The organism is Limnohabitans sp., from assembly GCF_023910625.1.
Lineage (GTDB): Bacteria > Pseudomonadota > Gammaproteobacteria > Burkholderiales > Burkholderiaceae_C > Limnohabitans_A.
Genome location: NZ_JAAVVW010000003.1, coordinates 1676553 through 2133084, shown reverse-complemented (window position 1 = coordinate 2133084; position 456532 = coordinate 1676553). Strand labels below are relative to the sequence as shown.

At 58.3% G+C, this 456532-nt stretch carries 410 protein-coding genes, 10 tRNA genes, 6 rRNA genes and 21 pseudogenes (2 of these 447 only partly in view); 230 read left to right on the top strand and 217 right to left on the bottom strand.

Features of this window, described 5'->3' with window-relative positions:
• The 5 genes from HEQ17_RS13605 to mnmG form a co-directional block, all read right to left on the bottom strand.
• On the bottom strand, positions 1 to 18 hold the 5' end (the start) of the coding sequence (locus HEQ17_RS13605) for an alpha/beta hydrolase (RefSeq protein WP_296293231.1). Its footprint begins 519 nt before the window's first position; only the first 18 of its 537 coding nucleotides appear in the window; the start codon lies at positions 16 to 18; its stop codon lies beyond the left edge, outside the window.
• On the bottom strand, positions 19 to 789 hold the full coding sequence (locus tag HEQ17_RS13600) for an AAA family ATPase (RefSeq protein WP_296293230.1): 771 nt from the start codon (positions 787 to 789) through the stop codon (positions 19 to 21).
• Between the two features lie 18 nt (positions 790 to 807).
• A complete protein-coding gene (locus tag HEQ17_RS13595) occupies positions 808 to 1422 on the bottom strand; it encodes a LysE family transporter (RefSeq protein ID WP_296293229.1) in 615 nt (204 codons plus the stop codon).
• Positions 1423 to 1514: 92 nt separating this feature from the next.
• Complete coding sequence (gene rsmG, locus HEQ17_RS13590) at positions 1515 to 2162, bottom strand: 16S rRNA (guanine(527)-N(7))-methyltransferase RsmG (protein WP_296293228.1); 648 nt, start codon at positions 2160 to 2162, stop codon at positions 1515 to 1517.
• Positions 2159 to 4129 carry a tRNA uridine-5-carboxymethylaminomethyl(34) synthesis enzyme MnmG gene (mnmG, locus tag HEQ17_RS13585; protein ID WP_296293227.1) on the bottom strand — a complete coding sequence of 657 codons (1971 nt, stop codon included), beginning with the start codon at positions 4127 to 4129 and terminating at the stop codon, positions 2159 to 2161. Before mnmG ends, rsmG begins: the two co-directional genes overlap by 4 nt.
• 268 nt (positions 4130 to 4397) lie before the next feature.
• Here mnmG and HEQ17_RS13580 point away from each other — a divergent pair, with 268 nt between their 5' ends.
• Positions 4398 to 5708, top strand: coding sequence for a Glu/Leu/Phe/Val dehydrogenase (locus HEQ17_RS13580; RefSeq protein ID WP_296293226.1), 1311 nt, complete (start codon positions 4398 to 4400; stop codon positions 5706 to 5708).
• 3 nt (positions 5709 to 5711) lie between these two features.
• Here HEQ17_RS13580 and HEQ17_RS13575 read toward each other — a convergent pair whose 3' ends face one another.
• Entirely contained in the window at positions 5712 to 6185 is a 474-nt protein-coding gene (locus HEQ17_RS13575) for an Lrp/AsnC family transcriptional regulator (protein WP_296293225.1), read from the bottom strand.
• Between the two features lie 119 nt (positions 6186 to 6304).
• Here HEQ17_RS13575 and HEQ17_RS13570 point away from each other — a divergent pair, with 119 nt between their 5' ends.
• The gene (locus tag HEQ17_RS13570) at positions 6305 to 9841 is read left to right on the top strand and encodes an indolepyruvate ferredoxin oxidoreductase family protein (protein WP_296293224.1); all 3537 of its coding nucleotides are present in this window, start codon (positions 6305 to 6307) and stop codon (positions 9839 to 9841) included.
• A 94-nt stretch (positions 9842 to 9935) separates the two neighbouring features.
• Here the strand turns inward: HEQ17_RS13570 and minE are convergent, their stop codons facing one another.
• The 5 genes from minE to HEQ17_RS13545 all read right to left on the bottom strand — a co-directional run bounded on the left by minE (position 9936) and on the right by HEQ17_RS13545 (position 13175).
• Positions 9936 to 10196, bottom strand: coding sequence for a cell division topological specificity factor MinE (minE, locus tag HEQ17_RS13565; protein ID WP_296293223.1), 261 nt, complete (start codon positions 10194 to 10196; stop codon positions 9936 to 9938).
• A gap of 3 nt (positions 10197 to 10199) precedes the next feature.
• The gene (minD, locus tag HEQ17_RS13560) at positions 10200 to 11015 is read right to left on the bottom strand and encodes a septum site-determining protein MinD (RefSeq protein WP_296293222.1); all 816 of its coding nucleotides are present in this window, start codon (positions 11013 to 11015) and stop codon (positions 10200 to 10202) included.
• A 37-nt stretch (positions 11016 to 11052) separates the two neighbouring features.
• Positions 11053 to 11808 carry a septum site-determining protein MinC gene (gene minC / locus HEQ17_RS13555; protein WP_296293221.1) on the bottom strand — a complete coding sequence of 252 codons (756 nt, stop codon included), beginning with the start codon at positions 11806 to 11808 and terminating at the stop codon, positions 11053 to 11055.
• A 282-nt stretch (positions 11809 to 12090) separates the two neighbouring features.
• On the bottom strand, positions 12091 to 12300 hold the full coding sequence (locus HEQ17_RS13550; protein WP_296293220.1) for a DUF2788 domain-containing protein: 210 nt from the start codon (positions 12298 to 12300) through the stop codon (positions 12091 to 12093).
• On the bottom strand, positions 12300 to 13175 hold the full coding sequence (locus HEQ17_RS13545) for a DUF2189 domain-containing protein (RefSeq protein ID WP_296293219.1): 876 nt from the start codon (positions 13173 to 13175) through the stop codon (positions 12300 to 12302). Before HEQ17_RS13545 ends, HEQ17_RS13550 begins: the two co-directional genes overlap by 1 nt.
• A 172-nt stretch (positions 13176 to 13347) precedes the next feature.
• Between HEQ17_RS13545 and HEQ17_RS13540 the strand changes: the two genes are divergently transcribed.
• Complete coding sequence (locus HEQ17_RS13540) at positions 13348 to 14562, top strand: IS256 family transposase (protein WP_296293218.1); 1215 nt, start codon at positions 13348 to 13350, stop codon at positions 14560 to 14562.
• A 38-nt stretch (positions 14563 to 14600) separates the two neighbouring features.
• On the opposite strand, the gene HEQ17_RS13535 is transcribed toward HEQ17_RS13540, so the two are convergent.
• Both HEQ17_RS13535 and HEQ17_RS13530 read right to left on the bottom strand, forming a co-directional pair.
• On the bottom strand, positions 14601 to 15098 hold the full coding sequence (locus tag HEQ17_RS13535; protein ID WP_296293217.1) for a Spy/CpxP family protein refolding chaperone: 498 nt from the start codon (positions 15096 to 15098) through the stop codon (positions 14601 to 14603).
• A gap of 97 nt (positions 15099 to 15195) precedes the next feature.
• Complete coding sequence (locus tag HEQ17_RS13530) at positions 15196 to 15393, bottom strand: cation transporter (protein ID WP_296293216.1); 198 nt, start codon at positions 15391 to 15393, stop codon at positions 15196 to 15198.
• Between the two features lie 65 nt (positions 15394 to 15458).
• Between HEQ17_RS13530 and HEQ17_RS13525 the strand changes: the two genes are divergently transcribed.
• The gene (locus HEQ17_RS13525) at positions 15459 to 17666 is read left to right on the top strand and encodes a cation-translocating P-type ATPase (protein WP_296293215.1); all 2208 of its coding nucleotides are present in this window, start codon (positions 15459 to 15461) and stop codon (positions 17664 to 17666) included.
• 2 nt (positions 17667 to 17668) lie between these two features.
• Here the strand turns inward: HEQ17_RS13525 and HEQ17_RS13520 are convergent, their stop codons facing one another.
• Entirely contained in the window at positions 17669 to 18454 is a 786-nt protein-coding gene (locus HEQ17_RS13520; RefSeq protein ID WP_296293214.1) for a class II aldolase/adducin family protein, read from the bottom strand.
• Between the two features lie 322 nt (positions 18455 to 18776).
• Here HEQ17_RS13520 and HEQ17_RS13515 point away from each other — a divergent pair, with 322 nt between their 5' ends.
• A complete protein-coding gene (locus HEQ17_RS13515) occupies positions 18777 to 19862 on the top strand; it encodes a hypothetical protein (protein ID WP_296293213.1) in 1086 nt (361 codons plus the stop codon).
• A 4-nt stretch (positions 19863 to 19866) separates the two neighbouring features.
• Here HEQ17_RS13515 and HEQ17_RS13510 read toward each other — a convergent pair whose 3' ends face one another.
• Positions 19867 to 20862, bottom strand: coding sequence for a DNA cytosine methyltransferase (locus HEQ17_RS13510; protein WP_296293212.1), 996 nt, complete (start codon positions 20860 to 20862; stop codon positions 19867 to 19869).
• A gap of 174 nt (positions 20863 to 21036) precedes the next feature.
• On the opposite strand from HEQ17_RS13510, the pseudogene HEQ17_RS13505 reads away from it, so the two are divergent.
• Positions 21037 to 22009, top strand: a pseudogene (locus tag HEQ17_RS13505) (IS481 family transposase).
• Between the two features lie 245 nt (positions 22010 to 22254).
• Here the strand turns inward: HEQ17_RS13505 and HEQ17_RS13500 are convergent.
• The 6 genes from HEQ17_RS13500 to HEQ17_RS13475 all read right to left on the bottom strand — a co-directional run bounded on the left by HEQ17_RS13500 (position 22255) and on the right by HEQ17_RS13475 (position 31257).
• A complete protein-coding gene (locus HEQ17_RS13500; RefSeq protein WP_296293210.1) occupies positions 22255 to 22527 on the bottom strand; it encodes a YkgJ family cysteine cluster protein in 273 nt (90 codons plus the stop codon).
• Between the two features lie 19 nt (positions 22528 to 22546).
• Complete coding sequence (locus tag HEQ17_RS13495) at positions 22547 to 23779, bottom strand: MltA domain-containing protein (RefSeq protein WP_296293209.1); 1233 nt, start codon at positions 23777 to 23779, stop codon at positions 22547 to 22549.
• A 92-nt stretch (positions 23780 to 23871) separates the two neighbouring features.
• Positions 23872 to 24423 (bottom strand): C40 family peptidase, encoded by a 552-nt coding sequence (locus HEQ17_RS13490; protein WP_296293208.1) that lies wholly within the window; start codon positions 24421 to 24423, stop codon positions 23872 to 23874.
• Positions 24420 to 25085 (bottom strand): response regulator, encoded by a 666-nt coding sequence (locus HEQ17_RS13485; protein ID WP_296293207.1) that lies wholly within the window; start codon positions 25083 to 25085, stop codon positions 24420 to 24422. Before HEQ17_RS13485 ends, HEQ17_RS13490 begins: the two co-directional genes overlap by 4 nt.
• Positions 25082 to 27169, bottom strand: coding sequence for a sensor histidine kinase (locus HEQ17_RS13480; protein WP_296293206.1), 2088 nt, complete (start codon positions 27167 to 27169; stop codon positions 25082 to 25084). The genes HEQ17_RS13485 and HEQ17_RS13480 overlap by 4 nt, the downstream gene beginning before the upstream one ends.
• Complete coding sequence (locus tag HEQ17_RS13475) at positions 27166 to 31257, bottom strand: YhdP family protein (RefSeq protein WP_296293205.1); 4092 nt, start codon at positions 31255 to 31257, stop codon at positions 27166 to 27168. Before HEQ17_RS13475 ends, HEQ17_RS13480 begins: the two co-directional genes overlap by 4 nt.
• Positions 31258 to 31300: 43 nt before the next feature.
• Between HEQ17_RS13475 and glnE the strand changes: the two genes are divergently transcribed.
• Positions 31301 to 34057 (top strand): bifunctional [glutamate--ammonia ligase]-adenylyl-L-tyrosine phosphorylase/[glutamate--ammonia-ligase] adenylyltransferase, encoded by a 2757-nt coding sequence (gene glnE / locus HEQ17_RS13470; protein WP_296293204.1) that lies wholly within the window; start codon positions 31301 to 31303, stop codon positions 34055 to 34057.
• A gap of 162 nt (positions 34058 to 34219) precedes the next feature.
• Here the strand turns inward: glnE and HEQ17_RS13465 are convergent, their stop codons facing one another.
• Both HEQ17_RS13465 and HEQ17_RS13460 read right to left on the bottom strand, forming a co-directional pair.
• The gene (locus HEQ17_RS13465; protein WP_296293203.1) at positions 34220 to 35077 is read right to left on the bottom strand and encodes a DUF6671 family protein; all 858 of its coding nucleotides are present in this window, start codon (positions 35075 to 35077) and stop codon (positions 34220 to 34222) included.
• 7 nt (positions 35078 to 35084) lie between these two features.
• The gene (locus HEQ17_RS13460) at positions 35085 to 36077 is read right to left on the bottom strand and encodes a sodium-dependent bicarbonate transport family permease (RefSeq protein ID WP_296293202.1); all 993 of its coding nucleotides are present in this window, start codon (positions 36075 to 36077) and stop codon (positions 35085 to 35087) included.
• An 83-nt stretch (positions 36078 to 36160) separates the two neighbouring features.
• Between HEQ17_RS13460 and HEQ17_RS13455 the strand changes: the two genes are divergently transcribed.
• On the top strand, positions 36161 to 37069 hold the full coding sequence (locus HEQ17_RS13455; protein WP_296293201.1) for a LysR family transcriptional regulator: 909 nt from the start codon (positions 36161 to 36163) through the stop codon (positions 37067 to 37069).
• Positions 37070 to 37092: 23 nt separating this feature from the next.
• Here the strand turns inward: HEQ17_RS13455 and HEQ17_RS13450 are convergent, their stop codons facing one another.
• The 18 genes and pseudogenes from HEQ17_RS13450 to HEQ17_RS13365 all read right to left on the bottom strand — a co-directional run bounded on the left by HEQ17_RS13450 (position 37093) and on the right by HEQ17_RS13365 (position 53638).
• Positions 37093 to 38340: an FIST N-terminal domain-containing protein gene (locus HEQ17_RS13450; protein WP_296293200.1), complete on the bottom strand. Its 1248-nt coding sequence runs from the start codon at positions 38338 to 38340 to the stop codon at positions 37093 to 37095.
• A gap of 7 nt (positions 38341 to 38347) precedes the next feature.
• Entirely contained in the window at positions 38348 to 39229 is an 882-nt protein-coding gene (locus tag HEQ17_RS13445; RefSeq protein WP_296293199.1) for a PhaM family polyhydroxyalkanoate granule multifunctional regulatory protein, read from the bottom strand.
• A 44-nt stretch (positions 39230 to 39273) separates the two neighbouring features.
• A pseudogene (locus HEQ17_RS13440) lies at positions 39274 to 40372 on the bottom strand (sulfate ABC transporter ATP-binding protein).
• A 27-nt stretch (positions 40373 to 40399) separates the two neighbouring features.
• Positions 40400 to 41287, bottom strand: a complete 888-nt coding sequence (gene cysW, locus HEQ17_RS13435) for a sulfate ABC transporter permease subunit CysW (protein WP_296293198.1) — start codon at positions 41285 to 41287, stop codon at positions 40400 to 40402.
• Positions 41284 to 42147 carry a sulfate ABC transporter permease subunit CysT gene (gene cysT, locus HEQ17_RS13430; protein ID WP_296293197.1) on the bottom strand — a complete coding sequence of 288 codons (864 nt, stop codon included), beginning with the start codon at positions 42145 to 42147 and terminating at the stop codon, positions 41284 to 41286. Before cysT ends, cysW begins: the two co-directional genes overlap by 4 nt.
• A gap of 9 nt (positions 42148 to 42156) precedes the next feature.
• The gene (locus HEQ17_RS13425) at positions 42157 to 43149 is read right to left on the bottom strand and encodes a sulfate ABC transporter substrate-binding protein (protein ID WP_296293196.1); all 993 of its coding nucleotides are present in this window, start codon (positions 43147 to 43149) and stop codon (positions 42157 to 42159) included.
• Positions 43150 to 43312: 163 nt separating this feature from the next.
• Positions 43313 to 44302, bottom strand: coding sequence for a sulfate ABC transporter substrate-binding protein (locus tag HEQ17_RS13420; protein WP_296293759.1), 990 nt, complete (start codon positions 44300 to 44302; stop codon positions 43313 to 43315).
• A 162-nt stretch (positions 44303 to 44464) separates the two neighbouring features.
• Positions 44465 to 45001, bottom strand: a complete 537-nt coding sequence (locus HEQ17_RS13415; protein ID WP_296293195.1) for a hypothetical protein — start codon at positions 44999 to 45001, stop codon at positions 44465 to 44467.
• On the bottom strand, positions 44985 to 46211 hold the full coding sequence (locus HEQ17_RS13410) for a hypothetical protein (protein ID WP_296293194.1): 1227 nt from the start codon (positions 46209 to 46211) through the stop codon (positions 44985 to 44987). The genes HEQ17_RS13415 and HEQ17_RS13410 overlap by 17 nt, the downstream gene beginning before the upstream one ends.
• A 94-nt stretch (positions 46212 to 46305) precedes the next feature.
• On the bottom strand, positions 46306 to 48429 hold the full coding sequence (locus HEQ17_RS13405; RefSeq protein WP_296293193.1) for a TonB-dependent receptor: 2124 nt from the start codon (positions 48427 to 48429) through the stop codon (positions 46306 to 46308).
• Positions 48430 to 48525: 96 nt separating this feature from the next.
• Positions 48526 to 48888, bottom strand: a complete 363-nt coding sequence (locus HEQ17_RS13400; RefSeq protein ID WP_296293192.1) for a DUF2946 family protein — start codon at positions 48886 to 48888, stop codon at positions 48526 to 48528.
• Between the two features lie 13 nt (positions 48889 to 48901).
• Positions 48902 to 50050 (bottom strand): methanobactin export MATE transporter MbnM, encoded by a 1149-nt coding sequence (locus HEQ17_RS13395; protein WP_296293191.1) that lies wholly within the window; start codon positions 50048 to 50050, stop codon positions 48902 to 48904.
• Between the two features lie 6 nt (positions 50051 to 50056).
• Complete coding sequence (locus HEQ17_RS13390; RefSeq protein ID WP_296293190.1) at positions 50057 to 50938, bottom strand: MbnP family copper-binding protein; 882 nt, start codon at positions 50936 to 50938, stop codon at positions 50057 to 50059.
• 18 nt (positions 50939 to 50956) lie between these two features.
• Positions 50957 to 51484, bottom strand: coding sequence for a copper chaperone PCu(A)C (locus tag HEQ17_RS13385; protein WP_296293189.1), 528 nt, complete (start codon positions 51482 to 51484; stop codon positions 50957 to 50959).
• A gap of 10 nt (positions 51485 to 51494) precedes the next feature.
• Positions 51495 to 52082 carry a hypothetical protein gene (locus HEQ17_RS13380; RefSeq protein WP_296293188.1) on the bottom strand — a complete coding sequence of 196 codons (588 nt, stop codon included), beginning with the start codon at positions 52080 to 52082 and terminating at the stop codon, positions 51495 to 51497.
• A gap of 97 nt (positions 52083 to 52179) precedes the next feature.
• Positions 52180 to 52578: a DUF2946 family protein gene (locus HEQ17_RS13375; RefSeq protein ID WP_296293187.1), complete on the bottom strand. Its 399-nt coding sequence runs from the start codon at positions 52576 to 52578 to the stop codon at positions 52180 to 52182.
• 37 nt (positions 52579 to 52615) lie between these two features.
• Entirely contained in the window at positions 52616 to 53095 is a 480-nt protein-coding gene (locus HEQ17_RS13370; protein WP_296293186.1) for a copper chaperone PCu(A)C, read from the bottom strand.
• Between the two features lie 141 nt (positions 53096 to 53236).
• Positions 53237 to 53638, bottom strand: a complete 402-nt coding sequence (locus HEQ17_RS13365; RefSeq protein WP_296293185.1) for a DUF2946 domain-containing protein — start codon at positions 53636 to 53638, stop codon at positions 53237 to 53239.
• A 150-nt stretch (positions 53639 to 53788) separates the two neighbouring features.
• On the opposite strand from HEQ17_RS13365, the gene HEQ17_RS13360 reads away from it, so the two are divergent.
• The 3 genes from HEQ17_RS13360 to HEQ17_RS13350 all read left to right on the top strand — a co-directional run bounded on the left by HEQ17_RS13360 (position 53789) and on the right by HEQ17_RS13350 (position 55431).
• Complete coding sequence (locus HEQ17_RS13360; RefSeq protein WP_296293184.1) at positions 53789 to 54439, top strand: glutathione S-transferase; 651 nt, start codon at positions 53789 to 53791, stop codon at positions 54437 to 54439.
• Positions 54440 to 54554: 115 nt separating this feature from the next.
• Complete coding sequence (locus HEQ17_RS13355; protein ID WP_296293183.1) at positions 54555 to 54926, top strand: TraR/DksA C4-type zinc finger protein; 372 nt, start codon at positions 54555 to 54557, stop codon at positions 54924 to 54926.
• A 91-nt stretch (positions 54927 to 55017) separates the two neighbouring features.
• Entirely contained in the window at positions 55018 to 55431 is a 414-nt protein-coding gene (locus HEQ17_RS13350) for a VOC family protein (RefSeq protein WP_296293182.1), read from the top strand.
• A gap of 12 nt (positions 55432 to 55443) precedes the next feature.
• Here HEQ17_RS13350 and mrdA read toward each other — a convergent pair whose 3' ends face one another.
• From mrdA to HEQ17_RS13330, 4 genes are read right to left on the bottom strand one after another with little or no spacing between them, the layout of a single operon-like run.
• On the bottom strand, positions 55444 to 57450 hold the full coding sequence (gene mrdA / locus HEQ17_RS13345; RefSeq protein WP_296293181.1) for a penicillin-binding protein 2: 2007 nt from the start codon (positions 57448 to 57450) through the stop codon (positions 55444 to 55446).
• 2 nt (positions 57451 to 57452) lie between these two features.
• Positions 57453 to 57974, bottom strand: coding sequence for a rod shape-determining protein MreD (mreD, locus tag HEQ17_RS13340; protein WP_296293180.1), 522 nt, complete (start codon positions 57972 to 57974; stop codon positions 57453 to 57455).
• Entirely contained in the window at positions 57971 to 58918 is a 948-nt protein-coding gene (mreC, locus tag HEQ17_RS13335; protein WP_296293179.1) for a rod shape-determining protein MreC, read from the bottom strand. The genes mreD and mreC overlap by 4 nt, the downstream gene beginning before the upstream one ends.
• A gap of 41 nt (positions 58919 to 58959) precedes the next feature.
• Positions 58960 to 60003 carry a rod shape-determining protein gene (locus tag HEQ17_RS13330; protein ID WP_296293178.1) on the bottom strand — a complete coding sequence of 348 codons (1044 nt, stop codon included), beginning with the start codon at positions 60001 to 60003 and terminating at the stop codon, positions 58960 to 58962.
• Between the two features lie 211 nt (positions 60004 to 60214).
• Here HEQ17_RS13330 and gatC point away from each other — a divergent pair, with 211 nt between their 5' ends.
• From gatC to HEQ17_RS13300, 6 genes and pseudogenes are all read left to right on the top strand, one after another.
• Positions 60215 to 60514 carry an Asp-tRNA(Asn)/Glu-tRNA(Gln) amidotransferase subunit GatC gene (gatC, locus tag HEQ17_RS13325; protein WP_296293177.1) on the top strand — a complete coding sequence of 100 codons (300 nt, stop codon included), beginning with the start codon at positions 60215 to 60217 and terminating at the stop codon, positions 60512 to 60514.
• A gap of 8 nt (positions 60515 to 60522) precedes the next feature.
• Positions 60523 to 61986 carry an Asp-tRNA(Asn)/Glu-tRNA(Gln) amidotransferase subunit GatA gene (gene gatA / locus HEQ17_RS13320; RefSeq protein WP_296293176.1) on the top strand — a complete coding sequence of 488 codons (1464 nt, stop codon included), beginning with the start codon at positions 60523 to 60525 and terminating at the stop codon, positions 61984 to 61986.
• 85 nt (positions 61987 to 62071) lie between these two features.
• Positions 62072 to 63552 (top strand): annotated as a pseudogene (gatB, locus tag HEQ17_RS13315) (Asp-tRNA(Asn)/Glu-tRNA(Gln) amidotransferase subunit GatB).
• 217 nt (positions 63553 to 63769) lie between these two features.
• Positions 63770 to 66436 (top strand): ATP-binding domain-containing protein, encoded by a 2667-nt coding sequence (locus HEQ17_RS13310; RefSeq protein WP_296293175.1) that lies wholly within the window; start codon positions 63770 to 63772, stop codon positions 66434 to 66436.
• 111 nt (positions 66437 to 66547) lie between these two features.
• Positions 66548 to 68707: a DNA recombination protein RmuC gene (gene rmuC / locus HEQ17_RS13305; protein WP_296293174.1), complete on the top strand. Its 2160-nt coding sequence runs from the start codon at positions 66548 to 66550 to the stop codon at positions 68705 to 68707.
• 81 nt (positions 68708 to 68788) lie between these two features.
• Positions 68789 to 69826 (top strand): IS630 family transposase, encoded by a 1038-nt coding sequence (locus HEQ17_RS13300; RefSeq protein WP_296293173.1) that lies wholly within the window; start codon positions 68789 to 68791, stop codon positions 69824 to 69826.
• Positions 69827 to 70135: 309 nt separating this feature from the next.
• On the opposite strand, the gene mazF is transcribed toward HEQ17_RS13300, so the two are convergent.
• Positions 70136 to 70480 (bottom strand): endoribonuclease MazF, encoded by a 345-nt coding sequence (mazF, locus tag HEQ17_RS13295; protein ID WP_296293172.1) that lies wholly within the window; start codon positions 70478 to 70480, stop codon positions 70136 to 70138.
• On the bottom strand, positions 70480 to 70722 hold the full coding sequence (locus HEQ17_RS13290; protein WP_296293171.1) for a PbsX family transcriptional regulator: 243 nt from the start codon (positions 70720 to 70722) through the stop codon (positions 70480 to 70482). The genes mazF and HEQ17_RS13290 overlap by 1 nt, the downstream gene beginning before the upstream one ends.
• Positions 70723 to 70928: 206 nt before the next feature.
• Between HEQ17_RS13290 and HEQ17_RS13285 the strand changes: the two genes are divergently transcribed.
• Positions 70929 to 71189, top strand: coding sequence for a type II toxin-antitoxin system prevent-host-death family antitoxin (locus HEQ17_RS13285; RefSeq protein ID WP_296293170.1), 261 nt, complete (start codon positions 70929 to 70931; stop codon positions 71187 to 71189).
• Positions 71190 to 71198: 9 nt separating this feature from the next.
• Positions 71199 to 71627 (top strand): type II toxin-antitoxin system VapC family toxin, encoded by a 429-nt coding sequence (locus tag HEQ17_RS13280; protein ID WP_296293169.1) that lies wholly within the window; start codon positions 71199 to 71201, stop codon positions 71625 to 71627.
• A 100-nt stretch (positions 71628 to 71727) separates the two neighbouring features.
• On the opposite strand, the gene HEQ17_RS13275 is transcribed toward HEQ17_RS13280, so the two are convergent.
• Positions 71728 to 71997 (bottom strand): type II toxin-antitoxin system RelE/ParE family toxin, encoded by a 270-nt coding sequence (locus HEQ17_RS13275; RefSeq protein WP_296293168.1) that lies wholly within the window; start codon positions 71995 to 71997, stop codon positions 71728 to 71730.
• Positions 71981 to 72193, bottom strand: coding sequence for a DUF6290 family protein (locus tag HEQ17_RS13270; protein WP_296293167.1), 213 nt, complete (start codon positions 72191 to 72193; stop codon positions 71981 to 71983). The genes HEQ17_RS13275 and HEQ17_RS13270 overlap by 17 nt, the downstream gene beginning before the upstream one ends.
• A gap of 201 nt (positions 72194 to 72394) precedes the next feature.
• Between HEQ17_RS13270 and HEQ17_RS13265 the strand changes: the two genes are divergently transcribed.
• Positions 72395 to 72538 (top strand): hypothetical protein, encoded by a 144-nt coding sequence (locus HEQ17_RS13265; RefSeq protein ID WP_296293166.1) that lies wholly within the window; start codon positions 72395 to 72397, stop codon positions 72536 to 72538.
• A gap of 28 nt (positions 72539 to 72566) precedes the next feature.
• On the opposite strand, the gene HEQ17_RS13260 is transcribed toward HEQ17_RS13265, so the two are convergent.
• The 6 genes from HEQ17_RS13260 to recQ all read right to left on the bottom strand — a co-directional run bounded on the left by HEQ17_RS13260 (position 72567) and on the right by recQ (position 80729).
• Positions 72567 to 73949: a DUF3526 domain-containing protein gene (locus tag HEQ17_RS13260; RefSeq protein WP_296293165.1), complete on the bottom strand. Its 1383-nt coding sequence runs from the start codon at positions 73947 to 73949 to the stop codon at positions 72567 to 72569.
• Positions 73946 to 75373 (bottom strand): DUF3526 domain-containing protein, encoded by a 1428-nt coding sequence (locus HEQ17_RS13255; protein ID WP_296293164.1) that lies wholly within the window; start codon positions 75371 to 75373, stop codon positions 73946 to 73948. Before HEQ17_RS13255 ends, HEQ17_RS13260 begins: the two co-directional genes overlap by 4 nt.
• Positions 75370 to 76131 carry an ABC transporter ATP-binding protein gene (locus tag HEQ17_RS13250; RefSeq protein WP_296293163.1) on the bottom strand — a complete coding sequence of 254 codons (762 nt, stop codon included), beginning with the start codon at positions 76129 to 76131 and terminating at the stop codon, positions 75370 to 75372. The genes HEQ17_RS13255 and HEQ17_RS13250 overlap by 4 nt, the downstream gene beginning before the upstream one ends.
• Before the next feature lie 2 nt (positions 76132 to 76133).
• Positions 76134 to 78311 carry a TonB-dependent receptor gene (locus HEQ17_RS13245; RefSeq protein ID WP_296293758.1) on the bottom strand — a complete coding sequence of 726 codons (2178 nt, stop codon included), beginning with the start codon at positions 78309 to 78311 and terminating at the stop codon, positions 76134 to 76136.
• Between the two features lie 78 nt (positions 78312 to 78389).
• Entirely contained in the window at positions 78390 to 78689 is a 300-nt protein-coding gene (locus tag HEQ17_RS13240; protein WP_296293162.1) for a hypothetical protein, read from the bottom strand.
• 156 nt (positions 78690 to 78845) lie between these two features.
• Positions 78846 to 80729 (bottom strand): DNA helicase RecQ, encoded by a 1884-nt coding sequence (gene recQ, locus HEQ17_RS13235; protein WP_296293161.1) that lies wholly within the window; start codon positions 80727 to 80729, stop codon positions 78846 to 78848.
• Between the two features lie 166 nt (positions 80730 to 80895).
• Here recQ and HEQ17_RS13230 point away from each other — a divergent pair, with 166 nt between their 5' ends.
• Complete coding sequence (locus HEQ17_RS13230) at positions 80896 to 81942, top strand: homocysteine S-methyltransferase family protein (RefSeq protein ID WP_296293160.1); 1047 nt, start codon at positions 80896 to 80898, stop codon at positions 81940 to 81942.
• A 28-nt stretch (positions 81943 to 81970) separates the two neighbouring features.
• Here HEQ17_RS13230 and otnK read toward each other — a convergent pair whose 3' ends face one another.
• The 10 genes from otnK to HEQ17_RS13180 all read right to left on the bottom strand — a co-directional run bounded on the left by otnK (position 81971) and on the right by HEQ17_RS13180 (position 93143).
• A complete protein-coding gene (otnK, locus tag HEQ17_RS13225; RefSeq protein WP_296293159.1) occupies positions 81971 to 83236 on the bottom strand; it encodes a 3-oxo-tetronate kinase in 1266 nt (421 codons plus the stop codon).
• Complete coding sequence (ltnD, locus tag HEQ17_RS13220; RefSeq protein ID WP_296293158.1) at positions 83233 to 84045, bottom strand: L-threonate dehydrogenase; 813 nt, start codon at positions 84043 to 84045, stop codon at positions 83233 to 83235. Before ltnD ends, otnK begins: the two co-directional genes overlap by 4 nt.
• A complete protein-coding gene (locus HEQ17_RS13215) occupies positions 84038 to 85252 on the bottom strand; it encodes an IS256 family transposase (protein WP_296293157.1) in 1215 nt (404 codons plus the stop codon). The genes ltnD and HEQ17_RS13215 overlap by 8 nt, the downstream gene beginning before the upstream one ends.
• A gap of 96 nt (positions 85253 to 85348) precedes the next feature.
• Positions 85349 to 86938: a glycerol-3-phosphate dehydrogenase/oxidase gene (locus tag HEQ17_RS13210; RefSeq protein ID WP_296293156.1), complete on the bottom strand. Its 1590-nt coding sequence runs from the start codon at positions 86936 to 86938 to the stop codon at positions 85349 to 85351.
• 68 nt (positions 86939 to 87006) lie between these two features.
• Complete coding sequence (locus tag HEQ17_RS13205) at positions 87007 to 88740, bottom strand: ABC transporter substrate-binding protein (RefSeq protein WP_296293155.1); 1734 nt, start codon at positions 88738 to 88740, stop codon at positions 87007 to 87009.
• A gap of 108 nt (positions 88741 to 88848) precedes the next feature.
• Entirely contained in the window at positions 88849 to 89157 is a 309-nt protein-coding gene (locus HEQ17_RS13200; protein WP_296293154.1) for a DUF2160 domain-containing protein, read from the bottom strand.
• Positions 89158 to 89295: 138 nt separating this feature from the next.
• The gene (locus HEQ17_RS13195; protein ID WP_296293153.1) at positions 89296 to 90108 is read right to left on the bottom strand and encodes a carbohydrate ABC transporter permease; all 813 of its coding nucleotides are present in this window, start codon (positions 90106 to 90108) and stop codon (positions 89296 to 89298) included.
• On the bottom strand, positions 90101 to 90994 hold the full coding sequence (locus HEQ17_RS13190; protein WP_296293152.1) for a carbohydrate ABC transporter permease: 894 nt from the start codon (positions 90992 to 90994) through the stop codon (positions 90101 to 90103). The genes HEQ17_RS13195 and HEQ17_RS13190 overlap by 8 nt, the downstream gene beginning before the upstream one ends.
• The gene (locus HEQ17_RS13185; RefSeq protein WP_296293151.1) at positions 90991 to 92067 is read right to left on the bottom strand and encodes an ABC transporter ATP-binding protein; all 1077 of its coding nucleotides are present in this window, start codon (positions 92065 to 92067) and stop codon (positions 90991 to 90993) included. Before HEQ17_RS13185 ends, HEQ17_RS13190 begins: the two co-directional genes overlap by 4 nt.
• Entirely contained in the window at positions 92067 to 93143 is a 1077-nt protein-coding gene (locus HEQ17_RS13180) for an ABC transporter ATP-binding protein (protein WP_296293150.1), read from the bottom strand. Before HEQ17_RS13180 ends, HEQ17_RS13185 begins: the two co-directional genes overlap by 1 nt.
• Positions 93144 to 93311: 168 nt before the next feature.
• Here HEQ17_RS13180 and HEQ17_RS13175 point away from each other — a divergent pair, with 168 nt between their 5' ends.
• Both HEQ17_RS13175 and glpK read left to right on the top strand, forming a co-directional pair.
• Positions 93312 to 94094, top strand: a complete 783-nt coding sequence (locus HEQ17_RS13175; protein ID WP_296293149.1) for a DeoR/GlpR family DNA-binding transcription regulator — start codon at positions 93312 to 93314, stop codon at positions 94092 to 94094.
• 42 nt (positions 94095 to 94136) lie between these two features.
• A complete protein-coding gene (gene glpK / locus HEQ17_RS13170) occupies positions 94137 to 95630 on the top strand; it encodes a glycerol kinase GlpK (protein WP_296293148.1) in 1494 nt (497 codons plus the stop codon).
• A gap of 155 nt (positions 95631 to 95785) precedes the next feature.
• Here the strand turns inward: glpK and HEQ17_RS13165 are convergent, their stop codons facing one another.
• On the bottom strand, positions 95786 to 96226 hold the full coding sequence (locus HEQ17_RS13165) for a universal stress protein (RefSeq protein WP_296293147.1): 441 nt from the start codon (positions 96224 to 96226) through the stop codon (positions 95786 to 95788).
• A 332-nt stretch (positions 96227 to 96558) separates the two neighbouring features.
• Here HEQ17_RS13165 and HEQ17_RS13160 point away from each other — a divergent pair, with 332 nt between their 5' ends.
• Both HEQ17_RS13160 and HEQ17_RS13155 read left to right on the top strand, forming a co-directional pair.
• The gene (locus tag HEQ17_RS13160) at positions 96559 to 97995 is read left to right on the top strand and encodes an NAD-dependent succinate-semialdehyde dehydrogenase (RefSeq protein ID WP_296293146.1); all 1437 of its coding nucleotides are present in this window, start codon (positions 96559 to 96561) and stop codon (positions 97993 to 97995) included.
• A gap of 129 nt (positions 97996 to 98124) precedes the next feature.
• On the top strand, positions 98125 to 98553 hold the full coding sequence (locus tag HEQ17_RS13155; protein ID WP_296293145.1) for a c-type cytochrome: 429 nt from the start codon (positions 98125 to 98127) through the stop codon (positions 98551 to 98553).
• Here HEQ17_RS13155 and HEQ17_RS13150 read toward each other — a convergent pair.
• Positions 98522 to 99496: an oxygenase MpaB family protein gene (locus HEQ17_RS13150; RefSeq protein ID WP_296293144.1), complete on the bottom strand. Its 975-nt coding sequence runs from the start codon at positions 99494 to 99496 to the stop codon at positions 98522 to 98524. The genes HEQ17_RS13155 and HEQ17_RS13150 overlap by 32 nt on opposite strands.
• 188 nt (positions 99497 to 99684) lie before the next feature.
• Between HEQ17_RS13150 and HEQ17_RS13145 the strand changes: the two genes are divergently transcribed.
• Entirely contained in the window at positions 99685 to 100272 is a 588-nt protein-coding gene (locus tag HEQ17_RS13145) for a hypothetical protein (RefSeq protein ID WP_296293143.1), read from the top strand.
• Positions 100273 to 100285: 13 nt separating this feature from the next.
• Here the strand turns inward: HEQ17_RS13145 and HEQ17_RS13140 are convergent, their stop codons facing one another.
• Both HEQ17_RS13140 and moaC read right to left on the bottom strand, forming a co-directional pair.
• On the bottom strand, positions 100286 to 100801 hold the full coding sequence (locus HEQ17_RS13140; RefSeq protein ID WP_296293142.1) for a lipocalin family protein: 516 nt from the start codon (positions 100799 to 100801) through the stop codon (positions 100286 to 100288).
• A 176-nt stretch (positions 100802 to 100977) separates the two neighbouring features.
• Positions 100978 to 101466, bottom strand: coding sequence for a cyclic pyranopterin monophosphate synthase MoaC (gene moaC, locus HEQ17_RS13135; RefSeq protein ID WP_296293141.1), 489 nt, complete (start codon positions 101464 to 101466; stop codon positions 100978 to 100980).
• A 62-nt stretch (positions 101467 to 101528) separates the two neighbouring features.
• Here moaC and HEQ17_RS13130 point away from each other — a divergent pair, with 62 nt between their 5' ends.
• Positions 101529 to 103097 (top strand): M48 family metalloprotease, encoded by a 1569-nt coding sequence (locus HEQ17_RS13130; RefSeq protein ID WP_296293140.1) that lies wholly within the window; start codon positions 101529 to 101531, stop codon positions 103095 to 103097.
• Positions 103098 to 103143: 46 nt separating this feature from the next.
• Positions 103144 to 103605: a DUF3717 domain-containing protein gene (locus HEQ17_RS13125; protein ID WP_296293139.1), complete on the top strand. Its 462-nt coding sequence runs from the start codon at positions 103144 to 103146 to the stop codon at positions 103603 to 103605.
• A 41-nt stretch (positions 103606 to 103646) separates the two neighbouring features.
• On the opposite strand, the gene recX is transcribed toward HEQ17_RS13125, so the two are convergent.
• Both recX and recA read right to left on the bottom strand, forming a co-directional pair.
• Positions 103647 to 104111 carry a recombination regulator RecX gene (gene recX / locus HEQ17_RS13120; RefSeq protein ID WP_296293138.1) on the bottom strand — a complete coding sequence of 155 codons (465 nt, stop codon included), beginning with the start codon at positions 104109 to 104111 and terminating at the stop codon, positions 103647 to 103649.
• Positions 104112 to 104135: 24 nt separating this feature from the next.
• Positions 104136 to 105173 (bottom strand): recombinase RecA, encoded by a 1038-nt coding sequence (recA, locus tag HEQ17_RS13115; RefSeq protein WP_090044113.1) that lies wholly within the window; start codon positions 105171 to 105173, stop codon positions 104136 to 104138.
• 141 nt (positions 105174 to 105314) lie between these two features.
• On the opposite strand from recA, the gene HEQ17_RS13110 reads away from it, so the two are divergent.
• Entirely contained in the window at positions 105315 to 105833 is a 519-nt protein-coding gene (locus HEQ17_RS13110; protein ID WP_296293137.1) for a MarR family winged helix-turn-helix transcriptional regulator, read from the top strand.
• 27 nt (positions 105834 to 105860) lie between these two features.
• On the opposite strand, the gene HEQ17_RS13105 is transcribed toward HEQ17_RS13110, so the two are convergent.
• Positions 105861 to 106823: a LysR substrate-binding domain-containing protein gene (locus tag HEQ17_RS13105; RefSeq protein ID WP_296293136.1), complete on the bottom strand. Its 963-nt coding sequence runs from the start codon at positions 106821 to 106823 to the stop codon at positions 105861 to 105863.
• A gap of 108 nt (positions 106824 to 106931) precedes the next feature.
• On the opposite strand from HEQ17_RS13105, the gene HEQ17_RS13100 reads away from it, so the two are divergent.
• The 4 genes from HEQ17_RS13100 (at position 106932) to HEQ17_RS13085 (ending at position 111282) form a co-directional block, all read left to right on the top strand.
• Positions 106932 to 107897 carry a tripartite tricarboxylate transporter substrate binding protein BugE gene (locus HEQ17_RS13100; protein ID WP_296293135.1) on the top strand — a complete coding sequence of 322 codons (966 nt, stop codon included), beginning with the start codon at positions 106932 to 106934 and terminating at the stop codon, positions 107895 to 107897.
• A gap of 123 nt (positions 107898 to 108020) precedes the next feature.
• Complete coding sequence (locus HEQ17_RS13095; protein WP_296293134.1) at positions 108021 to 108941, top strand: N-formylglutamate amidohydrolase; 921 nt, start codon at positions 108021 to 108023, stop codon at positions 108939 to 108941.
• A 168-nt stretch (positions 108942 to 109109) separates the two neighbouring features.
• Entirely contained in the window at positions 109110 to 109784 is a 675-nt protein-coding gene (locus tag HEQ17_RS13090; protein ID WP_296293133.1) for a response regulator transcription factor, read from the top strand.
• A gap of 37 nt (positions 109785 to 109821) precedes the next feature.
• Positions 109822 to 111282, top strand: coding sequence for a sensor histidine kinase (locus tag HEQ17_RS13085; protein WP_296293132.1), 1461 nt, complete (start codon positions 109822 to 109824; stop codon positions 111280 to 111282).
• A 163-nt stretch (positions 111283 to 111445) separates the two neighbouring features.
• Here HEQ17_RS13085 and HEQ17_RS13080 read toward each other — a convergent pair whose 3' ends face one another.
• Genes HEQ17_RS13080 through HEQ17_RS13070 form a run of 3 tightly spaced genes read right to left on the bottom strand, consistent with a single transcriptional unit; the run spans position 111446 to position 113108 of the window.
• Entirely contained in the window at positions 111446 to 111751 is a 306-nt protein-coding gene (locus tag HEQ17_RS13080; RefSeq protein ID WP_296293131.1) for a hypothetical protein, read from the bottom strand.
• A 14-nt stretch (positions 111752 to 111765) separates the two neighbouring features.
• A complete protein-coding gene (locus HEQ17_RS13075) occupies positions 111766 to 112527 on the bottom strand; it encodes a biotin--[acetyl-CoA-carboxylase] ligase (RefSeq protein WP_296293130.1) in 762 nt (253 codons plus the stop codon).
• Positions 112524 to 113108, bottom strand: coding sequence for an SET domain-containing protein-lysine N-methyltransferase (locus HEQ17_RS13070; protein WP_296293129.1), 585 nt, complete (start codon positions 113106 to 113108; stop codon positions 112524 to 112526). Before HEQ17_RS13070 ends, HEQ17_RS13075 begins: the two co-directional genes overlap by 4 nt.
• A gap of 95 nt (positions 113109 to 113203) precedes the next feature.
• On the opposite strand from HEQ17_RS13070, the gene HEQ17_RS13065 reads away from it, so the two are divergent.
• A complete protein-coding gene (locus HEQ17_RS13065) occupies positions 113204 to 116119 on the top strand; it encodes a DNA topoisomerase III (RefSeq protein WP_296293128.1) in 2916 nt (971 codons plus the stop codon).
• A 66-nt stretch (positions 116120 to 116185) separates the two neighbouring features.
• Positions 116186 to 117997: an AAA family ATPase gene (locus HEQ17_RS13060; protein WP_296293127.1), complete on the top strand. Its 1812-nt coding sequence runs from the start codon at positions 116186 to 116188 to the stop codon at positions 117995 to 117997.
• Between the two features lie 137 nt (positions 117998 to 118134).
• Here the strand turns inward: HEQ17_RS13060 and HEQ17_RS13055 are convergent, their stop codons facing one another.
• Positions 118135 to 118278 carry a hypothetical protein gene (locus tag HEQ17_RS13055; protein WP_296293126.1) on the bottom strand — a complete coding sequence of 48 codons (144 nt, stop codon included), beginning with the start codon at positions 118276 to 118278 and terminating at the stop codon, positions 118135 to 118137.
• Between the two features lie 47 nt (positions 118279 to 118325).
• Between HEQ17_RS13055 and HEQ17_RS13050 the strand changes: the two are divergent.
• Positions 118326 to 118691: pseudogene (locus HEQ17_RS13050) on the top strand (pyridoxal-phosphate dependent enzyme); the annotation flags it as partial.
• Positions 118692 to 118727: 36 nt separating this feature from the next.
• Here the strand turns inward: HEQ17_RS13050 and gap (HEQ17_RS13045) are convergent.
• From gap (HEQ17_RS13045) to sucC, 5 genes are all read right to left on the bottom strand, one after another.
• Positions 118728 to 119771: a type I glyceraldehyde-3-phosphate dehydrogenase gene (gene gap / locus HEQ17_RS13045; protein ID WP_296293125.1), complete on the bottom strand. Its 1044-nt coding sequence runs from the start codon at positions 119769 to 119771 to the stop codon at positions 118728 to 118730.
• A gap of 515 nt (positions 119772 to 120286) precedes the next feature.
• A complete protein-coding gene (locus HEQ17_RS13040) occupies positions 120287 to 120769 on the bottom strand; it encodes a pilin (RefSeq protein WP_296293124.1) in 483 nt (160 codons plus the stop codon).
• 90 nt (positions 120770 to 120859) lie between these two features.
• A complete protein-coding gene (locus HEQ17_RS13035) occupies positions 120860 to 121567 on the bottom strand; it encodes a TerC family protein (protein ID WP_296293123.1) in 708 nt (235 codons plus the stop codon).
• Positions 121568 to 121712: 145 nt separating this feature from the next.
• On the bottom strand, positions 121713 to 122609 hold the full coding sequence (gene sucD / locus HEQ17_RS13030; protein WP_296293122.1) for a succinate--CoA ligase subunit alpha: 897 nt from the start codon (positions 122607 to 122609) through the stop codon (positions 121713 to 121715).
• A gap of 94 nt (positions 122610 to 122703) precedes the next feature.
• On the bottom strand, positions 122704 to 123864 hold the full coding sequence (gene sucC / locus HEQ17_RS13025; RefSeq protein ID WP_296293121.1) for an ADP-forming succinate--CoA ligase subunit beta: 1161 nt from the start codon (positions 123862 to 123864) through the stop codon (positions 122704 to 122706).
• Positions 123865 to 124039: 175 nt separating this feature from the next.
• Between sucC and argC the strand changes: the two genes are divergently transcribed.
• Positions 124040 to 124963, top strand: coding sequence for an N-acetyl-gamma-glutamyl-phosphate reductase (gene argC / locus HEQ17_RS13020; protein ID WP_296293120.1), 924 nt, complete (start codon positions 124040 to 124042; stop codon positions 124961 to 124963).
• Positions 124964 to 124988: 25 nt separating this feature from the next.
• Here the strand turns inward: argC and HEQ17_RS13015 are convergent, their stop codons facing one another.
• The 3 genes from HEQ17_RS13015 to purB form a co-directional block, all read right to left on the bottom strand.
• Positions 124989 to 125549 carry a YaeQ family protein gene (locus tag HEQ17_RS13015; RefSeq protein WP_108354434.1) on the bottom strand — a complete coding sequence of 187 codons (561 nt, stop codon included), beginning with the start codon at positions 125547 to 125549 and terminating at the stop codon, positions 124989 to 124991.
• Positions 125550 to 125553: 4 nt separating this feature from the next.
• Positions 125554 to 126720: an ATP-binding protein gene (locus tag HEQ17_RS13010; protein ID WP_296293119.1), complete on the bottom strand. Its 1167-nt coding sequence runs from the start codon at positions 126718 to 126720 to the stop codon at positions 125554 to 125556.
• 103 nt (positions 126721 to 126823) lie between these two features.
• A complete protein-coding gene (purB, locus tag HEQ17_RS13005) occupies positions 126824 to 128224 on the bottom strand; it encodes an adenylosuccinate lyase (RefSeq protein WP_296293118.1) in 1401 nt (466 codons plus the stop codon).
• Positions 128225 to 128346: 122 nt separating this feature from the next.
• Between purB and HEQ17_RS13000 the strand changes: the two genes are divergently transcribed.
• Entirely contained in the window at positions 128347 to 128961 is a 615-nt protein-coding gene (locus HEQ17_RS13000) for a glutathione S-transferase N-terminal domain-containing protein (RefSeq protein WP_296293117.1), read from the top strand.
• A 109-nt stretch (positions 128962 to 129070) separates the two neighbouring features.
• On the opposite strand, the gene HEQ17_RS12995 is transcribed toward HEQ17_RS13000, so the two are convergent.
• The 9 genes from HEQ17_RS12995 to HEQ17_RS12955 form a co-directional block, all read right to left on the bottom strand.
• Positions 129071 to 129505 carry a nuclear transport factor 2 family protein gene (locus HEQ17_RS12995; RefSeq protein ID WP_296293116.1) on the bottom strand — a complete coding sequence of 145 codons (435 nt, stop codon included), beginning with the start codon at positions 129503 to 129505 and terminating at the stop codon, positions 129071 to 129073.
• A gap of 20 nt (positions 129506 to 129525) precedes the next feature.
• Entirely contained in the window at positions 129526 to 130296 is a 771-nt protein-coding gene (locus HEQ17_RS12990) for an SDR family NAD(P)-dependent oxidoreductase (protein WP_296293757.1), read from the bottom strand.
• Positions 130297 to 130382: 86 nt separating this feature from the next.
• Positions 130383 to 130985, bottom strand: coding sequence for a DUF3833 domain-containing protein (locus tag HEQ17_RS12985; RefSeq protein ID WP_296293115.1), 603 nt, complete (start codon positions 130983 to 130985; stop codon positions 130383 to 130385).
• A gap of 32 nt (positions 130986 to 131017) precedes the next feature.
• Positions 131018 to 132349: an MFS transporter gene (locus HEQ17_RS12980; protein ID WP_296293114.1), complete on the bottom strand. Its 1332-nt coding sequence runs from the start codon at positions 132347 to 132349 to the stop codon at positions 131018 to 131020.
• Positions 132346 to 132954, bottom strand: a complete 609-nt coding sequence (locus HEQ17_RS12975) for a chalcone isomerase family protein (RefSeq protein ID WP_296293113.1) — start codon at positions 132952 to 132954, stop codon at positions 132346 to 132348. The genes HEQ17_RS12980 and HEQ17_RS12975 overlap by 4 nt, the downstream gene beginning before the upstream one ends.
• Before the next feature lie 5 nt (positions 132955 to 132959).
• Entirely contained in the window at positions 132960 to 134219 is a 1260-nt protein-coding gene (locus HEQ17_RS12970) for a cyclopropane-fatty-acyl-phospholipid synthase family protein (protein ID WP_296293112.1), read from the bottom strand.
• Between the two features lie 16 nt (positions 134220 to 134235).
• Positions 134236 to 135006 carry a DUF1365 domain-containing protein gene (locus HEQ17_RS12965; protein WP_296293756.1) on the bottom strand — a complete coding sequence of 257 codons (771 nt, stop codon included), beginning with the start codon at positions 135004 to 135006 and terminating at the stop codon, positions 134236 to 134238.
• A 2-nt stretch (positions 135007 to 135008) separates the two neighbouring features.
• Complete coding sequence (locus HEQ17_RS12960) at positions 135009 to 136325, bottom strand: FAD-dependent oxidoreductase (RefSeq protein WP_296293755.1); 1317 nt, start codon at positions 136323 to 136325, stop codon at positions 135009 to 135011.
• An 8-nt stretch (positions 136326 to 136333) separates the two neighbouring features.
• Positions 136334 to 136939, bottom strand: coding sequence for a glutathione peroxidase (locus HEQ17_RS12955; RefSeq protein WP_296293111.1), 606 nt, complete (start codon positions 136937 to 136939; stop codon positions 136334 to 136336).
• Between the two features lie 87 nt (positions 136940 to 137026).
• On the opposite strand from HEQ17_RS12955, the gene HEQ17_RS12950 reads away from it, so the two are divergent.
• Positions 137027 to 137224, top strand: coding sequence for a DUF2256 domain-containing protein (locus HEQ17_RS12950; RefSeq protein ID WP_296293110.1), 198 nt, complete (start codon positions 137027 to 137029; stop codon positions 137222 to 137224).
• Entirely contained in the window at positions 137221 to 138759 is a 1539-nt protein-coding gene (locus HEQ17_RS12945) for a cryptochrome/photolyase family protein (protein WP_296293109.1), read from the top strand. Before HEQ17_RS12950 ends, HEQ17_RS12945 begins: the two co-directional genes overlap by 4 nt.
• Positions 138760 to 138762: 3 nt before the next feature.
• Here the strand turns inward: HEQ17_RS12945 and tgt are convergent, their stop codons facing one another.
• Entirely contained in the window at positions 138763 to 139935 is a 1173-nt protein-coding gene (gene tgt / locus HEQ17_RS12940) for a tRNA guanosine(34) transglycosylase Tgt (RefSeq protein ID WP_296293108.1), read from the bottom strand.
• A gap of 146 nt (positions 139936 to 140081) precedes the next feature.
• On the opposite strand from tgt, the gene HEQ17_RS12935 reads away from it, so the two are divergent.
• From HEQ17_RS12935 to HEQ17_RS12920, 4 genes are read left to right on the top strand one after another with little or no spacing between them, the layout of a single operon-like run.
• Complete coding sequence (locus tag HEQ17_RS12935) at positions 140082 to 141311, top strand: ATP-binding protein (RefSeq protein ID WP_296293107.1); 1230 nt, start codon at positions 140082 to 140084, stop codon at positions 141309 to 141311.
• A 10-nt stretch (positions 141312 to 141321) separates the two neighbouring features.
• Positions 141322 to 142587, top strand: coding sequence for an aromatic ring-hydroxylating dioxygenase subunit alpha (locus HEQ17_RS12930; RefSeq protein ID WP_296293106.1), 1266 nt, complete (start codon positions 141322 to 141324; stop codon positions 142585 to 142587).
• A 5-nt stretch (positions 142588 to 142592) separates the two neighbouring features.
• Positions 142593 to 143072: an aromatic-ring-hydroxylating dioxygenase subunit beta gene (locus tag HEQ17_RS12925; protein WP_296293104.1), complete on the top strand. Its 480-nt coding sequence runs from the start codon at positions 142593 to 142595 to the stop codon at positions 143070 to 143072.
• Positions 143073 to 143074: 2 nt separating this feature from the next.
• Entirely contained in the window at positions 143075 to 143398 is a 324-nt protein-coding gene (locus tag HEQ17_RS12920; protein WP_296293103.1) for a non-heme iron oxygenase ferredoxin subunit, read from the top strand.
• 22 nt (positions 143399 to 143420) lie between these two features.
• On the opposite strand, the gene HEQ17_RS12915 is transcribed toward HEQ17_RS12920, so the two are convergent.
• From HEQ17_RS12915 to HEQ17_RS12905, 3 genes and pseudogenes are all read right to left on the bottom strand, one after another.
• Entirely contained in the window at positions 143421 to 143729 is a 309-nt protein-coding gene (locus HEQ17_RS12915; protein ID WP_296293102.1) for a type II toxin-antitoxin system RelE/ParE family toxin, read from the bottom strand.
• A gap of 18 nt (positions 143730 to 143747) precedes the next feature.
• Positions 143748 to 144017, bottom strand: coding sequence for a prevent-host-death protein (locus HEQ17_RS12910; RefSeq protein WP_296293101.1), 270 nt, complete (start codon positions 144015 to 144017; stop codon positions 143748 to 143750).
• Between the two features lie 51 nt (positions 144018 to 144068).
• Positions 144069 to 144173 (bottom strand): annotated as a pseudogene (locus HEQ17_RS12905) (S-adenosylmethionine:tRNA ribosyltransferase-isomerase); the annotation flags it as partial.
• A 216-nt stretch (positions 144174 to 144389) separates the two neighbouring features.
• Here HEQ17_RS12905 and HEQ17_RS12900 point away from each other — a divergent pair.
• Positions 144390 to 144689: a type II toxin-antitoxin system RelE/ParE family toxin gene (locus tag HEQ17_RS12900; protein WP_296293754.1), complete on the top strand. Its 300-nt coding sequence runs from the start codon at positions 144390 to 144392 to the stop codon at positions 144687 to 144689.
• Entirely contained in the window at positions 144686 to 144964 is a 279-nt protein-coding gene (locus tag HEQ17_RS12895) for a helix-turn-helix transcriptional regulator (protein ID WP_296293100.1), read from the top strand. Before HEQ17_RS12900 ends, HEQ17_RS12895 begins: the two co-directional genes overlap by 4 nt.
• A 30-nt stretch (positions 144965 to 144994) precedes the next feature.
• Here HEQ17_RS12895 and queA read toward each other — a convergent pair whose 3' ends face one another.
• Both queA and HEQ17_RS12885 read right to left on the bottom strand, forming a co-directional pair.
• Positions 144995 to 146077, bottom strand: a complete 1083-nt coding sequence (queA, locus tag HEQ17_RS12890) for a tRNA preQ1(34) S-adenosylmethionine ribosyltransferase-isomerase QueA (protein WP_296293099.1) — start codon at positions 146075 to 146077, stop codon at positions 144995 to 144997.
• A gap of 69 nt (positions 146078 to 146146) precedes the next feature.
• Positions 146147 to 146512, bottom strand: coding sequence for a response regulator (locus tag HEQ17_RS12885; RefSeq protein WP_296293098.1), 366 nt, complete (start codon positions 146510 to 146512; stop codon positions 146147 to 146149).
• A 159-nt stretch (positions 146513 to 146671) separates the two neighbouring features.
• On the opposite strand from HEQ17_RS12885, the gene HEQ17_RS12880 reads away from it, so the two are divergent.
• The 4 genes from HEQ17_RS12880 to ubiA are packed head-to-tail and all read left to right on the top strand — an operon-like array spanning position 146672 to position 151087.
• Positions 146672 to 147085, top strand: coding sequence for a hypothetical protein (locus tag HEQ17_RS12880; protein WP_296293097.1), 414 nt, complete (start codon positions 146672 to 146674; stop codon positions 147083 to 147085).
• A gap of 43 nt (positions 147086 to 147128) precedes the next feature.
• On the top strand, positions 147129 to 149198 hold the full coding sequence (recG, locus tag HEQ17_RS12875) for an ATP-dependent DNA helicase RecG (protein WP_296293094.1): 2070 nt from the start codon (positions 147129 to 147131) through the stop codon (positions 149196 to 149198).
• A 16-nt stretch (positions 149199 to 149214) separates the two neighbouring features.
• Positions 149215 to 150177 (top strand): LysR substrate-binding domain-containing protein, encoded by a 963-nt coding sequence (locus HEQ17_RS12870; protein WP_296293092.1) that lies wholly within the window; start codon positions 149215 to 149217, stop codon positions 150175 to 150177.
• A 52-nt stretch (positions 150178 to 150229) separates the two neighbouring features.
• Positions 150230 to 151087 (top strand): 4-hydroxybenzoate octaprenyltransferase, encoded by an 858-nt coding sequence (gene ubiA / locus HEQ17_RS12865; protein ID WP_296293091.1) that lies wholly within the window; start codon positions 150230 to 150232, stop codon positions 151085 to 151087.
• Positions 151088 to 151148: 61 nt separating this feature from the next.
• On the opposite strand, the gene proC is transcribed toward ubiA, so the two are convergent.
• Complete coding sequence (proC, locus tag HEQ17_RS12860; protein WP_296293090.1) at positions 151149 to 151970, bottom strand: pyrroline-5-carboxylate reductase; 822 nt, start codon at positions 151968 to 151970, stop codon at positions 151149 to 151151.
• 464 nt (positions 151971 to 152434) lie between these two features.
• On the opposite strand from proC, the gene rplN reads away from it, so the two are divergent.
• The 18 genes from rplN (at position 152435) to HEQ17_RS12770 (ending at position 161241) form a co-directional block, all read left to right on the top strand.
• Positions 152435 to 152803 (top strand): 50S ribosomal protein L14, encoded by a 369-nt coding sequence (gene rplN, locus HEQ17_RS12855; RefSeq protein ID WP_108428702.1) that lies wholly within the window; start codon positions 152435 to 152437, stop codon positions 152801 to 152803.
• A gap of 9 nt (positions 152804 to 152812) precedes the next feature.
• On the top strand, positions 152813 to 153133 hold the full coding sequence (rplX, locus tag HEQ17_RS12850) for a 50S ribosomal protein L24 (RefSeq protein ID WP_296293089.1): 321 nt from the start codon (positions 152813 to 152815) through the stop codon (positions 153131 to 153133).
• 2 nt (positions 153134 to 153135) lie between these two features.
• A complete protein-coding gene (gene rplE / locus HEQ17_RS12845; RefSeq protein WP_296293088.1) occupies positions 153136 to 153675 on the top strand; it encodes a 50S ribosomal protein L5 in 540 nt (179 codons plus the stop codon).
• 8 nt (positions 153676 to 153683) lie between these two features.
• Positions 153684 to 153989, top strand: a complete 306-nt coding sequence (gene rpsN, locus HEQ17_RS12840; RefSeq protein WP_296293087.1) for a 30S ribosomal protein S14 — start codon at positions 153684 to 153686, stop codon at positions 153987 to 153989.
• Positions 153990 to 154006: 17 nt separating this feature from the next.
• Positions 154007 to 154402, top strand: a complete 396-nt coding sequence (gene rpsH / locus HEQ17_RS12835; RefSeq protein WP_296293086.1) for a 30S ribosomal protein S8 — start codon at positions 154007 to 154009, stop codon at positions 154400 to 154402.
• Positions 154403 to 154415: 13 nt separating this feature from the next.
• Entirely contained in the window at positions 154416 to 154949 is a 534-nt protein-coding gene (gene rplF, locus HEQ17_RS12830) for a 50S ribosomal protein L6 (RefSeq protein ID WP_296293085.1), read from the top strand.
• A gap of 11 nt (positions 154950 to 154960) precedes the next feature.
• Complete coding sequence (gene rplR / locus HEQ17_RS12825; RefSeq protein WP_296293084.1) at positions 154961 to 155326, top strand: 50S ribosomal protein L18; 366 nt, start codon at positions 154961 to 154963, stop codon at positions 155324 to 155326.
• Positions 155327 to 155343: 17 nt separating this feature from the next.
• The gene (rpsE, locus tag HEQ17_RS12820) at positions 155344 to 155862 is read left to right on the top strand and encodes a 30S ribosomal protein S5 (protein WP_295502903.1); all 519 of its coding nucleotides are present in this window, start codon (positions 155344 to 155346) and stop codon (positions 155860 to 155862) included.
• 14 nt (positions 155863 to 155876) lie between these two features.
• On the top strand, positions 155877 to 156059 hold the full coding sequence (gene rpmD / locus HEQ17_RS12815) for a 50S ribosomal protein L30 (protein ID WP_296293083.1): 183 nt from the start codon (positions 155877 to 155879) through the stop codon (positions 156057 to 156059).
• Between the two features lie 10 nt (positions 156060 to 156069).
• Positions 156070 to 156501 carry a 50S ribosomal protein L15 gene (gene rplO / locus HEQ17_RS12810; protein ID WP_296293082.1) on the top strand — a complete coding sequence of 144 codons (432 nt, stop codon included), beginning with the start codon at positions 156070 to 156072 and terminating at the stop codon, positions 156499 to 156501.
• A 22-nt stretch (positions 156502 to 156523) separates the two neighbouring features.
• Positions 156524 to 157843, top strand: a complete 1320-nt coding sequence (gene secY, locus HEQ17_RS12805) for a preprotein translocase subunit SecY (RefSeq protein WP_296293081.1) — start codon at positions 156524 to 156526, stop codon at positions 157841 to 157843.
• Positions 157844 to 157948: 105 nt separating this feature from the next.
• Entirely contained in the window at positions 157949 to 158062 is a 114-nt protein-coding gene (gene rpmJ / locus HEQ17_RS12800) for a 50S ribosomal protein L36 (RefSeq protein WP_028820150.1), read from the top strand.
• Positions 158063 to 158086: 24 nt separating this feature from the next.
• Positions 158087 to 158452 (top strand): 30S ribosomal protein S13, encoded by a 366-nt coding sequence (gene rpsM / locus HEQ17_RS12795; protein WP_019429278.1) that lies wholly within the window; start codon positions 158087 to 158089, stop codon positions 158450 to 158452.
• A 19-nt stretch (positions 158453 to 158471) separates the two neighbouring features.
• A complete protein-coding gene (rpsK, locus tag HEQ17_RS12790) occupies positions 158472 to 158876 on the top strand; it encodes a 30S ribosomal protein S11 (protein WP_019427456.1) in 405 nt (134 codons plus the stop codon).
• A gap of 86 nt (positions 158877 to 158962) precedes the next feature.
• Positions 158963 to 159586, top strand: a complete 624-nt coding sequence (gene rpsD, locus HEQ17_RS12785) for a 30S ribosomal protein S4 (protein WP_296293753.1) — start codon at positions 158963 to 158965, stop codon at positions 159584 to 159586.
• Positions 159587 to 159684: 98 nt separating this feature from the next.
• Positions 159685 to 160677: a DNA-directed RNA polymerase subunit alpha gene (rpoA, locus tag HEQ17_RS12780; RefSeq protein WP_296293080.1), complete on the top strand. Its 993-nt coding sequence runs from the start codon at positions 159685 to 159687 to the stop codon at positions 160675 to 160677.
• An 82-nt stretch (positions 160678 to 160759) separates the two neighbouring features.
• Positions 160760 to 161146 (top strand): 50S ribosomal protein L17, encoded by a 387-nt coding sequence (gene rplQ, locus HEQ17_RS12775; RefSeq protein WP_296293079.1) that lies wholly within the window; start codon positions 160760 to 160762, stop codon positions 161144 to 161146.
• 18 nt (positions 161147 to 161164) lie between these two features.
• Positions 161165 to 161241: transfer RNA gene (locus tag HEQ17_RS12770), tRNA-Met, on the top strand.
• Positions 161242 to 161819: 578 nt separating this feature from the next.
• Here the strand turns inward: HEQ17_RS12770 and rsmA are convergent.
• Genes rsmA through lptD form a run of 3 tightly spaced genes read right to left on the bottom strand, consistent with a single transcriptional unit; the run spans position 161820 to position 166319 of the window.
• Positions 161820 to 162629 (bottom strand): 16S rRNA (adenine(1518)-N(6)/adenine(1519)-N(6))-dimethyltransferase RsmA, encoded by an 810-nt coding sequence (rsmA, locus tag HEQ17_RS12765; protein WP_296293078.1) that lies wholly within the window; start codon positions 162627 to 162629, stop codon positions 161820 to 161822.
• Positions 162626 to 163951, bottom strand: a complete 1326-nt coding sequence (locus HEQ17_RS12760; RefSeq protein ID WP_296293077.1) for a peptidylprolyl isomerase — start codon at positions 163949 to 163951, stop codon at positions 162626 to 162628. The genes rsmA and HEQ17_RS12760 overlap by 4 nt, the downstream gene beginning before the upstream one ends.
• Positions 163952 to 163958: 7 nt before the next feature.
• Positions 163959 to 166319: an LPS assembly protein LptD gene (lptD, locus tag HEQ17_RS12755; RefSeq protein ID WP_296293076.1), complete on the bottom strand. Its 2361-nt coding sequence runs from the start codon at positions 166317 to 166319 to the stop codon at positions 163959 to 163961.
• A gap of 113 nt (positions 166320 to 166432) precedes the next feature.
• Here lptD and HEQ17_RS12750 point away from each other — a divergent pair, with 113 nt between their 5' ends.
• From HEQ17_RS12750 to HEQ17_RS12740, 3 genes are all read left to right on the top strand, one after another.
• Entirely contained in the window at positions 166433 to 167539 is a 1107-nt protein-coding gene (locus HEQ17_RS12750) for a phosphotransferase (RefSeq protein ID WP_296293075.1), read from the top strand.
• Between the two features lie 7 nt (positions 167540 to 167546).
• Positions 167547 to 168251, top strand: coding sequence for a 16S rRNA (uracil(1498)-N(3))-methyltransferase (locus HEQ17_RS12745; RefSeq protein ID WP_296293074.1), 705 nt, complete (start codon positions 167547 to 167549; stop codon positions 168249 to 168251).
• A 106-nt stretch (positions 168252 to 168357) separates the two neighbouring features.
• Entirely contained in the window at positions 168358 to 169548 is a 1191-nt protein-coding gene (locus HEQ17_RS12740) for an MFS transporter (protein ID WP_296293073.1), read from the top strand.
• Here the strand turns inward: HEQ17_RS12740 and HEQ17_RS12735 are convergent.
• Together HEQ17_RS12735 and HEQ17_RS12730 are read right to left on the bottom strand one after the other, a co-directional pair.
• Entirely contained in the window at positions 169502 to 170380 is an 879-nt protein-coding gene (locus HEQ17_RS12735) for an alpha/beta hydrolase (RefSeq protein WP_296293072.1), read from the bottom strand. The genes HEQ17_RS12740 and HEQ17_RS12735 overlap by 47 nt on opposite strands.
• Positions 170380 to 171861, bottom strand: coding sequence for a M20 family metallopeptidase (locus HEQ17_RS12730; RefSeq protein ID WP_296293071.1), 1482 nt, complete (start codon positions 171859 to 171861; stop codon positions 170380 to 170382). The genes HEQ17_RS12735 and HEQ17_RS12730 overlap by 1 nt, the downstream gene beginning before the upstream one ends.
• A 175-nt stretch (positions 171862 to 172036) precedes the next feature.
• Here HEQ17_RS12730 and HEQ17_RS12725 point away from each other — a divergent pair, with 175 nt between their 5' ends.
• Both HEQ17_RS12725 and HEQ17_RS12720 read left to right on the top strand, forming a co-directional pair.
• The gene (locus HEQ17_RS12725) at positions 172037 to 172723 is read left to right on the top strand and encodes a nucleotidyltransferase family protein (protein ID WP_296293070.1); all 687 of its coding nucleotides are present in this window, start codon (positions 172037 to 172039) and stop codon (positions 172721 to 172723) included.
• Positions 172724 to 172839: 116 nt separating this feature from the next.
• Positions 172840 to 173203 (top strand): annotated as a pseudogene (locus HEQ17_RS12720) (XdhC family protein); the annotation flags it as partial.
• A 4-nt stretch (positions 173204 to 173207) separates the two neighbouring features.
• Here HEQ17_RS12720 and otnI read toward each other — a convergent pair.
• The 3 genes from otnI to tkt all read right to left on the bottom strand — a co-directional run bounded on the left by otnI (position 173208) and on the right by tkt (position 177427).
• Positions 173208 to 174041: a 2-oxo-tetronate isomerase gene (gene otnI / locus HEQ17_RS12715; protein WP_296293069.1), complete on the bottom strand. Its 834-nt coding sequence runs from the start codon at positions 174039 to 174041 to the stop codon at positions 173208 to 173210.
• A gap of 203 nt (positions 174042 to 174244) precedes the next feature.
• Complete coding sequence (gene gap / locus HEQ17_RS12710; protein ID WP_296293068.1) at positions 174245 to 175252, bottom strand: type I glyceraldehyde-3-phosphate dehydrogenase; 1008 nt, start codon at positions 175250 to 175252, stop codon at positions 174245 to 174247.
• Between the two features lie 144 nt (positions 175253 to 175396).
• Positions 175397 to 177427, bottom strand: coding sequence for a transketolase (tkt, locus tag HEQ17_RS12705; RefSeq protein WP_296293067.1), 2031 nt, complete (start codon positions 177425 to 177427; stop codon positions 175397 to 175399).
• A 193-nt stretch (positions 177428 to 177620) separates the two neighbouring features.
• Here tkt and HEQ17_RS12700 point away from each other — a divergent pair, with 193 nt between their 5' ends.
• The 5 genes from HEQ17_RS12700 (at position 177621) to HEQ17_RS12680 (ending at position 183440) form a co-directional block, all read left to right on the top strand.
• The gene (locus HEQ17_RS12700; RefSeq protein ID WP_296293752.1) at positions 177621 to 178331 is read left to right on the top strand and encodes a nucleotidyltransferase family protein; all 711 of its coding nucleotides are present in this window, start codon (positions 177621 to 177623) and stop codon (positions 178329 to 178331) included.
• Between the two features lie 96 nt (positions 178332 to 178427).
• Positions 178428 to 179813 (top strand): aminopeptidase P N-terminal domain-containing protein, encoded by a 1386-nt coding sequence (locus HEQ17_RS12695; protein WP_296293066.1) that lies wholly within the window; start codon positions 178428 to 178430, stop codon positions 179811 to 179813.
• A gap of 306 nt (positions 179814 to 180119) precedes the next feature.
• Entirely contained in the window at positions 180120 to 182423 is a 2304-nt protein-coding gene (locus HEQ17_RS12690) for an NADP-dependent malic enzyme (protein ID WP_296293065.1), read from the top strand.
• Positions 182424 to 182656: 233 nt separating this feature from the next.
• A complete protein-coding gene (locus tag HEQ17_RS12685) occupies positions 182657 to 182989 on the top strand; it encodes a ribonuclease (protein ID WP_296293751.1) in 333 nt (110 codons plus the stop codon).
• A 25-nt stretch (positions 182990 to 183014) separates the two neighbouring features.
• Positions 183015 to 183440 (top strand): barstar family protein, encoded by a 426-nt coding sequence (locus tag HEQ17_RS12680; RefSeq protein WP_296293064.1) that lies wholly within the window; start codon positions 183015 to 183017, stop codon positions 183438 to 183440.
• Between the two features lie 278 nt (positions 183441 to 183718).
• On the opposite strand, the gene HEQ17_RS12675 is transcribed toward HEQ17_RS12680, so the two are convergent.
• From HEQ17_RS12675 to apaG, 4 genes are read right to left on the bottom strand one after another with little or no spacing between them, the layout of a single operon-like run.
• Entirely contained in the window at positions 183719 to 184201 is a 483-nt protein-coding gene (locus tag HEQ17_RS12675; RefSeq protein WP_296293063.1) for a CinA family protein, read from the bottom strand.
• Positions 184198 to 184740: a phosphatidylglycerophosphatase A gene (locus tag HEQ17_RS12670; protein WP_296293062.1), complete on the bottom strand. Its 543-nt coding sequence runs from the start codon at positions 184738 to 184740 to the stop codon at positions 184198 to 184200. The genes HEQ17_RS12675 and HEQ17_RS12670 overlap by 4 nt, the downstream gene beginning before the upstream one ends.
• 2 nt (positions 184741 to 184742) lie before the next feature.
• Entirely contained in the window at positions 184743 to 185702 is a 960-nt protein-coding gene (gene thiL / locus HEQ17_RS12665) for a thiamine-phosphate kinase (RefSeq protein WP_296293061.1), read from the bottom strand.
• Between the two features lie 39 nt (positions 185703 to 185741).
• Positions 185742 to 186134 (bottom strand): Co2+/Mg2+ efflux protein ApaG, encoded by a 393-nt coding sequence (gene apaG / locus HEQ17_RS12660; RefSeq protein ID WP_296293060.1) that lies wholly within the window; start codon positions 186132 to 186134, stop codon positions 185742 to 185744.
• 29 nt (positions 186135 to 186163) lie between these two features.
• On the opposite strand from apaG, the gene rpe reads away from it, so the two are divergent.
• The 27 genes from rpe to HEQ17_RS12525 all read left to right on the top strand — a co-directional run bounded on the left by rpe (position 186164) and on the right by HEQ17_RS12525 (position 213606).
• Positions 186164 to 186844 carry a ribulose-phosphate 3-epimerase gene (gene rpe / locus HEQ17_RS12655; RefSeq protein WP_296293059.1) on the top strand — a complete coding sequence of 227 codons (681 nt, stop codon included), beginning with the start codon at positions 186164 to 186166 and terminating at the stop codon, positions 186842 to 186844.
• 2 nt (positions 186845 to 186846) lie between these two features.
• Complete coding sequence (gene gph / locus HEQ17_RS12650; protein ID WP_296293058.1) at positions 186847 to 187569, top strand: phosphoglycolate phosphatase; 723 nt, start codon at positions 186847 to 186849, stop codon at positions 187567 to 187569.
• 297 nt (positions 187570 to 187866) lie between these two features.
• The gene (trpE, locus tag HEQ17_RS12645; RefSeq protein ID WP_296293057.1) at positions 187867 to 189366 is read left to right on the top strand and encodes an anthranilate synthase component I; all 1500 of its coding nucleotides are present in this window, start codon (positions 187867 to 187869) and stop codon (positions 189364 to 189366) included.
• A 2-nt stretch (positions 189367 to 189368) separates the two neighbouring features.
• A complete protein-coding gene (locus HEQ17_RS12640; protein ID WP_296293056.1) occupies positions 189369 to 189950 on the top strand; it encodes an aminodeoxychorismate/anthranilate synthase component II in 582 nt (193 codons plus the stop codon).
• Positions 189947 to 191014: a low-specificity L-threonine aldolase gene (ltaE, locus tag HEQ17_RS12635; RefSeq protein ID WP_296293055.1), complete on the top strand. Its 1068-nt coding sequence runs from the start codon at positions 189947 to 189949 to the stop codon at positions 191012 to 191014. The genes HEQ17_RS12640 and ltaE overlap by 4 nt, the downstream gene beginning before the upstream one ends.
• A 4-nt stretch (positions 191015 to 191018) precedes the next feature.
• On the top strand, positions 191019 to 191714 hold the full coding sequence (locus HEQ17_RS12630; RefSeq protein ID WP_296293054.1) for a LysE family translocator: 696 nt from the start codon (positions 191019 to 191021) through the stop codon (positions 191712 to 191714).
• A 39-nt stretch (positions 191715 to 191753) separates the two neighbouring features.
• Positions 191754 to 192782 carry an anthranilate phosphoribosyltransferase gene (gene trpD / locus HEQ17_RS12625; RefSeq protein WP_296293053.1) on the top strand — a complete coding sequence of 343 codons (1029 nt, stop codon included), beginning with the start codon at positions 191754 to 191756 and terminating at the stop codon, positions 192780 to 192782.
• Positions 192783 to 192919: 137 nt separating this feature from the next.
• Positions 192920 to 193708 carry an indole-3-glycerol phosphate synthase TrpC gene (gene trpC / locus HEQ17_RS12620; protein ID WP_296293052.1) on the top strand — a complete coding sequence of 263 codons (789 nt, stop codon included), beginning with the start codon at positions 192920 to 192922 and terminating at the stop codon, positions 193706 to 193708.
• Complete coding sequence (locus tag HEQ17_RS12615) at positions 193708 to 194469, top strand: uracil-DNA glycosylase (RefSeq protein WP_296293051.1); 762 nt, start codon at positions 193708 to 193710, stop codon at positions 194467 to 194469. The genes trpC and HEQ17_RS12615 overlap by 1 nt, the downstream gene beginning before the upstream one ends.
• A gap of 62 nt (positions 194470 to 194531) precedes the next feature.
• Positions 194532 to 194617: transfer RNA gene (locus HEQ17_RS12610), tRNA-Tyr, on the top strand.
• Between the two features lie 89 nt (positions 194618 to 194706).
• Positions 194707 to 194780: transfer RNA gene (locus tag HEQ17_RS12605), tRNA-Gly, on the top strand.
• Between the two features lie 29 nt (positions 194781 to 194809).
• Positions 194810 to 194884: transfer RNA gene (locus HEQ17_RS12600), tRNA-Thr, on the top strand.
• Between the two features lie 73 nt (positions 194885 to 194957).
• Positions 194958 to 196148: an elongation factor Tu gene (gene tuf / locus HEQ17_RS12595; RefSeq protein WP_296293050.1), complete on the top strand. Its 1191-nt coding sequence runs from the start codon at positions 194958 to 194960 to the stop codon at positions 196146 to 196148.
• Between the two features lie 12 nt (positions 196149 to 196160).
• Positions 196161 to 196236: transfer RNA gene (locus HEQ17_RS12590), tRNA-Trp, on the top strand.
• 98 nt (positions 196237 to 196334) lie between these two features.
• Positions 196335 to 196718, top strand: coding sequence for a preprotein translocase subunit SecE (gene secE, locus HEQ17_RS12585; RefSeq protein ID WP_296293049.1), 384 nt, complete (start codon positions 196335 to 196337; stop codon positions 196716 to 196718).
• Positions 196718 to 197299 carry a transcription termination/antitermination protein NusG gene (gene nusG, locus HEQ17_RS12580; RefSeq protein ID WP_296293048.1) on the top strand — a complete coding sequence of 194 codons (582 nt, stop codon included), beginning with the start codon at positions 196718 to 196720 and terminating at the stop codon, positions 197297 to 197299. The genes secE and nusG overlap by 1 nt, the downstream gene beginning before the upstream one ends.
• Positions 197300 to 197419: 120 nt before the next feature.
• On the top strand, positions 197420 to 197851 hold the full coding sequence (gene rplK / locus HEQ17_RS12575; protein ID WP_100120361.1) for a 50S ribosomal protein L11: 432 nt from the start codon (positions 197420 to 197422) through the stop codon (positions 197849 to 197851).
• Positions 197852 to 198547, top strand: a complete 696-nt coding sequence (gene rplA / locus HEQ17_RS12570; protein WP_296293047.1) for a 50S ribosomal protein L1 — start codon at positions 197852 to 197854, stop codon at positions 198545 to 198547.
• A 259-nt stretch (positions 198548 to 198806) separates the two neighbouring features.
• Positions 198807 to 199313 carry a 50S ribosomal protein L10 gene (gene rplJ / locus HEQ17_RS12565; RefSeq protein ID WP_296293046.1) on the top strand — a complete coding sequence of 169 codons (507 nt, stop codon included), beginning with the start codon at positions 198807 to 198809 and terminating at the stop codon, positions 199311 to 199313.
• A gap of 40 nt (positions 199314 to 199353) precedes the next feature.
• Positions 199354 to 199731, top strand: a complete 378-nt coding sequence (rplL, locus tag HEQ17_RS12560) for a 50S ribosomal protein L7/L12 (protein ID WP_283224761.1) — start codon at positions 199354 to 199356, stop codon at positions 199729 to 199731.
• 300 nt (positions 199732 to 200031) lie between these two features.
• Positions 200032 to 204156 carry a DNA-directed RNA polymerase subunit beta gene (gene rpoB / locus HEQ17_RS12555; RefSeq protein ID WP_296293044.1) on the top strand — a complete coding sequence of 1375 codons (4125 nt, stop codon included), beginning with the start codon at positions 200032 to 200034 and terminating at the stop codon, positions 204154 to 204156.
• Positions 204157 to 204179: 23 nt separating this feature from the next.
• Positions 204180 to 208394 carry a DNA-directed RNA polymerase subunit beta' gene (gene rpoC, locus HEQ17_RS12550; protein WP_296293043.1) on the top strand — a complete coding sequence of 1405 codons (4215 nt, stop codon included), beginning with the start codon at positions 204180 to 204182 and terminating at the stop codon, positions 208392 to 208394.
• A gap of 100 nt (positions 208395 to 208494) precedes the next feature.
• Positions 208495 to 209895 (top strand): 16S rRNA (cytosine(967)-C(5))-methyltransferase RsmB, encoded by a 1401-nt coding sequence (gene rsmB / locus HEQ17_RS12545; RefSeq protein WP_296293042.1) that lies wholly within the window; start codon positions 208495 to 208497, stop codon positions 209893 to 209895.
• Positions 209896 to 209929: 34 nt separating this feature from the next.
• Positions 209930 to 210493 (top strand): DUF4390 domain-containing protein, encoded by a 564-nt coding sequence (locus HEQ17_RS12540; protein WP_296293041.1) that lies wholly within the window; start codon positions 209930 to 209932, stop codon positions 210491 to 210493.
• 1 nt (position 210494) lies between these two features.
• Positions 210495 to 212792 (top strand): ATP-binding protein, encoded by a 2298-nt coding sequence (locus HEQ17_RS12535; protein WP_296293040.1) that lies wholly within the window; start codon positions 210495 to 210497, stop codon positions 212790 to 212792.
• Positions 212793 to 212811: 19 nt separating this feature from the next.
• Positions 212812 to 213474, top strand: a complete 663-nt coding sequence (locus HEQ17_RS12530) for a response regulator (protein WP_296293039.1) — start codon at positions 212812 to 212814, stop codon at positions 213472 to 213474.
• Positions 213475 to 213530: 56 nt separating this feature from the next.
• Positions 213531 to 213606, top strand: a tRNA-Phe gene (locus HEQ17_RS12525).
• 80 nt (positions 213607 to 213686) lie between these two features.
• Here the strand turns inward: HEQ17_RS12525 and HEQ17_RS16075 are convergent.
• A complete protein-coding gene (locus tag HEQ17_RS16075) occupies positions 213687 to 213950 on the bottom strand; it encodes a helix-turn-helix transcriptional regulator (RefSeq protein ID WP_366938065.1) in 264 nt (87 codons plus the stop codon).
• A gap of 147 nt (positions 213951 to 214097) precedes the next feature.
• Here HEQ17_RS16075 and HEQ17_RS12520 point away from each other — a divergent pair, with 147 nt between their 5' ends.
• From HEQ17_RS12520 to HEQ17_RS16070, 4 genes and pseudogenes are all read left to right on the top strand, one after another.
• Positions 214098 to 214562, top strand: a complete 465-nt coding sequence (locus tag HEQ17_RS12520) for a hypothetical protein (RefSeq protein WP_296293038.1) — start codon at positions 214098 to 214100, stop codon at positions 214560 to 214562.
• Positions 214563 to 214664: 102 nt separating this feature from the next.
• On the top strand, positions 214665 to 214949 hold the full coding sequence (locus HEQ17_RS12515) for a hypothetical protein (RefSeq protein ID WP_296293037.1): 285 nt from the start codon (positions 214665 to 214667) through the stop codon (positions 214947 to 214949).
• A 38-nt stretch (positions 214950 to 214987) separates the two neighbouring features.
• Positions 214988 to 215539 carry a porin family protein gene (locus tag HEQ17_RS12510; protein WP_296293036.1) on the top strand — a complete coding sequence of 184 codons (552 nt, stop codon included), beginning with the start codon at positions 214988 to 214990 and terminating at the stop codon, positions 215537 to 215539.
• Between the two features lie 609 nt (positions 215540 to 216148).
• A pseudogene (locus HEQ17_RS16070) lies at positions 216149 to 216697 on the top strand (hypothetical protein); the annotation flags it as partial.
• 53 nt (positions 216698 to 216750) lie between these two features.
• Here the strand turns inward: HEQ17_RS16070 and HEQ17_RS12505 are convergent.
• The 8 genes from HEQ17_RS12505 to HEQ17_RS12470 all read right to left on the bottom strand — a co-directional run bounded on the left by HEQ17_RS12505 (position 216751) and on the right by HEQ17_RS12470 (position 225168).
• Entirely contained in the window at positions 216751 to 217521 is a 771-nt protein-coding gene (locus HEQ17_RS12505) for a YdcF family protein (protein WP_296293035.1), read from the bottom strand.
• 122 nt (positions 217522 to 217643) lie between these two features.
• On the bottom strand, positions 217644 to 218435 hold the full coding sequence (locus tag HEQ17_RS12500) for a conjugal transfer protein TraN (RefSeq protein ID WP_296293034.1): 792 nt from the start codon (positions 218433 to 218435) through the stop codon (positions 217644 to 217646).
• Positions 218436 to 218556: 121 nt separating this feature from the next.
• Complete coding sequence (locus HEQ17_RS12495) at positions 218557 to 220404, bottom strand: nucleoside-diphosphate sugar epimerase/dehydratase (protein WP_366938045.1); 1848 nt, start codon at positions 220402 to 220404, stop codon at positions 218557 to 218559.
• 129 nt (positions 220405 to 220533) lie between these two features.
• Entirely contained in the window at positions 220534 to 221124 is a 591-nt protein-coding gene (locus HEQ17_RS12490) for an acetyltransferase (protein WP_296293032.1), read from the bottom strand.
• Positions 221121 to 221681 (bottom strand): sugar transferase, encoded by a 561-nt coding sequence (locus HEQ17_RS12485; RefSeq protein ID WP_296293750.1) that lies wholly within the window; start codon positions 221679 to 221681, stop codon positions 221121 to 221123. Before HEQ17_RS12485 ends, HEQ17_RS12490 begins: the two co-directional genes overlap by 4 nt.
• Complete coding sequence (locus HEQ17_RS12480; RefSeq protein ID WP_296293031.1) at positions 221681 to 222928, bottom strand: glycosyltransferase family 4 protein; 1248 nt, start codon at positions 222926 to 222928, stop codon at positions 221681 to 221683. Before HEQ17_RS12480 ends, HEQ17_RS12485 begins: the two co-directional genes overlap by 1 nt.
• 505 nt (positions 222929 to 223433) lie before the next feature.
• The gene (locus tag HEQ17_RS12475; RefSeq protein ID WP_296293030.1) at positions 223434 to 224612 is read right to left on the bottom strand and encodes an IS256 family transposase; all 1179 of its coding nucleotides are present in this window, start codon (positions 224610 to 224612) and stop codon (positions 223434 to 223436) included.
• Positions 224613 to 224703: 91 nt separating this feature from the next.
• Positions 224704 to 225168 carry a hypothetical protein gene (locus HEQ17_RS12470; RefSeq protein WP_296293029.1) on the bottom strand — a complete coding sequence of 155 codons (465 nt, stop codon included), beginning with the start codon at positions 225166 to 225168 and terminating at the stop codon, positions 224704 to 224706.
• 219 nt (positions 225169 to 225387) lie between these two features.
• Here HEQ17_RS12470 and HEQ17_RS12465 point away from each other — a divergent pair, with 219 nt between their 5' ends.
• On the top strand, positions 225388 to 226554 hold the full coding sequence (locus HEQ17_RS12465; protein ID WP_296290887.1) for an IS4 family transposase: 1167 nt from the start codon (positions 225388 to 225390) through the stop codon (positions 226552 to 226554).
• Between the two features lie 350 nt (positions 226555 to 226904).
• On the opposite strand, the gene HEQ17_RS12460 is transcribed toward HEQ17_RS12465, so the two are convergent.
• The 24 genes from HEQ17_RS12460 to HEQ17_RS12345 all read right to left on the bottom strand — a co-directional run bounded on the left by HEQ17_RS12460 (position 226905) and on the right by HEQ17_RS12345 (position 254268).
• Entirely contained in the window at positions 226905 to 228896 is a 1992-nt protein-coding gene (locus tag HEQ17_RS12460; protein ID WP_296293028.1) for an acyltransferase family protein, read from the bottom strand.
• Positions 228893 to 230041, bottom strand: coding sequence for a glycosyltransferase (locus tag HEQ17_RS12455; RefSeq protein WP_296293027.1), 1149 nt, complete (start codon positions 230039 to 230041; stop codon positions 228893 to 228895). Before HEQ17_RS12455 ends, HEQ17_RS12460 begins: the two co-directional genes overlap by 4 nt.
• On the bottom strand, positions 230011 to 231840 hold the full coding sequence (gene asnB / locus HEQ17_RS12450; RefSeq protein WP_296293026.1) for an asparagine synthase (glutamine-hydrolyzing): 1830 nt from the start codon (positions 231838 to 231840) through the stop codon (positions 230011 to 230013). Before asnB (HEQ17_RS12450) ends, HEQ17_RS12455 begins: the two co-directional genes overlap by 31 nt.
• A gap of 5 nt (positions 231841 to 231845) precedes the next feature.
• A complete protein-coding gene (locus HEQ17_RS12445; RefSeq protein ID WP_296293025.1) occupies positions 231846 to 233330 on the bottom strand; it encodes a hypothetical protein in 1485 nt (494 codons plus the stop codon).
• 88 nt (positions 233331 to 233418) lie between these two features.
• Positions 233419 to 234393: an IS481 family transposase gene (locus HEQ17_RS12440; protein ID WP_296293024.1), complete on the bottom strand. Its 975-nt coding sequence runs from the start codon at positions 234391 to 234393 to the stop codon at positions 233419 to 233421.
• Between the two features lie 201 nt (positions 234394 to 234594).
• The gene (locus HEQ17_RS12435) at positions 234595 to 235665 is read right to left on the bottom strand and encodes a glycosyltransferase (protein ID WP_296293023.1); all 1071 of its coding nucleotides are present in this window, start codon (positions 235663 to 235665) and stop codon (positions 234595 to 234597) included.
• 149 nt (positions 235666 to 235814) lie between these two features.
• Positions 235815 to 236786 carry an IS481 family transposase gene (locus HEQ17_RS12430; protein ID WP_296293022.1) on the bottom strand — a complete coding sequence of 324 codons (972 nt, stop codon included), beginning with the start codon at positions 236784 to 236786 and terminating at the stop codon, positions 235815 to 235817.
• A 439-nt stretch (positions 236787 to 237225) separates the two neighbouring features.
• Positions 237226 to 238107 carry an NAD(P)-dependent oxidoreductase gene (locus HEQ17_RS12425; RefSeq protein ID WP_296293021.1) on the bottom strand — a complete coding sequence of 294 codons (882 nt, stop codon included), beginning with the start codon at positions 238105 to 238107 and terminating at the stop codon, positions 237226 to 237228.
• Entirely contained in the window at positions 238104 to 239312 is a 1209-nt protein-coding gene (locus HEQ17_RS12420) for a glycosyltransferase (protein WP_296293020.1), read from the bottom strand. Before HEQ17_RS12420 ends, HEQ17_RS12425 begins: the two co-directional genes overlap by 4 nt.
• A complete protein-coding gene (locus HEQ17_RS12415) occupies positions 239278 to 240162 on the bottom strand; it encodes a bifunctional 2-polyprenyl-6-hydroxyphenol methylase/3-demethylubiquinol 3-O-methyltransferase UbiG (protein ID WP_296293019.1) in 885 nt (294 codons plus the stop codon). The genes HEQ17_RS12420 and HEQ17_RS12415 overlap by 35 nt, the downstream gene beginning before the upstream one ends.
• Before the next feature lie 9 nt (positions 240163 to 240171).
• A complete protein-coding gene (locus HEQ17_RS12410) occupies positions 240172 to 241896 on the bottom strand; it encodes a hypothetical protein (protein ID WP_296293018.1) in 1725 nt (574 codons plus the stop codon).
• 13 nt (positions 241897 to 241909) lie between these two features.
• Complete coding sequence (locus HEQ17_RS12405; protein ID WP_296293017.1) at positions 241910 to 242896, bottom strand: trans-aconitate 2-methyltransferase; 987 nt, start codon at positions 242894 to 242896, stop codon at positions 241910 to 241912.
• 20 nt (positions 242897 to 242916) lie between these two features.
• Positions 242917 to 244167 (bottom strand): ABC transporter ATP-binding protein, encoded by a 1251-nt coding sequence (locus HEQ17_RS12400; RefSeq protein WP_296293016.1) that lies wholly within the window; start codon positions 244165 to 244167, stop codon positions 242917 to 242919.
• 10 nt (positions 244168 to 244177) lie between these two features.
• Positions 244178 to 245005 carry an ABC transporter permease gene (locus HEQ17_RS12395; RefSeq protein WP_296293015.1) on the bottom strand — a complete coding sequence of 276 codons (828 nt, stop codon included), beginning with the start codon at positions 245003 to 245005 and terminating at the stop codon, positions 244178 to 244180.
• 1 nt (position 245006) lies between these two features.
• Complete coding sequence (gene asnB, locus HEQ17_RS12390) at positions 245007 to 246887, bottom strand: asparagine synthase (glutamine-hydrolyzing) (RefSeq protein ID WP_296293014.1); 1881 nt, start codon at positions 246885 to 246887, stop codon at positions 245007 to 245009.
• Positions 246888 to 246901: 14 nt separating this feature from the next.
• Positions 246902 to 247897 (bottom strand): NAD-dependent epimerase/dehydratase family protein, encoded by a 996-nt coding sequence (locus tag HEQ17_RS12385; RefSeq protein WP_296293013.1) that lies wholly within the window; start codon positions 247895 to 247897, stop codon positions 246902 to 246904.
• A 26-nt stretch (positions 247898 to 247923) separates the two neighbouring features.
• The gene (wecB, locus tag HEQ17_RS12380; RefSeq protein ID WP_296293012.1) at positions 247924 to 249012 is read right to left on the bottom strand and encodes a non-hydrolyzing UDP-N-acetylglucosamine 2-epimerase; all 1089 of its coding nucleotides are present in this window, start codon (positions 249010 to 249012) and stop codon (positions 247924 to 247926) included.
• Entirely contained in the window at positions 249009 to 250127 is a 1119-nt protein-coding gene (locus HEQ17_RS12375) for a DegT/DnrJ/EryC1/StrS aminotransferase family protein (RefSeq protein WP_296293749.1), read from the bottom strand. Before HEQ17_RS12375 ends, wecB begins: the two co-directional genes overlap by 4 nt.
• A gap of 2 nt (positions 250128 to 250129) precedes the next feature.
• Entirely contained in the window at positions 250130 to 250711 is a 582-nt protein-coding gene (locus HEQ17_RS12370; protein ID WP_296293011.1) for an acyltransferase, read from the bottom strand.
• Positions 250708 to 251655: a Gfo/Idh/MocA family oxidoreductase gene (locus tag HEQ17_RS12365; RefSeq protein WP_296293010.1), complete on the bottom strand. Its 948-nt coding sequence runs from the start codon at positions 251653 to 251655 to the stop codon at positions 250708 to 250710. The genes HEQ17_RS12370 and HEQ17_RS12365 overlap by 4 nt, the downstream gene beginning before the upstream one ends.
• Before the next feature lie 17 nt (positions 251656 to 251672).
• Positions 251673 to 252986, bottom strand: coding sequence for a Vi polysaccharide biosynthesis UDP-N-acetylglucosamine C-6 dehydrogenase TviB (tviB, locus tag HEQ17_RS12360; RefSeq protein WP_296293009.1), 1314 nt, complete (start codon positions 252984 to 252986; stop codon positions 251673 to 251675).
• Complete coding sequence (gene rfbC / locus HEQ17_RS12355) at positions 252983 to 253570, bottom strand: dTDP-4-dehydrorhamnose 3,5-epimerase (protein WP_296293008.1); 588 nt, start codon at positions 253568 to 253570, stop codon at positions 252983 to 252985. Before rfbC ends, tviB begins: the two co-directional genes overlap by 4 nt.
• Before the next feature lie 9 nt (positions 253571 to 253579).
• Complete coding sequence (locus HEQ17_RS12350) at positions 253580 to 254014, bottom strand: type II toxin-antitoxin system VapC family toxin (protein WP_296293007.1); 435 nt, start codon at positions 254012 to 254014, stop codon at positions 253580 to 253582.
• Between the two features lie 2 nt (positions 254015 to 254016).
• Positions 254017 to 254268, bottom strand: coding sequence for a pantothenate metabolism flavoprotein (locus tag HEQ17_RS12345; RefSeq protein WP_296293006.1), 252 nt, complete (start codon positions 254266 to 254268; stop codon positions 254017 to 254019).
• 995 nt (positions 254269 to 255263) lie between these two features.
• Here HEQ17_RS12345 and HEQ17_RS12340 point away from each other — a divergent pair.
• The 3 genes from HEQ17_RS12340 to HEQ17_RS12330 all read left to right on the top strand — a co-directional run bounded on the left by HEQ17_RS12340 (position 255264) and on the right by HEQ17_RS12330 (position 264312).
• Positions 255264 to 260540: a calcium-binding protein gene (locus HEQ17_RS12340; protein ID WP_296293005.1), complete on the top strand. Its 5277-nt coding sequence runs from the start codon at positions 255264 to 255266 to the stop codon at positions 260538 to 260540.
• 203 nt (positions 260541 to 260743) lie between these two features.
• Positions 260744 to 262867, top strand: a complete 2124-nt coding sequence (locus tag HEQ17_RS12335) for a type I secretion system permease/ATPase (protein ID WP_296293004.1) — start codon at positions 260744 to 260746, stop codon at positions 262865 to 262867.
• Positions 262868 to 262872: 5 nt separating this feature from the next.
• Entirely contained in the window at positions 262873 to 264312 is a 1440-nt protein-coding gene (locus HEQ17_RS12330) for an HlyD family type I secretion periplasmic adaptor subunit (RefSeq protein WP_296293003.1), read from the top strand.
• 101 nt (positions 264313 to 264413) lie between these two features.
• Here HEQ17_RS12330 and HEQ17_RS12325 read toward each other — a convergent pair whose 3' ends face one another.
• A complete protein-coding gene (locus HEQ17_RS12325; protein WP_296293002.1) occupies positions 264414 to 265337 on the bottom strand; it encodes an MBL fold metallo-hydrolase in 924 nt (307 codons plus the stop codon).
• A gap of 3 nt (positions 265338 to 265340) precedes the next feature.
• Positions 265341 to 267026 carry an AMP-binding protein gene (locus HEQ17_RS12320; protein WP_296293001.1) on the bottom strand — a complete coding sequence of 562 codons (1686 nt, stop codon included), beginning with the start codon at positions 267024 to 267026 and terminating at the stop codon, positions 265341 to 265343.
• Positions 267027 to 267186: 160 nt separating this feature from the next.
• Here HEQ17_RS12320 and HEQ17_RS12315 point away from each other — a divergent pair, with 160 nt between their 5' ends.
• From HEQ17_RS12315 to lnt, 3 genes are all read left to right on the top strand, one after another.
• On the top strand, positions 267187 to 267936 hold the full coding sequence (locus HEQ17_RS12315) for a GNAT family N-acetyltransferase (protein WP_296293000.1): 750 nt from the start codon (positions 267187 to 267189) through the stop codon (positions 267934 to 267936).
• Positions 267937 to 268008: 72 nt separating this feature from the next.
• On the top strand, positions 268009 to 268890 hold the full coding sequence (locus HEQ17_RS12310; protein ID WP_296292999.1) for a transporter associated domain-containing protein: 882 nt from the start codon (positions 268009 to 268011) through the stop codon (positions 268888 to 268890).
• Entirely contained in the window at positions 268887 to 270455 is a 1569-nt protein-coding gene (gene lnt / locus HEQ17_RS12305; protein ID WP_296292998.1) for an apolipoprotein N-acyltransferase, read from the top strand. Before HEQ17_RS12310 ends, lnt begins: the two co-directional genes overlap by 4 nt.
• 4 nt (positions 270456 to 270459) lie before the next feature.
• Here lnt and priA read toward each other — a convergent pair whose 3' ends face one another.
• From priA to HEQ17_RS12290, 3 genes are all read right to left on the bottom strand, one after another.
• Positions 270460 to 272562, bottom strand: coding sequence for a primosomal protein N' (gene priA, locus HEQ17_RS12300; protein ID WP_296292997.1), 2103 nt, complete (start codon positions 272560 to 272562; stop codon positions 270460 to 270462).
• A gap of 388 nt (positions 272563 to 272950) precedes the next feature.
• Positions 272951 to 274081, bottom strand: coding sequence for a uroporphyrinogen decarboxylase (hemE, locus tag HEQ17_RS12295; protein ID WP_296292996.1), 1131 nt, complete (start codon positions 274079 to 274081; stop codon positions 272951 to 272953).
• 79 nt (positions 274082 to 274160) lie between these two features.
• A complete protein-coding gene (locus HEQ17_RS12290; RefSeq protein ID WP_366938044.1) occupies positions 274161 to 276500 on the bottom strand; it encodes a thioredoxin family protein in 2340 nt (779 codons plus the stop codon).
• A gap of 89 nt (positions 276501 to 276589) precedes the next feature.
• Between HEQ17_RS12290 and HEQ17_RS12285 the strand changes: the two genes are divergently transcribed.
• Entirely contained in the window at positions 276590 to 277417 is an 828-nt protein-coding gene (locus tag HEQ17_RS12285; RefSeq protein WP_296292995.1) for a creatininase family protein, read from the top strand.
• Positions 277418 to 277473: 56 nt separating this feature from the next.
• On the opposite strand, the gene HEQ17_RS12280 is transcribed toward HEQ17_RS12285, so the two are convergent.
• From HEQ17_RS12280 to HEQ17_RS12255, 6 genes are all read right to left on the bottom strand, one after another.
• The gene (locus HEQ17_RS12280; RefSeq protein WP_296292994.1) at positions 277474 to 278634 is read right to left on the bottom strand and encodes a hypothetical protein; all 1161 of its coding nucleotides are present in this window, start codon (positions 278632 to 278634) and stop codon (positions 277474 to 277476) included.
• A gap of 75 nt (positions 278635 to 278709) precedes the next feature.
• Complete coding sequence (locus tag HEQ17_RS12275; protein WP_296292993.1) at positions 278710 to 279384, bottom strand: histidine phosphatase family protein; 675 nt, start codon at positions 279382 to 279384, stop codon at positions 278710 to 278712.
• 116 nt (positions 279385 to 279500) lie between these two features.
• Positions 279501 to 280427, bottom strand: a complete 927-nt coding sequence (locus tag HEQ17_RS12270) for a PhzF family phenazine biosynthesis protein (protein WP_296292992.1) — start codon at positions 280425 to 280427, stop codon at positions 279501 to 279503.
• A 25-nt stretch (positions 280428 to 280452) separates the two neighbouring features.
• On the bottom strand, positions 280453 to 281637 hold the full coding sequence (locus HEQ17_RS12265) for a PLP-dependent aminotransferase family protein (RefSeq protein WP_296292991.1): 1185 nt from the start codon (positions 281635 to 281637) through the stop codon (positions 280453 to 280455).
• A 21-nt stretch (positions 281638 to 281658) separates the two neighbouring features.
• Entirely contained in the window at positions 281659 to 282573 is a 915-nt protein-coding gene (locus HEQ17_RS12260) for a DMT family transporter (RefSeq protein WP_296292990.1), read from the bottom strand.
• An 8-nt stretch (positions 282574 to 282581) separates the two neighbouring features.
• The gene (locus HEQ17_RS12255; RefSeq protein ID WP_296292989.1) at positions 282582 to 283196 is read right to left on the bottom strand and encodes a LysE family translocator; all 615 of its coding nucleotides are present in this window, start codon (positions 283194 to 283196) and stop codon (positions 282582 to 282584) included.
• Between the two features lie 114 nt (positions 283197 to 283310).
• On the opposite strand from HEQ17_RS12255, the gene HEQ17_RS12250 reads away from it, so the two are divergent.
• The gene (locus HEQ17_RS12250) at positions 283311 to 284717 is read left to right on the top strand and encodes a PLP-dependent aminotransferase family protein (protein ID WP_296293747.1); all 1407 of its coding nucleotides are present in this window, start codon (positions 283311 to 283313) and stop codon (positions 284715 to 284717) included.
• A gap of 51 nt (positions 284718 to 284768) precedes the next feature.
• On the opposite strand, the gene HEQ17_RS12245 is transcribed toward HEQ17_RS12250, so the two are convergent.
• The gene (locus tag HEQ17_RS12245; RefSeq protein ID WP_296292988.1) at positions 284769 to 286688 is read right to left on the bottom strand and encodes an ATP-binding cassette domain-containing protein; all 1920 of its coding nucleotides are present in this window, start codon (positions 286686 to 286688) and stop codon (positions 284769 to 284771) included.
• A gap of 464 nt (positions 286689 to 287152) precedes the next feature.
• Between HEQ17_RS12245 and HEQ17_RS12240 the strand changes: the two genes are divergently transcribed.
• The 18 genes from HEQ17_RS12240 to HEQ17_RS12155 all read left to right on the top strand — a co-directional run bounded on the left by HEQ17_RS12240 (position 287153) and on the right by HEQ17_RS12155 (position 307918).
• A 16S ribosomal RNA gene (locus HEQ17_RS12240) occupies positions 287153 to 288685 on the top strand.
• Between the two features lie 100 nt (positions 288686 to 288785).
• Positions 288786 to 288862: transfer RNA gene (locus HEQ17_RS12235), tRNA-Ile, on the top strand.
• 53 nt (positions 288863 to 288915) lie between these two features.
• Positions 288916 to 288991 (top strand) — tRNA-Ala (locus HEQ17_RS12230).
• Positions 288992 to 289420: 429 nt separating this feature from the next.
• Positions 289421 to 292300, top strand: a 23S ribosomal RNA gene (locus HEQ17_RS12225).
• Between the two features lie 173 nt (positions 292301 to 292473).
• Positions 292474 to 292586, top strand: a 5S ribosomal RNA gene (gene rrf / locus HEQ17_RS12220).
• A gap of 343 nt (positions 292587 to 292929) precedes the next feature.
• Positions 292930 to 294462 (top strand): 16S ribosomal RNA (locus HEQ17_RS12215).
• A gap of 100 nt (positions 294463 to 294562) precedes the next feature.
• Positions 294563 to 294639 (top strand) — tRNA-Ile (locus HEQ17_RS12210).
• Between the two features lie 53 nt (positions 294640 to 294692).
• Positions 294693 to 294768, top strand: a tRNA-Ala gene (locus tag HEQ17_RS12205).
• A 429-nt stretch (positions 294769 to 295197) separates the two neighbouring features.
• A 23S ribosomal RNA gene (locus tag HEQ17_RS12200) occupies positions 295198 to 298077 on the top strand.
• Between the two features lie 173 nt (positions 298078 to 298250).
• A 5S ribosomal RNA gene (gene rrf, locus HEQ17_RS12195) occupies positions 298251 to 298363 on the top strand.
• Together the 16S, 23S and 5S rRNA genes with 4 tRNA genes alongside form the textbook arrangement of a ribosomal RNA operon.
• Positions 298364 to 298566: 203 nt before the next feature.
• Complete coding sequence (locus HEQ17_RS12190) at positions 298567 to 300900, top strand: bifunctional salicylyl-CoA 5-hydroxylase/oxidoreductase (protein WP_296292987.1); 2334 nt, start codon at positions 298567 to 298569, stop codon at positions 300898 to 300900.
• Position 300901: 1 nt separating this feature from the next.
• Positions 300902 to 301702 (top strand): SDR family NAD(P)-dependent oxidoreductase, encoded by an 801-nt coding sequence (locus HEQ17_RS12185; RefSeq protein WP_296292986.1) that lies wholly within the window; start codon positions 300902 to 300904, stop codon positions 301700 to 301702.
• An 86-nt stretch (positions 301703 to 301788) separates the two neighbouring features.
• Entirely contained in the window at positions 301789 to 302271 is a 483-nt protein-coding gene (locus HEQ17_RS12180; protein ID WP_296293746.1) for a MarR family transcriptional regulator, read from the top strand.
• On the top strand, positions 302268 to 303128 hold the full coding sequence (locus HEQ17_RS12175; protein WP_296292985.1) for an enoyl-CoA hydratase family protein: 861 nt from the start codon (positions 302268 to 302270) through the stop codon (positions 303126 to 303128). The genes HEQ17_RS12180 and HEQ17_RS12175 overlap by 4 nt, the downstream gene beginning before the upstream one ends.
• A gap of 3 nt (positions 303129 to 303131) precedes the next feature.
• Positions 303132 to 304301 (top strand): acyl-CoA dehydrogenase family protein, encoded by a 1170-nt coding sequence (locus tag HEQ17_RS12170; protein WP_296292984.1) that lies wholly within the window; start codon positions 303132 to 303134, stop codon positions 304299 to 304301.
• A 175-nt stretch (positions 304302 to 304476) separates the two neighbouring features.
• Positions 304477 to 306138, top strand: a complete 1662-nt coding sequence (locus tag HEQ17_RS12165; protein WP_296293745.1) for an AMP-binding protein — start codon at positions 304477 to 304479, stop codon at positions 306136 to 306138.
• Between the two features lie 92 nt (positions 306139 to 306230).
• Positions 306231 to 306626, top strand: coding sequence for a RidA family protein (locus HEQ17_RS12160; RefSeq protein ID WP_019430837.1), 396 nt, complete (start codon positions 306231 to 306233; stop codon positions 306624 to 306626).
• Between the two features lie 398 nt (positions 306627 to 307024).
• The gene (locus tag HEQ17_RS12155) at positions 307025 to 307918 is read left to right on the top strand and encodes a PhzF family phenazine biosynthesis protein (protein WP_133699757.1); all 894 of its coding nucleotides are present in this window, start codon (positions 307025 to 307027) and stop codon (positions 307916 to 307918) included.
• 54 nt (positions 307919 to 307972) lie between these two features.
• Here HEQ17_RS12155 and HEQ17_RS12150 read toward each other — a convergent pair whose 3' ends face one another.
• Positions 307973 to 308623: a short chain dehydrogenase gene (locus HEQ17_RS12150; protein WP_296292983.1), complete on the bottom strand. Its 651-nt coding sequence runs from the start codon at positions 308621 to 308623 to the stop codon at positions 307973 to 307975.
• 76 nt (positions 308624 to 308699) lie between these two features.
• On the opposite strand from HEQ17_RS12150, the gene HEQ17_RS12145 reads away from it, so the two are divergent.
• Positions 308700 to 309563: a LysR family transcriptional regulator gene (locus HEQ17_RS12145; RefSeq protein ID WP_296292982.1), complete on the top strand. Its 864-nt coding sequence runs from the start codon at positions 308700 to 308702 to the stop codon at positions 309561 to 309563.
• 92 nt (positions 309564 to 309655) lie between these two features.
• On the opposite strand, the pseudogene HEQ17_RS12140 reads toward HEQ17_RS12145, so the two are convergent.
• The 4 genes and pseudogenes from HEQ17_RS12140 to HEQ17_RS12125 all read right to left on the bottom strand — a co-directional run.
• Positions 309656 to 310022 (bottom strand): annotated as a pseudogene (locus HEQ17_RS12140) (transposase); the annotation flags it as partial.
• 77 nt (positions 310023 to 310099) lie between these two features.
• Entirely contained in the window at positions 310100 to 311272 is a 1173-nt protein-coding gene (locus HEQ17_RS12135; protein WP_296292981.1) for a Fic family protein, read from the bottom strand.
• A 208-nt stretch (positions 311273 to 311480) separates the two neighbouring features.
• Entirely contained in the window at positions 311481 to 311915 is a 435-nt protein-coding gene (locus HEQ17_RS12130; protein ID WP_296292980.1) for a MarR family transcriptional regulator, read from the bottom strand.
• Positions 311912 to 312460, bottom strand: a complete 549-nt coding sequence (locus HEQ17_RS12125) for a flavin reductase family protein (protein ID WP_296292979.1) — start codon at positions 312458 to 312460, stop codon at positions 311912 to 311914. Before HEQ17_RS12125 ends, HEQ17_RS12130 begins: the two co-directional genes overlap by 4 nt.
• A 104-nt stretch (positions 312461 to 312564) precedes the next feature.
• Between HEQ17_RS12125 and HEQ17_RS12120 the strand changes: the two are divergent.
• From HEQ17_RS12120 to HEQ17_RS12110, 3 genes and pseudogenes are all read left to right on the top strand, one after another.
• A pseudogene (locus tag HEQ17_RS12120) lies at positions 312565 to 312732 on the top strand (long-chain fatty acid--CoA ligase); the annotation flags it as partial.
• Between the two features lie 120 nt (positions 312733 to 312852).
• Positions 312853 to 313875: a tripartite tricarboxylate transporter substrate binding protein gene (locus HEQ17_RS12115; RefSeq protein WP_296292978.1), complete on the top strand. Its 1023-nt coding sequence runs from the start codon at positions 312853 to 312855 to the stop codon at positions 313873 to 313875.
• A complete protein-coding gene (locus tag HEQ17_RS12110) occupies positions 313875 to 314858 on the top strand; it encodes an alpha/beta hydrolase (protein ID WP_296293744.1) in 984 nt (327 codons plus the stop codon). Before HEQ17_RS12115 ends, HEQ17_RS12110 begins: the two co-directional genes overlap by 1 nt.
• An 18-nt stretch (positions 314859 to 314876) precedes the next feature.
• Here HEQ17_RS12110 and HEQ17_RS12105 read toward each other — a convergent pair whose 3' ends face one another.
• The 13 genes from HEQ17_RS12105 to HEQ17_RS12045 form a co-directional block, all read right to left on the bottom strand.
• A complete protein-coding gene (locus HEQ17_RS12105; RefSeq protein ID WP_296292977.1) occupies positions 314877 to 315662 on the bottom strand; it encodes a UPF0149 family protein in 786 nt (261 codons plus the stop codon).
• Between the two features lie 51 nt (positions 315663 to 315713).
• Positions 315714 to 315995 (bottom strand): hypothetical protein, encoded by a 282-nt coding sequence (locus tag HEQ17_RS12100; protein WP_296292976.1) that lies wholly within the window; start codon positions 315993 to 315995, stop codon positions 315714 to 315716.
• On the bottom strand, positions 315992 to 316276 hold the full coding sequence (locus tag HEQ17_RS12095) for a BrnT family toxin (protein WP_296292975.1): 285 nt from the start codon (positions 316274 to 316276) through the stop codon (positions 315992 to 315994). The genes HEQ17_RS12100 and HEQ17_RS12095 overlap by 4 nt, the downstream gene beginning before the upstream one ends.
• Before the next feature lie 32 nt (positions 316277 to 316308).
• Positions 316309 to 316764: a putative toxin-antitoxin system toxin component, PIN family gene (locus HEQ17_RS12090; protein ID WP_296292974.1), complete on the bottom strand. Its 456-nt coding sequence runs from the start codon at positions 316762 to 316764 to the stop codon at positions 316309 to 316311.
• Positions 316761 to 318083: a THUMP domain-containing protein gene (locus HEQ17_RS12085; protein WP_296292973.1), complete on the bottom strand. Its 1323-nt coding sequence runs from the start codon at positions 318081 to 318083 to the stop codon at positions 316761 to 316763. Before HEQ17_RS12085 ends, HEQ17_RS12090 begins: the two co-directional genes overlap by 4 nt.
• A gap of 10 nt (positions 318084 to 318093) precedes the next feature.
• On the bottom strand, positions 318094 to 319635 hold the full coding sequence (locus tag HEQ17_RS12080) for an RNA polymerase factor sigma-54 (protein WP_296292972.1): 1542 nt from the start codon (positions 319633 to 319635) through the stop codon (positions 318094 to 318096).
• A gap of 37 nt (positions 319636 to 319672) precedes the next feature.
• Positions 319673 to 320431, bottom strand: coding sequence for an LPS export ABC transporter ATP-binding protein (lptB, locus tag HEQ17_RS12075; RefSeq protein ID WP_296292971.1), 759 nt, complete (start codon positions 320429 to 320431; stop codon positions 319673 to 319675).
• On the bottom strand, positions 320428 to 321054 hold the full coding sequence (lptA, locus tag HEQ17_RS12070) for a lipopolysaccharide transport periplasmic protein LptA (protein WP_296292970.1): 627 nt from the start codon (positions 321052 to 321054) through the stop codon (positions 320428 to 320430). The genes lptB and lptA overlap by 4 nt, the downstream gene beginning before the upstream one ends.
• 155 nt (positions 321055 to 321209) lie before the next feature.
• The gene (locus HEQ17_RS12065) at positions 321210 to 321851 is read right to left on the bottom strand and encodes a thiol:disulfide interchange protein DsbA/DsbL (RefSeq protein WP_296292969.1); all 642 of its coding nucleotides are present in this window, start codon (positions 321849 to 321851) and stop codon (positions 321210 to 321212) included.
• A gap of 29 nt (positions 321852 to 321880) precedes the next feature.
• Positions 321881 to 322507, bottom strand: coding sequence for an SPOR domain-containing protein (locus HEQ17_RS12060; RefSeq protein ID WP_296292968.1), 627 nt, complete (start codon positions 322505 to 322507; stop codon positions 321881 to 321883).
• Positions 322508 to 322518: 11 nt separating this feature from the next.
• On the bottom strand, positions 322519 to 324228 hold the full coding sequence (argS, locus tag HEQ17_RS12055; protein ID WP_296292967.1) for an arginine--tRNA ligase: 1710 nt from the start codon (positions 324226 to 324228) through the stop codon (positions 322519 to 322521).
• Between the two features lie 78 nt (positions 324229 to 324306).
• Entirely contained in the window at positions 324307 to 325224 is a 918-nt protein-coding gene (locus HEQ17_RS12050) for a LysR family transcriptional regulator (RefSeq protein ID WP_296292966.1), read from the bottom strand.
• A gap of 132 nt (positions 325225 to 325356) precedes the next feature.
• Positions 325357 to 326289, bottom strand: coding sequence for a hydroxymethylglutaryl-CoA lyase (locus HEQ17_RS12045; protein ID WP_296292965.1), 933 nt, complete (start codon positions 326287 to 326289; stop codon positions 325357 to 325359).
• A 183-nt stretch (positions 326290 to 326472) separates the two neighbouring features.
• Between HEQ17_RS12045 and HEQ17_RS12040 the strand changes: the two genes are divergently transcribed.
• The 5 genes from HEQ17_RS12040 (at position 326473) to HEQ17_RS12020 (ending at position 331769) form a co-directional block, all read left to right on the top strand.
• A complete protein-coding gene (locus HEQ17_RS12040; protein ID WP_296292964.1) occupies positions 326473 to 328731 on the top strand; it encodes a malate synthase G in 2259 nt (752 codons plus the stop codon).
• A 247-nt stretch (positions 328732 to 328978) separates the two neighbouring features.
• The gene (locus HEQ17_RS12035) at positions 328979 to 329212 is read left to right on the top strand and encodes a hypothetical protein (RefSeq protein WP_296292963.1); all 234 of its coding nucleotides are present in this window, start codon (positions 328979 to 328981) and stop codon (positions 329210 to 329212) included.
• Positions 329209 to 329463, top strand: coding sequence for a cysteine-rich CWC family protein (locus tag HEQ17_RS12030; protein ID WP_296292962.1), 255 nt, complete (start codon positions 329209 to 329211; stop codon positions 329461 to 329463). The genes HEQ17_RS12035 and HEQ17_RS12030 overlap by 4 nt, the downstream gene beginning before the upstream one ends.
• The gene (locus HEQ17_RS12025; RefSeq protein WP_296292961.1) at positions 329460 to 330995 is read left to right on the top strand and encodes an MFS transporter; all 1536 of its coding nucleotides are present in this window, start codon (positions 329460 to 329462) and stop codon (positions 330993 to 330995) included. Before HEQ17_RS12030 ends, HEQ17_RS12025 begins: the two co-directional genes overlap by 4 nt.
• 3 nt (positions 330996 to 330998) lie before the next feature.
• A complete protein-coding gene (locus HEQ17_RS12020) occupies positions 330999 to 331769 on the top strand; it encodes a class II glutamine amidotransferase (RefSeq protein WP_296292960.1) in 771 nt (256 codons plus the stop codon).
• A gap of 21 nt (positions 331770 to 331790) precedes the next feature.
• On the opposite strand, the gene gshB is transcribed toward HEQ17_RS12020, so the two are convergent.
• Positions 331791 to 332732, bottom strand: coding sequence for a glutathione synthase (gene gshB / locus HEQ17_RS12015; RefSeq protein ID WP_296292959.1), 942 nt, complete (start codon positions 332730 to 332732; stop codon positions 331791 to 331793).
• A gap of 48 nt (positions 332733 to 332780) precedes the next feature.
• Positions 332781 to 334277: an AMP nucleosidase gene (locus HEQ17_RS12010; RefSeq protein ID WP_296292958.1), complete on the bottom strand. Its 1497-nt coding sequence runs from the start codon at positions 334275 to 334277 to the stop codon at positions 332781 to 332783.
• Between the two features lie 197 nt (positions 334278 to 334474).
• On the opposite strand from HEQ17_RS12010, the pseudogene HEQ17_RS12005 reads away from it, so the two are divergent.
• Positions 334475 to 334662 (top strand): annotated as a pseudogene (locus tag HEQ17_RS12005) (3-keto-5-aminohexanoate cleavage protein); the annotation flags it as partial.
• The gene (locus tag HEQ17_RS12000) at positions 334577 to 334813 is read left to right on the top strand and encodes a 3-keto-5-aminohexanoate cleavage protein (RefSeq protein ID WP_366938064.1); all 237 of its coding nucleotides are present in this window, start codon (positions 334577 to 334579) and stop codon (positions 334811 to 334813) included. The pseudogene HEQ17_RS12005 and the gene HEQ17_RS12000, both read left to right, overlap by 86 nt.
• An 86-nt stretch (positions 334814 to 334899) precedes the next feature.
• Here the strand turns inward: HEQ17_RS12000 and icmF are convergent, their stop codons facing one another.
• The gene (gene icmF / locus HEQ17_RS11995; protein ID WP_296292957.1) at positions 334900 to 338190 is read right to left on the bottom strand and encodes a fused isobutyryl-CoA mutase/GTPase IcmF; all 3291 of its coding nucleotides are present in this window, start codon (positions 338188 to 338190) and stop codon (positions 334900 to 334902) included.
• A gap of 182 nt (positions 338191 to 338372) precedes the next feature.
• Here icmF and HEQ17_RS11990 point away from each other — a divergent pair, with 182 nt between their 5' ends.
• From HEQ17_RS11990 to HEQ17_RS11945, 10 genes are all read left to right on the top strand, one after another.
• Positions 338373 to 338798 (top strand): rhodanese-like domain-containing protein, encoded by a 426-nt coding sequence (locus tag HEQ17_RS11990; protein WP_296292956.1) that lies wholly within the window; start codon positions 338373 to 338375, stop codon positions 338796 to 338798.
• Positions 338799 to 338984: 186 nt separating this feature from the next.
• Positions 338985 to 340559: an ABC transporter substrate-binding protein gene (locus tag HEQ17_RS11985; protein WP_296292955.1), complete on the top strand. Its 1575-nt coding sequence runs from the start codon at positions 338985 to 338987 to the stop codon at positions 340557 to 340559.
• A 33-nt stretch (positions 340560 to 340592) separates the two neighbouring features.
• Complete coding sequence (locus HEQ17_RS11980; protein ID WP_296292954.1) at positions 340593 to 341546, top strand: ABC transporter permease; 954 nt, start codon at positions 340593 to 340595, stop codon at positions 341544 to 341546.
• Between the two features lie 5 nt (positions 341547 to 341551).
• Positions 341552 to 342430, top strand: a complete 879-nt coding sequence (locus HEQ17_RS11975; protein WP_296292953.1) for an ABC transporter permease — start codon at positions 341552 to 341554, stop codon at positions 342428 to 342430.
• Positions 342430 to 344058, top strand: a complete 1629-nt coding sequence (locus HEQ17_RS11970) for an ABC transporter ATP-binding protein (RefSeq protein WP_296292952.1) — start codon at positions 342430 to 342432, stop codon at positions 344056 to 344058. Before HEQ17_RS11975 ends, HEQ17_RS11970 begins: the two co-directional genes overlap by 1 nt.
• Before the next feature lie 60 nt (positions 344059 to 344118).
• Positions 344119 to 345618 carry a M81 family metallopeptidase gene (locus HEQ17_RS11965; RefSeq protein ID WP_296292951.1) on the top strand — a complete coding sequence of 500 codons (1500 nt, stop codon included), beginning with the start codon at positions 344119 to 344121 and terminating at the stop codon, positions 345616 to 345618.
• A 48-nt stretch (positions 345619 to 345666) separates the two neighbouring features.
• A complete protein-coding gene (locus HEQ17_RS11960) occupies positions 345667 to 347085 on the top strand; it encodes an amidase (RefSeq protein WP_296292950.1) in 1419 nt (472 codons plus the stop codon).
• A gap of 130 nt (positions 347086 to 347215) precedes the next feature.
• Complete coding sequence (locus tag HEQ17_RS11955; RefSeq protein ID WP_296292949.1) at positions 347216 to 348157, top strand: M23 family metallopeptidase; 942 nt, start codon at positions 347216 to 347218, stop codon at positions 348155 to 348157.
• A 40-nt stretch (positions 348158 to 348197) separates the two neighbouring features.
• Entirely contained in the window at positions 348198 to 348653 is a 456-nt protein-coding gene (locus HEQ17_RS11950; protein ID WP_296292948.1) for a polymer-forming cytoskeletal protein, read from the top strand.
• Between the two features lie 46 nt (positions 348654 to 348699).
• A complete protein-coding gene (locus HEQ17_RS11945; RefSeq protein ID WP_296292947.1) occupies positions 348700 to 349464 on the top strand; it encodes a type III pantothenate kinase in 765 nt (254 codons plus the stop codon).
• Here HEQ17_RS11945 and HEQ17_RS11940 read toward each other — a convergent pair.
• Together HEQ17_RS11940 and HEQ17_RS11935 are read right to left on the bottom strand one after the other, a co-directional pair.
• Positions 349449 to 350135: a TetR/AcrR family transcriptional regulator gene (locus HEQ17_RS11940; protein WP_296292946.1), complete on the bottom strand. Its 687-nt coding sequence runs from the start codon at positions 350133 to 350135 to the stop codon at positions 349449 to 349451. The two genes, HEQ17_RS11945 and HEQ17_RS11940, sit on opposite strands and share 16 nt — an antisense overlap.
• Positions 350136 to 350158: 23 nt before the next feature.
• Complete coding sequence (locus tag HEQ17_RS11935) at positions 350159 to 350614, bottom strand: phasin family protein (RefSeq protein ID WP_296292945.1); 456 nt, start codon at positions 350612 to 350614, stop codon at positions 350159 to 350161.
• A 157-nt stretch (positions 350615 to 350771) separates the two neighbouring features.
• On the opposite strand from HEQ17_RS11935, the gene rfbB reads away from it, so the two are divergent.
• The 10 genes and pseudogenes from rfbB to HEQ17_RS11885 all read left to right on the top strand — a co-directional run bounded on the left by rfbB (position 350772) and on the right by HEQ17_RS11885 (position 359480).
• Positions 350772 to 351896: a dTDP-glucose 4,6-dehydratase gene (rfbB, locus tag HEQ17_RS11930; protein WP_296292944.1), complete on the top strand. Its 1125-nt coding sequence runs from the start codon at positions 350772 to 350774 to the stop codon at positions 351894 to 351896.
• Positions 351893 to 352789 (top strand): dTDP-4-dehydrorhamnose reductase, encoded by an 897-nt coding sequence (rfbD, locus tag HEQ17_RS11925; protein WP_296292943.1) that lies wholly within the window; start codon positions 351893 to 351895, stop codon positions 352787 to 352789. The genes rfbB and rfbD overlap by 4 nt, the downstream gene beginning before the upstream one ends.
• A gap of 68 nt (positions 352790 to 352857) precedes the next feature.
• Positions 352858 to 353757 (top strand): acetylglutamate kinase, encoded by a 900-nt coding sequence (argB, locus tag HEQ17_RS11920; RefSeq protein ID WP_296292942.1) that lies wholly within the window; start codon positions 352858 to 352860, stop codon positions 353755 to 353757.
• Between the two features lie 43 nt (positions 353758 to 353800).
• Positions 353801 to 354424, top strand: coding sequence for a nucleoid occlusion factor SlmA (gene slmA, locus HEQ17_RS11915; protein ID WP_296292941.1), 624 nt, complete (start codon positions 353801 to 353803; stop codon positions 354422 to 354424).
• 69 nt (positions 354425 to 354493) lie between these two features.
• Positions 354494 to 354625: pseudogene (locus HEQ17_RS11910) on the top strand (3-oxoacyl-ACP reductase); the annotation flags it as partial.
• A gap of 24 nt (positions 354626 to 354649) precedes the next feature.
• Positions 354650 to 355513, top strand: coding sequence for a fumarylacetoacetate hydrolase family protein (locus HEQ17_RS11905; protein WP_296292940.1), 864 nt, complete (start codon positions 354650 to 354652; stop codon positions 355511 to 355513).
• 78 nt (positions 355514 to 355591) lie between these two features.
• The gene (locus HEQ17_RS11900) at positions 355592 to 356338 is read left to right on the top strand and encodes a TetR/AcrR family transcriptional regulator (protein ID WP_296292939.1); all 747 of its coding nucleotides are present in this window, start codon (positions 355592 to 355594) and stop codon (positions 356336 to 356338) included.
• Between the two features lie 27 nt (positions 356339 to 356365).
• Positions 356366 to 358177 carry an acyl-CoA dehydrogenase C-terminal domain-containing protein gene (locus HEQ17_RS11895; protein ID WP_296292938.1) on the top strand — a complete coding sequence of 604 codons (1812 nt, stop codon included), beginning with the start codon at positions 356366 to 356368 and terminating at the stop codon, positions 358175 to 358177.
• A 48-nt stretch (positions 358178 to 358225) separates the two neighbouring features.
• The gene (locus HEQ17_RS11890; RefSeq protein WP_296292937.1) at positions 358226 to 358681 is read left to right on the top strand and encodes a DUF2147 domain-containing protein; all 456 of its coding nucleotides are present in this window, start codon (positions 358226 to 358228) and stop codon (positions 358679 to 358681) included.
• Positions 358682 to 358718: 37 nt separating this feature from the next.
• Positions 358719 to 359480 (top strand): enoyl-CoA hydratase, encoded by a 762-nt coding sequence (locus tag HEQ17_RS11885; protein ID WP_296292936.1) that lies wholly within the window; start codon positions 358719 to 358721, stop codon positions 359478 to 359480.
• A 21-nt stretch (positions 359481 to 359501) separates the two neighbouring features.
• Here the strand turns inward: HEQ17_RS11885 and HEQ17_RS11880 are convergent, their stop codons facing one another.
• Genes HEQ17_RS11880 through HEQ17_RS11865 form a run of 4 tightly spaced genes read right to left on the bottom strand, consistent with a single transcriptional unit; the run spans position 359502 to position 361790 of the window.
• Complete coding sequence (locus HEQ17_RS11880) at positions 359502 to 360671, bottom strand: class I SAM-dependent methyltransferase (RefSeq protein WP_296292935.1); 1170 nt, start codon at positions 360669 to 360671, stop codon at positions 359502 to 359504.
• Positions 360672 to 360727: 56 nt separating this feature from the next.
• Complete coding sequence (locus HEQ17_RS11875; RefSeq protein ID WP_296292934.1) at positions 360728 to 361066, bottom strand: type II toxin-antitoxin system HicB family antitoxin; 339 nt, start codon at positions 361064 to 361066, stop codon at positions 360728 to 360730.
• On the bottom strand, positions 361063 to 361317 hold the full coding sequence (locus HEQ17_RS11870; RefSeq protein WP_296292933.1) for a type II toxin-antitoxin system HicA family toxin: 255 nt from the start codon (positions 361315 to 361317) through the stop codon (positions 361063 to 361065). Before HEQ17_RS11870 ends, HEQ17_RS11875 begins: the two co-directional genes overlap by 4 nt.
• A gap of 56 nt (positions 361318 to 361373) precedes the next feature.
• Positions 361374 to 361790: a GDP-mannose 4,6-dehydratase gene (locus HEQ17_RS11865; protein ID WP_296292932.1), complete on the bottom strand. Its 417-nt coding sequence runs from the start codon at positions 361788 to 361790 to the stop codon at positions 361374 to 361376.
• Positions 361791 to 361799: 9 nt separating this feature from the next.
• On the opposite strand from HEQ17_RS11865, the pseudogene HEQ17_RS11860 reads away from it, so the two are divergent.
• The 4 genes and pseudogenes from HEQ17_RS11860 to HEQ17_RS11845 form a co-directional block, all read left to right on the top strand.
• Positions 361800 to 362216 (top strand): annotated as a pseudogene (locus HEQ17_RS11860) (transposase); the annotation flags it as partial.
• A gap of 120 nt (positions 362217 to 362336) precedes the next feature.
• Positions 362337 to 362732 (top strand): annotated as a pseudogene (locus tag HEQ17_RS11855) (putative toxin-antitoxin system toxin component, PIN family).
• A gap of 133 nt (positions 362733 to 362865) precedes the next feature.
• Positions 362866 to 363102 carry a hypothetical protein gene (locus tag HEQ17_RS11850; protein WP_296292931.1) on the top strand — a complete coding sequence of 79 codons (237 nt, stop codon included), beginning with the start codon at positions 362866 to 362868 and terminating at the stop codon, positions 363100 to 363102.
• A gap of 3 nt (positions 363103 to 363105) precedes the next feature.
• The gene (locus HEQ17_RS11845; protein WP_296292930.1) at positions 363106 to 363375 is read left to right on the top strand and encodes a type II toxin-antitoxin system RelE/ParE family toxin; all 270 of its coding nucleotides are present in this window, start codon (positions 363106 to 363108) and stop codon (positions 363373 to 363375) included.
• Positions 363376 to 363409: 34 nt separating this feature from the next.
• Here the strand turns inward: HEQ17_RS11845 and HEQ17_RS11840 are convergent, their stop codons facing one another.
• Positions 363410 to 363685 carry a Fic family protein gene (locus HEQ17_RS11840; protein WP_366938043.1) on the bottom strand — a complete coding sequence of 92 codons (276 nt, stop codon included), beginning with the start codon at positions 363683 to 363685 and terminating at the stop codon, positions 363410 to 363412.
• A 246-nt stretch (positions 363686 to 363931) separates the two neighbouring features.
• A pseudogene (locus HEQ17_RS11835) lies at positions 363932 to 364102 on the bottom strand (IS91 family transposase); the annotation flags it as partial.
• Positions 364103 to 364228: 126 nt separating this feature from the next.
• On the opposite strand from HEQ17_RS11835, the gene HEQ17_RS11830 reads away from it, so the two are divergent.
• A complete protein-coding gene (locus tag HEQ17_RS11830; RefSeq protein WP_296292929.1) occupies positions 364229 to 364510 on the top strand; it encodes a hypothetical protein in 282 nt (93 codons plus the stop codon).
• Positions 364511 to 364837: 327 nt separating this feature from the next.
• Here the strand turns inward: HEQ17_RS11830 and HEQ17_RS11825 are convergent, their stop codons facing one another.
• The 4 genes from HEQ17_RS11825 to zwf all read right to left on the bottom strand — a co-directional run bounded on the left by HEQ17_RS11825 (position 364838) and on the right by zwf (position 369810).
• Positions 364838 to 365623 (bottom strand): HAD-IIB family hydrolase, encoded by a 786-nt coding sequence (locus HEQ17_RS11825; protein ID WP_296292928.1) that lies wholly within the window; start codon positions 365621 to 365623, stop codon positions 364838 to 364840.
• Between the two features lie 109 nt (positions 365624 to 365732).
• Entirely contained in the window at positions 365733 to 367361 is a 1629-nt protein-coding gene (locus tag HEQ17_RS11820) for a peptide chain release factor 3 (protein WP_296292927.1), read from the bottom strand.
• Between the two features lie 127 nt (positions 367362 to 367488).
• Positions 367489 to 368334 carry an SIS domain-containing protein gene (locus HEQ17_RS11815; RefSeq protein ID WP_296292926.1) on the bottom strand — a complete coding sequence of 282 codons (846 nt, stop codon included), beginning with the start codon at positions 368332 to 368334 and terminating at the stop codon, positions 367489 to 367491.
• A 12-nt stretch (positions 368335 to 368346) separates the two neighbouring features.
• Complete coding sequence (zwf, locus tag HEQ17_RS11810) at positions 368347 to 369810, bottom strand: glucose-6-phosphate dehydrogenase (RefSeq protein ID WP_296292925.1); 1464 nt, start codon at positions 369808 to 369810, stop codon at positions 368347 to 368349.
• An 81-nt stretch (positions 369811 to 369891) separates the two neighbouring features.
• On the opposite strand from zwf, the gene tal reads away from it, so the two are divergent.
• Both tal and pgi read left to right on the top strand, forming a co-directional pair.
• Positions 369892 to 370839: a transaldolase gene (gene tal, locus HEQ17_RS11805; RefSeq protein WP_296292924.1), complete on the top strand. Its 948-nt coding sequence runs from the start codon at positions 369892 to 369894 to the stop codon at positions 370837 to 370839.
• 129 nt (positions 370840 to 370968) lie between these two features.
• Entirely contained in the window at positions 370969 to 372501 is a 1533-nt protein-coding gene (gene pgi / locus HEQ17_RS11800; RefSeq protein WP_296292923.1) for a glucose-6-phosphate isomerase, read from the top strand.
• Here the strand turns inward: pgi and HEQ17_RS11795 are convergent, their stop codons facing one another.
• From HEQ17_RS11795 to groEL (HEQ17_RS11735), 14 genes and pseudogenes are all read right to left on the bottom strand, one after another.
• Positions 372502 to 373494: a plastocyanin/azurin family copper-binding protein gene (locus tag HEQ17_RS11795; protein ID WP_296292922.1), complete on the bottom strand. Its 993-nt coding sequence runs from the start codon at positions 373492 to 373494 to the stop codon at positions 372502 to 372504.
• A gap of 261 nt (positions 373495 to 373755) precedes the next feature.
• Positions 373756 to 374844 (bottom strand): annotated as a pseudogene (groEL, locus tag HEQ17_RS11790) (chaperonin GroEL); the annotation flags it as partial.
• Positions 374837 to 375433: a LysE family translocator gene (locus HEQ17_RS11785; protein ID WP_296293743.1), complete on the bottom strand. Its 597-nt coding sequence runs from the start codon at positions 375431 to 375433 to the stop codon at positions 374837 to 374839. The pseudogene groEL (HEQ17_RS11790) and the gene HEQ17_RS11785, both read right to left, overlap by 8 nt.
• A 29-nt stretch (positions 375434 to 375462) precedes the next feature.
• Positions 375463 to 375873 carry a Rieske 2Fe-2S domain-containing protein gene (locus tag HEQ17_RS16065; RefSeq protein WP_366938042.1) on the bottom strand — a complete coding sequence of 137 codons (411 nt, stop codon included), beginning with the start codon at positions 375871 to 375873 and terminating at the stop codon, positions 375463 to 375465.
• Entirely contained in the window at positions 375864 to 377291 is a 1428-nt protein-coding gene (locus HEQ17_RS11780) for an iron-containing redox enzyme family protein (protein ID WP_296292921.1), read from the bottom strand. The genes HEQ17_RS16065 and HEQ17_RS11780 overlap by 10 nt, the downstream gene beginning before the upstream one ends.
• A 10-nt stretch (positions 377292 to 377301) precedes the next feature.
• On the bottom strand, positions 377302 to 377841 hold the full coding sequence (locus HEQ17_RS11775; RefSeq protein WP_296292920.1) for a hypothetical protein: 540 nt from the start codon (positions 377839 to 377841) through the stop codon (positions 377302 to 377304).
• Positions 377842 to 377847: 6 nt separating this feature from the next.
• Positions 377848 to 378225 carry a 50S ribosomal protein L11 methyltransferase gene (locus HEQ17_RS11770; protein WP_296292919.1) on the bottom strand — a complete coding sequence of 126 codons (378 nt, stop codon included), beginning with the start codon at positions 378223 to 378225 and terminating at the stop codon, positions 377848 to 377850.
• A gap of 182 nt (positions 378226 to 378407) precedes the next feature.
• Positions 378408 to 379025, bottom strand: coding sequence for an acyl-homoserine-lactone synthase (locus tag HEQ17_RS11765; protein ID WP_296292918.1), 618 nt, complete (start codon positions 379023 to 379025; stop codon positions 378408 to 378410).
• 146 nt (positions 379026 to 379171) lie between these two features.
• Complete coding sequence (locus HEQ17_RS11760) at positions 379172 to 379363, bottom strand: hypothetical protein (protein WP_296292917.1); 192 nt, start codon at positions 379361 to 379363, stop codon at positions 379172 to 379174.
• Positions 379364 to 379730: 367 nt separating this feature from the next.
• The gene (locus HEQ17_RS11755; protein WP_296292916.1) at positions 379731 to 380357 is read right to left on the bottom strand and encodes a LysE family transporter; all 627 of its coding nucleotides are present in this window, start codon (positions 380355 to 380357) and stop codon (positions 379731 to 379733) included.
• Entirely contained in the window at positions 380357 to 380728 is a 372-nt protein-coding gene (locus tag HEQ17_RS11750; protein ID WP_296292915.1) for a 2OG-Fe dioxygenase family protein, read from the bottom strand. The genes HEQ17_RS11755 and HEQ17_RS11750 overlap by 1 nt, the downstream gene beginning before the upstream one ends.
• Before the next feature lie 150 nt (positions 380729 to 380878).
• Positions 380879 to 381268: a DUF4902 domain-containing protein gene (locus tag HEQ17_RS11745; RefSeq protein WP_296292914.1), complete on the bottom strand. Its 390-nt coding sequence runs from the start codon at positions 381266 to 381268 to the stop codon at positions 380879 to 380881.
• Between the two features lie 37 nt (positions 381269 to 381305).
• Complete coding sequence (locus tag HEQ17_RS11740; protein WP_296292913.1) at positions 381306 to 382019, bottom strand: autoinducer binding domain-containing protein; 714 nt, start codon at positions 382017 to 382019, stop codon at positions 381306 to 381308.
• Positions 382020 to 382261: 242 nt separating this feature from the next.
• Positions 382262 to 383233, bottom strand: a pseudogene (groEL, locus tag HEQ17_RS11735) (chaperonin GroEL); the annotation flags it as partial.
• Here groEL (HEQ17_RS11735) and HEQ17_RS11730 point away from each other — a divergent pair.
• Positions 383170 to 383532, top strand: a complete 363-nt coding sequence (locus HEQ17_RS11730) for a hypothetical protein (RefSeq protein WP_296293782.1) — start codon at positions 383170 to 383172, stop codon at positions 383530 to 383532. The pseudogene groEL (HEQ17_RS11735) and the gene HEQ17_RS11730 sit on opposite strands and share 64 nt — an antisense overlap.
• The gene (locus HEQ17_RS11725) at positions 383513 to 383962 is read left to right on the top strand and encodes a TA system VapC family ribonuclease toxin (protein ID WP_296292912.1); all 450 of its coding nucleotides are present in this window, start codon (positions 383513 to 383515) and stop codon (positions 383960 to 383962) included. Before HEQ17_RS11730 ends, HEQ17_RS11725 begins: the two co-directional genes overlap by 20 nt.
• A gap of 219 nt (positions 383963 to 384181) precedes the next feature.
• On the opposite strand, the gene groL is transcribed toward HEQ17_RS11725, so the two are convergent.
• The 3 genes from groL to HEQ17_RS11710 all read right to left on the bottom strand — a co-directional run bounded on the left by groL (position 384182) and on the right by HEQ17_RS11710 (position 386883).
• A complete protein-coding gene (gene groL, locus HEQ17_RS11720) occupies positions 384182 to 385834 on the bottom strand; it encodes a chaperonin GroEL (RefSeq protein WP_296292911.1) in 1653 nt (550 codons plus the stop codon).
• Positions 385835 to 385859: 25 nt separating this feature from the next.
• Entirely contained in the window at positions 385860 to 386147 is a 288-nt protein-coding gene (gene groES, locus HEQ17_RS11715) for a co-chaperone GroES (protein ID WP_019426307.1), read from the bottom strand.
• A gap of 151 nt (positions 386148 to 386298) precedes the next feature.
• Positions 386299 to 386883, bottom strand: coding sequence for a helix-turn-helix domain-containing protein (locus tag HEQ17_RS11710; RefSeq protein ID WP_296292910.1), 585 nt, complete (start codon positions 386881 to 386883; stop codon positions 386299 to 386301).
• A 234-nt stretch (positions 386884 to 387117) separates the two neighbouring features.
• Here HEQ17_RS11710 and HEQ17_RS11705 point away from each other — a divergent pair, with 234 nt between their 5' ends.
• Positions 387118 to 387948, top strand: coding sequence for a lysophospholipid acyltransferase family protein (locus HEQ17_RS11705; protein WP_296292909.1), 831 nt, complete (start codon positions 387118 to 387120; stop codon positions 387946 to 387948).
• The gene (locus HEQ17_RS11700; protein ID WP_296292908.1) at positions 387948 to 388808 is read left to right on the top strand and encodes a lipid A biosynthesis acyltransferase; all 861 of its coding nucleotides are present in this window, start codon (positions 387948 to 387950) and stop codon (positions 388806 to 388808) included. Before HEQ17_RS11705 ends, HEQ17_RS11700 begins: the two co-directional genes overlap by 1 nt.
• Here HEQ17_RS11700 and HEQ17_RS11695 read toward each other — a convergent pair.
• Positions 388802 to 389791: an alpha/beta hydrolase gene (locus tag HEQ17_RS11695; RefSeq protein WP_296292907.1), complete on the bottom strand. Its 990-nt coding sequence runs from the start codon at positions 389789 to 389791 to the stop codon at positions 388802 to 388804. The two genes, HEQ17_RS11700 and HEQ17_RS11695, sit on opposite strands and share 7 nt — an antisense overlap.
• 40 nt (positions 389792 to 389831) lie before the next feature.
• Positions 389832 to 390491 (bottom strand): ribosome biogenesis GTP-binding protein YihA/YsxC, encoded by a 660-nt coding sequence (gene yihA, locus HEQ17_RS11690; RefSeq protein WP_296293742.1) that lies wholly within the window; start codon positions 390489 to 390491, stop codon positions 389832 to 389834.
• A gap of 198 nt (positions 390492 to 390689) precedes the next feature.
• On the opposite strand from yihA, the gene HEQ17_RS11685 reads away from it, so the two are divergent.
• From HEQ17_RS11685 to HEQ17_RS11660, 6 genes are all read left to right on the top strand, one after another.
• Positions 390690 to 391322 (top strand): c-type cytochrome, encoded by a 633-nt coding sequence (locus HEQ17_RS11685; protein ID WP_296292906.1) that lies wholly within the window; start codon positions 390690 to 390692, stop codon positions 391320 to 391322.
• A gap of 176 nt (positions 391323 to 391498) precedes the next feature.
• A complete protein-coding gene (locus HEQ17_RS11680) occupies positions 391499 to 393625 on the top strand; it encodes a cytochrome c biogenesis protein ResB (RefSeq protein ID WP_296292905.1) in 2127 nt (708 codons plus the stop codon).
• Positions 393622 to 394932 (top strand): c-type cytochrome biogenesis protein CcsB, encoded by a 1311-nt coding sequence (gene ccsB, locus HEQ17_RS11675; RefSeq protein ID WP_296292904.1) that lies wholly within the window; start codon positions 393622 to 393624, stop codon positions 394930 to 394932. The genes HEQ17_RS11680 and ccsB overlap by 4 nt, the downstream gene beginning before the upstream one ends.
• A 212-nt stretch (positions 394933 to 395144) precedes the next feature.
• Positions 395145 to 396140 (top strand): protein-methionine-sulfoxide reductase catalytic subunit MsrP, encoded by a 996-nt coding sequence (gene msrP / locus HEQ17_RS11670; RefSeq protein ID WP_296292903.1) that lies wholly within the window; start codon positions 395145 to 395147, stop codon positions 396138 to 396140.
• Between the two features lie 28 nt (positions 396141 to 396168).
• Entirely contained in the window at positions 396169 to 396774 is a 606-nt protein-coding gene (locus tag HEQ17_RS11665; RefSeq protein WP_296292902.1) for a sulfite oxidase heme-binding subunit YedZ, read from the top strand.
• A 79-nt stretch (positions 396775 to 396853) separates the two neighbouring features.
• Entirely contained in the window at positions 396854 to 398197 is a 1344-nt protein-coding gene (locus HEQ17_RS11660) for a HipA domain-containing protein (RefSeq protein WP_296292901.1), read from the top strand.
• 10 nt (positions 398198 to 398207) lie between these two features.
• Here the strand turns inward: HEQ17_RS11660 and lysA are convergent, their stop codons facing one another.
• The gene (gene lysA, locus HEQ17_RS11655; protein WP_296292900.1) at positions 398208 to 399494 is read right to left on the bottom strand and encodes a diaminopimelate decarboxylase; all 1287 of its coding nucleotides are present in this window, start codon (positions 399492 to 399494) and stop codon (positions 398208 to 398210) included.
• Positions 399491 to 399784, bottom strand: a complete 294-nt coding sequence (locus tag HEQ17_RS11650) for a lipoprotein (protein ID WP_296292899.1) — start codon at positions 399782 to 399784, stop codon at positions 399491 to 399493. The genes lysA and HEQ17_RS11650 overlap by 4 nt, the downstream gene beginning before the upstream one ends.
• A 12-nt stretch (positions 399785 to 399796) precedes the next feature.
• Between HEQ17_RS11650 and cyaY the strand changes: the two genes are divergently transcribed.
• Positions 399797 to 400126, top strand: a complete 330-nt coding sequence (gene cyaY, locus HEQ17_RS11645; protein ID WP_296292898.1) for an iron donor protein CyaY — start codon at positions 399797 to 399799, stop codon at positions 400124 to 400126.
• 16 nt (positions 400127 to 400142) lie between these two features.
• Here cyaY and HEQ17_RS11640 read toward each other — a convergent pair whose 3' ends face one another.
• A complete protein-coding gene (locus HEQ17_RS11640; RefSeq protein ID WP_296293741.1) occupies positions 400143 to 402446 on the bottom strand; it encodes a penicillin-binding protein 1A in 2304 nt (767 codons plus the stop codon).
• A gap of 347 nt (positions 402447 to 402793) precedes the next feature.
• On the opposite strand from HEQ17_RS11640, the gene HEQ17_RS11635 reads away from it, so the two are divergent.
• The 16 genes and pseudogenes from HEQ17_RS11635 (at position 402794) to HEQ17_RS11560 (ending at position 421119) form a co-directional block, all read left to right on the top strand.
• Entirely contained in the window at positions 402794 to 403480 is a 687-nt protein-coding gene (locus tag HEQ17_RS11635) for a hypothetical protein (RefSeq protein WP_296292897.1), read from the top strand.
• Positions 403477 to 404127, top strand: coding sequence for a hypothetical protein (locus HEQ17_RS11630; RefSeq protein WP_296292896.1), 651 nt, complete (start codon positions 403477 to 403479; stop codon positions 404125 to 404127). Before HEQ17_RS11635 ends, HEQ17_RS11630 begins: the two co-directional genes overlap by 4 nt.
• Positions 404124 to 405167: a hypothetical protein gene (locus HEQ17_RS11625; RefSeq protein ID WP_296292895.1), complete on the top strand. Its 1044-nt coding sequence runs from the start codon at positions 404124 to 404126 to the stop codon at positions 405165 to 405167. The genes HEQ17_RS11630 and HEQ17_RS11625 overlap by 4 nt, the downstream gene beginning before the upstream one ends.
• A complete protein-coding gene (gene pilQ, locus HEQ17_RS11620) occupies positions 405164 to 406567 on the top strand; it encodes a type IV pilus secretin PilQ (RefSeq protein WP_296292894.1) in 1404 nt (467 codons plus the stop codon). Before HEQ17_RS11625 ends, pilQ begins: the two co-directional genes overlap by 4 nt.
• A 126-nt stretch (positions 406568 to 406693) precedes the next feature.
• A complete protein-coding gene (locus HEQ17_RS11615) occupies positions 406694 to 407275 on the top strand; it encodes a shikimate kinase (protein ID WP_296293740.1) in 582 nt (193 codons plus the stop codon).
• A gap of 32 nt (positions 407276 to 407307) precedes the next feature.
• Positions 407308 to 408420, top strand: coding sequence for a 3-dehydroquinate synthase (gene aroB / locus HEQ17_RS11610; RefSeq protein ID WP_296292893.1), 1113 nt, complete (start codon positions 407308 to 407310; stop codon positions 408418 to 408420).
• Positions 408421 to 408425: 5 nt separating this feature from the next.
• Positions 408426 to 409598 carry a deoxyguanosinetriphosphate triphosphohydrolase gene (locus HEQ17_RS11605; RefSeq protein WP_296292892.1) on the top strand — a complete coding sequence of 391 codons (1173 nt, stop codon included), beginning with the start codon at positions 408426 to 408428 and terminating at the stop codon, positions 409596 to 409598.
• Positions 409595 to 410776 carry a CynX/NimT family MFS transporter gene (locus tag HEQ17_RS11600; RefSeq protein WP_296292891.1) on the top strand — a complete coding sequence of 394 codons (1182 nt, stop codon included), beginning with the start codon at positions 409595 to 409597 and terminating at the stop codon, positions 410774 to 410776. Before HEQ17_RS11605 ends, HEQ17_RS11600 begins: the two co-directional genes overlap by 4 nt.
• Before the next feature lie 204 nt (positions 410777 to 410980).
• Positions 410981 to 413539 carry a site-specific DNA-methyltransferase gene (locus tag HEQ17_RS11595; protein WP_296292890.1) on the top strand — a complete coding sequence of 853 codons (2559 nt, stop codon included), beginning with the start codon at positions 410981 to 410983 and terminating at the stop codon, positions 413537 to 413539.
• Complete coding sequence (locus tag HEQ17_RS11590) at positions 413536 to 416058, top strand: DEAD/DEAH box helicase family protein (RefSeq protein ID WP_296292889.1); 2523 nt, start codon at positions 413536 to 413538, stop codon at positions 416056 to 416058. The genes HEQ17_RS11595 and HEQ17_RS11590 overlap by 4 nt, the downstream gene beginning before the upstream one ends.
• Positions 416059 to 416136: 78 nt before the next feature.
• Positions 416137 to 416904, top strand: a complete 768-nt coding sequence (locus tag HEQ17_RS11585; RefSeq protein WP_296292888.1) for a PDDEXK nuclease domain-containing protein — start codon at positions 416137 to 416139, stop codon at positions 416902 to 416904.
• A gap of 2 nt (positions 416905 to 416906) precedes the next feature.
• Positions 416907 to 417815: pseudogene (locus HEQ17_RS11580) on the top strand (IS256 family transposase); the annotation flags it as partial.
• Positions 417816 to 417824: 9 nt separating this feature from the next.
• Positions 417825 to 418217: a PDDEXK nuclease domain-containing protein gene (locus HEQ17_RS11575; protein ID WP_296292887.1), complete on the top strand. Its 393-nt coding sequence runs from the start codon at positions 417825 to 417827 to the stop codon at positions 418215 to 418217.
• 201 nt (positions 418218 to 418418) lie between these two features.
• Positions 418419 to 418970 (top strand): DUF1415 domain-containing protein, encoded by a 552-nt coding sequence (locus tag HEQ17_RS11570; protein ID WP_296292886.1) that lies wholly within the window; start codon positions 418419 to 418421, stop codon positions 418968 to 418970.
• A gap of 93 nt (positions 418971 to 419063) precedes the next feature.
• The gene (locus HEQ17_RS11565; RefSeq protein ID WP_296292885.1) at positions 419064 to 420257 is read left to right on the top strand and encodes an ATP-binding protein; all 1194 of its coding nucleotides are present in this window, start codon (positions 419064 to 419066) and stop codon (positions 420255 to 420257) included.
• A 7-nt stretch (positions 420258 to 420264) separates the two neighbouring features.
• Entirely contained in the window at positions 420265 to 421119 is an 855-nt protein-coding gene (locus HEQ17_RS11560; protein ID WP_296292884.1) for an SAM-dependent methyltransferase, read from the top strand.
• 34 nt (positions 421120 to 421153) lie between these two features.
• Here HEQ17_RS11560 and HEQ17_RS11555 read toward each other — a convergent pair whose 3' ends face one another.
• Positions 421154 to 421612, bottom strand: coding sequence for a GlcNAc-transferase family protein (locus HEQ17_RS11555; RefSeq protein WP_296292883.1), 459 nt, complete (start codon positions 421610 to 421612; stop codon positions 421154 to 421156).
• Here HEQ17_RS11555 and HEQ17_RS11550 point away from each other — a divergent pair.
• The gene (locus HEQ17_RS11550; RefSeq protein ID WP_296293781.1) at positions 421526 to 421846 is read left to right on the top strand and encodes a hypothetical protein; all 321 of its coding nucleotides are present in this window, start codon (positions 421526 to 421528) and stop codon (positions 421844 to 421846) included. The two genes, HEQ17_RS11555 and HEQ17_RS11550, sit on opposite strands and share 87 nt — an antisense overlap.
• A 37-nt stretch (positions 421847 to 421883) precedes the next feature.
• Entirely contained in the window at positions 421884 to 424094 is a 2211-nt protein-coding gene (locus tag HEQ17_RS11545) for a SulP family inorganic anion transporter (protein ID WP_296292882.1), read from the top strand.
• 362 nt (positions 424095 to 424456) lie between these two features.
• Here the strand turns inward: HEQ17_RS11545 and HEQ17_RS11540 are convergent, their stop codons facing one another.
• Positions 424457 to 424828 carry a hypothetical protein gene (locus HEQ17_RS11540; protein ID WP_296292881.1) on the bottom strand — a complete coding sequence of 124 codons (372 nt, stop codon included), beginning with the start codon at positions 424826 to 424828 and terminating at the stop codon, positions 424457 to 424459.
• Positions 424829 to 425012: 184 nt separating this feature from the next.
• Between HEQ17_RS11540 and HEQ17_RS11535 the strand changes: the two genes are divergently transcribed.
• The 6 genes from HEQ17_RS11535 (at position 425013) to HEQ17_RS11510 (ending at position 433143) form a co-directional block, all read left to right on the top strand.
• Positions 425013 to 426527 carry a FecR family protein gene (locus HEQ17_RS11535; RefSeq protein WP_296292880.1) on the top strand — a complete coding sequence of 505 codons (1515 nt, stop codon included), beginning with the start codon at positions 425013 to 425015 and terminating at the stop codon, positions 426525 to 426527.
• A 176-nt stretch (positions 426528 to 426703) separates the two neighbouring features.
• Positions 426704 to 427981 (top strand): tetratricopeptide repeat protein, encoded by a 1278-nt coding sequence (locus HEQ17_RS11530; protein ID WP_296292879.1) that lies wholly within the window; start codon positions 426704 to 426706, stop codon positions 427979 to 427981.
• Between the two features lie 12 nt (positions 427982 to 427993).
• The gene (locus tag HEQ17_RS11525; RefSeq protein WP_296292878.1) at positions 427994 to 430198 is read left to right on the top strand and encodes a CHASE2 domain-containing protein; all 2205 of its coding nucleotides are present in this window, start codon (positions 427994 to 427996) and stop codon (positions 430196 to 430198) included.
• Positions 430199 to 430363, top strand: a complete 165-nt coding sequence (locus HEQ17_RS11520) for a hypothetical protein (RefSeq protein WP_296292877.1) — start codon at positions 430199 to 430201, stop codon at positions 430361 to 430363. It begins immediately after the preceding gene.
• Positions 430364 to 430481: 118 nt separating this feature from the next.
• Positions 430482 to 431156, top strand: coding sequence for a hypothetical protein (locus tag HEQ17_RS11515; RefSeq protein ID WP_296292876.1), 675 nt, complete (start codon positions 430482 to 430484; stop codon positions 431154 to 431156).
• Between the two features lie 22 nt (positions 431157 to 431178).
• Entirely contained in the window at positions 431179 to 433143 is a 1965-nt protein-coding gene (locus HEQ17_RS11510; RefSeq protein ID WP_296292875.1) for a patatin-like phospholipase family protein, read from the top strand.
• 152 nt (positions 433144 to 433295) lie between these two features.
• On the opposite strand, the gene HEQ17_RS11505 is transcribed toward HEQ17_RS11510, so the two are convergent.
• Genes HEQ17_RS11505 through HEQ17_RS11495 form a run of 3 tightly spaced genes read right to left on the bottom strand, consistent with a single transcriptional unit; the run spans position 433296 to position 435938 of the window.
• Positions 433296 to 434270, bottom strand: coding sequence for a tripartite tricarboxylate transporter substrate binding protein (locus HEQ17_RS11505; protein ID WP_296292873.1), 975 nt, complete (start codon positions 434268 to 434270; stop codon positions 433296 to 433298).
• 23 nt (positions 434271 to 434293) lie between these two features.
• Entirely contained in the window at positions 434294 to 434596 is a 303-nt protein-coding gene (locus HEQ17_RS11500; protein ID WP_296292872.1) for a hypothetical protein, read from the bottom strand.
• A gap of 10 nt (positions 434597 to 434606) precedes the next feature.
• Positions 434607 to 435938, bottom strand: a complete 1332-nt coding sequence (locus tag HEQ17_RS11495) for an acyclic terpene utilization AtuA family protein (protein ID WP_296292871.1) — start codon at positions 435936 to 435938, stop codon at positions 434607 to 434609.
• A 153-nt stretch (positions 435939 to 436091) separates the two neighbouring features.
• Here HEQ17_RS11495 and HEQ17_RS11490 point away from each other — a divergent pair.
• The 21 genes and pseudogenes from HEQ17_RS11490 to hisF form a co-directional block, all read left to right on the top strand.
• Positions 436092 to 436789: pseudogene (locus HEQ17_RS11490) on the top strand (transposase).
• 132 nt (positions 436790 to 436921) lie between these two features.
• Entirely contained in the window at positions 436922 to 441622 is a 4701-nt protein-coding gene (locus HEQ17_RS11485; RefSeq protein ID WP_296292870.1) for a glutamate synthase-related protein, read from the top strand.
• A gap of 30 nt (positions 441623 to 441652) precedes the next feature.
• Positions 441653 to 443134, top strand: coding sequence for a glutamate synthase subunit beta (locus HEQ17_RS11480; RefSeq protein ID WP_296292869.1), 1482 nt, complete (start codon positions 441653 to 441655; stop codon positions 443132 to 443134).
• A gap of 105 nt (positions 443135 to 443239) precedes the next feature.
• The gene (locus HEQ17_RS11475) at positions 443240 to 444058 is read left to right on the top strand and encodes an ABC transporter ATP-binding protein (RefSeq protein WP_296292868.1); all 819 of its coding nucleotides are present in this window, start codon (positions 443240 to 443242) and stop codon (positions 444056 to 444058) included.
• Positions 444055 to 444837: a lipid asymmetry maintenance ABC transporter permease subunit MlaE gene (gene mlaE / locus HEQ17_RS11470; protein WP_296292867.1), complete on the top strand. Its 783-nt coding sequence runs from the start codon at positions 444055 to 444057 to the stop codon at positions 444835 to 444837. Before HEQ17_RS11475 ends, mlaE begins: the two co-directional genes overlap by 4 nt.
• 10 nt (positions 444838 to 444847) lie before the next feature.
• Positions 444848 to 445324, top strand: coding sequence for an outer membrane lipid asymmetry maintenance protein MlaD (mlaD, locus tag HEQ17_RS11465; protein ID WP_296292866.1), 477 nt, complete (start codon positions 444848 to 444850; stop codon positions 445322 to 445324).
• Positions 445321 to 446058 (top strand): VacJ family lipoprotein, encoded by a 738-nt coding sequence (locus HEQ17_RS11460; RefSeq protein ID WP_296292865.1) that lies wholly within the window; start codon positions 445321 to 445323, stop codon positions 446056 to 446058. Before mlaD ends, HEQ17_RS11460 begins: the two co-directional genes overlap by 4 nt.
• A gap of 134 nt (positions 446059 to 446192) precedes the next feature.
• Positions 446193 to 446772: pseudogene (locus HEQ17_RS11455) on the top strand (ABC transporter substrate-binding protein).
• Positions 446773 to 446783: 11 nt separating this feature from the next.
• Positions 446784 to 447059, top strand: a complete 276-nt coding sequence (locus tag HEQ17_RS11450; protein ID WP_296292864.1) for an STAS domain-containing protein — start codon at positions 446784 to 446786, stop codon at positions 447057 to 447059.
• A 78-nt stretch (positions 447060 to 447137) separates the two neighbouring features.
• The gene (locus HEQ17_RS11445) at positions 447138 to 448073 is read left to right on the top strand and encodes an ABC transporter ATP-binding protein (RefSeq protein ID WP_296292863.1); all 936 of its coding nucleotides are present in this window, start codon (positions 447138 to 447140) and stop codon (positions 448071 to 448073) included.
• On the top strand, positions 448070 to 448825 hold the full coding sequence (locus HEQ17_RS11440; protein WP_296292862.1) for an ABC transporter permease: 756 nt from the start codon (positions 448070 to 448072) through the stop codon (positions 448823 to 448825). The genes HEQ17_RS11445 and HEQ17_RS11440 overlap by 4 nt, the downstream gene beginning before the upstream one ends.
• Positions 448826 to 448831: 6 nt before the next feature.
• Positions 448832 to 449071, top strand: a complete 240-nt coding sequence (locus HEQ17_RS11435; RefSeq protein ID WP_296292861.1) for a BolA family protein — start codon at positions 448832 to 448834, stop codon at positions 449069 to 449071.
• Positions 449072 to 449112: 41 nt separating this feature from the next.
• Positions 449113 to 450378, top strand: coding sequence for a UDP-N-acetylglucosamine 1-carboxyvinyltransferase (gene murA / locus HEQ17_RS11430; protein ID WP_296292860.1), 1266 nt, complete (start codon positions 449113 to 449115; stop codon positions 450376 to 450378).
• A pseudogene (gene hisG / locus HEQ17_RS11425) lies at positions 450375 to 451017 on the top strand (ATP phosphoribosyltransferase). Before murA ends, hisG begins: the two are co-directional and overlap by 4 nt.
• A 2-nt stretch (positions 451018 to 451019) precedes the next feature.
• Positions 451020 to 452419: pseudogene (gene hisD, locus HEQ17_RS11420) on the top strand (histidinol dehydrogenase).
• 216 nt (positions 452420 to 452635) lie between these two features.
• The gene (locus HEQ17_RS16060; RefSeq protein ID WP_366938041.1) at positions 452636 to 453334 is read left to right on the top strand and encodes an aminotransferase class I/II-fold pyridoxal phosphate-dependent enzyme; all 699 of its coding nucleotides are present in this window, start codon (positions 452636 to 452638) and stop codon (positions 453332 to 453334) included.
• A gap of 174 nt (positions 453335 to 453508) precedes the next feature.
• Positions 453509 to 454099 (top strand): imidazoleglycerol-phosphate dehydratase HisB, encoded by a 591-nt coding sequence (gene hisB, locus HEQ17_RS11410; protein ID WP_296292859.1) that lies wholly within the window; start codon positions 453509 to 453511, stop codon positions 454097 to 454099.
• 2 nt (positions 454100 to 454101) lie between these two features.
• Positions 454102 to 454758 carry an imidazole glycerol phosphate synthase subunit HisH gene (hisH, locus tag HEQ17_RS11405; RefSeq protein WP_296292858.1) on the top strand — a complete coding sequence of 219 codons (657 nt, stop codon included), beginning with the start codon at positions 454102 to 454104 and terminating at the stop codon, positions 454756 to 454758.
• Positions 454759 to 454805: 47 nt separating this feature from the next.
• Positions 454806 to 455546, top strand: coding sequence for a 1-(5-phosphoribosyl)-5-[(5-phosphoribosylamino)methylideneamino]imidazole-4-carboxamide isomerase (hisA, locus tag HEQ17_RS11400; RefSeq protein ID WP_108332550.1), 741 nt, complete (start codon positions 454806 to 454808; stop codon positions 455544 to 455546).
• A 5-nt stretch (positions 455547 to 455551) separates the two neighbouring features.
• Complete coding sequence (locus tag HEQ17_RS11395; protein ID WP_296292857.1) at positions 455552 to 456409, top strand: D-hexose-6-phosphate mutarotase; 858 nt, start codon at positions 455552 to 455554, stop codon at positions 456407 to 456409.
• A gap of 18 nt (positions 456410 to 456427) precedes the next feature.
• On the top strand, positions 456428 to 456532 hold the 5' portion of the coding sequence (gene hisF / locus HEQ17_RS11390) for an imidazole glycerol phosphate synthase subunit HisF (RefSeq protein ID WP_296292856.1). 696 nt of this gene lie beyond the right edge of the window; 105 of the gene's 801 nt are visible here — the first part of the coding sequence; its start codon is at positions 456428 to 456430; its stop codon lies off the right edge, out of view.

The window sequence follows — 456532 nt, the reverse complement described above, 5'->3', positions numbered from 1 at the left end:
CAAGACTGTGGCGGGCATTCAGAGCGATGGTGCGCGCTGCACCAACTCACGGGCGAAATCGACATAAGCCTGACTGCCCTTGGCCGACGGGTCAAACACCACACCGGGCAAACCATAGCTGGGGGCTTCGGCCAGGCGGACATTGCGCGGAATCACCGTGTCAAACACCTTGTTGCCAAAGTGCGCCTTGAGCTGATCGCTGACCTGCACCTGCAGGGTGATGCGCGGGTCAAACATGACGCGCAGCAAGCCGATGATTTTCAGGTCCTTGTTCAGGTTGGCATGCACCTGCTTGATGGTGTTGACCAGATCGGTCAACCCCTCCAGCGCGAAGTACTCGCACTGCATCGGCACGATCACGCCATGGGCCGAGCACAGGCCGTTGAGCGTGAGCATGGACAGCGACGGTGGGCAGTCGATCAACACGAAATCGTAATCGGCATCTGCTGCGGCCAAGGCATTTCTCAGGCGCTGGTCGCGGTGCTCCAGCTGCACCAGCTCCACTTCCGCCCCCGCCAATTCACGGTTGGCGCTGAGCATGTCGTAGCCGCATTTGTCGGCCTTGACCACCGCCTCTTTGACTGTGGCCGACTCGAGCAAGACGTCATAAACGCTGAGTTCGACCTCTCGTTTGTCGATGCCCGAACCCATGGTCGCATTGCCCTGAGGGTCCAAGTCCACCAACAGCACCCGCTGCCCGACTTTGGCCAGGCCTGCAGCGAGATTGACCGTGGTGGTGGTTTTGCCGACACCGCCTTTTTGGTTGGCAATGCAGATGATTTTGGCCATGGTGGTGAGTCGTCCAATTTATTTGGAAATGGCCAACTTGAGGCCAAAACCAATGAGAAAAATGCCCGCCAGCTTTTCCAGCCAGCGTCCAATGCGGGGGTTTGCACGCATGCGCGAGGCCAGGTGGAATGTCAGCAAGGTCATGCCCAAACCATACAGAAATGTCAGAACAGCAATGGTTGCGGCCATCACGGCAAAGCTGATCCATCCCCGATGGGTTTGTGGGTCCACGAACAAGGGGAAGAACGCCATGTAAAAAACAATCGCCTTGGGGTTGAGCAAGGTGATGGCCAAGGCTTGCTGAAAATACTGGCGCGGGCGAATGTTCAACACGGGGGCGTCGCCCGGCTTGGCCATCAACATCATCCAACCCAACCAAGCCAAATACAAAGCACCCACCCACTGCACAGCCACAAATGCCGCCGGGTAAGTCGCCAGCACCGTGGCCACCCCGGCCACAGCCATCCACATCAACACCTGGTCCCCTGCGATGACCCCCAACGTGGCCATGAGTCCCCCGGCCACGCCGCCCTTGCTGGTGGAGGTGATGAGGGCCAGATTGCCAGGGCCGGGAATGGCCAGAAACACCACAATGGCCGCAACAAATGCGCCGTAATCGGAGATACCAAACATGGATGCACTTTCAGGGGAATGTGGCGAGTGTAAGTGATGCGCTCAGAACGATCCACGCACAACGGGGTGTTTCACGTGAAGCGCACCCTCTTTCACACCATCTTGGGCCGCATCCACACCATGCAACGCTCCACATCCAGCCCCGGGACCGTCAAAGGTTCCACGTGAAACACTTTCACATCGTCAGGCAAGGCGTCGATTTCGCCCTGCGGGTGTTTGCCCTTCATGGCCATCCACACGCCGCCTTCGGCCAAGGCCGAGCGCGACCAGGTCACGAAGTCAGGCAAGGACGCAAAGGCCCTGGAGCAAATGATCTGATAAGGATCGGTCAGGGATTCGACCCGTGCATGCAAGCCGCGCAAGTTGGGCAGCTTCAGGCTCACGGCCACTTGCTGCACAAAGGCGGCTTTCTTGGCCACGGTGTCCACGCAGGTCACATTCAGCTCGGGCATGCAAATGGCCAGCACCACGCCGGGCAAACCACCGCCTGAACCCACATCCAAAACATGGATCGGCTGACCTTGGATGTGCCGGGACAAAGGCGCAATGGCCGTGAGGCTGTCCAACAGGTGGTGCGTCAGCATGTCGGCCGGGTCGCGCAAAGCGGTCAGGTTGTAGACCTTGTTCCATTTCTGAATCAGCGCCGCATAGGCCAGCAGGCGCTGGATTTGTTCGTCAGACAAGCTCAAGCCCAAAGCCTGCACGCCGGAACGCAGGCCCGCCTCCAAATTCACACTCATGCCTGCACGCCTTCCTCTGCGGTTTGCATGAAGCCTTTGAACCCGCCCTTCTTCAGGTGAATCAAGAGCAGTGACACGCTGGCCGGTGTGATACCCGAGATGCGCGAAGCTTGTCCCAGAGTTTCAGGGCGGTGTTTCGCCAGCTTCTGGCGCGCCTCGATCGACAAGGCCGAGACCTGCAGGTAGTCCAGGCTTTCGGGCAGGCGCAGGTGTTCGTAAAAAGCAGCCCGCTCCACCTCGCCCTTTTGGCGGTCGATGTAGCCGGAATACTTGGCCGCAATTTCCACCTGCTCGATCACTGGGGCACTCAAGTCGCCCAGCGTTTCACGTGAAACATCGGCGCTGGCCATGCGGCCACCATCCAAAGTCATGAGGACTGGATAGGTCACATTGGGTCTTCGCAACAGGTCAAACAGGTTGTGCTCATGCTCAATGGCTTTGCCCAATACCCGCTCAGACTCGGCCGCAGGCAAGTTGCGCGGATTCACCCAGGTGGCTTTCAGTCGCTCTGTTTCACGTGAAACAGCATCGAGCTTGCGGCTGAAAGCGTCCCAACGGGCGTCGTCCACCAAGCCCATTTGTCGTCCCACTTCGGTCAAGCGCGCGTCGGCATTGTCTTCGCGCAGCTGCAAGCGGAACTCGGCCCGGCTGGTGAACATGCGGTAAGGCTCGGTCACGCCTTGCGTGACCAGGTCATCGACCAACACACCCAAATAAGCTTGGTCGCGGGCAGGTAACCAGGCGGCTTCGCCCCGGCATTGCAGCGCGGCGTTGATGCCGGCAAACAAGCCCTGGGCAGCCGCTTCTTCATAACCGGTTGTGCCGTTGATCTGCCCCGCAAAGAACAGGCCATTGATCTGCCGCGTCTCGAAGCTGTTCTTCAGGGCGCGGGGATCAAAGTAGTCGTATTCGATGGCGTAACCGGGCCGCAGGATGTGGCAGTTCTCCAGCCCCTTCATCGAGCGCACCAGCTCGTACTGGATGTCGAACGGCAAGCTGGTCGAGATGCCGTTGGGGTAGTACTCGTGGGTGGTCAGGCCTTCAGGCTCCAGAAAAATCTGGTGGCTGTCTTTGTCAGCAAAGCGGTTGATCTTGTCTTCCACGCTCGGGCAATAGCGCGGGCCCACGCCCTCGATCTTGCCGGTGAACATGGGGCTGCGGTCAAAGCCCGAGCGGATGATGTCGTGCGTGCGTTCGTTGGTGTGGGTGATCCAGCACGGCACCTGCTGGGGGTGCATGCTGGCTTGGCCCATGAAGCTGAACACCGGCACCCCGCCCTCGGGGTTCATGCCGCCAGGCACACCATCGCCCGGTTGCTCGGAGCACTTTGAAAAATCGATGGTGCGGCCATCCAGGCGCGGCGGCGTGCCGGTCTTCAGACGCCCTTGCGGCAGCCTCAGCTCCTTCAGGCGCGCCGACAGGCTGACAGCCGGGGGATCGCCCGCACGACCCGCCGCGTAGTTTTGCAAGCCCACATGGATCTTGCCGTCCAAAAACGTGCCAGCAGTCAACACCACCGTGCGCGAGCGAAAGCGGATGCCCACCTGCGTGACAGCGCCCACCACGCGGTCCCCCTCCACCATCAGGTCGTCCACCGCTTGCTGAAACAGCCACAGGTTGGGCTGGTTCTCCAGCATTCGTCGGATGGCGGCTTTGTACAAAAAACGGTCGGCCTGGGCGCGGGTCGCGCGCACGGCCGGACCTTTGGAGCTGTTGAGGATGCGGAACTGGATGCCGCCTTCGTCGGTGGCCAAGGCCATGGCACCACCCAAGGCATCGACCTCTTTGACCAAATGGCCCTTGCCAATGCCGCCGATGCTGGGGTTACAGCTCATCTGCCCCAGCGTCTCGATGTTGTGGCTGAGCAAAAGCGTTTTGCAGCCCATGCGGGCCGAGGCCAGCGCCGCTTCGGTTCCGGCATGGCCGCCACCGACCACGATCACGTCGAATTCTTGAGGGTAAAGCATGAAAGTCTGCCCTTTGAAGGCCAAAAATGGGCGCCGCCTGCGCCACGGAGCCGCCCTGCCACGGGGTCGGCTGAATTTGATGATTTTACAGGCGGGGCGTTGTCCGTGGCATCCACCGCGGACACCCGCAAAAACCACCACGGCCAGACCGGCAGCCTTATGCGTTACGCGCATAAGGTAAGAGTAAAGCAGCCTTGGACGGCAGCCCTGCTTGAACCTAAGATCCAGCGCACTGACAAGTCGTCAGCGACAAGAAAGGCAAGCACACATGTCCAACTCCGCCGCAAGCGCCAAGGCCACAAGCCAGCACGCTCTGCCCTCTTACCTGAACCCCGAACACCCCGGCCCCTGGGGCATCTATCTGCAGCAAGTCGACCGGGTCACGCCCTATCTGGGCAGCTTGTCGCGCTGGGTCGAAACCCTCAAGCGCCCCAAGCGCGCCCTGATCGTGGACGTGCCGATTGAACTGGACAACGGCACCATGGCCCACTTTGAAGGCTACCGCGTGCAACACAACACCAGCCGTGGACCCGGCAAAGGCGGCGTGCGCTTTCACCAGGATGTGACGCTGTCTGAAGTCATGGCGCTGTCGGCCTGGATGTCGGTGAAAAACGCGGCCGTCAACCTGCCTTTTGGCGGGGCCAAGGGCGGCATACGGGTCAACCCCAAAACCCTGTCTCGGGGCGAGCTGGAACGCCTGACCCGCCGCTACACCAGCGAGATCGGCATCATCATCGGCCCGACCAAAGACATCCCCGCCCCGGACGTGAACACCAACGAGCAAATCATGGCCTGGATGATGGACACCTATTCCATGAACGAAGGCGCCACCGCCTCGGGCGTGGTCACAGGCAAACCCCTTGCTCTGGGCGGCTCATTGGGCCGACGCGAGGCCACCGGACGCGGCGTTTACACCGTGGGCCAAGAAGCCGCTCAGCACATTGGCCTGGACATCACAAAAGCCAAAATTGCCGTGCAAGGCTTTGGCAATGTGGGCGGCATCGCCGCCAAACTGTTTGCCCAGGCCGGTGCCACCGTCGTGGCGGTGCAGGACCATGGCGGAACGCTCTACAGGGCCTCGGGCCTGGATGTGCCGGCCCTGCTCAAACATGTCAGCGAACACGGCAGCGTCAAGGGCTTTGCGATGGCTGAAACCCTGCCCGACGCGCAGTTCTGGGGCGTGGATTGCGACATCCTGATCCCGGCTGCGCTGGAGCAACAAATCACCGCCTCCAACGCCGGGCAGATCAAGGCCCGCATGGTCATTGAAGGGGCCAACGGTCCCACCACACCCGAAGCAGACGACATCTTGCACGAGCGGGGCATTCTGGTCGTGCCTGATGTGATCGCCAACGCTGGCGGTGTGACGGTGAGTTACTTCGAATGGGTGCAGGATTTCTCAAGCTTCTTCTGGAGCGAAGACGACATCAACACCCGCCTGGTGCGCATCATGCGCGAGGCATTTGCGGCTATCTGGCAGGTCGCGGACGAGCACCGGGTCAGCCTGCGCACGGCCACCTTCATCGTGTCTTGCACGAGGATTTTGCAGGCGCGCGAATTGCGCGGCCTGTACCCCTGATCGTCATCTGCTCACACGCAAAGGCAAGGCCCCCGAGGCCTTGACCTCGCCCAACGAAAAACTGGTGTGCAGATCTTTCACGTTGGGCAGGTTGAGCAAGACATCCCGCGCAAACTGGCTGAAGGTGTTCAGGTCCTTGCTGACGACTTGCAGCTCAAAGGTGCCGGCACCACTGATGTAATGGCAAGAAATGACCTCCGGGATATTGCGAATCGCTTCTTCCAATTGGCGCGTCACATCTCCCCGGTTGCGCTCGGCATCCAAGCGCACAAAGGCAAACACATCCAGCCCCACTTTCTGGCGGTCAATCTCGGCACGGTAGCCCTTGATGACGCCCGACTCCTCCAGCGCCCTCACCCGCCGCCAACACGGCGCGGCAGACAAACCCACGCGCTGCGCCAACTCGGCATTGGTCAATCGGCCATCACATTGCAGTTCGTTCAATATCGCCCAGTCAAATTTATCCAGTGTTTCCAAAATATCTCCTTTTGAGCAAGGTTCTTTCAAATCATAGGGCAAATCCTGCCCCCTAAAGCAAGCACTTGTCCAGGGCATCGGCCTACACTGTGATTTCACATTCAGATGCAGGACAGAACATGAACGCCCCCTTGCCCGATTCGATTCGCCAGGCCCTTGAGACGGTGACGCTGGACGACAAATACAGCCTCGATGTCGGCCGCGCTTTCATGAGTGGCGTGCAGGCCCTGGTCAAGCTGCCCATGCTGCAGCGCCAACGCGACGCGCTGCAAGGCAAAAACACGGCGGGCTTCATCAGCGGTTACCGGGGCTCGCCCTTGGGCAGCTACGACCAGTCACTGTGGAAAGCCAAAGACCACCTGAAGGCCCAGCACATCGTGTTCCAGCCTGGCGTGAACGAAGAGCTGGCTGCCACCGCCTTGTGGGGCACACAACAACTGGGTTTTGCGCCCCCGGGCACCCACAAGTTCGACGGCGTGTTCGGCATCTGGTACGGCAAAGGCCCCGGCGTGGACCGCTGCTCAGACGTGTTCAAACACGCCAACATGGCCGGCACCACGCCTTGGGGCGGCGTGCTGGCCGTGGCGGGCGATGACCATGTGGCGAAAAGCTCCACCGCCGCCCACCAGAGCGACCACATCTTCAAGGCCTGCGGCCTGCCCGTGTTTTTCCCGGCCAGTGTGCAAGACATCCTCGACCAAGGTCTGCACGCCATTGCGCTGAGCCGCTTTGCCGGCATTTGGTCGGGCATGAAAACAATTCAGGAAATCGTCGAGTCCAGTGCCACCGCCCACATCGACCCCGAGCGTGTGCAGATCGTGCTGCCCGAATTCGTGATGCCGCCTGGCGGCGTGCACATCCGCTGGCCCGACACCGCACTGGAGCAAGAAGCGCGACTGTTTGATTACAAATGGTACGCCGCCCTGGCCTACATCCGCGCCAACAAACTCAACCACAACGTCATTCAAGGCCCCAACGATCGGTTCGGCCTGATTGCCAGTGGCAAAGCTTTCAACGACACACGCCAGGCCCTGCTCGATCTGGGACTGGATGACGCCACCTGTCAGCGCTTGGGCATCCGGGTGCACAAAGTGGGCGTGGTCTGGCCCCTCGAATCACACACCACCCGCGAATTTGCCACCGGTCTGCGCGAGATTTTGGTGGTGGAAGAAAAACGCCAAGTCATCGAATACCAACTCAAGGAAGAGCTGTACAACTGGCGCGACGATGTGCGCCCCACCATCGTGGGCAAATTCGACGAAGCCGATGGCGACACCTCGGGCGGCGAATGGTCCATTCCCAACCCGACCGAGCGCACCTTGCTGCGTGCCAACGCAGACCTGACGCCCGCCATCATCGCCCGCGCCATCGCCAAGCGCCTGAAAAAGCTAGGCATCGACGCCGACGCCACCGCACGCATCGACGCACACTTGGCCATCCTGGAGGGCAAAGACGCGCTGATGAAGACCCGGTCCCCTGGGGCGGTAGCAGAACGCCAGCCCTGGTTTTGTTCGGGCTGCCCACACAACACGTCCACCAAGGTGCCCGAAGGCTCACGCGCCATGGCGGGCATCGGCTGCCACTTCATGACCATCTGGATGGACCGCAGCACCGATGGCTTCACCCAGATGGGCGGCGAAGGTGTGCCATGGAGCGGCCAACAACCCTTCTGCACCGACCAACACATCTTTGCCAACATCGGCGACGGCACTTACTTTCACAGTGGTATTTTGGCGGTGCGCCAGAGCGTGGCTTCGGGTGTGAACATCACTTACAAAATTTTGTACAACGACGCCGTCGCCATGACCGGGGGGCAGCCCGTCGGTGAACGAGCCGAAGGCCACAGCGTGGTGCAAATCGCCATGAGCATGAAAGCCGAAGGTGCGCAACGCATTGTGGTGGTCACTGACGAACCCGATAAATACGATGGCGTGGCTTTGGTCGAAGGTGTGCGCGTGTTCCACCGCGACGAACTTGACCGCATTCAGCGCGAAATGCGCGAGATCAAAGGCACCACCATCATCATTTATGACCAAACCTGCGCCACTGAAAAACGCCGCCGCCGCAAGCGCGGCACCCTGGTCGACCCTGCTGTTCGGGTGATGATCAACGAAGAGGTGTGTGAGGGGTGCGGCGACTGTGGCGTGCAGTCCAACTGCCTGTCGGTCGAACCGCTTGAAACGCCTTTGGGGCGCAAACGCACCATCAACCAAAGCACCTGCAACAAGGACACCAGTTGCCTCAAGGGCTTTTGCCCGAGCTTTGTCACGGTGGAAGGCGGCACCTTCAAAAAGAAAGCCACCGCGACCCGTGCAGCCCCAGACCCTGCCGCGTTGGGTGCATTGCCCGAGCCCAAACTGCCCCTCATCGACCAGCCGTGGGGCATGGTGGTGGCGGGCGTGGGGGGCACAGGTGTCATCACCATTGGCCAGCTGCTCGGCATGGCCGCGCACATAGAGGGCAAAGGCATCGTCACCCAAGACTCGGCAGGTCTGGCCCAAAAAGGCGGCGCCACTTGGAGCCACATCTTGGTGGCCAACACCCAAGATGAGATCCGAACCACACGCGTCAGCATGGCTGCTGCCGACCTGATCATTGGTTGCGACCCCATCGTCAGTGCTTCCAAAGAAACCACGGTGCGCATGCGTGCAGGTCGCACCCATGTGGCCCTGAACAGCAACAGCACACCCACCGCTGCTTTTGTGAAAAATGGCAATTGGCAAAACCCGGTTGACCAATGTGTGGCCGAAATTACGGCGCAAGTTGGTGTGTCGGGCGTTGGCGCTTTTGATGCCGATGCCCTGGCCAAACAACTCATGGGCGACACCATTTATGTGAACCCGATGCTGCTGGGCTACGCCTGGCAAATGGGCTGGGTGCCCTTGCATCGCGAGTCTTTGGTGCGGGCCATTGAGCTCAATGATGTGCAGGTCAAAAACAACTTGGCCGCTTTCGAGTGGGGCCGTCACGCAGCGCATCAAATCGACGCACTGATGCAAACCCTGCAGCCCGTGCAAGTGATCCAGTTCAAAAAACGTGAATCTTTGGACGACCTGATCGCTGACCGCATGGCACGACTGACCGATTACCAAGACGCGGCTTATGCCCAGCTTTACCAAAGCATCGTGGGCCGTGTGCAAACCACCGAAGCGCCTTTGGGTAAAACACTCTTGAGCGAAACGGTGGCGCGTCAACTGTACCGCCTGATGGCCTACAAAGACGAATACGAAGTGGCCCGTTTGCACACACAAACGGGTTTCATGGAACGTCTTCAAAACAGTTTTGAGGGCGACTTCAAGGTGCACTACCACTTGGCCCCGCCGCTTTGGTCCAAACGCAACAGCCAAGGTGAATTGGTCAAAAGAAAGTTCGGCCCCGTCATGCTCACGGGCTTCAAACTTTTGGCCAAACTCAAGGGTTTGCGCGGCACCAAACTCGATTTTTTTGGCAAAACCGAAGAACGGCAGACCGAACGCGCCCTGATCCGCGAATACATGGCACACATCGAACGCAACTTGACGCAACTGTCAGAGCAAACCCATGCCCATGCGGTCAAAGTGGCCCAGGTGCCAGAGAACATCAAAGGCTATGGGCATGTCAAAGAACGCAATATTCGCGCAGCACGCTCCTTGTGGGCATCTTTGGACCAACCATAAAAAAACCATGGCCCTGATCAAGGGGCCATGGCATTTTGAAACACCGCATCAGAGACAAGCAAGTAACGGCTCAAAAAAGCCGCAACAACAGGACTCAGCGTGAGTCGGGCAATTCGATTTTGACTTCCAGCACCTCAAGGTTGTCCTGACGCTCCAAATTGACTTTGATGTCGTTGGGGTTGATCTTGATGTACTTGCTGATCACCGCCACCAGTTCACGCTGCAAATCAGGCAGGTAATCGGGCTCAGCGGCATTGCGGCCACTGCGCTCGTGTGCCAGGATGATTTGCAGGCGCTCTTTGGCCATGCCGGCAGTTTTCTTCTTTTCGCCCAACAGGAAGGAAAGAAACGACATGGTTCACTTGCCTCCAAACAAACGTTTGAAGAAACCGGGTTTTTCAGCTTCGGTGAAACGCATGGGCTTGTCTTCGCCCAAGAAACGATCGATCACGTCTTTGTATGCCTCGGAGACATCGCTGTTGACCATGTGGATCGCAGGTGTGCCTTGGTTGGAAGCTTGCAACACATTTTCGCTTTCAGGAATGACGCCCAACAACTTGATGCGCAAGATGTCCTGAATGTCTTGCAGCGACAGCATCTGCCCTTCTTCAACCCGGTTGGGGTTGTAGCGGGTGATCAAGAGGTGCTCTTTGATCGGGTCTGCGCCGTCAATCGCACGTTTGGTTTTGCTGCCCAACATGCCCAGGATGCGGTCTGAGTCACGCACCGAAGACACTTCCGGGTTGGTCACCACCAAGGCCTCGTCGGCAAAGTGCATGGCCATCAATGCACCAGTCTCGATGCCGGCAGGCGAGTCACACACGATGTACTCGAAACCCATGCCACTCAGGTCATTCAAAACCTTTTCAACGCCTTCTTGAGACAAGGCATCTTTGTCGCGGGTTTGAGAAGCCGCCAACACAAACAAGTTGTCACATTGTTTGTCTTTGATGAGGGCTTGGTTCAAGTTGGCTTCGCCCTGGATCACGTTGATCAGGTCATACACCACGCGGCGTTCGCAGCCCATGATCAGGTCCAGATTGCGCAGGCCCACATCAAAGTCAATGACAGCAGTCTTGAAACCTTTGAGGGCCAAGCCCGTGGCGAAACTGGCGCTGGTCGTGGTTTTACCCACGCCGCCTTTGCCAGAGGTCACAACAACGATTTTTGCCATGGATAAACTTTCTTGGACAAAATGAAAATGAAAAAATTCAAAGATTCAAAGGCTTGATCAGCAACTTGTCCCCTTCGGGGTCCGATTGCAAACTGACCTGGGCTGTTTTGCCCAACACCTCATTGGACAAGGGATTTTCACTGGTCCGGTAAACACCGGCAATGGAAATGAGCTCAGGTTCCATGACCAAAGCAAAAATTTTGGCTTGGGTATTGCCCCTGGCTCCAGCAATTGCTTTTCCACGCAAAGAACCATACACATGAATGTGCCCATCGGCAATGACCTCAGCGCCCGCATTGACCATCGCCAACACAATCAAGTCTCGCCCCTTGGCATAAACCTGTTGGCCTGAACGCAAAGGCTTGTCGACCACCATGGCTTCTACGGCAACAGATGAGGCAGCGGGTCGAACATGATCCATGGATGCAGACACCTCGGCCAACTGAACAGAACGCCGAATGCGGGCATCGGAAGCATCCACCAGGCCAAGACCCTTGGCATGCTCCAAAAATGCATCCTTGGCCCCTTTGATGGCCAGAGGAACCAATGCATGCTCTCGCAAGACCTCCATCAAGGTTTGCAAATCTGCCGCTTTGAACTCGCTTTCGAGCTGGCTGACATCGATCAACAAAGGATCTTGCTCAAAAAACCCCGGACTTGCGTCCATTTGCCGTTTCAAAGCCGCAACCAACAGCGAGATGTCGGTGGATTTGAGGATCAAGGCCACCAAGGACAAATCTGCACTTTTGATGTCGTAACAGTTGGAAGAAGCGTCTTCTTGAACAATCGCCATGGTGCCGCTGGGGTTGGAAAGGGGCAAATCTTACCAGTGCATCCTTGCCTTGTTATCTTTCTTTCTCTATATATCAATGAATAGTGGTAGTAGTAAGGACAGCCCTTTGTTGTGGACAAGGTGGTTTTTCCTTTGCATGACAAGCACTTGGCCTGCTTTTTAGCTTGTGTGTGACTCTGCTTTTGTGCTGTCGCAGCAAAATGAACAACTTTTTAAAAATTGATCAAACTGTGGATAACTTAGGGTTTTTGCATTTCTTATCCACAGACTTGTTTAGAAGCTTTATTTGTCAATCCAGTACTGGATCACGGCTTTGACCAAAAAACCCAACATGCCAAAAGCCAGACCCGTAAAAATAACAAAAGTGCCAAATTTTCCGGCTTTCGATTCCCAGGCCAGTTGCACCACAATGAACAGCATGTACAGCATGAACGCTGTTATGCCCACTGTCAGGCCAAACCAGGCAAACTGTTCTTCGGTAAAACCCCACATCACAGCTTATCCTGACCGGACAAGCGTTCGGGAAGGGAGGTGGTGTCCACCAAATCTCGGTAGGCGTGCCAGGACGCATGGCCCAGCATGGGAACGATCAACACCAACCCCACAAACAGCATCAACACACCCAAAAGGCTGAACCCCATGATCAGCAAGGCCCATAAAGCCATGGGAACAGGGTGGGTCAGCACCGTTTTCCAACTGATCAGCACCGCTTGCAAGGTGTTGACCTTGCGGTCCAACATCAAAGGCATGGCCACCACGCTGGATGCAAAAACCGGGGCCGCCATCAACCCTCCCAAAGCCAACCACAACTCAAACACATGGTGGTCTGGGCTGAGCACGACATGGTGGATGAAATCCGTGGGGGTGTGGATGGGAGCAGGTGTCAGCAAGGTGATCAGGGCGGAAGAAGTCAAAACCCAACCTGTTCCGGTAAAGCCCAGCAACAAACCAAAACGAACCAAACACCAATAGCTTGTCGGTTCATTGAACCGCTGGGTTTGCCAGCGTGTCCAGGTTTTGAACAGCAAACCGGGGTCAACGCGCTCTTTGCGCTCAATGGCGCGACTCATGGCATACAAACTGGTGGCCAACACCGGGGCCACCACCAAAAACCCCGACACCGCACTGGCCAAAAACCAAAATCTGTCGTGTGCCAGCCAAGTGATCAAGCCACCGCCCAATGCCAACACCAGGCCATGCATCAGGCTCAACCAGGGTGAATGCCAAATGTCCTTCAGGCCCAACCACAACCATTCAAAAGGGTGTTGCCAGGTGATGGGCAATATCTCGGGCAATCGCAACCGGACACGGTGACGCGCGGGAGGGGTTTGGGGTGACGAAGGGGGTGGAGAGGCGCTGGAGGTCATGGCAACAAGCTTAACGCTGTACGATTTTTAAAAATTGACATGCATCAAACGCACAAAAGGCTGCCGAAGCAGCCCTTGGCAGATTGAAAAAACCTGATCAATGGAGGGTGTCCTAAATTTTGTGTAAACGGTCAAATGGCAGGAAACTGCCGAACATCCAGAAAGATGAACCATGACCGTCAGCAACGAATTGATCGACCAGCTGCTCGCTGGCTATAAAAAACCTGAAGACCTCATCGGCGAGAACGGCCTGCTCAAGCAGCTGACCAAGCGCCTTGTGGAGCGCGCTTTGGAAGCCGAGATGACCGAGCACTTGGGTCACACCAAGAATGCCAGCGTGGCCAACGCCGCTGGCAATGCCCGCAACGGCAAAAGCAAAAAGACCCTCAAAGGCGACTTTGGCGAGCTGCCCATTGATATCCCCCGTGATCGCCACGCCAGCTTTGAGCCGCAGATCGTGCCCAAGCACCAGACGCGCTGGACAGGTTTTGATGACAAGATTTTGTCCCTGTATGCCCGAGGCATGACGGTACGTGAGATTCAGGGGCATCTCCAGGAAATGTATGGCACCGAGGTGTCGCCCACGCTGATCTCATCGGTTACGGATGCCGTCATGGACGAGGTCAAGGCTTGGCAGGCGCGTCCACTGGATGCGCTGTACCCGATCGTTTACCTGGACTGCATCCACGTCAAAACCCGTGACTCAGGCGTGGTGCGCAACAAGGCCGTATATCTGGCCTTGGGCATCAACATGGCGGGCGAGAAGGAAATCCTGGGGCTGTGGATTGCCCAGACCGAAGGGGCCAAGTTCTGGCTGCAGGTGGTCACGGAGCTCAAGAACCGGGGCGTGGCTGACATCTTCATCGCCTGCGTGGATGGCTTGAAGGGCTTTCCCGAGGCAATAGAGGCTGTATATCCGCAAACGGCGGTGCAGCTGTGTCTGGTGCACATGGTGCGCCACAGCCTGAACTATGTGAGCTGGAAGATGCGCAAAGTGGTGGCCGCAGACCTGAAGACCATCTACAGCAGCGCAACTGCGGATGATGCCGTGCTGCGGCTGCAGGAATTCGAAGAAAAATGGGGCGCTGACTACCCGACCATTGTGAAATCGTGGTGCAGCAACTGGGAGCGGATCGTGCCGTTCTTTGAATATCCTCCAGAGATTCGGCGGATCATTTACACGACCAACGCCATCGAGTCGGTGAACATGAGTCTGCGCAAGGTGACCAAGAGCCGGGGCTCGTTCCCCAGCGATGAGGCATTGCTGAAATTGTTCTACCTGGCGCTGAACAACATCAGCAAGAAGTGGACGATGCCGCTCAGAGATTGGAAAGCCGCATTGACCCGGTTTACCATTCAGTTCGAAGGCAGGATGCCCAATGACTGATCGCAGCCCCGTTTACACAAAATGCCGTACACCCTCGATCAATGCCTGCCGTGATGTCCACCACCGTGTTGCATGCGGTGCATGTCGCCACCCGTGCGACCCATGGCCTGGGCAGTTTCTTTATCAAAGATCTGTTGTTGCTCAGCACTCAGGCTTGCATAAAAAGCCTTGGTGCCATTGATGCGTTTTTGCATGTGTGCATCCCGTTCGGCTTTCATGGCTTGCATGCGCTCTAGCCGTTCGGGGGTGCTCATTTTTTCCATGCTGACTCGATCGGGGCGTGCCATGCGTTCAGGCTTTTGCATGGACTGGGCAAAATTGTTCCAGGCGCCATCTTGCGAAGCTTGCAGGTTCAGTTTGCCTTTGAGTTCAGCCAGGTGCTTGGCATGGCGAGCGCTCATTTTGGCGTGCATTTGTTCCATGCGTTCGCCGCGAGGCCCCGGGGTGAGTGCTTCGGTTGGGGTTTGCGCCATAGCCAGACCAGACAGACCCGCTAACAAAGAAGCGGCAATGAAAGAGGTGCAAATTGATTTCATAAGACATCCTTGGGTTGATGAGATGAACAATTCTGATCTGCCCATGTGTAGGGCAAGTGCATTCTTTGCAGTGATTTGTAAAGAAGAGTGAAACAGTTCACGTTGTCACACGATAACCTTCATCGGCGATCGCTTGGGCCAGGGCTTGGCGGCTTTGTTTTGAATCGACTTGCACCAGATTTTGAGTGCGGTCGATCACAACTTTGGCTTGGGCATCCAAAGCCAGCAAGGCTTTGGTCACGGCTTTTTCACAGTGACCACAAGTCATACCCTCAACAGTGAAAAATTGGTTCATGATGTTTCCTTTGGGCCAAAAGAGTTTGCGCTTTGCAAAGCATAGTCCATCGAGCCGCTCCGACCATGACACAGATCAAAACCAAATCCCAGACCCATGACATCGGCATTGACGGGATGACCTGCGCCTCATGCGTGAGCCGGGTCGAAAAAGCGTTGAAAAAAGTGCCGGGTGTCAGCTCCGTCAGTGTCAATTTGGCCACTGAATCGGCGCGTATTGAGGTCAGCGACCCCCAACTGACACAAGCGCATTTGCGGCGTGCCATCCGCGATGCAGGTTATGAAGCCCGACAAGCAGCCACTGCCCAAGACGATACCCAAAATGCTTCGCCGTGGACCGGTTTTGCCCCTGTGGCTTGGGGCTTGGTGCTGTCGGGCCCGTTGGTTTTGCCCATGCTGGGCGACTTGTGGGGCCAGCACTGGATGTTGCCAGCCTGGTTGCAGTTTGTCTTGGCCACGCCGGTTCAGTTCATTTTGGGCGCACGCTTTTACAAGGCTGGCTGGCACGCCCTCAAGGCACGCACCGGCAACATGGATTTGCTGGTGTCCATTGGCACCACGGCAGGTTGGGCTTTGTCGGTGTGGTTGTGGCTTACCGCGCACGAAGGCCATGTGCCGCACCTTTACTTTGAAGGCTCGGCGGTGGTCATCACTTTGGTGTTGCTCGGCAAGTGGTTGGAGAGACGCGCCAAACGGCAAACCACAGAAGCCATTCGCGCCCTGCACGCCTTGCGTCCGGACCGCGTGCATTGGCTCAGTGAAGAGGGTGAAATTGACGTACCGGTGGATGAAGTCCTCAAAGGGGACTTGATCGTGGTGCGCCCCGGAGAACGCTGTCCGCTCGACGGCGAGCTGGTCAAGGGCCAAACCCAGATGGACGAATCCATGCTCACAGGCGAACCTTTGCCCGTTTCCAAAAGTGTGGGTGCCAAGTTGACAGGCGGTGCCATCAATGGCGATGGTCGTGTGCTGATGCGCGTGACTGCCGTGGGCCACGAAACCGTGCTGTCGCACATCATTCGCCTGGTCGAAGATGCCCAAGCGGGCAAAGCGCCCATTCAGCGCCTGGTAGACCAAGTGGCCGCGGTGTTTGTGCCGGTGGTGATGTTGCTGGCGCTGGTCACGTTGGGCGTGTGGATGTTGCTGGGCGCGGGGTTTGAAGCCGCGCTCATCCAAGCTGTGGCGGTGTTGGTCATCGCTTGCCCCTGCGCGCTGGGCTTGGCCACGCCTGTGGCCATCATGGTGGGCACCGGGGTTGCTGCGCGCCATGGCGTTTTGATCAAGGACGCCCAAGCTTTGGAAAACGCCCACCGCGTGAACACCGTGGCGTTTGACAAAACCGGCACACTCACCGTGGGCCAGCCGCGCCTGATCGAGCAAGTGCCCGCTCCCGAATGCGATGCGGCCACCATGCTGGCGTGGGCAGCCAGCGTGCAAAGCGGCAGCGAACACCCGCTGGCCCGTGCTGTGCTGGTTGCCGCCCAAGCGCAAAGCCTGTCCTTGGCCAGCCCCACTGATTTGACGGCTGTGCCCGGGCGGGGCGTGCAAGCCACAGTAGGGGGCCGTGGCTTGCTGCTGGGCAGCTTGCGTTGGTTGCACCAGGAGGGTCTTGACCCGACTTTGTGGTCTGTGCAGATCGCTCGCCTGCAAGCACAAGGCGCCACCTTGTCGGCGCTGGCCGAACGCAGGTCAAGCGGCGTGCATGGCTTGTTGTTGCTTGCTTTTGGCGACCAGCCCAAAGCGGAGGCCGCCCAAGCATTGGCCGCCTTGCGGGCGCGCGGCCTGCAGTTGGTCATGATTTCTGGCGACAATCGGGCCGCCGCCGAAGCCATGGCCCGTCGTTTGGGCCTGCGACCAGAAAACGGGGAAGTGCTGGCCGAGGTGTTGCCCGGCGACAAAGCCGCCCAAGTGCAAAAACTGCGCGCTGGCGGGCGCATCGTGGCCATGGTGGGCGACGGAGTCAACGACGCCCCGGCACTGGCCGCGGCCGACGTGGGCATGGCCATGGGCACGGGCACCGATGTGGCCATGCACGCCGCAGGTATCACCCTGATGCGTGGCGATGTGGGCTTGGTCGGTGCTGCGCTCGACATCTCGGCCCGCACCGTGGCCAAGATCCGGCAAAACCTGTTTTGGGCGTTTGCCTACAACGTGGCCGGTATTCCGCTGGCGGCCATGGGCTACCTGAGCCCCGTCATGGCGGGCGCGGCCATGGCGCTCAGTTCGGTCAGCGTCATGGCCAATGCCTTACTGCTCAAGCGCTGGAAGCCTTAAATTCAAAGAGTGAAGTCCGGGCTCTCTCGCTGCAGTTTGCGCAGCAGCGAAGGCCACACAAAAGCACCCCCCAAGCCGCCCGTTTGCACGCGCATGGCCGTGGCCACGCCGTTGATGATTTGCGGGTCCACCGCCGTCAGGTCTTTGGGGCCCGCCTGCCCAGCCAGCGCATCAACCTGGATGCGGCAGGTATTCTCAAACGTGTACATCGACAAAAACGCATCGGCGATGGTTTTGCCCACGGTGAGCAGGCCGTGGTTGCGCAGCATCAGGTAATTGGCCTCGCCCAAGTTGGCCTGCAGACGCAGCTTTTCGTCGTCCCGAATGGCCACGCCTTCGTAGCCGTGGTAGGCCAACGAGGCCAGCACAAACGTGCTTTGCTGGCTGATGGGCAGCACGCCGTGTGCCTGCGCGCTCACGGCCACCCCGGCCCGGGTGTGGGTGTGCAACACACAGCCGGCATCGGGCCGCGCCTCGTGCACCGCGCTGTGGATCACAAAGCCGGCCGGGTTCACCGGGAAAGGGCTGTCGTGCAGTTTGTTGCACTGCATGTCCACCTTGACCAGGCTGGATGCGGTGATCTCATCGAACATCAGGCCGTAGGGGTTGATCAGAAATTGGTGGTCTTGACCAGCCACCGACTCGGGCAGTTTGGCGCTGATGTGGGTGAACACCAAGTCGCTCCAGCCGTACAGGGCCACCAGCCGGTAACACGCGGCCAAGTCCAGGCGCAGCTGCCACTCGTCGGGGTGAACGCTGTCTTTTAAGGAAGGAATGTCTAACGCCATGACTGTGCTCAGCAGGTCAGCAAAAGGGGTTCAGCTTAGCGGTAAGCGGGGTGGGGGGATGACTTGTTGGTGACTGAAGAGCGCTTCATTTTTCAGGGTCAATATTTCCGACCTTGGGAAGCACGTTTGACCATAGTCACTCAAGTGTGTCCGCATTCGCTCATGGCTTGGTTACCTGTGGATCGGTATAAAATTAACTATATTGGAGGCTTTTTCAGGTAAAGTGTGGGTTCAATTTTGGGGCATGAGACAATGACATTTTAGACAGTTATTAAGAAAAGTATTTCAAATTTTCAATAGCTTTTTCAAAACAAAATTAATTATGATTAATTCGACTTCTAAAAAATTAAAACTATCTGCAGGGATACCGCGTACCTCTGAAAGAGCAAAAGAATTAATATGTAAAACTTTCGAAGATCTTCTTTTAGGGAAAGCTTCATGGAGTAATAGTTTAAATGCGCCGGAAGCTATAGAATCGCAAGTAAACAAAGTTCTAATTAGCAGTAATATAAGTTATCGCGATGCACTTGTTATTCAGTTTGCTTTTTGGCTCGCAGTTGGATCAACAGTGAACATACAAATTCGGCAAGAGGGTGGTCGGGGTGTTTCAAAGTGGTTCGGAGAATTTCTTTCAAGTAAACATATACGTGCGGTAAAGGATGCATTTCAAAATATTGGTAAAAACACAGATCAGCTTGCCAGAGGCAATGATGAATATTTTGATTCGATTTTACTTTGGGGTTCAAATCCAGATCGATCGTTTGAAGAAATCCAGGATGCTTTTCATTTTTGTTGCTTACAAATAGCCGCAAATGCAAGGCCTATTCTTGGAATGCCTGCTCTCAACAGAGGGGCTCTCACTTTTGGGCGCGTTAGTGGACTTTTATCTCGGTTATACGCAACCCCTTCTTCCGGTGCGTACGAGCAATATTCCATAGCAGCGCTCCTTCATGCTGTTATTGAACAACAAGGCTTAGCGACATTTCGTGTAGAAACAAAAAATTTGAATGCATCAGATAAGAGCAGTAGATCAGCAGGTGATATTCAGATACTTTTGGGTAATCGCGTCGTCGAAGCTTTAGAGGTCACCGCTAACGATTGGACAGAGAAATTAATTGGAGCAGAAAAAACTATTCGAGACAATGATCTGAGTAGATTAACGATTGTTGCTACCGGTGTTAATGCAGCTAGTGATTCATTAATAAATAGACTGAAAGAACTTTCTTTGGATTTATCAGTTCTTGAAGTTAATTCATTTGCTTCAAGCCTCGTTAGCGCATTAACGAGGCAAGGTCGCGCTAGCGCTATAAATCGGCTTTACGAGTTACTTGATCGTTATCAACCAAAGGTAGAGGTTGTTAATCAGTTTGTTATGCTTATTGATGAACTTGAACTCAGTGAGAAGTAAGCGGTCAACTCATGAGAGTTTTTAATAAGGATTTTCCAAGTGCTTTGCCAAGTTCGGGGGGAACGGCATTACCAATTTGAGCGTATTGAGAACTACGCGAACCTAAAAAACGCATTCCATCAGGAAAGGTCTGCAAAGCAGCTGATTCCTGAACTGAAAGACGGCGTCCCCCATTAAGGCATCCAACTCGCGGCCTTCCTCCGTTCATCAGATGTTTGTGGTATTCGGGCACCTCACTTTGTAGATCAAGAAAGTGAGTCTTGTTTCCGCCAGCTGAAGCTAGGATCGTATGAGATGGTGCGGACAAGTCGATAGCACGACCACCACCGTTGAAGAGATGTCCGTCATAAGGACTTGGTCTTAAATCTGGCCGTTTGGCAAATACAACCTTAGATTCATTTATTAATTCAATAGAACCAACTTTTGAAAGAGTTTCACCTGCTGTAATGAAGGGTTTACAATGATTGGGTCCATGAGTTGGCGCAGGAAAGTGAAAATCTGGCAATTCATTTTTGACGCCAACAACGATTAAGCGACGACGCTTCTGCGGTACACCATACTCTGCGGCATTAAGAACTTGAACATAAACTTTATAACCAAGTTCTTCAAAATTATCTAATGAATACTCTAAGTAGTCTTTGTGACTTGGACTAGCAAGACCAGGAACATTTTCCATGAGAAACATTGCCGGTTGTGCTTCTTCAACTGCGCGTATAAATTGCGGAATCATGTCACGTGAATCTTCAGATGCTAGGCCTTTACCACCAGCTGAAAAAGGTTGGCATGGCGGGCCGCCCGCAAGCAGGGAAACTCCTCTATATTGTTTGAAGTTCAATCCTTGAATTGGCATGTTGTGGACTGTAGCTTTCGAATGCTGCAGAGCGAAAGTGTCGCATGCGTCACGGTTCATTTCTACAGCGGCGACGCAGTTCAGGCCCGCAGCTTCTAAACCAAGTGATAACCCACCTGCGCCACAAAATAAGTCGATGAAGTCTCTCATTGCAATTCTGATGTGTGGATGTTCAAACTATTCTTGATCAAGCTTCTATAGATGTCGCATCCCGGATGATTGCATTGACTCAAAACGGTATCCGCTGTTCATGGCCAGAGAGGTCATGCGGCAGTTGATAGACAATCTTTGCGTCACCTCAGCAGTCCACCCGGGAGCCTTGTCATGATGATAGCCTTGCACAAAAACGCACGTACTACGCCCGCCACCCGTGCGGAGATGGCGGCCAGCACGGAGACTGCTGCCACTTTGGCGTTGCGCTTCGGCGTGAGTGAAGGCACTGTTTACAAGTGGAAGGGTCGAGACAGCTTTCATGACGCGTCCCACACCCCGCACAAGCTTCAAACCACGCTCACACCGGCGCAAGAACAGATCGTGGTCGAACTCAGAAAGACGCTGCTGTTGCCCCTGGATGATCTTGCTGGCCGTCACCCGCGAGTTTCTTTGCCCCCAGGCCACACGCTCGGGTCTGGACCGTTGCTTGCGTCGCCACGGCGTTGGCAACCTCAACGCGCTCAGGCCCAAAGAGCCCACTGAGCCTCATAAAGCCTTCAAAAGCTATGAGCCGGGGTTCATCCACATCGATGTCAAATACCTGCCCCAGATGCCCGACGAGACCAGCAGGCGCTATCTGTTTGTGGCCATCGACCGCGCCACACGCTGGGTGTTTGTGCAGATCAAGAGCCACAAGACGGCAGCGGCAGCCCGAGCGTTTCTCAATGCCCTGCACAAGGCGTGCCCGATCAAGATGCAGAAAATTCTGACCGACAACGGCAAGGAGTTCACTGACAGGTTGTTTGCCAGCCGTGAGCGCCAGGCCACGGGCAACCATGAGTTTGATCAACTGTGCCAAGCCTTGAACATTGAACACCGCCTGACCAAACCACGCACGCCGCGCACCAATGGCATGGTCGAGCGCTTCAACGGGCGTATCGCTGACGTGCTCAAGACACACCGATTCACCAGCGGTGAAGATTTGGAGCAAACGCTCATGCGTTACGTGGCTCTGTACAACCATCAGTTACCCCAGTCAGCGCTTAAAAGCAAAACACCGATGAGGGCCATGAAAGACTGGTACGCTTCTCATCCTCATTTGTTTATAAAACGGCCTTACGATCATCCGGGATGCGACATATAGACGACATGATCAATCGGTTGTATAAATATACAGTATTTTTACAATACATCAAGACCTATAAGGTATTTTTCCTAAGCAACTATTCGCATTAACAAGTGGCAGCTACGCTCATTCCACTATATAAAAGATAGTTCTTGCGATCAAGTGGACATATGCATCTGGCTTCAGGACTGAGCAACGGCGATAAGGTTGAAGAATGATGGAGGTCCATACAAACCAGTAAATTCATCGATATTTCATTTCCATCACCCGGGCCGCGTCAAATCTTCCAGCCGCATGAGCCAAGCCCGGGCGTGCACCCCGCCATCGGCCACAGCCCCGCACATCTCCACCGACGCTTGAAGTTGCCCACACACCGCGGGCCGTTCGGGCTGACCAAAAATTTTGCAGCGCAGTTGTTCGTCAAGATGCACGCAAGGCACGCCCGCGGGTTTGCCTTGGGGCATGCCAGGGATGGGCGAGGAGATGGAAGGGGCGGTGCAGCAAGCGGCGCAGCCGGGGCGGCAGGTCAAAGTCATCCGGTCAAGGGCATCCTGGTCAGCGTGGCCACAGGGCCCACATTTGCAGGGGCTGCTTGAGCCGCCCTGCCAATTCGCCAGCCACGGGTCCTGATCCCGCGTAATAGTCGGCCCGCACCGCGCCCACAATGGCGGTGCCGGTGTCTTGGGCCAGCACCAGGCGGTCAAAAGACGTTTGCGGTCCGGTGGACTTCATCCACACCGGGGTGCCGTAGGGGATGCTGCGGCGGTCCACCGCAATCGAGCGCTCGGCCGTGAGCGGCACGCCTTGTGCGCCTTTGGGGCCGGGCGGCACGCTGCCCACGGGCAAGGCCTCTTCGCGGAAGAACACCACACGCGGGTTTTGCCACAACAACTCGTTGACGCGTGAGGGGTTGCGGTCGATCCAGGCCTTGATGCCGGGCCAACTGGCATCGCGGATCAGGTTTTGGTCCAGCAGCCAGCGGCCAATGCTTTTGTAGGGCTGGTCGTTGGTGGCCGCATAAGCCATGCGCACCCAGCGCTGGCGGCCGTCGGGCTCGGTCACGTTCACCAGGCCCGAGCCCTGGATGTGCAGCACCATCGCGTCCACCGGGTCGGCCAAATACAGCAGCTCTTTGCCCCGCAAGGCAGCGCGGGCGGCAGGCAGGGTGTCGATTTCCTGGCGGCTGAACCAGGGTTTGCGCTGCCCCAATTGAGCCGGTGGAGCAAACAGGGGGACCTTGAAGGCCCCTTGAGGTCGGCGAGAGCCCGTCAGTGCCGGCTCGTAGTATCCGGTCAATAGGCCCTGCTGACGTTGTTCGTGGGATTCGACGCGGTATGGTTGCAATTTGTCACGCATCCAGCGGCGTTGCTGTGCCACAGGCGCATGGGCCAGTTGGGCGATCTCCGGGCAAAGGGCTTTCCAATCGGGGCCGGGCCGTTGACAGCTTTGCAGCCAGGCGGGCCAGGCTTCGTTGATGGCATCGGTGTCCAGCCCCGGCAGGTCTGACCACTGAACAGGCACCCAGCGGCTTTGCTCGCGCAGCAGGAGGGCGGGCAATTGCGGGGTGATGTCCCGGATGACGGGACCCGGTGACGATGGGCTTGCCGCAACGGGGTCATGCCGGACGGGCGTCACTGAGCAGCCAGCGAAGGTGCCTACAATCGCGGCGAACAACCAGCCTGACCATGGCGGTCGGCGGGACAAAAAACGGGGTGCTTGCATGGGTCTGATTTTGTTGGAAGCGTTGCTGGCGTTGGTCATTTTGCTGGCAATTGTCTGGTGGACCATGTTTTACGGCCGCAACAAAGGTGAATTGCCCCCGAGTGCTTCGAAGCCCACAGGTTCTCCTTCGGACGACACAAAAACCTAAGCACAGGCCTTCAGTCCAGCAAAGTGTGTGCCCCTTCAAAGCGTTGGGCGTAATAGCGATGATTCAGGTGATCCACGCGCACGCCCGTGCGGGGATTGCTGGCGTGAACAAAGCGCCCATCACCCACATAAACCCCCACGTGCGAGTGGCGTGCCCCAAGGGTATTGAAAAAAACCAGATCTCCGGGCAACAAGGCGGATCGCGTAATGGGCCTTGATTTGCGTCCCAGCTCGGCGGCGGTGCCTTGGACAGAGATACCACCACCTTCCCGGTAAACGTGGGCCACCAGGCCAGAACAATCAAATCCGGTCGCCGGACCCCGCCCGCCCCATCGGTAAGGTGTGTCGAGCAAAGACAAAGCAAACAAGGCCAGGTCATTGCGCACTGTGTTGTAAGGGCCGACAGGTCGGTTAAGTGGGCTGACCGGGCGCGCCACAGGTGGGGCAGCGCAGGCTGTCAAAAGCCCAGTCAGGCCGACGCCCAAAGCCATCAGCATGGCGCGCCGATGGGGTTGAGGCTGTGCTGAGGCCGAGCCGGGATGCGCGGCGTGACGCGGGATCACGACAATGCCCTCATCAGATTGGCCAGTTCCACTGCCGATTTCACGTCCATTTTGTAAAACACGCGCGCACGGTGCACCTCAACCGTGCGCACGCTGATGTCAAGTTGGTCCGCAATCAGCTTGTTGGGTATGCCCTCCACCACCAGATGCATGACAGCGCGCTCTCGATCGGTCAGCTCCATAAGCTGCGACTGCAAGCGCTGCTGCTCAGTTCGGGCGTTCAAACGTTCATGCGACAAAATCAGCGCCTGCTCCACCCGATCGACCAGGGCGTTGTCCGAGAAGGGTTTTTCACAGAAGTCAAATGCGCCCCGCTTGACGCTGTCTACAGCGGTGGGCACGTCGGCATGACCGGTCAGGAAAATCACGGGCCAAGCATGGGCGTAGCCTTTGTTCAGCAGATGTTCAAAAAGCGCCAAACCACTCATCGAAGGCATCCGCACGTCCAGCAAAATGCAGGCGGCATGCCGGGGCCCGGTGTATTCAGCCGGGGGGGCGCTACCGATGATCTGAAAATTGTTTTCCAGCATCTTCAGGAAAGACTCGGCACTTTCAAACGACTCGCTGAACAAACGTCGGGTGCGCAAAAGCCAAGCCATGCCTTCGCGAACGCTGGCATCGTCGTCCACAATGAAAACGGTGGGCGTGTCGGTGAAATTCATGTGTGGATCTTATCCAAAATGAGGGGTGTCTTGGCGGGCAAGGTAAAGCGGAAAACGGTGCCTTTGGGCATCAGCGCTTCAAACTTCAGATGGCCGCCGTGTTGTTCCACCACGGTCCGGCACAGGCTCAAACCCAGCCCCATGCCTTCGCTTTTGGTGGTGAAAAAAGGCGTGAACAGTTGCTGTGACACCGATTCGCTGATGCCTTCACCGACATCGGTCACAGAAAACTCTACCCAGGCTTGATCGGCATTGCACGCAGCGCGGCGGGCTTTGATCAGCAGCCTCCGATCGCTGCATCCTGGTTTGTCCATGGCTTGCATGCCGTTGCGTGCCAGGTTCAATAAAACCTGCTCGACCATGGTGCGGTCACAGATCACCTCCGGCAGATGTGGGTCGATCTGTGTCTGAACAATCACTTGCAATTTGCGTGCTTGCAGTTGGACCAATGGGGCCACGGCATCGAACAGTGCACGTGGCGTCAAGGGTTCGCGCGCCTGATCCCGGCGGCGCACGAAATCGTGCACGCTGTTGATCACGCGCCCGGCCCGTTCGGCTTGCTCGGCAATGCGTCGCAGTGCCATGTGCACATCATCCAGGGTTTTGGCTTTGGCTTGCGGGTCTTTGAGCAGGTTGAGCGAGCCGTTCGCATAACTCGAAATGGCGGCCAGAGGCTGGTTCAGCTCGTGGCTCAGCAGTGATGCCATTTCACCAACCGTGGCCAGGCGAGCGGTCGCCTGCAGGCGCTCTTGGCTTGATCGTGAGATTTCTTCGATGCGGCGCTGCTCGCTGATGTCAATCACGGCACCCATCCAGCCGGTTTGTTGGCCTTGCATGCTGATCAAGGGCGCTTCGATGATGAGCACCGGAAAACGTGTGCCGTCCTGTCGCATGAACACCGACTCAAAACCCTCGCGGGGCGGGACATTGCCTGCCAGCCGAATGGCTTGGCGTTGCTTGTACTCGTCCACCATCTCGGGTGGCCAATAAGGCATGGGCGCATTTCTTCCTGTGATCATGTCGGCTTCAAAGCCGACCATTTGACAAAAAGCAGGGTTGACATAGGTGATGCGCCCCCCCAGGTCGCGCGCCCGAAGGCCGGTGACCAGTGAGTCTTCCATGGCTTTGCGAAAAGCCAGGGCTTCGGCCAAGTCGCGCTCAGCTTTCAGGCGGCGGCGCGAGTCTTTGGCCAGCAAAATCATCACCGTGATCAGGGCAAAGGACATGGCTGTGACCAAGGCGGTCAAGACATTGGCAAATGGATTGGGCTCGCTGTGTCGCCCGTCCATGCGAAAAACCAGGGTGTTGCCTGGCAGGTCTACCAATTGTTGAGAAGTGAAGACCCGCAGGGATCGATTTTGACTGCCCGTAATGGCCAGACGTGTTCCATCGGGTTCGGTGAAAGAAAGTTCGTTGCGCTGCCCAAAGCTGTTGCCCAGAATCTCACTGAGCAGTTCTTGCAAACCATAGGTCACGATGGTGAAGCCGATCAAAACACCGTCTCGTGTCTGGGGCAAACACATTTTCATAACCTCAAAACCGATGCCATCGCTTTGCGGCAAAAAATAGGTGCTGGAATAGCTTGGCCCGTTGATATGGCGCGCCTTTGCACACGCCTGTGCGGTTTCGTTGAGTGAGTCGGTGCGCACGGCGCGATCAGAAATCGGTTTGCGAAAGGGGGTATCTACCTGGTTTTCGAGTTTCAGCTCGTAGTCGAGCGACTCCAGGCGCAGCCATTCCCGGTGTTCGCGCAAAAGGGCCGGAGCCTCAATGCCCCAGAAAAGATCGGCCGGTGTGTTCGATTGCAAGCCTTGCAGGCTTTGCGATTGACGGGTCATTTGACGCCGCAAATCATTCACGGCGTCTGCCGTATCGCGATCCAAATTGGCTTGCAATTGACTCGTTTCGTAACGCCCTGCCAACCAGACCAGGACGATCAACAACGCCAACACCAGGGCGATCAGGGCAAGCCACAAAGAGCCCCTGCCACGCCCGCCGGGCAAAGTCTCTTCAAAAGTGTGCCACCAGGCGGTGGCGCGTTGTTGCAGAGCTTGCAGCCGGGGCGTCAATGCGTTGGATGTCATGGGCGTTTGTCGATGCGCGTGACGCGGGGGTTGTCCCAGTTGCCGTCGATCAAGAATTCTTGGCTTGAAGCGCGCGCCAGGGGGTTTTTCAGGAGCCACTGCGCGACAAATGCGGTCAGCCCCACGGCAGGGTTCAGGGCCATGCCCGCCAACAGCGAGGTGGTGCCTGTGTCGACAAGGGGCAAAATTTTGACCCTCAGGTTTTGGGTTTCTTGGGAAAGACCGGCTTCTCCTTCCAACAAGACCAATGCGTTCACGCCCTTGATCTGCAGATTGCGTGTTTGCGCCATGCCTTTGCTGATCGTGACATCGCCTCGCAGCGAGTCAAAAGCGAAGCCCTCAGCAAAGACATCCCTGAAATCCAGCAACAATCGCCGTGGCAGCGCTTGCAGACTCAGTACACCCAGCAATTTGGCTGCGCCAGCATCTGCTTTGAGGAATTGACCGCGACCCATGCGGACTTCCATTTGACCATTCATGCTGGGGTAATCCAGGGCCAGGGGCGAGCCTTGCCAATGGATGGTTCCGGACAGTTGGCCTACACCGCCACGCAAGGCATTGGGCGTGCCCAGTCGATTCAGCAGGGCGCCCGCATCTTGGACATCCAGCACAAAGTCCATTGCGGTTTTGCGAAGGGGGCTGCCCTCATTGACGCTCGACCATCGGCCCGTGCTTTTCATCTGTGCTTCTGGCAAAAGGATGTTGAATTTTTTGAGCTGCCATTCGGACCCGGTGGCGGATCGGGTTTTGGAGGTTTCCTGGTTGATTGCTTCAATTTCGACCCGGCCCATTTGAATGCCGCGCAAGGTCAAAGCGTCCACCACGATGTCCAGAGCGGGCAGCTGTGTCGGCGGCGCTTCAAGCAGGGTTTCGACTTCTGCCAACTCTGCCGGAGGCAGGTTCAGCCGACTCAAACGGGCAAAAAGCAGCCCAGGTTGACCATTCAAAGACTGCTGGTATGTCAAATTGCCGGACATTTCCCTGGCATCAATGTTGGTGCGCCATAGGGTGCCATCGCGGGTTCCTCCGACTGTCACCTGGTGCAAACTGCGGTCACTCAAGGTCAAGGTTTGGGCCTTCAGCCCCATTCGTGTGGGCAAGTAGGTTTGCCAGACCGGGGGCGTGTCATTGCCGGGGGTGGGGCGTGGGCTCGGGCCTGTGCCCACTGCTTTGGAGTCGGGCATCAGGGCCAGCCATTCGTCAACATCCAGGCGATCCATGACCACATTTGCGCTGACCCCCGAATCGGGCAAGGCGGGCATCTGGTTGGGGGCAATGCCAACGCCCCAAATCCCACGCAAAACCGTGGGGACTTTGCCCGATAAACTGCGCACGTATTCGATGCGCGTGTTGTCTGCGAGATTGATTTGAATATGGTCTTGCGGCCCGGAACGGTCCGAGCGCGCTCGCATCCGGATGTGCAGCGCGCTGGCGCTTTTGGCAGGTTTGCCCAGGGGAGCCGGCATGTTCACGGCCAAGCCTTCGAGACTGCTTTGCACGACCAGGTCGGGCTGCCCTTCTCGCCACCCCAGGCGCGCGCTGTAGGTGGTGCTGCCTTGAGCATGCTGTGCCAACCAGTCCAGTGGATAGAACTCCTTGGCCGTTCGCAGGCCCTCGGCGCTCACGCTTCCACGGGCCTGAAACTCGACGGTGGGCGCAGGTGCTGTTTTGGAAGGTCGCATGCCCCCTTCGATGACAACGGGCCCGCCCCACAGTTGGGCCCGCATTCGCTGCACGACAAACCCCGCCTCATGAAACTGCAGTTGGCCTTGCAGTTTTTCCAGCCAAGGCGTGTCGGGGAGCAGGCGCAAATCGTTGTTGTTGAACACCACCTGACCGTGCACCCTGGATTGCGCCAGGTTGAGCAAAGGCAAACGCAATTCAAAGCGTGTTTGCATGTCGCCTCGCACTTGCGCTCCTTGCAGCGCATTGGACAGCAAGGGGCTCAGGGCTGATTGCTGAATCAGCCGCAGGACGTCGGGGGATTTGCTTTGGCTTTCTGCGCGCACCCGCAGCAGAGGCTGGTGGGTCATGTCGGCGATTTCCAACATGGGCGAGGTCAGCACCACGGCGTTGGCGCCTTCCCCAGCGCGGGTGCTGATGTCCTTGAGTCGCAAGCCCAAACGATCAAAAGTCAGTTGGCCTTGCAGCCCGTGCAAACGAGGCCAACTTGGGCTGCCTGCTGGCAGGATGGACGCTGGCACCATGTCAAAGAGGATGTCTTTGACGCTACCCGAAAAGCGAAACTCACCATCCTGGGGGTTGGCAAAAGGCAATTTCGCCAAATCACCCTTGATTTTGACGCTCACATTGTTGTAGCTGCCTTTGACCAGCGCATCCCGCAAGTAATCCCGAACCGAAGCAGGCAGGCCAAGGGGCAAATACCGATAGACCGCAGCCGCGTCGGCTTTTTCCAGGGTTCCGTCCAGCGACAGTTTGCCTGGTCCTTCGGTCAGACTTTGCCAATGCCCGCGCCATTCTCCACGCAGGTCGGCATTGGTCATTTTGAGATCCCATTGGGGGACCCGCCAACCGCCGCCCTGTGCGTTTGTCAAGCGTTCCCAGCGGACATTTGCCTGCAGGCTTTGAATCGGCACTTCTGCGGGTGACAAGATGCCCGGCAGCCACAGTGCGCTGTCGTGGCTCATTTGCACCCCGATCTGTCCGCCATCGTGACGCCAGTTCAGATTCACATCGGCACCGCGAAAACCGGGCCAATGGGCTCTCGGCTTGCCGGTGGCTGGGGTCGGGTCCGCAGCATCGGGTTGCCAACGCAGCCCCTGAATGCTGGCTTTGGCCTCGTAGGTTTCGGGCTGTGGCCAATCGCCTTGCCAGCGCAGGTGCAAGTGGCGCACCAGCCCGGCAATGTCGCGCGTCTGCAAAGCGGGGTGAACGGCAGCGGCTTGCGGCAAGCGCAATGTCAGCTCGCGCAAGGCGTGCAAGTCCAGTTGGTCTGCCTGTAAAACACCCCGTGCGGGCCGGGAGCCCACGGCCCGGGTGTAGTCCAGAGACACGTTGCCACCGGGCCAGTGCAGCCCCTCGTCGTTGACGAAGGACAGACCTTGCGTGCTGGCCAAAAACCCGTCTTCATGGATTTGAACCCCCACCCGCCCTGACAGCCGTTCAAAAGCCAGCGGCAATTCTTGCTCATTCAGGCGCGCGCGAAAGCCGACCAGACTCAGGTCGGCCACAGCGCCGCGCCATTGTCCTTGGTCAACATCGGCCCAAAGTCGAAGAACGCCTTCGCCCTGGACAGGACCCCATGTGCGTGTCCATTGCGTGGGTGCGGCTGCGCGCAATTGGGCCAAATCGGCCTGCGGGAAGAAGGCATAAGCTTGTCCCGACCAGTCCGCATGGCGGCCAGCGTGGGTGGACAAAAGTTTGCGCCTGAATTGGCCCATCAGGACAAAGCGCTCACCCCAGCCAACCGGTGGCGTGGCATCCAGGCGCACGCTGTGCTTTCGTGCAGAGTTGCGGATCACCAAGTCCACGTCCTGCAATTGCAGCGCCTTGGATGGTTCGTCCCCCTGATCGAGCGATGGGGAGGCATGCCAGCGCAGCACCCCGCCGCGAACGATGATTTCGCGTTGAGAAAACAGCCAATCGGCAGCTGCGGTGTCACCTTGCAGTGTCGATCCCCAATCCATGCCCGCCACTTGCCAATGGCCTTCAGCGGTTTGCCGGACCGCCAATTCGGGGGCGTCCAGCACCAATTGGTCCAGTTTCAAACCCATGGCCGATTGCAGGCTCAAGGCGATGAGCACCTTGGGCAAACGCAAACCCGAGCGACCCTGTTCGTCGAGCAATTCAATGTCACGCAATTCAAAAGAGGGCACCCATCCGGTACTTTGAGCAGACAAACTGCCAATGCGCACGGGTACACCCAATGATTGCCGGGCAAGGCGTTCGAGCCCGGGGCGAAACTCATCGATTCGCGGCACAATCCAAAAATGCAAGCTTGCCCAAGCCAAAGCCAGCATCAGACCGGCGATCAGCAACCCCCATGCAAACAGCCAAACCAGTCTGTCCAGCCACTGCTGCAGACGGGGTTTGCTGGAGGGTAAATCGGGTGGATGTGGCACAAACATACAAATGAGAAAGTCAGCAGGAATTATGACCCGCAGTCGATCGATGCAAAGCTCAGCCCCTGCAAAGCCCCCGCAAGTGCTTGACGCCCCGGCTGTGGGCGACACCGCTGTGCACCTGTATGCCCGCTTTGTTCAGCGTTTGCACCGCCGTTATGCTGATTTTTTGCCATTGATGGCCCCAGGAATACCGACCCGTGAGACCCTGCATCTGGCATTTCAAGCCCTGACAGCGGCCCATTTGAACACCAGTGCGGCGCTGAGGGTCTTGCGCCAACTTACCCTGGAGCGCCTGGCACACCTCGACTGCTCGGGTCGGCTGGCCCTTGACCAGGTGACCCAAAGCATGACCTGGCTGGCCGAAGTCACACTCGACATTGCCTGGCAGCAAGTCATGGCCGATCTGGATGCTTTGCATGGCGCACCCACCCAAGCCAGCGGCCAGCGCGCTGAGATGTGGATCGTGGGCATGGGCAAGCTGGGTGCGCGCGAGCTGAACGTGTCGAGCGACATCGATTTGATTTATGTCTATGACGAAGACGGCGAGACGCTGGGCAACAGCGAAGGCCGCAACAAAGTGTCGTGTCAGGAGTACTTCACCCGCGCCGTCAAGCGCATGTACGCGCTGATGGGTGACACCACCGAACACGGCTTTGTGTTCCGGGTCGATTTGGCGCTGCGCCCCAACGGCAACTCGGGGCCCAGCGTGGTCTCGCTGGGCGCGTTGGAAGAGTATTTGCTGGTGCAGGGGCGCGAATGGGAACGTTTTGCCTGGATGAAAAGCCGCGTGGTCGCGCCCCGCACGGCCATGCTCAATGGTTCGGCCCAGGCGCTGCGGGCGGTGGTGCTGCCCTTTGTGTTTCGCCGTTACCTCGATTACAACGTGTTCGAGTCGCTGCGCACGCTGCACCAGCAAATCCGCGACCATGCTGCCAAGCGCAGCGCAGGCCATCCGGAACGTGCCAACGATGTGAAGCTGTCACGCGGGGGCATCCGCGAGATCGAGTTCACGGTGCAATTGCTCCAAGTGGTGCGCGGTGGGCAGTTTCCTGAATTGCGCACCCGCCCCACCCTGGACGCCTTGCAGCGCGTGGCCAAAGCCGGCCTCATGCCGCAGGCCACCGCCGACGCCCTGAGCGCGGCCTATGTGTTCTTGCGTCAGGTAGAGCACCGCATCCAGTACCTGGACGACCAGCAAACCCATGTGCTGCCCACCCGCGACGATGATTTGGCCTGGATCGCGCAGACGCTGGGGCATGCCAGCACGTGCAGCTTCTTGAGCGCGCTGGACGCGCACCGTGAAGTCGTGGCGCAGGAGTTCGACACCTTGCTCGGCGGCGACCGAGATTGCAAAACCTGCAACGGCAAAAATGGCAAGAGCGGCCATGGCCGCGAACACGCCGAGTTGGAGTCGGTGCTCAGCGATTTCATAGGCCCGGTGCGCGTTCGACTGGCCCAGTGGGTTGACAACCCGCGCGTGCTGGCCTTGCGCGATGACGCGCGTGGGCGGCTGATGCGTTTGCTCCAGCGCACCGCCCAGTGGCTGGGCGAAGGCCGCATCAGCGAAGTGGCCGTGCTGCGCATGGCCGACTGGATCGAGCCCTTGCTGCGCCGCGAAAGTTACTTGGCCCTGATGCTGGAGCGTCCTTCGGTTTACGAACGCCTGTTGCGTTTGCTTGGCGCGGCCAAGTGGCCTGCACGGTATTTGTTGCAGCATCCGGGCGTGATCGACGAGCTGGCCGGGGGCAACTTGTTTGACACCCGCTTTGACGCTGCCGAGTTTGAAGCGGAGCTCCAAGCGCGGCGGGCCGCCCTGCAGCGCACGGGCGAAGACGACGAAGAAAGCCTGATGAACCTGCTGCGTCGCGCCCACCACGCCGAGCAGTTCCGAACCTTGGCCCGCGATGTGGAAGGCGTGCTCACGGTGGAGCAAGTGGCCGACGACCTGAGCGCCCTGGCGGATGCGGTGTTGCGCGTGACGGCCCGCTGGTGCTGGGACCGCCTGAAAAACCGCCACCGCGACGAACCAGCGATGGCCATCATCGGCTACGGCAAATTGGGTGGCAAAGAATTGGGCTATGGCAGCGACCTGGACATCGTGTTTGTGTATGACGACGAAGATGAACGCGCCCAGGAAATCTATGCCAGCTACGTGCGCAAAATGATCAACTGGATGACGGTCAAAACCGCCGAAGGTGATGTGTACGAAATCGATACCGCCCTGCGCCCCAACGGCAACTCGGGTCTGCTGGTCACCCGCTTTGAAGCCTATGCCGACTACCAGCAACAACGCGGCAGCAACACCGCTTGGACCTGGGAGCACCAGGCCATGACGCGCGCCCGTTTTGTCATGGGCTGGCCCAGCCTGGCCCCCCGCTTTGACGCCGTGCGCCACGCCGTCATCAGCGCCCCGCGCGACGCGGTCAGCCTCAAAGCCGAAATCGTGGCCATGCGCGAGCGCGTGCGACAGGGTCACCCGGTCAAGACCAATCGTTTTGATGTGAAACACAGCCCGGGCGGCATGGTGGATGCCGAATTTGCAGTCCAATACCTGGTGTTGCTGCATACCGCCGCCCACCCAGAGCTGGCTGACAACGTGGGCAACATTGCCTTGCTGCAACGGGCTGAAAAAGCAGGCTTGCTGCCCTTGGGCATGGGTGAGTCGTCAGCCAACGCTTATCGGGAAATGAGGCGAATCCAGCACCATGCCCGCCTGAACGAAGAGCCCACCGATGTTCCCATGAACCAAGCGATTGAGGAGCGTGAAGCCCTATTGATGCTCTGGCGACGGGTCATGGGATGATCAACGCCCTGCTTTTGGGGCTTGGCCTTTGCGAGTGACCACCGTGGCCCCCAAAACCAGCAGGCTATTAGTCAATGGGTCTTGCCGGTTTGGGCGCAGCGCCAAGGAGGCCGGGGGCACATGCGCCCGGTTCGGGCAGCCCCCTGACAGACCGAGCCATATTCAGGGGTTGCAAAAATCGCAGCGGCTGGGGTCGGCCCAGGGCGGCGTCGGTGTGGCGCGTTGTTCCTCGTGCTGGCATTGCGTGCAGTGCCAAATCTCGCCAATGGGCAGGCGCGTCTTCTGACCACAGACCCGGCACGGCAGCCCTGCAACACGCGACTTGACCCAGAACCCTGGACTTTGGCACTGTGGGCATTGGGACTGCAGTTTGCGAATCAAGTCGTCGCAGGCTTGGCGGATGAGGTCTTGTCGTGTGGGGTTGCAAAATGCCCGCAGGTCGTTTTCCACGAAAACCCTGCCACTGCTCGAACGGCCCTGAACTTGCACAAAGGCCTGCAGCAGCGAGGGCTCATCTTGGATGTTTTTGATGATGTCGGGGTGGTCCTGATGGTCGGGCCGCAGCACCAGATGATGCGCGGGAAATCTGGCTTGTTGGGCAAATGCCATCAACTCGTCCAGACTGTTGACGCATCTGTGCAGGCTTTGTGCTGGGCCTTGCGCGAGTCCGGTGACTTCAAGATTCTGGCTGGGGTCTAACCAGAGTAACAGCTCGGTGTTCCAGGGCATGAAACCCCCAAAGGGGTCTGACCCGAATGAGCCTTCGCTGGCGATGCCGACCGGGGCACCGGTCAAGGCCATGCCAAGTTTGGCTTTGCGTCGGGCTGCATCAAGTTGTGAGCCCGGGCGGGCGACTTCACGGGTGAAGGTGCCCAGTTGGTCGGTGTTGTAAGCATCGGTGTGAACCAGCTCACAACCCAAAGCCGCAGCCAAAGGCCCCCGTACCAGATCTTGTTTGCCGTGTTGCGTGAGAAACGCCACGCGGCGTGCTTGAACTGCGTTCCGATCGGTGCTGTCCATGCAAGCCTCACATCAGAACCCGCTGGGCAATCGCCACATAAACGGGAATTCCGAACACAATGTTCAAAGGGAAGGTGATGCCCAGGCTCAGACCGAAATACAGCGAAGGGTTCGCTTCGGGCAGCGCATAGCGCAGCACAGCCGGCACCGCAATATAGGATGCACTTGCAGCCAGCACCATGAGCAGGGCACCATTGCCAGCAGACAAATTCAGCACAAATGCCAAGCCCAAAGCCAATGCGGCATGGCTCAGCGGGCCGATCACGGCATAGGCAATCAAAACCGGAGACTTGCCTTTGACCTGCGGCAGATTGCGCGCGGCCATCAAACCCATGTCCAGCAAGAAGAAGGCCAGCATGCCCTTGAACAGGTCTACCGAGAAGGGCTGCATCGCCGCTTTGCCGGCATCGCCCGTGACCATGCCAATTGCCATGGCCCCCAAGAGCAGCAGTTGTGCCCCGTCTGTGAAGGACTCGTGCAGGATCTTGCCCACCGATACACCGGCTTTGGGGGCAGCCTCACCTGCGTTGGAGATCAATGCGCCTTTGGCTGCCTTTTGTCGCAGCGAGTTGGCAAATACCACCGCCAAGATGATGGCAGGAGACTCCATCAAAGCCATGGCAGCGGCCATGTGACCGCCGTAAGCGATATCCTGGTTTTCCAGGTACTGCACTGCCGTTACAAAAGTCACCGCACTTACAGAGCCATAAGTGGCCGCCACCGCAGCCGCATCAAAGCCAGACACGAAGCGCCGCAAGATGGCATAGCCCATCAGGGGGATGAGGGTCGCCAGTGCCACGGCTGCCACCAGGCTCACCCCCACACTGGCGGTCAGACCCGACTGGGACAGCGCGAAGCCGCCCTTCAGACCCAGGGCCATCAACAGGTACAAGGACAGAAAGCGGGAAATGGCAGGGGGGATTTCAAGGTTGGACTTGACGGTGCCAGCCAGTACACCAAAGATGAAAAAGAGGATGGCGGGATCGATCAGATTTTGCATTCGTTATTCCTTCAAGTGATCATAGAAATTTGTTTCAATCTTGTAAAATCGATTCTTCAATATGCATGTATAGGTCAAATTCAATGAATGTGACTTTCCGCCAGTTGCGTTTGTTCCTGGCTTTGGCTGAAACCGGCAGCGTGAGTGCAGCGGCCAAAGTGATGCATGTGACCCAACCGACCGCCTCCATGCAACTCAAGGAATTGAGCTTGTCGGTGGGGCTGGCTTTGTATGAAGTGATCGGTAAAAAGATTTACCTGACCGATGCAGGCAAAGAGTTGGCTGTCACAGGCCGCGCCATGGCGCAAACCTGGGATGCCTTTGAGCAAAACGTTGATGCCGCCAAGGGTTTGTCGCGGGGCAAGTTGCGCGTGGCAGTGGTCAGCACGGCCAATTACTTCATGCCGCATCTGATCGGCAGTTTTTGCAACAAGCATCCGGCCATTGATGTATCGCTGGAAATCCTCAACCGCGACGGGGTGGTGCAACGATTGCGTGAAAACCTCGACGACCTTTACATCATGTCGATGCCCCCCAAAGACATGGATTTGGGGGATGAGGCCTTCATGCCCAATCCGATTGTGGTGATAGCGCCCAGCTCAGACCCTTTGGCCAAGCGTGCCCAGGTGCCTTTGCACGAATTGGCGCAGCGTCGCTTCATCGTTCGCGAAAAAGGCTCGGGCACCCGCATGGCGGCTGATCAATACTTCCGAAAAATGAAATTTCGCCCGGACGTGCGTCTGGAGTTGGGCAGCAATGAAGCCGTCAAGGAGTCGGTGGCCGGTGGTTTGGGTTTGGGGGTGGTGTCGCGCCATGCCTTGCACGGGCTAAAAAAGGAAAACGGCGTGAGTGTGATCGACATGAAGGGTTTTCCCGTTTCATCGGCTTGGCACATCGTTTATCCGGCCAGCAAAAGGCTATCGCCTCTGGCGCAGGCCTTCAAGAAGCACATGATCCACGAGGTTGGGCGGCGCAAATGGCCGCAGGCTTGAGGGTCGGTGCAGGTGGCTGACGTTCAATCTGTGGTGAAGACCGTCAACACCCCGGTGTAGCCATACAGTTGCTGTCGCCCGATCTCGCCGGCCGCAAAAAAGCCCACCAAGGGCACGTCTCCCAGCGCGTGCCGAATGATCTGCAATTCGGCATTTGGACCACCAAAGTGCGGACCGCCGCGACCTGTGCAACTCACATAGACCGCACCAGCGATGCGCTGGCCCGCTGGGGGCATGGTGGGCGATGGGTCATCGCTCAAGGCGTTGATGGCCTCGATGGAGAGTGACTCCGGCTCGAGCTCTTCGCGAATCTCGGCACACACGCGCACCAAGTCGGCACGCGCTGCCTGCACATCCCTGCGACAAAAAGCCAGGCGCATACCCGCTTGCAGGTGTTCAGCAATGGCCACACCGTGGCGCAGCGGGTCCAGGCCAATGATGTGGCGCACGCGCACATCGTGACCCAGGTGGCCTGTGCGTCCCACCCCCGATTGCCCAGCCGCGCTCAGCCCAACCAGGGTCGAGCGCACCACTGCGATGGCCTTTTGGGGCTCGCTCAGGCTGATGCCCAAATCGGCCAGCATCACATCGAGTGCAGGTTCGCCCGCCAGTTGCAGCACCACATGGCCTTCGGCTTGGGTGATTTCGCGCTCGGGTGCGATGGGCTGGCAGCCTTGCGTGACCCGGGACAACAGCTTTACTTGGGGTGAAAAGGCGACGCCGCTCAAGCCCCCTTCGAGCACACCACCGTGCGCCATGGGGTCACCTGCATCATCGGCCCGCACCGCAAATTGCATGCTGCGCGAACGGCTGGCGCTGAGGCCACCAAACAAATAGCCTTGCCGGGTGCGCGCTGCCATCTCGCCGATCAATTCGGTCAACTCGGGCGTGTGGGGGTCGGCGTGCACCAAGGCGGCATTGGCCCAGTCCGCGGGCAAGGGGGACACCCCGGAAAACACCCGGTATTGCTCGGGTGCCAGGTCGCACAGCATGAGTGCCATCGCGGGTTCGTCAAAGTACTCGGCGTTGTTCACAGCCACGCCAATGCCAACGGTGCCCGCCCAGTCGGTCACTCCTGGCAAGCCCTGACGCAGATGGACGAGCAAGTCTTGTGCGTCTGGTGCGAAATGGTCGGTGATGTACAGCAGCCCCAGACGAGGTTGGCTCGCGTAGTCCGGCAAAGCCATTTGAGACTGCAACTGGGCCAGCACGAGGGCTGCCGCCATGCGCCACTGTGGGTGCGTGGCATGGCCACAGGGAAACAACTTCATAGATAACTTATTTCAAAGCGGTTTTTCGCGTGGCCTGATTGGCCGACTTGATGGCTGGCTGTTTGCCCGGGACGGTCTTGGCGGCTTGGGTGGTTTTGGTGCCCACAGCGGGTCTTGTGGGTTTCGCAGATGCGATCTTCGCGCTGAGGCCCCGGCGTGGGCTTTGACTTGTGTCCGATGCTGCGTTGGGTTTGCGGGCGGCTTTGCCTTGTTTGCTGGTCGCAGTCTTGGGGGGCTTGGCGCTGGCCGTCTTTTTCGCCTTGGCGTTGGAGGCGCTCATGCCAGCTTTCATGGCCTCGCCAGCCACATCCTTCAAAGCGGCGGAGGCAATGGTCTGAAACTGCTGTGTCAACGCGCCCCACCATTGCATCGGGTCCACGGCAGGCTGACTCGCCGATTCGGCGGTCTTGGCTTCGCGGGTCTGGCTGGTTTCTTCCGCTGGCGCTTCGCTTGGCGTGGGCTCTTGTGTGGCCGCTTCTGGCGAAGGCTTGGGGCTGAACAGCGAAGACTTGGATGCGCTGGCGGTGTCGGCGGGTGCGGCTGGTGCAGGCTCACTGACCGGGGGCTTGGCTGTGAACGCCTTGGCCAAATCGGCCATGTTGACGTTCATGCTTTGCAAGGTGGTCAAGGTCATTTTTTGCACCTCCATGGCCTGGATGGTGGCTTTGAGTGCGGTGGTGTTTTGCTCCAACCAAAACAGCACCGACTTCAATTCTTGGATGCGTTTGTCGATGTCTTCGATGCTCAGCGTGGGCGCGACCCAGCTGGCCATGCCGGGGATGCCAGCAGCCGCTGTGGGCTGGGCGGCCGATGCGGTTTTGGACAGGTTTTGTAAAAAATCAAAACCCGGTACGAATTGGCCAAAGCCGAAGGCAGAAGGTTCGCTCATGGCAGATCCTTGAAAGTGATCTGCAAAGCTTAACCCAAGAGACTTCAGCCCTCCACAAACACCCGTGCCTTGCGCGGTGTCAAGACCAAAGTCTCCCCTTCCTTGAAGTCTTGCTGGCGGTATTGCGATGCCGACAACTGCGCTTCGATCACCGCATCCTTGCCAAACATGCCCGCCTCCACCGGCTCCAACTCCAGCCGTGCCACAGGCCCCACCACGATGGCACGGGTCAGCTTGGCCACGATGCCGGTGTGGGCGGTGCCCGATGTGTAACGCGTCACATCCAGGTCGTGCGGGCGCACATAGGCAAAGGCTTTGGCGTCTTGCACTTGGCCGTGCTCGGGGCTTTCCAGGCGGATGGCGTGTTGGTCGGCGCCAATCAGCATCTCGCCTTCGTGGGCGCGGCCATGGAACAGGTTCACATCGCCCAAAAAGCCATACACAAATGGGCTGGCCGGGTGGTCCCACACCTGTTGGGGCGAGCCGATCTGTTCGATGTTGCCCTTGTTCATCAGCACCACGCGGTCGGCCACCTCCAGGGCTTCTTCCTGGTCGTGCGTGACAAAGATGCTGGTCACATGCAACTCGTCGTGCAGGCGGCGCAACCAGCGGCGCAGCTCCTTGCGCACCTTGGCGTCCAGCGCGCCAAAGGGCTCGTCCAGCAGCAGCACCTTGGGCTCGACCGGCCAGCGCGCGGGCCAGCTGCAATGCGTTGGCGCTTGACCGCCCGACAACTGCGAGGGGTAGCGGTCGGCCAGCCAATCGAGTTGCACCAAACCCAAGAGCTCATGCACCTTGCGTTTGATTTCAGGATTCGCTCGGACGCTGATTGCGCGGCTTGACGCGCAGGCCAAAGGCCACGTTTTCGAACACCGTCATGTGGCGGAACAGCGCGTAGTGCTGGAACACAAAACCCACCTGGCGCTCGCGCACATGCACATGGGTGGTGTCTTCGCCACTGAAGGCGATCGTGCCCTGGTCGGCCGTCTCCAACCCCGCGATGATGCGCAGCAGCGTGGTTTTGCCGCAGCCCGATGGCCCCAGCAAGGCGACGAGTTCGCCCGACTCGATGTCGAGGCTGACGTTGTTCAGCGCGGTGAAGTCACCAAACTGTTTGTGGACGTTGCGGATTTCGATGCTCATGTTTCTAACCAGAATCTCAAGGGGATGTCAGTGGGATGGCTGCTCAGGCGGGGTGTTGGCCGAGGCTTGCATTTCTTGGGCGTGACGCCATTCAATAAAGGACTTGATGGCCAGGGTGACCAGGGCCAGCAAAGCCAGCAGCGATGCCACGGCAAAAGCAGCCACCGACTGGTATTCGTTGTAGAGGATCTCCACATGCAAAGGCATGGTGTTGGTCTGCCCCCGGATGTGGCCCGACACCACCGACACCGCACCGAACTCGCCCATGGCGCGTGCGTTGCACAAGATGACGCCGTACAACAGGCCCCATTTGATGTTGGGCAAAGTGACCCGCCAAAAGGTTTGCCAACCCGTGGCACCCAACACGATGGCCGCCTGCTCTTCTTCGCTGCCTTGAGCTTGCATGAGCGGAATCAACTCGCGTGCAATGAAGGGAAAGGTGACAAACACGGTGGCCAAGATGATGCCCGGCACCGCGAACACGATCTTGATGTCGTTGGCTTGCAACCAAGGGCCAAACCAGCCATGGGCCCCAAACACCAGCACATAGACCAAGCCTGCCACCACGGGCGACACCGAAAACGGCAAGTCCACCAACGTGGTCAACAGCGACTTGCCCTTGAACTCGTACTTGGCAATGGCCCAGGCCGCCGCCACGCCAAACACCAAATTGAGCGGCACCGCCACGGCCGCCACGATCAGCGTCAGGCGAATCGCAGACCAGGCATCGGGCTCCTTGAGCGCCTCCAGATAAGCATCCAGACCTTTGCGCAGGGCTTCGGTGAACACCGCCGCCAAGGGCAAGACCAAAAACAAAAACATGAACAACAGCGCCAGGCCAATCAGGCTGCGGCGAATCCAGCGGGCCTCGGTGGTGCCTGCCTGGACTTTGTTGGCGGTGAGGGATGGGCTCATGACGAAGCTCCCGAACGGCGGCGTTGCCAGGTTTGCAAAGCGTTGATGACCAAGAGCAACATGAACGAGATGACCAACATCACCAAGGCCACCGCTGTGGCACCCGCGTAGTCGTATTGCTCCAGCTTGCCGATGATGATCAGCGGCGTGATCTCGGACACCATGGGCATGTTGCCGGCGATGAAAATGACCGAGCCGTACTCACCAATGGCCCGCGCAAAAGCCATGGCAAAGCCGGTCAGTAACGCAGGCGCAATGCTCGGGAAAATGACTCGGCTGAAGGTTTGCCAGCGCGTGGCGCCCAGGCAAGTGGCCGCTTCTTCGAGTTCTTTTTCGGTGTCTTCCAGCACCGGCTGCACCGTGCGCACCACAAAGGGCAAGCCAATGAAGATGAGTGCAATCACCACCCCGTTGGGGTTGAAGGCCAGCTGAATGCCCCAAGGCTCCAGGAACTGGCCAACCCAGCCATTGCCCGCCAGCAAAGCCGTCAGCGAAATGCCCGCCACTGCGGTGGGCAGCGCAAAGGGCAAATCGACCAAGGCATCGACGATCTTTTTGCCAAAGAAGTCATAACGCACCAGCACCCAGGCCACCAGCAGGCCAAAAAACACATTGACCAATGCGGCGATCAGCGACGCGCCAAAGGTCAGCCGGTAAGACGCCATCACGCGCGGGCTCGTCACGGCCACCCAGAACTGGTCCCAGCTCAGGGTGAAGGTTTTGAAGACCAGGGCTGAGAGCGGAATCAGCACGATCAAGCACAGGTAAAACAGGGTGAAGCCGAGGGTCAGGTTGAACCCGGGCAACACCCTGGCGGGCACCCACCGTTTGGCAGGCGCCGCGATGGGCAATGCGGTCATGGCGGGAACTTATTTGACGGTGTAAATCTTGTCGAACTGGCCGCCGTCGTTGAAGTGCACCCGCTGCGCTTCGGCAAAGGAGCCAAACACTTCGTCTACCGTGAAAAGCTGCAAAGGCTTGAAGGTTTGGGCGTGCTTTCTGAGCACAGCCTGCGAACGTGGACGCAGCGCGTGCTTGGCCGCGATCTCTTGGGCCTCTTCAGAGTACAGGTAATCCAGGTAGGCCTTGGCCACGGCGCCCGTGCCTTTTTTGGCCACCGTGCGCTCCACCACCGCCACCGGGTTTTCTGCCACGATGCTGATGGACGGGTGAATCGCATCCACCTTGCCCGCACCAAATTCGCGGTCCACCGAGACCACTTCGGACTCGAAGGTCACCAGCACATCGCCGATGTTGCGCTGCAAGAAGATGGTGGTCGCATCGCGCCCGCCCTTGGCCAACACCGGCACGTTTTTGTAGAGATTGCCCACGAACTCGGCAGCCTGCGCATCACTTGCGCCCTTTTTCTTGGCGTAGCCCCAAGCCGCCATATAGGCCATGCGGCCGTTGCCACCGGTTTTGGGGTTGACCACGATCACCTGGATGCCGGGCTTGATCAGGTCGTCCCAGTCCTTGATGTTCTTGGGGTTGCCGTTGCGCGTGAGGAACAACATGGTCGAGGTGGTGGGCGCTGCGTTGTGGGCAAAGCGCTTGCTCCAGTCTTTGGCCACGATGCCGGTGCTGGCCAAAAATTCCACATCGGTGGTCGTGTTCATGGTCACCACATCGGCGTCCAGACCGTCGTTGACCGCACGCGCCTGCGCGCTGGAGCCGCCATGGGCCTGGTCGATCTTGATGTCCTTGCCGGTCGTCTTTTTGTAGTGCGCCACAAAAGCGGCGTTGTAGTCCTTGTAGAACTCGCGCGCCACGTCGTACGAGGCGTTGAGCAAGTTTTGAGCGCTGGCGGCAAAGCCGGTCAAGGCCAGGGTGGTGGCCAATGCGATGTGGGTGAGTTTTTTCATGGTGATCCGGTCTGATGAATGCCAGACATGGCAGGTTTTGAGGGGCTTGGCTGATCCTTGGGACCCAAGTTCATCCAGTCATGGCCGCGATTGTGGGAGCGCCTCTTTAAATCTCAAACGAATCATTTGTAGTTTGCTTATGTCAATATTTGCCTATAGACGTTCATGGGCGGGCGTAAATCAGGTCGAAGATGCCGCCATCGGCAAAGTGTTCTTTGCCCACTTGCTCCCAGCTGCCAAAGGCTTTTTCCAAGGTGAACAGCTGCATTTTGGACAGCTTGGCGGCGTACTTGGCCAAGAATTTTTCATGGCGGGGGCGGTAAAAATGCTTGCCCGCCAACTCTTGCGCCTCATCGCTGTAGAGGTATTCCAGATAAGCCTGTGCCACGGCGCGTGTGCCTTTGCGGTCGACGTTTTTGTCGACCAAAGCCACAGGCGGCTCGGCCAGGATCGACAGCGAGGGGTAGACGATGTCCACCCGGTTGCCAAATTCTTTCTCCAGCAGGTGCGCCTCGTTTTCCCAAGAAATGAACACATCGCCTTGGTTGCGCTGCGCAAAAGTCACCGACGAGCCGCGTGCCCCGGTGTCCAGCACCGGCACGTTTTTGTAGAGATTGGCCACAAAGGCTTGGGCCCTGGCATCGCTGCCGTATTGGCGTTTGGCGAACTCCCAGGCGGCCAAATAATTCCAGCGCGCACCGCCCGAAGTTTTGGGGTTGGGGGTGATGACCTTGATGTCTGGGCGCACCAAATCATCCCAATCCTTGACGCCCTTGGGGTTGCCCGCGCGCACCACCAGCACGATGGTGGAGGTGTAGGGCGAGCTGTTGTGCGGCAAACGCTTTTGCCAGTCTTTGGGAATGAGCTTGCCGTTGGTATGCAGGGCATCCACATCACCCGCCAGAGCCAGCGTGACCACATCGGCATCGTTGCCATCGATCACCGAGCGGGCCTGCTTGCCAGAGCCACCGTGTGACTGCCGGATCGACACGTCCTGCCCCGTCTTGGCTTTCCAGTGCTTGGCAAAGGCCTGGTTGAATTCGACGTACAGCTCACGGGTTGGGTCATACGACACGTTGAGCAAAGACACCGGGGCTTGCGCCTGCGCGGACCCAACGGCCAATGCGAGCGCCAAGCTGGCCAGCAGGCCCATGAAACGGTTTTTGTTATTCATTTGAATCACTCCAGAAATGCACATCAAAAATCTGATGGGCAGAATTTTGGAAGTGAGTTTGCAAAACGCAAACGACTGTTTGGCTATGTGTTCATGAGGGAAAAATCTATCGTTGGATCGGCATGAACGGCATGAACAGGATCAGCGTGTTGTCAGCCAACGGCTGAGCATCTCCGCAGAGGGCGGGCCAATCACCCGTTGGGTTTGACCTTTGCTGTCCACCAGCACCAGATAGGGCGTGACGTTGGGCCAGTTGGGGTCGACCGCTTGTCGGATGGCGGGCTCGAAACCGTCAAAGGCGTACATGCGCGACAAACCCTTGAGGTGCGAGGCATGGCGCAAGGCCTGTGGCCCCGTCACATCCATCATCACCGCGTTCAAAGGCGGTGGGTTGGCTCGGTTCTGCACCGCGTCATGCAGCACCGCAAACGCAGCGGGGCAAGTACTGCAATACGAGGTGGTGAACAGGTAGGCCGAAGGCCTTGGGCCTTGCGCCAGCAACTGCACCCAGGTTTTTTCGTCAAACGGCAACACGCTGCGCACGGTGGCGCCCGCCTTGTGGTTCGTCCCGTGGTGTGCGTGTGCCGAGGTATTGGCCGAGGGCTGAGCCATCGCCTGCAAAGCAAAGCAAGCACCGAACAAGGCAAAGGCTGCGGCGGATTTAAAAAGCGATGTCATGGACTTGTGTCTCCTGCGTGGTGCGCCAAACCACCACCATCTTGCTGCCGCTTTGGGCCAAGCGGGGGTGGTCGTTGTGACCTGTTGTTTGGCTCAGGGTTTTGAGCTTGAAGCTTTGCCCTCCGTCTTGCGACAACCAAGCTTTGAGCGTGGTCACTGCCCCATCGCTGCTGCGCCAGACCACGGCCACGTTGGCGCCATGCGCCATCACATCGGCGTGTTCGGCGCGTGGGTCGGGCAAGACTTGCTCTGACTTGGGCTGGGGTTCTCCGCGTGGATTCAATCGGGCGTAACGCACAGCGGCCAAGTCCTGTCCGTTGACTTTTCGGATGCCAAACCAGACGGTGTGGTACCCGTTGAATGCAGCCGTGGCATCGGTGGCCAAGCCAGGGCCATGGTGTGGACAGGCGTTGATTTGCCAGCCGTCGTATGTGCTGCGGGTGATGCGGTTGGCAGGCTCGCCCACCGTGGCAAAGGCGTGGTCGCGTGTGTTGCCCTCAAACACATGGCGCCAGGTTGCCTGCATCGTGCCCTGTGGGCTGCGGGCCAAGCCAATGCGGCAGCACTCGCAAGAGTGGTCAGCCACTTTGGTGTCTGGGCCAAAAGTCTGACCACCGTCCTTGGACGCATTGCGGTAGATGGCGGCACCGGCATAGGCTTGCGCAGAGCCTTTGGGGGGTTGATCGCGTTTGTCGATCCACAGCGTGTGCAAGACGCCATCGCCATCAAAGGCGATTGCATCAAATCGGTGGGTGATTTCCTGTCGGTCTTGATGCACCGTGAAGGGCGCACTGAAAGTGGCTCCGCCATCGTTGCTTCGCAGCATGCGGATAAAACCCGTGAAGCGTTTGGCCAAAGGCATGGTGTAGCTGATCACCGCCCAACCGTTCGGGCCAAAAGCAATTTTGGGACGGCTTTCGCCATCGGCCGCAATCGGGTCTTTGCCCGTGTCCAGAATGCGCGCCGGGCTCCACTGCAAAGTGCCACCCAAGGGTGTGCTTTGCACAAACAGCTGCGCCTCTGCATTGAGACCCACCACCCACAAACGACCATCGGGCGCGATGGCCGTGCCTGTGGCCAGTTGGGGGCGCTGGTGGCGTCCATGACCGGCAGCTTGGCTCTTCTCCTGGGCCATGGCGGGTGAAATCAGGCTGTGCATGAACAGGGTCAATGCCAAAAGCCATGGGTGCAAACGTGTGGGGTTCAACATGAAAATTCAGCCTTGATCAATGACAAAAAAAATGACCTGCGGACCTGGGCCAATACCCAGCCTTGGGTCGGATGCTTGTCAGGTCCGCAGTGACTCATCGGCTTCCGAACGACTTGCTCAAGCCCACCATGATGCTTCTAGGCGCACCTGGTGCATAAGTGTTGGCGCCTCGACTGCGACTGGCTGTGTGGGCATAGGCCTTATCCGTGAGGTTGAGCACTTGCCCCCAGACTTCCCAGCCATCGCTCAATGAATGGGTGGCTGTCAGATTGAACACGTTGTGTCCCGCGTATCGGGTGGTGTTGGCATCGTCCATCCAGTAGCTGCCAACGTGCACCATTTGGAGGGCCACACGCGCTTTGGCAGTGGCTTTCCAGCCGATACGGGCATTGACGGTCTGTTGAGGTGCCCCAGGCATGCTTTTTCCGGAAAAGTCTTCGGTGCTGCTGGTTCGGTAGTTCAAGTACTCGTGCTGCGCCAAGTTGACGCCAATGCGCCAATCGAATGGGCCGATGTTTTGGTTGAGCGCCAACTCAACACCACGGCTGCGTGTACGCCCAGCATTTTCATTGACGCGATTGAATGACACGATGGTGTCTTTCCCGTCGAGCTGATAAATGGCCGAATCCAATCGAATGCCAGACGTCCATATCGACCGCAAGCCCAGTTCCATGTTGTCATAGGTTGCTGGCTTCAAATTGGGGATGTTCTGGGTCCCATAGAGTTGACTGACCTCGGGCGGGGTGAAGCCCAGGCTCAGGTTGCTGTACAGGCTGCTGCTGGCGTTGAGTGCATAGGTGGCGCCCAGCTTGGGGCTGAACTTGGCGAAGTTTCGAACTTCGTTGGATGCACCAAAGTTGGCGCCGGGCGTCAAGTTGTTCTTGAAGTCGTAGCGGATGCTGTCATAGCGCCCACCTGCAACCACCCGAACTTTGTCACTGGGGCTGAACTCCAGCTGTGCAAACGCCGCATCGTTGGCAATGCCCACACCATAGTTGCGAACGCCATTGGGGTTGTTGACGCTGTTCAGGCTGTAACTGATGTAGCGCCCTGTCAGTGCATCGCGCACGATGGCCAAGTTGTCGGAGACAAAATCATTCTGGCTGCGGTCTATGTAGACACCCGTCACCAGTCGCGCTCGCAGAGTATCTAGTTTTTGGGTGTGTTTGATGTCAACCCCTAAGGATCGAACATGGTTGTTGTTGATGGTTCCTCTGCAACTTGTTCCGCCGTCAGATGCCGTCTCATTGCAAGGACTGTTTGACGAGCTGGGCAATCTGGAGTTGATCGTGTAATTGGGCAGCTGGGCATGGTCGTTGTTGCGTGCAAAGAAAGTGACCGTCGTCAGACCACCACGGCTGGTTTCACCTTCCCAGGCCACATTGGCGCGCGTGGTTTTGTCTTTGCGCCACGTGAAGGTGTTGATGCTCTTGCCGGGGTTCGTGCGAAAGTCATTTTCAAACAAACTGCCCGGTGTGTCGGAGTCCAGGTTCGTGTGTACCAAGGAAGCCCGCATCCATGAAGTGGCGCTCAGGTTGTAATCGCCGCGCAAGGAGAAAGAGTCTTTGGTTCCGCCACTGTGCTGCTGCCAATTGAGGCTGTCGCGTTGCGAGCTGTAATGCGAGAAGCGCAAGCCCAGATCGCCCCAGGTGTTGCTGGCTCCCGAATCGATGCGCGTGAAACCATCGGTGCTGTCGTGGCGAATGCCCATGTAGCCCGTTGGGGTGCGGGAAGAGCGCTGGGTCAAAAAGTTGACCGCGCCACCGACCGCATTGCTGCCATACAGCGAAGATGCGGCGCCTTTGACCACTTCGACACCACTGGCGCCGTTGGTGTTGATGGCGTTGAGCGCGTTGTGGTTGAACACGCCCATAGGCCGAATCGGGATGCCGTCTTCCAGGTATTGGTAAACCGACTGAGTGCTGATGGGTTGGCGGATGCCCATGCTGTGTTGTTCGTTGCCCAGATCGTTCCAAAACACGCCGGGAATGCGGTTGATGATCTCGCCCATGGTTTTGGGCTTGTCTGCATCCCATTCGGCACGACTGACCGAGCCGATGGACACGGGCGTTTCGGACAGTTTGGTCTCAGAGCGTGAACCAGACACCACGATGGTGTCCAACGCATTGCCGGTTTGGGCCACGGCATGGCCGTTCAGCCCGGCGAAAAGGCCGAGCACGGCCAAAGACAAAGGAGAAAGAGAAAGGGTGTTTTTCATGGCAAGTTTCAAATCGATCCATCACCGCCAGCACACAGGGCAGCAGTGACAACAAGCGCCGAACACCTGGCGGTGTTCAGCACGGTTCAGTCAAGATCAATTGAAAGCAGGCGGCCCTCGAGAGGGCAATGGCGGTGCCGTGCGCGCCAGCAAGATGGCAGCCGGTAGACGCTGGACGATGTGCGAACGGGCATCGGGCACATGGGCCAGATCGGCCAACGTGGGCGGCGGAAGGGCGGGCGTGGTGTGGGCGCACAGTGGGCAGTCCATGCTGCTGCGTACTTGGGTTTCACCCTCCTCGCCCAGCACCACCAGTTTCATGATGCCCATGCTGGAGCACACCACTTCCATGGTTTTGGGCTGCAGCGTTGAAGCCAAAACCGACACGCCCACAAACAGCACGTACCAGGCCAGCACCAGGCGGGCGAGACGACACAAATTTGAAGGAGGGATGAACATGGCGCGCTCGATTTCAGCGATTCAAAACCCATGGATTGGCATGCCGAGGGTTTTGAACGAATGTCTTGTCCGTCAGTGCATTCAAGAACGCCACCAAGTCGGTGACTTCTTGCTCGCTCACTTCAAACCCTGCGATCAGCGAGCTGCGCATGGGGTTGGGTCCTTTAGGGGTGTTGCCTGCGCGGCCCGCTTGGGCGTAGTGCTCGCGAATGACTTGCTGCAGTGTCGGGATCGAGCCGTCGTGCATGTAGGGCGCGGTCAGTGCCACGTTACGCAGTGTGGGCGTGCGGAACTGGCCCATGTCGTCAGGGTTACCCGTCAGCTCGCTGATGCCGATGTTGTCGGCCGGATATGCGCCTCGGCCGTCCAGGTTGTACAGGCCTGTGTTGTGAAAGCCCTGCTCGGCTAAAGGCAGTTTTTTGTGGCGGATGTTGTCGGTGAAGGTGAAACTGCCGTGGCAGTGGTAGCACTCCATTTTTTCGCCAAAGAACAGCGCTTCGCCGCGCTTGGCCGAGGCACTGATCGCATGGGTTTGCCCGCCGTATTTGTAGCGGTCATATGGGCTGTCAAACGACAGCAGGCTGCGCTGAAAACTGGCAAGAGCCTTGGTCAGTGTGCTCAAAGAAAAAAGTGCCTCAGACCCTTGACGCGCCTCGGCTGGGAAGGCTTTGGCAAACAGTTCGCGGTATCGCGCATCGGCTTGCAGGCGTGCAAACAGCTCTTTTTCCCGCCCCGCCATGCCCATCTCGACCGGATGTTCGCCAAACAGGGGCAGCAAGGCTTGAACCTCCAGCGCAGTCAGGTTGGGGTTGGCCCAGGTGAGCACGGGCAAATACGCCACATTGGCCAAAGACATCGCACTTCTGCTACTCAACTCCTTCGTTACACCTTCAGACAAGGCCCGCCCGTCGGTGAAGGCTTTGTCCTGATGGTGGCAGCTGGCGCACGACATGCTGTTGTCGGCAGACAGGCGTTGGTCATAAAACAAGTGCCGGCCCAGCTCGACCTTGGCCGCACTCATGGGGTTGTCAGCGTGCTCTACCGGGCGAGGCACCCAGGCCGGGAGGCCCCAGTGATAGGCCTGCAAGGCGCTGCCGCTCAGCAACACCCAGCCCAACACCAAAGCGGGCAACAACACCAAGAGGCGAGACAAGCGTTTCATGACCGATCAACGCTTGGACAACAGGCGTTGCGCCCCATTGGCGGGCACGCCGTCATAGGCCAGGCCCAGGGCGTTCATCACGTGAGTGCAGTCGGCATCTTTGGGAAAGCTCATGCAGCCAGGCGATGTGCCTTTGGCGTTCACGTCCACATTGGCCTGCGCCAAAACAGCGCCCATGTCCACCACCACAGTGTTTTTGGCCAGGTCAAATTGGTTCAGGCGCACGGTCATGCGGTTGGGGTTTTGGCAAGCACTGGGGGCTTGGGTTCGGCTCTCGCTTGCGCACGCGGTGCTGCCCAGGTGCACCGAGTAACGCGTGACGGGCCCCATGGCATTGGCACCAGCAGGCTGTTGATCGTTGATGCCGCTGCTGGTGGTGTCAAACTTGATGAACTTGTAGCCGCCTTGCCAGTTCCAGAACATGGCTGTGGAGTTGAGCGGTGCGGGGGCCACGGTGGGGTCCTGGTGGTTTTGCGCAAAGGGCACGCCCACGGTGAGTTCCACGCCCACATAGTTACCTGCAGGTACTTGGCCCCGCACAGCGGTGTTGGTGGCGGTGGTGCCATTGCGGCAGGGGCCGGTGCCGTTTTCAAAATCGATCAGGGCCACGTTTTGGTGCTGCCAAATGCCGTCTTGCGCCAATTGCACCGGCACGGCGCTGCCGTCTTGGCGCAACAACTTCACCTCGCTCACATACATGCGAAAGTCACTGGGCGTGATGCTCGAACGTGTGGTGCCCACGCCGTCGTAACGCTGGCCGCAGGCAAAAGGCTGGCCGTTGATTTGAGCTGCAAAGTTGAGCGATACCTGCGCGGTTTTTGGCGCGTTGGGCACCGTGCTGCATGCGGCGAGTGCCAGGGCGGCGGCTGTGATGAGGAGGGTTTTCATGGGGACTCCTAAAAGGTTTCAGTGTGGATGTGTATGGGTGGCGTTGCCTGAGCGCGGTGTTTGCACCCAGACATTGACTTTGCGTGTGCCGGCTTTTTCAAAGACCAGCTCCAGGTCGAAGCGGTCGCCGTCTTTCAAAGGCTGTTTCAGACCCTGCAGCATCAGGTGGTGTGTGCCCGCACCACCGTGGCGCAGATTGACTTCGGTGCGTGCAGGCAGTTCGATGGCGGGCACTTCACGCATGCGCATGATGGTCCCGTCCATCTGCATCTGGTGCAGCTCGACACGTTCGGCCACGGCGCTTTTGGCGGCGATCAAGCGGTCGGCTTGGCCGCCCCGGTTGCGCAGGCCTTTGAAATAAACGCTACCGTTGCGTGTGCCAGCCAGGCTGGGCGTGGCATAGGGATGGTCGATCACCAGATCACCTTGCTTGAAGTCGTGGGCGTGTGCCAGGTTGAGTGACAAGATCAGGGCGCACATCCACAAGCCAGCGTGCATGGCTGAGTTTGTGATGAATTTCCAAGTCAGGTGAACCATTGCATTCATGGCACGTCTTTCATGCAGCCATGGCGTATGGCGACCCATTGGCCCAAGTTGTTGCAATGCGAATGGGCTTCTCATGGCGCTCAGGCACTAAAGCATTGAGTTCGCGGCAGACGGTTTCGAAGGTCGAGTCCACCACGCGGGCCATTTCTTTGAGCGTGGGCAATTGCTTGCGCTGCAATTCGATCACACGTCCATCGGCTTGCCTGCCCAATACCGTGAGCAAAAATGCCAACCGACGCGATATGGGGCCTGTGCGCAATCGGTGCATGTCGCAAGTTTGTCGTTGTTGTTGTAGAAAGCCTTGCGCCATGGTCGTGTGGCGAGCCGCTTCGTGGCCGATTTGTTGTGGCTGCGCTCGGCCACTCACCAAAGCTGTGACCGAAAACGCATACGGGGCTGAGCACAAGGCTTCGACGCCGATCAAGTCACCCGGCATAGCCAATTGCACCAAGGTTTGGCCTTCCAGACTGGGACGTTCCAGCTTGAACACGCCTTGGTTCACGCGCCACACAGGGCCTAAGGTGCCCGCAATCAACAAGGTTTGTCCTCGGCGTACATCGATGGATTCGTCCATCGGAATTTGGGTCAAATAATTCACAAGTTGCTCCTGTTTGAATTGGAGCCAGGGCGAGCGCTCGAAAGCGTGGCTCTGGCCAACAGCAGACGGGCAAACACCCGAGCTGCCACGACTGAAATCAGGCGTGGGCAGGTGGGGCGCGAGTGAGGACTGTCCAATGCAGAATGGACAGAGGTCGGTGTGTATCGAAGTGCGCCAACGGAGGTGGCGCCTGAGGCAGAGCCTGCCACGCAAAGGGGCTGCTGGGTGGTGCCATCCGGTCGCAGACCAGCAAGCAAAAGGCGCAGTGGTCCACCATGGTTTTGCCGGGTTGAGGCCTTTCGTCAGTCAGCGCGTCGAGCGTTACATCTACCCCCAGGCTTTGCGTGCCCTGGGCGGTACAGATTTCCATCCACGGCGCAGCACTGCCCTGGCCCCAGGCTCGCGCACGCGAGAGCGTGGGAGCCAAAGCCGCCAGCAGCATCGCGCACAGTATCAACTGGGTGAGCCTGCGCAGTGGTGCGGAAGTCCAGGTCATGGGCTGATCAAGAGGGTATCAAGCAGTGAATGGGCGATCAGTGCTTGTGCTTGTGGCCTTCGCCGTGTTTCATGGCCGGTGCAGCGGCGGTGCGGGCGGGCACTTTCAACTCCACAGACTGGCGCTTGCCGTCTTTGCCTTCCACCACCAGCGTCACGGGCACGGTGTCACCGTCTTTGACTTGGGCCTTCAGGTCCATCAGCATGACGTGGTAGCCGCCGGGCTTGAGGTCGATGGCTTTGCCCGCAGGCAAATCCAGGTTGGGCACAGCACGCATGCGCATGACGCCGCCGTCCATGGCCATTTCATGCACCTCGACCACACCCGCCACAGGCGATTGGGCCGAGACCAATTTGGCGTCTTGCGCCGATTGCAGCTGCATGAAGGCACCCGTGGCCTTTTGCTGGGGCACGGTGGCGCGCACCCAGGCGTCTTTCACAGTCACTTGGGCTTGGGCCGACAAGGACACGGTCATGGCCAGAAAAAGGGCAGACACAGACAAAGCGGGACGGAACATGGATCACTCCTGGTGGTTATCGAACAGATGAAGAGACACAGACAGTGCGCAAGGCACACCCTATGAAGCAGGGTGCACTGGCACAGTTGGGCGCCTAAACCGACTCAGCCCCAGCGCGCCAGCGCATCAAGGGGCGGTGTTTCAGGCGAAAAAGATGGGGGGTGCGCGGGCTTGCCAGGGCTGACCCAGCAAACTGGCCAAGCGAGCCGCCGGCAGGGCTCGCAAAGCATGGGGCAAATCACCCGTTGGCAACTTGGCCAGTACATCGGCCGCGGGAGGCGCGATCAGGGGCAAGCAGGCGGGGCAGTCGAGCGCGGTGTGTGCCACCGTGCCATCCACATCAGCACCTGCAGCATCCACCGGCACCAGTTTCACGCCGCCAATGGCGCTGCAAACCAGTTGCACGGCTTCTGGCTTGACCAGCGGTGAGGCCACCGCCGCCCCGACAAACAAGGCAAACCACACCAGCACGAAGCGGGTGAGTCGGTGGGCATTGCGCAGGGATTGCAGGTTGAACATGGCACGAATTATGGCATTGGCCATTTGGCCCGCGCTTGTAACCGCCTGATGGCCAACCGAGCATGTGGCCACCTGCGCGGCCTACCCCTTGCCGAGCTGAACGGTCAACTGTGTGACCTGAGCGAGTCGGGTCTTGGGCTAATCTGTGATTTTTACCCTTTCTCGGAGACCCTCATGCTCACACTCTGCGGCTTTGCAGCCAGCAATTACCACAACAAAGTCAAATTGGCCTTGCTCGAAAAAGGCGTGCCTTTTGTCGAGGAGCTGGCTTGGGTGGGCGCGACCGATGCGCAAGCCAGCCCCTTGGGCAAAGTGCCTTACCTCAAGACGCCAGAGGGCGCGGTGTGCGAGTCGGCCGTGATGCTGGAATACATCGAACAAAAGTACCCGCAAAACCCCTTGATCCCTGCCGACCCGTTTGCCGCTGCCAAGGTGCGCGAGTTGGCGCTGTTTCTGGACCTGCACTTGGAGCTGGTTGCGCGCAACCTCTACCCCGAAGCCTTTTTTGGCGGCAAGGTGAGCGACTCGGTCAAAGAGAAAACCGCAGCGCAGCTCGAAAAGAGCGTGGCTGCATTTGCCAAGTTGGCCAAGTTCGCTCCCTTCATCGCGGGCGACAGCTTGACGTTGGCCGACTGCGCCGCCGTGGTGCACCTGCCCTTGGTGTCTGGCGTCACCAAGTTGATTTACGGCAAAGACTTCCTGGCCGAGCTGCCTGTGCGCGACTACCTCAAGATGATGGGCGAGCGCCCCCACATGCAGACGGTCAACGCGGACCGCAAAGCCAATATGGAATTGATGATGTCGCGCATGAAAGCCAAAAGCTGAGTCTGTGCGCTTGAGCGCTTAAGGCGCGTCAACCCCGGCCCATGGCCGATGCCATGCGGCAGCGGGGGTTGACCCACATCAATACCGCGTCACCCCAGGCGCCTAGGATGAAGCCATGACTTCATCCGACACCCCAAGCCTCTCCATTTACCGCGAGCGTCTTTTGCAAGAGCGCACGCAGCTGCTGCAGCGCATCGCCGAGCAGCGTGGCGGTCTGGTCTCGCGCGCTGACATGGCCGCGGACCACTTTGACAACAGCTTTCAGTCGCGCGCCCAGATCCGTTCTGAGCGGCAAACCGAGTTCGCCATCAACGAACACGAAACCGCCGAGCTGGGAGACATCGACGCTGCACTTGAGCGTATTGATGCGGGCACCTATGGCCAGTGCACCGACTGCGGCGTGACCATTCCGCCCGCACGCCTGAGCGCCTACCCGACCGCCAAACGCTGCATCGTTTGCCAGACGCGCAAGGAACAAGGCCGCTGATTGTCATGCCGCATGGCCCCACCGTGTGGGCGATGGCATATCGCGGTGTTTACCCAGGGCTTCGAGCTGCGGCGCTGCTATGCTGGAGTGCATGCACAGTCTTTTTCATTTCGCTTTTCACGTCACAGACTTGGATGAAGCGCGCCGCTTTTATGGCGATGTGCTCGGATGCCAAGAGGGCCGATCGACCGAGACTTGGGTTGACTTTGATTTTTTCTCGCACCAGATCTCGCTGCATCTGGGCGAGCCCTTCAAAACCACCTTGACGGGCCTTGTGGGTGAACACCTGGTGCCCATGCCGCATTTTGGCTTGGTCTTGCAAAAGGCCGATTGGCAAGAGCTGGCCGAGCGCTTGAAATCGCGCAGCATGCAATTTGTGGTCGAGCCCCACCTGCGCTTTGCCGGTCAGCCCGGTGAGCAATGGACCATGTTTTTCTTGGACCCGTTTGGTAACCCCATCGAGGTCAAAGGCTTCGCTGATTTCGAGACGGTTTACGCCAGTTGAGTCAAACGCGGCTCATGGTTTGACGGCTTCCAGTGCCTTGTCGGCGGGCACGGCTTTGGGACTCAGCAGCGGCACATCTTTCTTGGCCCGGGGTTTGCCGATCGGGCTGGAGGACTGGCCTCTTTGTGTGGCAGTTATGTCATCTTCACTGGGGTATTGCCCCAATAACCAGTAGTCAAACACCCGCCGTGCAATGGGCGCGGCCGCAGCGGCACCAAAGCCAGCGTTTTCGACCACCACAGCCAGCGCAATCGTCGGGGATTCCGCTGGGGCATAGGCCATATACAGAGAGTGGTCACGCTGGTACTCAGACAATTTGGCTGCGTTGTATTTGTCTTTTTGCCCAATCGTCACCGCTTGTGCCGTGCCGGTTTTGCCAGCACTGGTGTAGCCCGCTCCAGCAAACACCCGTGCCGAGGTGCCCGACGTGACGACGCCCACCAGGCCCTTGTGCACCACATCCAGGTGCTCGGGTTTGTAGCCCAGGTCCATCGGTGCTTGTGCAGCCACTTGCGTTTGTGCGTGGGTCAGCGCATCTTGTGTGGCGGTGACCACTTGCGGCTTGAACTGCAGACCCCGGTTGGCCAAGGTGGCCGTTGCCGAGGCCAGTTGCAACATGGTGAATGCGTTGTAACCCTGGCCGACGCCCAGCGAAATGGTCTCGCCGCTGAACCATTGTTTTTGATCGGGTTTCTTGAAATAGTTGCGCTTCCATGTGGTGCTGGGCAGGATGCCGCGCACCTCGCCTGGCAAGTCGATGCCCGTGCGCTGACCAAACCACAAAGGCTTCATGAAGTCATGGATGACGTCAACCCCCATTTCATTGGCCAGCGAGTAGTAGTAAACATTGCTCGATGAGACGATCGAGCTGACCATGTCCACCGCACCCAGGCCATGGTCTCCGTGGCTACGAAACGTGTGACCGCCATAGGTCCACGAGCCCGAATCTTGAATGATGGTGCTGGCGGAGCGTTTACCGGTGGCCAATGCGCCTAGCGCCATGAAGGGTTTGTAGGTGGAGCCTGGTGGATAGGTGCCGCGCAAAGCGCGGTTGAGCAAGGGTTTGTCGATGGATTCATTGAGCAACTGCCAGTTCTCAACATCAATGCCATCCACGAACCAGTTCGGATCAAAGGTGGGTTTGCTCACGAAGGCAAGTACCTCGCCGGTTTTGGGGTCCAGCGCCACCAAGGCCCCCCGGCGCTGGCCAAACAGGTCTTCAGTCATCTTTTGCAATTGGATGTCGATGGACAACACCACGTTTTGGCCCGGTGTCGCTGGTCGGCTCGACAGATTGCGAATGGCCCGCCCGCCCGCCGAAGTCTCGACCCAATTGACGCCGGTGATGCCGTGCAGTTCGCGTTCGTAGCCTTGTTCGATGCCGAGTTTGCCGATGTATTCTGTGCCACGGTAATTGGCGATGTTGTCGTTTTCCTCCAGCATTTCCTTGTCACGCTGGTTGATGCGGCCAATGTAGCCAATCACATGGCTGGCCAGCTCGCCGTAGGGGTACTGTCTGAACAGGCGGGCTTTGATTTCGACCCCGGGAAATCGGTAACTCTGGGCACTGAAGCGGGCAACTTCTTCATCAGTGAGCAGGTTTCGAATGGGCAAGGAGGCAAAGTTTTTTGTCTCTTCACGCAAACGCTTGAAGTGACGGCGGTCTTTGGTCTGGATGTTCACCAGCTCTGCCAGCGCGTCTATGGTGGCTTCCAGATCCTTGACTTTGGAGGGGGTGATTTCCAAGGTATAGGCCGAATAGTTGCTGGCCAGCACCACGCCGTTGCGGTCTATAACATTGCCGCGTGGTGGCACCGTGGGCAAGATGGCTGTGCGGTTGCTTTCGGCTTGCGCCATCAGGTCATCGTGCCGGATGACCTGCAGATAAATCAGACGTGCTGCCAGCAAGGCAAAGCAAAGCAGGATCACCCATTGAACGATCACAACCCGTGAGTGAAAGCGTTCAATCTCTTTGTGGATGTCGCGCAATTCCGCGAGAGTGGGCAAAGGCAGTGACATGCTCAAAGTGGCCGGATGTCATCGCGCTCAAAAGCCCTGCGTTGCGGCACCAGCAGCATGGCACCTATCAAGGGCCAAAGGCCAGCTTGTAAAAAGGGGGCCACCAGCATCGACCAGTAGGGCCAGGAATCGTTGGCCAACAGGCGGGTAACCCACTCCAAGACAGAGGCTGCAATGAAAAGGGGCAGGATCTGCAAGGCTTGCTCGTCCAGCGGAAACCACAACAATCGCCTTTGTGAGGCACTGGCCAAGCCGCACAACACCACATACGACAAGGCGTTTTGCCCCAGCAAGGCAGACTCATGCACATCCACCATCAGTCCCATGGCAAAGGCCAGCAGCAGCCCGACTCGGCGGGGCTGGTGCACAGTCCAAAACACAAGGGTGACGGCCAGTACATCGGGCAGCCAATCTTGTCCCCACAAACCCAGCAGCATGTGCAAGAGCAAGGCCAGCACCAGACTCATCCCGATGAACCGGGGGTTTGCCGGCAACAGCAGAGGGCGTCCCGCCGGCATGATCATGGTTTGGCTCCTGTGCCGCTGTCTTGCGCGTCTTTGCTGGTTGTTTTGCCTATGGTGTCTTGGGCCGTGTCAGCCGCAGGTCTGGCGGGCCAGTCCTTGATGGGCAGCAAGACCAACAAGTGCCGCCCGCGTTCGCGGGCGGTGGGTTCGGCATGCACGGTCGCAAAAGACCCATCCACGCGACGATCGATTTGCGAGATGCGCCCGACATGCAAGCCCGGTGGATAAATGCCATCAATGCCACTGGTGGTGAGCAGGTCGCCTTTTTGCATATCGGTGCCCGAAGGCACAAACATCAGCTCCAACGAACCGCCCGCAAACATGGGGCTGCCGTTGGCCACATGGCGAGTGCCCGAGCGGGCATTGATGACCGGAATGGTCTGGTGGCGATCGGTGAGCAAGGTGACTTCACTCACCATAGGGTAGACCCGTGTGACTTGACCGACCACGCCGGCAGCATCGATAACGGCCGAGCCTGTCACGATACCGGCAAACTGCCCCCGGTCAACCACCACGCGACGCGAGTAGGGATCGGACGTGTCGTACAAAACTTCAACCGCTTTGCTGGGGCCAAAGACGCTCGACCGCAATTCATGCAATTGGCGCAGGTTGGCGTTTTCCAGACGCAATTGTTCGACTTGTTGCAGTCGTTGGGCTTGGGCAATGGTTCGGGCTTCGTATGACAAAGCGGCATCGCGTGCGGACTCAACACCAATGAGGTAGTTGCTCACCATATTCCACAAATGGGCGGGTTGTAATGACAGCCATTGCAAAGGCGACAATGCAAGCGCCACTCCCGCACGCAAGGGCTGAGATATCTGAAGGCGATGGTCTGCTGCCATCAACATCAGCGACAGCAGACTGAGCAAAACCAGCTTGGTCGTTGTGGACAAGCCCCGCCGGAAAATCGGCGGGACATGGCGCTCAAAAGTATCCAGGGCCATGCAGTGAGTGCTCCGGATGCGAGGCGAGGGCTAAGCCGTGTTTATTCGCTGGTGAAAATACTGCCGAACTGGTCCATGCGCTCCAGTGCCAAGCCACAACCGCGTGCCACGCAAGTCAGCGGGTCTTCGGCCACCAGAACGGGCAAGCCGGTCTCTTCGGCCAGCAGGCGGTCCAGGTCTCGCAGCAAAGCGCCGCCGCCTGTCAGTACCATGCCGCGGTCGGCAATGTCTGCACTCAACTCCGGAGGGGTTTGCTCCAGCGCACTTTTGACAGCCGAGACGATCTGGTTGAGGGGGTCGGTCAGTGCTTCGAGGATTTCTTGGGAGCTGATGGTAAAGCTGCGAGGCACGCCCTCGGACAGGTTTCGGCCCTTGACTTCCATTTCCTTGACGTCGCTGCCGGGGAAGGCCGAGCCGATGCTTTTCTTGATGGCCTCGGCGGTGGGCTCACCGATCAGCATGCCATAGTTGCGGCGGATGTAGTTGATGATAGCCTCGTCAAATTTGTCACCGCCCACCCGCACGCTGCCCTTGTAAACCATGCCCCCCAGCGAGATCACACCAACTTCGGTGGTGCCACCACCAATGTCCAGCACCATCGAGCCGGAGGCTTCGGAGACTGGCAGACCCGCGCCGATGGCAGCGGCCATCGGTTCTTCGATCAGATACACCTCGGAGGCGCCCGCACCCAAAGCCGATTCGCGGATTGCCCGGCGCTCGACCTGGGTGGAGCCGCAAGGCACACAGACGATGATGCGGGGGCTGGGACGGAAGGTGCTGCGGGGGTGCACCATGCGGATGAACTGCTTGAGCATCTGCTCGGTCACTGTGAAGTCGGCAATCACGCCGTCCTTCATGGGGCGAATGGCTTCGATGTTGCCGGGCACTTTGCCGAGCATGGCCTTGGCTTCATGGCCCACGGCTTGCAGGGTCTTCTTGCCCTGGGGACCACCTTCGTGACGGATGGCCACGACAGAGGGCTCGTCGAGGACGATGCCTTTGTTGCGCACAAAGATCAGGGTGTTGGCGGTGCCCAGGTCAATGGCCAGGTCGGTGGAGAAATAACGGCGTAAAGAAGAAAACATGCAAAGGTCCTTGGACACGTCAGGCCCCAAGCTTGCGAAAGGCTTGCTGGGGTGAGCGCGGCAGTCAATTCAGGTCGGTATCAGGGCAGTCTCAACGACTGCACAGCCAAACGAACCAAACGCAGGATAATACCCGATCCCCCGGTGAAACAGGTGCGCCCCCGCTCCTTTTGGGCCGGAAAAACACCTTCTTTACAACTCTTTTCAAACCATGTCCCTGACCCCACAGGATATTGCCCGCATCGCCAACTTGGCTCGGCTGGAGCTTCAGCCCGATGAAAGCGAGCGCATGCTCACGCAAATCAACGGCTTTTTCGGCATCGTTCAGGCCATGCAGGCCGTGGACACCACCGGCATCACCCCCATGGCCCACCCCGTGGCCGCCATCCAGGACATCACGCTGCGCCTGCGCCCCGACGTGGCCAGCGAACCCAACCAGCGCGATTTGAACCAGCGCAGCGCCCCGGCCGTCGAGCGCGGGCTGTTTTTGGTGCCCAAGGTGATCGAGTGAGCCGCACGATGAATTCTCTGCACGACATGACCGTGGCCGAACTGGCCCAGGCCCTCAAGACCAAACAAGTCAGCGCTGTGGAAGTGGCCACCGGCTTTTTGGCCCGTTTGGGTGGCAACCCACACAACGCCTTTTTGGACATCGACAGCGAAGTGACGCTGGCCCAAGCCCAAGCCTCCGACGCCAAGCTGGCCAACGGCACAGCCGGACCACTGGAAGGCGTGCCGGTGGCGCACAAAGACGTGTTCGTCACCCGCGACTTCGCCACCACCGCAGGCTCCAAAATCCTGAGCGACTACCGATCACCCTTTGACGCCACCGTGGTGCAGCGCCTGCGCACAGCGGGCATGGTCACTTTGGGCAAGCTCAACTGCGACGAATTCGCCATGGGCTCGGCCAACGAAAACTCGGCTTACGGCCCGGTGCAAAACCCCTGGGACACGGCCCGCGTGCCCGGCGGCTCGTCTGGCGGCAGCGCTGCGGCTGTGGCCGCAGGCCTGGCCCCCGCCGCCACCGGCACCGACACCGGCGGTTCGATCCGCCAGCCCGCCAGCTTTTGTGGCATCACCGGCATCAAGCCCACCTATGGCCGCGCCAGCCGCTACGGCATGATCGCCTACGCTTCGAGCCTTGACCAAGCAGGCCCCATGGCCCGCAGCGCCGAGGACTGCGCCCTGTTGCTGAGCGCCATGTGCGGTGGCGACATCGACCGCGACTCGACCTCGCTGGACATGCCGACTGAAGACTTCGGCGCATCGTTGAACAACTCGCTTGAAGGCCTGCGCATTGGCATCCCCAAAGAGTTCTTTGGTGAAGGCCTGGCACCCGATGTGCGCGCTGCAGTGGACGGTGCTTTGCGCGAATACGAAAAGCTGGGCGCCAAGCTGGTGCCCATCAGCCTGCCGCGCACCGAGTTGTCGATTCCGGTGTACTACATCATTGCCCCGGCCGAAGCAAGCTCCAACCTCAGCCGCTTTGACGGCGTGAAGTTCGGCCACCGCGCCAAGGACTACACAGACTTGGTGGACATGTACAAAAAGACCCGCGCCGAAGGCTTTGGCAACGAGGTCAAGCGCCGCATCATGACGGGCGCTTATGTGCTCTCGCATGGCTACTACGACGCCTACTACCTGCAAGCCCAAAAAATCCGCCGCATGATCGCCGACGATTTCCAAAACGCGTTCAAAGCATGCGACGTCATCGCTGGCCCCGTGGCCCCGTCGGTGGCCTGGAAGTTTGGCGAGAACGCGGGCGACCCGGTGGCCGACTACCTGGCCGACATCTTCACCCTGCCCGCCTCTTTGGCCGGTTTGCCCGGCATGAGCGTGCCCGCAGGCTTTGGCGCTGGCAATATGCCCGTGGGCCTGCAACTGATCGGCAACTACTTCAAAGAAGCCCAGTTGCTGAACGCTGCACACCGCCTGCAACAAGCGACCGATTTTCACCTTCGCAAGCCGGAGGGGGTGAAATGATGCCCCCACGTTCATCACTTCGTGTATTCACTGCCCCCCAAGGGGGTGCTGGGCTCCTTTGGGGCGGCCCGGCAGGAGCCCAACCATGAGCAAACTCGTCCAAGGCTACGAAGTCGTCATCGGCTTCGAAACACACGCCCAACTTTCTACGAAGAGCAAGATCTTCAGCCGCGCCCCGACAGCGTTTGGCGCAGAAGCCAACACCCAAGCCTGCGCGGTGGACATGGCCCTGCCCGGCACACTGCCGGTGATGAACATCGGCGCGGTTGAACGCGCCATCGAGTTCGGCCTGGCCATCAACGCCCACATTGCCGAGCGCAGCATTTTTGCGCGCAAAAACTACTTCTACCCCGACCTGCCCAAGGGCTATCAGATCAGCCAGTTCGAGATCCCGGTGGTGCAAGGCGGCGAGGTGTCCTTCTTCTTGGAAGAAGGCAAAGAGACCGTGCGCAAAACCGTACGACTGGAGCGCGCCCACCTCGAAGAAGACGCGGGCAAATCGCTGCACGAAGACTTCATTGGGCAAAGTGGCATCGATTTGAACCGCGCGGGCACCCCCTTGCTGGAAATCGTGACCCAGCCCGACATGCGCAGCAGCGAAGAAGCCGTGGCCTACGCCAAAGAGCTGCACAAGATCGTGACCTGGATCGGCATCTGCGACGGCAACATGCAAGAAGGCTCTTTCCGTTGCGACGCCAACGTCTCGGTGCGCAAGCCCGGCCAGCCGCTGGGCACCCGACGCGAAATCAAGAACCTGAACAGCTTCAAGTTCATGCAGCAAGCCATCGACTATGAGGTGCGTTGGCAGATCGACAGAATTGAAGACGGCCGCGCCATCCAACAAGCCACGGTGCTGTTCGACCCCGACACGGGCGAGACCCGCGCCATGCGCACCAAGGAAGACGCTGCCGATTACCGTTACTTTCCCCGACCCGGACCTGCCACCGTTGGTGATTGGCCGCGACTGGGTGGAACGCGTCAAAAGCGAAATGGCCGAGCTGCCCCGCGTGATGGCCGAGCGCTTTCGTCAAAGACTACGCACTGCCCGAATACGACGCCACGCAGCTGACCCAAAGCAAAGCGGTTGCCGCCTACTTCGAAGCCACCGCCAAGGCCTGTGGCCAGCCCAAACTGGCCAGCAACTGGATCATGGGCGAAGTTTCACGCCGCTTGAACGCCAGCGAAATGGCCATCGAACAATCGCCTGTGAGCGCTGCACAACTGGCCGCCCTGATCGGCCGCATCAGCGACAACACCATCAGCAACAGCGCGGCGCGTCAGGTGTTTGAAGGTCTGTGGAACAAAGAAGGCCCCTCCGGTAGCGGCGAAGGCGATGTTGACGCCATCATCGAATCCAAAGGCCTCAAGCAGATGAACGACACCGGCGAGCTGGAAAAGATCATCGACGAAGTCCTGGCGGCGAATCCCAAGAACGTGGAAGAGTTCAAGGCGGGTAACTGCCAAGGCCATTGAACGGCTTTGGTCGGCCCGATCATGAAAGCCAGCAAGGGCAAGGCCAATCCGGGGCAAGTGAACAACCTGCTTAAAAGAAAGCTTTCTGAGTAATAATTTGGTCCAAGAATATTGTTTGAACATAGAAACCGCTAGTTGCGGTGATGGCTGCTTAAGCGCCAGAATATAGAGTGGACGGCCTTCAACCTGCTTTCATTCGACGATACCTATGCCACTAAGGGCGAATTTACTAAGAGTAACGACCCCGATGTGGTGGCTTTGATTGTCGTCCTTACAAATAAAAAAACTGAACCCGAAGCAGGAGTAAAGCTTGAACAGTGCAGATCACAACGCCTTGGCACCGATTGCAGAAGAGGTGCTCGGAAAGCTCCAAGAAGTCTCCACAGCGGCGCACTCCTGGCTAAAAGACCCAAATGGCCCCAGTGTGGACACGCTTGTGCCTAGCTCTGTCTCGGAAGCTGCGATGCGCAACCTGGGTCAAGTCAATCAACAGAATCGTGCGGCCTACCAGCGGTTAAGCAAAGAGCCGGTGGTCTCCCGTGTTGTTGCTGAAGACGAAAAGGGTGGACTCCATACCCGTTTCTTCTGCCGTGCGGATCAGGGTATGGCCGGATTTGGAGTCATCAGCTACCTTACTAAGTGGGGTCGTCTAGCGTCGATGCCAGTAGGGGATGAGTACCTCACTCCCGATGGCCAAGCCTGGATCGTCGTCTCCAAAACAGGCCTTCGTCCTGAGAAGGTCAACGGGCAGTGGGATGCTTATTCGGTCATACAGCGCGAAGACCTACCCAGCGTCACGATTGACTCACTTCGGGCTCTTTTGAAAGCGGAGCAACCGACACACAGCGCAAGCAAGATCCTGGCAGAAATCCGCGCCAAGGAGGCCAAGAATGCGACTATTGAAGAAGGCATCCGCCGAAGTGTAATCACACGAATGGGGCTACGGGATCAGCCTATTCTTGACAAGTTTCAGGACGAGGTTTTCCGTCTGCCGCTGTCACATCAGGTCGTTCTGCTGGGACCACCCGGTACGGGAAAAACCACAACCCTGATTCGCCGCCTGGGTCAGAAGCTAGACATCCAGTATCTCGATGAAGACGAACAACGCGTGGTCCAGGAGGTGGCGCTTGCGCAAGGCCTGTCACATGAGCGCAGTTGGCTCATGTTCACGCCAACGGAACTGCTCAAACAATACCTGAAAGAAGCATTCAACCGCGAGTTGGTGCCGGCGTCTGATCAAAACCTTCGGACTTGGGACGACCATCGACGAGAACTATGCAGACAGACCTTCAGCATCCTCAGAACACCTACCGGTGGCGGGACCTTCGTCCAGAAGGCCGGCCTGAGCAGCTTGCTGGACACCACGATAAAGAACCAAGTCGAGTGGTTCACTGACTTTGATGTTTGGCAAGGTCAAAGCTACCTGCAGGAGCTGACCACTGCCGCCCAGGTCCTCCAGCAATCGAACATTAGGCAAGCTGACGAATTAGGAAAGCTGTTGTCTTTGGTACTAGGCGAACATCAAAGTTGGCCAGCAACCTTGAGCCAGTTGGCAGAAGAGTTGCCTAGGGTTCAGTCTTTTGTAGCCCAGTTCAGGGAAGATATCGGCAAACGACTCGAAGCCGGGTTGATTGCACAACTTCAGACAAATCGCAACTTCGTGGCCGAGTTCGCCGCGTTTCTAGAGACTTTGCAGCAAACAGAAACGGACGAGGCCGAAGAAGTGGACGTGGACGACGAGGAAGATGTGCAAGCACCCAAAGTTGGTGTACAGGCCGCGACCAACGAGTATTACCAAGCGCTCAGGGTCTTGGCTCGTGGCGCTGCCACTAAACGTGCGGCGAACAAGGCCAACCGCAGCGGCAAAATCATAGAGTGGCTGGGTGCCCGCGTGCTTCATCAAAGTGACCTCATCGATATAGGGAACAAGCTGATTCTTCTATCAGCTGCTCGCCGCTTTGTCACGCCGGCCCGTGGGTATATCAGTGGTGTCAGCAAGCGCTATCGCGCCTTTCGCCGTGAACGGCAGGGCGCGGGAACTTGGTACCAGTCTGGAACATTTGATCAGCGTGACGTTAACCCGCTGGAGCTGGATGTCATCCTGCTGGCCACCCTCAAAGCAGGCAACCAGTTGATCGACCGTCGGAGTATCCAGCGCGCAATTGACAGCCTGCAATGGGCGCCGTTGAAGAGCGTCATGAGCTGTCACCGACATCAGATTCTGGTGGACGAGGCCACCGACTTTTCGCCACTGCAACTGGCATGCATGAACGCGCTGGCTCACCCACGGACACGATCGGTTTTCGCTTGCGGTGACTTCAACCAGCGACTGACCACATGGGGTGTTCGAAGTCCGGAAGCGCTGTCCTGGAGCTTGCCCGGCGTCGAGGTTTATGAGATCGCGGTAGCCTACCGCCAGTCTAGGCAGCTCAATGACCTCGCGAAAGACATCATCCGTGCAGTCAATGGTTCTGTGCCGAACGTCAGCCTACCTACAGAAGTGAACAACGAAGTGGTTTCGCCAGTTCTGCTGGAAAACAGCTCAGCAACGCAGATTGTTCAATGGCTCGCAGACCGCATCGTTGATATCGAGCGGATTGTCGTGCAGCAGCTTCCATCCATTGCCGTTTTCGTCAACAGCGAAGATGAGGTAGCGCCGATTGCAAAGGCCCTAGAGGCTCTGCTGAGCGAGCACAACATTCCTGTGATGGCGTGTCGTGAAGGGCAGGCGGTAGGTCAAGAGAGCAGCGTGCGAGTATTCGACATTAAGCACATCAAGGGCCTGGAGTTCGAGGCAGTTTTCTTCTTGGGCGTTGACCGCCTGGCAGAACTTCAGCCCGAACTGTTCGACAAATACATCTATGTCGGCACCACCCGCGCTGCGGCTTATTTGGGTCTGGCCTGCGAGCGCGGATTACCTGCACTACTTGACCCCGTTCGACATCACTTTACCGCCTATTGGGACACCACAAAATAAAACCAAAGTAATTAATTCAAAGTTACAATCTTCGTTGTGGAGCTCTAAAATTTTTATGTCATTTTGAAAATGCTTCATGGCGGTGTGGCTAACTCATAGAGGCAAGACTCAATGGATTCGCAAGTGATGCAATTGCTAATGGCTGTTTTTCTTGGCCTAGTGTTTGGTGGAGTTACAACTTGGTTCGCGTTCAAAAGCCATTGCATCTCGGCCGTTGAGACAGCAGTGCTTAAGGCCCAGTCTGAGTCTCAAGCAGAACTTTCTCAACTGCGAGAGCGCTCCAATTCACTGGAATCGTCACTAGAAAAGAACTCTACATCTTTCAGCGAAATGAACGCTCAGCTTGATCGTCGTCGCGAAGATCTCAATCAAGCAAGAGACGAAGTTTCAAGATTGTCGGAGCGAGTCGTCCGAGTTGAGAGCTTGGAAAAAAGCCTCAATTCGACTTCTGAACAATTGAGCCACCAGGCTGAAGAGTTGCGCCGAATCACCGCAGAGGCATCGGAGAAAGCAAGTCTGGCCCAGTCAAACTCACAGCGAGCAGAAGCCTTGGAAAACCGGTTGAACGAGACTATGTCTCAGTTAAGGCTGGTGACTGCGGATGTAAAGACAATGACGGGCATCAGGGCCACATTGGAAGAGCAGGCATCCAGGGTAAAGCCGCTCGAAGATGAACTGGCGAATGTCCGCATGCAGCTGCAAAGCAAGACCGAGGAACTTCGTCGTGTTTCTGCTGAAGCGTCGGAGAAGGGCTCTCTCGCACAATCAAATTCAGAAAAGGCAAGCGGCCTAGAAAACGACCTCGTCCAATTGCGTAGCCTATTGGCCCAGGCCGTCATTGACGTTAACAACCTGACCGGTCAGAAGGCAACCCTGGAAGAGCAAGCCTCTCGGATCAAGCCGTTGGAAGAAGAATTGTTCAACTCCGGACAAAGCCTCAAGGCTGCCTTGGCAGCTCAGGCATCGTCCAGCGAACGCCGCGCCGCATTGGAAGAACAATCCTTGCGCATACCTGCATTGGAAGAGGAATTACGACAGGCCAAGCTGGCTCGCTCGGATGCGGAGTCGAGCGTGAATCGACTGACAGCAGAGGTCACACAACTGAGCACTCAACTGCAGGCTGAGCTCAAGTCTTCACAAGAAAAACTGGCATTACTTGAAGCTGCCAAGAACACGCTATCCGAGCAGTTCAAGAACGTAGCGAATGACATCTTGGAGGAAAAATCCAAGAAATTTTCTGAACAGAATCAGACCAATCTCGGGCAACTGCTCGATCCGCTGCGCCAACAGATCCACGAATTCAAGGGCAAAGTCGAAGAAGTCTATGTGCAGGAGAGCAAAGACCGATCCGCCATGGCAGAGCAAGTTCGTCAGCTAGCCTCTCTTAACCAGGCGCTCAGCCAAGAAGCCAAAAACCTGACGAATGCATTGAAGGGGAACACCAAGGCACAGGGCAACTGGGGCGAGCTCGTTCTTGAGCGGGTCTTAGAGGTTTCTGGCCTGCGTAAGGGGATGGAGTACATCGTCCAGGACAGTCAGACCCGAGAAGATGGTAGTCGAGCGCAACCGGACGTGGTCATCATGCTTCCTGAGCAGCGCAAGTTGGTGGTGGACTCCAAGGTCAGCCTGAATGCTTACGAAGAATATACCATCTCAGATACGGAGGAAGATCGACTGCAATCTGCCCGCAAACACATGGATTCGGTTCGCAAACATGTCCTAGGTCTATCTACCAAGAGCTACGAGAAGCTCTATGGCAGTAGTTTGGACTTTGTTCTCATGTTTGTCCCTATAGAACCCGCTTTTATGCTCGCTATCTCAAATGATGAGCGACTTTTCATGGACGCTTGGGATCGAAATGTTCTTTTGGTCAGCCCATCCACACTGCTTTTTGTTGTTCGAACCGTGGCACATCTGTGGCGACAAGAGCAGCAGAGCCGCAATGCGCAAGATATCGCCAAACGTGGAGCAGAGCTCTACGACAGGTTGGTTGACTTCGTGAAAGATCTTGAACAGGTAGGAGCCCGTCTGAAACAAGCAAAGGAGTCTTACGACGATGCCCACAAACGCCTTACCACAGGTAAAGGTAACGTGATCCGCCAAGCCGAGATGCTTCGTGATCTTGGTGTCAAGTCTACAAAAAAATTACCATCAGAACTGGTTGAGCTCGCACGTGGTGAATTGACCTCTGTTGAGGAACTGGCGGCACTCACGGATGGCATCGAGCTTAGTGAAAAACGCCTAAATTCTGACGCACAAGCCTCGACTTGAACCGGTCTTCACTCGTGTTACGCCTATAGATTCGGCCCATTGAAGTCTTGAATTCCAGGTGATTGACCCCATGTTCAGATCATGGAAAAAGAAGACGCAAGATACCAAACACTGGAGCAACTGCACGAGCGGCGCAAGCAAGTCATTCGGTTGCACAAGAAGGGCATCAAGGTGATGCAAATTGTGGCGATGACTGGACTGAGTCATCCGACAGTGCGATCAACGATTGATCTGTTCGAGGCCGGCGGTTGGGCAAACGTGCGGCCTACTCCTCGCGGACGGATTAAAGGCGACGGACGCGTGCTCAGCTCAGCCCAAGAAGATGCCATCCAGCGCATGATCATCGACAAACGACCTGAGCAGTTGAAGATGGACTTCAGCCTTTGGAGTCGAGCTGCGGTGGGGCAACTCATTGAGCAAGAATTTGGCATCAAGCTGCAGGTGCGCAGCATTGGCAAGTACCTCGCGCGCTGGGGTTTTACGCCGCAAAAGCCGATCAAACGCGCCTACGAACAAAGCCCGGCTGCTGTGCAGGCCTGGCTTGAGGGTGAATACCCCGCCATAGAGCAGCGCGCCAGAGCTGAAGGGGGCGAAATTCACTGGGGTGATGAGACCGCACTGGTCAACACTGATGTGCGCGGCAGGAGCTATGCCCCTGCAGGCAAAACACCCGTGACCATGGCGGTGGGTGGCACGCGCCAAAAGCTGTCGATGATTGCCACGGTGACCAATCAGGGCAAGACAAGGTGGATGATCATTGATGAGGCATTTGATGCAGAAAAGCTGATTGAGTTTTTGCAGGCCTTGATCAAAGATGCGAGCAAAAAAGTCTTCCTGATCCTGGACAACTTGCGCGTGCACCACAGCAAACTGGTCAAGGCGTGGGTAGCTGAGCGCAAAGAACAGATCGAGCTTTTTTACCTGCCCAGCTACAGCCCGCAACTGAACCCAGAAGAGCGGCTGAACGCGGACTTGAAGCAGGAGATGGGCAAGCGCGTTCCAGTGCGAACCAAAGCCAAATTACGCGAAGCTGCCAACGAACATATGTTGATGTTGGAGAAAACAACCGAGCGGGTTATTGACTACTTCCAGGACCGTCGGGTTCGATATGCTGCTTAAACTTCAAAGGGCCGGAGCAATAAGTGGTCGCCTAGGAACATGTGAAGTGGCGCTGTACATCGGTGCGCTAAAAGATCAAAGCGCATTCCTACTAGCTGGTCACCCAAAATCCACTTCGCCATGGGCGTTCTCATCGGTGATGCCAGCCAACAAATCCTCAAGTTTGTATCGCGTCCCCCGCCCCGTCCCCATCTGCACCAATATCCCCATCTCGCACAGCGCCGTCAGATCCCGGTAGGTCGTGGCGCGTGACACCCGGCAGAGGTTCACTTATTTCTCGGTGCGGATGCTGCTGGCAAAGCAGATAAGTCAGCCAATTTGCAGCAAGGCCTTGATCTTGGCGCGGACATCCTGAAGCACTTCTTCGGGAACCGCGTCTTTCTTTTTGGCTTGCCGAAGGCGCCAGTCCAATGATTTGACTTGGTCTGACAGCACAACACCCGGTTTACCGTCGATCAAGGTCTGGACTTCAAAGGGGTAGCCTTTGATTTGGGTAGACAGGGGGCAGCACACCATCAAGCCTTTTTTGGCGTTGTATGCCGCAGGGCTTAGCACCAAGGCGGGACGGTGGCCTGCCTGTTCATGCCCGGCTTGCGGGTCAAATTCCAGCCAAACGATGTCACCGGCTTCGGGCACATAGGTTCGCGTGACCATCAGAGAGCTTCCTGCCCAACTGGCCCGCCAAAGTCCACCACACCATGGGCGTTCTCGTCGGTCATGCCTGCCAACAGGTCTTCCAATTTGTACTCAGGCTGGGCAGCGGGCTCGATGACGATTCGACCTTTCGTTGCCGTGATGATGACGTGCTGCTCCAAGTCGAATGCGGCCGACTTCATGACTGCGCTTGGCAGGCGCAATGCAGGGCTATTGCCCCATTTGCGAATCACAGCTTCCATGACATTCTCCTGTTATGTATCTACATTGTAGACACGCCATATTCGGCGCACAACACTTTCTTTTTGAGCCGAAATCAATCGGCGAAAGCGCATTCGCAGGATTTACGCTTCACGCCTTCGAACGGCATCCAGCACATCAAGCCCTGATCATTGACAAGTCAAGCGATTGTCGTAACATACAAACATTAAATCCTGAAGGGCCACACATGAGCATTCACACGTTTTCAAGCCGCGACTTCACACGAGACGTGTCGGCCGCCAAACGCGCTGCAGTGGATGGTCCCGTGTTCATCACCGACCGGGGTCGCCCCGCGTTTGCATTGCTCAAAATCGATGACTACTACCGCATGGCCGGTAAGGCAGCACCGTCTTTGCTGGAGGTGATGGACGGCATACCGGGCGGTGAAAGCTTCGATTTCGATCCGCCCAAACTGGGGATTCAGATTCAGGCCGCGACCCTGGACTGAAGGCGATCCATGTTCGTTCTGGATACCAACGTCATTTCCGAGCTGCGCCAAGGCAAGCCCAAACCTTCCATGGCGGTGCGCCAATGGGCGGCTGGGCAGCCCAGCAACCAGTTTTTTTTGTCAGCCATCACACTGCTCGAGCTGGAATTGGGTATTCAAGCGTTGGAGCGCAAAACGCCTCCTCAAGGCAGCGCTTTGCGCCATTGGTTGGGTGGCGTTCGCACCGCTTTTGCGGGCCGCATTTTGCCATTTGCAGAAAGCACCGCACCCGTCTGTGCGGCGCTGCACATCCCCAACCCGTGCTCAGACCGGGACGCGATGATTGCGGCAACAGCCCTCGAGCACAAATTCACTGTAGTGACACGCAACGTGCCGGATTTTGAAGCGACCGGCGTGGCGCTTTTGAACCCTTGGCTCGATCAACAAACAGCAGGATAGTCGCATAAGCACCCGTGCAAGCATTCAACGCTCGTTCAATTGGAGAAGTGGGACCAATTGAAGGGCAGATTGCCAATTCCACCGTTTATGCTCTCAAAACCTATCGATAGACCTCACGCCGACTACCGATGCACAGCACGCGCACCAGAATTTTCTGGTCCTGGATGTCACAGATGATGCGCCAATCGCCCACACGATATTTCCAGTAACTGCCCAAGCGCTGACCCGACAGGGCCTCGCCAATGTTGCGTGGGTTGGTCAAGCTGCTCAGGCGTGTGCGCAGAAAACCCACCAAACGGATTTGAATGGCTTTGTCGAGTTTGCGCAGATCCTTGAGGGCGTCTGGGTCAAATTCAATTTTCCAGGCCAAGCTCGCGCTCCACATCTTCCAGCGAAATGGTTTTGCGGTTCTTGCGCGCGCGGGCCTCGGCCAGGAAATAGTCTTCCAAGTCGTCGATGTGTTCAAGGATCGCTTCGCGGACCAGCGCGGTCTTGGTCAGCCCGGTCTCTTGAGCCAGTTCGGCCAAGCGTGCTTCGATGTTTTCGGGCAGGCGGATGGCAAGCATGGCTTCTTCCCTTGATGTGGTTGCTATACAAGTATAGCCAATCAATACACTTAAACCAAAGTTGATAGAAATGCAGCTTGAAACCGGTGGTGGGGTAATCATCCCCGTCTGTACCAACACCCCCGACCATCCACTCAGGGACGACTAATGACCCGTCGGACTGATCGCAGCCCCGTTTACACATAACTCCGTACACCCTTTGTGGGCGAAGAAGACTGGCAAAGCATTCTGGCCAATGTTCAGGCCTTTGGTCAATTGACAGGTATTCCCGTCACGGTGGCGCCCAAAGGCGGGCACGACTTGGGCAAAGCTTATGTGGGGCCGCTACTGGATCGGTGGCCATGAGGCAACTGGGCATGCATCGCGTGAAGTCTCAGTTCACACCTTGTTGGTGGATTGCGCTTGCGGCTGCGTTTCTGGATGCGCGCACGCCCCACAGTGTTGCGGCAAGGGCGAGCAGGGCGAGCGCCAGGAGGGAGCCACCTAAGGGTTTGGTGTCAGCCCCCCTCGACTGGAAACGGGGCAGCAGCTCGAAATCTTGCGCATCGAATCGGGTCTCGTTGAACAGATACGGGTAATAGAACGAACGCAGCCGCGTGTGAAATCTGGCAACCTGGTCCTGGTAGTCAAGCTGCGCGTGGAGGTCTGTCGAGGCCACGCGGTGTAAGACAGCCTGCACGCCCACGCCGGGCAGCAGCCAGCCGAGGCGTTCGGTCCAGCGCTGGCGCGCCAGCAGGCCAGCGCGGTAAGCGGCCACTTGTTTGGCGACGCTTTCGTCACCCAGATGCTGGAAGGCGAAGTACCACTTCCAATGAAAGCCTGACGGCAACGGCGCGGTCTTCTGCCATTCAGGATGGGTGCGGAAAAAGCGCTGCATCGTCTCCTCGCGAGGCAAATCCCAAGCGCCATGCACCTCCTGGCGCTGTGCCAGCATCAGATCTACGCCCTGACGGACCGGAACGGCCTGCGCCAGCACGGCATGGCCGATGGTGGGTAACACCAGTGTCAGCATTGCCCAGCAGCTCATCAAGGCAGTGGCGTTGTTGACCGAGCTGGCCCTTCGGGCGGCGACCGCGAGCGACAACCCGGTCCAAAATAACAGGTACCCCAGTACGGTGCCTAAGGCCGTGACCATAGACACAGCCGGCATTTTGCTTGCCCATGCGCCGGCCAGCAGGGGTAGCGCCAGGGCGACGAACACGCACACGGCACGCAGGGCGGCGCGGCGCAACCAGAGGCAGCGTCCGCCGCCTGTCAAGGCAATCAGTGTCGCCAGTCGGCCCGCATGCCGCTCGCCCGAGACGAGGTCGTAGAGCAGCGCAATCAGGAACAGCGGTGCCAGATAGACCAGCACAAAGGCGAAATCAAAGCGCCCGGCCAGCGCAAGTTCGGGGTTGAACACCTCGCCCTCGTGCAACTGTGCCTGCAGCGCGAGCGCACGCACGCGCAAAACATAGGGCGCCGTATCTCGAAGACCCAGGGCCAAGAAGGCCGCAGGCGCAGGCTCATCCCAAGTAACCAAGGAGGCATAGTAGGCCACCGTTCCTGCATCGCCTTTCTGCGTCAATTTGGGTTGTTGTGCCGCGAGTTCTTTTGCCTGTAATTCGGCTAGTCGTGCAATCGTCTGTTCTTGGCGGGACAGCTCCAAAAGGCCCGATACCACGGCCAGTGCTGACAAGCTCATCAACAGCATTAAGCTGATGAGTGCCAGTCGCGAGCGACTCAGGAGCCGCCATTCATGAGCGAGCCAGCTCATCGCAAACCAGCAGCCAACCGCCGCGTAGACATAAGAATCAGTGCGACAAGTGCCGCTAGCCACGCCAGCAGCACGCCAGCCATGGGAGTTGCGCGTCGCAGGGCGGCGGACGCCGTCTCGGGCTCAAAACGAAACTCGGCGATGTTGTGCCAGTTTTCATTGCTGATTCGACCAGACAGGCTGCCTTTGTCGGTCGCAAAGTTCAGCTTCTCGGCCTGCATGCGGTTGAGTCGCTGCACGAGTTCATAGCGATGGCTCTCCGCCTGTTCGAGGAAGCGGCGGTAGGCGTGCAAGTCGGTACCCGCCGCGATCATGGAAATGCGACGCAAGGCGAGCACGGGGCTGGTCAGCGAGAAGGCGTCGACACGCTGCAACTGTGCCTCCTGGAGCGCGAAGCTACGCTCGGCATAGCGGTTGAAAAGATCACTTGTCAGGCGCTCGCCCTCCATGCCCAGCACACCTTTGTAGTTCACCGGCAGATCCTCAACACGACTGACGCCGAACTGCGCCAACACCTTATTGCGGAACTCGCTGAAGTAGGGGTCGTCGGGGTTGTGGCTGTCGCCCATCGCAGCCAGGTCGCGGCCCACTGCGATGTCGGTTTCGATGCGCGTGGGCAGGGGCATTGCATACGCCACAACTTCGGACGCAAGTCGCGGCACCAGCACCACGGTCAGCGCCCAGAGCGCGAGCAGTGCGATCAGGGCATCCCGGCTGCGCGCGGCAAAGGCGGAAACACCCACCACCGCCACGGCCCAAAGGACCAGCCAGATACCATATGCGAACAGCATCACCAGAACCAGGCTGATCGGCGAGGTCTTGGTCGTTGCTATCCAGGCCAGCGCCAGTGCGGCGGGGACCAGCATCAATGCACAAACGCCGATCAGCGCCAGCAACTTGCCCGCTACGAGCTGCCCGGGGCGCAGTCCCTGCGCCAGCAACATCCGCAAGGTCCCGGCTTCGCGCTCGCGGGCCACAGCCGCATGGCCCATGAAGATGAGCAGCAAGGGGGCGAGCACCTGCAGCACGAAAGCGGGGTTCAGCTGGCCGAAGCGCAGCATGAGCGAGGACTGACGCACGTCTGCGAAGTTGGCGCTGTTCTGGCGATGGCCTTCCAGATAGAGCGTGTGGCCGGTGTAGGGGTCGATACCGGCGTCGAAGGCCGCCAACGGCTGGATGGGTCTGAAGGCGAACGTGCCGTAGTGCACCATGCGGTGCGGGTGCCGGTCGGGTTGCATCTCGAACTCGCGATCCGCCTGCGACTGGTAGCGCATCCTGTCCTGATTGGCCGCGCTGCGCTGTTCCCAGGCGGTGAAGGCCGCAATCGCCGTCAAGATGAGCAGCAGAGCTACCCCGATCATGGCCACGCGGTCGCGCCACAACAGACGCCACTCTTCCCGCGCAATCCTGATCGTCTTGCTCATCCTGCCATCTCCACGCTGGCATAGTGGCGGTGCAAGGCAGGCACATCGAAGCGGTGTGGCCCCGCAGTCGCCGCCACCTGCTCGACTAACCGTCCATCACGCAAGAAGCCGATGCTGTCGGCCACGTCGGCTGCGCCCAGCAGGTCATGCGTGACCATGAGGATCGCGACACCCTGATTGCGCAGCACGCCCATCAGACGCGTGAATTCCGCCGCCGCTTGCGGATCGAGCCCTGAGGTCGGCTCGTCCAGCAGCAGCACCGACACTTTGCGGGCCAGCGCCAGCGCTATGGCGACCTTCTGCCTCATGCCCTTGGAAAAGCCCAAGACGCGCCGATCGTGCGTGCTCCTGTCCAGTCCCGCAGCGCAAAGCGCGTCTCCGATAGCCTGTGCATCCGTCGGCTGATCGGCCAGATCCAGCAGATAGGCGATGTTTTCACGCGCACTCAGGTGCTCGTACAGCGCCACGTTCTCCGGGATGTAAGCGAGCAGACGCCGAGCCGCAACGGGTTCGACGGCCGGATCCAGACCCTGCACGCGGACTTGGCCGCTGCGAACTTTCAAAAAACCCAGCAGCAGATTGAGCGTCGTGGTTTTGCCCGCGCCGTTGGTGCCCAGCAGCACATGAATTTCTCCAGGCAGGATGACGAGCGAGAGACCGCGCAGGATCATCGCTGCACCGTAGCCCGCGACGGCATCGCGGATCTCGATCACTGGCACTGAACTCGTGGAGGAGGTCTCCAGCATCAGATCTGACATGCTCAGAATTTGGCCTGCATACCGACCGTGATGGTCCGCGCCGTACCTGGCGTCACCCACACGCGGCTGTAGGAACTCGTGTAAAAGGTTTTGTCGAACAAATTGTGAATATCTAGCGTGAAGCGCAAGGTCTTGCTCAGACGCAAGTAGCCCACAAGCTTGACCGTCGTGTAGGCCGGCAATTCAAAGGCCTGCGTGCCCGCATTTGCTTCAGACTGCGTCATGGCCTGACCCAGCCGCTCGCCCATGTGTGTCACGCCGCCGCCGATGCCATAGCGCTGGCCACCATCCAGTGTGTCTTCATAGACGGCGAGCACACTGCTGTTGATTCGAGGCACATTCAGCAAGCGTCCGCCAACTGCGAGCGTATTGTCCTTGCTGACCTTGACATCATTGAGCACCAGGCTTGCATTCACGCGCCAGTGCCGCGTGACTTGGCCGGCGGCGTCCAGCTCTGCCCCCCGACTGCTGACCTCACCGGCGGCGATCGAGAACCCGGTGTTGAGGGGGTCAGAGGTCAAGACATTGCGCTTGCGGATGTCAAACAGCGCAGCCGTCACGCCGATGCGCTTGTCTGCGCCCTCCCATTTGCTGCCCAGTTCCAGCGACCGGCCCTTTTCCGGCTCAAACCCGACCTGACGGACATCCGCGCCGACGTTCGACCGGAACGAGCGCCCCGCATTCGCGAAGAGCGTCCATTGATTGGTCGGCAACCAGCTCAGACCCAAACGCGGTGAAGTGGACGATGGGTCTTGATGGGTGCTTACACCGGTCCTGCGGTTCAGCAGAGATTGACGGTAATTGTCCATGCGGATGCCTGCGATGAGGCGCCATTGAGGTGCCAGCTTGATGGCATCCTGCACATAGAGTGCCGTGTTGCGTTGTTGTTCAAAGGTATCAACGGTACCGGTGTTGGCAACAGGCGTTGGCTGGGCTTGGCCATACACTGGCTGGTAGATGTTGATCGCGTAGGGACTGCCCACTGTGGGATCGACGCGCAGCATGACCGAATCCATGTCGAATCGGTAGGCCTCCATCCCAATCAGAAGCTCGTGTGCGAACGATCCGATCAGCAGGTTGCCATTGAGCTCGGCTTGTAGGGCGATGTCGCTCGAATCGTAGTCCCTGAAGCGACGTTGACGCCTTAGATCACCATTGGCCTGCAGCAACGTTGGTTCGGTCGAATGGCCTTTAAGCGAGGTTTCCCGGTGGGACAGCCCGAAGCGGCTGCGCCACGTGTTGTTCCATTGATGTGAAAGGATCAGCTGGTGCGTGTTGTTGGTCACCTCGACGCTGCCGTCGGCTGGCTCGCCCAGGAAGCGGTTACGCGGAATCGCACCGAGCTGATTGTTGACGGCCACCACGCCACGGTCCAGGGGAGTCTTGTGGCGAAGCATTTCACCGGAGTATTCGAGCTTTGTGTCACGGTTGAGCCTCCAGGTGAAGGCCGGGGCCACAACCTCCCGCTTGGCATGCACAAGGTCACGAAAACTGTCACGATCCTCGACGGCCACATTGAGCCGGTACGCAAAGTTCTCGCCTATCGGACCCGTGCTGTCAAAAGCGCTACGCTTGAGGCCATAGCTGCCCACATAACCTTCAACGGAATTTGCTGAGCGCCACAAAGGGCGTTTGGACACGATGTTGAGTGTCCCGCCGGGTTCACTGCTGCCGTACAGCGCGGCGGCCGTTCCCTTCAGGAATTCGATACGCTCGACGCCAGCCAGATCACGTGGCGCATTGAAGCCTCGGTTGGACGAGAAGCCATTGAGCAGCGTGGCCATGCCGGTGTCCTCGTTGCCGGGCAAACCACGGATAGCGATGTTGTCCCAGAGACCACCAAAATTATTCTGCCTGGAAACGCCGCCCACGTAGTCCAGCAAATCGTCCAGCTTGGTGGCACCAAGGTCGTCGATAGCCTGGCGCGTGATGATGCGCACCGACTGCGGCAATTCACGCAGCGGCAGCTCTGTCTTGGCCCCCACGGCTTCTTCGGCATGGTAGGCCCCAGAAGCAGTGCGCCCGACCACTTCGACCGTCGCGAGGGCTGGGATGGCAGGCTGCGCGGCTGTTTGCGCCCCGGCCAATCCGGCACACAAGGCAGAGACCCCTAGAGCGATCCAACGAGGCCGCGCGGCAAGCAGGGCATGAGAGGTGTAAAAACCTGGTGGCGTGGGCATAGCGTTGCTGAACATATGCTTTTTTTGAGGCGTGAAAGACCCGAAGTATATTGCGAATACATTATCAGTAAAAGCACCTCATTCCAAAGCTCCGTTACCTTTAAACTTTTTAAATGGAAATAAATGAGCACCAAAGGATAGTTCAGCATCCTTTGTGTCACTTCCCCGAGCATTGAACCCGGCGGTTCTTGGTTTTGGGAGTTTTAAAAAATGGCCCAGATGGATCATGCTGGCCATCGTCACATTCCCCAGATACTTGCCCCACACACTGCCCAAAAAGTGCCGCAATGGCACAAGGCGCACCGCCGTCGTATCGCTTGAGCCAAGTGAAAGCTCAAGTGCGCAGGCAAAACAAAAAAGATATTTTCTGTAGGGCAAAAACCACCGCCCAGAACCGGGCTCGTCCAACGTTTGAGATGAGAGGCGTTTGGAGGCCGTAGGCCGGAAAGCGTCCCCCTCGATGGAAGGGTTGGACGAAGCCGCTACGCGGAGCGGGACCAGATTCGGCGTGGGGCGATTCAGGTGAATGCCTGATCAACCCACCCCATTGCACACCCGCAACACCTGCGGGCCGTAGGCTTCGAGCTTCTTGACGCCCAAGCCGCTGATGCCTTGCAGCTGCGCCAGGCTTTGGGGTGCGGCCTCGGCAATGGCGGCCAGCGTCGCATCATGAAAGATCACATACGCGGGCAGGTTGTGTTCTTTGGCCACTTCGGCGCGCCAGGCCTTGAGGTTGATGTAGCGCACCATCGCGTCTTGGCCCAGGTTGGCGGCGGCGGGGGATGGGGCGCTGCGGCTGCGTGTGCGTTTGTCGGCGCGCTGGCTGGTGCTCTCGCGCAGCTGCACCGGCACATCGCCTTTCAGCACGGCGCGCGAGCCTTCGGTCAGGTGCAGGGTGCTGAAGCCTTCTTCGGTGTGAACATGCAGCGCGCCAATGGCGATCAGTTGGCGCATCACGGCGCGCAGTTGCTGTTCGCTGTACTCGGCCCCCAGGCCAAAGGTGCTGATGCTCTCGTGGCCGCGTTGCGCCACTTTTTCGGTTTTCTTGCCGCGCACGATGTCCATGGTGTGCGCTGCGCCAAAGCTGTGGCCGCTGGCCTGGTGGCAGCGGTACACAGTGGACAGCAGTTTGCGCGCCGCATCGGTGCCGTCCCACACTTCGGGCGGGTTCAGGCAGTTGTCGCAGTTGCCGCAGTAGGGCATGTAAACGCCTTGGCTGCTCTCGGTTTGGCCTTGGTAGGTTTCGCCAAAGTAGCCCAACAGGCGCACGCGTCGGCAGTCGGTGGCCTCGGCCAGGGCCAGCAGCGCGTCGAGCTTGCCGCGCATGACCTGCTTGAACTCTTCGCCTGCCGGGCTTTCGTCGATCATGCGGCGCTGGTTCACCACGTCTTGCAGGCCATAGGCCATCCACGCGTCCGACGCCAAGCCATCGCGCCCGGCGCGCCCGGTCTCTTGGTAATAGCCTTCGATGTTTTTGGGCATGTCCAGGTGCGCCACAAAGCGCACATCGGGTTTGTCGATGCCCATGCCGAACGCGATGGTGGCCACCATCACCACCCCCTCTTCGCGCAAAAACTCGTTTTGGTGGCGCTGGCGCATGTCGGCGGGCAGTCCCGCGTGGTAGGGCAGCGCCCGCACACCGGCTTCGCACAGCATGGCCGCAATCTCTTCCACCCGTTTGCGCGACTGGCAATACACCACACCCGCTTCTTCGGGATGCTCGCGCTCAATGAAGCGCAGCAGTTGGGTGCTGGCTTCTTTTTTTTCGACGATGGTGTAACGGATGTTGGGGCGGTCAAAGCTGCTGATGAACAGCTCGGCGCTTTCCAGCTGCAGCCGCTCGACGATGTCGGCCCGCGTCAGCGCATCGGCCGTGGCAGTCAGCGCCACACGCGGCACGCCGGGATAGCGTTCGTGCAGCACCGTCAGGCCCCGGTATTCGGGCCGGAAGTCGTGGCCCCACTGGCTCACGCAATGCGCTTCGTCAATCGCAAACAGGCTCAGCAGCCCGCGCTCTTGCAGCGAGTCCATTTGCGCCAAAAAGCGCGAGGTGGTCACCCGTTCGGGCGCGGCATACAGCAAGGTGATGTCGCCACGCATCAGCCGCCGTTCGGTGTCGCTGGCTTCTTCGCTGGTGAGGGTGGAGTTGAGGAAGGCGGCGCTGACACCCGCTTCGTGCAACGCGCCCACTTGGTCGTGCATCAGCGCGATCAGGGGCGACACCACCACCGTGATGCCCTGGCCAGCGCGTTGGCGCGCAATGGCCGGAATTTGGTAGCACAGCGATTTGCCCCCGCCCGTGGGCATGAGCACCAGCGCATCGCCGCCTGCGGCCACATGGTCAATGATGGCTTGCTGCGGGCCGCGAAAGGCGTCGTAGCCAAAAACTTCGCGCAGGATGGGGAGGTGGGGGGACACTGGGGTTTGACGGCTTTTTGAAGGCTTGATTGTCCGCTATTGGTGGAGCATTTTTGCGGGTGTGGTGTGGGTGGGTGAGGGCGGGCAGTGCCCGGCTTGCCAGTTGCGGGCAGCGGGTTTTGCGCGGTTTCATAAAACCTGAAACCCCAACTTTTACAATACCCCCATGAAACCCCTGACCTACACCCGCGCCCAAGCGCTGCCCGAGATCCTGAAGAACCGCATCGCCATCCTCGACGGGGCCATGGGCACAATGATCCAGCGCTTTAAATTGTCTGAAGCCGACTACCGGGGCGAGCGTTTCAAGGATTTCCCCAAAGACGTCAAGGGCAACAACGAGCTGCTGAGCCTGACCCGGCCCGACGTGATCCGCGACATTCACGAAGGGTATCTCGCCGCCGGGGCCGACCTGATCGAAACCAACACCTTTGGCGCGACCACCGTGGCCCAGGCCGACTACGACATGCAGCACCTGGCCCGTGAGATGAACCTGCAATCCGCAAAAATCGCCCGCGCCGCTTGCGACAAGTTTTCTACCCCCGACAAGCCGCGCTATGTGGTGGGCGCTTTGGGCCCCACGCCCAAGACCGCCAGCATCAGCCCCGACGTGAACGACGCGGGAGCGCGCAATGTGACCTTTGAAGAACTGCGCGCCGCTTATTACGAGCAGGTTCAAGCGCTGGTCGAAGGCGGCTCGGATGTGCTGCTGGTCGAAACCATTTTTGACACCCTCAACGCCAAAGCCGCGCTGTTTGCCATCGAAGAGTTCTTTGAAGCCAGCGGCCAGCGCCTGCCGCTCATCATCAGCGGCACCGTCACCGATGCCTCGGGCCGCATCTTGAGTGGCCAAACCGTGACCGCCTTTTGGCACAGCGTGCGCCACGCGCAGCCCTTGGCCATTGGCCTGAACTGCGCTTTGGGTGCGACGCTGATGCGCCCCTACATTCAAGAGCTGAACAAAGTGGCGGGCGATACGTTCATCAGCTGCTACCCCAACGCTGGCCTGCCCAACCCCATGAGCGACACCGGCTTTGACGAAACGCCAGAAGTCACCAGTCGCCTGTTGCACGAGTTTGCCGCTGAAGGCCTGGTCAACATCGTGGGCGGCTGCTGCGGCACCACGCCTGAGCACATTGGCGCTATTGGCCGCGCCGTCGCCCCCTTGGCACCTCGCGGTGTGCATGGCGGGTTCTTTTACAAAGAAGCGGCCTGAACGGTCACGCCCAGGCCATTCAGGTCATTCAGGCCAACGCGCCAAAAGCCTTGCTGAAAAAGTCTTCGGTGCCGAAGTTGCCCGACTTGAGCGCGATGTGCACACCACCGTGGGCTGAAGGCGCATGGCACCACGGCACGCCGGGGTCGATCTGCGGGCCAATTTGCAGCTGTGCGATGCCCAAGGCTTGCACACAAGCGCCCGAGGTTTCGCCACCCGCCACCACCAACTGACGCACGCCCAAGCCCACCAGGCCACGCGCCACGGCGGCCAGTGCGTTTTCAACCCAAGCACCTGCTTCGGCCACGCCCAGTTGTGCCTGTACGGCTTTGACGGCATCGGGCTCGGCGGTCGAGTACACCAACACCGGGCCGTCTTTCAAAAGCGGCGCGGCCCAGGCCAGCACCTGTTGAACCACGGTATCGCTTTGCCCGTTCATCAGGCTGGCGGGGTCAATGGCCCGTGCGGGCCGACCGGTGGCTTTGAAGTGCGCCACCTGCGCGTTGGTGGCCAGCGAGCAGCTGCCCGACACCACGGCTTGCAGGCCCGATGCCGCAGGCAACTGGCTCGCTTGCAACGAAGGCTGCAGCCCAAAGTTGGCGGGCAGGCCAATGGCCACGCCCGAGCCTGCCGTCACCAATGGCATCTCTTTCAAAGCCGGACCCAGCAACAACAGGTCGGCGTTGCTGGTGGCGTCCACCACGGCCACGCCCACGCCCTGGCTGCGCAACTCGGCGATGCGTGCGCGGATCGCGGCTTCACCTTGCGCCACCGTTTTGTAATCGATCAAACCCACGGGGCGCTGGGTTTGCGCTTGCATCACGCGCACCAGGTTCGCATCCTGCATGGGCGTGAGCGGGTGGTTTTGCATGCCGCTCTCGTTGAGCAGCACGCTGCCCGCAAACAAATAGCCCTTGAACACGGTGCGGCCGTTGTCTGGGAAAGCCGGGGTCGCGATGGTGAAATCGGTGCGCAGCGCGTCCATCAGCGCCTCGGTCACCGGGCCGATGTTGCCTTCGGGTGTGCTGTCAAAAGTGGAGCAGTATTTGAAATAGATCTGCTGCGCCCCTTGGGCCTGCAGCCACTTCAAGGCTTGCAACGATTGCGCGATGGCCTCGGCGGCCGGAATGGTGCGCGACTTGAGCGCCACCACCACGACATGAACGTCGGCCGCCAATGGCACTGTGGGCACGCCAATGGTTTGCACCACCCGCATGCCCGAACGCACCAGGTTGTTGGCCAGGTCGGTGGCACCGGTGAAGTCGTCTGCAATGCAACCCAGTTTGATCTTCATGACTTGCCTTTCGGCAGTTCAATGCCCGGAAAAATCTTGATCACCGCGCTGTCGTCTTCCTTGGCAAAGCCAGCGGTGCTGGCCTGCATGAACATCTGGTGCGCGGTGCTCGACAGCGGCAGCGGGAACTTGCTGGCGCGCGCCATGTCCAGCACCAGCCCCAAATCTTTCACAAAAATGTCCACGGCCGACAGCGGCGTGTAGTCGGCCGCCAGCACATGGGCCATGCGGTTTTCAAACATCCAGCTGTTGCCTGCGCTGTTGGTGATCACCTCGTACAAAGCGGCTGGGTCCACGCCCTCGCGCAGGCCCAGCGCCATGGCCTCGGCCGCCGCCGCAATGTGCACGCCCGCCAAAAGCTGGTTGATGATCTTGACCTTGCTGCCTGCGCCCGCGCTGTCGCCCAGCTTGTAGACCTTGGCGGCCATCGCGTTCAAAAATGGCTCGGCCACGGCATAGGCCTCGGGCTTGGCCGCCGTCATCATCGTCATCTGGCCAGATGCGGCTTTGGCGGCACCGCCCGAAATCGGCGCATCCACATAACGCAGGCCCATGGCTTCGAGGCGCGCTTCCAAAGCCACCGACCAATTCGGGTCGACAGTGGAGCACATCACGAACACGCTGCCGGGCTTCATGCTGGCGGCGCAACCGGGGGTGGTGCCGTCGCCAAACAACACGGCTTCGGTCTGGGCGGCATTCACCACCACCGACACGACCACGTCGCACGCTGCGCCCAGAGATGCCAAGCTGTCGTGTGCCACACCGAAGGGTGTACGGCATTTTGTGTAAACGGGGCTGAGATCAGTCATTGGGCATCCTGCCTTCGAACTGAATGGTAAACCGGGTCAATGCGGCTTTCCAATCTCTGAGCGGCATCGTCCACTTCTTGCTGATGTTGTTCAGCGCCAGGTAGAACAATTTCAGCAATGCCTCATCGCTGGAGAACGAGCCCCGGCTCTTGGTCACCTTGCGCAGACTCATGTTCACCGACTCGATGGCGTTGGTCGTGTAAATGATCCGCCGAATCTCTGGAGGATATTCAAAGAACGGCACGATCCGCTCCCAGTTGCTGCACCACGATTTCACAATGGTCGGGTAGTCAGCGCCCCATTTTTCTTCGAATTCCTGCAGCCGCAGCACGGCATCATCCGCAGTTGCGCTGCTGTAGATGGTCTTCAGGTCTGCGGCCACCACTTTGCGCATCTTCCAGCTCACATAGTTCAGGCTGTGGCGCACCATGTGCACCAGACACAGCTGCACCGCCGTTTGCGGATATACAGCCTCTATTGCCTCGGGAAAGCCCTTCAAGCCATCCACGCAGGCGATGAAGATGTCAGCCACGCCCCGGTTCTTGAGCTCCGTGACCACCTGCAGCCAGAACTTGGCCCCTTCGGTCTGGGCAATCCACAGCCCCAGGATTTCCTTCTCGCCCGCCATGTTGATGCCCAAGGCCAGATATACGGCCTTGTTGCGCACCACGCCTGAGTCACGGGTTTTGACGTGGATGCAGTCCAGGTAAACGATCGGGTACAGCGCATCCAGTGGACGCGCCTGCCAAGCCTTGACCTCGTCCATGACGGCATCCGTAACCGATGAGATCAGCGTGGGCGACACCTCGGTGCCATACATTTCCTGGAGATGCCCCTGAATCTCACGTACCGTCATGCCTCGGGCATACAGGGACAAAATCTTGTCATCAAAACCCGTCCAGCGCGTCTGGTGCTTGGGCACGATCTGCGGCTCAAAGCTGGCGTGGCGATCACGGGGGATATCAATGGGCAGCTCGCCAAAGTCGCCTTTGAGGGTCTTTTTGCTTTTGCCGTTGCGGGCATTGCCAGCGGCGTTGGCCACGCTGGCATTCTTGGTGTGACCCAAGTGCTCGGTCATCTCGGCTTCCAAAGCGCGCTCCACAAGGCGCTTGGTCAGCTGCTTGAGCAGGCCGTTCTCGCCGATGAGGTCTTCAGGTTTTTTATAGCCAGCGAGCAGCTGGTCGATCAATTCGTTGCTTACGGTCATGGTTCATCTTTCTGGATGTTCGGCAGTTTCCTGCCATTTGACCGTTTACACAAAATTTAGGACACCCTCGGCAAGGAATATCAAAGGGACAGTGTTTCAGGAGGCACACCCAACTGCACTGGACAGCTTGCTGCGTCTGCACAGGGACAGGAAGGCGTCGAGTTCCGGGTTGGCACAGCCCTCATCCAGCAAGATAGAGGCGACTGAAGGTGCCATGGCGGCAGCGGCAGCGGCGTCCAGAAACAGCGAACGCCAGCGGCGTGCCAGCACATCTTCAACAGTCTGTGCAAACTCCTCCCGAACGGCAAATCGCACCATGGCCTCCGTGAGTCCCATGCCGAGTTCGGTCTCGGCCCCGGGGCAGGCCGTCACACGCTGAGCCTCTGTGCCATACAGATGCAGTCCGGGTGCGACATGCAGCGATATGGGCTGGCCCGAACCAGCGCCCAAGAGGGCATGGTGTTCGGTCAAGCCGCCCGGTTTGCGCGGCAGTAACCGCTCATCGAAACAACGCTCCAGTACGTCTTCTGCCATGGCGCGATAGGTTGTCCACTTGCCTCCGGTGACCGTGACCAGGCCGTTGGGACCGGTCACGATGGTGTGTTCACGCGACAGTGTTTTGGTGGCCCCCTCGGCCTGGCGCGCAGGAGCGACCAGTGGGCGCAATCCCACCCAGACGCTGCGCACATCCTCACGTCCCACGGGCCGATTCAGGGCCAGACTGGCCTCTGACAGGATGAAATCCAGTTCTTCCTGGAAGGGCTCCGGATCTCTGGGCAGGTCCTGGCGCGGGGTGTCGGTGGTGCCCAGCACAAGCTTGCCCAGCCATGGCACTGCAAACAAAACACGTCCATCGCGCGTCTTAGGAACCAACAGCGCCGTGTCACCCCCCAGGAAGGTCTGGTCCACCACCACATGCACACCCTGACTGGGACTGACCATGCGATGCACAAGGGTCTGCGGAACTTGTCCCTGGGTGGCGGCGCGCAATTCGTCTACCCACACGCCCGTGGCGTTGACGACACACCGGGCGGCCACGGTGCGGACTTCGCCCGAGAAATGATCGCGCACATCCAGCTCAAAACGGGCTGCAGCCGAATCGGCTTGCCTGCGCACTGCCGTGACCTTGCTGTAATTCATCAACACCGCCCCCGCCGCTTCAGCGGTGCGACCCAGGGCAAGCACCAGTCGGGCGTCATCAAACTGACCATCCCAATACCGGACACCTCCGAGCAGGTTTTGTGGGTTCACGCCGGGCAGCGATGCCAAGGTGCGTTCGCGGCTTAGGAGTTCGGTACGACCGAGACCTGCAGCGCCGGCCAGAAGGTCATAAAGCTTGAGTCCGATACCGTAAAACGGAGACTGCCACCAGTGGTAGGCTGGCATCACGAAAGACAGAGGCTGTGCCAGATGGGGTGCCAACCGCAAAACGGTGCCACGCTCGGCAAGTGCCTCGCGAACCAGGGAGAGGTTGCCCTGGGCGAGATAGCGCACACCGCCGTGCAACAGCTTGGTGGAGCGCGAAGACGTGCCGCTGCCGAAATCGTGCGACTCCAGCAACACGACAGAAAAACCGCGCAGCACTGCATCGAGAGCCACCCCGAGCCCGGTGGCACCTCCCCCAACAACGGCCAGGTCGTACACCGACTGGCGGGACAGTGATTCAAGTAATGCTGCGCGTTTCATGAAAGCTGGAGATGGCCCCTCGCACTGGGCTCAGCGAGGGGCGGTTTGCAACAGGCTCAACAAGGGGGTCAGCGCACCTTGCCGTTCTTCCAGGCATTGAGCAACTGGTCGTAAGCAATGGTTTGTCCCCTGGGCTTCTCGTTGGCCAGCTTCTTCCAGGGAGCCGCCTTGTCGCTGAGGTACTTGTTGGGATCGCCCTTCGGATTGAGTTTGGGGGCGCAACGTGCCATGCCGGAGCGCTCCAGGCGGGCCATGACCTGGTCCATCTGCTCTGCCAGATTGTCCATGGCCTGTTGTGGTGTTTTCTCACCAGTGACCGCCTCGGCCACATTCTGCCACCAGAGTTGGGCCAGGCGTGGGTAGTCGGGCACGTTGGTGCCAGTGGGCGTCCAGGCCACGCGGGCCGGGCTGCGGTAGAACTCGACCAGGCCACCCAGCTTAGGCGCCATGTCGGTCATGGCTTTGGACTGGATATCGGACTCGCGAATGGGGGTGAGGCCGACGATGGTTTTCTTCAGCGAGGTGGTCTTGGCGGTCACGAACTGAGCGTACAGCCAGGCAGCCGCCGTACGGTTCTCGTCGTGATTGGCAAAGAACGTCCAACTGCCCACGTCCTGGTAGCCGTTTTGCATGCCCTGCTTCCAGTACGGGCCATTCGGGCCGGGGGCCATGCGCCACTTGGGGGTGCCGTCTGCGTTGACCACTGGCAGACCCGGCTTGGTCATGTCGGCGGTGAAGGCGGTGTACCAGAAAATCTGTTGCGCGATCTGGCCCTGGGCCGGCACGGGGCCGGCTTCACCAAAAGTCATGCCGGTGGCTTCCTTGGGCGCGAACTTCTTCATCCAGTCGATGTACTTGGTGAGCGCGTAAACAGCGGCTGGTGAGTTGGTGGCACCACCTCGGGACACCGAGGCACCCTGCGGGGTGCAGCCGTCGCCCGAAGCGCGGATGCCCCATTCGTCCACTGGTTTGCCGTTGGGAATGCCCACATCCGCGGTACCGGCCATGGACAGCCAGGCGTCGGTGAAACGCCAGCCCAACGATGGGTCTTTCTTGCCGTAGTCCATGTGGCCGTAGATCGGCTTGCCGTCGATGTTTTTCACATCGTTGGAGAAGAAGTCGGCGATGTCCTCATAGGCGCTCCAGTTCAAGGGCACGCCAAGGTCGTAGCCGTATTTGGCCTTGAATCTGTCTTTCAGGTCCTTGCGCTCGAACAGGTCGGCACGGAACCAATACAGGTTAGCAAACTGCTGGGTGGGCAGCTGGTAGAGTTTTTTGTCGGGTCCGGTGGTGAAGCTCAGGCCAATGAAATCCTTCAGGTCCAGGCCCGGGTTGGTCCACTCCTTGCCTTTGCCAGCCATGTAGTCAGTCAGGTTCATGACCTTGCCGTAGCGGTAGTGCGTACCGATCAGATCACTGTCACTGATCCAGCCGTCGTAGATCGACTTGCCCGATTGCATGGAGGTCTGGAGCTTTTCGACCACGTCGCCTTCCTGAATCAGGTCGTGCTTGACCTTGATGCCGGTGATTTCCTCGAAGGCTTTGGCCAGAGTCTTGCTCTCGTACTCGTGGGTGGTGATGGTTTCAGAGACCACCGAAATCTCTTTGACGCCCTTGGCCTTGAGCTTTTTGGCGGCATCGATGAACCACTTCATTTCCCCCATTTGCTGTTCTTTGGACAAGGTGGAGGGCTGGAATTCATTGTCAATCCAACGCTTGGCAGCTGTCTCATTGGCCCAGGCTACCTGAGCACCCAAGGCCAGCAGGGCTGCCAGTGCCAAGGTGGTGTGTCGCAATTTCATGTCTTCTCCTCAATCGATGTGCTTCCCCGGTGGTTCAGATGAAATGACCCGGCCCCGGGGAAGCAATGGGCCGAATTCGAAAAGGGCAGAAAAGTGGTTGCAGCGGCGTCAACCCTTGCGCATGACCAGCACCATCCAGATGGAAGCGATGCCGAAGGCGAACCAGATGCTGGGTTCCTGCTCCAGCGACAAGCCTTGGGCGATGCGGCCGGCCAAGCCGACAAAAGCCAAATGGATGTAGGCCGAGCCGAGCAAGCCGATGAACAGGCGGTCACCACGCGTGGTGACCAAGGGCAGGAAGCCCTTGCGTTCTATCGTCGGAGACTTGATTTCCCACACCGTCATGCCGACCAGCATGAGCACAATGCAAGTGAAAAAAATGGCTACGGGTGTGGTCCACACCATCCAGTCAAACACGGCACGCCCCTTGTGCGCCTGCTGCAACATCCCTCAGGCAACGGTCGCTGCCTGTGCTCTGGGGGCGCAGGCTTCGCGGTGTACTGTCTGAAAAATCACGGATCTCGGTCATTTCTGTTCCTTTGCGCTGCGAATCCCTTACACACGTCCCATAGCGAAACCTTTTGCGATGTAGTTGCGCACGAACCAGATCACAATCGCGCCAGGCACGATGGTGAGAGTCCCGGCGGCGGCCAGCGTCGCCCAGTCCATGCCACTGGCGCTCACGGTACGGGTCATGGTGGCCACGATAGGTTTGGCGTTGACGCTGGTCAGCGTGCGAGCCAGCAGCAGCTCGACCCAGCTGAACATGAAGCAGAAGAAGGCGGCTACACCCACACCCGCCTTGATCAAGGGCAGGAAGATGGTGAAGAAAAAGCGGGGGAAGCTGTAGCCGTCCACATAGGCGGTTTCATCGATCTCGCGTGGGATGCCGCTCATGAACCCTTCCAGAATCCATACGGCCAGCGGCACATTGAACAGCAGGTGTGCCATGGCCACGGCGATGTGGGTGTCCATCAGCCCCATGGTGGTGTAGAGCTGAAAGAACGGCAGCAGGAATACGGCCGGAGGCGTCATCCTATTGGTGAGCAACCAGAAGAACACGTGCTTGTCACCCAGAAAGCGGTAGCGCGAGAACGCATAGGCTGCCGGCAGGGCCACGGTGAGTGAGATCACCGTGTTGATGGCCACATAAATCAGGCTGTTGATGTAACCAGAGTACCAGGAAGGGTCGGTGAAGATGGTCTGGTAGTTGGCCCAGGTGAACTCGTTAGGCCAAAGGGTGAATGAAGAAAGGATCTCCTGATTTGTCTTGAAACTCATGTTGACCATCCAATAGATGGGCAGCAGCGCAAACACCAGGTAGGCGATGAGGAACAAGGTCCTCTTCTTGAATCGCCGCTTAACCATGAGTCGCCTCCTTCTGGGATGCGCCCAGGCTCTGCATCCAGTTGTAGAGCACGAAGCAAAACAGCAGGATGATGAAAAAATAGATCAGGGAGAAGGCGGCTGCCGGGCCGACGTCGAACTGCCCCACTGCCTTGGTGGTCAGGTACTGCGACAGGAACGTGGTGGCACTGCCAGGCCCTCCTCCGGTGAGTACGAAAGGCTCGGTGTAGATCATGAAGCTGTCCATAAAACGCAGCAGCACCGCAATCATCAGCACCCCTCGCATCTTGGGCAACTGGATATAGCGGAACACGGCCCACTTGCTTGCGCCGTCGATGCTGGCGGCTTGGTAATAGGCATCGGGGATGCTTCGCAGGCCGGCATAGGCCAGTAAGGCCACCAAGGGTGTCCAGTGCCACACGTCCATGACCAACACGGTCCACCAAGCGTGCGAAGCCTTGCCGGTGTAGCTGTAGTCAAAGCCTGCCTGCTGCAGGTAATACCCCAGCATGCCGATGTCGGCCCGACCGAAGATTTGCCAGATGGTGCCCACAACGTTCCATGGGATCAGCAGAGACAGTGCCACGATCACCAGTACCGCCGAGGCCTTCCAGCCCTGTGCTGGCATGGACAAAGCCAGTGCGATGCCCAGAGGGATCTCGATCAGCAGCACCGCGAGCGAGAACTGTATCTGCCGCCACAAAGCGCCGTGGAGATCCTCGTCCCGCATCACGGCGGCAAACCATTCGGTGCCGACAAAGACTCGGCGATCTGGCGACAGGATGTCCTGGACCGAGTAATTGACAACCGTCATCAGTGGCAAGATGGCAGAGAACGCCACGCACACAACGACGGGCAGCACCAGAAACCAGGCTTTCTGATTGACGGGTTTGGTGGTGGCACTCATGACACGAGAACCTCGTTTTGATAGAAGCATGTGTGCTCGCCCAGCACCTGCAAGTGGACAGTGTCGCCAGGTTGCGGCACAGCGGATGCTGGTGAGAGACGGACTTTCAGAATGTATACATCCATTTGGCAGGTGACCATTTGACAGGTGCCGATGTCTTGCACCCGCAGCACCTGGGCTGCAAGGCTACCCGCGCAACCTTCAGTCGATAAAGACAGATACTCTGGTCGGATACCCAGCGTGATCGGACCGACTGGCAGCGTGCGACCGGCAGGCACCTCAAGCACCTGGTTCAGCACCAGCAACTTTCCTGTTTCGATTCGGGCGGGCAGAAAGTTCATCCCGGGCGAACCGATGAAGTGGCCCACAAAAGTATGGGCCGGCCGCTCGAACAGGGCCTCGGCCGGCCCCACCTGCACCGCCTTGCCGCGCGACATGACCACCACCTCATTGGCGAAAGTGAGTGCCTCCACCTGGTCGTGCGTGACGTAGATCAGGGTGAGCTTGAGCTCGTGGTGGATTTGTTTGAGCTTGCGGCGAAGTTGCCATTTCAGGTGCGGGTCGATCACGGTCAACGGTTCGTCGAACAAAATGGCAGACACATCGGAGCGCACGAGCCCGCGACCCAGCGAGATCTTCTGTTTTTGATCCGCGCTCAGTCCGGCTGCGCGCATGTCGAGTTGGTGGCTCATTTCCAGCATCTCGGCGATGCGGCCCACACGCGCCTTGATCTCGCTGGCCTGTACCTTTCGGTTCTTCAGTGGAAAGGCCAGGTTCTGCGCTACGGTCATGGTGTCGTAGATGACCGGGAATTGGAACACCTGAGCGATGTTGCGCTGCTGCGGGCTCATGCGGGTGACATCATGGCCATCGAATTTCACCCAGCCCTGCGAGGGCTGCAGCAGCCCCGACATGATGTTGAGCATGGTGGTCTTGCCACAGCCCGACGGACCCAACAGGGCATAGGCACCGCCGTCCTCGAAGGTCATCTTCAGCGGCAGCAGGGCGTAATCCTCGTCGCGCTGGGGGTTGGCCCTGTAGGCATGAGCCAGGTCGAGTTCGATGCGGGCCATCAGGCGACCTTTCCGGGTCGGGCCGGGGCCCGCACCAGCGGGCCTGCGGCATCAAAGACAAACAGGCTCTCGGGGTTCAGGTAGAGCGTGATGGGTGCACCCAGCGGACAGTCATGCACACCGGGAAGCTGGGCCACAAGGTTGCCCACCGCGGTGTGGACATGGACAAAGGTGTCGGAGCCGGCGATTTCTGCCAGCTCGACGCGGCCAGTCAGTGTCACGTCGAATGGCCGGGCCTGATCGCGCAGGCCGCCGGCGCGCACACCGAGCACAAGCTGGCCCGGTGCGTTGGCCGGCAAGGCCAGTGGCCATACCGCACCACCGCCAACGCGCGCACCGCCGTTCACTGCCTCGGCCGGCACGAGATTCATGGGCGGGTCGCTGAAGGCCCGGGCTACGCGGATGCTCTGCGGGGCATGAAACAACTCGGCCGTGGGGCCATACTGGAGCAATTCGCCAGCATCCATCACAGCCGTATAGCCGCCCAGCAGCAAGGCCTCGCCGGGTTCGGTGGTGGCGTAGACAACGGTGGACTCGCCACTGGAAAACAGCAGGGTGAGTTCTTCGCGCAATTCCTCGCGCAGCTTGTAGTCGAGATTCACCAGGGGTTCATCCAACAACATCAGCGGTGCCCCTTTGGCCAGGGCGCGGGCCAGCGCAACGCGTTGTTGCTGGCCGCCCGACAGTTCGGAGGGCAGACGGTCCAGAAACACCTCGATGTGCAATCGAGCAGCCAGGTCCTGCACCTTGTGGTCGATGTCCCTTTCGCCACGAAGCTTCATGGGGGATGCGATGTTCTGAGCCACCGTCATGGATGGGTAATTGACGAACTGCTGGTAGACCATGGCCACGTTGCGCTGCCGAACCGCAACCCGGGTCACGTCGACGCCATCTGCCAGCACGCGTCCGGTGGTGGGCACATCCAGGCCGGCCATGATGCGCATCAGGCTGGTTTTGCCGGCCTGAGTGGCGCCCAGCAGAACCGTGACGCAGCCGGGCACCAGTGTGAGGCTTTGGGGGTGCAGGTGGACCGAAGGCCCCACCGTCTTGCCCACCAGCTCCAGAGAAAGCTGCATTCGATCTCCAGTAAAAAGAAACACCCTGCGAACAAATTGATTCGTTCGTTTGGAGATTTTATTGTTCGTTTCTGTTCTTTTGGATTCAGTGTTAACCCTTATCAGGCTCTTTTTATTTTCCGTTATGTTCGAGTACAGATTTATCTTGGCCCGTCTATCCTGTACCCCATGAACCTGAATCCGCGCCATACCCAACTGTTGGACGCAGTACGCGCCAGCAGCCCCCAAACCATTGAGGCTCTGGCCGAGCGTTTTGGTGTCACGCTACAGACCGTGCGGCGCGACGTGAAGCGTCTCGTTGAGGCGGGGTTGCTGTCCCGATTTCACGGCGGGGTGCGGCAGCCTGTCTCGACCACCGAGAACATTGCCTACCGACAACGCCAACGCATGTCATCGCAGGCCAAGATCTGCATCGCGCGGGCGGTGGCAAGCCGTGTGCCCAACGGATGCTCCCTGATCATGAACATCGGCACCACCATAGAGGCGGTAGCGCACGAGCTGCGGCACCACCAGGGCCTGCGCGTGATCACCAACAACCTGCACATTGCGTCTGTGATGAGCACCTACCCGGACTGCGAGGTGATCGTGGCCGGAGGGCAGGTGCGCAGTGGGGACCAGGGCATCGTTGGCGAGGCCACTGTGGACTTCATGCGTCAGTTCAAGGTCGATATCGGCCTGATTGGCATCAGCGGTATCGAAGCCGATGGCACATTGCGTGACTTTGACTACCGCGAAGTGAAAGTGGCGCGTACCATTGTTGAACATTCGCGCGAAGTGTGGTTGGCCGCCGACCACAGCAAGTTCAACCGATCGGCCATGGTGGAGCTGGCACGGCTCGATGACATCGACGTGCTGTTCACCGACCAGCCCCCGCCTTCGCCATTCGACGAACAGCTGGCGCTGGGCAACGTGAAATGCGTGCTGTGTGATACCGAACCCAATACCGATTGAGTCGTTTCGCGAGCCCAATCCATCTGTTTAACCGTTTTCAATATGACCTACCTTTTGGCTCTGGATCAGGGCACTTCGAGTTCTCGCAGCATCGTCTTCGATCATGCCGGCCGTGTCGTGAGCATGGCCCAAAGGGAATTTCCGCAGATCTACCCACAGCCGGGATGGGTGGAACACAAGCCTTTAGATTTGTGGCAGAGCCAACTGGCCACCGCGCGCGAGGCCCTGAATAAAGCCAACTTACAGGCCAGCCAGATCCATGCCGTAGGCATCACCAACCAGCGTGAAACCACGCTGGTATGGAACCGAAAGACCGGTGAGCCGGTGTACAACGCCATCGTCTGGCAGGATCGCCGAGCAGAAAGCACCTGTACCACGCTGCGCGAACAGGGTCTGACTGACACCGTGTTGCAAAAGACAGGCTTGCGCATTGATGCGTATTTCTCTGGCACCAAGCTCAAGTGGATCCTGGATAAGGTACCCGGCGCGCGTGCCCAAGCCGAACGCGGCGAACTGGCCTTCGGCACGGTCGACAGTTGGCTGATCTGGCAACTCAGCGGTGGTGCACGGCACGTCACCGACATCAGCAATGCATCGCGCACCATGCTGTTCAATATCCATACCCGGCGGTGGGACGATGAGCTGCTGGCAGCGTTGGACATACCGGTCAGTTTGATGCCACAGGCCCTGCCGTCGAGCGGGCACTTTGGTCAAATAAGTGCGCAGTGGCTGGGCGCCCCGCTCGAGATCAGCGGCGTGGGAGGTGACCAACAAAGCGCCCTGTTTGGTCAGGCCTGCTTTCGTGCTGGCATGGCCAAGAACACCTACGGCACCGGTTGCTTCATGTTGATGCACACCGGCGAGCGCTTTCAGGTGAGCCAAAATGGCCTGATCACCACTGCCGCCGCGCAACCGCCCGGCAACCCCCGGTTTGCGATGGAGGGCAGCGTGTTCATAGGTGGCGCGGTGGTGCAGTGGCTGCGAGACGGACTGCGCGCCATCGAATCCAGCAGGGAGGTGCAGGCACTCGCCCAAAGCGTGCCCGATGCGGGGGGCGTGGTGCTGGTGCCAGCCTTCACGGGCCTTGGCGCACCCTACTGGCAGCCCGAGACCCGCGGCAGTATTACCGGCCTGACACGAGGCACCACCATGGCCCACATTGCGCGCGCTGCCCTTGAAAGTATTGCCTTCCAAAGCGCTGCATTGCTCGACGCCATGAGCCGCGATGCCGTGGCCGCAGGTGGCGTGCCGGTGAGCGAACTTCGGGTGGACGGCGGCGCTTGCGTGAACGATTTGTTGATGCAGTTTCAAGCCGACCTGCTGGGCATTCCGGTGGTGCGGCCTGCGGTGATCGAGACCACTGCGCTGGGCGCCGCCTATCTGGCCGGCCTTCACACCGGGCTGTACTCTGGGCTGGAGGAGCTGACTTCACTGTGGCGCGCCGAACGCACCTTCCACCCTACGCTGTCGCGCGAGCGGGCGGCAGAAAAAATGGCGCAGTGGGAGCATGCGGTGCGCCAGACGGTAGCGGCCTAGCCGAAACCCGCTTTGTCACGATGGTTGCCGGTCGCTTGAAGACCAATCGTCAAAAACGATGCCGCAACGGTCGCCCTAACGCGCAACTGGGCGCGCGGACGGGCGTGACGTGATCGACAGGCGCTGCCATGCTGCCTATGTTGGCACAAGGCCGATCATGCCCCCCGCACCATCAGCACTGGTACGGGGCACAAACGCATGACCTGTTCGGCCCCGCTGCCCAACAGCATGCGACCCAGTCCCCTGCGGCCGTGGCTGCCCACGACCACCAAGTCTGCCCCCCAGCTTGCCGCTTCATCGGCCACGTTTTCGCCAAGGCGCTGGCCGGGTTTGTTGAGCAGTTGGGTATCGGCGTTCACACTCAGGGCCGCCGCAGCGTCCATCGCGTTTTGCAATATTTTTTTGGCGTTGTCGAAAGCGCAGGTGTGCAGATCGTCCGATAACTCGTAGCTGCTGAAGTAACGCACGTCATCCATGACGTGCAAAAACCGCACGCTGGCCAAGGACTCGTGCGCCATATCCAGCGCCACGCGCATGGCTTTGTCGGCCGTGTCGCTGCCATCAATGGGCACCAGGATTTTCTTGAAAAGGCTCATGCAGATCTCCTGAAGCAAAAAGTGATGCAGTGCACGGTCCAGTGGTGCGGCGCATGGCAAGCCAGCGGTCGATGCTGTGGCCAAGTTCATGCATTGCCTTTCCTGCTCAGCCCAGGCACTTGCGTGGGATCAATCAGGGGTTGATGTTAGGCCCGTGCTGGCCGGCGCACCATCCATCAGAAGGTCAATTGTGTGATGTCCCCGGATTTATGCCGGAGGGTGATGCGGACCGGGGCCTGTCCCGTGCTTGACCGCCATGACGCTAAATCGGGCGACAATCTGGCCTTTGTTCGGGTGGTTTGTCGCCCGACTCCCGATTTCTGGAACAACCCATGACCTACCCAAATACCCAACTCTTCATCAACGGTCAATGGTGCGACGCCGAGGGCGGTCGCAGCCTGCCCGTGTTCAACCCCTCCACCGGCACCGAAATTGGCCGCTTGGCCCATGCCGGTGTGCCCGACTTGGAGCGTGCTGCGCAAGCCGCGCAAAAGGGTTTTGAAATCTGGCGCGACACCCCCGCCAACGAGCGCAGCGCCATCCTGCGCAAAGCTGCCGCGCTGATGCGCGAGCGTGCCCCGCACATTGCCGAGCTGCTCACCCAGGAACAAGGCAAACCCCTGGCTGAAGCCAAGGCCGAAGCCATGACGGCTGCCGACATCATCGAATGGTTTGCCGAGGAAGGCCGCCGCGTGTATGGTCGCATCGTGCCGCCGCGCAACCTCCAGGTGCAACAGCAGGTGCTCAAGCAGCCCGTGGGCCCGGTTGCTGCGTTCACGCCCTGGAACTTTCCGGTCAACCAAGCGGTGCGCAAGATGTCGGCGGCGTTGGCCACCGGCTGCTCCATCATCGTCAAGGCCCCTGAAGAGACCCCTGCTGCCCCTGCTGAATTGATCCGTGCTTTCCATGACGCGGGTGTGCCCGCTGGTGTCATCGGTTTGGTGTACGGCACGCCCGCCGAAATTTCCAACTACCTGATCGCGCATCCATTGATCCGCAAGATCACCTTCACCGGCTCCACGCCAGTGGGCAAGCAATTGGCCGCCTTGGCGGGCCAGCACATGAAGCGCGTGACCATGGAGCTGGGCGGTCACGCCCCGGTGATCCTGGCCGAAGACGCCGACATCGGTTTGGCCCTGAAGACTGCGGGTGCGGCCAAGTTCCGCAACGCGGGCCAGGTTTGCATTTCGCCCACCCGTTTTTTGGTGCACCACGCGATTGCGGATGAGTTTTCCCAGCGTTTTGCCGAGCAAGCGCAGGCCCTGAAAGTGGGCGATGGCCTCACGGCAGGTACGCAGATGGGCCCATTGGCCAACGAGCGCCGCTTGGCCGCCATGCAGTCCATCGTGCAGGACGCCCGAGCCAAAGGCGCCAAGGTGTTGACAGGCGGTGAACGCATCGGCACCCAAGGCAATTTCTTTGCGCCCACCGTGCTGTCGCATGTGCCGCTCGATGCCGATGTGGTGGTCAATGAGCCCTTTGGCCCGATTGCCGCCATCCGCAGCTTTGAGAAGATCGAAGACGCCATTGCCGAAGCCAACCGCCTGCCCTTTGGTCTGGCCGCTTACGCCTTCACCCATTCCATGAAAACCTTGCACCAGCTGAGTCAGCGCCTCGAAGTGGGCATGCTCTGGGTCAACCAGCCGGCCGCGCCCTGGCCCGAACTGCCCTTTGGCGGCGTGAGGGATTCGGGCTATGGCTCCGAAGGTGGCCCCGAGGCGATGGAGGCCTACCTCAACACCAAGACGGTGTCCGTCTTCCACGCCTGATGTTCGGCGGCTGGACACCGGGCCCATGGGCATCTGGTGACCGGATCTGAGCCCTTTGGCGCGCCAACGCACAGACGCCTGGCGCTGTTTTTCCGATGATGACGCTTTTCCAAAACAACAGGAGCCATCATGAATAACAACAGCATCCAGCGTGCCGTCATCGCCAGCATCCTCAGCGTCACCGCTTCGGCTTGGGCCCAAACCTCGGTGGGTTTGGGGCGTGCTGACTACCGCGACAACTGCGCCAGTTGCCACGGCACGACGGGCAAGGGCAATGGGCCGATGGGCTCGTTTCTGGTCAAGCCAGCGTCGGATCTGACCCAGATTGCACAGCGCAATGGCGGCAAGTTCCCGCAGGAGTTGATGTGGGAGATCATCGATGGCCGTTGGTCCGGCGACGGCGGGCCCCACGGGTCGCGCGAAATGCCGGTCTGGGGCCAAGAGTTCAAGGCCCGCGCCATGACCCAGACCGGAGACTCGCCCACCACCGCCGAGTGGTCTGCGCGCAACCGCATCGTGTCGCTGATCAGGTATCTGGAGACGATCCAGGTGCCTTGACGGCTGGGGAAGTGCTGACCCGCTGGCGCGCCCGTGCCGCCACGCCCGTGTCGGCAAAGGCCCAGGCCAGCGAGGCACCCATGGCTTGCAAGGCGCTGCGCACGGCAGCTTGCTCGGCCAAGCAAGTGCGTGGGCGCTGCAACAAGTCCAGCGCCCAATCGGGCAGCATCTGAAAGGCGGCTCGCACCATGAGCATGACCAGCGGCCGCTCGCTGGGCGCGCAAGGGTAGTTTTCAATCAGGTGGATGGTCTCGCGGGTGCGTTCATCCATCAGCAAATCGGGCCGGTAAGCCAGCAGTTGAGTGAGCGCCTGGTGGCGTGTTTCGGGCAAGTCCTGCGCTCCTAGGCGCTGGCCCACGCGGCTCATTTCCCAAAAATACCGGTCTTGCTGCGCGGGGCTGAGCGCTTGCATTGACAGGTCCTGGTAGGCGCGCAAAAAGCTGATGGTCTCGCCAAGGTGTACCCAACGGATCAGTTCGGGCTCGTTGGCCACGTAGCAGCGGCCATCGGGCAAGGTGCCACGGATGTTGGCGTGGATGTGGTTGACCCGCTCGATGGCCTGCAAGGCCGCGGCCGTGCCGCCATAGGTGGTGGTGGCCACAAAAGAAGCGGTGCGTCCCAGCCGCGCGCGCAACTGGGTGCGAAAGCTGGAGTGGTCCCACACGGCGGCCAGCGCGCGCGGATGCAAGGCTTGCAAGATCAGCGAAGACAAGCCGCCCGTCATCATGGCCACGAAATGCGCATGCACTTGCCAAGTGACGGCATCCGGTCCGAACAGGCCGGGATCACCCGCAGGATGCAAAAAATCATGGGCATCGCCCGTGGCCCCGGTCATGGCCCGCACGCGCGCGCCCAACTCGGACTGGATGCGGGCCGTCACGGCATCCTTGAGCGGACAGACCCAAGCATTCATCGCGGCAGAAAATGAGGCAAAAGAAGACATGGTTCCACAAGGTGCTGGCAAGCAGTGTGGGCCAGCCAGCGCCAGTCTGCACATTGCGTGGTAATGGGCGTGCCGGGGTTCGGGCTTTGGCAGCCCAATAACCTTGCGTGAACCAAGACCTTTGGCCAGCCAAGGGCACTGCCAACCGGTGCATGCCCGAACATGAGCGGCTAACTTGGAGACATGCGATGGCCTGGCTGGATTTTTTGAAAAATGGCAACGAACTGAGCGAACTGCTGATCGAGGGCAACAATCCCTATGGAGCGCAGTTGCTCAAACAAGCCGATGTGGAGCAGATGCGTGACCACCTCCAGTCGACCGAACGGTTGCTGGGCTATGTGCTGGGCCGCGTGGTGCTGGCAGGGCGGGGTTTGTGGTTGTTGACGGACCAGCGGTTGCTGGTGTCCGAAAACGACACGGGCACAACGGTGCAACACTTTGCCCTGAAGGACATCACTGAGGCCGAGTGCGTCAAGGGCAAATATGGCTACACCTTGCGTGTCACGGCGGCGGGCCAACAGCGCAGCGTGTATGGCGCATCGGCGCATCTGGCGGCGGTGTTTTACCGGGCGCTGGGTCAAAAGGTACGGTGCAGTCCGGTTTACAAACCCACAACGCTTGATGCGGATGACGTGGCCGAGGTGGTGCACCACTTCTCGGACGCCGCTTTGCGTTTGCAGCCTGATGCGCTGGTCAATGCCGGTGCACGTGCCCTGATTGCCCAACTCGCACAAGATGCCGCCAGCCAGGTGCGCGTGGCCGAAGCGGCGCACTGAGCCCCGTCATCTGTCAAGGTTTGCTGGGCTCGATCTTTTTCAGGTCAAAGCCCAGTTTGTCGAGCTTGGCCAGCAAGGCTTGGTAGGTGGAAACTGGCATTTGGGGGGGGCGTGACAAGATCCACAGGTATTCGCGCCGGGGTTCGCTCACCACCACCCACTGGTAATCAGGGTCCAGGTCGATGATCCAGTAATCGCCCCACACCATCGGAACGAATGACAACCAGGCGGGCGCAAAGCGGACCTTCAACTGGGCAGAGGTGGGCCCCCCAATTTGTCGGGCGGCGCCCAGCGCTTCGCTCCATTCGCCCTGGTCGGTTTTGCAGCGGTTGAGCACCTGCACCCGACCATCGGCTTGCAGGCTGTAAGTGGCCTGCGTGCTGTTGACGCACTTCTTCTGAAACCGATTGGGGTATTTGGCGATCTCGTGCCAGGTGCCCATGTAGCGGGGCACATCCACTGAGGGCACGGTTTGCAGGGGCGCTGTCTGGGCTGGCACAATGCCGATGGCCAGCATAAGCAGGGTCATGCAAATGGTGGCGCGAACGCCCACTGCGTGCAAGCCTTTGGCACGCATCAAAGCACGATCGGGCCGAAAGTCCCGTCCATGTTCTGGCCAAGGCCGTGGCTGTCGCCCTTGATGGGCAGGTGCTTGTCGCGCCGGTGAAGGTCCATGATGTGATCTTTTGCTTAAATGGGAAATTCTCATGCCGTTGGGCGGCCGGCCACAAAGCTCCCCGACTTGCCGCCGTGCTTTTCCAGCAGCTTCACATCGGTGATGACCATGCCCCGGTCCACGGCTTTGCACATGTCGTAGATGGTGAGCAGCGCCACTTGCACGGCAGTGAGGGCTTCCATTTCGACCCCTGTTTGGCCGTTCACTTCGGCCGTGGCTGTGCAGACCACGCTGGAGTCTTGGATGTCGAATTCAACGGCCACCCGGGTCAAGCCGATGGGGTGGCACAGGGGAATCAGGTCGCTGGTTTTTTTAGCGCCCTGGATGCCTGCAATTCTGGCAATGCCCAGCACATCGCCCTTTTTGGCAGAGCCGGAGGTGATCAATGCCAAGGTGCCGGGCAACATGCTGATCCGGCCCCGGGCCACGGCCACACGCCGGGTGTTGGCTTTGTCTCCCACATCGACCATGTGGGCTTGGCCTTTTGCATCAAAATGGGTCAGGACATGGTGGTTCATGAGCAGAAATTTCAGGATTGACGACAGGTTCACAACAAGCGTGCATCATACGGTGCTAATACATGGCATGGATCGCTTTGAAACTTACTGATCGACGACTTCACAATGTGCTCGGGCTGGCGCTGGCTTGGGCTCTGAGTGCGGGCTTGGCGCATGGTCAGGCGATGGGCTTGCCCGCGCTTGGCGATGGCGAGAGCATTTCCCTGAGTGCCGAGCGTCAATTGGGTGACCGGATTGCCCGCGAGCTGTTTCGTGACCCGGATTATCTGGAGGATGCGGTGCTGGACGAGTACATTCAGCAGCTTTGGGCGCCTTTGGTGAGAGCCGCCGTGGCGCGCGGTGAGTTGTCCGCAGAGCTTCAAGAGCGGTTTGCCTGGCGGATTTTGCTGGGTCGAGACCGTTCGGTAAATGCCTTTGCATTGCCCGGGGGGTATTTGGGGGTGCACCTGGGTTTGATGGCGGTGGTGAGCACGGCCGACGAGTTGGCGTCGGTGCTGGCCCATGAGTTGAGCCACGTCACGCAGCGGCACATTGCGCGCGGCATCAGCGATCAGTCCAAGATGACCCCATGGTTGGTGGGTTCCATGATTTTGGGTGCCATGGCGGCCAGTAAAAACCCGCAAGCAGCGCAGGCCCTGATTGTGGGGGGGCAAGCTGCAGCCATTCAGACTCAGTTGAGCTACACCCGCGACATGGAAAGAGAGGCCGACCGTGTCGGCTATGGCATTTTGGTGGATGCGGGGTATGACCCCGGCGGGTTTGTCAGCATGTTTGCCAAATTGCAGCAAGCTGCGGGCTTGAATGACAGCGGGGCATTTCCGTATCTGCGCAGTCACCCTTTGACCACCGAGCGCATGGCCGACATGCAGGCTCGCCAGCAATTGAATGCGTCCCTGCCCCGGCCGTTGCCAGACATGGCGCACGCCATGCTGGCAGCCAGAGCCCGGGTTTTGTCACAAAGCGGCCCCGACGCGCTCAAGGCCTGGACTCAAGGCCCGGCATCACTGGCTGCCACGGCTTCGGCTGCCGACCGGGCGGCTGCGCTTTATGCGGCGAGTTTGTCCCATCTTTTGTTGCGCGATGCTGAGGGCACCTCGCGTCATCTGCAGTCCTTGAGCGCTTTGGTTCAGTCGCATCGCCACTTGCCCTCCCATGCGGCGGCGCAGCGATGGTTGCATTTGCTTGAGGCCGAGGTGGCGCAGCGGCAAGAGAAGCCGGCATTGGCCGTGCAGGTGTTGACGAAAGAAAACCAGGGGCAGCGCTTGCTGCGTCCTGAATTGATGGCCTTGTCGCAGGTGCTGCAGCAATTGCCCGAGCACCCCCTGTGGCCATCCGTCAAAGCGCAGTTGCGGGAGGTGGTGCGGCAGACCCCGCTGGACGCGCAGGCCTGGGACCGTTTGTCGGGCCTGTTGACGGTACAAGGTCAAACTTTGGCGGCCATGCGAGCGGCCGGAGAGGCGCAGGCGGCCCGACTCGATTGGCCGGGTGCCATCGACCGTTTTCGTGCAGCGCAAGAGGCGGCCCTTGCCGGACGTTTGCAGCCGGGTGAACACATTGAGGCGTCCATTGTGGATGTGCGCCTGCGGCATGCCCGCGAACGCCTGCGGGCCTTGCAGCCGCCAGACCGTTGATCCTGGCCATTGGGGCTATGATCGCCCTCCTCGAACACCCCACACCATGTCTGGCATCCACATCACCGACATCGAAGCGGCCATCAACCATTGGCGCAGCAAGAACCCTTCTCCGGATGGGGTGACTCTGCCGCCTGAGTTGCGAGCTTTGGCCGAGGTTTATGGCTTGATGGTTTACCACCGGCAGGACTTGGTCGATGAGTGTTCGTGGCCGCTGGCTGCCGCCTTGGCCTGGCAGGATTGGTATGCCACGACCCCGGACACGCCGTGTATTGCCATTTGTTCGACCAGTCAGGGCGACGAAAGTTGCAAGGGCTGTGGTCGCAGTTTTGAAGAGGTGCAGCTTTGGACCGAAATGAGCCCTGCTGCAAAGCGTGCCGTGTGGCGTCGCATCACGGTGGATGGCACGTCCTGGCGTTTCAATCGGTATGCCGAGCGCGCCGCCGAAGACCGCCACTGGGCCAAAGTCGCAGCACAAGCGCAGGTGCTGCTGGACTTGACCCCCTGACTTTGAGGGCGCGCCCGCCAGGCACTCCTGCCGCGCTGAAATCACCCGAAGTCGTCTTCGTCAGCGCCCCTGACCACCTGCCGCACCACTTCTGCGTTGAAGCCTCGGGTGAGCAAAAAGCGCATGTGTTTGGCGCGGGTCTGCGGGTCTGGCGGCGGGCTGCCAAATTTCTTGCGCCAGACTTCCCGGGCACGGCTGAGTTCGGTGTCCTTGAGGTTCGCCAGGGCGTGGGCCACTGCTTCGCCAATCAAGCCTTTGGCAATCAACTCTTGCTGGACCTTGGCCGTGCCCCATTTGCCTGCACGCCGGTGGACCACGGATTCGATGGCGCGGCCGTCGTTGAGGAAGTCACGCGTCTGCAACTCGTCAAGCGCTTTGGCCAATTCGCCGGGCACTGTTTCGTGGGGTGCCAGTTTGCGTTCCAGCTCGGCGCGCGAGTGTTCGCGCTGACTCAAAAGCCGCAGGGCGCGGCCTTTGAGCGAGGGTTGAAATCCGGGCTTGTTCAAGCGGGGCCGCCTCTTAATGGACTTTTATTCGCCTTTGGGCTCGGCAATGGCCGACTCCAGCAAGCGGATGCCCAGCGATTCGCGCACCTTGTTTTCGATTTCGCGGGCCAACGCCGGGTTCTCGCGCAAGAACTCGCGGGCATTGTCACGGCCTTGGCCGATTTTCTCGCCCTGGTAGGCGTACCAAGCGCCCGACTTGTCGACGATCTTGGCGGTGACGCCCATGTCGATCACCTCGCCTTCTCGGCTGATGCCCTCGCCAAACAGGATGTCGAACTCGGCCGTCTTGAAGGGCGGCGCGACTTTGTTCTTGACCACTTTGACCTTGGTCTCGTTGCCGATCGCGTCGTCACCTTTCTTGATGGTGCCGGTGCGGCGGATGTCCAGACGAACCGAGGCGTAAAACTTGAGCGCATTGCCGCCGGTGGTGGTTTCGGGGCTGCCGAACATGACACCGATCTTCATGCGGATCTGGTTGATGAAGATGACGGTGCAATTGGTCTTCTTGATGGTGGCGGTCAGCTTGCGCAGGGCCTGGCTCATCAAGCGGGCTTGCAGGCCGGGCAGGCTGTCGCCCATGTCGCCTTCGATTTCGGCCTTGGGGGTGAGGGCTGCGACCGAGTCGATCACGACCAGATCGACCGCGCCGGAACGCACCAGGCTGTCCACGATTTCCAGGGCTTGTTCGCCGGTGTCGGGCTGGCTGACCAGCAGCTCTTGCAGGTTCACGCCCAGGTTTTGGGCGTATTGCACGTCCAGCGCGTGCTCGGCGTCGACAAAGGCGCAGGTGCCGCCCAGGCGCTGCATTTCGGAGATGACTTGCAAGGTCAGGGTGGTTTTGCCGGAAGACTCGGGGCCGTAAATCTCGATCACGCGGCCACGGGGCAAACCGCCCACACCCAGCGCGATGTCCAGGCCCAAAGAGCCGGTGGACACGACCTGGATGTCGGCGATGACTTCGCCCTCACCCAGGCGCATGATGGTGCCTTTGCCGAATTGCTTTTCAATCTGGGCCAGGGCGGCTTGCAGGGCTTTGGACTTTTCGCTGTTGTCGTCGCTCATGAGAATCTCCTTGAATATCAATGGGTTGGGGCATCGGGTTCAGCGGTGATGTGCTGTTTACTGGATGCGTGAACAGTACTGTAAACGAGCTGTATAAAACTGTAAACAGTATTTTTGGTCAGTTTGCCTTATCATTTAGCCATGTCAGAAAACAGCCATTCAAACGCCTTGAGCAGCCCTGCGCTGCAGGATGAGCGCTGGCGTCAGACGCATTTGGGCCGGCTGTTGGGCCACGCCATGCGGCGGTTTGACGAGCGCGTTCTGCACCTGATGGCGGGCAACGAGGGCGTGCCGCTGGCGCTGGCCAACCTGGCCTCGCGTGACCAAATCAGCGCCGCGCATGTGCACATCACGCGCCATTTGGCGCTGGACGGCTCGCGCCTGACCGATCTGGCGCGGGCGGCGGGCATGAGCAAACAGGCCATGGGAGATTTGGTGGACCAGTGCGCGGCCTGGGGGCTGGTGCAGCGCGAACCCGACCCGCTGGACGCTCGCGCTCGCCGGGTGGTCTTCACCCCCGTGGGCCTGGCCTGGCTGCAAGCCTTCAAGGAAGCAGTGGCCCAGGCCGAGGCCGAATTCCGTACCGAAGTGGGCAAGGATGTGGCCACCGTGGTGGCTTTGGGGCTGGAGGTGTATGCAGCAGGCGCGGGGGGCGGATGATCGCCATGCGTGGGTGCGATCAGGCCATCAGGGAAATGGGGTCGACGTGGCAAGTGCGGCGTGCTTGGCGTCTGGCTCGCCCGCAGCCCCCTGCAAGAGCCATTGACGAAAACACAACAGCGCGTGCAGCTGTGTGCGGCCTTCCGGATAGCAGAACCAGTAGCCCATGTCGCCGCAGTAGCCGCCGCCCATCGGGTATTGGGCCAGGGGCTCGCGCACAAGCCCGGCAGCGATCTCGTCCTGCACCAGGCAGCGCGGCACCAGCGCCAGGCCCATGCCCGCCATAACGGCGCGGATCATAGTCTGGAACTGGTCGAACTGCGGGCCCGCCAGCGGGTTTATCAATCCTGTCACGCCTTGTGTCTCGCTCCAGTGCAGCCAGGCCTCGGGCACCGTCACATGGCGCATCAGCGTATGGCGCGCCACATCGCCTGGTGTGTTGATGGCGATATCGGCTGAAAGCGTGCGCGGTGCGATCAGCGCGACCTCGTTGCCCGTGATGTAGTCGGCGTGCGCGCCCGGCCAGTGGCCATCGCCAAAGAGGATGGAGCAGTCCAGCTCGGGCCGCTCGAAGTCGTAGCTGTGCACGTAGGGCACGAAGTGCAGGGTGATCTGCGGGTGCAGATGCTGAAACTGCGGCAGGCGCGGGATCAGCCACTTGGCGGCAAACGTGGGCAGGCTCGACAGGTGCAGCGCGCCGCCGCCATCGTTGCTGGTGATCAGCTCCAGTGTGGCGGCTTCCAGCTGAGCCAGCACGGCGCGCACGGCCTTCTCGTAGCGCTCGCCCGCAGGGGTCAGTGTCAGGCGCTTGCGGCTGCGCTCGAACAGGACCACCCCCACCCAGTCCTCCAGCTCCCGGATCTGCTTGCTCACTGCGCTTTGCGTCAGGTGCAGTGCATCCGCCGCGCGGGACACGCTGCCAAAACGCGTCACCCCTGAAAAGGCGCGCAACAGGTGAAAAGGGGGTGTAAGACGGCGGAGCGAGGACATGGCGCAGCAGTTTGATTATTCCTTTTTGGAATGTTATCAGCTCCATCTGTTGCTTGTCACCCGAGCGCTCCAACCGTAATCTCCGTTTTTTACAAAGGAGAACTACCCATGCAACGCCGTCACATGCTCTCAGCGCTTGCCGCTGTATCTTTCGCTCCCGGAATGTCTTTCGCGCAAGAGGGGCAGCCCCTGCGCATCATCGTGCCGTTCCCGCCGGGCGGTGCCACCGACATCACGGCCCGCAGTCTGCAGGAGCCGCTGTCGCGCATCCTCAAGCAGCCCGTGGTGCTGGAAAACCGTGGTGGTGCGGGTGGCTCCATCGGCATGGCCGAGGTGGCCCGCGCCCCGGCAGACGGCCTGACGCTGGGCGTGGCCACGCTCTCTACCCACGGTGTGAACCCCGCCGTGTACAAAAAGCTGCCGTACGACCCCATCAAGGATTTCGTGGGTGTGACCGAAATCGTGAAGGCCCCCGGTGTGTTGGTGGTCAACCCCGCCGTCCTGCCCGTCAAGGACTTTGCCGAACTGGTCAAGTACCTCAAGGCCAACCCCGGCCAAGTGTCCTACGCCAGCCCGGGCAACGGCACCATCGGCCACATGTGGGGCGAGCTGTTCAAGCGCAGCACTGGCACGTCGATGGTGCACATTCCGTACCGAGGCGCAGGCCCGGCCATCAACGATGTGCTGGCGGGGCAGGTGGCCGTGTACTTCGATCAGGTGGCGTCCTCGCTGCCCCACATCAAGTCCGGAAAGCTGCGGGCGCTGGCGGTGTCCTGGCCTGTGCGGCTGGAGGTGCTGCCCGACGTGCCCACCTACGCGGCCCTGGGCTACAAACAGGCCAACGAACCGTCATGGTTTGGGCTGGTGGCGCCGGCCGGGATACCCCGCGCCGCGGTAGACCGCATCCAGCAAGCCGTGGCGCAGGCGCTGCGCGAGCCCGCGGTGCGCGAGCGCCTTGCCGGGCAGGGGCTTTACCCTTCGGGCACGATATCCAGGGAGTTCACCGCCCAGATTGCCGACGAGATCGGCAAAATGAAGGGCGTCGCCGCCTACGCCAAGGTCGTGCTCGACTGAACCCACACCGGGCCCGGGAGGGCCCGGCGGCCATAGCCGGGAAAGACCGCGACAGCGATAACCATGGTCTTTCACCGGTCTGGGCGGCCAGGCCAGCCGCCCCACTTTGTGCACACTCTGCCTATGCATGCAGCCCTGAAACTGATCCAGCAACACTTCCAGCAAGCCCAACCCGGTGTGACCGACTCACCCGGACCTGCGCCCGCTTTCGTGACGGCCCTTGCCGGCACCACCGCCCTGGTGCTCGACTCGCCCCACAGCGGCACGCATTATCCGGCCGACTTCAACTCGGCCTGCGCGCTGGCCACGCTGCGGCGCGCCGAGGACACCCATGTCGAGAAGATCTACGCCTTTGCTCCAGAGCTGGGAGCGGCCTGGATCGAGGCGCACTTTCCGCGCATCTACCTGGATGCCAACCGGAGTACGACCGAGCTGGACACCACCCTGCTCGATGAGCCCTGGCCTGACCCCGTCGCGACCGACCCCGCCGTGCTGAGCAAGGTGCGCCTGGGCAAGGGCCTGATCTGGAAGCTGACCGACGAAGGCGAGCCCATCTACAACCGCCAGCTCACGGTGGCCGAGGTGCGTCATCGCATAGATCGCTGCTGGCACCCTTACCATGCCGCCGTGCAGCAGGCCATCGGGGCGGCCCATGCACGGCATGGTTTCAGCATCCACATCAACTGCCACTCCATGCCTGCGGTGGCCGGGCGTTTCGCCACCGATTTCCCAGGTCTGGAGCATGCGGATTTCGTGGTGGGCGACCGCGACGGCACCACCGCCAGCCCGGCACTTTCGGCCATGATCTGCGAGCAATTGCGCGCGCGCGGCTACAGCGTGGCCTACAACCATCCGTACAAAGGGGTTGAACTGGTGCGCCGCTACAGCCAACCGGCGCAGCACCGGCACAGCATTCAGTTGGAGATCAACCGCAAGCTCTACATGGACGAGCACACACTGGCCCAAATCCCGCAGGGCATGGCCCGACTGCAGAGCGACCTGAGGGCGCTGGTGCAGACGCTGCTGGCAACCGACCCGCGCTGAGGCTAGCCCCGGGGCGCGGTCAGCCCGGGGCAGCCGGGTGTCGCCCTTGGACGAACGGCTTGTCAGGATTGCGCCGCGCCGCGCCGCGCCGCGCAGCGCAGCGCTACCCCCTAAAATCACCGGGCGGACAGGCCATCCATCACGGCCGCACATCAACAGGAGACAGCCATGCGCATTCTGATAGCCGAAGACGAGCAAGTGCTTGCTGACGGTTTGTTGCGCACTTTGCGAAGTGCGGGTGCTGCGGTGGACCACGTGGCCAGTGGCAGCGAAGCCGACGCGGCTTTGATGACCAACAACGAATTCGATCTGCTGATTCTGGACTTGGGTTTGCCCAAGATGCATGGCCTGGAGGTGCTCAAACGTTTGCGCGCCCGAGGTTCTGTGCTCCCGGTGTTGATCCTCACGGCAGCAGACAGTGTGGAAGAGCGCGTCAAAGGCCTGGACTATGGGGCTGACGATTACATGGCCAAACCCTTCAGCCTGCAGGAGCTCGAGGCCCGCGTGCGGGCTCTCACCCGCCGCGGCATGGGCGGTGCCACATCACAAATCAAGCACGGACCCTTGGTCTATGACCAATCTGGTCGTGTCGCCACCATCGATGGCAAGATGATCGAGCTGTCCGCGCGCGAGTTGGGTTTGCTGGAGGTTTTGTTGCAACGCGCAGGCCGCTTGGTCAGCAAAGACCAGTTGGTCGAGCGCCTGTGCGAGTGGGGCGAAGAGGTCAGCAACAATGCGATCGAGGTGTACATCCACCGCTTGCGGAAAAAAATCGAAAAAGGTCCGATCCGCATTGCCACGGTGCGCGGACTGGGCTACTGCCTGGAAAAAATCCCGGGTTGATTGCTTTGCCACACCGATGCTGCAGATCCACTGACCCATGACGTCCAAAGGCTGGAATTTGCGGGTTTTCAAACGCGAGCAACGCTCGTTGTTTGGTGAAATTCTGGACTGGATGCTGACACCGCTGCTTTTGCTGTGGCCCATCAGCTTGGCCCTGACCTGGTTGGTCGCTCAGGGGTTGGCCAACAAGCCTTTTGACAGGGCGCTGGTGTACAACGTTCAGGCCCTGGCGCAACAGGTCAGGCTTGGGCCCGACAAGACTGTGCAATTCAACCTGCCTCAGCCAGCGAGCGAACTGCTGCGAGCTGACGAGACGGATCGGGTCTTTTACCAAGTCCGAGGCGCACAGAATGAACACCTCAGCGGTGAGCGCGACCTGCCATTGCCCAAGCCCTATGAACCCACAGGCAGCAGCTACGAGGTGCATATCCGTGACGACGAAATGCGGGGTCTAGAAGTTCGGGTGGCCTACACCTGGATACGGCTGGATGCTGAGGGCAATCGAATCGCTTTGGTTCAGGTGGCCGAGACGCGAGAAAAAAGGTCTGTGCTGGCGGCCGAAATCATCAAAGGCGTGATGTTGCCCCAGTTTGCCCTGCTGCCGCTGGCAGTGCTTCTGGTGTGGCTGGCTTTGGTGCGTGGCATCAAGCCTTTGTCTCAACTCGAAGAACGCATCCGTGCACGAAAACCGGATGACTTGAGCCCCTTGGACGACAAGGCAGTACCGGTGGAGGTGGCCCCTTTGGTGATGTCGGTCAATGATTTGCTGGACCGCTTGAAAGACTCTATCGTCACGCAAAAACGCTTCTTGGCCGATGCCGCGCACCAGCTCAAAACGCCATTGGCCGGCTTGCGCATGCAGGCCGATCTGGCCCAGCGTTCGGGCTCTAGCGAGGAGGATTTGAAAAAGTCCCTGCAACAGATCGGTCGCGCCAGCGTGCAGGCCACGCACACCGTCAACCAATTGCTCTCATTGGCCCGGGCAGAGGGTGGGGGCGCCCATATTCTGCAAGAGCAGTGCGACATGGCCACCCTGGCCAGTGAAGTTTTGCAAGATTGCCTGCCAAGTGCGATGGACAAGGGGCTGGATCTGGGTTACGAGGGCGTGGAGCCGGGTGCGTCTGGCGCACAGTTGCGGGGCAACAAGACCTTGCTCAAGGAGATGTTGCGTAATTTGGTGGAAAACGCAGTTCATTACACCCCGGGCACCCCTGAGCACAAAGGCGTGATCACGGTGCGGGTACTGGCAGATCCGTACAGCAAAGTGCTGGTTGTGCAAGTAGAAGACAATGGACCGGGTATTCCGCAGCATGAACGGGACCGTGTCTTCCAGCCGTTCTTTCGCGCCTTGGGCACGGACGTGGATGGTTCGGGCTTGGGGCTGCCCATCGTCAAGGAAATTGCACAGCAACATGGTGCAACGGTCAGCATTGACGCCACTTTCACGGGGCAAGCCTGGCCAGGGGCTTGTTTTACCTTGCGGTTTGGCGCGGTCTGAAGCGATGGCCGCTCAGGCCTTTGTACCCATGCCCAGTTGCAAGCGTTCGCGTTGTATCACGCGAGCAACGGCTGGCTCGGCGACTGGCAGAAAGCCCTGTTGCACAAAGAGTGGGTCCAAATGCAAGACGATGGCCAGAAACTGCGTGATGGTCTCTCTCGAATCAAGGCCTGCCAGGGGCAGTGGGCGCTGAGCTGGGGGTGACGTCAGTGTCGCTGTTGCCCGGATTGGCCATTGGCTGCGGGCCACCCGTGGGCTCAGCATCTGCCGGGGTCTCTGAGGGCGCAGCCGAGCCCTGTGCAGGAGGCGTAACCAACAGCTTCAGGGCCTCAGGGCGCAATTGCTGTTGCAGGCGCTCAGGCTCGCGGTTGGCTTGGGGGCTGTAGCCCCAAGGCGCAAAAGTATCCCATTGCCAGGCCAGCACAGCCGCATTCAGCAAAACCAATAGGCCCACGCCGTATTTCAACATGCTCCGCAGTCCCGTCATGTAAAAGGTCGAACGCTGATTTCGGCGCTGTGGATTTCCTGCACGCCCAGCTCGGTCTGCAATCGTAACCCACCCCCTGAACTGACGCCCAGGGCCAGGCCGTGTTGACCATCGCTGGTGTGTACCCTTCGTCCTTTCAGGGCATCCCGAAGATCGAAACGGTTTTGCAGTGGTGCAAAGCCCTTGGTCTGAAATTGCAGCAAGGTTTGGACCAATGGCCAAGCCACCCGAGTCAGACATGCTGCTGCGCTCAAATTGGGCAGCAGTTCCGTCAGCGCCGCAGGCGCGGGATTCAGACCTGCGGCAGGCATCGCAAGGATATTCAGACCGACACCCACCACTACGTGGCTGCGCCCGCCCATGCTGGATGCCTCGACCAGGATGCCACCGAGCTTGCGGTCTTCGAGCCACAAATCGTTGGGCCATTTCAGGCGAATGTCAGGGTGCAGGCTTTCAGCCAGGCTCAGGCCCACAGCCAGGGACAAGCCCGACCAGTCTTTGGGGGTCAAAGACAAGCCGAGGGAAAAGGTGAGGGACTCGCCGGGCAGGCTGCGCCAAACCCTGCCCATGCGGCCGCGGCCAGCGCTCTGGCGCTCGGCCACCAACAAGGTGGCCTCGTGCTGGCCTGACCGAGCCCGTCGCATGAGTTCGCTGTTGCTGGAGTCGATCTCGGGCAGTACTTCCACCGTGAAGTCCGGCAGCAGTGGGTAAACCTGCTCCTGGATCAATTCGGCTGGCCATGCCGTGTGGGGCATCATCGGTTTTTGGTCGTCTTTTGGTCAGACTTGCCAGTCTTGGCTTTGTTTTTCTTTTTCTTTTTTTTGGGTGTTTTGGGTGTGTCGGGGCGGTCCTTGGGCGACAGCAGCGTGCCCCGGCAGTTGGCGCTGCCGCACCAGCAGGGGTATTCGGCCTTGAGCTTCTTGGTGTAAGGCTCGTCGATGATCAGGCCGTAGTCGTAGTTCAGCTCTTCGCCCGCTTTGATGTTGCGAATGGCCTTGATGAAAATGCGGTTGTTGTCTTCATCGGCTTCGCAGTTGGGTGCGCAGCTGTGGTTGATCCAGCGCGAAGAGTTGCCACCAAACAGCGCGTCAATGACCCGGTCTTCGTTCACATGGAAGTAGAAGGTGTGGTTGGGGTCATTGGGGTCGTGCGGGTGGCGCTCTTGTGCCTCGTCCCAGCTGATGACCTCGCCCACGTACTCGATCAGGGTCTCGCCTTCGGCCAGGTCTTGCAGGGCAAAAACGCCCTTGCCATGCACGCCGGAGCGGCGAACCTGGATGCGTTTGCCGGATGCGCTCGGCTTGGTGAGGCTGGGGGAGGAAACTGGGGTTTTGGCCACGGCGTTAAAAATTTGTTATGGTGAATTCATGTGGGCGCGTGCGTGAGCGCGTGCCCGGGCGCGTGCGCACACGCGAGACAACGGATTGTAATGACATGAAAACCTTGGTAATTGCAGAGAAGCCTTCGGTGGCTCAAGACATCGTCAAAGCCTTGACCCCGACCTCGGGCAAGTTCGAAAAACACGACGATCATTTCGAGAACGACAAATATGTGGTGACCAGCGCGGTGGGCCACTTGGTGGAGATCCAGGCCCCCGAGCAGTACGACATCAAACGCGGCAAATGGAGCTTTGCCAATTTGCCGGTGATCCCACCGCACTTTGACTTGAAGCCCGTGGACAAAACCAAGAGCCGCCTGAACGCGGTGGTCAAGCAGGCCAAGCGCAAGGACGTGAACGCCCTCATCAACGCCTGTGACGCGGGCCGCGAGGGGGAATTGATCTTCCGACTGATCGAGCAGTACGCCGGGGGCACCAAGAGCTTGGACAAGCCGGTGCAGCGCCTGTGGCTGCAGTCCATGACGCCCCAGGCCATCCGCGACGGTTTTGACAACCTGCGCACCAACACCCAGATGCAGGGCCTGGCCGACGCCGCCCGCAGCCGCTCAGAAGCCGATTGGCTGGTGGGCATCAACGGCACCCGCGCCATGACCGCCTTCAATTCACGCGATGGGGGCTTCTTCTTGACTACCGTGGGCCGGGTGCAAACGCCCACGCTGGCCGTGGTGGTCGAGCGCGAAGAGCAAATCCGCAAATTCATCAGCCGCGATTACTGGGAAATCCACGCCGAGTTCGCCGCAGCTGCTGGCACCTACCCGGGCAAGTGGTTCGACCCCAAATGGAAAAAAGAAGAAGACGCTGAAAAGAAAGCCGACCGGAAATGGACCGCTGCCGAGGCGCAAGCCATCGTCGATGCCGTGCGTGGCAAAACCGCCAGCGTGACGGAAGAGGCCACGCCCACCACACAAGCCAGCCCCGGCTTGTTTGACCTGACCAGCCTGCAGCGCGAGGCCAACGGCAAATTCGGCTTCTCAGCCAAGACCACGCTGGCCCTGGCCCAAAGCCTGTACGAGCGCCACAAGGCCCTGACCTACCCGCGTACCGACTCGCGCCACCTGCCCGAAGACTATGTGCCCGTGGCCAAACAAACCTTCGAGATGCTGGCCGACAGCGGCATGCGCCACCTGGCCCCGCACGCGCTCACCGCCCTGAACAACCACTACGTGCGCAAGATCCCGCGCGTGTTCGACAACAAAAAGGTGTCGGATCACTTCGCCATCATCCCCACGCTACAAGCGCCCAGCGGTTTGTCTGAGGCCGAACAAAAGCTCTACGACCTGGTGGTGCGCCGCTTCATGGCGGTGTTCTTCCCCAGCGCCGAATACCAAGTGACCACCCGCATCAGCGTGGCTGCAGGCCACAGCTTCAAGACCGTGGGCAAGGTGCTGGTCAAACCCGGTTGGCTGGCCATTTACGGCAAAGAAGCCGCACAAGAAGTGGAAGACGCCAAGGACGGTGACAAAGGCCAGAACCTGGTGCCGGTGCAGCCGGGTGAACAAGTCGGCGTCGACTCGGTCGAGGCCAAGGGCTTGAAGACGCGCCCTCCTGCACGCTACTCAGAAGCCACGCTGTTGGGTGCCATGGAAGGCGCGGGCAAGATGGTGGACGACGACGAGCTGCGCGAAGCCATGCAGGAAAAAGGTCTGGGCACACCCGCCACGCGGGCCGCCATCATCGAAGGCCTGCTGAATGAAAAATACATGCTGCGCGAAGGCCGCGAAATCATTCCCACGGCCAAGGCTTTCCAGCTCATGACACTGCTGCGCGGCTTGCAGGTCGAAGAACTCTCGCGCCCCGAACTCACGGGCGAGTGGGAATACAAGCTCGCGCAAATGGAGCAAGGCAAACTGAGCCGCGCCACCTTCATGGCCGAGATCGCGGCCATGACCGAGCACATCGTCAAGAAAGCCAAAGAGTACGACCGCGACACCGTGCCCGGCGACTACGCCACGGTGACCACGCCCTGCCCCAATTGCGGTGGCGTGGTGAAAGAAAACTACCGCCGCTATACGTGTACTGGATCCGACGGCGCAAGCGACGGCTGCGGCTTCTCTTTTGGCAAGTCGCCTGCGGGTCGCACCTTTGAACAAGCCGAAGTCGAACAGTTCATGCGCGACAAGAAGATCGGCCCGCTGGACGGCTTCCGTTCCAAAGCCGGCTGGCCTTTTGTGGCCGAGATGGCGCTCAAGTACAACGAAGAAGAGAAAAACTGGAAGCTCGAGTTCGACTTCGGTGACGACAAGAAGAACGAAGAGAGTGGCGAAATTGTCGAGTTCACCGACGAGTCGCTCGGCGCATGCCCCAAGTGCGGCAGCCCGGTGCACGAGCACGGCAGCAACTACCTGTGCAGCAAAGCCGTGCCGACGAATGAGCAACCGACGCCGAGTTGCGACTTCAAGACCGGCAAACTCATCTTGCAGCAACCGGTGGAGCGCGAGCAGGTCGTCAAACTCTTGACCAACGGCAAAACCGACGTGCTCGACAAGTTCGTGAGCAACCGCACACGCCGCAGCTTCAAGGCCATGCTGGCCTGGAACCCCGAAGAGGGCAAGGTGACGTTTGAGTTTGAGCAGCGCGAAGGTGGCAAGAAATACCCGCCGCGCAAGACGGCAGCGACCAAGACCCCATTTGGCAAAGCGGCGGCTAAAAAGACCACGGCCAAAACCGCTGCCGCCAAAAAAGCCGCCAAGCCCGCTGCCGAGAAGGCGCCGCGCAAAGCCGCCGTGGGCACCCTCAAACCCAGCCCGGCCCTGATGGCCGTGATTGGCGACGGCACTTATGCCCGCACCGAGGTGGTCAAGAAAATCTGGGACTACATCAAGGCCAACAACCTGCAAGACCCGGCAGACAAGCGCTCCATCAAAGCCGATGGCAAGCTGCAAGCGGTGTTTGGCAAGGACAGCGCCACCATGTTCGAGCTGGCCGGGATCATCGGCAAGCACTTGAGCTGAAAAGCGCATTCGTAGCAGTCAATATCGACATGCAAAATTCCAGAGGTTCCAACGAGGAGAGCTGCCATGCGTCTATTGCACTATCTTGAAATCGAAAATTTCAAACGTTTTGGTGAGCAACAGCGCATCGAATTGGCACATCCAGCGGTGCTGATCGGACCTAACAATTGCGGCAAAACCAGTGCGATTCAGGCGCTGGCACTGTGGTCACAAGCTCTTCGAACGTGGTATGACACCCGCAAAGACTCATCGGCCAAAGAGCGCACGGCCACGGGGTTGAACCGCTTGAATATTGTCGCTGTACCCGTGCAACGCACTCGCTTTTTTTGGCACAACACACAGGTGCGTACGGGTACCAAAGATGTGTCGTTGGTGATCACTGTGGGTGTGGAATTCAAGGGGCAAGTGGTTGCACTGCCCATGCGCTTTCGCAATCAAGGGGATGAGCTGGTTTACTGCACACCAGGTCATTCAATCATTGGCGACATGGAATTGATTCGGCATGCCGCCATGCTCAAGGTCGAATTGCTCTACCCCATGTCGGGGTTGGAGACCGAGGAACCGTTGCTGCAACCAGGGCGGATCGATGTACTGCTGGGTCAAGGACAGACTGCACAGGTGTTGCGTAATTTGTGTCTGATGGTAGTGCGCTCTTCTGCAGAGGATTGGCAAAGTATCACGAGCCTGATGCATCGTTTATTCAATGTCGAACTATCGCAGCCCATAGAGACCACTCGAGGCAGCATCGAACTGCAATACCGACAGCCTGGGGTAAAGGAAACTTTGGATGTGTCGTCATCCGGCCGCGGCTTCCAGCAGATGTTGTTGATATTTGCTTATCTTTATTCACACAAAAAAAGTATCCTTCTTGTGGATGAGCCAGATGCCCACTTGGAAATTCTGCGGCAGAAACAAGTCTATGTATTGTTGCGCGACATCGCTAGCGAAAACGGCTCTCAGGTCGTTCTGGTGACCCATTCCGAGGTGATTTTGGATGAAGCGCTGGAAAATAATCTGACGCTCTTGCTAGATGGCAAAGCAGACGATCTGGCGGGAAAACAGGATATTCGAAATAGTCTCAAGCATTTTGGTGCAGAACACTATGTAAAGGCCCGCGAAAGGGGCTACGTTTTGTATGTCGAAGGTGGAACAGATGTGGATATGTTGCGTGCTCTGGCTCAACGCATGGACCATCCTGTTGCCGCAGCCTGGGATGAACGAATCAACTCGTTTTATGTCCAGAATAATTACCCGGATCAGGACATGGACGCTGAACTGGAGCGCGTGGAAGGGGGATTTGGCATCACACCTCAACAGCACTTCAACGGTTTGCGGAATCTTTTACCCCAACTCAAGGGGCTGGCTATTCTTGATAATGATGGACGAAATCGAAAAAGCCAGTTGAACGATGCGCTGCAAGTGGCCTACTGGAAGCGCTACGAAGCCGAGAATTACTTCATTACGCCCGAGCTTTTGCGCAACTATGCCATGGCACAATTTCCGAGCAATGACTTGTTTGCTCAACAGACACAGCAAGCTGTTGATGAAGTGCTTAACGACTTGGTGCTCGAACAGGTATTTGAAAATGCCCAAGCCGACTTTGACGCATGGGCTCAAGCCAATGCTGAGGTGGCGCGGGTGTTATGGGAAGCGAAAACCGAGCGGCGCAAACTCAGCGCATTTGCCGAAGAGTTTTTCCGACGTCTCTCAACACGGATAGGTGGACAAATGCTGCTCAGAAAAGGGGAACTGCATCGTTTGATCGATCATGTATCGCTGCCTTCCATTCCGACAGAGGTTAAAGAGAAACTGGATTTGTTGGCCCAGTTGTTTTGTCCAGCAGCTTCGCATGAGGAAGTAGAGCTAGGAAAGTCATAGCCCCGATCATGACGGCAAGCGGGTTCGCCTCCTGATTTCTATGAAAGACATCAGTGCGAGTACCCGCACTACTTACCAAGTCAGATCAATCGCAGCGGAACCCTTTCGCCAAGCCAGCGCCGAGTCCTTTTTCGCTGTCAAGGCGCGTGCAACACCAGCTTCACGGGCAAAGCGTCCAGCAAGGGCTTGAGCGTGTTCCAGGCAGCGGCAGGCGTGGCGAGGGCGTCCACCGCTACGCCTGCCGCCTTCACTTGCGGCCATCGCGCGGGTTCAAGCATCAAGGGCGCTAAGGTGTTGTGGATCAGTCTTTGCACCACCGCCGCGGTGGCTTGACGGCGTAGAGCCCCAAGCGGGCAACGATGTGCAGCAATCCTTGCAACAGGGTCAGCGGGTGCGCATTGCCACCCCGGTGACGATTGCCGACGGCGCTCAAACGCCCATGGTGGGCGAAATCACCTTCGAGATCATCCGCCGCCTGGTGGACGCGGTGCACACCGTGACCGATCCGCAGCTGGTGCAGGCCATGCGTTTTTACGCCGAGCGCATGAAGATGGTGGTCGAGCCCACGGGTTGTTTGTCGCTGGCGGCGGCCATTCAGGCCAGCGAGCAGCTTCAAGGTCAGCGCGTGGGCATCATCGTGAGCGGCGGCAACGTGGATTTGGGCCGCTTTGCGCAACTGATCAGCCAAAGCTAAGGCCTGCGGTTCACTCGCATCTTCACGGGTTGGCGTTCAGCCGATTCGCCCTGTAGAGGGTGTGGCAGCGGGATTCGAAAAAGTCCGTCCCACCACCCGCGCCATTTCCAGGCACTTGTTCGAGTATCCCCACTCGTTGTCGTACCAAGCCACCACCTTGATGAAGGTGCTGTCCAGTGCGATGCCCGCGTTGGCATCGAACACACTGGTGCACACCTCACCCCGGAAGTCGGTCGACACCACCTTGTCGGTGGTGTAGCCCAGCACGCCCTTCATAGCCCCTTCGCTTTGCGCTTTCATCTCGTCGCAAATTTCGGCGTAGGTGGCAGGGCTTTCCAGCTCGGCCGTCAGGTCCACCACCGACACGTCCGACGTGGGCACACGAAACGCCATGCCCGTCAGCTTGCCCTGCATGGCCGGGATCACCACACCCACCGCCTTGGCCGCGCCCGTGCTGCTGGGGATGATGTTTTCCAGAATGCCGCGACCGCCGCGCCAGTCCTTGTTGCTGGGGCTGTCCACGGTTTTTTGGGTGGCGGTGGCGGCGTGCACCGTGGTCATCAGGCCGCGTTTGATGCCCCACTTGTCGTGCAGCACTTTGGTGATGGGGGCCAGGCAGTTGGTGGTGCAGCTGGCGTTGCTGATGATGGCTTGCCCGGCATAGGACGCATGGTTGACGCCGTACACAAACATGGGCGTGTCGTCCTTCGAAGGCGCTGACATGACGACTTTGTTGGCCCCTGCGGCCAGGTGCTGGCCCGCGCTGTCCTTGTCTAAAAAAAGCCCTGTGGCTTCGATCACCACATCGGCACCGACTTCGTTCCACTTCAGCTGTGCCGGGTCGCGCTCTTGCGTCAGGCGGATGCGCTGGCCGTTGACCACCAGGGTGTTGCCGTCCACCGCGATGCTGCCCTTGAATCGACCATGCACGCTGTCGTATTGCAGCATGTAGGCCAGGTAATCGGGTTCGAGCAAATCGTTGATGCCCACGATCTCGACGTCGTTGAAGTTCTGCACCGCTGCGCGCAGCACCATGCGGCCAATGCGGCCAAATCCGTTGATGCCGATCCTTGTGGTCATGGAAGTCTCACTTTCGTTGGATGAGTCGGTAACAGCATGTCAGACGGGTTGCTGTCGATGTAACCATCGTATGCGAATTATTGAAACTTTGTTACATCACGGTGGGCTCACATGGGTTTGTTCTGAGTTTGTAACTCGGTTTCGGAGCTGCGGAGCGTCACTGAAGTGGGCAGTTTGTCTCCCTGAAGATGCAGGCTCAAGGGCACACCCGGAGGTCTGCAGCTTGTTGGGCGATCCACATGGCGACTCGGTTGACCGGCAACAACCGCTGCTGCAACAGCTTCAAGGCGATGCTGGCCTATCGGGCGTCTTGGCAGAGCAAGAGCTTGCCCCAAGTTGTTTGGGATCGATGCCACGGCATTGGGCCATCCGTTCAGGCCTGTTGTTGACTTGAGACTTCGGGTCAATGGGGGCGCAAAATTCTCGCGCATGAACGCCTGATGCAGGAAGTCAATGGCCCCAAACCTGAATGCTCCGCATGCAGCGGCATACCCTCACACAAGCTGGATCAATGCTTACGTCGCCTTGCACGAGGCTGGAAGGTATTTCAGGGGGAGCCCATTGGCGGCAGCGGGACCACACTTCCAGGCAGCGATGGATTTACCGCCGTCGGTGGACCCGTTGATGGGCGTGTTTCCACTTTGCAGCGGTACCAATGAAATGCTGTTGGCCGAAGCGTTGGTGTTTCCGCGCAAAGCCTGGTGATTGCCCACCACGGTGATGACACCATTGGCATCGGCGGAAATGCCGCTCACATATTTGCTCACCTGGTTATCGCAAACTTTGGGCAATGCGGCCGAAACATCGGCATCCGAGGCCGAGCCAATGGCTTCGTTGACTGCGGTTTTGCAGCCGCTGGCAGCCAGCAGCATTTCAGAGACTTTGGCGCGAATGCTGTAGTCCTGGTAAGCCGGAAGTGCCAGCGCCCCCAATATGCCAATGATCGCGATGACGATCATCAGTTCGATCAAAGTCAGGCCTCGTTGCTTTTTTTGCATGACATAAGCTCCTTGTGGGTGGGTGTCGATGGTAATCCATTCGACACCCAACTTCCAGAGCTTTGAGGGTGCAGAAGTCCCCTCGGGGGGTCAGGCTGAGGCTTGTGCCGATCGGCGTGCCATGATGATCTTGCCAAAAGCCAGAACCAGCAAAGCGCCTATCACGCCCAAACCGTAGCCCCAGACTTTTTCTTGAGGGATGTAATTGATCAAACCAGGGTCTGATTGGATCATCGTGCCGGCAATCCAGCCCAACAACATGCCGCCCGCAACGATGATGGCGGGGAATCGGTCCATCAGCTTGAGCACCAGCTGGCTGCCCCAAACAATGATGGGGATACTGACCAGCAGGCCAAAAATGACCAAAGGCATTTGGTGATCGGGGTTGCCCGAGGTCTGGGCAGCACCCGCGATGGCGATCACGTTGTCCACGCTCATGACCAAGTCGGCAATGATGACGGTCTTCACCGCACCCCAGAGCTTGTCGCTGCCCTGAATGTTGCTGTGCTCGTCTTCTTCATCGGGCGTGAGGAGTTTCACGCCGATCCAGATGAGCAAAAGCGCCCCCACAAATTTGAGGAAGGGGATGGCCAGCAAGGTGAGCGCGAAAAAGATCAGGATCACACGCAAGATGATGGCACCGGCCGTACCCCAAATGATGCCTTTGGTGCGTTGGTGTGCGGGCAACTGGCGGCAAGCCAGCGCGATCACCACAGCGTTGTCGCCACCCAAAAGGATGTCGATCATGATGATCTGGGCCACGGCGACCCAGAACGTAGCGGTCATAAATTCTTCCACGGTGTTCCTTTCACCCGCCAAGGCGGGCCCTTATAGTTGATTTGCAAAAAGAAAGCCGGATTATCCCTTGGAAAATCCGGCTTTTCTATTGGTGCAAACCACATCCCTGCCAAGAGCAGGGATGAACACCTGAATGCGACTTGAATTACTTCAGCTGTGCCTTGAGCAATTTGCCCAATTCAGACGGGTTGCGTGTGACGATGAAGCCACACTCTTCCATGATGGCCAGCTTGGCATCGGCCGTGTCGGCACCGCCAGAGATCAGAGCGCCAGCGTGGCCCATGCGCTTGCCGGGAGGGGCAGTCACACCTGCGATGAAGCCGACCACAGGCTTTTTCATGTTGGCCTTGCACCACATGGCGGCTTCGGCTTCGTCTGGTCCGCCGATTTCGCCAATCATGATGACGGCGTCGGTGTCGGGATCGTCGTTGAAAGCCTTCATCACGTCGATGTGCTTCAAACCGTTGATCGGGTCGCCACCGATACCAACGGCGCTGGACTGGCCCAAGCCGACTTCGGTCAACATCGCCACGGCTTCATAAGTCAAGGTGCCCGAACGGGACACCACGCCGATACGGCCTTTGCGGTGGATATGACCGGGCATGATGCCGATCTTGATTTCATCAGGGGTGATCAGGCCAGGGCAGTTGGGGCCCAGCAGCAGCGTGCGCTTGCCGCCAGCCGCTTCTTTGGCCTTCATTTTGTTGCGCACTTCGAGCATGTCACGCACTGGAATGCCTTCGGTGATGCAAATCGCCAAGTCCAGGTCGGCTTCAACAGCTTCCCAGATGGCTGCTGCTGCGCCTGCTGGGGGCACGTAGATCACCGACACGGTCGCGCCAGTTTGTGAGGCGGCTTCCTTGACGGAGGCGAAAATCGGGATGTTGAAGATGGACTCGCCCGCCTTCTTGGGGTTCACGCCCGCGACGAAGCAATTCTTGCCATTCGCGTATTCTTGGCACTTTTCAGTGTGGAACTGACCGGTTTTGCCGGTGATGCCTTGGGTGATGACTTTGGTGTCTTTGTTGATGTAGATCGACATGGGTTTTCCTAATCAGTTGGGGACAGAGTTGAAGATCCGTCCCGCAAAGTTAATCAGTTGGGGACAGAGCTGAAGATCTGTCCCACAAAGACATTTACTTGACAGCAGCGACGATGGCGGTCGCGGCTTCGGCCATGGTGTCGGCCGAGATGATCGGCAGACCGGATTCGGCCAGCATCTTCTTGCCCAGCTCGTCGTTGGTGCCCTTCATGCGTACCACCAGTGGCACGGACAGGTTCACGGCCTTGCAGGCGGTGATCACGCCGGTGGCGATGGTGTCGCACTTCATGATGCCGCCGAAGATGTTGACCAAAATGCCTTTGACATTCTTGTTGGCCAACATGATCTTGAAGGCTTCGGTGACTTTCTCGGCTGTGGCGCCGCCGCCCACGTCCAAGAAGTTGGCGGGCTCGCCGCCAAACAACTTGATGGTGTCCATGGTGGCCATGGCCAAGCCAGCGCCGTTGACCAGGCAACCGATGTTGCCGTCCAGGCTGATGTAGGCCAAGTCGAACTTGGAAGCTTCCACTTCGGCAGGGTCTTCTTCGTCCAGATCGCGGTAAGCCACGATTTCAGGGTGACGGAACAGCGCATTGGCGTCGAAGTTGAACTTCGCGTCCAAAGCCATCACCTGGCCTTTGCTGTCGCGGTTCAGGGGGTTGATTTCCACCAAAGACGCGTCAGTTTCCATGTAGCACTGGTACAGCTTCTTGAAGATGTCCACGGCCTGCGCGGTGGAGTCGACTGGCATGCCAATCGCGTCAGAGATTTTCTTGGCTTGTGCATCACCCAAACCGGTCAACGGATCGATGAATTCGGTGATGATTTTCTCGGGGGTGGAATGGGCCACTTCCTCGATGTCCATGCCGCCTTCGCTGGAAGCGATGAAAGCGATCTTTTGGGTGGCGCGGTCGGTCACCACGGACACGTAATATTCTTTGTTGATGTCGGCGCCGTCTTCGATGTACAGGCGGCGCACTTTTTGGCCTTCGGGGCCGGTCTGGTGGGTCTTGAGCTGCATGCCCAGGATTTCGCCAGCGATGCGCTTCACGTCGTCAATGGTTTTGGCCACCTTCACACCGCCGCCTTTGCCACGGCCACCGGCGTGAATCTGAGCCTTGACCACCCACACAGGGCCGCCCAATTTTTGAGCGGCTTCGACCGCCTCTTGAACGGTAAATGCCGGAATGCCGCGCGGAACAGGCACGCCGAATTGACGCAAGATTTCCTTGCCTTGGTACTCGTGAATCTTCATGAGGTTTTCTCTCAGAGGGTAGTTGATCTGACCGGTCCGCTGGGGTGACTCACCCGCCAGCAGGTTCTCGACGCTTCAGACTTCGACTGTATCATGCTGCAATGCATCAATTTTGGGCTTTGTGCCTTGAATTGTCTTCACGCTGTGCAGCAAACTTCTTGAGAAAGCAACAGCCATGGTCAAAATTTTCATCGATGGCGAAGCCGGCACCACGGGTTTGCAAATCCGCGAGCGGCTGGCGCTGATGTCCCAGATCGAGGTGCTGAGCATCGAGCCGGCCCGTCGCAAAGACCCCCAAGCTAAACGCGAATTGATGGCCGCCGCCGATTTGGTGGTGTTGTGCCTGCACGACGATGCCGCCATCGAGTCGGTGGCCATGATCGACAGCCTGCCGGGTGCAAAACCCCGCATTGTGGACGCCTCCACCGCGCACCGTTGCCACCCCGATTGGGTCTTTGGCTTTCCCGAGCTGGCCGCTGATCAGGCCGCCGCTGTTCGTCAGGCCCAGCGCGTGGCCAACCCCGGCTGCTATGCCACAGGTGCGATCGCCATCTTGCGGCCCTTGATCGACGCGGGCTTGCTACCGCAGGATTTTCCAGTGTGCTTGCCATCCGTGAGTGGTTACTCCGGCGGCGGCCGGAGCATGATCGAAGATTTCGAAGCAGGCCGGGCTCCCTTATTTGAGGCTTATGCCCTGGGCCTCAAGCACAAGCACATCCCCGAAATCATGCACTACACCGGACTGACCCAGCGGCCCTTGTTTGTGCCTGCCGTCGGCAATTTCCGCCAAGGCATGTTGGTGCAACTGCCACTGCATCTGGACAGCTTACCGGGCAAGCCCACGGGCACAGACCTGCACGCGGCCTTGCAGGCGCACTACGCGGCCAGCCATGCTGCAGGCGGCTGGGTGAGCGTGCTGCCCGCCACGGCCGACGCCAAACTGGACGCCACCGCCCTGAACAACACCAACAAGCTGGAGATTCGGGTATTTGCCAATCAAGAGGCACGACATGCCGTGGTGATCGCCCGATTGGACAACCTGGGCAAAGGAGCCAGCGGCGCGGCGGTGCAAAACATCGAATTGATGTTGGGTTTGTGAGCCTAACGCTGTACCCGCTGTGCGTTCATTTCCAGCGGATCAACTCAATGTGCACGCTGCCTTTGTCGCTGCTGAAGGTGACGCTGCCTTCTTGAAGGGTGGCTTGCAGCTGCATGCTGCGCTCGGCAAGCTTTGCCAATTCTTGGGAGCCCTCGGTGGGCACGCGCCAGACCTGTAACTTGTCCAATCGGGTGAGCTTGGTCTCGATGCCTTTCCACCAGACTTCGGCTGCGTGGTTGAAGCAATACAGCAGCACCTCGTCGGCCTTCTGGCAGGCTTTCATGATGGGTTTGTCTTCGGGTTGGCCGACTTCGATCCACATGCGGGTGCGGCCCGTGAAATCGCGCAAGCTGCAATCCGGGTCATCCGGGTCAGACAAGCCTGCACCAAAAGCCAGCTTGCCGTCGCCGTTGCACACGGCCTGCAATTTGTAAGCGTTGATGGCCAGTGCCAGCAGGCGGATCATCATGCGCTCGTCGGTCTCGCTGGGGTGACGCGCCAGCGTGAGCTGGTGGTCTTCGTAATAGCTGTGATCGATGTCGGCGATCGACAGGTTGGCTTTGTAGATGGTGGATTTGAGGGCCATGGGTTCAGTCTTTGCGAGCCAACATGCGCCAGCCCAACAGCTGAACGCCATTGCGCAGGGCAGACATTTCGCCGCCGTAAATCAATAAAGGGGGGCAGGCCTCGCTGCCTGCCATGCTGGCAGAGCGCTGGCCAGCGCGTACATAGTCGCCTGTCGGCGTTTGACCGGATTTGATCTCAACGGTCTGCAACTGACCTGTGCCCGTTTCGTAAAGCAGATCCGCTTCCAACCCGTTGTTGTCACGCCAAAAATGCAAATCACTGGGCAGCCCCTGGTTGGTCCTGTGCTTGAGGAACTCGGTCACGACCCAGTTTTCAAACAACGCCCCACGCGCAGGGTGCAGGCTCAGTTGCTCCGGCTGACGAATGCCCAACAACCAACATGCCAAGCCTGTGTCCACAAAATAGAGTTTGGGTGATTTGACCAAACGCTTGCCAAAGTTGCGGTGGTACGGTGTCAGCACGAAAAGCACATCGCTCGATTCAAGCACCGACAACCAAGCGCGTGCGGTGGTGTGGGTGATGCCCGCCTCGCTGGCCAGCGCACTCAAGTTCAGCAATTGGCCCGTGCAGCCCGCACACAAGCGAATAAATCTCTGAAAAATTGCCAGATCCTGCACTTGCAAGACCTGCCTGACATCCCGCTCCAGGTAGGTGGTGATGTAGCTGGCAAACCAGTCGGTGGGCTGCGTGACTGCATCCATGTTCAAGGCTGGATAGCCGCCTCGCCACAGCACTTCGTCCAGTGTGGCCTGACCATTGCCTACGCCTGCAATTTCTGCCGCTGAAAATGGCAGCAAACGGCACATGGCCACACGGCCTGCCAGGGATTGCGTCACACCGGCCATCAAGCCAAACTGCTGCGATCCGGTCAGGACAAACTGTCCGGGTGTGCGGTTTTCATCCACCATCCCCTGGAGGTATGAAAAAAGGTCGGGCCAGCGCTGGGCTTCATCAAATATGGCGCCTTGGGTAAACCGTGCCAAAAACCCTCTGGGGTCTTCGGCTGCAAAAGCGCGCTCGGTCGGGTCTTCGAGCGAGATGTACGGCTTGTCAGGAAACAGATGACGGGCCAGCGTGGTTTTGCCCGATTGCCGGGGGCCGGTGATGGCCAACACAGGAAACGACCCGGCCAGACGTTGGAGCGCAAGGGCAAGTTGTCGTTCGATCATGGGGCTATTTTATACAGATTGAAGAAATGATCTTCAATCTGTATAGATCGGGTTGAAATCACCCGGTGCAACCCGCCTGGATAAACCGCTTCCGGTGAACCGATCAGACCCGACGGGCCAGCTCGGCCGCCTTGCCGACATAACTGCCAGGCGTCATGGCCAGCAGGCGGTCTTTGTCGGCTTGCGGAATCTCCAGGCCTTGAATCAGGCCATGCAAGTCGGCCGCCGTGACCGTCTTGCCCCGGGTGACTTCTTTGAGCTTTTCGTAAGCACCCTGTACGCCATAGCGGCGCATCACGGTCTGGATCGGCTCGGCCAGGACTTCCCATGCGGCGTCGAGGTCTGCGGCCAACGCTTCTTCGTTGAGTTCGAGCTTGTTCAGGCCGGTCATCAAGGACGCATAGGCCAGCGCGGTGTAGCCCAAGCCCACGCCCATGTTGCGCAGCACGGTCGAGTCGGTCAAATCACGCTGCCAACGGCTGATGGGCAGCTTCTCGCTCAGGTGCTTGAGCACGGCATTGGCCAAGCCCAGGTTGCCTTCGGCGTTTTCAAAGTCGATCGGGTTGACCTTGTGCGGCATGGTGGAAGAGCCAATTTCACCGGCTTTCAAGCGCTGCTTGAAATAGCCCAAACCCACATAACCCCAAATGTCGCGCGACAGGTCGATCAGAATGGTGTTGGTGCGGGCTAAGGCATCAAACAGCTCGGCCATGTAGTCATGCGGCTCGATCTGAATGCTGAAGGGTTGGAATGTCAAACCCAAACCCCATTGGCTGCTGTGTGTTTCGCTGATCTCCGGGGTTTCCACCACTTTGCGGGCAAAGGCTTCCCAGTCAAAGTCGGGCCAGGCCGACAAGTGGGCGTTGTAGTTGCCGACCGCGCCATTCATCTTGCCCATCAATTGCACAGCGGCGATTTTTTCGCGGCAGCCCTTCAGGCGCACCACCACATTGGCCATTTCCTTGCCCACCGTGGTGGGGCTGGCGGTCTGGCCGTGCGTGCGGCTGAGCATGGGCACGTCGGCAAAGGTGTGCGCCATGTCGCGCAGCTTGGCGATCAACCCATCCAGGCCGGGCAGAATGACCTGGGCGCGCGCGCCCTTGAGTTGCAAGGCGTGGCTGGTGTTGTTGATGTCTTCGCTGGTACAGGCAAAGTGCACAAACTCGGCACTTTTTTCCAGCTCGGGGCGGTCCTGGAACTTGGACTTGATCCAGTACTCCACGGCTTTCACGTCATGGTTGGTGATCTTTTCAAAATCCTTGATGGCCAGGGCGTCGGATTCTGAGAAGTTCTTCACCAACGCTGTCAAATAGGCGCGTGCGCCGGGGGTCAGGGGCTTGAATTCGGCAAAACCTGCATCGGACAAAGCAATGAACCAGGCGATTTCGACCTGAACGCGGCGGTGCATGTAACCCTGCTCGCTCATGAGCGGGCGCAAGGCATTGAGTTTGCTGGCGTAACGGCCATCCAGCGGCGACAGAGCGGAAATGGGGGTGAAATTCATCCTTTGATTGTAATTCCCGCCACTCTGCAACCAGCCTCTTTCCCAAATACATGGGCAAGAGGGAAATCCGCACGTGTTTCACCTAGAATCGGCCATCGTTCATTGGCACCAACACCTCTTCTATGAAACTCATCGGCTCCGTCACCAGTCCTTATGTTCGCAAGGTGCGCATCGTCATGGCCGAAAAAAAACTGGACTACCAGTTTGTCACCGAAGATGTTTGGTCCGCACAGACCAGCATTCACGCCACCAACCCCTTGGGCAAGGTGCCGTGCTTGGTGATGGAAGGCGGTGAAGCGGTGTTCGATTCGCGCGTGATCGTTGAATATCTGGACACCTTGTCTCCTGTGGGCAAGTTGATCCCTACAGCAGGGCGTGAACGCGCAGAGGTGAAAACTTGGGAGGCTTTGGCCGATGGCCTACTGGATGCGGCCTTGCTGGCGCGCATGGAAGCGGTCTGGACCGAGCGCCAAGACAGCCAGCGCAGCCAAGCCTGGATCGACCGTCAGTTGGACAAAATCCAGCACGCCCTGAAGGCCATGGACCATGGCTTGGGCGACAAGGCGTTTTGCTGCGGTGTCTATCTGAGTTTGTCCGACATTGCCGTGGATTGTGCCTTGACTTATCTGGATTTCAGGTTCCCACAGATGGACTGGCGAACACCACACCCCAATCTGCACAAGCTCCATGACAAGCTGGCCCAGCGCCCAAGCTTTCAGGGCAGTCTGCCCGCTTGATTTGTTGGCCCGCGCTCAGCCGACGTGTTGAAGTGCGTTGATTGATTCAAATTCCAGCAGATTGACCGCTGCATGCCTTTGCCAAAAGGCCACAGCGCGCCTATCGGCCTCAGGTATTGGCGCGCCTTTTGAGCCAACGCATCACCCCACCCACTAAGGGCAGTTTTTCGTACAGCTCTTCGGCAGCATCCCAATAATCGCGGTGCATGGTCACCAAACCCTGCTCGTTGAACACCACATGGCTGGCACCGCGCACGGCTTGCAAGGTGGTGGTGTCAAAGCGCTTGAAGCGAAAGCGGAATTCCCAGGTCAAAAAGGCTTGGGCACCGTCCACCACCTGACCGGTCACGACAAAGTGCGGCTGGTCCAGTGCCACGTACATGTGCCGAAAAATTCGCTCGATCTCGGGCAGGCCTTGCACCTCGTTGAAGGGGTCTTTGAAGCGGGCTTGCGCGTCATAAATCGTGTGCAGCTGCGCCACGCTTTGTGGCGACAAGGTTTCAAAAAAAGTGGCCAAGTTTTCAGTGGCTTGTCGGCTTTTCATGTGTGGCTTTCCATTCGGGCTCACAGTCCCGTGAACTTGCGCACCAAGGGGAAGTACAGGCGGTAGGGCAGCAAGCGCAGCAACTTCAGCCAAAGGGTGAAGCGCTTGGGGAAATGGATATCAAATTGGCCTTTGCCCCAGCCCTTGAGCATCTCGCGAGCCGCTTCTTCGGGGCTGATCAAGGCCGGCATGGTGAACTGATTCTGGGCTGTGAGCGGGGTGGCCACAAAGCCGGGGTTGACCACGCTCACACCAATGCCCTGGTCTTGCAGGTCCATGTAAAGGGTCTCCGCCAAGTGGGTGAGCGCTGCTTTGGTGGGGCCATAAGCCAGTCCGTTGGGCAGCCCGCGCCAACCCGCCACGCTGCTGAGCAAGCTGATGTGCCCTTTTTTGTGTGCCAGCATACCCGGCAATACCGCATGGATTACTTGCAACGCGCCTTGGTAATTGACTTTGTCGTGTTGCAGCAATTCATCCAGATCGATCGCTGTGGCCCGTTGGGCGCGGTAATAACCGGCGGCATAAACCACCATGCTCAGCGGACCCTCTGCGAGCAGGGCACTGGCCGTGCTCTGGACCTGAGCAGGATCGCTCACATCCAGTGCCCGCCATTGCACCCCCTCGTCTTGTGCTGCCCAATCCTGCACGCCTTGTGCGTTGCGGGCAGACACTACTACTTGGGCGCCGGCAGCACGCAAAGCCTGTGCACAGGCCAGGCCAATGCCCGTGGATGCCCCCACCAACCAGACTCGGCGGCCATGCCAGTCGGTGATGGGCGTGTTGAGTTGCAACCAACTGCGAGGCGCGACCAAGGGTGGCGATGGCAGGCCTTCTGAAGTGTTTCGGGCTGTGGCCAATAGGTTGGTATTCATGTGCATCAACCAGACTTGGCCACCAAGGGAGTTCGGCGTGTGAAGGACAGCGTGACTTCGCCCAGCTTGATGCCCCATTTGCTCATGGTGGCTTTGTTGAGCATGACGCGGTCGTCCATCAGGAACATCCAGTCATCGAAATCCACATGCCAGATGCGGCCATCGACCGGCAACGCCAATGTGTAGCCCCATCGAAAGGCGTTGCCGCTGACCTGGCCCGTGGCCTCGCCCACCACATCGTCAGCGCGGCCTGTGTAGCTGCCGTTTGGCCCGGCCTTGAGTCTCCAGATTCGACGTTCCTTGGTGCCATCCGAGTACACAAAAGCCTCATCGAGAACACCCTCGTCTCCACTCCAGGAGCAGTCCATCACCACGGTGAAACGTTTGACGACCTGGCCGCTGCGGTCGGTGAACACGCCCCACGCGTCGATGGTTCCGGTGAAGTAGGTGCGCAGATCCAGCAGAGGTCTTTCTTGCGCATAGCCTTGCACTTGCGGACCCGCGCAGCCGGACAGAAAAGGCATGGTCGCCAAGGTGGCCACTGCAGGCCAGGCGGCCAGACGGGTCAGGGCGGTGCGGCGGTGAATCAGGTGGTTGTTGGGGTGCATGGAAAGATCCCGTGGTGGAATGTCGAGGCGGCTCATGCCGAAGGGGTAACCGTGGATGGCGTTATCAAAACCAGATCAGGTCGGCGCATCAGGCCCAAGTACAAGGCCAGTGCGGCCAGCAGCTTGAGCACACAAGGCAGAAGGCCATACGCCAAGCTCAGCGCCAGCACGGCATGTTCATCTTGTTGGCCCGGTGCGTAGCCCCATAAACCCAACAATGGCAATGAGAGGCCTGCAGCCAAAGCCAGATTGAGTTTGGTGGCCAGATTCCACCACCCCATGAAGGCGCCGTCTGTGCGACCCCGCTCTCCGCAGCGGTCAATCAACTGATTGAGCAGTGCGCCGGGTACTGTGAGGTCGGCCCCCAACGCCATGCCCGACAGGGCGCAGATCAGCAAAAATCCGATGGTGTCACCCGCGCCCAGCGAGATCACGCTCACAAAAGCCAGCACCGAAAGAGCCATTCCCACGGCCCAAGTGCGAAGCAAGCCGATGCGGTCAATCACCTTCAGCCAAAGCGGAAATGACAGGGCTCCAGCGGCAAAGTACAAGCCCAGAAACAAAGGCTCCATGGCCTTGGGCGCCTGCAGGCGGTCCTGCACAAAAAACAGCACCAAGGTGGCTGGCACGGCGCTGGCGAGGCCGTTGAGCATGAACACCATCAACAGGCGACGAAAACCGGGGTGTTGCCACGGTTGCCAAAGGCTGCTGTGCTCATGGGCTTGAGCCATGGGCACGTTCACTGCTATCGCATTTTGGGCCGTGCGTTGCCATGTGAACAAACCTGCCACCAACATGACGATCAACAAAGCGGTGGTCAAGGTCCAGCCCCAAAGGGCTGGCAGTGCTGACGCCAGCAAAACGCCCACCAGGGCAAAGCCTTCTCGCCAGGCTACCCAGCGGCTTTGCGCGATGCCGCCCCCGCCCTGACGGGCAGCCCAAGCCTGATGCAATATGCCCAAACCACTGTAGGCCAAGTGGCTGAGCGTGAGGGCGCAGCCCACCCACACCAGCAAACCCGAAGGCGACAGGGCGGCTGCCGGCGGAAAGAACGCGGCCGCAAAGCCCAAGGCCACCAACACCGCCATCAGGATGGCGGCCAGCCACACTGCGCCCCAGGAATGGCGGTACAGACGATCACCCCAACGTCCCAGCCAGGGGTCCACCACCGCGTCGATGCTGCGGCTGAGCAGGAGCACCGCACCCAAAGCCGCCAAAGGCACGCCGTATTGCTGGCCGTACAAATTGGGCAAATGCACATACACCGGCAAGGCCACAAAAGCCAGGGGCAAACCCAACAAGCCGTAGGCTGCAGCAGCATTGCGCTGCAGCCGGGGTGTAGCCGTGGCGGGGGTGGAGTTCAAGGCTGCAAGCCTTGCAACAATTGCGCGCGCATCTTGGGCTCGGACGTTCGTTCATCCAGCCAGATACCAAAGAACAAGCGTGCAAAGTTCTCGTCTTTGACCAAACCTGCACGCTGGCCGTTGACCCAAAATTCTGCACCCACACCCGGCAAATTGATGCCCGTGATGCGTTCGCCCGGAGCAACATTGGGAAACAACTCACGCAAGGCGTTCAGCCAGCTTTGGGCCTGAGCCTCGCTGAAGCTCCCCAAACGTCGCATCTCTTCGATCGAGCGGCTGGCAATGGCCGAGCCTTCCAGCTTGCGCAGGTATTGCAGCTCCAGTGCAAACGGATGTTGCATGGCTTGGCTGTGGCGAAAGCCCCGAGGGGTCCACAGCCGAGCGTCATACACCTCGAAACCCCAAACCCGTAAGCGCACCGGAGCAGTGGGCACCACACCACCCAATGCCGCCACTTCGGGCCGGATGTAGGCGGCATTGGGACTGGCTACGGTGCTGCTTTGCGCTTGCACCTGCCCCAGCATGAGCCAAAAGACAACGAGCAGTGCGCCGCGCAAGGCCCATTGAGTCGGCCTGGGTGTGACGGTGGTCAATGTGGCAGGCATGGGGTTCAAGCCGGTTTGGCCAAGGTGAACTGAATCACATCGATGTTGGCCTCATCGAATGCTGCCTCGCAATAAGCCAGGTAGAACTCCCACAGCCTGATAAAGCGGTTGTCGAAATTCAGCGTACGCACATCATTGATCTGCGACATGAAGTTGTCGCGCCAGCGGCGCAGGGTCTCTGCGTAATCCGGACCAAATTTCAGCTCATCGACCACTTGCAATCCCGCGGCCTGCGCCTGTTTTCGGAACTCGCTGGGGCTGGGCAGGCAACCACCCGGAAAGATGTATTGCTGGATGAAGTCGGTGGAAAGCACATAGCGGTCAAACAAGGCGTCGTCGATGGTGATGCTTTGGATGCAGGCGCGACCACCGGGCTTGAGCAAGCGGTTGATGGTTTGAAAGTAGGTGGACCAATAGGCCTGGCCAACGGCTTCGATCATCTCGATGGAGCAAATCGCATCGTAGGGGCTGTCCTGAATGTCGCGGTAGTCCTGAAGGCGCAAATCGGCTTGTTGCTGCACCCCTTGCCATTTCATGCGTGCCTTGGCAAAAGCCAACTGTTCGGTGGACAAGGTCACGCCGGTGATGTGTGCCCCAAATTCGGTGGTGGCCGATTCGGCCAATGCACCCCAGCCGCAGCCGATCTCCAGCACCCGGTCGCCCTGCTGGGTGTTCACCATGCGCAAGGCGCGGCGTACTTTGGCTTTTTGGGCATCGTCCATGGTTTGTGTTTTATCACCCGCAAACCAGGCCGAAGAATAGTTCATCGTGTCGTCCAGCCACAGCTTATAAAAAGCGTTACCCAGGTCGTAATGCGCGTGGATGTTCTTGCGGCTGTTGCTGCGGCTGTTGCGGTTGAGAAGGTGCTTGATGCGGTAAGCCAGTCGCCCGAGCCAATGGCCGTAAATCGCCCCCTCGATCTGCGTGCGGTTGGCGATCAACAGGCGCAGCAGGGCAGCCAGATCGGGCGTGTCCCAATCGCCCGACATGTAGCCCTCGGCAAAGCCGATGTCGCCCGACTTGAGCACTTCGGCGCACACCTTCCAGCGGTGGAGGTGCAGAACGGCAAAGGGTGCGGCATGCGTGCCGAACACCTGGAGCTTGCCATCGGGCGCGTGCAGGGTGAGCGTGCCGACTTTCAATCGGGTCAACAGGGCGAGCAAACGTGTGGCCGCTTTGGGCAAACGGCTGTGCGGCATGGGTGCAGCAGTGCCGGAGGCACCCAGGGCGGTGGTGTGTTCAGCGGTTTTCATCGTGTTGGGCATCTGGTGGGTGCAGTGTTCATCGGCTCACAAAATCGCGGGGTGGCTCGGGTTTGCGCCAAAACGGCACTTTTTTCAGCCACAGCAACAGGGCGTGCCAGTGGATGCGTGCCATCACCCCCAAGGTCAGCAATGGGAAGCGCCACATCACGCGACGCAGGGTGCTCGGGGTGGCAGGCTCCAGCACGCCACTCCAACTGGTGTCAATCAGGGGGCCGTTGGCATCGGCATGGTCCACGCGGGCCACGATGCGGTCCTGGCTCAGGTGCTGCGTGCGCATGAAACGAAAACGGTATTCGCCTTGCACATCGCAAAAGGGCGAGACATGGAACACCTTGTGAGCCCGCAAGGTGTGGCCGTATTGCGGCTCGGGCAAGAGGTAGCAATGGCGCTCGCCGAAGGTGTTGTTCACCTCGGCCACGATGGCGGCCAAGCTGCCGTCGATGCGGTGGGCGTACCAGAAGCTCACGGGTTTGAAGGCATGGCCCAACACACGTGGGAAAGCCTGTAACCAGACCTCGCCAGAGGCGCCCTGAATGCCTTCCTTGTGCAGCAGTTCATCGAGCCAGGCCAGCGCGCCGCCTTTGTCTGCAGATCGGCCATCGCCATGGTCGGCGTCATGGAAGGCGAACCAGGCGCGGCGGTTGATGGCCAAATCGGTGCGGCACACACCGGCATTCAAGCTGCGCATCGGCAGCAGCAAAAAAGCGGTTGGATAGACGAACGCGTGGTGGGCCGGGCGGTGCCGCGTGTGACGCACCTGGCCCCAGCCGATGAGCGCGAGAGTCATGGTCATGCGGCCAACGCCTCCTGATTGCTTCCTTGCTCGTGGATTTGCTTGAGCAAGGCGCGGCCCACTTGCAGACCCGACTTGAGGCCGTCTTCGTGAAAGCCATAACCCGTCCAGGCCCCGGCGTACCAGGTGTGACGCTGGCCTTGCAACAAAGGCACGCGTTTTTGCGCGTCGATGGCTTTGAGGTCAAACACCGGATGCGCGTAGTCGTATTCGCCCACGATGGTGGACGGGTCGATGGGCTGCAATGGGTTGAGCGAGACCACCACCGGCTGGACAAACGGAATGCGTTGCAAGCGGTTGAGCAGGTAATGCAGGCACACGCGCGAGGACTCACGCTCGGTGCTGGCTGCGCGTTCGTAATTCCAGGCGGCCCAGGCCTTGGGGTGGGCCGGCAAAACGCTGGCATCGGTGTGCAGCACGGCCCGGTTGTCTTGGTAACGGATGTCGCCCAACACCTTGCGCTCCTCACCTGAGGGCTCGCGCAGCAGACACAGCGCCTGGTCGGTGTGGGTGGCGATCACCACTTCGTCAAAGCGTTCGGCATGACCGTCGGTGATGATGCGCACGCCTTGCACATCGCGCTCGATCAAACGAACCGGGGTGTTCAGGCGCTTGTCGTGCACGCCCGCCAGAATTTTCTCGACGTAATGGCGTGCACCCCCCACCACGCTGAACCACTGCGGGCGGTTGGTCACCTGGATCAGGCCGTGGTTGTGGCAAAACCGGATCATGGTGGCCACCGGAAATTGCAGCATCTGGTCGGTCGGGCAACTCCAGATGCAGCCCAGCATGGGCAAGAAATACCAGTCGCGAAAAGACGCGCTGAACTTGTGCGTGCGCAAAAATTCGACCAGCGGCTGCTGCAGGTCTTGTTCGCGCTGGGCATTGGCGATGCGTGTGCACAGCGCATTGAAGCGCATCACATCGGCCAACATGCGCCAAAACCGTGGGTTGACCAAGTTGCCGCGCTGCGCGAACACGCTGTTCAGGTCGGTGCCACTCCACTCCAGCGTCTTGCCATTCACCGCTCCCGGCACCTTGACCGAAAAAGACATGTTGGACGGCGCGGTTTCAACCTGCAGTTCAGCAAACAGGTTGATCAGATTGGGGTAAGTGCGTTCGTTGAACACCAAAAAACCCGTGTCCACGCCGTGCGTGATCGGGCCCTTGGGCGTGGGCAAGGTGATGTCCACCGTGTGGGTGTGGCCGCCAAAATAGTCGCCCGCCTCGAACACGGTGATGTCGGCATGGTCTTTCAGGGTGTGGGCCACGGCCAGACCGGAAATGCCAGACCCCACGATGGCCAGTTTCATGCGTCGGCTCATGGTTTTGCGGTCAGCGCTTTGTCGATGGCGGACAGCAGTGTGTTGCTTTCCGGTCCGGACATGCTGCTGAATTGGTCGATCACCCTGCCGTCGCGGCCAATCAGGTATTTATGGAAGTTCCAGCGGGGCTTTTGGCCGGTTTGGGCGGTGAGCTGCTTGAACAAGGGCGCGGCACCATCGCCCGTGACCTGGGTTTTGGTGAACATGGGGAACTTCACGCCAAAAGTGCTTTCGCAGAACTCGGCGATGTCTTTGTTGCTGCCTTTTTCCTGAGAAAAATCGTTCGATGGAAAGCCCAGCACCACCAGGCCCTGGTCCTTGTATTTCGTGTTCAGCGCTTCCAGTCCTTTGTATTGCGAGGTAAAGCCACAAAAACTGGCGGTGTTGACCACCAGCACCACTTTGCCGGCGTATTGGCACAGCGACTGGGGCTTTTCGTCTTGCAGTCGGTCAAAGCTGTGGTTCAGGATGGCAGGGCAGGCGAATGCCCGGGCAGTGGTTTGTGGGCTGGCTTGCGCCGCCTCCAGCCCCAAGCTCAAAGCTGCGGCGATGAAGAGCATCACCAGGGCGCTGCCCCATTGTTTTACACGAGAGAGGTTCATGTGCACTTGAAAATACATTTTGTGACTGATCAGTTTAAACTCGTTTGATCTGATTGTCACGCCTGCCCCTCTTCTTGTGAGAAAAGAATGTCCAAAACCCCCGGATTCAAAGGGAACAAACAAAGTTTGCCTCAAAAGCCGTGCGCGGTTTGTGGACGAGCCATGGTGTGGCGCAAAAGCTGGGCCAAGAACTGGGACAGCGTTTTGTATTGCAGCGAGCGCTGCCGCGCCGACAAATCCCGTAAGCCAGCCAACGCCAGCGCACCGAACAAGGCCTCGACATGACCCGCCACCTGGTCTTGGTGCTGGGCGACCAGCTTGGCTGGGACAGCCCTGCTCTGGCGGACTTTGACCCGGCGCAAGACCAGTTGTTGATGATCGAAGCCGACAGCGAAGCGGGCGAAGTCTGGAACCACAAAGCCCGGATCGCGATTTTCTTGTCGGGCATGCGGCATTTTGCCAACGAGGCGCACCGCCTGCGCTGGCTTTGCACCTACATGCGGCTGGAAGATGCAAACCTGCCGGGCGACTTTTCCGGGCGACTGATCCATGCCCTGCACAACCTCCAGCCCCAAGCCCTGGTGGTGCTGGAGGCTGGGGCCTGGCGCATGGAAAGGCTGATCGAGGACGCGGCCGAGCAAGCCCATGTGCCGCTGCGCTGGGTGGCTGACCCCCATTTTTTGTGCAGCCGCGCCCAATTTGCCAAGTGGGCCGGCGACAAAAAAGAGCTGCGCATGGAGTTCTTTTACCGCGAGATGCGCAAGCGCCACGGCATCTTGATGGAGGGCAAAGAGCCCATCGGCGGCCAATGGAACTTTGATGCCGAGAACCGCAAAGGCTTTGGTGCCAAAGGCCCCGGCACCGTGCCGCCACCAGCCCACTTTGCGCCCGACCGTGTGACGCAAGACGTGATCGACCTGGTCAACACACGATTTGCCAATCACCCCGGCACGCTGGACCACTTTGCCTGGCCAGTTACCCGCGAAGACGCCTTGCTGGCGCTGCAGCACTTTGTGGTCCAGCGGCTGGAGAACTTCGGCGCTTTGCAAGACGCGATGTGGACCACGCTGCCCTTTGGCTGGCACGCGCTGGTGGGCAGCAGCCTGAACCTGCACCTGCTCAACCCCCGTGAAGTCATCGCGGCAGCCCAGCAGGCTTACCACGCACGCGGCTTGCCTCTGGCGAGCGTCGAGGGCTTCATTCGCCAGGTGCTGGGTTGGCGCGAGTTCATTCGCGGCGTGTACTGGCTGGACATGCCGCACATGGCCGAAGCCAATCATTATGGCCACACCCGCGATTTACCAAAGTGGTACTGGACGGGTGACACGCACATGGCCTGCATGCAAGCCACCATTGGCCAAAGCCTGCAACACGGCTACGCGCACCACATCCAACGCCTCATGGTCACCGGGCAGTTTGCCGTGCTGGCGGGGCTGTCGCCGCAACAGGTCAGTGCCTGGTACCGCGCCATGTACGTCGACGCGGTCGAATGGGTGGAAACGCCCAACACCTTGGGGATGGCGCTGCACGCCAACGGCGGGCGCTTCACCAGCAAACCCTATGTGGCCAGCGGCCAGTACATCAGCCGCATGAGCAACTATTGCAAAGGCTGCCGGTACCAGCCCGAGGTGCGCACAGGGCCCAGCGCCTGCCCCATGACCACGCTCTACTGGGACTTTTTGATCCGCCACGAAAAACACATCTCAGGCAACCCCCGCACCGCGCTGATGGTCAAGCATGTGGGCAAGATGAGCGACGAAGACAAGGCGCAAATTCGCCACCAAGCCGACGCCACCCGCGAGGGCCTGGATGTGCTGTAAGCCTCAGACCCCGCGTGCGCGCTCGCTCTTGAACTGCGCCCGGAACTGGGTGAACTGCCCTGCTTCGAGCGACTCGCGCACTTCGCGCATCAGGTTCAGGTAGTAGTGCAGGTTGTGGATGGTGGTCAGCATGGGGCCGAGCATTTCCCCGCAGCGGTCCAGGTGGTGCAGGTAAGCGCGGCTGAAGCCGTCTCGGCCACCGTTGTCCCACGACACGCCAGACGTTCCCGCGCAGGCATGGCAGGTGCAGCTGGTGTCCAGTGGTTGCGGGTCGTTTTTGTGGCGGGCGTTGCGCAGCTTCAGGTCGCCAAAGCGGGTGAACACCGTGCCGTTGCGGGCGTTGCGGGTGGGCATCACGCAGTCGAACATGTCCACACCATCGGCCACGCCTTGCACCAGGTCTTCAGGCGTGCCCACGCCCATCAGGTAGCGCGGCTTGAGTGCGGGCAGGCGGTGCGGTGTGTGCGCCATGATTTGCAGCATCAGGTCTTTGGGCTCGCCCACGCTCACGCCGCCCACGGCGTAACCCGGGAAGTCCATCTCCACCAGCGCGTCGAGTGATTCTTGGCGCAGGTTCTCGAACATGCCGCCTTGCACGATGCCAAACAGCGCATTGGGGTTTTCCAGGCGTGCAAACTCGTCTTTGGAGCGCACGGCCCAGCGGCGGCTCATCTCCATCGACTTGCGGGCCTCAAGCTCGGTGGTCAAGTGCCCCTTGGTCTCGTAAGGCGTGCACTCGTCGAGCTGCATCACGATGTCCGAGTTCAGGATGGTCTGGATCTGCATGCTGACCTCGGGCGACATGAACAGCTTGTCGCCGTTCACGGGCGAGGCAAAGGTCACGCCTTCTTCGGTGATCTTGCGCATATCGCCCAGCGACCAGACTTGAAAACCACCCGAATCGGTCAAGATCGGTTTGTCCCATTTCTCGAACTGGTGCAGGCCGCCAAAGCCTTGCATGATGTCCAGCCCCGGGCGCATCCACAGGTGAAAAGTGTTGCCCAAAATGATCTGCGCGCCCATCTCGTGCAAGCTGCGTGGCATCACGCCCTTGACGGTGCCGTAAGTCCCCACGGGCATGAAGATGGGGGTTTGCACCACACCATGGTTCAGGGTCAGTGTGCCGCGACGGGCATGGCTGGGGGGGTCGGTTTTGAGCAGGTCGAATTGGAGCATGAAAGGCCTAAAGCTGAGGCTTGGATTGTAGGAGCTTGCCAAGTAACGGCTTAAGCTCACTTTTGCCCGACCGGCAAGCCAGGAAAGATGAGTTGGAAAATATTTCGTCCATGTAATTTGGGTATTTAACTCCCTATAATGCATGGATGATTGATCGCTACTTGTTCGCTTCTGTTCTGGATGCTCTGGCCGATGCGCCAGCCGTCGCACTGCTTGGACCGCGTCAGGCAGGCAAAACCACTTTGGCGCTTCGCGTGGCCGAGCATGTTGCCAAATTAGGACTGGGTGGTCGCCAGTCAGGCAGCTTGTACTTGGATCTGGAAAGCCCCAGTGACAGGCAAAAGTTGACTGACCCTGAGGCGTACTTGTCGCATCACGCCGATAAATTGGTGATTTTGGATGAAGTGCAGCAAATGCCTGCGCTCTTCCAAGTGCTGCGGGGGTTGATTGACCAGGGGCGAAGGCAGGGACAGGGCGCAGCGCGATTTCTGTTGCTGGGCTCGGCCACGGGCGAACTGCTGAGGCAGTCGAGTGAAAGTTTGGCCGGGCGGGTAGCCTATTTGGAATTGCCTCCCTTGCAGTTATTGGAGGGGGGGCTGGATCAGCAAGACGCCTTATGGCTGCGCGGAGGATTGCCCAATAGTTTTTTGGCCAAAAGTTTGCCGAAAAGTATGGCGTGGCGGCAGAACTTGATCAAAACCTATCTGGAGCGCGATATTCCCAGTTTTGGCGCACGCATTCCCGCTGAAACCTTGCGCCGCTTGTGGGTCATGTTGGCGCACCAACAAGGCGGTTTGCTGGATGTGTCGCAGTTGGGCAAGAGCCTGATGTTGGACGCCAAGACGGTGCACCGTTACCTGGACATGTTGGTTGATCTGATGTTGGTGCGCCGCGTGCAACCTTGGTATAGCAACGCAGGCAAACGTCTGGTGAAATCGCCTAAGCTTTATGTGCGCGACAGTGGTTTGCTGCATGCTCTTTTGGGAATAGGCACCCAAGATGCGCTGTTGTCGCACCCGGTGGTAGGCAACAGTTGGGAGGGGTTTGCATTGGAGACCTTGATCAACGCCGCGCCGCTCAATACCAGCAGTGGTTTTTACCGCACGAGCAATGGTGCCGAGGTGGATTTGCTGCTCGACATGCCGGGGCACGGTGTGTGGGCCATTGAAGTCAAACGCGGTGCTGCCAGCAAGCCGCGTAAGGGTTTTTACAGTGCGTGTGAAGACTTGAAGCCCGCCAAGCGCTGGTTGGTCTATCCCGGCACAGACGCTTATCCCGTGGGAGACGGAGTTCAGGTGATTGGCCTGCACAATCTTGCCGAAACCATTTGGAAAATCCATCGCGACGGGATGGTCACGCTCACATCACACGCTTGAGGACAACACCATGACCGAACACCCCATCCACTGGGAAACGCCCGGCACCAGCCGCGTCCCGTTTGCCGTGTACACCGACGAAGACCGGCACAAAAAGGAGCTGGAGCGATTCTTTTACAAAAGCCACTGGAGTTATGTAGGCCTGGAGGCCGAGATTCCGAATGTGGGCGACTTCAAGCGCACGGTGGTCGGCGAGCGATCGGTCATCATGACGCGCGCCACCGACGGTCAGATCCATGTGGTCGAGAACGTCTGCGCCCACCGAGGCATGCAGTTTTGCCGCCAGCGCCACGGCAACCAGAAAGAGTTTGTTTGCCCCTACCACCAGTGGAGCTACACCCTCCAGGGCGATTTGCAGGGCGTGCCCTTTCGGCGCGGCGTGCGGCAGGGCGGCAAGGTCAATGGCGGCATGCCCGCAGACTTTGACCCCAAGGACCACGGACTCACTCCCCTGAAAGTGGCCACACGCGGTGGCGTGGTGTTCGCCTCGTTCGACCACAACGTGGAGTCGCTCGAAGACTTCATGGGCCCGGCCATCCTGAAATACTTTGACCGCCTGTTCAATGGCCGAAAACTGGTGGTGCTGGGCTACAACCGCCAGCGCATTCCAGGCAACTGGAAGCTGATGCAGGAGAACATCAAGGACCCCTACCACCCAGGCCTGCTGCACACCTGGTTTGTGACCTTTGGCCTTTGGCGCGCCGACAACAAGAGCGAGCTGCGCATGGACGCGCACCACCGCCACGCGGCCATGATCTCGACGCGCGGCAGCGCGGGCCAGGCCTCAGGCGCGGCCTCGCAGGTCACGCAGGTGAGCAGCTTCAAAGACAGCATGCAGCTCAACGACCCGAGTTTTCTGGACATCGTGCCCGAGGACTGGTGGCAGATGGAATACCAGATGCCCACGGCCGTGATGATGACGCTGTTCCCCAGCGTGATTTTTCAGCAACAGGTCAACAGCGTGTCCACCCGGCACATCCAGCCCGACGGGCATGGCGCGTTTGACTTTGTCTGGACGCACTTTGGCTTTGAAGACGACACGCCCGAGATGACCGATCGCCGCCTGCGCCAGTCCAATTTGTTTGGTCCGGCGGGCTTTGTCAGCGCGGACGACGGTGAGGTGATCGAGTTCTCGCAGCAAGCCTTTGAGACCAAACCCGAACACCGCATGCTGGTGGAGCTGGGCGGACGCGATGTGGGCGAGACGGACCACATGGTGACCGAGACGCTGATTCGGGGCATGTACGAATACTGGCGCAAAGTGATGGAGGCCTGAACAAAATGACCATGGTGAACTTTGAAACCCACATGGCCTTGACCCGCCTGTATGCCGATTACGCCTTGGCCGTGGACAGCGGCCATTGGGATTTGTGGCCCGAATTTTTTACCGAGCAGTGCGTGTACAAACTCATTCCGCGAGAGAACCATGAGCGCGGATTTCCGCTGTGTACCTTGTCGTTCACCAGCAAAGGCATGCTGAAAGACCGCGTGTATGGCATTCAGGAAACGCTGTACCACGACCCCTATTACCAGCGCCACGTGGTGGGCGCGCCGGTGGTGCGCCGCGTCGATGGTGAGCGCATCCATGCCGAGGCCAACTATGCGGTCTTCCGCACCAAGCTCGACAAGGCCAGCACGGTGTTCAATGTGGGCCGCTACATCGACACCATCGTGCCCACCCCCGAGGGCCTGAAGTTCGCCGAGCGCCTGTGCGTGTACGACAGCGAAATGATCCCCAACGCCATCATTTACCCGATATGACCATGAGCTTCCCAAAAACCGAGTGGACCGACGTGGCCGCCGAGGCCGATTTGTTTGAGGGCGCAGGCATCGCCGTGACGCCCGAGGGGCAGGACATTGCCCTCTTCAAACTCGAAGACGGCGTTTTCGCCATCAACAACCTGTGCACCCACGGCAACGTCAAGCTCTGCGATGGCTTCGTCGAAGGCGACCATGTGGAGTGCCCCTTCCATCAAGCGCAGTTCAGCCTGCGTGACGGTTCGGTGGCCTGCGGCCCGGCGACCGAGCCGGCCAAGACCTGGCCCGTCAAGGTCGAGGGCGGGCGTGTGTTTATTCAGCTGGCCTGAATTGGACAGAACGCGATATTCGTCAATGGAAATCGTCTTCTCTTTGATGTCTCACGGCCAGTATGGTCACTGTTTGAGCGTCTTCAATTTCAAAAAGTGCCAGATACCCAGATGCTCCAAAGGAAATGATGAGCTCTCTGAGCAGAGGGCCGTGTGCACCATCGGCTGCTTTGCGACATGAAAAAGGCGATTTGCGTAAAAAATCCAGACCGTTTTCAATCGCCTGCAATGCCCGTTCAGCTGTATGAATGTCAAATTCCAATAGGAACTCATAAAGCCGGTTTAGATCAGATTGGGCTTTCGCCGTGAAGCGAACTTGAAACTCATCCATGAGCGAGTCCGGTCATACTCAAGACGCCGAGGACTTGGCGTTGATCAGTTTGCTCTTTAGTTCCTTCAGCACGTCATCAGCTGAAAAATAGACCTGACTTTGACGGGCTTCATCGGCAGATCGCAAACCACGGGCGATGAACTCGTCTTCGGCCGCGCGGTGTGCGATGAATCTTTCCAGTGAGATTTCCATCAGCTTGGAAATGGTCTCATTGGGGCGCAGTGCCTCTTCGGCGGCTTGTCTGAGTTCCGGACTGACACGAAGGGCTGGGAGTGTGGCGGTTTTCATGGAAGCCTTTCAATTGCAATGCAATTGTAATGCGCCAGCGTCTTGACAGGTTCAATCGAACTTTGTGCGCCTCAGCAGCATCGAATCCCCATAGCTGAAAAACCGGTATTTCTGCGCAATCGCGTGTCGGTACAAACCCATGATGTGTTCGTAGCCCGCAAAGGCGCGGAGTGGGCGGGTTTTCTGTTGTTGACGTCCTAAGCTTTGTTGGGTGTAATTATTTGGTCATTAAATTTCAACCAATAGGTCGTTATTCTCAACTCGCTCTTAATGACGGCAGGGCAAGATTGAGATTGAAGCTCATACCGGATAAAAATCTCTTTTTTGATATGATTCGATATGGCCAAATGGTCGGTTGAAACCTTGAACGAAGTGGTCGACGAGGAGTTGACAGCACTTCCGCTCGACATGCGTGGGCGATTTGTTCGGGTTTCTTTGCTGATTGAAGAGTTTGGCCCGTTCAATGTCGGGATGCCCCACATCAAAGGCCTGAATGGCAAATTGTGGGAGATTCGGGTCAGCGGACGAGATGGTATCGGCCGGGGGATCTATGTCGTGGCTTCAGGTCGACGAGTTGTTGTTTTGCATGTCTTCATCAAGAAGACCCAAAAAACGCCTGACCGAGCCCTGCAACTTGCAAGCAAACGCGCCAAGGACGCTGGATTGATATGAGCAAAATCACCGCACTGCACAAAAGCTGGCTTCAAACTCCCGGCTACGACGAGGCCTTTGAATCGTCACGGATCGAGTTTGAATTGGCGCGACAGTTGATTGAAACCCGAGTCAAAAGTGGCCTGTCTCAGGGTGAGCTGGCTACAAAGATGGGGACATCCCAATCGACGATCGCACGCCTTGAAAGTGGTGCGTCCATGCCGTCCATGCGCACGCTGGCCAAGTTTGCCCTGGCGACCAATTCGCAACTTCAGATCTTCTTCAAGCCTGCCTGAGAATTTGGGCCATGGCTTGAGGAAGCTGCTTTAAGTGCGGCGCCTCAGCAGCATCGAATCCCCATAGCTGAAAAACCGGTACTTCTGTGCAATCGCGTGGCGGTACAAACCCATGATGTGCTCGTAGCCCGCAAAGGCGCTGACCAGCATCATCAAGGTACTTTTGGGCAGGTGGAAGTTGGTGATCAGCAGGTCGACCACTTTGAACTCAAACCCTGGGGTGATGAAAATCTCGGTATCGCCGCTGGCCTGATTGAATTTGGCCCACGATTCCAGCGTGCGCACGGTGGTCGTGCCCACCGCCACCACTTGGCCGCCACGCGCCTTGCACTCTGCAATCGCTTGCTGGGTGGCTTCGGGCACTTCGTACCATTCGCTGTGCATGTGGTGTTCGGTAATGTTCTCGGTCTTGACCGGCTGGAAAGTGCCCGCACCGACATGCAGCGTCACGCTGGCGGTGTGTACACCCCGCGCTGCCAAGGCGGCCAACACCCCTTCGTCAAAATGCAGCGCTGCCGTGGGTGCGGCCACCGCGCCAGGGGCGCGCGCAAACACGGTTTGGTAACGCTCGGCGTCTTCTTCGGTGTCCTCGTGATCGGCTGTGCCCGCAGGGCGTTCAATGTAGGGGGGCAGTGGCATCACGCCGTGCTTTTCCATCAGCGCATGGGGTTCGTCACTCAGCTGCAGGTGAAACAGTGGACCGTTGGCGTCGGGCCAACGGCCCAAGAGCACCGCATCAAAACCGCCATTGTGTGCGCCGCCCGCCATGTGCATCTTGCCGCCCAGCAGTGGCTTTTTGCTCACCTTCATGTGCGCCACCACCTGGTGGCCCTGCAGCACGCGCTCGATCAGCAATTCCAGCTTGCCGCCTGAGGCCTTCTCGCCAAAGATGCGCGCCTTGATCACCTTGGTGTCGTTGAACACCAGCAGGTCGACCGGGTTGAGCAGGCCGGGAAGGTCACGAAAAATCCGGTCGGTGACCGCCCCGGGTGCGCCGTCGAGCAGGCGCGAGCCGCTGCGCTCGGCGGTGGGGTGTTGGGCGATCAGTTCGGGGGGGAGCTCAAAGTCGAAGTCGTTGAGCGTGAAACTGCGGGGGGAGGTAGAAGAGGACATGGTGCGTGGGCTTGACAGGCCCGTTCGTAAAAAGCTTTAGATTCTCGCACGCTAAGTTTCAATAGACCTTTAACCCGCAATGCACACTTCAATTTGTCGAAGCAGTTCATTCAGGCGAAAAGGTTTGGACATAAATGCGGCTGCGCCAAGTTCAAGTGCTGTCTCTTCTTGAACTAAAAGACTGCCTGACATGAGGATGACAGGGGTGTTGTTGTTTAGGTTTTTGAGTAGTATGACCAATTGAAAGCCATCCATGCCTTCCATGTTGACATCACACAAAATGAGGTCAGCAAGAGCAAAGTTGTCCTGTGCCAAAAAGTCCTCAACACAACGGAATGTCAACACCGCGAATCCGTGAAAAATCAACACTTCTTTCAACGTATGGCGTAATGAGTCGTCATGTTCAATGATGGAAATTTGCTGAGAAATTTTCATTTTGTGAGTGTGTGCACGATGACCAACTTGATAAATCTGATGCGCTACAAATCACCAAAACTTTCAAAAACAGAAAGGCCGCCAGAATTGTAATAAACATTAACAAAATTTGTGATAAAAAACACAAATTAAATTTGAGTTCAAAGCTACTTTCGGAGGATGAACACCCCATCCGAAACGGAAGCATTTGCAACGCGACTCAAGCAAGCACTTGAGTGCGTTGGGGTTCGCATTTCACCAACCGTGGTGGCCAACGAGTTCAACCTGCGGCATTGGGGCCGCAGCATCACCCCCCACACCGCGCGCAATTGGTTGTTGGGCAAAGCCATTCCCACGCAAGACAAATTGCGGGTGTTGGCCGATTGGTTGCAGGTCAGCCCGGATGAGCTGAGGTTTGGTCGGTCGGGCGGCGTTGTCATGCCCGCAGAGGCTTCGACCGACCCGGCTTCGTTGGGCATGGCCGATCGTGAAATGCTCAGCCGTTACCTCGGCTTGGATGTGAATGACCGCAAAACGGTGCGCGAGGTGGTGACGGCTTTGTCTTTGGCTGCCAGCTTGAAGTCAAAGGGGTGATCGCCCCACTGTTGTGCAGACTTGGACACGGCACAATCGCCCAATGCCCTCCCCGTCAGCCTCCGCGCCCGCCAAAACCCTCAGCGCCCCGCAAAAGGCGCTGATCAAGCTCGGCTTGAAGCGCGACATCGATCTGGCGCTGCACCTGCCGCTGCGTTACGAGGACGAGACCCGCATCGTCAAGCTGCGCGATGCGCGCGAGGGCGACACGGCGCAGATCGAGGCCACAGTGACGGCTTGCGAGATCACGATGCGGCCACGCCGCCAGCTCTTGGTGACGGTGGATGACGGATCGGACACCTGCGTGATGCGGTTTTTCAGCTTCTACCCCTCGCACCAAAAGGCGCTGGCGGTGGGCAACCGCATTCGGGCGCGGGGCGAGGTCAAGGGCGGTTTCATGGGGCTGACCATGATGCACCCCACTTTCAAGGCGGCGGGTGGCCAGTTGGCCGAGGCACTAACCCCGGTTTACCCGACCGTGGCGGGGCTGGCCCAAGCCTATTTGCGCCGTGCCGTGATCACCGGGCTGAACCACGCTGATCTGAGTGAAACCATGCCTGCTGGCGTCGCTTGGCCCGACCCGCGTGGGGCTTGGACGCTGCGCGCTGCGCTGCAGTTTTTGCACCACCCCACGCCCGATGTGTCGCTGGCCGCTTTAGAGGACCGCAGCCACCCGGCCTGGGTGCGCCTGAAATGCGAGGAGTTGCTGGCGCAGCAGTTGTCGCAGCTCACCGCCAAGCGCGAGCGCGATTTGTTGCGCGCCCCGGCTTTGAAGATGAAGCGCGGCGCTTTGCACGACCAGTTGCTGGCCGCCCTGCCCTTTGGCCTGACGAAGGCCCAGCAGCGCGTGGGGCGCGAAATTGCCAAAGATTTGAGCCGCCCGGTGCCCATGCACCGTCTGCTGCAAGGCGATGTGGGCGCGGGCAAAACCGTGGTGGCGGCGCTGGCGGCCATGGTGGCGATTGACGCGGGTTGGCAATGCGCCTTGATGGCCCCGACCGAGATCTTGGCCACCCAGCACTTTGCCAAGTTGGTGGGCTGGCTTGAGCCTTTGGGCGTGAAGGTGGCTTGGTTGATTGGCAGCCAGAAGAAGAAAGAGCGTGCCGCCATGCTGGCGCTGATCGAGTCGGGCGAGGCCGCGCTGGTGGTGGGCACGCACGCGGTGATTCAAGAGCACGTCAAGTTCAAAAACTTGGGGCTGGCGGTCATTGACGAGCAGCACCGCTTTGGCGTGGCCCAGCGCCTGGCCTTGCGCGGCAAGATGCAGGCCCCCGGCATGGAGCCGCACATGCTGATGATGACGGCCACGCCGATTCCGCGCACGCTGGCCATGAGCTATTACGCCGACCTGGATGTGTCGGTGATCGACGAACTGCCCCCGGGCCGCACGCCCATCGTGACGCGGGTGGTGTCGGACCACCGCCGCGACGAAGTGGTGTCGCGCATCGGTGCGCAGTTGCAAGAAGGGCGGCAGGTGTACTGGGTGTGCCCTTTGATTGAAGAAAGCGAAGCCCTGGACCTGACCAACGCCACGCAAACCCACGCCGACCTGAGCGAGGCGCTGCCGGGTGTGATGGTGGGTTTGCTGCATTCGCGCATGCCGGTGGCCGAGAAAAAGGCGGTGATGGAGCTCTTCACCGCAGGCGTGATGGGCGTGCTGGTCAGCACCACGGTGATCGAGGTGGGGGTGGATGTGCCCAATGCCTCGCTGATGGTGATCGAGCACGCCGAGCGCTTTGGCCTCTCTCAGCTGCACCAGCTGCGCGGCCGGGTGGGGCGCGGCGCGGCGGCGTCGGCCTGCGTGCTGCTGTATGGCACGCCCGAGGGCGGACGCCTGAGCGAGACAGCCCGCGAGCGTTTGCGCGCCATGGTGGAGACGAACGACGGTTTCGAGATTGCCCGGCGCGATTTGGAGATTCGCGGACCCGGAGAGTTTTTGGGGGCGCGCCAGTCGGGTGCACCTTTGCTGCGTTTTGCCGACCTGGAGACCGATGGGCATTTGCTGGACTGGGCGAGGGCCTTGGCCCCGCAGATGCTGGACCAGCACCCGCATCTGGCCGAGCGGCACATTGGCCGGTGGTTGGGTGGAAAATCCGAATACCTCAAGGCTTGATGTTCAAATCACCCCCATGACCCTGACCGAACTCAAATACATCGTGGCCGTGGCCCGCGAAAAGCACTTTGGCAAAGCCGCCGAGGCTTGCTTTGTGTCGCAACCCACGCTGTCGCTGGCCATCAAGAAGCTGGAAGAAGAGCTGGAGGTCAAGCTGTTCGAGCGCAGCGCCAGCGAGGTCTCGGTCACCACCTTGGGCGAAGAAATCGTGCGCCAAGCGCAAAGCGTGCTGGAGCAAGCCGCCGAAATCAAGGAAATTGCCAAGCGGGGCAAAGACCCGCTGGCCGCGACCATGCGGCTGGGGGTCATCTACACGATCGGGCCTTATTTGCTGCCCGATTTGGTGCGCCAAATCATCACCGATATCCCGCAAATGCCGCTGATGCTGCAAGAAAACTTTACTGTGCGCCTGCTGGAGATGCTGCGCACGGGTGAGCTCGATTGCGCGATTTTGGCCGAGCCCTTTCCCGAGTCGGGCCTGGCGATTGCGCCGCTGTACGACGAGACCTTCATGGCGGCCTTGCCGCTGAACCACCCGCTGGCCAAAGAGGCCTTCATCACCCCCGACCAACTGAAAAACGAGACCATGCTGCTGCTGGGGACGGGCCATTGCTTTCGCGACCATGTGCTGGAGGTGTGCCCCGAATTTGCGCGCTACGCCAGTCAGACCGATGGCATCCGCAAGACCTTTGAGGGTTCGTCGTTGGAGACCATCAAGCACATGGTGGCCGCAGGCATGGGCGTGACGCTGGTGCCGCGCCTGTCGGTGCCCGACCTCAAGCCGGTGCACAAGCGCTCGGGCGGGCACAGCGATTCGCCCGTGCGTTATTTGCCCATTGTCGACCCGGCAGGCGGCAAGCCGCCCACGCGCCGTGTGGTGCTGGCTTGGCGGCGCAGTTACACCCGCTATGAGGCGATTGCTGCCATGCGCAATGCCATCTACGCCTGCCCCTTGCCGGGTGTGACGCGACTGTCGTGACGGAACGGGTTTTGACACGAAACCGGCGGTCGTTCGCCGCAGACCACTCAGCATGACCGAGAAACTCAAGCTTTACCTGGACCTGATCCGCTGGAACCGCCCTGCCGGATGGTTGCTTTTGTTGTGGCCCACCCTGTCGGCTTTGTGGGTGGCGGCCGGTGGCTTTCCGGGGTGGCACCTGTTGGCCGTGTTCACTTTGGGCACCATCCTCATGCGCAGCGCGGGCTGTTGTGTGAACGACGTGGCCGACCGCGACTTTGACAAGCACGTCAAGCGCACCGCCGAGCGTCCGGTGACCAGTGGCCGCATCGGCGTGAAAGAGGCGCTGGGACTGGGTGTGGTGCTGGCCTTGCTCGCCTTTGTGCTGGTGCTGACTACCAACCTCGCCACCATCTTGTGGTCATTTGCAGCGCTGGCCGTGACCTTGGTCTACCCCTATGCCAAGCGGGTGGTGTCCATGCCGCAAGCGGTGTTGGGCGTGGCCTTCAGTTTTGGCATTCCCATGGCTTTTGCGGCGGTGCAGGGCGAGGTGCCACTGTGGGCTTGGGGCTTGCTGATGGGCAACTTGTTTTGGGTGTTGGCCTACGACACCGAATACGCCATGGTGGACCGCGACGATGACCTGAACATTGGTATGAAAACCTCGGCCATCACGCTGGGCCGCTGGGATGTGGCGGCCATCATGGGCTTTTATGGGGCGTATTTGGCCATCTGGGCCGCCTTGCTGGAGGCTGCCACGCGCAGCCATTGGTTCTGGCTGGGCCTTCTGGGTGCTGCCTTGCAGGTGGTCTGGCATTTCGCCTTGATTCGGGGCCGCACCCGCGAGGGTTGCTTCAAAGCCTTTCGGCTCAACCATTGGCTGGGCTTCAGTGTGTTTGCCGGTATCGCACTGTCTTACGCTTGGGCCTGAGGGCGCGTCCGGCCCGCGCGAGGCTTGTCAGCCACCTGGCGGCGCAGGAGGGCAGGATGGCTCAGGCCTTTCCGAATTCGTCGCCCAGTTCACGTGCCCGCGCTTCGGCCGCTTGGATGGCCTTCACAAACGAGGCTTTCATGCCGGAGGCTTCCATTGAGGTCAGTGCGGCGTAGGTGGTACCGCCTTTGGAGGTGACGCGCTGGCGCAGTACTTCGGGCGATTCGCTGGATGCAGCAGCCAGCGAAGAGGCGCCGGCAAAAGTGGCCACGGCCAGTTGGTAGGCCTGCTCGGCGCTCAGGCCCATGCCCACTCCCGCTTCGGTCATGGCTTCGAGGAAATAAAACACATAAGCCGGGCCAGAGCCCGACAAGGCGGTCACGGCGTCCAGATGGGATTCCTGGGCGACCCAAAGGTATTGACCGGTGGTGCCAATGATTTGCTCGACCCGCGCGCGGTCTGCAGGGCTGACATTTGGGCAAGGAAACAGGCCGGTGATGCCTTGGCCCACCAAAGCAGGGGTGTTGGGCATGCTGCGAACCACACGATCTGTGTCCAGCCAGCGGCAGATGCTGTCGCTGCGAATGCCAGCGGCCACCGACAAATGCAGTGCACTGCGGGTGTGCGGCATGACGGGTGAGGCGGCCTGGCTGAAGACTTGTGGCTTGACCGCCCACACGACCACTTCAGCCTGCGCCAGACGCTCGGTGGCTTCGGGCAGGGCCGTGATGCCAAAATCCCTGTGCAATTTGGCGACTGTTTCGGCAAAAGGCTCGATCACGGTGAATTGTTCAGGCGCCATGCCCTGTCGGATCAGTCCGCCAATGATGGCGCTGGCCATGTTGCCGCCGCCTATGAAGGCGATGTGGTGTGAGGTGTTCATGGAAAGTGTCTCAGGGCTGCCTGGTGCAAATGGTTCAGTGAGGAATTGTCGCTTTTGTTGTCAGGGATTTGGGGTGGCCTTGCAAAAATGGACAAGATGCTCGTCTTGAACGGGAGCGCCAGCTTATATGTGGCGGTTTTTGACCCATCAGCCCAGGCGTTGGCCCGGGCGATGCCAGATGGCCACAGGCGATGCAAACTGAGAGCCGGGACAAGCGTCGTCCCAATGGAAAAAAACCGCCCGCGCGTGAGCGGATGCGGCAAGCCTTTTTAAATTTTTTCGAAAAGCTGTTGTGCTGCATATTTTTGAGGCATAATCATGGGCTTCGCCTTGCAAAAGGTGTAAGTATCTGCCCAATCTGAAGCGCTGCAAGTGGTTTGTAGCGTGAATGACGGGTCCAAGACTGATTTCTGTGAGTTGGCCCAAAAGCTGACGAGCAAGAAATACAAGTTGGGAACAAAGAAATGATCCAGACAGAATCTCGGTTGGATGTGGCCGACAACACCGGTGCCAAGTCCGTGCTGTGCATCAAGGTGCTCGGCGGGTCCAAGCGTCGCTATGCAAGTGTTGGCGACATCATCAAAGTGAGCGTTAAAGAGGCTGCTCCGCGTGGTCGCGTCAAAAAAGGCGAGATCTACAGTGCAGTGGTGGTTCGCACCGCCAAGGGCATCCGCCGCGGCGATGGTTCGCTCATCAAATTCGATGGCAACGCAGCCGTGTTGCTGAACGCCAAGTTGGAGCCTATTGGTACCCGCATCTTCGGCCCGGTCACGCGTGAGTTGCGTACCGAGAAGTTCATGAAGATCGTGTCATTGGCTCCTGAAGTACTGTAAGGACGCGTCATGAACAAGATTCGCACAGGGGACGAAGTCATCGTCATCACAGGTCGGGACAAGGGCAAGCGCGGCAAGGTGTCGTCGCGAGCGACCGACTCGCACCTGTTGATTGACGGGGTCAACATCGTCAAAAAACACGCCAAGCCAAACCCCATGAAGGGCACAACTGGCGGCATCATCGAAAAGGCCATGCCGATTCACCAATCCAATGTGGCGATTTTCAACGTCGCAACCGGCAAGGCTGATCGCGTGGGCGTCAAGCTGCAAGCAGACGGAAAACGTGTTCGCGTTTACAAGTCCAGTGGCGAAGAAATCAAGGTGGCATGACCATGGCACGTTTGCAAAAACTTTTCCGCGAGAAAATCGCTGCTGACCTGACGGCCAAGTTTGGCTACACGTCACCCATGCAGGTGCCTCGCATCACCAAGATCACCTTGAACATGGGTGTTTCGGAGGCGGTTGCCGACAAGAAAGTCATGGATCATGCGGTCGGCGACTTGACCAAAATCGCGGGCCAAAAGCCTGTGGTGACCAAAGCCAAGAAAGCCATCGCGGGTTTCAAGATCCGTGAACAACAACCCATTGGTTGCATGGTTACTTTGCGCGGTGTCCAGATGTATGAATTCCTGGATCGCTTCGTGACCGTGGCTCTGCCCCGGGTGCGTGACTTCCGTGGTATTTCCGGACGCGCTTTTGATGGCCGTGGCAACTACAACATTGGCGTCAAAGAGCAGATCATTTTCCCTGAGATTGAGTACGACAAGGTGGATGCCTTGCGCGGCCTCAACATCAGTATCACCACTACGGCCAAGTCTGACGAAGAGTGCAAGGCACTCTTGGCAGCTTTCCGCTTCCCCTTCAAGAACTGAGGTGTCACGTGGCTAAAGTAGCTTTGATCGAGCGAGAGCTCAAGCGTGAGAAATTGGCGGCCAAATTTGCGGCAAAACATGCCGAATTGAAGGCAATCGCCAACGATGCCAAGCGCAGCGATGAAGAGCGAGCAGCTGCCCGTCTGGGTCTGCAAAAGCTTCCCCGCAACGCCAATCCGACCCGCCAACGCAACCGCTGTGAAATCACCGGTCGCCCACGCGGTACGTTCCGTCAATTTGGTCTGGGCCGCGCCAAGATCCGTGAATTGGCCTTTGCTGGCCACATTCCGGGCGTGACCAAGGCCAGCTGGTAATCGGCAGGAGATAAAACATGAGCATGAGTGATCCTATTGCCGATCTGTTGACCCGCATTCGTAACGCACAAATGGTGTCGAAAGCCAATGTGATGGTTCCCTCCTCCAAAGTGAAGGTGGCCATCGTACAAGTGCTCAAGGATGAAGGCTACATCGATGGTTTTCAAGTGAAAACCGAAGACGGCAAAGCTACCCTCGAGATCTCGCTGAAGTATTACGCAGGTCGCCCTGTGATCGAGCGCATTGAGCGTGTGAGCCGTCCCGGTCTGCGCGTTTACAAAGGCCGTGATGCCATTCCTCAAGTCCAAAATGGCTTGGGTGTGGCCATTGTCACCACTCCGCAAGGGGTGATGACCGATCGCAAAGCGCGCGCTGTCGGCGTTGGCGGCGAAGTGTTGTGCTACGTCGCTTAAAGGGAGAAACAGAATGTCCCGCATAGGAAAAATGCCTGTGACCATCCCCGCTGGCGTGGATGTGTCCATCAAGCAAGATCAAATCAGCGTGAAGGGTTCCGGTGGTCAATTGGTCATCGCATCCAACGTGCTGGTGAATGTGAGCAACGAAGGTGGCAGGCTGAGCTTTGCCCCCGCAAATGACTCTCGTGAAGCCAATGCCATGAGCGGCACCATGCGTCAGCTGGTGAATAACATGGTGACTGGTGTTACCAAGGGTTTTGAGAAAAAGTTGAGCCTGATTGGCGTGGGTTACAAGGCTGCCGCCTCTGGCGCCCGCTTGAACCTGGCGGTGGGTTATTCACATCCGGTCAACATCGACATGCCAGCGGGTATCTCCGTGGCCACCCCCAGCGCGACTGAAATCGTGATCAAGGGTGCAGACCGTCAGCGTGTTGGCCAAATTGCTGCTGAGATTCGTGCTGTTCGTCCCCCCGAGCCTTACAAGGGCAAGGGCATCCGTTACTTGGATGAGAAGATCACGATCAAAGAGACCAAGAAGAAATAAGGAGCTGCATCATGATGACCAAGAAAGAGCAGCGTCTGCGTCGTGCACGTCAAACACGCATCCGCATTGCACAGCAAGGTGTGGCACGTTTGACTGTCAACCGAACCAACTTGCATATTTACGCCAGCGTGATTTCTGGCTGCGGAACAAAAGTGTTGGCCAGCGCCTCCACCGCCGAAGCCGAAGTGCGTACGGCACTGGGTGCAGCAGGCAAAGGCGGCAATGCTGCTGCTGCTGCCGTGATTGGCAAGCGCATTGCTGAAAAGGCAAAAGCTGCCGGCGTTGACAAGGTTGCCTTCGACCGCGCAGGTTTCGCTTACCACGGTCGTGTCAAGGCTTTGGCCGAAGCAGCCCGTGAAGCGGGTCTGCAGTTCTAAACGGATCGGAGATACAAATGGCTAAATTCACAGCAAAACCACAAAGTGACGGTCCAGAAGACGGTCTGCGCGAAAAGATGATCGCGGTCAACCGTGTGACCAAAGTGGTCAAGGGTGGCCGTATCCTTGGTTTCGCAGCGTTGACTGTGGTGGGCGATGGCGACGGCAAGGTCGGTATGGGTAAAGGCAAATCGAAAGAAGTGCCAGCAGCCGTGCAAAAGGCAATGGAAGAAGCCCGCCGCAACCTGTCCAAAGTGCACCTGAAAAATGGCACGATTCATCATGCTGTCAACGGTCACCATGGCGCTGCCCGCGTCATGATGGCGCCTGCACCCAAAGGTACGGGCATCATCGCAGGGGGCCCCATGCGCGCTGTCTTCGAGGTAGTGGGCATCACCGACATCGTGGCTAAGAGCCATGGCTCGTCCAACCCTTACAACATGGTTCGTGCCACTTTGGACGCCTTGTCCAACTGCACCACAGCATCCAACGTGGCCGCCAAGCGTGGCAAGTCGGTTGAAGAGCTGTTCGGCTGAACCGGAGATCGAACATGACGACACAAGCTACCTTGAAAGTCCAACTGGTGCGCAGCCCGATTGGCACCAAAGAGTCGCACCGCTCCACTGTCCGTGGTTTGGGTTTGCGAAAGCTGAACTCTGTGAGCGAGTTGCAAGACACGCCCGCAGTGCGCGGCATGATCAACAAGATCAGTTACCTGGTCAAAGTTCTCTAAGAGGCCGATGATGGAACTCAATAGCATCAAGCCCGCAGAAGGCTCCAAGCGCGCTGCTCGGCGCGTTGGTCGTGGTATCGGTTCAGGTCTGGGTAAAACAGCCGGCCGTGGTCACAAAGGCCAAAAGTCCCGTTCGGGTGGCTACCACAAGGTGGGTTTCGAAGGTGGTCAAATGCCTTTGCAGCGTCGCTTGCCCAAGCGTGGTTTCAAATCACAATCTTTGAAATACAACGCCGAAATCACACTGTCAACTTTGTCTCGCCTTGATCTCGCGGAAGTCGATGTCCTGACTTTGAAGCAAGCGGGTCTGGTGGGTCAGATGGCCAAAGTGGTCAAAGTCATCAATACAGGCGAGTTGTCCAAAGCGGTCAAGTTGACAGGCATTGGTGCAACTGCAGGTGCCAAGGCCGCCATTGAGGCAGCCGGTGGTTCCGTGGCCTGAAACTTGTTAACCGAGATTGACAGTGGCAACCATCGCTAATCAAACATCCAAAGCGGGCAAGTTCGGCGATTTACGTCGTCGACTTGTTTTCCTGCTGTTGGCGCTGGTGGTCTACAGAATTGGCGCACACATTCCTGTGCCTGGTATTGATCCGGACCAACTCAAACAGTTGTTCAATGGTCAGCAAGGCGGAATTCTGAATCTTTTCAATATGTTCTCGGGTGGAGCCTTGTCGCGCTTCACGGTGTTTGCTCTGGGCATCATGCCGTATATCTCTGCATCGATTGTCATGCAGCTGATGACTTATGTGGTTCCCATGTTCGAACAAATGAAAAAGGAAGGCGAAGCAGGGCGTCGGAAAATTACCCAGTACACCCGCTTTGGTGCTTTGGGTTTGGCCATCTTTCAATCATTTGGTATTGCGGTGGCTTTGGAAGCCTCTGCTGGGCTGGTGATCAACCCGGGTATGGGGTTCCGAATGACTGCTGTGGTCAGTTTGACTGCTGGCGCCATGTTCCTGATGTGGCTCGGTGAACAGATCACTGAGCGTGGGTTGGGCAATGGCATTTCGATTTTGATTTTTGCAGGTATTGCCGCTGGTCTGCCGAGCGCAATGGGCGGCCTGTTCGAATTGGTTCGTACGGGTGCGATGAATCCCTTGATCTCCATGCTGATCATTGTGGTGGTGGCTTTGGTCACGTATTTTGTCGTTTTTGTAGAAAGAGGCCAGCGCAAGATTCTGGTGAACTATGCCCGCCGACAAGTTGGCAACAAGGTGTACGGGGGCCAATCCTCACACTTGCCCCTCAAATTGAACATGGCGGGAGTGATTCCTCCGATCTTTGCTTCGTCGATCATTTTGTTGCCCGCCACTTTGATTGGATGGTTTAGTTCGGGCTCTACTGAAAGTGTGGTGGTTCGGTTTTTCAAGGATGTAGCCAATGCATTGGCCCCAGGGCAGCCTGTTTATGTGATGTTTTACGCAGCTGCCATCATTTTCTTCTGCTTCTTCTACACTGCGTTGGTCTTCAACAGTCGCGAAACAGCAGACAACCTCAAGAAAAGTGGTGCGTTCATTCCAGGAATACGTCCCGGCGATCAAACTGCCAAATACATCGACAAGATTTTGCTGCGGTTGACCGCCGTAGGTGCTGCTTACATCACTTTTGTGTGCTTGCTGCCTGAATTTCTGATTCTGAAATACAATGTTCCGTTTTATTTTGGCGGCACTTCTTTGTTGATCATTGTAGTTGTGACCATGGATTTCATGGCCCAAGTGCAAAACTACATGATGTCTCAACAGTACGATTCGCTTTTGAAAAAGGCGAGCTTCAAGCCTTGATGAGATGAGTCCCAATCGCCAAGTTCCCTGTGTTGTGCAAGCACAAGGCCCCAGTTTTAACCCGATCTGAAGAGACTGGGTGTTGAAGAGTTTTAGGAGAGAACCATGAGAGTTTCTGCTTCGGTAAAAAAAATTTGCCGTAACTGCAAGGTCATTCGCCGCAAAGGCGTTGTTCGTGTGATCTGCACCGATCCACGTCACAAGCAGCGTCAAGGCTGATTAAACAAGTTTTAGAGGACGAAAATGGCACGTATCGCTGGCATCAACATTCCGCCGCACAAACATGCTGAAATTGGCTTGACCGCCATTTTTGGTATTGGTCGCACCCGCGCTCGACAAATTTGCGAGGCCTCCGGCATCGCTTATTCGAAGAAGATCAAGGACCTGACCGACGCAGACTTGGAAAAAATTCGCGACCAGATCGCAGTGTTCACCATTGAAGGTGACTTGCGTCGCGAAACCACCATGAACATCAAGCGTTTGATGGACATTGGTTGCTACCGTGGTTTCCGCCACCGTCGCGGTTTGCCCATGCGCGGTCAGCGTACACGGACCAACGCACGTACTCGCAAGGGTCCGCGCAAGGGTGCTGCGGCGCTGAAAAAATAAGCAGAATTGAGAGACCACCATGGCAAAAGCACAATCCAACAGCGCCGCACAACGTGTTCGCAAAAAAGTCCGCAAGAACATTGCAGACGGTATCGCACACGTTCACGCTTCGTTCAACAACACCATCATCACGATCACCGACCGTCAAGGCAACGCCTTGTCATGGGCATCTTCTGGTGGCCAGGGCTTCAAGGGTTCACGCAAGTCGACGCCCTTTGCAGCTCAGGTGGCATCTGAAGTGGCAGGGCGTGCCGCCCAAGAGCAGGGCATCAAAAACCTTGATGTCGAAATCAAGGGTCCAGGCCCAGGACGCGAGTCGTCCGTACGTGCTTTGGGCGCATTGGGTATCCGTATCACTTCCATTGCCGATGTGACACCTGTCCCTCACAACGGTTGCCGTCCTCAAAAACGTCGCCGTATCTAAATCAAACCAAGCCCACCGCCAGGCAATGCTTGCATAGCCTGGCTCCCGCGTTTTATAAATGCGGAAGTAGTCAAAAGGAAAATCACGTGGCACGCTACCTCGGCCCCAAGGCCAAACTCTCCCGCCGTGAAGGAACAGACTTGTTCCTCAAGAGCGCTCGACGTTCTATTGCAGACAAATCTAAATTTGACTCCAAACCAGGACAGCACGGACGCACTTCAGGCCAACGCACGTCGGACTACGGACTTCAATTGCGTGAAAAGCAAAAAGTTAAACGCATGTATGGTGTTTTGGAAAAGCAGTTCCGCCGATACTTTGCAGAAGCAGACCGCCGCAAAGGCAATACAGGCTCCAACCTGTTGGCTCTGCTCGAGTGCCGTTTGGACAATGTGGTGTACCGCATGGGCTTTGGTTCCACACGTGCTGAAGCTCGTCAAATGGTTTCTCATAAAGCCATCATGGTCAACGGTCAGTCGGTGAACATTCCGTCTTACCTGGTCAAAGCCGGTGACGTGATTGCTGTCCGCGAAAAATCCAAGAAGCAAAATCGCGTGATCGAAGCCCTCCAATTGGCAGCCCAAGTCGGCATGCCAGCTTGGGTTGAAGTCAATGCCGATAAGGCAGAAGGAACCTTCAAAAAGGTTCCTGACCGTGACGAATTTGGTGCTGACATCAACGAATCTTTGATCGTCGAGCTGTATTCACGTTAATTCGCTGTTTTGATTGTTCCCGTTGCGCATCATGGTGCAGCGGGTGCTTCATCAGCCTTACCGGTGTAACGAACCGGGGGTATTGAGAGGAAGTCTGCATGCAAACAAATTTATTGAAACCCAAAGCAATCCAGGTTGAGCAATTGGCATTGAACCGAGCCAAGGTCACGCTGGAACCGTTCGAGCGCGGATATGGCCATACTCTTGGTAATGCCCTTCGTCGCGTTTTGTTGTCTTCCATGGTTGGCTACTCGGCCACTGAAGTGACCATTGCCGGAGTGGTGCACGAGTACTCTTCCATTGATGGTGTACAGCAAGATGTTGTCAACATTGTGCTCAACCTCAAAGGCGTAGTCTTCAAGTTGCACAACCGGGATGAAGTCACGCTCAGCTTGCGCAAGGATGGCGAAGGTGCGGTCACTGCCGCTGACATCCAAACACCGCATGATGTGGAAATCATCAATCCAGAACACGTCATTGCCAACTTGTCGCAAGGCGGCAAACTGGACATGCAAATCAAGGTCGAAAAAGGCCGTGGTTATGTGCCCGGAAATATGCGCCGTTATGCCGACGAGCCCACCAAGGCACTGGGTCGTATTGTGTTGGATGCTTCATTCTCTCCGGTCAAACGTGTCAGCTACACGGTAGAGAGTGCTCGAGTTGAGCAGCGCACGGATCTCGATAAGTTGGTCATTGAAATTGAGACCAATGGCGCGATTTCAGCAGAAGATGCTGTGCGTGCATCGTCCAAAATTCTGGTCGAGCAATTGGCGGTCTTCGCTCAATTGGAAGGCAATGAATTGTCGGCCTTTGATGCTCCTGCGGTGCGTGGTGGTGCTGGCAGTTTCGACCCCATTTTGCTTCGCCCGGTTGACGAACTCGAGCTGACGGTACGTTCGGCTAATTGCCTCAAAGCAGAGAATATTTATTACATCGGTGACCTGATCCAGCGTACCGAGAATGAGTTGCTCAAGACCCCTAACCTGGGCCGCAAATCACTCAACGAAATCAAAGAAGTTCTGGCATCCCGTGGTCTCACTTTGGGTATGAAGCTCGAAGCCTGGCCACCTGGAGGTCCTGAAAAGCGATGATTTGAAATTGCCGGATAAAAACCGGCTTGTGCACGGGCAGTACCTGATACGGCTGCCTGTTTAATAAAGAAAGGTAAGCACCATGCGTCACGGACACGGACTCCGCAAATTGAACCGCACCAGCGAGCACCGCCTCGCCATGTTGCGCAACATGATGAACTCGTTGATTGAACACGAAGCCATCAAGACCACACTCCCCAAAGCCAAAGAACTGCGTCGCGTCATTGAGCCGATGATCACTTTGGCAAAAGAAGACAACTTGTCCAACAAGCGCCTGGCTTTTAACCGCCTGCGTGACCGAGACAGCGTCGTCAAATTGTTTGCCGATCTGGGACCACGTTTTGCTAAACGTCCTGGTGGCTACACGCGCATCCTGAAAATGGGCTACCGCGTGGGCGACAACGCGCCCATGGCCTTGGTTGAATTGGTCGATCGTGCTGATTCTTCAGACGAGCAAGCCGCTGAGTAAGGTATAATTATTTCATGTCGCGGGGTGGAGCAGTCTGGTAGCTCGTTGGGCTCATAACCCAAAGGTCGTTGGTTCAAATCCGGCCCCCGCAACCAAAAAAGTTCAGCATTTGCTGATTGATGAAAGCCCTCATTTGAGGGCTTTTTTTGTGGTGCGCCCGGAGCGGGCGCACTCTTGGCTGTGCAACTCCTCCCGTAAGTTGATCACAGCGATCGAAGCGAAGCGCCACTGTATAAGGGTGACCGAGTGTGGGGAGGTTGCGTGAAGCGAAACAGCGAGCTGATGAACAAGAATTGCAAAGAAGGCGTACTTTGTGATGGCGCAAACGCCCAAAGTTTGGCGAGGGCTGTTTGAGTGGCTGCGTCATCGCTTAAGGGCGATCCCGCTCAGGCAGTAGAGGCGAACCTGGACGATCTGTAGGGAATTGAAGGTGTTTGGGGGATCGGAAGGTGTAGCACTGCAGGTGGCGGACAACAGCCATCGGTGGTGACGTAACAGTGACCGACTGCTCAAAACGGTGCTGACCATTGCGTACGTTGATCGGCCACGGATGCCAAGCTTGTCCTGACCTCAAGATCTCGAACCGCCCGGTGCGGAGCCGCATGCCGGGTGGTGTGGCAGGATGCCTCCCACCAGGCAGGCCCCCTATGCGATTCCAGACGGTGCATGCAGATCAATCCTTGGACAAGGATTGAACGAGGTGCACATATTCGCTCACGGGAACTTCTTCTGCACGGCGTTGGAGATCAAATGCTCCTTGGAAACCTTGATCATCCAGCCAGCTTCCCAGACTATTGCGCAGGATTTTTCGTCGCTGACTAAAAGCCACTTGAACCAGTTTTGCCATTAGTTTGATGTCCAATTGGGGAGGGTTTGCTAAAGGGACCATACGAACCACTGCGCTGTCGACACGCGGGGGAGGGTCAAAGCTGGAAGGCGGAACAAACAAGAGATTGCTCATGTCATAGCGCCACTGGAGCATGACAGACAGGCGACTGTAGTCAGAAGTGCATGGTTGTGCGACCATCCGGTCGATGACTTCCTTTTGTAACATGAAGTGCTGATCGAGGATAACGTCCACATGATCGAGCAAATGAAACAGAATGGGTGTGGAAATGTTGTAAGGAAGATTGCCGACAACCCGGAGTTTTTTACAAGACTTGGATTCGGATGGATCCGAAGAGAATGACAAGCCTAAAGCTTGTCGGCAGGACAGATCGCTGAAGTCGACTTTCAGCACATCGGACTCCACCACGCTCAAATGAGGGTGTTCACGCAGACGAACAGCCAAATCGCGATCAATCTCAATCACGGTGAGATGGCCCAAACGTTCCACCAAGGGTTGGGTCAAGGCAGCAAGGCCAGGACCGATTTCAACCATGCTTTGACCCGCAACCGGATCAATGGATCTGACAATGGCATCAATGATGGAGTCATCGGTCAAAAAATGTTGACCGAATCGTTTTCGCGCTGAGTGCTTCACTGGGGAGGCTCTCGCATCTCGACAAAAGCTAGTCCTCTGATGTCCTGAACCCATGCGGCATAAGCCTCTTCTAACTTGCTATCACGCAACACATTGCGAGCAAAATTACGTTGTTCAGCTTCTGACATGGCGACTTCGCGTCGATCGGTCACTTCAATCAAATGGACACCAAAACGGGAAATCAGAGGGGCGGCCAATTGACCGGGAAGCAACTGGTTCATGGCTTGCTCAAATTCTGGAACAAACATGCCTGGGCTGGCCCAGCCAAGATCGCCGCCTTGAGGCGCGCTGCCGTCTTGAGAAATGCGCTTGGCCACATCAGCGAAGTCAGCACGACCGCTCAGAATGTCGCGGCGAATGGCAGACAGCTGGGCGATGGCTTGCGCCTGTGATAACTGGGGACTGGGGCGCAAGAGAACATGGCGCGCACGGGTTTGGTTGGTCATCAAGGTACTGGAAGCGGATTGGCGTTGCAAAACCTTGAGCACATGAAAGCCAGCGCCAGTTCGAACGACGTCGGAAATACCGCCAACTGGAAGCTGGCTCACAGCTTGAACAAAAATATCAGGATAGCGGTTGGGAGGGCGCAGGCCCATGGCACCAGAGTTGGCGCTACGATCAGGAGCGTCAGAAAATTCGCTCACCAAGGCAGCGAAATCAGCACCCTGGCGAGCCTTGGTAACCACAGAGCTTGCACGTTCAGACAAACGCGTCACTTGTTCAGGGGTGGCATCTTCAGGCACGGCAATCAAAATCATGCCCAAGTTGATCTCGGACGGGAGGCGAGTCGATTGGCGTTGAAGTTCCTCATTCAGGAACTGATTGATCTGAGCTTCAGAAATGCGAATTCGCGTCTCGACTTCTCGCTCTCGGAGACGGGTCATGAGCAACTGATTGCGCAATTGGGCTCTGAAACCCTCAGCAGAAGTACCATCTTGTAGAAGACGAGACTGAAATTCATCCAGACTGAGTTGATTGTTGCTGGCCACACTTGCTTCGGCTTGCTGGATGGCTGCTTCGTCAACCGTAATGCCCAGAGCGACGGCTTGTTGAACTTGAATTTTTTCAATAATGAGTTGGTCTAGCGCAAGACGATTGGTTTCGGAACTGTCTGTACTGAGACCTTGTACTCGTGAATCGCGCAACAAACGCAGACTCAAACGCTGAACTTCTTGATTGGTAATGGGTTCAGAGTTGACGACTGCAACCACAAAGTCTGCAGATCGAATCGAGGTCACGCTTGACTGGGCAGACACCATTTGTGGCAGCAAAAGAGCTGCACCAAACAAAGATGCCCACTTCATCCAGGAAATGCAAGACATAAAAAAATTATTCATAGTTCTGAAAACGACTTGGTTGCAGTGGGTTGTCACGAAGCTTTTGATAACGAGGAATATTGTTTCGAAGTACTGCCAGCGGGCTGGGGCCGACACGGCCCAAGCCAATCAATTCCAATTGAAAAAACAAACGAGTGTTGGTTGTGGCGATGGTGTGTTGGTTGCTCTCGAAAACGATTCGTCCAATCCAGCAACCCGCGTCGTACTCTAGGCCCATCAGGCTTTCCACCATGCGTCCTTCGGTCAGACTGATATTCATGCGTCCTACCGTGAACCAGCGGTCAGGCCCCAACCCTTGCCCGGCTGTGCGAGTCCAGGCTGACTCTGAAGCGGTGTTCCGGCGCCGAACCAGATCACTCAAGGGCCATTGCCACCCAATGTCCAACTGCTCACTGAGGCCGCGGTTCAAACGATAGGCGGCATTCAAAACGCGGTAAGGGCTTGGGTAATAGCGCAGTTGCAGGGTATTGCGGCTGATGTCATTGGTTTGGTTGTTGATCTGAACCGTGTTGTCCAAAGCCCAGCGATTATCCCAACGAACTCCAGCGCCAACCAGCAAATCGCTCAGGCCTGTGGTGGCGGGCAATTGACTGCTGTTCAATAACACGCGCTGATCAGAAAAGCGGATGCGCTGCGCCAGACCTAAGCGCAACAACTCTGCGCCGTTGACAGCATCAAAAAAGCGCGAGGACACACCAAGAGTCAAGGCATCATTGTCGATCAAACGGTCGTTGCCAACAAAGGTCTTTTCACTGTAAATGGTGGAGAGATTGAAATCGGTCAAGCCGCTGTCGTAAACGGGCAGCATGCTCTGGTCTTTGAAAGGCGTTTTGGCATAAAAGGCGCGTGGCTCCAAAGTTTGTGCGACAGAGCGACCGAACCAGCTGGCGTCACGTTCAACAACAAGTCCTGAGTCGAGAGAAAACGTGGGCAATACGCGGTTTGCAACAACAGATCCGTTGTCCATGGGCTGGTCCAGCTGGTAACGCGTGGCGTGCAACTGAACCTTGGGTGTGAAAAATCCCCATGGACGAATCCAAGGACGACTGAGCTGAGTCTGAACATAGCTGCGTTCACCATTTCGCCCCATAAAATTGGGAATTCTGCTGAAGTCCGCTTCAAAACGCGTGGTGTCAGCTTGTACGGACCAGTCAAAACCGTCTGCTTGCCATTTGGCGTAAGTCATTCCAATTTGGGGGGTCAGGTTATATGGCGGAATGATGGTGGACCTGATGTCCTGCAGGGGTTGAAAACGCAGGACACGGGCGCTCATGTTGAAGCCACCACGGCCCCAATTCAAAACGCCGGTCGATGGCAACAAGCGTTGTGTCAACACCAGACCGCTGCGACGAAAATCACTCCAATAGTTGTCATCGCTCACACGGTTCAGGTTCAGGCCCAGGCCAATTGCACCGATCCCCTCGATGCCAGTTTGAATGCTGCCACTGTGTTGGCTTGACCAGCCCCAACGTGCCTGATCACTCAAGGTGTCTGAGGGCATCAGGTTCAAGCGCGCTTGACCGCTGTAGCCCCTTTCCAGATATCGAAATTCGGTATCCACTGCCACCCCCCGTTTGCTCATGACATGGGTCGTCACGGTGGCATCGCGATTGGGCGCAAGGTCAAAGTAATAAGGTTGGACAATCTCAGAGCCGTCGCGGGAGGTTACACCTACAATCGGCGGCAAAAATCCAGAACGCCGGTCTGCGGTCAATGGAAAGCTGACCGTAGGAATACGCACCTCCGGCAGGTTTTGAAAGCGAACCTTGACACCCTCGGCTTTGACGGTCGATTCCTCGTCGTCAATGTTCATGCGAGTCGCTTTGAGCAGCCATGCTGGCAGCCAGTCTGGGCCGGGCGTGCGACGACACGTGGTGTAAGTCGCTTGGTGCACAACGGCGCGCGAGGGGTCGATGAACTCAAGTCGTGAGGCTTGGCCATGGCCACCGTTGGCAAAAATCTCGAACCTTGGTTCTGCCAAGGCGCCTTGAAAACTGTCCACTTTCAGATTCAAGGTCGTTCCGTGAAACTGACTGCCGGGTCGGTTGAGTTGGATGGCACCGTATCCCTCCAGAACGTCTTGACTTTGGTCATAAACCAGGCGATCGGCTCGCATGCTCAATCCCGGTTTGCGCAAACGGGCATCACCTTCGAGAACGGTGTTCAGGTCGGGTTGCATGACCAGGCGACGCCCTGAGACAAAAACAGCGCCCTCCTGGTTTTGCCGCAATGAAATGCGTTCTTCCAGCAGGGGACTGCTGCGCAGCACAACCGGACTGTCTTGCGCCTGCACCAATGTGTGAAGCTGCAACAATCCACCCAAGGCCACCCCCTTGAGCAACAGGGTGCTCAAGCTGTATCGGGGTCTCAAAACGGGATAAGGTTGCACGGCGTTAAACAAGATGTGACAAGACGGGTCTCATGAACGAGAGGGCATGCCATTGAATTTGTAAAATGGGATTATCCATGAGCCACTCCCAACACACCCCCTCCGCTGATTCTGACGTCACTTGGGCCGATCCGCAGCGCCAGAAGGCATTTGCCATTTGGTTGGCCGAGCAGGCGGAAAGACAGGGTCTTTTGCCAGAAACATTGCGCATTGCATCGGCCGATGCCAGCTTTCGCCGTTACTTGCGGGTGGACACGATCCAAGGCGATAGCCGTATCGTCATGGACGCCCCTCCAGACAAAGAAAACTCGGAGCCCTTTGTCCGAATCGCGGCGTTGATGAAGGGTGCAGGTTTGAATGCGCCTGAAGTGCTGGACTGGCACGAGGCCCATGGATTCATGCTGCTGACCGATTTGGGCAACGCCACCATGATGTCGGTCATCGACGCCGACCGCCCTCAGGCCAGCCACGGCTTGTACATGGAGGCGATCGACACGCTGGTGCAATGGCAACTGGCATCGCGTCCCGGCGTTTTGCCGCCTTATGACGCTGCCTTGCTCAACCGCGAGCTGGGCCTGTTTCCAGACTGGTATCTGGGCCAGCACAAAAAAGTGCCATTGGAAGCTAAAGACAAAGAGACGCTGGAAAAGACCTTTGCCCTGATTGTTCAGCGCAATTTGGCCGCGCCCAGCGTGTATGTGCACCGCGACTTCATGCCCCGCAACCTGATGATGCCTCACGGTACCGGCTCGCAAAGTCAACAACTCGGTGTGCTGGATTTTCAGGACGCTGTGTACGGCCCGATCACCTACGACATCGCCAGCTTGATGCGTGACGCGTTTTTGACCTGGGAAGAAGACTTCGTCCTCGACATCACCATCCGTTACTGGGAAAAGGCCCGCAAGGCGGGGCTGATGGAGTTTGAAGATTGGCACAGCGATTTTGGTGCTTTCTATCGTGCTGTCGAATGGATGGGTCTGCAGCGCCACCTGAAAGTGGCCGGAATTTTTGCGCGTCTGACGCTGCGCGACGGTAAGCCCAAGTATTTGGCCGATGCGCCGCGCTTCATTCAGTACATCCGCAAGTCCTGCGATCGCTACCGAGAACTGGGGCCCTTGCTCCAGGTCATCGAAAAAATCGAGGGCACCACGCCCCAGGTCGGCTTCGCCTACGGCCGGATGTGAGTCATCCATGCCCCGCTTTTATTGCCCTGCTCCTCTGGACACCGGGCTGACCCTCAGTCTGCCTGCTGGCGCTGCTCGGCATGTGCAGGTGCTGCGCATGCAACCGGGTGATGTGATCACCTTGTTCAATGGTGAGGGCGGAGAATTCAATGCCACCGTCACCCGCATGGGCCGCAGCGATGTCGATGTTGAGGTGGGCACACACCATCCTGTGGAGCGTGAAGCGACCCGTGCCGTGCACCTGCTGGCGGGCATCACTGCCAACGAACGCATGGACTGGCTGGTGGAGAAGGCCACCGAGCTGGGCGTCGCCAGCATCACCCCGCTGGTGGCCGAACGCAGCGTGCTCAAGCTCAAGGGGGAGCGTGCCGATAAAAAATTGGCGCACTGGCAAGGTGTGGCTGTAGCGGCTGCTGAGCAGTGCGGGCGCAACCGCGTGCCCACGGTGCACCCGGCCGTTACCCTGATTGAGTGGCTGAAAAAGGCCTCTCCTGGCGAGCGCTGGGTCTTGTCCTTATCCGAAGGTACTCTGCCTCTGAAGCAGATGACCGGTAACGCGCCCGTGACCGTGCTCAGTGGTCCTGAAGGGGGTTTGAGCCCCGCAGAAGACACAACAGCCTTGGCCGCAGGCTTTGTACCCGTGACCCTGGGGTCGCGCGTGCTGCGCGCCGAGACCGCGCCCTTGGCGGTGCTGGCTGTTTGTTCCGCTTGATTGGTTGGGTCGATTCAAACCCACACACAAGCTGCGAGTGAAAGCAGCTTGTACAGTGAGCCTAGGCGACAGCTTTCCATAAGTGCGTGCCGATAAACTGCCCAGCATGAATGCCAACCTCCTCCTCCTCACGCTCTGCCAGGGCCTGTTCTTCACCAACAACGTCACCTTCATCGCCATCAACGGTTTGGTGGGTCTGTCGATGGCGCCGCTGGGCTGGATGGCGACTTTGCCCGTCATGGGCTATGTGGTGGGTGGAGCCCTGTCGACCGGGCTGGTGGCCAAGAGCCAGTCGCGCTGGGGGCGCAAGGTGTCGTTTCAGCTGGGGCTGGGCGTGGCTTTTTTCTCGGCCTTGTTGGCCGCTTATGCCGCGTGGAGCCACAACTTCTGGTTGCTGGTGGCGGCCACGGTCATTGCGGGTTACTACAGCGCCAACGGCCAGTTGTACCGTTTTGCGGCAGCCGAGTTGGCGGCAGACGGATTCAAGGAAAAAGCGGTTTCTTTGGTTTTGGCAGGCGGTTTGATCGGGGCCATCGTCGGCCCCAACCTGGCCTCGCGCACCCGCACGCTGTATGAGGTGCCATTTTTAGGTGCTTATTTGGCGCTGGGCATCGTGGCGATTTTGGCCATGGTCTGCATGGCCTTCATCCGTTTCCCGGAAGTGCCCGCCAAAAAGCCCGGGGACAGCGCGGGCAGGCCTTTGCGCGAAATCATGCGCCAACCGGTGTTCATCGTCGCGGCGGCGGCAGCGGCCCTCAGTTATGGCGTGATGAACCTGCTGATGGCCGCCACCCCGCTGGCCATGCAGGTGTGCGGCTTCAGTTTTGACGACGCGGCGCTGGTGCTGGAGTGGCATGTGATCGCCATGTTTGCGCCGGGCTTTTTCACAGGGCACCTGATCAAGAAATTCGGCACCCTGCAGATCATGGCGGTGGGCGTGGTCATCAACTTCGCGTGCATCGGCATTGCACTCACCGGGGTGGAGTTGCACCAGTTCCTGATCTCGCTGTTCTTGCTGGGCCTGGGCTGGAACTTCTTGTTCACCGGCAGCACCACGTTGGCCATGCAGGCTTGGACACCCGCCGAAAAAGACAGGGGTCAGGCAGCCATCAACTTCTTTGTGTTTGCCACCATGGCCGTGACCTCGTTCGCATCAGGTGCCTTGGTTACCACACAGGGCTGGATGTGGCTGAACATCGGCTCGCTCTTGCCAGTGGCATTGACCGGCGTGGCGCTGGTGTGGATGGTGTTCAAACAGAGGGACGCGCAGAAAATCGTGCCATCAGCCAGCGCTTGAGCGCGGTGAACACCTGGGCGCGGTAGAGGTCGTTGAAGATCTCGTGGTACATGGCCTCAAAGCACTCGGCCTGCAGCACGGCGGCGGGTGCGGCCCGAGCGAAGTCGGCACTGGCCTGCGCGTTGACCAATCGGTCTTGCCCCGCGTAAAGCAGCAAAGTGGGCACCTGCCACTGCCCTGCGTCTGCCCGTGTTTGAGCCCCCTGCGTCAAAATCCAGGCCGCCAGACCCGCGCTGATGCGGCGGTGCACCAGCGGATCGGCCTGGTAGGCTTTCACCACATCGGGGTCGCGTGACAAGAACTCGGTTTTCAAGCCGTTGTCCACACGCAGGTGCGGCAGCACGTGGGGCAGGCTGGCCAACAGCATTTTCTGGAACAAGTTGGGGAACGCGCCCAAGGCCGGTGATGACAACACCGCCGCATCCACCGGGCGCAAACCCTCGGCCAGCGTGCGCGCCACCACCAAGCCGCCCATGCTGTGGCCCAGCAAGATGAGGGGCAAGCCCTGCAAAGACGGGTGTTGGCGGGTGTCGTCGATCACCCGGCACAAATCGGCTTGCAAGCTGCCGGGGCGCAACAGGTCGCCGCGTGCGCCTTCGGATTGACCGTGGCCTTGCTGGTCGTAGGCCCGCACCGCAAAACCCCATTGGTGCAAGTGCGCCGCCACCTCGCCGTAGCGCCCGGCGTGTTCGCCCAGGCCATGCACCAAGAGGACGGTGCCCAGCGGTTGGCTGGCAGGCAAGGCCCAGTCATACACCGCCAGTTGACCGGCTTCGCCCTGCAAAGCGGAAACTTTCGGGCGCGCGATGGAGGGGCGCGATGTCACGTTCATCAAGGCATCCGCGCCATCACTTCGGCCACCGCCGCCGTGAGTTTTTTGGCGTAAGGCACATGCAAAAACTCGTTCGGCCCGTGCGCGTTGCTCTTGGGGCCGAGCACGCCGCAGACCATCATTTGTGCTTTGGGAAAGCCTGCGCTCAGCATGTTCATGAGCGGGATGGTGCCGCCTTGCCCGATGTAGCCCACGCCTGCGCCAAAGTGCGCCTGGCTGGAGCTGTTGAGTGCTTGCTCGAACCAAGGGGAGGTGTCGGGCGCGTTCCAGCCCGTCGCGCCGCCACCCGATTCAAAGGTGACTTTGGCTTGGTAAGGTGCGTTGTCTTCGAGCAGGGCTTTCATCTCGGCCACGGCTTGCGCGGCGTCCACCAGCGGCGGCAGGCGCAGGCTGAGCTTGAAGGCGGTATAGGGCCTGAGCACATTGCCCGCGTCTTTGAGCGCCGGAAAACCTTCGGCACCGGTCACGCTGAGCGTGGGCGTCCAGGTGCGGTTGAGCAGGGCTTGCGTCGGGTCGGTGGTGGTGGGCAACGCAAAGCTGGTGGAGCCGCCGCAGTCGTAATGTGCCCACGGAAACCGCTTGTACACCTCGTCGCCCAGGATGGCCGCGGTGGCTTGGGCTTGCGCCAGCCGCTCGGCGGGCACTTCGCAATGGAAGCTGGCGGGCAGGAGGCGGCCGGTGGCGCTGTCTTCGAGGCGGTCAAGCACTTGGCGCATGATGCGAAAGCTCGATGGCACCAGGCCCGAGGCGTCGCCCGAGTGGATGCCCTCGGTCAGCACCTGCACCTTGAGCGTGCCGCTGGCCATGCCGCGCAGGCTGGTGGTGAGCCACAGCTGGTCGTAGTTGCCCGCGCCGCTGTCCAGGCAAATCACCAAGCCCACATCGCCCAGGCGGGTGCGCAGCGCGTCCACATAAGGCAGCAGGTCGTAAGAACCCGATTCTTCGCAGGTCTCGATCAGGCCCACGATGCGCGGATGCGGTGTGTTTTGGCTTTTCAGGGCTTGCACGGCAGCGATGCTGGCGTAGGCCGCGTAACCGTCGTCGGCCCCACCCCGACCATAGAGCTTGCCGTCTTCATAAACAGGGGTCCAGGGGCCAAGATCGTTGCGCCAGCCGTTGAATTCGGGTTGCTTGTCCAGGTGGCCGTACATCAGCACCGTTTGGCCCGAGCCCTCGCTGGCGGCGCGGGTGGCCGCCACTTCAAAAAACATGACGGGCGTGCGACCGGGCAGGCGGATGACCTCCAGTGTCAGGCCCTCCACCTTTTGCGCCTCCACCCACTGCGCGGCGCGGCGCAGCACCGACTCGATGTGGCCGTGCGCTGCCCAGTCGGCGTCAAATGCGGGCGACTTGGCGGGGATCTCGATGTATTTTTTCAGCTCGGGCAGGATGGTGCTGTCCCAGGCTTGGGTCACGTCGTTCAAGGCGCGTACGCTGTCGAGCGCGCCATCGGGCATTTCGCGGTGCAGGGGGGCGTTCATGGTGGGACTCCTTGTGGCGGCACAAAAGAAAAACACTGTAGCGCGATTGCGTGGCAGTGGCCACAGCGAGGTTTCGCAGCGGGGACATCAGGATCATTCAGGCCATGCTTTGGCGCAAAATGGTCGCCTCATCGCCCCAGTGTGCATACCCATCTCTTCACATTCACAGACACCCTTGAACGCGACAATGCTGCCCACCCCCACAAGCCAAGACGCTGCCTTGCCACGCATGGGTGCCATGGTGCTGGCTGCGGGCGCAGGCCGTCGCATGGGACATCGCCCCAAATGCTTGTTGCAACTGAACGGCAGGAGTTTGATCGACCGCCAACTGGAGGCCGTGTTTCAAGCGGGTCTTGTGTCCGTGCTGGTGGTTTTGGGGCACCACGCTGAACGCATCCAACAAGAAGCGGCGCTGCAGCACAGGGGCGCTCGGTGGGTGGTGAATCCAGATCCGGATGCGGGCCATGTCAGCTCTTTGCGCGCAGGCCTTCTGGCATTGCCTCCTGATTTAGACGCCGTGATGGTGTTGTTGGCCGATCAGCCCATGATCGATGTGACGGCGATTCAAGCGCTGATGAACGCTTATGCCACCCGGCCTGAAGGGATGCAGATGGTTCAGCCGACGGTGCAGAATTTGCCAGGCAATCCAGTGGTGTTTTCGTCGGCAGTGGTGTCGCAGATCTTGGCGGGAGACGTTCAGATGGGCGCGCGCCAATGGCAGCAACTTCACCCAGAGAAAACCTACCGCTGGAAAACCCCCGATGCGCGTTACCGTTTGGATGTGGACAATGAGCAAGACCTTCAGAACCTGAAGACCTTGACAGGGCACAGCCTGCTCTGGCCAAGCGACTTGATCCGGTAAAACACCACCCCAGCATGAACAGCATCGACATCGACGTGATCCGCACCGCGCTCGACTGGCTCGATCGGGGCCACGAGGGTTGGGAAGCCATGAGTGGCGTGACCCTGTCCACCCAGATGCCCGACGACCTGGTGCTGGCCATGCGCTTGGACCACAACAGCGCGGTGGTGACCGTGCGCACGCCCCCAAATTGGATGACTTGGTGCTGATGGAGGCGCTGCGAACCCCTGCGTTTTATGGGGGGCCTTGGGCTCGCTGCACAACAACGCCCAGCGCCGCAAACGCCTGCTCGACTTCGATGTGAGCGAGGCCGAAGTGCAGCAGTTGCATGGTCCCGTGGGTCTGAACATCGGCGCACTCACGCCGTCAGAGATCGCCATGAGCATCGTGGCCGAAATGACCTCCAAGCGCCGAGGTGTGGATTTGGGTCAGGCCATGTCCAACTGGCAGGGTTCCAAAACGTTCTGCGCTTCGGTCTGAAGCCTCACAGGTAAGGCCGCGCCCAGCCCAAGCCGCGTGAGGTGCCGCCTGACGAGGCATCGGCCGGGTTGTACTCGCAGCCGATCCAGCCGTCCCAGCCGCACTCGGCCGACACTTTGTCGATGACTTGAAAGACGTGCTTCCAGTTCACCTCACCCGTGCCTGGCTCATGGCGGTGCGGCACCTCGGCGATCTGGAAATGCCCCACCCGCCCCGTGGGCAGGTACTGTGCAATTTTGGCGCTCAAATCGCCTTCGACGATCTGGCAGTGGAACAAGTCCATCTGCACCTTCACGTTGCTTGCGCCCACGGCCTGCACGATGCGGTGCGCGTGGTCTTGACGGTTGAGGTGAAAGCCCGGCACGCTGCGGGTGTTGATGGGCTCGATCAGCACATCGCGCCCGGCCTTGGCGGCTTCGGCTGCGGCCCATTGAAGGTTTTTGATCAGGGTGGCGTCGGCATCTTCGGGGTTGGCGCCTGCGGCGCGCAAACCCACCATGGCGTGGATGCGTGGGCAATTCAGCGCTTCGGCATAGACAAGCGCTTGTGCAAAACCCGTGCGGAACTCGGCTTCGCGTCCGAGCACGCTCGCCGTGCCCCGGCTGCCGCCTTCCCAAGCTTGCGTGAAGCTGGCGCTGTCGGTGCCCCCCGAAGGCGTGTTGAACAGCACCTGTTGCAAACCATGGACCTTCAACCGGGCCGCGAGTTCTTGCGCGGGGAAAGCATAAGGAAACAAATACTCCACAGCCTTGAAGCCGTCTTTGGCTGCCGCTTCAAAGCGGTCCAAAAACGGCAGGTCGGGGTACATCATGGACAAGTTGGCAGCTAATTGAGGCATACAAGACTTTTCGCTAGTTTGGGATCGGCAAGGGATTCGTATCTGAGTGCAATGGCCCAACCTGAACCTTCGAAATCAGGGCAAGTGCTTGCAGTCGCCATGCAGTCCGCACCGGGTCAATGTGGCAACGCGAAGCGCCTCTGCGCCTTGGCGGGGCAGCGGCATCTGAGTCTGCCGCAGGTGCCTGCCCCATCTGGCGCGAATCACTTCTTCTTGTTGACGACCCGCACCATCTCCAGGCACTGCTTGGCGTAACCCCATTCGTTGTCGTACCAGGCCACGATCTTGACGAAGGTTTTGTCCAGCGCAATGCCGGCGGTCGCGTCGAACACGCTGGCACAGGTCTCACCACGAAAGTCGGTGGAAACGACTTTTTCGTCGGTGTAACCCAGCACGCCTTTGAGCGCGCCTTCGCTTTGCATTTTCATTTCGGCGCAGATGTCGGCATAGCTGGCGTCGCTGTTCAGCTCCACGGTCAGGTCAATCACCGACACATCCGATGTGGGCACGCGGAAAGCCATGCCGGTGATCTTGCCCTTGATCTCGGGGATGACCACGCCCACGGCCTTGGCCGCGCCCGTGCTGCTGGGGATGATGTTTTCGAGGATGCCACGGCCGCCGCGCCAGTCTTTGCGCGACGAGCTGTCCACCGTCATCTGGCTGGCCGTCGCAGCGTGCACGGTGGTCATCAGGCCACGCTTGATGCCCCATTTGTCGTTGAGCACTTTCACCACGGGGGCCAGGCAGTTGGTGGTGCATGAGGCATTCGACACGATGGCTTCGCCTGCGTATTTCTTGTGGTTCACGCCATAGACGAACATCGGGATGCTGTCTTTGGACGGGGCCGAAATCACCACCTTCTTGGCGCCTGCGACCAGGTGCATTTGGCTGGTGGGCTCGGTCAGGTAGTGGCCGGTGCATTCCAGTACGGTGTGCACGCCCATCTGGCCCCAGCGCAGGTTGTGCGCGTCGCGCTCGTGCGAGAGTTTGATTTTTTTGCCATTGACGATGAGCGTGTCTTCGGTGAAGTCCACCGTACCATCAAAGCGGCCGTGCACGCTGTCGTACTTGAGCATGTAAGCCAGGTAGTCGGCGGGCTTGGGGTCGTTGATGCCGACGATGTGGATGTCGTCGTAGCCATGCTTGAGCGCGGCGCGCAGCGCCAGACGGCCGATGCGGCCAAATCCGTTGATACCCAGCTTGATGGTCATGGTGAGAGCCTCAGGAGATAAGTTACTAAACCGTTACGTAACCAGATTTGAAACCAAGCCCCTTGCATAGGCCTGATCCCTGAACGCGACTTCAGCGCTGGGCCAAACCCACGGCGCTGAAGGGGTTCATCCGGCGGGCCTGAATCAGGACTTGAGCAGCACCGCGTGGACCGTGTCGGCCACGTTTTCGGCGGTGAAGCCGAAGTGTTTGAACAGCACGGGCGCTGGGGCCGACTCGCCGTAGGTGTCGATGCCGACCACTGCGGCGCAGCCGTATTTCCACCAGCCGTCGGTGCTACCCATTTCAACCGCCACGCGGGGCAGGCCTTTGGGCAATACGCTTTGTTTGTAGTCGGCGTCCTGGCGGTCGAACACGTTGGTGCTGGGCATGGAGACCACGCGCACCCCGATTTTGCGCTGCGCCAGCAGCTTTTGCGCGGCCAGGGCCAGTTGCACTTCAGAGCCGGTGGCGATGATCACACCGTGGGTTTTCTTGATGCCGACGTGCTCGGGCTCGGACAGCACATACGCGCCACGGCTGATGTCGCCCAGATCACTCTTGGGCGAATACGCGAGGTTTTGACGCGACAACAACAAGGCCGATGGGCGGTTCGCGTTTTGCAGCGCCACAGCCCAGGCCACGGTGGTTTCGGCCGTGTCAGCCGGACGCCACACGTCCAGACCGGGGATCAGGCGCAGGCTGGCGGCGTGCTCGATCGACTGGTGGGTCGGGCCGTCTTCGCCCAAACCAATCGAGTCATGGGTGAAGACGTGGATTACGCGCTGCTTCATCAGCGCGGCCATGCGGATGGCGTTGCGCGAGTAGTCAGAGAAGGTGAGGAAGGTGCCGCCGTAGGGGATGTAACCACCGTGCAGGGCCACGCCGTTCATGATGGCGGCCATGCCGAATTCGCGCACGCCGTAGTTGATGTGCCTTCCAATTTTGCCGTCTTCGGTCTTGACCACGTCACCGGCCAAGTCCACGCGGAAGGCCGGGGTGCTCTTGGTGTTGGTGAGGTTAGAGCCCGTGAGGTCGGCCGAGCCGCCCAGCATTTCGGGCAATGCAGCGGTGAAGGCTTCGAGTGCCAACTGGCTGGCCTTGCGGCTGGCCACGGTCTCGCCCTTGGTGTGGGCAGTCACCACGGCGTCAAACGCCACTTGGTTGAAGTTCTTGGGCAATTCGCCCTTCATGCGGCGCACAAACTCTTTGGCTTGGGCGGGGAAAGCGGCTTTGTAGGCGGCAAAGGCGGTGTTCCACGCGGCTTCGCGGGCCTTGCCAGCCACTTTGGCGTCCCAGTCGGCATAGACCGCTTGGGGGATCTTGAAAGGCTCGGCCGTCCAGCCCAGGGCTTCGCGGGTGAGTTTGATTTCTTCAGCGCCCAATGGCTCGCCGTGGGCTTTGGAGGTGCCGGCGCGGTTGGGCGAACCCTTGCCGATGGCGGTTTTGCAGACGATCAGGGTGGGTTTGTCAGCGCTGTGTTTGGCGGCAGCGATGGCCTTGGAGACGGCTGCAGCGTCGTGGCCGTCCACCGCGTCGATCACGTTCCAGCCACAAGCGGTAAAACGCTGGGGCGTGTTGTCGATGAACCAAGGGGCGACTTGGCCGTCGATCGAGATGCCGTTGTCGTCGTACAGGGCGATCAGTTTGTTCAGCTTCCAGGCGCCAGCCAGGGCCACGGCTTCGTGGCTGATGCCTTCCATCAGGCAGCCATCACCCAGAAACACGTAGGTGTGGTGATTGACGATTTTGTGGCCGTCTTGGTTGAACTCGGCCGCCAGCATCTTCTCGGCCAGGGCCATGCCCACGGCGTTGGTGATGCCTTGGCCCAGCGGGCCGGTGGTGGTCTCCACGCCGGGGGTCACGCCCACTTCGGGGTGGCCTGCGGTTTTGCTGTGCAGGGTGCGGAAGTTCTTGATTTCTTCCATCGGCAGCTTGTAGCCGGTCAGGTGCAGCACAGAATAGATCAGCATCGAGCCGTGGCCATTGGACAGCACAAAGCGGTCGCGGTTGGCCCAGTGCGGGTTGGTGGGGTTGTGTTGCAGGTGATCGCCCCACAGCGCCACGGCCATGTCGGCCATGCCCATGGGGGCGCCGGGATGCCCCGAGTTGGCTTGTTGAACAGCGTCCATTGCGAGGGCGCGGATGGCATTTGCCATTTGTTGCTGGTTTGCCATGAGGGCAGCTCCGGGGAAGGGGTTCTGGAAAACCCGTGATTTTAGCGGTTGCGGGCAGGCTTCTCTCCCCATTTGGGCGGTCTTGGGGCGGTGCAAGGGCATCCTGAAACCACAACATGTGTACGGAACATGGCAACATTGCAGTATGAATTCCCCCGCATCAGAACAGAAAATGCGCCCTCCAGCTCAAGCGATGGTGCTGGCGGCAGGGCGCGGTGAGCGCATGCGCCCCCTGACCGACAGCACGCCCAAACCCTTGCTGCCAGTGCGTGGCCAACCCCTGATGCAGTGGCCCATGCAGGCACTGGCCCGGGGCGGCTTCACGCGCCAGCTGGTCAACACCGCGTGGTTGGGAGGGCAAATTTCTGACCATTTTGGAGATCAGGCCCTCTGGCCAAACTTGCCGATGGTTGATTTGACGTATTCGAACGAAGGTCAGGACTTCGGACAAGCCCTGGAAACTGCGGGCGGCATCGTGCGCGCCTTGCCTCATCTGGCCGAGCAGTTTTGGGTGGTGGCGGGCGATGTATTCGCCCCTGATTTCACATTCACAGAGCAGGCCTTTCGGCGCTTTGCGGCCAGCCCTGCACTGGCACACCTGTGGCTGGTGCCTAACCCGGCGCACAACCTGGGAGGTGATTTTGGCCTGTCGGCCTCGGGACAAGTGCTCAATCTGCCCAAAGGAACGCCCGGGCGCGACCTGACCTTCAGCACGATGGCGCTGTACAAGCAGGCTTTTTTTGCCGACTGCCCCCTGCCTGCAGGCAACCCGCAAGGCGCACCCCTGGCGCTGGCCCCGCTGCTGCGCGCAGCCATGGACCGGGGGCGGGTCACGGGCGAGGTGTACGCCGGAGCCTGGACCGATGTGGGAACGCCCGAGCGGCTGGCCTTGTTGAACGCATGAGAAGTCTGCCGACCTGCCAAAGCAATCCAGTCCGAGACCGGTTGAACCTTTCAGGCTCGCCCATAATGGGTTACTTTTTTGAATGATGTCACGCGCATGAACAACTCTCTGTACGCCGACCGCCGTGCCCGCCTGGCTGCCCAATTGGGCGCTGGCGGCATCGCCATCATCCCCACCGCGCCAGAGCGCCCACGCAACCGCGACAGCGATTACCTGTACCGGCACGACAGTTACTTTTATTACCTGACCGGTTTCACCGAGCCGCATGCCACGCTGGTGATCACGGCAGAGGGCGACTGCACCTTGTTTTGCCAGCCCAAAGACCTGGAACGCGAAATCTGGGACGGCATTCGCCTGGGCCCTGAGGCTGCGCCTGCCGCTTTGGGCATGAGCCGGGCTTTGCCCATCGGCGAGATGGCCGCGCACATGCCCAAGTTGCTGGAAAACCGCAGCACCGTTTGGTACCCCTTTGCCATCCACTCTGGATTGGAAAGCCTGGTGAGCGGCTGGCTGCAGTCGGTGCGTGCGCGCGTACGCTACGGCGCTTTGTGCCCCGAGCAGCAGCGCGACCTGTGCAGCCTGCTTGACGAGATGCGTCTGGTCAAAGACGCGCATGAGCAGGACATCATGCGCCGAGCCTCCAGCATCAGCGCCCGCGCCCACATCCGTGCCATGCAGCGCAGCGCCAACATGCTGCGTGCGGGCCAAGAAGTGCGCGAATACCACCTCGACGCTGAGCTGCTGCACGAGTTCCGCCAAAGCGGCTCGCAGTACCCGGCTTACGGCTCCATCGTGGCGGGCGGGGCCAATGCCTGCGTGCTGCATTACCGCGCCGATGCGGCGATGATCAAAGACGGCGATCTGGTGCTGATCGACGCAGGTTGCGAACTCGACGGTTACGCCAGCGACATCACCCGCACTTTCCCGGCCAACGGGAAATTCTCTGGCCCGCAACGCGCTTTGTACGACCTGGTGCTGGCCTCGCAAGACGCCGCTGTGTCAGCGACCCGAGCCGGTGCTCGCTTTGTGGACCCGCACGAGGCCACCGTGGCCGTTTTGGCGCAAGGCCTGCTCGATGTCGGCTTGCTCGACAAGAACAAGGTGGGCCATGCGCAAGACGTGATCGCCAACCGCAGTTATTTCCAGTTTTACATGCACCGCACCGGCCACTGGCTGGGCATGGACGTGCACGACTGCGGCAGCTATGTCGAACCCTCGCAGGTGGGCCAGATCAGCGAGCGCAAAGACCCGCTGAGTGGCGAGCTGATCAAAGACCGCCCCAGCCGCATCTTGCAGCCGGGCATGGTGCTGACCATCGAGCCGGGCCTGTATGTGCGCCCTGCACCCGGCGTGCCCGCGAAGTTCCACAACATTGGCATCCGCATCGAAGACGACGCCATCGTGACCGCCATGGGGTGTGAGCTGATCACGCGCGGCGTACCGGTCAAGGCCGACGAGATCGAAGCCCTGATGCGTGGCTGAATCCCGCCCACTCATGCCAATTTCGCATGCTTGACCGCCATTCCTGCATGGGGGTGCCCCCGGGTTGTGGTGCCAGCTTGCCAAGCCAGAGCATGGCTTTTTGGGGCGAGGCCCCTTTGTTGGTGAGCAATAGTCAAAAGCCAAATCACTTGCTACGCAGATTTACGCAGTCATCAACCCCTGTTGCCAGGCCTACAATGAAATGATGACCGATTCGACACACCCATCCATGTGAACGAACGCAACGCATGAAGCTTGCCGGAGCCCAGCAAGCCCACCAAAAAATCCTGATAACGGAGTCAATCAATGTCCAACAAGGTTCAAGCTGAAGAAAAAAGGGCTCAGTTGCGCAAAGCTGCACTGGAATACCATGAGTTCCCTTCGCCTGGCAAGGTGGCCATTGCGGCCACCAAGCAATTGGTGAACCAGCACGATTTGGCGCTGGCTTATTCACCGGGTGTGGCTGCACCTTGTGAAGAAATCGTCAAGGACCCCACCGCCGCCTTCAGGTACACCAGCCGGGGTAATTTGGTGGGCGTGGTCACCAACGGCACGGCCGTGCTGGGTTTGGGCGACATTGGCCCATTGGCCAGCAAGCCGGTCATGGAAGGCAAGGGCGTTTTGTTCAAGAAGTTCTCGGGTATTGACGTGTTCGACATCGAGATCAACGAAAAAGATCCCGACAAACTCGTCGAGATCATTGCCGCGCTAGAGCCTACTTTCGGCGGCATCAACCTTGAGGACATCAAAGCCCCCGACTGTTTCTACATCGAGCGTAAATTGCGCGAACGCATGAAGATCCCGGTCTTCCACGACGACCAGCACGGTACGGCCATCGTGGTCGGCGCTGCCATCTTGAATGGCTTGAAGGTCGTGGGTAAAGACCCCAAGAAAATCAAACTTGTGACCTCGGGCGCGGGGGCGGCCGCTTTGGCCTGCTTGGGCCTCTTGGTCAAGCTGGGCATCCCTCGGGAAAATATTTGGGTCACCGATTTGGCCGGTGTGGTCTATGAAGGTCGCACCGAGTTGATGGACCAGGACAAGATCCAGTTTGTGCAAAAAACCGACCAGCGCAGCTTGTCGCAAGTCATTGAAGGCGCAGATGTGTTCCTGGGCCTGTCGGCTGGCGGTGTGCTCAAGCAAGACATGGTCAAGAAAATGGCCGCCAAACCGCTGATTTTTGCTTTGGCCAATCCCAACCCCGAAATCGATCCGGCCGACGTGAAAGCCGTGCGCGACGACGCCATCATGGCCACGGGCCGGACCGACTACCCCAACCAGGTCAACAACGTCCTGTGTTTCCCCTACATTTTCCGTGGCGCGCTCGACAGTGGCGCGACCACCATCACGCTGGAGATGGAAATCGCCGCCGTGCACGCCATCGCTGAATTGGCCCAAGCCGAACAAAGCGAGGTCGTGGCTGCGGCCTACGCAGGTGAGCCCCTGGCATTCGGCTCAGAGTATTTGATTCCAAAGCCATTTGACCCCCGCCTGATGATCAAAATTGCACCCGCAGTTGCCCAGGCGGCGGCAGACAGTGGTGTGGCCTTGAGACCCATCAAGGACATGGACGCTTACCGGGAGAGCTTGCAAGGCTTTGTTTACGCATCGGGCACCATGATGAAGCCGATTTTCACGGCCGCCAAACGCGCCTTGAAAAAACGCATCGCCTACAGCGAAGGAGAGGAAGAACGTGTGCTACGCGCCGCTCAAATTGTGGTGGACGAAGGCATCGCCCGCCCAACCTTGATTGGCCGACCTGCCGTGATCGCCGAGCGCATCGAGAAATTTGGTTTGCGTCTGAAGGAGGATCTCGATTACGACGTCGTCAATGTCGAAGACGATCACCGGTACCGTGATTTTTGGCAGACCTATCACCGCATGACCGAGCGCAAGGGGATTACCCAGCAAATGGCCAAGATCGAAATGCGCCGACGTCTCTCCCTCATCGGAGCGATGTTGCTGCACAAAGACGATGTGGACGGCATGATTTGCGGCACCTGGGGCACCAATCCAATGCACCTTCACTACATTGACCAGGTGATCGGCAAACGAGCAGGCGTCGATACCTTTGCCTGCATGAATGGCTTGATGTTGCCAGGGCGTCAAGTTTTTATGGTCGATACCCACGTCAACTACGATCCTAGCGCTGAACAATTGGCCGAATATACGGTGATGGCGGCGGAAGAAATGCGCCGTTTTGGTATTCAACCCAAGGCTGCCTTGTTGTCGCACTCCAATTTTGGCAGTTCCAATCAGCCCAGTGCCGTGAAGATGCGTGACGTGCTGGAGTTGCTGCGCGACAAAGCCCCTTGGCTTGAGGTGGATGGCGAAATGCATGGAGATGTGGCGCTCGACGCTGCTGCACGCCATGCCATCATGCCCAACAGCACCTTGGTCGGGAATGCCAACTTGCTGGTTTTGCCAAACATCGACGCTGCCAACATTGCCTATAACTTGCTCAAAACCTCAGCTGGCGGCAATATTGCTGTCGGCCCGGTTTTGTTGGGCGCCGCCAAGCCTGTTCATATACTGACGCCGAGCACCACTGTGCGCCGGATTGTCAATATGACGGCCTTGACCGTAGCAGATGCCAACGCTGCAAGATAAGCCCATAAATGAGGGTATGCGCTCACTTGACTTGAAAAATTAAAATAACAATGCCTCTTTATTGGGCATTCGCTTGCATTTTGACCGCATTTATCGCACACTAGCCCCTTCGAGTTTTCGGGTAAACCCGAGTGCTCCTGAAAGGTGTATTCATGTGGGTGGCTAAGCAAGCCGTGACCCGTCAGTCTTGGTTTGCCATGCTGATGGGTTTTATTTTGATCGCGTGCACAACAATGGTGCGCGCTCAATCCCCTCAACAGATGACGTCTTTGGCGACCATCAGGTTGTCCGAGATGCCTCGCGAAGCACAAGATACCTACCTGGCCATTCGAAAGGGTGGTCCTTTTCCCTACGAAAAGGACGGTACGGTTTTTGGCAATCGTGAGCGGCTTTTGCCCCGCCATGAGCGTGGTTTTTACCGCGAATATACCGTCAGGACACCAGGTGTTCGTCATCGAGGGGCTCGCCGTATTGTTTGCGGCGGCCAGTTGCCGACAAAGCCGAAAGCCTGTTATTACACCCAAGATCACTATGCGAGTTTTCGCTTGATGGTTGAAGGATCTTGATTTTTGTTTGAGAAAGACCACGGAGATGGACATGCTGACACGCCATGACCAAGAGGCGCCCTTGAAGGGAGTGAGGTCTAACATCGTGCAATCGATTCGCGCATACCGCGTGAGCGATTTGCAGGAAGCCGCCCAAGGCTTGGGCCACCACTTTTTGTACGCCAATTTGGCGGAAGCCCTGAGCAAGCAGGACGTGCTGGATTTGATTGGTGCGCAATTCACATTGCCATCACATTTCGGTAAAAACTTTGATGCCCTCTATGACTGCATGACCGATCCCTTGCACAAATCGGGTGCGCAGCCTGGTTTTGTTGTGGTTTTGGAGCAGATTCCGGCGCACGTCAAATTTGACAAGGAAGCCCGCGAACAGTTGCTGGATATCTTTCGTGATACGGCAGATTACTGGGGAGACAGGAAGGTTCCCTTCCGATGCTTTTATTCTTTTCTGTAGCCCGTTCTGCGCAAAATAGCCAAGCAGGACGGGCGAATGAGGCACAAACCGAGGACGCCGCCATGGCCGAATCGATCGAGGAAGGTGAAAAAATGCCCACCGACAAGTTGGTGGATGTCTCGCCTTTGGCGTTGCGCATGAGCAGCCCATTCAATGCAGGGTATTGGCTCGCAGCAGCTTGATCCCTTTCGGCAGGCCCTGTCCAGGGCCTTGTAGCCCTCAAAAAACCCGCTTTTCAACGGGTTTTTTGAGGGTCTTGTCCATTGCGATGACCGCGCTCAGTAGGGCGCATGAGGCAATCTTTGCAGCAAGCCATGCAGACCATATGTCACGGTGGCTTCACGGATGGTTTTGCGGTTACCCTCGAACTGCTGTCTCTTGGCGTGCACCAAGCCATCGATGCACCAAGCCAGCCAGACAGTCCCCACGGGTTTGTCGGCGCTGCCCCCATCGGGACCGGCAATGCCAGTGACGGCCACCGAAACCCTGGCGGGGGTCCGGTAAAAAGCGCCCAGCGCCATGGCGCGTGCGACAGCCTCACTGACCGCGCCCTCGGCAGCGATCACATCCGGCTGGACGCCCAGCAAATCGGTCTTGGCCGCATTCGAGTAGGTCACAAACCCCCGTTCAAACCATTTGCTGGAGCCAGGAAGGTCTGTGCAGCTGGCTGCAATGAGGCCCCCGGTACAGCTTTCGGCAGTGGCCATCATCCAGTTCAATGCAGTCAGCTGGAATGCCAGACGAGAGGTCAAATCGGTCATCCTGAAAACCTCCACAAAGCAATCACAAGCAAGGTGCAAAAAGCAGCGATCAGGTCATCCACCATGATGCCGAAACCGCCGCGCCATCCAAAACCCTTGAACAAACGGTCAGCCCAAGCCACCGGACCAGGTTTGACGGCATCAAAAAACCGGAACAGTGCAAAAGCGGTCAGTTGGCTTATGAAGTCAGAGGGCATGACAAAGAAAAAAATCAGCCACATGGCCACAATTTCATCCCAAACAATCGCACCCGGATCGCACAGGCCCATATGCCGGGCTGTGACCGTACAAGCCCACCAGCCCAGCAACAGACCGACAACGATCAAAGCGGCTTGCATGGGGGTGGACAGATGGTGCTGAATCACCAGCCAAGACACCCAAGCCCACAAGCTGCCCACTGTCCCGGGCGCTTTGGGTGACAAACCAGAGCCCAAGCCCAAGGCGATCAGATGGGCGGGGTGCTTGAGCATGAACGCAGCCGAAGCCCGTATGGGGGCCGCTGCGTCGGAGTGGTCCGGTTCAGAGGTTGGCCAACTCATGGTCATGCGAAGTGATCAAATGAGGGGAATGAGGCGATCTGAACGGCGCCACTTTCATCGACCAATCGAACAGAGGGTTCGGCGGTGATGTGGCCAATGTGGGTCATGTGTGTACCGCAGTCAGATGCCGCAGATTCCATCTGCCGACGCGATGCCGAAGGTGCTGTGAACACCAGCTCGTAGTCATCACCGCCAGAGAGCACACAACGCAACAGCCACTCTTGCGGGCAAGTCCAAAGAGAATTGGTCATCATCAAGCCAGAAAGGGACGGTAAAGACAAAACAGCGCCGGTGCCACTGGCTTTCAGGATATGCCCCAAGTCGCCAAGCAGGCCGTCGCTGACGTCGGCCATGGCGTGGGCTAAACCGCGCAGCGACACCCCTAAAACATTGCGAGGTGTGGGTCTTTCTAGGCGGGATCTGGCGAGGTCGAAGACAGCTTGTGGCAGGCTCAAATTACCTCGGAAAGCCTCTAGGGCCAAGCGGGCATCACCCAGATGACCGCTCACATAAATGTCATCCCCAACCTGAGCCCTGCTGCGCAAGATGGCTTGCCCCTGCGGGACTTCACCCATCACGGTGATGCTGATGTTCAAGGGGCCTTGTGTGGTGTCTCCGCCGATCAACTCGCAATCATGTGCATCAGCCAGCTCAAACAAGCCTTGCGAAAAGTCGGACAACCAATTTTCATCGACCCGAGGCAAGGACAAGGACAGCAAAAAAGCGCGTGGCACAGCGCCACAGGCGGCCAGATCGCTCAGGTTCACGGCCAAGGCTTTGTGACCCAAGTGACGGGGATTCACGGTGGACAGGAAATGACGACCCTCCACCAGCATGTCCGACGACAAAGCCAATTGCTGACCCGGTTGGGGCGTCCAGATGGCGCAGTCGTCGCCCACGCCGATAACGGCGTTTCGTACCGGTCGCTTGAAAAAACGTTCAATTAGCTCAAATTCACCCATGCCTGTGAGCTTAACCGCAAGTCAAGCCTGTTCTGTGGCTCAGTGCAGGGTGCGCCCCGAGGGCAGGGAGGTAGAGGATTCCAGAATGAATGTGCCGATGCTGGCATCAAACCGGTGGCCGTCTTCGGCCACAAAAAAATAACTCCCACCCATGGTGCCACTCGGTGCACGCAAGCGACAGCCACTGCTGTACTGAAAAGATTCTCCGGGGCGCAGCAGAGGCTGCTGCCCAACCACCCCCAAACCTTTAACTTCTTCCCTGTGCCCTCTCTCATCCTGGATCACCCAATGACGAGAGATCAGTTGCACGGAAACCTGGCCCGTGTTGGTCACAGTGACGGTATATGCAAAAGCAAAAACATCTTGGAGCGGATGACTTTGATCTGCCACGTAATGGGGCGTGACATCGATTTGAACGTTGTAGGCAGACATTCGGTCATGTTAACTGCGACAATTCGAAGATGACAAGGAAATTCAAAATTGCCCCTTCCATCCTCGCGGCTGATTTCGCGCACTTGGGCGACGAAGTCAAAACCGTTATCTATGCCGGTGCCGACTGGATCCATTTTGACGTGATGGACAACCATTACGTGCCCAACCTCACTTTCGGCCCCATGATTTGCCAGGCCCTCAAACCGCACGCCAAAACGGCTGCTGGTGTGGCGGTCCCGATCGATGTGCATTTGATGGTCTCGCCAGTCGATGCACTGGCAGCGTCTTTTGCCGAAGCCGGAGCCGACTTGATCAGCTTTCACCCCGATGCCAGCAGCCATGTGCACCGCAGCATACAGGCCATCAAAAGGCGGGGTATCAAGGCGGGTCTGGTGTTCAATCCGGCCGAGCCGCTGGATGTACTGGAGTGGACGATTGACGAGATCGATCTGATCCTGATCATGAGTGTCAACCCGGGTTTTGGGGGGCAAAGCTTCATCGATTCGGCCTTGCGCAAGGTAGAACTGGCACGCAAACTGATCGATGCCAGCGGGCGAGATATTCGTCTGGAAGTTGATGGCGGCATCAACACCGACAACATCCGCCGCGTGGCCGATGCTGGGGCAGACACTTTTGTCGCGGGAAGTGCCATCTTTGGCAAGCCCGATTACAAAGCGGTGATCGACCAGATGCGCTTGGCGCTGGGCTGAACATGACGGTTGATGCCCATGATCTGACGCAGGTCGAAGCGGTCATTTTTGACTTGGATGGCACCATGGTGAACACCTTGGGTGATTTCCAGGTGGCTTTGAATCGCACCATGGCCGACTTGAATTTGCCCTCAGTGCCGGATGCGCTGATCGAGCAGGCCATTGGCAAGGGGTCGGAACACCTGATCCGCAGCGTATTGGCTTATCAAATCGCCAGTCCACAAGCCAAGGGCGTAGGCCAAACCTGCCAAGCCTTGTCGGTAGATGACTTTTTTGACCGCGCATGGCAGCGCTACCAGTACCACTACAAGACCATCAATGGGCAATTTTCCGAGGTGTATCCCGGTGTGTTGGTCGCGCTCCATCACTTGGCAGCCAAAGGGGTGCCCATGGCCTGCCTGACCAACAAACCACTTGTTTTTGCCCAAACCTTGTTGAAAGAAAAGTCCTTGACTCATTTTTTTGCTTGGGTCTTTGGCGGTGACAGTTTCGAGCGCAAGAAACCGGACCCTTTGCCCATTCTGAAAACCTGCGACGCCCTGGGGACGGCAGTAAAACGCACCCTGATGGTGGGCGACTCCAGCAACGACGCTGATGCGGCGCATGCAGCGGGATGTCCCGTGGTGCTGGTCACCTATGGCTACAACCATGGCCAACCTGTGCAAAACACGCCTGCTGCAGCATGGTTGGATACCCTAGCCGATCTGCCGGTTCGTTTGTCATGATCCATGGGCAGGCTGTGTCGGGGGGCTGACCAAGTCGAGACATACCCCAGGCCAAGGCTTTGCTACACTTGCCCCATCATGTTCATCATCCACAGCCACTCCTGCGCAGCCTGCCTGCCGAGCCATTCCCCAGCGGAAGGCCAGGGAGCCTGGCCCTGGCGTCAGCCAGCCTGACGCCATCGACTGTGCGGCCTTGTCCGCCACCCGCGCCCGTTTTCATGCTCACCATGGATGGGCACCTGGATGAATGAAAAGCACCTCGAGCGAGGTCGCTGAGCGCTTTGGAGGCTTTAGCCTGTGATCACCGAACTTGAATTCAAAAGCCTGGCCAGCCAAGGCTACAACCGCATTCCTCTCATGCTGGAAGCCTTTGCGGACCTGGAAACTCCCCTGTCGCTTTACCTGAAACTGGCCCACACCAGGGACAACGGCAAATACAGCTTTTTGCTCGAATCGGTGGTGGGCGGTGAACGGTTTGGACGCTACAGCTTCATTGGCCTGCCCGCCCGCACTTTGTTGCGCGCCAGCGGTTTCGGCGCTCAAGCCAAGACCGAAGTGATGCGCGATGGCGAAGTGACAGAAACCGTCGTGGGCAACCCGCTTGATTTCATTGAGCAGTACCAAAAGCGTTTCAAGGTGGCTTTGCGCCCGGGTTTGCCGCGTTTTTGTGGTGGCTTGGCGGGCTATTTTGGCTACGATGCCGTGCGTTACATCGAGAAAAAACTCGAAAAATCCTGCCCACCCGACACCTTGGGCACGCCCGACATCTTGCTGCTGCAATGCGAAGAACTGGCCGTGATCGACAACCTGTCGGGCAAGCTTTACCTGATTGTGTACGCCGATCCGACCACGCCCGAAGCCTATGTGGGTGCCAAAAAACGTCTGCGCGATCTGAAAGAGCAACTCAAGTACTCGGTGAGCGCCCCGGTCGTCAAACCCACCCAGTCTTACCCGGCCGAGCGTGACTTTGCCAAGGCCGATTACATCGCGGCCGTGGAAAAAGCCAAGGAGCTGATCGCGGGGGGTGACTTCATGCAGGTGCAAGTGGGGCAGCGCATCAAAAAGCGTTACACCGAAAGCCCGTTGTCTTTGTATCGGGCGCTGCGCTCGCTCAATCCCAGCCCTTACATGTATTTCTACAACTTTGGCGACTTTCATGTCGTCGGGGCCAGCCCCGAGATTTTGGTGCGCCAAGAACTGACCGAAGAGGGCGCCAAAGTCATCATCCGCCCCCTGGCAGGCACACGTCCACGCGGCACGACACCCGAAAAAGACAAGGCCGCCGAGCAGGAGCTGATCACCGACCCCAAAGAGCGGGCCGAGCATGTGATGCTGATCGATCTGGCCCGCAACGACATTGGTCGCATCGCCCAAATTGGCTCGGTGAAGGTGACCGAAGCCTTTGTGGTCGAGCGCTACAGCCATGTGATGCACATCGTGAGCAACGTCGAGGGACTGCTCAAGACAGGCATGAGCAATATGGACGTGCTCAAAGCCACCTTCCCGGCCGGTACTTTGACCGGTGCCCCCAAGGTGCATGCGATGGAGCTGATTGACCAGTTCGAGCCCGTCAAGCGCGGCATTTACGGTGGGGCCTGCGGTTACATCAGTTATGCCGGGGACATGGACGTGGCCATTGCGATTCGCACTGCGGTCATCAAGGACCAGACGCTGTATGTGCAAGCCGCTGCTGGCGTGGTAGCCGATTCGGTGCCCGAGATGGAGTGGCGCGAAACCGAACACAAGGCGCGTGCCTTGTTGCGCGCCAGCGAGTTGGTCGAAGAAGGCTTGGAGTGATCATGGCGAAAAAAATCAAACTCCTGATGGTCGACAACTACGACTCGTTCACCTTCAACATCGTGCAGTACTTTGGCGAGCTGGGGGCTGACGTTGAAGTCTTTCGCAACGACGAAATCACCCTGGAAGGCATAGCAGCGCGTCAACCTGACCGCTTGGTGATTTCGCCTGGCCCTTGCTCGCCAGTCGAGGCCGGCATCTCGGTGGCGGCCATCCAGCACTTTGCAGGCAAGCTGCCTCTTTTGGGGGTGTGCCTGGGGCACCAAAGCATTGGCGCAGCCTTTGGCGGCCAAATCGTTCGGGCACAAGAATTGATGCATGGCAAGACCAGCGTCATCACCACCAAGCAAGAAGGCGTTTTTGCGGGTTTGCCTGAACAATTCACCGTCAACCGCTACCACTCGTTGGCGATTGAGCGGTCCAGTTGCCCGTCTTGTCTGAAAGTCACCGCCTGGACCGACGATGGCGAGATCATGGGCGTGCGCCACACTGAATTCGACATCGAAGGCGTGCAGTTTCACCCGGAATCCATCCTCACCGAGCATGGCCATGCCATGCTCAAGAACTTTCTGGAGCGGCCATGATTGATTTGCGCAGCGACACCGTCACCCAGCCCACCGCCGCCATGCGCGAGGCTATGCTGGCAGCACCCTTGGGTGACGATGTGTTTGGCGACGACCCTACGGTCAATGCCTTGCAGGAACACATCGCACAGATCACGGGCAAAGAAGCGGCGCTGTTCATGCCTTCGGGCACGCAGAGCAACCTATGCGCCCTGATGGCGCATTGCGAGCGGGGCGACGAGTACATCGTGGGCCAAAACGCCCACACCTACCGCTACGAAGGCGGCGGTGCGGCCGTGCTGGGCAGTATTCAGCCGCAGCCACTGGCGCAAAGCAAAGTAGGGGAAATGGCGCTGGCCGACATCGCCGCAGCCATCAAACCCATCGATTGCCACTTTGCCCGAACACGCTTGCTGGCGCTGGAGAACACCTGGAACGGCCACCCCATGTCGCAGGCCTATCTGGCGCAAGCCACAACCCTCGCCCGGCAGCATGGCTTGGCTGTGCATCTGGATGGGGCACGGCTTTTCAACGCAGCCGTGGCGCAGGCCGAAGGCGGATCGGTCATGGCCAGTGTGCGCCGCATTGTGGACCACTTTGACAGCGTGTCCGTGTGCTTCAGCAAGGGCTTGGGCGCGCCTGTGGGCTCGGCTTTTTGTGGCTCGCGTGAACTGATCGCCAAGGCACTGCGCTGGCGCAAGGTGCTGGGCGGTGGTTTGCGGCAGTCCGGCATTTTGGCCGCTGCGGCTTTGCACGCGCTGGAGCACCATGTGGAACGCTTGGCCGATGACCATGCGCTGGCGCAGCGGCTGACCCAAGGCCTGCAAGGTGTGCCGGGCCTGAGTGTGCGTTCTGCGCAAACCAATATTGTGTTCGTGGATGTGGCCGATGGACGTGGCCCGGCCCTGCTCGAGGATCTGAAAGCCCAGGGCGTTTTGGCCACGGGCTTGATAGGGTTGCGCTTTGTGACACACCTCGGGGTGGATGCTGCAGGCATCGACCACGCCATAGCCTGTATCCAGCGCTTCATGGCGAACTCATCTGCAAAGACAAGCCCGGCCTCCACCCGGGTAGGCGTTTACTGAAGCCATGCCCGAAACGCAGCAAGTCCTGATGTTCATGCTGGCCGGTGTGCTGCTCAACCTCACCCCCGGGCCGGATGTGCTCTACATCGTCAACCAGTCCTTGCGCGGCGGTGTGCGGCGTGGGTTGGTCGCCGCCTGGGGCATCACGGCGGGGTGTTTCGTGCACGTGGCTGCGGCCGCTTTGGGACTGGGAGCCGTTTTGGCCACCTCGGCAGACGCCTTCAACCTGATCAAGTGGCTGGGTGCCGCGTACCTGTTGTGGATGGGGGGGCGTCTGTTGTGGCGCACATCCCAAAGCCATGGCGATGGCGCGATGGCCCATGAACAGTCGGGGATGGCCCACTCTGGCCAGCATGTGGATGGGCTTGCCTCCAACGAGGCGAGCGGTTTGCTGGCCGTGTTCTTGGGCGCTTTTGCCACCAACGCCCTGAACCCGAAAGTGGCGCTGTTTTTTCTGGCCTTCGTGCCGCAATTCATTCCAGCGCAGGCCGCTGAACCGACCTGGTCTTTCATGCTCTTGGGTTGCTTGTTCAATCTCAACAGTTTGCTGGTGTGCATGGGCTGGGCCTTGGCCGCCTCTTGGCTGGCCCACCGGGCCCAAGGCATGCAGCGCGTCATGCACCACATGGACCGACTGGCCGGTTTGCTGTTTGTCGGCTTTGGTCTGAAGCTCGCCTTGAGCGATGCGCCTTCGCACTGAATTATTCAAAGAACCCCATTATCCGAGAGGAAACCCACCATGCCCATCACCCCTCAGGAAGCGCTGCAACGCACCATCGAGCACCGCGAGATTTTTCACGACGAGATGCTGCACATCATGCGCATGATCATGAATGGTGAGTTGTCACCCGTCATGACGGCAGCGCTCATCACGGGCCTGCGCGTGAAGAAGGAAACCATTGGAGAGATCACCGCCGCCGCCCAGGTCATGCGGGAGTTTTCGACCAAGGTGCATGTGCCCGACCCCACGCACCTGGTGGACATTGTGGGCACAGGTGGTGACGGGGCCCACACTTTCAACATCTCGACCTGCGCCATGTTTGTGGCCGCGGCTGCTGGGGCCAAAACCGCCAAACACGGTGGACGCAGCGTCAGCAGCAAGTCCGGCAGCGCCGATGTGGTCGAAGCCTTGGGTGGCAACATCCACCTGTCGCCAGAGCAAATTGCGCGCTCGATCGAAGAAGTGGGCATCGGCTTCATGTTTGCGCCCAACCACCATCCGGCCATGAAAAACGTGGCCCCGGTGCGCAAAGAGTTGGGTGTCCGCACGATGTTCAACATCCTCGGACCGCTGACCAACCCGGCCAGCGCACCGAACATCTTGATGGGTGTGTTTCACTCCGATCTGGTGGGCATTCAGGTGCGTGCCCTGCAACGCTTGGGGGCTGAACACGCGGTGGTGGTTTATGGCCGCGACGGCATGGACGAAATCAGCCTGGGCGCGGCCACCTTGGTGGGGGAGCTCAAAAACGGCCAGATCACTGAATACGACATCCACCCTGAGGACTTTGGCCTGACCATGGCCAGCAACCGGGCCTTGAAAGTGGACACGCCCGAGGAGTCGATGGCCATGTTGCGTGGGGTGCTGGACAATCAGCCTGGCGCAGCGCGCGACATTGTCATGATCAATGCAGGTGCTGCCTTGTATGCGGCCAATGTGGCCAGCAGCATCGCAGACGGTCTGTCGCGTGCGCGTGCGGTCATCGAGTCGGGTGCAGCCAAAGCGAAGCTGGCGCAGTTTGTGGCCTTTGGTCAGTCGACGGCTTGACCCATGCGTCATGACAGATAGACCTTGATCGCCGAGCGTGTTGTGACTTTGTTTGTGGCGGTCGGGTTGCCGATGAACTGCATTTTTGTTCGAATTTTGAAAAACGGTGCCACCGAGCCCGCACAGGAAGTAAAACCATGAGTGACATCCTCGACAAAATTGTCGCCGTCAAACGCGAAGAAGTGGCTGCGGCCCTGAAGCAAAAATCACTGGCCGTGGTGCGCGCCGATGCCGAAAGCCGCGTGCTGACCCGTGACTTCGAAGGCGCGATGCGTGCCAAGATCGCCGCCGGCCAAGCTGCGGTGATCGCCGAAATCAAAAAGGCCAGCCCTTCAAAAGGCGTGCTTCGCGCAGACTTCATCCCGGCCGACATCGCCCAAAGCTATGCCGAGCATGGCGCAGCGTGCTTGTCTGTTTTAACGGACAAGCAATTTTTTCAGGGCAGCGTGGATTTCCTCAAGCAAGCCCGTGCCAGCTGCGACCTGCCGGTGCTGCGCAAGGATTTCATGATCGATGCTTATCAGGTCTACGAAGCCCGGGCCATGGGGGCCGACGCCATCTTGCTGATTGCTGCCTGCCTGGACGATGCCCACATGGCCGAGATGGAGGCGGTGGCCCGCACTCTGGACATGGCCGTGCTGGTGGAGGTGCACAACCGGGCTGAGTTGGATCGAGCCCTGAAGCTGAAAACCCGGCTGGTGGGCATCAACAACCGCAACCTTAAAACCTTTGAGGTGTCCCTGCAGACCACGCTGGACATGTTGCCCGATGTACCGGTCGACCGTTTGTTGGTCACCGAAAGCGGTATTCAAACCCCGGAAGATGTCCTGCAGATGCGCGAGGCGAAAGTCAATGCATTTTTGGTGGGTGAGGCCTTCATGCGTTCTGGTGAGCCCGGCGAGGCGCTGTCCAAACTGTTTGCCTGATGTCCCGTATGCTGGTTCAGCAGAGTCTGGCGTTGGGAGACGGGCCCTGGGTGGCCGATCGTTTGCTGGGCTGGCCCCCTGAGCTGCAAAAACTGGATGAGGGGTGGCGGACGCATGTGGTCGAGTTTTTGGCCTCGGCGGTTGGGCGCGCCTTGTCTGAGCGATTGACCGAGGCCCTGAATTCAGGGGCCATCGTTTATCCACCAGATCCTTTTCGGGCGCTGAGCTTGACCCCACTGAACCAGGTGCGTGTGGTGATTCTGGGTCAAGACCCTTACCACGGACCGGGCCAAGCAGAAGGATTGGCCTTTTCGGTGGCCTCTGGGGTGCGCTTGCCACCCAGTTTGCGCAATATTTTCAAGGAGTTGCAGCAAAGTCTGGGTGTGATGATGCCCGCTAACGGCTCACTGGTGCGCTGGGCAAGGCAAGGGGTCTTGCTGCTCAACACTTGTCTGACGGTACAAGACGGGCAAGCGGCCAGCCATGCGCGGTGGGGATGGGAGACTTTGAGCGATGAGCTGGTCAAAACTGTCGCCCAAAGTTCTACGCCAGTGGTGTTCATGTTGTGGGGTGCACAGGCTCAGGCCAAAAAGACATTGATTGCACAATCCGCAAATTCGGGTAAGCATTTGGTATTGCTGGCCAATCACCCTTCTCCTCTTTCGGCCTTGCGACATCCAGTGCCCTTTTTAGGCTGCGATCATTTTGTTCGGGCCAATGCCTTTCTGGAGGAATGCGGCGGAAAAGCCATCGACTGGTGAAAATTTTGTGAGCCGTCTTGCGGGGTGTCGCAAAAAGATGGCATAATATAAGACTCGCTTCTGGAGGGGTGCCCGAGTGGCTAAAGGGGGCAGACTGTAAATCTGTTGGCTTACGCCTACACTGGTTCGAATCCAGTCTCCTCCACCAGCAAACTGGCCAAAAAACCGGATTGATCAGAGCAATTGGAAATGGTTTCCAAGCATTGGCAATGCATCCTTTTGTGCTTTGCATACAGTGCGGGAGTAGTTTAATGGTAGAACCTTAGCCTTCCAAGCTAATGACACGGGTTCGATTCCCGTTTCCCGCTCCAGTCTGCCGGTGAGTTTGTCAGATGTTTTCGCCCTTGTGGCTCAGTGGTAGAGCACTCCCTTGGTAAGGGAGAGGTCGCGGGTCCGATTCCCGCCAAGGGCACCAGTTTTGGGGCGTACATCGCAAGCTGTGCGCCCTCTGTTTTGGTTGTTGACCGCTACTTTTCGGAGTCGAAGATATGGCAAAAGAGAAATTTGAACGGACCAAGCCCCACGTCAACGTGGGCACCATCGGTCACGTTGACCACGGCAAGACCACCCTGACTGCCGCCATCACCACCGTGTTGGCTGCCAAGTTCGGCGGTGCTGCCAAGGCGTACGACCAGATCGACGCTGCACCCGAAGAAAAAGCCCGTGGTATCACGATCAACACCGCCCACGTTGAGTACGAGACGGCCAACCGTCACTACGCCCACGTGGACTGCCCTGGCCACGCTGACTATGTGAAGAACATGATCACCGGTGCTGCCCAGATGGACGGCGCTATTTTGGTGTGCTCCGCAGCTGACGGCCCTATGCCTCAGACCCGTGAGCACATCCTGTTGGCCCGTCAGGTGGGCGTGCCTTACATCATCGTGTTCCTGAACAAGTGCGACATGGTCGACGACGCTGAGTTGCTCGAGCTGGTCGAGATGGAAGTGCGCGAGTTGTTGTCCAAGTACGACTTCCCAGGCGACGACACCCCCATCATCCAGGGTTCTGCCAAGTTGGCCCTCGAAGGCGACAAAGGCCCATTGGGCGAAGAAGCCATCATGAAGCTGGCCGATGCGCTGGACACTTACATCCCTACGCCTGACCGCGCAGTGGACGGTGCTTTCCTGATGCCCGTGGAAGACGTGTTCTCCATCTCTGGCCGCGGCACCGTGGTGACGGGTCGCATCGAGCGCGGTATCGTCAAAGTCGGTGAAGAAATCGAAATCGTCGGTATCAAAGACACCGTCAAGACCACTTGCACAGGCGTTGAGATGTTCCGCAAGCTGCTGGACCAAGGTCAAGCGGGCGACAACGTCGGTATCTTGTTGCGCGGCACCAAGCGCGAAGACGTCGAGCGCGGCCAAGTGCTGTGCAAGCCCGGCTCGATCAAGCCGCACACCCACTTCACGGGCGAGATCTATGTTTTGTCCAAAGACGAAGGTGGCCGTCACACGCCATTCTTCAACAACTACCGTCCACAGTTTTACTTCCGTACGACGGATGTGACGGGCGCGATCGAGTTGCCAGAAGGCAAAGAGATGGTGATGCCGGGTGACAACGTGTCGATCACTGTGAAGTTGATCAACCCCATTGCGATGGAAGAAGGCCTGCGCTTTGCCATCCGCGAAGGCGGCCGCACGGTTGGCGCTGGCGTCGTTGCCAAGATCATCGCTTAAACAATTTGACGTAGGGGTATAGCTCAATTGGCAGAGCGTCGGTCTCCAAAACCGAAGGTTGTAGGTTCGATTCCTACTGCCCCTGCCACCTGAAAAGGTGCATTTCCAAGCCCGCTAGACCCTAGCGGGCTTCCTTGTCTGATAAGAGTCCTCATCCAATGGGGCTCAACAAAGGTTTCAAGCCGTATGGCAACGTCTGAAGTTCAAACAGTCAACTCCGCTGGCGACAAAATACGATTGGCCTTGGTCGGTGTTTTGGTGCTGGCAAGCTTCGTTGCTTATTACTTCCTCGCTGCTCAAGACGCCTGGGTGCAGTGGGCGGGTCTGCTGGTGGGTTTGGTGGCTGCGCTGGTGCTCTACTTCACATCGGAGTCTGGTCGGCAACTGGTGGCTTTTGGTCGCGAAGCCGTGCGAGAGACCAAGAAAGTGGTTTGGCCAGAACGTAAAGAAGCCCTTCAGGTCACGTTGTATGTTTTCGCATTTGTGGTGGTGATGGCGCTGTTCCTGTGGCTCACCGACAAAACTCTGGAATGGGTTTTTTACGATCTGATTCTTGGGTGGAAAAAATAATGAACGATGTTGTCATCAATGCGCCATTGGCGGGCTCTTCGACCAACCCGGACCTGAAGTGGTACGTGGTGCATGCTTATTCGGGTATGGAAAAAGCGGTTGAGCGCAACATCGTTGAGCGAATTACCCGCTTGGGGATGGAATCCAAGTTTGGGCGCATCCTGGTGCCCACCGAAGAAGTGGTGGAAATCAAGAACGGTCAAAAGCGCACGACAGAGCGCAAGTTTTTTCCTGGCTATGTGCTGGTGGAAATGGTCATGGACGACGAGAGTTGGCACCTGGTCAAGCACACCAACAAAGTCACCGGCTTTGTGGGTGGTGCCAAGAACCGTCCCGCCCCCATCTCCGAAGCCGATGTCGCCAAAATTGTCAACCAGATGCAAGAAGGCACTGACAAACCACGTCACAAGGTGGAGTTTGAAGTGGGTGAATACATCCGCGTCAAGGAAGGCCCTTTCACCGACTTCAATGGCACGGTGGAAGAGGTCAATTACGAGCGCAACAAAATGCGTGTTTCGGTGACCATTTTTGGTCGCGCTACGCCGGTTGAGTTGGAGTTTGGGCAAGTCGAAAAGACCTGACCTGTACCGTTTTCTGTTTGGTGCTTACCGACTCGGTGCCAAACAATATCTCAGAGTCGTCAACCCCGGGGAGCTCAAGCGCGATGCGTCTTGAGCGATTGAACCCGAAAGGAGAAAAGCATGGCGAAAAAAATCGTCGGCTTCATCAAGCTGCAAGTGCCAGCTGGTAAAGCCAATCCATCACCACCTATTGGTCCTGCTTTGGGTCAACGTGGTTTGAACATCATGGAATTCTGCAAGGCGTTCAACGCCCAGACCCAAGGCGTCGAGCCAGGCCTGCCTTTGCCTGTGGTCATCACAGCGTTTGCAGACAAGTCCTTTACCTTCATCATCAAAACACCGCCAGCGGCCACTTTGATCAAGAAGTCCTTGAAGCTTGACAAGGCTTCGACCAAGCCAGGTTTGGAAAAAGTGGGCAAGATCACCCGCGCCCAGCTGGAAGAAATCGCCAAAACCAAGATGAAAGACCTGACTGCAGCCGACATGGACGCTGCCGTTCGCACCATCGCTGGTACTGCCCGTTCCATGGGCGTGAATGTGGAGGGCGTGTAAATGTCCAAACTCACCAAGAAACAAAAAACCCTCGTGGGCAAAGTGGACAGCCTGCGGCTGTACGCATTGGCCGAGGCATTGACCATGGTCAAGGAGTGCGCAACTGCCAAGTTTGACGAGTCCATCGACGTGGCGGTTCAACTTGGCATTGATGCCAAGAAATCCGACCAAGTGGTTCGTGGCGCTGTCGTGTTGCCTAACGGCACAGGCAAAACCGCTCGCGTGGCCGTGTTCGCCCAAGGCGCCAAAGCTGAAGAAGCCAAAGCCGCCGGTGCAGACGTGGTCGGCATGGACGACCTGGCAGCTCGCGTCAAAGCGGGCGACATGCCTTTTGACGTGGTGATCGCTGCGCCTGACGCCATGCGCGTTGTGGGTACTTTGGGTCAGATTTTGGGTCCACGTGGCCTGATGCCTAACCCCAAAGTCGGCACCGTGACACCCGATGTGGCGACTGCTGTGCGCAATGCCAAAGCCGGTCAAGTTCAATTCCGTGTGGACAAAGCCGGTATCGTGCACGGCACGATCGGTCGCCGCTCGTTCGACACCGACAAGCTGCAGGGCAACCTGGCCGCTTTGGTTGAGGCCTTGGTCAAAGCCAAGCCCGCGACCAGCAAAGGTGTTTACCTGCGCAAAATCGCGGTGTCTTCAACCATGGGTGTGGGCGTTCGCGTCGACACACAATCCATCGCAGCTTGATTGCGATAAAAATTTGAGCCATCCGAAAGGCTGGCTCAATGTGGTGGGCTGCAGCCCTTTCCAAAGGACTGCAGGCCATCCAAGACCGTTGGCGCACACACCGCTGTGCTTAATCAACAAACCCACAAGTTCGCTTGAAGGTTTGGGCCAACGCAGATGGCGATCCCACTGCAGATGGATGAAAGTTCAAAAACAGTTGGTCGCTGCAAATAGGCGTGTTCAAGGGGGAACCCGGCAAACACATATAAAGGAGTAGACCTTGAGTCTGAATCGCAGTGAGAAAGAAGCGGTCATTTCCGAAGTGACCGAACTCGCCGCTAAAGCTCAAACGCTGGTGATGGCGGAGTACCGTGGCATCACGGTCGCTGACATGACAAACCTGCGCGTCAAAGCTCGCAGCGTGGGCGTTTCGCTGAGCGTGTTGAAAAACACCTTGGCCCGCCGTGCTGTGACTGGAACGCAGTTTGAAGTTGTCGCCGATCAGATGACCGGACCGCTGATCTATGGCTTCTCTGAAGATGCAGTTGCTGCCGCTAAAGTGGTGGCAGACTTCGCGAAAACCAACGACAAGTTGGTCATACGCGCAGGTGCATTTGCAGGCAAGGCCCTGGACGTCAACGGCGTGAAGCAATTGGCAAACATCCCTTCGAAAGAAGTGTTGTTGGCTCAGTTGTGTGGCTTGCTGATGTCGCCAATGTCCCGCACCGCTGTGGTGTTGGGTGCTCTGGCGGCCAAAAAAGGCGAAGGCGAAGCTGTTGCCGCTTAAGGCCGGCGTTCGTGTTTTAACCAATTGTTAGGAAATCAAAATGGCATTCGATAAAGACGCATTTTTGACCGCGCTGGACAGCATGACGGTCATGGAACTCAACGACCTGGTGAAAGCCATCGAAGAGAAATTTGGTGTGAGCGCTGCTGCTATGGCCGCTCCTGCTGCTGGTGGCGCTGCTGCTGGTGGTGCTGCAGCCGAAGAGAAGACCGACTTCAACGTCGTTCTGGTCGAAGCTGGTGCCAACAAAGTGTCCGTGATCAAGGCCGTTCGCGAAATCACGGGTCTGGGCTTGAAAGAAGCCAAAGACCTGGTGGATGGCGCTCCCAAGGCGGTCAAAGAAGGCCTGCCAAAAGCTGACGCTGAAGCTGCCAAGAAAAAGCTGGAAGAAGCTGGCGCCAAGGCCGAACTCAAGTAAATCGGTTTTGTTCCAAGGCTGGAGTGCCCGAAAGGGCCTCCAGCCTTTGGTGATTGAAGAGCACAACGAAAAGTAGATTTCAAAAGTCTGCTTTCCAGTGTTTTAGCGAAACACCGGTAAGCGGATTGAACCCAGTCTGCTTTCCAGTGTTTTCTGACCCGACTGCAGAAAACCCTTGGTTCGGGTTGCGTGCAATGCGCAATCGTCCGCCAACGCTGGTAGAGGCCAGCCGCCAAGACCGCTGAACGAGCTAGAAACTCGCTCAGCACTCAGTTCTGAAAGATCAAGCCCGGAGATCTCATGGCCTATTCCTACACCGAACGCAAGCGAATCCGCAAAAGTTTCGGCAGCCGCGAAAGCGTGCTCGAAGTTCCTTACCTGCTGCAAATGCAAAAAGACGCCTACACGTCTTTCTTGCAAGCAGGTGTTGTTTCATCCAAGCGCACCCACGAGGGCCTGCAAGCCGCATTCGAGTCGGCTTTCCCGATCGTGTCTCACAACGGTTTTGTGGAGATGAAATTCATCGAATACAACCTGGCCAAACCAGCGTTTGATGTGCGCGAATGCCAGACCCGTGGTCTGACCTTCGCGTCGGCTGTGCGTGCTCGGGTACAACTCATCATTTACGACCGCGATTCGTCGACTTCTCAAAACAAAGTGGTCAAGGAAGTCAAAGAGCAAGAGGTCTACATGGGCGAAGTGCCTTTGATGACCGACAAAGGCTCATTCATCATCAACGGAACCGAGCGCGTGATCGTGTCTCAGTTGCACCGCTCGCCGGGTGTGTTTTTCGAGCACGACAAGGGCAAGACCCACAGCTCGGGCAAGCTGCTGTTCAGCGCACGCATCATCCCTTACCGCGGATCATGGCTTGACTTCGAATTCGACCCGAAAGACATCCTGTATTTCCGCGTTGATCGTCGCCGCAAAATGCCGGTGTCAATCCTGCTCAAGGCGATCGGCCTCAATCCAGAATCCATTCTGGCCAACTTCTTCGTCAACGACAATTTCCGTTTGATGGACAGCGGTGCACAAATGGAATTTGTGGCCGAGCGTCTGCGCGGCGAAGTGGCTCGTTTCGACATCACCGACAAGTCTGGCAAAGTCGTGGTGGCCAAAGACAAGCGCATCACCGTTCGTCACACCCGCGAACTTGAACAATCAGGCACGACGCACATCAGCGTGCCCGAAGACTTCCTGATTGGCCGTGTGGTAGCCCGCAGCATCGTTGAAGCCGACACTGGCGAAATCATTGCCAAGGCCAACGAAGAGCTGACTGAAGCATTGCTCAAGAAGTTGCGCAGCGCAGGTATTCAAGACCTGCCATGCATTTACACCAACGAACTCGACCAGGGCGCGTACATTTCACAAACCCTGCGCATCGACGAAACGGTGGACGAATTTGCGGCGCGCGTAGCCATCTACCGCATGATGCGCCCAGGCGAGCCGCCCACAGAAGACGCGGTTCAGGCCCTCTTCCAGCGTTTGTTCTACAACCCCGACACCTACGATCTGTCGCGCGTGGGTCGCATGAAGTTCAACGCCCGTGTGGGTCGTGGCGAGTCCACAGGGCCCATGGTGCTGTCAAACGAGGACATCTTGGCCGTGGTCAAGATCCTGGTGGACCTGCGAAACGGCAATGGCGAAGTCGATGACATCGACCACTTGGGCAACCGCCGCGTGCGATGCGTGGGCGAATTGGCCGAGAACCAGTACCGCACAGGTCTGGCGCGCATTGAGAAAGCTGTCAAAGAACGTTTGGGTCAAGCCGAGCAAGAGCCGCTCATGCCGCATGACCTGATCAACTCCAAACCGATTTCGGCAGCCTTGAAGGAATTCTTTGGCGCGTCCCAGTTGTCGCAGTTCATGGATCAGACCAACCCGCTGGCCGAGATCACCCACAAGCGTCGCGTGTCGGCCTTGGGTCCGGGTGGTTTGACTCGCGAGCGTGCAGGTTTTGAAGTGCGTGACGTGCATGTGACCCATTACGGTCGCGTCTGCCCGATCGAGACGCCAGAAGGTCCGAACATCGGCTTGATCAACTCGTTGGCCTTGTACGCCCGCCTGAACGAATACGGCTTCATTGAAACACCTTACCGCCGCGTGGTGAGTGGCAAAGTCACGATGGATATCGACTACCTGTCGGCCATCGAAGAAGGCAAATACGTCATCGCCCAAGCCAACGCCACGTTGAACAAAGAAGGCAAGCTGACCGGTGACTTGGTGTCGGCCCGTGAAAAGGGTGAATCCATTTTGTGTGGTGCCGAGCGCATCCAGTACATGGACGTGTCGCCAGCCCAGATCGTATCGGTGGCGGCCTCTTTGGTGCCTTTCCTCGAGCACGACGATGCTAACCGTGCCTTGATGGGTGCGAACATGTCGCGTCAGGCCGTGCCTGTGCTGCGTCCTGAAAAGCCCATGGTCGGCACCGGTATCGAGCGTGTTGCAGCGGTCGACTCCGGCACCGTGGTCACGGCCACACGCGGCGGCATCGTTGACTACGTCGATGCGACCCGCATTGTGATCCGTGTGAACGACGCAGAAGCACTGGCTGGCGAAGTGGGAGTGGACATCTACAACCTGATCAAGTACCAGCGTTCCAACCAGAACACCAACATCCACCAGCGCCCCATCGTCAAACGCGGCGACAAGCTGGCCAAGGGTGACGTGATTGCCGATGGCGCATCGACCGATCTGGGCGAAATCGCCATCGGTCAGAACATGCTGATCGCCTTCATGCCCTGGAACGGCTACAACTTCGAAGACTCGATCTTGATTTCTGAGCGTGTGGTGTCGGAAGACCGCTACACCTCGATCCACATCGAAGAACTCGTGGTCATGGCCCGAGACACCAAGTTGGGCGCCGAAGAAATTTCTCGCGACATCCCCAACCTGTCTGAGCAGCAGCTGGGTCGTTTGGACGATTCCGGCATCATCTACGTGGGTGCAGAAGTGCAGCCTGGCGATGTGTTGGTGGGCAAGGTCACACCCAAGGGCGAGACCACCCTCACGCCTGAAGAGAAACTGCTGCGCGCCATCTTCGGCGAAAAAGCCAGCGATGTGAAAGACACCTCACTGCGCGTGGACCAAGGTTCGCAAGGCACCGTGATCGACGTGCAGGTTTTCACCCGCGAAGGCATCGTGCGCGACAAGCGCGCCCAGCAGATCATCGACGACGAACTCAAGCGGTTCCGTTTGGATCTGAACGACCAGCTGCGCATCGTGGAAGCCGACGCGTTTGACCGTATCGAAAAATTGCTGGTGGGCCGCGTGGCCAACGGCGGTCCACAAAAGCTCGCCAAAGGCACCAAGATCGACAAGGCCTACATGGGTTCTGTCGAGAAATTCCACTGGTTCGACATTCGACCAGCCGAGGACGATGTGGCCATGCAACTCGAGTCCATCAAAAATTCGCTGGAGCAAACCCGTCACAGCTTCGACCTGTCTTTTGAAGAAAAGCGCAAAAAACTCACCCAAGGCGACGAGTTGCCCGCAGGCGTGCTCAAGATGGTCAAGGTCTACCTGGCAGTCAAGCGTCGTTTGCAACCCGGTGACAAGATGGCCGGTCGCCACGGCAACAAAGGTGTGGTCTCCAAGATCGTGCCGGTCGAAGACATGCCCTTCATGGCCGACGGCACTCCCGCTGACATCGTGCTCAACCCGCTGGGCGTGCCTTCCCGCATGAACGTGGGTCAGGTGCTCGAAGTCCACCTGGGCTGGGCCGGCAAAGGCATTGGCCAACGCATTGGCAACATGCTGCAAGCCGAAACCCAGCGCATGGAAAAGATTGCCGAATTGCGCAAGCTGTTCGAGCAGCTGTACAACAAAATGGGCCGCAAGGAAGACTTGTCGCAATTGACCGACGACGAAGTGTTGGCCATGGCCGATAACCTCAAAGAAGGTTTCCCCTTTGCCACGCCCGTTTTCGATGGTGCTGCCGAAGAAGAAATCCGCGCCATGCTGCACCTGGCTTACCCAGACGACTTGGCCAAAGCCAAGGGCCTGACCGCCACACGCACACAGGCCAACTTGTTTGACGGCCGCACAGGCGACGCCTTTGACCGCCCCACCACCATTGGCTACATGCACTTCTTGAAATTGCACCACTTGGTGGATGACAAGATGCATGCCCGATCGACCGGTCCTTACAGCTTGGTCACACAGCAGCCGCTGGGTGGCAAGGCGCAGTTCGGTGGTCAGCGTTTCGGTGAGATGGAAGTGTGGGCGCTGGAAGCGTACGGCGCCTCTTACGTTTTGCAAGAGATGCTCACCGTCAAGTCCGACGACGTGCAGGGCCGCACCAAGGTTTACGAAAGCATTGTCAAAGGCGAACACTCTATCGAAGCGGGCATGCCCGAGTCGTTCAACGTGCTGGTCAAGGAAATCCGTTCGCTGGGCCTTGACATCGAGCTCGAGCGTTCTTAATTCGCAGGCAAAGGATTCAAACCATGAAATCACTACTCGACCTGTTCAAGCAGTTCACGCCCGATGACCACTTCGATGCGATCCGCATCGGCTTGGCATCACCCGAAAAAATCCGTTCGTGGTCATTCGGTGAAGTGAAAAAGCCCGAAACCATCAACTACCGCACCTTCAAACCCGAGCGCGATGGACTCTTTTGCGCCAAGATTTTTGGCCCCATCAAAGACTACGAATGCCTGTGCGGCAAATACAAGCGCCTCAAGCACCGCGGTGTCATCTGCGAAAAGTGCGGCGTTGAAGTCACACAAACCAAAGTGCGTCGCGAGCGCATGGGCCACATCGATCTGGCCGCACCTTGCGCCCACATCTGGTTCCTCAAGTCATTGCCATCGCGTTTGGGCTTGGTGCTCGACATGACACTGCGCGACATCGAACGCGTGTTGTACTTTGAAGCCTACGTGGTGACCGATCCCGGCATGACACCACTCAAGAAGTTCAGCATCATGAGCGAGGATGATTACGATGCCAAGGTCAAGGAATACGGTGACGAATTCCAGGCCAAGATGGGCGCCGAAGGCATCAAGGAATTGCTTCAAGGCATCGACATCGAAAGCGAAATCGATCGCTTGCGTGGCGATTTGACAGGCTCCGAACTGAAGGTTAAGAAAAATTCCAAGCGCCTCAAGGTGCTCGAAGCGTTCAAGAAATCGGGCATCAAGCCCGAGTGGATGGTGCTCGAAGTGCTGCCTGTGTTGCCACCGGATCTGCGCCCCTTGGTGCCGCTGGACGGCGGACGTTTTGCAACCTCCGACCTGAACGACCTGTACCGCCGGGTCATCAACCGCAACAGCCGTCTGCGCCGCTTGCTGGAGCTCAAGGCCCCCGAGATCATCGCCCGCAACGAAAAGCGCATGTTGCAAGAAGCCGTGGACAGCTTGCTGGACAACGGCCGCCGCGGCAAGGCCATGACTGGTGCCAACAAGCGCGCCCTCAAGTCGCTGGCCGACATGATCAAAGGCAAGAGCGGTCGTTTCCGTCAGAACTTGCTGGGCAAGCGCGTGGACTACTCTGGTCGTTCCGTGATCACCGTGGGCCCAACCCTCAAACTACACCAGTGCGGTTTGCCCAAGTTGATGGCCATCGAGCTGTTCAAGCCCTTCATCTTCGCGCGCCTCGAAGCCATGGGCATCGCGACCACCATCAAGGCTGCCAAGAAAGAAGTCGAAGCCGGCACCCCGGTGGTGTGGGACATTCTGGAAGAGGTCATCAAAGAGCACCCTGTGATGCTCAACCGTGCGCCCACACTTCACCGTTTGGGTATCCAGGCCTTTGAGCCTTTGCTGATCGAAGGCAAAGCCATTCAGTTGCACCCCCTCGTATGCGCGGCATTCAACGCCGACTTCGACGGTGACCAGATGGCCGTTCACGTCCCTCTGTCGGTGGAAGCCCAGATGGAAGCCCGCACCTTAATGCTGGCCTCCAACAACATCTTGTTCCCGGCTTCGGGCGAACCCTCCATCGTCCCCTCACAAGACGTGGTGCTGGGTCTGTACTACGCCACGCGAGACCGGATCAACGCCAAGGGCGAAGGCCTGATCTTCTCCGACATCGGTGAAGTGCAACGTGCGCTCGACGCTGATGCCGTGGAGTTGACAGCCAAGATCAACGTTCGCATGACCGAATGGACCAAAGACAAAGCCACGGGTGAATTCACATCGTCAGTGTCGATGGTGCAAACCACTGTGGGCCGCGCATTGTTGTCCGAGATCCTGCCCAAGGGCTTGCCGTTCAGCAACCTGAACAAGGCGCTCAAGAAGAAAGAAATCTCCAAGCTGATCAACACTTCTTTCCGTAAGTGCGGTTTGAAGGAGACAGTGGTGTTCGCCGACAAGCTGTTGCAAAACGGTTTTCGTCTGGCCACACGTGCCGGCATCTCGATCGGTATCGACGACATGTTGGTGCCACCAGAAAAGCCAGCCATCATTGAAGCGGCCGAGAAAGAAGTACGTGACATTGAACAGCAATACGTCTCCGGTCTTGTGACCGCTGGCGAGCGCTACAACAAAGTGGTGGATATCTGGGGCAAGGCTGGTGACGTCGTCTCGAAAGTGATGATGGACCAACTGCGCAAAGAGAAGACTGTCGATCGCCACGGCAATGAAGTCGATCAGGAATCGTTCAACTCGATTTACATGATGGCCGACTCCGGTGCCCGTGGTTCTGCGGCGCAGATTCGGCAGCTGGCTGGCATGCGTGGCCTGATGGCCAAGCCCGACGGCTCCATCATCGAGACCCCCATCACGGCGAACTTCCGTGAAGGTCTCAACGTGTTGCAGTACTTCATCTCAACGCACGGTGCACGGAAGGGCTTGGCCGACACGGCTTTGAAGACCGCCAACTCAGGTTACCTGACACGCCGACTGGTGGACGTGACACAAGACCTGGTGGTGACCGAGCTCGATTGCGGCACTTCTGATGGTTCACTGATGCGTGCCATCGTTGAAGGCGGTGAAGTCATCGAATCGCTGCGCGACCGCATCTTGGGTCGCACGGTGGCCGAAGACGTGTTGCACCCCGAAAATCGCTCGGTGCTGGCTGCTGCTGGTGTGATGCTGGACGAAGACCTCATCGACGAACTCGAAGCCGCAGGCGTTGACGAAGTCAAAGTGCGCACCGCATTGACTTGCGCCACACGTTTCGGCTTGTGCGCTAAGTGCTACGGCCGCGATCTGGGTCGTGGCGGCCTGGTCAATAACGGCGAAGCCGTGGGCGTCATCGCTGCACAGTCGATTGGCGAACCCGGTACGCAGTTGACCATGCGCACCTTCCACATTGGTGGTGCGGCCTCGCGTGCGGCAGTGGCCTCCAGCGTGGAAGCCAAGTCCAACGGCGCGATTGGCTTCAATGCCACGATGCGTTATGTGACCAACAGCAAAGGCGAGTTGGTGGTGATTTCCCGTTCAGGCGAAATCGTGATCAGTGAACACGGCCGTGAACGTGAGCGCCACAAGGTGCCCTACGGTGCGATCCTGTCGGTCAAGGCCGACCAGTCGATCAAGGCCGGCACAATTTTGGCCACTTGGGACCCGTTGACCCGTCCCATCATCACCGAATTTGCCGGTCAGGTGAAGTTTGAAAACATCGAAGAAGGCCTGACCGTGGCCAAGCAACTTGATGAAGTGACGGGTCTGTCCACGCTGGTGGTCATCGACCCCAAGCGACGTGGTGCCGCCAAGGTGGTGCGCCCTCAGGTCAAGTTGATCGATGCTGCAGGCAAAGAAGTCAAGATTCCCGGCACCGACCACTCGGTGACCATTGGCTTCCAAGTGGGTTCGCTGATCCAGGTGCGCGACGGCATGGATGTGGGTCCAGGCGAAGTGCTGGCCCGTATCCCGGTGGAAGGTCAAAAGACCCGAGACATCACCGGCGGTTTGCCCCGTGTGGCCGAACTTTTTGAAGCCCGCACACCCAAAGACAAAGGCATGCTGGCCGAGATCACCGGAACCGTGTCGTTTGGTAAAGAGACCAAAGGCAAGGTCCGCTTGCAGATCACTGACCCTGATGGCAAAGTCTGGGACGAACTGATCCCCAAAGAGAAGAACATCCTGGTGCACGAAGGCCAGGTGGTCAACCAGGGAGAAAGCATTGTGGACGGCCCTGCCGACCCACAAGACATCCTGCGCCTTTTGGGTATCGAAGAGCTGGCCCGTTACATCGTCGATGAGGTGCAGGACGTTTACCGCCTGCAAGGCGTGAAGATCAACGACAAACACATTGAAGTGATTGTTCGTCAAATGCTGCGCCGAGTGGTGGTCGAGAACACTGGAGACTCCAACTACATCGCCGGTGAACAGGTGGAGCGCTCCGAAATGCTCAACACCAACGACGCACTGCAGCGCGATGGCAAAACCCCTGCAACCTTCAGCAACTTGTTGCTGGGCATCACCAAGGCATCCTTGTCGACCGACTCGTTCATCTCCGCCGCCTCCTTCCAGGAAACGACCCGCGTGTTGACCGAAGCAGCCATCATGGGCAAGCGCGACGAACTGCGAGGCCTGAAGGAAAACGTGATTGTCGGTCGCTTGATTCCTGCGGGTACCGGACTGGCTTATCACCAGGCGCGCAAGGTCAAGGACGCTATGGATGACGCCGAGCGTCGCGCCATTGCCGAAGCCGAAGCAGCAGACCTTGCAGGTGGGGCGGCAGAAGACGCCGTCACCGACGCAGGCGGAGCCGCCTGATCGACCCAGTCACCGACCCTCCGGTGACTTTCAACAGCCCCTGTACCACCGCGTGTTCAGGGGCTGTTTCATTTTGCAGAAGGCATGCACGACGCACACCATGACCCCACAGCCTCGCCCACCCAAGCCGAGCGCCAAAACCGCAACGGCGCATCAACCGCCGCAGCAGGCACCTGGACTTCAGCATCCAACGCTACCGCTGTGGCAATTGCTGCAAGCCACAGCGTCGGTGGTCCAGTCCGTGCGGGGGGGACGTTCCTTGACGCCCGCCATCGAGGCCGTGGCCGGCCCGATCCGTCCAGCGGTGCAATCCCTGTCCTTCCTGGTCATGCGCCAGTGGGGTCGAGCCATCGCCCTGCGTGAGCGACTGGCCAGCAAAGCCCCGCCACCAGCAGCTGATGCCCTGTTGTGCACAGCTTTGGCATTGGCTTGGCAGGGTGAGGATGCACCCTATCCGGTGCACACCCTGGTCAACCAAGCGGTTGAAGCGGCGCGACAACAAAGAACAACACAGGCACAAAGCGGCTTCATCAACGCTTGTTTGAGGCGGTTTATGCGTGAGCGTGGAGCCCTGGTGCTTGCCACCGATACAGACCCACAGGCCTTGTGGAATCACCCGCGTTGGTGGGTGGAGCGCTTGCAACTTGAATACCCAGCCCACTGGCAAGCCCTGTTGAAGATGGCCCAGCAACCTGCTCCGATGAGTTTACGCATCGACCCACGACATCACAGTGTGAGCGAATACCAATCCAGACTGCAGGCCCTGGGCTTGCCATCCAAAGCCGTTGGGGCCAGTGGCCTGCAGCTGGCCAAGGCTGTGCCGGTGCACCAACTGCCCGGATTTTTCGAAGGACATGTATCGGTTCAAGATGCGGCTGCCCAGGTGGCTGCTCCTTTGCTGCTGCAGGGGCGCCAAGCCGACAAGCCATGGCGAATTCTGGACGCCTGTGCCGCGCCCGGCGGCAAAACCGGTCATTTACTGGTCTGTTACCCGCAAGCTCGTGTGCTGGCACTGGATGTGGATGCGACCCGTTGCCAGCGGATTGGCCAAAACCTGCAACGCTTGGGCGTGCACGCCGAGGTGCGTGCCGCAGATGCAGCCCAGCCAGCCACCTGGTGGGATGGCGAGGCCTTTGATGCCATTTTGCTGGACGCGCCCTGCACCGCATCAGGCATTGTGCGCAGACACCCTGACGTGCGCTGGCTGCGAAGGCCAGGCGACAGCGCTCAACTGGCGCGCACCCAGGCCCAACTGCTCCAGACTTTGTGGCCACTCCTGAAACCCGGTGGCCGATTGCTCTATTGCACCTGTTCGGTCTTCCGGTCAGAGGGTGATGAAACCGTGCAAGCGTTTCTTCAGCACAACACCAATGCACAATTGCTGCCCTCTCCTGGCCATTTGATACCGGGTCAGGCCCCCACAGGTCTTCCGGTCGTGGACAATGCATTGGGTGAACACGATGGGTTTTATTACGCACTGCTGGAAAAAGACCGGACATGAGCTGCTACGCAGCCTTGTACGGCTGGTGTGCCTGATGTCGCTGGCACTGCCAGGGGCGGCTTGGGCACAAAACGCGAACATTGAATTGACCGAGCTCAAGGCGGAGCGGGACAATGGCAGTCTGCTGCTCCATGCCCAACTGGCCTTGGAGTTGGGGCCAGCCCTCGAAGACGCCCTGGTCAAAGGCGTGGCCCTGCATTTCGTGGCGGAGGCAGAAGTCCTGCGGGATCGCTGGTATTGGACCGACGCCACAATAGGTGCTGCCAGCCGATATTACCGATTGGCTTTTCAGCCCCTGACGCGGCGCTGGAGACTGAATGTCTCCAACGAGCCGATCTCAAGTGCCGGTTTGGCAGGCAGCATTTCCCAAAGCTTTGAAACCCTGGGTGAAGCCTTGGGCGTCATACGCCGACAGTCGGCCTGGAAGCTGGTTGATATGCAAACCCTCAGCCCAGATGCTCGGCAACGCATTCGCTACAACTTCAAGCTGGATGTCTCGCAATTGCCCCGGCCATTTCAAATCGCCTCAGGGGGTCAGTCCGACTGGAATTTGCAGGTCAGTAAAACACTCCGGTTAAGTCCGGATCTGGTGCGCTGAAATGGCCTGGCCCAAGGCCTATCGCCAAAAAATCTCCAGCCTGCCCAAAGGGGCCAGCCGCTGGTTGGTGTTGGTGGGAGCACTCAGCTCGGGCTTGATTGGTTTGGGCCTGCTGGTGTTGATGACGCAGGCCACCGACAACACCGAAAACTTCAATCAAAACTACCAATGGCTGGTCATCACCAATGCAGTGGTGGCCAGTGGACTGCTGCTGACCATTTTGTGGGGCACTGTTCGGCTCTGGATTCGGTTTCGCCAAGGGCAGTTTGGTTCCCGCTTGCTGGTTAAGCTGGCGGGCATCTTTGCCCTGGTCGGCGTGGTGCCTGGTGTGCTGGTCTACGTGGTGTCATACCAATTTGTCTCGCGCTCCATTGAAAGCTGGTTCGACATCAAAGTCGAGGCAGCGCTGGTGGCTGGCCTGGGCCTGGGCAGGGCCACGCTGGACACCCTGAGCGACGATCTGGCCAAAAAAGCCAAAGCCGCTGCAGCCAACCTGGCAGAAACCAACGAATCGAACTCCGCATTGGCGGTCGAAAGAATCCGTTCACAACTAGACGCCAGCGAGGTGGCCATCTGGACATTGGAAGGACGCATGGTGGCCAGCGCCGCACAGGTCCCATTTCAAATCCAATCCGAACGGCCAAGCGCGATGCAATTCAAGCAAGCCCGAAAACAAACCAGCCTGGCCTGGTTTGACGGTCTGGATGAATCCGCCTCAGGGGCGGACAAAGGACTCATCAAAGTGCTGGTGCTGATCCCGCAATGGAGCCTGGCGCTTGATGAAGACAGGCGGTTGCTGCAAGTCGTACAAGTCCTTCCGCCCACCCTGGTCAACAACGCCCTGGAGGTACAGGCGGCCTATCGCGAATACCAGGAACGCGCCTTGGCCCGTGAAGGCCTGCAACGCATGTACATTGGCACCCTCACCCTGAGCCTGTTCTTGGCGGTCTTGGGGGCCATTTTGTTGGCCGTCTTGCTCGGCAAGCAGCTGGCGCGCCCACTGCTGCTGTTGGCCGATGGCATGCGCCAAGTGGCTGCAGGCGATCTGCGTCCCAAATTGGCGCTGCAAGGCAAAGACGAGTTGGGAGGCTTGACCCGATCCTTTGCCGACATGACCCAACAACTGGCAGATGCACGGGCCCACATCGAGCACAGCTTGAGCCAACTGGATCAAGCCAGAAGCAAGCTGCAAACCATTTTGGACAACCTCACAGCAGGAGTCATGGTGGTCGATGCAGACGGCCAAATCCAGTCGGCCAATCCAGGGGCCACCCGCATCCTGCGCGTGCCTGTGGCTGCACACGAGGGACAAAGCCTGCTGAGCTTGCCCGGACTGCAGGAGTTTGCAAAAGGGGTGGCTGAACAGTTCGGCGCGTTGGGGGCGGACACCGGAGCGCACGAGTTGGACCATTGGCAAAAATCGTTTGAAATCCACGCCTCTGGTCAGGGGCTGAGCCAAACCGGTGTGGCCCTGCTTGCGCGCGGTGCTGTGCTGCCAGATGGCATGCGCCTGCTGGTGTTTGATGACATCTCGGAAATCGTCTCAGCCGAACGAGCGCAGGCTTGGGGTGAAGTCGCGCGAAGACTGGCGCATGAAATCAAGAACCCACTCACCCCGATTCAGCTGTCAGCCGAGCGATTGCAGCGTCGATTGACAGGAAAACTCGACACCCGCGACGAAGCCGTACTGACCAAATCCGTCACAACCATCGTCAACCAGGTGGATGCGATGAAGCGATTGGTCAACGAATTCAGGGATTACGCCCGGCTGCCATCGGCCGAGCTCAAACCCTTGCAAATCAATGACCTCATAACAGACATCCTGGCTTTGTACGCCAGCGAGGCACAAGATGACATGACACTCACCAAAGTCCTCGCCGAGCTCGATCCGGTTTGTCCACTCATCCTGGGTGACGAGCAGCAAATCAGACAAGTCATTCACAACCTGGTACAAAACGCGCAAGACGCCTGCGAAACACGCAGCGATGGCCCGTTCAAGCCAAGTGTTCACTTGCGCACGGAGTGGCGAGCCACGCGACAACGCGTGCGCTTGACCGTGACCGATTCAGGGCCTGGCTTTGCCCCCAACATCCTCCAGCGGGCCTTTGAGCCCTATGTCACCACCAAAGCCAAAGGGACAGGATTGGGCCTGGCGGTGGTGAAAAAAATAGCCGACGAACACGCCGCCAGGATCGAAATCGGCAACCTGCTGGAAGAGGGCGAAATCAAAGGGGCGCAAGTCTCGTTATCATTCGCAGTTGTGCAAGAAGCACAAGGGCTCAATACGCCCACTTCATGAACAGAGACAAGACAGGCATATGGCAAATATTTTGGTGGTGGACGACGAGCTGGGCATTCGCGATCTGCTCTCCGAGATCCTCTTTGACGAGGGGCACCAGGTAGAACTCGCCGAGAACGCCGCCCAGGCCCGCGAGGCCAGACAAAGCATGCGACCTGACCTGGTCTTGCTGGACATCTGGATGCCCGACACCGACGGCGTCAGCCTACTCAAGGAGTGGGCCACATCGGGCTTGCTGACCATGCCCGTGATCATGATGAGCGGCCATGCCACCATCGACACCGCCGTCCAGGCCGTCAAAATCGGGGCACACGCGTTTCTCGAAAAACCTATCACCCTGCAAAAACTCCTCAAGGCCGTTGAGCAAGGACTGGCACGAGACCAAGTGCAAAAAGCCATGCGGGCCGCCGCACCGCAACCGCCCCCCGGCACCCTGTCCATGTCGGTGGTGGTGACCAGTGAGACGACAATCACCCCCGATGTTCAACAAAGCTTTGAGTTGGATCGCCCATTGCGAGAAGCCCGAGACGCTTTCGAAAAAGCCTACTTCGAATTCCATTTGGCACACGAAGGCGGCTCCATGACGCGAGTAGCCGAAAAAACAGGGCTTGAGCGAACCCACCTCTACAGAAAACTCAAGCAACTGGGCGTTGACTTGTCGCGCAGCAAACGCACCAGCTGATGAGCGGCCGCGCCCGTCGATAGACGGCATTTACCCTGATATAATTCGACGCTTGCGGCCCGGTAGCTCAGTTGGTAGAGCAGCGGATTGAAAATCCGCGTGTCGGCAGTTCGATTCTGCCCCAGGCCACCAAAATTGAAACCCCATTGGTTCACTCCAGTGGGGTTTTCTATTTTCTGGCTCCGGATGTCAGGCTTGTGCCATGTGGGCCATCAGTGCCCCGACCTTGTGTTTACGTGCCTTGCTCGGAATTTTGTGCAGCGCCAGCAATAGGTCTGCAATGTCTTGTTCCTCGCAATACATATAGGGTGGGGTACTTCCAGAACATCAGCCAGCAGCTTGACCGTGGCAAACGGTGGTTCGTGGACACCAAGCTCGTATCGGCTGATTCGTGCTCTTGCACTGGATTCGTCCAAGCCAATCGCTACACCTACTTTTTCCTGAGCAAGACCCAAAGCCTCACGACGTTCGCGCATACGGCGACCGACGATAGAGATGGCTGATAGCTTGTCCTGCATGTCACGAGTTTCGTGACGGTGGTTAAAATTGTCGTCACGTAATTCGTGACAAACGATTTGTCAAGTGCTACACGTTCATCTTGGTCAGGTTCTTTGGAGAAACCTATGCGTAAGAGGCTCAAGCAAATTGGTGAGGGTGCCCAAAAGGGGCTGGGTGCTGCCGCTGTCCTGGTTGGTGATATGAATGGTGACGGCAAGGTAGATGCACAAGATGCCCGAATCGCTGCGGAATGGGCGAAGAAACAAGCGACAGGACTGGGCGAGGAGGCCGCACGACTAGGGAAGACTGCGCTCAGGTCTGATCTCGCCAAAGATTCTGCTACGGGTGCAGCGATTGGTGCAGCAATTGCAATTCCCGTTCCATTGATCGGCCCTGCCGTTGGTGCTGCCATTGGCGCAACGATTGGTGCCTATCGCAATCTGACTGGCATTAAAGAGCTATCGAACATGGACGCAGCGAAACAGCCGGACATCCATGCTGGCCTGCTCAAACTGCAAGACCTGCGCGAAAAAGGCATTCTGAGCGAAGAGGAATTCCTACGCGAAAAGACCAAGCTGCTTGATTATTAAATTGATTCATCGTTGAAAGAAAGGGAGTCTGTTGAAACGTGAAATTGCTTGATTTCCAGTCGATTGCCAACTCATGAAAGGAGAGCTATGAGAGGGGTTTTGATGCTGATGTTTGCCAGTGTTTTGGCGGGGTGCGGTGACTCTGATGTGTCGGCAATAAAAGGAGCCGTAAAGGAGCGACTGATTGATCCTGACTCTGTGAAATTTGGCAGCACAAGAATCGGAGAAGCGGGTGTTGAAGCGTGCATCGAATACAACGCGAAAAACCGAATGGGTGGCTATGGCGGTCAAAAGGTGGCCTATGCGTCGAAGTCGCCGGAAGGTTGGAAGGTCCGGGATATGGATAAGCACCCCGATTTCTGTCCGATCAGCGGCAAAACATATTGAATTGGGCCGCAAGCCAACAACACGAAAGGGAAAGCAAAATGCAAATATCTATGAAATCCGTGGCACTCGCTGCAAGCATGACCATGGCATCAGTGCAGGTGCTGGCGCAGGTGTACGGTGAAATCGGCTACCAAGCCATCACAATCAAGTCCACCGTCAACGGCAACGATGTGCAATCTAAGCCCGATGCTGTCGTTGGCTACATTGGCTATGACCTACACGACAATTTGGCAATCGAAGGCTCATTGAGTCTTGGCGTTGGCAGTGCAGACACAACGGTCAATGGGGCAAGCCAACGCAATCCTGTCAGCACAAAAATCAACCACGGCTATGGCATCTTTTTGAAACCTAAAGTGAGGGTGAATGAGTCGGTGGAACTCTTCGGACGCTTGGGGTATGCCCAAGGTAAAAGCACATCCTCGACTGTGACTGTCTCAAGCTCAGAAACGAAATCAGATTGGGCGTATGGCCTTGGTGTGAGTTATGCCCTACGCACCAAGACGTACCTGAGTGCGACGTGGATGCGGTTGTATGACAAAGACAGCACCAAAAGCAACGGTCTGACCGTCGGCGTGGGCTACAAGTTCTGATCGGCGCAATCGACGCGCTGCAGCGCACTAAACCCCACAACACCCGCCCTGGAGCAATCCTCGGCGGGTTTTTCTTGTGCGCCCAGCATGGGCGCGCACCTGCGGGAGCAAGTCCCGCTGCGAGCTGGTCACAGTGAGCAAAGTCAAGCGCAACTGCGTGAGGGCGACCGAGTGTGGGAAGGAAGCGTGGAGCGTAAATCGCGAGCCGATGAACAAGAACCGCATAGAAGGCGCTGCCTAGCAGGGCGAGTGGGCAAGAAACCACGAAGCTCTTGTGACCAAGGCGAAGCGGCGTAGATGCGGCGGTTGTGCGATGAAGGTGTGCGACCCTTACCTGGGGAGATCTCGCCTTGCGTCTGAAAGGGCGACGGCTTTGCCGGAGTGAGAAGTCAGCAGAGGTCGTAGTAGCGGCAGTACGAGGCCCACAAGGCCGGAGGGAGACCGTGAAGGACCGAACGAGAGTGAGAGTCTGAGGACGTGCAAAGCTGCAAGGCCATGCGTCAGATGCTGGGGTGACCTGGGCGGGTGGGCGTAGCGTACGGTGAAGCCGGGCGTGATCCCATCAGCGACGAAGCTGGAGGTACGTTGCATGAGCACCGAGACACGGGGATGGACAGGTTCAAGGCTGAGCACAGGCGGCTCACTGAGGACCTGCCCATGAACCTCAAGCTCTCGAACCGCCCGGTGCGGACCCGCATGCCGGGTGGTGTGGCAGGGGCGGCGAGGGTGTACAGCTCCTGGGTCGATAGCTGCCCATTGACCTACACAAGCCCCAATGCACCCAGCAAACAGGATATCTTGGGCACATGGCTGCTGGCGATACTGGCAGGGCACAACCGCTACGCCCACATCACCGGGCTGCGCGGCGACATCAAGCCGATGTTCGGAAAACAAAGCGGGGCTGAGGTCAGCTACAACCCACACAAACCCGGGCGCCCGAGCCACGCACTGCACACATACTGGGTTGGCAACCTGCGCTTGGTGCTGGACGTTGTCGACTGCCCCGGCAAAGAGCACAGCGCGGCCAAAGCGCGGCCTGGTCTGATCGGCGTACTGGAAAAGCTCACGCCCCAGCAGCGTCCGGCCTTGGTCCGAGGCGACTGCGGCTTTGGCAACGAACCCTTTATCGCCGAGCTGGAGGAGCGAGCCCAGCCCTACCTGTTCAAGCTGCGCCAGAGCGTGAGATTTTGCATGAAGCCTTGCATTCCCCCTCACCGCGTCACCCGATACACCCCCAACCCCAACCACTCATGCAAAGCCGTTTGCCACAGCAGCAAGCTGCGGGCCAACGAATACTCGGTCCACAGCGTGGCTTCGCCCGTTCTGAAGTCCACCGGATACGCCGTCACATTGCACCCCACCGCCTCAAACTCGGGCACTGACCGGGGCATGTGCCAGGCCGAAGTCACCAGCAGCCAAGGCTGTTTGCAGCGCTCGCCCAACAACGCGGCCACTTGCAAAGCGTTTTCTCGGGTGGTGCGCGAACCGGCTTCCAGCTTCACCCGGCGCATGTCCACGCCCTGCTCTTCATAAAACGCCTTGGCGAGTTCGGCCTCGCTCACACCAGTGGCCAGCAAGCGCCCCTCCCCGCCAGAAAAAACCAATTGCAGCTGGGGGTGCTTCAGCATCAGCCCCACCGGCAAAGACATGCGTTCAGCCGCTTCACCCAAGGGCACTTGGCCATGTGCCAAATAAACGCCAGGGTGCTGAGTGGCACCGCCCAACACAATCACCCCCACATGACGACCCACAAGCTCTGGGGTGGGCACGGGGTATCGGTTTTCCAATGGGCGCAAAAGTGCGTGGGGCACGGCCTCAAAACCCAACAGGCCCAGCACCACCAAGCCGCCCCACAACATGCGAAGAGCAGCACGCCGCCAAGACAAAAACATGCTCAGCATGACCAGCGCCAGGCCCCACCACACAGCCAGCCAAAACATGGGCTGCGTGATGGCCGACATCAACTTGGACAAAACAAACATAGCGACCTTTTTCAAAGCTCTTAAACGACAAAAGAGCCTCTCGGCTCTTTTGTTATCAAACAGTTGGAGTCTGACCCCTATAAATTCAGGCCTTATTCAGCAAATGATCCAAATGTCGCTGCTTAAGGCGTGCGGGTAATTCCCTTTGAACGTAATCGGCGATCGATTTCTTGCTCTGCCGCAACAAGTCGATTTCTGATGGCGTCAACAGATCTGAAACCAGCGAGGTATTGAGCTTCGTTGGCGGTGAGTGCTCCTGGCTCGATGCCGAAGACTTCGATAAATTCATCATCAAAACGCTCCTTGATCAGCTGAACAAACTTGGCTTTAGGCACCAATTCTGGATTGCGCCCTGCGTTCACCAAAACCACTACGCCTTTTACGCTGCCACCATAAAACTGAATGTAGTTTGACAATTCTGCCAGAGTACCACCTAGACTGGTTACATCGTCAACCAAAACGTATTGAGCCCCTGGAACAACACGTCCAACAAACTGTGCGCGTGCTGCCATACGCTCCATCGGGTCTGCGCCTGTGTGATAAACCCGATCAGACTGGACAATTTCGGTATCTGCAGAGCCCTTGTAGACAGCAGCACAAACCGAGGCTAATGTCTGCGGAATAGCATTGTCACCCGTCGCCTCTTGTGCATGAGGCGCAACAAACAGTAAACCTGACGCAAACCGCTCACGCTGGTCATAAAGCCAAGCAACAGCAGTATCAATGACCAATTCAAGCGCTGCATCTCGATCGCCCGCCTTGGCCAACTTGTACGCAGAATGTGCTTTGAGCTCTGCATCCTGCGTAAACAAATACGTTAACGACACCTCTGGGCTAAACCCTTTGGAACGAATCACGATTTTGTAATTCCCATTTAAAACAATCGGGATCTGACCCCAATCTTTCCCTGTCACCCCCGACTCGATCGGGGGTCCATGCCTTTTGCCTTCGATGCACATTAGCTAGCAGGGACTCGCTCCCACAAAAAACCCGAATCTCTCTCCCCTGCGGCCGAATGCCTGCAAGCCCCCTCTATCAAGCCGTGCGTGCGTTCTCCATCCACACCCAGTCCACCACCTCACCATCGGGCTGGTAGCCCGGTACCAGATCCTTGAGCAAGGTGCGTATCAGGGGCACGTTGTTAGCGTCCAGCGCCAAACCCAAGTCAGACAGCTTGGCCTGCAAGGCATCCCACGGCAAAAAGTCTTCGTGGGCTTTCATGATGCGGGGGTGGCTGGTGGGCAAGGGGTTGTCACCAATCAGCAGCTCTTCGTACAGCTTCTCTCCGGGGCGCAAGCCGGTCACGGTGATCTCGATGTCACCATTCGGATTCGCCGCGTCTTTGAGCGCCAAGCCCGACAGCTCCACCATGCGCCGGGCCAAATCGGCAATGCGCACCGGCTCGCCCATGTCCAACACAAACACATCACCGCCACTGGCCATGGCCCCGGCCTGAATCACCAGCTGCGCCGCTTCGGGGATGGTCATGAAGTAGCGGGTGATCCGCTCGTCCGTCAGGGTGATCGGGCCACCGTCCTTGATCTGCTTGCGAAACAGCGGCACCACTGAGCCCGAAGAACCCAGAACATTGCCAAAGCGCACCATGCTGAAACGCGTCTTACCAACCGGCCCTTGCCTCTGCCCTTCCATCACCGCCGCTTGGGCCTGCAACACCATCTCGGCCAAGCGCTTGCTGGTGCCCATCACATTCGTGGGGCGTACCGCCTTGTCGGTGCTGATCAACACAAAATCACTCACGCCATGCGCCGCTGCTTGCATGGCCGTGGTCAAAGTGCCCAGCACATTGTTCTTCACACCCTCTGCCGGGTTGTGTTCAACCAGCGGCACATGCTTGTAGGCCGCTGCGTGGTAAACCGTGTGCGGCTTCCAGGTGCGCAAAATCTCTGCCATGCGTGAGGCGTCGCGCACGTTGGCCAGCAAAGGCACCAACTTCACATCGACTGCAGACTCTTCACGAATGCGGCTTTGCAACTCATGCTCAATCGCATACAACGCAAACTCCGTCAGCTCCACCAAGAGCAACGTCGATGGACCCGACTTGACAATCTGCCTACAAAGCTCCGATCCAATCGAGCCGCCCGCACCGGTCACCATCACCACCTTGCCCGTGATGTTCTTGGCCAGCATCAGTGGGTTGGGCGGCACCGGATCACGACCCAGCAAGTCCTCAATGTCCAGCTCTTTCAGGTCAGACACCTGCACCTTGCCCTGGGCTAAGTCCATCACGCCCGGCAAAGTGCGCACCTGCACATGGGCTGCACGCACCAGCTCCAGAATTTCGTTGCGCCGAGCACGCGATGCAGAGGGCAAGGCCAAAAACACCTGCGTCACCCGCAGCTTGGCCACCAAAGCCACCAGAGTTGCCGGGTCATAAATCTTCAGGCCATTGAGCACCTGCCCGTGCAAACGGTCATCATCATCCAGCAAGCCCGCCACCACCAGCTCGGGGCTGGTCTTCAGGGCCGCTGCCAACTGCCGCCCGGCAGAACCAGCACCATAAATCAACACGCGGGGCTGGTCCTCTTTGCCAACAATGCTTTGGTAAATCCCGCCCAACCAATAACGCACAAATGCGCGAGACAACGTCACGCCCAGCAACAACAAAAGCGGCTGCAAAACGCCCACGGTGCGAGGCACACCGGGCACGCCCACCACAGTAAACGCAAAACAATAAAAAACAGCGTAGAGTGCTACCGCCTTCAACACGGTCATCAAAGCAGGCAAACCCGCATACCGGAAGATGGCCCGGTACAAGCCAAACACAATGAACAGCGGCAAAGCAAGAGCCACAGCACCTGCAAATGCCGTGAAATGCGCAGGCGACCAAGCGGTCCAGAACTCCATGCGCAAGTTAAACGCCATCCATACCGTCATGGCACAGACCAAGGCGTCCGCGCCTAAAGCTAAAGCACGCTTAGCCGGTCTTGGCAAAAAAAGAAGAAATTGCGTTAAAAAATCTGCACTCAATTTAATAAATCCACGTATATCAAGTCAATCCCCTACAGACAATACGGTATCACGCGCCACTTTGACGCCATAACCAATGGCTGTACCAGCCTGCAGCCAAGAGCAAGCCCCCAAAACACTCCCTCCCGCCATTGATGCGTTGACACCTAAATGCGCAAAATCATGCACCTGAGCATGATGGTCTACCACTGCACCAGAGTTAACGATAACGCCAAGGCCCAATGAAGCCTCCGTACCAACTACAGCACCAGCCATGACCACAGTCCCCGCACCCAAAACTGCTCGAGATGAAACCGTCGCACGAGGATGTATCAAACTAGGCAGTACAAAACCGGCTTCCGTCAATTCAAATGAAAGACGCTGACGTAATGAATTGGATCCAATAGCAACAATTACATGTGATGCGATTTCTTTGTAATCAGCGAATCCCGCAGCAGGCCCAATTACCGGAAAATCCCATACATTTTCACCACGCAAAAAGGCACCATCATCTATAAAGCCGACAAGATGATAATCATCTGACAACAAGACACTATCGGCCACTGAACGTCCATGGCCACCAGCACCCACAATCAACAAACAAGGTTTATCGAGCACAAACGACAACTTGATCAATGCGAAACGCCATCACGCTGGACAACTTTCACGAAAGTAAGCCACAAAATTCGCAAATCAAAAAACATATTTTTTCGTTGCAAGTACTGTACATCCAGCGCCACTTTTTCAGGAATAGGCAATTCGTCACGTCCATTAACCTGAGCCCAACCCGTTAACCCTGGCACCAAAGCATCAACACCATAGCTAGAACGTAAAGCGACCAAATCATCCTGATTAAATAGAGCTGGTCGTGGACCAACGAAACTCATATCTCCAACCAAAATACTCCAAAGTTGTGGCAACTCATCCAAGCTACTCTTACGCAAGAACGATCCTATTGGTGTCAAATAAGTGTTCGGATTCGACAGCAGATGCGTTGCTACCGCAGGCGTGCCCACAAGCATGCTTCGGAATTTAGGCATTTGAAATATCGTGTTATACCGACCCACCCTATCAGACCAATAAAAAACAGGTCCTGCCGATGTGACTTTGACAGCCACACTAACTACCAAAATAGGAATTAACAAAAAAATCCCAGCAAAAATTACAAAAAAAACATCTAAAAATCTTTTCATCATGAGGACTTATGTTCAAATAATTGCAAGTATTCAGCTGCCAGGACTGTGTAATCATGGTGACGTTCAACAAACGACCTTCCTGCCTGACCCATGGACGCTAGATCACTTGATGATTTTTTAGACAAACTGTAGATGGCATTGGCAATCAATACAGGATCGTCAGGTGAAGTTATAACCCCGCATCCAGCAAGCTCAACCGGGTTGCCGGGCACATCAGCTGCGAAAATAACAGGTAATTTTTGTTGCATATATTCAAAAAGTTTGTTGAAGCTAATACCGTGCCGATAAATGGGCAACCGCCTTACTGACACATAGCCTGCAGACGCCATGCTCATCAAAGCCAAGGCTACTTGTCTGTTTGATTGAGGAAAGAAGTGAACCGTAGTCAACCCAAAATGCCTGACTCTTTCTTTAAGGGCAGGTATTTCACCCCCTTGGCCCATCAATACGAAATGAACCGCTTGGCCAATTTTCGCACTCAATAAATGAGCCGCTTCGATCAAAGGAAGCATGTTATTAGGAGGCCCCATGGCTCCGGGATAAATAACCACAAAACGCCCATCATCTCTCAACAGACGAACCTTGTTAAGTGCAGGCGTAGCTAAAGCGACAGTCTGCAACTGCGCGGCTGACAAGGCTGCTCCGTTGGGTATGTAGTGGAAACGATTTAAGGGTAAGCCACGCTCCACCATATGCGACTTGGCACCGGGCAAAAGCGAAACACAAGCATCTGAATTTCTGTATGCAAAACGCTCAACCCAACCAGTTAACATAGCCAATGGATGCCACTTAGACACACCTGCAAGCTCAACCAAGCTCAAAGGCCAGATGTCACGTACCTCAAACACCAATTTAGCCCGCCAACGTTTAGCCAGCAATTTTCCTATCAAAATAGCGTAAGGGTGTGGAGAAGAAACCACAATCATGGTGGGCTGGCCAAAATCCAACGAATACTGGTCAGCTTTACGCCAAAGGCCCATACAGTAATCAAACATATTCAATAATCTGGAAGCACCATTACCAATATAAGCGCGAGCAGGTACAAACGAATAAGGGACATCTTCAAATATTAGCGACCCAACGAATTCAACATCACGTCCCATCAAATGGTGCCAAGATGAACAAAACACGGTCGCTCGTTGACCAGCTTTAATCCAAGCTAAGGATATGTGATAAGCTCGAGCACTGTTTCCGAATCCTGGCCCCCCAGCATAAGGGTGCAAGTACCAAATATTGTGGGTCATACGGCTTAAATCAACTTTTTAATTTCTTTACTGTACCGATAGCACGTCATATAAACGAGAACAGCATAAATACTATACGAAATGACTTCAATCAATACAAATATTTGAATAAAATTTATAAAATTATCGGGAGGAAAAATTACAAACACAAGATAAATAGCAGCACAATGCAACAATTGCCATATACCGTTCAAAATCAATTTCCTTAGAACTATAAAAATAACACTGAACATTGAACAAATAACATTGATTGCATAGGCCCACACAAGCCAAGCGGACAACGCGCCGGCATACGCCCAACGCTCTCCGAAAAGTAAACTAAAAACGGGCACACCCAACCAAATCATCAGTAAACCCAACACAACCAACGGTATAGCAAACTTGATGCAAACAGAAATCAGAAAATTATTGATGCTTTCCTTAACAACCACCATATCATGGATAAAGCAACTTCTTTTCTGTAAATTCCACGAACTGGTTCTGCGCTGTTGCGCAATGCGCCGAATCAGGGCTTCATGGTCAGATAGATTTTTGCAGTCATCCACTCCTCATCTTGTTCTGCCAGGATGGCGCTCACCAGTCGCAGGCAGCTCGCTGAATTGGGGAACAAGGTGGCGACCCGTGTTCTACGTTTGATCTCCTTGTTCAGGCGCTCCACCCCATTGGTCGTGCGCATGCGCACCCGGTGCTCGGGCGGCAAGCCAAAAACCGCAAAGCCTTCAGCCAAATTCTCTTCAGCCCACGTTGCCAGTTTGGGGTGCTCTTTACGCCAGCCCTCCAGCGCCAAGCTCAGCAAGCGGTTCGCTTCGTTGACGTCCGGTGCGTTGAAGATCGAACGAATCGTGCGCGCCACGGGCGCGCGTTGATCGAGTTTGGAAACATAGCCTTGCGCGTTGTGCTGCAGGTGAAACTGGCATCTCTGCCATGGAACGCCAGCAAACATGGCTTTGCGTGCCGCCTTCAAGCCCGCATGGTCATCGCTGGCAATGAACTTGACCCCACGTAGGCCGCGCTTGATCAAACTGTCCAGAAACTCGCGCCAGTGCACTTCAGCCTCGGACAGCGCTACCGATACACCCAACACGCGTCTGTGACCGCTGGCGGTGACGCCCACGGCCACCAATACGGCGCAGTCCACCACTTGGCCTGCTTCACGTACGCGCTCATAGCGCGCATCCAGTAGCACGTAGGGTGTCTCCTCCAGCGGGCGGTTGCGCCAGGCTTCAAGTCCGATATCCAACTTCTCGGCGCAACGGCTGATCTGGCTCGAGGAGATGCTGACCTCAGGCCCCACCAGCTTTTGCAGCACTTCGATCACCTTGCGGGTGGACACGCCTTGGACATACATCTCGGCCAGCGCCAGATTGACGGACTGCTCCGAGCGACTACCGCGCTCCAGGGCGCTGGGGTAAAAACCTCCGGACCTCACCTGGGGCACCTCAAAGGTGATCTCGCCCATCCGGGTGAGGACGGTCTTGGGCTTGAAGCCATTGGCCTGGTCAATGCGCTGGGCGCTGCGCTCATAAGGCATTGCCTGCAAATGCTGGGCGCGTTCAATGCGAGAGGCTTCGTTGACCAGAATGCGCAGGGCTTCGCCTGCGCCATCCAGGCCGTTGGAGAGTAGGCATGCATAGGCTTCATGCAGAGGGTGAGAAACTTCTTCGAGGTTGGTTCGTTGGGGCATGATATTTCTTTCTGTCGTGAGTCCCGTGGGGGGCCTCCGGCGGCCTGGCGGGGCCAGTATAAAAAATTCCCAGAACCGAGAACTGCCAGGTTCAATGCTCGGGGAAATTACAGAAAGGATGTTGCACTAACATATCATGTAACTTTTTCATCAACACTTGTGCCATGGCACCCGCGATCATGGCCATTGGCAAAGCCAAAACCATCCGAGTTAAACCCCATTGCCCGACATCATCAGCACCATAAAGTGATGTGGCCAAATAGACGGGGATCAGCATACTCAAATTATCGAAAAAAGCAGGCAAGGCACTCTGAGCTGGAAATTTCACATGTGTTCTAGCTACATTAAAAATTTCAATCTGACTAATTTTTTTAATAGACCACCCTCTTTGTGAACAAGCGTAAAAAACCAGTACTGCTGAAAGAACATAGGCCAAGGCAGCGGCCCAAACCAAGCCAATTACCAAGCCAAGAAAACACAAAGAGAAAAACAAAGTTGCCAAAACACGGAATACTTTTAATCCTGTAGCAAAAGGGAATGCTCCATGCCGCACCATCCAGTTATTACCTGCAACACCAACAACATAGCCAACACAAGCGAGTGATAATGCAGGCCAAATTTGTAGATAGTTAGGAGCAGTAGTGTCCCAACGTTTTCACATCAGGACTTCGTAAGTTAATGATTTACCTTGGTTTTTTGGCATTTCAGTCTGGTCTCGATTTGAACTTCGATTCCATGACTTATGGTCTTTTGCGTTCGCACGCAAAGGACCGCAATGAACCAAGGCAAGCTCGTTTTTTCTCAACTCATGGCGTTCTTGCCGCTGAGCACGTTTCGCCGCTGCGTTGCCAAGCACCGAGGCGATCACAAGGTTCAAGACTTCACCTGCTTGGACCAGTTCTTGGCCATGGCCTTTGCTCAGTTGACCTACCGCGAGTCTTTGCGCGACATCGAGATCAATTTGCGTGCCCAAGCCAAGCGGCTGTATCACATGGGTCTGCGCTGCAAGACAGTTTCTCGCAACACCTTGTCCAACGCCAATGCAACCCGGCCTTGGCAAATCTACGCCGACTTCGCGCAACACCTGATCGCCATGGCGCGCCCGTTGTATGCCAAAGAGCCGATGGCGATCGACTTGGATGCAACCGTCTACGCCTTCGATGCCACGACGATAGACCTGTGCTTGTCGGTTTATCCGTGGGCACCGTTTCGCGCGCACAAGGCGGCTATCAAACTGCACACCCTGTTGGACCTGCGCGGCTCCATCCCCACCTTCATTCACATCAGCGACGGCAAGACCCACGAGGTCAACACCTTGGACCTGCTGGACATCGAGCCTGGCGCCTATTACCTGCTCGATCGTGGGTACTTGGATTTCCAGCGACTGTTTGTGATTCATCAGGCCAACGCCTTCTTCGTCACCCGTGCCAAGTCCAATACCAAATTCAAGCGGCGCTACTCCAACCCCGTAGACCGGGCCAACTCGAACATCGTGTGCGATCAGACGGGTGTGCTGACCATCTTTTATTCCAGCCAACACTATCCCGCCACGCTGCGACGTGTGGTGGTCAAGGACGACACTGGCAAGCGCATCACATTTTTGACCAACAACTTCGCTCTCAAGCCCGAGTTGATTGCAGACCTGTATCGCCAGCGCTGGCAGGTCGAGTTGTTTTTCAAATGGATCAAGCAGCACCTGCGAATCAAGACGTTTTATGGCACCAACGAGAACGCGGTCAAGACGCAAATCTGGATCGCGGTCTGCACATACGTGCTGATCGCCATTGCCAAGAAACGCTTGCATCTGCCCAACAGTCTTCATGAAATCCTACAAATCTTGAGCTTGACCATGTTTGAAACAACCCCAATAAATCAACTACTTACACCAACCGAGCCTGACAAACATTCGGAATTTGAGCCTCAACAGCTCTCTCTCCTCTGAAAAACGTTGGGACACTACTGAGTTAGGAGGAATAAAATCAGGAGGAAACCAAATCACTAATGCCAAAAGACAGGCCACAAGACATGAAATCAACCCAACTAGACCTAGCAAGACATTCGCTTGACGCTGATCTGATTCACCAGCAATCGCATACTCATAGCGACCACCAATAACCGACCCTACCAAACCCATCATGGTCGTAAAAATGGTCAATAGTCCAAACGATTCAGGGGTATACAAACGCGTCAGTAATGGAGATGTTAGAACCCCTACAGTTTGTGCGAATCCAGTGCCCCCCAACACAACCCAAAATGGTCTCCGCAAGACGGCATAAAACCAACCAGGCCATCTCATGGCATGACTCCAGTGAATAAACGTTGTGCTAACCAATTAGCTCCCGAGGCAGACAAATGGTTATGGTCGTAATACAAAGACTGGCCATGATCATCTGTGACAAGGCACATACCCTGAGGGCAAAGAACGCGAGAAGGAAACACAACTTTTACATCATGAAGATTTTCTACAGAAGCAAATGACTTTTCCAGTTGTGATAACCGCGACGACACCAAAGCCTTTGAAAGTCCACAATCCTGTTCTTCTTCTTTCATCATCCTTTTTCGTGCAAGACACGAAGGAACATCAACACGCATTTCTGGCACTGAAGCAACAATAAAAGATTTTTTGCCCGCATTCTTGAGTGAATTTAAAGTTTCTCCCAACCCTACATCAAGTGCACGCAAGCCCGAAATTTGATGAGCTCCACTAACCAAAGCGTGTGTTGGAACACGTGATATTTCATCCGGCAATCCGTACCCCGATTCCAACGCATAAACAGACCAGCGCGCCGTCAAAATGACCGTATCAATACTCGCGGCTTCATCGGTCGACAGCCATCGAATCACCGCTTGGTTGAATAATCTACAGTCAGAATAAACATCACGGCCTCGAAAGATGTCTACACCCAACAATGGTGGACAACTGGTTTTTGTCATTTGCTGAACTGTTTGACCCGCAAAAAAAGAAGTCCCTGCTATCCCAGGCAGCAAAGCTTCCGCATGAGAATCACCCCAAACCAGAACAGTGGGTAGTCGATTTTTAAGACCTGTTAAACACAAGGGACTTTGAGGCACATCAGTTCCCTCCACCCCCAAATGACAAATAGACCGTGCACTATTAACATCACCCGACGCGTTTTTCGCAGCAATAACTTCCTGAGACAAACGAGAAGGAAATCCATTGGAAAATTTGACTGAAAATGCCAATGAAAACAACGCAAGAGTGACCACAGCATAAAGAGTAAGTAGCACGGAAGAACGCCAAGAAACTCCGGCATGACGGAGAGGCTGCTCAACATATCGCCAGGTTAGTATCGCCAGCATAAATGACAACAATACTAATACCAAAGAAGACAAAGTTGGCATATCACCCAGGTGCTTGATACGCAGCAAAGTCAACAATGGCCAATGCCATAGATAAAATGAATACGAAATCAGGCCAACAAAGACAATAGGCTTACAAGATAAAACATGACGATTAATCACTGCATCCTTACCCGCCATGATAATCATTACCGCACCTAAACAAGGCCAAAGTGCATTCCATGCTGGAAAAACAAAGTCTTTTGAAAGACATATATAACCGTAAAAAATAGCAATTAATCCTAATACAGAAATGATATGACGAAAAAATAATCGACATTCAAGAGTACGAGGAAACAATACAAGCGCTGCACCTAAAAGAAGCTCCCAAGCACGTCCTTGAATAAGATAAAAGACCTGCGATGGCTTCTCTACCACACTCGCACAAGCCCAAAAGAATGACACTGAGATAGCAGTTAAAAGAAAAAATCTAAATACCTTTGGATGCCTAACACCCAGTGCAAGCGCAAGAGGCCAAACGATATAAAACTGCTCCTCTACAGAAAGAGACCAAGTATGTAGCAACGGTTTAAAATCAGATGCAACATCAAAATAACCTGATTCTTTAAAAAATAAAATATTAGAAACAAAAAATAGACTTGCCATCATCTGCCGAGCATATTGTACTAGCTCTTGGGGCAGTAAATAAAACCAAGAAATAAATCCAGAAAAAACTAATACAAAAAATAAAGCAGGCAGGATTCTCTTAAATCTTCTTAGATAAAAATTCAACAGTGAATAATCGCCATTTTGAATGTCTCTGACCAGAACTCCAGTAATTAAGTAACCGGAAATAACAAAGAAAATATCTACACCTATAAACCCACCAGGTAACCAAGGTAGTCCAGCATGAAAGAGAACAACACCCAATACAGCGACAGCTCTCAATCCATCAATGTCAGCGCGATATTGCAATTCGGTCATATTAATTGATTTGCAATAATCCGATAAGCTTGAACCAAATTACCTGCCTCAGTCTCCCAGTTAAATCGATCACGAACGGCACGAGCACCACGAGCGCCCATTGCTCTTGCCTCGTGCGGATGCTCGATCATCCAGCGTATCGCACCACCAATTTCATCAGTATTTAAAGGATCTACGCAAATTCCACAGCCAACAGATTCGATAAGGTGACGCCACAATGGAAAGTCAGAGCAAACTATAGGTATGCCTGCAGACATATACTCAAATAACTTATTAGGTTGAGAATTGACATTATTTGGAACAGGATGGAAAAGAACCAACCCAGCAATTGAGGTTGAAAAAATCTCCGGCAAGCGGTCGCGTTTTACCAATCCTAGTTCATTCACATACTGCCATCCTTTTAATGACATCAAATTTGAACGCAATGATCCTGGCGAATAACTTCCAGCCAATTGAAGCTGAATGCCAGCAAATGTCAAAGCTTCAACCATCTCATGTGCACCGCGTTCAGCCATGATAGCGCCGGTGTAGCAAACTGATGGATGACCATGCTGTACAGCATGAATAGAACTACCTAATTCGGAAATTTTAGGGTAATTATTTAAAACAACGGCATTGACCCCAACTGACAAAAAACGATCTCTGATAAATGGAGTAGCGGTCACAACCAAATCAAGTTTGCGAGTTATAAAATTTTCAATCAGCTCAGTTGTTGATGCAACGAATTGACGTAACGCGCGTGGAATCCATGACTTAGTTAATATGTCGCGTGGAACATCTTCATGAGCGTCATAAATGACTTTTTTTCCTTGAATTTTGAGCAACCATCCCCAGGGTAATAATTCAGGATCATGAAAATGGTAAATATCAGCGTCCACACTGCGAGCCATCCAATAACCCTGCCAGCCCCGCAGCAACATCCTCAGGAAACGCCCATGAGCAAACGGGGGCAACGGATGAAAAATCACACCAGTTTGACCCACGTCCAAGGGGCCGTTACCTACAAAATGAACTTCCCAATCTGAATATCCCGCTAATGTGATGCACTCCTTATGAAAGATACGGACATCATCAGCCGGATGCACTGAAGATAGATGACAAATACGAATCATCTTTAACCCACAATACCAAATTCTTTTTGCCACAATGCAATGCTGTAAAGTCTCCACTGTACGCGCATATTTAATTCATCAAAACTTTTTGCAAGATGGCTTTTTTTTGTTAAATCACAAATTAAAGAAGAATTAATAACAGCATCCTTCATTACAGATAAATGATTTTTCATCCACATATTTTCTGGAGCTTCAAAGCCAAATTTATTTTTACGCCAAGTAATTTCTGGCGGCATACGGCCATCCATTGCATTTCGCAATACCCATTTCGACCATCCACCTCGAATCTTGCAATCTCTTGGCAATGACAAAGCAGTTTCAACGACGCGATAATCTAAAAAAGGCAATCGTGTCTCAATCGAATGCGCCATTGAGTTCTTGTCCTCATACCTTAACAAGACAGGCAAATTGGTATTTGTAATCTCAAGTTTTTGCAATTCAAAATCATCTAATGACTTTCTTGCAAAATCAGTTAAGTGCTGAGGATATGCTGGAATTTTAGCCAGGTAACGACTTCTTGATAAATAAACCAAATAACGTGCAGGCGCTACAAGACCACCGACCAAAAAAAACATAGCATTTGCTAATGACATTTTGCTGTTATTTGTGCCTGCATCTTTTAATGCACGAAGAAACGACGAAGCTCCGCCTTCTCTAAAAGATGAAGCCAAATAACTCCCGTAATACTTGGGATAACCCAGCAAAGTCTCATCACCGCCCTGCCCATCCAAAAGAACAGGAATTCGTTGCTTTCGAGCCTCCTTCATCACAAAGTATTGCATAGTTAAGGAAGTACTCCCAAAAGGCTCCTCTTGTGATTTCACAACAGAAGGAAGAGAATCCACAAAGTCTTGATAACTTGGTTTAACTTGCAACCAATTCAAGTTGGAATGATCAACTACTTTTTTAGCATAAGCTGATTCGTCATTACTCTCTTGCTCACTGATAGCAGTAATAGCACTAAAATTTAGACCAGAAGCCCGTTTATAAATAGGTCCAGCAATTGAAGCGATAGAAGAACTGTCTAAACCACCACTCAGACAAGTCCCAACAGGAACATCCGCACGCAACCGGAGTTTAACTGACTCTTCCAAACGCGAACGATATAGATCTGTCGCATCTTCAGGCGATAGAGATCTTAATTCAACATTACTATGCAATTCATAAAACCGATTTATTTCGAATTTATTTTCATCAAGTCTATATATTAAATTATGTCCTGCAGGCAACTTTGAAATACCCTTATAAAATGTTTCATCCGTATGATCACTAATACTAGTTAGCAAAAAATCAGTAAGAAGCTTATTATTTGATTTAATTTCCTTTAAAAATGGCAATAATTGACGGATTTCGGAACCAAAATAAAAACCGGAATCGACATCAATGTAATAAAATGGCTTCACACCAAATCTATCGCGAGAACAAAAAATTATATTATTTTTTTTATCATGTATGGCAAATGCCCACATACCATTAAATTTATCAACACAAGATACCCCCCATTCCAAATATGCCGCTAGTATGACTTCAGTATCTGAAGCAGAACGGAAGTAATGCCCTTTAGATATTAACTCCTCTCTAATTTCAAGATAATTATATATTTCTCCATTGTATGTAATAACAAGATGACCACAGACGTGATGCATAGGTTGATGACCATCATTTGATAAATCAATTATTGATAATCGCCTATGACCAAAAACAACTTGTCCATCGATGTAAGAACCCGAACCATCTGGGCCACGATGTGAAATCAAGTCTGTCATCATATTGATAACAAGACGTGATTCAAATGATGATGATTTTTTTATGAAACCAGCAATACCACACATACGATTCAATCTTTCAATTTTTCAAGCGGCAAATATCGTCGCAAAAATAAAAATAAGGCAACAGAAAATAACCATCCTCCGCTTACCAAACTAACAGGTAATCCAACAGAAGATTGCATAATTATAAATGGAGCCATTGAAGCAAAACCGAATATTTGATAATTTTTAAAAACTATTGATATTATAAAAATCCAACATGCCATGACTACGCCAACAATAAAAGCCCCCCATATACCAAAATTCGCATAACCATTAAAAATTTCTGCTGAATTCATGGTGCCTTTTATACCATTCTCCCACATTTCTACTTCTACATATTGATGAATTACAACAGGAAAATTTATGAATTTACAGTCTATAATAACTGCAATCGGTTTATAACCACAACCTAATCCGTAAGGTATTTTTTCAGGTATTAAATCAATCCAAATCGCCCCTGTTCGACCAGGAACAAATAAAAACCTGTCTATAAGATTACCAATATTCCCAGAAATCAACAAGTAAGGAGTTACAGTAAATTCATCGCTTACCGATATTTTTGATTCCTCAAATATTTTTTCATAGTCTATAATAATATTTTTACTATTATTCTCATTAATAATTTCAAGTGAGAAAGTGTTTATGTGTATACCACGAAGTAATCCCTCACCTTGACTTCGTGAACCACCGCCAAACTGAGCTCCAAATTGAATTATTTTTTTAATTCCTTGAGGCACTGTTAAATTAAAGATTTTACTTGGAATTTTATCTACTGATCCGTTTACGCTTATTTTTGCATGATCTTCTAATCTCTCAAAATAAATTTTATTCTCTTGCCCCCTATTCAAATACTGACTTTTAAATCCAAAACCTTCATTACCACTTCCATCAATCAAAGCAAATTCTAAATATATTTTCTTTTTTTGATCACATTTAAGCAATATCTGAAAAACACCAGACCAACCACTCACCCCTCCCATATAAAACAAAGTACTATAATCATTGCAACTAAAATCATCCTCCACCATCAATGAAAATTCTGTTGCAAAAAAATTTCTTCCCAAATTAAAGCTATCGTCATAAAATGCATAGAGAGCTTTATTTGAATTATAAAAATTTTGGTTATTCAGAGATACTTGATTATCGTCCTTATAAAAACTAGCATCACGCCACCCTGATCCTTTATCGAATTTAAGCATGTACCATTTATCATGAATTTTAGGCTCTACACCAATGGAAGCTTCTGCACTACTTACAAATTTAGTTTTATGAGATAAATATCCATTTAAATTAAAATGTATCATCATAAAAGCCAATATTGTTGAACTTAAATAAAATAATATAAATTTATATTTTTTAAAAATTACCAAATAAACAATAATCGGGAATCCAATTAATAAAACCGGAGCCTTTTGAATGAAACTTCCAACATAAATTAATGACAGCAGTAGAAATAAATATCTCCCTTTAGACTTTACCACTAAAAAAAATAGCGACAAAACAGGAAGCACTCCTCCAGTCAACATCGAATATAAATAATTTATAATATAATTTGAGTTTTCGTATATTTTTGTCCTTATTCTTGTTATCTCATTATTATCAGTAGCTGTCGCATCCCGGATGATCGTAAGGCCGTTTTATAAACAAATGAGGATGAGAAGCGTACCAGTCTTTCATGGCCCTCATCGGTGTTTTGCTTTTAAGCGCTGACTGGGGTAACTGATGGTTGTACAGAGCCACGTAACGCATGAGCGTTTGCTCCAAATCTTCTCCGCTGGTGAATCGGTGTGTCTTGAGCACATCAGCGATACGCCCGTTGAAGCGCTCGACCATGCCATTGGTGCGCGGCGTGCGTGGTTTGGTCAGGCGGTGTTCAATGTTCAAGGCTTGGCACAGTTGATCAAACTCATGGTTGCCCGTGGCCTGGCGCTCACGGCTGGCAAACAACCTGTCAGTGAACTCCTTGCCGTTGTCGGTCAGAATTTTCTGCATCTTGATCGGGCACGCCTTGTGCAGGGCATTGAGAAACGCTCGGGCTGCCGCTGCCGTCTTGTGGCTCTTGATCTGCACAAACACCCAGCGTGTGGCGCGGTCGATGGCCACAAACAGATAGCGCCTGCTGGTCTCGTCGGGCATCTGGGGCAGGTATTTGACATCGATGTGGATGAACCCCGGCTCATAGCTTTTGAAGGCTTTATGAGGCTCAGTGGGCTCTTTGGGCCTGAGCGCGTTGAGGTTGCCAACGCCGTGGCGACGCAAGCAACGGTCCAGACCCGAGCGTGTGGCCTGGGGGCAAAGAAACTCGCGGGTGACGGCCAGCAAATCATCCAGGGGCAACAGCAGCGTCTTTCTGAGTTCGACCACGATCTGTTCTTGCGCCGGTGTGAGCGTGGTTTGAAGCTTGTGCGGGGTGTGGGACGCGTCATGAAAGCTGTCTCGACCCTTCCACTTGTAAACAGTGCCTTCACTCACGCCGAAGCGCAACGCCAAAGTGGCAGCAGTCTCCGTGCTGGCCGCCATCTCCGCACGGGTGGCGGGCGTAGTACGTGCGTTTTTGTGCAAGGCTATCATCATGACAAGGCTCCCGGGTGGACTGCTGAGGTGACGCAAAGATTGTCTATCAACTGCCGCATGACCTCTCTGGCCATGAACAGCGGATACCGTTTTGAGTCAATGCAATCATCCGGGATGCGACAGTTATTTGAATCCGTGTCAGACTCATAGCTGAAGCTCGAAGCCTTCGTGCCGCTGGGCGCAACAATTCTGCCAATGAGGTCACGCAAGCGCTGCGCCGTAGCGTTCTAGTGTCAGCGAGGCGACGTGTTTTGGGGAATGCCATTTTCTGGCGTATTCATAGCCGGCTTGGGCAACCGTCATTAACTGTGTCCTATTGTCGAGGCACTGCACCAACGTGTCATACAGGTTGTATGGATTCGCATTGATGACACTTTCACCCAGATCCCGTTTCATCTCGTAAGGTATGAACTTAAGCACATCTTCGTGGATGCGGACGACGACTGGCTTGCCCAAAAGCATGGCTTCAACGGCAAAGCCGCCGTACCAACCGATGAGAAGTTGATCTACTACCAAGTCGGCCTCGCGATACACGCGCAGGGCTTGTTCATTGCTTATGCCTTCAACCAGCGTTAGTTCGATGCTGCCTTGGCGTATAGCATTCAGCCGCTCGACAGCCTCGAGAAGGTAATGCGTTCCTTTTATGTCTCTATTAGTAGGCGCATGCACTACCCTAAGTGGCCCACACGTGGTTGGCCATTGCGCAGCGTGGTTTGGCATATTGATTGCGTACGGCAAAAACGAGGCCTTATCAGCGGGGAGGAAATGCATCAAGTCAGGGTTCAAAGCCCACATATGCTCTACGTGTCGACTCATCTTGCGTATTCCCTCGGCACGAGAATGATCGAGCTTTCCCGACTTACATGGCTCGTATTGACACTCACCGCACGCTGAGATTCCACCTCGGGCAATCGTCGGATATTTCTGCCGAGCATCACAGCCGTTGTAAGAAACGAACAACTTGGCCTTATCGGAGTAGAAGGGCAAATCTAAATGATGAACATTGCGGCTACGTGAAGTCATTAATGACGTGCCAAAATTAAAATGGAAAATATCATATTTGCTACGAATAGCCATAAATGTTCGGGCGAGACGTGCAAGTTTTCCAGCGGCATTGCTACTTGCCTGCAAGTTCATCTGCATATCAGACGAATAGTCAAGAAAGCTTGACTCATAGACCAGAACCTTGCTGTCAGCTCCTAAAGATTTTTCCCCTTGGGCCAAGTGCCAGGCATTTTGACCAACCGATGTTGGAAGGTGCAAAACTTTCAAGTTGCACCCCAAAGTGTCAAGCTCATTCCCATTTTAAAGATCTTAAAAAGCACAGCGCAGGTTTTCCCAGCACACCACCGGTTGCAATAAGTTCGGAGCGTTAGTTCAAGATTTCTTGAAGACAGTCACAGCACCAAACTGGGCGCGTCCTAATTGTCGCATCCCGGATGATCGTAAGGCCTTTTTATAAACAAATGGGGATGAGAAGCGTACCAGTCTTTCATGGCCCTCATCGGTGTTTTGCTTTTAAGCGCTGACTGGGGTAACTGATGGTTGTACAGAGCCACGTAACGCATGAGCGTTTGCTCCAAATCTTCACCGCTGGTGAATCGGTGTGTCTTGAGCACATCAGCGATACGCCCGTTGAAGCGCTCGACCATGCCATTGGTGCGCGGCGTGCGTGGTTTGGTCAGGCGGTGTTCAATGTTCAAGGCTTGGCACAGTTGATCAAACTCATGGTTGCCCGTGGCCTGGCGCTCACGGCTGGCAAACAACCTGTCAGTGAACTCCTTGCCGTTGTCGGTCAGAATTTTCTGCATCTTGATCGGGCACGCCTTGTGCAGGGCATTGAGAAACGCTCGGGCTGCCGCTGCCGTCTTGTGGCTCTTGATCTGCACAAACACCCAGCGTGTGGCGCGGTCGATGGCCACAAACAGATAGCGCCTGCTGGTCTCGTCGGGCATCTGGGGCAGGTATTTGACATCGATGTGGATGAACCCCGGCTCATAGCTTTTGAAGGCTTTATGAGGCTCAGTGGGCTCTTTGGGCCTGAGCGCGTTGAGGTTGCCAACGCCGTGGCGACGCAAGCAACGGTCCAGACCCGAGCGTGTGGCCTGGGGGCAAAGAAACTCGCGGGTGACGGCCAGCAAATCATCCAGGGGCAACAGCAGCGTCTTTCTGAGTTCGACCACGATCTGTTCTTGCGCCGGTGTGAGCGTGGTTTGAAGCTTGTGCGGGGTGTGGGACGCGTCATGAAAGCTGTCTCGACCCTTCCACTTGTAAACAGTGCCTTCACTCACGCCGAAGCGCAACGCCAAAGTGGCAGCAGTCTCCGTGCTGGCTGCCATCTCCGCACGGGTGGCGGGCGTAGTACGTGCGTTTTTGTGCAAGGCAATCATCATGACAAGGCTCCCGGGTGGACTGCTGAGGTGTCGCAAAGATTGTCTATCAACTGCCGCATGACCTCTCTGGCCATGAACAACGGATACCGTTTTGAGTCAATGCAATCATCCGGGATGCGACACCTAATCTTACTCGATGCATCCACCGTAGCGCCCGTTAAATCTATGGACGATTCTTTGCTAGCCTGGGCCCAGAGTTTTGTCAGCCGAGTCATTCACAAATATTCGTCGCCTTTCCGTATCTTCGGATAAGAACTGAAATTAGCTTTGAAAGTCGCTTGGGCCGAAAAATCCCGACGTCACCCTTTCGAAGTCCAAAAAAATTTGATCCCTGCGGCCAGGGCTTCACGTTTTTGTACGGGAACAATGACCGATGATCCAGCGGAGTTTGCATCTGATAAATCCTTATGCAGAAGAAATACGCCATCAAAAGCAGAGCTTAGGCTCCGGGCGACCTAAGCCCGGTCTCGGCAATATTCGCGAGCCCTTGATCGAAGCGCAGTAACGACCTGCCGACATAGGCGTCGAGCAATGTTGTGTCAGCGATAAGATCCATCGTACGCGGGGCCACTGCTTCCGAGAACACCGGCTTGAGACCGCGCAGTCTCCCCCACACCGAGGCAATTTCCCGGATATTTATAACCTGCGGACCAGCAAGATTCAACACTTTGGGGCCGCCAGAGCAGGCAAGCGAAATTAAAACGTCGACTGCATCATCTACATAACAAGGGTTGATGCGGAGGCCTCCATCAGGGGATCCCTTTACGCGCGGGGCGCAGACGATTTGACGACCTTGCTCTACGCTATCAATGAGATTAGATATAAGTTTCTCAGTCTGGTCCGGCCCGTAAACCGCGAACACACGCACCAAGGTCACACGTAGTTCACCCTGGAGAAAGTTTAATGCCTGTTCACCCTGCACTTTACTAAAGGGATACCAATGACTGCCCTCCACTTCGTCAGATTCCTTGAGCGGTTCAAACCCAGGTTTATAAACATTGCCGGTCGAAAGATAGACGAAATTCTTCGCTCCAGCTTTCGCTGCGGCAGTTGCAACCTGTAGCGGAGCGGCACAATTGACGGCAAGAAGGTGCCATGCCGCATCCGGGACGTCACGATACCGCGGAGACTGAGCAGCATAAATTACCGCGTCAATTTCCTCCGCGAACGCAAAATCTGGCTCCAAAAGCCCGGTGCGCGGATCAAGCCCCGTGCCGTCCCGTGAACTCATGGCGATCACGCGGATGCCACGCTTGCGCATCTCCGCAACAACATGTCTTCCGATATACCCGTTTGCACCAACAACAGCGACAGTATTCATAGTCTTATATTTGCATCCTCATAGGCTAGCCTTAACCGATTGGCAAATGCCGATAAACCGTAATGCCGTTCCATATATTGCCTGCTCTGTTTTCCGATAGCCGCCAAATCGGCGCGATGTGTCATGAACCAGCGCAGACGATCTGCGATTGTTTCGGGCGTGACATTAATCAGGGGGCAGTTTGCAGCATCAAGCAGGTATTCCGGCTTGCGAATAAACACCATGACCGGTTTTCCCAGGGCCATGGCTTCAAGTGCAAAGTAGCCGTGAAAACCAATCAGACACTGGTCAAATACGATATCCGCCGTCCGGTAAATCTTCATCGCCTCAGCATTGGGCACTCGTTCCACAAGGACCAACTCAATGTCAAGCCCCTCTTGGCGCAAGGTTTCTACAGCAGTGATCAGATGACGGCTACCTTTGAACTGGCGGTGATTTGAAGCGTGCACCACACGTAGCAACACATTGGAATCAGTAGCCTCCGCTAAACCATTGTAGATCGGGCTATCAAGATCGAGCGGCCAGAAATGAAGATCGTGACGGGCGAGCGGAAGATATTCATTCATATCCCCCATCGACGCCATCATGACTGCGGTTTTCTTGACTCGCGCAATATTGGCATCGGCACGGCTTGTGTCGCAAATGCAATGCTTTTCAGGTACGTCGCAATCTGTGCAGCAATTGGGCTCACCCAGCGCTTGAGTCACCGAGCGCGTTCGGACATCCGCACCATAAGTCCAGACAACGTGCTTTAGACCAGCAAGCCTGTATAGAAAGAGCTCGCGCGGGTTGAACTCGAATGCAGTCGTCGATGCCAGCAGGCCGCCGTCGCAGTAGGTATGCACCCTCTTGCCGACGAGCAACACCCAAAGCAGCAGCCCCCAGGATGACACGTAGCGGAACACTCGGTTCTTGCTGATGAGACTGGTGTCGATATCGAACGCTTGGGTCACAAAATAGGTCTGCGTCACGATGCTGATGCTGCGCACACCGAGCAAACGCTCTGCCCGACAGTTGACTGCCATCGCGATGATCGGTTGCCCGCACCACACAGAGTATGCAGAATCCCGCAACAGCACCTGAAACAGTACCCGTAGCGGCAACAAAAGTGCCAACAGGAGCACCAGCACGGACTCTATGACAATACGCAAACGGCGCATGCTGTCGATCTCAACCCGCTCGCTGACCTCTAACAGTGATGCCATAGAAATCCTCGCATTCCTGTCGTACGACAAGACCCGCCTCGGCGAACCAGGCCTTGACCTCGCCCATGGTGTGGCGCGTACAGAGTTGAGGGTGATACCAGTCGTAGTTAATCGCCACGTTTTCCTGATGCTTCATTGAACCATTCCAGAAGCATTTCAGAAAAAAATGGTAAAAAAGACGCTGCACGTCGTACTCGCCAGCGGGGATTTTGAGAACCTCGACTTCAGGCACCGTGACCTTGACGTTTAGCTCGGTCAGCGCCTTTCCAAAATCCGTGACCTGCTGCATCAAGCGCATAGCCTCCTCGTACGGTAGATTTGAGATTTTTTCACGCACGTAATCATCTGCATACTCTCGGATCGGGGCCTTGATCTTGTAGACATAAATGGCGATCTCGCCCCGGTCGTTCAGGCGTCGGGTCAGGTTAAGGAAGCCCCCCTTGGGATCAGCGGTATGGTGCAGCACTTCCTGACAATAAATGAAATCGAACTTACCAAGCTCGCTGAGGTCTCCAAGCAGGTCACCCTGCCGGACGCTGACTCGCTCAAGATGCTTGAGGTTTTCGGCAGCCACATGTGCGGCCGTGAGATCTATGCCAACAATCTGCGTAGGTTCAGCGGACAGAGCTTGTAGCAAAGCCGTAACGCGGCCGTTGCCGCAACCCGCGTCAAGCACGCGACCTTTGCCTAGCAAAAAGGCCTGGAATTCCTCTTTTGTCGCAAACCCGTTGCGGCGCAGAATCCATCCAAAAATATCGGATTTTTCGTTGAGCGTTTCGCTGAAGGCCAATTGGGTGTTGTTTTCCCATTTTTCGCGGAAGCTGGAAAAAGTCTGGTCTTTTTGTGTCATGTTGTTTTCTCACTGGGTCGATGATGCAAGAGTATTGCCGAGCAGGCTTGCAAACTGGGCCACCTGCAAATTGACGGTTTCCTGTTTCGCGTGATGTTCAGATATCCACTGGCGCGATCGCTGACCAATTTGCGCGAGTGCTGAGGGGTTGGCAAGCAGCGCTGAAACCTGGGTAACGATGTCGTCTTCGGTACGGCAATTAATTACGGGTGGCAACACAGGGTATTGGGCCTTCAGCAGGGGTTCGTTGAGATAGGTCAGGATGGGAGCACCGACGGCCATGGCCTTGAACACCACACCCCCAAAGGCACCGAGTTTGAACTGATCGACTACGACGTCGGCCGCCATCGACAGCCGCTCGAACGGAATGACCGGCAATGGCGGCGTCCACTCGACATTGGCGACAAGTCCGAGGGATGCAATCAGCTCCTTGCTTTGCGCAACATTCCTGCCCCAGTCGCAGCAGACCGCGCCAACGCGCAAACCTGCGGAGCGCAGCCTGCCCATGGCCCTAAAAAACACATCGTTGGATTTGTCCGCGTAGCCCGTCCCCTCGACCCAGTCCTGCCGAGTAGGAAAGAAGAACAAGAAATCGGCATTCAACTTGATTTGCAGGCGCTGGCGTTGCTCCACGCCACCTTTGACGTACTGGCCATGCTGATCGTCGAACGGATGGTTAATGAAGGTGAAACGCTGGCCGACAAGCCGTTCAGCGCTGGCCACGCAGTCAAAGTTTGTGACGAACACATGGGCGGCTTCGTGATATGACGCCGAAGTCATCCGACCTTGTAAATCATCATGGTAAGGAATATGGCGCAAAGTTCCGTGCTCAAATGCAAAATAGGGAACGCCTGCCAACATCGGGTACGCCGGATCGGTGGAATAGCCGATAACAATGTCGTAGTATTTCAATACCCGAATCCATTCCTCGCCATTCCCAGGATGACCAAGCAAGTCCGACTCGGACGGCGACATGCACCCCGCCGGAAATGCGCATGCCCACTTCTTAAGCAACATCGCATGAAGCGGCGACATAGATTCGTCAGACGAGGCCGTCTGCATACTGTCAATTTTTGTTACGCGAAAAACGGCCGTCCGAAGACCCGATGTCGCGCGCAGCACGGCATCCCTAGCCGCGACAAAACCCCCAGCGATTGGGCCGAGCCTGTCGGCGCCCAACAAAGGCATCCTGTTAGCAAACACAACCGCCATCTGCTCGGCATCGAGCGTCATCAGACGGCGCAGTTTTCGCCGAAACTGAAATGCCGCCATACGATATTTAAATCCGGACAACAGACTAAATGACCATTTGGTCCAACCTCTTCGAAAGCCAAACGGGGTTGTATGGTTGAATAGCCCAAGAACTCTCCATAACCTGCTGCTCCTAAGAAAATCGCCCGCATTTTTTGCAGCCAAATAAGCAAGGCACAGAGTGACAGGTCCCTGCACAAACCATTCAGGTCGCCGGAATCCATGTAGATCTATCTCGCACCAGCGTGGATGGAAGTCATCCGAAAGAGTATTTTCAAAATCGGCATCTTCCCATTCGGGACAGCCCATGATGTGATAGTAGTCATAACAAAGAACATCACATTCAAAACCCGCTTCGATAAGGAGTTTTGCGTTGTTATAGGCGTTATTGGCAATATTGCCAATGTGTAAGATCTTCGGCCGGTACCCATGCCTCACAGCTGTCCGATCAGAAGTCTTAGATATGGGCTTTCCGAGAGTCATTTATCAGTCATTTCTACTCACGACCCGCGGTGGGCTCTGTATCACCCGCTATTTGGGAGCCTTGGTTTGGGTTTGCAGCACTGTCGACAGTAAGGTGTTTTTCAATTATTGCAGCGGCAGCGTCTACCATAGCCAGAAACTCAGCCAAGTTCTCTATTTTGTTTTCTTTAATAGCAAGCTCAACACAGCGATGCACTTCCTGAAAGTCGGCGTAGTTTTTCTCAGCAACATAGTGGACTTCCTGCCCCTCCTTATGTTTAACCGATTCATCTAAAATTTTCGCTATCTCCACTATTTTTCTGTCTTGAACGCGCGACAAAAACGGGCTAACTGGATTTCTAAATTCAATTTTTGATACGGCAAAAGTAGCATTTATCATCTCAAAAAAATTAGCTGCAGCATAGGCATGATGTGCGGGGCCCGGATCGGGCTCAGGATATTCTCGCGTGTGCGTCAATCTGTAAGCCAAGTGTCGTAAGTTCATAAGCGCACCTGCAAACCAGCCCCCACGATCACCCACTCTCCCAGCCATGAGCGGTTCACGACCAACCAGGCTTCCATGTTCATCCATTACCCGTGAAATCTCCAAAAGCGATCTAGGGAGTTCCTTGTCAGGCACATGGTGAAAAGCACTTGAGACTATAACTAGATCAAATTCACCAGGAATTGCCGGGATTGAAAACATACTCCCAACACGAAAGTCGCCGTCTGGATGTAAAAGACGAGCCTCATCAATCATTGCCGGACTCAAATCAACGCCGACCAATGCGCCCATATCTGGTAATTGAGCTTTGAGCTCAGTCCATAGTGATGCAGGTCCACAGCCCAAGTCCAATATCCGGTCACCGCGCTTGTACTTGCTCTTAATAAAAGCGATAAACATCTCGCTATGCCAAGCCATAAGGGGCGCAGCATGATAGTCACGGTTATACCTGAAAGCGATTTGGTCTTCAAACTCACGTTCTCTATCTTCAAAATTTTGATTGCTATCTAGTGTCATAATCAGTGATGTGATAGTCCTTAAAGGAAAGAATCAGTATTTAATCGCGGATACTCAATCGACATAGGTTGATCAAACAATGTGCTTAATGGTCTGCTTTTGCGTTTTACATCGATTGAGGTAGTGCGATCCCACATGCAGTATGGATCAACGTAGAACGCCGAAGAAGATCCCGTTTTCTGAGGGAAAAGTGCAGTAGATAAATAAAAATTCCCGTCCCCCAGCATTATGCTGTCTATCTTTATTACTATCTCGTGATCCCCTATCTCGAAGTTACCCAGATTAAACATCTTGGGCTCATGCGAAAACCAGCTTGTCACCGCAATACCGTCGCTTCGCATCAATCTTATCCAGACCGCTGGGTTCTCAATCCTTTGCTCACATCGAAATTTTATTTTAAACTTTAAACTATCATATTGATAAAAAGCATGCTGAACTAAGTCGTTTTCATTAAAAACTCCAAAATCAATAATTTGAACAGCTGCAGTCTTGATTCTGTCGCCAGTCTGATTGGTGGAATTAGATATGCGCTTCGATGCAGCATCGAGAATCCGCTGATCGTAGTGCGAGCAAACGTCAATCGCAGGCCCCATCATAATTAGTTGGCCTGCATCAATTAACAACGCTCTCGTACATAGACGCCGTACGAGGTCCGTAGAATGTGACACAAAGAGAACAGTTGCACCAGATTCACAGATTTCTCGTACGCGCTGTAGACATTTATTAACGAAGTACGCATCACCGGCCGCCAATGCTTCATCAACTATGAATACATCAGGATCGACGCTGATAGCGGTTGCAAAAGTCAATCTGGCTTGCATGCCACTTGAATAGGTTTTAAAAGGCTGATCTATCACTTCGCCTAGTTCACTAAACAAGATTATCGCTGGAACCTTTTGTTCAATCTCTTCACGTGACATACCCAAACACATCCCGCCCATTATTATATTTTCGCGACCGGTGTATTCTGGGTGGAAGCCTGAGCCTAGTTCTAGGATCGCGGATATTTTTCCGAAAATCTCAGCACTTCCCTCTGTCTTATCTAATGTCCCAGTGAGTATCTTGAGCAATGTACTTTTACCTGCGCCATTAGCGCCTACAACGCCCACCACCTCACCTTTTAACACCTCAAAGGAAATGTCTTTAAGAACAACACGCTCTGTATGGCGCTTTTGCCCAAAAACCAACTCCAGCACCATATCTAAGGGCCGAGCGTAAATTTTATAGTTTTTAGATAAATTTTTTACCCTGATCGCAACGCCGTTCTTCATAAAAGATTTCTTACAAAATATTACCGAAAGTCGGCTTCAGTCTTCGAAACAATCGGTAACCAAGTACAAAAACCATCAAACTAACGGCCGTGTTGACGGCCCAAGCCCAAGGATGCTCGATGCGACCAAAGTACAAGACATCTTGATAGCACCAAATTAAGTAACTAAATGGATTTATATATAGCAATGGTTTGAATAGACTTGGCACCCACGACGGAAGATAAAAAATCGGCAGCAAATAAACGCCTGCCGTGACAAATAATTGAATGAAGTCCTTCATGTCGCGAAAGTACGTGCCGACAGCGGCCAGCAAGTACGCAATGCCCATCATGGCAATAGCCTGTAAAGTGAAAAGTATGGGTAGTAAAAAATAAGTCCAAGGGAGTTTGCCGTTGGTGGCCAGCACATAGAGTACCAATAAGGCTGTCAAAATTCCCTGCTGGAAAACCGAGACTATTACCCCCTTGACAGGCAATATTTCGAGCGGAAATACTACTTGCTTAACTAGCGCTGCATTTCCAGTAATAGCGGTGCAGCTTTTAGCCATTGTCTCTTGAAATCCCATCCAAGCCAAGAGTCCAGAAAGTAGATAAGTGGTGTAGTCAAGGGGCATCTCAACCGTATTACCAATCCTTGTCTTAAATACAAAAGCGAAAATAAAAACGTAAAGACCCATCATGAATATCGGGTGCGCCACCGCCCATATCACGCCAAAGGCTTGGCCAACGTAACGATCCGACACTTCTCGTCTAGCCATCTCTAATGTCAGTTGGCGATGACGTAATAATATGAGGTATGCCTCTTTAAGTGCTTGTAGATGACCGCGCAATAGCCACATATTAAAAATTAAAAATATCTAATGTTTTTTCTAAACTCAACAGCGACCAAATTAACAGGCGTCGGTTTTCGCGGCCCTCAAGGTGATCGTCGACCAGCGAACGCACAGCATCCGGGTTCATGAATTCGTAGATCCGCGGGTTGCCCTGGTAGAGCTTGCGCTTCACGTAGTCAATACTTTCGCCCTTGAACCAGCTTGCATCTGGGGCAGAAAAACCCTGCTTTGCCGCATCGGTGATTTTCTGCGGAATATGCCTCTCCATCGCCTTTCGCAACAAGAGCTTACCATCTTTAGTCTTCTCGAAATACTTTGCGGTCTTGGAGCCAGTTTCATTTTCATTGAGTCGCACAACCTCGCCAAGATTGCCAAGCTTCAGGCGCGCTGGTAGGCGCATGGCAAAGTCGACCAGGTCGTTGTCCAGAAAAGGCACGCGCGTTTCAAGCGAATGAGCCATGCTCAGCTTGTCCTCAACCACCAACAGGCCATGAAGAAATGTCTTGGCCTCGAAATACAACGAGTGGTTAATGTAATCTTCTGGCCGCGTCAATGAAGGCGCATGGTGTGCAAAAACGTCCTTGAAAATATCGCGGGTCTTGATGTGTGACACATCGCCCCAGATCGGGCTGAGCACGTTAGCCATTTCGCGGTTCGGTATCAAGCGTTGCCAGAAGCCGTAATACTTGTCAATGTAATGATCAAAATCGTCATTGACCACGGCGCGGTAGTAGCGCCACGGATACCCCCCGAACAATTCGTCGCCGCCGGTGCCAGAAAGCACCACCTTGACGAACTTGCTGGCCAGTTGCGCCGCGTAAAAGTTGGGATAACTTTGCCCGACGCGCGGCTCCTCCAAATGCCACGCCAATCGCGACATCACACGCTCCATGTCACCGGCTTTTAGCACCATCTCGTAGTGCTCTGTTTTGAACATATAAGACATGTACTCTGCCGTGGATCGCTCGTCATAACCAAGTTCCACGCCCGAAGCTGAGTTGAGATCAAAGCCGCAGGTGAACGACTTGATGTAGGGTAATTGTTTTGCTGCGATCGCAGTGACCGAGCCGCTATCCATACCGCCGCTCAAGTAGGCGCCGACGTCTACGTCGCTGACCAATTGCCGCGAAACGGCTTGTACGAATAAGCGGTCAAGTTCCTCGAGGTAATCGCCTTCATCGCCCTTGCCTTCCGGTTCGGTGAATTCGTAATCCCAGTACTGAGTCACTGCGACAGTGGCAGGGCCGCTATTGGCACGAATCAGCGCGTAGCTTCCAGCGGGCAGCAATTTCACGCCATCGAAGAGGGTCTGATCCGTGAAAAAATTCTGGAACGTCAAATACTCGAGCAGGCCGTCACGATTCATGCGAGATTTGACCAGGCCACCAGCCAGCAGTGCCTTGACCTCCGAGCCGAAGCTAAGCGTACCGTTTTCGAGAGCGTAGTACAGCGGCTTTATGCCATAGCGGTCCCTTGCAAGCACGAGGGTCTGCTCCTGACGATCCCATAGCGCTAACGCGAACATGCCATTGAACCGATTGAGTGCGTTCACTCCCCACTCGACAAAGGCATTCAACACAACTTCAGTGTCCGAGCGGGAGCGAAAACGATGACCCCTTGCTTGTAGCTCAGCGCGGAGTTCGTTGAAGTTATAAACCTCTCCGTTATAGGTTATCAAATAACGCCCTTCGACGGAAACCATCGGCTGATGACCGCCATCCGTCAGGTCGATAATCGACAGGCGCCGATGGCCAAGCCCTACAGAGCCATCTACAAAACATCCCTCGCCGTCAGGGCCCCGATGTTCGATTGCATCGGTCATTTTTTTGATCATTACGACAGAAGCCGGGAAACCGTTTCCGTGAAATACACCCGCTATGCCGCACATGGAAAAGACTCCGATCAGAGACCAACAGCCTGACGGCGAGAATCGACCTCAGACTTATGGCTGGCGCGCCATTCGATCAGTCGCTTGAGTCCTTCATCTAGGTCAATACCGGCCGTGAACTTGATTTCCTCAGAGGCACGCTTCGCGCTACCGATGCGATTGCGCACAAGGGTGGCTTGACTGCGAGGAGCGAACTGGATCGGTTTGGTGCATCCTGTGAGTTTTACGACCTTTTCTGCGAGTTCCTTTAAAGAGGTGCGTTTCCCGGTGCCAACATTGTAGAAACGGTCAACAGTTTCGGCCTTCATCGCGCAGACATTGGCTGCTCCGCAATCCTCGACCGCAACAAAGTCAAACGCTTCGCTACCGTCACCGAGAATCGTTGGGCCCTCGCCACGATCAATTGCATCGAGCATCTTCATGATGACCGCAATGTAGGCGCCGTGGTAATCCTGACGCGGACCGTAGACATTCATATAACGCAGGCCCACAAAGTTCAGGTTATAGCGAAAGTGAAGGGCGCGGGCCATGGCCTCGCCGCAAATCTTAGTTGCACCATAAAAGTTCTTGTTGTTGAACGGGTGATCTTCGGTCATGGGCTCTTCAACAGCGTCACCATAGACTGAAGCAGAAGAGGAATAAACTAGACGACTGACATTTTTCTTGATGCACGCCTCGAGCACGTTGAAGGTGCCACGCACGTTGACGTCAAAAGCAGAACGTGGGTATTCATGACACTGCAGCAGCCATAGGGCAGCGAGATGGAAGACGCCATCGGCACCTTCCAGCGCAGACTCAAGGATGTCCGAGTGCAGAATTTCACCGCCTACATCGTAAATCTTGACACGTGGATCCCTCAACGCGTTGGAAATATTTTCCTCGCGGCCGCGAAGGAAATTATCATAAATGACAATTTCCTTAACGTCTTGCTGGATCAGCTTGTCCACAGTATGAGATCCGATCAAACCGGCGCCGCCAATAACAACTAGTTTTTTACCTTGAATGTCCATAACATACTCCAAAAAAATTAAAATTTCTAAGCGCCAAGTAACGCAGCAATTTTACGTGCAGCGAATCCATCGCCGTAAGGCAAAGAATCACTACGGCTTAGCTTACTTTGCAGCATCTTTTCTGCCGCCTCTACGATCGCTCTTTGAGATGAACCCACAAGCCGATTCATCCCCAAGTTTACTGTCTCCACCCACTCCGTTTCGTCACGCATGGTGATACACGGCACACCGTAGAAAAAAGCCTCTTTCTGCACGCCGCCAGAGTCTGTCAAAATAATTTGAGCCGACTGCTCTAGGGCCACCATGTCCAGAAACGGAAGCGGCTCAGTTATTTTCAATGGCTGCAAAAGATGAGCTAGACCGTTTTCATTTACCAGCTTGCGCGTCCGTGGATGTAATGGCAAAACCACCGGTAACTTGGTTGCAATGGAAGATAGCGCTTCAAGAATGTTTTTTAGGCGCTGCGGATTGTCGGTATTTTCTGCTCTATGGCATGTAGCCAGAGCAAAGTCATTCGCGGCAAGACCCATATAAGTCAAGATTTTACTTTGCTCTCGTGCCTTGTCGCGGTAATAAAGCGCAACGTCGTACATGACATCGCCAACATTGTGGACACCCTTGAAAATTCCTTCTGCAGCAAGGTTTGTGACCCCGGTTTGCGTTGGGCATAGCAACAGCGTTGAGATGCGATCTGAAACAATGCGGTTTACCTCTTCGGGCATGCGCATGTTATGTGAGCGCAAGCCTGCCTCCACGTGGGCGACCGGTATGTGCAACTTTGCCGCAGCAAGCGCACCCGCCAAGGTGGAGTTGGTGTCGCCATAAATGAGAACCCAGTCCGGCTTTTCTTGCAGAAGAACGCCTTCTACAGCCTCAAGCATGCGACCAGTCATGACGCCATGGGTGCCGCCAGATATCTCAAGGTTGTGCCGTGGGTGTGGAATGCCCAATTCTTCAAAAAAAATGCCAGACATATTCGCATCGAAATGCTGGCCGGTGTGCACCAATACCTCCTCAATACGGCCCGAATACTCTTCGCGAATGGCCCGGGACAAAGCCGCGGCCTTGATGAATTGCGGCCTGGCACCGACGATGGTGAGAACTTTTACGGTCATACCGCTACCGCCTGCTTTAAAGCGGCAATGATGTGGTCAAGGGTGGCATCATCAAGGTCGGGGCTTAACGGCAGGCTCATGACGCGCTGCGCAGCCCACTGGCTGTTTGGCGTGCATTCCGCACAGCACAAGTGCTGGTATGCGGGCTGCATGTTGAGTGGTACGGGGTAGTGGACTGCGGTAGGCACGCCATGCTCTTGCAGTTTTTGCTGAACCTGCGCGCGGTTGTCGACCTTGATCGTGAGTTGGGCCCATACGCTGTTGCGATCAGTGCGTACAGTGACCATATCTGCATGGATACCTGCAGCGGCAATTTTGCTGCGGTAAGCGTCACCTAGTTCGAGGCGGCGTTTGACCTCCCAGTCAAACCGCTCCAGCTTCGCAAGCACTACTGCACACTGCAGTGTGTCCATACGACCACCAACCCCGACACGGGTATGGTAGTAGCGGCGCTCTTGGCCATGTACGCGGATTTCGCGCAAGGCTTTAGCAAGGACATCATCATTGGTAAATATTGCTCCGCCATCGCCATAGCACCCCAATGGTTTACTGGGGAAAAAACTGGTGCAGCCAATGGTTGAAAGGTTGCAACTCTTGCGTGAGGTTGCACCCCCACCGGAGTAGTCCGCCCCAAAGCTTTGGGCCGCGTCCTCAATAACCGGAAGATTGCCATGCCTAGCGGCAATCGCATTGATGGCATCCATGTCGCAGACCTGGCCATACAACGAGACGGGCATGATGGCTTTGGTGCGCGGAGTAATCTTTGCTTCAATCAGGGACGCATCCATGAGGCATGTGTCACGCTCAATATCGACAAAAACGGGCTTAACACCCAGCAACACCATCACCTCAGCGGTTGCAACAAAGGTAAATGGGGAAGTAATAACCTCGTCCCCCGGGCCTATGCCAAGGGCCATAAGGCTCATGAGCAACGCTTCAGTGCCAGAGGAGCAGGTAATGCAGTGCTTTGAACCCGTGTAGGCCTCGAGCTTTTCTTCGAGTTCCCTTACCTCTGGGCCCATGATGTATTGGCCGTGATCCAAAACGGCGTCAATTCTTGCTTGAATTTGCGGCTTGAGCTCTTGGTATTGGGTTTTAAGATCGATGAAGTGGATGGTCATGATGGAACTCTCTTCAAGGTGTTGGCGCTGAGTTTGTATTGATGTCCCGTATAAGGGCATATGTAATCACCTTGACCATCCACAGGTAGAGGAATTTGTTCGCCATATTCGCTCATCCAACCGATTTGGCGAGCGGGCACACCAACCATCAGGGCGTAAGGCTTGACATCTTTATTAACAACGGCACCAGCACCAATAAAGGCGTATTCACCTACGGTTGAACCGCAAACGATGGTGCAGTTGGCTCCGAGCGTGGCCCCTTTTTTAATCAGTGTGTCGCGATACTCGTTTTTACGTTCGATGAGCGATCGAGGGTTGTAGACGTTGGTGAAAACCATACTGGGACCGCAGAACACGCCCTCTTCCAAGGTGACGTTGTCGTACACCGACACGTTGTTCTGGATCTTGCACTTGTCACCGATGGTGACTTTGTTGCCCACAAAGACGTTTTGACCCAACGAAACACCCTTGCCGATTTTGGCTCCGCCACACACGTGCACAAAGTGCCAAACGCGAGAGCCTTCGTCAATTTGCGCACCTTCGTCAACGATGGCGCTGGGGTGTACGGTGTAGTTCATGACAATTGGCTCACAAATGGATGGACTTCATTGGCATCAGCTTTCACAACTTGTGCTGTGCGGATGACGTTGACAGTTTCGATGCAGTGGCGGGCATCAGCCAGACCATAACCACGACCCGCCAAGATTTCGCTGTAGCTCGTGGTGTGCAAGTCGGTAAAGCCTTCGCTAAATTCAAGCTGTTCGCCGCTGATGTCGATGTTGCGGTAAGTGGTCTTTTTGCCTTGCACTTCGGCGGGCAGATCGTTGGCGTCGATGGACAGGAACCAGCGAACGCGGGCGCGTTCGTATTCCAGATAGCCCGCTGCTTTTTGGGTGCCACTGTGATGCACCACATTACGTTGGAGCTTGCCAAAGATAAAGTGCAGCATGTCGTAAAAGTGCACGCCGATGTTGGTGGCCACGCCGAAGGATTTGCGGTTGTCGCCTTTCCAGCTTTCCATGTACCACTTGCCTCGGCTGGTGATGTAGGTCAGTTCGACATCAAACTTGGTGTCTTTGGGTGCCGCAGCCACTTTGTCGCGCAGTTTCAGGATCGCGTCGTGGTGACGCAACTGAAGGATGTTGTAAACGCGTTTACCAGTTTCTTTTTCAACCAGCGCCAGCTCGTCCATCAGCTCTGGTGTCGGCACCAGTGGTTTTTCGCAAATCACGTCACAGCCCAAACGCAGCGCAGCGGTAATGTGCGGGTGGTGCAAGTAGTTGGGCGAACAGATGGCCACATAGTCGAGCTTTGTCGCGGGATTGCGTTTGGCTTGGTAAGCAAACTCTTGGAAACGCTCGAACTCGGTGAAGAATTCGCTTTGTGGGGAGATGCTGTCAATGATGCCGACCGAGTCGTTGATGTCATAAGCCACCGACAGGTTGTGGCCCAGGTCCTTGATGGCGCGCATGTGACGAGGCGCGATGTAGCCGGCTGCGCCGATGAGTGCAAAATTTTTCATGTGTATTGACTCTCTGATCAAAAACGGAAAACGCTGAAGCCCTGTGCATCGAGCTCGTGGCGATCAAATAGAGACTTAAGATCACCCAAGACAGGTTTGTGATTAGTGCTGCAAAAAGCCTTGAGTTCTTTAGCCGTCAGGTGCCTGAATTCATTGTGACCCACTGCAACAATGATGCTGTCCACAGGCTTTGCTGCACTGATTTCACTTAGCTCAATTCCATATTCGTGCTTGACCTCATCAGCATCAGCCCAAGGATCAGACACAACAACAGTGACACCCCAAGCTTGCAGTTCTTTGACCAAATCGGCCACTTTGCTGTTGCGGATGTCAGGGCAATTTTCTTTGAAGGTGATGCCCATGACGCCGACTTTGCTCCGTGCTACGTCGATTCCATTTTGAAGCATGCGTTTAATGATGGAACGAGCTGCGTAACGTGCCATATTGTCATTGATACGACGCCCTGCCAGAATGACTTGCGGGTGGTAACCCAATTCTTCTGCTTTATGGGTGAGGTAATAAGGATCAACACCGATGCAATGACCACCCACCATGCCCGGACGGAAAGGCAAGAAGTTCCACTTGCTGCCTGCGGCTTCCAACACTTCAAGCGTATCAATACCGATGCGTTCAAAAATCACCGATAGTTCATTGACAAACGCAATGTTCAGATCTCGTTGCGAGTTTTCAATAACTTTGGCTGCTTCAGCCACTTTGATGCTGCTGGCTTTCCAGGTGCCTGCCTTGATGATCTCTTGGTAAAGGTCATCGACAGCATTAGCTACTTCAGGAGTGCTGCCACTTGTGATTTTCCGGATGGTGGTTAACGTGTTCACTTTATCGCCCGGATTGATGCGCTCCGGACTGTAACCACAGAAAAAGTCTTGATTGAACTTAAGTCCGCTGACTTTTTCCAGCACTGGCACGCAAACTTCTTCGGTTGCACCGGGGTAGACAGTGGATTCATAAATCACGACATCGCCAGACTTGAGGACTTTACCGACTGTTTCACTGGCTTTGACCAAAGGCGTCATGTCGGGACGATTGGCTTGGTCAACTGGCGTCGGTACAGTCACGATGAAAACTTGCGCTTGCTTGAGTTCTTCAAGTGATGAGCTGTATTGCAGTTGACTCGCCGCCCGGAGTTGCTCAGGGCTGCATTCGAGAGTGTGATCCGTGCCACTTTTGAGTTCCTGGATTCGAGCTGTATTGATATCAAATCCGATGACTGATCGGTGCTTGCCGAATTCAACTGCTAAAGGCAATCCAACGTAACCAAGTCCAATGATGGCGATTTTTTTTTGGTCGAAGGACGTAATTTTTTGGCTCATGATTTTGTATTGGATTTTGTTTTTGTGAATTTTGCGTTTGGCAGCTCTGCGCCACTTAAATGAATACCGCGCTGATCTTTGTCTGACAAACGATATGACAGCTGGTGTGGCCACTGGATACCAATGGCCGGGTCGTTCCAGGCGATGCAGCGTTCGTACTGTGGAGCGTAATAGTCAGTGGTTTTGTACAAAAAGTCTGCTGTGTCAGTCAGCACCACAAAGCCATGGGCAAAGCCGGGTGGCACCCAGAGTTGTTTGTGGTTGTCTTCGGTCAACTCGACCCCTGCCCATTGGCCAAAGGTGGGGGAGCTTTGGCGGATGTCCACCGCCACATCAAACACCGCGCCGCGCACCACGCGCACCAGCTTGCCTTGGGGTTGTTGCACTTGGTAGTGCAGGCCACGCAACACGCCTTGGGCGCTGCGGCTGTGGTTGTCTTGAACAAATTGCACTTTCAGGCCCGTGGCTTGGTTGAAGTCTTGCTGGTTGAAACTTTCAAAAAAGAAGCCCCGCGCATCGCCAAAGACCTTGGGCTCGAGGATGAGCAGGTCGGGGATGTGGGTGGGGGTGACGGTGTAGGGCATGAGGTGGAATCAGTGGTCTTGCCACGGGTTGTTTAACTTCAGGCCTTCGATCCCAACAAAGTCCTTGGTGTTTCGGGTGACCAGTTCCAGGTTGGCCACCAATGCAATGGCTGCAATTTGTGCATCGGCTGTGTCAATGGGTCGCCTTGCAAGTTGGCGTTGCGCTCGCACCATGGCATAGCGGCCGACGGCCAAGCCCCCAAAGTCCAGGCAACGACCTGCAAAATCTTCTTCAAAAATTTGGCGGGCTGCTTGCGCCATGGCTTCACTGCGTTTGCCGGCTGGCGACAAGGCAATGCCAGCCAGGATTTCTGCATAAGTGATGACACTGGTGTGCAGTTGACTGGGTGCTTGCGCTGCAAACCAATCCAGCACTTGAGGTGCGGGCGTTGGACGCATCAACTCAGACAACACATTGGTATTGACCAGAAAGCCGGCGCTCACGTTCAGGTCAGGTCAGGGACGGCTCGGGTGGCTGGCCGCTCGAGTTCTGGTGTGGGGTCAACCCCCAAACCCTGGAAGCGCTCATGAATCCGCATGGCAAATGCCAAACCGCTGGTGGGGCTTGCTTCTGCGGCCAAGGTGCTTTGCAAGATGTTTCTGACTTCTTGCTCCATGGACAAGCCATGGCGCGCAGCGCGCAAACGCAAGCTGGCTTTGAGTTGATCGTCCAGATTTCGAATGGTGATGCTGCTCATTTTGCGCCCCTTAATTTGATTGCAATGATTGCAATGATGGCATTGTAATCATTTGGGGTGGCCCGCGCATCGCCAAAGTGGCAGCAGTCTCCGTGCTGGCCACCATCTCCGCGCGGGTGGCGGGCGTAGCAGGTGCGTTTTTGTGCAAGGCAATCATCATGACAAGGCACCCGGTTGGACTGCTGTGGTGACGCAAAAATTGTCCATCAACTGCCGCATGACCTCTTTGGCCATGAACAGCGGATACCGTTTTGAGTCAATTCAGTCATCCGGGATTCGACAGTTGCCAAGAGGGTCATTGTTTGTCGTTCAAAGCATAGTCACGTCAATCTTTTGAGCAGGCTACCGCGACCCTTTGTCACTAAAAAGAGGATAACAAGCTGCCTTAATTAAAAGGCGAAAACCTTGGATTGTACGGCGGAAACCTTGTCCACCGAGGTATGAGCCTGAGGGGAGGGGATGAGTATTTCCATGCAGAAGTGAGCCGAACCCGGACATTTGCTGCTGAACTGGTGTCTTGAGCCTAAATCCGGCAGTTACCCTGCCGCTGCAAGTTGGGCTGACGGTAGCCAAGGTGGCAGTGGGCGCGTGATTTTGGCTGCGCTGTGTTTTTTGCTGCGGCAGACGACAACGTCCAGCACCAGGCGCAGGTTGCCAACCCAGTATGTGTGCAGTGCGTGGCTCGGGCGCCCGGGTTTGTTGCTTCACCCATTTGGTGACTCCAATGCATCCATTGAAACTGGCGTCCAGTCTAGCTTGCAGACGGTTTACGCAATGTCAACTGCCGGCAATAGGTTGATCCCAACTGTCCGAAATGGCCGTGCAAATTCTTTCCACAGCGTCATTAAACCGTCACAAAAAGTCGGCAGACTGAAGTTCGTTGATGGTTAATTTCTTCACAACCGCATGCAACCTGGGGCTTTTTTCAGCAGGCAAAGATCCCAAAGCTGTTGCATTTTTTAACCGACTTAACTGAACTGAACAGGAGCCAGATCATGAGCAACAAAAATTGGGGTAACGCGTTGAAAAACTCAGGCAAGATCCTGGCGCACCTTTCGCACATACCGGGCACGAGCAGCAGCGGGGAAAACGGTATGGGGGAATACCAATTCAAAAACTATTCCAATAATTTTGGGGCATTTGGTATGAAGATAGGCTGGGGGGTCAAGACTTCAATGAGGGCTTACGGCTCGGATGTAAAGGATCCGTCCCAATCAATGAGCCTGAGCACAAAACTTGGCCTACTTGAGGGCAGTGTGTCAGGAAAACTGACGGGCGGGGAGGCGACCATCGGTGTAGGAACTTTTATGGATGGCCCGACCGCTCTGAGGACGGCCGCTGGTGTGGTGGGTGCAGCCGGGGCAGTTGCCGCCGTACCCACATTGGGGGGGAGTGCCGTCGGTGGTACTGCCATCGCCACTGGTCTGATGGCGCTTGCTGAAGTATTAGAAAAATCCGGATTCAAGTTGGAAGCGAAGGCGGGTGTTCAAGTGAATTTGGGAATAGATTCAAAAACGGGTAACTACTACATCAGGATAAACACCGAAAAGTCTGGCAAGGCTGGCACGGACGGCGGTGTCATCAATGATTTTGGCGAAGGGTCCGGGCGGTCGTGGCAAATCGTATTTGATGGCAAGGGTGATTGGGGGTCCTCCAACTTGGAGGCTCTTTTCGCTGACGACCCCAAGAACAAGAAGCGGCCGGGCATAGGTGACGGCGGCGGTGATGCGGGCAATGGTGCGACTGCTTCGCGGTTTCGAGACCCACTGGTACTTGATCTCGATGGCGACGGCATTGAAACCGTGGGTACGGACGGGGGCTCAGTCATTTTGTTCGACCATGATGCGGACGGCGTCAAGACGGGGACTGGCTGGGTCAAGTCTGACGACGCGCTGCTGGTGCTTGATCTGAATGGCAACGGCACCATCGATTCGGGGCGTGAACTCTTTGGTGTAGACACTCTAAAGCGCAATGGCCAACTGGCCACTGACGGGTTTGATGCACTCCGAGATCTGGACGCTAACAATGACCGCAAGATCAACGCCGCAGACAGCGTGTTTGCTAACTTGCGCATTTGGCGCGACTTGAACCAGGATGGCATCAGCCAAGCGAACGAGTTGTCCACTCTCAATCAAAATAACATTATTGAGATTAGTCTCGACGCAAATGCCGCGCGCATCAATCACGGCAATGGCAATGTACAAACGGCGACAGGCTTCTACACACGCTCCAATGGCACTAAAGGAATCGTCGCAAATCTGGACTTCGCGTTTGACACCTTCCATCGGGAGTTTATAGATGAGATTGTGCAGGACAATGCAGTAAATGCCTTGCCGAATCTGGAGGGTTCAGGCCGCGTTCGCGATTTGAGCGACGCGATGACCCTATCGCCAGACCTGCGCGCCTGGGTAGCAACCTATGCCGAAAAGAAGACCAGGCAAGGCCAGATAGAAATGCTCGACGGCTTTGTTGAGCGATGGGCCAGTACCTCCGACATGCAGTCGCTGCAGCAACAAGCCAATGCTCTTTCTGGCAGCGGCGTCACACTGACCTACCGGCTCACAGGGCTGACTCAAGGCACGGCTGCCTACGATAGTTTTATCCAAAAGCTGGGCGTGGTCGAGCGGTTCATGGGATTCACGTATGGTGGAACCACCGGGCAAGCCCGGCTCACCGCTTTGGACGCCAATTCTGGCAATGTCTATGTGAGGCTGCGGAGTGATCAAGTTGACGGCATCTTATTGGCCTATGAGCGATTCAAAACAGACACTTATGAGTCGCTGCTGCTGCCAACGCGTTATGGTCAGTACCAGATCGGTACGGCAGACATGATCAATGCTCAGTCAATAGAAGCTTCATTTAGCACAGCCATTGCGACCAATGCACGAGACGGCATCATCGATTTGATCGAGTTTATCAGTGCAGCGGGTCTAAATCTTCTGCAAAACGACTATGGCTGGAACGCCACCGGCTTTCTCATTGACCAGATCAACGCCGCGCCCGACATAGGTTTATACAGTAAAGACAGTAGTAGCTTGTCGGTGCGCACCGCAGGCTCTTGGCTTACCCTTGGTACAGCGCTGGCGGATCTGTTGGTGGGAACAGCGGGCGCAAATACCCTTAGAGGAGACGCTGGCGACGATATCCTTCTCGGCAAAGGCGGCGACGACATATTGTATGGCGGCGCAGGCAACGATATTCTGGACGGTGGCAGCGGCAACGACGTCCTTTACGGCGGCGATGGCAACGACGACATGCTGGGCGGCGAAGGCGACGACCTGCTCTATGGCGACAATGGCAATGATGTTTTGGAGGGCGGCGACGGAAACGACACGCTGACCGGCGGCAACGGCGACGACCTGCTGGAGGGCGGCGCAGGCAACGATACCCTCTACGGCGGCATCGGCAACGACGTGCTGGAGGGCGGCGCGGGCAACGACAGCCTGGTGGGCGGCGACGGCAACGACGTGCTGGAGGGCGGCGACGGCAACGACGTGCTGAAGGGCGGCATCGGCAACGACACCTACCGGTTCGCCGTCGGCGCGGGCGTGGATAGCATCATGGACTACGACCCCACCGCTGGCAACACCGATGTGGTGACCTTTGCCGGGGTGGCGTCCACTGCGCTGACCGCGTTGGAGCGCAAGGGCAACGATCTGGTCATCAAGTACGGCACCAGCGACCAGCTGACCGTGCGCGAGTATTTCCGCTCCGCTGGCTACAAAATTGAACAGTTCAAGTTCAGCGACGGCGTGACCTGGGATGAAGCGGCCATCATGTCGCGCGTCATCAACATAGGCGATGACAACAACCGCATCAACGGCTCGGACGGCGGCGGAACCATCTACGGTACCGTACTGGCCGACACGATTGTCGGTGGGAACGGTAATGACAGGCTCTTTGGAAATCCCGGCGACGACACGCTGGAGGGCGGCGCAGGCAACGACAGTCTCTTGGGCGGCGATGGCGACGACATATTGTATGGCGGCGCAGGCAACGACAGTCTCTCCGGCGATAGCGGCGACGACACGCTGGAGGGCGGCGATGGCAACGACCAACTATGGGGCGGCGCCGGCGACGACACGCTGGAGGGCGGCGCAGGCAACGACACCCTCTACGGCGGCGATGGCAACAACACCTACCTGTTCGCCGTTGGCGCGGGTGTGGATCGTATCGTCGACACTGGCACCGCTCTCACCGCTCGCACTGGTGTGGTGTCCTTTGCCGGGGTGGCGTCCACTGCGGTGACCGCGTTGGAGAACAGGGGCGGCAATTTGGTCATCAATTACGGCACCAGCGACCAGCTGACCGTGGAAGGTTTTTTAAACATCGGCTGGGATCAGTACCAGTCCACAGTCGCGCAGTTCAAGTTCAGCGACGGCGTGACCTGGGATTTAGCGGCCATCAAGGCACGCGTCACCACCTACGGCGATTACAACCCAGTAATATTCGGCGTCAATGACAGTATCTCTGGCTTCAGAGACAGCACCAATCGCATCTACGGTCTGGAAGGCAACGACAATTTGAGCGGTGGCGAGCTGGACGACCTGCTGGACGGCGGGAATGGCAACGACTCCCTCTCCGGCGGTGCCGGTGCAGACACCTTGCGGGGCGGCGCAGGCAACGATAACCTCTACGGCAACGACGGCGACGACATATTGAATGGCGGCGACGGCAACGACTACCTAAGGGGCGGCGCCGGAAACGATACGCTGGAGGGCGGCGCAGGCAACGACACCCTCTACGGCGGCGATGGCGACGACACCTACCTCTTCGCGGTCGGCGCGGGCGTGGATGAAATCTTCGAAGACAATGACACCAACGGTGGCTTTGATGTGGTGATCTTTAAAGATGTGGCGTCCACTGAACTGACCTCGTTGGGGACCGATATCAACAAAGGCAGACTGATCCTCAAGTACGGCACAAGTGACCAGCTGGCGGTTATCAACTATTTCGGTGGCGGCACAATCGAGCAGTTCAAGTTCAGCGACGGCGTGACCTGGGATAGAGCGGCCATCATGTCGCGCATTGATGTCACTGGAGGCGACAGTAGCGATTGGCTCAATGGCTTCGACGCCTACGACAGCCGCCTCTACGGCCTGGGCGGCAACGACTCCCTGTACGGCGGCTCCAAAAACGACGTGCTGGACGGCGGCGCAGGCAATGACTACCTCGAGGGCGGCGCAGGCAGCGACACCTACCGGTTCGCCGTCGGCGCGGGCGAGGATCGCATCAGGGAATACGAAACCACCGCTGGCGACATCGATGTGGTGAGTTTTGACGGGGTGGCATCCACTGAGCTGACCGCGTTGGAACGCAAGGGAAGCGCTCTGATCATCAAGTACGGCACCAGCGACCAGCTGACTGTGGAAGGATATTTCGACTCCGCTGACTCCAGAATCGAGCAGTTCAAGTTCAGCGACGGCGTGACCTGGGATGCAGCGGCCATCAGGTCGCGCGTCATCAACACCGGCGATGATACCGGCGATTTCACCTTCCGCTTCAACGGCGACGACCGCAACAACACCATCTACGGCTCGGGCAGGAGCTTACTGGACGGCGGTAAAGGTAATGACACACTCTTTGCCGGCTCCCGTGCATCCAAATTGCTGGGCGGCGACGGCAACGACGTGCTCTATGGCGGCAACGGCTACGACATACTGGAGGGCGGCGACGGTGACGACCTACTGGACGCCGCCGACGGCGACGACGTACTGGACGGCGGCGCAGGCAACGACCGTCTGCGCGGTGGCTCAGGCTTCGATGTTTTGAAAGGCGGCGCAGGCAACGACACCCTCGACGGCGGCGCAGGCGACGACACCCTCGACGGCGGCGCAGGAAACGACACGCTGGACGGCGGCGCGGGCGACGACACGCTGGACGGCGGCACGGGCAACGACACCTACCGGTTCGGCAGGGGCTCGGGCAAGGACACCATCAACAACTACGACGCCACGGGCAGCGAAAACGACCGTGTGGTGATAGGTGCTGGCGTGTCAGAAAACCAAATCTGGTTTAAGCGAATGGACAACGATCTCCAGTTGACGTTGATTGGCACCAACGACATGTTGACCGTTAGAAATTGGTACAGCGATTCCGCTCATCGTGTCGATGGCTTTGATCTGGGTAGCGGCAAGCGTTTGCTCGAAGGCCAGGTCGATGCCCTCGTCTCCGCCATGGCCAGCTTTGCACCGCCTGCCCCAGGTCAGACGTCGATCCCAACAGCGTATCAAACGGCACTGAATCCGGTGATTGCCGCGAACTGGAAGTAAGCCGCCGGTCACCAAGGCCACGGTCTTGGCCCCCCTAAGCCCCCCCAAGCTGCCTCACTGGCTTGGGGGGCATATTGATAAAGAAACAGCGTTTGATGACACAAGTACCTCAAGACGGCCTATCCCATGTAGGGCTGACGGTCGGCGGAGAAACCCAAAAACAAAGGTCAGATGTACCAGCGGCGTCACCATCAGCCGCTTCGTTGGACTCAGGTCTGGCTTGCCTGGTCATGATGGCTCGCTTGCATGGCGTTGCTGCCGACGCAGATCAGTTGACGCATGAGTTAGCAGTAGCCGGACGACCCTTTGATACTGCTGACATGCTGCTGGCAGCCAAGCGCCTGGAGCTTCAGGCCAAGGCCGTAAAAACGGATGTGGCGCGGCTGGCCAAGACGCCCCTGCCTGCGGTGGCCGTCGGGCAGGGTGACGATGGATCGGTGGACTTCTTCATTCTGGCGCGCGTGGATGGTGAACAGGTGTTGATCCAGTCGCCTGCCGCTGGTCGTCCCGAGACTCTGACGCTGGCTGAACTGCAAGCGCGCTGGAAGGGTGAGCTGATTCTGTTCACCTCCCGTGCCTCGGTCGCGGGCGAGTTGACCAAGTTTGACTTTACCTGGTTCATCCCGGCCATTGTCAAATACCGCAAGCTGTTGCTGGAAGTCTTGCTGGTGAGCTTTGTGTTGCAGATTTTTGCCCTCATCACGCCATTGTTCTTCCAGGTGGTGATGGACAAGGTGTTGGTGCATCGCGGCTTTAGCACGCTGGACGTGATCGGCGTCGGCCTGGTGGTCGTCGTGCTGTTTGAGGTGTCACTGACGGCGCTGCGCAGTTACGTTTTCGCGCACACCACCAGCCGCATTGATGTGGAACTGGGTGCGCGGCTGTTTCGGCATCTTCTGGGCCTGCCGCTGGCCTACTTTCAGGCGCGGCGTGTGGGCGACTCGGTGGCGCGGGTGCGCGAACTGGAAAACGTTCGCGCTTTCTTGACTGGCAACTCCATTACCTTGGTGCTGGATTTGCTGTTCTCGGTGGTGTTCATTGCAGTGATGCTGTACTACAGCGGCTGGCTGACTTTGATTGTGGTGATCTCGCTGCCGTGCTACGTGATTTTGTCGGCCGCGTTCACGCCTTTGCTGCGTGCACGGCTGAACGAGAAATTCAATCGCGGCGCTGAGAACCAGGCTTTTTTGGTGGAAACCATCAGCGGCATCGACACCGTCAAAGCGATGGCCGTGGAGCCGCACTGGACGCGCAAGTGGGACAACCAACTGGCCGCCTACGTTTCGTCCAGCTTCAAGACTGCCACGGTCGGCACCTTTGCCAACAGCGGTGTCACTTTGATCTCTAAGCTGGTGACAGTGGCGACCCTGTACGTCGGCGCACTGCTGGTGATTGACAACCAACTCACCGTTGGCCAGTTGATTGCCTTCAACATGCTGGCCGGGCAGGTGGCACAACCCGTGATGCGGCTGGCCCAGTTGTGGACGGATTTTCAGCAAACGGGGATTTCGGTTCAGCGACTGGGCGACATCTTGAACACCCGCACCGAGGTGGCGGGCAACAAGAGCACGCTGCCGCCGCTGGCCGGGCGCATCACGCTTGATGAGGTGGTGTTTCGCTACCGGCCAGACGGGCCGGAAGTGCTCAAAACCGTGTCGGTAGAGATTGCGCCTGGAGAGGTGATTGGCATTGTGGGGCGTTCCGGTTCAGGCAAGAGTACCTTGACCAAGCTGGTGCAACGCCTGTACGTGCCTGAACGTGGGCGGGTGATGGTGGACGGCATGGACTTGGCGCTGGCCGACTCCACCTCGCTGCGCCGCCAGATTGGCGTGGTGCTTCAAGAAAACGTGTTGTTCGCCCGCAGCGTCCGTGACAACATCGCCCTGGCCGATCCGGGTGCGACGCTGGAAGCGGTGATTCAAGCGGCCAAGCTCGCCGGTGCGCATGAGTTCATTCTGGAATTGCCCGAAGGCTACGACACACTGGTGGGCGAACACGGCTCCACGCTGTCGGGCGGACAGCGCCAGCGCATCGCGATTGCCCGAGCGCTGATGACCAACCCACGGGTGCTGATTTTTGACGAAGCCACCAGCGCACTTGACTACGAGAGTGAACGCATCATTCAAGGCAACATGAAGGACATATGCAAGGGCCGCACAGTCATCATCATCGCCCACCGGCTATCGGCGGTGCGTGACGCCAACCGGATCATCGTCATGGAGCGTGGTCATATTGTGGAGACGGGGACGCATGCTGATTTGCTTCGCCCCAGAGCGGATGGTTCTACGGGTCACTACGCGCGGCTGCACAGCTTGCAGCAGGGGTAAAGACGATGGGTATCAACTTTTCAAAATCCCCGCTACTGCAAGCCTTCGCCGATTTGTTCAAACGCTACGGCGCTGCGTTCAGCCATGCTTGGCAACACCGCGCCGAGATGCAGCCGACCGAGCGCCTGCCGCACGAAGCACAGTTTTTGCCCGCCGCGCTGTCATTGCAGGAGACGCCCGTCTCGCCAGCGCCGCGCGTTGCGATGTGGATGCTGATTGGGTTTGCCGTGCTGGCGTTACTGTGGGCCATTTTCGGCAAGATCGAAGTGGTGGCCACTGCCCAGGGCAAGGTGGTGCCGAATGACCGCACCAAAACCATCCAGCCGTTTGAAACTGCCACCGTCAAAGCCATTCATGTCACCGATGGACAGCAAGTCCGCGCTGGTGACGTGCTGATTGAACTGGATGCCACCATGGCACAAGCCGACCTGGAACGGTTGCAGAGTATTTTGGGGGGGGTTCGGCTGCAAGTGGCTCGCGGGCAAGCCATGCTGGCCGCTTTGGACACTGGCCAGCCTTTGAAACTGATTCGCCCAAACGGCGTTGACGAAGCCAAGTTCGCCGAGGCGCAACGCCTTCTGGCAGGGCAAATGGCCGAGTTCAGCGCAAAGCAAAGCCGCATCGAGGCTGAAACCGCCAAGCGCGAGGCTGAGCTACGCTCAACGCAGGAATTGGTGAACAAGTTTGAGCAGACCGTGCCGATTGCCAGACAACGCGCGCAGGACTTCAAAAATCTCGTCAATCAGGATTTTGTGTCCAAACATGGATATCTGGAGCGCGAACAGGTCCGCATCGAGCAGGAAGCGGACCTGGCCAACCTGCGCAGTCGACTCAAGGAGATTGAGGCCGCGTTAAGAGACACCCGTAGTCTGCGTGCGGCGATGATGGCGGAGACCCGGCGCATCAACCTGGACAGCATCACCGAGGGCCACCAAAACGTCGCAGCCCTGGAGCAAGAACTGCTCAAGGCGGGTTTGCGCGGCAAGCTGATGCGGCTGACCTCGCCCGTTGACGGCACGGTACAGCAACTCGCGGTTCACACCGTCGGAGGTGTGCTCACACCGGCCCAGCCTTTGATGATCATTGTGCCGCGCGACAACCCGCTGGAGGTTGAAGCCTTCTTGGAAAACAAAGACATTGGCTTTGTGAAACCGAATCTGGATGCCGAGGTCAAGATCGAGACGTTCCAGTACACCAAGTACGGCACCATCCACGCCAAGGTGACTTCTGTGTCGCATGACGCGATCAACGACGAGAAGCGCGGGCTGATTTACTCGACACGGGTCAAGATGGAAAAATCCAGCATCAATGTGGACGGCACCCCTGTTTCATTGAGCCCCGGCATGGCGGTGTCGGTGGAGATCAAAACCGGTAAGCGGCGCGTGATCGAGTATTTCCTGACGCCGCTCATGCAGCATGCGAGAGAGAGTTTGCGGGAGCGTTGAGGGGCATGCTACGGATATGCTAATTTGACACGGCAAAAACACATGTATCGCCGAGGGTGCCCCGAATTTTGTATCAATGGGGCGGGTCTGAGCGGGGTTTTTCATGCGTTGTGCAAGACCCCGTCTTCTACGTTCAGCGCTCCGCTGCGCTCGAGTTCGGCCAGCATCATCTGCAGCCAGGTGTTCAAGCTCAGGCCGTTGCCGTAGCGCTGGTGCAGTTGCTTCAAGTAGGGCACTTGGGCCGCCCATCGGTCAAATTCTGTTTGAGAGATCTGGCCCCATTCGAGCAGTTTGAACTTGAGCAGCACTTTGGCACCATAGCGGGCGTGGCGCTCCGGGTTTTGGGCAAAGCCTTCGAGTTTGCTGCGGGCCAGGGCCAGCGCGGGGGCCACTTCGGTGAACACGGCGCCGTGGCCGGGAATGATGGTAGCGGGGTCGAGCCGCTCGATCAGGTCCAGCGTTTGCGCCACTTCGTCAAAAGCAGCAACGCCTTCCAGCTCCGGGAATACCACGCCAAAACCGTTTTGCCACAAAGCATCGGCCGACATCAGCAGGCGGTGTTCGGGCGCAAACAAGATGACCGAGTGCGGGTCGTGCCCGGGGGCGGCGTGCACTTGCCAGTCCATGTCGGCCCAGCGGTGGGTGCTGCCGGGCCTCAAGAGTTTGTCAAAGCGAAAGGCTGGACAGTTTTGCCCGGTGGGCAGGTAGCTCAGCTCGCTTTCTGACCAAAGCTGCACAGCAGGGGCCAGCCCGGGGGGTATCCACGTCTGCAGGTCGGGGTAGTGGGCTTGAAGTGCACGGTTGCCGCCGCAGTGGTCACTGTGCAGATGGGTGTTGACCAGCCGATGCAGGGGACGCCCCTGCAGGGTCTGTTGGACCAGTGCCAGTGTTTGCTGCTGGTGCTTCACATAACCGCTGTCGATCAAGGTGGCGCCATCAGAGCCTTGCAAAAGCACGTTGTTGGACGACAGCCAGCCGCGTTCGAAAACGGTCACACCCGAGGGCAGCATGCTGACTTCGGACATGGCTCATTTGCTGGTGCGCAGGTCGCGACGCAAGATCTTGCCCACGTTGGACTTGGGCAGTTCGTCCCTGAATTCGATGTATTTCGGTCGCTTGTAGCCGGTCAGGTTGTCGTGACAGAAACGGGCCACGGCCTCTTCGGTCAGCATGGGGTCATTGCGCACCACAAACACCTTGATGGTTTCGCCCTGCATGGCGTCGGGGATGCCGACGGCCGCGCATTCGACCACGCCAGGGCAGGTCGAGATGAGGTTTTCCAGCTCGCTGGGGAAGACGTTGAAGCCGCTGACGATGATCATGTCTTTCTTGCGGTCCACGATGCGGGTGAAGCCTTGCTCGTCCATGATGCCAATGTCGCCCGTGCGCAAGAAGCCATCGGCGGTGAAGGCCTTGGCGTTTTCGGCGGGCTGGTTGTAGTAGCCAATCATCACGTTGGGGCCGCGGATGCAGATTTCGCCTGAACTGCCTACCGGCAAGCTCTGGCCATCGTCGTCTTTGATGGCGAGGTCGATGCCTGGCAGGGGCATGCCAATGTTGCCGCTGAAGGTTTTTTGCGTCACCGGGTTGTTGGTGCCGATGGCGCAGGTTTCGCTCATGCCCCAGCCTTCGATCATGGCGCTGCCTGTGGCGTTTTGCCAGTTGCGGGCCGTGCCCTCAGAGGCCGCCATGCCTCCAGCTTGCGTGAGCTTGAGAGAAGAAAAGTCGATGGTTTTGAACATGGGGTGCAGCATCAGGGCATTGAACAAGGTGTTCACCCCGGGCATCACATGAAACGGGCGCTGCTTGAGCACTTCGATGAATTTGGCGAAGTCGCGCGGGTTGGGCACCAAGGTCAGGTAAGAGCCCTGGCGTATGGCGAGCAAGCTCAGCGTGAGTGCAAAGATGTGGTACAGCGGCAAGGCCGCGATGTTGTTCACCTTGCGCAGGTCGGGCACATCGGCCAAGGCGGGCGAAAACCAGCCTTCGGCCTGCAGCATGGCCGCCACCACGTTGCGGTGTGTCAGCACGGCGCCTTTGGACAGGCCGGTGGTGCCGCCTGTGTATTGCAAAAAGGCGATGTCGTCCATGGTTTGCGCTGTAGGGCGCAGATTGAGGCTGCGGCCAATGGCGATGGCTTTCTTGAAGGGGGTGACAGTGCGCCCGTTGGTCAGGGGCAATTCGAATGGCGGCACCATTTTGGCCAGGTGGCGCACGGCAAAGGTCAGCCAGCGGCCATTCCAGGGGCCCAGCAAATCGCCAATGGAGGTCAGCACCACGTGTTTCACGGCTGTGTGCTCGATCACCTCTTGCAAGGTGGCCGCATAGTTTTCGAGGATGACCATGGCGCTGGCCCCGGAGTCCTTGAGTTGGTGTTCCAGCTCGCGGGGTGTGTACAACGGGTTGACGTTCACACAGGTGTATCCGGCTCGCAAAATCGCGGCCATGGTCACGGCAAATTGGGGCAGGTTGGGCAGCATGATGGCGACCCGGCTGCCGGGCTCTAGCCCTTTGTTTTGCAACCAGGCCCCAAGGGCTGTTGACAACTCATCGAGCTGTCTGTAGCTCATCCAGCGGTTCATGCAGACCGAAAAAGGGCCGTCGCCATTGTCGCGAAAAGACCTGTTCAGCAAGTCGGTCAAGTTGGCGTATTGATCGGTATCAATCTCGTGAGGTACACCCGGGGGGTAGTTTTTGAGCCAGAAACGATCCATGTACTTTTCTCCTGTTAACAGTGCATTGTCACCACCTTGGGTGCTGTCAGGTATCGGGCAATTACCGATGGGGCGTGTTGGTGGTCTCACAGGCGACAAAACCCCGTGAGTCAAGGGCTGTTCAATCGGTGCAGAATAAGTGAAAACCCTAGACAGTGACATGAGCAACCCATCCAAGCCCCGTTCTTTCACATGGCATCCGTGGTTGCGTCAACTGTGGCAACGATGGTGGGGGCTTGTCCGCTCAGGCCAGCTGTCGGGCAGGGCGTCGCGCAGAGCTTTTGCGTGGGTCCCTATTCGTTCCTTGTCGCCTAGGCACAGGCCGCGAATCGAGCGTCATCTGGCGGCCTTGCCTGAGCGGGACCGCTATTTGCGTTTTGGTTATGCCGCCACGGATGAGCAAATTGGCCGTTATGTGGCCAGCCTGAACTTTGACCGGGATGAGATTTTCGGGGTGTTCAATCGGCGACTGGAGCTGGTGGCGGTGGCCCATTTGGCCTATTCGGTGGATCCGCAGTGGGCCACTTGTGCCGAGTTTGGCGTGTCGGTCTCTGCGCATCAGCGAGGCAAAGGCTTGGGGGCCAAGTTGTTCGCTCATGCGGTCATGCATGCGCGCAATCAGGGGGTGAGCCTTGTGTTCATCCATGCCTTGAGCGAGAACGTGGCCATGCTCAAGATTGCGCGCCAGGCCGGCGCCGTGGTGCAGCGCGATGGCTCGGAGAGTGAGGCGTATTTGTCATTGCCGCAGGCCACGCTGGACAGTCAGATCAGCGGCTTGGTGCAAGAGCAGATGGCTGATCTGGACTACCAGCTCAAAATGCAGGCGCAACATTTTCGGGACTGGCTGAGCATGGTGCAAGAGATTCGGCAGGGGGTGCGCGACGCTCGTCAAACTGCGCGCGGCCCTTGATGCAGGGAATGGTCATCGGATTCCGCTATCCTTGCATTTCCGCCACAACCGCATGTACTGCAAGCTTTGACCGTGTCTGAACCTTACCCTGCGCGCGCTGCCGAGCGCGAAGACAAGCGGAGTTTTCTGCAAAGACTGGCAGAGCTCATCCACCCCGGTCCTGATTCTGCAGCCCAATTGATGGCTTCTTTGGCAGAGGCCGAGGACAACCAGATCATCAATGCCGAGAGCCGCCTGATGATCGAGGGCGTGATTCGGATGGCCGACATGACCGCTGGCGATGTCATGGTGGCGGCTCCCCGAATGGATTTGCTCCATATCGAAGACCCAGTGGACCTCTTGCTGAACCAGGTGATTGACACGGCGCACTCGCGTTTCCCGGTGTACGAGGGTGAGCGCGAAAACATCATTGGCATCTTGCTGGCCAAAGACCTTCTGAAGTTGCAGCGCGCTCCTGAATTGAACATTCGTGCTTTGTTGCGGCCTGCTGTGTTTGTGCCCGAGAGCAAGGGACTGAACGATTTGCTGCGGCAGTTTCGCGACAACCGCAACCATCTGGCCATGGTCATTGACGAGTATGGCCGCACGGCCGGTTTGATCACCATCGAAGATGTACTGGAGCAGATCGTCGGTGAGATCGAAGATGAGTTTGACATCAGCGACGATGCGGGAGACATTTTTGGTTTGCCCGATCGCAGTTTCAGGGTCAATGGCAATACCTCAATTGAACGGGTGAGCGAGGCCTTTGGTGTGAATTTGAAGCTGGCGCGACAAAGGTCCGATGGCCATGACTTTGACACGCTGGGTGGCTTGATCGCACACGAAATGGGCCATGTTCCTCACCGGGGCGAAGCCTTCGAGTTGGCTGGGCTGCGCTTTGTGGTCTTGCATACCCGGGCAGGTGTGGTCAGGTGGTTCAAGGTGTCTGCGATGTCGAATGGGTCTAGTGCATGAGTGGGGCGCTGCTGCGCTCTCCAGGCGTTCAAACCGTCTGGCCTGCCTGCGCCGGGCTGGCTCAGGCTGCATCCATCGCGTGGCCAGGCAGCGGCCAGGCACAGGGTTGGCTGCAGGTGTTGAGCCTGACCGGGTTGGCCGCAGGTTTGGCGGGCATGACACGGGCGTCTTATGCGCACCCTGCAGGGCCTGGCCCCCTTCAGCGCGCAGCCTGGTTTGGCGGCGTGTTTGCCACAGCTTGGCTGGCGGGTTGTTTCTGGTGGTTGTATGTGTCCATGCACCATGTGGGGGGGTTGTCTGCTCCTTTGGCTGTGTTGGCCGTGCTGGCGTTGGCGGCTGCGCTGGCGCTTTACTACGCTGCGGCTTCGGCCGTTTGGGTGAGCTTGGCGCGTGGGTTGGTGGCCCAACAGCCAGGTCTGGCCAGTGCCTTGTTTGCGGCCTTGTGGACTTTGGCCGAGTTGATGCGCGGGCGCTGGTTGACGGGCTTTCCTTGGGGGGCGGGGGGGTACGCGCATGTCGATGGCGTGCTGGTGGCCTGGGCGCCATGGGTGGGCGTTTACGGTGTGGGGGCCTTGGCGGCGTGGCTGGCCATGCGCCTGGCCCTTGCGGGGTGGCGATGGCAGGCGCTCAAGCCATTGATCGGTGTTGCGTTGGTTTCCTGGGGGCTGCAGACGTTCGGTCCGGTGTTCACCACCTCGGCTGGTCAGGCCCAGGTGCAATTGCTGCAGGCCAATATTTCGCAAACCGACAAATTTCAGGCCACAAGCGGTGTGCGTGATGCCTTGCAGTGGTATGACGAGCAATTGCGTTCCAGTCGCGAGCCCCTGGTGGTGGCCCCTGAGACAGCCGTTCCCCTGTTGCCGCAGCATTTGCCAGAGGGTTATTGGGGGGGCTTGCAGAAATACTTTGCCCAGCCTGACCGCCCTTTGGCCCTGGTGGGAGTGCCCTTGGGCAGTTTGGCCGAGGGTTACACCAACTCGGTGGTGGCGCTGGGCCCTGATGAGGCGGTGACTTACCGCTACGACAAAGCGCACCTGGTGCCTTTCGGTGAGTTCATGCCCCCCGGATTTGTCTGGTTCATTCGCATGATGAACATCCCTTTGGGGGACTTCAGGTCAGGGGGCTGGCACCAAGCTTCGCTGGCTTGGCAGGGTCAGCGCTTGGCGCCGAACGTTTGTTATGAAGATTTATTTGGTGAAGAACTGGCCATCCGATTCAAAGATCCGGCCACCGCGCCCACGGCCTTGGTGAATGTCAGCAACATTGCTTGGTTTGGCGATACCTTGGCAGTGGATCAGCACTTGAGCATCTCACGCCTGCGGGCCATTGAGCTGGGTCGCCCCATGCTACGGGCCACCAACACGGGTGCCACGGCCATCATCGACCACACAGGCCGGGTGACCGATCAGTTGCCACGTTTTACCCGGGGCAGTCTGACGGGCGTTTTTGAGGGGCGTCATGGACTGACACCGTTTGCCCGATGGGCGGGTGCGTGGGGCTTGTGGCCGCTTTGGGGTTTGTGCAGTGCCTTGGTGGTGGTGGCCTGGTGGCGTCGGCAGCGATGAGCTCTCAAATGGTTTGAGGGTCCACGTCCACCAGCCAGCGGATCACGCCTTTGTGTTCGGGTTGGCTGCGCACTTGGTGCAACACGCCGTGCAGGTGCCACAGCATTTTTTGCAGCGCCATGCGGCTGGGGCTTTCCAGCAGCATTTGGGCGCGTTCCACATCGGCCACGCGCTGCATGCTCATGGGCACGGCGGGGTACACATTCACTTGAGGCACCAAATCCGCCGTGGACGGGTCGGCGCTCAGCTGGGCTTGCAGGGCTTCGCGGGCGGCGTTCAGCAGGCCTTGGGCGGTTTCTTGCGTGCGGGCGTCGGCGCGCAGCAAGGCCTGGTGGCTGATGGGCGGCAAGTCGGCGGCGGTGCGCTCGGTCAACTCACTCGCGGCAAAGGCCGGGTAGTCGTGTTTTTTGAGCGCCTCAAACAGTGTGTGTTGCGGGTGAAAGGTTTGCACCCACATTTCGCTGGTGGCACTTTGTGTGGCGTCACGTCCGGCGCGGCCTGCGGCTTGCATGAGCAGCGCAAACAGCCGCTCGGGTGCGCGAAAGTCACTCGAAAACAGGGCTGTGTCTGGATTGACCGCTGCCACCAGCGTGATGCGCCGAAAGTCATGCCCCTTGGCAATCATTTGCGTGCCGACCAACACGTCCACTTCGCCCGAGTGCACTTGGGCCAGCTGGCTTTCCAGCGCGCCTTTCAAGCGGGTGCTGTCGGCGTCGATGCGGGCGATGCGCACCGGGGTGCCGTCGGGGCGCAAGACGTGCGCCAACAACTCGCCCAAATGCTCTTCGAGTTGTTCGGTGCCCCGGCCAATGGGCGCGATGTCGGCGTTGCCGCATTCGGGGCAGGCCCGGGGCACCCGCTCGGTCAGGCCGCAGTGGTGGCAGCGCAGGGTGCGGTCGATTTTGTGGAACACCCGAAATGCGCTGCAGTGCTTGCATTCGCTTTTCCAGCCGCAGTCGGCGCAGTGCAGCACGGGCGCATAGCCCCGGCGGTTGAGCAGCAGCATGCATTGTTCACCGCGCTCCACCCGCTCTTGGATGGCGGCCACCAAGGGTGCCGACAAAACCGTGCGGCGCGGCTGTTTGTTCATGTCCACGCGCCGCACTTTGGGCAAAAGAGCCGTGCCTATGCGCGAGGGCATCAGCAGGCGTTGGTAGCGACCGCCGTTGAGTCCTTCCGCGTCGGCGGGGCGGCTCAGGTGCCAACTTTCGAGGGAGGGCGTGGCCGAGGCGAGCAGCACTTGCGCGTTTTGCAGCTTTCCCCGGTACACCGCCAAGTCTCGCGCCGAATAGCGTGCGCCCTCTTGTTGTTTGTAGCTGGGGTCGTGCTCTTCATCGACCACGATCAGTTTCAGGTGCGGCATGGACGCAAAAATGGCCATGCGTGTGCCCAGCACGATGCGGGCGTGGCCTGCATGGGCGGCCAGCCAGCCCTTGAGGCGCTGGGCGGGTGTCATGCCGCTGTGCATCGACACCACGGCTTCGCTGCCAAAACGCGCTCGCACCCGTTCCTCGAGCTGGGGCGTGAGGTTGATCTCGGGCACCATGAGCAGGGCCTGGGCTTGGGGGTCGGTGGCCAGCATGCGCTCGACGGCCTTCAAATACACCTCGGTTTTGCCGCTGCCGGTGCTGCCAAACAGCAAGAAGGGCCCGGTGCCGCTGGCCATTTGCGCCAGCACGGTGCTTTGCTCTTGTGAGAGAGCGGGTCCGGGTGTGGTGTGCACGGCGCGCTCGGTGTTTTGTTTTTTGAGACGACGGACCAGTTGTTCATTGCTTAGCTCGCGCAATTGGGGCGGCAGGGCCGACAAGGCCACCTCGCCCAATGCGCGTTGGTAGTACTGGGCCGAAAATTGAACCAGTTGACGCCATGTGTCGTGCAATGGACTCAGGCCATCCAGAACTCCAGTCACCTCTCGAAGACTCTCTGCGCTGATCTGTGTGGGTGCCTGATCATGAATGGCCCACACCACCCCCAATACCTCCCGTTTGCCCAGGGGTACACGCACCAGTTGTCCTGCCTGCACACCCAAGGGGCTTCGGTAGGTCAGCACACCGCCCACTGGGCTGTGTGCTGGGGTCGGAACTGCGATGTCAATCCAAACTAACAATGTCGATTGCTCCGGTGATTTGCATGAATGTATGAGTTTGGGGGGATCAGGTGAAGTCTTGAAATCTGCCTTAAGTGCTTGATTTCACAGTTCTTTGGCGTGGATTCAGAAAATCTGTGGATAACTTTGTTGAAAACTTGTCGCCAAGAGCTCAAAGGCCTTGATTTTGAAGGCCCCGGACCCATTGCCCAACAGATGAGCAAGAATAAAACCCCAATGAAATCAATAACTTGGCGTTCCCCTGCAAACTGTCAACGAGAGTCGCGCTCCCTTCGTCAAGAAAAACACACGGCCCTTTTTTTGTGCATAAGTCAAGAGGTGAAGTCTGAATGGTTGCAAAAAAATTGGCGTGTCAAGAGGTGGAGATGTCCGCTGAAGTCTTTGGTATTCAAGCGGGCAGGCGCAGCTTGCGCGAATGGCTGTGCACCGCTTCGACCAGCGCCGTCACATGCTCGGGCGGGGTGAATTGGCTGATGCCGTGGCCCAGGTTGAAGATGTGCGTGGGGCCTGTGGTGCTGCGGTCGGTGTGCGGCGTGCCAAAGCTGTCCAGCACGCGGTGCACCTCGGTGGCGATCTGCGCGGGCGGTGCAAAGAGGATGTTCGGGTCGATGTTGCCTTGCAGCGCTTTGCCGGGGCCACCCACAGGGCCGCCCACCAGGGCGCGGGCGCGGCCCAGGTTCATGGTCCAGTCCAGGCCCAGCACATCGCAGTTCAAACCCGCCATCTCGGGCAGCCACAGGCCGCCGCCTTTGGTGAAGACGATGCTGGGGATGCGTTGGCCGTTGTGCTCGGTTTTGAGCTGGCTCAGCACGCGGGCCGTGTAGGCCAGGCTGAACTGCTGAAAGGCCCCATCGGCCAGCACGCCGCCCCAACTGTCAAACACCATGACCGCTTGGGCACCGGCTTCGATTTGGGTGTTCAGGTACAGGGCCACGGCGTCGGCGTTGATGGCCAAAATGCGGTGCATCAAATCCGGGCGGCTGTACATCAGGGTTTTGACGTGACGGTAGTCGTCAGAGCCCGCGCCTTCGACCATGTAGCACGCCAGCGTCCAGGGGCTGCCGGAAAAGCCAATCAGGGGCACGCGGCCGTTCAGCGCTTTGCGGATGCTGGTGACGGCATCGAAGACGTAGCGCAGCTTGTTCATGTCGGGCACGGCCAGCTCGGCCACGGCGGCTTCGTCGCGCACGTTTTTGGCAAAGCGGGGGCCTTCGCCCTGGGCAAACGACAAGCCCAGGCCCATGGCGTCGGGCACGGTCAAGATGTCGCTGAACAGGATGGACGCGTCCAGCGGGTAACGGTCCAGGGGCTGCAAGGTCACTTCGGTGGCGAAGTCCACGTTGGTGGCCAGGCCCATGAAGCTGCCGGCTTTGGCGCGGGTGGCGCAGTACTCGGGCAAATAGCGACCGGCTTGGCGCATGAGCCAGACGGGGGTGTGGTCAGTGGCTTGGCGCAGGCAGGCGCGCAAGAAGCTGTCGTTTTGCAGGGGGGCGAAAGAGGCGTGTGTGGGGGTGCTCATGACGCCATTGTCGCAGGCCTCGGCCAGGAGGATTTGTCCACCTTTGGACTTGCTACAGGGGTATTGTGTCTGGGGTGGTTTATTGCGAGGGCGGGAGTTTTTGCAGCGCCGCTTGCACTTCGTCCACGCTGGGCAATTCGGACAAGAGCACCGGGGCTTGGCCCGGTGCATACAGCGCATAAACCGGCACGCCGCTGCGGCCCAAGGCCGTCAGGGCCTGGGTGATGGCCGGGTCGCGTCGCGTCCAGTCGGCCCGCATCAGCACCACCTGTCGGGCGGCAAAGTCGCTCAGCACTTGGGGGTCGGCCAAGGTGGTTTTCTTGTTGTACTGGCAGGTCACGCACCAAGCGGCAGTGAAGTCCACAAACACACGTCGACCAGCGGCCAGATGGGCTTGCATATCGGCGTCCGACCAGGCTTGCCACTGGGGCTGGCCAGTGGGGCTTTTGTCGTTGCTGCTGGCGGTACTGACGGCGGGCGCTTCGCGCAATGCCAAAGGCAACCAGTTGCTGCCCAGCCAAAGCAAAAGGGCCAGCCCCAGACCGACCATGAGCCAGCGTGTTGGCCCTTGCAGGCCCAGCGCCCAGGCCAGCCAGGCCACTGTCAGCAAAAGCGCCAGCAGGCCGCTGGCTCCGTCGATACCGGTTTGCTGGCCGAGTACCCACAGCAGCCAGATGACGGTGGCAAACATGGGGAAAGCCATCGCCTGACGGAAGGTCACCATCCAGGCTCCGGGGCGGGGCAGTGTGCGGGCGATGCCGGGCCACCAGCTGGCCGCCAGGTAGGGCAAGGCCATGCCCAAGCCCATGGCGGCAAACACCAGGAGCGCTTGCCATACAGGCAGCGCAATCGCCAGGCCCAGCGATGCGCCCATGAAGGGTGCAGTGCATGGCGAGGCCACGGCTACGGACAGCGCGCCTGACAATGCTGCGTTCACGGTCGGGTGGCGGCTTTGCAGGGTGGCCAGGCTGCTGGGCAGGATCTGGCCGAATTCGAATACGCCCGCAAGGTTCAGGCCCAGCAGGGTGAACAAGAGTGCCAGAGCCGCCACCACGGGCGGTGACTGCAGTTGAAAGCCCCAGCCCAGTTGCTCACCTGCCGCGCGCAGCGCCAGCATGAGGCCGCCCAGCAGCATGAAGGAGGCGACCAAGCCTGTGGTGTAGGCCAGTCCGGCGCTACGGTGTTGTGCTTGCGAGCTGTCTGCATGGGTCAAGCCCAGCACCTTGATGGCCAGCACAGGAAAGACGCAGGGCATGAGGTTGAGCAACAGGCCGCCGACCAGCGCCCCCAAGATGGCCAGGGTCAGGCCCAAAGCGGTGGTGGCCTGGCTGGTTGGCAGGGGCGCTTGGGCGGCCCGGGCGTTTTCGGCCAGGGCCCTGGCGAGAGCGGGTGAAATTTCGGCAGGCGTGGCTTGGGCTAAGGCAGGCCAAGTGCCTAGCACTGGCGTGTGGATCTCGTAAGCCGGAGCTTTGGGGGACGACTCCTGCCCCATCGCGATCACCCAGCGCATCGTTTTGGGGCTGTCGCCACGCTCGGGCGAAACCGGGATGGCGGCGTTCCATACCGAGCCTTGCCAGTGTTGTGTCCAGTCCTTGCCTTGCACGGCGGCGTTGTGCACCACGTTGGTCGTGGCCGGGAAGGTGCTGAGTGTCTGGCCGCGCCAACTCGGGGGCAGGCCATGCACGCGCAGGCGCAGTTGCTGGCCGTCATCCGAGACCGTGGTCTGGCCCCCAGAGACCCATGAGCCGCCTTCTTGCCGTTGTGGCAGTGTCTGTGGGCGGAGTTTTTGCGCCGTTGCAAACAAGGTGGCGTGCGGTGTTTGGGCTGCGCTCGATGTCAGATTCAGTGAGAAACGCCCCTCTTGCGGAATGCATTCTTGGCGGCACACCAGCCATTCGGCTTGTAATTGAAGGGGTAAGCCACCCGTGACCGGAAACTGGAAAGCGGCAGCCACCGTCACCGGCACGACCAGCAAGAGACGGCCGTCGTAGCCGTAATTGGCCAGCGTGCCAATCGGGATCTTTTTGGGCAGGGGCCAGGCGATGTCGCCCGCCTGCAAACCGGCAGGCAGTTGCCATTGCAGCCGGGTGGGCAGGCCCGAGTCGCCCGGGTTTTGCCAGTAGGTGTGCCACTGGGGTTGGTGTTCGATCTGCAGGCCCAACCAGAAGGTTTGTCCAGCCTGCACCCCTTGGGGGGCGTGCACCAGTAATTCGGCCTGCACTTGTTCGGTGTTGACCACATGGGCGGGACTGCTGAGCAAGGCGTTGGTGGCGGAATTGCTGGCGGTCGCTTTCGAAGAAAACAGGGTGCCGGTTTGCGCCAGGCTGGGCGCGGACGCCCACAAGAGCGCGCACAAGCCCAGCACAATCAGCCCACTCTGAACCATGGCCCAGCCACGCGACAACAAGGAAACTTTCACGCCAATCCTTCTTTATGGCCCCGAACACCTGTAGCGGAACCTTCTGCGAAAGGCACTGTACACGGCCGCGCTCCATTAAGATGCCGAACATGCAAAACCCTTCGCGATTTTGGGCCGACTGGACCACCACAGATTTTCAGGCACTGCCGCTGGAGCGCGCCATCGCCGTGCTGCCGGTGGCCGCTACCGAGCAACATGGCCCGCACCTGCCGCTGTCGGTGGACACCGACTTGGTCAATGGCGTCGTGTCGGCTTGCTTGTCGCACCTGTCCGCCGACTTACCCGTCTTGTTTTTGCCCACCCAAACGGTGGGCTTGAGCCCCGAGCACGCCCGTTTTGCCGGCACCCTGACGCTCAAGGCCGAAACCGTGATCCGTTTGTGGACCGACATGGGCGAGTCGGTGGCGGCCAGTGGCGTGAAAAAGTTGGTGCTTTTGAACGCCCATGGCGGTCAGGTCAGTGTGATGGACATCGTGGCGCGCGACCTGCGGGCCCGGCTGGGTATGCTGGTGTACAGCGTGAGTTGGTTCAATTTGCCGCTGCGCGATGCGCAAGGCGGCGACGTGAATGCGCTGTTTCCGCCCGAAGAGCACCGTTTTGGCGTGCACGCGGGGGACACCGAAACCTCGATGATGCTGGCGCTGCGCCCGGACACCGTGCGCATGGATCGGGCGCAGAACTTTCGGTCCACCTCGCAAGACCGCGCCGAGCGTTTTGAAATATTGGGTAACGGAAAAAGTGCCAAGCTGGGCTGGCAAATGCAGGATTACAACCGCCATGGCGCAGCGGGCAATGCGGCTGCGGCCACGGCACTCAAGGGCCGAGCGCTGCTGGATGCTTCAGGCCGCGCTTTGGCGCAGTTGTTGGCCGAAATCGACCAACTGCCGCCAACCACCTTGAGTGAGCGGATGGGCTGAGCCTTGTGGGGGGTCCGAGTTGGCTTGTCCGACTGGGTTGAATCTGCTGCAGGGTTTCAAAAAGTCGGCAACACCAATTGGCAGTCATCCCTGCTGACGCTTCGTGGGTGCTCGCGTGTGGCGTCGATGCACCCGCCTTCGGCATAAACCCCTTGGGGGTCGCGCATGCACACCATGCGCTCCAGCACCTGCTGGCGGGCTTGTGGGTCGCGTTCGGTTTGGGCAACGTGTTGTTCCACCACCGTCTCGTCCATGTGTAACTTGCCTTGGCTGTCATGGACTGTTCCATGGCGCCAATGAAAAATTTCGATGGCTTTTGACTCCAGCGTGAAGGGGCGATCGCGCTGCCAAAAGTTGCTGAACAGTCCGCCGCCCATGTAAATGACCCATGAGCCTTCGTAACCTTCGATGTCGGAAGAGCGTTCGTCGGGGTTGCGAAACCACAGCCGATCACCCGGGACATAAAAGCGAGTGGGCAAAGGAGCGGCCATGCTGCCGTACTCAATCAGGTAAACATCGTGAAATTGTCCGGATCGGATGGCGTAGCGTTCGTTCAGTTGCTGCAATTTGGCCAACAAGGCCGGGTGGTGCATCGCCAACTCTTGCGCGATGCCCAACAGAATCACGTATTCGGTGGCGCGGTAGCAAGAAAAATCGTAGAGCTTGCCTGTGGCTTCGGGTTGGGTGGCCGCAATGAGGGCCGGGATCAGCGGGCGACCCGGATTCAAAATGAAGCCGGTTGCTTCTTCGTAATGCCAATCGGCTTCGGGTCTTTCTGCGGCTTCGGTGTTGAATGCGAGCGCGGTTTTGCGTGCAGCCAACACCATGTTGCGCCTGACCCTGACATGGGACTGCAGTGACGCCAGGTTGGCAAAGCTGAAAAGATGGGGTGAGCCCAGCAAGGCGACGCAGATTTCACGCTCGAGTGCGCCGTGAGGCAAGGCGCTGTGGTGATGGCCGAGTGTTTGGTGCAGATACAGGGTGTCGTGGCCAGGCATCAACTGCTGCAGTACTTCTGGGTGCAAGGTGCAGCGAAGCTTCAGGCCTTCTTCAGGTTCTTCTTTTATGAGGGTTTGGCTCAAGGCTTGGAGATCCAGGCTGTCCAGCCAAGCTGCCCAAGCATGCTTGAGCGCATTCAGGTCGTCGGTGGGTTTGACCGAGATCTCAACGCCAAGGTTTAAGAGATCAGGGTTTGACAAAGCGCTGGAGCAGTTCATGTTGAGGATTTTGCCTATGGATTTTGATGGTTCATTCAGGGATAACGCGCAAGCCAGATTTGTGGGAGTGATCGATCAAGCGAAAGTTACCCAGTCTTTGTGCGCGTCGCTGTCCAGGTGGGGCAGCGTGTTGTAGGTCAGCAGCATGTGCCGCTTGGGGTTGAACACAAACTCGGTCAGCGCCGTGTTGCGGATGCGCAGGTTCAGCTCGATGGTGGTCTCGGCCGGGGTGCCCAGCACCCGGCCCACCGCGGTGGAGATGGGGCCGCCGCTGGAGACGATCATCACGTCGCCTGAATGGTTTTGCCGCACATGGTCGAGCGCCGCCTCAATGCCGCCCACAAAGTCGGCGTAGCTGGTCATGCCGCGCGGCTGGGTGCGCCCGGCCATCCAGGCTTGCAGCGCATCGCGCAGCAGGCGAAAGTGGTGGCGGTACAGCTCGGGGGTGTCGGGCTTGGCCAGCGGCTCGGGGTGGATGGACTCGATCAGCGCGTGGCTGTCGTATTCGTTCAGGCCCGGCCACACGGCCGGGGTGTGCGGCAAGCCTGCGCCTTCGGCGATGCCTTCCCAAGTTTGGCGGTGGCGCTTCAAGCTGCCCATCATCACCGCTTCGATGGGTTGGCCCTGAAGTTTGGGCCGCAGGTATTCACCCAAGCGCACGGCTTGCTGGCGGCCTAGTGGGCTGAGTTGATCGTAGTCATCGGCCCCGAAGGAGGCTTGTCCATGGCGGACCAAATAGAGTGTTCCCATAGGCTGAGATTGTGCGCAGCCTGGGCGCTTGAGCCTGTCGCTGGGGTGATCAGGGGCTGGGCGTTTTGCGGTGGTTCAGGCGTTAGTGGTTCGTTGTTCAGCGGCACATGCCGGGCTCACAAGTTCACCGTGCCCTGAATGCAGCCGACCACGTCGCCACCAACCCAGACTTGTCGCTGGCTGTCTTGCGACAAAAACACTTGGCCTGCGCGGCCCAGCACCGTGCCCTGGCGGGCGCTGTAGGCGGCAGGCATGTGGCCGTAGTCCATGAGCCATTGCGCCAGCGACGCGTTCAAGCTGCCGGTGACCGGGTCTTCGGTCACGCCCACGGGGGCGGCAAAGGCACGCACCTCCAGGTCGGTCGGGTCGTTCGCGATGCGGGTGCTCGATGTCGTGAACGCCCGTGCTTCGCGGTTGGCGCGGCGGATCAGGCCACCGTCTGGGGTTTGCCGCTTGGCCGCCACGCCGACTTTGGTGCCCAGCTTTTTCAAGGCGGCGTGATCGGGTTCCAGGGCCAGCACCGTGTCCACACTGTCCACCAGCAGGCCCAGCCAGTGCGGGCCGTTGTTCAGGTTTTGGGCGGCTATCACTTCCGAGGCGTCCAGCCCCAATGCCGCCAGCACAGGGGCGAGGTCTTCGGCCGAGATGTCCGAGCGCTTCAGCGGTGGTGCCGCAAAAGCCCAGCGCTCGCCCTGTTGCTTCAAAGTCACCAGGCCAACGCCGCATTCCTGCATCAGCACACCGGGTTGCCGGGGCGTGTTGCCCGCCTTCAGCCAAGCGTGGGCCGTGCCCAGTGTGGGGTGGCCCGCAAACGGCAACTCGGCTCCGGGCGTGAAAATGCGCACCCGGTAGTCGGCACCGCCCGCAACGCCTTCGGTCGTGGGCGGCAGCACAAAGGTGGTTTCGCTCAGCTGCGTCCAGGCGGCAAAGGTTTGCATCTGCGCGTCGCTCAGGCCCGTGCCATCGAGCACCACGGCCAGCGGGTTGCCCAGAAAGGCGGTGTCGGTGAAGACGTCGACTTGTTGAAAAGCTCGGAATTTCATGGGATCTTGAGGGGGTGGGAGCGGATTACAAGGATTCTCGGATCGCCGTTGCCAGCGCGGCCATGCCGGTGTTGATCTGGTCCACAGTGGCGGTCACAAACGACAGGCGCAGGGTGCTTTCGTTGGCGGCCCCAGCGTAAAACGCCGAGCCGGGCACAAAGGCCACGCCTTTTTCAACGGCTTTGTCCAGCAGGGGAATGGCTTTGAGGCCCTGGGGCAGTTGCACCCACAGGAACATGCCGCCCACAGGGCGGTTCCAGGAGAGGCCCAGGCCCGCCATTTCGCGGTCAAGCGCGGCGAGCATCGCTTCGCACTGCTGTTTGTACAGCGCCCGGATGGTGGGCACATGGCGGTCGATGAAGCCGTCCTTGAGCACTTCGGCCACCACGCGCTGGTTGAAGCTGGGCGTGTGCAGGTCGGCCGCTTGTTTGGCTTGCAGCAGTTTGGGGTACAGGGCCTTGGGTGCCACCAAATAGCCTAGGCGCAGGCCGGGCGCCAAAATTTTGGAGAAGGAACCGAGGTACACGCTGCCCTCGGGGTGGCGGGAGCTCAACGATGGCGCGGGCGGTGCGTCAAACCACAGGTCGCCGTAGGGGTTGTCTTCGATGATCGGCAAGCCACATTCGACAGCCACCTGCGCCACGGCGGCGCGGCGTTCTTCGGTCATGGTGCGGCCGGTGGGGTTCTGGAAGTTGGGCAGCAGGTACACAAAGCGGGCTTTGTCGGCACCCGTGCCCACTTTGGCGCGCAGGTCGGCGGCATCCACGCCATGGTCATCGCTTTGCACGCCCACCGCGATGGGCTCCATTGGGGTGAAGGCTTGCAGTGCGCCCAAATAGGTGGGCGTTTCCACCAAGATGCGGCTGCCTGCGTCGATGAGGATTTTGGCAACCAAGTCCAGGCCTTGCTGGCTGCCGGTGGTGATCAGCACTTGGTCGGGGCTGACCTTCATGCCTTGCTTGAGCAGGTCTTGCGCGACCCACTCGCGCAAGGGAGCGTAGCCTTCGCTGGCGGCGTATTGCAGGGCGGCTTTGCCGTCATCCCGCAGCACGCGCTCGCTGGCTTCGCGCATGGCGTCGATCGGGAAGGTCAGGGGCGAGGGCAGGCCGCCCGCAAAGCTGATGATGCCGGGTTTTTCGGTGACCTTGAGGATCTCGCGGATCACCGAGGGGTTCATTTTGTCGGCGCGTCGGGCCATTTGCCAGTGCATGGGGTGCTCCTTTATTGTTTTTCAGTTGGCCTTTGGGGTGCTGGCCACGCGCCGCCCCATGAAAACTGTGGCCACCACCAGCAGGGCAAAACCCAGAGTCATGGCGTCCAGTGATTCTCCCAACAATGGTATGGCCGCCAAAATGCTGATGAAAGGTTGCAGCAACTGCAGCTGGCTCACCCGCAGTGGGCCGCCCAGCGACAGGCCGCGAAACCAGGCAAAAAACCCGGCCCACATCGAGAACACCCCGACGTAAAGCAAGGCCAGCCATGCAGGGGTGGCGATCGGTTGGGTGGGCCAGGTGAGCCAAGCACCTGGCAATGTGATGGGCAGCGCCATCACGCAGACCCAGCTGATGACCTTTTCAGCGCCGAGGCTGGCGGTGACTTTGGCGCCCGCCACATAACCCAGCGAGGCGGCGACCACAGCGCCGAGCAGCAGGCTGTCGGCCCAGGTCAGTCCAAAACCGTGCCCCATTTGTGCGGCCCGAAGCACGCTGTAGACTGCGACCAAGCTGCTGCCCAGCGCCGCAAACACCCAAAAGCCCAAACGTGCCCGCTGGTGCATGAGCCAAGCCGCAGCTGCGGCTGTGGCCAGGGGCAACAAGGCGGTGATGACGGCCGCGTGGCTGGCCGTGACGTGGCGAAGGGCCCAGCCCAGCAGCAAGGGGTAGCCGATCACATTGCCCGCCAGCGACAAATACAACGGCCCGCGTTGCTCGGACGATGGCCAGGGTGCACGCACAGCCAAGAGGTAAATCGCCGACAGCACACCCGCCAGAGCGGCCCGACCCCAGGTCACAAACCAGGGCGACAGTTGCGGCGCATCGACTGTGCCGGTGGCCAGGCGCGTCATGGGCAGGGTGAGCGCAAAGATCACCACGCCCAGCAGACCCAACCACAGGCCTTGGGTTTCGGCTGCCATCGTTTTTTTCATGTTGTTCATCAGGCACCCTGACGCAAACCATTCAGCAACCAGACCACAGTGGCCAACAGCGCCAAGGCCATGCAGCGGTTGAAAATCAGCAAGCGACGGCCATGTGCTAACCAGTGCCGCAACATCGAGCCCGCCACCGCGTAGGTCAGGTTGCTGAAAAACCCATAGGCCACCATGATGGGCAGCAGCACCAGCGTGCGGGCGGTGGCGTCATCCCGCCCTGCCACCCAGCCGGCCACGATGGCCAAGGCCAGCATCCAGGCCTTGATGTTGAGAAACTGCAGGCCCACGCCCTGCACAAAGCCCACCTGCAGTTTGGCGCTGTCGGCTTGTTGCAAGCTGCCGCTTTGCCACAAACGCGAGGCCAGCCACAGCAAATAGCCATTGCCCAACACCACGATGCCCCAGCGCAGGGGTGGAAAGGCCACCACCAATCCGCCAAGGCCTGTGGCACACAGGGCAAACAAAATGCCCCAGCCCACCGGCACCGCACACACAAAGCGCATGGCGCGGCGAAGGCCATGGTTGGCGGCCATGGCGGTCGACAAGGTGGTGTTGGGCCCGGGCGTGAAGCTGCTCACGGTGGCGAGCACCAACAGCGCGCTGAGTTCGGAAGAGGTCATGGCTTTGAATGTAGTGCTGAAATAAGTACAGTATCAATACAGTTTACGAGATCATTTATAAAACTGTATTGCTTCGCTTGACCGCACACTTTGGATTGAATGCCACCCATGTCTTTGCTCAGTCGTGAATCCAGCCAACCCCTGACCGAACAGCTCGCGCAGCGTTTTGTAACGCGCATGCGCGACCAGTTGTTGGTTTCTGGGGCGCGCTTGCCATCGGTTCGGCAATGTGCCCAGATGCATGGCGTGAGTGCCTCCACCGTGGTGGCCGCTTACGACTGGCTGGTTGCGCAGGGCTGGGTCGAGGCGCGTCCGAACCGGGGCTTTTTTGTGCGTGACCGGGTGCAACGCACGCCGTCCACTTCGCTGGCGGTTGAGGGCTTGGTGCCCAGTCCGCCGCCTGTGAATGCCGCCAGTCTGATCCGGGGCATGTTCCATCAGCCCAGCGCTGAGCCGCAACCGGGGATGGGCGTGTTTCCTCCAGATTGGCTGGATGCCGACTTTTTGTCGGCAGCTTTGCGTAAGGTGGTGGCCAGCCCGGCTTTGCGTGAGTCATCTTTGCGTTACGGCGAGCCGCAAGGGGACAGCGGTTTGCGCGAAATTTTGTCGGCCAAGCTGTCAAGCTTGGGTTTGCACGCGACGCCAGGGCAACTGATCACCACCGTGGGGGCGACCCATGCGCTGGACATCATCAGCCGCACCCTGTTGCGTCCTGGTGACTGCGTGATGGTGGAGGAGCCCGGTTGGGCCATTGAATTCGCCCGCTTGCAAAACCTGGGTGTGCGCATCTTGCCTGTGCCACGATTGGAGATTGGGCCGGACCTGGATGTGGTGGAACGTTATGCGCAGTTGCATGCACCCAAGATGATGGTCAGTGTGTCGGTCTTGCACAACCCCACAGGTTATGGCTTGTCCTTGCCTTGTGCGCACCAGTTGGTGAATCTGGCGCACCGCTACAACTTCCATGTGGTCGAAGACGACACCTATGGGCACATGGCCCCGTCGCATGCGGTGCGCTTGTCGGTGCTCGATGGCTTGCAAAAAACCATCTACGTCAGCGGCTATGCCAAGATCCTCGCGCCCAGTTGGCGCGTGGGTTACCTGGCGGCTCCGGCCGATTTGAAAGATGCGTTTTTGGACACCAAGCTTTTGTCCACACTCACCACCCCGGTGCTGTTCGAAAAGGCGCTGGCCTTGTGCCTGGAGCAAGGCGCGATCCGGCGGCACACCGAGCGCTTGTCGCAATTGCTGGATGTCGCCCGCAGCCGCAGTGTGAAGCTGGCGCTGGCGCACGGTTGCCAGTTCGTGGCAGCGCCTCAAGGCCTGTTTGGCTGGGTGGATGTGGGGGTTGACACCGATCTGCTGGCGCTGCGCATGCACGATGTCGGTTACCTGTTGGCCCCCGGTTCCTTGTTCCATGCCGATCGCAGGCCCGGCTCGTTGATGCGGGTGAACTTTGCGAGCACGCAAGATGACAAATTCTGGCGCGCCTTGGCCAAGACGCGGCAGGCTTTGCTGTAGTTTTCCCCCGGGGCTTGATGTTCTTTGAGTCTTCACACCCTTGGCGGGTGCTCAACGGGTCGACAAAATTTCCCAGCGTTCCATGGCGGCCAGCAGCTGGTCATCGATTTCCGTATCGCGGCGGAACAGTTGTTGCGCCTGCCCGGGGTCGCGCTGGTAAACGCTGCCGTCGGACAGTTGCGCACGCACGTTGGTTTGCTCCTTTTCCAAGTTCTCTATTTTTGTTGGCAGCTCGGCCAGCTCGCGTTGTTCTTTGTAGCTGAGCTTGCTGCGTGTTGGGGTGCTTGCTGCGGGGGCTGATGACGCTGGGATGGGGCTTGCGGCTGGGGCTGCCTGAATTGGGGTGCCGCTGCGCTGCGCCGTTTGAGCCCGAATGGCCTGAGCACGTTTGGATTGGACCAGCCAGTCCTGCACCGAGCCCTCGTACTCGCGCCAAAAACCAGGTTGGTCTGGGGCGCTTTCGCAGGCAATGATGCCCGTGACCACGTTGTCCATGAAGGCGCGGTCGTGGCTGACCAGGAACACCGTGCCTTCGTAGGTTTGCAGCAGCTCTTCGAGCAATTCAAGGGTTTCGATGTCCAGGTCGTTGGTCGGTTCGTCCAGCACCAGCACGTTGGCTGGTCGCGCAAACAAGCGGGCCAACAGAAGACGGTTGCGTTCACCGCCCGACAGTGAGCGCACCGGCGAAGTGCCGCGTGCGGGCGAGAACAAAAAGTCACCCAGGTAGCTCTTGACGTGCTGGCGTTTGTTGCCAATCTCGATCCATTCGCTGCCGGGGCTGATGAAGTCTTCCAGCGTGGCGTCCAGGTCCAGCGCATCGCGCATTTGGTCAAAATAGGCCACTTCGAGCTTGGTGCCACGGCGCACTTCACCGCTGTCGGCTTCAAGCTCGCCCAAAATCAGTTTGAGCAAGGTGGTTTTGCCGGCACCGTTGGGGCCCAATAAGCCGATCTTGTCGCCACGCAGCAAGGTGCCGGTGAATTTCTGGATCACAGTGCGCACCGAGCCGTCGGGTTGGGTGAAGCTTTTGCTCACGTCGGTCAGTTCGGCCACCAGCTTGCCGCTTGGCACACCCGAGGCGACTTCCATCTTCACGTTGCCCACTTTTTCACGTCGTGCTGCACGTTCGCCGCGCAGGTTTTGCAGCCGAGTGATGCGGCTTTGACTGCGGGTGCGGCGCGCTTCTACGCCTTTGCGGATCCAGATCTCTTCTTGGGCCAGCAATTTGTCAGCCTTGGCCTGAATCACGGATTCTTGAGCGAGTTGCTCTTCTTTTTGTACTTGGTAGGCGGCGTAGTTGCCCGGGTAAGGGCGCAGCTTGCCGCGGTCCAACTCCACAATGCGGGTGGCGATGCGGTCCAAGAATGCCCGGTCGTGCGTGATGGCGATCACGCTGCCCTTGAAGTCGATCAACAGATCTTCCAGCCAGGTGATGGCGTTCAGGTCCAGGTGGTTGGTGGGCTCGTCCAATAAGAGAACGTCTGGGCGGGTCACCAAAGCTTGCGCCAGGGCCACGCGCTTGCGCATCCCCCCGGACAGCGATTGCACCACCGCACGGGGGTCCAGTTGCAAGCGTTGCAGGGTTTCGTCCAGCCGCTGCTCCCAGCCCCACCCATCGCGCGATTCGATGAGCCCTTGCAAAGTGTCCAGGTCGCCCCGGCTGTGGGTGTAATCGTCGATCCATTGCACCACTTCGGCCAAGCCTTCACGCACAGACTCAAAAATGGTGTGCTCAGCGACCAGGATGGGCTCCTGAGCCACGTAGGCGATGCGAACGCCTTGCTGTACATGCAAGTTACCGTCGTCTGGGCGCTCCATGCCCGCCAGAATCTTGAGTAAGGATGATTTGCCGGTGCCGTTGCGACCAATCAAGCCGATGCGCTCAGTCGTCTCCAAAGAGAAGTCGGCGTGATCGAGGAGGGCGACGTGACCAAAAGCCAGAGACGCGTTCAGGAGTGTGAGTAATGCCATGGGCCGATTATCCCGGGGCGGTTGCAAAAATGATTCGAAAAATTCAAAAAGATGGATAAGGACCCAAAAGCTGTGTCACAATGGAGGGCTTCGCTGGGCACAAAGCAGTTTTCGCAAGAAAGTCAAGGCAGGCGGTGAAGATGTTTTTGAGAAGATCACAAGGATCGAAAAAATTTTCAAAAACTTGACGCGGCCTTAAAAACTGTGCCATAATTTGAGGCTTCGCTGATCGCAGCGAGGCAAGATAAGGTGATGAGAGTTGCCTAGGTTCTTTAAAAATATACAGCCGATAAGCGTGGGCGTTTGATGGTGATTGCCAAGTTCTTCGGAACTTAGCTTTAATTAGCTAACAAACGCTCATGAAGTAAAAAAGATGTGGAAATCAGAGATGGTGACCACGTCGATTCCAATTTATGAGTTGCTTGAGACTGTTAAAGGTCAAGAGCGAAAAAAAAATCAAGATCGAACTATAGAGTTTGATCCTGGCTCAGATTGAACGCTGGCGGAATGCTTTACACATGCAAGTCGAACGGTAGAGGGGGCAACCCCTTGAGAGTGGCGAACGGGTGAGTAATATATCGGAACGTGCCCAGTCGTGGGGGATAACGTAGCGAAAGTTACGCTAATACCGCATACGATCTAAGGATGAAAGCGGGGGACTCGCAAGAGCCTCGCGCGATTGGAGCGGCCGATATCAGATTAGGTAGTTGGTGGGGTAAAGGCTCACCAAGCCAACGATCTGTAGCTGGTCTGAGAGGACGACCAGCCACACTGGAACTGAGACACGGTCCAGACTCCTACGGGAGGCAGCAGTGGGGAATTTTGGACAATGGACGCAAGTCTGATCCAGCCATTCCGCGTGCAGGATGAAGGCCCTCGGGTTGTAAACTGCTTTTGTACGGAACGAAAAGGTTTCTATTAATACCAGGAGCTCATGACGGTACCGTAAGAATAAGCACCGGCTAACTACGTGCCAGCAGCCGCGGTAATACGTAGGGTGCAAGCGTTAATCGGAATTACTGGGCGTAAAGCGTGCGCAGGCGGTTATATAAGACAGATGTGAAATCCCCGGGCTCAACCTGGGAACTGCATTTGTGACTGTATAGCTAGAGTACGGTAGAGGGGGATGGAATTCCGCGTGTAGCAGTGAAATGCGTAGATATGCGGAGGAACACCGATGGCGAAGGCAATCCCCTGGACCTGTACTGACGCTCATGCACGAAAGCGTGGGGAGCAAACAGGATTAGATACCCTGGTAGTCCACGCCCTAAACGATGTCAACTGGTTGTTGGGTCTTCACTGACTCAGTAACGAAGCTAACGCGTGAAGTTGACCGCCTGGGGAGTACGGCCGCAAGGTTGAAACTCAAAGGAATTGACGGGGACCCGCACAAGCGGTGGATGATGTGGTTTAATTCGATGCAACGCGAAAAACCTTACCCACCTTTGACATGTACGGAAGCCTTTAGAGATAAAGGCGTGCTCGAAAGAGAGCCGTAACACAGGTGCTGCATGGCTGTCGTCAGCTCGTGTCGTGAGATGTTGGGTTAAGTCCCGCAACGAGCGCAACCCTTGTCATTAGTTGCTACATTCAGTTGGGCACTCTAATGAGACTGCCGGTGACAAACCGGAGGAAGGTGGGGATGACGTCAAGTCCTCATGGCCCTTATAGGTGGGGCTACACACGTCATACAATGGCTGGTACAAAGGGTTGCCAACCCGCGAGGGGGAGCCAATCCCATAAAACCAGTCGTAGTCCGGATCGCAGTCTGCAACTCGACTGCGTGAAGTCGGAATCGCTAGTAATCGTGGATCAGAATGTCACGGTGAATACGTTCCCGGGTCTTGTACACACCGCCCGTCACACCATGGGAGCGGGTCTCGCCAGAAGTAGTTAGCCTAACCGCAAGGAGGGCGATTACCACGGCGGGGTTCGTGACTGGGGTGAAGTCGTAACAAGGTAGCCGTATCGGAAGGTGCGGCTGGATCACCTCCTTTCTGGAAACTGCAATCTAAATTGAACGCTCACACTTATCGGTTGTTGGAAGGGTAGTCGCTGACGGCTATGGGTAAGCCCCAAGTCATTGGCGGCCGGCTTGGGTCTGTAGCTCAGTTGGTTAGAGCACTGTGTTGATAACGCAGGGGTCGTTGGTTCGAGACCAACCAGACCCACCAATCCTTCTGAGGACGGTGCTGAAAGGCGCCAAGGTAGAGACGTTGAAGACAACGGGGGATTAGCTCAGCTGGGAGAGCACCTGCTTTGCAAGCAGGGGGTCGTCGGTTCGATCCCGTCATCCTCCACCACCACTTATCGAATGTTGACGGGGCCTGAAAAGGGTTCTGATGCATGTTCATTCAAAACAAAAGTGACTTGGCAAGAGATTGCACAGGTTGTTTTTGTGTTGATTGATATTGATCGATTAACAAGTGTCGAAAGACACACGGCTGTTCTTTAAAAATTCATAGAGTCGAATCAGAGTTGCCAGGGGAAACCGCACATTCGTAAAGGTTTAGTGCGGACCGTGCCCCTGGTGACAATTTTTTGATTGCGTCAAAACGAATATTCAAACGACGTTTGAAATTCAAGTAAAGACGAATTGTTCTTTTGATATTGGATGGAAACATCCGGTGTTGAGGAATTATTCATTTACGGCATAACGCGTCAGGTGGAAGACCTGACAGACATTCCTTGAAAACAACGATGAGGTCTCGCAAGAGAGTTCAAAGTTATAGGGTCAAGTGAATAAGAGCATGTGGTGGATGCCTTGGCAATGATAGGCGACGAAAGACGTGAAAGCCTGCGATAAGCTTCGGGGAGCTGGCAAATAAGCTTTGATCCGGAGATTTCTGAATGGGGAAACCCACCCTTAGGGGTATCGCATGATGAATACATAGTCATGCGAGGCGAACCGGGTGAACTGAAACATCTCAGTAGCTCGAGGAAAAGACATCAACCGAGATTCCGAAAGTAGTGGCGAGCGAAATCGGAAGAGCCTGTTAGTGATAGCACAATTGTTAGCAAAGCGGCATGGAAAGGCCGACCATAGTGGGTGATAGTCCCGTATGCGAAAACAAATGTGTGGTACTGAGCTAACGACAAGTAGGGCGGGACACGAGAAATCCTGTCTGAATATGGGGGGACCATCCTCCAAGGCTAAATACTCATCATTGACCGATAGTGAACAAGTACCGTGAGGGAAAGGCGAAAAGAACCCCGGGAGGGGAGTGAAATAGATCCTGAAACCGCATGCTTACAAAAAGTAGGAGCCTCGAAAGGGGTGACTGCGTACCTTTTGTATAATGGGTCAGCGACTTACATTCAGTGGCAAGGTTAACCGAATAGGGAAGCCGTAGAGAAATCGAGTCCGAATAGGGCGATCAGTCGCTGGGTGTAGACCCGAAACCAAGTGATCTATCCATGGGCAGGATGAAGGTGCCGTAACAGGTACTGGAGGTCCGAACCGACTAATGTTGCAAAATTAGCGGATGACCTGTGGATAGGGGTGAAAGGCTAAACAAACTTGGAAATAGCTGGTTCTCTCCGAAAACTATTTAGGTAGTGCCTCAAGTATTACCATCGGGGGTAGAGCACTGTTTTGGCTAGGGGGTCATGGCGACTTACCAAACCAAGGCAAACTCCGAATACCGATGAGTACAGCTTGGGAGACAGAGCACCGGGTGCTAACGTCCGGACTCAAGAGGGAAACAACCCAGACCGCCAGCTAAGGTCCCTAAAATTGGCTAAGTGGGAAACGAAGTGGGAAGGCTAAAACAGTCAGGATGTTGGCTTAGAAGCAGCCATCATTTAAAGAAAGCGTAATAGCTCACTGATCGAGTCGTCCTGCGCGGAAGATGTAACGGGGCTAAGCCAGTTACCGAAGCTGCGGATTTGCAATTTATTGCAAGTGGTAGGAGAGCGTTCTGTAGGCCTGTGAAGGTGGTGGTGTAAACCCTGCTGGAGGTATCAGAAGTGCGAATGCTGACATGAGTAGCGTTAAAGGGGGTGAAAAGCCCCCTCGCCGTAAGCGCAAGGTTTTCTACGCAACGTTCATCGGCGTAGAGTGAGTCGGCCCCTAAGGCGAGGCAGAGATGCGTAGCTGATGGGAAACAGGTCAATATTCCTGTACCGATGACAAGTGCGATGTGGGGACGGAGAAGGTTAGCTCAGCCAACTGTTGGACATGTTGGTTCAAGCCTGTAGTCGTGCCTGGTAGGCAAATCCGCCGGGCTTAGATGAGGGGTGATAACGAGGGTGCTTGCACCTGAAGTGAGTGATACCCTGCTTCCAGGAAAAGCCACTAAGCTTCAGCTTGTCATTGACCGTACCGCAAACCGACACTGGTGCGCGAGATGAGTATTCTAAGGCGCTTGAGAGAACTCAGGAGAAGGAACTCGGCAAATTGATACCGTAACTTCGGGAGAAGGTATGCCCCTATTAGGTGAACTTGAACAAAGGGAGCCGAACGGGGTTGCAAAAAATCGGTGGCTGCGACTGTTTAATAAAAACACAGCACTCTGCAAACACGAAAGTGGACGTATAGGGTGTGACGCCTGCCCGGTGCTGGAAGATTAAATGATGGGGTGCAAGCTCTTGATTGAAGTCCCAGTAAACGGCGGCCGTAACTATAACGGTCCTAAGGTAGCGAAATTCCTTGTCGGGTAAGTTCCGACCTGCACGAATGGCGTAACGATGGCCACACTGTCTCCTCCTGAGACTCAGCGAAGTTGAAATGTTTGTGATGATGCAATCTCCCCGCGGAAAGACGGAAAGACCCCATGAACCTTTACTGTAGCTTTGTATTGGACTTTGAACAGATCTGTGTAGGATAGGTGGGAGGCTTTGAAGCGAGGTCGCTAGATCTTGTGGAGCCAACGTTGAAATACCACCCTGGTGTGTTTGAGGTTCTAACCTAGGTCCATTATCTGGATCGGGGACAGTGCATGGTAGGCAGTTTGACTGGGGCGGTCTCCTCCCAAAGCGTAACGGAGGAGTTCGAAGGTACGCTAGTTACGGTCGGACATCGTGATAATAGTGCAATGGCATAAGCGTGCTTAACTGCGAGACTGACAAGTCGAGCAGATACGAAAGTAGGACATAGTGATCCGGTGGTTCTGTATGGAAGGGCCATCGCTCAACGGATAAAAGGTACTCTGGGGATAACAGGCTGATACCGCCCAAGAGTTCATATCGACGGCGGTGTTTGGCACCTCGATGTCGGCTCATCTCATCCTGGGGCTGTAGCCGGTCCCAAGGGTATGGCTGTTCGCCATTTAAAGAGGTACGTGAGCTGGGTTTAAAACGTCGTGAGACAGTTTGGTCCCTATCTTCCGTGGGCGCTGCAGATTTGAGGAAGCCTGCTCCTAGTACGAGAGGACCGGAGTGGACACACCTCTGGTGTATCGGTTGTCACGCCAGTGGCATTGCCGAGTAGCTAAGTGTGGAAGAGATAACCGCTGAAAGCATCTAAGCGGGAAACTCGTTTCAAGATGAGATCTGCCGGGGCCTTGAGCCCCCTAAAGAGTCGTTCAAGACCAGGACGTTGATAGGCAGGGTGTGGAAGCGCAGTAATGCGTTAAGCTAACCTGTACTAATTGCTCGTGAGGCTTGACCCTATAACTTTGATCACACGCCGCAAGGTGTGCATTGGTCAGGGAAGTTATGCCAAGTTGACGCATTCAAAAAAGGCTGAAAGGCCGGGTTAGTAGCCCGGTTAAAGGGCCAAAATCTGATTCGAAACTCTATGAATTTGTTGTTTTGACTTGCGTCAAGACGACACCCAGTTATGCCTGATGACCATAGCAAGTTGGCCCCACTCCTTCCCATCTCGAACAGGACCGTGAAACGACTTAGCGCCGATGATAGTGCGGATTCCCGTGTGAAAGTAGGACATCGTCAGGCTTCTAACAGCCCGAAACGCCTCACCTTACGGTGGGGCGTTTTCTTTAGAAGACATCAAAAATCTTGTAAAGAAAGCGCAAAAGCGTGATACAATGGAAGGCTTCGCTGATCGCAGCGAGGCAAGATAAGGTGATGAGAGTTGCCTAGGTTCTTTAAAAATATACAGCCGATAAGCGTGGGCGTTTGATGGTGATTGCCAAGTTCTTCGGAACTTAGCTTTAATTAGCTAACAAACGCTCATGAAGTAAAAAAGATGTGGAAATCAGAGATGGTGACCACGTCGATTCCAATTTATGAGTTGCTTGAGACTGTTAAAGGTCAAGAGCGAAAAAAAATCAAGATCGAACTATAGAGTTTGATCCTGGCTCAGATTGAACGCTGGCGGAATGCTTTACACATGCAAGTCGAACGGTAGAGGGGGCAACCCCTTGAGAGTGGCGAACGGGTGAGTAATATATCGGAACGTGCCCAGTCGTGGGGGATAACGTAGCGAAAGTTACGCTAATACCGCATACGATCTAAGGATGAAAGCGGGGGACTCGCAAGAGCCTCGCGCGATTGGAGCGGCCGATATCAGATTAGGTAGTTGGTGGGGTAAAGGCTCACCAAGCCAACGATCTGTAGCTGGTCTGAGAGGACGACCAGCCACACTGGAACTGAGACACGGTCCAGACTCCTACGGGAGGCAGCAGTGGGGAATTTTGGACAATGGACGCAAGTCTGATCCAGCCATTCCGCGTGCAGGATGAAGGCCCTCGGGTTGTAAACTGCTTTTGTACGGAACGAAAAGGTTTCTATTAATACCAGGAGCTCATGACGGTACCGTAAGAATAAGCACCGGCTAACTACGTGCCAGCAGCCGCGGTAATACGTAGGGTGCAAGCGTTAATCGGAATTACTGGGCGTAAAGCGTGCGCAGGCGGTTATATAAGACAGATGTGAAATCCCCGGGCTCAACCTGGGAACTGCATTTGTGACTGTATAGCTAGAGTACGGTAGAGGGGGATGGAATTCCGCGTGTAGCAGTGAAATGCGTAGATATGCGGAGGAACACCGATGGCGAAGGCAATCCCCTGGACCTGTACTGACGCTCATGCACGAAAGCGTGGGGAGCAAACAGGATTAGATACCCTGGTAGTCCACGCCCTAAACGATGTCAACTGGTTGTTGGGTCTTCACTGACTCAGTAACGAAGCTAACGCGTGAAGTTGACCGCCTGGGGAGTACGGCCGCAAGGTTGAAACTCAAAGGAATTGACGGGGACCCGCACAAGCGGTGGATGATGTGGTTTAATTCGATGCAACGCGAAAAACCTTACCCACCTTTGACATGTACGGAAGCCTTTAGAGATAAAGGCGTGCTCGAAAGAGAGCCGTAACACAGGTGCTGCATGGCTGTCGTCAGCTCGTGTCGTGAGATGTTGGGTTAAGTCCCGCAACGAGCGCAACCCTTGTCATTAGTTGCTACATTCAGTTGGGCACTCTAATGAGACTGCCGGTGACAAACCGGAGGAAGGTGGGGATGACGTCAAGTCCTCATGGCCCTTATAGGTGGGGCTACACACGTCATACAATGGCTGGTACAAAGGGTTGCCAACCCGCGAGGGGGAGCCAATCCCATAAAACCAGTCGTAGTCCGGATCGCAGTCTGCAACTCGACTGCGTGAAGTCGGAATCGCTAGTAATCGTGGATCAGAATGTCACGGTGAATACGTTCCCGGGTCTTGTACACACCGCCCGTCACACCATGGGAGCGGGTCTCGCCAGAAGTAGTTAGCCTAACCGCAAGGAGGGCGATTACCACGGCGGGGTTCGTGACTGGGGTGAAGTCGTAACAAGGTAGCCGTATCGGAAGGTGCGGCTGGATCACCTCCTTTCTGGAAACTGCAATCTAAATTGAACGCTCACACTTATCGGTTGTTGGAAGGGTAGTCGCTGACGGCTATGGGTAAGCCCCAAGTCATTGGCGGCCGGCTTGGGTCTGTAGCTCAGTTGGTTAGAGCACTGTGTTGATAACGCAGGGGTCGTTGGTTCGAGACCAACCAGACCCACCAATCCTTCTGAGGACGGTGCTGAAAGGCGCCAAGGTAGAGACGTTGAAGACAACGGGGGATTAGCTCAGCTGGGAGAGCACCTGCTTTGCAAGCAGGGGGTCGTCGGTTCGATCCCGTCATCCTCCACCACCACTTATCGAATGTTGACGGGGCCTGAAAAGGGTTCTGATGCATGTTCATTCAAAACAAAAGTGACTTGGCAAGAGATTGCACAGGTTGTTTTTGTGTTGATTGATATTGATCGATTAACAAGTGTCGAAAGACACACGGCTGTTCTTTAAAAATTCATAGAGTCGAATCAGAGTTGCCAGGGGAAACCGCACATTCGTAAAGGTTTAGTGCGGACCGTGCCCCTGGTGACAATTTTTTGATTGCGTCAAAACGAATATTCAAACGACGTTTGAAATTCAAGTAAAGACGAATTGTTCTTTTGATATTGGATGGAAACATCCGGTGTTGAGGAATTATTCATTTACGGCATAACGCGTCAGGTGGAAGACCTGACAGACATTCCTTGAAAACAACGATGAGGTCTCGCAAGAGAGTTCAAAGTTATAGGGTCAAGTGAATAAGAGCATGTGGTGGATGCCTTGGCAATGATAGGCGACGAAAGACGTGAAAGCCTGCGATAAGCTTCGGGGAGCTGGCAAATAAGCTTTGATCCGGAGATTTCTGAATGGGGAAACCCACCCTTAGGGGTATCGCATGATGAATACATAGTCATGCGAGGCGAACCGGGTGAACTGAAACATCTCAGTAGCTCGAGGAAAAGACATCAACCGAGATTCCGAAAGTAGTGGCGAGCGAAATCGGAAGAGCCTGTTAGTGATAGCACAATTGTTAGCAAAGCGGCATGGAAAGGCCGACCATAGTGGGTGATAGTCCCGTATGCGAAAACAAATGTGTGGTACTGAGCTAACGACAAGTAGGGCGGGACACGAGAAATCCTGTCTGAATATGGGGGGACCATCCTCCAAGGCTAAATACTCATCATTGACCGATAGTGAACAAGTACCGTGAGGGAAAGGCGAAAAGAACCCCGGGAGGGGAGTGAAATAGATCCTGAAACCGCATGCTTACAAAAAGTAGGAGCCTCGAAAGGGGTGACTGCGTACCTTTTGTATAATGGGTCAGCGACTTACATTCAGTGGCAAGGTTAACCGAATAGGGAAGCCGTAGAGAAATCGAGTCCGAATAGGGCGATCAGTCGCTGGGTGTAGACCCGAAACCAAGTGATCTATCCATGGGCAGGATGAAGGTGCCGTAACAGGTACTGGAGGTCCGAACCGACTAATGTTGCAAAATTAGCGGATGACCTGTGGATAGGGGTGAAAGGCTAAACAAACTTGGAAATAGCTGGTTCTCTCCGAAAACTATTTAGGTAGTGCCTCAAGTATTACCATCGGGGGTAGAGCACTGTTTTGGCTAGGGGGTCATGGCGACTTACCAAACCAAGGCAAACTCCGAATACCGATGAGTACAGCTTGGGAGACAGAGCACCGGGTGCTAACGTCCGGACTCAAGAGGGAAACAACCCAGACCGCCAGCTAAGGTCCCTAAAATTGGCTAAGTGGGAAACGAAGTGGGAAGGCTAAAACAGTCAGGATGTTGGCTTAGAAGCAGCCATCATTTAAAGAAAGCGTAATAGCTCACTGATCGAGTCGTCCTGCGCGGAAGATGTAACGGGGCTAAGCCAGTTACCGAAGCTGCGGATTTGCAATTTATTGCAAGTGGTAGGAGAGCGTTCTGTAGGCCTGTGAAGGTGGTGGTGTAAACCCTGCTGGAGGTATCAGAAGTGCGAATGCTGACATGAGTAGCGTTAAAGGGGGTGAAAAGCCCCCTCGCCGTAAGCGCAAGGTTTTCTACGCAACGTTCATCGGCGTAGAGTGAGTCGGCCCCTAAGGCGAGGCAGAGATGCGTAGCTGATGGGAAACAGGTCAATATTCCTGTACCGATGACAAGTGCGATGTGGGGACGGAGAAGGTTAGCTCAGCCAACTGTTGGACATGTTGGTTCAAGCCTGTAGTCGTGCCTGGTAGGCAAATCCGCCGGGCTTAGATGAGGGGTGATAACGAGGGTGCTTGCACCTGAAGTGAGTGATACCCTGCTTCCAGGAAAAGCCACTAAGCTTCAGCTTGTCATTGACCGTACCGCAAACCGACACTGGTGCGCGAGATGAGTATTCTAAGGCGCTTGAGAGAACTCAGGAGAAGGAACTCGGCAAATTGATACCGTAACTTCGGGAGAAGGTATGCCCCTATTAGGTGAACTTGAACAAAGGGAGCCGAACGGGGTTGCAAAAAATCGGTGGCTGCGACTGTTTAATAAAAACACAGCACTCTGCAAACACGAAAGTGGACGTATAGGGTGTGACGCCTGCCCGGTGCTGGAAGATTAAATGATGGGGTGCAAGCTCTTGATTGAAGTCCCAGTAAACGGCGGCCGTAACTATAACGGTCCTAAGGTAGCGAAATTCCTTGTCGGGTAAGTTCCGACCTGCACGAATGGCGTAACGATGGCCACACTGTCTCCTCCTGAGACTCAGCGAAGTTGAAATGTTTGTGATGATGCAATCTCCCCGCGGAAAGACGGAAAGACCCCATGAACCTTTACTGTAGCTTTGTATTGGACTTTGAACAGATCTGTGTAGGATAGGTGGGAGGCTTTGAAGCGAGGTCGCTAGATCTTGTGGAGCCAACGTTGAAATACCACCCTGGTGTGTTTGAGGTTCTAACCTAGGTCCATTATCTGGATCGGGGACAGTGCATGGTAGGCAGTTTGACTGGGGCGGTCTCCTCCCAAAGCGTAACGGAGGAGTTCGAAGGTACGCTAGTTACGGTCGGACATCGTGATAATAGTGCAATGGCATAAGCGTGCTTAACTGCGAGACTGACAAGTCGAGCAGATACGAAAGTAGGACATAGTGATCCGGTGGTTCTGTATGGAAGGGCCATCGCTCAACGGATAAAAGGTACTCTGGGGATAACAGGCTGATACCGCCCAAGAGTTCATATCGACGGCGGTGTTTGGCACCTCGATGTCGGCTCATCTCATCCTGGGGCTGTAGCCGGTCCCAAGGGTATGGCTGTTCGCCATTTAAAGAGGTACGTGAGCTGGGTTTAAAACGTCGTGAGACAGTTTGGTCCCTATCTTCCGTGGGCGCTGCAGATTTGAGGAAGCCTGCTCCTAGTACGAGAGGACCGGAGTGGACACACCTCTGGTGTATCGGTTGTCACGCCAGTGGCATTGCCGAGTAGCTAAGTGTGGAAGAGATAACCGCTGAAAGCATCTAAGCGGGAAACTCGTTTCAAGATGAGATCTGCCGGGGCCTTGAGCCCCCTAAAGAGTCGTTCAAGACCAGGACGTTGATAGGCAGGGTGTGGAAGCGCAGTAATGCGTTAAGCTAACCTGTACTAATTGCTCGTGAGGCTTGACCCTATAACTTTGATCACACGCCGCAAGGTGTGCATTGGTCAGGGAAGTTATGCCAAGTTGACGCATTCAAAAAAGGCTGAAAGGCCGGGTTAGTAGCCCGGTTAAAGGGCCAAAATCTGATTCGAAACTCTATGAATTTGTTGTTTTGACTTGCGTCAAGACGACACCCAGTTATGCCTGATGACCATAGCAAGTTGGCCCCACTCCTTCCCATCTCGAACAGGACCGTGAAACGACTTAGCGCCGATGATAGTGCGGATTCCCGTGTGAAAGTAGGACATCGTCAGGCTTCTAACAGCCCGAAACGCCTCACCTTACGGTGGGGCGTTTTGCTTTGTGCGAAGCATTTCTTCAACCGCACCACCCCTTAATTTTTGCTTCTCTACGGGTTAGCACCCGATTGACCGTCATCTCATTTGCTTTAATACTTGAGGTTTGAAATATATAGGCCTTAATTAATGGCCTGTTCGGTCCGTTGCAAAGAGAACCAATATGAAAATCGTGTGCATTGGCGGTGGTCCCTCGGGTTTGTACTTCGCGTTGCTGATGAAAAAACTCGGCCCCCACCACGACATCACCGTGGTCGAGCGCAACAAGCCCTACGACACCTTCGGCTGGGGCGTGGTGTTTTCGGACCAGACGCTGGAGAACATGCGCGAGTGGGACAAAGAAACCGCTGCAGAGGTGGAACAAGCATTCAACCATTGGGATGACATTGAGCTGCACTTCAAAGACCGGGTGATCCGTTCAGGCGGTCACGGCTTTGTGGGCATCGGTCGCAAGAAGTTGCTTAACATCTTGCAGGATCGCTGCGAACAGGTCGGCGTCAAGCTCTTGTTTGAGCAAGATGTGAATTCCGATCTCGACTTTCCCGATGCCGACCTGATCATCGCCAGCGACGGTGTCAATTCGCGTGTGCGAAGCCGGTTGCCCGAAGTGTTCAAGCCCGATATTGTGACGCGTCCCAATCGATTCATCTGGCTCGGCACCAACCGCCAGTACGACGCCTTTACTTTCTTGTTCGAGAAGACCGAGCATGGCTGGTTTCAGGCCCACGTCTACAAGTTTGACAACCAAACCTCGACCTTCATCGTCGAGTGCCCCGAGCACGTCTGGCTGGCGCACGGTCTTGACAAGGCCGATCAGGATGCATCAATAGACTTCTGCGAAAAGCTCTTTGCCAATAACCTGCAAGGCGAAAAGTTGATGACCAACGCCCGCCACCTGCGCGGCTCGGCTTGGTTGAACTTTCAGCGCGTCAAGTGCGAAAACTGGTCGCACTTCAACGGCAACAGCCATGTGGTGTTGATGGGCGATGCGGTGCACACTGCACACTTTGCCATTGGCTCGGGGACCAAACTCGCGCTGGAAGACGCCATCGAACTGGTGCGTCAATTCAAGGCCTTGGGTGACACAGCTGACCGCATCCCCGAGGTGCTGCAGCATTACCAAGCCGTACGTGAGATCGATGTCATCCGCCTGCAAAACGCCGCCTGGAACGCGATGGAGTGGTTCGAGGTGTGCGGCGAGCGTTACTGCGACCAGCTCGAACCCGAGCAGTTCATGTACTCGATGCTCACCCGCAGTCAACGCATCAGTCACGAGAATTTGCGTCTGCGCGATAAGGCTTGGCTAGAGGGCTACGAGGCCTGGTTTGCAGGCCGCACTTCCAAGCCTGGCATTCGCCCACCCATGTTCACGCCCTACACCCAGCGCTCGGTCACGCTCAAGAACCGCGTTGTGGTTTCGCCCATGGCGCAATACATTGCAGTGGACGGCCGAGCGGGGGATGACCACTTGGTGCACCTGGGCGCACGCGCCATGGGCGGCGCAGGTTTGGTCATGGTCGAAATGACCGCGCCCAGTGCCGATGGTCGCATCACCCATGGCTGCCCGGGCCTGTGGAACGATGCGCAGACCGAAGATTTCAAACGCATCACCGATTGGGTGCATGCCAAGTCTGACGCCAAGATTGGCTTGCAAATCGGCCACGCCGGACCCAAAGGTTCGAGCTGCCGCCCATGGCAAGGCCCAGGCATGGACCAGCCCGTGCCTGCCGATGACCCCGAAGGCAACTGGCCATTGATTGCGGCATCCGCCCAACCCTATTTGCCACACGGCGACGTGCCCCGCGCCATGAACCGCGCCGACATGGACCGCGTCACAGCCGAGTTTGTGGCCTGCACACAACGTGCAGTTCCGGCTGGTTTTGACTGGCTCGAACTGCACTGCGCCCACGGCTACCTGCTGTCGAGCTTCATCAGCCCGCTCACCAACCAACGCAGCGACGACTACGGCGGATCGCTCGCCAACCGCCTGCGCTACCCGCTTGAAGTGTTTGCCGCCGTTCGTGCCGCCTGGCCGAAAGACCTGCCCATGTCGGTGCGAATTTCGGCACACGACTGGGTCGAAGGCGGCATCACGCCCAGCGATGCGGTCGAGATCGCCCGCGCCTTCAAGGCCGCTGGTGCCGACATGATCGACTGTTCGTCGGGCCAGGTCAGCGCCAAGCAAAAGCCCACGTACGGCCGCATGTACCAAACCCCCTTTGCCGACCGCATCCGCCAAGAAGCGGGCATCGCCACCATCGCAGTCGGAGCCATCTCTGAAGCCGACCACGTCAACAGCATCTTGGCCGCAGGCCGCGCCGATCTGTGCGCTGTGGCCCGCCCACACCTGGCCAATCCGGCCTGGACACTGACCGAAGCGGCGCGCATCGGCTTCAAAGACATCGTCTGGCCCCGCGCCTACGAATCGGGCAAGCCCCAGCTCGAAGCGGGCTTTGCCCGTGAGCGTGCCATGCAGACTGCGAGTAAGGGGGACTGAGATGTTCCAAGAACTTGAAGGCCGTCACGCCCTCATCACAGGCGCGGGCGCAGGCATCGGCGCAGCCATCTCGCTGCAGCTGGCACAAACCGGCTGCCGCTTGACCCTGTGTGGCCGCTCGCAAGGCACCCTGCAAGCCCAGGCCGAAGCGCTGCGCGAGCAAGTGCCCGATCTGGCGGTGCTGATTGCGCCCATGGACGTGGCCGATGAACAAGCTGTGCAAGCTGCGGTGCAGCAGGCGCAGTCGCGCTTCGGCCCCGTCAACATTCTGGTCAACAACGCGGGCCAGGCGAGCAGCCAGCCCTTTGCCAAGACCGATGCCGCGCTCTGGCAGAAGATGCTCAACGTCAACCTCACGGGCACCTACCACTGCATTCAGGCCGTGCTGCCCGGCATGCTCGACGCTGCGAAAGCCGGCACGCCGGGCCGCATCGTCAACATCGCCAGCACCGCAGGCCTCAAAGGCTACGCCTACGTGAGCGCCTATGTGGCGGCCAAGCACGGTGTGGTGGGCCTGACCAAAGCGCTCGCACTCGAATTGGCACGCAAGGGCGTGACCGTGAACGCCATTTGCCCTGGCTACACCGAGACCGACATCGTGCGCGAAGCGGTGCAAAACATTGTGGGCAAAACCGGCAAGAGCGAAGCCGAAGCGCGCCAGGCCCTGGCTGCCAGCAACCCGCAGCAGCGCCTGGTGCAGCCCCACGAAGTGGCGCAAAGCGTGCTGTGGCTGTGTGCTGCAGGCAGCGACGCCATCAACGGCCAAACCATGGCCATCGACGGCGGGGAGTTGGCAGGATGAAAAAGAGCGCAGCGCCGAGCCGCCTCAAGCCAGCTCGCGCCCACTCGGGGGGCAGCGAAGGACACGCAGTGCCGAGCGTGGGGGCCATGCCCACGGACATGGAAGTTCGCGCGCACGCCGACCACCACGCCTCGCTGCGCCTGTGGTTGCGCCTGCTGTCGTGCACAACCCGCATCGAAGACACCATCCGCCAGCGCCTGCGCGAGCAGTTTGACATCACGCTGCCGCGCTTTGACCTGATGGCCCAGCTGGAGCGCGAGCCGCAAGGGCTGTCGATGAGTGAGTTGTCGCGCCGCATGATGGTCACGGGTGGCAATGTCACCAGCATCGTGGACCAGCTTGAAAAAGAACAACTGGTGCAGCGCCAAACGCAAGTCGGCGACCGCCGCTCTTTCACCGTCAGCCTGACCGAGGCCGGGCGCAGCGCTTTTGCCGCCATGGCCCTGGCCCACGAAGGCTGGGTGGTCGAGTTGTTGGGCCCGCTGGCCGAGAACGAACAAACACAGCTGCACCAACTGCTTGGCGCCCTCAAGTCCGGCAACCGTACCCATCAAAAGGAGAAGTCATGACCCAACGCTACCTGCCCGGCCAGCCGCACCAGCTGCCCCGCCACAACCAACCATTGGCGGGTTACCAGCCCGAGCACTTTTTGTTGTCTGTCAAAGATGGCGTCGCCACGATCAGCCTGAACCGACCCGAGCGCAAGAACCCGCTCTCGTTCGACTCGTATGCCGAGCTGCGCGACTTCTTCCGCGCATTGGCCTACGCGCCCGATATCCACGCGGTGGTCATCACGGGCGCCGGGGGCAACTTTTGCTCCGGTGGTGATGTGCACGAAATCATCGGCCCGCTCACAAAGCTCGACATGCCGGGCCTCTTGGCCTTCACCCGCATGACGGGCGATTTGGTCAAGGCCATGCGTGCCTGCCCACAACCCATCATTGCCGCCATTGACGGCGTGTGCGCCGGGGCCGGGGCGATCTTGGCCATGGCGTCTGACTTGCGCTACGGCACCGAGCGCAGCAAAACTTATTTCCTGTTCAACAAGGTCGGTTTGGCCGGTTGCGACATGGGTGCATGCGCATTGCTACCGCGCATCATCGGCCAGGGCCGTGCCAGCGAGCTGCTGTTCACCGGGCGCGGCTTGGGCGCGCTGGAGGCCGAGCGCTGGGGCTTTTACAACCGTGTGTGCGAAGCCGACAGCGTGCTGGCCGATGCGCAAGCCATGGCCGCCCAGCTGGTGGCGGGCCCCACCTTTGCCAACGGCATCACCAAAAAAATGCTTCAACAAGAATGGAACATGGGCGTCGACGAAGCCATCGAGGCCGAAGCCCAAGCGCAGGCCATCTGCATGGCCACCAACGACTTCCACCGGGCGTACCATGCTTTTGTGGCCAAGCAAACGCCTGTGTTTGAAGGGGACTGATACATGACCCACCCCGCAGAACTCGACTGGCCCTTCTTTGACGACAGCCACCGCGCCTTCAAGTCGCGGCTGGATGCCTGGTGCAACGAACACTTGGCTCACGCCCACCACGACGAAAGCCGCGACGCGGTCGATGCCGAATGCATCCGTCTGGTGCGTCTGCTCGGCAGCGGCGGCTGGCTCAAACATGCGGTCTCCGGCATTGCCTATGGCGCCGCATCCGACGTGATCGACACGCGACAGCTGTGCCTGCTGCGCGAGACGCTGGCGTTTCACAACGGCTTGTCGGACTTCGCCTTTGCCATGCAGGGTTTGGGCACCGGGGCCATCAGCCTGATGGGCTCGGCTGACCAAAAGCAACGCTATCTGCCCCGCGTGGCTTCGGGCCAAGCGCTGTCGGCTTTTGCACTCAGCGAGCCCGATGCCGGCTCTGACGTGGCCGCCATGCAGTGCAGCGCCACCGCCACGGCAGACGGCTATGTGCTCAACGGCCGCAAGACCTGGATCAGCAACGGCGGCATTGCCGACTTTTATGTGGTGTTCGCCCGCACGGGCGAAGCGCCGGGGGCGCGTGGCATCACCGCCTTCATTGTGGATGCCGACACGCCCGGCTTGTCGATTGAAGAACGCATCGACGTCGTCGCGCCGCACCCGCTGGCCACGCTCAAGTTTGACAACTGCAAAGTAGCTGCAGCGCAGCGGATTGGCGATGCAGGCCAAGGCTTCAAGGTGGCCATGGCCACGCTCGATGTGTTTCGCACTTCCGTGGCGGCAGCGGCGCTGGGTTTTGCGCGGCGTGCGCTGCATGAGTCCATTGCTTGGGCGCGTTCACGCAAGATGTTTGGCCAAAGCTTGGGTGACTTTCAGATCACCCAAACCAAGATCGCGCAGATGGCCACGATGCTCGACGCCGCCACGCTCTTGACCTACCGCGCCGCCTGGCTGCGCGACCAGGGCGCACGCATCACCCGCGAAGCGGCCATGGCCAAGATGACCGCCACCGAAAACGCCCAGCAGATCATCGACATGGCGGTGCAGATGCATGGCGGCATGGGCGTCAAAAAAGGCGTGATGGTCGAGTCGCTGTACCGCGAGATTCGGGCGCTGCGCATTTACGAAGGCGCGACCGAAGTGCAGCAGCTGATCATTGGCAAGGACTTGTTGAAAGGCTGATGCTTCGTTGCGTCTGCTCGGGTGAGCTGTCGAGGAGCCCCGGGGGCGGGGGCCTCATGCTGCGGGGGTACGCAGAAATCGGCCCCCGCCCCCGGGGCACCTCGACAGTGTGGTGCTGCAAGCGCTGATCAGTAGAAACAAAAAAGGAGACAAGAACATGAAGGACTGGAACGAACTGCTGCCCAGCAGCCACACCGACACCTTTTCGCGTGACCGGCTGCCGCCTAAAGACCAGCTGCCTGTGTTCATGGCCGACCTGCCCGAGCTGAAATACCCCGACCAACTCAACTGCGCGGTGGAACTGGTGGACCGGCATGTGCAGGGTGGCCGAGGCGACCGCATTGCGCTGCACGGCGTGAGTGACTTCAACACGGGCGGGGGCGACTTCAGCTGGACCTATGCCCAACTGCAAGACAAAAGCAACCGCATCGCCCAGGTGCTGACGCAGGACATGGGCTTGGTATCGGGCCAGCGCATTTTGCTGCGCGGTGGCAACAGCCCCATGATGGCCGCTTGTTTGCTGGGCGCGCTCAAGGCGGGCCTGGTGGCGGTGCCCACCATGCCGCTGCTGCGTGCGGGCGAGTTGGCGCAAATCATCGACAAAGCGCAAGTCAGCGCCGCGCTGTGCGACAGCCTGCTGGCTGACGAACTGCAGCACTGCATGACACCCGGCCACGCCAGCCATGTGCCCTGCCTGAAGCAGATGGTGCAGTTCCGCAGCGAAGCGGCCGATGGTCTGGAGCAGCGCATGCAGCGGCACAGCGGTGCCTACACGCCACACGCCACCAGCCGTGACGACGTGTGCCTGATCGCTTTCACCAGCGGCACCACCGGCAAGCCCAAGGGCACCATGCACTTTCACCGCGATGTGCTGGCCATGTGCGATTTGTTCCCACGCCACATCCTGCGCATGACTGAAAACGACGTGGTCTGTGGCACACCGCCGATTGCCTTCACCTTCGGGCTGGGCGGCTTGCTGGCGTTTCCGCTGCGCTATGGTGCCAGCACCGTGCTGCTCGAAAAGCACACGCCCGAGACCTTGCTGCAGACCGTGGCCAAGTACCGCGCCACCCAGTGCTACACCGCGCCTACCATGTACCGCCAAATGGCGACGATGGCGGGGCAGCACGACCTGAGCAGCCTCAAGCACCCGGTGTCGGCAGGCGAGGCCTTGCCCGACGCCACCCGCCAGTTGTGGAAGCAGGCCACCGGCATCGAGATGACCGATGGCATTGGCGGCACCGAGGTGATCCACATCTACATCTCCAGCGCGGGCCAGCAGGTGCGTGCGGGCAGCATCGGCCAGGTGGTGCCCGGCTATGTGGCGCAAATCGTGGACGACAACATGCAGCCCGTGCCGCCCGGCGTGGTAGGGCGTTTGGCGGTGCGCGGCCCCACGGGCTGCAAATACCTGGCCGATCCGCGCCAACAGGACTATGTGAAAAACGGCTGGAACCTGCCCGGCGACACCTTTGTCATGGATGCCGACGGTTACTTCAGCTACCAGGCCCGCAACGACGACATGATCATCTCGGCCGGCTACAACATCGCAGGCCCCGAGGTCGAAGGCGCTCTGCTCCAACACCCGGCCGTGGCCGAGTGCGGCGTGGTCGGCATGCCCGACGAAGACCGTGGTCACATCGTACAGGCCTATGTGGTGCTCAAGCCCGGCCACACGGGCGATGCCACCATGGAAAAAGCCTTGCAAGAGCACGTCAAACAAACCATCGCCCCGTTCAAGTACCCGCGCAAAATCGTGTTCATGGACGTGCTGCCGCGCACCGAAACCGGCAAACTGCAGCGCTTCAAGCTGCGTCAGATTTCAATCAATAAATAACTTTGCGGGACAGATCTTTAGCTCTGTCCCCAACTGAATAACCTTGTGGGACAGATCTTTAGCTCTGTCCCCAACTGATTAAAGGAAAAAGCATGTTTAACGTCTTGCAACCCGAAGGCTGGGCACCCGCCAAAGGCTATGCCAACGGCATCGAAGCGCGTGGCCGCATGGTGTTCGTCGCAGGCATGATCGGCTGGAACGGCCAGGCCCAATTCGAGACTGACGACTTTGTAGCCCAGTGCCGCCAGGCCCTGCAAAACATCGTCGACACGCTGGCGTGCGCAGGCGCAGGCCCCCAGCACATGGCCCGCATGACCTGGTACGTCAAAGACAAGAAGGAATACCTGGCCCGTGGCCGCGAGCTGGGCAAGGTCTACCAGGAAGTGATTGGCAAGAACTACCCGGCGATGACGCTGGTGCAGGTGGCTGATCTGGTGGAAGACCGGGCGCTGGTGGAGATCGAGGTGACGGCGGTGGTGCCGGAGTGAGCGAAAAAGGCCTGAAGGAGAGGCAGCAGAGGTCCTAGATCGAGCGGCAGGTTTGGGCTGGAATCGGACCATGCCATCCCATCCGATAACCAATGGCAGGAGCCGACCCATTGCAGTCGGTCACATCTTCTAAGACGTTGACTTGTGTGCAGCGAGAGCAGTCATCGAACCAAGTGGGCTCGTTGTCTGCTATCGGCCATTAGCGGTCATCTGATGCTCGAACTCGAATGGCTTTTGAAGGCGGAAAGCGGACTCCAATGTTAGACTGGCGCGGCCCAGTATGAAGCTCGCTGGTCGGGGTTTCGCGGCTGACTCCGGTTCGACTTGCAGCGCAGTTACGACAAACGAGCCTCGGGGCAATTCATGACATCCCCTTCGAACCTCGATACTCCAAGCTGATGACTGATACACCACCCCACCCATTGAGCCATTCCTACGCCGTCGTCGATGTATTCAATGGCACGGCATTCAAGGGGAATGCCGTGGGTGTTGTCTTCGATGCAGATAACCTCTCCGATGCCGAGATGCTGTCCTTCACGCGATGGACCAATCTCAGCGAGGCGGTTTTCGTACTGACGGCTACGGATCCCCTGGCTGACTACCGCCTTCGCATCTTCTCTTCGCTGCACGAGCTTGACTTTGCAGGTCATCCAACACTGGGTGCCTGCCATGCCTGGTTGGAGAAGACCGGGCATCAGGCTCTGCGCGACTACGTGCAGCAGTGTGGTGTCGGCCTGGTGACTTTGCGGCGCTCGGTCGAGGGGCTTGCCTTCAGAGCCCCGCCTCTCATCAGGTCTGGGCTCATTGACGCGTCGTTGCTGGAACGGGTGTCTTCCGGGTTGAGACTTCAGGCTGTCGGGGCGCGCCTGGTGTCTGCCCAATGGGTGGACAACGGTGCTGGTTGGCTCGCCCTGATGATCGATGATCGCGACAAGTTGCTGGCCCTGAAACCCGATTTCGCTCAACTTGATGGACTGGCCATCGGCGTTTTGGCACCGTGGCGCAGTCCGCCGTGCGACGGCGAGGTCGACTTCGAACTCCGCGCGTTCATCGCAGGCGACAGCTTGCCCGAGGATCCGGCAACGGGCAGTCTTGCAGCGGGCATTGCCCAGTGGTTCGCACAGACCGGTCAAGCACCCAGCTCCTACACGTTCAGCCAAGGCACTGCTCTGGATCGTCCCTGCCGGATTCGCGTTTCGACCATGGCTGATGGCATCTGGATCGGCGGTGCGACAAAGACATTGATACGCGGACAGGTGCAGTTCCCAGGCTCAGTTGCAACTCGTGGATGAAGATCTCGGGATTGAAATGCCTTGACCAGCCATCAATAAAGCGAGGGCGCTTTGTCAGGCGTCGACGAATATCACCTTGCCGGTGATGAAGCCATCGACCGAACGCTCGAACGCTTTACCTACCAGCGCGCTGGGGACAGGTTGGAAACCTGGCATCATCTCCCCGTATACATCCCATGCCTCCTCGAGAACTGTGGGGTTGACCACGTTGATGCGAACCTGGCGTGGAAGTTCGTGCGCTACGCACTGTACGAAGGTGTCGATCGCGCCGCTCGTGGTTGCGTCCGCGATGGCCATAGGAATGGGTTTGACATTGAGAATGCCCGAAATCAGCGTAAATGAACCGCCGTCTTTGATGTAGCTCAGACCCACATTGACCAGATTGATCTGGCCGAGCATCTTGCTCTGGATGGTTGCGTCCCACTGCTCGTCGGTCATTTCGCTGAAGTTGGCGTATTCGCAGTAGCCAACTGTATTGACGACGGCATCGAACGACCCGACTTTTTCGAACAACGCCCTGATCGACGCCTTGCTGGTGATATCGACCTTGTGGTCGCAGCCTGTGCCTGAGCGACTGGCGGTGATGACATTGTGCTTCTTGAGGCCTGCCATAGCGGCTTGACCCATGCGCCCTTGGGCGCCAATCAAAATGACGGTTTTCATAGAATTCCTGGTTAAATGCTTGGGAAGCGATACTTTAGGCACGCACTGATACAATAACAATCACGATTGACTTGTATGAGATACAACCCCAGTGACCGAAAGAATCGATGTTAGGTACATGCGGGTTTTGCTGCATCTCGTGCGCGAGAAAAACGTTTCTCGCGTTGCAGAGCGACTTGAGATATCGCAACAGGCGGTCAGCAATTGCCTCAAGCGCATGCGTGAAGTCTTTCCCTATGAGCTTTTCCTGCGCCAGAGCGCAGGCCTACAGCCAACCGACTACGCGTATGAACTAGCGGCAAAATTCGAGAAAATAATTGAAGAGGTCGACGGCATCTTCAATTCATTCCCATTCGATCCTGTAACGAGCGATTACGTGTTCAGGGTCATCGCAAATGAATATGCACAACTGTCTATCATCCCGTCGCTCTCGCTGCTCATGCGCGAACGCGCAGCCGGGGTGAAGCTTGAAGTCATTGACTTCAATCCCACTCAGCATGCCAAAATGCTAGCGCAAGGGGAGGCTGATCTGGTGATTGGTTTTTCTGACTACGTCGATTCAGGACTGGTACGAAAGACACTGCGACGCGATCATTACTGCTGTGTTACCCGGGAAGGTTCGATCCTCTATCGGCAGATACAGGAGCTGGGAGATGTGTCTTCCCATCCTCATGTGGATTTCGCCAGCGGCGTAGGCAATTTGGGCAGCCGCTTGGATGATTTCCTTGGCACCCAGAAGGTTAGTCGCACCGTGATTGCCACTCTGCCCTGCTACACGTCTCTGCAGGCGTTTATGCGCGTGAACGACACATTGGCATTCATACCCTCGGCCATTGCCGCTGCTGGAGGTTTTCAGGTGATGGATATAGACATGTCTTCCCTGAGTTTCAATGTGGTTGTGGGAAGGCATCGAAGAGCTTTGGGTAGTGCAGCCGGAGATTGGCTTGCCCGAGTGGTCGAAGAACTGGCCGCGTCGACTTAACGTGAAAGAAACGTCCCTGCGAACGAGCTGAGACCTGGCCCAGCTACGGCCGATTGCAAAGACAAACTCATCGCAGATCAGATCAGATCAGATCAGACCGGTGCTGGAACGAACCCGTGCTTGACCAGCATCTGCAGCCACCGCGGCGCATGACGCGCCACCATCAGCGCCTCGTAGTCCACGGTTTTGTCCACGTAGTGGGTGTTCTTGCTCAGCATCGCGTAGATCGTGCGCAGCATCTTGTGCGCCAGCGCCACGATGGATCGCTTGTGCCCTTTGCGTACGCTGAGCGCTTGGAACTTGTCTTTGAGTGCACAGCGACTTGTTGCCCGCAGCCTGCGCAAACTCGCACAGCAGGCGTCTAACCCAAGCGTTGCCCTTGCGAATGCGACCACTTTTGCGCTTGCCTGCTGACTCATTGTTGCCAGGACACATACCCACCCAGGATGCCAGCTTCTGGCCATCAGGGGATGCGCTTACCAGCTTGGTCACGGTGGGCTCTTTGGCCAGCACGATGCTGGCCAGTTCGTGGATGCTCAAGCTTCGGCCTCAGGCCAAAGTCTTGGGAAGTAAAAGCGCAGAGCGTGTTGGGGCACGCCCAAGCGGACCTTGCCGTAGGGGCTGTCCGATTCCAGCAGGCCGCGTTTGAGCAAGGCCGACACCTGAGCGGTGGCCAGCCGATCACCCAAACCCAGCATGGCCTTGAAGTCGGCGCGGTCCAGTTCGGTTTGTGCGGCGAACAGGTAGTGCAAAGCCCGAAGCGATGTGCTTCGCACGCCCCCGCCGACCACTTGCTCTTCATACGCCAGGCAGGCGGCCATGCGGCCTTTCATGTCCTCCAGGCTGAGCAATTCCCGCATGAAAGCCACTTGGTCGGAGCAAACGTCCAACACGTAATCCATCCACGCGATCAGGGCAGATTCGCTCAGGTTGCCACGGCCATCCAGATCCCCTGCACGGGGCTCGTCTGCGGCGGCCAGGCGTGCGTAGTAGGTCTCTTGAGTGCGTGCAAAGCCGCGCAAAGGGGACCACAGCCCATTGGTCAGGCCCATGTGGCCGAGCACCAGATGGCTGTGCAAGCGGGCGACGCGTCCATTGCCATCCAGAAAAGGGTGAATCCACGCCAGACGTTGGTGCGCTGCCGCCATCGCCAAGATTTGCATTTCGCCACGTCGCACTTGTCCATATACCTTGGACCACCGATCCATGAAGGCAGGCAATGCCGCAGCATCAGGTGCTGCGTGCCGACCCACACTCACTTGTGCGGTTCGCATGGCTCCGGGAATCAGCACTTGAATGTCTGCGCCCTTGTGTTGAATTCGGTCTTGATCGGTCAGGCGGGCAAACAGGTCCTGATGGATGTCTTGAACAGTTTGTGGCGACCAGACTTGCGCGTTGGTCCATTGCGGCCACAGGCATTCAAGTTGGTTCTCTGTGGCCATGTGGCTGAGCGCCAGACGCTGGCGGCGGGCTTTGTCGGCATCCAGTGCATAGTCGTTGCGCAGGGCTTGCTCTATTTCCAAGGGGAGGGTGTGTTGCCCTTCAATCCGGTTGGAGTAATAAGAATTCATGGCGCGCAGCATCTGGCGCAGGCTTGGCAGTGCACCGGTGGGGCACCAACTTGCCAGGCGGTCGGCATGGCGGATCAGGTCGTGAGCACGCTCCAGCAGTGGGCCCAAACGGTGTTCAGACGGAAGCAGCGGTTCCATCTGGGTGGGATGGTCATAGAGTTGGAATTTTTGCGACTTTGACATGATTCGTAAGTATATGTCGCACAAAGGAAATTTTCAAATCATGCGAGAAATTGTGCGGCTTTGTATGCGACATTGAGTGCGTCCCCAAATGCCGGTAAAAACCAGACGCCACTTCGCTTTTTGATCAGTGAACTGAGGGCCGCTTCACGCCTCTGATCGGCGCTTATCCGCGCACTGCAATCATCCGCTCCAACACCTTTTTTAATTGCGCGACTTCGGCTAATCCGATCTCGGCCATGACCTGCGTCTCATGCACCCGCGCTTGCGCCAGCAAGGGCTTGACCTTGCGCTGACCTGCTGCGGTGAGGCTCACCAGTGACTGGCGCTTGTCGTGCGTGGCGTCAACGCGTTGGACCCACCCGGCTTCTGCCATGCGGCCCACCAGCTTGGTCACAGTGGGTTGCTTGGCCAGCACGATGTCGGCCAGCTCGCCCACGCTCAGTGCGTCTTTGCCCGACAGGCTGGCCATGACACGCCACTCCATCAGGGAGAGGCCACTGGCTTCGACCACGGCGTGGAATTCGCTCGAAATCAAATGGCTGGCGCGTGCCAACAAATAGGCCAGGTAGTCGTCGACAAAGCCTGCCGGGTTGCTCATGCTAGAGGCGTAGTGGTGCTGAACTGACCGCCCTGGTAGACGAGTGGGGCCGAGCCATCACTGAAACCGCAGCGCTCCACCTCGCCCACAAAAATCACATGGTCGCCTTCTTCGTGGCGGCTGCGGTTGTGGCATTCGAACCAGGCCAGCGCGCCATCCAAAATGGGCAAGCCCGACTCGCCCAGCGTGTAAGCGGTGTCGGCAAAGCGGTCGCCCTTGCCGAAGGCAAAACGGTTGCACACCTCCAGCTGATCGGCGGCCAGCACGTTCACCACGTAATGCGTGCCCGCATGGAACAGCGGTGCGCTGCTGGCGCCTTGCCCCAGGCTCCACAGCACCAGCGGCGGTGTGAGCGACACCGAGTTGAATGAACTGGCTGTAATGCCCACAAAGCTGCTGCTGGCTGAATCGCCCTTGTGTGCACCCGGTGCGAAAGTGGTGATGACGGTCACACCCGTGGCAAAGCGCGAGAGTGCTTGCTTGAAATGCGGTGTTTCAAACTCTGGACTCAGCGCTTTGATGTGAGATGGGGCGGCTTGGTGCATGGGTTGATCATATGTCGGCGGCAACATGCATACGCGCCGACAACCTGATGCGCGGCTACTGGAGCGCGCAAGGGCAAAAACAAGGACAAAGTGGCCTGGGCCTGCAAGACGGCTGCATCAGCATCGTGGGCCGCAGCAAAGACATGGTCATCTCGGGCGGTGAAAAAATCTATCCAGCCGAAATCGAAAACCAGCGGGTGACTTTGCCGGGTGTGGCCGAGAGCGCCGTGGTCGGCGTGGTCGGCGTGGCCGAGGAGCGCTGGGAAAAAGTGCTCAAACTGCAGTTGCAAAAGCTCCTGACAAACCCTTAAAGCAGCCCCTTTCTTCGCCTGAGTGACAGTGTTTTTGCAGACGAGTGGCATGATGGTTTGATGTTCTGCAAGGAGACAAACATGGTTCAGTACACGCTTCACTTGTCGCATTCCTTCACGCGCCGTCCCGTTTGGGGTATCGCCGCAGCGTTGTTGTTTGCGCTGGCCCCCACCGCTTGGGCGCAAACCGCTTGGCCCAATAAGCCCGTCAAAATTGTTGTGCCCTTTGCACCCGGCGGCACCACTGACATTCTGGCTCGTGCGATCGCCCCCGATTTGGCCAAAGCCTTTGGCCAGCAATTCGTGATTGAAAACAAGGGCGGTGCAGGTGGCAACCTGGGGACTGAGCAAGTGGCCAAGTCTGCGGGTGACGGTTACACCCTGCTCATGGGCACGGTCGGTACCCACGGCATCAACCGTGCCTTGTACGCCAAGTTGCCCTATGACCCGTTCAAAGACTTTGCGCCAATCACGCTGGTCGCTGGCGTGCCCAATGTGATGGTGGTCAACACCGACAAGGCTGCCGCCAACAAGATCAATACCGTCAACGATTTCATCAAGTACGCCAAAGCCAACCCCGGCAAACTGAACATGGCGTCCAGCGGCAACGGCACTTCCATTCATTTGGCGGGTGAGTTGTTCAAGTCGAAAACGGGCACGTTCATGGCGCACATCCCTTACCGTGGGTCCGGCCCGGCCTTGCTGGACTTGGCGGGCGGCAGCATGGACGTGATGTTCGACAACCTGCCATCGGCCATGCAGCTCATCAAGGCGGGCAAGCTCAAAGCCCTGGCCGTGACCAGCGCTCAGCGCTCGGCCGCTTTGCCTGACTTGCCGACCGTGGAAGAAGCCGCAGGGCTCAAGGGCTTTGAGGCCAGCAGCTGGTTTGGTTTGTTGGCGCCTGCTGGCACGCCCCCCGATGTGGTCAGTCGCATCCAGCAAGAGGTGGCCAAGTCCTTGGCCTCACCTGCCATGAAAGAGCGCTTGGCTACGCTGGGCGCGATTCCGAGCGGCAACACACCTGCACAGTTTGCCGCGCTGATTGAAGCCGAGCACAAGAAATGGGCCGAGGTCGTCAAAGCCTCGGGCGCCAAGGTCGACTGATGGCCTGGTTTGACGGTTTTGATCGGCAAACACGGACGGTGGCGGGGCATCTCGTTGCCTATCGGCAGTCGACCGATTGGACGGCGCAAGCCCATTTGCCGGTGCTGGTGTTGCTGCACGGCTTTCCGCAAACCCATGTCATGTGGCACCGCGTCGCGCAAAACTTGCGCGGCCGTTATCGCTTGGTCATGCCGGACCTGCGTGGCTATGGCGATTCGTCACATGCCGTGGGCGATGTGCGGCACCTGCACTACAGCAAACGCGCCATGGCGCAAGAGGTGGTGGGTTTGCTCGATGCGCTGGGTGTGGGCGACTTCTTTTTGTGTGGCCACGACCGGGGTGGGCGCGTGGCGCATCGCTTGGCTTTGGACCATACCGCCCGCGTCAAGAAACTTTGCGTGATCGACATCGCGCCGACGCTCGACATGTACAGCGGGCACTGGGGGACATTGCCGGGCAAAACAAACGAAGTGTCCGGCCCGGTGGTTGACCCCTACTTTGCATTTGCCCAAGCGTATTACCACTGGTTCCACCTGACACAACCCGCGCCCTTGCCGGAGTTCATGATCGGCGGCAACCCCAAGGCCTATCTGCACGCCAAGCTGGGCGGCTGGGGCAGTCAGGGCTTGGCATACATCGAGCCCGAAGCCTTGGCCGAATACGAGCGCACCTTTTGTAACCCTGCCCTGAACGAGCGGGGTTGGTCAGCCGCCATCCACTGCGCCGCCGAAGACTACCGCGCCAGCGCGGGCATCGACCTGCAACACGACCGTGAAGGCCGAGCCAGGGGCGACAAAATCGCCTGCGACACGTTGGTCTTGTGGGGCCATCGGGGCGTGGTCAACCGCATGTTTAAGCCTGTTGAGTTGTGGCAAGCGCAATGCGCGGGCCATGTGGCGGGTCAGGTCATGCCCTCGGGCCACTTCATCCCCGAAGAACTGCCCGAAGCCACCAGCCAAACGCTGGCCCAGTGGATGGTTTGACGGCTTACTGCTGCGGGCTCAAGCCCCGCAACACTTCTTGTATTTCTTCCCGCTCCCGCAGCTGCAAGCGTCATTGCGCCCTGGGGTGGCTTGCTTGATGACTTGCGCCACGCGGGGGCCAATGTTGCGCCAGATCTCGCGCAAGTCATAAATGGCCCACAGCGCTTCGCCATACGCGTTCAGGCGTTCTTCGCTCACGCTGGGTGGGCCGTCTTCTGACAATGCAGACAAGGTGGGCACGTCGGTGTCGTCTTCGGTCAAGGCCACGACGGCTTCGAGCGACAGGTCGTGCCATTTGTTGGCGTCTTTGTCTTTTGGGGCCGCCCATTCGTCCGGCCAGTTTTCCACGGCGAACATGAAGCCCAGTGCCCAGACTTGGGCAAACGAAGGGATTTCGCTGTCGTCGATTTCTGCGCGTTCTTCGGGCGGCAACGAGGCAATGGCCCCGCGCACGTCCATCACTTCGGGTGCGTAAGCGTTGTCGTCGTCCAGCGCTTCCACCGGGGTGTCCAGGGCCAGCTTGATTTCGTCAAAGCGGCGCTGCCACAAATCCATGAATTGCTGGCGCTGGGCGTCGTCGGCAAAGCTGCCGCTTTCTGGGTCGGGGGTGTCACCCTCGTCCACGCCCAGCAGCATGGGCAGCCACTCGCTGTCGGGAATGGCGCGGCGGCAGCACACCAGCGCGGCCATGAAACCCTCGCAAAACTCCCATTGCGGGGTTTCTTCAAACCGCTCGCGCAGGTCGTCCAGGATGTTGTCCAGGGTGTCAAAGTCTTCGGCTTCCAAGCCAGCGGTCGGGTTCATGGTGTGTTCCTGAGGTCAGGCGGGGATTGTAGGTGGGTGGCTTCAGCCCCCTTACCGTTGGTTGACCAAGTGTCCGTTGACGTATTTGTGGAGCAAGCTGGCGGCCAGGGTTTGGTAGGGGATACCTTCTTCCACCGCACGCGCTTGCAGGCTTTTCAGGTCGCGGCTTGAAATGCGAATGTTCAGGCGCTGGTCTTTTTTCAGCGTGCTTTCGGCTGTGGCCTGGTGTGCTTTGCGGCGTGTGTTCGCGTCACCAACGGGCTTGAGGGTACCCGCCTCCAATGCCTGCAAGATGTCCAGTTCTTCGTCGTCATAAATTGGCTTTTTGGTCATGACTGACTCCTGTATTGTTTGGTGGCCTTGCGGCTGGGGATGATGGTTTTGAGAAAAATCTCGGTGTCTGATTCAATGAAAGGGACGGCGTAGACAGAGCCATCGACCTCCACCATGGAAATCATTTGTCCGGGATATTTGTCCTGGTTAGGGTGGAACACCACGTCCAGTTCATTGCCAAGGCTGATTTCAAAAACAATTCGCTCAAAAGAAATGCCTCGTTCTTTGAGCAACAACTGATTTTTTTCAAAATTCCAGTTGTAAAGTTTTGGGGTAGGCATGTGTGCATTTTATGCACACATGCATGCTTGGGTCAAACAACCGTGTTTGGAGAGCGTTGATCGACCGGGTTCAAGGCTACGCCGCAGCGCTCCAGGCGCTTTTTCATGCACAGCACTTGAGCGTCTTTGCTGTGCAGGGCGGCGGTATGCTGCACGGCAAGGTCAATGAATTTCTGGTCGTCGGCGTCTTTGCAGGCGTAAGGGGCTTTGGGTGCGTCGGGCTGCAGTTGGGCCCAGCGGTCAAAGTGGCCCAGCACCGTGTCGGCGGGCAAGGCGCGGGCGGTCAAGCGCTTGGCGATTTGCGGGTAGGCCAGCACGCGGGCCAGCTCTTCGCGCATGGCGGCGGTGGCGATCCAGGTCGTGTTCCCGGTCTCGACACTGTGGCGCAAGTCGGTCGCCTTGGGTTCGTCAAACACCCACAGGTCGAGCACGATGTTGGTGTCCAGCACGCGCCGCACTGGGGCTTGCGCATCTGCGGCTGCGCTCATGACGCAGGCGTTTCGTCAGCCCCCGGTGCGTCGGCGTTGGGGGCTGCATTGCGCTTCAAGCTGCCTTTGATCATGTCAAAGCGGAATAAGCGGCATTCGATGGGGCCGTTCCACATGGGCACGCGGCGCGATTCTTTGAGGCGCATCTTGCTGGGCAGCTTCAGGTCGGGCGTGAGCATCCAGGCGCTCCAGCCGCTGTAGTTTTTCTTCCAGTGGCTGGCCAGTTGGGCAAAGAAGTCCACGCTGTCGTCGCCGTCTTGGGTTTGGGCGGTTTCGCGGTGGTGGCTTTGGTCGGCTGCACGGGAGCTGGAACGTGCTTCAGACAATGCCCCGGGTTGGAAGCTGTCACGCCCCCGCCCCGCGACACCGGCCGCCGCAATGCGTTCGCCATAAGGCGGGTTGAGCAGCATCACGCCAGGTGTTTCGCTGGGTGGCATGCGTTGCAGCGCGTCGCCACCCCGGAATTCGATCACACCCGACACACCTGCGCGTTCGGCGTTGCGCTCGGCAAAGTCGACCATGCGGAACGCCACATCGCTGCCAAAGACGGGCGCGGTGGGTTCGTGTTCCAGGTCGCGGGCTTCTTCGATCAGGCCTTGCCAGACGTGGTTCTGGAAGGGCAGCAGTTTCTCGAAACCAAAGCGCCGCTGCAAACCAGGGGCGATGCCGCAGGCGATTTGGGCCGCTTCGATCGGGATGGTGCCGCTGCCGCAGCAGGGGTCATAAAGTGGAACCGTGGTGTCCCATCCACTGGCGGCGATCATGGCGGCGGCCAGGGTTTCCTTCAAAGGCGCGTCGCCCTTGTCGGTGCGCCAGCCGCGCTTAAACAGAGGTTCGCCCGAGGTGTCGATGTAGAGCGTGGCCGTTTCGGGCGTCAGGTGGGCATAAATGCGCACGTCGGGCCAAGTGGTGTCCACGTTGGGGCGCTCGCCGCGCTTGGCGCGAAAGCGGTCGGCCACCGCGTCTTTGATCTTGAGGGCCGCAAAGTTCAGGCTGGTCAGCGGGCTGTGCTGCGCGGTGATGTCGATCTTGAAGGTCTGCTTGGGCGTGAACCAGATTTCCCAAGCCACTTCGCTGGCGGCGTTGTACAGGTCGTTTTCGTTGCGGTAATCGGTGACCGACAACTGCACCAGCACGCGTTGGGTCAAGCGGCTGTGCAGGTTGATGCGCATCGCATCGCGCCACGAGGCGCGGGCCATCACGCCGCCGCGGCCCGTCATCAGGTCGTGGCCTGTGAGTCCGGTGATGGCGTGCACTTCGTCGGCCAAAAAGCCCTCCACGCCAGCGGCGCAGGGCATGAACAGGTTCAATGAATTCACTCAAATACTTTCACAGGGTTTTGCGCAGGTTGGCAGGGGCGATCTTCAGGGCTTCGCGGTACTTGGCCACCGTGCGGCGGGCGCAGTCGATGCCTTGCTCTTTCAGCATCTCGGATATCTGGTTGTCAGACAGCGGTTTGGCGGGTTTTTCAGCGGCCACAAATTGTTTGATGAGCGCCCGCACGGCGGTGCTCGATGCGGCGCTGCCGCTGTCGGTGCCCAAGCCTGAGCCAAAGAAATACTTCAGCTCAAAAGTGCCTTGCGGCGTGGCCATGTACTTGGCCGTGGTCACACGGCTGATGGTCGACTCGTGCATGCCCAGCTCGTCGGCGATTTCGCGCAGCACCAGTGGGCGCATGGCCAGCGCGCCGTGCGTGAAAAAGTTTTTCTGCCGCTCCACGATGGCGGTGGACACGCGCAAAATGGTGTCAAAGCGCTGCTGGATGTTCTTGATGAACCAGCGCGCTTCCTGCAGGCGCTGCTGTAAACCCGCGTGGTTGTCGCCCTTGCCACCGCGCAGGGCGTTGGCGTAAATGTCATGCACGCGCAGCTTAGGCATCACATCGGGGTTGAGCAGGATGCGGAACCTGGCTGTGCCCGTCTTGCTGGTGTTCACCACCAGCACATCGGGGATGATGATGTTTTGCTCGGCCAGCGCAAAGGGACGCCCGGGCTTGGGTTCGAGCCGGGCAATGAAGGGAATGGCGGCTTTGACCACGGTTTCGCTCAGGCCGCAGGCCACCGCCAAGCGTTTGAAGTCGCGTTTGGCCAGCATTTCCAGCGGCTGGGCGCAGATGGTGAGCGCCGCTTGGGCCACTTCGTGAGTGGGTTCGTCTTTCAGCCAAGCTTTGATTTGGATGCGCAGGCACTCGGCCAGGTCGCGCGCGCCCACGCCCACGGGTTCGAGCGATTGCAGCAAGCCCAGCGCCACGGTGAAGCGGTGCACCAGTTCGTCGATTTGTTCAAAGTCATCGGTGCCTGCCAGGCTGGCGGCCAACTCGGGCAAGGTGTCGGTCAGGTAGCCGTCTTCATTCAGCGACTCGATCAAAAAGCGCAGCGCCGCACGGTCAAGTTCGGACAGGCGCAGCGACAAGGCCTGGCGGTGCAAAAAGTCGGTCAGCGAGCCACTGCTGCGGGCCAGGTCGATGGCGTCGGCAGTTTCTTCGCCGTTGTTTTGGCGCGGTGTGGCGTCGCCGCCCCACTCGCTGTCGTCGGGGCGCATGTCCACGCTGCCGTCGCCGTCCCAACTTTCGGCCACGTCGGTCACCGCTTCGTCGCGGGTTTCGCTGGGGCTGTCGTCGCTGCTGCTGGATGTGCTGGCGCTTTCACTCACCCGGTCGCCCAAGCTGACGTGGGCATCGGCTTGGTCCAGGCCAAACGCTTCGGCGGGCGCTTCTTCTTCGGCGCGCTCCAAAAAGGGGTTGTCGTCCAGCATCTGGTCAACTTCTTGTGACAGCTCCAGGGTGGACAGTTGCAGCAGGCGGATCGATTGTTGCAACTGGGGCGTGAGCGCCAGGTGCTGTGACATGCGAAGCGACAGGCCGGGTTTCATGGCTGTGCGCTCAGGTTGCGGACGCGTGGGGTGTTCATCACATCCTGAAGTGTTCGCCCAGATACACCCGGCGTACCTCGGGGTTGGCCACGATCTCTTCGGGCGTGCCTTCGGCCAATACACGTCCTTCGCTGATGATGTAGGCGTGGTCGCAAATGCCCAGCGTCTCGCGCACGTTGTGGTCGGTGATCAGCACGCCAATGCCGCGCTCTTTGAGAAAGGCGATGATGCGCTGAATCTCGATCACGGCAATCGGGTCGATACCGGCAAAGGGCTCGTCCAGCAAGATGAAACGCGGGTCAGTGGCCAAGGCGCGGGCAATCTCCACGCGGCGACGCTCACCGCCTGACAAGGCCACCGACGGCGAGTCGCGCAGGTGGTCCACCCGCAAATCGTTTAGCAATTCGGTCAGGCGTTTTTCCACATCGGCGCTGCTCAGGGCGCGGCCTTGCGCGTCGGTTTGCAGCTCCAAAATGGCGCGCACGTTGTCGGCCACCGAGAGCTTGCGAAAGATGGACGCCTCTTGCGGCAAATACGACAAGCCCATGCGCGAGCGCTTGTGGATGGGCATGCGGGTGACGTCTTCGCCGTCGATCAAAATCTGCCCGCCATCGGCCCGAACCAGGCCCACGATCATGTAAAAAGAAGTGGTTTTGCCCGCGCCGTTGGGGCCCAGCAGACCCACCACTTCACCCTTGTCCACTTGCACCGACACGTCGTGCACCACTTTTCGGCTGCCGTAAGCTTTCTTCAGGTGGCGCGCTTGCAGGCGGCTGTTGTCTTCTGTCTGAATCATGGCTTTTGTGCTGGCACGGTGCTGGGGCTGGAGCGCAAGGTCGGCCCCGTCACAGTGGCTTCAGCCGCCGATGATTTGACCCGTGGCACCAGCGTGGCGCGAGTGCGTTGCTCTGCAGCTTGAGCAGTTTGACCATCCACAGTCACCACTTCGGTGCTGTTGTTGAACACGATGCTGTGGCCATGAAGCTGGTTGGCCACTTCGGTGCCGCGCAGGATGCGCACCTCGGCACGACGCATCAGGGTCACGATGTCAGTCTGGTTGTCGTAGGTGACCTCTTCGGCTTCGCCTTCGGTGTATTCGTTGAGCCCCTCACGTTTTTGCCTGAAAAAAACGCGCTCGGCTGGGGCCGCCCACAATGTGGCCACTTGCCTGCCTTGAGCGTCTTGCTGAACTTGCATCCTGGCCCCACGCATGATCAGTGTGCCCTTGGTGGCCAACACTTTGCCTGTGAACTGGGTCAGCAACTTGGCTTCGTCGTGTCGCATGCTGTCAGCTTCGATCTGCATGGGTTTGTCGCGATCGGCTTTTTCTGCCAAGCACGGCCAGACCACTAGGCTGATGCACAGCGCCAAAATCGCCCTTGCAGGGCGGGGCTGGTGGGAGAGTTTGATGTGGGGCATGAATCTTGCTGTTGACGCCGTCATTGTAGGTGCAAGTCGTGCCCGTTCATGGCACAAGCCCGGCAAACGACCGCCTGAAAAAAATAAAACCCGCCAGCAGATGTGCTGGCGGGTGATCTGCCTGTGGGCCGACCCAAGAGACCTGCGGCCCCGGCTTAGCGACCTTGACGGGTTTGGGCAATCAGTGCATCGGCCACTTTCAGGGCACGGTCCATATTGCCCGCCAGGGTGCCGTCGATGTAGTAGCGACCGGCCACACCCAATGAGGGCACGCCCTCAATCTTGAAATCGTTTTGCAACTGAACAGCCCTTTTGGCTTTGGCGGCGACGCCAAATGATTTGTAGGTCTCGGCAAACTTGGCCTTGTCAATGCCTTGTTTTTCTGCCCAAGCCAGCACGGTGGCGTCGCTGTTGAGCATGAGTTTTTCGCCATGAATGGCGGTGAACACGCGGATGTGCATTTTTTCGAGCAAATTCATCGCTTCGAGCGTGTAGTAAAGGCGCTGCTGGGGCACAAAATCGTCCCGAAAGGCCACCGGAACGCGGCGCACCACCACATCCTTGGGGGCATTTTTAGCCCATTGCTCAAAAGCGGGCTCAAACGCGTTGCAGTGGGGGCAGCTGTACCAAAAGAACTCCAGCACTTCGATCTTGCCGGTACCAGCTTCGGTCGGCACCGGGCGCTCCAGGGTGATGTAGTCTTTGCCGGAGCGCATGGCCTGCTGGGCCCAGACGGAGGCGTTGCCAAGCCAGGCGGCCATGGACAACATGGCGGTAGAAAAGAGTCGACGTTTCATGAAAGCTCCCTTGGAAAAGTGGATGGGGGTCAGCGTTGAACGCGAACCAAGATGTTTTCGATGCCATTGGCTTCGAGCTGAAGACGAATGCGTTCTGCGCTGTTTTTGTCACGGAACGGCCCCATCCGGACACGGTAAACCAGGCGGCCGGATTGGTCGCGTTCGGAGATTTTGGCGTCCAGGCCCAGCATCGCCAACTTGGCTTTTTGGGCGTCGGCATCGGCGTTGGTGCGGTAAGCGCCCGCTTGAATAATGTAGTCAAAGGGGTCTGCTGGGTCGGGCGGCGCAGCACTTGTGCTCAGGCCCGATTTGGTTTTGGCCAAATCGCCCAGTGGGTCAGCGGTCACTGTGGGTCGGGGCACGGGTTTGGACGCGTCGGCCGCAGCGGCGGGGGCTTCTGTGGCTGGCTGGCTGGCGTTGGGTGCAACAGGTGGCTCGGCCGGAGCCTTGGGCTGCAACACGCTGTTGGGGTTCCAGTCCTTGTTCTTTTCGGTTTCTTGCACATCCTGTGCATTGGTCCGGGGCTGATTTTTATTGGAGAAAGGCGTGGGCACCTTGGTCACATAAATCGCCACGCCCAAGGCCACGCCCAGGCCCAATACCAAGCCAAGGATGAAGCCTAAAAAAGTACCGCCGTGTTGGGTTTTCAATTGCATGACCAGTCCATTTACATTGTTTGTGGTGCCGAGACGCCCAACACCTTCAGGCCATTGCGCAACACCTGCGCTGTGGCCGCGACCAGCGCCAGACGCGCTTTCTTGATGCCTTCATCGTCCACCAGAATGCGCTCGGCATCGTAGTAACTGTGGTAAAGCGAAGCCAGCTCGCGCAGGTAGAAGGTCACATCGTGCGGAGCAAAGTCGCTGGCAGCCGAAGTCAGCATCTCTGGGTACTTGGCCAGGGCCAGCATCAACGCATGTGCTTGCGGGCTTTGCAGCGGCGACAGATCGGTGTGGGCCAGTGTGGCAGTGTCGCCGCCGTCCTTGTCCTCCCAGGCCGCCAGCACCGAGCAAATGCGTGCGTGCGCGTATTGCACGTAAAACACCGGGTTGTCGTTGTTCTGCGCCAGCGCCAGGTCGATGTCGAAGATGTACTCGGTGTCGGGCTTGCGCGAGAGCAGGAAGAAACGCACCGCGTCTTTGCTGGTCCACTCGATCAGGTCGCGCAACGTCACATAGCTGCCCGCACGCTTGGAGATCTTGACCTCTTCGCCGCCGCGCATCACACGCACCATGGTGTGCAGCACGTAGTCGGGGTAGCCCTCGGGAATGCCGACATTGGCCGCCTGCAGGCCCGCGCGCACACGGGCAATCGTGCCGTGGTGGTCGGTGCCCTGGATGTTCACCACACGGCCAAAGCCGCGCTCCCATTTGGCGATGTGGTAGGCCACATCGGGCACAAAGTAGGTGAATGAGCCGTCGCGCTTGCGCATGACGCGGTCTTTGTCGTCCCCGTAGTCGGTCGACTTGAGCCACAGGGCGCCGTCTTGTTCGTAGGTCTTGCCTGCTTCGTTGAGCTTTTGCACGGTGGCATCGACCTTGCCGCTGGTGTACAGGCTCGACTCCAGGTAGTAGTTGTCAAAGCGAACGTCAAAGGCTTTGAGGTCTAAGTCTTGCTCGCGACGCAAATAGGCCACGGCGAACTCACGCATGCCGTCCAGGTCATTCACATCACCGCTGGCCGTGCAGCTGCGGTCGTCAGACTGAACGGTTTTGCCTGCCAGAAAGTCGCCCGCGATGTCCTGGATGTAGTCGCCGTTGTAAAAGGCTTTGCTTTCGGGGTTCTCGGGGTCGGTGGGCCAGCTGTGATCGCCGGGCTTGACCCCCATGGCACGCATGTGCGTGCTCTTGGCCAGCGTGCCAATCTGTACACCCGCGTCGTTGTAATAAAACTCGCGGTACACCTGTTGGCCTTGCGTGGCGAGCAGGTTGCAAATCGCGTCGCCCAAGGCGGCTTGTCGGCCGTGGCCCACATGCAGCGGCCCGGTGGGGTTGGCCGAGACGAATTCGACCAGCACCTTGTCTGGTTTTGCAGGTTGATCGCCAAAGCACTCGGCCGCTTGCAACACTTCGTGCACCACGGCTTGCTTGGCCGCGTCTTTGAGGCGGATGTTGATGAAGCCGGGCCCGGCGATCTCGATGGCGTCCACCCAGCGCTCGAAAGCGGGGGTGGCCAACAAGGCGCTGCGCAGGGTTTCAGACAGCTGCCGGGGGTTTTGCTTGAGGGCTTTGGCCAGCTGCATCGCGGCGGTGCAGGCCAGGTCGCCATGGGAGGCCACTTTGGGCGATTCAAAGGCCGCGCGCGCACCCGCGCCGGTTTGGAGTTTTTCAAGCTCGGCGGCCAAGGCCGTGAGCAAATGTTGTTTGGCAGAAAGCATAGGCCGCGATTTTACGGGGTGCACCTCAAAGCAAGCGGTATTGCAACGCACGGCCGTGCGCATTTGGGGTCAATGAGCTCAGGACTGCCAGTAATCCGCTTGGGCATAGTGGTGCTTGACGAAATCGATCCAGAGCCGCACGCGCAGCGGCAAGTGCTTGCGCTGCGGAAACACGACATAGATGCCGTTGGGCGGCGCGGCAAAGTCTTCCAGTACAGCCACCAACTGGCCCGAGCGGATTTCGCTTTCCACTTCCCAGGTGCTGCGCCAGGCAATGCCGTAACCGGCCAGGCACCAGTCGTGCAGCACTTGTCCGTCCGAGCAGTCGAGCGGCCCACCCGGCCGCAGGTGCACCACCTCGTGCCCGCCATCCGTGGGGTTGCGAAAGGCCCAGCCCCGGGTTTGCGAAGCGTCGCTCGACAGGGTCAGGCAGTCATGTTGCAGCAAGTCCGAGGGTTGTGCGGGTGTGCCGCGCCGTGCCAAATAGCTTGGGGTCGCCACGCACAGGCGGCGGTTGTCGGCCATGCGCACGCTCACCAGCGAGGAGTCGGGCAGGTCGCCCACGCGTACGGCGCAGTCAAAACCCTCGGCAGCCAGGTCCACCACACGGTCGCTCAGGTTCAGGGAAATCGACACTTCGGGGTGCAGTTCGCGAAAGCGCGGCACCAAAGGGGCGACATGCCTGCGCCCGAACCCGGCCGGGGCGGTGATGCGCAAATGCCCACTGGCTTTGACGCCGCCCGCCGACACGCTGGCTTCGGCATTGGCCACATCCGAGAGCAAGCGCTGGCAATCCTCCAAGAATGCGCTGCCTTCGTGTGTGAGGGTGATGCGCCGCGTGGTGCGCACCAGCAGCTTCACACCCAGGTTTTCTTCCAGCGCATCGAGCCTGCGGCCGATGATGGCCGGGGCCACGCCTTCAGCCCGAGCCGCACCGGTCAGGCTGCCCTTGGTGGCAACCGAGACAAAGGTTTCGAAGGCTTTGAGCTTGTCCATGCGGGCTGATTATGCGGGTTCAGGTTTGGAATTTTTCAGAATTTTGTTGGATTGCTGCTGTCTTTGTAGGAGCCCACCCCGTGGGCGATGGGGTGCCTATGCCCATCAAACCATCGCCCACGGGGTGGGCTCCTACAAAACCGAGGGCCAGCCTTTGGGTAAACCTGCCTCTGGGGTCATGCCGTACAACGGCTCACCAGGCAGCCCGGCTTTGAGTGGCGCGCGGGCGGCCATGAGCCGGCTCAGATCGACCCCGGTGAACACGCCCATGGCCTCAAACATGAACACCAGATCTTCGGTCACCACATTGCCCGAAGCCCCCGGCGCGTAAGGGCAACCGCCCAGACCGCCGAGCGAGCTGTCGAAGGTTCGCACGCCCGCCTCGTAAGCGGCCAGGGCATTGGCCAGGCCCAGGCCCCGGGTGTTGTGCAGGTGGGCGGCGCCTGTGAGCGGACCGATTTCCTGGAACAGGCGTTTGAACAGTCGGCGCACCTGCGCCGGGTTGGCCATGCCGGTGGTGTCCGACAGGCCGATTTCGTCCACGCCAGCCTCTGCGAGCAAACGGGCCAGTCGCAGCACATCGTCTTCGGGCACGGGGCCTTGCAAAGTGCAGCCAAAGGCGGTGGACATGCCCACCTCGACCGGCACGCCGGGCGCGAACTCGTCGCGCAGGCGCAAGACGGCCCGCACTTCGTCGACCATGGCTTCAGGCGTTTTGCGCACATTGGCCAGGGAATGCGCGGGGCTGACCGAAACGGGCACGGTGAGCTTTTGCGCCCCGGCCTGCAGGGCGGCCTGCGCGCCGCGCAAGTTGGGCACCAGCGCCATGATGCGCACGCCCGTGTGGCGCAGCGCGTGCTGCACCACCTGCGCGGCGTCGGCCATTTGCGGCAGAAGTTGGGCGGGCACAAAAGAGGCCACTTCGATTTCGCGCAGACCGGCTGCGGCCAGCGCGTCGATCCAGCGCAGCTTGTCGGTCGTAGCCATGGTGGCCTTGACCGATTGCAGGCCATCGCGCGGGCCGACCTCGCTGATCAGGACCTCCGGGACTTGAATGCTGGTCATGACACGATTAAACAACACCTGATTTGTGCAAAAAAGTCATGGGTTTATGGCTTTAGAGCGTGTTTATCTGCATCCAAACTTAGAATAAAGTCCTTTCAAGCGCAACAGACGCATGGGTCTCCCCCTGAGGTTCCCATTCAATCCAAGATACCCCCCGTTTTTCAACATGCTTTCGAGGCTCCCATGACTGCACGCACCGCGATTCACAACCTGCAAGTGGCCAACCCACTGCTGAGTTTCATCAACGACCAGATGCTGCCCGCCACCGGCGTGAACCCAGCCAAGTTTTGGCAAGGCTTCAACGACATCGTGGCCGACCTGGCCCCGAAAAACATCGCCTTGCTGGCCGAGCGCGACCGCATCCAGACCGCCATGGACCAGTGGCACACCGCCAACCCCGGGCCGGTGGCCGCAGGCAAGGCCATGAAGGCCTACCGCCAATACCTGAGCCAAATCGGCTACTTGGTGCCTGAGCCCAAAAACGCCCAAGCCACCACCGCCAATGTGGACGCCGAGCTTGCCAAGCTGGCGGGCCCTCAGTTGGTCGTGCCGATCCTGAACGCCCGCTACGCCCTGAACGCGGCCAACGCCCGTTGGGGCAGCTTGTATGACGCGCTGTATGGCACTGACGCGATCAGCGAAGCCGATGGTTGCGAAAAAGGCACGGGCTACAACCCCCAGCGCGGTGCCAAAGTCATCGACTACTGCCGCAACGTGCTCGACCGCTGCGCGCCCCTCAAAAAGGGCTCTCACGTGGGCAGCAAGGGCTACGCCGTCAAGGCGGGCAAGCTGGTGGTGACCCTGGCCAATGGCAAGAGCACTTCGCTGCATCATGCCAAGCAATTCGTGGGCTACACCGGTGACGCCAAAGCCCCGGCATCGGTCCTGTTCGTGCACAACGGCCTGCACCTCGACCTGCAAATCAACAAGACCACCGCCATCGGCAAGACCGATCCCGCTGGCGTGTCCGACCTGATCGCTGAAAGCGCGCTGTCCACCATCCTCGACCTGGAAGACTCGGTGGCGGCGGTGGACGCTGACGACAAAGTGCTGGCCTACAAGAACTGGCTGGGCATCTTGCAAGGCAGCCTGAGCGAAGAAGTGCAAAAGGGCGGCAAGACCTTCACCCGCACCATGAACCCGGACCGCGAGTACACCAAAGCGAACGCGAAAACCGGCAGTCAAGCTGCCGGGGGCAAAGGCACCGTCAAGTTGCACGGCCGCTCGCTCATGTTCGTGCGCAACGTCGGCCACTTGATGACCAACCCCGCCATCCTCTACAAAGCCGCCGACGGCAGCATGAAAGAGATCCCTGAAGGCATTTTGGACGCGATGATCACCGTGACCTGCGCTTTGGTGGACCTGCAGAAAAAGTCTTCGCACCCCCTGCGCAACAGCCGCACCGGCAGCGTTTACATTGTCAAGCCCAAAATGCACGGCCCGGCCGAAGTCGCGTTCGCCGATGAGCTGTTTGGCCGCGTCGAAAAAGTCATCGGCATGAAGCCTTCCACCGTCAAGCTGGGCATCATGGACGAAGAGCGCCGCACCAGCGCGAACCTCAAGGCCTGTATTGCCGCTGCCAAGAGTCGCGTGGCCTTCATCAACACCGGCTTTTTGGACCGCACCGGCGACGAAATGCACACCTGCATGCTGGCCGGCCCCGTCATGCGCAAGGGCGACATCAAGAACAGCACCTGGTTGGGTGCTTACGAAAAAAACAACGTCAATGTGGGCCTGGCCTGCGGCCTGCGCGGTCGCGCCCAGATCGGCAAAGGCATGTGGGCCATGCCCGATCTGATGGCCGACATGCTCAAGGCCAAAATTGGCCACCCCATGGCCGGTGCCAACACCGCTTGGGTGCCCAGCCCGACTGCCGCCACGCTGCACGCCATGCACTACCACCAAGTGGACGTGCCTGCGCTGCAAAAACAAATGGAAAAGGCCGTGGCAAAGCTTGACCCGAAACAATTGCGCGAAGACACCCTCAACGCTTTGTTGCAGTTCCCCGTGGTGGCCAAAGACGCCGCCAACTGGTCGGCCCAAGACAAGCAAAAGGAACTCGACAACAACGCCCAAGGCATTTTGGGTTATGTGGTGCGCTGGGTGGACCAAGGCGTGGGCTGCTCCAAGGTGCCCGACATCAACGGTGTGGGCCTGATGGAAGACCGCGCCACCTTGCGCATCAGCAGCCAGCACATGGCCAACTGGATGCAGCACGGCGTGGTGACTGAAAAGCAAGTCAAGGCCACGATGGAGCGCATGGCCGCTGTGGTGGACGCGCAAAACGCGGGCGACGCGGCTTACCAGCCCATGGCCGGTAACTTCGCCAAGTCGGCGGCCTATAAAGCGGCTTGCGATCTGGTCTTCAAGGGCAAGGCGCAACCCAGCGGCTACACCGAGCCATTGCTGCACGCCTGGCGTTTGAAGGTCAAAGCGGCCTGAACACGCTGGCGTCGGACGCGGTCTGACACTTCAAGAAACGGCTCCTTCGGGAGCCGTTTTGTTTGAAGGGGTTGTGGCCACTCCCCGGCACATGCCGCTTTGTAAGATCCCACCCCATGGGCGAAGGCTTGAGGGCGTGTGCCACGCCCATCGCCCACAGGGTGGGCTCCTAGGATGGTGCAGGCTGTGCAGACCCTAAGGGACGCCATCGCGTATGCCTGAAAATAGGCGTTTTGAGGAGAGCGCCATGCGCTGGATAGACCGGATTCCGATGTTGTGGTTGGTGGGCATCGCCCTGTACTTGGCGGGGGCCCCCTTTGTGCCCGAGCCGCACTTGACCGAAAAATGGCGCATGCTTTTGGATGGCACTTTGAGCAAACCCATCGACATCTTTGACTTCTTCTTGCACACCACGCCCTTGGTGGTGTTGGCCATTCGCCTGTGGCGTGACGCGCAGCGACGCCGTCAAGCCAAGGAATGATCCCCTCCACCATGACGCAGCCTGCCCTAGACCCTTGCCGCTGCCCCTTGTGTGGCCAGCCCAATGCCTGCGCCATGGCGACGCCGGGCCAGGCGGTATCCGGCCCTTGCTGGTGCACGCGGGTGCCCTTCAGCGCCGATTTGCTGAAACAGGTGCCCGAGGCGGCGCGCAACAAGGCCTGCATTTGCGCGAGCTGTGCGGCCAAGTCCCAAGACACATCGCAAGACGCTTTGCAGGCGGGTCGCGCATGACCCAGGCCCAAGGCCCGCACAGCCTGCAGGCGCTGCAAGCGCGTTATGGCGAGCGGCACCGCTGGTTGCTGCTGCTGTCGGTGATGCTGGGCTCCATGGCGGCGGTCATGTCGTCCACCATCCTGAATGTGGCCATCCCCGACATGAGCACGCATTTCACTTTGGGCCAAAGCCGCGTGCAGTGGGTCACCTCGGGCTTCATGGTCGCCATGACGGTGTCCATGCTCACCACGCCCTGGCTGCTGTCGCGCTATGGTTACCGCAGGGTGTACGAGGTGTGCATGTGGCTGCTGTTGGGGGGCGGTGTGGTGGGGGGCTTGGCCAACGATTTTCCGCTGGTCATGGCCGCACGCGTGGCCGAGGGTTTGGCCGCAGGCGTGGTGCAGCCCATTCCCGCCATCATCATCTTGCGCGCTTTTGCGTCCGAAGAGCAGGGCCGCGCCAGTGGCTTGTTTGGCATGGGCGTGGTGCTGGCTCCGGCCATTGGCCCCAGCATTGGCGGCGTGCTGGTCGATGTGTTTGGCTGGCGCTCGATTTTTTTCATGGTGGTGCCGCTGGCCATGGTGGCGCTGTGGTTGTCGCGCCGCTACGTGCCCACCTCGGCCCCGGGCGGTGTGCAGGCCGATGCCGATAGCCCGGGGCTGGATTGGATCGGGCTGGCGCTGGCCAGTGTTTCCACCTTGATGCTGCTCAACGGCTTGGTGCAGCTTCGCGGTGACGATAACACGGTGGCCGTGGCCCTGCTGGTTCTGGCAGGCTTGGGCATGGCGGTGTTTGTGGCTTGGCAGCGGCATTTGCTGCGGCCTGGCCGACGTGTGCGATCAGCAACTTCAGGCCGAAAAGCCAAGTCCTTGCGCCAAGTCCCCCGGGTGCGGCGTGGCCCGCTCATGAACCTGCAGGTCTTTGGCCACCGCCATTTCGCCATGGGGGCGCTGGTGTCGTTCACCTACGGCATCGCCTTGTTTGGCTCCACGTATTTGTTGCCGGTTTACATGCAGATGGGACTGGACCTGTCGCCGTCCTACATCGGTGCCGCCTTGTTGCCAGCAGGCATCTTGTTGGCCGTGACCATTGCAACGGTGGGGCGTTTGTCGCACCGCATGCCGCCCGCCCATTGGGTGAGTTGGGGCTTGGGCTTGCTGGCGCTGTCGTTTGCGCTCATGCCCCTGGTCCACCCGGCGGCGGGTTTGGCCTTGCTCTGGATTTTGGTCATCCTCGGGCGCATTGGTTTGGGCTTCATCTTGCCTTCGCTCAACCTGGGGGCTTTGCGGGGTTTGCCCAAGGACCTGATCCCGCAGGCGTCGAGTGTGATTGGCTTCGTGCGCATGCTGGGCGGCGCAGCAGGTGTGAGCATTTGCGCCATCGTGCTGGAGTGGCGGCTGGCGGTGTACGCCCTCACGGCCAGCCATCCGGGCCGTGCCGATTTGCGCGCCTTCAACGAGACCTTTGTGTTTCTGGCCACCATGACTGCCCTGGCTTTGCTGGCGTCCTGGAAAATGGCCGAGCCTGTCGCCTCACCCGCCAAGGACTGAACCATGTGCCAACTGCTCGGCATGAACGCCAACACCCCGACCGATGTGACCTTCAGCTTCAGCGGTTTTGCCCAGCGCGGCGGTCACACCGACCACCACGGAGACGGCTGGGGCATTGCCTTTTTTGAAGGGCAGGGCGTGCGCCACTTTGTGGACCACCAAAGCGCCAGCAGCTCGCCGGTGGCCGAGCTGATCCGGCGTTACCCGATCAAAAGCCAAAACGTGATTGCGCACATCCGCAAGGCCACGCAGGGTGAAGTGAGCCTGGAAAACTGCCACCCCTTTGTGCGCGAACTGTGGGGGCGCTACTGGGTGTTTGCGCACAACGGCAACCTGGTGGACTTTGCGCCGCGCTTGCACGGCAGCTTCAAACCCGTGGGCCAGACCGACAGCGAACTGGCGTTTTGCTGGCTCATGCAAGAGCTGGCCAAGTCACACGCCAGCGTGCCCAGCGTGCACGAGCTCAGCTGCACCCTGCGCGAGCTGGTGCCGCAGATCGCCAGACAGGGCACGTTCAACTTTTTGCTGTCCAACGGCCAGGCGCTGTGGGCGCACGCCAGCACCCACTTGCACTATGTCTTGCGTCAACACCCCTTCAGCCGTGCCACGCTCAGCGACGAAGACCTGAGCATGAACTTTGCCGAGCACACCCACGAGACCGACCGGGTGGCTGTGGTGGTCACGCAGCCGCTGACCACCGATGAAAGCTGGGTGGCCTTTGAGCCGGAGCGGGTTTACACCTTTGAGGGCGGTGGTTTGAAGCCGCAGCGGTGATTCAACCTGCAGGTTGAGGCTTTAAAGCGCCGCTTCCACCGCATCCATGAAGAGCGCCGCCACGTCGCAGCCCATCTGGTCGGTGATTTCCTGAAAGCAGGTCGGGCTGGTCACGTTGATCTCGGTGAGGCTCTCACCGATGATGTCCAGGCCCACCAGCATCAGGCCGCGTGCCATCAAGATGGGGCCCAGTGCTTCAGCGATTTCGCGGTCACGCGCTGAAATCGGTTGGGCCACGCCCTTGCCGCCCGCTGCCAGGTTGCCGCGCACCTCACCGCCTTGCGGAATGCGTGCCAGGCAAAAGGGCACGGGCTTGCCGCCGATCAACAGCACCCGCTTGTCGCCTTGCGCGATGCCGGGCAAAAACTTTTGCACCATCACGGTTTGTGCACCACCTCGGTTGAGGGTTTCGATGATCACGCCCAAATTCAGGCCGTCAGCACCCACCTTGAAGATGCCCGTGCCGCCCATGCCGTCCAGAGGCTTCAAGATGATGGTGCCATGCGCGGCATGAAAGGCCCGGATGTCGGCTTCGCTGCGGGTGACCAGGGTCGGCGCGATGAACTGCGGAAATTCCAGAATCGCCAGCTTTTCGGGGTGGTTGCGCAAAGCGGCCGGGCTGTTGAAGACCTTGGCGCCTTCGCGTTCGGCCTGGCCCAACAGGTGGGTGGCGTAAAAGTATTCGCTGTCAAAAGGCGGGTCGGTGCGCATGATGACCGCGTCAAAGTCCTTCAAGTTGGCACGGCGCGTGGCGGTTTGGGTGAACCAGGCGTCGGCTTGTCCTGTGAGGGTGATGTCGCGCACCTGGGCCGAGACGGCCTCGCCTTGCTGCCAACGCACATCGGTCATCTGGCAGGCCACCACCTGGTGGCCGCGTTTTTGCGCTTCGCGCATCATCGAAAACGTGGTGTCCTTGTAAATCTTGAAGGACGCGAGGGGGTCGGCAATGAAGAGGATGTGCATGGTTGGACTGTGTCACAAAAAAGGGGAATAACGTGACGCCGGAGCGTCTTATTGGAACGCCACTTCGGCAAAGCTGCGCAGCTTGCGGCTGTGCAGCTGTTCAGGGCCCGCGTCGCGCAACAAGGTGACAGCGCGGATGCCGATTTGCAGGTGCTGGTTGACGCGTTCGCGGTAAAAGTGGTTGGCCATGCCAGGCAGCTTGATCTCGCCGTGCAGGGGTTTGTCGCTCACGCACAGCAGCGTGCCATAGGGCACCCGAAAGCGAAAACCATTGGCGGCAATCGTGGCGCTTTCCATGTCGAGCGCCACGGCACGGCTTTGGCTGAAGCGCCGCTGCGGCTTGTTGTCCGGCAGCAGCTCCCAATTTCGGTTGTCGGTGCTGGCCACCGTGCCCGTGCGCATAAAGCGTTTGAGCTCGGCACCCTCGCAGCCGGTCACTTCGGTCACGGCTTTTTCCAGGGCCACCTGAATCTCGGCCAGCGCCGGAATCGGCACCCACAGCGGCAGCTCTTCGTCCAGCACATGGTCTTCGCGCACATAGGCGTGGGCCAACACGTAGTCGCCCAGCTGCTGCGTGGTGCGCAGACCCGCGCAGTGGCCCAGCATCAGCCAGGCGTGCGGGCGCAGCACGGCAATGTGGTCGGTGATGGTCTTGGCGTTGGCGGGCCCCACGCCGATGTTGACCATGGTGATGCCGCTGTGACCCTTGCGCACCAGGTGGTAGCCCGGCATTTGCGGCAGGCGCGGCGGTGTTTGGCCCAGGGCGTCCACCTCTTCGGCAGGCAAGCCCAAGCGGCGCGTGACCATGTTGCCGGGCTCGACAAAGGCGATGTATTCGCTGCCCGGGTTTTGCATTTCGGCGCGACCCAAGGCAATGAACTCGTCGATGTAAAACTGGTAATTGGTGAACAGCACGTAGTTCTGAAACCAGCGCGGTGAGGTGCCGGTGTAGTGGCGCAGGCGCTGCAGTGAATAGTCGATGCGCGGCGCAGTGAACAGCGACAGCGGCTTGGCCTCGGAGGCGGCAGGTTCGTGCGTGCCGTTGGCAATCCCGTCGTCCATGGCGGCCAAGTCGGGCAGGTCAAACACTTCGCGCATCAGGGCCTGGCGCTCTCGGCTCAGGCTGCCTTCCATGTGCTCGTCGTCGGCGAAAGAAAAGTGGATCGGAATCGGCTGGTTGCTGGTGCCCACCTGCAGGCTGACACCGTGGTTTTGCAGCAGCAGCCTCAACTGCTGGCAGATGTAAAAAGCAAACAGGTCCGGCCGGGTCAGGGTGGTTTCAAAGCGGCCCGGCTCGGCCACGAAGCCATAACTCAAGCGGCTGTCCAGCCCAGCGCTTTTGCGGCTGGCGCTGGTGACCTGCACCCGCACAAAAGGGTAAAACGCCCGAACCCGCGTGCCTGCCATGTCCGCCCCGGCGACAAACTCGCGCATGGCCTGGCGCAGGTGGTTCACGCTGTGCTGGTAGATGTGCTGGATTTGCGCCAAGGCGCTGTCGGCATCGTGGTGTTCGGAGGGGGCGATGAACGGCGGCAGGTGCTGCATAGGATTCCTGGACGGTGTGTCGGGCAGTGTTGCACACCCCATGCAGGGTGCGTCTTGGCCATTTTGCTGCAATCGCGTGGCCAGGGTATGACCTGGCTGTGCGCTTGTTGTCTTAGTGACCTCGCCGTGCTTGCGGGTCGGGCAAGCTGCGCGGCATGTCCCTGCTCTATCGGGGAAGCCCTTTCAGGAGCCTATTCATGCGCCAAGCCCGCAAAGTCATCATCACCTGCGCCCCCACCGGAGCCATCCACCCCCCAGCATGTCGCCGCATTTGCCGGTGACTGCCGACGAGATCGCCGATGCGGCCATTGCCGCCGCCGAGGCGGGCGCGGTCATCTTGCACCTGCATGCCCGCGACCCGGTGGATGGCCGTCCGACGCAAGATGTGGATCGGCCCTGGAAAATTGGCCGAGTCCAGTGCTCAGCAGGTCCAGCGCCTCCGCACCGTGCGGGAAGCCCTGAATCTGGAAATGGCCACCCCCGATGAGGCGCGCAGCATGCTGGCGCTCAAGGGCGGGGATCGGGTGAACTTTTGAGGTTCAGTGGGCTTGCTGTCGAACCCTAAAGGCCCGACCTACGAGGGTATCAGTAGGTCGGTGCCTTCAGGTACGGCAGGGATGGATCACATATTGCGTCGGTACTGCCCACCCACCTCAAACAGCGCGTTGGTGATCTGGCCGAGCGAGCAGACCCGCACCGCGTCCATCAGCACCTCGAACACATTGCCGTTGTCGATCACTGCTTGTTGCAAACGCTTGAGCATGGAGGGTGATTCGGCGGCGTGCAGGGCGTGGAAGTCGTTCAGGCGCTTAAGTTGGCTCTGCTTTTCTTCCTCGGTCGAGCGGGCCAGCTCCAGCGTTTCCATGACTTCGTCTCCCTTGGGGTTGCGGAAGGTGTTGACGCCGATGATGGGCAGCTCGCCGGTGTGCTTGAGCATTTCGTAGTGCATGGACTCGTCTTGGATCTTGCCGCGCTGGTAGCCGGTTTCCATCGCGCCCAACACCCCGCCGCGTTCGGCGATTTTCTCGAACTCGGCCAGTACGGCTTCTTCCAGCAACTCGGTCAGCTCTTCGATGATGAAGGCGCCCTGGCTCGGGTTCTCGTTTTTGGCCAGGCCCCATTCGCGGTTGATGATCATCTGGATCGCCATGGCGCGGCGCACCGAGTCTGCGGTGGGCGTGGTGATGGCTTCGTCAAACGCGTTGGTGTGCAGGCTGTTGCAGTTGTCGTAAATCGCAATCAGCGCTTGCAGCGTGGTGCGGATGTCGTTGAACTGGATTTCTTGCGCGTGCAGCGAGCGGCCCGATGTTTGGATGTGGTACTTGAGTTTTTGGCTGCGTTCGTTCGCGCCGTATTTCTCTTTCATGGCCACGGCCCAGATGCGGCGTGCCACACGGCCCATGACGGTGTACTCGGGGTCCATGCCGTTGCTGAAGAAGAACGACAAGTTGGGCGCGAAGTCGTCGATGTGCATGCCACGCGCCAAATACGCTTCCACGAAGGTGAAGCCGTTACTCAGCGTGAAGGCCAGCTGGCTGATCGGGTTGGCGCCCGCTTCGGCAATGTGGTAACCCGAGATGGACACCGAGTAGAAATTGCGCACGTCGTGGTGCACAAAATACTGCGCCACATCCCCCATGACTTTGAGCGAAAACTCGGTCGAGAAGATGCAGGTGTTTTGGCCCTGGTCTTCTTTCAGAATGTCGGCCTGCACCGTGCCGCGCACATTGGCCAAGACCCATGCCTTGATCTTGGCAGCCTCGGTCTCGGTGGGCTCTCGGCCGTTTTCAGCTTTGAATTTGTCGAGGTTCTGGTCGATGGCCGTGTTCATGAACATGGCCAGGATCGACGGTGCGGGGCCGTTGATGGTCATCGACACGGATGTGGTGGGGTTGCACAGGTCAAAGCCCGAATACAACACCTTCATGTCGTCCAGCGTGGCCACGTTCACACCCGAGTTACCGATCTTGCCGTAGATGTCCGGACGCAGGTCGGGGTCGTTGCCGTACAGCGTGACCGAGTCAAACGCGGTGGACAGGCGCTTGGCGGGCAGGCCCTCAGACACCAGCTTGAAGCGGCGGTTGGTGCGGAAGGGGTCGCCTTCACCGGCGAACATGCGGGTCGGGTCTTCGCCTTCGCGCTTGAAGGCAAAAGTGCCTGCTGTGTAGGGGTAGCTGCCGGGCACGTTGTCCAGCATCAACCACTTGAGCACTTCGCCATCGTCTTCGTATTGCGGCAGGGCGACTTTGCGGATGGTCGTGCCGCTCAGCGATTTGGTGGTGAGCGCGGTGCGGATTTCCTTGTCACGGATCTTCACCACGTACTCGTCGCCCGCATAGGCTTTTTGCATGTCGGGCCACTGGGCCAGCAGCTTGCGGGCTGTGGGGTCTTGGGTTTGCTCGCGGCTCACGGCCAGGTCAATCGCGGCTTCGGCGGCCTTGGCGCGACCGGATTTGCCCACTTCGAGCATGCGGGCCGCAGCGCGCAGTTGCTGAATCTCCCGGGCCAGGCGCGACTGGTCGATGGCGCGCTTTTTGTAGCCGCGCACCGTGTCGCTGATTTCGGCCAGGTAGCGGGTGCGGGAAGACGGCACCACGGGGTTTTGGTGGGTGCTGTAGCGCACCTTGACCACAGGCAAACGGCCTTCGGTGGTCTTCATGCCCAGCTCGGCCAATCGGGCCTTGAGGGCTTGGTACAGGGCTGTGACGCCGTCATCGTTGAAGCGCGCGGCCATGGTGCCAAACACCGGCATCTGCTCGGTGGGAACGGTCCAGGCTTCTTTGTTGCGCTGCACCTGCTTGGCCACGTCGCGCAGGGCGTCGTTGGCGCCTTTGCGGTCAAACTTGTTGATCGCCACAAACTCGGCAAAGTCCAGCATGTCAATCTTCTCGAGCTGGCTGGCCGCGCCGAACTCGGGCGTCATCACGTACATGGGCACGTCCACATGCGGCACGATGGCCGCGTCGCCCTGGCCAATGCCCGAGGTCTCGACCACGATCAAGTCAAAGCCTGCCACCTTGCAGGCCGCGACCACGTCGGGCAGGGCGGCAGAAATTTCGGAGCCAAAGTCACGCGTGGCCAGCGAGCGCATGAACACGCGCGGTCCTTGCGACCAAGGTGAAATCGCGTTCATGCGGATGCGGTCGCCCAGCAAAGCGCCACCGCTCTTGCGGCGAGACGGGTCGATCGAGATGACGGCCACGCGCAGCGCGTCGTTTTGGTCCAAGCGCAGGCGGCGGATCAGTTCGTCGGTCAGCGAGGACTTGCCTGCACCACCGGTGCCGGTGATGCCCAGCACGGGCACCTTTTGGCTTGCAGCCTGCTCACGCACGGCTTTGACAACGCCCGCGTCGGCCTTGTCGTTTTCCAGCGCCGTGATCAACTGGGCCAAAGCACGCCAGTTCATCTCGCCGTGGCCCTGAATCGCGGCCACATCTTTCGGTGCCAGCGGGCTCACGTCTTTGTCGCAGCGCATGACCATCTCGCCGATCATTCCGGCGAGGCCCATTTTTTGGCCGTCTTCGGGGCTGAAAATGCGCACCCCATGCTCCGCCAGCATGCGGATCTCGGACGGCACGATCACGCCGCCGCCGCCACCAAACACCTGAATGTGCTCGCCGCCACGGGCCTTGAGCAGCTCGGCCATGTAAGTGAAGTATTCGTTGTGCCCGCCCTGATAAGAGCTGATGGCGATGCCCTGCGCGTCTTCTTGCAGCGCAGCGGTCACCACCTCGTCCACCGAGCGGTTGTGGCCCAGGTGGATCACTTCGGCCCCCATGCTTTGCAGGATGCGCCGCATGATGTTGATGGCCGCGTCGTGGCCGTCAAACAAAGAGGCGGCGGTGACAAAACGCACCTTGTTCGTGGGGCGGTATTCGGCCAAGGCTTTGAATTCGGCGGACAGATCGGTCATGGGGGCGACTCCGGTAGCAAGCGGTTTTTGATTCGGGCTTTGACGTTGACGTAAACGTCAACCAAAACCCGCATCTTAGCCGCTGCAGCCTGTCCTGTCACTGACAGCCGTGCGATGCAGGGCTGGGGTGCACAAAGCTATGATTCAGACCCGATTGATGCACCCAACCAGGACCACGCGCCATGACCTCATCCGCCTCCTCCCAACCCGTCGCTGCCAACGGTTATGCCGGCGATGTCTCGCCCGAGCAGGCCTGGGACTGGGTGCAGTCGGGCGAGGCCGAATTGGTGGACGTGCGCAGCGATGCCGAGCGCGCTTGGGTAGGCTTTGTGCCCGGCGCGCACGCCTTGGCCTGGAAGCAGTGGCCCGGCATGGCCATGAACCCCGACTTTGACGCGGGCGTGCAAGCCGTGGGTGCGGGGGGCAAAAAACTGGTGCTGCTGTGCCGCAGTGGCGTGCGCTCGATTGCCGCCGCTCAACGCGCCACCGCGCTGGGCTTGCAGGCCTACAACATCCTCGAAGGCTTTGAGGGCGACCCGGACGCGCAGGCGCACCGCGGCCAAACGGGCGGTTGGCGCTATCGCGGCCTGCCCTGGCAGCAAAATTGAACCGGGTGCTTCAAAACCGGGTGATCGCGTTGACGGCTCAGGGCATGACACTTGCCCGGTGATTGGCGCACAAGACAAGTTCTGTCCACCGAATGGCTCAATGCCACCAAAAGAATGAAGCCTGTTGGTTTTTTTACAGTGCTTTGGTGTAAAACACAGTGTCCCCCTTTTTGACTGGAGTCAATCATGAAACGTCGTTCCCTGTTTGCCATGGCCACATTGGCCGCCGCCCTGTTGGCCCCGATGGGCGCTCAAGCCCAAGGTAAAACCCTCAAGGTGGTACCGCACGCCAACGTGACGATCCTGGACCCCATCTGGAGCACGGCATTTGTCACGCGCAACCATGGTTACATGATTTATGACACCTTGTTCGGCACCGATCTGGCAGGCAAGGTCAAACCGCAGATGGTGAACAAATGGAACGTCAGCAAGGACAACCTGAGCTGGACTTTCACCCTGCGTGACGGACTGGAGTTCCATGACGGCAAGCCAGTCACCAGTGAAGATGTGGTGGTCTCGATCAAGCGCTGGTCCAGCCGAGACAGCTTTGGCGGCGTGTTGGCCAAAAACGTGGACAGCTACGCCACACCCGATGCCAAGACCTTTGTCATCAAGCTCAAGCAGCCCTTTGGCGTGATGCTGGAAGCACTGGGCAAGCCCTCATCCAATGTGCTGTTCATCATGCCTGCACGCATCGCCGCCACACCGGGCACCGAGCAAATCAAGGAACACATCGGTTCTGGCCCCTACAAATTCTTGCCCGGCGAATACAAACCCGGCGAGCGTCTGGTCTACGAAAAGAACGACAAATACAAGCCCCGCACCGAAGCACCCGATGGTACCACGGGGGGCAAACAGGTCTTTGTTGACCGTGTGGAGTGGGTCATCATCCGCGACCCCCAAACCCAATTCAATGCCCTGGTGGCCGGCGAAGTCGATATCGTCGAGCAACCCACTTTTGAGCAGTACTCCTCGCTCAAGGCCCAAAAAGACATTCAATTGGTCGATGCACAGCCCGCTGGTTTGCAGTTCATCTTCCGCTTCAACCACCTGCATGCCCCATTCAACAACGTGAAGATTCGCCAGGCGGCCATGGTGGCGCTGGGTCAGGAGGCGCACCTGAAGACGCAAGTCGGTGCGCCCGGCATGTTCACGTTCTGCAAGAGCATGTACCCATGCGGTACCCCTTTTGCCAGTGACAAGACCGGTCTCTTCAACGGGACAGCCGACCCCAAAAAGGCAGCGCAGATGCTCAAAGAGGCTGGTTATGACGGCACCCCTGTGGTGTTGATGCGCCCGACCGATCTGGCCGCGATCGCCAAACTGCCACTGGTGGCCAAGCAGCAACTCGAAGCTGCCGGCTTCAAGGTCGACATGCAGCAAATGGACTGGGCCACGTTGGTGGCACGCCGCGCCAAAAAGGATGCCCCAGCGCAAGGCGGCTGGAACGCTTTCATGACGGCCTGGACAGCGGGCGACATCCTCAACCCCTTGACCATGGCCATGATGAACGTCGCTGGTGACAAGGGCTGGTTCGGTTGGCAGGATGACAAAACAATCGAGGACATGAAGGTCAAGTTTGCCCAAGCGACCACCGATGCCCAGAAAAAGCAGATGGCCGAGCAGATTCAACTGCGCGCCATGGAAACCGCTTCGCACGTGCCGCTGGGACAGTACTTCAACCCGGCCGCCTTGCGCAAGAACATCTCGGGCCTGGTGCCTGGCGGGGCGCAGGTGTACTGGAACATCAAGAAGAACTGACCCGCCGGCCATGGCACGGGCGACTGACCTTTCATGCTGAGATTCTTGCTGCAGCGCCTGCTGGCGCTGATCCCCGTGCTGTTCACGGTGGCGGTGATCGTGTTCCTGATCCTTCGGCTCACGCCGGGGGACCCGGCCGCCGTGATCGCGGGCAACAACGCCACCAACGAAGACATCGACCGCATCCGTGAACAGTTGGGCCTGACCCAGCCCTTGCTCGTGCAGTTCGGCATCTGGTTGTCGGGGGTGTTGCAGGGTGATCTGGGGTATTCCTTTTATCTGGGCAAGCCGGTCATCGAATTGATTGCCCAGCGCATCGAGCCCACGCTGTCCTTGGCGGTCGGCACCATGCTCATTTCCGTGTGTGTGGCGGTGCCTCTGGGCACCTTGGCCGCATGGCGCATGGGCGGGTGGCTCGACCGTATCCTGTCGGGCTTTGCCGTAGCGGGCTTTTCGGTGCCGGTGTTTGTCATCGGCTACGTGCTCATTTACCTGTTTGCCATCGAGCTGCAATGGTTGCCCGTGCAAGGCTACCGGCGTTTGTTCGGCTCCTCATCTCAGGGCTTGGGGGCCTGGGCCGAACAGTTGGTGTTGCCCTGGCTGAGTCTGGCCACGATATATGTGGCGCTGATCGCGCGGGTCACGCGGGCCAGCGTCTCTGAAGCCTTGACCGAGGACTACATCCGCACCGCCCGCGCCAAAGGCTTGACCGAGCAGGCGGTGCTGCTGCGCCATGCCCTGGCCAATGCGGCCGTCCCGATTGTCACCGTGATCGGCATCGGCATTGCCTTGCTGATTGGGGGTGTCGTGGTGACCGAAACCGTGTACGCCATCCCGGGCCTGGGTTCGCTCACGGTGGATGCGGTGCTCAACCGGGACTTCCCTGTCATCCAGGGCGTGGTGTTGTTTTTCAGCGCCCTTTATGTGCTGATCAACCTTCTGGTGGATTTGAGCTACCTGTGGCTCGACCCCCGCATCCGTTACTGAACCCCATGAACACCATTTTGCGCAAGCTCCTGGCGAATGCCTCCGTTCGCTTTGGCTTCGGTGTGCTGCTGCTGCTGATCATGGTGGCGATTTTGGCCCCCTGGTTGGGCACGGTGGACCCGGCGGCCATGGATTCGGGCCATATCAACACCCTGTCGGGCACGGTCGGGGTGTTTGCCCTGCTGGACGGCACGAACGTGGCCCACACCTTCTGGATGGGGTCAGACAATTTTGGTCGGGACATCTACAGCCGTGTCTTGTTTGGCACCCGGGTGTCCTTGCTGATCGGTTTGTTCACAGCCGCCCTGGCCTTGTTGGTGGGGGGCTTGCTGGGCATGCTGGCAGGCTATTTCCGGACGGTGGATGCGGTGTTGATGCGTTTCATGGATGGCCTGATGGCCATACCGTCCATCCTGCTGGCCATCGCATTGGTGGCGGCACTGGGGGCGCAACTCTGGACGGTGGTGGTGGCGATCGCCATCCCAGAGATTCCGCGCGTCACGCGCTTGGTGCGCGCGCTGGTGCTCACGCTGCGCGAAGAGCCCTTTGTCGAGGCCGCGCGTGCGCTGGCCACCCCCACCCCCGTCATCCTCCTGCGCCATATATTGCCCAATGCCATGGCCCCATTGATCGTGCAAGGCACCTTCATCGCCGCCAGTGCGGTGCTGACCGAAGCCATCTTGAGTTTCCTGGGGCTGGGCCTGCCGGCTGACACGCCCACCTGGGGCAACATCATGGCCGAAGGTCGTGTGCAGTTCACCCAATACCCGGGCAATGTGCTGTTCCCGGCCCTCTTTTTAGTGCCCACCGTGCTGGCCATCAACTTGCTGGGCGATGGCTTGCGCGATGTGCTCGACCCCAAATTTGCGAAAAGGGGCACCTGATGACCGACACTGCGCGCACCGCGGTGTTGTCGATCCGCCAATTGACTGTGGCGCTGCCCCCGGGTGCTGACCGCGCGCATGCGCTGCACCAAGTGTCGCTGGAGATTTTGCCGGGCCAGACCCTGTGTGTGGTGGGCGAGTCGGGTTCGGGCAAATCGGTCATGGCCACCACCGTGATGGGTTTGCTGGCCAAGGAGTTGCGCCCCAGCGGCGGTGAGATCGTGCTGCAAGGCGAGTCCTTGCTCGGCGCCACTGCTGCGCGTTTGCGCGCCTTGCGCGGGCGCAGCATGGGCATGGTGTTTCAGGAACCCATGACCGCGCTCAACCCCGTCATGACCTGCGGCGACCAGGTCGACGAGTTGCTCTCGACCCACACCGATTGGCCCCGCGACCAACGACGCGCTGAAATTTTGCGTATTTTTGAGCGGGTGCGTTTGCCTGATCCTGAGCGCATGCTGCGCAGCTACCCGCACCAGCTCAGCGGCGGTCAGCGCCAACGCATCGTGATCGCCATGGCCGTGGTGCTCAAGCCTGCCTTGATCATTTGCGACGAGCCGACCACGGCGCTGGACGTGACCACGCAAAAAGAAATTTTGAAGCTGATTGCCGACTTGCAACGAGAGCAGGGCAGTGCGGTGCTGTTCATCACGCACGACATGGGCGTGGTGGCCGAGATCGCCGACCAGGTGCTGGTGATGAACCAGGGCGAAGCCGTAGAGGGCGGTCTTTGCGAGCAGGTCTTGCGCCGCCCCAAGGCCGAGTACACGCGCCAATTGTTGGCGGCCGTGCCGGGCATGACACCGCCTGCGGCCAAACCTGCCTTCAGTGGCCCGGCTTTGTTGTCGGGCCAGAGCGTGGGCAAAACCTACGCCAGCCGCGACTGGATGGGCCGCAACCGCGCCACCGCTGCGCTGCAAAACGCCCATGTGGCGGTGCACGCGGGCGAGACGGTGGGCATTGTGGGCGAGTCCGGTTCGGGCAAGTCGACCTTTGCGCGTTGCCTGATTCGCCTGATCGACCCGACCGAGGGCCGCATCTTGTGGGGCGACGACGAGGTGGCGACTTTGCCCGAGAGCCGCTTGCGGCCTTTGCGCAACCGGGTGCAGGTGGTGTTTCAAGACCCCAACCGCTCGCTCAACCCGCGCCGCACGGTGGGGCAGTCCATGGTCGAAGGGGCCATGAACTTTGGCCAGTCACGCGCCGAGGCCGAAGCCTTGGCCGCCGAGCTGATGACGCAGGTGCGTTTGCCGGTCGAGGCGCTGCAACGCTACCCCAGCCAATTCAGCGGCGGTCAACGGCAACGCTTGGCCATTGCCCGTGCGTTGGCGTGTCGGCCTCAGGTGCTGGTGGCAGATGAGGCGGTGAGCGCATTGGATGTGAGCGTGCAGGCGCAGATTCTGAATTTGCTGCGCGAAATCCAGGGCCGTCTGGGCCTGGGTTTGCTCTTCATCACGCACGACCTGCGCGTGGCCGCGCAACTGTGCGACCGCGTGATCGTGATGCACCATGGCCTTGTCGTCGAAGAAGGCCCGACTGCCCAGCTCTACGCCAACCCCCAACAAGACTACACGCGCCGCCTGTTGCAGGCAGCGCCCGCCGCTTTGCCGCCCCTTGAAGCTGCACCTTGATGTCGCACCGCGACAGCGCAGCTTCAGTCGGCTTGATTTGAACCCTGAACACGGCCCCCCATGACCCGTATCCTGATCGCTGGTTACCAGCACGAGACCAACACCTTTGCCCCCAGCCTGGCCGATTGGGCTGCCTTCCAAAGCGGCGAGGCCTTTCCGGCCTATGTGCGTGGGCAAGCCATGATCGACCAGATGACGGGCGTGAACATTCCGGCGGGCGGCTTCATCGACGCAGCGCGGCGCGAAGGCTGGCAGTTAGTGCCCTCGGCTTGGGCCGGAGCCACGCCATCTTCTTATGTGACGCAAGATGCGTTCGAGCGCATTGGCAGCGCCCTCCTGGATGACGTGCGATCGGCCCTGGTGCAGGGCCTGGACGGTGTGTACCTGGATTTGCACGGCGCAGCCGTGGCCGAAAACGCAGACGACAGCGAAGGCGAACTGATCGCACGCATCCGCGCCGTGGTGGGCCCCCAACTGCCCATCGTCGCCAGCCTGGACCTGCACGCCAACGTGACCGAGCGCATGCTGCAAATGTCCGATGGCCTGGTGGCCTACCGCACTTACCCGCACATCGACATGGCCGAGACCGGCGAGCGCGCAGCCATCTTGCTGCGCGAGCATTTGCGTGCAGGCGGCAAGCGCCCCATGCAGGCGCGTCGCCTGCCATTTTTGATTTCGCTCAACGCGCAAAGCACCTGGATGGCCCCGGCCAAAGACCTCTACGACGAAATGATCGCGCTGGAGTCGCAAACCGGTTGCATGCTCAGTTTTTGCATGGGCTTTCCGGCGTCTGACTTTGCCGAATGCGGCCCCGTGGTCTGGGGCCACGGCCCGCAGGCTGAAATGGCCGTGCAGCGCCTGTTTGAACGTGTGGCTGAACCTGGCCAGTGGCGTCCCGATGTGGTGCCTGCACGCGAGGCGGTCACCCAAGCCCTGGCCACGGCCGAGGTGTCTGCCGCCCCCGTGGTCATCGCCGACACGCAAGACAACCCCGGCGCAGGCGGCGACAGCAACACCACCGGCATGTTGCATGCCCTGCTGCAACAAGGCGCTGGCCAGCGCTGGCCTGGCCAAGTGGCGCTGGGTTTGTTGTACGACCCTGAGGCCGCTCGCATGGCCCATGCCGCAGGGGTCGGGGCCAGCCTGCAATTGGCTTTGGGCAAGGCCGTGCCCACCTTCACGGGCCTGGCGAGTGACCCGCCACTGCAAGGGCGCTTCACGGTGCGGGCTTTGGGGCCGGATTATTGCGAACTCAAGGGGCCGATGATGACCGGCATGAAAGCCAAGATCGGACCTTGCGCTTGCCTCGAAATCGATGGCGTGTTGATTGCCGTGTCCAGCGGCAAATGCCAGATGCTCGACCGCGAGCTGTTCCGCGCCGTGGGCTTCCACCCCGAGCAGATGAAGCTGCTGGTGGTCAAAAGCTCCAACCATTTCCGGGCCGACTTCACGCCGATTGCCAGCCGCGTGCTGGTGGCCAAAGCGGCGGGCCCCATGGCCGCTGATCCGGGCGACTTGCCCTGGAAAAAACTCAGCCCGAACACCCGTACCCGGCCCTGACGTTCAGGATTGCTCGGGCATTTGTATTTTTTTCGAAAGGCACACCCCATGAGCACCACACCCCAAGACCTGACCCAAGTCCCCGCCCACGAACTGCTGGCGCTGTACCGCAGCGGCCAGGCCTCGCCGGTAGAAGTCACCCAGGCGGTGTTGCAGCGCATCGAACGCGTCAACCCGCAAATCAACGCCTTTTGTCTGGTGGACGAAAAAGCGGCTCTGGCCAGTGCCCGTGCCAGTGAAGCCCGCTGGCAGGCGCACCGCCAGCAAGGCGCACCTGTTGGCGCTTTGGACGGTGTGCCCACCTCCATCAAGGATCTGATCCTGACCCAAGGCTGGCCCACCTTGCGCGGCAGCCGCACGGTTGACCCAAACCAGCCTTGGGATGTCGATGCCCCGGCCACCGCCCGTTTGCGCGAGGCGGGTGCGGTGTTGCTGGGCAAAACCACCACGCCCGAGTTTGGCTGCAAGGGCGAGACCAACTCGCCCGCCACCGGCATCACCCGCAACCCCTGGAACCTGAACCACACGCCTGGCGGCTCCTCGGGCGGCACGGCCGCTGCCGTGGCGGCAGGCCTGGGGCCTATCGGTGTGGGCACCGATGGTGCCGGCAGCGTGCGCATTCCGGCGGCCTTTTGTGGCAACGTGGGCCTCAAACCCAGCTTTGGCCGCGTGCCCGCCTACCCCCTGTCACCGTTTGGCTCGGTGGCCCACTTGGGGCCACACACCATGAGTGTGCGCGACGCTGCCTTGATGACCAACGTGCTCAAGCAGCCCGATGCCCGCGACTGGACATCGCTGCCACCGGACGCCAGCGACTACACCGTGGGCCTGGAAGACGGCATCCGTGGCCTGCGCATCGCGTATTCACCCACCTTGGGGTACGCCAAGAACGTTCACCCCGAAATCGCAACGGCGGTCGATCTGGCGGTCAAGAAGCTGCAAGCCTTGGGCGCGCACGTGGAGCAGATCGACCCCGGCTTCGAAGACCCGCTCGACATCACCACCGGCCTCTGGTTTTTGGGCGCCTACACCTTGTGGAAGGGTTTGAGCCCTGAGCAGCAGGCCGTGGCCGACCCCGACTTCCAAACCGAGGCCGAGCTGGGTGCGCAACTGAGCGCCTTGCAAATCCAACAACTCAACCAACGCCGTGGCGTTTTGGGCTCGTACATGCGCCAGTTCATGCAGCGCTTTGACTTGCTGGTCACGCCCGCCGTGTCCATCCCGGCTTTTGAAGCGCGAGCAGCCGGTATGGTGACCATGAACCCGGTGTCCATGCTCGGCTGGACACCCTTCAGCTACCCCTTCAACTTGACCCAGCAGCCCGCCATCACCGTGCCTTGTGGCCTGACCCAAAGTGGCTTGCCCATGGGCCTGCAGATCGTGGGGCCGATGTTTGGCGATGCGCTGGTGTTGCGTGCGGCGCGGGCCTGCGAGTCGCAGCAGCCAGTCCTGCGCCCCAACATCTGAAGCCTCCCCCCCCGCTTGTCCACCCCCCATCCGGCAAAGCCCTGATGGCCGAGAGGCATTCTTTTGGTTTAATAGCGGATTGACCCCGGCAAAAACCTGTTGCGGGGCGACGCATACATGTGAGGAAGTCATGCAATTGATTTGGGTCTCAGGGCCTGCCGCCAAAGTGGTCACTTGGTCCATCACCACCCGCACGGTGCTGACGGCGATGGCCGTCGTGGCCGCTTTTCTGGTGTTGTTGGGTTCCGTTTTCAATCTGATCGGCTTGCGGGTGGCGGTGGAATACGTGCCCGAATTGGCCCATCGCATGGGTGGCGTCACCAGCCACAGTGAGCAGCAAAAAATCGAGGCCGATTACCGCGGCAAACTCGATGAACTGAACCGCCAACTCAGCAGCGTTGATGACCGGCTGACACAACTGGAGCAACTCAAAAACCAGGCGCTGGGCCGTCTGGGTCTCGAAAAGCTGTTGGCCTTTTCGTCGTCCGTCCAGGGCTCAAGCGTGTGGGGCCGGGGAGGCCCCTTGAACCTGCTGCCCCGGTGGCGCTCGAACGACAGCAGCCTCACAACCCAGATCGACCAGTCCTTGCAAAGAGCGCAGCGCTACGACGAAGCCATGCTGGACATGCAAAACCGTTGGCAAAAAGACCTCGGCCGCATCGACCTGTTGCCCATCTTGCTGCCCATCGCTGGCGATTTCGTGGTGACCAGCGGATATGGCTTTCGGGTCGATCCGATGACTCGTCTGCTCAGCATCCATGAGGGTACCGACTTTGTCGCGCCCGTCGGCACCCCGGTGCTGTCCACCGCGCCCGGGGTGGTGCGGCAGACTGGGTATTCGGCGGCCTATGGCAACACGGTGGACATCCAGCATGCAGAAGGGTTCGTGACCCGTTACGCACACCTGCATGCCATTCACGTGCAAGTCGGGCAAGTCATTGCACCGCATCAACCCCTGGGCACCCTGGGCAACACCGGGCGCTCGACCGGCCCGCATCTGCACTACGAAGTCATCTTCAATGGACGAGCCATGCATCCTGTCAAGGCATTGGCCGCCTGGAGCCGCGCCTGAAAAAGCGGCGCACACCCCCCACCCCTCAAAGGAAACCTCCATGTTCAAGTCCAAGAAAGCCACCCGCACACCCCTGGTCATGGGCCAGGAAAAGTTTGACACCCTCATTGGCCGCAACGCCGAAATCCACGGCTGCCTGAAGTTGCGGGAAAGCGTGCGCATCGACGGCAAGCTCGTGGGCACCATCGAAGCCCCCCAGGATGGCACCATCTCGGTGGTGATTGGCCCCAACGGCGAGATAGAGGGTGACGTGATCGCCAGCCGCATCATCGTGGCGGGCAAGGTGTCGGGCAACCTGCATGGCTTTGAGCGGGTGGAGATCATGGCCAGCGCGCTGGTGCTAGGCGACATCAAATACGCCTCCATCGCCGTCGAACACGGCGCGCGCCTGCAGGGGGTGATGCTCCAGATCGAGGCCCGCGAGGACAATGCCGGCATCGACCTCGCTGCCCAGGCCGCAATTCGAAAGGCTCAAACCACAGGCCAACCCGAGTGATCTCCAGCCTGAGCGGTCAGTTGACAAAAATCATTATCATCTGCCGATGACATTTTTAGCCATCGATGTGGGCAACACGCGTCTGAAATGGGCGCTTTACGACCAACCCAGCCCCCAAGCTCGGATGCTGGCGCACGGCGCAGAATTTCTGGAGAAAATCGACCGCCTCTCCGAAGGCGTCTGGTCAACATTGCCCGAACCCGACCTAATGCTGGGCTGCGTGGTGGCGGGCGACGCCATCAAGCGCCAGGTACATGAGCAGATGGACATCTGGAACTTCAACCCCCGCTGGGTGGTGTCCAGTGCCCAAGAGGCAGGTTTGACCAATGGCTACGACCACCCCTCCCGCCTGGGGGCGGACCGCTGGGTGGCCATGATCGGTGCGCGCCAGCGCATGCTGGCGCAGGGCTTGTCGCGGCCACTGGTCGTGGTCATGGTGGGCACGGCCGTGACCGTGGAGGCCATCGATGCCGAGGGCCGGTTTCTGGGGGGGCTGATCTTGCCCGGTCACGGCATCATGCTGCGCGCCCTGGAGGCGGGTACGGCGGGTTTGCATGTGCCCACAGGCGAGGTCACGCCTTTTCCCACCAACACCAGCGATGCATTGACCAGTGGCGGCACCTACGCCATCGCGGGCGCTTGCGACCGCATGGTGCAGCACCTGCGCGAGCACACCGGGCAAGAGCCCCTGTGCATCATGACCGGAGGTGCCGGCTGGAAAATGGCGCCCAGTATGTCTGTCCAGTTCGAGCTGGTGGACAACCTGATCTTTGACGGCCTGCTCACGCTGGCCGCTCAGCGTTTCACCTGATCTCCCACCACCTTGGGCGTGTTGTAGGCAGCCGTCAACGCCTGCAAATGGGTCTGCAAATCGGAGTTGGCCATGTAGGGTGTCAGCAGCGCCAACACATGCTGCGCGCCGCGGGTCAGGGCCAGGCCCGCACTGGCGGGCTCCATCGCCTGACGTGGGTTACGCACATACTCGTAACTCAACCAATAAGTGACCATCACCGACATGCTGGCCGACAGCGTTTCGATGCTGTCGGCGTCCAGGCGCATCAGCCCTGCAGCCGCCAACGATTCCAGCATCTGCCGAAAGGCCCGGGTCTTGCGATCCAGCACCGCATGAAAATGCGTTTCCAGATGGCGATTGCCTGACAGCAGGTTGTTCAAATCGCGGTACAAAAAACGGTGGTTCCAGACCTGCTCGAACAGCGAATGCAGAAAAAACCAGGTGTCCTCCACGTCCTTCACATCGGGCGCGGCCTCCAGCAAGCCCAGCATGGTTGACTCGAACTGGTCAAACAAGCGGTTGACCAACGCGTCTTTGGACGGGAAGTGGTAATAAAGATTGCCCGGACTGATGTTCAGCTCGGCCGAAATCAGCGTGGTCGAGACATTGGGCTCACCAAACCGGTTGAACAATTCCAGCGTCACCTCGGCAATGCGCTCGGCGGTGCGGCGGGGTGCTTTTTTGACCATGTCAGCACTGTGCAGTGAGGGCGTCAGGCTGACGGCTTGCGGGGCTTCTTGCGGGGCACGGCCGTGCGCGCAGGCTGCAAGGCCGCCAGTTGGGACTCCAGTTGCGCCACCCGTTCGTTTAACATCTGCACATCCAGCAGCGACGGCATGCCCAGGCGGTGCAATGCCTTGGCCACGCGGTCTTCAAACAGGTGCTCCAGTTTGTCCACGCGGCCGGTGGCTTGTTGCCCCAAGTCGCTGGCCAGATGGCTCAGCCTTTCGGTGGCTTCTTGCAGGCGTTGTTGCGCTTCGGACTGGCTTTTGCGCTGAAAGGCCAGTCCGTCGTTCACCAGAGCCTCAATGGCTTTGCTGCCATCTTGTTGCGCTTTGGCCAGCGCGCCCAAGCCTGCCAACCAAACATGCTGCGCCGGCGGCGTCACGCTCTCAGAGGCCTTGGCCTTGGCGTGGGTCTTGTGGGAGGTGTCTTTTGATGAGGCCATGGTGCATTTCCTGAACAGGACGCCACTGTAACCTGATGCCGCCACTTTGAGCACCAGGGTGCAGCCAGTCGGTGTTTGTCGAGATCGTCAGGCGATGCTTCTAGAATCAGCATTTGTTGGTGCAGCCTCCCGTGGCACCCTTAAGCAGATCCCATCCATGACCCTTCTTGTCACCGGCGCAGCCGGATTCATCGGTGCCAACTTTGTGCTGGACTGGCTGTCATCCAGTCAAGAGCCCATCATCAACCTCGACAAACTCACCTACGCAGGCAACCCCGAAACCCTGGCCAGCTTGCAAGGCGATGCGCGGCATGTTTTTGTTCAAGGCGACATCGGTGACGCCGAACTCGTCAGCCGATTGCTGGCCGAGCACCAGCCCCGCGCCGTGCTCAACTTCGCCGCCGAAAGCCATGTGGACCGTTCCATCCACGGTCCGGGTGAATTCATCGAGACCAACATCGTGGGCACCTTCCGGTTGCTGGAATCGGTGCGCGGCTATTGGAGCGCCCTGCCCGTGGGAGCGGTCTCTGAACGCGATGGTGTGCTGGCCGATGGTTCATCGCGGTCCGAGACCGCCCCCACGCAAGAGGGCTTCAGGTTTTTGCACGTCTCCACCGACGAGGTGTATGGCTCGCTCGCCAAAGACGACCCCGCCTTTGCCGAGACGCACCGTTACGAGCCCAACAGCCCCTACAGCGCCAGCAAGGCCGCCTCTGACCACCTGGTGCGCGCCTGGCACCACACTTATGGCCTGCCGGTGCTCACCACCAATTGCTCCAACAACTACGGCCCGTACCACTTCCCCGAAAAACTCATCCCCCTGATGATTGTCAACGCCCTGGCCGGCAAGCCCCTGCCGGTGTACGGCGACGGCATGCAAGTGCGTGACTGGCTTTATGTCAAGGACCACTGCAGTGCAATTCGCCGCGTGCTCGAAGCCGGGCGTCTGGGCGAGACCTACAACGTGGGCGGCTGGAACGAAAAGCCCAACATCGAGATCGTGAAAACGGTGTGCGCGCTGTTGGACGAGTTGCGCCCCCGCGCTGATGGCCAGTCCTATGCCGAGCAAATCAGCCACGTGACCGACCGCCCCGGCCACGACCGGCGCTATGCCATCGATGCCCGCAAGCTCGAGGCCGAGTTGGGCTGGAAGCCGGCCGAGACCTTTGAAAGCGGCATCCGCAAAACCGTGCAGTGGTACTTGGCCAACCCGCAATGGGTCAGCAATGTGCAAAGCGGCGCCTACCGCGACTGGGTCCAAAAACAATACCAAGCCTCATGAAAATCCTATTGCTTGGAAAAAACGGCCAGGTCGGCTGGGAATTGCAGCGCAGCCTGGCCCCCTTGGGCCAGGTGCTGGCGCTGGACCGGCACAGCACAGACTTTTGCGGTGACTTGAGCCACCCGGAGCGCCTGGCGCAAACCGTGCGCAACTGGCGACCCAACGTCATCGTCAACGCCGCCGCCCACACGGCTGTGGACAAGGCCGAGAGCGAGCCGGACCTGGCCCGCTGTCTCAATGCCACCGCGCCCGCCGCGCTGGCGCAGGCCGCCGCTGAAGTGGGTGCCTGGCTGGTGCATTACTCGACCGATTACGTGTTCAACGGTCAGGGCCAGCAGCCTTGGCAAGAAGCCGACCCCACTGGCCCGCTCAGCGTGTACGGCCAGACCAAACGCGAAGGCGAGCAAGCCATTGTTGCCAGTGGCTGCCAACACCTGATTTTTCGCACCAGCTGGGTGTATGCAGCGCGCGGTGGCAACTTTGCCAAGACCATGCTGCGCCTGGCCGGTGAACGCGAGCGCCTCACCGTGATCGATGACCAGTACGGCGCGCCCACCGGGGCCGACCTGATCGCCGATGTCTCCGCGCACGCCATCCGCCAAGCCATGGCCAACCCAAGCCAGGCCTTGGCAGGCATTTACCACCTGGTGGCTTTGGGTGAAACCAGTTGGCACGGTTATGCCAGCCATGTGATCGCGCAGGCGCGGCACCTCCAACCTGAGCAGGGCCTGAAAGTGACCGACATCGCCCCCGTGCCCACTTCGGCTTTCCCGACGCCGGCCAAGCGGCCTTTGAATTCGCGCCTGAGCACCCACAAACTGCAGCAAGCCTTTGGGCTGGTGCTGCCGCCCTGGCAGCAAGGTGTCAACCGCATGCTGGCCGAGATGCTCTGAGCTGTCTTGGGCTTGCGGCACAATCCCCAGAACTTTGTGAACCATCTTTGACTACCCCGTTTCGCACCATGACCGACACCACCGCCGCCTCCACCGTTGCACCGCATGACCAAGCCCAGATCCTGGCGCAGGCCATGCCCTACATCCGCAAGTTCCACGGCAAGACCCTGGTCATCAAATACGGCGGCAACGCCATGACCGATCCGGCCCTGCAGCAAGCCTTTGCCGAAGACGTGGTGCTGCTCAAACTGGTGGGCATGAACCCGGTGGTGGTGCATGGCGGCGGCCCCCAAATTGAAACGGCCTTGAAGCGCCTGGGCAAGAAGGGCGAGTTCATTCAGGGCATGCGCGTGACCGATGCCGAGACCATGGAAGTCGTCGAGTGGGTGCTGGGCGGCGAAGTGCAACAAGACATCGTCGGCATGATCAACCGCGCCGGTGGCAAAGCCGTGGGCCTGACGGGCCGTGACGGCGGCTTGATCCGTGCCAAAAAACTGCGCCTGGTGGATGCCCAAGACCCCAGCAAAGAATACGACGTGGGCCAGGTTGGCGAGATCGAAAGCATCGACCCTGCCATCCTGCAATGCCTGCAAGACGATGCCTTCATTCCGGTGGTCAGCCCCATTGGTTTTGGTGTCAACAACGAAAGCTACAACATCAACGCCGACGTGGTGGCCGCCAAGTTGGCCACTGTGCTGCAAGCCGAAAAACTGCTCATGCTCACCAACATCCGGGGCGTGCTCGACAAAGAGGGCCACTTGCTCACCGAGCTGACCCCCAGCCGCATCGACGAGCTGTGTGCCGACGGCACCATCAGCGGCGGCATGATCCCCAAAATTGCGGGTGCGCTCGATGCCGCCAAAAGCGGCGTCAACGCGGTGCACATCATCGACGGCCGGGTGCCCCACGCCATGCTGCTCGAAGTGCTGTCCGAGCAGGCCTTTGGCACCATGATCCGCAGCCGATAAAACCAGACCGACAGCAAGCGCGGCGTCACAAAAAAGGGAAGACATGGCAGTTTCAGATCCATCCTCAGAGCACGAGCGCGACGAAGACGCCACCCCGGCCCGCAAGCGGCCACGCCCCGGTGAACGCCGCTTGCAAATATTGCAAACCCTGGCCTCCATGCTCGAGCAGCCCGGTGCCGAGCGCGTCACCACCGCAAGCCTGGCCGGCAAAATCGGCGTGAGCGAAGCGGCCTTGTACCGTCACTTCGCCAGCAAGGCCCAAATGTTCGAAGGCCTGATTGATTTTGTGGACCAATCGGTGATTGGTTTGATTCGCCAGGTCACCGACCGCGAAAGTGCAGGCTCTCAACAAGCGGGCCGCATCGTCGCGCTGCTGCTGCAGTTTGCCGAAAAAAACCCCGGCATGAGCCGCGTCATGATTGGCGATGCGCTGGTGCTCGAGCACGAGCGCCTGCAAGAGCGCATCAACTTGTTGTTTGACAAAATCGAAGCGCAACTGCGCCAATCCCTCAAAGCCAGCGACTCGGCCAGCCCCACCGCCGACGCACAGGTCACCGCCTCGATGCTGGTGGCCTTCATGCAAGGGCGCTTGCAGCGCTTTGCCCGCTCGGGTTTCAAGCGCTTGCCTTCGGAGCATTTGCAGGCGGCGCTGGCGCGGATCTTATAAACACGCTGACAACCGCCACGCTCACAAGCAAAGGGCAGATCACCATCCCCGCCAAATTTCGTCACGACCGCCAAAATCCCAATGGCCCGCTTTGGCGAGCCCGAAGAAGTCGCCGCCATGCTGACCTGGCTGAGCACCGAAAAATGTTCCTTCTCCACCGGCGCGGTCTTTGAGCTGTCGGGTGGCCGTTCCACTGATTGATTTTTTGAAAACTGAAAGGCAACCATGAAACTCGTTCGCTATGGCCCGCCTGGCAAAGAAAAACCCGGCCTGATCGACGCTGCAGGCCGCTTGCGCGACCTGAGCAGCGTGGTCAAAGACATCTCGCCCGACCAACTCAGCGACAAGGCTTTGGCCAAGCTGGCCAAGGTCAAGACCGACAAGCTGCCATTGGTGCGCGGCAAAAAGCGTTTTGGCACGCCCATTTTTGACACCAGCAAATTCATCGCCATCGGCCTGAACTACGCCGACCACGCTGCCGAATCCGGCATGCCGATGCCGTCCGAACCCATCGTGTTCACCAAAGCCATCTCCTGCATCCAGGGTGCCAACGACGATGTCATGCTGCCCAAGGGCTCCAAAAAGACCGACTGGGAAGTCGAGCTGGGCATCGTCATCGGCACCCGCACCCGTTATGTCACGCAAAAAGACGCCCTCAACCATGTGGCGGGCTACTGCGTGGTCAACGACCTGAGCGAGCGCGAATACCAGCTTGAGCGCGGCGCCACCTGGGACAAAGGCAAAGGCTGCGACACCTTCGGCCCTGTGGGCCCCTGGCTGGTCACGCGCGACGAAGTGCCCAACCCGCAAGCCCTGAGCATGTGGCTGGACGTGAACGGCGTGCGCTACCAAACTGGCAACACCAAGACCATGATCTTTGGCGTGGCCAAGCTCGTCAGCTACGTCAGCCAGTTCATGACACTGGAACCTGGCGACATCATCACCACCGGCACACCGCCGGGCGTGGGCATGGGCGTCAAGGTGGACGGCAAGCCCGCACCGGTGTTCTTGAAGCGTGGCGACGTGATGCACCTGGGCATCCAGGGCCTGGGTGAACAACGCCAGAAAGTGGTGGCATTCAAGGCCTGATTCACCCTAGAGCGGTCGGTTTGATGACGATGGCGCGTGGTTTTGGTGCAAAATAGAACGAACGTTCTTTTTAGCCTCATGACCGACCGCCAACCTCCCTCCAACGTCGAAAGCCTGCCGCCCCATGAGCCGGGTCGGCGCGTCCTCATCAAAGGTCAGCAAACCAAGGCGGCCATCATTGACGCTGCCTTGGGCTTGGCCTCGCAAATTGGCCTGGAAGGTCTGTCGATTGGCGCGGTGGCCGAAGTCACCGGCATGAGCAAATCGGGCGTATTTGCCCACTTCGGCTCGCGCGAAGAGTTGCAGATTTCTGTTATCCGTCAATACCACGACCGATTCGAGTCGGAGGTGTTTTACGCCGCCATGCAAAAACCGCGCGGTGCGCCTCGTCTGCAGGCCCTGTTTGACAACTGGATGGTGCAGACCTCCGCTGAGATCGACTCGGGCTGCATTTACATCAGTGGCGCGGTCGAATTTGACGACCGCGCTGGCCCGGTGCGCGACGCGCTGGCCTCCTCGGTGTCCACTTGGCAAACCGCTTTGCGCCGGGCTGTGGAGCTGGCCCAGGACGAGGGCCAACTCAGCCGCGTGTCCGATGCCCATCAAATCGCTTTTGAAATCCATGGCCTGATTTTGGCGCTGCATTTCGAGGCCCGCTTTTTGCGCAACCCCAGCGCTGCCGACCGTGCCCGCCAAGGTTTTCAGCACATCCTGGCCCGCTATGTAGGCCCTGGCACACTGGCCGCCACCGCGCCAGATGACGCCCCCCAACCGCCCAAGCTCGTGGCCGTGCCCAAGGCCCAACGCAAGCCGAGCGAAGACTGATTTTTTTACCGATTCAAGGAGCCCTCCATGCCCGTCTACAACCCCCCACTTCGCGACATGCAGTTTGTCTTGCACGAGTTGCTCAACGTGAGCGCCGAGCTCAAGGCCCTGCCCAAGCACGCCGACACCGACGCCGACACCATCAATGCGGTGCTCGAAGAAGGTGGCAAATTTGCCGCCGAGGTGGTGTTCCCCATCAACATCTCGGGCGACACCCAAGGCTGCCAACTCAACCGCGACACACACGAAGTCAAAGCGCCCGATGGCTTCAAAGAAGCCTATGCGCAGTACGTGGCAGGCGGCTGGCCATCGCTGAGCTGCGACCCCGCGTTTGGCGGTCAGGGCTTGCCCTTTGTGGTCAACCAGTGTTTTTACGAAATGCTCAATTCGTCCAACCAGGCTTGGACCATGTACCCGGGCTTGAGCCACGGTGCTTACGAGTGCCTGCACGCGCATGGCACGCCCGAGCAAAAAGCCCTGTACCTGCCCAAGCTCACCAGCGGCGAGTGGACCGGCACCATGTGCCTGACCGAGCCGCATTGCGGCACCGATCTGGGCATGCTGCGCACCAAGGCCGAGCCTCAGGCCGACGGCACTTACAAGCTCAGCGGCCAAAAGATTTTCATCAGCGCAGGCGAACACAATCTGGCCCCCAACATCGTTCACCTGGTGCTGGCCCGCTTGCCCGATGCTCCTCCTGGCAGCAAAGGCATCAGCCTCTTCATCGTGCCCAAGTTCAATGTGGCCGCTGATGGCAGCATGGGTAAGCGCAATGGCATCTACTGCGGCGGTCTGGAGCACAAGATGGGCATCCACGGTAACGCCACTTGCCAGATGGTGTTGGACGGCGCGGTGGGCACCCTGGTGGGTCAGCCCAACAAAGGCTTGGCAGCGATGTTCGTCATGATGAACGCAGCCCGTTTGGGCGTGGGCAACCAGTCGCTGGGCCTGACCGAAGTGGCTTACCAAAATGCCTTGGCCTACGCCAAAGACCGCGTGCAAATGCGCTCGCTGACTGGCGTCAAAGCGCCCGGCAAACCGGCTGATCCGATCATCGTGCACCCCGATGTGCGCCGCATGCTCATGACCGCCAAGGCCTATGCCGAAGGCGGCCGCGCATTGGCTTGCTACTGCGCCTTGCTGCTTGATAAAGAACTGAACCACCCCGACGAAGCTGTGCGTGCCGAGGCCGCCGAGGTCGTGGCCCTGCTCACGCCCATCGTCAAGGCCTTCACCACCGACAACGCGTGGGAGGCGACATCGGCCTGCCAGCAGGTGTTTGGCGGCCACGGCTACATCAAAGAGTGGGGCATGGAGCAGTACGTGCGCGATGCCCGCATCAACATGATTTACGAAGGCACCAACACCATCCAGTCACTCGACTTGTTGGGCCGCAAAGTGCTGGGCAACCAAGGCGCCACGCTCAAGAAGTTCGGCAAATTGGTGGAGCAATTGGTCAAGGCCGAAATGGCCAACGAAGCCATGGGCGAGTTCATCAAGCCGCTGGCCGATTTGGGCCAAAAGCTCACGCAGCTCACGGGTGAAGTTGGCATGAAAGCCATGAGCAACGCCGACGAAGTGGGCGCTGCGGCTGTCGACTATTTGCGCGTGGTGGGCCATTTGGTGCTCGGTTACTTCTGGGCCCGTTCGGCACAAATTGCATTGGCCAAATTGGCCGAAGCCGAAGAAGAAGCTCAGCGCCCTGATCCGTTCTATCAGGCCAAATTGCAAACGGCGCGTTTTTACTTCACCCGCTTGATGCCCGAGACCTCCAGCCTGATGCGACGCATCCGCGCGGGCAGCGATGTGCTCATGGCCACCGACGCCGCCTTGGCATAACACGGCTCATAAATCCCAAGCTTGGAACCCAACCCGGAGGACACCCCCATGATCAAAACCGCACTGACCCTGACCATGACCCTGAGCGCTGGCCTGCTGAGCCTGGCCGCCCACGCCCAAATGAGCCCGGTGGGCCTGTGGCGCAGCATCGACGATGCCACGCAGCAGCCCCAAGCCGAAATCCGCATCACCCAAAAAGCCGGTGGCGGCTTGTCGGGCGTGGTCGAGCGCTCTTTGGCCACCACCCCCAACGCTGAACCCAACTGCACCTTGTGCTCTGACGACCGCAAGGGCCAGCCCAAAATCGGCATGGAAATCATCCGGGGCGGTCAACAAAGTGACGGCAAAGCGGTATGGGAAGGGGGCAAAATCTTGGATCCCGAGAACGGCAAGAACTACAGCCTGCGTTTGACACCGGTCGACGGCGGCAAAAAACTCGAAGTCCGTGGTTTCATCGGTTCGCCCCTGTTGGGTCGCACCCAAACCTGGATTCGGGTTCAGTAAACCGTCGCAAATTCAACGACACACCTCAAGGACCACCATGTCTGACATCCTGACCCACATCGACGCGGGGGTGATGACCATCACCTTCAACCGCTTGGACAAAAAGAACTCCATCACTTCGTCCATGTACGCGGCCATGGCCTATGCGGTGGCGCAGGCCGGGGCTGACCCCAGCGTGCGCGTCGTGGTGTTTCAGGGGCACGAAAGCATCTTCAGCGCGGGCAATGACATTGGTGACTTCTTGAACCAGCCGCCCACCACGCAAGAGTCACCCGTGTTCCGCTTTTTGCGCGGCATCGCCACCTTTGAAAAGCCCCTGCTCGCCGCCGTGGCGGGGCCTGCGGTGGGCATCGGCACCACCATGCTGTTCCATTGCGATCTGGTCTATGCCGGTGACAACGCCGCGTTTTCCATGCCTTTTGTCAACCTCGGCCTGTGCCCCGAGGCGGCGTCCAGTCTGCTGGCCCCGCGCATGTTCGGCTACCACCGCGCCGCCGAAGCCCTGCTCATGGGCGAGCCTTTTTTTGCCGAAGCCGCGCAAGAAGTCGGCCTGGTCAACCGCGTCGTGCCTCCCACCGAAGTCAATGGCTACGCCCAAGCGCAGGCCCGCAAGCTGGCCGCCAAACCTTTGACTTCACTGATCGCCACCAAGCGCCTGATGAAAGGCGACACCCAAGCCGTGCTGCAAAAGATGGACGAAGAAGGCCAAGACTTTGGCCGCATGCTGCGCGAGCCCGCCGCCAAAGAAGCCTTTGGCGCCTTCATGGAAAAACGCAAGCCCGACTTTTCAAAAGTCTGACCGGCAGGGAAGGGCGCCAGTTCAGGCTGCTGCGCCCAGCCGCCACAGCGAGGTGACTTCGGCCGATCGGGCCGCATGCAAGGCATCTGACGTGTCTTGAGCCTTGGCGTGCACCGGCTTGGCGTCCAGCCGCCCCAGCACCATCAGCCCCGCATCGGCGATCCAGCCCAGCAATGCCTCGCGGGTGCGCAAGCCCAAGTGCTCGGCCAAGTCCGACAAAATCAACCACCCCTCGCCGCCCTCGCACAGATGCTCGCGCAGGCCCGCCAAAAAGCCCTTGAGCATCTGGCTGCCCTCGTCATACACCGCCTGGTCCAGCAAACCCACGGGCCGCGCGGGCAACCACGGCGGGTTGCACACCACCAAAGCCGCCCGCCCCGGAGGAAACAAATTCGACTGCACCACCTGCACCTGGTTTTGCAAGCCCAAGCGCTGCAAGTTGTCCAGCGCACAGGCCACCGCCCGCGCAGATGTGTCGCTGCCCACCACCTGCGCCACGCCCCGGCGGGCCAGCACCGCCGACAACACGCCCGTGCCCACCCCCACATCGAAAGCGACCGATTGGGCTTTGAGCGCCTCGGGCAAGGGGGCTTGGGCGACCAAATCCACATACTCGCCCCGCACCGGAGAAAACACCCCGTAATGCGGGTAAATGCGCAGAGCCTCGCCCATGGCGGGCACTTTCACGCCGTTTTTGCGCCACTCAAAAGCGCCCACCGCGCCCTGCAAACTCCGCAGCGAGATCACCGAGCGCTGGCCCTGCGCCGGGCCAAAAGCCTGCACACAGGCTTGGCGCACATCGGGCGCACGGCGCAAGGCCAGCCCATAGTCACCATCGAGCTCGATCAAGATGGCGCTCAGCACCCGGTTGCGCTGCGACTGTGCCAAGCGGTGTGCATGAAAAGCCGCGCCCGGCACCGGGGCCGCATCCGTGCTGGCTTTTTTGGCGCGGGTCTTTTTGGGTTGGCCCATGCGCCGGGCCATCGCCTGCAAGAGTTGCCGAGCGTTTTGAAAATCGCTGCGCCACAGCAGCCCCGTGCCCGCACACGCCAGCCGATAAGCCGAATCGGCCGTCAGCGTGTCATCGGCCAGCACCACTGTCTTGGGCATCACCGCCCCCGCATCCATGCGCCACAAAGCCGACCGCGCCTCGCCGTTTTCTGTCCAATGCAACTCGCTCAGCCCCGTCATGCCATCTCGCCCGAAGGCGCCTGTTTTGAAAATGAGGCCTGCGGCCCGGTGCGGAGTCAGGCGCTGGGTTGTGCTGCACGTTGCAGCACTTCAGTCGCCCATTGGTTCAAGCTCTTGCCTGCGGCTTGCGCAGCGACAATGGCTCGGCCATGGACCTCTGCTGGGACACGAAGCAGCAACTTGCCAGAAGCCGGCTTTTCAGGCTGCAAGCCCTGCTGCTTGCAATCGTCCAGATAGTCGTTCACGGCAAGTTCAAACTCGGCCTTCAATTCGGTCACCGTTTCGCCATGGAAACTGATCATGTCTCGAATGCCGAGAATTCGGCCAACGAAAATATTGTCACGTTCATCGTATTCGACGCGGGCGGTATAACTTTTATAAGTCATGGTGTTCATGGCTGCACTCCTGCACGTTGCAATAGTTCGCGAGCTTCCTCGACCTGATAACGCTTGGCTTCTTTGCCTGGGTGTGGCCTGTGGCATCGCCACACTTCGCCTTTCAATTCAATCCGTATGCGTGAGCCTTCGCGCTCCATGACAGAGCCCCCCAGGGACTTGATCAAGGACTCCAGGTCGGCAAATACGATCGACGCCGAAGTAGGTCTGGCAAATGTTGCCGCCAGCGTTTTTCGGTGCTTGGCATTCATGCTTCAATGATATCAAAAAATGCTATCTCGAAGAATGGAGCATCAAAACCAAGGCATCAGCACTTGCGATTTTCCCAGCGCCAAGCGTGGGCGATGAGGATGTCCAAATCGGTGAATTGGGCTTGCCAGCCCAAAACGCGTTGGGCCAGAGCAGGGTCTGCCACCAGCCGGGCCGGATCACCCCAGCGCCGGGGCTGGTCCATCAGCGCCAAGGGCCGACCCGTCACCCGTTTCACCGCGTCAATCACCTCTTGCACCGAAAACCCCCGCCCGTTGCCCAAGTTGAACTGCTGGCTGCCAGCGCCGCCCATCAGCGACTGCAAAGCCAGCCAGTGCGCAGCACACAAATCTTGCACATGCACATAGTCGCGCACGCAAGTGCCATCGGGCGTGTCGTAATCGCGCCCAAACACCTGCAGGTGCGGCCTGCGCCCTGCGGCTACCTGCAAAGCCAGCGGAATCAAATTGGGCACTACGCCAGCAAGGACTACCCCGAGCACTTGCGGCGCATCAAGTTCAAGGACCCGCAGACGGGAAAGGTGCTGGTCTTTCTGACCCACAACATGACACTGCCAGCGTTGACCATCACAGCCCTGTACAAGAACCGTTGGCAGGTCGAGTTGTTCTTCAAATGGATCAAGCAGCATCTGCGCATCAAGAAGTTTTTGGGCACCAGCGAGAACGCAGTCAAGACGCAAATTTGGTGCGCCGTGGCCACTTACGTGCTGATTGCCATTGTCAAGAAGGAGTTGCAATTGAAGGCCTCGCTCTACACTTTTCTACAGATTTTGTCGGTGTCTGTTTTCGAGAAAACGTCGATTTCATGCGCCTTGCAGACAGATGCCTACACAACCGAACCACCTGACTGCGCTAAGCAGTTGAATTTGTTCACTTTTTAACCGGACACTACTGCTTGGGTGTATAAAAACTCAAACACCCAAACACTGGAGAAGTCATGGACTCAGTTCGCTGGAACATTGCTGTTTCGCCTGACCCCGACCAATCCGTTCGCATGTTCATTGCTTCTGGGAGCACTGATCTCGGCTTACGGACCACCGGATGTCATTCATCGTGCATGACGTGCAGCCAAATTCGAGCTGGTGACCTCAACCGCTCAGCTTGAGGGGCTGCGACGCGTGAGTCGCTGCCCAAAACTCAGGACCATCCTGCCAGCCCACCGTGTCGGCACCATGATCAACAACATGCAACGCGCCATTGTGGTCGTCAATTTGCCACCGCCCCCGGATGACATGGACTTGCACGATCCGGACGATGTTTTTCTGCTTTCCATGGCATTGGCGAGTGAGGCCGATTACTTGGTAACCGGTGACCGACGTGCAGGTCTGATTCAACAGGGTAGTGCTGGCCGAACACGCATCGTGCCCCCTTCCACTTTCTGCGCCGAGGTGCTTTGAGAACCTGATCGATGATTTTCTTGGCCTGCCTTGAGGAGGCTGGAATTGGATGGCTGTCCCAAACAACGCATTGACCTTGAGGTTTGTGAATTGGATAATGCGGTGTATTACACATACACAGGAGTGTTACGTCATGACTGCCAGAACCATCAACGTACGCCTACCCGAGGCGCTTTACAAGCAGATCGAAGAGTTGGCCAAGGCGACCGCACGCACAAAAAGCTTCTTGGCCATCGATGCGCTGACCCACTATGTCCAGAGTGAATCCTGGCAAATTCGTGACATCCATGAAGCCATCAAAGAAGCCGATGCAGGCGAATTCGCAACCGACAATCAGGTTAAAGCAGTGTTTGCCAAATACGGCGCTTGACCCATGTCGATCAAGTGGACCCGGGCAGCGCTCGCGTCTGTGGATGAAATCGCTGGCTTCATTGCTCAAGACAACCCGACCCGTGCCACCAGCTTTGTGCTGGAGTTGCAAGCCGCAGTGACTCAGCTACAGGCCCATCCTGGCATGGGCCGCGCTGGCCGCGTGCCCGGTACGCGTGAGCTGGTCCTGCACAAAAACTACATCGCCATTTACCGAATGCGTGGCGAATATGTTGAAATTTTGAGATTGAATCACGCAGCCCGAAATCGATAACGAACCGGGACAGCCTGCCCGATTGATACATTTTTTATCGCCCACAAACAACAAAGCCGCACGAAGGCAGCTTGGCTGACAAAACATTGGCGATCTGACCCCAATGACGATCAGATTGCCCGTGCGGCGAAACTGCGAAGCCACAGGGCCAAGTGCGCGATGTCAAACGAGACTCGAGCATCCCGATCATCTCAGCGTGAATCTGCATCGGCGCACGCTGCAACCGCCAGCCATTGATGCGCAGGAACACATCTGCAGCAGCAAAAGCAATTCGCTTGTTCCCATCCACAAATGGATGGTTGATAGTCAAGCCCTCTAGCAGTGCCGCTGCCTCGGCCAAGATGTCGTCGCAGTAACCTGTTTGCGGACGGAACACGGATAAGCATTTCAACCGCATGAGGCCAAGTATCGCCCCTTGGAAGAGCCCTCAACCCACGTAGAAACTTGCACCGCGCCCGCAGCAAGGCCGCGCCTGGCCGATCCACCGCCAAAATGCGCTGTTCACAAGAGGGATTAGCGGTGCGCCGGGTATGGCGGGCGCAGTGCTACCCGCCAGCGAGTCGACGCCGATGTGATCGAGAATCCGCCGGATCTGCACGCCCTCGGTCATGAAGGCGATCAGGCGCATCTGCCCACCGCACTTGGGGCACAAGAGCGGGAACACTTCGTAAATGCAGACGATCAACACAGCCCACAGGTAATGCGCCGGTGAACGTTTGGGTAGTGCAGGCTTCGTGGGTGGGCTCGCACGGCCCAGCGGCACCGCCCCCGGCGCGCCCTCGCTCATGTTGGCTGGCTCGTTTTGCCTCGTAGGCGGTTAGGCCAGCGCCGCAATGCGCTCTATCAGTCACGCATGGAAGCCATCACCAGCCGAGCGTTATTGCTTGCCAGTGTGGGGCGCGCTGTCAAACATGCGGGACAGACAACGCTGTATCTGACACCGATGCATGCTGCCAAGGACAAGTTGCTCGCGCTCATCGCCAACATTCGTGCGGCTTTAAGTCATGTCAGGGATGTTGCGGAGCAGTTGCCTTTTGCGGATCGATGGCAGACATTTCTGGACTACGTGGTGGCCAAAATCACGCGCCCACTGCCACCTTGGCTACCGTCAGCCCAACTTACAGCGGCAGGGTAACTGCCGGATTTAGGTTTATTGCGGGCAAGAATCAACGCAGACTTTCAGGCTATGGCGTTGGGCAGACAGCGGTGTTTGACGCTTTCAGCGTGAGCGCCACTCTGGCCTGGCGCGGCAGCGGCGCAGCGGCAACCTCTGACCGGGACAAGTCGCCCCGTTTGTGGGTGCAGGGGAACCATCGCTTCTAGCAAAAGAAGGTTGTGATGCGTGGTTTTAGCTTCCTCACAAGTGTTGTCATTCTTGACAACATTCATGGTGTGTTGGCGCAATTGCCAAAGTTATTGGGGTCAGTTATTGGGGTCAGCAGTTATTGGGGTCAGACCCCGATTAATGGGTCGGGCGCAACAGGTGTTGCACGACTTGGGCAAATCCGGCACCGCGTTCGCCAGGGGTGATGTAGCGCGGGGGCTGGCTCAGTTGTGCTTCAAATCGGCGGATGTTGGCCACGCCGATGCTGTTGGCAAAGTGTGCAAACATGATCTGGTCGTTGGTTGAGTCGCCGACATAGACCCAGCGGTCGATTTCTGCATCGAGCTCGCGCCCCCACAATTCGCGCACGATCCACCGGGCTCCGCTGAGTTTGTTGTGCTCGCCAAACCAGCCATTGATGTGGATGCTGCTGACGGTGGCGGTCATGCCTGCGGTTTGCATGTGGCGCACGACTTCTTCCATGGCTTTGGCGGGCAGTTGGCTGAATTCGCTGTGGTCGATGGCGATGTCGGTTTCGCGGCCGGCGCTGTCGTGTGAGCGGTTCGCTCCGGGCACCTTGCGTTCGATGTGCGCCAGCACCTGCTGCATGCGAGCGAAGTTGGCGCTGCGCGTGGCGGTGTCTTGCTGGTAGAGCTTGCGCAGCCCTTGTGCCGCCGAGTGCTGCAGGCCAACCGCACCGTTTTCGGCCACGATGGCGTCTACCGGCCAACGGGCCGCAAAGGGCTCGCTCCAGCCCGCAGGCCGCCCGGTGATGGGCACCACATGCAGGCCCGCCGTTTTCAGGTCTGCCAGTGCCTGCAGGGCATCGGCTGTGATGGCCCCGTCGGTGGTGAGTGTGTCGTCGATGTCGGTGAAGACGCCAATGAGGGGGCTCGGAACCTGCCAGATGGAGAGGGGACGCATGGTGAGCAATGTCGTTGATTTCATCGGGATCTGACCCCAATTCACAATGAACCAATGAATTGGGGTCTGACCCCAATTAATGAATCGGGGTCAGATCCCGATGAAGGGGTCAGCCTGCTGTGCCGAGTGCCAGGCCCGCGTGTTCGCGCAGGGGGTGAAAGTGGATTTTGGGGAAGCGCTCTTGCGCCAGGCGCACGTCGTAGGGGCTGGTGCACAAATAGGCCAAGGTGCCAGCCGCGTCGAGCGACATGCGCTGTGGGTAGGCGTTGGTGAACTCGCGCAGTTCGGCCGGGGTGTCGGCGGTGATCCAGCGGGCGCCGGTGTATTGGCAGCCTTCCAGCCGCACGTCGCAGTCGTATTCGGCTTTGAGGCGGTGCTGCACCACTTCAAACTGCAGTTGACCGACCGCGCCCAGCAGCATGGGGCCGCCGATTTCGGGTTTGAAGACCTGGATCGCGCCTTCTTCGCCCAATTGGTCGAGGCCGGTTTGCAGTTGCTTGGTGCGCAGCGGGTTTTTCAGGATCACGGTCATGAAGAGTTCGGGCGCAAAAAACGGCAGACCGGTGAATTGCAGATTCGCGCCGTCGGTGATGGTGTCGCCCAGTTGCACGCCGCCGTGGGTGGTGAAGCCAATGATGTCTCCGGCATAGGCTTCGTCCACCGCTTCGCGCCGTTGCGAGAGGAAGGTGACCACGCTGGTGGGGCGCAGTTCTTTGGCGGTGCGCTGCACCTTGAGCTTCATGCCGGGGGTGTATTTGCCAGACGCCATGCGCACAAAGGCGATGCGGTCGCGGTGGTTGGCGTCCATGTTGGCTTGCACCTTGAACACCACGCCCGAAAACGCGCTGTCTTCGGGCTGGATCTCTTTGACCACGGGCTGCTTGTTGACCAGCAGGTTGCTGGTGCGGGGCCGGGGCGCGGGGGCCAGGTCGACCAGGGCGTCGAGCACTTCCATCACACCGAAGTTGTTCACGCCGGAGCCGAAGAACACGGGGGTTTGCTTGCCCGACAAGAAGGCGGCTTCGTCAAACGCGGGCGATGCGCCGGTGGCCAGCTCCATGCTGTCCATGGCGGTTTGCCATTCCAGGCCAAAGCGCTCGGCCAGTTGGGCTTGCTCGGTGAGGGAGATGGTTTCGAAGTCTTGCGGCAGGCGTTCGCTGCCGGAGTCGAACACGGTCATGGCCTTTGTGCGCAGGTTGACGATGCCGCCAAACGATTTGCCTTGGCCGATAGGCCAGGTCATGGGCACGCAGGGCATGCCCAACTCGCGTTCAACTTCGTCCAGGATGTCGAGCGGGTCGCGCACTTCGCGGTCCATCTTGTTGACAAAGGTGATGATGGGCGTGTTGCGTTGACGGCAAACCTCGATCAGGCGGCGGGTTTGCGCTTCCACACCGTTGGCCGCGTCGATCACCATCAGGGCCGAGTCCACGGCAGTCAGCACGCGGTAGGTGTCTTCGCTGAAGTCTTTGTGGCCGGGGGTGTCGAGCAGGTTGATGACGTGGTCGCGGTAGAGCATTTGCATGACAGACGAGGCCACCGAGATGCCGCGCTGCTTTTCGATTTCCATCCAGTCGGACGTGGCGTGGCGCGAGGCCTTGCGGGCCTTGACCGAACCGGCGATCTGGATCGCGCCCGAGAACAGCAAGAGCTTTTCGGTCAGCGTGGTTTTACCCGCGTCGGGGTGGGAAATGATGGCAAAAGTCCGGCGGCGCCGGGTCTCGTTGGCGTAGGTCACAAGGGGTCCTGAAGAGCTTGCGGGTGGCCATGTTGCCCCCGTGATGGCCGTGCCCTGTGCGGGCTGGCAAAAACAGGATTTTACCGGGGTGGGGTGCGTCGCGATTTGGGTGTGGTCTGTCCGGGTTTCAGGTGTAGCGCTTGCTGCTGAGGTTTTTCTTCATGTCGCGCAGGGCCGGTTGCAGGGCTTCGCCGATGCGCAGGGCGACTGTGGTGGCCAGGATGTCGATGATGAGCAGGTGCAGCAATCGCGAGACCATGGGGCTGTATTTGTCATAGCCCTCGGGGTGGTCGGCTGTCAGGTGGATGTGCCCGGCGCTGGCCAGGGGCGAACCGCTGGCAGTGATGACGATGGTTGTGGCCCCTTGTTTTTTGGCAATGTCGCAGGCGTCCATCAGGTCACGCGTGCGGCCCGAGTTGGAGATGATGACGGCGCAGTCTCCCGGCTGGAGCATGGAGGCGCTCATGACCTGCATGTGGCCGTCGCTGTAGGCGATGGCGTTGACGCCCAGACGGAAGAATTTGTGCTGAGCGTCTTGCGCCACGATGCCGGAGTTGCCCACGCCATAAAACTCGATGCGGCGGTTGGTTTTTTGTGTGGCGGCCAGGGCTTGGGCCGCATGGTCCAGCGCGAAGAAACTGGCGTCGTTGCGGTACTTCAAAAACGCGGCCACGGTGTTGTCGATGACCTTGACGGCGATGTCGCTGGTTTTGTCGTCGGCGTCCACACTGCGGTGGATGAAGGGCACGCCTTCGCTGACGCTGCCGGCCAGTTTGAGTTTGAAGTCGGACAAGCCGTCGTAACCCACGCTGCGACAAAAGCGGACCACGGTGGGTTTGCTGACATGGGCGCGGTCGGCCAGTTCGGTCACGGGCAAGTTGGCAAAGGCGCGGGGGTCGGTCAGCACCAGCTTGCCCACGCGTTGCTCGGCTGGCGCCAGCGAGGGCAGGCAGGCTTTGATTCGGTCGAGCATGGTGGATTCCTTTTAGCCTTCTTCAGACCAGCAAAAGCCGTCGCGCGCGATCATGGCACTCGATGCGCTGGGGCCCCAGGTGCCTGCGGCGTAGGGGCGCGGGCCGGTGGGGTCGCTGCTCCAGTGTTGCAAGATGGGTTCGACCCAGCGCCAGGCTTCTTCTTGTTCGTCGCTGCGCACAAACAGGTTGAGGCGGCCATCGAGCACATCCAGCAGCAAGCGCTCGTAGGCGCCGACGCGTTGGCTGCCAAAGCGTTTGTCAAAGTCCAGGTCCAGGTGCACCGGGCTGAGTGTTGCGCCGCTGGCGCTTTGGCCGCGTTTGCTTTGGCCTTGGGCCAACAGGTGCAACTCCAACCCGTCTTTGGGTTGCAGGTGGATGGTCAGTTTGTTGGCGTGGCTGGCGGGGCTTTTGAAAATTTCGTGCGGGGTGGGGCGGAAGTTGATGTCGATGTGCGCCTCTTGCGCGGCCATGCGCTTGCCGGTGCGAATGTAAAACGGCACGCCCGCCCAGCGCCAGTTGGCGATTTCGGTGCGCAGGGCCACAAAGGTTTCGGTGCTGCTTTGCGGGTTCACGCCTGGCTCGTCGCGGTAGCCGGGCATGGGGTGGCCGAAGATGCTGCCCGCGCTGTACTGGCCGCGAATGATGTGCTGGCCCAGGGTCTCGGGGGTCCAGCGCTTAAGTGCGCGCAGCACCTTGAGTTTTTCGTCGCGGATGGCGTCGGCATGCGCGTTGATGGGCGGCTCCATGGCGATGGCACACAGCAGTTGCAGGGCGTGGTTTTGCACCATGTCGCGCAGCGCGCCGGTGCTGTCGTAAAAGCCTCCGCGCTTTTCCACGCCCAGCTCTTCGGCCATGGTGATCTGGATGTTGGCAATGTGCTCGCGCCGCCACAGGGGCTCAAACAGGGCGTTGCCAAAGCGCATGGCCAACAGGTTTTGTACTGCGGGCTTGCCCAGGTAGTGGTCGATGCGGAAGATTTGCTGCTCTTTGAAGACACGGCCAACGGCTGCGTTGATGGCACGGTTGGAGTCCAGGTCATGGCCCAGGGGCTTTTCCAGCACGATGCGGGTCTTGGGCGTGTTCAGACCATTGGCGGCGAGTTGTTCGCACACGGTGGTGAACAGGCCGGGCGCGGTGGACAGGTACATCACCACGCTGTCGGTCTGGCGCTCGGCCAGGCGGGCAGACAGCGCGGCATAGGCTGCGGGACGTGACAAGTCCACGCGCACGTAGCACAGCAGGCTGGCAAAGCGTGCAAACTCTTCGGGGTTGGGCCGTTTGTCGCCTTCGACTTGCTCAAAGCGCGACTGGATTTGTTGGCGGTACTGTTCGTCGTTCAGATCGTCGCGGCCCACGCCAATGATGCGACCACCCTCGGGCAAGGTCTCGTGGCGAAAGGCCTGGAACAAGGCGGGCATGAGTTTGCGCCAGACCAGGTCGCCGGTGCCGCCAAAGAAAACCAGATCAAACGCCATGCTGTTCTTGAGTTACATAAAAAAGATTTTGTAATGTAACTTTGTTTCAATGATAATTCAAGCTAGATTTTTGAAACGAACATGAGCCAACTCGACGCCCTCAAACAATTCACCACCGTGGTGGCCGATACCGGCGACTTCAAACAGTTGGCACAGTTCCAGCCGCAGGACGCGACCACCAACCCGTCCTTGATTTTGAAGGCCGTGCAAAAGCCCGAATACGCACCCCTGTTGGCCGAGGCCGTTGCGAAGCATCGGGGCCAGCCGCTGGATGGGGTGATGGACCATTTGCTGGTGCGTTTTGGTTGCGAGATTTTGAAGACCATTCCCGGCCGTGTGTCGACCGAAGTGGATGCGCGCCTGAGTTTTGACTCTGCCACCACGGTGGCGCGCGCGCGGCGCATCATGGCGCTCTATGCGGCGCAGGGCATTGCCCGCGAACGCGTGTTGATCAAGATTGCCGCGACTTGGGAGGGCATCCAGGCCGCAGCCGAGCTGCAGCGCGAAGGCATCCGCTGCAACCTGACGCTGCTGTTTTCGTTTTGCCAGGCCGTGGCCTGTGGCCAGGCCAAAGTGCAACTCATTTCGCCCTTTGTGGGCCGGATTTACGACTGGTATAAAAAGAGCGCAGGCGCTGCTTGGGACGAAGCGGCCATGTCGGGTGCCAACGACCCCGGTGTGCAGTCGGTGCGGGCGATTTTCAACCACTACAAAAAGCACGGCATCGCCACCGAAGTCATGGGCGCGTCGTTTCGCAACATCGGGCAAATCACCGCACTGGCCGGGTGCGATTTGCTGACCATCAGCCCTGAATTGTTGGCGCAGTTGGCCGCCAGCGATGCGCCTTTGGTCAAGGCGCTCGACGCTGCAGCGGCCCAGAGCATGGACTTGCCCGCCGTGGCCTATGACGAAGCCTCTTTCCGCTTGGCGCTCAATGAAGATGCCATGGCTACCGAAAAGCTGGCCGAGGGCATCCGCGCTTTTTGTGCCGATGCCATCAAGCTTGAAGAAATGATGAAGAAAGCTTGACAACTCCCCCGTAGCGCACCCCGTGCGAGATGACCCGTGAACGGCGTTCACCTGAATCGCCCACAGGGGTGGGCTCCTGCAGAGAGTCACCTTGATTTCAACAACTGCTTGTCCGATTGAAAGCTCCCCATGCGTTGTGACCAAACCCCGGCCTGGAAGGCCTTGACGACCCATGCGGCACAGGCCACGGGTTTTGATTTGCGCACCGCTTTTGCGCAAGATCCCGAGCGGGTATCGGCCTTGAGCCAGACCGCCCCCCATGTGTTTGCCGACCTGTCCAAAAACCATACCGATGCCGCCACTGAAGCCTTGTTGATCGAATTGGCCCGCCAAACCGGCCTGGCCTCGCACCGCGACGCCATGTTTCGGGGCGAGCCGATCAACAACACCGAGGGCCGCGCCGTGATGCATTGGCTGTTGCGCCAACCTGAAGGCTCTGTGAGCGGCGATTTGGCCGCGCCCCTCAAGCGGGCGCACGACACCCTCAAACCCATGCTGGCGTATGCCGAAAACATCCGCGCCGATGCGCAGATCACCGACGTGGTGAACATCGGCATTGGTGGCTCTGACCTGGGGCCGCAGATGGCGGTGCTGGCGCTGCAAGACTTCGTGATCCCCGGCAAGCGCTTTCACTTTGTGTCGAATGTGGATGGGCATGAATTGGCTGCGGTGCTCAAGGGCCTGAAGGCTGAGAACACGCTGTTCCTGATCGCCTCCAAAACCTTCACCACCCTCGAGACCATGACCAACGCCCGCTCGGCGCTGGCCTGGTTCCGGGCGCAAGGCGGCAGCGATGTGGCACGCCACTTTGCGGCGCTCACCACCCATGTGGCAGCTGCGGCTGAGTTCGGCATCACCACCACCTTTGGCTTTTGGAACTGGGTGGGCGGGCGCTATTCGCTGTGGTCGGCCATTGGTTTGCCTGTGGCCATTGCCATCGGTGCCCAGGGTTTTCGGGACCTGCTGGCCGGGGCGCACGCGATGGATCAGCATTTCCAATCTGCGCCGCTGGAGGCCAATTTGCCCGTGCGGCTGGGCTTGCTCGATGTCTGGTACCGCAACTTCTTGGGCTACACCAGTCGCAGCATCGCCCCTTATCACTGCGCCTTGCGCCGGTTGCCTGCCTACCTGCAGCAGCTGGAGATGGAGAGCAACGGCAAGCGGGTGGACCGCAACGGGCATGCGCTGCTCTATGGCACCTCACCCGTGCTTTGGGGCGAGCCGGGCACCAACGGGCAGCACGCTTACTTTCAGATGCTGCACCAAGGCACCGACGTGGTGCCCGTGGAATTCATCGCGGTCAAAAAGCCCACGCACAACTTGGCCGACCACCATGAACTGCTGCTGGCCAATGCCATCGCCCAAGCGCAGGCCTTGATGCTGGGCCAAGCCGACGAGGGCGGTCACCAACACTTTCCCGGCAACCGACCCAGCACCTTCTTGCTGCTCGACGAACTCACGCCCACCAGCTTGGGCGCACTGATCGCGCTGCAAGAACACCGTGTGTTCGTGAGCGGTTCGGTTTGGGGCATCAACAGCTTTGACCAGTTTGGGGTGGAGCTGGGCAAGGTGTTGGCCCAAGACATTCACGCGCGCATGGCATCTGGGAATGTGGCGGGCCTGGATGCTTCCACCGCAGGCCTGCTGGACCGTCTGCGCTGATCAGTGCTTGTGGGTGCTGTGGTCGTGCGCTTTGCCTGGTTGGGGGGCAGGTAGCGCAGATGGGCTGTTCTCTTTCACATGCACCTGGCCGCGCATGCCGGCTTCGTAGTGTCCCGGAATCAGGCAAGCCATTTGCAGCGTGCCGGATTTGGGGAAGGTCACCACCAACTCCCCCGTTTGTCCAGCGGCGACCGTGATGGCCGCGCCTGTGCCGTGGTGGTGGTCGGCGCCGTGTGCTTTGCCTTGGGCGGCATCGCGCTTCATGGCTTCGGCATGTTCACGAATGGCTTGGTCATGGCCCAGCACCATCTCATGCTCGACTTTGCCGGCGTTGTGCACCACAAAGCGGATGGTTTCACCCGCTTGAACGTCGATTTGGTTGGGCGTGAAGCGCATCTGGTCGTCCATGTGCACTTCGATGCTGCGACTGACCACTTGGGCTATTGGGTCGTTTTGCGGATCGTCTGGTGATGCACCATGAGCGGTGTCGCCACCGTGGCTGTGCCCATGGCCATGGCCGGTGGCAGCCCATTCGGGGTGATGCATCAACCACTGCCATGCGCCCCAGCTGCCAGCGCTGGTCAGCGTGCCCAGCACCAAGACATAAACGCTGGCGGCGCGTGTCCAGTCGCGTGGCGCACTCAGGCCCAGGGCCAGCACCGACACGAAAAAGCCCAGCGGCACCACCCAGGCGCTGCGCGCCGGAGAGTCCGGAAAATGCTGCAAGCCGCCGGTGAAAAAGCCCAGCCCGATCGACAGCAAACTGCCGATGGCCAGCGTCTTCATGAGGCCCGACTGCGGTGTGTCGGTGCTGGCGGGTTGCCAGCGGTGCTCCAACCAAGCACCCAGCACAAACAGCACCATGCCGACCAAGGCGGTCCACAAAGAGCGTTCGCCACTGAAAAAGCCGTGGTTGACAGCCCCTGAGATGAAGCTGATGCCCGAGTACTTGAGGAGCATCGCCCCGTGATGTTGTTGAAAATTAGAAGTCATGTGTGAATCTTCACGCGGGGCGATGCCCGCGCCCAAGAAAAAGTCTGCCGCACATGGCCAAAGCCAAGCCCAACCTGCGCAGCCCCAAACCCATTAAGCACCATGAGCAAGCACGCATGCGTGTATCTTGCGGTGACAAGCGAAATCGAACGTGTCGATGCAAAAAAGCCCCGCAAGGTGAAAGCCGTGCGGGGCTTTGCGGTCATGCACCCCGGTTCAAGCCCGGGTCGACAGACCGTGGTCAGATGACCGGCTTGGCACTTACATGCCCATGCCGCCCATACCACCCATGCCGCCCATGTCAGGCATGCCGCCGCCGCCAGCGCCGGACTCGTCCTTCGGGGCTTCGGAGATCATGCACTCTGTTGTGAGCATCAAAGAGGCCACAGACGCTGCATTTTGCAAAGCCGTGCGTGTCACTTTGGTGGGGTCCAAGATGCCCATTTCGATCATGTCGCCGTAGGTGTCGTTCGCAGCGTTGAAGCCGTAGTTGCCTTTGCCGGCCAACACAGCGTTCACCACCACTGAGGGCTCGCCGCCAGCGTTGTACACGATCTCGCGCAGAGGCGCTTCGATGGCTTTCAACACCAGCTTGATGCCGGCGTCTTGGTCAGCGTTGTCACCTTTGATGGTGCCAGCAGCCTGACGTGCGCGCAGCAAAGCCACGCCACCACCAGCCACGATGCCTTCTTCCACTGCAGCGCGGGTGGCGTGCAGGGCGTCTTCCACGCGGGCCTTCTTTTCTTTCATTTCGACTTCGGTGGCAGCGCCCACCTTGATCACGGCCACACCGCCAGCCAACTTGGCCACGCGCTCTTGCAGCTTTTCGCGATCGTAGTCAGAAGTGGCTTCTTCGATTTGCATGCGCACTTGTTTGACGCGGGCTTCGATGTCGATCGCAGCGCCAGCGCCGTCGATGATGATGGTGTTTTCTTTGCCCACTTCGATGCGCTTGGCTTGGCCCAGATCGGCCAGGGTGACCTTTTCCAGGGTCAGGCCCACTTCTTCAGCGATCACTTTGCCGCCGGTCAAGATGGCGATGTCTTCCAACATGGCTTTGCGACGGTCACCAAAGCCTGGAGCCTTGACAGCCACAACCTTCAAGATGCCACGGATGGTGTTGACCACCAAAGTTGCCAAGGCTTCGCCTTCGACTTCTTCGGCAATGATCAGCAAAGGACGGCCCGCTTTGGCGACGGCTTCCAATGTGGGCAGCAAGTCACGGATGTTGCTGATCTTCTTGTCGAACAACAACACAAAGGGGTTGTCCAGCAAAGCGGCTTGCTTTTCAGGGTTGTTGATGAAGTAAGGCGACAGGTAGCCGCGGTCAAACTGCATGCCTTCAACGATGGATAGTTATCTTGTAGATGTTGATTAAAAAACTGATTGCGACAACAAAGAACACCATGGACAACAGAATCTGTCCCAAAGATCGGTTAAAAATGACAACACTGTCTAAGGGCGATGCAACAGACCCTAGCAAGCCGAAGCAAAAATTCATCGTCACTCCGATCGCGCAAAGTAGAACACCCAGCCAGATTGAATAAAGAGCTGGGTTGTCGGCTGTGACTGGAATAAATTGGGGTATGAACGATAAGAAAAATACAAGGGCCTTTGGGTTCGAAATGTTCGTGATCATTCCCCTCGTCAGCATCTGGCGTGTGGTGGCATGGGTGGCCTGATTACCAGCGCTTTCTTTGCTTTGACGGGACGCAATTATTATGAAACTGAGGTAAAGCAAATAGATGCACCCGCCAATCTGAATGGTGAGGGTCAGCCTTCCATCAACGCCATGGGCTGCATAAATGATTCCTGCAGTCGCAAATGTCAGGACAAGCCCACCAAGTCCGACACCTATTGCTGAATAAAAAGCACCGCGCTTTCCATAAGAAAGCCCATTCGAAATGCAATAAACCATATCTGGACCTGGAACAACCATCAGTGCGACAACCGCCATGGTGAAAGCGCCTAACATTTCCATACAACTGCTCCAGAAATTGAATCGGCCATTCGCGGCTGAGTCTCGATAAAAACCCTCTTAGTTAAGCCAGCATCGGCATGCACAATTATCCGGGTGGGCCACAACACGTTCTCGGGGAATCGGCTGACCAAGCACATCACGCCCGATTGTCGGTGATAGGTGGCGCAGACCTCGTCAGAAATATCGTCGCGATCTACCTTTCGGTCGTGCCATGGACACCGGCGCACCTTATCAACATCTTCATAACAAAGGTGGATAGGCCCGCCGCGATGCCGGCACTTGTCGCTGATAACGCGGACCTCATCAGCCTCGATCTGCACCAGCAAGCGTTTGCCTTCCTGTGGGATGTCAATCAATAGCCGACTGTCGGATGCGAAAGGGATACGTTTCACAGCCATTTGGACACATCGCCGATAGTGTAAATTTCGTACTTGCAATTTTCCGAATGGATCAAGGCGCCATGCAAGCGGTGGTGCCGGATGATGATGCCGTCGTCGTCTTTCAGCGTCGACGAAAGCTGAAAGCCGTTCAGAAACTCCATTTCGCCCGAAGTGACATGGCAAAGCTCGTCGCCGTCGTGCGAGTGAGTGATCGACAACTCTCCGCGCGGCTCATCCAGCAGCACCCTGGTAAGGCTGCCCGCCTCATAGGCGGCCTGCACCTTAGGCCAAATCTTGCGGTACTTAAGGGTGTTCTCCTCAGCTTCTTCCTTCCACCTGATCTGCTCGACAAAATCGTTTTCTGCGAATTCGGAAATCCATCGAGCTTCTTCAAACCCTCGGACGATTTCATTCGCAGCGAATTGGCCATACTTTTCGATTGACGGGCGGACCAAGCTGTCGAAGGCCATTCTGCTGTGATCAATATCGATGTGGCAGTGCTCATCAAAGTAGCGGACATCAAGCTCCGGAATGGCTGATTTCAGGGCGTCGCGCCAAATTGCGCAGCTGCGAATAAAGCCGGTTTCTGCCAAGAAGATCGCGCCTATGTATCTGAAAATATTTCGACGATTACGTGTGATGCGGTTGTAATAGTTGGCCAGCATCAGGCTACCGTTAAGATAATACTGCCAGTATTTGTGTGGTTCCGGGTCTAGGCCGGCCGATTTCATTGTTTCTTCAAAGAGCGTCGAGTGCTTTCTTTTGTATTCGCCGTAGCCAAGCTCATCGATGATTATTTTGAACAGCGATGAAGATAGCGCGCCGTAGTTTCCACTGGCATATCGGGCCATGGGGCTGGATTCGATCAGGAAGTCCGGCGCCAATTGAACCAGCCAGTCGCGGGCCGCCGTGGCAGGCTGCTTTGCGTTGACAATCGCCTCGGCCGAGGGCAGCGTATCTAGTCTGCGGGCTTCAATGCAGAAGTTGCTGAAATACTCTTTGACCGTTCGCATCGTCCAGTTGCTTGAAAGGACGATTTCATCATCAAGAAACGAGAAGAGATATTTCTCAAGATAAGGCATACCAAGGTAAGCTTGGGCAATCTTCTCATCGGAATAGCGCTTCGAAAATGCCGTTGTATCTATTTTTCCCGACGGCATCATCAGGAAATCTACCTCGTTCATCGTAAAGAGGATTCGGTTTGCGGCGAATGCTGTGTAGTTAGCCAACTCGCTGGGCAGCGCTGGCTTTGTAAAATTTAGGTGCTTAACCACATGCGGACGAAGACGTCGGCCAAAGTAGGCCTCCTCGTAGCGGTGTTCGTTGTCGGAAAACAGCGGGGATTCACAGAATCCGAGTATTGCGTCACGACATAAATCGTGGTTGGCCGTCGAGAAGTCCTCGACAATGCGGTTGTCTTTGACAGTCTTTTTCATCTCTTCTTCCTTATCCGTTGCAAAGTGAGATCGAGCCATCGGGGCGCAGTAGGAAAGAATATTTTTTGCCTGGCTTCACCTGAATCGGTTCGGGGAATGGGTGGAACGCCTGATGCCAATGGCCGCTGTCTCGGACATCGTTCGAAACGATTGAATCACCGAATTGGGCATGGAAGAATGAGACGATCCCGTGGCTCGTTCCGGAGGCATAGGCACAAAGCGAGAAGGTGTCGGCGTTACGCGGCTTGTCAAGATAGGTGTAGCGCCGAAGTTCCGTGGTCTGCGACAGCGTCTTCGCCTTGAATAACTTGTAGCGCACCGGAAAGTACGACTGCGTAGAGAAGCGGTTGATCGTGCTCAGGTCCAGTTCACTACTCGACACGACGCAATTCTGCTCGGCAATGTCGTCGGAATTGACCAGGAAACCGTACTGCCGGATTTCGGACGGAAGTATGATGGTTTCGGGGCGCGAAATGCTCGCGATGTCTGCTGAGACGTTTGCATATCCTTCCCCGATGACACCGCAATCCAGTGTTTCTGTAAAAATCACGTCGGGTTAGAAGTCGAATGCTTCCGAGCGGATGAACTCGGTGCTGGAGGCATGAATGACGGTGATCCGGTCACTAAGACCATTCAGCGCGATTGTTTGGACAGCCAGTTTATAAAGCTGCTTATCCATTTCGCAGGTATACACATGGCGAGCGCCGTTGCGCGCAAAGTGCATTGCGACCAGGCCGGCTCCAGTGCCGATTTCGAACACGGCCTTGCCTTTCAGATCAATGGCCGAGATCGCCTCCAGGATTGCGCGGTTGCGTGCATGGTCGTTCATCATCGAGAAATGCCAAGTTGGAAACCCGCGGGTTTGGCGAATCGGTGCAACCGGGAGGGCCGTGACGGGTTCGATAGGCCTGAATTTCTGTTCAGCTGTATTCAATTTTGTCCCCTTGCAGGTCAGATTTGCGATTGATTTCGATTGGGCTGTATGAACATCAACACGCTTGCCTTCCTATTGCCATCAACAATGAGGGGGCGGCATGTTTTTCACACTTTTCCGGTTTCTTTGGAGGTGCAGAAACCCACTTTTGCCATGAGCCGAAGCGCTTGCGGGGAACAATGTCATTCAGACTTTCGGGCTGGAACCGCCAAACCGTCAGTGGAAAGTAACTGGCTGCCCAAATTGAGGTGCAGCGCAACAATGTAAGTATCTTGCTGGAACGTCGGTACGCCCGCACGACGCACATCGAATCCATTGAGGCGTAGCAGCCGCTCCATAGCAACTGGCGATACCGTTACCAATGATTTCGCACCATTTACATCGGCGGCGCGAATCACCTGACGAAGCAGCTTTGTCGCGGCAGCAGAGGATGCTTGTTGAAGCGATACTGCTGCAGACTTGGCCTGGTCCACCATCGCAAATCTCGATAACTCCCAGATCTGCGGATTACACGGCAGCTCATTTCCAGCCCAAAGCTGCGGAAACACTTTCTCCATCAAATACGGGCCGGTAGTTGGCAGCAACCTCGCCACGCCATTGACGTTGCCATCTTCGTCTTGCGAACACACATAAACCGCTTCTGGCCCGTCAAACTCATCGAGTTCCATGCCGTGGGTGGTGTTCAGCTTCCAACCCAGTTGGTTGATGAACACCTCGCGGCGGTAGTGCCCCATTTGCTCAAAGAGCTGTGGTGGCAGTTGTTGCCTGGTGCCTGAGCTGAATTGCAGCATTTCCTTCATCCCTTGGTCTGTGTGTGACCTTGGATTGAATTCTGATGGACTGCTTGATGTTTTGTAACTGCTAAAAATAGTAGGTTTTAATCAATTTTTGACTCGCCACGGTTCGGCGTGATGCAGCGCAGAGATCGCTTTTCTGCTGTGCCAGTTCAGTGCTCGGCAGCACTCACGGCGTTGGCAACGGCGTGTTGCCAGTTTTGTGCGTCCACCCAGGTGGCCAGGACGCGAAGGTTGTCTTCCCAGTGCAGTGGGTGGCCTTGTCCTGATACTTGAACAATATCGTCGAGGAGGATCAACGCACCATCGAAAGGCGAGCTCGACTGTTTTTGGGGCCAACTCATTAGGGCCTGCCGCCAAGATCAACGACGACGTCGGGAGCAAGCGCCTGATCAAAAATGAGCAGCGCGCCTACCCTTTATGCTTGTCATTTTCTAAAGCCGACTCCATTGACGCGTTTGGTCTTGATTGCCTATGTTCAATGTGGCATCTTGCTCTGTCGCGGCAAAGTAGCGATCTGGTGAGACCCCGCGAGCGATAAAACACTCTCCCAGGCGCAGTCGAAATCTCGGGATGAGGATCAAGCTGTCGCGCTTGTTGTACGAGGGCTGAGTTGTCTGGTCGACGTCAGGATTGCGATCGTAACTCATGAGTGCTTTCCGGTTAGCATGCAAACCTAGAGCGAAGGACCAACCGCGCTGACGGTAGACCCTACAGGTTGGTAATCAGCTTTAAGCTGAAAAAAGTGATGAACGCGCCGATGATCGTGTCTATCCAGACCTTGCCGCGCGCATAGACGCGACGGCTTTTTTCCATCGCGAAGATGGTGACGGTCAGCACGTTCCACGCAATCGAGATCGCAGCCACCACGAATATGGCCGCTAGCTTCACGTTCGCGGTCAGATCACCGGAGAAAAGGCTGGCGAAGACACTGGTGAAGAACATCAGCGTCTTAGGGTTGGCCAAGTTGGTCAAGAGCCCTGCACGATAGGCTTGCCAGTCGCTGACCACGGCGACTACGGATGGTCCGACATCCAGTGGCGTTCTCGCCTTCAAGAGCATCTTTACGCCGACATAGAGCAGGTAGCAGCCTCCGAGCAATTGGAGCGCCCGCTGGAGCCACAGGAACTGCTCCAGGACGATTCCCAGGCCAAGCGCTGCAAGGCTTGCCCAAATGACGCTCGCGGTCGATACACCGAGCGCAATGCACAGGGCCTGCGATCGCGAACGACTGATCGCCGCTTGCGTGATGACGAGGAAGTTCGGCCCCGGGCTGATTGCCAGCATCGTGTAAAGCGTGGTGACACTGAGCAGAAAAGTTACGTGACTCTCGGCCATCAGTTGACGTCCGCATGGATCACGCCAAGGTTTCGTTCGAATTCCTCACCATAGCGGCGATGTGCCCAGTCGTTAAAGGTGATGATCAAGATGTCCCGATGGCCGGACGATCCGTTCAAAGGAAGGATGTTGGTGGCGTGATGCCACATGGCCGCATCCTTGATGATGATGGCCTCGTTGTCGTGCAACACGTCTTCGAAAAACGGCTCGCCTCCTCCTGTTGGCATCAGTTGAGTCACGCCGCCGCTTATGTTGCTGCGGTTGACCACGGCGTTCATCACGAAAAGGTGGCCGTCACGGTGCGGTCCTTCAGGAACCGCGACGCCTATGACTGTTGATTGGCAATCAGTAGTAATATTTAATTTATTCATAAATTCTTTGATCTGTGTGTGACCTTGGATTGAATTCTGATGGACTGCTTGATGTTTTGTAACTGCTAAAAATAGTAGGTTTTAATCAATTTTTGACTCGCCACGGTTCGGCGTGATGCAGCGCAGAGATCGCTTTTCTGCTGTGCCAGTTCAGTGCTCGGCAGCACTCACGGCGTTGGCAACGGCGTGTTGCCAGTTTTGTGCGTCCACCCAGGTGGCCAGGACGCGAAGGTTGTCTTCCCAGTGCAGTGGGTGGCCTTGTTCGTTCACCAGTTGGATGTTTGTTCGCGGCAGTTCGTCGCGTTGCCATTGGGCCCTGTGGGCGTGTGCTTGTATGCACCAATCCCAACCCAGAGAGATGGGCAAGTGGGTGTCGCCTACCCATTCGGTGTAGCCGCTCAGCGTAGTTGTTGTGCCGCAGCGTTGATGGGGCGGGGTGTTGCCGGGTTCGGGGTCAACGGCAGAGTGGAGGTGTTTCAGGCGCAGGGATAGCAGCTCTTGCACGCTGGCTTGTACCTGCCCCATGTTTGTGATGTTCATGCCGGCCAGTATGCCCGCTGTGGCCTTACGTGTTCGATTAACTCAACCAGCCCATCAGTGCAGCGCGGGCTACGGCGGCGGTTTTGTTGGGTGCATTCAGCTTCTGGATGCTGTTTTTGAGATGAAAGTCGACCGCGCCTTTACTGAGGTTGAGAATGTCGGCAATGTCTTGTGCCGATTTGCCGTCGGCAGACCATTGCAACACCTCTCGTTCACGCTTTGTCAAAGCAGCGTAAGTTATTTTTTCTTGTGACAAGACAGCGCGCGACAAAATCACATGGGCCACTTGCACCAGCCAGCGCATGGACGCTTCTTTGGCTTGCAGCTCGCTGGTGGTTAAGGGCTCGGCGCGGCGGCACAGGGTCAGCAGGCTGCCCGCGCCGCTGCGCTCTAGGCATGACTGTGCCCAGCCGGTTTTGATGCCGTGGTCTTGCGCGTCGGCCCACAATGCTCGGTTGCTGGCAAAGGCTTGGTCGTTCCACACAATGGGGGTTTGGCTTTGTCTGCCGTGAGACACGGTGGGGTCGGTGAGCAAGTAGCCCGCTTGTGCGTAGCGTTGTTGCCACGCCGTGGGGTAGTTGTTGAGTAAGGTGACGTTCGGGTTCGTGACAGGGTAGGGGGCTTGAAAGCCGAAGGCCACGTGCTCAAAACCTAATTGCACAGTTGCACGTTGGATGTGGGCAAAGATCGCCTCTGGTGAGGTTTCAGGAATCAGCAGCAAATTGAGCAGGTCTTCTTGCCAGGTGTTCATGACACTCGCCTATGGCAAGGGCTAAGTTGCTTGATGCCTACGGGCAAAAAGGAAAAAAGTTTGCGGTTTGCGGTTTGCGGTTTGCGGTTTGCGGTTTGCATATTTTTTAATTACTATTTAGCCGGTACTTTAGCATGCAAAGATTTCACAAAGAACAAAAAAGCCCCGCAAGGCTTTCACCTTGCGGGGCTTTTGTTTGGCCGGGTGAGGGCGCAAACCCTCAGTCCAGACAGACAGGGCAATTACATGCCCATGCCGCCCATACCACCCATGCCGCCCATGTCAGGCATGCCGCCGCCGCCAGCGCCGGACTCGTCCTTCGGGGCTTCGGAGATCATGCACTCTGTTGTGAGCATCAAAGAGGCCACAGACGCTGCATTTTGCAAAGCCGTGCGTGTCACTTTGGTGGGGTCCAAGATGCCCATTTCGATCATGTCGCCGTAGGTGTCGTTCGCAGCGTTGAAGCCGTAGTTGCCTTTGCCGGCCAACACAGCGTTCACCACCACTGAGGGCTCGCCGCCAGCGTTGTACACGATCTCGCGCAGAGGCGCTTCGATGGCTTTCAACACCAGCTTGATGCCGGCGTCTTGGTCAGCGTTGTCACCTTTGATGGTGCCAGCAGCCTGACGTGCGCGCAGCAAAGCCACGCCACCACCAGCCACGATGCCTTCTTCCACTGCAGCGCGGGTGGCGTGCAGGGCGTCTTCCACGCGGGCCTTCTTTTCTTTCATTTCGACTTCGGTGGCAGCGCCCACCTTGATCACGGCCACACCGCCAGCCAACTTGGCCACGCGCTCTTGCAGCTTTTCGCGATCGTAGTCAGAAGTGGCTTCTTCGATTTGCATGCGCACTTGTTTGACGCGGGCTTCGATGTCGATCGCAGCGCCAGCGCCGTCGATGATGATGGTGTTTTCTTTGCCCACTTCGATGCGCTTGGCTTGGCCCAGATCGGCCAGGGTGACCTTTTCCAGGGTCAGGCCCACTTCTTCAGCGATCACTTTGCCGCCGGTCAAGATGGCGATGTCTTCCAACATGGCTTTGCGACGGTCACCAAAGCCTGGAGCCTTGACAGCCACAACCTTCAAGATGCCACGGATGGTGTTGACCACCAGTGTCGCCAGGGCTTCCACCGCTCAACTTGATTCCCTGTATGTTGCTCCAACAAAGACAAGCGTTGCCGGTAAACCAGCTAACTGGTAAACTTGCTCAGATGAAAACCACACTTGACTTGCCCGACGAACTGGTCCGCGAAATGAAACTGCGCGCCTTGATGCAGGGGCGAACACTGCGCGATCTGGCTGCTGACTTTCTGCGCCAAGGATTGGGGATGGGTGCGCTTCGGCCGGCGACACCGCCGCCGGGATCGCGGGTTGAAATCGGTGCCGACGGGCTGCCGATCATCCGAGGCAGCGACGATGCCCCATCCAGGTCCATGACCGCCGAAGCCTTGATAGCGCTCGAACAGGACTTGCTCACCCAGGAGGACATGCAGCGTGGGGGGATCTCTCTTTGACACAAGCGCGTGGCTGGCCGCTACTTTTGAACAGCACCCCTCGCACAGCGTGGCCAGACAGGCGTTGCGCCAAGCGACCGCGTCGCAAGCTGCGGTTTTTTGTCGCGCCACGCAACAAAGCTTTTTACGCCTGCTCTCCACGGCGGCCTTGGCAAAAGCCTATGGGGCTTTTCCGCTGACCAACAGCGATGCGCTGCTCACTCTGGACAACCTGCAAGCCTTGCCACAAGTGGCGTGGCAAGACGAGCCACCGGGCGTGTTCGGGCTTTGGCGCAGTCTTGCTGGGTTGAACAGTGCGTCTCCAAAAGTCTGGATGGACGCCTACCTCGCTGCCTTTGCTATTGCCGCCGGATTGCGTCTGACCACACTGGACCAAGACTTCAACAACTATTTGCCGCATGGGCTGGATCTGGACCTTTTGAGATCATGATCCCAGTAAGCGGTGTGTCGTGAAAAACGGATAAGAAATTCAACCGTATGCGATGAAATTTACGGTTTGCTGTTTGCATATTTTTTATTACTTTTAAACCGGCACCTTAGCATGCAAATATTTCACAAAGAATAAAAAAGCCCCGCAAGGCTTTCACCTTGCGGGGCTTTTGTTTGGCCGGGTGAGGGCGCAAACCCTCAGTCCAGACAGACAGGGCAATTACATGCCCATGCCGCCCATACCACCCATGCCGCCCATGTCAGGCATGCCGCCGCCGCCAGCGCCGGACTCGTCCTTCGGGGCTTCGGAGATCATGCACTCTGTGGTGAGCATCAAAGAGGCCACAGACGCTGCATTTTGCAAAGCCGTGCGTGTCACTTTGGTGGGGTCCAAGATGCCCATTTCGATCATGTCGCCGTAGGTGTCGTTCGCAGCGTTGAAGCCGTAGTTGCCTTTGCCGGCCAACACAGCGTTCACCACCACTGAGGGCTCGCCGCCAGCGTTGTACACGATCTCGCGCAGAGGCGCTTCGATGGCTTTCAACACCAGCTTGATGCCGGCGTCTTGGTCAGCGTTGTCACCTTTGATGGTGCCAGCAGCCTGACGTGCGCGCAGCAAAGCCACGCCACCACCAGCCACGATGCCTTCTTCCACTGCAGCGCGGGTGGCGTGCAGGGCGTCTTCCACGCGGGCCTTCTTTTCTTTCATTTCGACTTCGGTGGCAGCGCCCACCTTGATCACGGCCACACCGCCAGCCAACTTGGCCACGCGCTCTTGCAGCTTTTCGCGATCGTAGTCAGAAGTGGCTTCTTCGATTTGCATGCGCACTTGTTTGACGCGGGCTTCGATGTCGATCGCAGCGCCAGCGCCGTCGATGATGATGGTGTTTTCTTTGCCCACTTCGATGCGCTTGGCTTGGCCCAGATCGGCCAGGGTGACCTTTTCCAGGGTCAGGCCCACTTCTTCAGCGATCACTTTGCCGCCGGTCAAGATGGCGATGTCTTCCAACATGGCTTTGCGACGGTCACCAAAGCCTGGAGCCTTGACAGCCACAACCTTCAAGATGCCACGGATGGTGTTGACCACCAAAGTTGCCAAGGCTTCGCCTTCGACTTCTTCGGCAATGATCAACAAAGGACGGCCAGCTTTGGCAACGGCTTCCAGTGTGGGCAGCAGATCGCGGATGTTGCTGATCTTCTTGTCGAACAACAACACGAAGGGGTTGTCCAGCAAAGCGGCTTGCTTTTCTGGGTTGTTGATGAAGTAAGGCGACAGGTAGCCGCGGTCGAACTGCATGCCTTCAACGATGTCGAGTTCGTTGTCCAAAGACTTGCCGTCTTCGACAGTGATCACGCCTTCTTTGCCCACTTTGTCCATGGCCTTGGCGATGATGTCGCCGATGCTGTGGTCGCTGTTGGCAGAGATCGAACCGACTTGGGCGATTTCTTTGGTGGTGGTGGTGGCCTTGGTGGCCTTCTTCAGCTCTTCGATCAGGGCAGTCACTGCCTTGTCGATGCCGCGCTTCAGGTCCATGGGGTTCATGCCTGCGGCCACGTACTTCATGCCTTCGCGCACGATGGCTTGAGCCAATACGGTGGCAGTCGTTGTGCCGTCACCAGCGTTGTCAGACGTCTTGGAAGCGACTTCCTTGACCATCTGCGCGCCCATGTTTTGCAGCTTGTCTTTGAGTTCGATTTCCTTGGCCACGGACACACCGTCCTTGGTCACGGTGGGGGCGCCGAAAGAACGCTCCAGAACCACGTTGCGACCCTTAGGGCCCAAAGTCACTTTGACCGCGTTGGCCAAAATGTTCACGCCTTCAACCATGCGTGCGCGGGCTTCGCCGCCGAAAATTACGTCTTTTGCTGCCATTTTTGTAGCTCCTGAATTAAGTTAATTACTCGACGACCGCGAACAGGTCTTCTTCTTTCATGACCAACAGCTCGTCGCCACCGACCTTGACGGTCTGGCCGCTGTACTTGCCGAACAACACGCGGTCGCCGACTTTGACGCTCAGGGCTTTGGTCTCGCCTTTGTCATTGGTTTTGCCTGGGCCAACGGCCAAGACTTCACCTTGATCGGGCTTTTCTGCAGCCGAATCGGGGATCACGATGCCCGAGGCTGTTTTGGTTTCGCTTTCGATACGCTTGACGATCACGCGATCGCCCAAAGGACGCAGTTTCATGGAATCTCCTGGATTTGAAACAAGGGTTAAAAACAAAAGCACCGGTTTAGGGTGCTGCTGAAATCTGAGGAGCGGGTTGCTGTTAGCACTCAGCTCCATCGAGTGCTAATGATAAGGGCTTTTGGGTCGATTTCAAGGTCGGGGCATTTTTTTACTGGTGAAGCGGGCGGGGCGTATCGCTGTCGCTGGACTCTGAGCTGCCCAGCAAGTAGCCGTACACCAGGTCGGTGCTGATGTCGCCCTCGAACAGGTTGATCTTTTGGGCCAGGTGCAGTGGGCTGTCAGAGGGCAAATGGGCGCTGTTGTAGACCACGATGTGGGGGGTTTGCATCAAATTGTCTTGCAGGTGCATCGGGCTGGTGTGCAGCCATGGGATGCGGGCATCGATGAAAAAAACCCCCACTGAGGTGTCTATGCCCATCAAGTCCAGCGGGTGGGTGATGAGCTTGACATGTGCCCAATGGGCCATTGTTTCGAGGGCAGGCGGCACATGCCGGTTGTCGTGCAGGACGCACACCCAGGGGACGTCAGGTGCCGTCATCAGGCCCGTGACCCCGTTTTGCTTGCAATACTGGGTCAGGGAGGATGACAGGATGCGTCGGTGGCCGCCCTGGGTCACAAAGGCTTTGAACACCCCGTTTTCCACCATGCGCTGGATGGTGCCGACCGACAAGCCCAGCATTTTGGCGGCTTGACTGGTGCTGAAATAGTGCGGGTGTAGGGTGTCGTTTTTCATGATCAATGCCTTGTTCACGCTGAAAAGAATGAAATAAACGGTTTGGGGTTGTTTTCGGGTTTTTGTTCATGTTAGACCCTCTGCGCTGATGCGGGACGGGCATGAAAGGGTAGCGCGCAGGGCAGAAAACAGGTAATGCCCGGCGGCGAGTGCCGGGTGCAGGCCTGGCAGGCCCAAGGGCCAGCAGGGTGAAGTGGTCGCGCGGTCGCTGGTTCAAGGCAAAATCACCTCCTTATGCTTTTTTGGTTTCGCTTTTTTTCGCATTGGCCTTTGTGGGCCCTGCATCTGCTGGGCAGCCTGGGCGGCTGGCTGGCCTGGTGCTTGTCGGGGCGTTACAGACGCCGTTTTCTGGACAATGCGCGCCAGGCTGGCTTGGGCTGGGGCAGGGTGTGGCCGGCTGTGGGGCAGGCCGGGTGCATGACGGCCGAGTTGCCGCGCTTGTGGCTGGGCCGCATGCCGCACTTGGAGTGGGCCGATGACCGCGCCGCTGTGCAGGCCTATGCCAGTGGTCAAGGGGTGCTGTTTTTGACCCCGCACATGGGCTGTTTTGAGGTCACGGCCCAGGCGCTGGCGTTGCGATTTTCGTCGCAACATGGCCCCTTGACGGTGCTCTACCGTCCTGCCCGCCACGCTGGTTTGGGCGAGCTCATGGCCCTGGTGCGGCAGCGTCCGGGGCTGCAGGCGGTGCCCACCAACTTGGCCGGTGTGCGCCAGATGATCAAGGCCTTGCGTGCGGGTGAAGCGGTTGGCTTGTTGCCCGATCAAGTGCCGCCGGAGGGCATGGGTGTTTGGCTTCCGTTTTTCGGGCGACCGGCGTACACCATGACTTTGGCGGCGCGTTTGGCCTTGCAAACCGACGCCCGGGTGGTGCTGATCTGGGGGGAGCGTTTGCCTTGGGGCCGCGGCTACCGCTTGCACACGCGCCCTTTGGGCCACGACTTGTCGAGCGATCTGGAGACGGCCGTGGTGCAGATCAATCAGGCGATGGAGGCGATGGTGTTGACCTGTGCGCAGCAGTATCTTTGGGCTTACGCCCGCTACAAAGCCCCGCGCAAGGTGTTGTGATGCGTTGGGTGCCTGTTGTGATGCGCTGGCTGGCGCCTTGTCCTTTGCGGCTCTTGCGGGCTTTGGGTTGGGTCTTGGGGCATGTGCTGATGGTCTTGACCCGGTCGAGGCGGCACATTGTTTGGGTCAACCTGCGCTGGTGTTTTCCGCACCTGAGCCCCCTGCAGCGCTGGCAAATGGCCAGGCGTCACTTTGTCGTGCTGACGCAGTCCTTGCTGGACCGCGCATGGTTGTGGCATGGTTCACCCGAATTGTTGCGTCGGCGCTTGAGCGTGCAAGGCGATCTGGGTCCCTTGCAGGGAGCGGAGCCGGTGGTGATGCTGGCACCGCATTTTGTGGGCATGGATGCGGGGGGGACGGCGTTGACCGTGGTTCAGGGGGTGGCCATGGCCAGCATGTACACCCGCCAGCGTCACCCGGCGTTCGACGATTGGGTGCGCCAGGGGCGCAGCCGATCGGGGCGGATCAGGCTGTTTGACAGGCTAGAGGGGGTCAAACAGATCGTCTCGGGTTTGCGTGATGGTGAAAAACTGTACCTCTTGCCCGACATGGATTTCGGGCGAAAAGAGTCTGTGTTTGTGCCTTTTTATGGCGTTCAGGCGGCCACGGTGCCCTCTTTGTCGCGTTTGGCGCGTTTGGGGCACGCCCGGGTGTTGACCGTCGCTACCCGCATGACGCCTCAAGGTTATTGCCTGGAAGTGGGGCCAGTTTGGCCGGATTTTCCAAGTCAAGACCCTGTGGCCGATACCGCCCGCATGAATCAGGTTTTGCAGGCGGTGATCGACACCATGCCCGAGCAGTATTACTGGGTCCACAAGCGTTTCAAGACCCGGCCTGAAGCTGAGCCCGGTTTTTATTGAGTGGGCCGGGCGGTCTTGGGTGTGGTGGCCGGCGATTGCAGAAAATCGGCGATTTCAGCCATGACGCGTTGGGGTTGTTCATGCACCACCCAGTGGGTGGCATTGGCGATGGGCACCAATTTGAGTTCGGGCACATGCTTGTCCAGCCCCTCGCTCAAGCAGGGCAGCAGCGCCACATCGTCTTGCGCCCACAACACCAGGGTGGGCACCCCGATGTGCAGCGCTTCGGGCGGGATCTGCACGGCGCTGGCCCCCGGGTCGGTCGCGGTCGCCGGACGCAAAGGCGATGCGCGGTAATAGTTGAGGCCGCCTTGCAGGCCGTGTTGCCAGACTCGGCGGTATTGGGCTTTGATCGCGGGTGTGAGCCATGAAGGGGCAGGCGACACCGCCTGGCGGCTCAGCGACGCCAATGAGCTGTCTTGCCCGGTCAGGAAGCCGAACAGGCGCTCAAAATCGTGGGCGGCCAGTTTCGCGGCCGCATCGGGCTGCACCAGAAAGTTCATGTAAGTGCTGGCCGCTTGTTGCGCCGGGTCATTTTGCAAGGCTTTGAGGAAAGGGCCGGGGTGGGGCGAGTTGATGATGACCAGTTGGCACAACCGTTCGGGGTGCTGGTTGGCCAGGTTCCAGGCCACTGCACCCCCCCAGTCGTGGGCGACCAATGCTGCCAGCGGGGCATGGCCCGATTCCAGGCCAATCAGGGCCACGATGTCCTGCACCAGGTGCTTGGCCCGGTAAGCCTTGACATCGTCTGGGGCGCTGGAGCGTTCATAGCCGCGCAGGTTGGGGGCTACGCAGCGGTAGCCGCCGTTTTCGGGTTTGGAAAAGTGGACCAGCAAAGGGTCCCATACCCAAGCACCTTCCGGAAAGCCATGCAAAAACAGCAGCACCGGGCGGCCCGGTTCGCCGCTGGCGCGACAGCTCAGCGTGATGCCGTGGGGCAGCGCTTGTTGCCAGGTCTCGATGCTGGTTGATGAAGACTGCACAGGGATCGGTCCTTGAGGGGTTGCTTGTGGGCGCTTGGGCTCACTCGTCCAGGGTTTCGGGTTGTGGTGCGGGGGCAGCGGCCGCCGGGGCTGCAACCGCACCATCGGCCGGGTGAGTCCAGTCCCACAGCAGTTGCGCCACCTCGTCAACACCTTGTTTTTTCAGGGCTGAAAAAAGTTTGACTTCACCGCCACCAGCCTGCAGTCGCGCAATCGACAAGGCCTTGGCTTGTTCGGCGCGGGTGAGCTTGTCGGCTTTGGTCAGGACGATCAGGAACTTCAGGCCTTCCTCAACACGCGGACGGATCACTTCCAGCAGGATGTCATCCAATTCGGTCAGGCCGTGGCGTGGGTCGCACATCATGACGATGCCTTTGAGATTTTCGCGGCTGACCAAATAGTTGGCCATGACTTGCTGCCAACGCAACTTGTCCATCTTGGCCACAGCGGCGTAGCCGTAGCCGGGCAGATCGGCCAGCACGGTGTCGGTGATGCCTTGTTTGCCTAAAGCGAACAGGTTGATGTGTTGGGTGCGGCCGGGTTTTTTGGAGGCAAAAGCGAGCTGCTTTTTTTGCGTCAGGGTGTTGATGCAGGTGGACTTGCCCGCGTTGGAGCGGCCCACAAAGGCGATTTCCGGGGTGTCGAGCACCGGCAAATGGTGCAACTGCGCAGCGGTGGTCAAGAAGCGGGCTGTGTGCATCCAGCCCAAAGGCGTGACCCGCGCGGGGGCCGGGGTGGCATGGGCGGGGCCAACAGGAGGGGCGGCAGGTTTGGCGATGCCGGGGGTGCGAACGCGGGGACGGAGGCTCATGAATAAAGGGTACCTTGGGTCGTCAGGGAGCAGACGCGGGCCTCATTGTAGAATCCTCGGGTTTTGCGCCAACTCTTGGACCACGCCATGAAGTCGATTTTCTCTTTCCTGATCACCGTTGTATCGGCCTCTTTGGTGGCTGGTTCTGCCCTTGCCGCCGGCCCCGCTGCCAAGGCTGCCAAGCCCGACTTGGCCAAAGGCGAAGCCATTTTCAGCCAGGCCTGTGTCGCTTGCCACGCGGCGGACGGCAATTCCAGCACGCCCGCCAACCCCAAGCTGGCACAACAACACCCCGAATACCTGCTCAAGCAATTGCAGGAGTACAAATCAGGCAAGCGCGCCAATGCGGTCATGGGTGGCATGGTGGCCGCCTTGAGCGATGAAGACATGCGCAATATCGCTTTTTGGCTGGCTTCCAAGAAAGCCAAGCCAGGCTTTGCCAGCCAGAAAGACACCGTGGCCTGGGGCGAGCGCATTTACCGTGGTGGCATTCCAGACCGTCAGATCGCCGCTTGCGTGAGCTGCCATTCGCCCAATGGTGCGGGCATGCCGTCACAGTATCCCCGTCTGGCCGGTCAACACGCCGAGTACACGGCTGCCCAGTTGGTTCAGTTCCGTGACGGCGTGCGCAAGAACAACCTGCAGATGACCCAGGTGGCGGCCAAGATGAACGACCGCGAAATCAAGGCGGTGTCCGATTACATTGCGGGGTTGCGCTGACCGAGCCGGTTTGCTGCGGTTTTGCCCTGCCGCTTGCTGGGGTTTTGTCCTCGGCTCTTGTGCCTGGGGCACAATTTGAGAATAGGCTCACATGCGATGGTTCAAGGCCGGTTTTCCGGCCTTTCTCATTGGGGTCAGTGTTGCCCCTGCCTTGTCTGCCCTGAATTGAATCTCCCATGACGACTGTTGCTTCCCGCCCAGATTCCGAGCGCAGCTCGCCCCGAGGGCAGGCGGTGCTTGAGCTGCTGTCGTCCATGCGCTTTGCCATTTCCCTGTTGACGATCATTTGCATCGCCTCGGTGATCGGCACGGTGCTCAAACAAAACGAGCCCATCAACAATTACATCAACCAGTTCGGGCCTTTTTGGGCCGAGTTGTTTACCACCCTCAAGCTCAACACGGTCTACAGTGCCTGGTGGTTTCTGTTGATCCTGGCTTTTCTGGTGGTCAGCACCAGTTTGTGCATCGCCCGCAACACGCCCAAGATTCTGGTGGACCTGAAGAATTACAAGGAAAACATCCGCGAGCAAAGTCTCAAAGCCTTTCACCACAAGGCCGAGGGTCATCTGAATGAAGCGCCCGAGGCGGCGGCCAAGCGACTGGGGGCCTTGCTGGCCACAGGCGGCTGGAAGGTCAAGCTGCAAGAGCGGGACACCCCGGCAGGCAAGGGCTGGATGCTGGCGGCCAAGGCGGGCGCGGTCAACAAGATCGGTTACATCGCGGCGCACTCGGCCATTGTGTTGGTGTGTGTGGGGGGCTTGCTCGATGGCGACCTGGCGGTGCGCGCCCAAATGTGGTTTGGCGGCAAGGAAATTTACAACGGCGGGGGCCTGATCGCCGATGTGCCCGAGCAGCACCGTCTGTCCGAGCGCAATCCGGCATTTCGCGCCAATTTGCTGGTGGCTGAAGACACCGCGTCGGGCACCGCCATCCTGAACCAGTCCAATGGCATCTTGCTGCAGGAGCTGCCCTTTGTCATTGAGCTCAAAAAGTTCATTGTCGAGTACTACTCGACCGGCATGCCCAAGCTGTTTGCCAGCGACATCGTCATTCACGACAAGGCCACGGGTGAGAAAAAGGAAGCGCGAGTTGAGGTGAACCACCCGGCCAGCTTCAAAGGCATCAACATTTACCAGTCCAGCTTTGACGACGGCGGCTCCAGCGTCAAGCTGCAAGCCGTACCCATGGCGGCAGCCACCAAGTCCTTTGAAGTGGAAGGCACCATTGGTGGCAGCACCGACCTGAGCAATGGCAACGAAAAAATGAGCCTGGAGTTCACCGGGCTGCGCGTCATCAATGTGGAAAACCTGTCGGGTGGAGAAGGCCCGCAAGGCACAGGGGTGGATGTGCGCAAGGTGGACCTGCGCAGTGCGATCGATGAGCGTTTGGGCGCGGGCAACAAAACCACGCAAACCAAAGACCTGCGCAATGTGGGCCCCAGCGTCAGCTACAAGCTGCGCGATGCAGCAGGGCAGGCGCGTGAATACAACAACTACATGTTGCCGGTGGATACGGGCGATGGTGTGCCGGTGTTCTTGCTCGGCATGCGCGAGACGCCCAGTGAGCCGTTTCGCTACTTGCGCCCACCTGCCGATGAAAACAGCGAGTTGACGGGGTTCATCCGTTTGCGTGCGGCCCTGCAAGCCCCTGAGTTGCGCGACCGTGCCGCGCAACGTTATGCCCGCAAAGCGGTGGACCCACAACGCCCCGAGTTGACCCGGCAATTGGCCGATTCGGCGGCGCGCTCTTTGGGGCTTTTTGCGGGGCTGGAGCCGGTGCAAGGTCAACAGGTGTCGGGTTTGCAGGCGCTGGCTGACTTTCTGGAAGCCAATGTGCCGCAGGCCGAGCGTGCCCGCGCAGGTGAGATGTTTGTTCGCATTTTGAATGGGGCCTTGTTTGAGCTGGATGTGGTGGCCCGCGAGCAAGCAGGCGTCAAGCCTTTGCCCGCCGAACAGGTTCAGGGCTTCATGACGCAGGCGGTGCTGGCCCTGTCCGATGCGCCGATTTACCCCGCACCGATGACGTTCTTGCTGAAAGACTTCAAGCAGGTGCAGGCCAGCGTTTTCCAGGTGGCCAGAGCCCCCGGCCAGTCGATCGTCTATCTGGGCTGTGCCCTTTTGATCCTGGGTATTTTTGCAATGCTGTATGTTCGGGAGCGACGTTTGTGGGTCTGGTTGTCGCCACAGGGTGAGGGGGCTCAGGCGAGCCTGGCCCTGTCGTCCAACCGCAAGACCCTGGACGTGGACCGGGAATTTGACCAACTGACCGCCCGTTTGCTGGGCCGCCAGGAGAAAACAACATGACGACTGTCACTTTGAATCCAGGCTATTTTTCCAGCCGTTCTGCGCTAGATTGGGGCTTTGCCCTGTTGGCGTTGTTGGGTACGGTGTTTGCCTTCACCCGTTACCAGCATGCCATGGACGTATATGAGCAGGTCATCCTGATCGGCAGTTTGCCTGCGCTGATCTGGTTGGCCTGGTTTTGGCGTCCCTTGCGCACCTTGATGTGGGTGGTCACGGGCTTGTCATTGCTGGCCATTTATTTGTACCAGGGTGATCTGGCCCGCTCCGAGCAGGTGTTCTTGCTCAAGTATTTCCTGTCCAGCCAGTCGGCCATCCTGTGGATGAGCATGCTGTTTTTCATCAGCACCTTTTTTTATTGGGCCGGTGTGTTCATCCGTGGTCAAGCTGATGCGATGGAGTCTTTGGGCTCGCGCATGGCCTGGGTGGCGGTGGGGCTGGCGCTGATCGGTACTTTGGTGCGTTGGTACGAAAGCCACCAGTTGGGCCCGGACATCGGTCACATCCCGGTCAGTAACCTGTACGAAGTGTTCATCATGTTTTGCTGGATGACCACGGCTTTCTACCTGTATTACGAAGCGCAGTACAAAACACGCGCCCTGGGGGCGTTTGTCATGCTGGTGGTCAGCGCCGCAGTTGGTTTTTTGCTGTGGTACACCCTGGTGCGCGAGGCCCACGAAATTCAACCTTTGGTGCCGGCGCTGAAAAGCTGGTGGATGAAGTTGCATGTGCCTGCCAACTTCATTGGCTATGGCACCTTTGCTCTGGCTGCCATGGTGGCTTTTGCCTACCTGATCAAGCAGCAGGCCACCGAAACCCGTTGGTACAAGCTGGCACCCTTGTGGCTGCTGGGCATTGTGTTGTGTTTTGAGCCGGTGGTGTTCCGCCAAACCGCCAACGATCAGACCAGCAGCTACTGGATGGTTTATTTTGGGGTGTCCGCCTTCATCGTGGCGGGTATTTTGGCTGGGCGACGACGTGTTGCCGAGCGTTTGCCTTCCTTTGAAATCCTCGACGATGTGATGTACAAATCCATCGCCGTGGGCTTTGCCTTTTTCACCATCGCCACCGTGCTGGGTGCTTTGTGGGCGGCCGAGGCCTGGGGCGGGTACTGGAGCTGGGACCCCAAGGAAACCTGGGCCCTGATCGTCTGGCTGAATTACGCCGCCTGGCTGCACATGCGCCTGATGAAGGGCTTGCGCGGTACCGTGGCCGCTTGGTGGGCCTTGGTGGGCCTGGGCATCACCACCTTTGCTTTCCTGGGGGTCAACATGTTCCTCAGTGGTCTGCACAGCTACGGCTCACTCTGATGGCATGAGCGCCCATCCGGGGCCTCAAGCATTCAGCTTGGCGTTGGCAGGGCAAGCCGTGGCGCCTGTCCAACAGGCCGTGGTCGTCGGGCCAGGGTGAAGCTGCTGGTCCTGCGGTTGTGCTGGTCGTGACCCTTGTTTGTTGCGGGCGTGCTGATCGGCGATGGGCGAACAGTTCACAATCGTGCAAAGTCAAATTGAGAGGACCCTCCATGATCATCTTATCTTCCAATTGCGGGTTTCAGCATCCGGTGGCCAGCGAAATCACCCCTGAAAATGTGTACCTGCAACGCCGGGCGCTGATGCGTCAGGCGGTTACCGGTTCGGCGGGTCTGGCCCTGGCGGCTTGGGGCTGGCCAGAAGCGTGGGCTCAAACGCCCGGGCCAGGGCAGTTGGCGTCCTTGCCTTCGGTGCCCAGCAAAGTGTCCGGTGGGGTGGTGATGGACAAGCCGACCCCTTACAAAGATGCCACCACGTACAACAATTTTTATGAGTTCGGCACCGACAAAGCTGACCCGGCCAAGCGGGCGCATACCCTCAAAACCGACCCCTGGAGTGTGGAAATCGAGGGCTTGGTGAAGAAGCCCGCCCGCGTGAACTTGGAAGACCTGCTGAAGTGGGGTGCCATGGAAGAGCGCATTTACCGCCTGCGCTGCGTGGAAGGCTGGTCGATGGTGATTCCCTGGATCGGTTATTCGCTGGCCGATCTGATCCGGCGCGTGGAGCCCCTGCCGGGTGCCAAGTTTGTGGAGTTCGTGACCCAGGCCGACCCAAAAACCATGCCGGGGCTGCGCTCGGGTGTGATCGATTGGCCCTATCTCGAAGGCTTGCGCATGGACGAGGCCATGCACCCCCTGACCTTGCTGGCCTTTGGCATGTATGGCGAGGTGATGCCCAAGCAAAACGGCGCGCCCCTGCGCTTGGTGGTGCCCTGGAAGTATGGCTTCAAGAGCAGCAAGAGCCTGGTCAAGATCCGCTTCACCGACAAGCAACCGGTGATCTCGTGGGAAAAGTCTGCACCTCAAGAATACGGTTTTTACTCCAATGTGAACCCGAATGTGGACCACCCGCGCTGGAGCCAGGCCACCGAGCGGCGCATTGGCGAAGACGGTTTGCTGGCCAAAAAGCGCAAGACGCTCATGTTCAACGGCTACGAGACTCAGGTCGGCCAGCTTTATGCCGGCATGGACCTGAAGAAATTCTTCTGATGCCGCTGCGGGTCAACGTCTTGAGGGCATGAGGGCGGCGCTGCGTCATCCCGCCGCTTGGTGGGCTTTTCTGGTGCTCGGTTGCTTGCCCTGGGCCTGGTTGCTGGCGCAAACCCTGCAGGACCAACTCGGCCCCAACCCCGCCGAAGCCCTGATCCGCGCCACAGGCGACTGGACGCTGCGCAGCCTGTGCGTGGTGCTGGCCGTGACCCCTTTGCGAACTGTGCTGGGCTGGCCCGAACTGATGCGGTTTCGGCGCATGCTGGGTTTGCTGGTGTTTGGCTACGCCAGCCTGCACCTGCTGTGCTACGCCTGGTTTGACATGGGCTTTGACCTGGCCGACACGCTGCAAGACCTTTTCAAGCGCCCCTTCATCTGGTTGGGTTTCAGTGCCTTTGTGATCTTGCTGGCATTGGCCGCCACTTCGTTCAACCGCGCCGTGCGCTGGCTGGGCGGCAGGCGTTGGCAATGGTTGCACCGGGGGGTGTATGCGGTGGCCGTGCTGGCCGTGCTGCACTTTTGGTGGATGAGGGCGGGCAAGCAGGACTTTGACGAGGTGCTGGTGTATGCGGGCATCTTGGCGGTTTTGCTGGGCTGGCGCGTGAAGCGGGTTTGGACGCAACGCGCCCACTAAAATTTTATCTATTAATTAATTTCAGTAAATATCCAATAAAGTCGTTTAACGATAGCCACTTGGGATAAAGTATCTATCCATGATGGATGCTGGTAAATCACTTCAAATCACTCTTCGGCAGTTACTGGCGCAGTCGCCAGAACTGACCGCCGCCCAGTTGCAGTCAGCAACTGGCATGAGCCAGCCCAGCATTTCATTGGCGCTCAAGGCCATGGGGCTCGGGCAGTCAGCGGGTGGTGTGGCCCGCCTGGGTGCAGCGCGCAGCACGCGCTATGCATTGACAAAAAATATACAAGGATTGCCAGCCCGGCACAGTTTGCTGTGCGATGGGGCGGATGGTGTGCCCCGTCACTTTGGTGAGCTGACTTATCTGAGCGGCAACCGCGTGCATGTGCGCGGCGGCAAGCAGGAGTGGTTGTCTCACGCGGCCTTGCCTTGGTTTTTGACGCCTCTGCAGCCCCAAGGTTTTTTGGGGCGACAACTGGCCCGTTTGCGTCCGGATTTTCCTGCAGATCCTGAGCGTTGGTCACTGGAGCAAGTGCTGTATTTCACGGTCAACCATGTGCGTGAGGCCAGTGGTGCTTTTGCCATAGAAGGGCCTGCAGGGGTCGCACACGTCGCTGTTTGTGGTGTTGCACAAAGCCTGGCGCAGACGTTTGATCGGTTGGCTGCTCAAGTGGGAACCAGCTTGCCAGCGGGTTCATCCGCAGGGGGGGAGCAACCGAAATTTTTGTGGCGTGAACCCGATGGTCTTCGCTGGCTTGTCAAATTCAGCCCACCTCGCGGTACGCCGTTTGGTGAGCGATGGCATGCTTTGCTGCATCTGGAAAAACTGGCCCTCGATGTGCTTCGCGAAAACGGCATGACCAGTGCCGAGACACGCATTGTCGAGAGCGCGACACGCACTTTTTTGTTGTCTCGGCGTTTTGATCGGACTGCAGAATTTGGCTACCGCCACTTGGTGGCTGCCTCAGCCGTGCACGAGCATTTCGTCCAAACTCCGCGTCAGCACTGGGTGGGCACTTGCCGGGCGTTGCATGACATGAACTTGTTGCCTTCGGGCGACCTGAGCACTGCGACCCAAGCCTATGTGTTTGGGCAATTCATTGGCAACACCGACATGCACTTTGGTAATTTGTCTTTTTTTGTTCAAGACGTGATGCGCCCACGATTTGAATTGGCACCGATTTACGACATGTTGCCCATGATGTGGCGGCCCAGCATCCACAGCGGCAGCTTGGATGCAGAGCCTTTGAGAGCACCTCATGCCTTGGCTGTTGACCCAGCTTTGACCGATGCGGCGCGCGATTGGGCGGTGGCTTATTGGGAGCGAGCCGCTGCGATGCGCACATTGGGGCAGTCCATGCAGACCGTCTGCGCCCTCAACGCCCAGCGTTTGAAATCGCGTTTTGCGGGTTTGTGAAGGCGCAGCCTCAGACCAACTGCTCCAGAGCAAAAGTGTCAAACGCCGACTCGCGTTGGCGAATCAGGTGGGCCTTTGTGCCATCCACCAGAATTTCGGCTGCACGGCCTCGGGTGTTGTAGTTGCTGGCCATGCTCATGCAGTAAGCGCCTGCCGACAACACGGCGAGCACGTCACCCGCTGCGACCCGCAGCTGACGGTCGCGGCCGATCCAGTCGCCGCTCTCGCACACCGGGCCGACCACGTCGTACACGACACCATCGCCTGAGCGGGGTTGCACGGGCACGATCTGGTGAAAGGCTTGGTACATGGCCGGGCGGGGCAGGTCGTTCATGGCGGCGTCGATGATGCAGAAATTCTTTTGCTCGCCGGGTTTGAGGTACAGCACCTCGGTCAGGCACACGCCCGCGTTGCCCACGAGCGAGCGACCCGGTTCAATCATGAGCTGGCGCTGGCCGTAGCCACGGGCATCGAGTTTGGCCAGCAGTTGTGCCCACAGCGCATCGGCTTCGGGCGGTGTGTCGCCGTTGTAATTGATGCCCAGACCGCCGCCAAAGTCGATGTGGTGGATCGGAATGCCCGCTGACTCGACCTCGGCCACCAGGTCCAGCACGCGGTCCATGGCGTCCAGATAGGGCGTACTGTCGGTGATTTGCGAGCCGATGTGGCAGTCGATACCCACCACTTTCAAGCCCGGCAGGCTGGCGGCGTGGCGGTAGGCGCGCAGTGCTTCTTCATGGGCGATGCCGAATTTGTTGCCCTTGAGGCCGGTCGAAATGTAGGGGTGCGTCTTGGGGTCCACATTGGGGTTCACGCGCAGGCTGACCGGGGCTTGTTTGCCCAGACTCACGGCCACCTCGCTCAGCACATCGAGTTCGGCTTCGCTTTCCACATTGAAGCAAGCAATGCCCACTTGCAGCGCTTGTTTCATTTCAGCGCGAGTCTTGCCTACACCCGAAAAAATCACTTTGGCTGGGTCGCCGCCTGCGGCCAGCACGCGGGCCAGTTCACCCCCCGAGACGATGTCAAAGCCGCAACCGGCCTCGGCAAACACTTGCAGGATGGCCAGGCTGGAGTTGGCCTTCATGGCGTAGCAAATTTGCGCCGGGCGGCCGGCAAAGCCGCGCTGGTAGGCGGCCAGGGCCGAGAGCATGGCGGCTTTGGAGTACACAAGCAAGGGCGTGCCGTGTTCGCGGGCCAGTTGGGACAGCGCCACGCCCTCCACATGCAGTTGGTCGCCCGCATAGGCGATGTGGGGTTGTCCGGGCAAGGCGTGGGCTGCAGCAGGGGCGTTCATCTTGTGTCGGCATCAGAGGCCGAGGGTGATGTCAAAAAGAGGGCATCTGGCACTGCCGCTGGGGCGGCGCGTGGCTTTGCCGGTGCGGCCTTGTCATCTCCTGCCGGGCCAGTGGCCTGGGCCGTGGAAGAGGTATGCCAAGGGTTCAGCGTTTGGGGCAATGTGGCCCTGTTGGTCGACAAAGGGGCAGTGGGGGCATACAAGGGCCCCTTCTGACCGCAAGCGCTCAATACGGCCGCACTGCCAGCAAGGACAAGTGGGGTGACTAAAATCTTCTTTATCTTCAACATCCAGCGATTGTAATGACCGACCTTGAATTCTTGGACCAAGCTGAACGCCTGTTGGCGGGCATCGAAAACAGTTGCGATGTGCTCAATGATCAGGCCGATGTTGACATTGACAACCAGCGCGTGGGGGGCATGGTGACGCTCACCTTTCCCAATCGCAGTCAGATCGTGATCAATTTGCAAAAGCCTTTGCACGAGGTCTGGCTGGCCGCCCGCAGCGGAGGGTTCCATTACAAATTCGATGGTCTCCAATGGCAAGACACCAAGGGCCAAGGAGAGTTTTGGCAGAGTTTGTCGCGTTATGCATCGCAGCAGTCAGGCCGGGATCTGGTGTTCAACCCCTGAAGTCCAACAAGCCTGCTCACTGGCGAAAGAGATCCATGATGCGGGATCTTTCTTCCGCAGCGGGCAAGGGGCTGGTTTTCGCACTGTCCGAGCCTGGCTCCATGCCCAATGATCTGACCCGGGCATCGCCCGTGAATTCGGCATAAGCCCAATCGCCGCCTGACTGGACCACGCCTTCCGGCACCCGAATGCTGGTGGAAGGCATGGACTGCAAAGCGGTCTCCATGTACTTGATCCACACGGGCAAACTCAGTCCACCGCCGGTCTCGCGGTCGCCCAGCTTGCGTGGGTTGTCATAGCCAATCCAGACCACCGCTGCCACTTGCGGGTGATAGCCCGCAAACCAGGCATCCATGGCATCGTTGGTGGTGCCTGTTTTGCCATACACATCTTGTCTCTTGAGCAAGGATTGTGCTCGGGCTGCCGTGCCCGAGCGGGTCACTTCCTGCAGCAAGCTGCTCATGACAAAGGCATTGCGCTCGGGGATGGCACGCGGTGTGTCCTCGCTCAAGGGTGTGGGAGGGCTGTCCACCAGAACCCGGTTTTTGTGGTCGGTGATGCGTGTGATCAGGTGGGGGCGTACCAGGTAACCCCCGTTCGCAAACACGCTATAGCCTGTGGCCATTTGCATCACGGTGACGGAGCCTGCACCCAATGCCATGGTCAGGTAAGGCGGGTGTTTGTCCTCGTCAAATCCGAACCGGGTGACCCATTGTTGCGCGGCGCGCGGCCCTACCGCTTGCAAAATGCGAATGGACACCATGTTCTTGGATTTGGACAAGCCGGTGCGCATGCTCATGGGGCCGTCAAATTTGCCGTCGTAGTTTTTCGGCTCCCAGGGCTGTCCCCCGGTCACGCCGCCATCAAAAAACAGGGGTGAATCGTTGATCTGAGTGGTCGGGCTGAGACCGGCTTCCAGCGAGGCCGAATAAATGAAAGGCTTGAAGCTGGAGCCCGGTTGCCGCCAGGCTTGGGTGACGTGGTTGAATTTGTTTTTGGCAAAGTCAAATCCACCCACCAGTGCCCGGATGGCTCCGCTCTGGGGTGTCATGGCCACGAGCGCGCCTTCAACCTCGGGCAGTTGTGTGATTTCCCATTGAGCGTTGGCCGCCTGAACGATCCGGATCACGGCCCCTTTGCGAATCTGTTTGGCCGCAGGCGCTTTGTCCGACAGGCCGGACTGGGCATGTGTCAGGCCAGCGCCCGTGATGGTGATTTGTTCGCTGTTTTGACGCACCACCACCACTTTGGTGGGATAGGCCTGCAAGACCACGGCAGACATCACGTTGCCATTGTCCGGGTGATCTTCGAGGGCACCATCAATGGCATCTTCGGCTTGTTTCGGATCGTCGGGCAGGGTGATGAACTTTTCAGGGCCACGGTAGACCTGCCGGCGTTCAAAGTCCATCAGGCCTTGTCGCAATGCGTTGTAAGCGGCAATTTGCTCTTCGGATTGCACGGTGGTGAAGACATTGAGCCCCCGTGTGTAGGTTTCATCGCCGTATTGGGCAAACACCATTTGGCGCACGGTTTCAGCTACAAATTCGGCATGCAGGATTTTTCTGTGGCCGCTCGATCTCAGGCTCAGGGTCTCGGTCTTGGCTGCACTGGCTTGTTGGGCCGTGATGTAGCCATTTTCCTCCATGCGCTCGATGATGTAGAGCTGGCGAGAACGTGCGCGTTTGGGGTTGACAATGGGGTTGAAGGCTGAAGGGGCTTTGGGCAGGCCTGCCAGCATGGCGGCTTCGGCGATGGTGATGTCCTTGAGCGCCTTGCCAAAATAGGATTCAGAAGCCGAGGCAAACCCATACGACCGGTTGCCCAAGAAGATCTGGTTCATGTAGATCTCCAGAATCTGGTCCTTGGTCAGCAAATGCTCCAGTTTGTACGTCAGCAAAATTTCATAAATTTTGCGCGTGTAGGTTTTCTCAGATGAGAGATACACATTGCGCGCCACCTGCATGGTGATGGTGGAGGCGCCCTGGCTCTTGAGTCGGCCGATGTTGGCAATGCCTGCGCGCAGGATTCCCAGATAGTCAACGCCACCGTGTTGGTAAAAGCGGTTGTCTTCGATGGACAAGACCGCATCCTTCATGACTTGGGGAATGTCCTTGATGGGGGTCAGGTTGCGACGCTCTTCGCCAAACTCTCCCATCAGATGGCCGTCTGCGGTGAAGACCCGCAGTGGCAGCTTGGGTTTGTATTCGGCCAAGTCGGAAATATCTGGCAAATTGGGATACGCCATGATCATGGCCACACCCAGCACCATCAAGAGGCAGGCCAAGCCAGCCACGAGCAGTCCAGCGGTCCACCCTGCCATCTTCAAGAGCAGCCCCATCCATTCCGATGCAGGGTTGCCGGGGTCGTTGCTTGCTGGCGGAGATGCGTGCTTGTCTTTGGAGGGCATAGGGTGCTGACTGGGGGTAACCCGCAATATACAGGTCACTCCACATTATAAAAAAATCAGGGGCGTGGCAGGCGCTCGAAATTTGTCTCAACGAGTCAAATGGCATTCAAAAAAAGAAGTGCCCCATCCGATTCATGTTACAAAACTCACCCGGACAGAGTCACCAGGACGAGTCCATGGGGCAAAGGGGGCAAGGCATGCAGTTGGCATCATGGCTTCAAAAACGCAGGCACTCGAGATGGGCCCAACACGCGTGGGGCTTGTCCCCTGTGTCTTCGGGCTGGTACCTGACGGGGCTTAGCCGATCAGGCTCTGCCCATCCAAAGCTGCACACCTTCCAGTTGCTGGCGGCAGACTTGGACGAACTGGGCGATTCAGGTGTTTCGTATGCCCTGCGTCAACTCACGGCCGCAGGCGGCGTCTTCAAAGTGCGCCCTCGCCTCCATGTGGGGCTGGCCATGGACCAGGTGGTCGGCGGCGTCTTGACCATTTCCGCAGTCTCCGATCCTTCCGAGTGGGAAGCCGATGTCCAGGTCGAGGCTGCCCGTGCACTGGGGCTTGAGCCGCCAGAGGTCAGCTTCGACTGGCAAGTGGATCCGCTGTCGGATGGGGTGGTGATCCAGCTCCATTGGGTGGCCTGTCGTCAGGATGCGGTCCATGTGTTCAAGCAATGTGTGCGACGCTCGGGGGGGCAGTTGGCCAGTGTGGAGCCTGTGCAGCAGGCGGCCCAAAGAGCCGCCTCGTGTCTGATGGGCGGGATCGATGCCGTCATCACTCGCCCCATTCAGGATTGGCAGTTTGATTTGGCCATGCTGAACGACCGAGCGCCACCGCAAGCGGCGAGCGTCCATGATCTCATGCAGGATCAGGCTTTTCAGGATGCGATGCAAACCCCGCTGTGGCCCTGTCTGGTCTCGGCAGGACTGGCGTTGAAAGCCTGGTCATGAGCGTGTCCTGGAATTTGTTGAACTACCCTTCGCTACACCTGCAGCGCAGGCGGCGCCACCGTGTCCTTACCACGCTTTTGGGGCTGGCGGTGGGCGGGCTTTTGGCCGAGGGCACCCGGCATTGGCTGGACAAGGGTTTGCAGGGTTTGCACGCGCAAAAAGCCCAGCTTCAGCAAGAGTGGCTTGAGCACAGCGAACGCGTGAAGCATCGGCGGCAGCACAAGGTGGCCATCGAAAAAAACCGCCAACAAGCGCAACACTTGCGCCAGATCGCGCAGCAGCACCAGGCCTGGACGGCTTTGAATGAGGCATTCAACAGTGAAATGCAAGGTTCAAACTGGCGTCTTTTGCGTTTGCAGTTGGAGCCGGGAAGGCTGGAACTCCAGGGTTGGAGTCGGGATTTTGAAAGCCTGGGCGCTGCCCGGCAAAAACTGATGGACCATCTGCAAAGCCATGTGCCCGAGCCCAAGCCAGCCCAGGAAATGCCCCATGATGGGGTTCGGCAAACCCGCGTCAGCAACCGCAGCGGTGCAGCAGCAGGCCCCGTGGAGGGCGCAGGCCTGGAGTTTGTCTGGGTCACTGCCTGGCCTGTGTTCCAGCCTGCGGCTGCCCCGACGCACAACCAGGGTGCAGGGGACAAGCCATGAGCTCATGGTCCAAGGCACGGTCCAATTGGCCAGTGGGTGCGGGTGGCCGCACTGAATGGGTCTTGCATTTGAAGGCGAAATGGCGCGGGTGGTATCGGCGTTGGTCGTTTGCCCTGGTGGCGTGCGGTATGGCCTGGTGTGCGGGGATGTGGTGGCACGCCCAGGCCTGGACCCATCATGCGCAGGCCCGCAACGAGGTGCAGACTTTACAAGCCCAATTGGGCGCTGCGTCCCCCGAGCCGATGCAGACCGGCCAACTGGCCCTGACCGAGGCCCTTGAGGGCTTGCCGTCACCAGAACAGCAAGAACACATGTGGCACCATTTGCAAAAGGTTCTGGCCCATTACCGTGTGCGATTGCTGTCCTTGCAACCGGTCAATGAAGCGCTGCTTGCGCCTTTGCCAAGTCAGGCGATGGTGATGCGTTTGCAAGCGCGCTATGAAAACTGGGCCCAGGTGTGGCAGGTGCTGGCTCAGATGGGCCCTGTTTGGTCCATCGACCGCTTGAGTGTCGTGCACAGCACCGATGCGCAAGGGGTGGACATCGAGGTGGTCTGGCGAATCTGGTCCAGGGCACTGGACGGCGAGAGTGCACAAGGCAAGTCGCCATCGGCTTGGCCACTGCCCGTACTGTCCGATGCGAGATCGCTCCTGGAGGGGCCCTCGGTGTTTGGGCTGCCCACGCGCAGCGCACCGCCGCTGGGTCCGGACGCCAAACAGCCCAGCGGGGTGCAAGTGGGTGCTGCTGCCCGGGTGTGGTCCGACGCTGCGGGCGCAGCCGAGCCCTTGCCCCAGGACTTGCAGTTCACCCAAGAACCCGAACGTTTACCCATGCGAGCTTTGCGCCTGATCGGCATCTGGTGGCAGGGTCAACAGGCGCAGGCCATAGTGGCCAACGGCACGCATTGGTTTCGCGCACAAGAGGGCCAACCGCTCAGTCTAGAAGGCCATCGGGTCTGGCGCATTGGCGGTCAGGAGATACAAGTGCGTGATCCTCAAGGGCGCATTCAAACCATTCGGATGGAGGGCAAAGCACCATGAAAAACCCCCAACATGGCTCATTTTCGTGGGGCCTTGTGCTGGGCTTGACCATCACCGGCTGTGCCCTGCCTTTGCAGGTACAGACCGCTCAGCCTTTGGCGAATACCGTGTTGCCCAAGGCCGATCAGCGCATCAGTTTGAATTTTCAGGATGTGGCGCTGAAGACTTTGCTGCAGGTGTTTGCAGACTTTACCGGTTTGAACCTGGTGGCCGCTGAGGGTGTCGGCGGCCAGATCACGATCCGCTTGACAGATGTGCCCTGGCCACAGGCCCTGAACATTGTCTTGCAGGCCAAAGGCCTGGCCTATCGCCTGGAGGGCCAGGTGTTGTGGGTGGCCCCTCAGGATGAATGGGCCGTGCGAGAGAAAAAACAGTTGGAATCGAGCGCTGCCCTGGAAGCGGTCAGCCCTTTGCAGATGTTGCCCATCCGCCTCAAGCACGCGCGTGCGGGTGATCTGGCGCAACGCTTGCAAGGCGGTGCGTCCGGCAGTGGGGCGCGTTTACTCAGTGTTCGGGGCAGCGTGTTGTTTGACCCGCGCACCAACCAGTTGTTTGTGTCGGATGTCCCATCGCGCCTGGCACACGTGCAAACGTTGCTGCAGCGCTTGGATGTGCCGATCAGGCAAGTCATGATTGAGGCCCGCATCGTCGAGGCAGAGCGCCAATTTGGCGAATCCTTGGGGGTGCGCCTGGGGACAGGGCTGGCCATGCCATTGCAGGTCAGTGGGCGAAACAACACCTTGGCGCTGGGGGCATCCAATGTCGCAAACGGTGCGGGGGTGGACACCGGTAACCAGGTCAGGTTGCCAGCGGGCACGGCTGGGCAAACCCTTCAATCGCCGGCCACTTTTGCCGTTTCTTTGTTCAATGCGGCGGCAGATCGTTTCATCAACGTCGAGCTTTCTGCCCTGGAGGCCGATGGTCGCGGCAAGGTGGTGTCTCGTCCTCGGGTGGTCACAGCCGACCAGACCAAGGCCCTGATCGAGCAGGGCACTGAACTGCCTTACCAGACCGCTTCGGCCAGTGGAGCCACGTCGATCACGTTTCGCAAGGCCAACCTGAAACTCGAAGTCACTCCGCAAATCACGCCGGACGGTTCGGTGGTGCTGGATGTCGACGTCAACCGAGACAGCGTGGGGCAAATCACCCAGGCAGGTTTTGCAATCAACACCAAGCACGTCAAAACCCAGGTTCGGGTGGACGATGGTGGTACGGTGGTGCTGGGCGGGATTTTTGAAGAGACCGGTCGCAACAATGAGACCAGGGTGCCGGGTTTGGGCCGCGTGCCGGGCTTGGGCTGGTTGTTCAAAAATCGCGACCTGACGCAGCGCAACAGCGAGTTGCTGATTTTCCTGACGCCACGCGTCATGGCCGACGGGCCGCCGGTCACCCCGCCTTGAGCGAGGGCTACCGGAATCGGCTGTTTGCGCCCCTTCACCCGCCTTTTGTGGCAAGGGGTCGAATACACTTGACGGCTCAACCAGGCTGCTGTCTTGATGGAAAGCGGCCCTTCATTCAGCCAGAGATTGCATGTGAGCATCATTTTTGTGGGCCTTCCGGGCTCGGGCAAAACCACCATCGGCAGGCACCTGGCGCGCCGTTTGGGGCTGCCTTTTGTCGACTCTGACCATGTGATCGAGCACCGGCTGGGTTGCTCGATCCGCGAATTCTTTGCCCGTGAAGGTGAAGAGAGTTTTCGCGATGTGGAGCAGCAGGTGCTCGACGAGCTGACGCAAACCCAGCATGGCGTGATCGCCACGGGCGGCGGCGCAGTGTTGCGCGAGGCCAATCGCCGCCATATGCACGCGCGTGGACAAGTCATTTATTTGCGCTCTACCCCCGAAGACGTGTTCCGCCGTGTGCGCCACGACACGGCTCGGCCCTTGCTCCAGGTGGATGACCCGCTCAGCCGCTTGCGGGCGCTGTACGAGGCGCGTGACCCGTGGTACCGGGAGACCGCACACTTTGTCATCGAAACCGGTCGCCCCTCGGTGGCCAGCCTGGTCAACATGATCGTGATGCAGCTCGAGTTGGCGGGACAGTGGCCTTCCCATCCGCCCACCCCGGTCCAGACCCCTGCGGCGGTCAACCCTGTGGCCAAGCCCTGAGCGATGGCCCAAAGCCCCTACACTTGTGGTCTATGTCAGAGTCCACACGCCCTCTCCAAACGGTCGCCATTTCACTGGACGACCGCAGTTACGACATCCAGATTGGCCAAGGCCTGCTGAGCCGCCCTGAAGCCTGGGCCGGTTTGCCCAAGGCGCAGACCGCGATGATCGTGACCAACGACACGATTGCCCCGCTGTACGAAGCCGCGTTGCGCAGCGCCATGGCCCCGCACTACAAACAAGTGCACACCGTGGTGCTGCCCGACGGTGAGGCGCACAAAGACTGGCCGACCCTGAACTTGATTTTTGACGCGCTGCTGGGCCACGGTTGCGACCGCAAAACCGTGCTGTTTGCCTTGGGCGGCGGTGTGGTGGGCGACATGACGGGCTTTGCCGCCGCCAGCTACATGCGCGGCGTGCCTTTTGTGCAGGTGCCGACCACGCTTTTGTCGCAGGTCGACTCGTCGGTGGGCGGCAAAACCGCCATCAACCACCCGCTGGGCAAAAACATGATCGGTTCGTTCTACCAACCCGTGCGGGTGGTGTGCGACCTGAACACGCTGGTCACTTTGCCCTCGCGCGAGTTGAGCGCGGGCCTGGCCGAAGTCATCAAATACGGCCCGATTGCCGACATGGCTTTCCTCGATTGGATCGAGGCGAACATCGACGCCTTGATGGCGCAAGACCCGGCGGCGATGGCGCATGCCGTCAAGCGCAGCTGCGAGATCAAGGCCTGGGTGGTGGGGCAAGACGAGCGCGAAGCGGGCCTGCGCGCCATCCTCAACTTTGGCCACACGTTTGGCCACGCCATCGAAGCCGGTTTGGGCTTTGGCGTCTGGCTGCACGGCGAGGCCGTGGGCTGCGGCATGGTCATGGCCGCCGAGCTGTCGCAGCGTTTGGGCAAGGTCGATGCCGCTTTTGTGGCGCGCCTGCGCGCCATCATCGAGCGTGCGGGATTGCCGGTGCGCGGCCCGGTGATTGATGCGGCCGACAACGCAGGCCATTACATCGAACACATGCGGTTGGACAAGAAAGCCATTGGCGGCGATATCCAGTTTGTGGTGATCGACGGGCCTGGCAAAGCCGCTGTTTGCGGCGCGCCTGATGCGATGGTGCGCGAGGTGATCAACGCCTGCTGCGCTTGATGGCCATGTACGCCGAGTCCCTTGCGTCCTCGATCGGTTCGCAGTCCAGCCTGTCTGCCTTGGCCTGCGACCCGGCGCAAACCCGGGGGCGACGGTTTGCTGAAGCCCCAGCGCCCACGCGCAATGCTTTTCAACGTGACCGCGACCGCATCGTGCACTCCACCGCATTCAGACGGCTGGTTTACAAAACGCAAGTCTTTCTGAACCACGAGGGCGATTTGTTCCGCACGCGGCTGACGCACTCGCTCGAAGTCGCGCAGTTGGGCCGTTCGATTGCAAGGGCCTTGGGCCTGAACGAGGATTTGGTGGAAGCCATTGCGCTGGCGCACGACCTGGGCCACACGCCTTTCGGACACGCCGGGCAGGACACGTTGAATGAGTGCATGGCCGAGCACGGCGGCTTTGAGCACAACCTGCAAAGCCTGCGTGTGGTCGACCAACTCGAAGAACGCTACCCCTCGTTTGACGGACTGAACCTGAGCTTTGAAACCCGCGAAGGTGTGCTCAAACACTGCTCGCGGGCCAATGCCGAGCATCTGGAGCAGACGGAACCTGGAGGCGTGGGGCGGCGTTTCATCGACCGCACCCAACCCAGCCTGGAGGCGCAGCTGTGCAACCTGGCCGACGCCATTGCCTACAACGCGCACGACATCGACGACGGTGTGCGCTCGGGTCTGATCGGCATTGAACAACTGCTGCAGGTGGAACTGTTTGCGCACTACCACCAGCAGACGTTAGACGAGTATCCGTATTTGTCTGAAAAGCCCCGACGCGTTCTGTACGAAACCATCCGCCGCATGCTGAGCGACCAGGTGTACGACGTGATCGACACCACGCGGCAGGCTGTGGCTCAGGCGGGTGTGCTCACGCTGGCCGAAGCCCGTTTGGCCGGGCCGTTGGTGGCTTTCAGCTCTGGGATGAAAACACGCAGCAGCGAACTCAAAAAGTTTTTGTTCGCTCAGCTCTACCGCCACCCGCAAGTCATGCACACCACCGGGCAGGCGCAGCAGGTGGTGCGCGAGTTGTTTGCTGCCTACGTGAGTCAACCAGCGGAAATGCCCGCCGACTTCGCCGCCAACGCCAACCTGCACCGCTCGGTGGCCGACTACATTGCCGGCATGACCGACCGCTTTGCCCTGCGTGAACATGAGCGCCTGACGGGGCGCAAGTTGCTGTGAGTTCTTTGCCAGCTCAACGCGCCGCTTGGATCGTCGTGCTGGCCGGGGGTGTGGCGGCCTTGCAGGTGGGCAAACTGCCGCCCGCCTTGCCCGCCCTGCAGGCCGAGCTGGGCCTGACGCTGGTGCAGTCCGGTTTCCTCTTGTCCATGGTGCAAATCGCTGGCATGAGTCTGGCGGTGTTCATGGGCCTGCTGGCCGACGGCATGGGCCTGCGGCGCAGCATGGTGCGCGGCCTGTGCCTGCTGACGCTGGCCAGTGGTTTGGGCGCTTGCGCCACTTCGGTTGCCGCCTTGCTGGCGCTGCGGGCCCTCGAAGGCCTAGGCTTTTTGTTGGTGGCTTTGCCTGCACCGGCCTTGATTCGCCGCCTGGTGCCGCCTGCGCAACTGCCCGGCATGCTGGGCGTGTGGGGCGCGTACATGCCCACCGGAACGGCGCTGGCTTTGCTGGCTGGGCCGCTGTTCATCCCCGTCTGGGGCTGGGGCGCTTGGTGGTGGTTGTTTGCCGCCGTGTCGCTGGCCATGGCCGCGTGGTTGTGGCGCAGCGTGCCCGCCGATCCCATGGCCCTCACCGCCGCAGCGGGGCTTGGCGCCTGGCAGCGCCTGCACCGTACCTTGAGCGCCCGTGGCCCTTGGCTTGTGGCCCTCACCTTTGGCATGTATTCGGGCCAGTGGCTGGCAGTGGTGGGTTTCTTGCCGTCCATTTACTCCGCTGCAGGCGTGAGCGGTGCGCTGCTGGGCGTGCTCACAGCCTTGGCGGCGGCCGTCAACATCGTGGGCAATATGGCTTCGGGCCGCTTGCTGCAGCGCGGCTGGGCTCCCCGCAGCACGCTGTGGCTGGGCTTTGGCGCGATGGCGCTGGGCAGCACGGTGGCATTTGCCGCCTTTACCGAAGGCCAGCCCTGGTTGCGTTATGCCGGGGTGCTGTTGTTCTCGGGCATGGGTGGTTTGGTGCCGGGCACGCTGTTCAGCCTGGCGGTGCGTATGGCCCCGGGCGAGCAACAAGTGGCCACCACTGTGGGCTGGGTGCAGCAGTTGTCGGCGCTGGGCCAGTTTGTGGGGCCGCCCGTGGTGGCGGCCGTAGCAGCGCGGGCAGGCGGCTGGCAGCTCACCCCGCTGGTCACGGTGGGGTGTTGTGTGGTGGGTGCGGTGCTGGCTTGGGCTGCTGGGCGAAAATTGTGAGTGGTCTGTCTTGCTGGTAGTGCCAACCGTTAAACCTAACGTGTTTCAATCTCTACAATCGAGGACGAGTTACGTGAGTGGGCAAATTGCTGGCTTGATCTGTGAGTGAATACTGATCCAGTTACATACATGCCAATATTGCTAAATTGTTAAAACGATGAGTGTTCTGCCGTTTAGAAAATCAGGCGCATCAAAGGAGAAAACTTGTCTGCTATCCATGACCTCATCGCTCAAATAAGCGATTCACGCCTGCGCGAGCGCCTGGTTGCCGAATGGGCGAATGCTGCCAGAGAAAAGAAATTTGGCTTGGTGTTTGAAGACCACCTGCCCGAGTTGTTGCCGCTGCATGGTGCCAAGCCACGTAAAGGCGATTTGGTCTGTCTCCGTCAGGGTGCGCTGAAAGATGTTTGGCAAATCAAGTCCATCCACGCGGGCTTGGCCACCTGCATTAAACCCAGCAACGAGACGCACCCTAGCGAACCGACCCGCGCAGCGGCAGAGCCGGCGCAGTTACCGGTGGATGAACTGCTGGTGGTGCGGGAGTTTGGCGAGCCGATCTTCCCCGCGCTAGTGCCTGTAGATTCCGTGGCCAACGGCCCGGCAGATGCCCCCTGGCACACGCTGATCGAGGCCGACAACTACCACGCGTTACAGCTGCTGGATTACCTGTATGCCGGTCAGGTGGATTGCATCTACATCGACCCACCCTACAACACCGGCGCCCGCGACTGGAAATACAACAACGACTACGTTGACGGCAACGATGGCTGGCGGCACAGCAAATGGCTCGCCTTCATGGAAAAGCGGCTAAAGCTGGCCAAGCGGCTACTCAAGCCGGACACCGGCGTGCTGATCGTCACGATTGACGAACATGAGGTACATCACCTTGGGATGCTGCTGGAACGGGAATTTCCGGAGGCATACCGTCAGATGGCTACGATTGTTATTACTGCGCGAGGCGTGGCCAAGCAAGGGCTGGCCCGTGTTGAGGAGTATGCACATTACGTCTATTTGGGTAGAGCATCAGCCGTACCGACTCCCGCCGATTTTCTGAATAGCGATACCAGCACCAAGAAGAAAACTCCGTGGGCAAGTTTGCTTCGCCGCGGTACCAACGCAGCGCCGTTTAATCGTCCTGGGCTTGTTTATCCAATTTTTCTCAATCCTGAGACTGGGGAAATTCTTGGGGTGGGGGAGACTGTCGAGGAAAAAATCACTCGCGGCGATTTCACTCGTCAACAAGCCAATGCATTCAATCCGAGCAGGACTAAGGCAGAGGCATGGCCAATCAGATCAGATGGATCACTGGGGACATGGCAAGTGAAGCCCAGCAAGTTGCTTGAGCTCAAGCGCAAGGGATTCGTGAAGATCGGACGCTTTGATGAGGATCGAATCAGTTGGTCAGTCAACTATCTTAAGAGAGGCCCCATTTCAGAGATCGAGCGTGGTGAGTTGCTTGTTACAGGGTATGAGTGGGAGGGCGGGCCTGCGGTTCTTGAATACGCAGACCAATCGGATGCGCCCAAGCGCGCTAAAACTGTCTGGCACCGTACTCTGCACGACGCCGGTACATACGGCTCCGGCTTAATTCGGCAAGTGCTTGGAAATCGAGCTTTTGAGTTTCCCAAGTCACTTTATGCCGTTAAAGACACCCTCTCCACCATCTTAGGCAACAATCAAAAAGCACTCGTCCTGGATTTTTTCGCGGGCAGCGGCACTACCCTCAATGCCGTCAACCTGCTCAACGCCACCGATGGTGGGCAGCGGCGCTGCATCCTGGTCACCAACAACGAAGTCTCCGCCGAGGAGGCTGCGGCACTGGGCGCCCGTGGCCTGCAAACCGGCGATGCCGAGTGGGAGGCCCAAGGCATCTGCCGTTCGGTGACCTGGCCGCGCAGCAAGTACACCATCCTGGGCCATCGCGACGACGGCTCGCTGCTGACCGGCGAATACCTGACCGGCAAAACCGTGGAGCGTGAGAAAGCGCGCAGCTTCACGCAGATCGGTTTTGTCGATCCGGCCCAGCTCAATACCCCTGCAAAGAAAAAGCAGGTTGTAGCGCTGATCGACGGCCTGCCGCAGACGCTGGTGAAAGATCCGTGCCCCTTCATCGTGTCGGAGGACCACAAGGCCACTGTGCTGTTTGACCCGGCAGCCGCAGAAGATTGGCTTGAGGCACTCGACGGACAAGAGCACATCACCGACTTCTATATCGTCACACCTGTCAAGCGCGTGTTCGACCAGTTGAAGGCTCTGGTGGTGGAGTTGCTCGGGCCGATACTGGTGCAGGAGGAAGAAAAGCGCCCGATGAGCGCGGGCTTTGCCTCCAACCTCACGTACTTCAAGCTGGATTTTCTGGAGCGCGAACGCGTGTCGCTGCGCCGCGCCTTCCACGAAATCCTGCCGCTGCTGTGGCTGAAGGCTGGTGCCGTAGGTCCGCGACCCGAGCTGAAGCGCGGCGAGCCGGAGCCGGTGCTGTTTGCGCCGGAATGCAGCAATTTCGTGGTGTTGCTGGATGAAACCCGCATGGGCCGTTTGCTGAAGACGCTTGATGGGCGCACCGGCTTGTCGCAGGTGTTCATCGTCTCCGACGCGGATGAATCCTTCAAAACCATGGCGCAGGACGTGCGCGAGGTGGCGGGCAAGGCAAACCCCGGCTTGCAGGTGGTGCAGTTGTACCGCGATTACTTGCTCAATTTCATGATCAACAAGAACCAAGACCGCGCTGCCGGTCACACCGACACACAGGGAGCGCGGGCATGAAGGTCACGCTGTTCGATTTTCAGAAAGACGCGCTGGGCAAACTGCGCGATGCGTTGGTCAGTGCCCGTAAGAGTGTGTCGCCGGATAACCAGCAAGTCGTGGCCTTCTCGGCCGCTACGGGCAGCGGCAAGACCATCATGATGACGGCGTTGTTCGAGGCCATTCTGGATGAGCCCGATGACCAGTTGGCTTGGCCGCTGGATTGGGCGCCGCAACCGGATGCCGTGATCCTGTGGGTGTCGGACATGCCTGAGCTCAACGAACAGACCAAGCTCAAGATCGAGAGCAAGTCGGACAAGGTGTACCGGGTCAATCAGCTCATCACCATTGATGCGCATTTTGACGCGCCCCGACTGGATGGCGGGCGCATCTATTTCATCAACACGCAGAAGCTGGCCGTCAATCAGCCGCTGACCAACCGTGGCGATGGCCGTGCGCATCTGATCTGGGAAACGCTGACCAACACCGCGCGCGCTATTCCCGACAGCTTTTATGTGGTGATCGACGAGGCGCACCGCGGCATGACTTCGGGTAAGGGGGCGCAGGCGGCGCAGACCTTGATGCAGCGCTTCTTGTTGGGTTACCCCGAGGTCGGCTTGGTCAAGATGCCGATGGTGATTGGGGTGTCGGCCACGCCGAAACGATTCCTGGATTTGATTGCGAATGCCGAGCACACCGTGACCACTCACAAGGTGGCGGTTCCCGCAGAAGAAGTGCGCAAGTCCGGTCTGCTGAAAGACCGCATTCTGATCCACCACCCGGAATCTGCCACAACAGCCGAGATGGCGCTACTGGAGGAGGCTGCCCGGCGCTGGGGGCAGATGACGGCCGCCTGGGGCGCGTACTGCCATGAAGAAAAAGAGCAAACCATCTGGCCGGTGCTGGTGGTTCAGGTCGAAAACGGGTCTGATCGACAACTTACCAAGACAGATCTCGGCGCGGCGCTGACCGTGATCGAGAGCGCCATTGGCCGTCGCCTGCAGGAAGGCGAAATCGCCCACGCGATGCACGACACGGGCGACATAGACGTGGGCGGTCGCCGCGTGCGCAAGGTGGAAGCCTCACGAATTGACGCGGACAAAAACATCGGTGTGGTGTTCTTCAAGACCAGCCTGTCCACCGGCTGGGATTGCCCGCGCGCCGAGGTGATGATGTCGTTCCGCCGTGCGGAGGATCACACCTACATCGCCCAGTTACTGGGCCGAATGGTGCGCACACCGCTGGCACGCCGTATCGAAAAGGATGCCGCGCTCAACGATGTGCATCTGTTTTTGCCTTATTTTGATACAGAGGCCGTGGAAAGCGTGGTGGCTTCGCTTCACAACGCGGAAGATGTGCCGCCCGCCGAAACAGGGTCCAGCCGCAATTTGGTGGTCCTCAAGCGGCGTGAGGGCTGCGAGTTCATCTTTGCGGCTCTCGACGAATTGATCACTTACCGTGTGAATGCCGCTCGGGCACAAAGTCCGTTGCGTCGGTATATGGCCGTCTCTCGTAGTTTGACGATCGATGAGATTGATGACGATGTCTGGGGCCAAGCCAAGCAGCAGATTGTTGAGTGGATGGGGCGACGCATCGCAGCTGTCAAGGCCACAGGCCAGTTCGATGCGGCGGCCAAAGCGATCACACAGGTTGGCCTGCGGACCTTGGCTGTCAACAACGGAACGGGCGTAGCTGAGCCGACTGCGGACTATCACATTGATGCCTCGGACGTGGACATTGATCGGCTGTTCGAAGAGGCCGGACGTTCCTTTAGCCATGGTTTGCAAATGGAGTATTGGCGCGCCCACTCAGATCGGGATGCGTTGGAAGTCAAGGTTGAGGCCATCGTCCTGGCGCGCAACGCGGCAGAAATGGCAGTGCTGGAATCGTTGGCAGAGAAAGCCTTCGATGGTCTTTACGATCAGCACAAGAAGGCCATCTACAAACTCAAGGAGCAGCGGCGCATCAACTACGAGAAGTTGCGGCTGGCTACGGCCAAGCCCAACGAAGTGCCATGGCAATTACCGGCATCCATCGACTTCAAGCGACTGCCGACCGATCCCCTCTGGGAGCGCCATCTTTATGTGGAAGGGAACGGTCAGTTCCGTGCCGAGCTGGGCAGTTGGGAAGCGGAGGTGTTGAAGGAAGAACTGGCTAAGCCTGAAGTGGTCGGCTGGTTGCGCAATCTGGACCGTAAGCCGTGGTCGCTGGAGGTTCCGTATGAGACCGGCGGTGATGTGCGACCAATGTTTCCGGATTTGGTCGTGGTGCGTAAAGTCGGCAGCGAACTGGTCATCGACATTCTTGAGCCCCACGACCCGAGTCTTAGCGATAACTTTGAGAAAGCAGTGGGTCTGGCGAAGTTTGCGGAAAAGCACGGCGGGCTATTCGGGCGCATCCAACTGATCCGCAAGCAGTCTTCGGCTGGTGGCGATCATTTCGTGCGCCTGGAGATCAACAAGGCCGCCACTATCAAAAAGCTGCTGCTGATTAACAGCAACCCGCAGCTTGATGAGATTTTTACTACTCAAGGAATTTGACAAGAAATCACCTCCATTTTTCATGTGCGTTGTGCGTATTAAGTTCATCAAACTCACGCCTGCTTGAAGCCGTTTTCAATGACTGACCAACCCGCCCCTCTCGTCTCCGCTGATTACGCTTCACTGCTCGGCGACATCAAGCAACGCGTGCGCCATGGGCAAACGCGGGCTGTGTTGGCCGTCAATGCCGAGCTCATTCGCCTGTATTGGGACATCGGCGCTTTGATTCACGCTCGCCAACAGCAAGAAGGCTGGGGGGCTGGGGTGATTCCGCGTTTGGCGCGTGATTTGCACAACGAATTGCCGGAGGAAAAGGGCTTTTCCGAGCGCAACATCAAACGGATGCTGGCTTTTTACCGCGAATATCCTTACTTGGAATTTGTGCCACAAGCTGTGGCACAAATTGATCCCGGGGAAAAAGTGCCACAGGCTGCGGCACTTTTCCCGGCTGACTTGGTTCAGTCCATTCCCTGGGGGCACCACACCGAGCTCATGGCCAAGGTCAAGGACCTGCCCACCCGCCATTGGTACATGCAGGCCTGCCTGGCCAATGGCTGGGGCCGCAACATTTTGGTCATGCAGATCGAAGTGGCCGCGCATCAGCGCCAAGGGCGAGCCACCACCAACTTTGACAGGCGGCTTCCGTTGCCCGATTCAGACCTGGTGCAGCAAACCCTGAAAGACCCCTATCTGTTTGACTTTCTGACGCTGGAGTCCGGCTTTCATGAGCGCGAACTGGAAACCGGCCTCATCGAACATCTGGAAAAGTTTTTGCTTGAGCTGGGGCAGGGCTTTGCCTTCGTTGGACGTCAATACCATCTCGATGTCGGCGATCAGGATTTTTAGGTTTTTACCCCAGCGCCCTGGAGCGCGGTAGTCGCTCGGAGCAGTCCGTCAATCTGGCGCTGGCCGAGATGTATGTCCAAGGCGTGTCCACCCGCAAGGTGATCGAAGTGCTGCAAAAGCTGGTGGGGCCTGAGGTCAGCATCTCCTCGAGCCAGATCAGCCGTTGCGCCGAGAAGTTGGATATCGGACTTGAAGCCTGGCGCAACCGCCCGCTGGAGGAGACACCCTACGTGCTACTGGATGCGCGCTATGAGCGCGTACGTGAAGCAGGCCAAGTGGTGGACTGCGCCGTATTGGTGGCCGTGGGCGTCACCGCCAGCGGTCACAGACGCGTGTTGGGTGTATCGGTAGCGCTGTCCGAGGCTGAAGTGCACTGGCGCGAGTTTCTGGACAGTTTGATCAAGCGCGGCCTACGTGGGGTCAAGTTCATTGCCAGCGATGACCATGCGGGCTTGAAGGCGGCACGCAAAGCCATGTTTGCTGGCGTTCCATGGCAGAGATGCCAGTTTCACCTGCAGCACAACGCGCAAGGCTATGTTTCCAAACTCGATCAACGCGCGCCCGTGGCGCGCACGATTCGTTCGATCTTCAACGCACCGGACGTCAACGAAGCGAACCGCTTGCTGAGCTTGGCGCTGGAGGGCTGGCGTAAAGAGCACCCCAAACTGGCAACGTGGGCTGAAGAGAATTTGGCTGAAGGCTTTGCGGTTTTTGGCTTGCCGCCCGAGCACCGGGTGCGCATGCGCACGACCAATGGGGTGGAGCGCCTGAACAAGGAGATCAAACGTAGAACACGGGTCGCCACCTTGTTCCCCAATTCAGCGAGCTGCCTGCGACTGGTGAGCGCCATCCTGGCAGAACAAGATGAGGAGTGGATGACTGCAAAAATCTATCTGACCATGAAGCCCTGATTCGGCGCATTGCGCAACAGCGCAGAACCAGTTCGTGGAATTTACAGAAAAGAAGTTGCTTTATCGGATTTTTATGTCGACTTGCTTTTTTATCACTTGAAGTTGCGTTGCTATGTGGTGATTGACCTCAAGCGCGGTGATTTCAAGCCTGAATATGCGGGAAAGATGAATTTCTATTGCAGCGTGGTGGATGATCGGCTGCGCCATGAAAGCGACAGACCCACCATCGGGCTGATTCTTTGCCAGCAACCTAACCGAGTGCTGGCGGAATATGCGCTGCGCGGCATGGACAAGCCCATAGGTGTTTCCAGTTTCGAGCTCACCCGAGCACTCCCCGAGAGTCTGGAAAGCAGCCTGCCGACCATCGAGGAAATCGAACGCGAATTGGAGGGGGACGCATGAGTGGGCGATCTTCCAGCCACGGCAAACCCGGGCGCAAAAAGACAGAAGTCTCCCTTGTGCATTTCTCTGCAGCGGAATATCTGACCGCCATCGCTGCCAGCAGGCAGGGTGGCGTGCATTTAAAAACGACAACACCTGGGCTGCTTGCCCGAGGATGAGTCTTCCTCATCAGGTCCCGTGTCAACAGGCACAATCTCGCCCATGACCGACTTGAACACCCCCGAAATTGCCGACACCGTGCGCTGGCTTGAGCGCGCCGTGATTGGCCTGAACCTGTGCCCCTTTGCCAAAGCCCCACACGTCAAGGGCCAGATCCATTACGTGCTGAGCGAGGCCAAGGGCCTCGAAGGCTTGCGTGATGAGCTGATCGAACAGTTGCAGGCGCTGGCTGAGATGCCTGCTGAAGAGCGCGAGACCGTGCTCTTGATCGTGCCGCAGATGCTGCAGGATTTTCTGGAGTTCAACGACTTTCTGGACGAGGCCGATGCTGTGCTGCAAGAGCTGGACATGGAAGGTGTGTTTCAGGTGGCCAGTTTCCACCCGCAATTCCAGTTCGCCGACACCGAGCCGGACGATATCGGCAACTTCACCAACCGCTCGCCTTACCCCACGCTGCACCTGCTGCGCGAGGACAGCATCGACCGCGCGGTGGAGGCCTTTCCAGAAGCCGAGATGATTTACGAGACCAACATCGAGACCCTGGACAAACTGGGGGCTGAAGGCTGGAAAAAGCTGGATGTGGGACCGCACTGAGGCGTTAACGGGAGTCCTCACCTGAAAACAGGTTTTTGGGTCTTTTAGTAAATTAACCATGTATTTATTCCATTGTTTGGATAAAATGCATGGATGTACCCCCGTCAGTCCCAACTGAAACTCCTTCGCCTGCTGCAGCAATTTCCTGCGGTGGGTTTGCTCGGGCCGCGCCAGGCGGGTAAAACTACTTTGGCGTTTGCTCAAAAGGAGTTTTACCCCAACGCCTTGTATCTGGACCTGGAGTTGCCCTCTGCTCAGCGGCAGCTGGACGATCCGGAAGCCTTTTTGATGGTCCATGCGCAACAGCTGGTGATCCTGGACGAGGTGCAGCGCATGCCCGAGTTGTTCAGCATTTTGCGCGGTGTGATTGACCAGCGGCGTCGCATGAACCAACTCAGCGGGCAGTTTTTGCTGTTGGGCTCGGCCACAGGGGTGTTGTTGCAGCAGTCCAGCGAAAGCCTGGCCGGTCGTGTGGCTTATGTCGAGTTGCCCGCGCTGCAGGCCTCAGAGATTTTTGGCACCCAGGCCAGCATGGCCGACTTGAACGCTTTGTGGGTGCGTGGGGGCTTTCCCTTGTCGTGGCTGGCGGCGTCTGATGCCGACAGCACAACGTGGCGTGAGGTGTTCATCACGACCTATCTGGAAAAAGACATCCCTGCCCTGGGTCCGCGCATCCCCGCCACCACCTTGCGGCGTTTGTGGACCATGCTGGCGCACCACCAGGGTGAACTGCTGGACCAATCCAAGTTGGCTTCGGCCTTGGCCATCAGCGGTCAGACCGTGAGCCGTTACATCGACTTGTTGTGCGACTTGATGCTGGTGCGGCGCTTGCCCGCTTGGCATGGCAACGTGGGCAAGCGCTTGATTCGCTCGCCCAAGGTGTATGTGCGTGACAGCGGTTTGGTCCATGCCCTTTTGGGTTTGTCGAATCTGGACGCGGTGCTCGGTCATCCCGTGGCCGGTTCCAGTTGGGAGGGCTTTGTGGTGGAGCAGTTGGTGAACGCAGCCCCCAACGCCCAAGCCAGTTTTTACCGCACCAGCAATGGCGCCGAGGTCGACTTGGTGCTGACATTTCGCAACCAACAAACTTGGGTCATTGAGATCAAGCGATCCAGTGCGCCCACCGTGTCCAGAGGCTTCCACCAGGCGGCCGTCGATTTGGGGGCAGCGCGCAAGCTGCTGGTGGCACCCGTTGAACAAACTTACCCCATGAAAGAACACATCGAGGTGGTCGACGTGTTGACGGCCGTCCGATGGGTGACCGAACAGGAACAAAACAATGGCTAAAAAAACCATGAGCTCCCACAAAACGGCCGCAGCGCCCAAGCCGCTGGACCTGGATGTGCGCCCCGGCCAGTCGGTCGAGCTGCTCAAAGAACTGCACATCCTGACCCGCGAAGGCAAGCTCAACCAAGACTCGCGCCGCAAGCTCAAGCAGGTCTACCACCTGTTCCAGTTCATCGAAAAACTGCTCAAAGAGTTGCCCGTCAGCGACAGCGGCCCCACGCTGGCCGACCACGGCGCGGGCAAGTCCTATCTGGGCTTCATCATTTACGACCTGTTTTTCAAGGCTCTGGGTCAGGGCACGATCTATGGCATTGAGACCCGCAGCGAGCTGGTGGAGTCCTCACGACAATTGGCCGAGCGGCTGGGCTTTGAGCGCATGCAGTTCCTCAACCTGAGTGTGGCCGAGTCGGCCCACAGCGATGCGTTGCCTGAAAAGATTGACGTGGTCACCGCGCTGCACGCCTGCGACACCGCGACCGACGACGCCATCGCGTTTGGCCTGCAAAAGAAAGCCCAATACATGGTGCTGGTGCCTTGCTGCCAGGCCGAGCTGGCCCGGGCGCTGAACCAGAACAAGGCGCTGAATTTGCAGCGCACGCCTTTGGCTGAGTTGTGGCGTCACCCCCTGCACACCCGCGAAGTGGGCAGCCAGCTCACCAACGTGTTGCGCTGCCTTTACTTAGAGTCACAAGGCTACCAAGTGACCGTGACCGAACTCGTGGGCTGGGAACACAGCATGAAAAACGAGCTGATCCTGGCCAAGTACACCGGCCAGAAAAAGCGCGCATCAGGCGAGCGCCTGCTGGCACTGCTGCAGAAGTTTGGCGTGGAGGAACTGATGGGTGCGCGGTATCGGCCATGACCAGCGATCTCGTCGCGCTCAAGGTGTTGGGTCATCAGGGGGGTGGGGCGGAGGTCTTGGCTCCATCGGTGCCAAAGTAGCCTTCTTTTTGATACGGTTGGATGAGCGATTGTTGAGAGTAGTCGATGCCGGAAAGCGCTGCGAAATCTTTCAAGGTGCGCTCCTTGCCTAGACCGTAGCGTCCAAGATCACGCCGTTGATAGACCAAATCCATGAGCCTTTGTTCGGCCAGTGCGTTGAGTTGTGAAAATTTGAAGTCGCGTTGTTTTTCCCAATCGGGATGCCAGTGGTGGGCTTGGTGTTCAGTCTCTGGCCTTTTGTACAAATGAAACAGAGGAATGTGCGGCGGATGAAAAATATCCCAGCCGTGCGTGAATGCTCTGACCGCCAAGTTTTGCTCTTCACCGTGAAAGTAAAGGTGTGGGTCGTAGGGGACTTCTTCAACAAAACGACCTGCCGTGAAAAAAAAGCCGCCAGCAACATGACACCCCAAAACAGGCTCTCGGGTAAAGACGTGTTCCGATTGAAAGCGCAGTGTCGCTTACCCAAAGATAGTAGCTCGGATACCCGAATTTCGAGCCATTTGCCAAGAATTTACTGGCCAGTTGATTCCAAGCGGCAGGTTATCGAATTTAAAACTACTGGCCTGCGTTCAATTCTGCCAGATGGCAAATCGATTCAATTGTTGTCTCGCGCTCTGCCGCTGTCATTTTTTCGTAACATTTGAGGCGGCGTGATTCCCTACAATGGTTGGTTATCCCCTTTTGGAAAACCTTTTGTCGAAATCAAATCCAATTTTCCCTGTTTTGTTGGCCGATGCGCGTGCTGGACTTGGTGGGGCATTGATCGGGATCCCGCAGGAAATAAATTACGGTTTGTTGGCGATTGCCCCGCTGGGCCTGCTATTTGCAGGAATGGGGATTTCCGCCGCTTTCTACGTTTCTGCGCTTGCAACCCTGATTTATGTGGCACTAGGTGCTTCCAAAGGTCAAATTGTCGGACCACGTCCAACGCTGGTCATCCTGCTCTCCGGATTGTTTGCTGCATTGCTTGATCATGGCTGCGAACCTGCCGCCTTGCCTGGGGCGGCTGTTGTGGCGATGGCAAGTAGTGGATTATTGCTGCTGATCGCCGGTCGCCTTGGTTTCGGGCAATTGATCAAATACATTCCGTTACCTGTACTGGCCGGCTTTACCAATGGAATCGCTGCTTTACTTGTCATCTCGGCGCTGCCGATGGCGTTAGGTATCGGCATCAATCATGGCTGGCCGTCAGCATTCAATCAACTGCATTTAGGCAGTTTTCTGGTAACTGGCATCACTGTATTTTTCTGCATTAAACCCGTTGGGTTTAAATGGATTCGGCAGGTGCCTTCCGTATTGCAGGCCATGCTGTTTGCCGCCTTGATGGACGCCTCATTGCTCGCCGTTTTCGGGCTTGAGCGCGGCCCCCATATTTCCGAATTGGCGCTCTCCGTGCCGAGTCCTGTGCTGCTAATGGCGGCACTGAAATGGCCTGGCTTCTCACTCGAGAACTGGTTATTGATTGGCAAATTCGCCTTGGCCATGAGCATGGCTGCGGCACTTGAAACCTTGGCCACAGCAGCGCATCTTGACTCCGAGGAGCGGGAGCGTTCATCTGGGCATGATATTTTGCGGCGACTTGGCCTGACCAATCTGATTCTGGCACCCTTGATGATTCCGGTTGCCGGCTCTCTTGGCCGATCGATTTCGGTGTTGTCAGGCGGAGCGCAGACCCGCCGGGCGCAAGTTTTTTATGCGCTCTTTCTCTTGCTGCTGATTTCAATAACCTACCCTTGGCTGGCCCAGCTACCTCAAGCCGCGATTGCTGGCGTATTGATTGTGGTGGCACGCAACATGGTCGGAAATAGTCTGCGCCAGGGTTTGGCTGAATGGCGTGCGGCGAGCAATGCTGGGGACCGCAAGCGTGCCGTCGCCGATTTTTTTGTAATGATATTAGTCGCCTTGATTACTGTTTTTGACAGCTTCATTACCGGATTGGCGGTCGGGACTATCGCTGCTATGGGTCTGTTTATTCGCGACCAGAGTCGTTCTGTCGTGCGCCGGGTCAGCTTTGGCGATGTTTCTCGCTCACTGCGCATCCGATCCACTGCTGCGCGCCAGTTGCAGGATAAATATGGCAAGGAAATCGTCGTCTTTGAAGCGGAAGGCGTGTTGTTTTTCGGTTCGGTAGAGCGCTTCATTCAGCGCATAGAGATGGCCGCCTCAATCGCTACTCTGATTGTTATTGATTTGCGTCGGGTCAGCGATATCGATGCGACAGCCAGTCGGCTTCTGCGCCAGACGGCAAGGCGTTATCGTGAGCGTGGGTGCCATTTGTTGTTGGCGCACCTTCCTCCGGAGCGACATTTGCATGAACAGCTATTGTTGCGGAGTGTGGCAATTGAGATTCCCGCTAAACACTGGTTTGCCGATCTTGATGCAGCTTTGGAATATGCCGAAGATTTACTCCTGGTTCGCCATGGATTTTCGGATACCGCGCTGGGCAACTTTGATCTGCACAAGTCGGATCTCATGGCCGGACTGACGGCCCTGGAAATTTCAGCGCTCATCAGTTATTTGCGACCGCGCCAATTGCCCAAGGGAGATCACCTCTTTCGCCAAGGCGATTTGGGACGCAGCTTGTTTATCGTGATCTCCGGTTCGTTAAGTGTTCATTTGCCACAAACCGCTTCAGGTACTCAGAAACGCCTGATTGCCTTTGGCCCTGGTGCAGTATTGGGGGAGATGGCTGTTATTACGGGAGCACCACGATCGGCGAATGCTTTGGCTGATGAAGACAGTGTGCTGATGGAACTCGACAATGCGTTGATTGAACGTCTCGCGGCTGATACACCGGCGCTGGCGATTGCGATCATGCGAAATTTAAGTGCGTTATTGGCCGACAGATTGCGTACAACAACACTGCAATTGAGCCAGCTGGAGAGTGATTAATTAGGGTTGGTTCAAAAACTGATCGAAAAGCATGCGCCGCGATCTAGGTTATTGCTTGCTGAAATGCTGCCGTGATGTAAGCGCATGATCTCGCGGGAAATGGGGAATCCTACCCAACACATTGCGATCTGATTTCCTGAGATAGCTCAACAGTTGTGTGCCCGAGGGGTGTGAATTGGCCCTTTGGCAGGTTTCGAGATAACAGCTGACGTTTGGGTGGCCGCTTTCCGGAATCGATGAGCGGCTAGTGTTGGCCGGTTTCTGCCTGACGACATGCGGCAGCGTCGTATGGCATGTCCAAACCTGATTGATTTCTGAATATTGCGCATGACATACCAATCAGTAAGTGCCAATTAAAATTTTCAGCGACACTTGGAGCCAATCCCTTTGGGATCAAGCACCATACCGGCAAGGTTCATAAGCCGACGAACCTTGCTCAAATCCAGCCAGAGATCACCAATGCTGGCGCTGATTTTTTTGAAGCCAGCATAGACAGTCCGATCAAACGAGTTCAGCCCGTGGGTATCGGCAAGACAGTAGAGCCATCGCCAAACATTTTCCCAGTGGTTGTCCCAGTCCTCTGCAACTTTTGGACGGTTGGCTCCCGGTGCAATCAATTCCCCCCAGTTGGGTTCATCCCCCAAGCAGGACGAGTCCGTCCAATCAAGGGCATCCAAGTTTTCAGCGACCGTCGCAACCGGATCGGCGGGTGGAAGTTCTACAACCTTAACCACTGATTTGAGATGTTGAGTGACGACAGCAGGCTTGCCAACTTTCTTCCGTTCATCCCGATAAATTGGATAATAAGCCTTAATTTATGCTTAAATTTCACTAAATCCGAATGTTGTTGAAGGGTGATATGGACAGTCAGGCTGGTGAATTGTTCAATGGCACCCCCAAAAAGTTATGCAATCAAAAATGGCGCAGATCACAAGTCGCATTTTTCCTTTTCAGTGGACATGGTTGGCCTCTTGCATTGGCTTGGCTTGTGCGCCACAAGCTTGGTCAAAGGAGGCCGCGCGGGTCCTTTTTTCGCAGGGTGAAGTTCACGCGCTGACGTCTTCAGGTCAGCGAAAACCGCTTGGAAAAGGCGATCTGATTGATGAGGGCACCACATTGCTGATTGGTGCAGGCAAATTGCAACTGCGTTTTGTCGATGGTGCTTTGATGTCGTTCAGACCCAATACGCGTTTTGAGATCCAGTCGTACCGGTTCCATCCCACAGATCCGGCTGGCAATCAGGCGCAGACCCGGTTGATTGAAGGGGGTCTTCGAACATTGACGGGGGCGATCTCCAAAGTCAACCGCGAGGCTTATCGTATGGATACGCCCACGGGAACCATTGGCATCAGGGGTACCGAGTACACAATTAATGAAAGAGAGATTGCACTTTATGGTGGTGCCGTGGAGAGGTCTTCCCCCAAAGAGAAAGAGGTTATCCACAAAGGGTTCACTTCGGATCCTGACAAAGGGCGCGACCAGCAGAAAAACATCCCGACCCACACGCCTGTGCCTGCTAGCAGCAATGCGGCTTCACCTGAAGCACAAATTGCTCAAGGGCAGGTGCCTCCAAATCAAAGGCCAACAGCTTCGGGCGCGGGTGAAAGTGCTTTGAGGCCTGACCCAATACTACCGACCCCAGCGCCGACGCCAGCACCCACACCAGCGCCAGCGCCAGCGCCAGCGCCGGTAACAGAGACGCGTCTTGATCGGCATTCCCTTTTGGTGGGGGGGGTGGGGGCCAATGGTGTTGTCACCAGCCTTGGCGCCCATGTTTTTCGGACAAACGGCAGTGGCGCCCAGGTCTTGTCCTCGGTGGAAGGTGTTTTCACTACATCGACTGAGTCGGTATACAAAGAGATGACCGGGCAACAAGCCGTATCTTCAGGGCAATCTTCAGACGGACTGGTCGTTCGTTGGGGTGAATGGCTGCAGGGCGCAATACGGACACTCCCAAGCCCGCTGGATGGGTTTTCAAACGGTACGCGAGTGCAATGGATCAGCGGCGCGCCTCTGAGCGAGTTGCCTGCAACAGGAACCCTCTTTTACCAATCCATCGGGCATGCATCGACATTCAAGCTCGTGGGGGAAGATGTCGCCAGCCTACAGGGAGCAGGACAGCTGCGTTCTTCTTTTTCTCTCAATCTTGCCGATGGAGCCATGCGTTTTCAGATCGGCGTCAAGACGCCTGCTCAGGTCGGTGATGAGGTTTTGTTTTCAAATATTCCTGTGAGCTATGACCGCAGGGCCAACCTTTTCAACATCAAGGATGCGAGAGCAGGTTCCTTCGTGCTCCAAGCCTCGGGGCAGTTGTATGGCGTGCAGGGTAGTCATGCAGGTGTCGGTTTTGTCATCAACAACGATCAGACTAGGCAACCTCAAGATCTGACCAAGGTCCAGGGAGTGATCGGCTACCAAAGAGGTCAGCCATGATTGCTCTGTCTTTAAAAAGGGGCACAGGCACTGGACGGATGCGCTGGTCCGTTTGGTTGCTGTGTCTCTTGACCTTGATGGTGCCGAGGCCGTTCAAAGCGCAAATCAATGCAATTTCATCATCCGAGCTTGTGGGTCAGATGTCGGTGAATGCGCCATGGCTTCCCCTTAAGGACTTGCTTGAGCAAGCCCATCGGCTCAAGGCGCAACAGAGTTGGGCCCCACTCCTGGAGTTGCTACACCCGCTCGAGCCGCTCCATGCCGGGGATCCTGAATTCGACCGTTTTCTGGGGCAAGCTGCATCCCGAGCAGGGGCTTTGACGAGGGCTATTCTGGCTTATGAGCGCCTGTGGGCTGCTTACCCGGATGACCCTGTGATTCAGGCTGAAATGGCCACGCTTCTTTTCAGAACTGGCGAAAACAAGAGATCTAAAGAGCTGTTTGAATCCTTGTTAGCTCAGCCTTTGCCAGACGACGTCAGGGGGCAAGTGGGGCATTACCTGGGTGCCATTCGTGACAGAACGGTGGTCGTTGGATCCGACTGGCAGTTCTGGAGTGTGCTTTCGGCGGGGCATGATTCCAATGTCAATGCGGGCAGCGTTTCGGGGAGAGTCCACATTCCGGGGTTTCCAGCTTTTGATCTTTTGCCTGATGATCCTTTGCGGCGAAAGGCCTCCAGCACGCACAGTGCACAAATTGGCGTGCGCTGGGTGCACAGGGTCAAGGCTGCGGATTCGCCTTTGCAAGCTTGTCAGTTGATGGGTGAGGGCAGTGCGCAAGACACGCGCTACGAACGCTTGCCCACTTATGACGGACAGGGCTTGGTGTTGGAGGCCGCCATCACTTGCCCCATGCAAGACAGGCGTCAGTCCTGGCAGGTTGGCGTACAAGCCACGAAAGACTGGCGTGCTCAAGATGTCGTGCGAGAGACTCAAGCCTTGCGAGGCTTGTATTTTTGGGACTGGCCTGGAGTCGGTCAACTCACCCTCAGTGCCCAGACCGGGGGTGTCCAGTATCCCTTAGACCCCAGGCGAAAAGGACAGCGCCATGGCGCAAGTTTGGGCTGGATGAGCAAGCTGGGAGATTCCGAGCGCTGGTTGGTAGGGGCCAGTGCTGGTGTAGCAACGGAAGAGCCTGACAGCTCAGAGCGAAAACACCAAGGTGTGAACACACTGAATGTTCAAGGGCATCTGCGTTACAGACTGGGTCAACGTACGGCCTTGCAATTTTATGTGTCCCAAGAGCACCGTCGTCACATGGCAGAGGATGTGCTCTTTCAGAGCCTTCGGCGTGACCGACAACGTCTGTTGGCTGTCAATTTTAACTGGACGCCGAATGACCGTATCCACGCCCAGTGGAGCTTTGGCCTGAGCCGTCTACAAAACACCTCCTCAATCGATCTCTACAGTTACCACCGCATAGCGCCAACTGTGACGTGGCGCGCGGCCATTTGAGTGTTGGCTCGTATGCGTTTGACTCGGCGTTCATGGCACCTGTTCAAGCCCGGCTGGCGAGGCTTGCTGGTGGCTGCCTTGCTGGTACTGTTCGTGGGCCATGCATTTCATTTCTGGCGGTTTCAGGCCATCACTTGGGTTGAGCGTGGCTGGCAAGATTGGCGCGCTCAAAGGCAAGCACCGGCCAACGTGCATCGCGATGTGGTGATTCTGGATGTGGATGAGCGCAGCCTGGCCGAATTGGGGCGATGGCCATGGCAGCGCGATACGCTGGCCAAGGTGGTGGACGTGTTGTTTGGGCCGCAATGCACTGGGTTGAAGGCGCTCGGTCTGGATGTGTTGCTGGCTGAGCCCGACCCTCACCCTGAAGCCGACGCAAGGCTGGCACAAAGCTTGTCCCGTTGTCCAACGGTTTTGGGCTGGTATTTGTCTGGCAGGAAGGATGCGCATACCACTGGCGCTTTGCCGATACCGCTGTTGTTGCCGGATGACGTGCAGGGTTTTGCGTTGCCTCAAGACCGTTGGCACGGCTACAGCGCCAGTTTGCCAGCATTTGACGCGGTGGCGGCCAGTGGTTTGATCAATGGCCTGATCGATGAGGATGGCAAAAATCGCCGTGTACCGGTTTTCATGGCACACCAGCAGCATGTGTATGAATCGCTTGCCTTGAGCGTTTGGCGGTCCACCTTACCTCCTCATGTGGCACGCCTGGGTCCACCCCCGAATGCCAACCGGTCTGCAGGTTATGCCGAATATTTGGACATCGTCATGGCCGATCCATCACCAACTCCCTCAGTCCGGATACCTTTGGATGCACAGGGGGGCATGGGGGTGGTTTGGCGTGGTCCGGGGTTGCGAGAAGGTGGCGCTTTTGACTATTTGTCCATCACCGATGTGGTTCATGGCCGAATTCCAGCCGAGAGATGGGTAGGCAAAATCGGTTTGATTGGCAGCACCAGCCCGGGTTTGATGGATTTGCGCGCAACGCCTGTTCATGCGGCCTTCCCTGGCGTAGAAATCCATGCCTTGGCACTGGCATCATTGCTGGATCAGCAGTTTTTAAGCACGCCACCCTATGCCGCAGGGTGGGAATTGGCCATGCTGTGCTTATTGGCCTTGGGCGGTGTTTGGGGATTGCAGCGACTTCGGCCGGCTCCTGCCTTGGCTGTGACCTTGTTGTTGGCGCTGGGTTTGTTGGCTGCAGCAGAGGCTTTGCGCTGGAGCCGTGGCTGGGTCATGCCTGTGGCAACGCCTTTGTTGTTGCTGTGTGCTTTGTTCTTGCTTTACAACGTCTGGGGGTATTGGAGTGAGAGCCGCAGCAAGCGTGAGTTTGCGGCCTTGTTCGGGCAGTATGTGCCGCCGCAGTTGGTCGAAAAGATGGCGGCCAATCCCACGCTTTACAGCATGGCGCCGCGCAAAGCCGAACTGACGATTTTGTTTTCGGATGTCCGGGGCTTCACCTCCATCTCCGAGCAACTTTCGCCGGATGACCTGCGCGAGTTCATCAATCAGTACCTCACGGCCATGAGCGACTGCATCGCATCCCGAGAGGGCACACTGGACAAATTCATCGGCGATGCGGTGATGGCATTTTGGGGTGCACCCGTGGAGCAGCCAGAGCATGCAGACCGTGCAGTGGACGCGGCCTTGCGCATGCTGGATACCTGTCGGAGTCTGAGTGAGGCATTTGTGGCCCGTGGTTGGCCCCCTTTGGCCATTGGCATTGGGCTGAATACGGGTGATGTGCGGGTAGGTGACATGGGGTCCAACACACGGCGGGCCTACACCGTGATGGGAGATCCGGTCAATCTGGCCTCGAGACTTGAGAGCTTGACCAAACGCTATGGGCTGGGCCTGCTCGTGGGCGAGGCGACCATGACAAACGTGAGCAACGTGCATTGGCTGCTGGTTGACAGGGTGCGTGTCAAAGGCAAGGAGCTGCCTGCTCGCATTTACACCCCCGTGAGGCCTTGGCCGCAAGACCCCAATACGCTGGAGCGCTTTTGCGCAGATTGGCAAATCTTCCAAGACCATTATGTTCAAGGCGACTGGCCAGGTGCTGTGGCCTGCATGCAAAAGCTCAACGCGCAGACCACCACGATAGACCGTTTGCAAATTGAGCCGCTCATCGCTTTGTATGCCCAGCGGCTAGACGCTCTCAAGGCCAATGCGCCGCAGCCTGGCTGGCAGGGCATCACAGACTTTGACGAGAAGTAAATGCATTCCTCAAGCTTATCCGCGACACAGCAAATGCCAGCGCGTTCGCTGCCAGTGATGCCGCCTCATCTGGCATCGGCCGATCTGGCGCTGGTGCCCATTCAGGCGCAGGCCTGGACAAAGGCGGTGCACGCAGCACGTTTGACGCCTATGCCCTTGGGCTGAACGCTGGCAAGGGCTCTGGGAAAGCCTCATCCTGCCTCAAGCGCCTGAGCTTGATCGCGACTTCCTGGAGGCCTTAATGGCTTGCGGATGTTCCATCGCGCAGCAGGTGGAGCGTGACATGACGATGGCCGCCTGGCCCTATCACAATGCTGCGCACATTCAGGATACCTTGCTGCTGAGCGCGCACTTGCTGGCCGCTTGGCAGCAAGGCGATCTGGCATCAGAGGCTTCTTTTTGGCGTGCGCCAGACTGGTCTGCCTGTGATGCGGGGCTTTTGCTGCTGGCCTGCCTGGTACATGACTGGGGCCACGATGGCAGTCCCGTGGCCTCGTCGCCAACGCTCGAAGCGCTAGCGTGTGCCCGGCTGGATGTGTGTTGGACAAACTGGACCGCTGCACCTGCTGAGCGTTGGCATGGTGCTGGCCAAGTCATCCGGCAGGTGGTCTTGGCCACGCAAGCGAGCGCGGTTCATGCGCTGCATGACCAATATAGCCCCCGGTCAGATGCACACCAGAGACCACAGACCGTGCCCATGCAGCACTGGTTGAGCCTGCTGATGACAGAAGCCGACGTGGGCGCCAGTCTCTTGCCCCATGCTGGCTTATGGCTCACGCAATGCGTGCAGCAGGAGTGGCATCTTTGGGCCGCTGAGATGCCACTGGCCCGGGCGATGCCTGTGACTGATCTTGTGGCCTTGCGAAGGCGATTTTTGACCCATGTGCGTTTGAGCAGTTTTTGTGCTCGCCGCATCGGGTTGCAGCACCTGCTCCAACAAGGCCTGGCTTTTCCTTGATCCATTTGATTGACCTGTTGCCATGAACATTGAACCTCAAAACCGTGAAATTTATGCCCGAATCCACGCCGGATTCAAGGAGTTTTTGGGCATTGAAGCGCCTGATGCGCTGAATGAATTGGAGCGGCGCGTGCAAATCGTCAGCCTTGAGGCGGGACAGATCCTGTTGCGCCAAGGGGATCCTTCCGACGCCATTTACCTGGTGTTGAGTGGTCGTTTATGTGCGTTTTTGCCAGGTGATAAAAGAACAATGTTGGGCGAAATTGGCCGAGGGGAAATGATTGGCGAAATGGGGGTGATCCAGGCAACCACGCGCAGCGCCGATGTCGAGGCCCTGCGCGACAGTCAATTGCTGCGCATCGCTGCCGAGGATTTTCATCAACTGATGCAGCGCCATCCCCATGTGGCCATGCCGATGATGCGGTCCTTGCTCGGGCGAATTTCCTCGAACAATCAAAAGACCGAGCGCCGCCGCCGTGTGGTCAACATCTGTTTGCTGCCACTGCCTGTATTGGGCTCGGATGAGCACGCGCTGGACATGCAAGAGATGGCCAGTCAATTGGCCCAGGCAATCTCTATGGCCCACATGGGCAACCCCTTGCAACCGCCGCAGGCGCACCAAGCTGGGCCCACACGTGTTGCATTGCACTTGCCGCAAAACATCCCCCCTGTCCTGCTGAAAAGTCTGCAGCCGGGTGTCGCAGAGGGGCAAGCCAGCGCTGTGCAGCGCGACGTTTTGCTCATGCTCGAGCATGCCGAACAACAGCATGACTACCAATTGTTGCTGGCCCATCCCAGCGACACCAGCTGGACGCGCATTTGTCTGCGGCAGGCCGATGTCGTGCTTTTGTTCGCACGTGCAGGCAGCTCGCCAGCTCTGACGGATCTGGAGGAGCGGTATTTTCTGGGGCAGTCGCCGCTGGTCAACAAGACCACCAGCCTGTGCCTGATTCATCCACCTGAGACATTGATGCCCACAGGCACTCGCCATTGGCTGGAAAGCCGCGCCTATTTGATGGGCAGTGAGCAGAACCCGAAACCCAGCTCTCACTACCATTTGCGCGCAGATCACCAGGCTGATTTGCAGCGATTGGCGCGGATTGTTTCGGGTAACGCCATTGGATTGGTGTTGGCAGGCGGAGGTGCCCGGGGCTTTGTGCAAACCGGTGTGCTTCAGGCTTTGGAGGAGGCTGGTGTGCCCTGGGACATGGTGGGTGGCACCAGCATGGGGGCCTACATTGCTGGTGCCGCGGCCATGGATCAACCTGTTCCGAAATTGCAAAAATACTTGGAGGAGGGGTTCACGGGCAATCCCACTTCAGATTACAACTGGCTGCCGATCATTTCAATTGTGCGCGGTAAAAAGCGTGAGAATCAGACGGTGCAAACCTTGCACGCTTTTGCCGATGTGCCGCCATCCCATCAGCTGGGCCTTGAGGATTTGTGGAAGCCCATGTTCTGTGTTGCGACCAATTACTCCCAAGTGCGCATGCAGGTGATCCGACATGGCAACCTGAGTGACGCCATTTTGGCCAGCTCGGCCATACCTGCAGCCTTGCCCCCCGAGGTCCGAAAAGGGGATCTGTTGATCGATGGGGCCATATTCAACAACTACCCGGTGGACGTCATGTACGGTCAAGGTGCGCAATACGTGATTGGCGTGACCATGGAGCAGTCCGATTACAGGCCTGTCCGGTTCGATCGGGTTCCCAGTCCTTTGACTGTGTTGTGGGACCGCTGGATGCGGCCTAAACACAAGCAACGTTACCGCGGATTGCCCTCCATCAGCACGACGGTATTCCGCTCGGTGGTCATGGCCAGCATTGAGCACCAAAGACGCATGCACATGGTGGCCGACTTGTCTTTCAACCCCACCATCAAAGGCGTGGGCATGTTGGACTGGGGGGCTGTGCAGACGCTGCGCGACGTCGGCTTGGAGCATGCGCGTCAGGTGTTGCGTTCGGCGGGTAGTCAAAATCGTCAATAGGTCATGCAAGACCCAGGACGCAAGTTGTCATGAAATGTGACGACCTTTGACGGTCGATCGATGATGGGCTTATTTCATCCGAACCGGAGCAGGGTCCGTTTCGGATGAAAGTGGGTCACCAGGGGTGCGCCGCTTGGACGAGCAGCGTCGATTTATTGCGGCTCAATCTTCGCGTCGCGAATGGCCTTGGCCCATTTGGCGGTTTCGGCTTTGGAGCGTTGTGCCAATGCCTCGGGTGAGGCTGGTGCAGTTTCGAAGCCCAGGGCCGAGAAGCGTTCCAAGATGGTCTTGTCGGTGGCGGCAGCATTCACCGCAGCGTTGAGCTTGGTGATGATGTCGGCCGGTGTGCCAGCGGGCGCGAACACCGCAAAGTAGGCGATCAGCTCATAGTCCTTCAGGCCCAGGGCTTCGTTCACGGTGGGCAGCTCAGGAATGGCTTTGGAGCGCTGGGTCGAGGTGACGGCCAGACCACGGATCTTGCCAGCTTTGACCTGGGGCAGCATCACGGCAAAGTCGGCGCTGAACATGTTCACCTGGCCGCCAATCAGGTCGGTCATGGCTGCAGGGCCGCTTTTGTAAGGCACGTTGGTCATTTGGATGCCCGCCATGCTGGAGAGCATTTCGCTGGACACCAGTTGCGAGGTGCTGGCGCTGGCAAAGGTAATTTGTGTGGGCTTGGATTTGGCCAGGTCCACAAACTCTTTCAGGTTCTTGGCGGGCACGTCGTTGTTCACGGCCACGATCAAGGGCACCGAGCCCATGTAGGCCACCGGCGCAAAGGCGGTGTCCTGGTCATAGGGCAGCTTTTTCATCAGGCTTTTCAGGGCCGCGTTGGTGCTGTTGGTGCCGATCAGAATGGTGTAGCCGTCCGGTGCCGATTTGGCCACAGCGTCCGCGCCGAGCATGCCATTGACGCCAGCGCGGTTGTCCACCACCACGGGCTGGCCCAGCACTTCGGACATTTTTTGTGCAAATGCCCGGCCGATCTGGTCGGTCGCGCTTCCGGCTGCAAAGGGCACGATGGCTTTGATCGGCTTGTTGGGGTAGGCCTGGGCCAGTGCCTGAGAAGCCACAAGGCCGAGGCCCAGAGCGGCAGACAACAAAGTGGCGATGCGCAAACGTTTCATGGGGTCTCCATTGGTTAAGAAAATCATTCAATCACAAATGACAGCAGGTGCGCACTCAGGCATTTCCCGTGGGCGTCCAAGGCCAGTGAACGGGTCACGCCACCGCCCAGCGCGTTGTGCATGACAAAGTTGAGTGCGCCCAATTGGGGCAGGGCGTAGCGTTCCACCGGGCCGTGCACCGTGCCCGCAAAGTGGGCTTGCACGCGTTCGGCGCTCAGGTGTTGTTCCAGCAAGGCAAAGTCTTTTGGGTCGTAAGCAATCACCGATAAGGTGGACCGGTTGCCTTTGTCGCCGGTGCGGGTGTGGGCGATGTCGCGCAGCAGCATGTCAGTGTCCTTAGGCGTTGAGCAGCACGGTGCTGGTGTGCACAGATTCGCGGGGCATGAGCACGGCCGCTGCCGCAATCACTTCGCGCACCGAACGGGAGGCCCCGCCGCCAGCGGCTGGGCCGTTGGTGTAAAGCGCTTCGACTTCTTGGGCCACATGTTGTGCCTGATGCAAGCTGGGCACGCGCAGGGCCACGCGGGCGCGCACTTCGGCGGGTTCTTGCCTGCCAGCGGGTGAGGCGCTTGGCCCGAAGATGGCGTTCACGCCGATCAGGTCGTAACGGCTTTCAAAGTCGGCGAAACCTGCCAAGGCCAGGCGCTCGCGCACCACATCCAGCGCCAATTGGCCCCGTGCCTGCGCGCCGGGTCCGGCGTAGCTCATCTGGCCTTCGCCGATGAAGCCGTCGCGGTAACCCAGGGTGACCTTGAGCGTGTCGGTGCGCGGGTGGCCTTGGCCGCCTGTGGCTTGCACGCGGTCGGGCCCCAACTGCGTCAAGACCACCTGAGAAAAATCGGCCACCACATCGGGCTGCAGGTAGCCAGCCGGGTTTTCGATCTCATACAGCAGTTGCTCGGTGCAGGTGGCCACCGTGACGCAGCCGCCTGAGCCAGCCACTTTGGTGATGACGGCATCTCCCGAAGCGCTCACTTCGGCCAGCGGAAAACCCAGGCGCGCAAGATCGGGCACGTCTTTGTGGCCAGGGTCGGCAAAGTAGCCACCGGTGATTTGTCCGGCGCATTCCAGCAAATGCCCGACCAGCACACCTTTGCCCATCCGCGTCCAATCGTCAGCGGCCCAGCCAAAGTGGTGCACCAAGGGGGCCAAAAACAGCGCCGGGTCGGCCACGCGGCCGGTGATGATGACTTGCGCATCGGTTTGCAAGGCGGGCAGCAAGGCCTCAGCCCCCAAATAGGCGTTGGCCGAGATCAGCTGCGCTTGCAGATCGCCAAGAGTTTGTGTGGATTCGAGCACGGGCAAAGCCAAGCCGGTTTGCGTCAAAGTGGCCAGCACATCGTCACCCAGCACCACTGCCACTTTGACTTGCGGCAAGCCCAGTTCACGGGCCACGGCCAGCACTGCGTGCCCGGCTTGCAGCGGGTTGGCCGCGCCCATGTTGCTGATGATGCGGGTGCCTTGGCGAATGCAAGTGGGCAGGACGGCCCGCATGCGCGCTTGCAGCAGGGCGTCAAAGCCTGCGGCCGGGTCTTTGGATCGTTCAAGCTGCGCCAAGGCAATCGTGCGCTCGGCCAGGCACTCGAAGACGAGATAGTCCAGCTGGCCTTTTTCTGCCAGCTCGACGGCAGGCGGAATGCGGTCGCCTGCATAGCCTGCACCAGGCACCGATGCGGAGGGTTGTCTTCATGCCACCAGCATAAGCAAAACAACAACGACGCCTTGTCGCCTTGGCTTTAATTCGGATCTGACCCCGATTATTCGATTATTTAATTGGGGTCAGATCCCAATTAAACTGGCGTTTTCTTCCGGGAGTTCCCCATGGCCCGCCAGCCCCGCCTCACCGTTGCCGCTTACCCGCACCACGTCATTCAGCGCGGCAATGACCGCCAGGACATCGTGCGCGACGATGCGGACCGTGAGCGTTTGCTGGCGCTTGTGGCAAGAGCATGCGCAAACTTTCAAGGTGGCCATCCATGCTTACGTGATCATGGACAACCACTTTCATTTGCTGCTCACGCCTGAAACAGACGATGGCCTGCCGCAGATGATGCAGGCGGTGGGGCGGGCCTATGTGCGCTATTTCAATTTGCGGCATCAAGCGCACCGGCACCTTATGGGAAGGGCGCTACCGCAGCAACTTGATTGAGAGTGAGCGCTATCTTTTGGCGTGCATGGTTTACATCGACCTGAACCCGGTGCGGGCGGGCATGGTTGGGCAGGCTGCCGACTTCAAATGGTCCAGTCACAGGCACTGTATTGGGCAGTTGAGCGACAAATGGGTGACGCCGCATGCGCTGTTTTGGGGCTTGGGCAACACGCCATTTGCCCGCGAGGCTGCTTATGCCGAGTTGGTGCAGTCGGGCTTAGTGCAGTCAGAGAAACAGCAACTGACCCAAAGCGCGCTGTCGGGCTGGACGCTGGGTTCGGCCGATTTTGTGGGGGAGTTGCAGCAAAACACGACGCGGCGGCTGCTACCGGGCAAGGCGGGGCGGCCTGCCAAAAAGACGGCCAGTTGAATCTGTCCCCAATTAATTCAAACTCGAGCCAAAAGCCAAATTAATTGGGATCTGACCCCAATTAAAAAGTTTGGCATGGATGCTGCAGTGCACTACACTCCTCGGTCTGCGTGAAAACCCTTAGGAGCGCCCATGACTTCGGCCAGTGCAAAAGAACATTTCCAATCGACCGGTTTGTACGATCCGGCCAACGAGCACGATGCTTGCGGTGTGGGCTTTGTGGCTCACATCAAAGGACACAAGACGCACGCCATCGTGACGCAAGCGCTCAAGATTTTGGAAAACCTGGACCACCGGGGTGCGGTGGGTGCGGACGCGCTGATGGGCGACGGTGCCGGTATCTTGATCCAGTTGCCCGATGCGCTTTACCGCGACGAGATGGCCAAGCAGGGTGTGGCCTTGCCCCCGTTTGGCGAATACGGTGTGGGCATGGTCTTCTTGCCCAAGGAACACGCTTCGCGCATGGCTTGCGAGCAGGAACTGGAACGCGCCGTCAAGGCCGAAGGCCAGGTGGTGTTGGGCTGGCGCGATGTTCCGGTGAACCGTGACATGCCCATGTCGCCCACCGTGCGCGAAAAAGAACCCGTCATGCGCCAGATTTTCATTGGCCGTGGTGCCGACGTGATCGTGCAAGACGCCTTGGAGCGCAAGCTGTACGTGATCCGCAAGACCGCCAGCGCGGCCATCCAGAACCTGCGCCTGACGCACAGCAACGAGTACTACATCCCCAGCATGTCCAGCCGCACCGCGGTCTACAAGGGCTTGCTGCTGGCCGACCAGGTCGGTACTTATTACCTGGACCTGCAAGACGAGCGCTGCGTCTCGGCTCTGGGCCTGGTGCACCAGCGTTTCTCGACCAACACATTCCCCGAGTGGCCGCTGGCCCACCCGTACCGCTATGTGGCGCACAACGGCGAGATCAACACCGTCAAGGGCAACTACAACTGGATGAAGGCCCGCGAAGGGGTGATGTCGTCGCCCGTGCTGGCCAATGACCTGCAAAAGCTCTACCCCATCAGCTTTGCTGGTCAGTCCGACACCGCCACTTTTGACAACTGCCTGGAACTGCTGACCATGGCGGGTTACCCCATCAGCCAGGCCGTGATGATGATGATCCCTGAGCCATGGGAACAGCACACCACCATGGACGAGCGCCGCAAGGCCTTCTACGAATACCACGCAGCGATGCTCGAGCCATGGGACGGCCCCGCTTCGATTGTGTTCACCGACGGCCGCCAGATTGGCGCCACACTCGACCGCAACGGCCTGCGCCCTTCGCGCTACATCATCACCGACGACGACATGGTCATCATGGGATCAGAGACCGGCGTGTTGCCGATCCCCGAAAGCAAGATCGTGCGCAAGTGGCGTCTGCAGCCCGGCAAGATGTTCCTGATCGATCTGGAACAAGGCCGCATGATCAACGACGAAGAGTTGAAAGCCGGTTTGGCCAGCGCCAAGCCTTACAAGCAGTGGATCGAAAACCTGCGCATCAAGCTGGACGATGTGGCCGCTGCCCCCGTGGCACCCGCCTCTGACGTGGCCTTGCTCGACCTGCAACAAGCCTTTGGCACCACACAAGAAGACATCAAGTTCTTGTTGGCCCCCATGGCTTCTGCCGGGGAAGAAGCCATCGGCTCCATGGGCAACGACAGCCCGTTGGCCGTGTTGTCCGACAAGAACAAGCCGCTGTACAACTACTTCAAGCAGTTGTTCGCGCAAGTGACCAACCCCCCGATCGACCCGATCCGCGAAGCGATCGTGATGTCCCTAGTGTCCTTCATCGGCCCCAAGCCCAACTTGCTGGACATCAACCAGGTCAACCCACCGATGCGCCTGGAAGTGAGCCAGCCCATCCTCGACTTCGCCGACATGGCCAAGTTGCGCAACATTGACCAGGCCACCCAGGGCAAGTTCAAGAGCGCCACGCTGGACATCACTTACCCCTTGTTGTGGGGCCGCGAAGGCGTGGAAGCCAAGCTGGCCTCGCTGTGCGCTGAAGCCGTGGACGCCATCAAAGGCGGCCACAACATCCTGATCATCAGCGACCGGGCCCTGAGCGCGACCCAAGTGGCCGTGCCTGCCTTGTTGGCCTTGTCGGCCATCCACCAGCATCTGGTCACCGCGGGCCTGCGCACCACCGCCGGACTGGTGGTCGAGACCGGTACCGCCCGCGAAGTGCATCACTTTGCCGTGCTGGCCGGTTACGGCGCTGAAGCCGTGCACCCCTACCTGGCGATGGAAACCCTGGCTTCGATGCATAAAGATCTTCCGGGTGATCTGTCGGCCGAGAAAGCCATCTACAACTACATCAAGGCGATCGGCAAGGGCCTGTCCAAGATCATGTCCAAGATGGGCGTGAGCACCTACATGTCGTATTGCGGTGCGCAGTTGTTCGAAGCCATTGGCATCAACACCGAAACCATCAACAAGTACTTCACAGGCACTTCCAGCCGCGTGGGCGGCATCGGCGTGTTCGAGATCGCCGAAGAAGCCTTCCGGATGCACGCTGCTGCATTTGGCGACGATCCGATTCTGGCCACCATGTTGGATGCAGGTGGTGAATACGCCTGGCGCGCCCGTGGCGAAGAGCACATGTGGACGCCCGACGCGATTGCCAAGTTGCAGCACTCCACCCGTGCCAACAACTTCAGCACTTACAAGGAATATGCGCAGATCATCAACGACCAGAGCAAGCGCCACATGACGCTGCGCGGCCTGTTCGAGTTCAAGATCGATCCGTCCAAAGCCATCCCGCTGGAGCAGGTCGAGCCTGCAGCCGAGATCGTCAAGCGTTTCGCCACCGGCGCGATGTCGCTGGGCTCGATTTCCACCGAAGCGCACGCCACTCTGGCCGTGGCCATGAACCGCATCGGCGGCAAGAGCAACACCGGCGAAGGGGGTGAAGACGCCAACCGTTACCGCAATGAACTCAAGGGCATCCCGATCAAGTTGGGCGACTCCTTGAAAAGCGTGATCGGTGCAGAAAACGTCGAAGTGGACATGCCTTTGGCCGCCGGTGACTCGCTGCGTTCGCGCATCAAGCAAGTGGCTTCGGGTCGCTTCGGTGTCACCGCTGAATACTTGTCCAGTGCCGATCAAATCCAGATCAAAATGGCCCAGGGTGCCAAACCCGGTGAGGGTGGTCAGTTGCCCGGCGGCAAAGTGTCCGACTACATCGGCAAGCTGCGCCACTCGGTGCCCGGCGTGGGGCTGATCTCGCCACCGCCGCACCACGACATCTACTCGATCGAGGACTTGGCCCAGCTGATTCACGACCTGAAGAACGTGGCCCCGCACAGCGACATCAGCGTCAAGCTCGTGTCCGAAATCGGCGTCGGCACCATCGCTGCCGGTGTGGCCAAGTGCAAGGCCGACCATGTGGTGATCGCCGGTCACGACGGCGGCACGGGCGCATCGCCTTGGTCGTCCGTCAAGCACGCCGGCTCGCCTTGGGAAATCGGCTTGGCCGAAACCCAGCAAACCCTGGTGCTCAACGGCTTGCGAGGCCGCATCCGCGTGCAGGCCGATGGCCAGATGAAGACCGGCCGCGATGTCGCCATTGGCGCGTTGTTGGGCGCGGACGAATTCGGCTTTGCCACCGCACCGCTGGTGGTCGAGGGCTGCATCATGATGCGCAAGTGCCACCTGAACACCTGCCCTGTGGGTGTGGCCACGCAAGACCCCACCTTGCGCGCCAAGTTCACCGGCAAGCCCGAGCACGTCGTGAACTATTTCTTTTTCATCGCCGAAGAAGTGCGCCAGATCATGGCCCAGTTGGGCATCAACAAGTTCGACGACCTGGTGGGCCGTGCCGACCTGCTCGACATGAAGAGCGGTGTGGAGCACTGGAAAGCCAAGGGCCTGGACTTTGGCCGTTTGTTGGCCGTGCCGCAAGTGTCCTCCACCGTGGCTGTGCGCCATGTGGACACCCAAGACCACGGGCTGGAAAAAGCCCTGGACAACGTGCTGATCGCCAAGAGCCGCGCCGCCATCGACAAGGGCGAAAAAGTGCAGTTCATGGAAGTCGCCCGCAACGTGAACCGTTCGGTCGGTGCCATGTTGTCCGGTGCGGTGACCAAGGTGCACCCCGAAGGTTTGCCCGACGACACCCTGCGCATTCAACTGGAAGGCACAGGCGGTCAGTCGTTTGGTGCGTTCCTGGCCAAAGGCATCACGCTGTACCTGATTGGTGAGGCCAACGACTACACCGGCAAAGGTTTGTCGGGCGGCCGTGTGGTGGTGCGCCCCAGCCTGGAGTTCCGTGGCGTGGCCTCGCAAAACATCATCGTGGGCAACACCGTCATGTACGGCTCCACCACGGGTGAAGCCTTCTTTGCGGGCGTGGCCGGCGAGCGTTTCGCGGTGCGCCTGTCGGGTGCCACTGCGGTGGTCGAAGGCACAGGCGACCATGGTTGCGAATACATGACCGGCGGTACGGTGGCTGTCCTGGGCAAAACCGGCCGCAACTTCGGCGCGGGCATGAGCGGTGGTATCGCTTATGTGTACGACGAAGACGGCGAATTCGCCTCTCGCTGCAACACCGCCATGGTCAGCATGGAAAAAGTGCTGTCTGCGGCCGATCAAGAAGCGCAAGTGGACCGCAAGGTCTGGCACCGCGACCAGGCCGACGAAGCGCAACTGAGGAAACTGCTGGAAGACCACCACAAGTGGACCGGCAGCCAGCGTGCGCGCGAATTGCTGGACAACTGGGCCACGGCTCGCGCCAAGTTTGTCAAGGTCTTCCCGAACGAATACAAGCGCGCCTTGGGCGAGATCAATGCACGCAAAGCGGCGAACGCGGCCAAGGCCGCCCAGCCCGTGGCCGCCTGAGCCGAACGTCAAGAGTGAAGGAATAGCATCATGGGAAAAATCACTGGCTTCATGGAATTTGAGCGCATCGAAGAAGGCTACAAGCCGGTCTCCGAGCGCCTCAAAAATTACGGCGAATTCGTGATCGGTTTGACCGAAGAGCAATCCAAAACCCAAGCGGCGCGCTGCATGGACTGCGGCACACCGTTTTGCAACAACGGCTGCCCGGTCAACAACATCATTCCGGACTTCAACAACCTGGTGTTTGAAGGCGACTGGAAGAACGCGATCGAGGTGCTGCACAGCACCAACAACTTCCCCGAGTTCACCGGCCGCATCTGCCCCGCGCCCTGCGAAGCGGCTTGCGTGGTCAACTTCAACGACGATGCCGTGGGCATCAAGTCGATCGAGCACGCCATCATCGACCGCGCTTGGGCTGAAGGCTGGGTCACGCCCCGTCCTGCCAAAGTCAAGACCGGCAAAACCGTGGCCATCATCGGTGCAGGCCCTGCCGGTCTGGCCGCAGCGCAACAGCTCGCGCGTGCGGGCCACGACGTGACCTTGTTCGAGAAGAACGACCGCGTGGGCGGCTTGCTGCGCTATGGCATTCCTGATTTCAAGATGGAAAAGACGCACATCGACCGCCGAGTGCAGCAGCTTCAAGCCGAAGGCGTGAAGATCCGCACCAGCGTGCTGGTCGGCGAGTGGCCCAAAGATTCCAAGGTCACCAACTGGGCCAAGGAAACCATCAGCGCCGAGCAACTCAAAAAGGACTTCGACGCTGTGTTGCTCACAGGGGGCTCCGAGCAGTCCCGTGACCTGCCTGTGCCCGGCCGCGACCTCGAAGGCATCCATTTCGCGATGGAATTCTTGCCCCAGCAAAACAAGGTCAATGCGGGCGACAAGGTCAAGGGCCAGTTGCGTGCCGACGCTAAAAACGTCATCGTGATCGGTGGTGGCGACACCGGCAGCGACTGCGTGGGCACCAGCACGCGCCACGGCGCGGTCAGCGTGACCCAGTTCGAGGTGATGCCTGAGCCCCCCGAAAAAGAAAACAAGGCGCTGGTCTGGCCTTATTGGCCCATGAAGCTGCGCACCAGCTCCAGCCACGACGAGAGCGCCGAAAAAGGCCTGTTGCAACGTGAATTTGCCATTTCCACCAAGGCTTTCATCGGTGAAAAAGGCAAAGTCACCGGATTGACCACGGTGCATGTCGAATTCAAAGACGGCAAGATGGTCGAAGTGCCTGGCACCGAGAAAGAATACAAAGCCGACATGGTTTTGCTGGCCATGGGTTTCACCAACCCGGTGGCCACCGTGCTCGACGCCTTTGGCATCGACAAGGACGCCCGTGGCAACGCCAAAGCCAGCACCGACTTCACAGGCGGTTACGCCACCAACGTGCCCAAGGTGTTTGCCGCTGGCGACATGCGCCGTGGTCAGTCGCTGGTGGTCTGGGCCATCCGCGAAGGACGCCAGGCCGCACGCGCAGTGGACGAGTTCCTGATGGGGGCGAGTGAATTGCCCCGGTGACCTTCGGGGTTCTAGGTAAAATCCCTGATTTGCCCTTGATGACACCGAACCATTACGCAGTCATTACCATCACAAGAGCCGGACAATCCGGCTCTTGTTTTTTTCATGCAGACCTCGTCCACCTCACAGCCACTTGTTGAATTGCACGACCTGACGTTTGGGTACGGCGACCGTGTCATTTTGAAGAACCTCAGCTTCAATGTGCCGCGTGGCCAAGTCACGGCCCTGATGGGGGTGTCGGGGGGGGGCAAGACCACGGTCTTGCGCTTGATCGGTGGCCAGATCCGTGCCAGCGCAGGCCAATTGCTGTTTGACGGCCATGACATCACGTCCATGCGACAAGCCGAGCTTTATACCGCGCGCCGCCGCATGGGCATGCTGTTTCAGTTTGGGGCCTTGTTCACCGACATGAGCGTGTTCGACAACGTGGCTTTTCCCTTGCGCGAACACACCCGTTTGTCGCCAGACCTGATCCGCGACATCGTGCTGATGAAGCTCGATGCGGTGGGCTTGCGCGGTGCGCGAGACCTGCGGCCCTCTGAAATTTCTGGCGGCATGAGCCGCAGAGTGGCCTTGGCCCGCGCCATCGCGCTCGACCCCGACCTGATCATGTACGACGAGCCGTTTGCCGGTCTGGACCCGATTTCGCTGGGCACGGCGGCCCGATTGATTCGCCGCCTCAACGACAGCCTGGGCATCACCAGCATTGTGGTGTCGCACGACGTGACCGAGACTTTTGAGATCGCCGACCATGTGGTCATCCTGGCCCATGGCGGTGTGGCCGCGCAGGGCACGCCTGCCGAGCTGCGGGCCAGCACCGACCCCTTGATTTACCAGTTTGTGCATGCGCTCAGCGATGGGCCAGTGCCCTTTCACTACCCCGCACCTGCAGCGGCGCAAGACTACGACGGGAGGTCGGCATGATCTCCGACTTGCTGGGCGCTTTGGGCGCATCCACCCGCCAAATGCTGGCCGATTGGGGTTTTGCCGCTCGGCTGTTTTTCAAGTTGCTGGGCATGTCCGGTGCAGCGCTCAAGCGCTTTGGCCTGGTGCGCGACCAGGTGCATTTTCTGGGCAATTACTCGCTGGCCATCATCACCGTGTCGGGCCTGTTTGTGGGCTTTGTGCTGGGTTTGCAGGGCTATTACACCTTGCAGCGCTATGGCTCGGCCGAGGCGCTGGGCCTCTTGGTGGCGCTGAGCCTGGTGCGCGAGTTGGGGCCTGTGGTGGCCGCCTTGTTGTTTGCGGGTCGGGCCGGTGCCTCGCTCACGGCCGAGATTGGTCTCATGCGGGCCGGTGAGCAACTCACCGCGTTGGAAATGATGGCGGTGGACCCGGTGCAGCGCATTTTGGCCCCCCGCTTTTGGGGTGGCATCATCGCCTTGCCCTTGTTGGCGGCGGTGTTCAGTGCGGTGGGCATTTTGGGTGGCTACGTGGTGGGCGTGTTGCTCATCGGGGTCGATGCCGGTTCGTTCTGGAGCCAGATGCAAGGCGGGGTCGACGTGTTCAAGGATGTGGGCAACGGCATCATCAAAAGCGTGGTGTTCGGCGTGGCCGTGACCTTTATTGCCTTGCTGCAGGGCTATGTGGCCAAGCCCACGCCCGAAGGTGTGGCCAGCGCCACCACACGCAGTGTGGTGGTTTCTTCTTTGTCGGTATTGGGCCTGGATTTCATCCTGACCGCGATGATGTTCAGCATTTGAGGAGGACGGCATGCAACGTTCAAAAAATGATGTGTGGGTGGGTTTGTTTGTCTTGTTGGGCGCGGTTGCCGTGCTGTTTCTGGCACTCAAGGCGGCCAACCTGTTGACCTGGAGCTTCAACAAGGGCTATGAGGTCACGGCCAAGTTCGACAACGTTGGCGGTCTCAAACCCGGCGCCGCCGTCAAGAGTGCGGGCGTGGTGGTCGGGCGCGTCAAAACCATCGAATTCGATGGCGAATCCTTTCAGGCCAAAGTGACCTTGACCATGCAAACCGGGCACGCTTTTCCGCAGGACAGCTCGCTGAAAATTCTGACCAGCGGTTTGCTGGGTGAGCAATACCTGGACATTTCACCCGGCGCCGAAGAGAAAAACCTGTCTGCGGGTGACCGCATTGGATCGACGCAATCGGCCGTGATCCTTGAGAATCTGATCAGCCAATTCTTGTTCAATCAAGCCGAAAAATCCTCAGAAGGTCAAAAGCCATGAACGCCATTGCCAGACGTTTTAGCCTGTTGTTGGGTGTTGGCATGCTGCTGCTTTTGCAGGCCTGCGCCACCGTGAAAAGCGCCGATGCCCGTGACCCATGGGAGCCCATGAACCGCAGCATTTATCAATTCAACGATGCGATAGACACCGTCGCGCTCAAGCCTGCCGCCCAGCTGTATGTGAAGGTGTTGCCCAGTATGGTGCGGACCGGTGTGAACAACTTTTTGGGCAATTTGGCGGATGTCTGGTCAATAGCCAACAGTGCCATGCAGCTCAAGGGGCAGGCCACGGCCGAAACCTTCATTCGCATCAATGTCAACACCTTCATGGGTTTGGGTGGCATTTTGGATGTCGCCAGCGAAATGGGCATCGAGAAGCGCCGTGAAGACTTCGGACAAACACTGGGCTATTGGGGCGTCAAGCCAGGCCCCTATGTGGTCTTGCCCTTGTTTGGTCCCTCTACCCTGCGCGATGCCTTGGCGTTCCCGGTCGACATGCAGGGCAGCGTCACCCAGAGTTTGAGCGACGAAGCAACCCGCAACGGCTTGTTGGCAGTGCGCCTGGTTGACATGCGCTCTGGCTTGCTCAGAACCGTGGATGCGATCAAGGCTGCCTCACTGGACCCCTATTCATTTGTGCGAGATGCTTATTTGCAAAAAAGACAAAACGACATTTACGATGGCAACCCGCCCTCGCGTTTTGACTACAGCGAGACGCCTCCCGCCTCCCGCTAGGACAGTGACAGCTCTTCATAGTGCCTTACTTATCGATCTGCTATTAAAGTTAAGCCATGGATACTCTTTCTGCTTTGTCTCTTTTGAATCGTCGTCACTGGCTTGTCGTCGCGGGTGTCACGGCATTGGTGGGTATGCCGGGGCCAGCGTGGTCATCCGAAGAGGCACCCGACGCCTTCATTGCCCGCATCACCAATGAAACCTTGAACACCATCAAGTCCGACAAGGCGCTGCGCAGCGGGGACATCCAAAAAATCATGCAGTTGGTGGACAGCCAGTTGATGCCGCATGTGAATTTCAGGCGCATGACCGCTTTGGCCACTGGCCCAGCCTGGCGAAGCGCCAGCCCAGAGCAGCAAAAACGCTTGCAAGACGAGTTCAAAACCCTGCTGGTGCGCACTTATGCGGGGGCCTTGAGTCAAATCACCGATCAGGTGGTGGTGGTCAAGCCGCTTCGCCGTGGTCAGGATGAAAAAAACCTTGTGGTCAACACCGAGGTCCGTGGCAAGGGTGACCCCATACAACTCGATTACCGACTGGAAAAAACGCCCGGTCAGGGCTCGGGGTGGATGATTTTCGACTTGAACGTGGTGGGCATTTGGTTGGTTGAAACCTACCGCAACCAAGTTCACCAAAGAGATCAACGCTGCCGGTATTGATGCCTTGATCGCCAGCTTGGTTGCACGCAACAAGACCAACGCCAAACCGGCTTAAGCCTCTTTGCCATGACGCCACTGAAGTTGCCCGCCTCATTGCTGCACGCTCAGGCGAACGCTTGCCTAGCGCAGTGGGTCGCGCAATTGCCGGCAGCCTTGCCACATCAAGTGGTGCTGGATGCCTCGGATCTGGTGGACTTCGATTCTTCGGCGCTGGCGGTACTTTTGGGGTTGCGACGGGTGCTCAGTCAAAGAGGCAGCGCATTGCACATTGCGGGCATGACGCCTCGGCTGCGTGAATTGGCTGCGCTTTATGGGGTGCTTGAGCTGCTGCATGCTGACTGAACCGGTGTCAGGCCTGGATGGCCTGAACCTCTTGCTGCCCCCGGATTCTGCAGGTCGCACTTAAAATAACCCTCTTCCATGCCAGCCCTCTCTTTCCAATCCGTTTCCAAAACCTATCCTGCCAGGCAGGCAGGCGCAGCCGCATTCACCGCGCTCGACCGGATCAGCTTTGAGGTGGAGGAGGGTGAGTTCTTCGGATTGCTGGGCCCCAATGGCGCGGGCAAAACCACCCTCATCAGCACCTTGGCAGGCTTGAGTCGCCCCAGCACCGGACGTGTTTTGGTGCATGGCCACGACGTGCAAAGCGACTACGCTGCCGCGCGCCGACTGCTGGGTGTGGTGCCACAAGAGTTGGTGTTTGACCCTTTTTTCACCGTGCGCGAATCGCTGCGCATCCAGTCGGGGTATTTTGGCGTCAAGAAAAACGAGGCCTGGATCGATGAGCTGCTGGACAGCCTGGGCCTGGCCGACAAGGCGGGTGCCAACATGCGCCAGCTCTCGGGCGGCATGAAACGCCGTGTGCTGGTGGCGCAAGCCTTGGTGCACAAGCCCCGCGTGATCGTGCTCGACGAGCCCACCGCCGGGGTCGACGTGGAGCTGCGCCAGACCTTGTGGGCCTTCATCGCCAAACTCAACAAGCAAGGCCACACCGTCTTGCTGACCACACATTACCTGGAAGAAGCCGAAGCCTTGTGCGGGCGCATCGCCATGCTCAAGCGCGGCCAGTTGTTAGCGCTAGAACGCACCTCAGATTTGCTCCGTTCTGCGACCAGCCAGGTGCTGCGCTTCAAGCTGGATGGCGACTTGCCGCCTGCTGTCGCGGCCATGGCCCGCGTCACGGGACGCATCGTGCAGTTGCCGGTGCACAACGCGGTCGAGATCGAAAATTATCTGGCCACCCTGCGCACCGCAGGCTTGGTGGTGGAGGATGTGGAGATCCGCCAAGCCGACCTGGAAGACGTGTTCCTTGAAGTCATGAACCGCAAACAATTGGCCTCGGGGGCTTTGGCATGACGGGTTGGCAAACACTGTTGTACAAAGAAGTCCTGCGCTTTTGGAAAGTGGCTTTCCAAACCGTCGGGGCGCCCGTGCTCACCTCGGTGTTGTACATGCTGATCTTTGGCCACGTGCTCGAAGACCACGTCAAGGTGTATGACAACGTGGCCTACACCTCGTTTTTGTTGCCGGGCCTGATGATGATGGGCGTGCTGCAAAACGCGTTTGCCAACAGCTCGTCCAGCTTGGTGCAAAGCAAGATCATGGGCAGCTTGGTGTTTTTGCTGCTCACGCCCCTGTCGCACCGCAGCTGGTTTTTGGCCTATGTGGGCTCCTCGGTGGTGCGGGGCTTGGCCGTTGGCCTGGGTGTGTTTGTGATCACCGGCTGGATGGTCAACATCACTTTCGTCAACCCGTTGTGGATTTTGGCCTTCGCCTGCATGGGCGCGGCCATGATGGGCGCATTGGGCGTGATCGCGGGGCTGTGGGCTGAAAAGTTCGACCAAATGGCCGCCTTCCAGAACTTCATCATCATGCCCATGACGTTTTTGTCGGGCGTGTTTTACTCCATCCACTCCCTGCCGCCGTTTTGGCAAAAGCTCAGCCACCTGAACCCGTTTTTCTACATGATCGACGGTTTCCGTTACGGCTTTTTTGGCCAAAGCGATGTCTCCCCTTGGCTCAGTCTGGCGGTGGTGGGCACGGCCCTGGCCGCCATCAGTGCCTTGACCCTTCACCTTTTGCGCATCGGCTACAAAATCCGGAGCTGAACCCCCATGAACGCACAGCAACTTCAAGCCATCATTGCCGCAGGTCTTGACTGCACCCACCTGACGGTGGATGGCGATGGCCGCCACTGGAGCGCCGTGGTGGTGTCCGAAGCCTTTGCCGGCATGCGCCCCATTGCTCGGCACCAGCGGGTGTACGCCACGCTGGGCCAGAAAATGCACACCGACGAGGTGCACGCCTTGTCGATGAAAACATTCACGCCCGCCGAATGGGCTGCGCAAACCTAATGAAACGAAGGCCTTCGGGCCGCAACGCACCGACCTGACCCATGGACAAACTGATCATTCGCGGCGGCAAGCGCCTGCAAGGCAAACTCGATGTGGCAGGTGCCAAAAACGCGGCCCTGCCCGAACTGTGCGCCGCTTTGCTGAGCGCCGAACCCGTCACGCTGGCCAATGTGCCGCGCCTGCAAGACGTCTCGACCATGCTCAAGCTGATCCGCAACATGGGCGTGACGGCCGAACACCACGAAGACGGCCGGGTCACGCTCGACGCCGGGGCTTTGAACAACCCGCAAGCGCCCTACGAATTGGTGAAAACCATGCGCGCCTCGGTGCTGGCGCTGGGCCCTTTGCTGGCCCGCTTTGGCCACGCCAAGGTGTCCTTGCCTGGTGGTTGCGCGATTGGTTCGCGTCCGGTGGACCAACACATCAAAGGCCTTCAGGCCATGGGCGCGGTGATCACCGTGGACCATGGCTACATGCTGGCCAGCTTGCCTGCAGGCCGCACGCGCCTCAAAGGTGCGCACATCACCACCGACATGGTGACAGTGACGGGCACCGAAAACTTCATGATGGCCGCCGCCTTGGCCGAAGGCGAGACGGTGCTGGAAAACGCCGCGCAAGAGCCTGAAATTCCCGACCTGGCCGAGTTACTGATCAAAATGGGTGCGAAGATCGAAGGCCACGGCACACGCCGCATCCGCATTCAAGGTGTGCAGAGCTTGCACGGCGCTCAGCACCAAGTGGTGGCCGACCGCATCGAGGCGGGCACATTCCTGTGTGCCGTGGCGGCCACCGGCGGTGACGTGGTGATGCGCCATGGCCGCGCAGACCACCTGGATGCCGTCATCGACAAACTGCGAGATGCCGGGGCCACCATCGAAGCCGGTGAGGGCTTCATCCGTGTCAAATCCGAAGGCCGCTTGAAAGCCCAGAGCTTTCGCACCACCGAATACCCGGGTTTTCCGACCGACATGCAGGCCCAGTTCATGGCGCTCAACTGCATCTCGCAAGGCGCGAGCAAAGTGACCGAAACGATTTTTGAAAACCGCTTCATGCACGTCAACGAGCTGGTGCGCCTGGGCGCGCACATCCAGATCGACGGCAAGGTCTCCGTGATCGAGGGCGTGCCAAAGTTGTCGGGCGCGACCGTGATGGCCACCGACTTGCGCGCCTCTGCCTGCCTGGTCATTGCCGGCTTGGTGGCTGAGGGTGAAACCACCGTCGAGCGCATCTATCACCTGGACCGGGGCTACGACCGCATGGAAGCCAAATTGCGCGCACTGGGTGCCGACATCGAAAGGGTCAAATGATCACGCTGGCCCTGTCCAAAGGACGCATCTTTGACGAAACCCTGCCGCTGCTCAAAGCCGCTGGCATCGAGGTGCTCGAAGACCCCGAAAAATCCCGCAAACTGATTCTGCCCACCAACCAGCCCAACGTGCGTGTGGTGCTGGTGCGCGCGAGTGACGTGCCCACTTATGTGGAATACGGTGGTGCCGACCTGGGCGTGACCGGACTGGACACCTTGATCGAACACGGTGGCCAGGGTCTGTACCAGCCGCTGGACCTGAACATTGCCAAATGCCGCATGAGCGTGGCCGTTCGCGCCGATGACGACTACGCTGCGCTGGTGCGCACCGGGGCACGCCTGAAAGTCGCCACCAAGTACACAGCCATCGCCCGCGATTTTTTTGCGACCAAGGGTGTGCACGTTGACATGATCAAGCTCTACGGCAGCATTGAACTGGCCCCGCTCACCGGCTTGGCCGACTGCCATCGTCGATCTGGTGTCCACCGGCAACACGCTCAAGGCCAACCACCTGGTGGAAGTCGAACGCATCATGGACATCAGTTCGCGTTTGGTGGTGAACCAGGCCGCGCTCAAACTCAAGCAAGCACCGATCCGCGCCATCATCGACGCCTTTGCGGGCGCGGTGAAGAAAGACTGAAAATGGGACTCCAGGCCAAACCTTTGCAGCTGAACACGGCGGATGCCGGTTTCGAAGCGGCCTTCGCGGCGCGCCTGCATTGGTCTGCCGACACCGACGCCGCCATCGAGCAGCGCGTGGCCGACATCCTGGCCGATGTGCAGCGACGTGGCGACGCGGCGGTGCTGGATTACACCCAGCGCTTTGACGGCCTGCAAGCCGCCGATGTGAAGGCACTGGAGATCACTCAAGCCGAGTTGAAGGCCGCATTGGACAGCCTGCCTGCGGCGCAGCGCGAAGCCTTGCAAGCCGCTGCCGCCCGTGTGCGCAAGTACCACGAAGCGCAAAAGAAAGCGTCTGGCGAAAGCTGGAGCTACCGCGACGAAGACGGCACGCTGCTCGGCCAAAAAGTCACACCGCTCGACCGCGTGGGCATTTATGTGCCCGGCGGCAAAGGCCGCTTACCCTTCTTCGGTGCTGATGAACGCGATTCCCGCTCACGTGGCGGGTGTGCAGGACATCATCATGGTTGTGCCCACGCCCGTGCGCGGCAGCGTGGCCACGGGCGGTTCTGGAGAGACGGCCACTTCCAGCCGGGGTGAGCGCAATGAACTCGTGTTGGCCGCCGCCTTCGTGGCGGGTGTCACGCGGGCCTTCACCGTGGGCGGTGCGCAAGCCGTGGCGGCGCTGGCCTACGGCACCGCCACCATCCCCAAAGTGGACAAAATCACCGGCCCCGGCAACGCCTATGTGGCCAGCGCCAAAAAGCGCGTGTTCGGCACCGTGGGCATCGACATGATCGCGGGCCCCAGCGAAATTCTGGTCTTGGCCGATGGCACCACACCCGCCGAATGGGTGGCGATGGACCTGTTCAGCCAGGCCGAAGCACGACTGAACTTGGCGCAAAGCATCTTGCTGTGCCCTGATGCGGCCTTACATCGCCGAAGTGCAGGCCGCCATTGACCGTCTGCTGCCCTCCATGCCGCGTCGCGAGATCATCGCCAAGTCGCTCAACGACCGGGGCGCTTTGATCCTGACGCGCAACATGGAAGAAGCCTGCGCCATCAGCAACCGCATCGCGCCCGAGCACCTGGAGGTGTCGAGCCGCGACCCGCACCGCTGGGAGCCGCTGCTGCGCCACGCGGGGGCCATCTTCTTGGGCGCGTTCACCAGCGAATCGCTGGGCGACTATTGCGCCGGCCCCAACCACGTGTTGCCCACCAGCGGCACGGCGCGCTTTTCGTCGCCGCTGGGCGTGTACGACTTCCAAAAACGCAGCAGCCTGATCGAAGTGAGCGAAGCCGGTGCCCAGCCGCTGGGCCGCATCGCCGCCGAGCTGGCCTATGGCGAAGGCCTGCAAGCGCACGCCCGCGCCGCCGAACTCCGTTTGAACCCTGTGCCCCCGATGCGAGACCCGAAATGAGCCACATCAGCCCCCAACTCATGCAACGCATCCGCCAGGACGTGCAGTCCATGCACGCCTACTGCCATTCCAGGATTCGGCAGGCATGGTCAAGCTCGACGCGATGGAGAACCCGCACAGACTGCCTGCTGATTTGCAAAAGGCTTTGGGCGAACGCTTTGGGCGCGCTGGCACTCAACCGCTTACCCCTGGCGAGCGTGTGAACGAGCTGCGCCATTGCGCTGGCCAGTTACGCAAGGCATGCCCGAAGGCTTCGACATCATGCTGGGCAACGGCTCGGACGAGTTGATCTCTTTGCTGGCCATGGCTTGCGACGTGCCTGGAGCCAGCATCCTGTCCCCGCTGCCTGGCTTTGTGATGTACGCCATGAGCGCCCAACTGCAAGGCTTGGCCTTTCATGGTGTGCCGCTCACGGCCGACTTTGAGCTGGACGAGGTCGCCATGCTGGCCGCCATTGCCCAGCACAAGCCTTCCATCGTCTACCTGGCTTACCCCAACAACCCCACCGGCAACCTGTGGAACGACGACACGATCGAAAAGATCGTGCTGGCCCAGGGTGCGCAAGGCGGCCTGGTGGTCATGGACGAGGCTTATCAGCCTTTTGCCAGCCGCAGCTACGCAGGCCGCATGGCGCGCCATTCGCATGTCTTGCTCATGCGCACGTTGTCCAAGTTTGGCCTGGCCGGTGTGCGTCTGGGCTACATGATCGGCCCCAAGGCTTTGGTGGCCGAGGTCGACAAAGTGCGCCCGCCCTACAACATCAGCGTGCTCAACACCGAGTGCGCCTTGTTTGCGCTGGAGCATGCCAAGGTGTTTGCCGCGCAAGCCCAAGACCTGCGCCAAGAGCGCACCCGCTTGCTGCAAGCACTGACGGCCTTGACCGGTGTGCAGCCTTTCCCAGCGAAGCCAACATGATTCCTGGCCCGCGTGCCCGATGCAGGCCCAAACCTTTGACGGACTGAAGGCGTGCAAGGTGCTGGATCAAGAACAGTTTCTAAAATGCACCCATTGCTGGCCAACTGCCTTGCGCCTGACGGTGGGCACCGCCGCAGAAAATGACCAACTCCTTGCTGCTCTGAAAGTCTCCTTATGAACCGCACAGCCAACGTCACCCGCAAGACGGCCGAGACGAACATCCGCGTCGCCATCAACCTGGACGGCACAGGCCAGGCCAAGCTGGCCAGCGGCATCGGTTTTCTGGATCACATGCTCGACCAGATCGCCCGCCACGGCTTGATCGACCTGGACATCAGCTGCGAAGGCGACCTGCACATCGACGGCCACCACACGGTGGAAGACATCGGCATCACCCTGGGCCAAGCATTCGCGCAGGCGATGGGCGACAAAAAAGGCATCCGCCGTTATGGCCACGCCTATGTGCCGCTCGACGAAGCCTTGAGCCGCGTGGTGGTGGACTTTTCGGGTCGCCCCGGTCTGCACATGGACGTGAACTTCACCTCCGGCTCGCTGGGCTCACTCGACACGCAGTTGATTTACGAGTTCTTCCAGGGCTTTGTGAACCACGCCCTGTGCACGCTGCACATCGACAACCTCAAGGGTGTCAATGCGCACCACCAGTGCGAAACCATCTTCAAAGCCTTTGCCCGCGCTGTGCGTGCGGCACTCGAGTTGGACCCCCGCTCGGTGGGTGTGATCCCCTCCACCAAAGGAAGTCTCTGAGCATGAGCGTCAACCGCGTTGCCGTCGTTGATTACGGCATGGGCAACTTGCGCAGCGTGGCGCAGGCGGTGATGCATGCGGCGTCCAGCGTGGACCATGCCGAAGTGACCGTGACCTCAGACCCGCAAGTGGTGCGCAACGCGCACCGCGTGGTCTTGCCAGGGCAGGGCGCCATGCCCGACTGCATGCGCGAATTGCGCGAGTCGGGCTTGCTCGATGCCGTGCTTGAAGCTGCTGCCAGCAAACCCCTGTTTGGCGTTTGCGTGGGCATGCAGATGCTGCTGGACCATAGCGACGAAGGCCACACGCCGGGCCTGGGCTTGATCCCCGGTCGGGTGGTCAAGTTCGAGCTGGCGGGGCAAACTCAGCCCGACGGCACCCGTTACAAAGTGCCGCAGATGGGCTGGAACCAAGTTTGGCAAGCCACGCCTGCCCACCCGCTGTGGCAAGGCATTGACGACGGCAGCTGGTATTATTTTGTGCACAGCTTCTACACCAAGGTGTCCGACCCGGCGCACGGTGCAGCCGAAACCGATTACGGCGGCCGCTTTGCCTGCGCCATTGCCCGTGACAATATTTTTGCCACCCAGTTTCACCCCGAAAAAAGCGCGGCCCAGGGCCTGGCCTTGTTCCGCAATTTCCTCCACTGGCAGCCTTGAGAAGTTTTCACTGCCGCTTCTTTTTCTCTACTGGTTGTTAACTCGCCATGATTCTGATCCCCGCCATTGACCTCAAAGACGGCCACTGCGTTCGCCTCAAACAGGGCGATATGGACCAAGCCACGACCTTTGGGGAAGACCCTGCCGCCATGGCCCGCACCTGGCTCGAAAAAGGCGCACGCCGCTTGCACCTGGTGGATCTGAACGGCGCCTTCGCCGGCAAGCCGCAAAACTTTGGCGCCATCAAGTCCATCCTCAAGGCTGTGGGCGACGACATCCCGGTGCAGTTGGGTGGCGGCATCCGCGATCTGGACACGATCGAAAAATACATCGACAGCGGTCTGCGCTACGTCATCATTGGCACCGCAGCCGTCAAGAACCCCGGCTTCTTGAAAGACGCCTGCACCGCCTTTGGCGGCCACATCATCGTCGGTCTAGACGCCAAAGACGGCAAAGTCGCCACCGACGGCTGGAGCAAGCTCACCGGCCACGAAGTGGTGGACCTGGCCAAGAAGTTCGAAGACTGGGGTGTCGAGTCCATCATCTACACCGACATTGGCCGCGACGGCATGCTGAGCGGCATCAACATCGACGCCACCGTCAAGCTGGCGCAAGCGCTGACCATCCCCGTGATCGCCTCGGGCGGCCTGTCCAACATGGCCGACATCGAGCAGCTGTGCGCAGTGGAGGACGAAGGCGTTGAAGGCGTGATCTGTGGCCGTGCGGTGTATTCTGGCGACCTCGACTTCGCGCTGGCGCAGCAACGCGCCGACGAACTCAACGGTTGAACCCCATGACTGCGCAGGCCACGGGCCGCGAGACCACCTTCTCGGGCCTGCCCGCCGTCGAGCTGGCCTTGCCCCAGGGGGACACGCTGCGGGTCACGCTGCACGGCGCGCAGGTGCTGTCTTGGGTGTCGGGCGGCCAAGAGCGCCTGTACCTCAGCCCCCAAAGCACCATGGACGGGCAAGCCGCCATCCGCGGTGGTGTGCCGGTGTGCTTTCCGCAGTTCAACCAACGCGGCCCGCACGCTGACAGCCTGCCCAAACACGGTTTTGCGCGCAACCTGCCTTGGCAGGCCGATGCGCCCGAACTGGGTGCCGAGCATGCCCGCCTCACGCTGCGCCTGAAGGGCAACGCCCAAACACGCGCCTGGTGGCCTCAAGCCTTTGCCTTGGCGCTGCACATCGACCTGAGCCCGGGTGCCTTGCAACTGACGCTGGACGTGCACAACACTGACGATCAGCCGCTGGCGTTTTCTGGCGCACTGCACACCTATTTGGCCGTGCCCGACGTGACGCAGGCCACGCTTCAGGGTCTGGGCGGTCTGCCCGAATGGGATTCACTCACCGACACCCATGCGCCTGCTGCCGACACGATCCGTTTTGCCTCCGAGTTTGACCGCGTGTACGAAGCCGGGCCACAGCCCATGACGCTGAACGATACCCTGCACATCAGCCAAAGCGCCAGCTGGGCCCACACCGTGGTCTGGAACCCCGCACAAGCCCTGTGCCAAGGCCTGGCCGACATGCCCGAAGACGGTTGGCGGCACATGCTCTGCGTCGAAGCTGCTCAAGTGTTTGACCCCATCCACTTGCCCGCAGGCGAGCGCTGGGAAGGCTGGCAGCAGCTGACCGTGACAACCCCTTGATTTGAAAAGAGCCCCCACATGCTGGCCAAACGCATCATCCCTTGCCTCGACGTGACCGGCGGTCGCGTGGTCAAGGGCGTCAACTTTGTCGAACTGCGCGACGCCGGCGACCCGGTTGAAATC

Excerpts from the sequence above, each read along its gene's own strand:
- HEQ17_RS12740 (WP_296293073.1), top strand. The coding sequence starts at position 168,358 with ATGAATGCCAACCTCCTCCTCCTCACGCTCTGCCAGGGCCTGTTCTTC.
- HEQ17_RS12105 (WP_296292977.1), bottom strand. The coding sequence starts at position 315,662 with ATGAACCCGACCGCTGGCTTGGAAGCCGAAGACTTTGACACCCTGGAC.
- HEQ17_RS13140 (WP_296293142.1), bottom strand. The coding sequence starts at position 100,801 with ATGACCCTGCTTATGCTGGCCATCGGCATTGTGCCAGCCCAGACAGCG.
- HEQ17_RS13510 (WP_296293212.1), bottom strand. The coding sequence starts at position 20,862 with ATGAGAGACTTCATCGACTTATTTTGTGGCGCAGGTGGGTTATCACTT.
- HEQ17_RS11435 (WP_296292861.1), top strand. The coding sequence starts at position 448,832 with ATGAACGCACAGCAACTTCAAGCCATCATTGCCGCAGGTCTTGACTGC.
- HEQ17_RS13210 (WP_296293156.1), bottom strand. The coding sequence starts at position 86,938 with ATGAAACGCGCAGCATTACTTGAATCACTGTCCCGCCAGTCGGTGTAC.
- HEQ17_RS12945 (WP_296293109.1), top strand. The coding sequence starts at position 137,221 with ATGACCCGCCACCTGGTCTTGGTGCTGGGCGACCAGCTTGGCTGGGAC.
- HEQ17_RS12485 (WP_296293750.1), bottom strand. The coding sequence starts at position 221,681 with ATGAAAAGATTTTTAGATGTTTTTTTTGTAATTTTTGCTGGGATTTTT.
- HEQ17_RS12995 (WP_296293116.1), bottom strand. The coding sequence starts at position 129,505 with ATGAAAAGCCGACAAGCCACTGAAAACTTGGCCACTTTTTTTGAAACC.
- HEQ17_RS11440 (WP_296292862.1), top strand. The coding sequence starts at position 448,070 with ATGACGGGTTGGCAAACACTGTTGTACAAAGAAGTCCTGCGCTTTTGG.
- HEQ17_RS12000 (WP_366938064.1), top strand. The coding sequence starts at position 334,577 with ATGCGGCCATTGCCGCCGCCGAGGCGGGCGCGGTCATCTTGCACCTGC.
- HEQ17_RS11750 (WP_296292915.1), bottom strand. The coding sequence starts at position 380,728 with ATGAATAAATTAAATATTACTACTGATTGCCAATCAACAGTCATAGGC.
- HEQ17_RS13330 (WP_296293178.1), bottom strand. The coding sequence starts at position 60,003 with ATGTTTTCTTCTTTACGCCGTTATTTCTCCACCGACCTGGCCATTGAC.
- HEQ17_RS11825 (WP_296292928.1), bottom strand. The coding sequence starts at position 365,623 with ATGCGTCCCCTCTCCATCTGGCAGGTTCCGAGCCCCCTCATTGGCGTC.
- HEQ17_RS12955 (WP_296293111.1), bottom strand. The coding sequence starts at position 136,939 with ATGAACCTCTCTCGTGTAAAACAATGGGGCAGCGCCCTGGTGATGCTC.
- HEQ17_RS11705 (WP_296292909.1), top strand. The coding sequence starts at position 387,118 with ATGCTTTTTTGGTTTCGCTTTTTTTCGCATTGGCCTTTGTGGGCCCTG.
- HEQ17_RS12745 (WP_296293074.1), top strand. The coding sequence starts at position 167,547 with ATGCCCCGCTTTTATTGCCCTGCTCCTCTGGACACCGGGCTGACCCTC.
- HEQ17_RS13445 (WP_296293199.1), bottom strand. The coding sequence starts at position 39,229 with ATGAGCGAACCTTCTGCCTTCGGCTTTGGCCAATTCGTACCGGGTTTT.
- HEQ17_RS13365 (WP_296293185.1), bottom strand. The coding sequence starts at position 53,638 with ATGGCCAATGCCATAATTCGTGCCATGTTCAACCTGCAATCCCTGCGC.
- gatC (WP_296293177.1), top strand. The coding sequence starts at position 60,215 with ATGTCCCTGACCCCACAGGATATTGCCCGCATCGCCAACTTGGCTCGG.
- HEQ17_RS11500 (WP_296292872.1), bottom strand. The coding sequence starts at position 434,596 with ATGCTGCTGCGCGACATCGCCCACACCCGCACCGGCGACAAAGGCAAC.
- HEQ17_RS13185 (WP_296293151.1), bottom strand. The coding sequence starts at position 92,067 with ATGGCCCGCATCGAACTCGACCTGGCTCATGCCTACAGGGCCAACCCC.
- HEQ17_RS12045 (WP_296292965.1), bottom strand. The coding sequence starts at position 326,289 with ATGACCAGCATTCAAGTCCCGGAGGTCCTGATCAGCGAGGTCGGCCCG.
- HEQ17_RS12870 (WP_296293092.1), top strand. The coding sequence starts at position 149,215 with ATGACCCTGACCGAACTCAAATACATCGTGGCCGTGGCCCGCGAAAAG.
- HEQ17_RS12475 (WP_296293030.1), bottom strand. The coding sequence starts at position 224,612 with ATGCCCCAACGAACCAACCTCGAAGAAGTTTCTCACCCTCTGCATGAA.
- HEQ17_RS12760 (WP_296293077.1), bottom strand. The coding sequence starts at position 163,951 with ATGTCTTGCATTTCCTGGATGAAGTGGGCATCTTTGTTTGGTGCAGCT.
- HEQ17_RS13215 (WP_296293157.1), bottom strand. The coding sequence starts at position 85,252 with ATGACCGTAAGCAACGAATTGATCGACCAGCTGCTCGCTGGCTATAAA.
- HEQ17_RS13085 (WP_296293132.1), top strand. The coding sequence starts at position 109,822 with ATGACGTCCAAAGGCTGGAATTTGCGGGTTTTCAAACGCGAGCAACGC.
- HEQ17_RS12170 (WP_296292984.1), top strand. The coding sequence starts at position 303,132 with ATGACCCACCCCGCAGAACTCGACTGGCCCTTCTTTGACGACAGCCAC.
- HEQ17_RS13015 (WP_108354434.1), bottom strand. The coding sequence starts at position 125,549 with ATGGCCCTCAAATCCACCATCTACAAAGCCAACCTGTCGATCGCCGAC.
- HEQ17_RS12505 (WP_296293035.1), bottom strand. The coding sequence starts at position 217,521 with ATGTTTGTTTTGTCCAAGTTGATGTCGGCCATCACGCAGCCCATGTTT.
- glnE (WP_296293204.1), top strand. The coding sequence starts at position 31,301 with ATGCAAAGCTCAGCCCCTGCAAAGCCCCCGCAAGTGCTTGACGCCCCG.
- HEQ17_RS13040 (WP_296293124.1), bottom strand. The coding sequence starts at position 120,769 with ATGCAAAAAAAGCAACGAGGCCTGACTTTGATCGAACTGATGATCGTC.
- rpmD (WP_296293083.1), top strand. The coding sequence starts at position 155,877 with ATGACGACACAAGCTACCTTGAAAGTCCAACTGGTGCGCAGCCCGATT.
- HEQ17_RS12730 (WP_296293071.1), bottom strand. The coding sequence starts at position 171,861 with ATGAACGCCCCCCTGCACCGCGAAATGCCCGATGGCGCGCTCGACAGC.
- HEQ17_RS13130 (WP_296293140.1), top strand. The coding sequence starts at position 101,529 with ATGGCATGGATCGCTTTGAAACTTACTGATCGACGACTTCACAATGTG.
- pgi (WP_296292923.1), top strand. The coding sequence starts at position 370,969 with ATGCGTTGTGACCAAACCCCGGCCTGGAAGGCCTTGACGACCCATGCG.
- lysA (WP_296292900.1), bottom strand. The coding sequence starts at position 399,494 with ATGAACGCCCCTGCTGCAGCCCACGCCTTGCCCGGACAACCCCACATC.
- HEQ17_RS12185 (WP_296292986.1), top strand. The coding sequence starts at position 300,902 with ATGTTCCAAGAACTTGAAGGCCGTCACGCCCTCATCACAGGCGCGGGC.
- HEQ17_RS11795 (WP_296292922.1), bottom strand. The coding sequence starts at position 373,494 with ATGACTTCTAATTTTCAACAACATCACGGGGCGATGCTCCTCAAGTAC.
- HEQ17_RS13525 (WP_296293215.1), top strand. The coding sequence starts at position 15,459 with ATGACACAGATCAAAACCAAATCCCAGACCCATGACATCGGCATTGAC.
- argS (WP_296292967.1), bottom strand. The coding sequence starts at position 324,228 with ATGCTTTCTGCCAAACAACATTTGCTCACGGCCTTGGCCGCCGAGCTT.
- HEQ17_RS13370 (WP_296293186.1), bottom strand. The coding sequence starts at position 53,095 with ATGTTCCGTCCCGCTTTGTCTGTGTCTGCCCTTTTTCTGGCCATGACC.
- HEQ17_RS11485 (WP_296292870.1), top strand. The coding sequence starts at position 436,922 with ATGACTTCGGCCAGTGCAAAAGAACATTTCCAATCGACCGGTTTGTAC.
- HEQ17_RS11815 (WP_296292926.1), bottom strand. The coding sequence starts at position 368,334 with ATGCTCGACCGAATCAAAGCCTGCCTGCCCTCGCTGGCGCCAGCCGAG.
- moaC (WP_296293141.1), bottom strand. The coding sequence starts at position 101,466 with ATGAACCACCATGTCCTGACCCATTTTGATGCAAAAGGCCAAGCCCAC.
- HEQ17_RS13420 (WP_296293759.1), bottom strand. The coding sequence starts at position 44,302 with ATGGGCCTGCTGGCCAGCTTGGCGCTCGCATTGGCCGTTGGGTCCGCG.
- HEQ17_RS11965 (WP_296292951.1), top strand. The coding sequence starts at position 344,119 with ATGACCCGTATCCTGATCGCTGGTTACCAGCACGAGACCAACACCTTT.
- HEQ17_RS12030 (WP_296292962.1), top strand. The coding sequence starts at position 329,209 with ATGATCCCCTCCACCATGACGCAGCCTGCCCTAGACCCTTGCCGCTGC.
- mazF (WP_296293172.1), bottom strand. The coding sequence starts at position 70,480 with ATGGTCACGCGAACCTATGTGCCCGAAGCCGGTGACATCGTTTGGCTG.
- HEQ17_RS12520 (WP_296293038.1), top strand. The coding sequence starts at position 214,098 with ATGCGTAAGAGGCTCAAGCAAATTGGTGAGGGTGCCCAAAAGGGGCTG.
- sucD (WP_296293122.1), bottom strand. The coding sequence starts at position 122,609 with ATGTCGATCTACATCAACAAAGACACCAAAGTCATCACCCAAGGCATC.
- HEQ17_RS11590 (WP_296292889.1), top strand. The coding sequence starts at position 413,536 with ATGAAGGTCACGCTGTTCGATTTTCAGAAAGACGCGCTGGGCAAACTG.
- HEQ17_RS11905 (WP_296292940.1), top strand. The coding sequence starts at position 354,650 with ATGAAACTCGTTCGCTATGGCCCGCCTGGCAAAGAAAAACCCGGCCTG.
- asnB (WP_296293014.1), bottom strand. The coding sequence starts at position 246,887 with ATGTGCGGCATAGCGGGTGTATTTCACGGAAACGGTTTCCCGGCTTCT.
- HEQ17_RS11885 (WP_296292936.1), top strand. The coding sequence starts at position 358,719 with ATGTCTGACATCCTGACCCACATCGACGCGGGGGTGATGACCATCACC.
- HEQ17_RS11710 (WP_296292910.1), bottom strand. The coding sequence starts at position 386,883 with ATGAAAAACGACACCCTACACCCGCACTATTTCAGCACCAGTCAAGCC.
- rpsH (WP_296293086.1), top strand. The coding sequence starts at position 154,007 with ATGAGCATGAGTGATCCTATTGCCGATCTGTTGACCCGCATTCGTAAC.
- HEQ17_RS12700 (WP_296293752.1), top strand. The coding sequence starts at position 177,621 with ATGGTGCTGGCGGCAGGGCGCGGTGAGCGCATGCGCCCCCTGACCGAC.
- HEQ17_RS13290 (WP_296293171.1), bottom strand. The coding sequence starts at position 70,722 with ATGGAAGCTGTGATTCGCAAATGGGGCAATAGCCCTGCATTGCGCCTG.
- gap (WP_296293125.1), bottom strand. The coding sequence starts at position 119,771 with ATGACCACAAGGATCGGCATCAACGGATTTGGCCGCATTGGCCGCATG.
- HEQ17_RS12135 (WP_296292981.1), bottom strand. The coding sequence starts at position 311,272 with ATGGAACCGCTGCTTCCGTCTGAACACCGTTTGGGCCCACTGCTGGAG.
- tkt (WP_296293067.1), bottom strand. The coding sequence starts at position 177,427 with ATGGCAAACCAGCAACAAATGGCAAATGCCATCCGCGCCCTCGCAATG.
- HEQ17_RS11880 (WP_296292935.1), bottom strand. The coding sequence starts at position 360,671 with ATGACGGGGCTGAGCGAGTTGCATTGGACAGAAAACGGCGAGGCGCGG.
- HEQ17_RS12385 (WP_296293013.1), bottom strand. The coding sequence starts at position 247,897 with ATGGACATTCAAGGTAAAAAACTAGTTGTTATTGGCGGCGCCGGTTTG.
- HEQ17_RS11730 (WP_296293782.1), top strand. The coding sequence starts at position 383,170 with ATGTTGCTCCAACAAAGACAAGCGTTGCCGGTAAACCAGCTAACTGGT.
- HEQ17_RS12020 (WP_296292960.1), top strand. The coding sequence starts at position 330,999 with ATGTGCCAACTGCTCGGCATGAACGCCAACACCCCGACCGATGTGACC.
- HEQ17_RS11780 (WP_296292921.1), bottom strand. The coding sequence starts at position 377,291 with ATGAAAAAGACTGTCAAAGACAACCGCATTGTCGAGGACTTCTCGACG.
- HEQ17_RS12125 (WP_296292979.1), bottom strand. The coding sequence starts at position 312,460 with ATGCACCAAGCCGCCCCATCTCACATCAAAGCGCTGAGTCCAGAGTTT.
- HEQ17_RS12110 (WP_296293744.1), top strand. The coding sequence starts at position 313,875 with ATGGCCTGGTTTGACGGTTTTGATCGGCAAACACGGACGGTGGCGGGG.
- HEQ17_RS12285 (WP_296292995.1), top strand. The coding sequence starts at position 276,590 with ATGCAAAACCCTTCGCGATTTTGGGCCGACTGGACCACCACAGATTTT.
- HEQ17_RS13280 (WP_296293169.1), top strand. The coding sequence starts at position 71,199 with ATGTTCGTTCTGGATACCAACGTCATTTCCGAGCTGCGCCAAGGCAAG.
- HEQ17_RS11700 (WP_296292908.1), top strand. The coding sequence starts at position 387,948 with ATGCGTTGGGTGCCTGTTGTGATGCGCTGGCTGGCGCCTTGTCCTTTG.
- HEQ17_RS13205 (WP_296293155.1), bottom strand. The coding sequence starts at position 88,740 with ATGAAATTGCGACACACCACCTTGGCACTGGCAGCCCTGCTGGCCTTG.
- HEQ17_RS11445 (WP_296292863.1), top strand. The coding sequence starts at position 447,138 with ATGCCAGCCCTCTCTTTCCAATCCGTTTCCAAAACCTATCCTGCCAGG.
- HEQ17_RS12430 (WP_296293022.1), bottom strand. The coding sequence starts at position 236,786 with ATGATGATTGCCTTGCACAAAAACGCACGTACTACGCCCGCCACCCGT.
- mrdA (WP_296293181.1), bottom strand. The coding sequence starts at position 57,450 with ATGTCACTGCCTTTGCCCACTCTCGCGGAATTGCGCGACATCCACAAA.
- HEQ17_RS12885 (WP_296293098.1), bottom strand. The coding sequence starts at position 146,512 with ATGAAAATTTCTCAGCAAATTTCCATCATTGAACATGACGACTCATTA.
- HEQ17_RS16065 (WP_366938042.1), bottom strand. The coding sequence starts at position 375,873 with ATGGCTGTGAAACGTATCCCTTTCGCATCCGACAGTCGGCTATTGATT.
- rplF (WP_296293085.1), top strand. The coding sequence starts at position 154,416 with ATGTCCCGCATAGGAAAAATGCCTGTGACCATCCCCGCTGGCGTGGAT.
- HEQ17_RS12970 (WP_296293112.1), bottom strand. The coding sequence starts at position 134,219 with ATGCCCAACACGATGAAAACCGCTGAACACACCACCGCCCTGGGTGCC.
- HEQ17_RS12930 (WP_296293106.1), top strand. The coding sequence starts at position 141,322 with ATGACCGAACACCCCATCCACTGGGAAACGCCCGGCACCAGCCGCGTC.
- HEQ17_RS11870 (WP_296292933.1), bottom strand. The coding sequence starts at position 361,317 with ATGAATGCCAAGCACCGAAAAACGCTGGCGGCAACATTTGCCAGACCT.
- HEQ17_RS13355 (WP_296293183.1), top strand. The coding sequence starts at position 54,555 with ATGACTTCATCCGACACCCCAAGCCTCTCCATTTACCGCGAGCGTCTT.
- HEQ17_RS11570 (WP_296292886.1), top strand. The coding sequence starts at position 418,419 with ATGACCGACTTGAACACCCCCGAAATTGCCGACACCGTGCGCTGGCTT.
- HEQ17_RS12925 (WP_296293104.1), top strand. The coding sequence starts at position 142,593 with ATGACCATGGTGAACTTTGAAACCCACATGGCCTTGACCCGCCTGTAT.
- HEQ17_RS13100 (WP_296293135.1), top strand. The coding sequence starts at position 106,932 with ATGCAACGCCGTCACATGCTCTCAGCGCTTGCCGCTGTATCTTTCGCT.
- rplK (WP_100120361.1), top strand. The coding sequence starts at position 197,420 with ATGGCGAAAAAAATCGTCGGCTTCATCAAGCTGCAAGTGCCAGCTGGT.
- HEQ17_RS12395 (WP_296293015.1), bottom strand. The coding sequence starts at position 245,005 with ATGTGGCTATTGCGCGGTCATCTACAAGCACTTAAAGAGGCATACCTC.
- murA (WP_296292860.1), top strand. The coding sequence starts at position 449,113 with ATGGACAAACTGATCATTCGCGGCGGCAAGCGCCTGCAAGGCAAACTC.
- HEQ17_RS12095 (WP_296292975.1), bottom strand. The coding sequence starts at position 316,276 with ATGCCTACCCCAAAACTTTACAACTGGAATTTTGAAAAAAATCAGTTG.
- HEQ17_RS12325 (WP_296293002.1), bottom strand. The coding sequence starts at position 265,337 with ATGTCCGAAGTCAGCATGCTGCCCTCGGGTGTGACCGTTTTCGAACGC.
- rplQ (WP_296293079.1), top strand. The coding sequence starts at position 160,760 with ATGCGTCACGGACACGGACTCCGCAAATTGAACCGCACCAGCGAGCAC.
- rpe (WP_296293059.1), top strand. The coding sequence starts at position 186,164 with ATGACAAGGAAATTCAAAATTGCCCCTTCCATCCTCGCGGCTGATTTC.
- HEQ17_RS11480 (WP_296292869.1), top strand. The coding sequence starts at position 441,653 with ATGGGAAAAATCACTGGCTTCATGGAATTTGAGCGCATCGAAGAAGGC.
- purB (WP_296293118.1), bottom strand. The coding sequence starts at position 128,224 with ATGAATTTCACCCCCATTTCCGCTCTGTCGCCGCTGGATGGCCGTTAC.
- rpoC (WP_296293043.1), top strand. The coding sequence starts at position 204,180 with ATGAAATCACTACTCGACCTGTTCAAGCAGTTCACGCCCGATGACCAC.
- asnB (WP_296293026.1), bottom strand. The coding sequence starts at position 231,840 with ATGTGTGGTATTGCTGGTTTCATAAAAAAATCATCATCATTTGAATCA.
- rplO (WP_296293082.1), top strand. The coding sequence starts at position 156,070 with ATGGAACTCAATAGCATCAAGCCCGCAGAAGGCTCCAAGCGCGCTGCT.
- tal (WP_296292924.1), top strand. The coding sequence starts at position 369,892 with ATGAGCCAACTCGACGCCCTCAAACAATTCACCACCGTGGTGGCCGAT.
- hemE (WP_296292996.1), bottom strand. The coding sequence starts at position 274,081 with ATGAGCACCCCCACACACGCCTCTTTCGCCCCCCTGCAAAACGACAGC.
- HEQ17_RS12735 (WP_296293072.1), bottom strand. The coding sequence starts at position 170,380 with ATGAACGTGACATCGCGCCCCTCCATCGCGCGCCCGAAAGTTTCCGCT.
- cysW (WP_296293198.1), bottom strand. The coding sequence starts at position 41,287 with ATGAGCCCATCCCTCACCGCCAACAAAGTCCAGGCAGGCACCACCGAG.
- HEQ17_RS11460 (WP_296292865.1), top strand. The coding sequence starts at position 445,321 with ATGAACGCCATTGCCAGACGTTTTAGCCTGTTGTTGGGTGTTGGCATG.
- HEQ17_RS11980 (WP_296292954.1), top strand. The coding sequence starts at position 340,593 with ATGCTGAGATTCTTGCTGCAGCGCCTGCTGGCGCTGATCCCCGTGCTG.
- HEQ17_RS12615 (WP_296293051.1), top strand. The coding sequence starts at position 193,708 with ATGTCCCGTATGCTGGTTCAGCAGAGTCTGGCGTTGGGAGACGGGCCC.
- otnK (WP_296293159.1), bottom strand. The coding sequence starts at position 83,236 with ATGAAGATCAAACTGGGTTGCATTGCAGACGACTTCACCGGTGCCACC.
- HEQ17_RS12670 (WP_296293062.1), bottom strand. The coding sequence starts at position 184,740 with ATGAGTTGGCCAACCTCTGAACCGGACCACTCCGACGCAGCGGCCCCC.
- groL (WP_296292911.1), bottom strand. The coding sequence starts at position 385,834 with ATGGCAGCAAAAGACGTAATTTTCGGCGGCGAAGCCCGCGCACGCATG.
- HEQ17_RS11890 (WP_296292937.1), top strand. The coding sequence starts at position 358,226 with ATGATCAAAACCGCACTGACCCTGACCATGACCCTGAGCGCTGGCCTG.
- lptB (WP_296292971.1), bottom strand. The coding sequence starts at position 320,431 with ATGATTCAGACAGAAGACAACAGCCGCCTGCAAGCGCGCCACCTGAAG.
- HEQ17_RS12065 (WP_296292969.1), bottom strand. The coding sequence starts at position 321,851 with ATGAAACGTCGACTCTTTTCTACCGCCATGTTGTCCATGGCCGCCTGG.
- HEQ17_RS12050 (WP_296292966.1), bottom strand. The coding sequence starts at position 325,224 with ATGGACAAGCTCAAAGCCTTCGAAACCTTTGTCTCGGTTGCCACCAAG.
- HEQ17_RS11565 (WP_296292885.1), top strand. The coding sequence starts at position 419,064 with ATGTACCCCCGTCAGTCCCAACTGAAACTCCTTCGCCTGCTGCAGCAA.
- HEQ17_RS11585 (WP_296292888.1), top strand. The coding sequence starts at position 416,137 with ATGACTGACCAACCCGCCCCTCTCGTCTCCGCTGATTACGCTTCACTG.
- HEQ17_RS13180 (WP_296293150.1), bottom strand. The coding sequence starts at position 93,143 with ATGCAGCTTTCTCTGGAGCTGGTGGGCAAGACGGTGGGGCCTTCGGTC.
- glpK (WP_296293148.1), top strand. The coding sequence starts at position 94,137 with ATGACCTACCTTTTGGCTCTGGATCAGGGCACTTCGAGTTCTCGCAGC.
- HEQ17_RS12420 (WP_296293020.1), bottom strand. The coding sequence starts at position 239,312 with ATGGCATCACTGTTAGAGGTCAGCGAGCGGGTTGAGATCGACAGCATG.
- HEQ17_RS13010 (WP_296293119.1), bottom strand. The coding sequence starts at position 126,720 with ATGATCGAACGACAACTTGCCCTTGCGCTCCAACGTCTGGCCGGGTCG.
- HEQ17_RS12675 (WP_296293063.1), bottom strand. The coding sequence starts at position 184,201 with ATGACCGATTTGACCTCTCGTCTGGCATTCCAGCTGACTGCATTGAAC.
- minE (WP_296293223.1), bottom strand. The coding sequence starts at position 10,196 with ATGTCGTTTCTTTCCTTCCTGTTGGGCGAAAAGAAGAAAACTGCCGGC.
- rplN (WP_108428702.1), top strand. The coding sequence starts at position 152,435 with ATGATCCAGACAGAATCTCGGTTGGATGTGGCCGACAACACCGGTGCC.
- HEQ17_RS13245 (WP_296293758.1), bottom strand. The coding sequence starts at position 78,311 with ATGCCCACGCCACCAGGTTTTTACACCTCTCATGCCCTGCTTGCCGCG.
- tviB (WP_296293009.1), bottom strand. The coding sequence starts at position 252,986 with ATGAGCCAAAAAATTACGTCCTTCGACCAAAAAAAAATCGCCATCATT.
- HEQ17_RS12510 (WP_296293036.1), top strand. The coding sequence starts at position 214,988 with ATGCAAATATCTATGAAATCCGTGGCACTCGCTGCAAGCATGACCATG.
- lnt (WP_296292998.1), top strand. The coding sequence starts at position 268,887 with ATGAGTGGGGCGCTGCTGCGCTCTCCAGGCGTTCAAACCGTCTGGCCT.
- HEQ17_RS11525 (WP_296292878.1), top strand. The coding sequence starts at position 427,994 with ATGCGTTTGACTCGGCGTTCATGGCACCTGTTCAAGCCCGGCTGGCGA.
- rplX (WP_296293089.1), top strand. The coding sequence starts at position 152,813 with ATGAACAAGATTCGCACAGGGGACGAAGTCATCGTCATCACAGGTCGG.
- rplR (WP_296293084.1), top strand. The coding sequence starts at position 154,961 with ATGATGACCAAGAAAGAGCAGCGTCTGCGTCGTGCACGTCAAACACGC.
- HEQ17_RS13145 (WP_296293143.1), top strand. The coding sequence starts at position 99,685 with ATGGCCTGGCTGGATTTTTTGAAAAATGGCAACGAACTGAGCGAACTG.
- trpD (WP_296293053.1), top strand. The coding sequence starts at position 191,754 with ATGCCCATCACCCCTCAGGAAGCGCTGCAACGCACCATCGAGCACCGC.
- HEQ17_RS11685 (WP_296292906.1), top strand. The coding sequence starts at position 390,690 with ATGAAGTCGATTTTCTCTTTCCTGATCACCGTTGTATCGGCCTCTTTG.
- HEQ17_RS12155 (WP_133699757.1), top strand. The coding sequence starts at position 307,025 with ATGACTGATACACCACCCCACCCATTGAGCCATTCCTACGCCGTCGTC.
- ccsB (WP_296292904.1), top strand. The coding sequence starts at position 393,622 with ATGACGACTGTCACTTTGAATCCAGGCTATTTTTCCAGCCGTTCTGCG.
- minC (WP_296293221.1), bottom strand. The coding sequence starts at position 11,808 with ATGGCGATTGTTCAAGAAGACGCTTCTTCCAACTGTTACGACATCAAA.
- HEQ17_RS12465 (WP_296290887.1), top strand. The coding sequence starts at position 225,388 with ATGAACCAAGGCAAGCTCGTTTTTTCTCAACTCATGGCGTTCTTGCCG.
- HEQ17_RS13155 (WP_296293145.1), top strand. The coding sequence starts at position 98,125 with ATGAATAACAACAGCATCCAGCGTGCCGTCATCGCCAGCATCCTCAGC.
- groES (WP_019426307.1), bottom strand. The coding sequence starts at position 386,147 with ATGAAACTGCGTCCTTTGGGCGATCGCGTGATCGTCAAGCGTATCGAA.
- HEQ17_RS13385 (WP_296293189.1), bottom strand. The coding sequence starts at position 51,484 with ATGAATGCAATGGTTCACCTGACTTGGAAATTCATCACAAACTCAGCC.
- HEQ17_RS13260 (WP_296293165.1), bottom strand. The coding sequence starts at position 73,949 with ATGAGCTGGCTCGCTCATGAATGGCGGCTCCTGAGTCGCTCGCGACTG.
- HEQ17_RS13390 (WP_296293190.1), bottom strand. The coding sequence starts at position 50,938 with ATGAAAACCCTCCTCATCACAGCCGCCGCCCTGGCACTCGCCGCATGC.
- rpmJ (WP_028820150.1), top strand. The coding sequence starts at position 157,949 with ATGAGAGTTTCTGCTTCGGTAAAAAAAATTTGCCGTAACTGCAAGGTC.
- tgt (WP_296293108.1), bottom strand. The coding sequence starts at position 139,935 with ATGCTCCAATTCGACCTGCTCAAAACCGACCCCCCCAGCCATGCCCGT.
- HEQ17_RS12895 (WP_296293100.1), top strand. The coding sequence starts at position 144,686 with ATGAGCAAAATCACCGCACTGCACAAAAGCTGGCTTCAAACTCCCGGC.
- HEQ17_RS12060 (WP_296292968.1), bottom strand. The coding sequence starts at position 322,507 with ATGCAATTGAAAACCCAACACGGCGGTACTTTTTTAGGCTTCATCCTT.
- HEQ17_RS11395 (WP_296292857.1), top strand. The coding sequence starts at position 455,552 with ATGACTGCGCAGGCCACGGGCCGCGAGACCACCTTCTCGGGCCTGCCC.
- HEQ17_RS11475 (WP_296292868.1), top strand. The coding sequence starts at position 443,240 with ATGCAGACCTCGTCCACCTCACAGCCACTTGTTGAATTGCACGACCTG.
- HEQ17_RS13285 (WP_296293170.1), top strand. The coding sequence starts at position 70,929 with ATGAGCATTCACACGTTTTCAAGCCGCGACTTCACACGAGACGTGTCG.
- HEQ17_RS12630 (WP_296293054.1), top strand. The coding sequence starts at position 191,019 with ATGCCCGAAACGCAGCAAGTCCTGATGTTCATGCTGGCCGGTGTGCTG.
- HEQ17_RS11515 (WP_296292876.1), top strand. The coding sequence starts at position 430,482 with ATGACGATGGCCGCCTGGCCCTATCACAATGCTGCGCACATTCAGGAT.
- HEQ17_RS13060 (WP_296293127.1), top strand. The coding sequence starts at position 116,186 with ATGCGTCTATTGCACTATCTTGAAATCGAAAATTTCAAACGTTTTGGT.
- HEQ17_RS12160 (WP_019430837.1), top strand. The coding sequence starts at position 306,231 with ATGTTTAACGTCTTGCAACCCGAAGGCTGGGCACCCGCCAAAGGCTAT.
- HEQ17_RS12495 (WP_366938045.1), bottom strand. The coding sequence starts at position 220,404 with ATGGCGTTTAACTTGCGCATGGAGTTCTGGACCGCTTGGTCGCCTGCG.
- rpsM (WP_019429278.1), top strand. The coding sequence starts at position 158,087 with ATGGCACGTATCGCTGGCATCAACATTCCGCCGCACAAACATGCTGAA.
- HEQ17_RS13480 (WP_296293206.1), bottom strand. The coding sequence starts at position 27,169 with ATGACATCCAACGCATTGACGCCCCGGCTGCAAGCTCTGCAACAACGC.
- HEQ17_RS12275 (WP_296292993.1), bottom strand. The coding sequence starts at position 279,384 with ATGGGAACACTCTATTTGGTCCGCCATGGACAAGCCTCCTTCGGGGCC.
- HEQ17_RS11950 (WP_296292948.1), top strand. The coding sequence starts at position 348,198 with ATGTTCAAGTCCAAGAAAGCCACCCGCACACCCCTGGTCATGGGCCAG.
- HEQ17_RS13095 (WP_296293134.1), top strand. The coding sequence starts at position 108,021 with ATGCATGCAGCCCTGAAACTGATCCAGCAACACTTCCAGCAAGCCCAA.
- HEQ17_RS11520 (WP_296292877.1), top strand. The coding sequence starts at position 430,199 with ATGCATTCCTCAAGCTTATCCGCGACACAGCAAATGCCAGCGCGTTCG.
- HEQ17_RS12340 (WP_296293005.1), top strand. The coding sequence starts at position 255,264 with ATGAGCAACAAAAATTGGGGTAACGCGTTGAAAAACTCAGGCAAGATC.
- HEQ17_RS12010 (WP_296292958.1), bottom strand. The coding sequence starts at position 334,277 with ATGCAGCACCTGCCGCCGTTCATCGCCCCCTCCGAACACCACGATGCC.
- HEQ17_RS13495 (WP_296293209.1), bottom strand. The coding sequence starts at position 23,779 with ATGGTCCACCAGACAATTGCCAGCAAAATGACCAACGCCAGCAACGCT.
- rfbB (WP_296292944.1), top strand. The coding sequence starts at position 350,772 with ATGACCCTTCTTGTCACCGGCGCAGCCGGATTCATCGGTGCCAACTTT.
- ltaE (WP_296293055.1), top strand. The coding sequence starts at position 189,947 with ATGATTGATTTGCGCAGCGACACCGTCACCCAGCCCACCGCCGCCATG.
- HEQ17_RS11850 (WP_296292931.1), top strand. The coding sequence starts at position 362,866 with ATGACTGCCAGAACCATCAACGTACGCCTACCCGAGGCGCTTTACAAG.
- rplA (WP_296293047.1), top strand. The coding sequence starts at position 197,852 with ATGTCCAAACTCACCAAGAAACAAAAAACCCTCGTGGGCAAAGTGGAC.
- rplL (WP_283224761.1), top strand. The coding sequence starts at position 199,354 with ATGGCATTCGATAAAGACGCATTTTTGACCGCGCTGGACAGCATGACG.
- HEQ17_RS12370 (WP_296293011.1), bottom strand. The coding sequence starts at position 250,711 with ATGAACTACACCGTACACCCCAGCGCCATCGTTGACGAAGGTGCGCAA.
- HEQ17_RS13270 (WP_296293167.1), bottom strand. The coding sequence starts at position 72,193 with ATGCTTGCCATCCGCCTGCCCGAAAACATCGAAGCACGCTTGGCCGAA.
- HEQ17_RS13360 (WP_296293184.1), top strand. The coding sequence starts at position 53,789 with ATGCTCACACTCTGCGGCTTTGCAGCCAGCAATTACCACAACAAAGTC.
- HEQ17_RS13160 (WP_296293146.1), top strand. The coding sequence starts at position 96,559 with ATGACCTACCCAAATACCCAACTCTTCATCAACGGTCAATGGTGCGAC.
- secE (WP_296293049.1), top strand. The coding sequence starts at position 196,335 with ATGGCAACGTCTGAAGTTCAAACAGTCAACTCCGCTGGCGACAAAATA.
- HEQ17_RS13540 (WP_296293218.1), top strand. The coding sequence starts at position 13,348 with ATGACCGTCAGCAACGAATTGATCGACCAGCTGCTCGCTGGCTATAAA.
- rfbC (WP_296293008.1), bottom strand. The coding sequence starts at position 253,570 with ATGCCCTACACCGTCACCCCCACCCACATCCCCGACCTGCTCATCCTC.
- HEQ17_RS12190 (WP_296292987.1), top strand. The coding sequence starts at position 298,567 with ATGAAAATCGTGTGCATTGGCGGTGGTCCCTCGGGTTTGTACTTCGCG.
- HEQ17_RS12440 (WP_296293024.1), bottom strand. The coding sequence starts at position 234,393 with ATGATGATAGCCTTGCACAAAAACGCACGTACTACGCCCGCCACCCGT.
- HEQ17_RS13350 (WP_296293182.1), top strand. The coding sequence starts at position 55,018 with ATGCACAGTCTTTTTCATTTCGCTTTTCACGTCACAGACTTGGATGAA.
- HEQ17_RS12750 (WP_296293075.1), top strand. The coding sequence starts at position 166,433 with ATGAGCCACTCCCAACACACCCCCTCCGCTGATTCTGACGTCACTTGG.
- rpoA (WP_296293080.1), top strand. The coding sequence starts at position 159,685 with ATGCAAACAAATTTATTGAAACCCAAAGCAATCCAGGTTGAGCAATTG.
- rplE (WP_296293088.1), top strand. The coding sequence starts at position 153,136 with ATGGCACGTTTGCAAAAACTTTTCCGCGAGAAAATCGCTGCTGACCTG.
- rpsK (WP_019427456.1), top strand. The coding sequence starts at position 158,472 with ATGGCAAAAGCACAATCCAACAGCGCCGCACAACGTGTTCGCAAAAAA.
- HEQ17_RS12415 (WP_296293019.1), bottom strand. The coding sequence starts at position 240,162 with ATGACACAAAAAGACCAGACTTTTTCCAGCTTCCGCGAAAAATGGGAA.
- HEQ17_RS13485 (WP_296293207.1), bottom strand. The coding sequence starts at position 25,085 with ATGAATTTCACCGACACGCCCACCGTTTTCATTGTGGACGACGATGCC.
- HEQ17_RS12320 (WP_296293001.1), bottom strand. The coding sequence starts at position 267,026 with ATGGATCGTTTCTGGCTCAAAAACTACCCCCCGGGTGTACCTCACGAG.
- HEQ17_RS12530 (WP_296293039.1), top strand. The coding sequence starts at position 212,812 with ATGGCAAATATTTTGGTGGTGGACGACGAGCTGGGCATTCGCGATCTG.
- HEQ17_RS11605 (WP_296292892.1), top strand. The coding sequence starts at position 408,426 with ATGTACGCCGAGTCCCTTGCGTCCTCGATCGGTTCGCAGTCCAGCCTG.
- HEQ17_RS13465 (WP_296293203.1), bottom strand. The coding sequence starts at position 35,077 with ATGGACAGCACCGATCGGAACGCAGTTCAAGCACGCCGCGTGGCGTTT.
- HEQ17_RS13195 (WP_296293153.1), bottom strand. The coding sequence starts at position 90,108 with ATGGTTAAGCGGCGATTCAAGAAGAGGACCTTGTTCCTCATCGCCTAC.
- HEQ17_RS13065 (WP_296293128.1), top strand. The coding sequence starts at position 113,204 with ATGAAAACCTTGGTAATTGCAGAGAAGCCTTCGGTGGCTCAAGACATC.
- HEQ17_RS13190 (WP_296293152.1), bottom strand. The coding sequence starts at position 90,994 with ATGAGTGCCACCACCAAACCCGTCAATCAGAAAGCCTGGTTTCTGGTG.
- HEQ17_RS12960 (WP_296293755.1), bottom strand. The coding sequence starts at position 136,325 with ATGAAACTGGCCATCGTGGGGTCTGGCATTTCCGGTCTGGCCGTGGCC.
- rmuC (WP_296293174.1), top strand. The coding sequence starts at position 66,548 with ATGGATTCGCAAGTGATGCAATTGCTAATGGCTGTTTTTCTTGGCCTA.
- rpsE (WP_295502903.1), top strand. The coding sequence starts at position 155,344 with ATGGCTAAATTCACAGCAAAACCACAAAGTGACGGTCCAGAAGACGGT.
- HEQ17_RS12920 (WP_296293103.1), top strand. The coding sequence starts at position 143,075 with ATGAGCTTCCCAAAAACCGAGTGGACCGACGTGGCCGCCGAGGCCGAT.
- HEQ17_RS12915 (WP_296293102.1), bottom strand. The coding sequence starts at position 143,729 with ATGGATGAGTTTCAAGTTCGCTTCACGGCGAAAGCCCAATCTGATCTA.
- trpC (WP_296293052.1), top strand. The coding sequence starts at position 192,920 with ATGAGTGACATCCTCGACAAAATTGTCGCCGTCAAACGCGAAGAAGTG.
- HEQ17_RS11450 (WP_296292864.1), top strand. The coding sequence starts at position 446,784 with ATGACGCCACTGAAGTTGCCCGCCTCATTGCTGCACGCTCAGGCGAAC.
- HEQ17_RS11765 (WP_296292918.1), bottom strand. The coding sequence starts at position 379,025 with ATGAAGGAAATGCTGCAATTCAGCTCAGGCACCAGGCAACAACTGCCA.
- HEQ17_RS12265 (WP_296292991.1), bottom strand. The coding sequence starts at position 281,637 with ATGCACTGGCAAATGGCCCGACGCGCCGACAAAATGAACCCCTCGGTG.
- HEQ17_RS13075 (WP_296293130.1), bottom strand. The coding sequence starts at position 112,527 with ATGATGCCCCACACGGCATGGCCAGCCGAATTGATCCAGGAGCAGGTT.
- HEQ17_RS12315 (WP_296293000.1), top strand. The coding sequence starts at position 267,187 with ATGAGCAACCCATCCAAGCCCCGTTCTTTCACATGGCATCCGTGGTTG.
- HEQ17_RS13375 (WP_296293187.1), bottom strand. The coding sequence starts at position 52,578 with ATGACCTGGACTTCCGCACCACTGCGCAGGCTCACCCAGTTGATACTG.
- HEQ17_RS11535 (WP_296292880.1), top strand. The coding sequence starts at position 425,013 with ATGGCGCAGATCACAAGTCGCATTTTTCCTTTTCAGTGGACATGGTTG.
- HEQ17_RS12880 (WP_296293097.1), top strand. The coding sequence starts at position 146,672 with ATGAACACCCCATCCGAAACGGAAGCATTTGCAACGCGACTCAAGCAA.
- HEQ17_RS11895 (WP_296292938.1), top strand. The coding sequence starts at position 356,366 with ATGCCCGTCTACAACCCCCCACTTCGCGACATGCAGTTTGTCTTGCAC.
- HEQ17_RS12935 (WP_296293107.1), top strand. The coding sequence starts at position 140,082 with ATGATTGATCGCTACTTGTTCGCTTCTGTTCTGGATGCTCTGGCCGAT.
- HEQ17_RS13530 (WP_296293216.1), bottom strand. The coding sequence starts at position 15,393 with ATGAACCAATTTTTCACTGTTGAGGGTATGACTTGTGGTCACTGTGAA.
- HEQ17_RS11985 (WP_296292955.1), top strand. The coding sequence starts at position 338,985 with ATGAAACGTCGTTCCCTGTTTGCCATGGCCACATTGGCCGCCGCCCTG.
- ubiA (WP_296293091.1), top strand. The coding sequence starts at position 150,230 with ATGACCGAGAAACTCAAGCTTTACCTGGACCTGATCCGCTGGAACCGC.
- HEQ17_RS13300 (WP_296293173.1), top strand. The coding sequence starts at position 68,789 with ATGGAAAAAGAAGACGCAAGATACCAAACACTGGAGCAACTGCACGAG.
- HEQ17_RS11955 (WP_296292949.1), top strand. The coding sequence starts at position 347,216 with ATGCAATTGATTTGGGTCTCAGGGCCTGCCGCCAAAGTGGTCACTTGG.
- HEQ17_RS13400 (WP_296293192.1), bottom strand. The coding sequence starts at position 48,888 with ATGTTCATCCCTCCTTCAAATTTGTGTCGTCTCGCCCGCCTGGTGCTG.
- queA (WP_296293099.1), bottom strand. The coding sequence starts at position 146,077 with ATGTCCTCTTCTACCTCCCCCCGCAGTTTCACGCTCAACGACTTCGAC.
- ltnD (WP_296293158.1), bottom strand. The coding sequence starts at position 84,045 with ATGACTGATCTCAGCCCCGTTTACACAAAATGCCGTACACCCTTCGGT.
- wecB (WP_296293012.1), bottom strand. The coding sequence starts at position 249,012 with ATGACCGTAAAAGTTCTCACCATCGTCGGTGCCAGGCCGCAATTCATC.
- HEQ17_RS11960 (WP_296292950.1), top strand. The coding sequence starts at position 345,667 with ATGAGCACCACACCCCAAGACCTGACCCAAGTCCCCGCCCACGAACTG.
- HEQ17_RS12130 (WP_296292980.1), bottom strand. The coding sequence starts at position 311,915 with ATGAGCAACCCGGCAGGCTTTGTCGACGACTACCTGGCCTATTTGTTG.
- HEQ17_RS12680 (WP_296293064.1), top strand. The coding sequence starts at position 183,015 with ATGGACATGCTGACACGCCATGACCAAGAGGCGCCCTTGAAGGGAGTG.
- argB (WP_296292942.1), top strand. The coding sequence starts at position 352,858 with ATGACCGACACCACCGCCGCCTCCACCGTTGCACCGCATGACCAAGCC.
- HEQ17_RS13545 (WP_296293219.1), bottom strand. The coding sequence starts at position 13,175 with ATGACCTCCAGCGCCTCTCCACCCCCTTCGTCACCCCAAACCCCTCCC.
- HEQ17_RS11640 (WP_296293741.1), bottom strand. The coding sequence starts at position 402,446 with ATGGCAGGGTGGACCGCTGGACTGCTCGTGGCTGGCTTGGCCTGCCTC.
- HEQ17_RS13410 (WP_296293194.1), bottom strand. The coding sequence starts at position 46,211 with ATGTTGAACCCCACACGTTTGCACCCATGGCTTTTGGCATTGACCCTG.
- hisB (WP_296292859.1), top strand. The coding sequence starts at position 453,509 with ATGAACCGCACAGCCAACGTCACCCGCAAGACGGCCGAGACGAACATC.
- HEQ17_RS13415 (WP_296293195.1), bottom strand. The coding sequence starts at position 45,001 with ATGACATCGCTTTTTAAATCCGCCGCAGCCTTTGCCTTGTTCGGTGCT.
- rsmG (WP_296293228.1), bottom strand. The coding sequence starts at position 2,162 with ATGAGTGTGAATTTGGAGGCGGGCCTGCGTTCCGGCGTGCAGGCTTTG.
- HEQ17_RS12460 (WP_296293028.1), bottom strand. The coding sequence starts at position 228,896 with ATGACCGAATTGCAATATCGCGCTGACATTGATGGATTGAGAGCTGTC.
- HEQ17_RS13475 (WP_296293205.1), bottom strand. The coding sequence starts at position 31,257 with ATGTTTGTGCCACATCCACCCGATTTACCCTCCAGCAAACCCCGTCTG.
- HEQ17_RS13110 (WP_296293137.1), top strand. The coding sequence starts at position 105,315 with ATGTCAGAAAACAGCCATTCAAACGCCTTGAGCAGCCCTGCGCTGCAG.
- HEQ17_RS12965 (WP_296293756.1), bottom strand. The coding sequence starts at position 135,006 with ATGACTCTCGCGCTCATCGGCTGGGGCCAGGTGCGTCACACGCGGCAC.
- gatA (WP_296293176.1), top strand. The coding sequence starts at position 60,523 with ATGAATTCTCTGCACGACATGACCGTGGCCGAACTGGCCCAGGCCCTC.
- HEQ17_RS12115 (WP_296292978.1), top strand. The coding sequence starts at position 312,853 with ATGGTTCAGTACACGCTTCACTTGTCGCATTCCTTCACGCGCCGTCCC.
- HEQ17_RS12470 (WP_296293029.1), bottom strand. The coding sequence starts at position 225,168 with ATGGTGCGGCATGGAGCATTCCCTTTTGCTACAGGATTAAAAGTATTC.
- HEQ17_RS12405 (WP_296293017.1), bottom strand. The coding sequence starts at position 242,896 with ATGACACTAGATAGCAATCAAAATTTTGAAGATAGAGAACGTGAGTTT.
- HEQ17_RS12685 (WP_296293751.1), top strand. The coding sequence starts at position 182,657 with ATGGTGCGCGCTCAATCCCCTCAACAGATGACGTCTTTGGCGACCATC.
- HEQ17_RS13595 (WP_296293229.1), bottom strand. The coding sequence starts at position 1,422 with ATGTTTGGTATCTCCGATTACGGCGCATTTGTTGCGGCCATTGTGGTG.
- HEQ17_RS12255 (WP_296292989.1), bottom strand. The coding sequence starts at position 283,196 with ATGACCTCTTCCGAACTCAGCGCGCTGTTGGTGCTCGCCACCGTGAGC.
- HEQ17_RS12280 (WP_296292994.1), bottom strand. The coding sequence starts at position 278,634 with ATGAACTGCTCCAGCGCTTTGTCAAACCCTGATCTCTTAAACCTTGGC.
- HEQ17_RS12975 (WP_296293113.1), bottom strand. The coding sequence starts at position 132,954 with ATGCCTGCCACATTGACCACCGTCACACCCAGGCCGACTCAATGGGCC.
- HEQ17_RS12100 (WP_296292976.1), bottom strand. The coding sequence starts at position 315,995 with ATGACCAAAAAGCCAATTTATGACGACGAAGAACTGGACATCTTGCAG.
- HEQ17_RS12040 (WP_296292964.1), top strand. The coding sequence starts at position 326,473 with ATGACTGCACGCACCGCGATTCACAACCTGCAAGTGGCCAACCCACTG.
- HEQ17_RS16075 (WP_366938065.1), bottom strand. The coding sequence starts at position 213,950 with ATGCGCGAACGTCGTGAGGCTTTGGGTCTTGCTCAGGAAAAAGTAGGT.
- HEQ17_RS11560 (WP_296292884.1), top strand. The coding sequence starts at position 420,265 with ATGAGCTCCCACAAAACGGCCGCAGCGCCCAAGCCGCTGGACCTGGAT.
- otnI (WP_296293069.1), bottom strand. The coding sequence starts at position 174,041 with ATGCCTCAATTAGCTGCCAACTTGTCCATGATGTACCCCGACCTGCCG.
- rsmB (WP_296293042.1), top strand. The coding sequence starts at position 208,495 with ATGACCCCACAGCCTCGCCCACCCAAGCCGAGCGCCAAAACCGCAACG.
- tuf (WP_296293050.1), top strand. The coding sequence starts at position 194,958 with ATGGCAAAAGAGAAATTTGAACGGACCAAGCCCCACGTCAACGTGGGC.
- HEQ17_RS11660 (WP_296292901.1), top strand. The coding sequence starts at position 396,854 with ATGATGGATGCTGGTAAATCACTTCAAATCACTCTTCGGCAGTTACTG.
- HEQ17_RS11740 (WP_296292913.1), bottom strand. The coding sequence starts at position 382,019 with ATGAACACCTGGCAAGAAGACCTGCTCAATTTGCTGCTGATTCCTGAA.
- HEQ17_RS13090 (WP_296293133.1), top strand. The coding sequence starts at position 109,110 with ATGCGCATTCTGATAGCCGAAGACGAGCAAGTGCTTGCTGACGGTTTG.
- gph (WP_296293058.1), top strand. The coding sequence starts at position 186,847 with ATGACGGTTGATGCCCATGATCTGACGCAGGTCGAAGCGGTCATTTTT.
- HEQ17_RS11830 (WP_296292929.1), top strand. The coding sequence starts at position 364,229 with ATGGAAGCCATCACCAGCCGAGCGTTATTGCTTGCCAGTGTGGGGCGC.
- HEQ17_RS11785 (WP_296293743.1), bottom strand. The coding sequence starts at position 375,433 with ATGGTTGTTCCAGGTCCAGATATGGTTTATTGCATTTCGAATGGGCTT.
- HEQ17_RS13515 (WP_296293213.1), top strand. The coding sequence starts at position 18,777 with ATGATTAATTCGACTTCTAAAAAATTAAAACTATCTGCAGGGATACCG.
- nusG (WP_296293048.1), top strand. The coding sequence starts at position 196,718 with ATGAACGATGTTGTCATCAATGCGCCATTGGCGGGCTCTTCGACCAAC.
- HEQ17_RS12365 (WP_296293010.1), bottom strand. The coding sequence starts at position 251,655 with ATGAAAAATTTTGCACTCATCGGCGCAGCCGGCTACATCGCGCCTCGT.
- HEQ17_RS11650 (WP_296292899.1), bottom strand. The coding sequence starts at position 399,784 with ATGTTGAAGATAAAGAAGATTTTAGTCACCCCACTTGTCCTTGCTGGC.
- HEQ17_RS11875 (WP_296292934.1), bottom strand. The coding sequence starts at position 361,066 with ATGAACACCATGACTTATAAAAGTTATACCGCCCGCGTCGAATACGAT.
- HEQ17_RS12480 (WP_296293031.1), bottom strand. The coding sequence starts at position 222,928 with ATGACCCACAATATTTGGTACTTGCACCCTTATGCTGGGGGGCCAGGA.
- HEQ17_RS13250 (WP_296293163.1), bottom strand. The coding sequence starts at position 76,131 with ATGTCAGATCTGATGCTGGAGACCTCCTCCACGAGTTCAGTGCCAGTG.
- HEQ17_RS11505 (WP_296292873.1), bottom strand. The coding sequence starts at position 434,270 with ATGAAACGTTTGCGCATCGCCACTTTGTTGTCTGCCGCTCTGGGCCTC.
- HEQ17_RS12690 (WP_296293065.1), top strand. The coding sequence starts at position 180,120 with ATGTCCAACAAGGTTCAAGCTGAAGAAAAAAGGGCTCAGTTGCGCAAA.
- icmF (WP_296292957.1), bottom strand. The coding sequence starts at position 338,190 with ATGACCGATCTGTCCGCCGAATTCAAAGCCTTGGCCGAATACCGCCCC.
- HEQ17_RS12260 (WP_296292990.1), bottom strand. The coding sequence starts at position 282,573 with ATGAAAAAAACGATGGCAGCCGAAACCCAAGGCCTGTGGTTGGGTCTG.
- HEQ17_RS11760 (WP_296292917.1), bottom strand. The coding sequence starts at position 379,363 with ATGAGTTGGCCCCAAAAACAGTCGAGCTCGCCTTTCGATGGTGCGTTG.
- msrP (WP_296292903.1), top strand. The coding sequence starts at position 395,145 with ATGATCATCTTATCTTCCAATTGCGGGTTTCAGCATCCGGTGGCCAGC.
- HEQ17_RS13080 (WP_296293131.1), bottom strand. The coding sequence starts at position 111,751 with ATGTTGAAATACGGCGTGGGCCTATTGGTTTTGCTGAATGCGGCTGTG.
- HEQ17_RS13395 (WP_296293191.1), bottom strand. The coding sequence starts at position 50,050 with ATGAAACGCTTGTCTCGCCTCTTGGTGTTGTTGCCCGCTTTGGTGTTG.
- mnmG (WP_296293227.1), bottom strand. The coding sequence starts at position 4,129 with ATGCTTTACCCTCAAGAATTCGACGTGATCGTGGTCGGTGGCGGCCAT.
- HEQ17_RS11680 (WP_296292905.1), top strand. The coding sequence starts at position 391,499 with ATGACGACTGTTGCTTCCCGCCCAGATTCCGAGCGCAGCTCGCCCCGA.
- HEQ17_RS11975 (WP_296292953.1), top strand. The coding sequence starts at position 341,552 with ATGAACACCATTTTGCGCAAGCTCCTGGCGAATGCCTCCGTTCGCTTT.
- HEQ17_RS12400 (WP_296293016.1), bottom strand. The coding sequence starts at position 244,167 with ATGAAGAACGGCGTTGCGATCAGGGTAAAAAATTTATCTAAAAACTAT.
- gap (WP_296293068.1), bottom strand. The coding sequence starts at position 175,252 with ATGACCATCAAGCTGGGTATCAACGGATTTGGCCGCATCGGCCGTCTG.
- HEQ17_RS11900 (WP_296292939.1), top strand. The coding sequence starts at position 355,592 with ATGACCGACCGCCAACCTCCCTCCAACGTCGAAAGCCTGCCGCCCCAT.
- HEQ17_RS13000 (WP_296293117.1), top strand. The coding sequence starts at position 128,347 with ATGAAACTCATCGGCTCCGTCACCAGTCCTTATGTTCGCAAGGTGCGC.
- apaG (WP_296293060.1), bottom strand. The coding sequence starts at position 186,134 with ATGTCTGCCTACAACGTTCAAATCGATGTCACGCCCCATTACGTGGCA.
- HEQ17_RS11990 (WP_296292956.1), top strand. The coding sequence starts at position 338,373 with ATGACCTCATCCGCCTCCTCCCAACCCGTCGCTGCCAACGGTTATGCC.
- HEQ17_RS13455 (WP_296293201.1), top strand. The coding sequence starts at position 36,161 with ATGAATGTGACTTTCCGCCAGTTGCGTTTGTTCCTGGCTTTGGCTGAA.
- HEQ17_RS12910 (WP_296293101.1), bottom strand. The coding sequence starts at position 144,017 with ATGAAAACCGCCACACTCCCAGCCCTTCGTGTCAGTCCGGAACTCAGA.
- HEQ17_RS13570 (WP_296293224.1), top strand. The coding sequence starts at position 6,305 with ATGAACGCCCCCTTGCCCGATTCGATTCGCCAGGCCCTTGAGACGGTG.
- sucC (WP_296293121.1), bottom strand. The coding sequence starts at position 123,864 with ATGAAGATTCACGAGTACCAAGGCAAGGAAATCTTGCGTCAATTCGGC.
- HEQ17_RS11510 (WP_296292875.1), top strand. The coding sequence starts at position 431,179 with ATGAACATTGAACCTCAAAACCGTGAAATTTATGCCCGAATCCACGCC.
- HEQ17_RS12640 (WP_296293056.1), top strand. The coding sequence starts at position 189,369 with ATGGCGAAAAAAATCAAACTCCTGATGGTCGACAACTACGACTCGTTC.
- HEQ17_RS12515 (WP_296293037.1), top strand. The coding sequence starts at position 214,665 with ATGCTGATGTTTGCCAGTGTTTTGGCGGGGTGCGGTGACTCTGATGTG.
- HEQ17_RS12695 (WP_296293066.1), top strand. The coding sequence starts at position 178,428 with ATGAACAACTCTCTGTACGCCGACCGCCGTGCCCGCCTGGCTGCCCAA.
- recA (WP_090044113.1), bottom strand. The coding sequence starts at position 105,173 with ATGAGCGACGACAACAGCGAAAAGTCCAAAGCCCTGCAAGCCGCCCTG.
- HEQ17_RS12175 (WP_296292985.1), top strand. The coding sequence starts at position 302,268 with ATGACCCAACGCTACCTGCCCGGCCAGCCGCACCAGCTGCCCCGCCAC.
- HEQ17_RS12330 (WP_296293003.1), top strand. The coding sequence starts at position 262,873 with ATGGGTATCAACTTTTCAAAATCCCCGCTACTGCAAGCCTTCGCCGAT.
- gshB (WP_296292959.1), bottom strand. The coding sequence starts at position 332,732 with ATGCACATCCTCTTCATTGCCGACCCCCTCGCGTCCTTCAAGATTTAC.
- HEQ17_RS13550 (WP_296293220.1), bottom strand. The coding sequence starts at position 12,300 with ATGTGGGGTTTTACCGAAGAACAGTTTGCCTGGTTTGGCCTGACAGTG.
- HEQ17_RS12080 (WP_296292972.1), bottom strand. The coding sequence starts at position 319,635 with ATGAAACCCGGCCTGTCGCTTCGCATGTCACAGCACCTGGCGCTCACG.
- argC (WP_296293120.1), top strand. The coding sequence starts at position 124,040 with ATGGTCAAAATTTTCATCGATGGCGAAGCCGGCACCACGGGTTTGCAA.
- HEQ17_RS13450 (WP_296293200.1), bottom strand. The coding sequence starts at position 38,340 with ATGAAGTTGTTTCCCTGTGGCCATGCCACGCACCCACAGTGGCGCATG.
- rpoB (WP_296293044.1), top strand. The coding sequence starts at position 200,032 with ATGGCCTATTCCTACACCGAACGCAAGCGAATCCGCAAAAGTTTCGGC.
- hisH (WP_296292858.1), top strand. The coding sequence starts at position 454,102 with ATGAGCGTCAACCGCGTTGCCGTCGTTGATTACGGCATGGGCAACTTG.
- cysT (WP_296293197.1), bottom strand. The coding sequence starts at position 42,147 with ATGACCGCATTGCCCATCGCGGCGCCTGCCAAACGGTGGGTGCCCGCC.
- lptA (WP_296292970.1), bottom strand. The coding sequence starts at position 321,054 with ATGCCCCACATCAAACTCTCCCACCAGCCCCGCCCTGCAAGGGCGATT.
- HEQ17_RS13500 (WP_296293210.1), bottom strand. The coding sequence starts at position 22,527 with ATGACTTTGACCTGCCGCCCCGGCTGCGCCGCTTGCTGCACCGCCCCT.
- HEQ17_RS11945 (WP_296292947.1), top strand. The coding sequence starts at position 348,700 with ATGACATTTTTAGCCATCGATGTGGGCAACACGCGTCTGAAATGGGCG.
- HEQ17_RS13105 (WP_296293136.1), bottom strand. The coding sequence starts at position 106,823 with ATGTCCTCGCTCCGCCGTCTTACACCCCCTTTTCACCTGTTGCGCGCC.
- HEQ17_RS12025 (WP_296292961.1), top strand. The coding sequence starts at position 329,460 with ATGACCCAGGCCCAAGGCCCGCACAGCCTGCAGGCGCTGCAAGCGCGT.
- zwf (WP_296292925.1), bottom strand. The coding sequence starts at position 369,810 with ATGGCGTTTGATCTGGTTTTCTTTGGCGGCACCGGCGACCTGGTCTGG.
- HEQ17_RS12345 (WP_296293006.1), bottom strand. The coding sequence starts at position 254,268 with ATGAGCAGCATCACCATTCGAAATCTGGACGATCAACTCAAAGCCAGC.
- HEQ17_RS13535 (WP_296293217.1), bottom strand. The coding sequence starts at position 15,098 with ATGAAATCAATTTGCACCTCTTTCATTGCCGCTTCTTTGTTAGCGGGT.
- HEQ17_RS13580 (WP_296293226.1), top strand. The coding sequence starts at position 4,398 with ATGTCCAACTCCGCCGCAAGCGCCAAGGCCACAAGCCAGCACGCTCTG.
- HEQ17_RS11940 (WP_296292946.1), bottom strand. The coding sequence starts at position 350,135 with ATGGTCAAAAAAGCACCCCGCCGCACCGCCGAGCGCATTGCCGAGGTG.
- HEQ17_RS11970 (WP_296292952.1), top strand. The coding sequence starts at position 342,430 with ATGACCGACACTGCGCGCACCGCGGTGTTGTCGATCCGCCAATTGACT.
- HEQ17_RS12425 (WP_296293021.1), bottom strand. The coding sequence starts at position 238,107 with ATGAATACTGTCGCTGTTGTTGGTGCAAACGGGTATATCGGAAGACAT.
- HEQ17_RS13255 (WP_296293164.1), bottom strand. The coding sequence starts at position 75,373 with ATGAGCAAGACGATCAGGATTGCGCGGGAAGAGTGGCGTCTGTTGTGG.
- HEQ17_RS12035 (WP_296292963.1), top strand. The coding sequence starts at position 328,979 with ATGCGCTGGATAGACCGGATTCCGATGTTGTGGTTGGTGGGCATCGCC.
- rfbD (WP_296292943.1), top strand. The coding sequence starts at position 351,893 with ATGAAAATCCTATTGCTTGGAAAAAACGGCCAGGTCGGCTGGGAATTG.
- HEQ17_RS13150 (WP_296293144.1), bottom strand. The coding sequence starts at position 99,496 with ATGTCTTCTTTTGCCTCATTTTCTGCCGCGATGAATGCTTGGGTCTGT.
- HEQ17_RS13230 (WP_296293160.1), top strand. The coding sequence starts at position 80,896 with ATGAAACCCCTGACCTACACCCGCGCCCAAGCGCTGCCCGAGATCCTG.
- recG (WP_296293094.1), top strand. The coding sequence starts at position 147,129 with ATGCCCTCCCCGTCAGCCTCCGCGCCCGCCAAAACCCTCAGCGCCCCG.
- HEQ17_RS13600 (WP_296293230.1), bottom strand. The coding sequence starts at position 789 with ATGGCCAAAATCATCTGCATTGCCAACCAAAAAGGCGGTGTCGGCAAA.
- HEQ17_RS12985 (WP_296293115.1), bottom strand. The coding sequence starts at position 130,985 with ATGCACCCCAACAACCACCTGATTCACCGCCGCACCGCCCTGACCCGT.
- HEQ17_RS12245 (WP_296292988.1), bottom strand. The coding sequence starts at position 286,688 with ATGGCATTACTCACACTCCTGAACGCGTCTCTGGCTTTTGGTCACGTC.
- HEQ17_RS13425 (WP_296293196.1), bottom strand. The coding sequence starts at position 43,149 with ATGAAAAAACTCACCCACATCGCATTGGCCACCACCCTGGCCTTGACC.
- HEQ17_RS13520 (WP_296293214.1), bottom strand. The coding sequence starts at position 18,454 with ATGGCGTTAGACATTCCTTCCTTAAAAGACAGCGTTCACCCCGACGAG.
- HEQ17_RS12535 (WP_296293040.1), top strand. The coding sequence starts at position 210,495 with ATGGCCTGGCCCAAGGCCTATCGCCAAAAAATCTCCAGCCTGCCCAAA.
- HEQ17_RS11665 (WP_296292902.1), top strand. The coding sequence starts at position 396,169 with ATGAGGGCGGCGCTGCGTCATCCCGCCGCTTGGTGGGCTTTTCTGGTG.
- slmA (WP_296292941.1), top strand. The coding sequence starts at position 353,801 with ATGGCAGTTTCAGATCCATCCTCAGAGCACGAGCGCGACGAAGACGCC.
- mlaD (WP_296292866.1), top strand. The coding sequence starts at position 444,848 with ATGCAACGTTCAAAAAATGATGTGTGGGTGGGTTTGTTTGTCTTGTTG.
- HEQ17_RS13165 (WP_296293147.1), bottom strand. The coding sequence starts at position 96,226 with ATGAGCCTTTTCAAGAAAATCCTGGTGCCCATTGATGGCAGCGACACG.
- HEQ17_RS12410 (WP_296293018.1), bottom strand. The coding sequence starts at position 241,896 with ATGACTCTCGGAAAGCCCATATCTAAGACTTCTGATCGGACAGCTGTG.
- HEQ17_RS11625 (WP_296292895.1), top strand. The coding sequence starts at position 404,124 with ATGAGCTCATGGTCCAAGGCACGGTCCAATTGGCCAGTGGGTGCGGGT.
- cyaY (WP_296292898.1), top strand. The coding sequence starts at position 399,797 with ATGACCGACCTTGAATTCTTGGACCAAGCTGAACGCCTGTTGGCGGGC.
- HEQ17_RS11845 (WP_296292930.1), top strand. The coding sequence starts at position 363,106 with ATGTCGATCAAGTGGACCCGGGCAGCGCTCGCGTCTGTGGATGAAATC.
- yihA (WP_296293742.1), bottom strand. The coding sequence starts at position 390,491 with ATGCACACAGCCCGCTTCTTGACCACCGCTGCGCAGTTGCACCATTTG.
- proC (WP_296293090.1), bottom strand. The coding sequence starts at position 151,970 with ATGAACACCTCACACCACATCGCCTTCATAGGCGGCGGCAACATGGCC.
- minD (WP_296293222.1), bottom strand. The coding sequence starts at position 11,015 with ATGGCAAAAATCGTTGTTGTGACCTCTGGCAAAGGCGGCGTGGGTAAA.
- HEQ17_RS12540 (WP_296293041.1), top strand. The coding sequence starts at position 209,930 with ATGTCGCTGGCACTGCCAGGGGCGGCTTGGGCACAAAACGCGAACATT.
- aroB (WP_296292893.1), top strand. The coding sequence starts at position 407,308 with ATGTCAGAGTCCACACGCCCTCTCCAAACGGTCGCCATTTCACTGGAC.
- HEQ17_RS11630 (WP_296292896.1), top strand. The coding sequence starts at position 403,477 with ATGAGCGTGTCCTGGAATTTGTTGAACTACCCTTCGCTACACCTGCAG.
- HEQ17_RS12270 (WP_296292992.1), bottom strand. The coding sequence starts at position 280,427 with ATGAAATTCCGAGCTTTTCAACAAGTCGACGTCTTCACCGACACCGCC.
- thiL (WP_296293061.1), bottom strand. The coding sequence starts at position 185,702 with ATGGGTGAATTTGAGCTAATTGAACGTTTTTTCAAGCGACCGGTACGA.
- HEQ17_RS13125 (WP_296293139.1), top strand. The coding sequence starts at position 103,144 with ATGTCTGGCATCCACATCACCGACATCGAAGCGGCCATCAACCATTGG.
- HEQ17_RS12090 (WP_296292974.1), bottom strand. The coding sequence starts at position 316,764 with ATGAGCGCAGCCGCAGATGCGCAAGCCCCAGTGCGGCGCGTGCTGGAC.
- HEQ17_RS12145 (WP_296292982.1), top strand. The coding sequence starts at position 308,700 with ATGCGGGTTTTGCTGCATCTCGTGCGCGAGAAAAACGTTTCTCGCGTT.
- HEQ17_RS12180 (WP_296293746.1), top strand. The coding sequence starts at position 301,789 with ATGCCCACGGACATGGAAGTTCGCGCGCACGCCGACCACCACGCCTCG.
- pilQ (WP_296292894.1), top strand. The coding sequence starts at position 405,164 with ATGAAAAACCCCCAACATGGCTCATTTTCGTGGGGCCTTGTGCTGGGC.
- HEQ17_RS13405 (WP_296293193.1), bottom strand. The coding sequence starts at position 48,429 with ATGAAAAACACCCTTTCTCTTTCTCCTTTGTCTTTGGCCGTGCTCGGC.
- hisA (WP_108332550.1), top strand. The coding sequence starts at position 454,806 with ATGATTCTGATCCCCGCCATTGACCTCAAAGACGGCCACTGCGTTCGC.
- mreD (WP_296293180.1), bottom strand. The coding sequence starts at position 57,974 with ATGATCATGCCGGCGGGACGCCCTCTGCTGTTGCCGGCAAACCCCCGG.
- HEQ17_RS13460 (WP_296293202.1), bottom strand. The coding sequence starts at position 36,077 with ATGCAAAATCTGATCGATCCCGCCATCCTCTTTTTCATCTTTGGTGTA.
- HEQ17_RS11745 (WP_296292914.1), bottom strand. The coding sequence starts at position 381,268 with ATGAACATCACAAACATGGGGCAGGTACAAGCCAGCGTGCAAGAGCTG.
- mlaE (WP_296292867.1), top strand. The coding sequence starts at position 444,055 with ATGATCTCCGACTTGCTGGGCGCTTTGGGCGCATCCACCCGCCAAATG.
- HEQ17_RS11935 (WP_296292945.1), bottom strand. The coding sequence starts at position 350,614 with ATGGCCTCATCAAAAGACACCTCCCACAAGACCCACGCCAAGGCCAAG.
- mreC (WP_296293179.1), bottom strand. The coding sequence starts at position 58,918 with ATGGCCCTGGATACTTTTGAGCGCCATGTCCCGCCGATTTTCCGGCGG.
- HEQ17_RS12950 (WP_296293110.1), top strand. The coding sequence starts at position 137,027 with ATGTCCAAAACCCCCGGATTCAAAGGGAACAAACAAAGTTTGCCTCAA.
- HEQ17_RS11755 (WP_296292916.1), bottom strand. The coding sequence starts at position 380,357 with ATGGCCGAGAGTCACGTAACTTTTCTGCTCAGTGTCACCACGCTTTAC.
- HEQ17_RS13175 (WP_296293149.1), top strand. The coding sequence starts at position 93,312 with ATGAACCTGAATCCGCGCCATACCCAACTGTTGGACGCAGTACGCGCC.